This is a genomic window from Ramlibacter aurantiacus (assembly GCF_016722895.1).
In the GTDB taxonomy this organism is placed as follows: Bacteria; Pseudomonadota; Gammaproteobacteria; order Burkholderiales; family Burkholderiaceae_C; genus Ramlibacter; species Ramlibacter aurantiacus.
The window spans coordinates 618,318-1,071,828 of sequence record NZ_JAEQNA010000001.1; the positions used below are offsets into that span (position 1 = coordinate 618,318).

Sequence of the window (453,511 nt, forward strand, 5' to 3'; positions counted from 1 at the left end):
GTTGCTACAGACCCAGGCGCTCCCGGTAGTACTGGTAGAACGCCCGCAGGCCCACTTCGGTGGCCATGGTCACCTGCGGTTCGACACCCTGCCCGCCCATCTCCAGCACCGCCTGCGACTCGGGGTAGCCCTCGACCTGCCGCTGCAGCTGCTTGAGCAGTTCACTGTCGTCGATCGATACGAAACCCGAGGGCCCCAGCAGGTTCGCCTGCTTGAGCCGGATGCGCTGCATGCGCTCGTCATCGTCGGCGTAGCCGAAGTAGGTCCAGTCCACCTCGGTCTCGCGCACGCCCTTGGGAACGATCACGCGCACGGCCAGCACGTTCGCGTGCTGCTGGATGAAAGCCCCCGGGAACAGCTGCATGGCCGTCATCTCACCGTCGCCGTACTCATCGGCGAACTGCACCGTCTCCATGTCGTTGAGCCGGATGTCCTTGAACCGCTTGAGTTCGCGGGTGAGGCTGCCATCCCCCTTGCGTTCGCCGGGCGCGGCCACGTTCACCGAGTGCATGCCGCCTTGCTGCGGTGACGTCGCGTGTCGCGAGTCGGCCCGGTACAGCCCGAAGGTGATGAAGAAGGTGTGGAGCAAGGTCCCGTGGTAGGGATCGCGATTGTTCTCGTAGTACAGCTTCCAGTTGCAGGGAATCAGCTGCCGCGACTGGCCCAGCAGCCGCAACGGCCGCCCCGGCATCAGCCGGGTCAGGCGCTGCATGGCCAGGGGCCCGCAATAGTCCTCGAAGGCGGGCACCCGGTCGCTGAAGCTGGCCCAGATCGAGCCGCCGACACGCGCCACCCGCAGCTTGCGCAGGTCGTGCTCTTTCATCGCGAAGTCCGCGGGCATGCCGCCCTCGCCCTGCACGCCCCGGGCCAGTGACACGCCGCGGCAACCGCCCTTCAGGTCGAAGGCCCACTGGTGGTAGGGACAGGTCAGCGTCCGGGCCTGGCCGCGGTTCTTCCACACGATGGCGCCACCCCGATGCGAGCAGCGGTTCTCCACCACGTGGATGCCATCGCCATCGCGCGTGACGATCACCTGGCGGTCTGCGATCCAGGTGCGCTTGAACGTCCCGGGCTCCGGCACCTCGGCCTCCAGCCCGACGAAGCTCCAGCTGTCGCCGGCGAAGAACTCATCGAGTTCGCGGCGGTAGATGGCCGGGTCGCTGTAGATCCATGCCGGCACGCGCGTGATGCCGGCGGACGGCCAGCGGCGTGCGGAAGTCGTTTCGGTGGTGGGGTTCATGCGGCCTCAGACGGGGAACACGAGGGAGTTGTAGATGCGGAAGTTGTCGTAGACGCAGCGCCGCTCGCGGAACTTCAGGCCTTCGGGCGTGCGCTGGAGCGCGTCCTGGTATTGGCCCACCAGCAGCACGCGAGGGTCGTCGTCGCTGGTGCACTCGATCACCAGGAAATTGCAGCGCGCACGCATCGCGCCGTCCGCCGCGGCGGTGACGCGCAGGCCGTGCAGGAAGTGGCGCAGAAAGCGGGGCTCGTGGACCATGCACTCGCGGGTCGCGATCGCGCGGTCCTGCACCATGCCCAGGCCATCGCAGTGGATGGTGGCGTGCGTCAGGCCCGCGTCGTGGTTCTCGCGCGAGATCACCTGGTACAGCGCATCAGCCGTGAAGTAGCCGGGCCATCGGTCGATGTCCTGCTCGTCGAGCGTATCGGCATAGTCTTCGTAGAGTTGCCGGACCTCCTGCAGGAGGTCGCTGGAGATGCGCGCAGGGGCGTCGGGTGCGGTCATGGGCGGTCGTCCGAAAAAAGAAGGCTGCGGTCCAGCGCGGCGATGCCGGGCGCACCCGCGAACGCGAGCACCCGGTCGAATTCCTCGCGCAGGATGTCCAGTGCCTGCGCCGCGCCGGGCTCTCCGCCCGCCGCAAGGCCCCAGAGGGGCGCGCGGCCCACCAGCACGCCCTTGGCACCAAGTGCCAGTGCCTTGGCGATGTCGCCGCCACGGTTGAAGCCGCCGTCGACGAACACGTCGAACTCCCTGCCCACCTGGTCGACGATGCGCGGCAGGACCTGCATGGGCGCAACCGAGCTGTCGAGGTTGCGGCCACCGTGGTTCGACACCACCACCGCGTCCACCCCGCATTCACGCGCCTTGCATGCATCGTCGGCGCGCAGGATGCCCTTGACCAGCAGGGGCCCCTTCCAGCGGCGCCGCAGATCCTTCAGGTCGTCCCAGCTCAGCGAGTCGCACTTCGGCGGCGTGTGGAACCGGTCCAGCCGCTGGCGCAGGCTGGCGGGATAGTTCTCCAGGCTCGGAACCCCCGAACGCAGCATGTAGCGCGCGAACACGGTGAGGAACCAGCGCGGGTGCAGCGCCACGTCCAGCGCGTTGCGGCGGCTGATCCGCATGGGAAGCGAGAAGCCGTTGCGCTTGTTGTACTCGCGGTTGGGCGCGGCCGGCGTGTCCAGGGTGACCACCAGCGCCTCGTAGTTGCACTGGCGCGCACGCTCCACGAGCTCCAGCGACAGCTGCCGTTCCGGCCACATGTACAGCTGGAACCACAGGCGCCCGCCCGCCTCCGCGGCCACCCGCTCCATCGAGACGATGGAGGCGGTCGAGAGGATGAAGGGAATGCCGGCGGATCGGGCGGCCCGGGCCAGCGCGATCTCGCCGTCGAACCAGAGCAGGCCCGCGGCGCCGGTGGGCGCGATCGCCATCGGCATGGAGCTTGGGCGGCCGAAGAAGTCGGTGGCCGTGCTGCGGCTGGAGACGTCCACCAGCACGCGCGGCTGGAATTTCACCTGGTCGATGGCGGCGCGCATCGCGTGCAGCGCCACCTCGTCCTCGGTGCCGCGGTCCACGTACTCGAACAGCCCGCGCGGCAGCACGCGACGCGCCCGCGCGCGCAGGTCCGCGATGCTGTAGGCGGGCAGCACAGCCCGACGGCCCGGCCTCACGCCGGGGGACGGCTCGGCCGCGGCAGCCGGCATCGGGACCGTAGGCTCTTGCAATGGTTGTCTCCTCGGGGCACGCGCGAATCGACCACCCCCTGGGCACTCTAGGCGGCGCTCGGGAAGGACGGGCTCATCGGGCACGCCAGGGTTCCGAAATGTGGAACGGCGCCGCGGCGGCGGCACAATCCGTCGCGATGGGCACCAGGCAGCGCGAGAACACGGGTGGGACGCAGAGCATCGAGCGGGCGCTGGCCCTGCTGCGGGCACTGGCCACGCGCGGGCGCTTCGGCTGGACGCTGAGCGAGCTGGCTGCTGCCGCGGGTTTGAAGAAGACCACCGCGCACCGGATCCTCGGCCGGCTGGAGCAGGAACGGCTGATCCACCGCCGCGATGGCGGGGACCGCTATGTCCTCGGTCCCGGGCTGGGCGAGCTGTCCTTGTGTGTGCCGGGCTTCCACGAGTTCGTGTCGCGCGCTCGCGCGCACGGCGCATCGCTGGGCCGCAAGCTCTCGCTGGTCACCATCGTCTCGCTGCGCAGCGGCGACCATTTCGTGCTCGCGGCCAGGACGGCGTCGGCGCACATGGCCACCCACATCCACGAGGAGGGTTCCTATCGTCCGCTCATCAGCACGGCAGGCGGCATCGCCATCCTGATCACGCTGCCGGCGGCCCTGCAAGACCGCATCATCGGCGCCAACGTCCGCGAGCTCGCCTTGCGCGGCAGGACCCAGTTGGCCCATTGCCATTCGATGTTGAAGCGGTCGCGCACCCTGGGCGTGGGAGCGAACTTCGGCGACATGGCGGCGGGAACCAACGCCGTCGCGGTGCCTTTCGGCGACACGCCCGAGGGTGCCATCGGTTCCCTCACCGTCGCCGGGCCCGAGAGCCAGCTCGACCAGGCGCGCTGCCTCGCCCTCGTGCCCTTGCTGCGTGAACAGGCCCAGCCGCTCACGCAGCTCGCGCGGCAGGTGTACGGCGGCTCAAGTCACATTGCCGCGTCTCTGACAGCAGCTTCACCGCTGCGTTGAAGGGGGCTGGAGGAAAGGGAGCTTTGAACACCCGGCGGGAATCGCTAGCGGAAGATTCCGACCGCCAGCTCGGCCCACACCACGGCCAGCGCAAGGACGATCGCCGCCGATGCCCATACCCGGTGTCTTCGGCGTTCGAACCGCCTGTTGACCCGCACGATGCCGCAACCGGCGCTGAACAAGAGTGCGCCTGCGGCCAGGAAGTCGCCCACGCTCCACGACACCTCACGGGTGAACTGCATCGCCACCAGGGGGATGAGCAGCAGCAATCCCGTCGTGCCCGCGACGCGAACGAGCGACATGCTCAGCGAGTGTTTGTGCATCACGGCTTGGCGTCGGCTTGTACAGCCAGTTGAGATCTGCGATCGTACGTTCGATGGACGTCCGCATCTGCATCGACGTTGATGACCTGGAGCGCGGCATCACGTTCTACACCCAGGGGCTTGGCCTGCGGGTCGGACGGCGGTTCGATTCCGAGTGGGTCGAACTGATCGGCGGCTCCAGTCCCATCGATCTGCTGGTGAACGCTGGCGGCACGGCACCTCTCGGGCCGCCACACACGCAACGCCGGACTTACGCGCGCCACTGGACACCGGTGCACCTCGACTTCGTGGTGCAAGGCATCGATGAGTTCGCCAAACGGCTGGTGGCGCTTGGCGCCACGCTGGAGCGGCCGATGGCCCACTACAGCTGGGGCCTGATGGCGAGCATGGCCGATCCGTTCGGCCACGGCCTCGACCTGCTCGAGTTAAGCGGCCGCGGCTATGACGAACTCATGCACGCGAAAGCGGCATGACCGCGGCTGATTGGCCGAGCGTGCCGACTGCACATGCCATCGCCCCTCCAGATGGTGCCGCATCGCGTCGGCTCGGCAATGGGTCCGGCATCGCACGTCGGCACTGGCTTCGGCTGCGGTCTCGGCTCACGCCCCGCTCGCCCCCTCGTCCGGCGGAGCCTGCAATCCTTTCTCCTCGTGCCACTGGGCCAGGGAGAGGCTGGGATATTCATCGAACCGCGGGTCGCCCGCCTGGCCTTCCACGCTCACCCACGCCGGCTTCGAGCCCAGCATGATGTGCACATTGCCGGGCGCCGCTGGGAGCGGCGTGTCGATCGCACTCGCATGCGGATGCACCAGGTCCGGCCATCTCGGGTCCCATACCCACAGGGCGCTGCCGCACCTGGAACAGAAGTAGCGCCGCGCATCGCTCACCCGCACCTCGCCACCGCCTTCGACCGGCAGCCGCGCCTGGTAGATGCCCAGGTAGCGCTTGCCGGTCACCTTCATGCTGTGGGTGGCCGCACCGAGATTGATCGCGTATCCGCCCGCCCCTGCCGTCTTGCGGCAGATCGAGCAGTAGCACCTCATGAACGGGACGGGCTCCGCCGATTCGACGCTGAACTTCACCTTGCCGCAGTGGCATGAGCCTTCCAGGTGCATGGGACTTCCTCCGAATCGTGGACACGCGAGGATGCCAGACGCACGCTCCACCGGTTGCAGTTGAGGCACTTGACGCACCTGAAGGAGCGCATCCTGCCGCCGCTGTCGGTCAAGGCTTTGCGCGCCCTGTTCAGCCCGCGCCCCCGCCGTGGACATGGCGGACCGCCGGCAGCCGCCACCACGGCACGTGCGGACAGGCATGGTGCTCGCGATGCAATCCGAAGTGGAAGCACGCCAGCAGTGAGGCCAGCCACGGCAGGTCGAGCGAACGCGCACGGCCGTGGTCCACGAATTCCTTGGCGGGATCGTGGCCGTGGCGATGCCGGTGCGGCAGCCAGGTCCCGACGATGAACAGCTGCAGCGCCGACAGCACCGCCGGCAGACCCCACATCAGCGCCAGGTTCAAGGGAGCCGCGCCGAGCAGCAGGTAGACCCCGAGCACGGCCGTCACGCGGGCGAACTCCCGCCAGCCGAAGTAGCCACCGAAAAAGCGCAGCAGCCAGGGCGCGAACGCATGCGGCCTTTCGGCATGGAAGTCCGGGTCGGCCGCCGTGCCCGGAAATTGGTGGTGGCGGCGGTGGCCATCACGCAGCCGCTCGTACGAGAAGCCCGCGTACAGCGCCACGCACACGCGGCCGATGGCCGTGGCGAGCCGCGGCCAGCCCGGCGCCAGCGAACGGTGCATCGCGTCGTGGGCCACGATGAACAGGCCCACGCTCAGCCAGGTCTGCAGGGCGACGGCCCCCGGCAGCACCCACAACCAAGATCCCTGCAGCGGCAACCAGAAGACACCGGCCACGTGCAGGAACAGCCAGGCGGCGACCACCGCCACGGCCAGCACCAGCCCGACGACATCCTGCGAGCGGGGCGGCGCAGCGCGTGCGCCCGGCGATGGCGAGCTCATGGCGAGCGGCGACGTTCCCGCAGCCGGGCGACCAGCAGCCGGGGGTCGGCCACGATGAGGAAGCCGAACGACAAGGCGCCGTCACGGGTGCGCACCGCGTGGTGAAGCCGATGCGCCTGCACCAGTCGGCGCAGGTAGCCCGCACGTGGCGACCAGCGCCACGGCCAACGCTGGTGCACCAGGCCGTCGTGCACCAGCCAGTACGCCATGCCGTAGGCGGTAACCCCCACCGCCGCGGCCTGCAGCAGGGGCGACTGCAACGCCCCGGCGGCCAGGAACAGGCCCACGGCCAGCATGGCGCCGATCACGGAAAACCCGTCGTTGGCCTCCAGCAGGCCGCGCCGTGGCTCATGGTGGCTGCGATGCCAGCGCCAACCCCAGCCATGCATGACATGGCGATGCGCGACCCAGGCCAGGCCTTCCATCGCGAAGAAGGCGAGCATCGCCACCAGCAACCACAACAGAACGTGCATGCGACCAGTTTAAGGAACGAACGATTCCTAGGACGCCTCGGCAGAGGCCGTCGGAGTGACGCGTGCGACTTCGTGCAGCGGCTGGGGCGACAGCGCCACGTCGGCGAACGCGCGTTCGAGCAGGGAATCGATGGGGCCGCACGGGCCACCGAAGGCCGCGGCCAGGGCCTGGCGGCACTTGTGCAACTCGGCGTGCAGCAGGCTGCGGGCGGCTGCCGCGCCGAGCAGCTGGGTCAGCGTGTAGCGGCCCGCGTCTTCCCCGTCCGGCTTCATGTCTTCCAGGTCGTCACGCAGCTGGAAGGCCTGGCCCAGCGCGAAGGCCGCGCGCCGCAGGTCCGCAGCCACGGCGGTGGAACCCGCGGCGATGGCGCCCAGCTCCATCGCGGCCGCGAACAGCACGCCCGTCTTCTGCGCATTGGCCTCGGCAGCGGCGGCCACGGTGCGCGCCGCGCCGTCCTCGTGCAGGTCGCGCCACTGCCCGCGCACCAGCCCGGCCGGACCGATGGCGACAGACAGCACCTGCACCGCCTGGGCGAGCGCGGCCGGCGGCAGGCCGGGGGCCGCGGCGACGACGCGCATCGACTCGGTCACCAAGGCCACCGCCGCCAGCATGGCCACGTCCTGGCCGAAGCGCAGGTGCACCGTCGGCTCACCGCGCCGCTGCATCGCGTTGTCCATGGCCGGCATGTCGTCGAGCACCAGCGAGGCGCAGTGCACCAGCTCGACCGCGCAGGCCAGGTCGAGCAGGCCAGGCGAGCGGCATCCGAGCGACTCGCCGACCCGTACGGTGAGCAGCGGCCGCAGGCGCTTGCCCGGTCCGAGCACCGCAGCGTGCATGGCATTCACGACCGCGTCGTGCGCCCCCGTGGAACGCGGCAGCAGCGCGGCCAGTCGGGCTTCAATGCGCATCCGCATGGAAGCCACGCTGGTGTCCGTACCGCTCGTCTCGCGCAACGCCATGCTCATTGCGATCTCCTTGTTCATCCGCCAGAAAGCTCCTGCCCAGCCGGGGCAGGAACGGGTGCATGAGGCACCTTGGCGGCTATTTTGTCATAGACAATCGATGGCGTGGGCCGAAACCGCCACAACCGGCGATCCGTAACGTCCTCAACCGTTTCGGCCAAGCTCAAGCGTTCGCCGACTCACCTGTCGACACGATTCGCGTTGGGCAATGCAAATCGACGGTTGCCTTTGTTATATTTGTCATGGACAGATCGCCTCTTCAACGTCGCCCGACAGGAACTTTGGTGACCCATTTCGCCGTTTTTGCGCCTGCCTTCACCAGCCACGTCCGCGCCATCGAGGCGCTGGGCGGCGAGCTGATGGACCGCGGCCACCAGGTCACCTGGGTCCACATGTCCGAGGTACGGGACCTGCTGCGCGACCGGCGCACCGGCTTCGCGGCGGTGGGCATCCGCAGCCACCCGGCCGGCACGGTCGGGCGCATCGTGGAGCGCGCGGCCCGGCCTGGGGGGCCGCTCGGCATCCGGCGGGTGATTCGTGACGTCGCCGATTGCACCGACCTGCTGTGCAGGGAGGCGCCGTCCCTCCTGCGCGAACTCGGGATCGACGCCGTGCTGGCCGACCAGATGGAAGCCGCCGGCGGCGTGCTGGCGCGGGCGCTCCAGCTTCCCTTCGCCTCGATCGCCTGCGCCCTGCCCATCAACCGCGAGCCGCGCGTGCCCCTGCCGGTGATGCCCTGGGCCTGGGCCGCGGACGAGAAAGGGCTGCACCTCAACCGGCACAGCGCCGGGGTCTACGACTGGATGATGCGGCCGCATGCGCGCGTGATCGAGCAGCATGCGCGACGCCTGGGCGCCGGTGCGCTGCGCACGCTGGAAGACTGCGTGTCGCCCACCGTGCAACTCAGCCAGACCGTCGCGGCCTTCGACTTTCCGCGCAACGACGCCCCGCCCACGCTGCACCACGTCGGGCCCCTGCGCCCGGCGCACGAACCCGCTGCGGCCTGGCCGCCCGAGTTCCAGCCGAGCGGCAGGCGCCCCTTCGTGTTCGCCTCCCTGGGCACCTTGCAGGGCGGGCGTTTGCGGCTGCTGCAGCGCATCGCACAGGCCTGCCGACACGAGGGGCTCGACGTGCTCGTCGCCCACTGCGACCGGCTCGACGCGGCGCAGGCGCAAACCCTGCGGCGCGCTGGCGCCACCTGGGTCACCGGTTTCGCTCCGCAGCAGGAAGCGATCGCCCGGGCGGACCTGGTCATCACGCATGCGGGGCTCAACACCGTCATGGATTCGCTGCGCGGCGGCAAGCCGATGCTGCTGCTGCCGATCGCGTTCGACCAACCGGGGGTGGCCGCCCGCGTGGTCCACGCCGGGGCCGGCCTGCGGGTGATGCCGGCGCTTGCCAGCGTCGGCGCGCTGCGGACGGCGTTGCGGCGCCTGCTGTCGGAGCCGGCTTTCGCCCGCCAGGCACAAGCCCTGGGCGCCCACGTGCGGGCCGCTGGCGGGACCCGGCGGGCGGCGGACCTGGTCGAGGCCGCCATGCGCACCGGCGGCCCCGTGCCGGCCGAAGAAGCCGCCGAGTGCCTGCCGTGAGCCCCACCGTCGACCTCGTGCTGGCCGGAGGCGGCCTGGCCAACATCCTGCTGGCGTGGCGCCTGCGCACCCTGCGCCCGCAGCTGCGCCTGCTGGTGCTGGAGGCCGGGCCCACGCTCGGCGGCAACCACACCTGGTCCTTCCACGCGGAAGACCTCACGCCCGCGCAGCACGCCTGGATCGAACCGCTCGTGCAGTACCGCTGGCCCGGGTACCGGGTGCGTTTCCCGGCGCGGGAGCGGCAGCTGGAAGGCGGCTACTTCAGCATCACCTCGCAGCGCCTGCACGCGCAGGCGAGCGCCGTGCTGGGCGACGCCCTTCGCCTTCGCACGCCCGTGGCGCGGGTGGAGCCCACGCGCGTGCACCTGTCCGATGGCACCGTGGTGCAGGCGGCCGCGGTCGTCGACGGGCGTGGCTTCACGCCGTCGCGCTGGCTGCGCCTGGGCTGGCAGAAGTTCGTCGGCCACGAGCTTCGGCTGGCTCGGCCGCACGGCCTCGCCATGCCGGTGCTGATGGACGCCACCGTGCCGCAGGCCGGCGGCTTGCGCTTCGTCTACACGCTGCCGCTGGACGAGCACACCGTGCTGGTCGAAGACACCGCCTACGCCGACGGGTCCGCACTCGACGTGGCCGGGCTGCGCTGCGACATCGACACCTATGTCCGCTCCCAGGGCTGGACGCCGCTGCAGGTGCTGCGCGAGGAACAAGGCGTGCTGCCCATCGTGCTGTCGGGTGACGCCGGGCAACTCTGGCAACAGGCCGCCGGGGTGCCGCGCGTGGGCCTCGCCGCCGGCCTCTTCCATCCGACCACCGGCTATGCACTGCCCGACGCGGTGCGGGTGGCGGACCTGGTGTCGGCGCTGCCCGAGTTGTCCGCCGAACCGTTGTTCCAGGCGCTGCGCGGGCATGCGCTGGCGCAGTGGCGGCGCCAGGGATTCTTTCGCATGCTCAATCGCATGCTGTTCGAGGCCGCGGCGCCGCACGAGCGACGGCGCGTGATGGAACGCTTCTACGGCCTGCCCGCGCCGCTCATCGCCCGCTTCTATGCGGGTCGTCCCACCGCGATGGACAAGCTGCGCGTCCTGAGCGGCAAGCCACCCGTCGCCCTGCGTCCCGCCCTCAGGGCCGCGCTCGACCAGGCCCCCCCCGCCGCAAGGAGCCTCTCTTGAATCGACCCATCCGCACGGCAGCCGTGATCGGCGCGGGCTTCGGCGGCCTGGCGCTCGCCATCCGCCTGCAATCCGCCGGGGTGCAGACCACCGTCTTCGAAGCGCGCGACAAGCCGGGCGGCCGCGCCTACGTCTGGCACGACCAGGGCTTCACCTTCGACGCCGGTCCCACCGTCATCACCGACCCTTCGGCCCTGGAGGAGCTGTTCGCGCTCTCGGCTCGCAAGCTCGCCGACTACATCGAGCTGCTGCCGGTCACGCCCTTCTATCGCCTGTGCTGGGAAGACGGCACCGTCTTCGACTACGCCAACGACCAGGCCGCCCTCGACGCGCAGATCAGCTTGCTCAACCCCGCAGACGTGCAGGGCTACCGGCGCTTCCTGGCCTACTCGCGCGCGGTGTTCGAGGAGGGCTATCTCAAGCTCGGCAGCGTGCCCTTCCTCAACTTCCGCAGCATGGTGCAGGCCGGCCCGCAGCTGGCCCGGCTCGGCGCCTGGCGCAGCGTGTACGACGTGGTTTCGCGCTACATCCAGGACGACCACCTGCGCCAGGCCTTCTCCTTCCACTCGCTGCTGGTGGGCGGCAATCCCTTCGCCACCTCGTCGATCTATGCGCTGATCCACGCGCTGGAGCGGCAATGGGGCGTGTGGTTTCCGCGGGGCGGCACCGGTGCGCTGATCGACGCCATGGTGCGGCTTCTGCAAGACCTCGGCGGCCAGCTGCGCACCTCGGCGCCGGTGGACCGGATCGAGGTGGACAACGGCCGGGCCTGCGCCGTGCGCGTGCATGGCGAGCGGCTCGCGTTCGACCAGGTCGCCTCCAACGCCGACGTGGTGCACACCTACGAGCACCTGCTGGGCCACGTGCCGCGCGGCGCGCGCGAGGCCGGGCGGCTCAAGTCCAAGCGCTTTTCCATGTCGCTGTTCGTGGTGCACTTCGGCCTGTCCCAGCCGCGGCCGCAGCTGGTGCACCACACCGTCTGCTTCGGTCCCCGCTACAAGGACCTGATCCGCGACATCTTCAAGGGCGACCGGGTGCCCGACGACTTCTCGCTGTACCTGCATGCGCCCTGCGCCACCGACCCTTCGCTGGCACCACCGGGATGCTCCACCCACTACGTGCTGGCCCCGGTGCCGCACCTGGGCCAGGCCGATGTCGACTGGTCGGTCGAGGGCCCCCGGCTGCGCGATCGAATCCTGGACTACCTGGAGCGCCGCTACATCCCCCACCTGCGGCGCGACCTGGTCACCTGCCGCATCTTCACGCCCGCGGATTTCCGCGACCAGCTCGGCGCGCACCTGGGCTCGGCCTTCTCGCTCGAGCCGGTGCTCACGCAAAGCGCATGGTTCCGGCCGCACAACCGGGACGATGCCATCCCCAACCTCTACATCGTCGGCGCCGGCACCCATCCGGGGGCGGGCGTGCCCGGCGTGGTCGGCTCGGCCAAGGCGACGGCCGGCCTCATGCTCACGGAGGCCCTGCCATGAACACGGTCGATGCCCAGGTGCTGCAACAGGCGTCGCAGACCATCGCCAACGGCTCGCGCAGCTTCTCGCTGGCGGCGCGCCTGATGGATGCCCACACGCGCGAGAGCACCGTGCTGCTGTATGGATGGTGCCGCCATTGCGACGACCTCATCGACGGCCAGACCCTCGGCCACGAACAGCGCGAGGGGACGCGCGAGCACGCGGCCGAGCGGCTTGCGCAACTGCAGGCGCTCACCGCCGCTGCCTGCGCCGGGCGCCCTTCGGCAGACCCTGTCTTCCAGGGGCTGGCCGAGGTCGTTCGGCGGCACCGCATCCCCCCTGAATGGCTGATGGAGCACCTCGCCGGCTTCGGCATGGACGTGCACCCCACGCGCTACGACAGCTTGCCGGACGTGCTGCTGTACTGCTGGCGGGTGGCGGGCGTGGTCGGCGTGATGATGGCCCGCATCATGGGCGTCACGCAGCGAGAAACGCTCGACCGCGCCTGCGACCTGGGCCTGGCCTTCCAGCTGACCAACATCGCGCGCGACGTGCTGGAGGACGCGCAGATCGGCCGCGTCTACCTGCCCGCGGACTGGCTCGCGCACGAAGGCATCGGCACGCTGCCCGACCTGCTGGCCGACGGCAACCGGGAGCGCGTGGCGCGCGTGGCGGCCCGCCTGGTCGGCACCGCCGAGCCGTACTACCGGTCCGCCCGCGAAGGCATCGCCGACCTGCCCCTGCGCTGCGCCTGGTCGATCGCCACCGCGCGCAGCGTGTACCGGCGCATCGGCCACGAGGTGGTGAGCCGCGGCGCGCACGCCTGGGACCGGCGCGTCGCCACCGGCACCGCCGAGAAGCTGTGGTACCTGGCACGCAGCGCCGGCGTCGCGCTCGCCGTGCCGCACCTGCCGCGCCAGCCACGGGATGCGGCGCTGTTCCAGCGGCCGCTGTAGACCGCAGCCCCGCCGAACGCCGCGGCACAAGCGCGACGCATGGCGTCCGGCTGGGGAAGCCGCCGCGCGCCGCAACAACTGGTGACGGCGCCTTGGACCCCACGTCACACGGCAGCTTCCTACACGGCACCTTCACCCGGCCCCGTACCGTGCGCCGTCCGCTCCATCGACGACGCCATGCCCAAATCGACCAAGACCCCTCCCAAGCCGCCCAGCCGAGCCGCGGCGAAATCCGCCTCCCGCAATAGCGACAGCGGGCCCAGCGCCGTTGCCGGCGCCGTGTTCGACGCGCCGTCCAAGAAGATGGCGCAGGTGCAGGAGCTTTCGGCGGCCATGCCGCACAACCCGACCAAGGCATCCGAGCACGGCTTCGGCAACGGTGTCGCGCCGCGGGCCGGCGCCACCGCCGAGCCCGCGTCGCGCCTGCCCACGGCCAGCACCCTGTCCGAGGACAACGCCAACGACAAGGCCGGCACCGTCGCCGAAGAAGGCCGCAATCCGCTGGTGGATCCGCTGGACCGCGTGCGTGTCGACTCGGCCGGCCAGGTGCTCACCACCAACCAGGGCGTGCGCATCGCCGACAACCAGAACTCGCTGAAGTACGGCGTGCGCGGCCCGGTGCTGCTCGAGGACTTCATCCTGCGCGAGAAGCTCACGCATTTCGACCACGAGCGCATCCCCGAGCGCATCGTGCATGCGCGCGGCTCCGGCGCGCACGGCTTCTTCGAGTGCCATGAGCCGCTGACCGACATCACCAAGGCCGCGCCCTTCCAGGCCGCCGGCAAGATCACGCCGGTGTTCGCGCGCTTTTCCACGGTCGCCGGCGAGCGCGGCTCCAAGGACACGGCACGCGACGTGCGCGGCTTCGCCGTGAAGTTCTATACCGACGAGGGCAACTGGGACCTGGTGGGCAACAACATGCCGGTCTTCTTCATCCAGGACGCGATGAAGTTTCCCGACCTCGTGCACGCCGTGAAGCCCGAGCCGCACCACCAGATGCCGCAGGCGGCCAGCGCGCACGACACCTTCTGGGACTTCGTCTCGCTGATGCCCGAGTCCACGCACATGCTGATGTGGCAGATGAGCGACCGCGCCATCCCGCGCAGCTACGCGACCATGCAGGGCTTCGGCGTGCACACCTTCCGCCTGGTCAATGCGCAGGGCGAGTCGGTCTTCGTCAAGTTCCACTGGAACCCGGTCGCGGGCACCCATTCGCTGGTCTGGGACGAAGCCGTGAAGATCTCCGGTGCCGACCCCGACTACCACCGCCGCGACCTGTGGGAACGCATCGAGGCCGGTGCCTACCCCGAGTACGAACTGGCGCTGCAGGTCTTCACCGAGGAGCAGGCCGAGCAGTTCAGCTTCGACATCCTCGACGCCACCAAGATCGTCCCCGAGGAACTGGTGCCGCTGCGCACCGTCGGGCGCATGGTCCTCAATCGCAACCCCGACAACTTCTTCGCCGAGACCGAACAGGTGGCGTTCTGCACGGCGCACGTGGTGCCCGGCATCGACTTCAGCAACGACCCGCTGCTGGCCGGGCGCATCCACTCGTACGTGGACACGCAGATCACGCGCCTGGGCGGCCCCAACTTCCACGAGATCCCGATCAACGCGCCCATCGCCCCGGTACACAACAACCAGCGCGACGGGCTCCATCGGCAGGCCATCCCGCGCGGGCGCGTGTCGTACGAGCCGAACTCGCTGGCGGGCGGCTGCCCGTTCCAGGCCGGCGCCATGCAGCAGGGCTTCGTGTCGGTGCCCGCGCGCATCCGCGCGGAGGAAGAACAGGGCAAGGTCCGGGCCAAGCCGGAGAAGTTCGCCGACCACTACACGCAGGCCAGGCTGTTCTTCGACAGCCAGACGCCGGTGGAGCAGGACCACATCGCCAACGCGTTCCGCTTCGAGCTGTCCAAGGTCACGGTGCCGGCGGTGCGCGAGCGCATGGTGGCCGGCCTGTGCCACGTGTCCGAGTGGCTGGCCAGGAAGGTGGCGACCGGCCTGGGCATCGATCCGCTGCCAGAGCCGCTTCCCCTGGCCATGCCCGACCCGGCCAAGCCCGAAGTGGAGCGCTCGCCAGCGCTGTCGCTGCTGGCCCGCCCGGGTGACGGTTCGCTCAAAGGCCGCAAGGTGGCGCTGCTCGTGGCCCCCGGCGTGCATGGCGAATCGCTCACCGCCGTGCAGGAGGCCCTGGTGGCCGAAGGCGCGGTCGCGCGGCTGGTGGGCACCCGGATCGGCCGCATGCCCACCGTGGACGGCAACTCGCTCGACGCCGACGCGTCACTGGAAAACGAACCCGGCTTTTTGTTCGACGCGCTGGTGCTGCCGGACGGCGACGAGGGCGTGGCCGCCCTCGCCCAGGACGGCCACACCATGGAGTTCATCAAGGACCAGTTCCGCCACTGCAAGCCCATCCTGGCGATCGGCTCCTCGCACCGGCTGATGGCGATGGCCGGGCTGCCGATGGTGCTGGACAAGAGCTACGAGCAAGGTGGCACCGGCCTGGTGTTCACCGACAGTGGCAGCGCCCGCGGCGCTGCCGCAACCTTCATCGACGCCATGCGCAAGCACCGGCACTTCGGCCGCGAGATGGACCCGCCGCTGATGTGAGCCCCGGCGGACCACCAGGAGAACCCATGCCCCAACTTGCCCAGAAAGACGCGTGCGAGCTGCTCGACGCGGACCACCTCGCCGTGAAGCACCTGTTCGTGGAGTACGCGCGCCTTGCGAAAGCGATGCCTGCGGAATCCACTGCCGACCGAGAGGCGCTGGCCCGCAAGATCTGCGATGAACTCACGGTGCACACGCAGATCGAGGAAGACATCTTCTACCCCGCGCTGCGCCAGGCCGCGCCGGATGCCGGCGACGTGATCGACGAAGGCATCGAGGAACACCACGAAGCCAAGGTCCTGATCTCGCAGATCCGCGAGCTGGGCACGGCCGGCGCCGAAATGGACAAGCTCGTGGCCGAACTCGCGCGAGCGGTCGAACACCACGTCAAGGAAGAACGCGACGAGCTGTTTCCCAAGGCCAAGGCCGCGCCCGGCATGGACCTGATGTCGCTCGGCGAGCAGCTGCGCGACCGGCAGCGGGAACTGGAAGCTGCCGCGTCTTCCACGGACGCCTGATCACCGCACGAAAGGAATGAACGTGAAGCACAAGTCCTCCGATACGCACCCGCTCAGCGACCTGGCTTATGACTGGATCACGCTGATGCAAAACAAGGCCCAGGCCCTGGTCGCCTATGACCAGTACATCAAGGATGCCGAGGCGGCGAACTCGCCCGAGTGCGCGGCGTTCTTCCGCAAGGTGCACGACGCCGACAAAGCGCAGCTGGAAGAGGCCAAGCAGCACCTGGTGGCCGTGCTGCAAGGGAAGATGGGTTCTTCCAGCAAGTAGGTGGTGCGGGGCGTGCGGCAAGTGATGGCGCCCTAGAATGCGCCCCTTTTTCCAGGTGGCGCCCCGCCCCTCCTCCACGTGACCCACCCACTCGACGCCCGCCCCGCTGCGGAGCGTTTGCAAACTCGAGCTTGCGGCCGGCCCTTGCTCGGCATCGACTTCGGCACCTCCAATTCCGCGGTGGCCTTGCTCGGTGGCGATGGCGCGGCGCGCCTGCTGCCCATGGAGGGAGAGGCCGCCGTCCTGCCGACGGCGGTGTTCTTCAATGCCGAGGACCGCAGCGTGCACATCGGCCGCGACGCCGTGGCCCTCTACCTCGCCGGCGTCGAGGGGCGCCTGATGCGTTCGCTCAAGAGCCTGCTGGGTAGCTCGCTCATCGACGAGCACACCGCGGTCGGCACGGGCACGCTGCGGTATCTCGACATCCTCACGCTCTTTCTTCGCGAGCTGCTCGCCCGCTCCCGGCCACGGATCGGCGATGCAGACCCGTTGCTGGTGCTCGGCCGCCCCGTCCACTTCGTCGACGCCGACCCGGCGCGGGACCGGCAGGCGCAGGACGCGCTCGAGCAGGCGGCGCGCGCCGCGGGTTTCGGCGACATCGCCTTCGAACTCGAACCCGTGGCCGCGGCCTTCGACTACGAGCGGCGGCTGACCCGGGAGGCCATCGCGCTCGTGGTGGACGTGGGCGGCGGCACCTCGGATTTCTCCGTCCTCCGGCTGGGCCCGAAGGGCGCGATGCGCCCCGACCGCAGCGCGGACGTGCTGGCCACCGCCGGCGTGCATCTGGGCGGCACGGACTTCGACCGGCGGCTGAACCTGGCCCGCGTCATGCCGCTGCTCGGCCTGGGGCACCGCGGCCCGCAAGGCCGCGAGGTGCCGAATCCGGTCTTCCACGACCTGGCGACCTGGCACCTGATCAACTTCCTCCATGCGCCCTCGGGCCTGTCGCGCGCGCAGGCGCTGCGCTCGGCATACACGGACCCGAGCCTGCACGACCGGCTCATGACGGTGCTGCGGCAACGGCTGGGGCACCGGCTGGCCACCGAGGTGGAGCAGGCCAAGATCGCCTGCTCGGTTCACGAGGCCACGGCGCTGATGCGGCTGGACGACGTCGAAGCAGGCCTGCAAGCCGAGCTGGCGCCCGCGCAGATGCATGCGCAGCTCGACGCCCTGCTGGCCCAGGTGACGGGGTGTGCGCAGGAGTGCCTGCGGCGCGCCGGCGCGCCGGCCCTGGACGCCATCTACCTCACCGGAGGCTCGTCGGCCCTGCGCCCCCTGCAGGAGCAGCTCGCCGCCCGATTCCCAGGCGTCGCGCTGGTGGCCGGCGACCTGTTCGGTGGCGTCGCGGCGGGGCTCGCCTACTCGGCGGGGCAGCGGTACGCGTGACGCTGGTCCTTGCCGGGGCTCGGACCGGGACTCAGTTCGGAACGACCCGCCAGATTTCTCCGTCGTCGTTGGCGGTGTAGAGGTATCCATCGGGGCCCTGCACCAGGGCCCGGGTGCGGGTCGACGGCAGATCGACCGTCGCATCGTCGATCGCCATGCCGCGCGGATCGAGGGTGAGCACCACGATCCGCTGACCGCGCATCAGGCTCACCAGCATGCGGCCGTTCCAGCCCTTCCACGGATCGCCGCTCAGGAACTGCGCCGCACTCATTCCACGCCCGCTGCCGTTATTGACCCAGCTCGGGGGCATCGCCTGGGGAAAGCGCTGGGTGTCGGTCATCGGCATGGTGGTGGGACTGCCCGCGTAGCCGCAGTAGTCGTCGGGGCAACGCAGTCCCGGCCGCTTCTGCGGATCCCATCCCGCGTTTCCACCGGCGACCAGCGCGGTGACTTCGTCGCTGTGGTTCGGGCCGTGCTCGGCGGTGAACGGCTGGCCCGCGTTGGGCTGGCCCGCCGGCCTGAAGGTGATGCCCTGCACGTTGCGGTGGCCATAGGTGAAGATGCGCGGATCGCCCCCGGCCGGCGTGCTGTTGCCCGGGGCGGCCTTGCCGTCGCGGTCCACGCGCAGCACCTTGCCTCCGAGTCGCTTGAGGTCCTGCGGCAGCGTGGCGTTGTGGTTGTCGCCGCTCGCGACGTACAGGAACCCATCCGGCCCGAAGCGGATTCGGCCTCCGCTGTGGGCGCCCGCCGCTCCGACCGCATTGGCTTCCTGCTTGTAGGCGATGTCGTCGATGATGTCGGTGCGTTGGTCCACGCCCGTGGCGTCGGCGTTGAGTGCCAGGCGAACGACCCGGTTGGTGGCCGGCGTGCGCATGCGCGAAGCCATGAACACATAGATGTAGCGCGTGCCCTTGGCGAAGTCCGGGTCCACCGCGACGCCGTGCACGCCGCTCTGCCCCTGGCAAAACAGATCCGGCGCGACGAGGGCCGAACCGCTGGTGCCGAACAGCCGCACCGTCTTGCCATCGGGAAGGCGTGCCGACAGGCCGCGGCACTTTTCGGTGAACAGCATCACCCCATCGGGCGTGAAGGCGATGTCCCACGGCTCCTGCAAACCCGACATGACGACCGTGCGGTTCAGCTTGGGCGTCTCGGCCGATGGGGCGGCCGCCGACGCCGGCAGTACGGTGGCGGCAAGCCCGACAAGGGCGCTGGCCAGGACACCGGACGGGGTACGCAGGGGAAAGCTGGACATGAGGTCTTGATCCATTGAGGTGTCACCGCGGACGATGCGGCGATCGGCGTCGTGGGCGCTGCGTGCCTGCCCCTCGTGCACGCGAGTCGCAGGCACCGGCTGGTGAGGCCCAGGCCTTGTGGATGATGTCGCAAACCGCGACCTGGTTCCGCCATCCGCCGTGTCGGTCGCGCGAGTCCGTTGCTGTCGGAGCCGGACTACGCACCGGCCGCACGAGGTCAGCCGATGACCAGGCCCAGCGCCAGCGGCCCCAGCAGCAGCGTGAAGATCGTGATCAGCACCACGCCCACCACATTGAGCAGCGCCCCGCCGCGCGCCATCTCGGCGATGCTCACCGCGCCGGTGCCGAACACGATCGCATTGGGCGGCGTGCCCACCGGCAGCATGAAGGCACAGGTGGCGGCCAGCGCGGACGGGATCAGCAGCGTCATCGGGTCGATGCCGATGCCCAGCGCCACGCCGCCCAGGATCGGGATGAAAGTGGCGGCCGTCGCCGTGTTGCTGGTGATCTCGGTGAGAAAGAGCACGATGGCCGTCACGGCGGCGATCAGCGCCACCATCGGCAACACGCCGAGCCCGGCGACCTGCTGGCCGAACCAGGTGTCCAGGCCGCTGGCGGCCACCGAAGCCGCCAGCGACAGCCCGCCGCCGAACAGCAGCAGCACGCCCCAGGGCAGTCCGGCTTCGGCGTCCTTCCAGTCGAGCACCGCACGCCCGGGCGTTCCGCCCGGCAGCATGAACAGCAGCACGCCGGCAGCCAGCGCCACCACGGTGTCGTTGAACAGGTCCAGCCAGGGCCAGCGCTGCCCCAGGTCGCCGAAGGTGGACAGCAGGCTCGGCACGATCCAGCAGAACGCGGCCAGCAGGAAGACGAGCCGCACGCTCTTCTCGCCACGGCTCATGGGGCCGAGTTGGTCGATCTCGCCCTCGATCATCTGCTCGCCGCCCGGCACTTCGTCGAGGTGGAAGCGGAACATCACGCGCGTGATCAGCAGCCAGGCGATGGCGACGAAGGTGATCGCGAGCGGCACGCCCAGCAGCATCCACTGCGCGAAGCCGACCTGCTGGCCCAGCTCCTTGCTGATGTAGCCGGCGACGATCGCGTTGGGCGGGCTGCCGAGCAGCGTGCCCAGGCCGCCGATCGAGGCCGACCAGGCGATCGCCAGCACCAGCCCGACGCCGAAGACCCGCACGTCCCTGTCGCGGATCAGGTCGCTCACCTTGTGCCCCGCGGCCAGGCCGGCGCGCACCTCGCTCGCCCTGCCCCTGGACCGGTCGCTGCTCTCGGCCACCAGGGCCAGCACGCTCATCGCGATGGGCAACATCATCAAGGTGGTGGCGGTGTTGGACACCCACATCGAGAGGAAGGCCGTGGAGATCATCATGCCCAGGATGATCCGGCGCGGATGCGTGCCGACCGCTCGCAGGGTCAGCAGCGCGATGCGCCGATGCAGGTTGACCTTCTGCATGGCGATGGCGAGCAGGAAGCCACCCAGGAACAGGAAGACGATCGGGTTGGCATAGGGCGCGGTCGCCTGCGCCACCGTGCGGTCCGTCATGAGCGGAAAGAGAACGATCGGCAGCAGGGAAGTCACCGGCAGCGGAACCGCCTCGGTCATCCACCAGACCGCCATCAAGGTGGCGACCGCCGCCACGACACGGGCGTCGGCGGACAGCTCCGACGCGCCCAGCAGGGCATGCACCAGCAGGGCGGCACCGACGCCCAGCACCCGCGGCAGCCAGGCTCGCAGGCCCGACCGAGGTGGCACCTGGCCCGGCGGGCGGTCGAACTCGCCCTGCTCTCGGACGATGGCATCGGGTGGCTTGCTCGTCGAATTCATGGCTGGCCTGGGCGTTGTGGCGTGCGTCGCACCTGGCACGGATGGCAAGCGCGTGGGTACTCTAAACCTGCCAGGCTCCGTCGGCATCCAGGATCTGGCCCGAAATGTAGCTGCTGAGCGGCGAAGCCAGGAACACCACCGCGTCGGCCACTTCACGCGGCTGGCCGAAGCGACCCAGGGGGATGTCTTGCTTCATCTTCCGGATGGTTTCCTCGCCCACCTGCTCGAGGACCCGCGTGCCGCCGCCGGCTTCGATCATGTGCGGGCCCACGCAATTGGCGCGCATGCCGTAACGGCCCTCTTCCTTCGCGGCCGCCAACGTCATCATCTCGACGGCCGCCTTGGGGACGGCCGACAGGACGTCTCGTCGCGGGTAGCGCTTGGTCGCCGAAGTGGTCACGGTCACGAAGCTGCCGCCCCCGCGCAGCAACGGAATGGCGCACTGCAGGACGTTGAACAGGCCCATCACGTTGACCTGCAGCGCCCGCTCCATCTGCGACGCCTCGACCCGGCTGAACCACTGCTGCGGGATCTCGAGGGACGTGGTGTAGACCACGGCATGGATCTTTCCGAACCGGCGCGTGAAGCCGTCGAAGGCCGCCTGCACCGATGTGGGGTCGGTGACCTCCAGGGCCGAGCAAGCGGACTCGCGTGCCTTGCCTGCGATCGTCTGCTCGAGTTGCCGTGCCACCTCCGCTTGGCTCCGGTAGGTGAAGGCGACGTTCGAGCCGGCTTCGGCGAGCCTTTCGCAAATGACCTGCCCGATACCGCCGGTTCCACCGACGACCACCGCGGCGCCACCCTCTGGAAATTCGAACGACAGGCCCACTGTGAAACTCCTCGAGGATGCGCCCTGGCTAAGGTCGTAGCGCCCGGCCGGCCACGGGCACGCGGGCACGGAGGATCGAGCCGGAATGCGACTCCACGATGAACAACTCGCGCCGGTCGCTGCCGCCGTAGGCCAGGTTGGTCGGGAATTCGCCCGCCGGGGTGCGCACGAACAGCGCGGGCACGCCGCGGCGATCGAAGATCCAGGCGCCACCCATGCCGGGATGCGCCACCGCCAGCCCGTCCTGTTCGTCCACGGCCATGCCATCCGGCCCGGTCCCGCCGGACATCTGGATGAAGACACCGACCTTGGACAAGGTGCCATCGGGCATCAGCGGCGCGCGCCAGATGCAGTTGCCGCGAGTCACCGCCAGCAGCAGATGGGTCTGGGCCCCGTTCAGGCAGATGCCGTTGGGACTCGGCACCTTGTCGAGCAGCAACTGCAGCTGGCCTGCCGTCGTGTAGCGATACACGCGCCCGGTCGGGTCGTGCATGCCGGTCTGGCCCTGGTCCGTGAAGTACAGGTCGCCGTTGTCCGCGAAGTGCAGGTCGTTGACGCCTTTGAAGGTCTCGGTATGGCGCCGGCCGATCACCTCTTCCATGCGTCCGGCCTGGACGTCCAGCGCCATCACGCCGTTCTTGTAGTCCGCCACGAACAGGCGGCCGTCGGGGTGGAACTTGAGTCCGTTCGGCTCCCCGTCGTACTCGCAGACCAGCTCGAACTCGCCCCGTGCGTCGATACGGAAGATGCGGCCGTAGGGGATGTCGGTGACGTACAGGCGCCCTTCCCGGTCGAACACCGGGCCTTCCAGGAAGCAAGGCGTCTCGCGTCCGCCGTTGTTGACATCGCCCCAGGCGCAGCGCGAACGCTTGCGCAAGGCATCGGGCAGGCGCGCGTGCAACTCGGCATCGATCTGGGGTGGCGGGGCGTACATCAGAACAGGAAATTCTTGTAGCGCTCGACAAACGCGCGCTGGCTGCGGATGTTGGCACGACGCAGGCGTTCGGCCTCTTGCGCATCGCCGCGGCGCATGGCCTGCACCACGAGCAGCAACTCCTGCCGGCCCTGCTGGATGCGGCCCGGCAGCATCGTGGTGCGGTCCACGATGGTCCGGGTGCGGTCGCGCAGCATGCTCAGCATCTCTTCCAGCACCTTGTTGTCGGCCGCCACCGTGAGATCGGACCGGAACTTCTCCATCTCCTCGAGGTAAGGCTCGATGTCGCCGGCCTCGGCATACCGCGCCATCGGACCTTCGAACAGGTCGACCAGGTACTGCCACGATTCGGCGGGCCGGTTCTCGGTGGCCAGCCGGGCGCACAGGCCTTCGAGGTTCTCGCGCAGCTGGAGGATCTCGAAGACGCCCTTCAGGTCCAGCTTGGCCACGATCGCGCCGCGGTTTTTCTCGCGCTGCACCAGGCCGCGCTGCTGCAACGCGAGCAGCGCATCCCGCACGCGCGGCCGGGAGACGCCGAAATCCTCCGCCAGGCTCTGCTCCTGCAACCGTGTGCCGGGCTTGAGCTCGCCGCTGCAGATGCGGCGCCGCAGGCCTTCGATGACCTTCTGGGGCGCCCCTTCGTGCTCGTCCGGGATCGTGCCGCTCGCGGGAACCTGAGCGGCGGCGGGTGTGTTCAGCATCGGCGGTGGCGGCGCATCACGGCGCCAAGAGTTGAAGACACCACAGACTACCAGACTGTCAAATAGATTGTTGACAATCCTGTAGATCGGTCCCTAACATGGGTTCGACCCAGTCAAAAGGAGACGGCCATCGTCACGACCTCCGAGCGGCGCCGCGCCTTCGCTGCCGCGCTGAACCGCCACCAACGCATCGTGATCGCGCCTGGCACGGGGGATGCGCTTGGGGCGCGCCTTGTCGAGCAGGCGGGGTTCGAGGCGGTGTACGTCTCCGGCTATGCCGTCGAAGGCAGCTGCGGCAATCCCGACACCGGCGTGATGGACGGGAGCGAGATGGCGCAGCGCATCGAGCAGATCGCAGCGGCCACCACGCTGCCGGTGATCGCCGATGCCGACACCGGCTACGGCGACGCCCTGGCCGTGATGCGAACCGTCCGCCGGCTGGAACGGGCTGGCATCGCCGCCCTGCAACTGGAAGACCAGGAACTGCCCAAGCGCTGCGGCTCCATGCCGGAAAAGATCATCGTTCCGACCGCCGCCATGGTGGGAAAGATCAAGGCGGCGGTGGACACCCGCGAAGACCCCAACCTGCAGATCATTGCCCGCACCGATGTGCTCCAGTCCGAAGGGCTGGAAGCCGCGCTCGAGCGGCTGTCCGCGTACCGCGAAGCAGGCGCCGATCTGCTGATGTGCCTGGGCCCCTACGACAAGGGCGTCGCGCGCGACATCTGCCGCCGAACGCCCGGGCCGCTGGCCTACCTGAACGCCGAGAGCCTGACCATGCCCATGATCGCCCCGGCGGAACTGCGGGAGATGGGCGTGCCGCTGGTGATCTACCCCACGACCCTGGTGCTCGCGGCGGCTCGCGCGATGCAGCAGGTGCTGGCCGTGATCCGGGACAGCGGCAACACCGAGCCGCTGATGGGCGACCGCCTGGTGCCGCCTGCAGCGTTCAACGACATCGTCGGCCTGCCGGCCGCGCGTGCCGCCCAGGCGCGTTACGCGGGTTGATGGGATGGACGACCACCGCGAACTGCTCAAGGACAGCGTGCGTGCCTTCATGGCCGGCCAGGGCGGCCGCGCGCGGGCCCGCGCGCTGCGTGATGCCGCGTCGCAGGGTTCGCCGGGCGAGCATGACCGGGCCCACTGGCGCCAGCTGGGCGAGCTCGGCTGCCTGGGCGCGCTCGCCCCGCAGGCGCAGGGCGGGCTGGAACTCGACGTGGGCGACGTGGCGGGCATGGTGCAGGAGATGGGCCGCGCCCTGGCACCCGAGCCTTTCGTGCAGGCCGCGGTGGGCGCGGTCGGACTGTTGTCGCTGGTGGCGCACTCCCCGCTCGCGGACACCTTGCTGCCGCGGATCATCCAGGGGCGCCTCATCCCCCAGCTGGCCTGGACCGGGCCGGGCCAGGCGGAGCCCGCCCCCGGATCCGCCCGCCTGGTGCCGGCCGACGGGCACGCCCTGCTCCAGGGCCTGCGGCATGAGGTGCTGCCTGGCCAGGGCGATGGATGGCTCGTGCTGGCGCAATCGGGCGGCGCCCCGGTGCTGTGCTGGGTGCCGGCGGGCACCGCCGGCGTGACAGCCGTCGTTCATGAGCGAGTGGACGGAACCACCCATGCCGAAGTGCGTTTCGACCGCGTACGGATCGAGCCCAGGCAGCAGGCCAGCGGCCCCTTGCTGAACGAACACACGATCACCCGCGTGGCCGACAACTGCCGGCTCTGCACGGCGGCCGAACTGCTGGGCGCGGCGGAACCCGCGCTGCAGGCCACCCTGCACTATCTGCGCACGCGCAAGCAGTTCGGCCGGCCCATCGGCAGCTTCCAGGCGCTGCAGCACCGCGCGGTCGATCTCTATGCGCAGCAGCGGCTCGCGCAGGCGGCCATCGATTCCGCGACCTCGGCCGCGCGCGCAGGCGAGGCCTGGTCGATCGCGTGCAGCCGGGCCAAGGCCCGCGCGACGCGCGCGGCGCTGGCGATCTGCAGGGAGGCCGTCCAGATGCACGGCGCGATGGGCTTCGCCGACGAATGCGAGGCCGGCCTGCATCTGAAGCGCGCACTGGGCCTGGCGGCGTGGCTCGGCAACGAGCCGGCGCAACGTGCCCGGGTGGCCGGGCTGCTGTCACGCCGCGGCGAGATGGCAGGCGACGAACCGGCCGCGATCCGCACCACCACGCGCATGGACTGGAAGGCCCTGGACGACGAGGAGTTCCGGCTGCGCGTGCGTGACGTGTTCGAGCGCGAGTACCCCGAGGAGCTGCGCAATCCGCCGCGGCGCCTGCGCTGGCACGAATGCCGCCGCTTCTACCAGCGCCTGGGCGAGCTCGGGCTTCTGGCGATCGCGTGGCCACAGGCCTTCGGCGGCGCCGCACTCCCGCCGGGGAAGCAACTCATCTTCATGCAGGAGCAGGACCGCTGGGGCGTGGCGAGAGCGCCTGACATGGGCATCACCATGGTGGGCCCGGGCCTCATCCGCTACGGCACCCCCGCGCAGCGGGACCGCTACCTGCCCGCGATCCTGCGCTTCGAGCACATGTGGTGCCAGGGATTCTCCGAGCCGGATGCCGGCTCCGACCTGGCCAGCCTGCGCACCCGCGCCGTCCGCGACGGCGGCGACTACGTGATCGACGGGGCGAAGATCTGGACGACCTTCGCGCAAGACGCGACGCACATGTTCATGCTCGCGCGGACCGACCCGACCGCGAAGAAGCAGGCGGGCATCAGCATGCTGCTGATCGACCTGGCCACCCCCGGCATCACGATCCGCCCCATTCGCGACATCGCCGGCAACGACGAGTTCTGCGAGGTGCGGTTCGACGGCGTGCGGGTTCCGCTCGATGCCTTGCTGGGACAGGAGAACGACGGCTGGACGGTTGCCAAGTCGATCCTTGCCAGCGAGCGCATCTACCTGGGCAACCCGCGCCAGTCGCAGAACGCGCTCAAGCGCCTGGACGCCGCCGCGGCATCGCTGGGCCTGCGGGCCGATCCCGTCTTCATGGACCGCCTCACCGACTTGCGGCTCGACGTCTGGGATCTCGTTTCGCTCTTCGAGAGCTTCGCCGCGCAGGTGCAGCGCGGCGAACCCCTGGGCCCGGACGTCTCGATCCTGAAGCTGATCGGAAGCGAGACCTACCAGCGCCTGGCGCAACTCGGGATCGAAGCCCTCGGCGCCGACGGTGCCCGTACCGGCGCCGTCCGCCTGGGCGAGGCAAGCGACGACCTGATGTCGCTCTTCATGAACTCACGCCCCGCCACCATCTACGGCGGCAGCAGCGAAGTGCAGCGGAACGTGCTGGCCAAGCACGTCCTGGCGCTGCCGGACGCCTGAGGCGTGCCCCCACCCTGGCGATGCACCGCATGACATCCACTGCCCCCGCACCTGGCCCCGCGTCGCAGGTCGACGGACTCTCGCGGCTGCTGCAGCCCCGCTCCATCGCCATCGTCGGCGCGTCCGCCGACGAGCGCACCATCAACGGACAGGTCCTGGCCAACCTGCAGCGGCGCGGCTTCAAGGGGGATCTCTACCCGGTCAACCCCAAGTACCAGGCGGTGGGCGGGCTCGAGTGCTTCGAAGCGATCGACCGGATACCGGGCACGCCGGACCTGGCCATCGTGCTCCTGGGTGCCGCGCACGCCGTGCAAGCGGTGGCGCAATGCGGCCGCCACCACATTCCGTTCGCCTGCGTGATCGGCGCCGGCTTCGCGGAGCTGGGTGGCGAAGGCGAGCGGCTGCAGGCCGAGCTGGTGGCCGTGGCGCGGCAACACGGCATCCGGCTGGTGGGGCCCAACTGCATCGGGCTCATGAACGTGCCCGATGACGTGTTCGCCGGCTTCGGCCCGATCTTTGGCATGGCCGACTTGAAGGCGGGCACCCTGAGCCTGGCCACGCAGAGCGGCGGCTTCGGGTTCGGCGTCGTGAACATGGCCGACGAGATGGGCATCGGCTTCCGCTACGCCGTCAGTACGGGCAACGAGGCGGACCTGACCAGCCTGGACTTCTTCGATGCGTTCATCGACGACCCGGGCACGCGCGTGCTCGCCGGGTATTTCGAGGGCATCCGGGACGCGCACCGCCTGCCCGACGTCGCCCGGCGTGCGCTGGCCGCGCGCAAGCCCGTGATCGTCTGGAAGGTGGGCGACACGCCCGAAGGCGAACGGGCCGCGGCCTCGCACACCGGAAACCTCGGCGGCGCCGCGGCGCTGTATCGCGCCGCCTTCGACCAGTTCGGCTGGATTGCCATCGACGACGTGCACGAGTTGGTCGACTGCGCGCGGGCATTCGCGAGCGGCAAGCTGCCGGTCGACCCGAACGTCGGCATCGTCACCGTGTCGGGCGGGGCCGGCGTGTTGCTGGCGGACCGATGTGCCGTGCAGGGCCTTCGGGTGCCGGCGCTGGCGCAGGCCACGCGCGATCGGCTGGGTGCCGTGCTGCCCGCCTACGCGTCGACGCAGAACCCCGTGGACATCACCGCCACGGTCCTCAACGACCCCAGCCTGTTGCGCAAGGCGCTGGAGATCATCCTGGAGGACGGTGGCGTGGGAAGCCTCATCGTCGTCGCCTCGTCCGTCGAGGGGCCGATGGCCGAATCGATCGCGTCCGAACTGGTGGCCCTGGACGCCGTGACCCGCAAGCCGATCTACGTGTCCTGGAATGCGCGCGAAACTCGCGTGGGCGGGGCCTACCGGATGCTGCACGCGGCGAACGTCCCCCTGTACCGCACCCCGTCGAGATGCTGCTACGCACTCGCCGCCGCCCATCGGTTCTCGCAGGCGCTGGTCCGGCATTCGCGCGACGCCGCCGCCGGCTCCGCGGGGCCGGTGGCCGCCGGTCGTGGGTCGCTGCCGCCGGTCGGCAACGAGTACGAAGCCAAGCAGTTCCTTGCGGCGCACGGTCTCGCCACCACCGCCGAAGCGCTTGCCCGTACCGAGCAGGAGGCGGTCGCGGCCGCCCGACGCATCGGCTACCCGGTGGCGCTGAAGATCCAGTCGCCCGACATCGCGCACAAGACCGAGGCCGGCGGCGTGCGCCTGCACCTGTCGGACGCCGCCGCAGTGGCCGCCGCTTTCCACGAGGTGCTCGACAGCGCGCGGGCGTACGCGCCCGCTGCCCGGCTGAGCGGGGTGCTCGTGCAGGAGATGGTGGACGGCGGGGTCGAGACCATCCTGGGGGTGGTGAACGACGAGCGCTTCGGCCCCGCCGTGATGTTCGGGCTTGGCGGCATTCATGCGGAGCTGCTGCAGGACGTGGTGTTCCGGTTCGCGCCGATCTCGATCGAGGCAGCCCGCGAGATGGTCGCATCCATCCGGGGCCACGCGGTGCTCACCGGCGCCCGGGGCTGCCCGGTCACCGACGTCGAGGCGCTGGCCCGCGCCATCGTCTGCGTCTCAGGCCTCATCGAGTCGGTGGGCGACGACGTCGCTGAAATCGACATCAACCCGCTGGTCGTGCTCCCCCACGGGCGTGGGGTGCGCGTGGTCGACGCTCTGGTCGTGCCGAAGCGGCCCACGAGCGGTCCATCCGGTCCGGCCCCGGAGTGAGCATGCGAGTCCGCCTCCTCGCCAGCGCTCTGGGCGCGGAAATTCAGGGGATCGATCTGTCGCAGCCCCTGCCCGCCTCGACCGTGGAGGAGCTCCAGTCGGCCTGGAGCCAGCACCTCGTGCTGCTGTTCCGCGGACAGCGGCTCTCGCCCGAGCAGTTGATCCGCTTCAGCGCCTGCTTCGGTCCGCTGGAGCGGCACGACAACTACCTGGGCGAGTTGCGCTACGCCGAGTACCCCGAACTGCTGCGCGTGAAGACCACGGTGGTGGCCGGACGGCGCGTGACGTTCGGACAGCAATGGCACTCGGACCTGTCGTACACGTTGCGCCCGGCCCTGGGCTCCGTGCTGCACTGCCTGGCCATCCCCGATGTCGGTGGCGACACCTTGTTCGCGAACATGATTGCCGCCTACGACGCGCTGTCGCCCACCATGCAGCGGATCGTCGAGGACCTGGAGTGCGTGCACGACTACAGCTTCGGCAAGGCGCACCGCGACGGCTCGCCCGAGCACCTGGCGGCGGCGCGCCAGCGCAACCCGCCGGTGATCCAGAAGGTCGTCCGTGCGCATCCCGGGACCGGGCGCAAGGCGATTTTCGTCAACGAATGGGCCAGCTCACGCATCGTCGGCATGACGAACGAGGAAGGGCGCGGGCTGATCGACTTCCTCTGCCGCCACTCCACGCGCGAGGAGTTCACCTTCCGGCAGACCTGGCGCGTGGGCGACGTGCTGATGTGGGACAACCGGGCGACCGTCCACATGGCACTGGCCGACTACCCGGATGACGCCATCCGCGAAATGATGCGCACGTCCATCAGCGGCGAGCCCTTCGGCCGCCCCCTCGTGGCCGCAGCGGCCTGAACCGTTTCAGCAGGGACTTCCATGAGCCGCACACCCTCCACCGAACTCCAGATTCGCCCGCTGTCCGCGGGCCTGGGCGCCGAGATCGACGGCGTCGACCTCGCCGGGGAAGTGGACGACGCCACGTTCGCCCGCATCCAGCAGGCCTGGCGCGACCATCTCGTCCTGCTGTTCCGCGGCCAGCACCTGACCCACGAGCAGCACATCCGGTTCAGCGCGCGATTCGGCGAACTCGACGACCATGCCGCCATCCCCAACTTCCGCCTGCCCGACCATCCCGAGATCCTGCCGGTGACCAACCAGGAGATCAGCGGGCGCAAGCAGCCGGTGGGCCGGCAATGGCACTCGGATCTGTCGACCACGCTGCGCCCGGCGCGGGCCTCCCTGCTGCGCTGCGAGGTGATCCCGCCGGTGGGGGGCGACACGATGTTCACCAACATGTACATGGCCTGGGACACCCTGTCGGACACGATGAAAGGGATCATCGAGCCGCTGCACGCCGTGCATGACATGGGGGCGGCCCGGCACAACCGCCAGCGCGACCCCGCCGAGCTGGCGGCCGCCCGCAAACGCAACCCGCCCATTGCCCACCCCATGGTGCGCGTGCATCCGGAGACCGGCCGCAAGGCGCTGTATGTGAGCGAGATGACGACCACGGGCATCGTCGGCCTGACCGAGGACGAAGCCAGGCCCCTGCTCGAATTCCTGTACCGGCACTGCGTACAACCCGAGTTCACGTACCGCCACCGATGGGAGGTGGGCGACCTCATCGCCTGGGACAACCGCTGCACCATGCACCTGGCGCTGTCCGACTACGACATCGAGGTCCCGCGCAAGCTCTATCGCACCACCCTGCTGGGAGAACCCTCCGGGCGCCTGGTGGAGGAGCCGGCTTGAACGCCACGGCGACGCCGCCCACCGACCGGGCGCCGCTGGCAGGTGTCCGCGTGATCGACGCGGGCATCGCCCTGGCGGCGCCCCTGGCCGGCCATTTCCTGGGCCACTTCGGCGCCGACGTGATCAAGGTGGAGCCACCGGAAGGCGACTACGCACGGCACGCCGGCGGGGCGGCCCGCCATCCCGGCATGAACCCGTTCACCCTGCACACCAACCGGGAAAAGCGCAGCCTCGCGCTGGACCTGAAAACGGCGCAAGGCCAGGACGTGCTGGCGCGGCTGGTGCGCAACGCGGACGTGTTCCTGCACAACTTCCGCCCCGATGCAGCGGCCAGGCTGGGCGTGGCCTGGGAGGCCATCGCCGAGATCAATCCGAAGATCATCCACGTGCACGTGGTCGGGTTCGGCACGCGCGGCCGCTACGCGGGCCTTCCGGCTTACGACGACATCATCCAGTCCGCCGTGGCACTGCCGCAGCTGATGGCGCGGCTCGACGGCGGCGAGCCGCTGCTGGTGCCGATGGCCTGGGTCGACCGGCTGGTCTCCATCACCGCCTACGGCCACATCGCCACCGCGCTGTACGGCCGCGCGCAGGACGGACTGGGCCGGCGCATCGAAGTGCCCATGTTCGAAGTCGCGGCCCACCTGGTGTTATCGGACCACCTGTACCTGCGCACCTTCAGGCCAGCGCTCGGCCCGGCGGGCCACTTCCGTTTGCTGGACCCGAACCGCAAGCCCCACCGCACCGCCGACGGGTACCTGTGCGCGATGCCCACGCACGACCGGCACTGGGCCGCGATCTTCTCGCTGGCCGGCCGGCCGGAGCTGCTGCACGACCCGCGCTACTGCAACATGCGCCAGCGCATGGCGCACATCGAGGAACTGACTTCCCTGCTGGCGCGGCTGCTGGCCACGCGCACCACCGCCGAGTGGGTCGAGGCCCTGCGCGCCGCCGACGTGCCCGTGATGCCCGCGGTCGGCATCGACGAGCTGGTCGACGACCCGCACCTGGCGGACGTCGGCTTCCTCGAGCCGGCGCGGCACCCGACGGAAGGCGACATCTTCAACCTGCGCCTGCCGGGCGACTGGTCCGACTGGCAGCCGGGCGAGAGCCGTCCGGCACCCCGCTGCGGCGAGCACAGCCGCGAGGTGCTCGCCGAGGCCGGCTACTCCATGGCGGACATCGAGGAGCTCATCGAGGCGGGCATCAGCCTGGCGCCGCACGAGGAGGTGAAGGCCCGATGACACACGCCGCCCACCTCCCCGTCGCCGCCGCCCTCGTGCGCGAACTCGTGGCCGCGGAATCGCGCGAGCCCTCCGCGTCGGCCTATGGCAAGGCCGCGGTCTGCCTGCTGGACTTCATGTCCTGCGCCTTCGCGGGCCGCCAGCTGCCCTATGCCCGGCAGGCCATGGATGCGGCAAGCCCCTGGACGGTGCCCCACGGCGCACCGGTCATCGCCACGACCCTGCGCCTGGCGCCTGCCGAGGCCGCATTCGTCAACAGCGTCATGGCGGCCTCGGCATCGCGCACCGACATGCACCCGGCGAGCACGTCCCATCCGGCGGCGGTGGTCTTCCCCGTCGCGCTGGCCTGCGCCGCCATCGCGCCGACAAGCGGCCGGGACTTCCTGCGCGCCGCCATCGTCGGGTACGAAGCCATGGGGCGGCTCGGGCGCATCGTGGTGGACGAGCGCTTCAAGCGCACCTTCCGCTCGACGTCGGTGATCGGCACGATCGGCGGCGCGCTCACGGCGGCGCGCTTGCTCGGCCTCGACGAGCCGCAATCCGTCCATGCCCTGGCCATTGCCGCCAATGCGGCCGCGGGCCTGCAGGAGTGGGCGGTCAGCGGCGAACTCGACCTCTTCTACCAGCCGGCCAACGCGGCGCGCGCCGTGCTCGGCGCCGCCTTGCTGGCCCGTGCCGGCGCCACGGCTTCGCCGACCATCATCGAAGGGGCGAGCGGCTTCCTGAACGCCTACGGCGGACTCGACCGTGCGGCCGAACTCCTGCAGCGGCGCGACGAGTGGGAGATCGAGCAGGTCGAATACAAGCCGGTCGCGGCCTGCGTGTTCGTGCAGGCGGCAGCGGCGGCCGCGCACCGGCTGGTGCGCGAGCAAGGCGCGGTGGGCCGCGAGGTGGAGCGCGTCCGCCTGCGCACCTTCGCGCCGGCGCTCGCCTACCCCGGCTGCGACAACCCCGGCCCGATCGACGAGCTGCAGCCGGCGCGAATGAGCATCCAGTACACCGTCGCGTCCATCCTCGCCCGCGCCGACCTGTCGGACCAGAACTTCGTCGAGATCGACGACCCGCTGACACGCCGGCTGACGCCACGTATCGAACTCGCTGCCGACCCCGCCTTCACCAGCGCCTTCCCTGCCCGGCAGGGCGCCGAAGTCGAGGTCGAACTCGCCGAGGGCCGCATCCTGCGCTCGCGCGTCGACGCGGTGCCGCCCTACACCGACGACCTTGTCCTCACGCGCTTCCGCCGCGTCGCGGCCGCCCTGTACCCGCCCGAGCGCACCGCCGCCATCGAGCAGGCCTGCCTCGGGTGCGCGCAGCTGGCCGACGTCGAACCGCTGCAATGTGCCGACCCGCAGCCGCGTGCCGCCAGAGCCCCTGACAGCCGATCCACCCCCCCGAAGGAGATAGAGAGATGACGAAGCGCAAGATTCTTTCCGCCGTCCTGCTGGCATTCGCGGCCACCACCGCGCAGGCGCAGTCCTTCCCCTCCAAGCCCTTGAAGGTGTACATGCCGGGCGCACCGGGCGGCTCGTTCGACACGATGACCCGTGTCGTCATGAACCGCGTGTCGGAACTCGTCAGGCAGCCCGTGGTGGTGGAGAACTACCCGGGTGCCGGCGGCATGGTGGCGGTGGAGCGCTGCCTCGCGGGCGCGGCGGACGGCTACCACCTGTGCGTCACCTACACCGGCAACCTGGCCATCGCCCCGTACATCTTCCCGAAGATGGCCTACGACCCGGTCAAGGACCTCAAGCCCGTCGCACTGCTCGGATCGGTTCCCTTCGTGCTCGCCGTGCCGGCCAGCTCACCCTACAAGTCGGTCAAGGAACTCCTGGACGACGCCCGCGCCAAGCCCGGCAAGATCAGCTACGCCTCCGGCGGCAACGGCACCGGCGGACACGTGGGCGGCGAGTTGATCAAGTCGTCCACCCAGGTGCAGATGACCCACATCCCGTACCAGGGCGCGGCGCCGGCCTCGGCGGCCCTGCTCGGCGCCCATGTCGACTGGTCCTTCGAGGCCTTGCCGACCTCGCTGCAGAACGTGAAGGCCGGCAAGCTGCGGGCGCTGGCCGTGAGCACGCCCAAGCGCCAGCCGGACCTGCCGGATGTCCCGACCATGGCCGAGCAGGGCTTTCCCGACTTCGACCTCACGAGCTGGCTCGCGATTTCGGTGCCTGCCGGCACGCCGGACGCGGCGATCACGCAGCTGAACGCGGCGCTGAACAAGGCGCTGGAGATGCCCGAGGTCAAGGAGAACTACGCCAAGCGCGGCGCGCAGACCCTGGGCGGCTCGGCCGAGCAGTTCGGGAGCTTCCTGCAATCCGAGCTGGTGCTTTACAAGAAGGTGATGGGCAAGGCGAAGGCCGACTGATGGCTGGCCTTTCATCCGACGGGGTGGGTGCGCGCAACCGGCGCCCCAGCCTGCGCGACAGGCTGGGCGGAAATCGGCCGCTGGTGGGCATGCAGTGCTTTTCGGCGAGCCCGGTGCTCGTCGAATGCATGGGCGAGGCCGGCTTCGATTTCACGGTGCTCGACATGGAGCACTGCCCGACCCAACTGGAGACGGTCGCGCACCTGATGCGCGCGGCCGATGCGCAGGGCATGGCCTGCCTGGTGCGCGTACCCGACCTCGATGCGCCGCTGATCGGCCGCACGCTGGATCTCGGCGCCCAGGGCATCGTGCTGCCGCATGCCACGGTCGAACGCGCACGGGCCGCCGTGCGGGCCGCGCGCTATGCACCGCAGGGCGAGCGCGGCGCATGCCCCGTCGTGCGCAGTGCCGGGTGGCTGCCGGCCGATTGGGACGCGCATGCGGCCCGCTCGGCCCGCGAAACCCTGGTGGTCCCCCTGGTGGAAGACGAGGCCGGCGTGGCGCAGATCGACGACATCTTCGCGCTCGACGGAATCGACATCGTCTTCCTCGGGCCCTTCGACCTGGCGATCGCCATGGGCCTGGGCGCCGCGGATTTCAGGCATCCGCGGCTGGCCGACGTCCTCGACACGGTGGTGTCCGCCGCGAGGCGCCATGGCAAGCACGTGATGTCGACGGTCGGCGCGACCATCGACGAAGCTTATGCCGAGTCGCTGCGCGAGCGAGGCGTGCGCCTGCTCAGTTTCAGCGCCGATGTCGCCGTATTCATGGCCGCTTGCCGCCGGATCGCCCGGCTCGGCCAGTCCCAGGAGAGCTCATGACCCCGACTGCCCGCAAGCCCTGGCAAAGCGCCATCGCCGAATTCACGCCCGACGGCATCAACGTGCGCGGATACGACGTGCTGAACGATCTGGTGGGCCGCATCGACTTCGGGGAGATGGTCTACCTGCTGCTCACGGGCGAACTGCCCAAGGGGCAGGAAGGCCGGATGATCAACGCCGTGTTCGTCGCGGTCGCCGACCACGGCATCTCGCCCTCGTCCACCGTCACCCGCTTCGTCCAAGCGGCCGGCGTGCCGATCCAGTGCTCGGTCGCGGCCGGCGTGATGATGTTCGGCGACATCCACGGCGGCGCCGGCCAGGAACTGGCGCGAAACGTCCAGGCGCTGGTGGCTGAAGCGAAGTCGTCCGCGCGTTCCTTCGACGAGGTGGCACAGGATTTCGTGGCCGCCCACAAGCGGATCGACGGCTTCGGCCATCCGCAGCATCCCGAGGGCGATCCGCGCACCAGGATCCTGTTCGAGCTTGCCGACGCGTATGGCGTCGCCGGCGACCACATCGCGATGACGCGCGCGCTGGAGCAGGCGCTGGCCCGGCGGGCGCGGCGGCCGATACCGGCCAACATCGATTCGGCCATCGGCGCGATCGCGCTCGACCTGGGGCTGGACTGGCGGCTGGCGCGCGCCCTGCTCGTCATCCCGCGCACGGCCGGCCTGTTCGCGCATGCGCACGAAGAGATGACCCGCGAGCCCGGTTGGCGGCAGGTGCCCATGGACCAGATCGGCTACGACGGCCCACCGCCGCGCCAGCCATGACGACATCGTCGGACATCATCATCGCCATCGACATCGGCGGGACCTTCACCGACCTGGTCGCCTACGACGCGCAAGGTGACCGCCTGGTCCACACCAAGAGCCTCACCACCTACGGCGACCTGGCCGAAGGCATCTTCAGCTGCATCGAACAGTTGAACCTGCCCTTGCCGAGAGTCAGGCTTCTCAAGCACGGCACGACGCTGGTCATCAACGCGCTCATCCAGCGAAATGGTTCGCGCACCGGCTTGCTGTGCACCAAGGGCTTCCGCGACGTGCTGGAGATCGCGCGCGGCAACCGGCCACTGCCCTTCGAGCTGTCCTATCGGCGCGATCCTCCACTGGTCAGCCGCGACCTCCGGCTCGAAGTGGATGAGCGGATCGACGCCCGCGGGGAGGTGGTCGTCCCGCTGCGGGAGGACGACGTGCTGCGGGCCGCACGAGCCCTGGTCGAACGGGGCGCAGCGGCCATCGCCGTCTCGTTCCTGAACGCCTACGCCAACCCGGACCACGAGGCCCAGGCGACGCGGCTGCTTCGCCGCGAGTTCCCCGGGCTGCATGTCTGCGCGGGCACCGAACTCTCCGGCGAGTGGCACGAGTACGAGCGCACCTCCACCGCTGCGGCAAACGCGTCGGTCGGCCCGCTGATGGCCGACTATCTCCAGCACCTGGAAAGCGCGCTGTCGCAGCGAGGCTGTTCCGAGCCGGTCCTGATGATGAGCTCGAACGGCGGCATGCTCTCGGCCGGCAACGCGGCCCGGATGCCGATCGGCCTCGTCGAGTCAGGCCCTGTCGGCGGATGCATCGGGGCGGCCGAACTCGCCCGGGCGTTGGACATCGATCGCGCCATCGCGTTCGACATGGGCGGAACGACAGCCAAATGCGCCGTGATCGAGCATTTCGCCTTCAACGTCGAATCCACCTACTACATCGGCGGCTACGAGCGGGGGTTTCCCATCCGTGCGCCGGTGCTGGACATCGTGGAGGTCGGCACCGGCGGCGGCTCCCTGGCGTGGGCCGATCCGCAGGGACGGCTGCACGTCGGCCCGCGCAGCGCCGGTTCCACGCCGGGGCCGGCCTGCTACGGCCGTGGAGGACGAATCCCCACCATCACCGATGCGAACCTGCTGCTCGGCCGGCTCAATCCGGACCGGTTCCTGGGCGGCCAGATGAAGCTGGACGCGGAAGCCGCCGAGCGCGCGCTGGCGACCGGGTTGGGGGACCCGCTCGGCTACCAAGGCCAGGACCGGCTGTGCACGCTGGCGAACGGCATCGTCCGCATCGCGACCCAGAAAATGGCCGAGGCCATCCGCCAGGTGTCGGTCGCCCGGGGCAAAGACCCGCGCGACTTCGTGCTGATCGCCTATGGCGGCGGCGGTCCCCTCCATGCGGTCGAACTGGCGCGCGAGCTGGGCCTGTCTCGCGTGGTGATCCCCAGCGAGCCCGGAAACTTCTCAGCCGCCGGCATGCTCCTGGCCGACCTGCGCTGCGACCGCCGGGCGACGCTCCTGCGTGCGGTGGATGAAGACGGCGTCCGTGCGGCAGGCGACATGCTCACCGGCCTTCAGGCGGCGGCGACGGCGGAGATGCTGGCCGACTCGCGGCCCGCCGCCGTGCGGGGGGAATGGTTCTGCGAGCTTCGGTATGTCGGCCAGCATCACACGATCAAGGTGCCCTTCGATCGGGAGGCGACGTCCGAATCACTGCACCAGGTGTTCAGGGACACGTACCGGCAAACCTTCGGACACCTCAACGAGCGATCGCCCATCGAGTTCGTCGGCGTTGCCGTGGTGGTGATCGGCGAGATCCCGAAGCCGCCCATGCTGGGCGCGACACGGGCGCGCGCGCGCAGGCGGCCGGTCGAGACCCGGAGCGTGTTCTCGGCTTTGCTGGGCGGGAAGGTCTCGGCAAGCATCGTCGACCGTGAATCGATCGAGCCGGGAACGGTCGTCGAAGGCCCGGCCCTGCTCGAAGAGTACGGCTCCACCACGCTGCTCGACATGGGCGACCGGGCCGTCGTCGGCGCATTCGGCGAATTGATGATCACCTGCGCGCCGCCACGCGCCGTGGAGTTGCCCCATGAACGATGAAGCCCGGCCCGGTGCGATCGATCCGATCACGCTGGAAGTGATCCGCTGCGGGCTCGTGGCGATCGCCAACCAGCTCGACGCGAACATCGCGCGCACCGCCTACAGCCCGATCGTGTACGAATACAAGGACTACGCGGTCGGCATCCTGGACGCGGAAGGCCGCCTGATCTGCCAATGCACCGGCGGCATTCCCATCTTCATCGCGGACATCATGGGGGTGGCCATCCGCGACGGCTTGTCGATCCATGGCGCAGGCGGCATCCGCCAAGGTGACGTGATCATCAGCAATCACGCCGGCACCATCGGGCAGCACCTGAACAACGTGGTGATGTACACACCGGCCTTCCATGACGCAAGCGAGCAGCCCGTCGCGTTCGTGGCGATCGTCATGCACTGGATGGACATCGGCGGCCGCGCCATCGGATCGGTGTCCATGCATGCGACCGACATCTTCCAGGAGGGCATCCAGTTCCGCAGCGTGAAGCTGCATGCCGCCGACCGGCGCTGCGAGGACATCTACCGGATCATCGAGTGCAACACGCGGTTTCCAGGAATGGTCCTGGGCGACATCGAGGCCCAGGTCGCCGGGTGCCGGATGGGCCGGGCGCTGGTCGAGACGCTGGTGGCCCGCTACGGCCTCGACACCTTCCGGTGCGCGGTGGACACCATCTGGGACCAGTCCGAAGCCTCCGCCAGGGCCGCCATCGGGTCGGTGCCCGACGGCACCTACAGTGCCCGTGTCGAGATGGACGACGACGGCACGGCCGACGGGGGCCGGCTGCCCATCGAGGTGCACGTCCGGGTCGAGTCCGGGGTCCTGACCGTCGACCTGACCCGACTGCCCGACGAGGTGGCGGCACCGATCAATTCCGGGGCACATGGCGGCGCCCACACCTGCGCCCGGATCGCGTTCAAGTACCTCTTCGCCCCCGAAGAGGCGGCCAACGAAGGGACGTTCCGGCCGCTGCGGCTGGAACTGAGGCAGGGGTCGCTGCTGAGTGCTTCATCGCACGCGGCCATGGGGCGCTACAACGCGCCCATGCCCACGGTCATCGATGCCATCATTCGCGCGCTGGAGCCCGCGATGCCCGGCCAGGTGGCGGGCGGGCACTTCGGCACGTTCGCTTCGGTGCAGTTCGTGGGACGGCAGCCGAAGACCCGGGCGCTGTTCCAGTGCAACGACAGTGGGCACGGCGGCTGGGGCGCCACGCAAGGCCACGACGGCTCCGGGCCGTTTCGCACGATGGCGCATGGCGACACCCGCATCGTGCCCACCGAGGTCCAGGAGGCGCTCTATCCCCTGCGGATCGACGAGTTCTCGCTGCGGCAGGACTCGGGCGGCGCCGGGGAGTTCCGCGGTGGCCTGGGTTTGTGCAAGCGCTATGAGATCCTGGGCGAGCTCACCCTGGTCACCTATTTCGAGCGGACCGCCAGCCCGCCTTGGGGCGTTTGCGGTGGCGGGGAAGGCGCCGTCGGACAGGTGCTCGTCGCCGAAGGCGGCCGGGAACCCGTGCCGATGCTCAAGGGAGAGAGAGCCCTGGCTGCCGGAGACCGGGTGGTCGTGCTGACCGGAGGCGGGGGAGGATACGGCCCCCCTCCAGACCGCCGCCCCGAGAAGATCGCGGAGGACCTGCGCCTGGGCTATGTCAGCCCGGACTGGGTGCGCAAGCACCACCCGGATGCGCAAGATGGCCGATAGCCAGGCGCGGCGGGTTCGGCCGGTTTGCTGTCGCGGCCCGATCAGCCCGCGTCCTGCAGCAGACCGGCGATCGCCTTCACGTGCGCCTCTTGCAGCACCTGCGGCTTCACTTCGTCTTCCTCCGCGGTCTCGTTCTCGTGCGCCTGCAGCGCGGCCCGCAGTTCCTCCTTGCTGTCCCAGACGATGACCTCGGTCTTCGGGCACAGGTGCCGCATGGTGTGGTACCAGTAGTAGCCGTCCGCGCCGCCGAACAGCTTGTCGATGGCCGACAGGTCGTTGGGCTTGATGCGGTGCTGTTGCAGGATGTCGTCGAGGCGGCGATGGGAAAGCGTGAAAGGCATGGGTGGCGCGCAGGCGGTGCTGCTGACGTACTCGTGATGGCCCTCGATTTTACGAGGCGGTGTCGGTCAGGCACGTCCGGCACAAGCGGCGCTGCATCAGCACCGTATCCACCCATTTGCCATGCTTGAAGCCGACGTCGACGAGGACGCCCACGCGGCGGAACCCGAGGCTCTCGTGCAGGCGGATGGAAGCGTGGTTGGCGCTGTCGCCGATCACGGCGACCATCTGCAGGAACTCTCCGCCCGTGGCGGCACGGACGAGTTCGCCCATGAGCTGCCGGCCGATGCCGCGGCCCACGCAGGCCGGATCCAGGTAGACGCTGCTCTCCACCGTGTGGCGGTAGGCGGGCCGGTCCCGGTAGGGGCCCGCGTACGCGTAGCCGACGATCGCCTCGCCGCACTGCGCGACCAGGAAGGGGCCGCTGCGCCCTGTCACCGTGCGGAACCGGGCCGCCATGTCCGCGGCACTCGGTGGCTCGAGCTCGAACGTGCAGGTGGAATGCAAGACGTAATGCGCATAGATCCGCGCGAGCGCGGGCATGTCGGTCTCCTGGGCGGGCCGAACCCGAGTGGTTCCCTGTTCCATGGCGTCCTCGCTCACAGTCCGCCGGCGACCCGAAGGACCGTTCCCGTCACATAGGAGGATCGGTCGGACACCAGCCAGGCGATCGCCTCCGCGATCTCCCGGGCCTCGCCGATGCGGCCCATCGGGATCCTGGAAGCCACGCGGGCCGGGCGGTCGGGGTCGCCCGCCGCGGCATGGATCTCGGTCCTGCTGGTCCCGGGCGAGACGCAGTTGACGCGGATGCCCTGGGCGGCGAGCTCCTTGCCGAGGCCGATGGTGAAGGCCTCGATGGCGGCTTTCGAGGCGGCATAGTGCACGTACTCCCCCGGCGCGCCGAGCGTGGCCGCGATGGAGGAGACGTTGACGACGACGCCCGGCCGGGCCTGGTCGAGCCATCGCTTGACCACCGCCTGCGCCAGGGCGAACACCCCGAGCACATTGACATCGAGGATCCGCCTCATGCTCGCCAGGTCCGCTTCGACGAAAGGGCCCAGCGGGCCGGTGATCCCGGCGTTGTTCACGAGCCCGACCAGGGGCGCGGCTTCCGACGGAATGCGGGCCAGGATCTCCGGTGCGCACTGCGCATCGCCGGCGTCGGCCTGCATCGCCCAGGCGCGGCCGCCCCGGCTGCGCACGCGGCTCACCACATCCTCGGCCGCACGCGCCTGGCTCAGGTAGGTGAAGCAGACGTCCCACCCCTGCGAGGCCAGGAGGAAGACCGTTTCGGCGCCGATGCCGCGGCTGCCCCCGGTGACGAGCACGGTGCCCAGGTCCCTGTCCATCGACTGCTCCTGTTTTCGACACGGCATGTTAGGGCCTGTCCACGCTGTTTTCACGTGCGCGAACGGGCCCTAGTGGTCCGCTGGAACATGGGCTTCCTTCGCGATGAGCGCCAGCCCCAGCAGGCCGAAGACGGTGAAGAGCATCGTCCTGAACGCAGGGGCGGAGATCCGCCCGCGCAGCTGGATGCCCAGCCACATTCCCAGCAAGGCGCCCGCGAGGGCCACGATCCCCTGCACGCTGGACAGCGCTTGCCATGACGCACTCCATCCGAGCGAAGCCCCGAGGGCGACCGTGCAGACGGTGAACGACAGGCCCAGCGCCTGCACCATGCGCTCCTTCTCGAAGCCGAGCATCTGCAGGAACATCACCATCGGGACCATGAACACGCCGGTCGCCGCGGTGAGCGCGCCGGTCACGCAACCGACCACCAGCGAAGCCGCCAGCATCGCGCCGCGGGACAGCCGCAGGCTGATCTCGGGACGAGCCAGCCCATGGGCGGCATAGGCGATGAGCAGCGTGCCCAGCCCGATGCGTACGGTCGCGGCGCCGCTGGCGAGGGACGGCAGTGGCGTGAGGAGCGCTCCGGCGAGGATGCCCACCCACATGGGCCACAGCAGGGCGCACAGGGCGAGGAAATGCCGTCCCACGCATTGCGCCAGGTTCGTCAACAGGGACGGCAGGACCAGCAAGGCCGCCGCATGGGCCGGCGGCATGAACAATCCCAGCAAGCCGATGGCGACCGTGGGAAGCCCCATGCCCGAGATGCCCTTCGTCGCCCCGGCGGCGACGAACACGACGGCGATTCCCGTCAACGACAGCATGTCCATGCGGCAAGTGTCGGCGGTCGCGTGCCCCCGTCGCGCGGGATGTTCCGAAACGCCGATCCGGCGGTGAGGAATCGGTCCCGGAGATGCAGGCGCCCTCGGCGGGCGGCCGGCTCAGCGGCTCCCGTCCAGGAGTGTCTCGACCCTCGCCCGCCACCAGCCGGCATCGACACGATCCGGCCAGTCGTTGTGGTCGCTGCCACGGATCACCACCAGATGCGCGGGCCCTTGCAGCGAGTCGTATAGCGCCGTGCCGAATGGGGCCGGGACGATGCGGTCGTGCTCGGCCACGGCGACGATGGCCGGCCGGTCGAAGGCCGCGAGCCGCGCCGTGTTGTCGTACTCGTCGCGCAGCATCCATCGCACGGGCAGCCAGGGATAGTGGTAGGCGCCCACCCGGGCGAGCTGGTCCCAGGGCGTGAGGAGCAGGAGCCCGGCGACCCGGTCGGCCTGCTCCGCGGCCGCAGCGGCCGCGACCGCGGCGCCCAGCGATTCACCCATCAGGAGCAGCGGCCCGCCGTATCGCCGGTACGCGAGGGCCACCGTTTCGCTGGCATCGGCCACCAGGCTCGCCTCCCCCAGCGCACCGGCACGGGGGCCGTAGCCGGGGTACTCGGCCAGGATCACCCGCAGGCCCAGCGGCACCAGGGCGCGCGCGTAGTAGGCGCGGTGGCCCGCATGGCCGGCATTGCCGTGGAACACGATGGCGGTGGCGCGGACCGGGCCCCCGGGCTCCGCCACCAGCCCCCGGAAGTCGGCCGCCGACGGCCACGGCTCCAGCCCGTCGCCGGCCATGCGCTCGACCGTCGCCTTCGCCGGAAAGTAGAGCAGGCGGTCCTGCGCCACGAAGATGGCCGCCAGCGACAGCAGCCCGGCGAACCCGATCGCGAACACGGTGGCCATGGAGATCACCGGATCGCATCACGCCGTGACTCAGGCCGCCGCGACCACCATGCGCCGGCGGGAGCGCCCGCCGGCGAGCAGGTCGTAGCGGTCCAGCATCATCACCTTCTCCCAGGCCGCGATGAAGTCGCGGACGAACTTCTCCCTGGCATCGTCGCTCGCGTAGACCTCGGCCAGGGCGCGCAATTGCGAATGGGCGCCGAAGACCAGGTCGGCGGACGTGGCGGTCCAGCGCCCGGCGCCCGTGGCACGCTCGCGGCCTTCGAACAGGTTCTTCTGCGTGCCGGAGGGTCGCCAGGCGATGCCCATGTCGAGCAGGTTGACGAAGAAGTCGTTGGTGAGCTGTCCCGGCCGGTGGGTGAAGACGCCGTGCCGCGACTGGCCATGGTTGGCGCCGAGCACGCGCAGGCCGCCGACCAGCACCGTCATCTCGGGCGCGGTCAGCTTCAGGAGGTTGGCCCGGTCCAGCAGGCGCGTCTCGGGCGACAACGGGTCGCCTTCGCGGAAGTAGTTGCGAAAGCCGTCGCCCACGGGCTCGAGCACGTCGAACGCCTCCACGTCGGTCTGCTCCTGCGATGCATCCGTGCGGCCCGGGGCGAAGGGAACCGTGAGGGGCGTGCCCGCGTCCCGGGCCGCCTTCTCCACGGCGGCGCAGCCGGCCAGCACGATCAGGTCGGCCAGCGAGATGCGCTTGCCGCCGGAGGGTTCGCCGTTGAAGCCGTCGCGGATCCGCTCCAGCGCCTGCAGCACACGGGCCAGTTGCGCCGGCTCGTTCACCTCCCAGTCCCGTTGCGGTGCGAGGCGGATGCGCGCGCCATTGGCGCCGCCGCGCATGTCGGTGCCGCGGAAGCTGGCCGCCGCACCCCAGGCGGTGGACACCAGCTCGGCCACCGACAGTCCGCTGTCCAGCACCTGGCGTTTCAGCAGGGCCACCTCTTCAGGGCCCACCAGTTCGTGGTCGACCGGCGGCACCGGGTCCTGCCACAGCTGCGGCTCGGGCACCCAGGGGCCGAGATAGCGCGAGCGCGGACCCATGTCCCGGTGCAGCAGCTTGAACCAGGCCTTGGCGAAGGCATCGGCGAGCTGGTCCGGGTGGTCATGGAAGCGCCTGGCGATCGGCTCGTAGATCGGGTCGAAGCGCAAGGCCAGGTCGGTGGTCAGCATCATCGGCGCGTGCCGCTTGGCCGGGTCGTGCGCATCGGGCACCGTCCCCTTCGCCTCGGGGTTCCTGGGGGTCCACTGCTTGGCACCGGCCGGGCTGGTGGTCAGCTCCCAGTCGTACCTGAACAGGTTTTCCAGGAAGCCGTTGTCCCACTGCACCGGGTTGTGGGTCCACGCGCCCTCCAGCCCGCTGGTGAGGGTGCAGCCGGCGTTGCCGCTGCCCGCCCTGTTGTGCCAGCCCAGCCCCTGCGCATGCATGGGGCAGCCCTCGGGCTCGGGACCCAGGTTGTCTGGCGACACCGCGCCGTGGCACTTGCCGAAGGTGTGGCCGCCCACGATCAGCGCGACCGTCTCCTCGTCGTTCATGGCCATGCGGGCGAAGGTGTCGCGGATGTCGCTGGCGGCGGCCTTGGGATCGGGATGGCCGCCGGGACCTTCGGGATTCACGTAGATCAGTCCCATTTGCACGTTGGCCAACGGGCCCGTGAGCGTGCGCTCACCGCTGCCATAGCGCTCGTCGCCGAGCCAGGTGTCCTCGGGCCCCCAGAAGACTTCCTCGGGCTCCCACACATCGTGCCGGCCGAAGCCGAAGCCGAGCGTCTTGAAGCCCATGTGCTCCAGGGCGACGTTGCCCGCCAGCACCAGCAGGTCGGCCCAGGACAGGCGCTGGCCGTACTTCTTCTTGATGGGCCACAGCAGGCGGCGAGCCTTGTCGAGGTTGGCGTTGTCGGGCCAGCTGTTGAGAGGGGCGAAGCGCTGCTGCCCGTCGCCGCCACCGCCGCGGCCGTCGACCGTGCGATACGTGCCGGCGGCATGCCAGGACATGCGGATGAAAAGCGGCCCGTAGTGGCCGTAGTCCGCCGGCCACCAGTCCTGCGAGGTGGTCATCACTTCCACCAGGTCACGCTTGAGCGCCTCGACGTCGAGTTCCTTGAAGCGCGCCGCATAGTCGAAGTCTTCTTCCAGCGGACAGGACAGGTTCGAATGGGTGTGGAGCACCGAGAGGTCGAGCTGGTCGGGCCACCAGTCGCGGTTGGTGCGCGGCCGGCCGGACGACTTGGGTTGCGGCGAGGGGATCGCGGGGTTCTCGCTCTCGCTGGCGCTTTGGGTGTGCTGTTTGTCAGGCATGGCGGTCTCCAGGCAGGGATGTGATCGGACCGGGCAAGACTAAGACCATCGAGCCCATGGACCGATGAAAGTTGCCAATCGATGCGATTGAGCTTGTCGGTAGTTCGTGCCCGGTTCGATCGAGGACAGCCAAGGTGCCGGCCGCACCACGCCCACGGCGTCAGGAGCTCCGGCCGACCGCCCCCAGTGCCGCCAGAAGCCGGGCCGGCGGGCAAGGCTTCTGGACCACTTCGAAGCCCCCCGCGGCCGCCTGCTGCAGTTCGTCGCTGTACCCGGTCATCAGGATGACCGGGAGGTGGGGCCGGGCCGACTGGAGCCACTTCGCGAGGCCCAGCCCGCTCAGGCTGCCGGGCATGCGGATGTCGCTCAGCACGACATCGACCGGCACGCCCTCCCGCTCGACCAGGGCCTTCGCCGCGTCGGCCGAGTGCGCCAGGCTGACCACGCAGCCTGCGGCTTGCAGCACCTCGTGGGTGATCGTCGCCAGGTCGGCGTTGTCCTCGACCAGCAGCACCCGCAGGCCCTTGGCCCGGGCCCCGGCTTCCTCATCCGCCGCGGCCTTCTGCGCCGACGCCTGCTCGTGCGCGAACGGCAGCACCAGCCGGACGGTGGTTCCCTCGCCCACGGTGCTGCTGATGGACGCGCTACCGCCCGCCTGGGTCGCGAAGCCGTACACCTGGCTCAGCCCGAGGCCGGTGCCATGCCCCACGGGCTTGGTCGTGTAGAACGGTTCGAAGACTTTCTGCAACTGCGCCTCGTCGATCCCCATGCCCGAGTCGGCCACCTCGACATGCACGAACGGCGAGCCGTCCGGCGCGTTGTGGGCCCGCAGGGTCAGCAGGCCACCCTCGGGCATGGCGTCGCGGGCATTCACGGCCAGGTTGATCAGGGCGAGTTCGAGCTCCGAGACGTCCACGAAGATCGGGCAAGTGTCGGCAGCGACCTCGCAGCGGGTCTGCACGTTGCCCCTCAGGGTGGGACGTACCAGGGCCATCAGGTCCACCAGGTGACGCTGCAGGTGGACCGCTTCGGGCTGCACGTGCTGGCGTTTCGCGAAGGTCAGCAGCTGGCGGGTGAGCTTGGTCCCGGTGGCGATGGCCCGGTCGATCCCGCCGAGCAGGCCGCTGCCCTGCAGATGCGGGTTCTGCATCTTCAGCAGGTGCGCGTTGTTGGCCACGACCATCAGCAGGTTGTTGAAGTCGTGCGCCACACCGCCCGTGAGGTGCCCGATCGCCTCGAGCCGCTGGTTCTGGATGATGGCCTGCTGCGCCCGGGCTGCCTCGCCCAGCGCGGCCTGCACGCGCGACTCCTGCGCCAGGGCCGCATCGCGCAGGCCCTGCCCGGCCTCGGACATGGCGGCCTGCACCTCGTCGGCCTCGATCAGGCCGGTGGGCTGGCGCGTCACGGGGCGGCCCTCCCGCAGTTGCCGCGACGACCTGGCCAGCTGCAGGACCGGGCCCGAGATGCCGCGGCCGGCGTACAGGGCGCCGAGCAGGCACAGGCCCAGCAGCAGCCCGCCGATGGCGGCAAAGCCCAGCAGGCTGGTCGACGAGACATCCAGCTGCTCCGCCGGCACCCCGATGACGAAGCTCCACCCGTAGTTGGACGCCCGGCTGAACGTGGAATACACACGCCGCCCATCCACCGTGGTGGTCTCGAACGCGCCTTGCGAAGCCGCCGAGAGCCGCTCCAGCATGTCGGGCGTCACTCTCCTGCCGACCACCTGGTCAGCCCCGACGTTGCGCGCCACCACGGTGCCCTCGCGGTCGACGATCGAGCCGATCCAGCCGGGGGGCAGGACCTGCTCCTCGAAGATCTTCTGCAGCTGCCCGGCGAACCCGCCCATCGAGAGGTAATAGATCACCCGGCCTTGGCGGATGACCGGCACGTCGACGGCGAACGACCACTGCTTGCCGATCGGGGCCATGTAGAGGCCTGACACCAGCGTGCCCTCGGGCTGCGCACCGCGCCGCCCGCTGAAGACCGTCCGGGGCAGGTCCGTGGTGCCGTACGGCCTGCGCGTGTTGAGGAGCTGCTGCCCGGTGAGGTCGGACAACGTGACCACCATCCCGGGCGTCCGGGCCGCTTCGGCCGCGTACTCGTGGAAGACGGCCAGGTCGGGCCCGTTCAAAGCTGGCGAATGCGAAAGCGTGCGCAGCAGGGCTTCCCGCGACGCGATCTCGCGCTCGACCAGCAGGGCCAATGCACTGGCCGAATCCTTGATGCTGTCCTTGAAACGCTGCCGCTCGACCTGGTGGGCCCAGATGCCGACCGCGACCAGGACGGCCGCCACCGGCACGGTGGTCGCGAGTACCAGAAGCAGCAGCCGGGCCTGGACGGATAGGGACTTCTTCACCGGGCGGATTATTGCTGGGGGTGGGCGGGCGCGGCGTCGCCGCATCGCGCGATGTGGTCGCGTGGCGTCGATGCCCCACATGAAGCGCGGGCCGCCGGACCAGAGCGGCGCGACTTCATGCCATGCTGCGGTACCCGCCGCACCTGGCACACCCATGGCCACCCTGTGATCGACCCACTCCTCTTCTGCGCCGCCCGCATCACGACCTATTCGGGCCCCTTGCGCCTGACCGACGCCAGCGGCTTCTTCTACGAGCGGGCGCACCGCCTCTTCCTGGTGACCAGCCGCCACGTCTTCCTGGACGACGCCGGTGGCCACCGACCGGACCGCATCGAGTTCATCGTCCACACCGACGCCGCCGACCTCACGGCCTGGGCCACGCTGTCGGTGCTGCTCTACCGTGACGGCGTGTCCCAGTGGCGCGAAGGCGTGGATTCGGGCGGCGCGGTGGACGTCGCGGCCATCGAGCTGGAGCGAGACGTGCTGCCGGCCTCGGCCGTGATGCATCCGTTCCGGCCCGAGCTCTGCGCGGCCGCCGATGCGGCCCTGCCGCCGGGCGCGCCGGTGCTGGTGGTCGGCTTTCCGCTGAGCTTCTTCGACACGCGCCATTACCTGCCGGTGGTGCGCAGCGGCAGCATCGCCTCGGCCTACGGCATCCGCTTCCAGGGGCAGGGCTATTTCCTCACCGATGCCCGCACCCACCGGGGCACCAGTGGCGCCCCCGTCGTCATGCGCAACACCGCCCCCGGCTCGGCCTTTCCCTGGACGCTGCTCGGCGTGCATTCGGCCAGCTTCGACATGCAGACGCGGGAAGATGAGCTGGACGAGCGGCTCGGCCTGGGTTGCGCCTGGTACGCCGGAATCCTGGACGCCTTGACCCGTTAGCGGCCACCGGCTGTGGCGCTTGTCCTACGCAAGCGCCGGGGCGGCCACCGCATCCTGCGCCGTGAGGCTCACCGGCGTGGCCTTGCCGCGCCCGTCAGCGGCTTGCGAGGGCCTGCAAGGGTTTGCCCTCCCGCTCACGGTCCATTGCTTCACGAACCGAATGAAATCCGATCCAGCACAAGCCGTCGTGCCTGCATTCCTCGATGGCGGCGGCGAAGTGGGCGCGCTGATGCGCCGCCACGACTGGTCCGGCTCCTGCCTGGGCCATCCATCGGCGTGGCCGCAATCATTGCGAACCGTCGTGCAGCTGATGCTCGGCAGCAAGTTCCCGATGTTCCTCGCCTGGGGCCCGCAGCTGTGCCTGCTGTACAACGACGCGTACGCCGAGATCCTCGGCGCCAAGCACCCGGCGTCGCTCGGCCACCGCTTCGACGAAGTCTGGGCCGAGATCTGGAGCGATGTGCTGCCACTGGTCGAGCAGGCCCTGGCCGGGCAGGCGGTCTTCCACGAGAACCTGCCGTTGACCATGCACCGGCACGGCTATGACGAGCCCGCCTGGTTCACCTTCTCCTATTCACCGCTGCGGGATGAAAGCGGCGGCGTGGCGGGCATGTATTGCGCCTGCGTGGAGACGACCGACCAGGTCATCGCCGAGGCCTACCGCGACGCCGAGAACGAGCGCTTCCGCACCTTGTTCGACCAGGCACCTGGTTTCATGGCCATCCTGCGTGGGCGCGACTACGTGTTCGACCTCACCAACGACGCCTACTCGCAGCTCGTGGGCCACCGGCCGGTGCTGGGCAAGCCGGTGCGCGAGGCCCTGCCCGAGGTGGCGGAGCAAGGCTTCATCCAGTTGCTCGACCGCGTCTTCGACAGCGGCGAGCCCTTTGTCGGGCACTCGATGCCGATCAAGCTGCAGCGCGTCCCGGACGGCCCGCTCGAAGAGCGCTTCGTCGACTTCGTGTTCCAGCCGATCCGCGACACCCGAGGCGTCATCGCCGGCATCTTCGCGGAGGGCAGCGACGTCACCGAGCGCAAGCGGGCCGAGGAAGAGCTTCGCCAGCTCGCCGCCAACCTGGCCGAGGCCAATCGGCGCCAGAGTGAATTCCTTGCCACGCTGGCGCATGAGCTGCGCAATCCGCTGGCCCCCATCCGCACCGGCCTCGACCTGATGCGCATCAGCGGCGATCCTGCGATAGCCGCCAAGAGCCGACAGATCATCGAGCGGCAGCTGGACCACCTCGTCCATCTGGTGGACGACCTGCTCGACGTGGCCCGCATCAGCACCGGGAAGATCGAACTGCGCAAGGCGCTGGTACCGCTCAGGCAGATCGTCCACACGGCGGTGGAAGCGGCCCTGCCCGGCATCGAGGCCAAGCACCAGGACTTGCGCGTGCGCATGCCCGACGATGCGATCTGGCTCGATGCCGATGCCCACCGCATCGCGCAGGTGATCGGCAACGTGCTGACGAACGCGCGCAAGTACACCCCCGACCACGGAACGATCGAGTTGTCCGTCCGGCGCGAGCGCGGTGAGGCGATGATCGTGGTGGCCGACAACGGGGTGGGCATTTCGCCCGACGCGCTGCCGCACATCTTCGACCTCTTCACGCAGGCCAGCGAAGCAGGTGGCCACGCGCAAGGCGGCCTGGGCATCGGCTTGTCGCTGGTCAGGAGCCTGACCGAGAAGCATGGCGGAACGGTGGGCGTGACCAGTCCGGGGCCCGGGCAAGGCGCCACCGTCACCATCCGGCTGCCGTTGGCGCTGCCCGGACCAGCGCCTGCCGAGACCGCGCAGCCGTCCCGCCCCCGGGACACCGCCAGGCAGCGTCCCCTGCGGATCCTGGTGGCCGACGACAACCAGGACGCGGCCGAACTGCTCAAGGAGCTCGTGCGCAGCCAGGGCCACGAGGTGCGCACCGCCCACGACGGCGCGAGCGCGCTGGACCTGGCGCGATCCTTCGTGCCGGACCTGGCCCTGCTCGACATCGGCATGCCCGGCATGAGCGGCTACGAACTGGCCAAGGCGATCCGGGAGGTGCCCCAGCTGCGCTCGACGCGGCTCGCCGCCATCACCGGCTGGGGCGCCAAGGAAGACCGCGAGCGCTCGCAGGAAGCGGGCTTCGACCATCACTTCACGAAGCCGGTGGCCTTCGGGGTCTTGAACGATCTCATCGCCCGGATGGATCAGGCGCGGCGGGCGGTGGACTGACGCGCGGCGACTGCCCGCCATGATGCCGACGACGAAGATCGATCCCGCGACGATCGAGGCAGCGCCAAAAGACCGCCCACGGCGCTGCCCGGATAGGTCGCGGCATGGAACTGCGCCGCCTCCAGGGCGGTGCCGTCGAGCCCGAGGCAGGCCATCGCACGCGTGCGCACGTGCCGGGTGGGCGGCCCGTCAAGCTCGGTAGAAAACCCGCGTCGGCAGCTCGTTCAGCTCGACTGCGCCCCCGGCCGAGACGACCACCCCGGCGCCGATGTTCACGCGGCGCATGCCCAGGCAGGCGTTGGGTTCGAGCTCCAGCCCCATGCCTTCGCGCAGCACCAGCTCGCCGCGCCGCACACCGGGCATCTGCCCGCCCTCGACGCGCTCCTCGCGCGTGCCCGCCAGCTGTCCGCGGTTCACCGGCGTGAAGGCGGTGCCGCCGAAGGTGAGCGTGTGCAGCAGCGGGGTCTTGCTCCAGCAGCCGGACTGCGCGATGGGCTCCTCCATTGCGCGGGCCACATCGGCGAAGCTGGCGCCGGGGCGCACCGCCTGGACGCCGCGCCGATAGGCGGCGCGGGCCACCTCCTCGCAGCGCCGCACGTCGTCGTGCACCGGCTCCAGCGCCACGCACATCTGCACCTGCGCCTCCTGCCCACCGTAGGTGGTGTGGATCTCCGCCTGCACCAGGTCGCCACGCGCCAGCGTGCGCGCGTGTTCTGCGCGGAAAGTCCAGCGCGGCACGCCCCAGCCGATGTTGTCGGGGCCGGACTGCAGCGACAGGAAGGGGTAGCGCAGTTCGCAGCCATTGCGCAGGACCTCGCGCGTGACCTCGGCATACACCTCGGCTTCGGACACGCCGGGGACACAGGCTTCGGCCATCACCTGGCAGGCGCGCTCGCTCACCTGGGCGGCGTACCGGAGCAGCTCCAGTTCCTCGGCACTCTTGACCAGCATGAAGTCGGTGAAGTCGCGCGTGAAATCCACCCAGCGCGCTTGCGGGCAGCCTTCGCTCAGCACGCGCCAGACGCCTAGCGGAATCAACCCGTCGGCCTCGCCCGGTGCGGTGGGGCCGAAGCCCACCACGCCGATGCAGGCCGCACCCAGCTTGCGCTCGGCCAGCAGCTTCACCACGCCGGCCGCGCCGTTGCCCACGCGGTAGTCGCTCGTCCACACAGGCCAGCCGCGCCGCTCGCTCTCAAAGGCGCGCGAGATGCGGGCGGTGGCGAAGCCGATGACGGTAGGCTCGTGCGCATGGTCCAGCAGCACCACGCCGTCGATGAAGTCGTCGACGAGGTAGGACTCCAGCCGCTCGCGCCCCTGGAAGCTGCCGACCACGATGGCGTCGATGCCGCGCTGCGCCATCAACTGGCGCAAGCCGGCCCAGCGGCGGTCTCGCTCGCCCAGGGTCAGCACCGGCCCGACAGTCGCCGGCCGTTCACGCGCGCTCACGGCAGGCCCCTGCGCCCGACGCGCCGCGAAGCCATGAACGTTCGGGCGGCCGTGCGGCTCATGCCAGCGCGGTGGCGCCGTGCAACAGCGCCAGCTGGTAGCGAACCTCGACGTGGGGGCGGATGTCCAGGATCTCGGCCGTGGCACCGGCTTCGGCGCGGGCCAGGTCGGGGTGGGCCTGGTCTTCGCGCAGGCCCCACACCTGCGGCAGGATGCCCGGCGTGCGCGTCCAGTGGCGCAGCGGTCGCCCAGCCTGCAGGGCCGACAGCTCGCGCCGCCACAGCCGCCGGATCACCGTGACGCCGATGTCCGAGCGGCCCAGCCGCTCGGCCTCGCGCGAGGCGATGGCGCCCTGCCCCACTTGCGCCACGTCGTCCTGCAGCCGCACCAGGTCCACGCGGTCGGCCGGCACGTCGCGCATCGACAGGCGCCCGGCCAGGATGTCGCGGCACACCTCCTGGTGTGCCAGGTCGATCTGCGCCCGGCGCTGCAGGCGCCGCTGCTTGAAGCGCTCCGCCGCCTCACCCCCGATGGGTACGCGGTGCAGGCTGAACTGCATGTGGTGGTGGTCGTCGACCGGCACCCACCAGAACAGCGACTCCTGCCAGTCCACGTCCTGCTCGTTGGGCAAGGCGGTCATGTGGAAGATGTTGGGCATGCCGAACTGCTGCACGCGCTGGCGCCCGTCGGTGCGGGTGAAGGTGTACGTCACGCCCCAGTCGGACTCGTCGGCGCGCAGCGCACTGCCCAGCCCGATGCCCTGGAACGAGGCCCGGTTGTCGCCGTGCACAAAGCCGACGTGGGACATGTCGAGCGCGTTCTCCAGGTTCTGGAAGTAGTTGCAGTCGCGCGCGTACGAGTCGATTTCCAGCAGACCGTCGAACTGCTCGAACTCGCGATAGCGCGGCAGCGGCGGCGGCTCGCCCTCGCCGAACCAGGCGAACACCAGTCCGAGGTACTCCCGCACGGGCCAGGTCCGCACCGCCATGCGATCAGTGCCGGCGGATGCCTCGGCCGGGCGCTCGACGCAGCGGCCATCGGGCGCGAACTTCCAGCCGTGGTACATGCAGCGCAGGCTGTCGCCCTCGACCCAGCCGGTGGACAGTTGCGTGCCGCGGTGCGGACAGCGCGCCTGCAGCAGCCGCAGGCGCCCGTCGTCGCCTCGGTAGAGCGTGAACTCGCCGCCCATGACCTTCAGCGGAAGGGCGCGGCCGGCGGGCACGTCGGCGCTGTGATAGACGGGCTGCCAGAAGCGCCGGAGGTAGTCGCCCCCCGGGCTGCCCGGCGCGCAACGCACCAGGTCGTCGTCGGCCAGCGCAGCGGCGCCGGCGGTGTTCAGAACCGTGTTCAAGATCGAAAGCTCCTGCTGCCAGGCACGCAGCTTCCGCGAGCTTAGTTGTAGGCTGCAACTAATTCAACCCCGGTCTTGCGAGCAATTGACCGGTCGCGCCCGCCGCTTCCAGAATCGCGGCGATCGCCCACCTCAACCCACCGGAGCCGACTCGCATGGACCAGGACACGCCCCTCTCCCGCCCTCAGCCTGGCCGCAGGCGCGCGCTGCTCGCCCTGGCCGCCGCCGCCGCGGCCGGTGCCTGGCCGGTTCGCGCGCAGCAGACGGGCTTTCCCAGCAAGACGGTGCGCATCGTGGTGGGCTTTCCGCCGGGCGGCTCATCCGACAGTGCCGCGCGCATCCTCGCGGAAAAGCTCGCGCTCGAGTGGGGCAGCCCGGTCATCGTCGAGAACAAGCCCGGTGCCGGCAGCACCATCGCCACCGCCCAGGTCGCGTCGTCGCCGCCGGACGGCCACACCCTGCTGCTGATCGCCCCCGGCACCCACGCGGTCTCGGCGGCGCTGTTCTCCAACCTGAGCTACGACCCGGTGCGCAGCTTCACCAGCATCACGCAGGTGGGCGCGGGCACCTACTTCCTGCTGGTGAACGCGGACACCCCCTACAAGACGTTGAGGGACCTGCTCGACGACGCGAAGGCCCGCCCGGGTGCCGTGACCTATGCCTCCACCGGCAACGGCTCCGGTTCGCACCTGGTGGCCGAATCGCTGGGCAGCGCGGCCGGCGTCAAGTTCCTGCACACGCCCTACAACGGCGCCGCGCCGGCCACGCTCGCGCTACTCGGCGGCCAGGTGCAGTTCGCGGTGAGCGACATCTCGGCCATCGGCCATCTCCAGTCCGGCAAGCTGCGCGCACTGGCCGTCACCTCGAACCGGCGCTCGCCCCTGGTGCCCTCGGTGCCCACCATCGCCGAGGCCGGCGTTCCGCAGGCCGAGTACGTGCTCTCCGTGGGCCTGGTGGGCCCGGCCGGTGTTCCGGGCCCGGTGGTCGATCAGCTTCATGCCGCGGTAAGCAAGGTGCTGGCGCTGCCGGACGTGCGCCAGCGCATGGCCGCCCTGGGCTTCGACGCCGAACCCAGCAGCCCGCAAGCCTACGGGCAGACCATCGCGTCCGACGTGGACAAGTTCGGCAAGCTGGTGCGGCAGGTGGGCCTGAAGACGAGCTAGGGCCTGTTCGGCCGCAACCCGGAGGGAACGGGGCCGGAACCCCTCAGTCCAGGCGCAGCTCCTGCTCGAGCTGGTCGAGCGCGGCGAACAGGCGCTCGGTGTCGCGCTTGGGCAGGCGTTCCAGCAGGGCATCCTGCAGTTGGCTCACCTGCTGCGCGATGCGGGCGTTGCGCGTGCGGCCCGACGCCGTGGGCAGCAGGTCGATGGTTCGCCCGTCGGCCGCGCTCACGCGGCGCGTGATCAGCTTCTTTTCGACCAGCGACTTCACCGCGCGCGAGATCGCCGATTTGTCCAGCGTCACCCAACGCTCCACCTCCGAGGCCGCCAGCGGCGCGAACTCGCACACGACGCTGAGCACCTTCCACTGGTGCGTGGTCAGACCCTCTGCGCCATAGGCCTCGGCGATGCGGCGGCCGATGAGGAAGTGCAGCATCGACAACCGGTACGACAGGTTGTGATGGAAGGCGTGTTCGGGTGCGGGCATGCGGAGACGAAGAACCGTGGCGCGGCGATTCTAGGTTCGCCCACGCCCCTGCTGGCGCGGCACGTCAAGGCGCGCGTCGCCAGCCCCTAATCCGATCCGCCGCGCTCGGCCGCCGCCCGGTCGGCGTCCGCTCCGGGGCTGCCGGTCTGCCCCTGGGGGGCCATGGCTTCGGCGGCCTCGTGCGCAACGATGTGGCCGCTGGTCCCGACGGCATCGGCGGTCACCTCCGGCAACGCCGGCTCGGGGCCGCTGTCGTGCGAATTGCCCGCGCGGCCGTGCTGCTGCTCGATGTCGCTGGCGCGCGCCACCTCGGCTTCTTCCTTCGTCGTGCCCGAAGGCCTCTCCTGGGCCGGGTCGCGATGGGTCGGGGTCATGCGGGATCTCCTGGATCCTCGCAGTCTCGGTCGCAGCCGGGGTCGCGGGTGTAGGAATCGGCCCGCCATGCTTGCCAGCCCTGGTGCACCCCAGCCGCATCGCGCACGACCGCCGGATGTCCATGCACCCCCCACGGCACGCCCGTTGGAATCCGCGCGCGGCCATCGCCGGCCTGGGACTACAAGACCCCCTCGCAACGGGAGCCGAACATGTCCTGGCGAGTGCATCGGCGGCAAGCTCGTGCACCTCCATCCAGGAAGCCCATGACCACGACCAGCTCATGCGCGGCCCCGATCGAGGCGGTCCGCGCCCTCGCCTGCCGGGTGCCGACCGACCAGCCCGAGTCGGACGGCACGCTCGCGTGGGATTCGACCACCCTGGTGCTGGTGCGCGTCAGCGCCGCCGGGCACGAAGGCCTGGGCTACACCTACGCCGACACCTCGGCCGTGACGCTGGTACATGACACGCTGGCGCCGCTGCTGACAGGCGCCGACGCCCTGCAGACCGCCGCCCGCTGGAGCCACATGCAGGCTGCGGTGCGCAACCTCGGCCAGCGCGGCATCGCGGCAATGGCCATCTCCGCCGTCGACTCGGCCTTGTGGGACTTGAAGGGAAAACTCCTGGGCCAGCCGCTGGTCCACCTGCTCGGCGGCGCGGCGCGCGAAGCCATCCCGGCCTATGGCAGCGGTGGCTTCACCAGCTATGACACGGCCACCCTGCAACGGCAGCTCGCCGACTGGGCGCAGCAAGGCTTGGGAATGGTCAAGATGAAGGTCGGCCGTGAGCCGCGACGCGACCTGGAACGGGTGCGCGCCGCCCGCGAGGCCATCGGCGATTCCTGCGAGCTGTTCGTCGATGCCAACGGCGCCTACGCCCGCAAGCAGGCGCTGGACATGGCCGAGCGCTTCGCCGCTTGCGAGGTGCGCTGGTTCGAGGAGCCTGTCTCTTCCGACGACGTGCAGGGCTTGCGGCTGCTGCGCGACCGGGCACCTGCCGGCATGGCCATCAGTGCCGGCGAGTACGGCTACGCGCTGCCGCATTTCCGGGGGCTGCTGCAAGCCGGGGCGGTCGACGTGCTGCAGGCCGACGCCACCCGCTGCGCGGGCCTGACGGGCTTCCTGAAGGTGGCGGCGCTGTGCGAGGCGTTCGGCCTGCCGCTGTCCAGCCACTGCGCGCCGGCCCTGCATGTGGCGGCCTGCTGCTGCGTGCAGCCGGCGGTGCACCTGGAGTGGTTCCACGACCACCAGCGCATCGAGCGCCTGCTGTTCGATGGCGCACCGCAGCCCAGCGGCGGCATGCTGGCGCCCGACCTGTCCCGCCCGGGGCTGGGCCTCGAATGGCGCGAGGCCGACGCGCGGAGCTACCTCGCATGACCGCCACCCCCACCCGGGCCCCGCAGGTCGACGCGATGGCGCTGGCGCGCGCGCTGCGCGAACGCATCGCCGGCGAGGTGCGCTTCGACGATGGCAGCCGCGCCCTGTACGCCACCGACGCCTCCAATTACCGCCAGGTGCCCATCGGCGTGGTGATCCCCCGCACGGTCGACGATGTCATCGCGACGGTCGACCTGTGCCGCCAGTACCGCGCCCCCATCCTCTCGCGCGGCGGCGGCACCAGCCTGTGCGGGCAGTGCTGCAACGTCGCCGTGGTGATCGACTTCTCCAAGTACCTGAACCAGGTGCTGGAGATCGATGCGGAAGGCGCGACCGCCCGGGTGCAGCCCGGCGTGGTGCTCGACGACCTGCGCCGCCAGGCCGCGCAGGTGGGGCTGACCTTCGCGCCGGACCCCGCCACCCACAACCACAACACGCTCGGCGGCATGCTGGGCAACAACTCCTGCGGACCGCACTCGGTGATGGGCGGCGAGACCGTCCACAACGTGATCGAGCTGGACATCCTCACCTCGGACGGGATTCGCATGACGGTCGGTGCCACCGACGAGGACAGCTGGCGCCGCATCCAGGCCGAGGGCGGCCGCAAGGCCGAGATCTACCGCCGCCTGCGTGAGCTGGTGGAGCGGCACGGCGAGGAGATCCGCGCCCGCTTTCCGCCCATTCCCCGCCGCGTCTCCGGCTTCAACCTGCCGCGGCTGCTGCCGGAGAACGGCTTCGACCTGGCCAAGGCGCTGGTGGGCACCGAAGGCACTTGCGTGGTGGTGCTGGAGGCCAGGCTGCGCCTCCTGCCCAACCCGCGCGAGCGGGTCCTGCTGGTGCTGGGCTACGACAGCGTGTACGAGGCCGGCGACCACGTGCCCGAGGTGATGCGCGCGGGCCCGATCGCGCTGGAAGGCGTGGACGACCGGCTGGTGCACGACATGACCGCCATGGACCTGCACCCGCGGGGCGTGCAGTTGCTGCCCGATGGCCATGGGTGGCTGCTGGCGGAGTTCGGCGGCGACACGGTGGAGGCCGCCTGCGCGGCCGCCCAGCGGCTGATGGACCAGCTGCGCTCGGCCGAGCGGCCACCGGCCATGAAACTGGTGCAGGACCCCCAGGTGCAGGCCGTGCTGTGGAAGGTGCGCGAGTCGGGCCTGGGCGCCACCGCCCACGTGCCCAACGCCCCCATCACCTGGGAAGGCTGGGAAGACGCCTCCGTGCCGCCCGAGCGGCTGGGGGAGTACCTGCGCAAGCTGCGTGCGCTGTTCGACCGCTACGGCTACGGCTGCGACCTGTACGGCCACTTCGGCCAGGGCTGCGTGCACACGCGCATCGACTTCGACCTGGTCACCGCCCCGGGCATCGCCAAGTTCCGCCGCTTCATCCACGAGGCGGCCGAACAGGTCACCGCCGTGGGTGGATCGATCTCGGGCGAGCATGGCGACGGCCAGTCCAAGGCCGAACTGCTGGAGATCATGTACGGCCCCCGGCTGGTCCAGGCCTTCGAGGACTTCAAGGACATCTGGGATCCGCTGGGGCTGATGAACCCGGGCAAGGTGGTGAGGCCCTATCGCGCCGACGAGAACCTGCGACTGGGCACCAGCTACGACCCGCCGCCGGTGGAGACGGTGATGCACTTCGCCGGCGACGCCTCGGACTTCGGCCGCACCATGCTGCGCTGCGTGGGCGTGGGCGAATGCCGCAAGCACGACGGCACCATGTGCCCCAGCTACAAGGCCACCGGCGAGGAGATGCACGCCACGCGCGGCCGGGCGCGGCTGCTGTTCGAGATGCTCAACGGCAACCGGACCGAGGGCGTGCTGCGCCAGGGCTGGCAGGAGCCGGCCGTCAAGGAGGCGCTGGACCTGTGCCTGTCTTGCAAGGGCTGCAAGAAGGAGTGCCCGGTGAAGGTGGACATGGCCTCGTACAAGGCCGAGTTCCTGTTCCACTACTTCCGCAAGCACCGGCGGCCGCTCGCCGCGCACGTCTTCGGCCACATCGACCGCTGGGCCCGCTGGGCCTCGGTGGCCCCGGGGCTGGCCAATGCGCTCATGCAGTCGCCGCCGCTGGCCCGCCTGGCACAGCGCGTGATCGGCATCGCGCCGCAGCGGCGCCTGCCGGCATTCGCCCGCCAGACCTTCCGGGCCGGGTTCCGCCCACGCGCGGCGAAAGCGCCCCGGGGCGATGTGCTGCTGTGGCCGGACACCTTCAACAACCACTTCCATCCACAGGTCGCGCACGCGGCGGCGCGGGTGCTGGAACACGCCGGCTACCGGGTGCGGATTCCCGGGCAGCCACTGTGCTGCGGCCGCCCGCTCTACGAGTTCGGCATGCTCGATGCGGCCCGCGCCCACCTGCAGCGCACGGTCGACGCGCTGGACGCCGACCTGCGCGCCGGCACGCCGGTGGTGGTGCTGGAGCCGGCGTGCCTGTCGGTGTTCAAGGAGGAACTGCCGATGATGCTGCCGGGGCAGCAGCAGGCGCACCGGCTTCGCGCGCAGAGTTTCCTGCTGGCCGACCTGCTGCAGCCGCACCTCGAGGCGCTCGACCTCGCCCCGCTGGGCCGGCCGGCGCTGGTGCACGCGCACTGCCACGCCAAGACCGTGCTCGACTTCGCCAGCAGCGGCAAGCTGATGTCGGCGATCGGGCTGGACGTGCACATGCCCGACACGGGCTGCTGCGGCATGGCCGGCTCCTTCGGCTTCGAGGAGCGCAAGTACGACGTGTCCATCGCCTGCGCCGAGCGCCGGCTGCTGCCGGCCGTTCGCGACACCGCGCCGGACCATCTGCTGATCGCCGATGGCTTCAGTTGCCGCGAGCAGATCGTCCAATGCACCGGCCGCGACGTGCAGCACCTGGCCGAGGTGCTGCTGCGCGCCCTACCCGACCAAGGAGAGTCCCCATGAAATCCAAAGTGCTGAACCAAGGTCCCGAGCGAACCATCGCGCTGATCTTCGACAAGGGCGACGAGGTCATCTCGACGCTGCAACGCTTCGCCAGGGAGCACAGCCTGACCGCCAGCCGCTTCAGCGCCATCGGCGCGCTGGAGCGGGCCGTGCTCGGCTACTTCGACTGGGAGCGCAAGGACTACGACCGGCTGCCGGTCGATGACCAGGTGGAGGTGTTGTCCCTCAACGGCGACATCGCGCTGGATGGCAGCGAACCCAAGGTCCACGCCCACGCGGTGCTCGGCCGCCGCGACGGCAGCTGCGTCGGCGGCCATGTGCTGGAAGCTTTCGTGCGCCCCACGCTCGAAGTGCTGCTGATCGAATCGCCCGGCTACCTGCGCAAGACCTGCGACCGCGACAGCGGGCTGGCACTGATCGACCTCTCGGCCTGAGGCGTGGGCGGCGGCGCGGGCTGCCGCGTCAGGACAGACAGGTTTGCGGCTGGTCGCACCGCTGCTGCGCCCGGCGCTGGCGACAGGCCTCGGCGAAGCCCTGCATGATCCGTCCGTACGCCGGGTGCCAGCGCCAGCCCCACTCGGGGTGGAACTGGAAGCCCCAGGCGAAGCCGTCGTGACCACCGAAGCGGAAAGCCTCGACCAGGCCGTCGTCCGCGTGGGCTTCGGCCACCAGCCCCTCGCCCAGGCGGTCCACGCCCTGCGAATGGAGCGAGCTGACCGGGAACCGCCGCATGCCCACCAGCCGCTCGAGTGCGCCGCCGGGCGCCACGGTCACGAAGTGGCGTTCCAGGTACTGCTGCGCCACCGACTCCTCGGCGTCTTCCCAGTGCCGCACGCCGTCGGTGCGCGCACGCAGGTCCTGGTGCAGGGTGCCGCCGCAGGCGACGTTGAACTCGTGCGAACCGCGGCAAAAGCCGATCAGGGGCACCTGCTGCCGCAGCGCCAGGCGCACCAGCGGCAGGCTCACCGCATCGCGTTCCAGGTCGTAGGTGCCATCGGTGACCTGCTGCGAGCCACCGAAGTGGCTGGGATGGACGTGGGTGGCCGAGCCGCCGAGCAGCACGCCCGAGACCTGCCGCAGCGCGGATTCGAGCTGCGCGGGCGCCACCGCCGGAAACGACACCGGCTGCAGCCCCAGGCTGACCAGCGTGCGCCAGCTGGCCTCGTCGACCAGGGTGTAGCGCTGCGGCTTGCCGTGTTCGTTGGACAGGATCCTGTGGCTGGCGGCTATCCAGACCCGGGGTGCGGGCTGCAGGACAGGTCTTGACACCGCAGGCACCGCAGCGCGGTTCTCTTCAGGAGCGAAGGTCACTTGGGGGTCCGGCAGCAGAACACTCCAGGAGCATCGCCAGTCGCGAGACCGAAGTACGTAGGACGGACCTGAAAATCCTTGCAGCGGCCGCGCGGCGTCACAGGCAGGGCGGCAGCGCCAGCAGCGGGGCCGCCACCAGCAGCGTGGCCAAGGCAGACGCCCCGTACAGGAAGGCGGCCGCCCGGGCCACGAAGCGTTCGCGCCCGCCTCCCACCCGAGCTGCGGTACCCCAGGCCGCCCGGGTCGCCCAACCCAGCAGCGCGGCGGTGAGCAGCGAGAACGCCAGCAGCGCCAGGTTGATGGCATTCACTGGCCCGGCGCCCGCCGCCTGCGGCCAGGCCGCGCAGGCCACCGACATGCCGCCGTACACCGCGCCGAACCAGGCCAGCCAGATGGTCTGGCCGGCGACGAGGTGCAGCGGATGGTCGAAGCGCGGCAGGCGCATCTCAGAAGCCCCCGATGACGATCGGCAGCAGCGACATCGCCACCCAGGCGACGGCACCGGCGGCGGCGGTGAAGATCCACAGCATGAGGACCACGCCCGGCTCGTACGGCGCGTCCACGCTCACGTGTTCCACATGGATCCGCCAGGCCTGCAACGCGGCGGTGACCGTCGACAGCGCGCCGTGCACCAGCAGGAACCACAGCGTGAAGGCCAGCACCGCATCATGGGCGCTGGCACGCGGCTGCAGCGGGGCCTGCAGCAGCAGCCAGCCCAGCACGATGCAGCCGGCCAGGCCCAGCCCGCTGGCCAGCAGCAGGCCCCCACGCAGGCCGGCCACATGGCCCTGGCGAAGTCGCCGCACGGCGCGGCCCATGACGGCGGCACCGAGGGCGAGGCTGCCAGCCGCCCACGCCAGCGGCCAGGTGCCGATGGGCGATCGCGCCGGCGGCCGCCAGTCTGGCGCGGCGGTCCAGAGGTAGAGCCACGCGAACACCAGCGACGCATACAGCGCCGCGTCCGCCAGCAGGGTCATGCCCATGCCCCACAGGCCCGGCCCGTCCTGCGTGCGGGTGTGCAGGCGCAGGCCTTCGGGCAGTTCGTCGGCCACGGCCGCCGCCTCGCGCGAGTAGGCGCCGTTCTCCCACGACCAGCGCAGCAGCACCAGCACGACCAAAGCGGTCAGCCCCAGGGCGACGGGATAGGCCTTGGCCAGCAGGCTGATGCACAGGCCGGCCAGCAGCAGCCCGGCGAGCAGCGGCAGCCAGGAGTTGCCGGGGAGCACCATCACCTCGCGCGGCTCACCGGTGACGGGGTCGCAGCCCAGCGTCTCGCGCCGGCCATGCGTGGCCTGGGGCAGCTCGTGGCGGCCCTGCTCGATCGAGCGCGGCAGGTCCGGGTGGTCCCACAGCGGGTGGCGCGTGGGCAGCGACGGCAGGCTGGCGAAGTTGTACGAGCGCGGCGGCATGCCACTGGCCCACTCCAGCGTGTCCGCCCGCCAGGGGTTCTCGGGCGCGCGTCGGCCCCAGCGGAAGTGCAGCACCCAGTCCAGCAGCACCGCGGCCAGCCCGAAGGCCATCACGAAGCCGAACACCGACGACACCAGGTTGGGCAGGTCCCAACCCAGGCCCGTGGGGTAGGTGTAGGCCCGGCGCGGCATGCCCAGCAGCCCGGTCCAGTGCATCACCAGGAAGGTGCCGTTGAAACCGATGAAGGTCAGCCAGAAGCCCACGTGCCCCAGCCGCTGCGAAGGCAGCCTGGCGCTGAACAGCGGCATCCAGTAGTACAGGCCCGCGATCAGCGGAAACACCATGCCGCCGACCAGCACGTAGTGCAGGTGCGCCACGACGAAGTGGGTGTCGTGGACCTGCCAGTCGAAGGGCACGAACGCCACCATCACGCCGGTGAGCCCGCCCAGCACGAAGATCGCCACGAAGCCACCGATCCACAGCATGGGCAGCGACCACACCGGCCGGCCGCTCCACAGCGTGGCGAGCCAGGCGAACACCTGGATGCCGGTCGGAATGGCCACCAGCATGCTGGCGACCGCGAAGAACGACTGCGCCAGCGCCGGGATGCCCACCGCGAACATGTGGTGCACCCACAGGCCGAAGCTGAGGAAGCCGACGGCGATGAGCGAGACCACCACCCAGCTGTAGCCGACCAGCGGCCGGCCGGCGAACACCGGCACCAGGGTGGAGACGATGCCGGCCGCGGGCAGGAAGATGATGTAGACCTCGGGATGGCCGAACAGCCAGAACAGGTGCTGCCACAGCAGCGGGTCGCCGCCGCGGGTGGGATCGAAGAAGGCCCATCCGGCGGCGCGCTCCAGCTCCAGCAGGATGGACGCGAGGATCAGCGGCGGGAAGCCCACGATGATCATCATCGAGCTCACCAGGATCGACCACGCGAAGATGGGCAGGTGCTGCAAGCCCATGCCGTGGGCGCGCGTGCGCAGGATGGAAACCACCAGGTCGATGGCCGCGGCCATGGTGGAGATCTCCACGAACGTGACGCCCAGCAGCCAGAAGTCGGAATGCACGCCGGGCGAATACACGCTGCTGGACAGCGGCGTGTACATGAACCAGCCGGCATCCGGCGCCAGCCCCAGCAGCAGGCTGAAGCACAGGATGATGCCGCCGAAGAGGTAGCACCAGTAGCCGAAGGCCGACAGCCGCGGGAACACCAGGTCGCGTGCGCCCAGCATCTTGGGCAGCAGGTAGCCGGCCAGCCCCTGCAGCACCGGGACCGCGAACAGGAACATCATCATCGTGCCGTGCATGGTGAAGGCCTGGCTGTAGGCCTCGGCGCCCATGAACCCGTGCGAGGGTCGCGCCAGCTGCGAACGCATCAGCATGGACAACAGCCCGGCGATGACGAAGAACACGCCGCCGGTGATCATGAAGCGGCGCATGACGATGGTGTGGTTCACCACGGACAGCGCACGCCAGCCCGTGGGGTTGCCCCACACGGCCTCGAACTCCTCGTGCAGCCTGACCGGATCGCGTGGCGGCCTCTCGCGTGGGTCCGGCCCGGTCATCGCGCCACCCCTTCCTGCGCGGTGCCGGGCCTGCTCGCCATCCACTGGGCGAAGGCCTGCGGCTCCATCGCATGCACCACCATCTTCATGTGGGCGTGCCCCACGCCGCAATACTCGGCGCATTGGCCCAGGAACTCGCCGGCCTGGTCGGCCCGCAGCCTCACCACCTGCACGCGCCCGGGCAGCGCATCGAGCTTGCCCCCGAGCCGCGGCACCCAGAACGAATGGATCACGTCGTCGCTGGTCACGTGCAGGTGCACCGTGCGCCCCACCGGCAGCCGCAACTCGTCGCGCAGCCGCAACCCGGTGTCGGGGTAGTGAAGATCCCACTGGAACTGCCGCGCGCGCACGTCGATGCGCAGGGGCGGCTCGCCGCCATCGGGATCCGGCAGGGGCAACTGGTGCAGGCCCGCGGGCGCGCCGAACACCACCAGCGCGACCACCGCCACGCCCGGCAGCACCAGGCCGCCGCCCACCAGCCAGCGCAGGCCGCTGCGGCGGGCCTGCTCGTGGGAGTGGCCACGGCGCGAACGCATGGCCACCAGCCAGAGCACGACCACCCCCAGCAGCACCAGCGTGGCCACGCCGAGCATCCACCACCACACGACGGCGATGGCGTGGGCCGAGGGACCTGCCGGGTCCAGCGTCGACAGCGGTCCGGCGCAGCCCGCGAGCAGCCACACGGCCGGCGGCGCGATACCCATAATGGGCCGATGCCACCATCGCCCGAGCCCATCCTGAGCCGAGCGGCCGTCGCCGGCCACCCCTTGCATCCGATGATGATCCACTTCCCGGTGGCCTCGCTGGTGGCCCTGGTGCCGGTGGACGTGGCCTATCTCATGGGCGGTGATCCGTTCTGGGCCCGCGCTGGCCTGTGGCTGGCCGGTGTCGGCGCGGTGGGCGGCTGGATCGCCAGCCTGGCGGGCCTGGTGGACCTGTTGACGGTTCGCCGCGTGCGTCGCCTCGTCACGGCCTGGGGCCATGCCCTGCTGGCGGTGATGATGCTGTCGCTGGCCAGCATGAACTGGCTGGTGCGCGTGGGCAGCGACCTCGGCTCGCTGGTGATGCCCTGGGGCATCGGCCTGTCGCTGCTCACCGGCGGTTTCATCGCGCTGGCGGCCTACCTGGGCGGGCGACTGGTCTACGAGCACGCGGTGGGCGTGGACACGACCGACTAGTTTCCCCGCCGAAGCGGTTTGGGCGGGTGTCTCTCCCGCCGCCGCGCAGCGGCAGGCCCTTCCAGCGGCCACCGCGGAACCGGCTTTGCCGGGCCGCTGGTGGCGCCCCTCGAGGGGAGGCGCCGAAGGCGCGTCGGGGTGGTTCATGTCAGAACGGCTTGGCCAGCACCAGCCAGGCGATCACGCCCAGCCACAGCACCGACGCGGCCGCGACGCATCCGCTGACCACGCGCACCCCGCGCGAAGCCGTCCCCTCGGCGCCCGCCTGCCGCTCGGTGCGCAGGACCAGCATGCCGCACACGCCATGGCCCAGCACCAGCAGGCCGACCACGGCGAGCTTGGCGATCAGCCATGGCGCCACCGGCCCCTGCAGCAGGAAGATCGTCGTGCCGGAGGCGATCGCCACCAGCGCGGCCGGCGTGGCCATGAGGGTGAAGATGGCGCGCAGCACCCCGTGCCGCACGGGATCGACCGCGACGGGGGCGGCCGATCCCGCCGCGGTGGCGATCGCGGCCGTCATGTACAGCAGCGAACCACTCCAGAGGATCACGGCGCTGATGTGCAGCAGCTTCAGCCAGGGCACCTGGGCTCCGGGGACGAAAGAGGGAAAGAACGCCCGCGCGTCGCGCACCGCGGGCAGCGGGGGATGGTGCATCGATCATGGGCTGCCTGAGCAGCGGCGCGCGGCGTCATCGGATGAACTTGCTGTAGGAACTCGCCGACGCGGCATCGCCGCGTTCCCGCCGGGCCCGCGCCAGCGACATGGCCGCCGTGATCAGGCCCACATGGCTGAAGGCCTGGGGAAAGTTGCCCATGGGCGTGCCGTCCGCCTCGCGGAATTCCTCCGCGAACAGGCCCACGTGGTTGGCCAGCCCCAGCACGCGCTGGTAGATGCGCTCGGCCTCCTCGATGCGCCCTTCGCGCGCCAGGCAGTCGACGCACCAGAAGCTGCAGATCACGAACAGGTGCTCGGGACCGGACACCCCGTCATAACCCGGGCCGGGCGGATAGCGGTGCATGAGCCCGTCCTCGCGCATCAGCCGCTCCATGATGTAGCGCACCGTGCCGCGCATGCGGGGATCGTTCGGCGGCAGGTAGCCCATGCGGGGCATCAGCAGCAGCGCGGCGTCGGGTTCCTGGCTGCCGTAGTAGCCCACGTAGCTGCCGAGCCGCTCGTCGAAGCCGTGCGTCTCGATGTCCTGCCGGATGGCGTCGCGTTCGGCGCGCACGCACGCCACATCGATGGGCAGCCCCTGCGACCGGTTCAGTTCCAGCGCCCGGTCGAGCGCCACCCAGCACATCAGCTTGGAATGCGTGTTGTGGCGCGGCGGCAGCCGGATTTCCCAGATGCCGTGGTCGGGCTCGCGCCAGATGCGGCAGACGGACTGGGTGAACTCCGCCAGGAGTTCTTTCTCGTCCGGCTGCAACTCGCCGCCCAGCTCGACATAGTCCCAGGCGGTGAAGATGACCTCGCCATACACGTCGTGCTGCTCCTGCTGCGAGGCCGCGTTGCCGACGCGTACGGGCCCGATGCCGCGCCAGCCGCTGAGGTGGGGCAGTTCGCCTTCGGGCAACTCGGTCTCGCCATGCACCGTGTACATGACCCGCAGACGCGGCCGCGAGCAGCGCGTGGCGTGCAGCAGCCAGCCGAGGAAGGCATCGCTTTCGCGGCCGTGGCCCAGGTCGGTGAACGCGTCCAGCACCAGCGAGGTGTCGCGCAGCCAGCAGTAGCGGTAGTCCCAGTTGCGCGAGCCGGTCTCGCTTTCGGGCAGCGAGGTGGTCGCCGCCGCGACCACGGCGCCGCTCGGTTCGTAGGTGAGCAGCTTGAGCATGAGCGCGCTGCGCAGCACGGCTTCGACACCGGGACCTTCGTAGCGGCCGCCGTCGCACCAGTCCTGCCACCAGGCCAGCGTGGCCTCCAGCAAGCGGCCGGCCCGCGCCTGCAGCGACTCGCCACCGGAATCCTCGCCGGTCGGCGTGTGCAGCAGCATGACGTGCCGCTCGCCGGCCTGGAGCATGGCGCTGCCGCCGAGCGTGCCCTCGCCCAGCATCTCCAGCGGCAAGGTGCTCGCGAGTTCGAGATCGAGCCCCGGACCCAGGCAATGCCAGCGCCCCTCGCCGCAGGCGACCAGGTCCACCGGGGCCCGGGCATAGTCCGGCCGTGGCTGCACCTGCGCGGCCAGCTCGACGCGACCGGCCAGGCAGGTCGCCACCCGCACCACCTGCTGCACCCAGGGCGTGCCGTCCACCTTCGACTCGACGCCTGGCAGGCTCATGAAGTCCATCAACTCCAGCACGCCTTCGGGACACTCGAAGACCGTGCGCAGCACGTTGGTGTGCGGCTCGTAGCGCTGTTCCACCTGCAGCACCTGCGAGGGGGCCAGCGCGAAGCGCCCACCGCGCTCGGCGTCCAGCAGCGCGGCGAAGACCGAGGGGCCGGAAAAATGCGGCAGGCACCACCAGTCGATCGATCCCCAGCGCGAGACCAGGGCGATGCTGCGGCAGTTGCCAATGGCGGCGTAGTCGGCGATGGCGGGAGCTTGGGCAGGGATGTACGGGCAGGCGGGCATGTCGAGCCCATGCTAGGGAAACGGCGGGCTGCTGTGTTGTTGTTGTAGCGAGGGGTTCCACGGGCATCGGGATGTCGGAACCTGGGCGGCCGACGAACAAGCCCCCGCAGGGTTCGCGGGCCCGTCGCCCTGCCGCCCAGGCTCCCAAGATGCGCTCGGCGCGGCCGCGTCCGACGCGGCGGCCCGGCAGTGGCCGCCCCGCCGCCGCTCGGCAGGCACTACGCTGGTGGGCGCCATGCTGCTCGAAAGCCTGCTCGCCTTCCTGCTCGCCACCGTCCACCTGGTCGCCCGCGGCACCGTCGCGCTGTCGGGCCCGCCCCGCAGCGTGTGGCTGTCGACGGCCGGCGGCATCTCGGTCGCCTACGTCTTCCTCCACCTGCTGCCCGAGCTGCACGAGGGCCAGCACCACCTGCAGGAGCGGGGCGCGCTCGGGGTGGTGCCGGGGCAAAGCGCGATCTACCTGGTCGCCCTGGGCGGGCTGGTGCTGTTCTACGGGCTCGAGCACCTGGCCGATCGCTCGCGCTCCAACGAGCGGCGACGCGGCCAGCCCGACAGCACCAGCGCAGGCGCGTTCTGGCTGCACGTGGCCTCCTTCGGCCTGTACAACCTGGCCATCGGTTACCTGCTGGTGCATGGCGAGCGCGACAACCTGCTGCTGTACGGTGTGGCCATGGGCCTGCACTTCGTGGTGAACGACCATTCGCTGCGCGAACACCACAAGGGGCGCTACGACCGGCTCGGCCGCTGGCTGCTGGCGGCCGCGGTGCTGGGCGGATGGGCGCTGGGCCTGGCCACCGAGGTGTCGGAGCTGTCCGTGAAGATGCTCATTGCGGTGCTCGCCGGCGGCGTGATCCTCAACGTGGTGAAGGAGGAACTGCCCCAGGAGCGCGAGAGCCGCTTCGGTGCCTTCCTGGGTGGCGCGGCCCTCTATGGCGCCGTGCTGCTGGCGGCCACCTGATCACCGTCCCCCATGAAGCCGCGCAAGCCGCCCGCCCTGCCCCAGCCGCTCACCGACTGGCTGCGCGGCCGCGGCTGGGACTGGTTCGCGCACCAGCTCGCCACCTTCGAGGCGGCCACCGCCGGCCGGGACGTGCTGCTGTGCGCGCCCACCGGCGCCGGCAAGACGCTGTCCGGCTTCCTGCCGGCCCTGGCCGACCTGCTGGCGAACCCACAGCGCACGCGCGGACTGCACACCCTCTACGTCTCTCCGCTGAAGGCGCTGGCGGTGGACGTTCACCGCAACATCGGCCGGCCCATCGCCGAGATGAAGCTGCCGGTGACGCACGAGACCCGCACCGGCGACACGCCCTCGGGCAAGCGGCAGCGCCAGCGCGTGCGGCCACCCGATCTGTTGATGACCACGCCCGAATCGCTGTCGCTGCTCATCTCGTACGACGATGCCGCCACCACCTTCGCCGGGCTGCGGTTCGTGATCGTGGACGAGCTGCACGCGCTGATGGGATCCAAGCGCGGCGACCTGCTGGCGCTCGCGCTGGCGCGGCTGCGCACGCTGGCTCCGCAGGCGCGCTTCATCGGGCTGTCGGCCACCATCGCCGACCCGGAGCTGGCGCGCGACTGGCTGTGCGGACCTCACGGGGCGATCGTGCGCGCCCCGGCCCGGGTTCGCCCCGACATCCGCATCCTCGAGCCCGACGCGCGCATTCCGTGGGCGGGACACCTGGCGCGCTACGCCATGCCCGAGATCTACCAGGCGTTGACGCACAGCCCCATGAGCATCGTCTTCGTCAACACGCGGGCGCAGGCCGAGCTGGTGTTCCAGACGCTGTGGCAGATGAACGAGCGCGGCCTGCGCATCGGCCTGCACCACGGCTCGCTCGAACCGGCGCTTCGCCGGCGCGTCGAGGAGCGCATGGCCGGGGGCCAGCTCGATTGCGTGGTCGCCACCTCGTCGCTGGACCTGGGCATCGACTGGGCCGAGGTCGCCCTGGTGGTGCAGGTGGGCGCGCCCAAGGGCGTGAGCCGGCTGCTGCAGCGCATCGGCCGATCGAACCACCGCCTGAACGAACCGAGCCGGGCCCTGCTGGTGCCGACCAACCGCTTCGAGGTGCTCGAATGCCAGGCGGCGCTGGACGCGGTGGCGCATCGCGAACTGGACGGAACCGCCGTTCGCACGGGCGGCCTGGACGTGCTGGCCCAGCACATCGTGGGCACCGCCTGCGCCTCGCCCTTCGATGCCGACCGGCTGTACGCCGAGGTCCGCACCGCCTGGCCCTATAGCGAGCTGTCGCGCGAGGACTTCGACCAGACGCTGCGCTTCGTGGCCGATGGCGGCTACGCACTCAAGAGCTACGAGCGCTACCGGCGGCTGGCCCTGGGCGAGGACGGCCGGTGGCATCTCACCGCGCCGGCCTTCGCGCGGCAATACCGGCTGAACGTCGGCACCATCGTCGAGGCGCCCATGCTGAAGGTGAAGCGGCGCCGGCAGTACCTGGGGATGATCGAGGAGTCCTTCATCGAGCACCTGAGCCACGGCGACACCTTCCTCTTCGCCGGCCAGGTGGTGCAGTTCGAAGGGCTGGTCGATGGGGTGGTGATGGTGTCATCCACCACCGCCGACACCGCGCGCATCCCCAGCTACGACGGCGGCAAGCTGCCACTGTCCACGCACCTGGCGCGGCGGGTGCGCGAGCTGCTGCAGCACCCGCGGCAATGGCGCAAGCTGCCGGACGACGTGGGCGCCTGGCTGGAATTGCAGCAGCAACGCTCGCAACTGCCGGGCATGGACGACCTGCTGGTCGAAAGCTTCAAGCGCGGCAACCGCTTCTACACCGTGGCCTACCCTTTCGCGGGTCGGCAGGCGCACCAGACGCTGGGGTTCCTGGTGATGCGGCGGCTCAAGCGGCTGGACCGCCGGCCTCTGGGCTTCGTGGCGTCGGACTATGCGCTGGTGTTCTGGTCGATGCGCCGGCCGGGCGATCTGTACGAACTGTTCTCGGTCGAGCTGCTGGGCGAGGAACTGCCCGACTGGCTGCACGACACGCCCTTGCTCAAGCGCACCTTCCGCGAGGTGGCGGTGATCTCGGGCCTGGTGGAGCGGCAGCACCCGGGCCATCGCAAGACCGGGCGGCAGATGTCCTTCAGCTCCGACCTGATCTTCGACGTGCTGATGCGCTATGAGCCGCAGCACGTGCTGATCCGCGCCGCCTACCAGGAGGCCATGGGCGGGCTGATCGACGTGGGCCGTTTGTCGGACGTGCTGAACCGGGTGCAGGGCCACATCATCGTGCGCGAACTCAAGGCGGTCTCGCCGCTGGCGGTGCCGCTGATGCTGGACATCGCGCGGGAGAGCGTGGCGCGCAAGGACGCCGGCGACTGGCACCTGGAGGAACTGGAACACGCCCTGCTGGCCGAAGCCGGGTTCGAGGAAGGCGTGCCGGCATGACGATCGTGTTCGGCGGGCAGGCCTTGGTCCTGGACCCGACCGGCGCGTTGTGGTGGCCGCGGCATCGCCTGCTGGTGGCCACCGACCTGCACCTGGAGAAAGGCTCGCACCATGCGCGCCGGGGCTTCTTCCTGCCGCCCTACGACACGCACGCCACCTTGCTGCGGCTGCGCCAGGTGTGCGAGCGATGGCAGGCGCAGCGGCTGATGCTGCTGGGCGATTGCTTCCACGACCCGGGCGGGCTGGCGCGCCTCGATCCGCTGGCGCGCGCCGACTTCGACCAGCTGCGGCGGCTGGATCCCGTGTGGATCCGCGGCAACCATGACCGCGATGTGGTGCCACCCGGCTTCACGCCCTACGACGTGTTCGAGGCCGACGGCCTGGTGTTCCGCCACGAAGCCGAACCCGCAGCGGTGAACGAGATCAGCGGCCACTTCCATCCGAAGGCGCGCATCGCGCACCGGGGCGCCTCGGTGGAGCGGCCCTGCTTCGCGGAGGACGGCCGCAAGCTCGTGCTGCCGGCTTTCGGTGCGTATGCGGGTGGGCTGTCGGTGGAGGCACCAGCGCTGCGCAGGCTGTTCACGTCGCCCTTGCGGGTGCACCTGTTGGGGCAGCACCGGGTGCACAGCTTCAGGCTCGGGAGTTGATTGGCGTCCGATAGCGCTTCGCCCGCACCGAAAGCCGCACCCTCTCGCCCCCTCAGCCGTTCGCCCTGAGCTTGTCGAAGGGTGCGCCAGAGCGCCCGTCACTTCGATGCTTGCCCTGCAAGGACGAGCGTAGCGATGGCCCGCACTGAGCCCGCGCCCTGTGCTCGGTTCTAGGCTCACCGTCGTGGTGCCAAGCTCGCGTGCAACGTCGATCGACTGCCGATTGTGCGGCGGCCCCAACTGCTCCAGGGCCCATCTCTTTTGCTCAGGTGTGTATCGCTTCGGTGGCATGTTCTGCCGCTCCAGATCTCCCGCCAAGGTTGAGGATCAGAAGCGACAACTAGCCTGACACAGAGGGAGACAAAGAGAGGGACTCGTCCGCCGGGGCGACATCCCGGCTTGCCGCGACCGCTACAAGAATTGGTCCAAGGAGATCTTCTCCGATCACACTCCTTCGGGGGCCCTTCGACAGGCTCAGGGCGAACGGTGGGAGGCGGCTCAGGGCGATCGGGGTGACGCTCACGGGGGGGGCGGCAGGCTCATCGCGACGGGAGCGGTCCCCCCCAGGCCGAGCGCAGCGATGGCCCGTGAAGAAAATCCCCTGTGGCTGCGCCGAGGAGCGCAGGGCGGCGGGGAAATAGAAGCGCAGACTGTCTGAGCCCCGCAGGGGCGAGTTTCTGCGCTTCCCCCGCCGTCCGAGCACCGCAGGTTGCCCTCGGCGCCCGCAGGGCGTCGAGGGACGCAGACAGTGGGGTCGCCTTTCTTTGGTTCCTTTCTTTGGCGAGACAAAGAAAGGGACTCGCCCGCCGGGGCGAAATCCCGGCTTGCAGCGAGTGCTACAAGAATTGATCCAAGGAGATCTTCTCCGATCGCACTCATTCGGGGGCCCTTCGACAGGCTCAGGGCGAACGGTGGGAGGCGGCTCAGGGTGCGCGGGGTGACGCTCACCGGGGGGGCGGCAGGCTCATCGCGACGGGAGCGGTCCCCCCCCAGGCCGAGCGCAGCGATGGCCCGTGAAGAAAATCCCCTGTGGCTGCGCCGAGGAGCGCAGGACGGCGGGGAAATAGAAGCGCAGACTGTCTGAGCCCCGCAGGGGCGAGTTTCTGCGCTTCCCCCGCCGTCCGAGCACCGCAGGTTGCCCTCGGCGCCCGCAGGGCGTCGAGGGACGCAGACAGTGGGGTCGCCTTTCTTTGGTTCCTTTCTTTGGCGAGACAAAGAAAGGGACTCGCCCGCCGGGGCGAAATCCCGGCTTGCAGCGAGTGCTACAAGAATTGATCCAAGGAGATCTTCTCCGATCGCGCTCATTCGGGGGCCCTTCGACAGGCTCAGGGCGAACGGGTGTGGGTACGAGCCCTTCGACAGGCTCAGGGCGAACGGAGGAGAACAGGCTCAGGCCAGACGGAGTGAGAACAGGCTCAGGCCAGACGGAGTGGCAACAGGATCAGGCCAGACGAGCAAGCAGGCTCACGGCTTCAACAGGCCCGGGATCGTCGCGGCGAAGAACTCGTCCCCGTGCCCCGCCGGTGCCGCACCACCAACCGGCCGGCTGGTCCAGTGCGCCAGCACGCTCCAGAGCTTGCCCACGTCCATCGGCTTGGCCACGAAGTCGCTGGCGCCAGCCTCGGCGCAGGCAGCGCGGTCGGACGGGCGCACGTTGGCGCTCATGGCGATCACCGGCAGGTGTTGCCACGCCGCGTGCTGGCGCAGCAGGCGCATGGCCTCCAGCCCGCCCATGACGGGCATGAACAGGTCCATGAGGACGGCGTCGTAACTGCCCCGGGCCAGGGTGTCCAGCGCCTCGCGCCCGTTCGTCGCGGTGTGCACCCGCGAGCCGGCCATCTCCAGCAGTTGCTGAACGACCTCGCGATTGAGGTCGTCGTCATCGACCAGCAGGATGCGCTTGCCCGCCAGCACCGCCGGCGGCTCGGCGAACTCGGCAAGGGCCGTGCCGTCCGTCGCCCGCTCGCGCAGCCGCGCGGTGAACCAGAACCGGCTGCCCAGCCCCGGCTCGCTTTCCACGCCGACGTCGCCGCCCATCAACCGGGCCAGCCGCTTGCAGATGGCCAGGCCCAAGCCGCTGCCGCCCTGGACCGGCTGCCGCGCCTGGCTGAAGTCGGCGAACAGGCGCTCGATCTCGGCCTCGGACAAACCGCGCCCACTGTCGATCACGTCGAAGTGCAGCAACACGGAATCGTCGTCGCGCGCGGCCAGGCGGATGTCGATGGCGATGCGGCCGGCGTCGGTGAAGCGCAGCGCATTGGCCGTGTAATTCAGCAGGACCTGGCACAGGCGCGCCGGGTCGCCGAACACGCGGGTGGGTACCTTCGGGGCGACGGTCACTTCCAGCGCGATGCCACGCTCGCGCGCCTTGTCGCCCAGCATGCCGGTGACCCGGTCGAGCACGTCTTTCAGATCGAAGTCGCGCTCGTTCAGCGTCAGCCGGCCCGTCTCCACCTTGGAGAGGTCGAGGACGTCGTCGATCAGCGCGAGCAGGTGCTGCCCCGCCTGGCGGATCTTGGCGAGCTGGGCCTGGTCGGCCGGCCGAAGATCGCTGGCCCCCAGCAGCTGGGCGAGGCCGACGATCGCATTGAGCGGGGTGCGAATCTCGTGGCTGAGGTTGGCCACGAACACGGACTTGGCCCGGGTGGCCTGCTCGGCCACCTCGCGCGCCTGCTCGGATGCATCGATCGCCTTCACCAGCTCGGTGACATCGCGCGAGACCGACAGCAGGTGGCTGATGGCCCCGCCCTGGCGGACGGCGGAGACGGTCACGTCCCACCACTTCTCGGTGCCCTGGGCGGTGGCGCAAGGCGCGCGGAAGCGACTGACCTCGCCCCGGCGCGCGGCGGCGACCGCGGCGGCGACGGTGTTGCGCGACTCGGCCGGCCAGAGGGCGCTCCAGGGGGCGCCTTCGAGGGACCCGAAGGATTCGAGCTCCATCAGGCACAGGCCATTGCGATTCATGCGCAGCAGCCGCCCATCGAGGTCAAGCAGCTTCACGCAATCGGGGCTGCTCTCGAACATCCAGGCGCCGATGTCATCGCATTCCACGGAAGCGAGCGCATGGCCGACGAAACCGATCGAGGCAGGCGGTGTAGGTGGATGAATCACGTTGATACAGCTGAGGTCGGGCTTCGATGGTAGTGGCACTCGCCCGTCGACCGGCCGGAAATCCACCAGGGTCAGGGCATGTGCGTACCCGCCAGACCCGCCTGTTCGCACACCGGCGTGAATTTAAACCGGTCGCGCGGATTTTCTTCGATTCCTCAGAAAATCCAACGCTACGGCCCGCCCTGCGACAGCGCCATGCGATCACGCACGCGTTGCTGCTCGGCGTGCATGCGCACGCAGATCGGGTGCCGCCGGAATTCCGCCGTGGCGCACCGGAAGACGGTGCACATGTCACGCGCCAGTGAGTTGCCTTGGCGGCAGCCCAGCTCGACCCACGCGGGCTGCGGACGGCGGATCGCCCGCCTGGCGGGCGCTGGCGCGGGAGATGCGCCGTCCGCCGAGCGTGGCGCGGCCGCCCGCACGATCGCCGGTTGCGGTGAAGGGCTGGCGCGGGCAGAGGGCGCCGGTTCCGCCCCCACCGGCTGCCGGGGTGCAGCAGGACCGGCGGGTGCATCAGGCGGCTGGTCGGCCACCGGCTGCGGGGCCGAGGGTGGCTGGGGCGTGCTCGCGGCGAGCGGTTCTGACGGTGGCGGCGACGCCCCGAGCACGATCACTTCTTCGCCAGCCGCGATCGACTCCCGAGCCGGGATCACGGCGGCCGCTCCGGGCGGCGTGGGCCGAGCTTCCAGGTAGCTCCAGCCGGGTGCCACGCGCGGCACCGTGGGCGGGGCCGTGGCCAGGCTGGCGAGGTAGGCGATCGTGGCCAGGCATGCCGCCGCCACGGCCGTCTCGAATCGCTGCAGCCGCGGCGTGGCGACCGCCGATGCCGCGCTGGCGGCGGCCACGGGCGCGGCAACCGGTTCGCTCGATCCGGCCCAGAGCGGCCGGCCCAGGGCCGACTGCAAGGCCGCCGAGAATTCAGCCGCGCGCTGGAAGCGCGCTTCGGGGTTCGACGACAACGCGCGCTGCAGCACGGTGTTCACTGCCGGCGGCAGCTCGGGTCGCGCCGCCTGCGCGGGCAAGGCCGGCGCACCCAGGATTCGCTGCGGCACGCCCGGAAAGGGCGGCACACCGGTCAACAACTCGTAGATCACCACCGCGGCGGCATACAGGTCCGCCCGGTGGTCGACCGGCAGCCCCAGCACCTGCTCGGGCGCCAGGTGGGGCGGCGCCTCCTGCGCGGCGCTGGGCGCCGGCCCGGCTGCAACGGGCCTGTCGAAGCCGATCACCTGCAGCCGGCCGCTGCGGCTGACCAGCAGGTGCTGGAGGTCGATGCCGCCGTGCACCCTGCCCTGCGCGTGCGCGAAGTCCAGGGCGGACAGCAGCTCGGCCGACAAAGCCATGCCTTTCATGGCCGGCAGGCGGCCGGTGCGGGCAAGGTGCTGCGCCAGCGTCTCGGCGCCCTGCGACAGCGAGGCGTCGGCAATGTTGGGGTGCCGCAGGCCTTCGGCGTGGTCGGCCGGGACGTCGTCCGGCGGTGTCGCTTGCTGCTCCATCGGCCCAATGGTCGAGATTCGAACCCGGGCCGCTTGTAGGACGGCGGAGCGTCCGATCGTGGGGCGCGCCGGCTCCGATCCTTTTGCCACTTCTTACCGGATGGCGAAGGCGCCGCCCGCGTGACCAGTCACCGAGAAGCGCCCCGCCCCCTGGTAAGTGAGTTCGATGAGGGCCGCGGGCTCACCTTCCAGCCAGCCCGGCGCGCCGATGGCGGTGCGGTTGCCCTGCGAGGTGTAGATCAGGCCGCCACGGCCGTCGGGGCCGATGTCGCCCACGGCGATCCAGTTGCCGTCCATGGAGAGGCTCAGGCCGCGATACCAGCGGTTCTCGCCGTACCAGTTCCAGGTCCAGCCGACATCGGTGCTGACGAAGGTGTAGCCGTTCCAGCCGCGGGCGTCGTTGCGCGGCTCGAGCGCGCTGAAGACGCGGCCATCGCCCGAGACCGCCACGCCCGACCAGTTGCTGTAGGCGAAGCGCATGGTCCAGGTGGCGCCGCCGTCGGTGCTGATCCACTGGTAGCCGCCGTTGTCGACGGCCACCATGCGGCGGCCGTCGTAGCTGGCGGCCGCGAAGGACCAGTTGCCGGTGGGCGGCGGATCGCCGGTGATGTCGCGCCGGGTCCAGCTCTGGCCCCCATCCTCGGAGACATAGACGCCCTGGCGCGCCGGGTCGCCGCCATAGAACGAGGCCACCGCGACCAGGCGGTCACCGGTCTGTGAACCGGCGATCTCGCGCCAGTCGGTGTTCGCAGTTCCGGCCACCGGGCTGAACGTGGCGCCGCCGTCGTTGGACAGGTGGATCGATCCTCCAGTTTCGGTGGCCACGATGCGCTGGCCGTCGGCGGAGATGAACACGCCGCCCCAGTAGCGCGTGCCGGTGCGGCCGGCCCAGGTGGCGCCCGAGTCGGCCGAGGTGTAGAGCTGGCCCAGGCGATCGACCGCGGCCAGGTAGCGGCCATCGGGCGAGATGGCGATGTCGCCCCAGCCGGCCGTCGGTGCGTTGCTGCGGGTCCAGCTCTCGCCGCCATCGCGCGAGAAGTGGATGCTGCCGCCGCGCGCGCCGGCGACCAGGGTGTTGCCGTCGGCCGAGGTGGCGATGGCCGACCACGCCTGCGCGGGCAGCGACGCATCCACCGTGCGCGGCACGTAGCGCGTGCCCGGCACCGTGTTGCCCGGAAGTCCGATGGTGTCCACGTGCTGGCCGTCGTGCTGCGCGATGCGCCAGCGCACGCTGCCGCTGCCCGTGACGCCCACCGTATCGCCGACCCGCAGGTCCTCGTTGCGAGGCAGCCGCAGGGTGTAGGTGCCGGTGGCGCCGGCCGGCACGGTGTAGCTGGCGTTCGGCGCCATCTGCAGGTCGGCCGGAGCGGGCGCGGGCGCTGGAGCGGGTGCTGGAGCGGGCGCGGGCGCTGGAGCGGGTACTGGAGCGGGCGCGGGCGCTGGAGCGGGTACTGGAGCCGGTGCCGGCCCAGGCGCCGGTTCGGGTGCCGGCGCGGAGGACGGCGGCGGTGCGGAACCTCCAGGCGCCGTTGCCCCGCCGGGGTCCGCCACCGGGTCGGCCACCTGCACCGGCGCGCTGGCCACCGGCTCGGCCGCCGGACCTTCACCACCACCGCCACCACCGCAGCCCGCCACCAGCAGCGCCACGGCCCATCCCACCGCGCGCAGGCCAGCCGGCGCGCCGCGTTTGTCATTGCTCGTTGTCTTCAATTCCATCTCCCTGCGATGCGGCTCGTGCCTGGCCGCTTTCCTAGCGGGCGTGCAAGGCGGCCTGCAGCCGGCCCATGCCTTGCTCCCAGTGATCCGCCATGCCCTGCAGCAGGTCGTCGGCGGCGAGCGCGCGGCCGGTGCTCACGGCGCGCGCGCCCTTGAGGATCAGGGCCTTGCCGGCTTGCGCGATGGCATCGAAGCCATCGGCCGCTTCATCGAGGCCCGCCCGCCCCTGCCCGGCCTGCCAGCGCAGGTGCGCGGCCAGCAGCTCGAAGGCCGCGCCGGCCTGGCGCACGGTGGCGAACGCCCACAGGTGGTAGTGCGCCAGCCCCGCCTGCTGCAGCTGCGGCAGTTCGTGCCCCAGGCGCTCGGCAAAGCGCGTGAACGGGTTGCTGCGCGGACGCCAGGCCACGTGCTCGCGCAGCAGGTCCCAGGCGATGGAGGACAACTCGGCCGGGCTCGCGCGCTCGAGCCGATCGATGCGCACGGTCTCCGCGAACAGCGGCATGAATGCCGGGTCCGCGGGCGCATCGAGTCGGAACAGCCCGCGGAAGTCTTCGCCCTGCAGCTCGAAATAGCCGGCGTTGTGGAAGTACCCCAGCCGCTGCGCCGACACGTCCAGGTCGGCCAGCAGGATGGTGGTCTTGGTGTGCTGGCCGCGGTAGTCGGTGCCGGCGGTGTCGGGCAGCCACCAGGCGTCGGCCTCGGTGCTGACCAGGCGGCCGGCGCCCAGGTGCTCCTGCGCGTGCGCCAGCAGCGGCTTGTAGACGGTGAGCTCCTGCACGTCGATGCCGTACAGGCGGCGCAGGTCGGACGAAGGCGGCTTGAAGAAGGTCCACTGGTCGCCCTCGAAATCCATCGACGCGGTGAAACCGAGCATGGCCTGCGGGTCGAGCCCGAGCGCGTGCACGAAGCCCACCCACAGGTCGGCGTAGCAGTTCTTCTCGGGCCAGGCCACGCTGTCCGATTGCAGCGGATGGCGCTGGTAGCTCTCGGGCCGCAGCTGCGGCAGGACGGCGAGCCGGCTCATGCGTCGTTCCACAGCAGGCTGCGCACGTCCCGCGGCCAGTCGGCCGGGTCGTAGCCATGGGTCTTGACCAGGGCCAGCGTCACGCGCTCCAGGCCAAAGCCCAGGCACGCGGTGTGCGCCACCCCCCCGTCGTGCTGACGGATGCCGAAGCGCGAGGTGAAGTGCTCCTGGTGCCAGTTGAACGAGCAGATGGCGGTGGGCTTCTCGCGCGAGATCACCGGGCACAGGATCTCGAACTTCAGGCGCTGGTCCACCTGGCTGGCGGCCATCATGCGGCCGGCACGGCCGAAGAAGGGATCGGAGGCGACGTCGCTGGCCACCGGCAACTTCAGCCGGCCCAGCAGCTCCAGCCCCCGCTGCAGCCAGGCATCGCGCCAGGCCTGCACGTCTTCCGGGCGACCGACGCGGATGTACTCGCGCATGCGGAAATGCTGCAGCCGCGTGGGCTCGGGCGAGGGCTCGTGGCGGAACACCCAGTTCATGATGGTCACCAGGCGTCCGCCCTGCGGCAGCAAGCCGCTGAAGGTGGGATAGACCGGATAGCAGGCCGCCGGCGTGAGCATGACCTCGGTGGGCGACAGCAGGTCTTCCCACCGTTCGCCGGCGTGGACCCGCTCGGACAGCTCGCGCGCCTCGCGGTCGCTGCCGGTGAAGCTGTGCACCGAGCCCGCCAGCTGCGGAAAGTTGTCCAGGTAGCCCAGCTGCTCGATCAGCCGGCGCGCCAGGATGGGCGGGAAGGTGAGCTCCTGGGCGCCGTCGGGCGCGGCCTCGCGAACCACCAACGCGTCGAAGCGCCGAAGGATGTCCTCGAACACCGGCCCGCGGCCGTAGGCGCCGGGCACGCCGGTGGGGATGATCAGGCCATGGGCGACGAGTTCTTCGGTGAAGCCGTCGATGTCGTAGGTGCGGGTGTCCATCAGATGGCGTCCTTGTAGACCAGCAGCATCGACGCGTTCTTGGCGGCGATGCGTTCGTTGGAAATCATGAGGGAGCCCGAGAGCGCGTCCCGATAGTGGCGCCCCAGGCTGAAGGGGCTGTCGTTCTTGTAGCCCCCGATGCCCACCACCTGCAGCGCGCCGTGGACGATCTGCGGCGCCGCTTCGGAGCTGGCGATCTTGAGGTTGTTCAGGCGCAGGGCCCAGCCCATGCCCATGAGGTCCTCGCGGTCCTCGGCGGCCGCGTCGAAGTCACGCGCGGCCGACACCCAGTTCTGCTTCATGGCCTGCAGCTTCACCTGCAGGTGGGCCAGCGCCTGCGCCGTGGGCGGCACGCTGCCGGGCCGCTGGCGCGCCTGGCCGCGCACGAATTTCGCGGCGCGCTGCACGGCACCCGCCGCGATCCCCCACCACAGCGCCGCCCACAGGATGTGCGAGGTGGGCACCATGCTCTGGGCCGAGCTGTCGGCGAACGAGCCGGGCAGGATCTGCCGCGCGTCACCGCCAGCGGCGAGCTTGAAGCCGGGGCTGCAGGTGCCGCGCATGCCCAGCGTGTCCCAGCTGGTCGTCTGCTCCAGCGTGCAGTCCTGGCGGCGCACCATGACCAGCACCTGGTCGCCGGCGGCCGCCTGCTCGTCGCGGCGGCAGGTGACCAGGATGGCATCGGCGTGCGCGCAATAGGAGCCGGTGGTGGCGTCCTTTTCAAGGGCGAAGCGGTCGCCGTCGACGCGCACCGCGCAGATGCTCGAGCGGGTGTCGCCGAAGGTGCCGTTCTCCGAGGTCATGGACGCCAGCAGGTCCTGCCGGCGCACCGTGTCACGCATCCAGTCGCGGAAAAACCCGCTGTCCGCGCCGTGTCGCGTGATGCATGCGAGCTGGCTGTAGTGCATGGCCAGCACCATGGCGCTGGAGCCGCAGCTTTGTGCCAGCACCGCGCAGGCCTGCGCCTGCTCCAGCAGGCTGGCGCCGGCTCCCCCGAACTCGCGCGGCACGCTGGCCGAGAGCACCCCCTGTTCGCGCAGCGCGGCCAGGGTCTCGATCGGAAAGCGCGCCTTCGCGTCCACGTCGTCGGCATGCGCCGCCGCGATGTCCGTGGCCACGCGGCGCACCGCATCGAGGAGTCCGGACCGCGCCGGCACCTCTTCGTGTTTCATTGGTCTTCTCCCTGTGCCTTGCTGAGACAGCGGGGGCGACAATAGCGCGCCGGCCAACGAGCTGGAGGAGTTCTGCTCGTGAAGCATCACATTTCGAAACTGACTGATCCGTTGCTCAGCGATATGCCGGCAACCGGGCGAGGTCTTGTCCGACTCGGCATCGACCTGGCGCACATTCCGCGCATCCGCGAGTCGCTGGCCCGCTTCGGCGACTCGTTTGAGCACAGATTGTTCACGCCTGAAGAAATCGCTTATGCACGCGCGGCGCCGGCGCTCCATGCCGAGCGACTCGCCGCGCGCTTCGCCGCGAAGGAAGCGACGATCAAGGCGCTGAGCCTGGCCGATGCCGGCGTGAACTGGCGCGAGATGGAGGTGGTGCGCGAAGCCGACGGCCACTGCCACATGCGACTGCATGGCCGCGTGCTCGACATCGCGCGGACGGCCGGTGTCGACCGGCTGCTACTGAGCCTCACGCACGATGGCGACTATGCGGCGGCCGTGGTCGGGGTGCTGTCCGACAAGGTCGAGCCAGCCGGCTGAACAGAATTCGCCGCCATGACAGCCACCACCTCCATCGATTCGACCATCCGCCGCGTGCTGCGCGAGCACGGACGCCTGTCCACCGACCCCGGCCAGCTCGCCGCCGACGCGGACCTGTACCAGGCCGGCATGACCTCGCATGCCAGCGTGAACGTGATGCTCGCGCTCGAAGGCGAGTTCGACGTGGAGTTCCCCGACCACCTGCTCAAGCGGCACGTGTTCGGCAGCATCGCGTCGATCGAGCGGGCGCTCGGGGAACTGGACCTGCAGTAGGGACGAAGGCGCAGGCACGAGGTCCACCAGCATGCGCGCCATCTGGCAATGCGGCGCCACCGAGCCGGGCGCACCGCCGCCAGCCGACGCGGCCGAGTGGGTGGCGATGGACGGGCCGGGCACCGCGGCGGCCGCCTTGCGCGCGCACGGACTCTGGTCGCTCGACGCCCCGCCGCGCGACTTCGACGCGCAGGACTGGTGGTTCCTCGCGCGCTTCGATGCGCCGCATGACGCGGTCCAGGTGCTCGGCTGCGACGGCCTCGCCACGCTGGCCGAGGTGTCGCTGAACGGGCAGGCGCTCTTCGCCAGCGACAACATGTTCACCCGGCACCGGCATGCGTTGCCACCCGGCGTGCTGCGGCCACGGGACAACGAGCTGCGCATCCACTGCCGCTCCCTGGGCGCGGCCCTCAGGCAGCGGCGCCCCCGACCCAACTGGCGCGCCCCCATGGTCCCCGACACGCAGCTGCGCTGGTTCCGCACGACGCTGCTCGGGCGCACGCCCGGCTGGTCGCCGCCGGCCGCCGCCGTGGGCCCATGGCGCGAGGTGTGGCTGCGCGCCACGCACGAGATCCCCATCGAGCACCGGCTGCAAGCCCGCCTGGAAGGCGGCCATGGGGTGTGCGAGCTCGACGGGCCGGCATCGGAGTGGCCGGCCGGCACCGAATCGCCCCGGCTGGTGCTGCAAGGCCCCGACGGGCAGGTGCACGCGAGCGATGTACGTGCCAGCGATGGCCGCTTCGCCGCTCGCCTGGACGTGCCCCGCCCCGCCCTCTGGTGGCCGCACACCCACGGCGAACCCGCGCTCTACGAGGCGACGCTGGAACTGCGCCTGCATCGCGGCGGCACCGCGCGGCACGCGCTGGGGCGGGTGGGGTTTCGCGACCTGCAGGTGGACACCGCGGGCGGCCGGTTCGCGCTGCGCGTCAACGGCGAAGCCGTGTTCTGCCGCGGCGCCGGCTGGTTTCCCCTCGACGCGGTGAGCCTGCGCTCCGAGACGCGGGCCTGCCGCGGCACGCTGCTGCGCATGCGAGAGGCCGGCCTGAACATGCTGCGCCTGCCAGGCACCGGCGTGTACGAGGACGATGCCTTCTATGCCCAGTGCGACGAGCTGGGCCTGATGGTCTGGCAGGACTTCATGTTCGCCAGCATGGATTACCCGTTCGACGACGCCGGCTTCGCGGCCAGCAGCGAACGCGAGGTGCGCCAGCAACTGCGGCGCCTGGCGCCGCACCCCTGCCTGGCAGTGCTGTGCGGCAACAGCGAGGTCGAGCAGCAGGCGGCCATGTGGGGCGCCGCGCGCGAGCTGTGGCAGCCGCGCTTCTTCCACGAGCAGCTGCCCGCGGAGTGCCGCGAGCTCGCGCCGGGCGTGCCTTACTGGCCCTCGAGCGCGCACGGCGGCGCGTTCCCGCACCAGGCCGATGCCGGCACCACCTCGTACTACGGCGTCGGCGCCTACGAGCGGCCACTGGCGGATGCCGTGGCGAGCGGCCTGGGCTTCGCGACCGAATGCCTGGCGTTCGCCGCCGTTCCTTCCAACGAGACGCTGGCCCGGCTGCCCGGCGGCGCGTCCACCCGCGTGCACCACCCCGCGTGGAAGAGCCGCACGCCGCGCGACCTGGGCGCGGGCTGGGACTTCGACGACGTGCGCGACCACTACGTGCGCGAGCTGTGCGGCGTGGAGCCTGCGCGGCTTCGCCATGCCGACCATGAGCGTTACCTGGAGCTGGGCCGCCTGGCGGTCGCCGAGGCCATGGGCCACGCCTACGGCAGCTGGCGGCGCGCCGACGCGCGCTGCGGCGGCGCGCTGCTGCTGCAGCTGCGCGACTTCTGGCCCGCAGCGGGCTGGGGCGTGCTGGACGACCAGGGCCGCGCCAAGTCCGGATGGCATGCGCTGCGTCGCGCACTGCAGCCGACGGGGCTGCACCTGAGCGACGAGGGCGCGAATGGACCCGTGGCACACCTGGTGAACGAGACCGCGCAGCCGGTGCAAGCCGTGCTGGAGTTCACCGCCTGGCGCGACGGCGAGGTGCGCGTGGCATCGGCCGAACAGCCGCTGACGATGGAACCGCGCTCACGTCGCAGCGTGCCGCTGCTGGGCCTGATGGATCACTTCATGGACCTGAACCACTTCTGGCGTTTCGGCCCGCCGGCCTGCGATGTGCTGCACGCGAGGCTGCGCGCCGCCGGCGCTGACGCCCCGCCGCTGGCCGAGGCCTTCCTGTTTCCGCTGGGGCTGGCGCCGCTGCTGGCGAACCGGCGCGCCCTGGACCTGCGCGCCACCGTGACCGCGATGAACGACGAACAAGCTGAACTCGAACTGCAGACCCGTGCCGCAGCCATCGGCGTGCACCTGGACCTGCCCGGCTGGGAGGCCGTCGACGACCACCTGCACCTGGCGCCGGGCAGCACTCGACGCATCGAGCTGCACCGTGTCCGCGCCGGTGCAGCGCTGGCCGGGACCGTGGCGGCGCTGAACGGGCCCGGCCCGGTGCCACTGGAGAAGCGCGCATGACGCAGGCCACCCCGCTTCGCCTCCGGCTCGACGAGGGCTGGTGCCATGCCTGGTGGCATGCGCCAGCGGCACCCGCGCGCGGGCTCACCGTCGTGTTGTGCCCACCCATCGGCTACGAGGCCGTCGCCAGCTACCCCACCCAGGTGCAGCTGGCCCGGCACCTGGCCGCGGCCGGACTGCCGGTGCTGCGCATCGATTACCACGGCACCGGTGACTCGGACGGCGACGACACGCAGCCCGGCCGCGTCCCCGCCTGGCTGGCCAGCGTGCAGGCCGCGGTGGCCGAGGCCATGCGCCTCGGTGATGGCGGCGCCATCGCGTTGGTGGGCATCCGAATGGGCGCCACGCTGGCGGCCGAAGCCGCGGCCCGACTGGGTGGCGTGGACAGCCTGCTGCTGTGGGCGCCCTTGCCAGGCGGCAAGGCGTTCGTGCGCGAGATCCGGGCCGCGGGCGACTCGGCGGATGATGGATCGCTGCACGGATTCGGCTTCCACTATGGCACGCAGACGGTGCGTGACCTGGAGGCGCTGGACCTGCGCCAGCTGGCCACGCCGCCGGCGCGGCGCGCCTGGCTGATTCCCCGGGACGACGTGACCGTGGCCGGGCCACTGCCCCGCCTGCTGTCGGCCCTGGGCGTGGACACGCGGTTTGACGGATTGCCCGGCTACGCCGCGATGGTCTCGGGCGAGCCGCGTGGCGGCGTGCTCGATGCCCCCACGCTGGACGCGCTCACGCGGTGGCTGTGCGAATCGCCCGCCGCGGTGCCGCGCGAGCTGTCGCCGCGGGACCCCGCGCCCGCGCGGTGCGGCCACACCGGCGGCGTGGTCGAGGAAACGCTGTGGCTGGGACCGACGCACCCGCTCGCAGGCGTGCTGGCGACGCCGCTGCGCGCCGACGATCGCCAGCGCCAGACCGGCGTGATCCTGCTCAACGTCGGAGCCAACTACCGCGTCGGTCCGCACCGCCTGTACGTCAAGGCCGCACGCGCGATGGCCGCTGCCGGCTGGCCCACGCTGCGGCTGGACCTGGCCGGTCTCGGCGACAGCCCACCGCATCCGGGCCAGGGCTGGGCCAGCCTGTACGACCGCGACGCCACCCAGGACGTGCGGCAGGCGATGGACGCCCTGGCCGCGCGCGGCTGCCGCGAGTTCGTGCTGATGGGCGTGTGCTCGGGCTCGTTCGTGGCTTTCCAGTCGGCCCTGGTGGACGAGCGCGTGGCGTCCGTCGTGCTCATGAATTCGCGCCTTCTGGAATGGACGCCGGGGCAGCCGGGCGACGCCTGGCAAAGCTCGATGCAGCAGCATGCCAAGTCCAGCGACTGGTACCTGCGCGCAGCCCTCACGGCCGAGCCGTGGCGGCGGCTGCTGCGCGGGGAGGTCAACGTGCGGCTCGTGGCGCGCCGCTTCGCGGACCTGGCCCGCGCCCGGCTGGCACGCCTTCTTTCAGGCGACGGACACGACCCGCTGCGCGCCCGCATGGAAGGCCTGTGCCGGCGCGGCACCGACGTGCTGATGGTGGTGTCCGACGCGGACGATGGACGCGACTACGTGGAGTTCCACTTCGGCGCCGAAGGCCGGCGCATGCGGGCGCACCCGAACTTCCGGATGGTGTACGTGAAAGACGCCGACCACACCTTCTCCAGGCCGGGCAACCAGGACCAGGTGCTGCCGGAGCTGCTGCGGCACCTGGAGGCTCGCGCCGCGGGGCTGGACCAGCCGGCGCAAGAGGCGCACACCTTGTTGGTGGGTCCGGCGCACGCCGGGTGAGGTGCCTCGTCAACGGCCGCCGTAGGCCAGGCGCGCGACTTGGCAAGGACGAGGGTAGATCGCTGCGCGTTCAATGGCCCGCCTCATTTTTCTCCGCACCCTCGATGATTTCATCTTCCAGTCGGCAAGCCTCGGCAATGATGCAGGTGTAGAGCCGGCTGACGAATTCCCCATCGAGCCCCAGTGTTCTGCCCAACTCGGCGCGAGTCCTTTTCACGTGCTCCACTCGCGCGGGTTGCATCATGGAAATTTGGTTTCGCTTCTTGAACTCGGCAACTTCTCTGCAAACGCCCAGGCGCTGCCCAAGTCGGTCGAGAATTTCCTTATCCAGCGTGTCAATCAGTGTTCTGTAGGGAGCGAGTCCTTCGTGCGCCGGGGCAGCAGGAGCCTGAGCTGGCTCGTCGCTTAGCCGTGGCGCAGCCATCACGCGCCGCACCGCTTCCATCGGCGCGCGAGCCTTTAGCACCGTCTCGTCAACCTCGTCCTGCGCCACAGACAGGGCCGTAATGGCGCCGCCCACTCCAATCGTGACGCCCTGTTCGGTGACGACCACAGTCCGGATGACGATGTTGAAGTCGCAGGCGCCGCTCAAGGAGAAGTACCCGATGGCGCCCGAATAGACGCCACGTGCCTCCCCCTCGAGCTGATCGATAAGCGCCATTGTCCGGATCTTGGGCGCACCCGTCATGGACCCTCCGGGGAACGCGGACCTGAATGCGTCCACCAGCGTCACTTCGGGATTCAGCGTGCCTCGGATGGTCGACACCATCTGGTGCACCGTCGCATAGCTCTCGATTTCCATGAGGCGCGGCACGTGGACGGAGCCGATCTCGCATATGCGCCCCAGATCGTTGCGCATGAGATCCACGATCATGAGATTTTCCGCGCGGTTCTTCTCGCTGTCCGCCAAGTCTTCCTTGAGGCGCAAATCCTCCGCCTCGTCGCCACCTCTGCGCGCGGTGCCCTTGATGGGCTTCGATTCGATCTGGCGGCTTCGGTCTACCCTCAGAAAGCGCTCGGGTGATGAACAGACTACTGTCATTCCGTCGTATTGAAGGAAGGCCGCATAGGGCGCGGGATTTAATTGCCGCAGCGTCTTGTATAGCCGGAATGTATCGGGTTGAAGATTGGCGGTTAGCCGGTTAGTGAGGCACACCTCGTAGGTCTCGCCGTCGGTAATGGCCTTCTGGCAGTGTTCAACCAGCTTGAGGTACGCATCGCGATCGTCCCGGAACACAAATAGCGGATCAGGGAGGGACATAGAAGGCAGCGCCGGTGCTGCCAGAACGGCCGATCCAGCGGGGCGCATAGCGGCCAGCCTTGCCTCAATCTCAGACAGCCACTCTCCGGCACGATCCCCGTTGCCAGGCGTATCCAGGCAAAGCATATAGATCTCGCCTTCTGCATGATCGAAGACGATAAAGCGATCAACGAACACGAACTGGGCGTCCGGTTGAGAAGACGCATGGGCCGTTTTGGCGCCGCACTCCTTCTTCATCTCATAACCCATGTACCCAAGGAAGCCGCCGTGGAAGTCGAAGGGCAGATCAACATGCGGCAGCACATGATTCGCCAAAACGGTATCGATGTGATCGAAGACGCTGCACTGCGACTTGCGCGGGCGTCCTCGTTCGAGGATGGTGAGTTCCCCGCCGTGTACGTCATAGCTGAGAGCAGAGGCATTCGGCCCTTCCGCGTTTCCCATGAACGAGAACCGCGACAGCCCTGGGGCGACGAGGCTGCTATCGAGCCAGAACGGACGGTCAGTCCCTAGGTACAGCGCCTCGAAGACATCTACTGCCTGCACGCCCAGCCGTTTTTTACGCCAATGAAGCTCAAACAGCCCCTTGGCTTTGGCTTGGGCTGGCACTCGCTGCGATGGCTCGACCGACAGTCGATCCGGCTCTTGGCCCAGCCGCTGTGACGGCGAAAATTGAGGTCTGGTCAATCTAAAAAAGTTTGACAACAGCTTGTGGCCCCATTCGGAGCAAACAGACTCTGGATGAAATTGCACGCCGTAAATGCGCTTGTGCCGATGGCGCAGCCCCATGACGATGCCGTCCTTCGTGTGGGCGACAGCCTCCAGGTCCTCGGGTAGCTCCGTCGCGATCAGGGAGTGGTAGCGGATCACGGAGAAAGGACTCGGGATACCGTCGAACAACTCCATGCCGTCGTGAAACACATCATCCGGGCGGCCATGCATTGGCTTTGGCGCATGGGTAACCTTGCCCCCGAACAGATGCGCGATGCCTTGGAGACCTAGGCATATACCAAGGACAGGCACGCTCGCCTGCTCGATGATCGCACGCGAAACGCCAAAGTCAGCCGGCCGTTCAGGGCGTCCTGGGCCTGGCGAAATGACGACGTTATCAAAGTCGAGCTCGCGGATCTCCTCCCAAGAAACTTCGTCGTTCTTGAAAACGAATGGCACTTCTCCCGTGAGCTCGGACACCATTTGAAAGATGTTGTAGGTGAACGAGTCGTAGTTGTCGATGAGCAATGTCTTCATGATCCCTGATGTCGTATCTGCAGCGAAGCACGGGTCGCTACCTCCCCTCCTGCTCTAGTTCGTCGGGCGTTCGTATCTGAATGACCATCCAGCTACCCGCATGGCCTGTTCGGCAAGACTTCGGGTTCTCGCTTCACGAGCCTTGGTGACCGCTGTCTAAGTCTTTCAGCGCGGAGAAGATTGCCGCACATTGCCGGGTACGTTCAGACAGACCCGGTCCAAAGGCGGCAGATAGTTCAGCGAGGTATCGGGCGAAGCGGGCGCGGTCGCCTTGTGCCGACCACACATCGAGATCGGTCAGAACTTCGCGCATTTCGCGCCGTGCGTCAGCGGCGTAGCCGTTCACGGCCTGAATGTCGGAGTAGACATTCGGATTGCCAGTGGCGATCCTGCTCAAAAGCAGACTCATGACCTGGAACGGCGGCGTGCCGGAAAGCTCTGCGATGACAGACGGCGGCAAGTCGGTCACAAGTCGGCCCCATGCCAGAACGGCAGCGTGAACGCCTGCCTGCATCACCGCCATGGTCCGGTCATGCTCATCGACCGACATGTCGATCGTGCGCGCTCCCCAGCCGTGTAGGCGTCGCCTGAAGTCCTCCGTGCGGGGGCCTCCCCGCATGCTCACCCAGGCGAGAGATTGCCCGGCGAAGCCAATGTCGGGTCCAAACAGCGGATTGAGTGAAAGGCACTCTGCATGTACCACTTCGCTCAGCTTGGCCAAGTAGGGACCCTTGACCGACAACGTATCAACCAGCAAGGCACCCGGCCGCAGCTCGCCGAGCAGGCCCGCGATAGCCTGTGCCGCAACATTGTCGGGAAGGCAGTTGAGGACAACGTCGGAGGCATGAAGCGCCTGTTTGAGCGTGGCATGCGGCTCGAGAACATCCGCCTGCATCACCCGTGCACCTGCCCTGACATCTACCCGATGCACGTCGACCCGGTCATCCGTCGTGAGGTGAGAAATGAACAGACCGGCGACTTGGCCAGCGGCGCCCAGGACAGTGATTTGCAACATGAGAAGACCAACAGGCCAATAAATGCCGCGTCAGCGCGCGGCGTGTGAACCCGCGTGCACCGCAGATCTGGAAAGAAGCACGAGCAAAAGCGAGCAAGCCACTGCCGCTGCGCCAAAGAAATACATTGGGCGGGCGGCGGCGGCGACGAAAACCTCGTTGGAACTGAATTCGCGACCGATGAGCAGCGGCGCGATGACCTGGCCCACGTTAGAGCCCTGCACGAGCAATCCCGTCACCAAGCCCACATGTGCCGGGGTGGATGCATAGTCGGGTGCAGCGGAGAAGAAACTGGGCACGAGCATCCCACCGACCATCGAGAACACGAGGCACAGGAGGTACTTCCCGCCCAAACCAAGAGAATTGCCGAAGATGCCCCCGAGCGCCAGCAACATGACGCTCGAGCCGACCAGCATCAAACGACCGCTAGGCCAGCCTTTCTGTAAGAGACGGGCGCCGAGCACGTTGCCCGGAATGTTGACAGCGATGACTAGCGCGACAAGCCATGCCGATCCAAGCACGCCAATCCCGGCGGTGTGCATGGTCACCATGGGAAGCCAGGTCAAGACAGAAAACCACATGGCCGTGTAGCAGGCGAAGGTCACGGCCAACAGCCAAAGCCCAGGATGCCACAGAGAAGCGCGGAGGTGACCAAACCAGCCGAGGAACGCTTTCGGGGGCACGGTAACGCCAGGAACCCACAGGCGGATGCCAAGCATCAGCGAAGCGGCAACTACCCCCATGATGGCCCAGATGGTGCGCCAGCCGAAGGCGTTCAGCACGGGGCCTGCGGCAAGCAGCATCAACGAGCTGCCCAAGGCCATGTAGACACTCCATATGCCAATTGCGCGGTGCCTGTCCCGCTGCGCAGAGAGGCGGGTTATCAACGACGGCGCGGCCGTGCTGACCGCAACGAATCCACATCCCTCGATGACACGCGACAGAACAAAGGCCAGCGATGTGGACGAGGCCAGTCCCAATAAGTCACCGGCAAGGAGCAAGCCCAGCCCGGCGAGAACGGCGCGCCTGTGACCCATCGCGTCCACAGCCACTCCGAACATCAATGCGCCGATGGCGCCGATCACGTTGAAGGTGGACACCACAACGCCAAGTTCGAAATAGCTGAGTTGGAACGTGCCTTGGACGAAGGGCAGCACGGACGCAAGTTTGGCCAGGTGCGCGGCCGAGACGACGCCCGCCAAGGTCAAGAGGACTGTCGATCGCCAGTCGGTGGTGCTGGTGGCTTGCACGGGGCGCCCTCATTTCTTAGCTAATTAGTTCTTCTTTCTGGGTCCCGCTGATTGTTATGGCCGCTCGGACCGAGGCAGTGGCAGATCTCCCATCCCAGCTTCCCCGCTCGCGAAGCGAGTGCCGAATGGCAGTCCCAAGCAAGATGAGTTCTGTGCCAAATCGCCGTGGCGCTGCGCGCCCTCAAGCCTGCAGAGCGGGTGGTGTGGCGAAGGCTCCGCCAAATCTTCGCCACCGGCTTCTGATCTCGTCCGAAGCGCTAGTCCAAACGAGTGTGTGATACGCGCACTGCTGTTCGTTGAAGAGGTCGAAGCCGGGTGCTGGGCACGCAATAGTCAAGCTCAAGCGCGTTCCATCCGCGCCCACACCCTCAAACCCAGCCCGACGCCCTCGCCTCTTCCCAGGTCCGGTCCAGCGCCTGCCGCACTAGCCCCATCATCTCGTCGATCTGTTCACGCGTGATCACCAGCGGCGGCGCGACGATCATGCGGTCGCCCACGGCGCGCATCACCAGCCCGTGGTCGAAGCAGTGCCGGCGGCACACCATGCCGATGGCATGCGCCGGATCGAAGGCGGCGCCCGTGCGCGGCTCGCGAGAAAGCTGCACCGCCGCCATCAGGCCGCAACTCTGCACCCCGCCCACGATGGGATGGTCCTGCAGCGTGGCCAGCTGCCGCGCGAGCCAGGGGCCGGTGTCCTCGCGCACCCGCTGCACCAGGCCCAGCTGTTCGATGAGGTCGAGGTTGGCCAAGGCCACCGCGCACGCGACCGGGTGGCCCGAGTAGGTGTAGCCGTGCTCGAACTCGCCACCGCGCTCGATCAGCACTTGCGCCACGCGCTCGCCCACCATCACGCCGCCCAGGGGCACGTAGCCGCTGGTGATGCCCTTGGCGAAGGTCATGAGGTCGGGCCGGCTGCCGAACGTCTGGCTGCCCCACCACTGGCCGGTGCGGCCGAAACCGCAGATCACCTCGTCGCTGATCAGCAGGACGCCATGGCGCTCGCAGATGCGCTGGACCTCGGGCCAATAGGTGTCCGCAGGCACGATGACCCCACCGGCGCCCTGCACCGGCTCGGCGATGAAGGCGGCCACGGTCTCGGAACCGAGTTCCAGGATCTTGTCCTCCAGCCAGCTGGCGGCCAGCCGCCCGAAGTCGTCGCGCGTGAGGCCGCGGGCCGCGCCTTCGCGATGGGCCCAGTCGTGCGGCTGCTCGATGTGCACGATGCCGGGTATGGGCAGGCCGCCCTGCGCATGCATGGCCGGCATGCCGCCCAGCGAGGCCGCGGCCAGGGTGGAGCCGTGGTAGGCGTTGCGGCGCGAGATGATCACCTGGCGCTGCGGCTGGCCCATCAGGTCCCAGTAGCGCCGCACCAGGCGGATGTTGGTGTCATTGGCCTCCGAGCCCGAACTGCTGAAGAACACATGCTTGAAGCCCGGCGCGATGCCGGCCAGCCGTTCGGCCAGCATCACCGCCGGTGGCGTGGTGGTCTGGAAGAAGGCGTTGTAGAAGGGCAGCGTGCGCATCTGCCGCAGCGCGGCGTCTTCCAGAGCCGGCTGGCCGTAGCCCACGTTCACGCACCACAGGCCCGACATGGCATCGAGGATGCGATGGCCTTCGCTGTCCCAGACGTAGATGCCTTCACCCCGCGTGATGACGCGCGCTCCCTTGGCCGCCAGCGCCTGGTGGTCGGTGAAGGGATGCAGGAAATGCGCGGAGTCGGCAGCCTGCCACTCGCGGGTGCTGCGTGGGGTTCCTGGGGTCTGGTTGCTCACTTCAGTCCTCCACATCTCTGTGGACCCGACCTGCACGAGAGAAGTGGCCGGGTCCAGGGCCACCGCGGAACCGGCTTTGCCGGGCCGCTGGTGGCGCCCCCTCGGGGGAGGCGGCGAAGCCGCTTCGGGGGGCTTGTCGTCCTACACATGGAGCAGCAGATGCTCGCGTTCCCACGGCGAGATGACCCGCATGAATTCCTCGTGCTCGAGATCCTTGATCTCGGTGTAGACGGTCAGGAACTCCTTGCCCAGCACGTCGGCCAGGTCCTGCTCGGCCCGCAGCAGCGTGACCGCCTCGCCCAGGCCGCGCGGCAGGGCGTAGGCGCTCTGGTAGGCATCGCCCGTGCATTCCTGGGTGGGTTCGATGCGCTGCTCGATGCCGAGCAGGCCGCAGGCCAGCGTGGCGGCCAGGGCGACATACGGATTGGCATCGGCGCCGATCACGCGGTTCTCGATGCGGCGCGCCTGCGGCGTGGACACCGGCGAGCGGATGCCCACGGTGCGGTTGTCCACGCCCCACTGGATGTTGATGGGCGCGGCGGTGAAGCGCGCAAGCCGGCGGTAGCTGTTGACGTAGGGCGCGAACAGCGCCATGGCCGAGGGGATGTACTTCTGCAGGCCGCCGATGTACCAGAAGAACTCCCTGCTGGGCGTGCCGTCCTCGTTGCTGAACAGGTTGCGGCCGGTCTCCTTGCTGACCAGGCTCTGGTGCACGTGCATGGCGCTGCCCGGCTCACCGGCGATGGGCTTGGCCATGAAGGTGGCGTACATGTCGTGGCGCAGCGCCGCCTCGCGCACGATGCGCTTGAACAGGAACACCTCGTCGGCCAGGTCGAGCGGGGCCGAATGGAAGAAGTTGATCTCCATCTGGCCGGCGCCCACCTCGTGGATCAGCGTGTCCACGTTCAATTCCATCTTCTCGCAGTACTCGTACACGTCCTCGAACAAGGGATCGAACTCGTTGACCGCGTCGATGGAGTAGGCCTGGCGCGAAGTCTCGGCGCGGCCGCTGCGGCCGATGGGTGCGCGCAGGGGCTGGTCGGGGTCGGTGTTGCGGGCCACCAGGTAGAACTCGAGCTCGGGGGCGACGATGGGCACCAGCCCCTTCTGGTCGAACAGCTCGCACACGCGGCGCAGCACCGAGCGCGGGGCGAAGGGCACCAGCTTGCCGTGGCGGTCGTAGCAGTCGTGGATGACCTGCGCGGTGGGGTCGGTGGCCCAGGGCACGATGCACACGGTGCTGGGGTCGGCCACCAGGTGCATGTCGGCATCGTGGCGGCTGACCACGTTGAAGTACGGGCCCTCGCGCGGGTACTCGCCGGTGACGCCCATGGCCACCACGACTTCGGGCAGGCGCATGCCGCGGTCTTCGGTGAATTTCTCGCGCGGCAGGATCTTGCCGCGGGCCACGCCGGTGAGGTCCGGCACCAGGCATTCGATTTCGGTGACGCGGTTCTGGTTGAGCCAGCTTTCCAGCTCCGCGAACTGGAACTGTCGACGGTCTTTCATAGGTCAGCCCATCGTAGCCGCGAGCACCCCCGCGCGGCTCAACTCTGCGGGAAGGTACCTAGCTCGATGGAGCCATTGGCAGCTTGAAGAGCGACGTGGCCTCGAGGTCCAGCGCCTCCTGCCCATGCTGGTTGAACAGCTGCCAGCGCCAGCGCAGCACGCCCAGGCCACTGCGCGAGCGGCGCACCTCGATCACGGTGGCGACCAGCCGCAGGCTGTCGCCGGGCCGCACCGGTGCCGGCCACTTGATGTAGGCCACGCCGGGCGAGGCGAACGATTCCGAACCGGCCAGGAAAGACTGCGCGGCCAGCCGCATGGCGATGCCGCAGGTCTGCCAGCCGCTGGCGATCAGCCCCTGGAACGGGCCATCGGCGGCGGCCTCGGGATCGGTGTGGAACCACTGCGGGTCCCAGTCGCGAGCGAAGTCCAGCACCTGCGATTGATCGATCTGGAAAGGACCGGCTTCGAGCCGCTGCCCGGGGTGGAATTCGGCAAAGAGCATGTTCTTCAGTAGGTTTCCAGGTGCAGCCGGGCGTCGCGCCGCAGCGAGGTGCCGATGGCGTCCCAGTCGAGGCCCGCGCCCAGGGCGATGTCGCGCAAGGTCATGACCACGCCCTCTTCCATGGCCTTGAGGCCGCAGACGTAGAAGTAGGCGTTGGGATCGGCCAGCAGCGGCGCCAGGTCGGCGGCGCGTTCGCGCATCAGGTCCTGCACGTAGCGCTTGGGTTGCCCGGCGACGCGGCTGAAGGCCAGGTTCACGTCGATGAAGTCCTTGGGCAGCTTCTGCAGCGGTCCGAAGTACGGCAGTTCCTCGGGCGTGCGCGCGCCGAAGAACAGCAGCAGCTTGCCGCCCTCGAACTTGCCCGATTGCCGCAGCCGCCGGCGCCACTCGGTCATGGCCCGCATGGGCGCGCTGCCGGTGCCGGTGCAGATCATCACGATGTGGCTGCGCGGGTGGTTGGGCATGAGGAAGCTGGCGCCGAAGGGGCCGATGACTTCCACCGTGTCGCCCACGTCGAGGTCGCACAGGTAGTTGCTGGCGACGCCGCGCACCGGCCGGCCTTCATGGTCCTCCAGCACGCGCTTGATGGTGAGCGAGACGTTGTTGTAGCCGGGGCGCTCGCCGTTGCGGGCGCTGGCGATGCTGTACTGGCGGGGGAAGTGGCCACGACCGCTGGCGGCATCGGCACCCGGCGGGACGATGCCCAGGCTCTGGCCTTCGAGCACCGGGAACGGCGTGTGGCCGAAGTCCAGCACGATGTGGTGCGTGTCGTAGTCCTTGCCGACCTCGGTCACCCGCACGTTGCCGGTGACGGTGGCGGTGACCGACTTGACCGGCGCCTTGGGGCCGTACAGGTTGGTGAAGGCGTGCGCCGCCGACCAGGGCGGCACGGTGGCGCCGTAGGCCGCGCTGTCGAAGGTGGACTCGACTTGCGCCGGCTGCGGCATGGGCGCGACGGGCGTGGCCTCGGGGGCGACGCCGGCTTCGGCCATCTCGTCGGCACTGAGTTCGCCGGGCAGCTCGTCCCAGGTGAACTGCTCCTCGATGGTGTAGGCGCGCACCTTGGGCATGGTGCGCCAGTTGTCGATGCTGCCGGTGGGGCACGGCGGCACGCAGGCCATGCAGAGGTTGCACTTGGCGGCATCGACCACGTAGTTGCGCGAGTCGTGCGTGATCGCATCGACCGGGCAGGTCGCTTCGCAGGTGTTGCAGCGGATGCAGATCTCGGGATCGATCAGGTGCTGCTTGATGAGGACGGCTTCGCTCATGGGGTGAATTGTCACGCTGTCGAAGAAGGGAGGCCCAAGCCCGCTCTCCTCACGCGAATCGCACGTACTCGAAATTCACCGGCTGCCGGTTGATGCCCACCGCCGGCGGCGCGATCCAGTTGGCGAACTTGCCCGTGTCGACCACGCGCCCCATCAGGCTGGCGACGAAGGCCCGGTCTTCCGGCGTGGGCAGCCACTCGGCCTCGCGCGCCTTCCACTCGGCTTCGCTCACCACCCGGCCATCTGGCGAGACTTTCACGCCGGCCAGCGCGCCGATGTTGCGGTGGAAGGCCTTGTGCGGCACTTCCAGCCGGAACGGGATGCCGGCCTTCTCGATCACCTTGTTCCAGCGGCCCACGCCGGCCACGCTGTCGCGGATGTAGTCGTCGCGCAGCACCTCGTTGAGGGCGTTGAGCATCGGCACTTCGCGCTCGACCAGCCTGCCGTCCACCGCGTTGAGCACCTTGTAGGTCTGGCCGCGCAGCTGGTGGTCGTCGGTGCGCTTGCCTTCCTCGAAGCGGCCCTTCAGGCCCGTGCTGTAGAAGGTGGCGGCATTGCTCGATTCGTCGGCGCCGAACAGGTCGACGGTCACGCTGAAGTGGAAGTTCAGGTAGCGCTGGATGGTGGGCAGGTCGATCACGCCGGCCTCGCGCAGCTTCTTCGGATCGTCGGTCTTGAGCTCGTTCATCACCTGGCAGGTGCGCTGGATCACGCGGCTCACGCCCGACTCGCCCACGAACATGTGGTGCGCCTCTTCGGTCAGCATGAACTTGGTGGTGCGCGCCAGCGGATCGAAGGCCGATTCGGCCAAGGCCGACAGCTGGAACTTGCCGTCACGGTCGGTGAAGTAGGTGAACATGAAGAAGGACAGCCAGTCAGGCGTCTTCTCGTTGAAGGCCTGCAGGATGCGCGGGTTGTCCGCGTTGCCGCTGCGGCGCTCCAGCAGGGCCTCGCCCTCCTCGCGGCCGTCCTTGCCGAAGTACTTGTGCAGCAGGTAGACCATGGCCCACAGGTGGCGGCCTTCCTCCACGTTGACCTGGAACAGGTTGCGCAGGTCGTACTGGCTGGGCGCCGTCAGGCCCAGGTGGCGCTGCTGCTCCACCGACGCCGGCTCGGTGTCGCCCTGGGTCACGATGATGCGGCGCAGGTTGGCGCGGTGCTCGCCGGGCACGTCCTGCCAGGCGGCCTCGCCCAGGTGGTCGCCGAAGTGGATCTTGCGGTCGGCATCGCCAGGGTTCAGGAAAATGCCCCAGCGGTAGTCGGGCATCTTCACGTAGTCGAACTGCGCCCAGCCCTGCGGATCGACGCTGATCGCGGTGCGCAGGTACACGTCGAAGTTCTGGCTGCCCTCGGGGCCCATGTCCTGCCACCACGACAAATAGTTGGGCTGCCACTGCTCGAGCGCACGCTGCAGCGCACGGTCCTCGCTCAGGTTCACGTTGTTCGGAATCTTGTCGCTGTAGTTCATCGTGCTCATGTCGCTCTCCTGATCGAGGTTCAGACGCGGTTGAAATCGAAAGCGGCGCGGTCGCCCTTGCCGTACACCTTGAGCGCACCCTTGTCGCCCACGGCGTTGGGTCGCTGGAAGATCCAGTTCTGCCAGGCGGTGAGCCGGCCGAAGATGCGGGTGAACATGGTCTCGCGCCCGTTGAAGCGCAGGTTGGCTTCCATTCCGGTGAGCGCATCGGGGCTCATGGCCACCCGCTCCTCGATGGCCAGGCGCACTTCGTCGGCCCAGTCGATGTCGTCGGGGTTGCTGGTGACCAGGCCCAGGGCGAACGCGGCGTCGGCATCCAGCGGCTGGCCGGCGCGGGCGCGCACGGCCTCCAGCGCAGGGGCTTCGTCGTAGAAGCGGCGGCCCAGGCGGCTCTGCTCGGTGGCCATGGGGTACAGGCCGAAGTTCACCTCGCCCACCTCGATCACCGGCGCACGCTCCGGCTCGTCGGGCAGCGCCAGCTGCCAGCTGCGGTCGCAGGCCAGGGCCAGCTCGAGGAAGCTGCCGACGAAGCACGAGCCCGGCTCGATCAACGCGAACAGGCTGCGGCTGGAGACGTCCAGCCGGCTGAATGTGCGGCGCAACAGGCCGATCGTCTCGCGCACGAACCAGTGCTTGCCGTGTGCCATCAGCGCCGCGTCCATCTGGCGAACCTTGGCGGCGTCACCCTCGGTCTTGATCAGCCAGGTGCCGATGGCCAGCTCGTTGGTGCGCATGGACAGAATGGCGTCTTCCAGCTCGCGCGCCAGCACCAGCGGGTACCAGTTCTCGCCCTGGGCCTCGATGGCGGCGATGTCGCCGGCCACGTCGGCCGAGGGCGTGCGCACGGTGAAGGTGGCCACGCGGCGGCTGCGGTCGATCTCCACCGTCACGTGCGAATAGCGCAGCGCGTCGGCCTCCATCGTGCGCTGCAGCGGGTTCAGCGTGATGCCCTTGGCGTCGGCCGGGCGGTCGCTGCCGGCGGCCAGTTCCAGCGCCCGCTCCTGCACGCGCGCAGCGAACTGCTGCGGCTTGACCGCTTCGTCGACCAGGCGCCAGTCCACGGCCTTCTGGCCGCGCACGCCTTCGGCGGTGGTGCAGAAGATGTCGGCCAGGTCGTGGCGCACATGGCGCTTGTCGGTCACCCGGGTCAGGCCTCCGGTGCCGGGCAGCACGCCCAGCAGCGGCACCTCGGGCAGGCTCACCGCGCTGTTGCGGTCGTCCACCAGGATGATCTCGTCGCAGGCCAGGGCCAGCTCGTAGCCACCGCCGGCGCAGGCGCCGTTCACGGCCGCCAGGAATTTCAGGCCGCTGTACCTGGAGGAGTCCTCCAGGCCATTGCGGGTCTCGTTGGTGAACTTGCAGAAGTTCACCTTCCAGGCATGGCTGGACAGGCCCAGCATGAAGATGTTGGCACCCGAGCAGAACACCTTGTCCTTGGCGCTGGTGACCACCACCGTGCGCACCTCGGGATGCTCGAAGCGGATGCGGTTCACCGCGTCGTTGAGTTCGATGTCCACCCCCAGGTCATAGCTGTTGAGCTTGAGCTTGTAGCCCGGGCGCAGGCCGGCGTTCTCGTCGATGTCGATCGCCAGCCGCGCCACCGGGCCGTCGAAGCTGAGCTTCACGTGGTGGTAGGCACTGGGATGGGTCTGGTAGTCAACGGGCGCGGGCGCCGCCTGCAGGTCGTCGTTCACGGGCTTGTCTCCGGTGGCGAAAGAGGATTCGGGGGTGCAATAAACTGCTCATGGCGAGCGAGCGCATGCATCATACTGCATCTCGATCGACTCGCAAGCGGTTTGGAAGCCCGGCCGTCGCAAGGGGAATCCGTGCGGTTGAGCTCCGCGGCCTCCCGGTCGACTCATGCAACATACTGCACGAGAGGCTCTCCTACGCACACGGGCTGGATGGCTGCCGATCATCGGCGCACCGTCATTCCAAGCAGGAGTCAGCCATGCCCGCCGGATCCAGTCCCAAGCGCGAACGGCAGTACGAGCACATCAAGGAGAGCTACGAGAAGCGCGGCCAGAAAGGCCGGGCCGAGGAGATCGCCGCGCGGACGGTGAACAAGGAGCGCGCCGAGCACGGCGAGACCCAGGGCGCGAAGGCGCAGGCGCGCGGCAGCGCCGGCGGCCAGTCCGGCGGCGAGCGCACCAAGGCCGAGCTTTACGACGAGGCCAAGCGGCGCGGCATCGAAGGCCGCTCGGGCATGAACAAGGAGCAGCTCGAGCGGGCGCTGAAGTGAAGCTTCAGTTCGCCGCCGCTGCAGCGGCAACCGCGGAACCGGCTTTGCCGGGCCGCTGGTTGCGCCCCCTGGAGGGGGAACCGGCTACGCCGCTTCGGGGGTGGACCCGGCCACCGCGTCCAGTGCCAGCAGCAGGGCGGCGGCGTTCCAGCTCTGGCCGGGCATGCCGCCGCGGGCCAGCGACTGCCCGTGGAACCATTCGGTGAAGCGCCATTCGTCGTCGTCGTTCATGCTGATCAGGCGGTCGAGTTCCTGCCGGGCCAGCTCGGCCATCCCCAGCCGGGCCAGGGCCACGACCCAGAAGCCACCGACGAAAGGCCAGATGCCGCCGTTGTGGTACTGGTGCGGCAGGTTCTGCCGGTGCCGGCCCATGTAGGCGCGCCACAGCTTGTCGTGCTTGTCCAGGGGTCTGAGCACCACCCGCACCGGATAGGGCCGGCTGGCATGGGCGGCATGGATGGTCTCCAGGATGCGGCGGCCGGCGGACTCGTCCACGGCACCGCCGAGCACGGCGAGGATGTTGCCGAAGACGTCCCCCTCCATGCCGCAGGTGGAGAGGTTCACGAAGCTCAGCAGCAACCCGTCGCTGCTGCGGCCGCGCCGCGCGTAGTGGCGCATCAACCTGGCGCGTGGGTAGTTCGGCAGCTCGGGACTGAAGGGGTCGAACAGGTCGCCGAGGTGCTGGCGCGTTTCGGCCAGTTGCTCCAGCCCGAAGCGCTGCTTGACGTCGGCCCACAGGGCGTTGGTGTAGAGCACGAAACCCGAGCGGGGCATGATGTCCGCCCAGTCGCTGGCCTCGTTCTGCTGCAGCAGCCGGAAGTGCGGATGCTCCTGGGCGTGCAGCCATGCCAGGGCCTTGTCCACGGCCGCCGCCCACCGATCGGCCGGCACCAGGCCACAGCCTCGCACATGGTCCACCGCGATCAGCCACCACAGGGTCGCGTCGATGCAGCCGACGTACCAGAAATCGGCGCCCGAACCCTCCGGATCCACGTACTTGGCGATCTGGCCATTGCCGGCCTGCTGGGCCGCGAGCGCATCCAGGCTGGCGATGGCGCCCCGCTCCAGCAGCGGGTCGCCGCTGCCGCCCATGGCCAGGATGCAGATGGCCGCGTCGCGGCCGAAGATGCGGGTGTATCGGCGGGCCTCGGCCTCCCGCGTGGGGCTGGCGGCGAGGATGCCCTGGGGCGTGAGGTTGCGCCGAAGCAGGTTGATGGCCAGCTGGCGCGCGTCGGCGTGGCTGGCGGCGTGGGCGGGGGAGAGGATGGCATTCATGAGGACGGTCCTCCCGAAAGTACTTGCCAACGGATGAGCATGCCGCAAGTCTGCCCCAAAAACGGGAGCAGCTCATCCGGAGAATGCATGACCGCAACAACTTGGTGCGCGCTCGCACCAGCCCACGGCGGACCGCCTTCTGGGCAGAATCGTCCGGCATGCAGACCACACGCCCCGGCCCCGTCCATGCGCAGGAGTTCAGCGCCGGCTGGCCCGGCGTGCTGGACGACATGCTCGAGTTCATCACTCTCGCGCAACTAGCCCTGGGGCGCGGCCGCGCGCCCCAGGTGCTGGTGTCCCTGTCCCGCCAGCGCGTCAGCGCCGAGCAGTTGCAGCCCCACGTGAACGGCTTTCGCGAACGACTGCTGCAGCAGTGGCCGGCGGCGCAGCTGACCCTGGCGGCCGGCACCGGCTCGGCGCACCGGGTCGAGGTCCGCTTCGGCGGCTAGGCGGCCCATGTCTTTCTTCGACACCCTGGCCCGCTGGCTCGGTTTGAGTGACACGGCCCCGGCCGAAGGTGCTGCCCCCCCGCACCGTGCGGCGCCTGGCCCGGCCGCGCCGGCCGTCACCGGGACCAGCCCTTACGCCGCCCTCTGGGCGGCGATCGACCGGCAGCTGGCCGAGTTCATGGTCCGCACGGTGTTGCCGCATCGGCACTACGCCCCCGACGATTCGTTCCGCCTGGTCCGCATCCGGGTGGTCGGCCGCAGCCCGGCGGCGCAACGCGCGATCGACGACTTCCTGGCCGAGTTCCGGCCCGAAAGCCGCCGGCAGGTGGTGCTGGCGGCGGTGGCGCGCAACTGTCCCCAGGGCGTCTCGACCGCGGCCTTCGTCGACCTCGACCGCGAGTTCGACGCCGCCGCCTTGGAAGAGAGCGACCCCTTCGAAGCCCAGCTCGGCGCGGGCGCCGGCGACTACCAGGTGACGCTGTTCGGCGAATGGGCGCAGGCGCCGGCGCAGCCCTCGCGGCCGGACACCGGTCCGCCGCTGGAGCTGGATATTTCGGACGCCGACGGCCAGCGCCGGCTGCAGCCGACCTCCCTGCCCCTGGCGCTCGGACGGGCCCCCGGCGAAGGCCACGTCGCCGGCCGGTTCGTGTCGCGCCGGCACGGGCTCGTCGAGCGCGGCGAGCACGGGGAGCCGTGGTGGCGCGACACCTCGGCCAACGGCAGCGTGGTGGACGGCGCGCCCGTGCGCCCCGGGGAACGCCTGCGCCTGCGCGACGGCGCGCGACTGCGCCTCGGCGGCGACGCCGGCGACCCGGCCGAGTGTCCCGAGCTGGTGCTGCGCTGGGGCGGCGCTGCGGACGAGGACGCCCACACCCCCATCCGCGCCACGCTGCAAGACCCTCCACCCACCCCGCTGCGCGGCGGCCTGGCTGCCGGCGCGTCCGCCACCCCCCTGGCGGGCCGCGCACCCGGTCCGCTGTGCCTGCTGGCCATCCGCGATGCGCAGGGCACGCGCACGGTGGCGGTCACCGCCCTGCCCTGCGTGATCGGCCGGGCCGACACGGCGCAGGTGCGGCTGCCCGAGGCCAACGCCGGCGTCTCGCGCGAACACCTCGTCATCGAATCGCTGGACGCGCGCGGCGCGCACCTGCGCAACCCGGCCGCCGGCAAATGGGGCACCCAGCTCGATGGCGCGGAGCAGCCGGTCGAATTCGTGCTGCCCTGGGGCCGGCAGGTCGTGCTGGCCCCGCGCTTCACCCAGGCGCCGGCCGCCAGCGTGCTGCTGCTGGAAGCCTCGCCATGAGCCTGGCCGCGTCATCCGGCGACGCGACGACGCCGCTCACCACGCCCCCGCCGGCGAACCGCGCCGGCGGATGGGCGGGCTGGCTGCGCGGCCAGTGGCAGCTGGCGCGGCGCGCGCGCCTGGAATACGGCTGGGCCAGCCTGCGTGGCGCCACCCACGCCCGCAACCAGGACGCCGTGCTGGCCGCGCCGCCGCTTTTCGCGGTGGCCGACGGGGTGGGCGGCGGCCGCGCGGGCGAACTCGCCAGCAGCCAGCTGCTGGACTGGTGCCGCACGATCCCGCCGCCCGACTGGCGCGACCCGGGACGGCTGGCCGCGCGCCTGGCCGAGGCCGACGCGGCGCTGGCCGCCTCCGTGGCCGCAATCAGCCCCGGCGGGCGCAGCGCCGCCACCTTCGCTGCCGCCTGGCTGGCCGGCGGCCGCGGCCATGTCGCGCATGTCGGCGACGTGCGGGTGCTGCAGCTGCGCCCGCGCCGCACCGGCTGGCGGGCGATGCCGCTGACCGTGGACCAGAGCTACGCCAACCTGGGCGAGGCGCCACCGCCCGGCGGCCGGCCCGACGACCCGGCCCGGATGGTCGGCGTCGGCGCCAGCGGCCAGCCGCCCGTGGCGCGCCTGCGCCTGCGCGAGAACGATTGGCTGGTGCTGTGCAGCGACGGCCTGCACCGCTGGCTACCCGAAGCCGACCTGGGTGCGCACTGCCAGGCCAGCGCCGCCCTGCCCCTGCCCCTGGTGGCCGAGCAGCTGGCGCAGCTCGCGGCCCGGCGCGGCAGCCCCGACGACATCAGCGTGCTGCTGCTGCGGCGCAACCCGCCGTGGGGTGCGCGCGCGCCCTTCCGCTGGGCCGCCGCCCTCACGCTGGCGGTCGGCGCCGCGGCCGCCCTCATCGGGTGACCCTCGCCGCATGAACATCCGCACCCACGCCAGCCCCGAGGCCTACGACCCGTTCGCCGACAGCTACGGGCCGGTGGGCCATGCGCTGCACTTCCAGGTGGAGCGCATCCCCGGCGGCCCCGGCGAGCCGGCGCGCTTCCGCAAGACCATCAAGCCGGGCGTGGGCACCGACCTGCTGCCCATGATCCACCGCGAGAACCTGCTGCTGATGGACATGGCGGCGCGCGGCCTGCGGCACGTCGCGCAGTCGCTGGCCTTCACCCGCGACTCCTCGGACACGCCCTTCGTGGTGACCACGCTGGACGCCGGCCCCAGCCTGAACCTGTGGCGCCGCTACGAATTCGTGCCGGCCGGTGGCGCCGCACCGCAGGCCCTGCTCACGCCCGCCACCTTCCTGCAACTGCTGCGGCACCTGCTGCTGGCGCTGCGCGAGTTCCACGGCGCCGGCTTCGTGCACTGCGACATCCATGCCGGCAACATCTGCCTGCCCTTCGAACGCGCGCCCGGCGACGCGGTACGGCCGCTGTTCGAGGGACTGCGCCTGATCGATTTCGGCCACACGCTCTCGACGCGCCTTCGCTTCGACGAGCCGCTGCGCCTGGACCCGGACGCGCCCGAGAGCCTGCGCCGCGTCTCGCCCGCCTTCCGCGCCGCGCTGCGGCAGGATGCCGCCCAGGGCCGGGCCGAGGCCGTGCTGCGACTGGATGGCCGGCTGGACCTCTACGCCCTGGGCGCCCTGGCCGGACAGCTGCAGGGCGGCATCGACTGGTCCGGCCAAGCCCGCGCGGCCGTGCTCTACCCCGCCATGACCGCGCTGGTGGACCGCCTGCTGGCGCTCGACTGCGACGGCTCGCCCGTGGACCCGGGCCTGCACGACTCGCTCCTGGCGACGCTGGAGCCGCTGCTGCGGGAAGGAGGCCCTGCCGACGCGGCGCCGCGCCGGCCCCGGCTGCGACCCTCGGGGCGCCAGCCGGAGACCGCGCGGGAGACGCCGCTGGTGGTGGCACCGACCACGTCGCACACGGCGACGGCGACGGCCACCCGCCTCCCGGGCGAGCCCGCACCCGTCCCGACCCAAGCGCCGACGGCGCCGGTCCGGGGACGGCGTCTCGCCGGCCTGGTCCTCGGCCTGGCGGTGCTGGCGGGCGCGCTGGGCTGGCTCGGCTGGCAAGGCCTGCAGACCGGCGACGACCCGGACGCCACGGCGGCCGCGACCTCGCCCGGAGGGTCCGCCGAGCCGTCGCCGCCCGCACCCTTGCCCCCGGACCCCCCGGAGCGCGCGGCCACCTATCGAGCGGTCGACGAGGACCTCAACCGCATGATCCAGGCCGCCGCCGGCTCCGACTGGCCGGGGGTCGAGGCGGCGGCGCGCCGCGTCACCGTCCAGCTGCCGTCGCGGCCGCCGCCCTCGCCTTCGCCGCATCTGGTGGCCGGCGAGCGGGCCGTCGAACGCGCCGCCTATGCGGAAGCAGCCGCGTCGCTGCGCCGCGCCATCGACCAGACGCCGCAGGACTGGGCCGTGTGGTCCGCCTACGGCTATGCCTTGTTGCGCCTGGGCGACCTCGCCGGCGCCCGCGAGGCCCTGGGTCGCGGCCTGCGGCTGCGCCCGCACGACGCCAGCGCCTGGGCGCACCTGGCCGAGGTGCTGGCGCTGCAGGGCCGTCGCGACGCCGCCGCCGCGGCCCTCCGGCTGTCGGTCTACTACTCCAGCCAGCGCCCGCGCACCCTGGCCCACCTGCGCGCCACCGGCGCCGACACCCGCATCGCGCCGGCCCTGCAGGCCGTGGTGCGCGAACTGGGCGGCGCCCTCGACCATCTGCCGGAACGAAGCCCATGAAACGCCTGCTGTCCCTGCTCCTGATCGCCTGGCCGGCCCTGCTGCCGGCGCAGGCGCCCTCGGGCATTTCGTTCAACCGCGAACCCGCCCGGGTGAACGAGGCCGTCCACGTGACCCTCAACTTCGAGGCGGCCACGCCGCTGTGCGCGCTGTGGGTGGACTTCGGCGACGGCGACCAGCGCCACGTGCTGGTCGAGCGTTTCCCTGTCACGCTGGTCAAGCACTACACGACAGCCGGGCGCTACCCCGTGCGTGCGGAGGGCCGGGGCATGCTGCGCGGCCTGTCCTCGTCCTTCGGCTGCGCGGGCGCGCCGCGCACCCGGACGCTGACGGTGGTCGGCCCCGAGGCGGCTTCGCCAACCGCGCAGCCCCCGGCCACCGAGCGGCCGCCCGTCGGCCTGCCGCCGGTGATCGACCTCGAGCCCCGGCAGGTCCGCCGACCGGGGACGACGGCGCCACCGCCGGCCGCGAGCCCGGCGCCCGCCCCGCCGCCGGCCCCGGCCCCGGGCCGCTCCCGCGACGATTCGCTGAGGGTGTTCTGAGCACCGCCGCCCCAGCCCCCCTGGCCGGCGCGGCTCCACGCGCGGCACCGACGGCTGCTCGGATGGAGATCGGCCTGCTGCTGGCCGTGCTGCTGGTCCTCGCCTGGGGCTTCCTCGGCCTGCGCCAGTCGGGCGATCCCGAGCGGCTGCGACTCGACCAGGCCCTGGCGCCCGGTCCGCTCACCGGCTGGGGCCAGGCCCGGGTGGCCACGCTGTGCCACCGGCTGGAACTGCCGGCGCGCCAGGCCTGGCGCTGGTCCTTCCTGTGCCGGAACACGGAGCCTGCGCAAGCGCTCGGACCCGATGCGTTCGCCGACGCCCTGGCCGCCGACCTGGCTGCCCTGCAGCGGGCCATCGCCGCCGGTGCCGAGCGCCGGCAGGCGGCGTTGCAGCCGCTGGCCCGCAGTGCCGGCGAAGGCGTGCTGGCGCCGCATGAGGCCGAGCGACTGCGGGGACTGACGCGCGAGCTGACCGCCTACCGTGCGCACTACCGGATGAGCAGCGAGCGCCCGGCCGGCTCGCTGCTGCTGGCCTGTGCCTGGCAGGCGACGGGCGCCGGACCTTCCGGGCTGGCCAACCGGCTGGCGCTGGTGCGCGGCGCGCCGGCCTTGCTCTGGTGGCCGGCCGACGCCGCGCCCGACGCTCCCGCGGATGCCGGGTGCCGGGCGCTCGGCCAGCCGGCGGAGCTGGTGTCGCAGGGCGCGGTGCTGGCGCAGCGGGTGCGAAGCGGCTCGGCCTGGGCCGACAAGTCCCGGGCCATGGAGCGCCTGCTGCTCACCGCACCCTGGTTGATCGCGGGGTGGTCGCTGCTGGCGTGGGCGCTGCTGTCGCTCGCGACACGCACGCAGCGGCCCCTGCGCCTGCTGGGCCCGGCGCTGCTGGCGTGGGCGGCGGCGGGCGCCCTGTCGGGCCTGACCCTGCCGGCCAGCGGCGCCCCGGTGCCGCTGCTGTTCTGGGCCGGGCTGGCGCTCGCCGGCGGGCTGCTGCTGGCCGCCTCCCGCTCGGCCCGGCTGGAGCGCATGGCCTTGTTCGCCCCCGGCGCTCCACCAGGCGAGCGCCCGCCGTGGGCGCTGCCGCTGTTCGTCGGCTTCGTCGGAGGCGGCTGGTGGCTGGTGCTGGACCTGTCGCTCAACGGGCACCTGCAGAACCGTTACCTGGGCCTTCGCCACGCGCTGGCCGTGTTCGCCGCCCTGGTGCTGCTGTCCGTGCTGCCGCTGCTGGCGCGCAACCTGGCCCGGATCGGCCTGGCGTGGGCCGGGCTGCTGACCAACGCCCTGCGCCCGGGCCGATCCGGGTGGCTGCGGCCGGTGGCGTTGTGGCTGGTGTATGCCGTACTCGTCCTGGGGATCGCGCTGGCCACGCGCGGCTGGCGCCAGCTCACCGGGGAGGCGCTGTCGCTGCTGCTGCTGGTGGGCGTGGCCTGGTTTTTCCTGCTGCGCTCGACCCGCTGGGCGCGGGGCGGCAACTGGCGCGACCTGGCGTCGTCGCTGGCGCCCCTGGTGCTGCATGCGGGCGTGGTGCTCGCCGCCTTCGTGCTCACCGACGACCTGGGCCCTCTGCTGGTGGCCCTGCTCGCCGCGGCGATCTACGCCGGCGCCTTCGCCGCGCAGGCCCTGCTGCTGCGCGGCGCGCGCTGGCCGCTGGCTGGCGCGGTGGGCCTGCTCGCCACGCTGATGCTCGGGTCGGTGCTGCTGCTGGGCCTGCTGGCCTTCGCGCGGCTGCCGGTCGACAGCGCCCAGCGGGTGGCCGAACGCATCGAGAGCATGCGCGACCCCTTCTCGGCCGAGAACGACCAGCTGGCCCGGGTGCGCTGGCTGGGGCGGCACACGCCGGCGAGCGGCTGGGGGCTGGGTGCGGTGCCCTGGTGCGGCACGCAGGCCGGCGCCGGCTGCCCGGGCGTGCCGGCGCAGATGCAGAGCGACTACAGCTTCGCGGCCCTGCGCGCGGTGCTGGGCACGGCGCCGGCCTTCGCGCTGCTCGGGCTGTACCTGCTGGGGATCACGGCGCTGGCCGTGCGGCAGGCCGCGCGCTCGGAGGGCACCCTGGGGGCGCGCGATCCGGCGTCGGCGGCGCTGGCGTGGCTGGCGGTGTGCTGGGCGGTGCTGGTGCTGGTGCAGACGCTGGTGACGGCGGGGGGAAACCTGGGCGTGTTGCCGCTCACGGGGGTGACCTGGCCGTTCGTGAGCTATGGCATCTGGTCGCTGCTGCATCACAGCCTGGTGCTGGGGTTGGTGATGCATCGGGGGGAGGGCTGAGGTGGATTCGCACGAGCTTCTTTGTCATCACTCTTGTAGCTGTCGTGGCAAGCCGGGTCTCGCCCCGGCGGGCGAGTCACTTTCTTTTGCGTCGCCAAAAGAAAGTGACCAAAGAAAAGGCGACCCCACTGTCTGCGTCCCTCGACGCCCTGCGGGCGCCGAGGGCAACCTGCGGTGCTCGGACGGCGGGGGAAGCGCAGAAACTCGCCCCTGCGGGGCTCAAACATCTGCGCTTCTTTTTCCCCGCCGCCCTGCGCTCCTCGGCGCAGCCACAGGGGTTTTTCTTCACGGGCCGTCGCTGCGCTCGGCCTCATCGCAGCGCCACGCCTGCGCTGTGGGTTCGTTGCTGGACTGAGCACTGTGCCGGCCGCCACCCCGCCCGTGATCCGCCAGGTGACCCTGGTCATGCTGGCCCTGTGCCTGCTCGCGCCCCTGGCCCTGGTGCTCTGGGCGCCGCGCGACACCGCTGCCCGTTACGAGCCGCAGCGCACCCGAGCCGCCGCGGAAGCGGTGCTGGCCGCGATCGACTCGCAAGCCGCCGCCCCACCCGATGCGGCTCGACTCGCCACCCTCCTGCCGCACTGCACCGGCGAGCCGCCCTACCAGGGCCTGCCGTTCTTCGAAGACCTGGCCGAGCAGTGGCATGCACTGGACCGCCACCTTGCGACGCTCACCGGTGCGCCTGGCCAACGCAACGCGCCGCTTCGCAGCCGCTACCACCTGCAGCCCGCCGCCTGGGCCGAGGCGCTGCGCCAGCGGCAACTCGGATGCGACGAAGCCGCGGCCGGCCTGCGCCTGCTCGCCTCCGATCGCGGCGGGCGGCTGCTGGCGCAGGCGCAATGGCGTGAAACCCGGAGCCGGTCGGCCGCCGGCACACCCGTGGTGCAACTCGCCGCCACCAGCCTGGCGCAGGTCGATCCCTGGCGCGGCTGGCCGGGCTGCGTCTGGCTGGGCGGCATCGGCAAGGGCAGCCGCGCCCTGCACGTGCCCGACGGCGGCAGCTGGCAACGCGAGCTGTGCGCCACCGAAGACCTGCGGCCGCCAGAAGCGGGCGAGGTCGTCACGGCCAGCCCGGGGGAGCCGTCCGTGCCGCCCGACCTGCCACTGCTGATCGCCGGCCTCGATCCCCTGCGCCGCCCCGAGGGGCGGCTGTACCAGGACTACGTGCAGGCGCTGCCGGGCCAGGCCAACCGGAGCCGCGTCGGCCGCGGCGAGATCGACCTCGGCTTCAACGTGCAGCTCACCATCGATCCACGCACCCAGGCCATCGCGCAACGGGTGCTGGCCTGCTATGCCGGCCGCCCCGAAGCGTGCGAGGAGGCCGGCATCGCGCGCGCGCAGGTCGGCGCGGCGCAAGGCCCCGGCGCCACGGCCATGTGGGAAGGCGCGGCCGTTCGCATGGGAGCGGTGGCCGTGCTGGACGTGGCCAGCGGCCGCATCGAAGCCCTGGCTTCGGCGCACACGCCCTGCTGGGCGCAGGAGAACGACGGCCCGTTTCGCGACGCGGGCTGTGCGCCCCTGTGGACCGAGCCGCGACGGCGCCCGGACGCCCTGCTGAACCACGCCGTCTTCACCGACGTGCTGCCCGGCTCGACCATCAAGCCCCTCCTCGCCTCGGTCTTCCTGGAGGACCCGGCCGCCGACGCCGAGCGCCTGACCCAGTGGCTGGCAGCCTCGGACACGCAGCGCTTCAACGACGCGCTGTTCTGCCTGGCGATGTCGAAGGCGCCGACCTGCGACCGGCCGGCACGGGTACAGCAGCGCGCCGCCGACCTGGGCTGGAACCTCGACTGTTCGGCGCGGCCCGACCCGCGCTGCGGCCGCACCGATCTGCTGTTCGGCCGACGGCTGGGTTCGGCGCTCGACGCCGCGCAGGAACTGCCCGGCGCGACCCCGCTGCAGGCCCCGGTGCTGTCAGGTCGGCTGTTCGTCGAGCCGACGCCCGCCGGCGCGCGGCTGATGCCGCTGCCGGAGATCCGCCGCGACGAGGCCGCGCGCTGCCGCGACTCGGCCGGCCCTTCGACAGAGCTCGGGACAGGCCGCTGGCACGCCGCGAACTGCAGCTCGCCGGCGTTGAAGCCGCTGGTCAACGAAGCCGCCGGCCAGGGCCAGGCCCGCACCACCGCGCTGGGGCTGGCCGCGCCACTGGCCCGGTTGGCCGCCGCCGCCAACGGCGAACGCGCCGTGCGCCGGCCCTACCTGGTCGAGCGCCTGAGCGATGCCCGGGGCGAGACGGTCGCGACAGCGGCCACCCGCACCGAGGACGGCGCGGCACCCCTGGCCGCGGCCGAGCCACTGGCGGTGGCCCCGGCGGTCGCGCGCACGGTGCTGCGGGGCCTGGAGCGGGCCAACGCCCCTGGCGGCACCGCCCACCTGGTCTGCCGCCATGTGTTCGGCGGCCGCTGCGCCGAGGCGGGGGCGCGCATCGCCGGCAAGACCGGAACGCCCAGCTTCAGCTTCGATCGGCTCACGCTGGCGCAGGCCCGGCAACGCTGCCGGACCCGGCCGGGACAGGAAGACTGCCTGGAGCGGCCGATCAAGCTGTACGTGGCGGCGGTCGACCCCGACCCGCAGGGCGGCGGCCGCTACACCAAGGTGGTCGCGGTGATCGTGGAGCGCAACTGGATGCTGCCCAGTCCTTCGGTTCCCGCCGCCCAGCGCGACCGGGTGCACGGCGCCACCAACGACGCGAACAACGTGGCCGCCGAGATCGGCATGCGAGTGGCGCAGCAGGCGTGGATGGCCCGGTGAGCCTCGTGTCCTGTCCCACACCTTCGCTGCACGTGATGCCCGCGGGACAGAACACGGGGGCGTCACCGACTGTCACGAAAGTCACGGTCTCAGCGGAAGAACTCCCACCCGGTGGCCGGAGACGAACCAAGTGTTCATGCCAGGCACTCCTGATTCACAGCCCCCGCAAGGGGGCTTTTTTTTTGCCGGCGCAGCCTGCTCGACCGATCTGATTCTTCAGATTGGCGCCGGGCATCGTCACTGCTGCGTGAACAAGCCCGCCACCACCTCCCGCAGCCACCGATTCGCCACGTCGTCCTGGTTGCGCTGGTGCCAGTACTGCTTGACCTCGAAGCGCGGCACGGTGAAGGGCAGCTGCACCGTCTTCAGCTCGGGGCGTGGCGGCGTGTGCTTGATCACGTAGCCCGGCACGGTGGCGATGAGGTCGGTGGACTGCACGATGTTGGGCACCACCATGAAATGCGGCACCCGCAGCGCGACGCGGCGGCTGAGGTGGCGCTCGGCCAGGTAGCGCTCGATGAGCGTGGTGGTGCTGGTCTGGTGCGAGGCCGAGCGGTAGGTGGATCCGCCCGGCTCGATCAGCACATGCGACTCGGCCACGAACTGCTCCAGTGACAGCCGCCGCCGGATGCGCGGGTGATCGGTGCGCACCAGGCAGACGTAGCTGTCGCTGAACAGTCGCTGCTGGTAGAAGCCACCCTTCAGGCCCGGCAGGAAGCCCACCGCCAGGTCGGCCTCGCCCGTGAAGAAGGCCTCTGCATACGCCTCGCGCGCGAGCTGCAGCACGCGCACGTTCACGCCCGGAGCGATCGCGGTCAGGCGCGTCACCAGCCGCGGCAGGTAGACCAGCTCGCCGATATCGCTCATCAGGATGTTGAAGGTGCGCTCGCAGGTGGCGGGGTCGAACAGGGCGTCGCCCTGCACTGCGCTGTGCAGCAACCGCAGCCCTTCGCGCACCGCCGGCGCGATGCGCAGCGCGTGGCCGGTGGGTTCCATGCCGGTGGGCACGCGCACGAAGAGCGCATCACCGGCGATCTTGCGCAGCCGCCCCAGCGCGTGGCTCATGGCTGGCTGCGACAGGCCCAGGCGGAAGCCCGCCCGGGTGAGGTTGCCGTCCTGCATGAGGGCGTCGAACACCTGCAGCAGGTTCAGGTCGAGTTTGGCGACGTCATCCATCTGCCGAATAGTCTAAATGCCCTTCATCGATTGTGTTCAAGAGGGGGCGACGCTAGATTGCGCCGACCCGGCACCCGACCGGCAACAGGAGACAACGCGTTGACCCGCCCCAAAAAGCCGCTGCGCTCGACCATGGCGTCGAGCACCGCCACCACCATCACGGTGCAGGGCATGGACCTGATGCAGGACATCATGGGCCGCCTGAACCTCGGCGACTACGCCTTCCTGGAGATCCAGCGACGCCTGCCCACGCCGGGCGAATCCGTCGTCTTCAACGCCATGCTGGCCACGCTGGTGGAGCACGGCATGACGCCGATGGCGATCGCCACCCGCCTGACCTACCTGGGCGCGCCCGAGTCGCTGCAGGGCGCGGTGGCCTCGGGGCTGCTGGGGATGGGCACCACCTTCGCCGGCACCGCCGAAGGTTCGGCGCGCCTCCTGCAGGAGGCGCTGGCGGGCGACGCGGCGAACACACCCGACGAGCAGTTGCCGATGCTGGCGACTTCCATCGTCGAGCGGCTCCGGGCCACGCGCACGCCTATTCCCGGCATCGGCCACAACCTGCACAAGCCGGTGGACCCGCGCGCGCCTCGCCTGTTCGAGCTGGCGGCCGAGCACGGCCTGTCGGGCCGCTACGTGAAGCTGATGCAGCACATCGCCACCGCCGCCGAACAGGCCTTGAACAAGCCGGGCCAGCTGCCGGTGAACGCCACCGGCGCGCTGGGGGCGCTGTGCTCGGAAATGCAGATCCCCTGGAAGCTGTGCCGGGGCCTGGCGGTGATCGGCCGCGCGGTGGGGCTCGTGGGGCACATCGCCGAGGAGCTGCACCACCCGATCGCACGCGAGATCTGGGAGCGCACCGAGGAAGAGTGCGCCACCCCCACCAACCACTGATTTTTCCGGGGAACGACCGCATGCAGGATTTCGGACTGACCGAAGAACAGCGCCTGATCCGCGACAGCGTGCGCGCGCTGGCGCAAGAACGTTTCGCGCCCGGCGCCGCCCGGGCCGACGCCGAGTTCCGCCCGCCGGTGGAGAACGTGAAGGTGCTGGCCGAGCACGGCTACACGGGCCTGTTCATTCCCGAGGAATGGGGCGGCTCGGGCCTGGGCCTGATGGAGAACGTGCTGGTGGCCGAGCAGTTGGCGCGGGCCTGCGCCAACACGGCCATGCTGTTCTCGTGCACCGACGGCGCCACGCCGCGCGCCCTGGTGGGCCTGGGCAGCCCCGCGCAGAAAGAGAAGTACCTGCGCCGCATCGCCAAGGGCGAACTGCTCACCGCCTGGAGCATGTCCGAGGCCAACGCCGGATCGGACGTGGGCAACGTGCAGTGCCGCGCCACGCCCGAAGGCGACGGCTGGGTGATCAACGGTAGCAAGCTGTGGTGCACCGCGGCGCAGGTGTCCGAGTTGTTCCTGGTGCTGGTGCGCATCGGCCCCGAGGCCGGCATGAAGGGGGTGGGCGCGGTGCTGGTCGAGCGCGGCACGCCGGGCTTTTCCATCGGCAACCACCTCGACCTGCTCGGCCTGCGCGGCACCGGCATGGCCGAACTGGTGTTCGACAGCTGCCGCATCCCCGGCGAGCAGCTGTTCCTGGAGCCGGGCCGCATGCGCCAGCTGCTGGCCGTGCTCGACGCCGACCGGCTCTCGGGCAACCCCACGGTCTGCCTGGGCGTGGCCGAGGCGGCGTTCCAGGGCATCACCCAGCACGTGAAGGAGCGCCAGCAATTCGGGCGGCCGCTGGCCGACCAACAGGGCCTGCAGTGGAAGCTGGCCGAGATGGCCATGGACATAGAGGCCGCGCGCGCCCTGCTCTATCGGGCCGCGCAGCGCGTGGACGCGGGCCAGGCCAGCATCGTGGACACGTCCATCACCAAGGCCTTCGTCAACCAGATGGCCGTGCGCGTGACGAACGAGGCCATGCAGCTCGGCGGCGCCTACGGCCTGTCCACCGAGTACCCCTACGAGCGCCATTTCCGCGACGTGCGCGGCATGTCCATCGGCTACGGCACCGTCGAGATTCACAAGAGCGCCATCGCCCGCGAAGTGCTGGCCGGCCGCTACCCCTTCTGAGGAACCGCATGACCACCCCCCGCAACGAGACCATCGCCGCCGACGGCGGCGCCAGCTTCCAAGCCTACGTGAGCGAGCCGAAGCAGCCGAACGGGCATGCGGTGATCGTGCTGCAGGAGATCTTCGGGGTGACGCGGCACATCCGCGCCATCGCCGACCGCTTCGCCGCCGATGGCTGGCTGGCCTGCGCGCCCGACCTGTTCTGGCGCGAGCAGCCCGGCATCGAGCTGAGCCACTCCAAGGAAGACATCGAGAAAGCCTTCGCCATCATGGGCCGCTACCGCGACGACGACGGCATGGCCGACATCGACGCCGTGGCGCGCCACGTCCGCGCCCGTCCCGGTTTCGACGGCCGCGTGGCGGTGGCCGGCATGTGCCTGGGCGGCAAGCTGGCCTACCTGGCGGCGGCGCGCTGCGAAGTCGACGCCGCCATCGCCTACTACGGCGTGGGCATCGAGAAGCACCTGGACCTGGCGCCAGGGCTGCGCTGTCCGCTGCAGATGCACTTCGGCGACCAGGACCGCTACGTGCCGGCCGAGGCCCGGGCGCAGATCGCGCAGGCCGTGGCTGGCAAGCCGGTGCAGGTTCACACCTACCCAGGCGCGGACCACGGCTTCTACACGCGCGGTGCCGAAGCCGACATCGCCCTGGCGCGCGAGCGCAGCAACGAATTCCTGCGCCAGCACCTGAAGCGCTGAAGTGAAAGTCCACCCCGAAGCGCCTTCGGCGCCTCCCCTCGAGGGGCGCCACCAGCGGCCCGGCCAAGCCGGTTCCGCGGTGGCCCGCCCTCGCAGGGTCTGCTTCCATGCATCGCCGGTGATACGCAGCATCGTGGAGAACTGAGATGGCGAATGCCTTTGATGAACTGCAGGTGGGCCAGCGCTGGACCAGCCCCGGCCGCACGCTGACCGAGGCCGACCTGCTGCAGGCCTGCATGACCAGCGGCGACTGGCACCCCATCCACGCCGACGAGGACTACGCCAGCCGCACACCCCTGGGTCGCCGCATCTTCCACGGCACCTGGGGCCTGCACGTGGCCGTGGGCATGGCCACGCCCTTTCCCGAATTCGGCGAGGACGTGATCGGTGCGCTGGGCCTGAGCGAATGGCGCTACCTCAAGCCGCTGTTCGTGGGCGACACCGTGCGGGTGGAGGTGGAGATCGCGGCCAAGCGCCGCACCTCGGACGGCCGGCGCGGCGTGATCGAGCGGCGGCTGACGCTGCGCAACCAGGCCGGCGAGATCGTGCAGCAGGGCCAGTCCGGCATGCTGGTGAAACTTCAGGAGCCGAACCCATGATCCTGGGCGATGTCATCGAACGCAACGAGCGCTGCAGCGGCGACCATCCGGCGGTGATCTTCGAGGGGCGCACCCTCAGCCACCGTGAGTTCGCCCGGCGCGTCAAGTGCCTCGTCAACGCACTGGCCGCACGCGGCCATCCGCGCCAGGCCCGCATCGCGGTGCTCTCGCGCAACTGCCCCGAATACCTGGAGGTGTACGGCGCAGCCGGCCTGGGCGGCTTCGTGGCGCTGGGGCTGAACTATCGCCTGTCGGCCCCCGAGCAGGCCGCCATCCTGCTGGACGCGCAGCCTTCGGTCTTCTTCGTGGAGGCCGAGTACCTGCCCCGGCTGCGCGAGCTGCGCGCGGGCCTGCCGGCCGAGACCCTGTTCGTGTGCTTCGACGCCGCACCGGGCGAAGGCATCGTGGCCTACGAGGACCTGCTGCGCGAGGCCCGGGCCGAGCCGCTGGCCCTGCGCGCGCAGCCCGACGACACGCTGTTCCTGATCTACACCAGCGGCACCACGGGCGTTCCCAAGGGCGTGATGCTGGGCAACGAGGGCCAGCTCGAACAGGCGCGGGTGCAGTCGCTGTCGCACCTCGCATCGCCCACGGACCGCATGCTGATCGTCATGCCCTTCTATCACATAGGGGGTCCCACCGAGCTGCTCACGTACACCGTGGTGGGCGCCACCATCGTGCTGCACCGGCAGTTCGACGCGCACGCCATCCTGGCCAGCATCGCGGAGCACCGGGTGACCTCGGCGCACCTGGCGCCCACCATGATTTCCATGATGCTGGACGTGCAGGAGAAGACGCCCTGCGACCTCTCGAGCCTGCACACCATCTGCTATGCCTCGGCCCCCATGTCGGTGGCGCTGTCGATCCGCGCGCGCAAGGTGTTCGGGCCGATCTTCATGCAGATCTACGGCATGACCGAGGCCGGCCTGGGCACCACGCTGCTGAAGCACCAGCACGTGCTGGAGGGCGACGAGCGCCAGCGCAAGCGCCTGGCCTCGGCCGGCCAGGCCTACCTGGGCACCGAGCTGAAGATCCTGGCCGACGACGGCAGCGAGTGCCCGGGCGGCGTGGTGGGCGAGGTGTGCCTGCGCTCCAGGTCGGTGATGCAGGGCTATTGGCGCAAGCCCGAGGCCACGGCGCAGGCGCTGGCCGACGGCGTGCTGCACACCGGCGACATGGGCTACCTGGACGAGGACCACTACCTCTTCATCGTGGACCGCAAGAAGGACATGGTGATCTCCGGCGGCGAGAACATCTACTCGCGCGAGGTCGAGGAGGCACTGCTCATGCACCCCGCCGTGGCCGAGGTGGCGGTGATCGGCGTGCCCGATCCCAAGTGGGGCGAATCGGTGGCGGCCATGGTGGTGTTCAAGCCCGGCCAGCAGGCCGACGAAGCCGCGCTCGACAAGCACTGCCGCGAGTTGATCGCCGGCTACAAGCGCCCCAAGGTCTATCGCTTCCTGGAAGCGATGCCGCGGGTGCCCAGCACCAACAAGGTCGACAAGCGCGCGCTGCGCGCGCCTTACTGGCAGGACCAGCAGCGACAGGTTTCATGACGGGACCGGGCCACCCGCCAAGGGCCCGCTAGCGACAACCGAAAAGGAGACAGGCGATGGCGAATTTCAAGAGACGGCTGCTGTGCGCGGGCCTTGCTGCCGGCCTTCTGGGCGTCGGCCCGGCCCTGGCGCAGGGCGCCGGCGACTACCCGAACAAGCCGGTGAAGATCATCGTGCCATTCACGGCCGGCGGCCTGGCCGACACCCTGGCGCGGGGCATCGCCCAGGAGCTCTCGCGGGACTGGGGCCAGCAGGTGATCGTAGAGAACAAGCCCGGTGCCAACACCATCATCGCGGCCCAGGCCACGGCCACCGCGCCGGCCGACGGGTACACGCTGATGATGGCCAACGACCCCACCGTGTCGTCCAACCAGTACCTGTATTCCAGGCTGCCCTACGACCCGGTGAAGGACTTCGTTCCCGTGGTCAACGTGGCCGAGACGCTGGAGGTGCTGCTGGTGGGACCGGGCTTCAAGGGCAAGACCCTGCAGGACCTGATCGCCGAGGCCAAGGCCAACCCGGGCCGCGTGAGTTACGGCACGTACGGCCCCGGCAGCAAGGCCCACATCGACGCCGAGGCCTTCGCCCAGGCCACCGGCGTGAAGCTGCTGCACGTGCCCTACAAGGGCGTGGCGGACGTCATTCCGGCGCTGCTCTCGGGCCAGGTGCAGATGGCGTTCACCGGCGTGCCGCCGGCGCGGCAACTGGTCAAGAGCGGCCAGCTGCGGGCCATCGCCATCGCCGCGCCCAAGCGCTCGGCGGCGCTGCCGGACGTGCCGACCTTCGCCGAGGTGGGCATGCCCAATTTCCACTCCAGCGCCTGGTTCGGCCTCATCGCGCCGGCCGGCACGCCGAAGCCCGTCATCGACAAGGTCGCCACCAGCGTGGCGCGCCTGATCGAGAAGCCCGACTTCAGCGAACGCTACATCGTCGGCGTCGGGCTGGAGCCGCTCAACCTGGGGCCGGACCGCTTCGCCGAATTCCTGCAGAAGGACCGCGCCATGTACGCGAAGTACATCAAGGCCCTGGGCGTGAAGCTCGACTAGGAGAGCCGCATGCCCTACTTCGATTTCCTGTCCCGCCGCGGCCTGATCGGCACGGCACTGGCGCTCGCCGCGGGCGGCGCCCTGGCCCAGGCGAGCGCGAACTGGCCGACCCGGCCGGTGAAGCTGGTGGTGGCCTTCGCCCCCGGTGGCACCGTGGACGTGGTGGCGCGCCACGTGGCCGAGCGCCTGACCCCGTTGCTGGGGCAGCCCGTGATCGTGGAGAACCGACCCGGCGCCGGCGGCAACCTGGCCACCGAGGCGGTGCTGCGTTCGCCGCCGGACGGCACCCAGTTCCTGGTGGCCGGCAGCCCCACGCACGCGGTCAACCCGCACCTGTTCAAGCTGTCGTACGACCCCATCGGCGACATGGCGTCGGTGGCGCTGCTGGGCACGGCGCCCAACCTGCTGGTGGTGAATCCGCAGCTGAACGTGCAGAGCGTGCGCGACCTGGCCAACCTCGCGCGCAGCAAGCCGGGCGAGCTGAGTTTTTCCTCGGCCGGCAACGGCACCAGCGGCCACCTCGCGGGCGAGTTGTTCCGCAAGCAGGCCGGGGTGGAGGTGCGGCACGTGCCCTACAAGGGCCAGGCCGACGCCCTGCTGGGTGTCATGCGCGGCGATGTGGCCTTTGCCTTCGTGACGCTGGCCGGCACGCTGCAGCAGGTGAGCTCGGGGCGCCTGAAGGCACTGGCCATCACCAGCCGCGCCCGCAGCCCGCTGGCGCCGGACATCCCCACCGTGATGGAGTCGGGCATCCCCGACTTCGAGGTGCTGGCCTGGTACAGCGTCTCGGCGCCCAAGGGCACGCCGCCCGAGGCGGTGGACCGGCTCACGCGCGCGCTCGGCCAGGTGATGAAGGACCCGGCCACGCTGGCGAAGTTCGAGACGCTGGGGGCCGAACCCACCTTCCTCAGCGGCGCGAGCTTCGTGGAGTTCATGAAGCGCGACTCCGACAAGTGGGGACGGGTCATTCGCGAAGCGGGCGTCCAGGTCAATTGATGCCCACGCTGCAACTGTCGCACTGGCAGCTGGACGCGGTGCGCCTGCCGTACGCGCGCGCCGTCGCCTGGAGCGACATCGTGGAAGACGCCGCCACCTTCCTGGTGCTGCGCCTGTCGGCCCGGGAAGGCGCGCAGGGCGTGGCCGAGATCACGGTCAAGCCCACCTGGATGGGCCACGGCGTGCGCAGCCTGGTCGCCTCGCTGCAGGAGGTGCTGCTGCCGCTGCTGGCCGGCTGCGACCTGCTCGACGTGCAGGCGGTGCGCTCGCGGCTGGATGCGATCCCCGAGCAGCACGCCGGCAAGGCGCTGATCGACAACGCGCTGTGGGACCTGCGCGCGGGCGCCGGCGGGCAGGCGCTCTGGCCCGCGATGGGCCCGCGCCGCGTGCCGGTGTCGGTGACCATCACCCGCCAGGAGCCGGCGCGCATGGTGGCCGAGGCGGTGGACTGGGTGGAGCGCCATGGGCTGCGAACCCTGAAGGTCAAGGGCGGCCAAGGCCGCACGCAAGACCTGGAGGTGCTGCGGCTGCTGCGAAGCGCGCTCGGTGGATCGGTGCGCTTCTACGTCGATGCCAACAGCGCCTACCCCCCGGCCGAGGCGGCCGACTACGCCCGCGCGATCCACGAGGCCGGGGCCGTGGTGGTCGAGGACCCCTGCGCCTTCGCGCCCGACGCGCACTTCTCGGCGCTGCAGGCGGCGGTGCCGTGCCCGCTGCTGGTGGACTTTCCCTGCACCTCGCTGCGCGACGCGGCCGGGTTCATCGCCGCCGGGGCGCGTGCCTTCAGCCTCAAGCCGGGACGCTTCGGCCTGTCGATGACGCGCGACCTGCTGGCGCTGGCCGACCAGGCCGGCGCGCTCACGGTGGTGGGCATGTTCGGCGAGAGCGCGCTGGGCACCTGGCACGCGCTGTCGCTGGCGGCGCGCCAGGGTTCGCACGCGCTGCCCGCCGAGGTGACCTGGTACCTGTCCATGCGCGAGCAGGTGGTGCACCAGGTGCCCGAGATCCGCGACGGGCAGGTGCGGCTTCCCGAGTCCATCTCGGTGGCCGCGATGCTCGACGGGGAGCGGCTCGCCCGTCGATCGTTCTTTCATCTGGAGCAATCCGCTTAACAAAGGAGACAAGTCCGTGAACTTCCCTATCGCCTCTTTGCGCCGTCGCGCCCTGCTGGGCTCGGCACTGGCCGGCATCGCCCTCGGCGGCTCGCTGGGCGTCGCCCAGCCCGCCTTCGCGCAGGCCGCGGCCTACCCGAACAAGCCGATCCGCTTCATCGTGCCCTACCCGCCGGGCGGCGGCACCGACATCGTGGCGCGCATGCTGGCGCAGAAGATGTCGCAGTCCATGGGCCAGCAGGTGATCGTGGAGAACAAGCCCGGCGCCAGCACCATCATCGGCACCGACATGGTGGCCAAGTCGGCGCCCGACGGCTACACGCTGGGCCTGATCACCGATTCGCACGCGATCAACCCCACGTTCTTCCCCAAGCTGCCCTACGACTCGGTGAAGGACTTCGCGCCGGTGTCGCAGCTGGTCTTCGTGCCGCTGGTGATGGTGGCCAATCCCAAGCTGGGGGTGAAGACGCTGCCCGAGTTCATCGCGCTGGCCAAGAAGCAGCCCGGCAAGATCAACTACGCGTCCATCGGCAACGGCACGCCGCACCAGCTGGCCATGGAGTGGGTGAAGTCGCTGGCCGGCATCCAGGTGACGCACATCCCCTACAAGGGCGTGGCGCCCGCCACGGCCGACGTCGTGGCCGGACAGGTCGACGTGATGTTCACCGGCACATCGTCGGCCGTGCCCTATGTGCGCGACGGCCGCCTGCTGGCGCTGGCGGTCTCCAGCGCCAAGCGCCAGCCGGCGCTGCCGGACACGCCCTCGGTGGCCGAGGCGGCGCTGCCCGAATACGACTTCATGACCTGGTACGGCACGGCCGTGGCCGCCGGCACCCCGCCGGAGATCGTGGCCCGCCTGTCGCGCGAGATCGCGGCGGCGCTGAACCAGCCCGACGTGAAGCAGCGCCTGGCGACGCTGGGCGTGGAGGGCGCGCCCTCGACGCCGGAGCAGTTCACCGCTTTCATGCGCAAGGAGACCGAGTCGCTGGCGCGCATGGTCCGCATCACCGGCGTGAAGGCGGACTGAGGCAGCGACATGCGCGATTCTTCCGATCAGGTGCTGTCCGGCCTGCGCGTGCTGGATTTCGGCAGCTTCATCACCGCGCCCTACGCGGCGATGCTGCTGGCCGAGATGGGCGCCGACGTGGTGAAGGTGGAGCGGCCGGGCACGGGCGACCCGTTCCGGGCCTTCAACGGCGGCCTCTACAGCTCGCACTTCCAGGCCCACAACCGCAACAAGCGCAGCATCGCGCTGGACCATTCGGCGCCGGGCGCGGCGGCCGCGCTGGATGCGCTGATCCAGCAGGCCGACGTGCTGCTGGTCAACGTGCGCCCGGGCGTGGAAAGCCGGCTGGGCCTGGACCCGGACCGGCTGCAGGCGCTGAACCCGCGGCTGGTGTATTGCAGCATCACCGGCTACGGCGCCACCGGGCCCTACCGGGACCGGCCGGCCTACGACAACGTGGGCCAGGCGCTCTCGGGCTGGCTGTCGATGTTCCACCAGGGCACCGACGCACGGGTGCCGGGGCCGGCGATCTCGGACGCCATCACCGGCCTGTTCGCGGCGATGGGCATCCTGGGGGCGCTGCACGAGCGCTCGCGCACCGGGCGCGGCCGCAAGGTCGAGGTGAGCATGCTCGAGTCCATGATCGCCTTCGCCACCGAGCCGCTGGGCAAGCTGTTCGACAGCGGCGAGCCGGTGGGTTTCTACGACCGGGCGGCGTCCTCGCAGTCGTTCATCCTGACTTGCGCCGACCAGCTGCGCATCGGCCTGCACTTGTCTTCGCCCCCCAAGTTCTGGACCGGCCTGCTGGCGGCGATCGAGCGGCCCGACCTGGGCGAGAAGTACGCCGACCGCTTCGCCCGCGTGTCCCGCTACGACGAGCTGGCCGCCGACCTGGCCGCGGTGTTCGCGACCCGACCCCGGGCCGAATGGGCGCAGCGGCTGGAGGCGCAGGACGTGCCGTTCGCGCCGGAGCACCGGCTGCAGGACCTGGCGGATGACCCGCAGGTGCGGCACCTCGACCTGTTCTACGGCGTGGAGCATCCGCAGCACGGCACCGTGCGCGCCGCGCACCGGGCCATGCGCTTCGACGGCGACCACCGCAGCGACTTCCGAGCCCCGCCCACGCTGGGCGAACACACGCGCGAGGTGCTGGCCGAGGCCGGACTCGGCGCCGACGAGATGGAGCGCCTGCGGCAACAGGGACTCATCGCATGAATTTCACGATCGAGCCGGAACTGCGCATGCTGCGGGATTCGGTGCGGCGTTTCGTCGACGAGGAGCTGATGCCGCTGGAGCCGCTCTACGCCAACGAGCCCGACATTCCCGACGAGGTGCGCCAGCGGCTGCAGTCGCGTGCCAGGGAGCTGGGCTTCTGGAGCTTCGACGTGCCCGAGGAGCATGGCGGCGGCGGCATCGGCATGCTGGGCATGTGCCTGGTGTTCGAGGAGCTGGGCCGCTGCAACGTGCCGTCGTTCCGCGCGCAGACGGTGCTCACGCCTTACCTGGGTCCGGTGCTCTATCACTGCACGCCCGAGCAGAAGGAGAAGTACCTGTACCCCGTGGTGCGCGGCGACAAGCGCACCTGCTTCGCCCTCACCGAGCCCGGGGCCGGGTCCGACCCGGCGCGCATGCGGACCACCGCGGTGCTCGAAGGCGACCACTGGCGGATCAACGGCACCAAGGTGTTCATCACGAGCGCCGACAAGGCCGACTTCGTGCAGGTGTTCGCGCGCACCGTGGTGAAGGGCGAGGAAGTGGGCGTGTCCTGCTTCCTGGTCGACAAGGGCACGCCAGGCTTCCGGCTCGGGCAGAGCTTCGAGCTGATGAGCCCCGACCGGCCGTGGGAAGTGGTGCTGGAGGACGTGCGCCTGCCGGTCTCGCAACTGGTGGGCGAGCCCGGCAAGGGCTGGGAGCTGGCGCGCGAGTTCCTCGACGTGGGCCGCCTGATCCACGGCCCCAAGTCCATCGGCCGGGCGGAGCGGGCGCTGCAACTGGCCATCTCGTACGCGAACCAGCGCAGCACCTTCGGCCAACCGCTGGCCAAGCGCCAGGCCATCCAGTGGATGGTGGCGGACTCGGCCACCGAGCTGCACGCCGCCCGCCTGATGACCTACCACGCGGCGTGGAAGGCCGACCAGGGCCTGGACTACCACCTGGAGGCGTCGCAGGTGAAGCTGTACGCCGACGAGATGTACATGCGCGTGGTGGACCGCGCCATCCAGATCCACGGCGGCATCGGCCTGTCGCGCGAGCTGCCCCTGGAGCTGATGTTCCGCGACGCGCGCAGCCGGCTGATCACCGAAGGATCTTCGGAGATGCAGCGGATCATCATCGCCAGCGAGATGCTGAAGCGTTGACCCTCCCGAAGCGCGTTCGGCGCCTCCCCTGAAGGGGGCGCCACGGCCCGGCATAGCCGGTTCCGCGGTGGCAGCGGAACAGCCTGCCGCTGCGCGGCGGCCTGGTCAGTCCCCTTTGAAGCCGCTGGACTTGACCACCCGGGCCCAGCGCTCGTTTTCGGAAGCGACCATCTTGCGGGCCTCGGCCTGGGTGGAGCCGACCACGGTGAAGCCGGCCTCTTCCAGCTTCTTGCGGGTCTCCGGCGCCTGCACCGCCCGCACCATGTCGCGCTGGATGCGGTCGACGATGGGCTGGGGCGTGCCGGTGGGTGCGAAGACCACGAACCAGGCGGAGAAGTCGGCCTTGGGCAGGCCCGCTTCGGCGAAGGTGGGCACCTCGGGCATCAGCGGCGAGCGCTTGGCCGCGGTGGTGGCCAGGGCCTTGAGGCGGCCGCCCTTGATCTGCGCGGCGGCCAGCGGCGTGGACATGAGTGCCGCCTGCACCTGGCCACCGCCCAGGGCGGTGATCACGTCCGAGGTCTGGCGGAAGTGCACGATCTCGGTCTTGTAGCCGGCCATCTCGGCCAGCATCACCGCGCCGAAGTGGCCCGGCGTGCCGGCACCGAAGGTGGCGAAGTTGGTGGCGCCGTTGGCCGCCTTGGTGAGCTTGACGAACTCCTGCACGTTGTTGGCGGCCATGCTGGCGGGGACCACCAGCACGAGGTCGGTGCGGGCGATCTCGGTCACCGGCACCAGTTCTTTGGCCGGGTCGTAGGTGAGCTTGGAGAAGGCCGCCGGCGCGATGCTGATCGACGACAGGTCGGCCACCAGCAGGTTGTAGCCATCGGCCGGGCTCTTGGCGACGGCGCCGGTGGCGATCTGTCCGCCCGCGCCGGTGCGGTTCTCGACCACCACCGACTGCCCGACGATGTCCGCGAAGGCCTGCCCGGCGGTGCGGGTGAGGATGTCCGGGCCAGTGCCGGGGGCGAAGCCGACGGCGAGCTTGATGGGCTTGTCGGGGTAGCTGCCCTGCGCCAGGACGGACGGTACGGCGGACGCCAGGGCCAGGGTGATGCCAGCCGCGAGGGCGGCGCGCCGGGATGCGAAGCGGTTCATGTGTGTCTCTCTCTGAGGCTGGAAAGCGGCGCCACCTCGGTGGGCCGCGGGATCGGATGCACCCGTGGGGGCATGGGTGCGGAGACTAGAATTTCCGCCCCTTCCTGTCTGTCCACGTCGATGTGGACAGGGTTTGCCCGAGGTCCCCTGATGCAGCTCATCCCGCTCGATTCCCATGGTGCCCATGCTGATGACCGGGCCGCGATGGATGCCCTGTCCAGCGTGATCGGCTCGGTGGGGGATCCGGCGTTCGGCAACTCGGCCTTGCAGGCGCTGAACCGCTGGATGCCGCTGTGCTGGTGGTCGGTCTACACCTTGTACGCGGCCGCCCCGCCAGTGCTGCACGCGCACAGCAGCGTGGGCGATGCGCCGCGCGGCACGAGCGAATCGTGGCGGGTGTACCGCAGCTCCTTGTACCGGCGTGATGGCAGTTTCAGCGCGGCGCGACAGGCGGTGGCGACCGGCGCGCCTGCCCTGGTGCACTGGATGGCGGACGAGCTGCCGCCGGAGCATCGCGAGGCCATCTACAGCCGCAACGGATTGCGCGAGCGCCTGTCCATCGTGGCCGCCGCTTCCGGCGGTGGACTGCTGGCGATCAATCTCTACCGGCACGAGCGGCAGGCACCGCTGGGGACACAGGCGCTGCAGGCTGCCGCCGGCCTGGCCCAGCCGCTGGTGGCCTGCGTGGAACGGCACATCACCTTGCGCGCCCGCGACGGCGGCAAGCTCGCCGGTTTGCAGGAGTTGACCCAGCGGGAGCGCGAGGTCTGCGAGCGGCTGCTCAAGGGCTGGACGCACGACGGCATCGCCGCCGACCTGGGGTTGACGCCGGCTACCGTGCGCACCTACCGGGACCGCGCCTTCCAGCGCATCGGCGTGCGTTCACGGCACGAACTCTTCGCGCGCTTCTCGCAAGCCGGAGCCTGAGTCCGCGTCGGGACTGTCCGGCCTGGCCCGGGCCTCAGCCCAAGGCCAGCGAGGTCGCGAATGCAAGCCCACCAAGGAGGGCCGCCGTCAGGCTCAGCCGAAGCATGGCCGACAGGGGAATGGATCGCGTTTTTTGGCTCATGGAATGCTCCCACGGTGGATCGACGACGGCTCCAGTGTGGGCGCCGCGACCTGCCCGCCCTGTGGGAGCGGGCCGTCGGCGGATGTCCGCAGGCCGCATGGGCGGTTCGCCCAGGGCCGATGGCACGGGAGAGCGCGAACGCGCAGGCGTGACGGCACCCGTCCTACAGGCCCGCGGCGACGGTGCCGACAACGAGCTGCCTGCGATCGCGAGCTAATGACTCATCCGAGCAACCGAGAACGAACAGGAGGCCCCCATGAAACCCTTCGTCATGCAGTCGTCCATGACCACGATGTCGGGCGTGTTCTATCCGACGGGACATGCCGTGCTGATGTTTCCCGGCGGGCACGAGGACGCGCGCAAAGCCTGCAAGGCACTGGCGGCCGTGGGCATCGATGATGACGAGATGTCGCTGCTATCGCCCGAGGTCATCATGTCCGACATCACCCGCACCGTCGGCAGCGCCGACATCCCCCTGCCCTCGGTGGGCACGGAAGCCGACACGGTGCGGCAGATGTCGCACCTGGCCGCCCAGGGGCATTGGGGATTGCTGGTGCACGCGCCGCACCAGAAGGACAGTGACCTGATCCGCAAGGCGATCGAGAACATCCCCGTGAGCTACGCCCAGAAGTACCGCCAGCTGGTGATCGAGGATCTCTAGAAAAGGAAACGCCGCCCGCGCCAGGGACGCGAGCGGCGGGAGGCGATCGCCCGACGAGCCTCGCACCCGGTGCAAGGCTCGTTTCGTTCGTCAATGCATGTGCAAACCGCCGTTGACCGAGAAGTCGGCGCCGGTGGAGTAGCCGCCTTCCTCCGAAGCCAGCCAGGCGATGATGGAGGCGATTTCCTCAGGCTTGCCCAGGCGCTTGACCGGGATGGTGCCCACGATCTTGTCGAGCACGTCCTCGCGGATGGCCTTGACCATTTCGGTGCCGATATAGCCCGGGCTCACGGTATTGACCGTCACGCCCTTGGTGGCGAGCTCCTGCGCCAGGGCCATGGTGAAGCCGTGCATGCCGGCCTTGGCCGCCGAGTAGTTGGTCTGCCCGGCCTGGCCCTTCTCGCCGTTGACCGAGCTGATGTTGATGATGCGGCCCCAGTTCCGGTCGACCATGTCGCCCACCACCTGCTTGGTGACGTTGAACATCGAGTTGAGGTTGGTCTCGATGACCGCGTCCCAGTCTTCGCGTGACATCTTCAGGAACATGCGGTCGCGGGTGATGCCGGCGTTGTTGACCAGCACGTCGATGGGGCCGTGCTCGGCCTTGGCCTTGGAGAAGGCTTCGACCGTGGAGTCCCAGTCGCCGACGTTGCCGACCGACGCGTAGAAGGTGTAGCCCTGGTCCTTCTGTTCGTTCAACCATTTGCCGTGATCGCGGGTCGGCCCGCAGCCGGCGATCACCCGGAAGCCTTCCTTGTGCAGGCGCTGGCAGATGGCGGTGCCGATGCCCCCCATGCCTCCGGTGACGTAGGCGACTTTTTGGCTCATGCTTGGATCTCCTTTGTGTGACGTGATGGAACCGGCGATCAACCGCGCTCGAGGGCCAGCGACACGCCCATGCCGCCGCCGATGCACAAGGCCGCCAGGCCCTTGCGCGCTTCGCGGCGCTGCATCTCGTGCAGCAGCGTGACCAGGATGCGGCAGCCCGACGCGCCGATGGGATGGCCGATGGCGATGGCGCCGCCGTTGACGTTGACCTTGGCCGGATCGATGCCGAGCTCCTTGTTGACCGCGCAGGCCTGGGCGGCGAAGGCTTCGTTGAGCTCGAAGAGCTGCACGTCCTGGGCGTTCCAGCCGGCGCGCTCGAGCGCCTTGCGGGAGGCCGGCACGGGGCCCATGCCCATGGTGGCGGGATCGAGGCCGGAGGTGCCGAAGGCCGCGATGCGCGCCAGGGGCTTGAGGCCCAGGGCGGCGGCGCGCTTGGCGCTCATGACCACCACGGCGGCGGCCCCGTCGTTGATGCCGGACGCATTGCCGGCGGTGACCGTGCCGCTCTTGTCGAAGGCGGGACGCAGGCCGGCCAGCGCTTCGGCGCTGGTCTTCTTGTTGATGAACTCGTCGGCGTCGAAGACGACCGGGTCACCCTTGCGCTGGGGGATGGAGATGGGAACGATCTCGTCCTTGAACCTGCCGGCCTCCTGGGCGGCGGCGGCCTTCTGCTGGCTGGCCAGCGCGAGCGCGTCCTGCGCGGCGCGGTCGATGTTGTGGGCCTTGGCCACGTTCTCGGCGGTGATGCCCATGTGGTACTGGTTGTAGACGTCCCACAGGCCGTCGACGATCATGGAATCGACCATCTTCCAGTCACCCATGCGCTGGCCGTCGCGCGAGCCCATGAGGACGTGCGGCGAGGCGCTCATGTTCTCCTGGCCACCGGCCACGACGATCTCGGCATCGCCCCAGGCGATGGCCTGGGCGGCGAGCATGACGGCCTTGAGGCCCGAGCCGCAGACGGCGTTGATGGTCAGGCCCGGCACTTCCTTGGGCAGGCCGGCCTTGAGCAGGGCCTGGCGTGCGGGGTTCTGGCCAGCGCCGGCGGCGAGCACCTGGCCCATGATGACTTCGCCCACCTGGGCCGGATCGACCTTGGCGCGCGCGAGCGCCTCCTTGATGACAGCCGCGCCGAGCTCGGGCGCCGGGATCTTGGCAAGCGATCCGCCGAACTTGCCGACGGCCGTGCGCGCGGCGGAAACGATGACGATGTCTTCCATGGTGGGGTACTCCTCGGGGATGAAAAAAATCTTCAGGCCTTCGCCTTCACGTAGCGGCCAGGGGCCGGCTCGATGACCTGGTACTTGCCGCGGCCGTAGGCCTTGGGCGCGGCGATGAGCTTGCCGCCGTGGGGCTCGAGCCAGGCCGACCAGTCGGTCCACCAGCTGCCCGGATGCTCGGTGGCGTGGGCCAGCCAGTCGTCGAAGCTGCGTGGCAGCTGCTCGTTGGTCCAGTACGAACGCTTCTTCTTGGCCGGCGGGTTGATCACGCCGGCGATGTGGCCGGACGCTCCCATCACGAAGCGCTTCTTGCCGCTGAGGTGGTTGACCGAGGCATACGCGCCGCCGATGGGCACGATGTGGTCCTCGCGCGAACCGTACAGGTAGGCCGGCATGTCGATGCGGGCCAGGTCGATCTTCTGCCCGCAGACGGTGAGCTTGCCCGGCTTGGCCAGGTTGTTCTCGAAGTAGGTGTTGCGCAGGTACCAGGCGTACATCGGACCTGGCAGGTTGGTGGAGTCGCTGTTCCAGTACAGCAGGTCGAAGGGCGGCGGGGTCTCGCCCTTGAGGTAGTTGCCCACCACGTAGTTCCAGACCAGGTCGTTGGGGCGCAGGAAGCTGAAGGTGGAAGCGAGCTCCTGGCCCTTGAGCACGCCGCGCCGCCCGAGCTGCGCCTCGCGGTACTTGACGAAGTTCTCGTCGACGAAGAGGTCGAGCACGCCCGTGTCGCTGAAGTCCAGGAAGGTGGTCAGCAGCGTGAGCGAGGCGACCGGATCTTCACCGCGCGCGCGCAGCACGGCCAAGGCGGTGCCGAGCAAGGTGCCACCCACGCAGAAGCCCAGCGCGTTGACCTGCTTGGCATTGGCGATCTCGCGCACCACCTCGATCGCGCGGATGGGGCCGTCACCGACATAGTCGTCCCAGGTCTTGTCCTGGAGCGAATCGTCGGGGTTGCGCCAGCTGATGACGAAGGTGCGGTGCCCTTGCGCGACCAGGTGGCGCACGAGCGAGTTCTCGGGCTGCAGGTCGAGGATGTAGAACTTGTTGATGCAGGGCGGCACGACCAGGTACGGGCGCTCGAAGACCTTGGGCGTGAGCGGCTTGTACTCGATGAGCTGGAACAGCTCGTTCTCGAACACCACCGCGCCTTCGGTGGTGGCGACGTTGCGACCGACCTCGAACTGGCTCTCGTCGGTCATCGACACGTAGCCTTGCTGGATGTCGCGCCAGAGGTTCTGCACCCCGCGCGCGATGCTTTCGCCGCGGCTTTCGACCGCCTTCTTCTGGGCTTCGGGGTTGAGCGCCAGGAAGTTGCTCGGCGCCGAGGCGGCCAGCCACTGCTCGACCGCGAAACGCAGGCGGGACTTGGTTTTCTCGTCGGTTTGCGCCGCCTCGACCATGCCCAGCAGCGTGCGCGCGTTGAGCAGGTACACCGAGGCGGCGTAGCTGCCCATGGAGTTCTGGGCCCAGGCCTCGGAGGCGAAGCGGCGGTCGGCTGGCGGCTGCAGTCCCTGGTTCCAGAGTTCACAGGCTTCGCGCACATAGGCCTGCTGCAAGGCCTGGAGCATCTGGCCGTCGAACTGGAGCGACGGTTGCGGCGCGGCCGAGTGGGCGGACGTGATCCGCTGGAAGGCGTCGAGTGCCTGGGTCCAGGCGCCCAACTGGTCTTGGAGGGGGTTTGGCGTCGCCGCGGTGGGGGCGTCTGCTGGAGAATGAGCGGCTTCGGCTGCCTTCATGTGGTGGTTCGCGCTGACAGGACGAGCCGAGTATCGCCCCAAGTCCGTGGGGCTACAAAGCTCATCTATAGAAAAACCTATCCATGTACCTCGTCATCATCGGCTGGTTGTACGTCACATTGATGATGGCGGTTGCGGAGGCGACGAGCCCGGCCGGGTCCCTGCTGGGTGCGTTCATCACGCTGGTGTTCTATGGCCTATTGCCGGCGGCACTGCTGGCCTACATCCTGGGCACGCCCGGACGCAAGCGCGCGCGGCGGGCGCGGGAAGCCGAGGAAGAAGCGAAGGCCCGGGCCGATGCGGCCTCACTCGAGCCAGATGCTGGCGGCGATGCGCCCGCTGATGCGGTCCCGCCGGTGCGAAAAGAACCGTGAGGGCTGCGAGTGGGTGCACCAGGCGGTGCTGCCGTCGTTGCCGTGCAGCCGCGTCACCCCGGCCGACTGCAGCCGTTGCCGCGCGAGGCCCGGCAGGTCGGCCAGCCACTTGCCTTCGCGCACCGGCTTGAACCACGCGGCGGCCGCCGGGTCGTGCAGCTCGAACGCTGCCTTCACCTCCGCGCCGACCTCGAAGGCCGACGGTCCGATGCAGGGGCCGAGCCAGGCCATCAGGCGTGGTCCCGCGGACTCGACCGAGGGCAGCCTCAGGGCCGTTGCCAGCGAATCGAGCACGGCCTCCAGCACGCCACGTCCGCCCTGCCCCGCCAGTCCGCGCCAGCCGGCGTGCGCGGCCGCAACGGCCCGGCCGTCTTCGGCGTCGCACAGCAGCACCGGCAGGCAGTCGGCGACCAGGATGGTGCAGGCCACGCCCGGCACGGTCGACACGCAGGCATCGGCCTCGGCGCCGTCGGGTGTGTCGGCCCGCAGCCGCACCACCTCGCTGCCATGCACCTGGCGCAGGAACACCGGCCGCACCGCCAGGGCCGCGGCGTAGCGTTGGCGATTGGCTTCAACCGCGAGTGGGTCGTCGCCCACGTGGTCGCCGAGGTTGAGGCTGTTCCAGGGGGGACCGGATACGCCGCCGTCGCGGGTGCTGCAGGCGGCATGCACGCGGGGCGGGGCGGGCCAGTCCGGGATCAGCATGCGCCGGGTGACCGCCAGGGGGTCACGCTTCGTTGTCAGGGCAGCTGGACGGCTGCGCGCGCTGGAACTCGGGCAGCTCCATGCAGGCGTCGAACGCAGCCATGGTGCGGGTCAGCCCCGACAGGTCGACGTTGAAACGTTGGCCGTTGAAGATCTGCGGCACCAGGCAGCAGTCCGCCAGGGTGGGCGTGTCACCGTAGCAGAACGTGCTGGGCGGCAGCTGGGCAAGCTCGGCCTCGAAAGCTTCCAGGCCGGTCCGCACCCAATGCCGATACCAGGCGTTCTTGTTGTCGTCGGACACGCCCATCTCGCGCACCAGGTACTTCAGCACACGCAGGTTGTTCAAGGGATGGATCTCGCAGGCGATGAGCTGGGCGAGCGCGCGAACCTTGGCGCGTGCCGTGGCCTCGGAGGGCAGCAGCGGCGGCTGCGGGTAGACCTCGTCGAGGTATTCGATGATGGCCATCGACTGGCCCAGCCGGTCCTGGGCATCGGTGACGAGCGTGGGGACCAGCCGGGGGGGCGACACGGCGGCATAGGCCGGCTGCTTGTGCTCGCCCTTGACCAGGTGGACCGGCACGTAGTCATAGGGCAGCCCCTTGAGTTCGAGCGCGATGCGCACCCGAAAGGATGCTGAGGAGCGGAAGTAGTTGTACAGCTTCATGGCCCCACAAGGATAAACCGCGGGCCCGCGATGGTCGACCTCCCGAGCACTGGTGCATCATGCGCGGCCGGGCGCGGCCCGCGTCCCGGCCGCACCCTGAACCGACGGACCCTCACATGATTCTCGAAGTCGCCGACATCCGCATCCACCCAGGCCGCGAGGCCGAGTTCGACCAGGCCATCCAGCGCGGCCTGTCCACCGTGATCGCCCGCGCGCAGGGCATGCGCGGCTACGACGTGCGCAAGTGCATCGAGTCGCCCCAGCGCTACCTGCTGCAGATCCAATGGGAACGCCTGGAAGACCACACCATCGCCTTCCGCGAAGGCCCGCTCTTCCAGGAGTGGCGCGCCATCGTCGGCCCCTTCTTCGCAGCACCCCCCACGGTCGAACACTTCACCGTGCTGGCGCAGTCCGACTGAGGGTTGCGGGGACGCCCCCAGACCGTCGCGAAGCGGCAGGTCCCTCCAGCGGCAACCGCGGAACCGGCTTTGCCGGGCCGCTGGTTAGCGCCCCCTCGAGGGGGGAAGCGGCGAAGCCGCTTCGGGGGTGGGCCCTACCTACCGGCGACGTTCGCCCGCTCGCCCAGGAAGATCTCCACCCGCCGGTTGCGCGCGCGTCCCATCTCGGTACTGTTGTCGGCGATGGGCTCACGCTCTCCGCGACCGGCGATCACGATGCTGCGGGGATCGACACCGCGGGCGGCCAGGTAGTCGCGAGCCGACTGCGCACGTTGCAGGGACAGCCGGTCGTTCAGCTCGTCCGAGCCGGTGCTGTCGGTGTGGCCGATGATGCGCACCTCGGTATTGGGCTGGCTGGACAGTCCGCTGGCGAACTGGTCCAGGATGGGCCGCAGGTTGGGCCGGATGTCGGCGCGGCCGACGTCGAACGAGATGTCGCTGGGAATATCCAGCTTGAGCTGGTTGTCGGGGGTCTGCGAAACGGCCACGCCCGTACCCACCGTCGCGCGCTCCATGGTCTGGCGACGCTGCTCCATCTGCTGCGACCAGACATAGCCGCCCAGCGCGCCGACACCCGCGCCGATGGCAGCGCCGCGCACGTCGCGGCCGATCGCCGCACCGCCGAGCGCGCCGATGCCGGCACCGATGGCCGCGTTGCGCTGCGTCGGGGTCATGCCGCTCATGTCCATGTTGGCGCAACCCGTGGCCAGCAAGGCCGCCGCGAGCGTGGCGCCGATCCGACCGTGCAATAGGAAGTTGTTCATGCGTGCCGTCCTTTCCTGCAAGTAACCAGTTCCAATTGAACACAGCCATGAGCGCCGGCTGGCGCGGCAGCCTTCTGACTTTGGCGTAGGACGCGAAGGACGATCAACCTCATCCGGACTCGTGACCGGCCACCAGCCTGCGCAGCAGCTCGACCAGATGCTCGCGCTCAACGGGTGCGAGCGGCGCCACGATGCGCGTCTGGGCCCGGGCCACCGCGCGCTTCATCTTGATGGCCATCTGCTGCCCGTCCGGGGTGATCCACAGGCGTTTGCGGCGGCGGTCGGCCGGGTCCGACTCGCGGCGCACCCAGCCGCGCGCCTCGAGGCGGCCGATGACCGAGCCGAACGTGGCCGCATCGAAGGCGACCTTGGACGCCAGGGTGACCTGGTCTTCGCCGGGGTCGTCGATCAGCGCGTTGAGGATGGCGAACTGCACCGGCGTGACGTCGAAGCCGGCCGTCTCCTCGTTGAAGACGGCCACTGCCACCTGCTGCGCGCGGCGGATCAAATGTCCCGGCGCCTGCTCGAACTCGAAACCCTTTGCCATGCCGGCAGTGTAGTGCCGGCGTCACCCGCCACGGTTTGCCATGCGTGCATATCGTATGTATGCTTATGAACAAGGGCGATCTGTCCGGCCGCGTGTCCAGTCCGCCGAGGGGCCGGCAAGCCGCCCCTATCATCGATCGAGACCAAGGAGACGACATGAACGCCCCCCAGACGGCCGTGCACGAGCGCGAGCAGCTCTATCGCGACATGGACCCCCACAACCTCAAGCCGCTGTGGGAGGTGTTGCACGCCCTGGTGCCGCCGCAGCCGGCCTCCCCCTGCGTGCCGGCCCTGTGGACCTACGAGCGGGTGCGCCCTTTCCTCAAGCGTGCCGGCGAGGTCATCAGCGCCGAGGAGGCCGTGCGCCGGGTGCTGATCCTGGAGAACCCGGGCCTGCGCGGGCAGTCGGCCATCACGCAGTCGCTCTATGCGGGCCTGCAGCTGATCCTCCCGGGCGAGGTCGCGCCGTCGCACCGGCACACGCAGGGTGCGCTGCGCTTCGTGGTGGAGGGCCAGGGCGCCTACACCGCCGTCAATGGCGAACGCACGACCATGCACCCCGGCGACTTCATCATCACGCCGAGCTGGACCTTCCACGACCACGGCAACCCGTCCGACCAGCCCATGGTCTGGCTGGACGGCCTGGACATCCCCATCCTGCGGTTCTTCGATGCCGGCTTCGCCGAAAACGGATCGGCCCGTTCACAGCAGGTGACGCAGGCCGAGGGCAGCAGCTTCGCGCGCTTCGGGCACAACATGGCACCGGTGCGGCCTGTGGCGCCGTTCGGCAAGACGTCGCCCATCTTCAGCTACCCCTACGACCGCAGCCGCGAGGCGCTGGACCGGCTGGAGCGCGACGCGCCGATCGACGAGTGGGACGGCGTCAAGCTGCGCTACACGAACCCGCTGACCGGCGGCTGGCCCATGCCCACCATCGCGGCTTTCATGCAGAAGCTGCCGGCGGGATTTCGCGGCAAGGGCTGGCGCCAGACCGATGGCGCCATCTACAGCGTGGTGGAAGGCCGGGCCGCGGTGCACATCGAATCGCCGGCAGGTGGCTCGACGCGCTACGAGGTGACGCCGCGCGATCACTTCGTGATCCCCTCCTGGCACGCGGCCCGACTCGAGTCCGAGGCAGGCTGCGTGCTGTTCAGTTTCTCCGACCGCCCGGTGCAGGACGCGCTGGGCATCCTGAAAGAAGAAAGGCTGCCATGAGCTATGTTTTCCAACCGCCCGCGCCCGTCGCCGTGCCGATCGTCGGGCGCGCCGAGCGCTTTCCGGTACACCGCATCTACTGCGTGGGCCGCAACTACGTCGAGCATGCCAAGGAGATGGGTTTCACCGGCCGCGAACCGCCATTCTTCTTTCTGAAGCCCGCCGACGCGGTGGTGGTGGTCGACGAGGGGCAGACCGGCAGCATCCCCTACCCCTCGGCCACCAAGGACTTCCACCACGAGATCGAACTGGTGGTGGCCATCGGCGAGGGCGGCCGAAACATCAAGGCGGCCGATGCGATGCGGCACGTGTTCGGCTATGCGGTGGGCCTGGACATGACCCGGCGCGACCAGCAGGGCGAGATGAAGAAGCAGGGCCGGCCGTGGTGCATCGGCAAGGCCTTCGATCACTCGGCGCCCATTGGCCCGATCACGCCCGCCGCGCAGGCCGGCGACATCGAGCACGCAGCGATCTGGCTGCAGGTGAACGGCCAGGACCGCCAGCGCAGCAATGTCGACAAGTTGATCTGGAACATCGCCGAGACCATCGAACATCTGTCGGCGGCCTGGGAGCTGCAACCCGGCGACCTGATCTATTCGGGCACGCCCGAAGGCGTGGCCGCGGTGGTGGCGGGCGACACCATGGTGGGCCACGTCGATGGCCTCGTACCCATCCGCGTGGGGGTGAAGTAACCCGCCCCCCAGCGCTGCGCGGTGGCTCGTGACGAGCCCCGGCTCCTGTGCCTGCGGCACTTACACTTTGCCGATGCTGCGCAGCCCCATCAAACACTGCCGCAACTGCGGCACCGCGGTCGCCTATCGCTTGCCCGATGACGGCGACACGCGGGAGCGGGCCGTGTGTCCTTCATGCGCGACCGTCCACTACGAGAACCCGCTGAACGTCGTGGGCACCCTGCCCCACCTGGACGACCGGGTGCTGCTGTGCAAGCGCAATATCGAGCCGCGATGGGGCAAGTGGACCCTGCCGGCGGGCTTCATGGAGCTCGGTGAGACCGCCGCCGAGGGCGCCGCCCGCGAGACCGTGGAGGAGGCCGGTGCGCAGTTCGAGATGGAACGCCTGCTGTCCGTGCTGAGCGTGCCCCGCGTGGGCCAGGTGCATCTTTTCTACCTGGCACGACTGACCAGCGACCGGTTCGAGCCCGGCATCGAGACGCTGGAAGCCCGCCTGTTCCGCGAAGACGAGATCCCCTGGGACGACATCGCCTTTCGCACGGTGAGGGAGACCTTGCTGCGGTACTTCGATGACCGGCGCAGCGGCCAGCACACGGTACACACGATCGACATCGTCTGACCCATCGCGCGGCTGCTGCCGCGACCCCATCAGCGGGGCAATAGCTTACCCAGCAGTTCCATGATGTGCGTGGGATCGGCAGGCTTGGTGAGGTGCCCGTCGAATCCGGCCGCGGCCGTGCGCTCGCGGTCCTTCTCCTGGCCCCAGCCGGTCAGCGCGAGCACCACCGGTTGCGGCGACAAGGGCAAGGCGCGAATACGGCGGCAGACTTCGTGGCCGTCGAGATCAGGCAAGCCGATATCGAGCAGGACCGCCTGGGGAGGCTGCTGCTGCAGCGCCTGCAGACCGGAAGCGCCGTCGTAGGCGGCGCTGGCGGTGAAGCCACTGAGCATGAGGATGTCCACCAGCGTGTCGGCGGCATCGCGGTTGTCGTCGACCACGAGCACATGCGCCGGCTGTCCGGGCGCGGTGGATCGAGCGGCGTCGGCGGGTTGCGGGTCGCGGCCAGGCCGCTGCGAGTCGGGGTGGTTCGGGTTGTCTGACACGGCCCGCCATTATGGAGCCGGTCGTGCGCGAAACAACTTGCCGCGATCCAGCGGTCACGGATCATGCGCGGCCCTGCCCGAGTGCTGCGCCGCCGCACGCAGGTCCACGCGGTGCCGACCCGCGTGCGGCGGTCGCGGCGGTCACAGCACGCCGAACAGCATCAGCAGCACGATGACGACGAGCGGCACGCCAAGCAGCCAGAGAATCAGCGGCACCATGACGTTCTCCTCACGAAGTGGTTGATGCAGCCACCTTAGGGGGGAGCAGCAGCTCGGCTGGCGGGTCGCCGCCGCAGGAGCGGGTAGGCCGGCGCCGACGCCTGAGGTACGCGTCGAGGTGGGGTGGTCGGCCGCGCCAGCCTTCAGGCGCGTGGGAGCGTGACCGTGAACGCGGTGCCCTCGGCGGCGCTGGAAAGGCACTCCACCGTGCCTCCGTGGGCCTGCACGATCTGCTGGACGATATACAGCCCCAGCCCGATGTTGCGGGCCGACGACCCCTTGCGCGAGGGCCCCTGCTGCATGGGCTGGAAGAGCGCGGCCTGCAGCTGCGGCGAGATCGGCTCGCCTTCGTTGTGGACACGCAGGCGGATGCGCTGACCCTCGGCGTGGACAGCCACCGTGATGGGCGCGTCGGTGGCTCCGTAGACCAGGGCGTTGTTCAGGAGATTGGACACGAGCTGCGCCATGCGGTCGGGGTCCCACGTCCCCGAGGCATCGCCGCGCGCGCTGAAGACGATCTGGCGGTCACGATGCGCGAGCTGAATCTCATCGACCGTCTGGTGCACGATCTGGATCAGGTCGCCCGGTGTGCGCAGCACCGGAATGCCACCGGAGAAACGTGCCTGGGTGAAGTCGAGCAGGTCCCGGACCATGCGAAGGCTCATGTCGCCGCTCGCCTGGATGCGCCGGACACAACGCCCGAACTCTTCGCTCAGCGATGCGTTCTCGAGCAAGGTGGCGTTGAGCTTGATGACGTTAAGGGGGTTGCGCAGGTCGTGCGACACGATTCCGATCAGCAGTTCGGCGAACTGCACCTGCTGCCCCAGCTCGGCATTGCGCCGTTCAGCGCGGCGTCGCTCACTGACCTGCACGCGGGCCAGGGTGAACAGCAGCGCCGTGATCACCAGGCAGACCACCAGGACCACGAAGGGGCGAATCCGCTCGAGCATCGACAACCCGCTCTCGATCCGCTCGAAGCGCAGCAGCCAGCGCTGGCCGGCGTGCTCGGCGAACCGTTCGAAGACCGGCCGCGTGGTTGCTTCGGCGTGGCCCCACAGCAGGCCATCGTCGGGCTGACCGGTGACGTGGATCGAATGCAGCGCGATGGGGGTGTCGCTGAACAGGCCGCTGAAGAAGTCGACGGCGCGAAACGGCGCATACGCAAAGCCCGACAGCTGCGCCCTGCGCTCGGGCACGGTGGGCGGCACGCCACCACCCGCATATACCGGCACGTAGATCAGGAAACCCCGCGACTTCTCCGGCAGGATTTCCTGGCGCAGCACCACGCCACCGCTCATCGCGGGCTCGCCGGTGTCACGCGCGCGGTCCATGGCGGCTGCCCGGGTGGCCTCGGAGTGCATGTCGAACCCCAGGGCCGCGCGGTTGCGTTCGTCGAGCGGCTCGAGCAGGCGGATCTCGAACCGGTCGCCCGGCCCGAGCTTCGGGCTCCAGCCGATGCCCTGGATGCCGGGGTAATCCTGATTGATGCGCAAGCCCTGCACGAAGGTCGAGAACCCATCGGCATCGAGCGAAGGGCCTTCGGCTTCGATGAACGCGCGCGTCGCCCGCAACAAGGCGAGGTAGGCGCTGAGGCGGCTGTCAAGCCGCGAGAGGTCCTGGTCCATGGCCAACTCGGCGCGGGCCATCTCACGCTCTTGCAGGACCCGGGTCGAAACGAAGGTGGCGATCGCCGTCAGCACGAGGCCGCTGACGAGGACCACGACCGCGCGGTCCAGCAGCAGGCGCCGCCAGGCCCTGCGCAGGCCACTGGCGCTACGGTAGGCCCGAGCTGGAGACGGATCGATCATGTGCGGGCGGAAATCAGGATCGCGACATTACCCGATGAGGCGCCGACCCGGGCAAGGCCTGCCGCCCTCCCCTGCGAATGACAAGACCGAAGCCCCAACGAAGAAAGGGCCAGGCCCTTGTGGGACCTGACCCTTGTTCTGAATAAATGGTCGGCGTGGCGGGATTCGAACTCGCGACCCCTTGCACCCCATGCAAGTGCGCTACCAGGCTGCGCTACACGCCGACAAGCCTCAGATTATAGACTGCGTTTTCGACGACTCCGGCCCTGCCTGATCAGCGCGAATACGACAGCAGGTCGCGGATCTCGCACAACTCGCGCCGCAACAGCAGCAGTCGCTGGTCGACCGGGTCGAGCTCGCCTTCGGGCACCGCGATGGGTGGTGGCGCGGCCTCGGTGAACGACGAGTCGGCTTCGTCGAGCTCGACCAGGTCGATGCCCTCGACCGGCGCCTCGGGGATCCGTCGCCGGTCGCGTTCACCCTGGGCCAACTCCTGCAGCTTGTTGCGCGCGCCGCTGATGGTGAACCCCTGGTCGTACAGCAGCTCACGGATGCGGCGGATCATGAGCACCTCGTGGTGCTGGTAGTAGCGCCGGTTGCCGCGCCGCTTCATGGGGCGCAGTTGGGTGAACTCCTGCTCCCAGTAGCGCAGCACGTGCGGCTTGACACCGCACAGCTCACTCACTTCACCAATCGTGAAATAGCGCTTGGCGGGGATCGGCGGGAGGGTTTTCTCCATCGAGGGCAGCAGGTCTGGCAGGTGGACTGGGGGGGGGCGGGACAGCGAGGTTACTCCAGCGCGCCGGCAGGGCCAAGCGATCTGATGCGCACCACTTGGCGCCGTGCGCACAGGGCCCGCGCGTCGTGCTTTTTGCGCTACTGCGGCGCCTGCCCCTGGATCATTTCCTTGAGCTTGCTGCTCGCGTGGAACGTGACCACTCGCCGCGCCTCGATCGGGATCAGCTCGCCGGTGCGGGGATTGCGCCCGGGTCGAGGCGCCTTGGTGCGGATCTGGAAGTTGCCGAAGCCGCTGATCTTGATGTCCTGCCCTTCGATCAGTCGCGCGACGATCAGATCGAAAAAGGCGTCGATCATGTCCTTGGACTCGCGCTTGTTCAGGCCGATCTGCTCGAACAGCAGCTCGGCCAGCTGCGCTTTCGTCAGCGCGGGAGTCTCCAGGCTCTCCACGGTGAACTCCATGTCGAGCTCCTGCTTGTCCCGGTTCAATGCATCCATCCTCAGGCCCTCAGGCGCCCCTTCAAGTCGGTGGAGATGCGAGCGACGATCGCCTGGACCGCACCGTCGATCTGTTCCTCGGTGAGTGTGGTCAGCGCGCTGGCCAGGGTCAAGCGGATTGCGAGGCTCTTTTCGCCCGGGGCCAGCCCAGCCGAGGCCTGCTGCGGCCGGTACACGTCGAAGAGCGTTGCATCGCGCAGCAGGCCGCCGGTGTCGGCTGCACGCACGGCTGCAACCAGCGCGTCATGCGTGACCGATTCGGCGACGATGACCGCGATATCGCGCTCGGCCGGCTGGAACCGCGGCACCGGCTCGAAGGCGGGCTGCTGGCGCGCAAGCACGGCGTCGAGATCGAGCTCGAACAGCATCGGCGCGGCCGGCAACTCCCACTGCTGGCGCCAGCGCGGGTGCAGCTCACCGACGAAGCCGATCGACTGCCCCTGCAGGAACACCTCGGCGCAGCGGCCCGGGTGCAGCGCAGGATGGGTGGCGGCGCGGAATTCGCAGTGGCGAGGGCTCAGGAGTGACTCGATGTCACCCTTGAGATCGAAGAAGTCCACCTGCGGCTGCCCCTTGCGGGCCCACTGGAGGCCATCAGGCGAGCCATAGGCAAGGCCGCCGACTTGCATGGGCTGGCGGATGCCGCGCACCGTGCTGTCGGTGGTGACGACGGCGCCATCGCGAACGAACACGCGACCGAGTTCGAACACGCGGACCCGGTCTGCCCTGCGATCGAGGTTGTGGCGCAGCACCTGCAGCAGCGAGCCCATCAGCGACGAGCGCATCACGCCCATGGTGCTGGCGATCGGATTGAGCAGCCGCACCGGATCGGCGTTGCCCGCGAGTTCGCGTTCCCAGGTTTCTTCGACAAAACTGAAGTTGATCGTCTCCTGGTAGCCGAGCGCCGCAAGCAGGCGACGCAAGGCGAAGCGGCTGCGTCGGGACTCACTGACCGGCCGTGCGACGACCGGCGCCAGGGGGGGCGTGGTGGGCAGCTTTTCGTAGCCCACGATGCGCGCCACCTCCTCGATCAGGTCCTCCTCGATCGACAGGTCGAATCGATGCGGCGGCGGATTCACCGTGAGCAGGTCGCCGTCGACGACGACTTCCAGCCCGAGGCGTGAGAGCGCTTGCTGGCACTGCGACGGCGTCAGCGGCATGCCAATCACCTTGGCCGCGCGCGCCGCGCGCAGCGTCACCGGGTTGCGCTGCGGCAAGGCGACCACGTGGTCGTCGATCGGCCCAGCCTGGCCACCGCAGATGTCCTGCACCAGGCGCGTGATGTGCTCGATACGAGCGACGGTCTGGCTCGGGTCCACGCCCCGCTCGAACCGGTGGCCCCCATCGGTCGAGAAGTTGTAGCGGCGCGAACGGCCCTGGACGGCCAGCGGGTGCCAGAAAGCGGCTTCGATGTAGACGTTGCGGGTGTCGTCCGACACAGCCGTCCAGTCGCCGCCCATGATGCCGGCGAGCGACTCGACCTGGGCGTTGTCGGCGATCACCCCCACCTTCTCGTCCACGTTCACCGTGTTGCCATTGAGCAGCTTGAGCTGTTCACCCGCACGGCCCCAGCGCACCTCCAGTTCGCCGTGGATCTTGTCGAGGTCGAAGATGTGGGACGGCTGGCCGAGCTCGAACATCACGTAGTTCGAAATGTCCACCAGTGCCGAAACGCTGCGCTGGCCGCAGCGCGCCAGCCGGTCGACCATCCATTGGGGCGTGCGGGCCTTGGGATCGATGCCGCGCACCACGCGGCCGGAGAAACGCCCGCACAAATCCGGTGCGGTGACCGAGACTCGCAACCGCTGGTCATGCGCGGGTGGCACCGGCGCGACAGAGGGCTCGCGCAAGGGTGCGCCGGTCAAGGCTGCGAGCTCCCGGGCGACGCCGTAGACGCTGAGCGCGTGCGCGAGGTTGGGCGTGAGCTTGAGCGTGAACAAGGTGTCGTCGAGCGCCAGCACCTGGCGCACGTCGGCACCGACCGGCGCGTCGATCGACAGCTCGAGCAGACCACCGTGGTCGTCGCTCAGCTTGAGTTCGCGCGCCGAGCACAGCATGCCGTGGCTGTCCACCCCGCGCAATTTGCCCAGCTTGATGGCGAAAGGCTTGCCGTCTTCGCCCGGCGGCAGCTCGGCGCCGACCAGGGCGCAAGGCACCCGAATGCCGGCACGCGCGTTCGGTGCGCCGCACACGATCTGCAGCAGGCCACCCTGCCCCACGTCGACCTGGCACACGCGCAGGCGGTCGGCGTCGGGATGAGGGGAGGCCTCGCGGATCTCGCCCACCACGACCTGGGTGAACGGGGGTGCCACCGGTCGCAGCTCTTCGACCTCAAGGCCGCCCATGGTCAGGGTGTCGGCGAGCTCGCGGGTGGTGAGCGGCGGGTTGCAGAACTCGCGCAACCAGGACTCGGGGAATTGCATCTTTTTTCGTGCTCTGTGTGTGATCCGGCCAGGGGTGATCCGTACCCGGGCCGAAGCCGCGGTCTATCGGAACTGGCGCAGGAAGCGGATGTCGCCTTCAAAAAACAGGCGCAGGTCGTTCACCCCATACCTGAGCATCGTGAGGCGGTCGGGTCCCATGCCGAATGCGAAGCCGATGGTCTTCTCGGGATCGAGCCCCATGTTGCGCACCACCTGCGGGTGCACCTGGCCGGCGCCGGCAACCTCGAGCCAGCGCCCAGCGAGCGGCCCGCTCTGGAACTGGATATCGACCTCGGCACTCGGCTCGGTGAAGGGAAAGAAACTGGGCCGGAACCTGAGGGCGAGGTCGTCGGTCTCGAAGAAGGTGCGGCAGAAGTCCGTGAAGACGACCTTCAGGTCCTTGAAGCTCACATTCGATCCCAGCCAAAGCCCCTCGCACTGGTGGAACATGGGCGAGTGCGTGGCGTCGCTGTCCACGCGGTAGGTTCGGCCGGGGGCGATGACGCGGATCTCGGGCATGTCGGCGGCGCCGGCGTGCTTCTTGATGTGCGCCTGCGCATAGCGCACCTGCATCGGGCTGGTGTGCGGCCGCAGGTTGTAGGGGATGCCGTCCTCGCCGTCGATGTCGACGTAGAAGGTGTCCTGCATCGACCGCGCCGGATGGTTCGGCGGATTGTTCAGCGAGGTGAAGCTGTACCAGTCGGTCTCGATCTCGGGGCCGTCGGCCACATCGAAGCCCATGCTGGCGAAGATCTGTTCGATGCGCTCCATGGTGAGGCTCACCGGGTGCAGCCCGCCAGGCTCGCGACGGCGCCCGGGCAGCGTCACGTCCAGGGACTCGGCCTGGAGCTGGGCTTCGAGTTCGGCCTCCGCCAGAGCGCGGCGTCGGGCGTTCAGGGCCTCCTCGATCGCCTGCTTGGCCTGGTTGATGGCGGCGCCGCGCGTCTTCTTGTCTTCCGGCGAGAGGGCGGCCATGCCCTTCATCATGTCGGTGATGCGACCGGACTTGCCGATGAAACGCGCCTTGGCGTCTTCGAGCTGCGCCGGAGTGGCGGCCACTGCGAAGGCCTCGCGTGCGCTGGCAACGATGGAATCGAGTTCGCTGTTCATACAAAAAAACAGGGCTAGTGCCTGCAAGCCCTAGCCCTGTCGAGGTTGGTTGCACCGGGCATCGCCCGAAAAGGGCGGTGCGCGACGTGAACTCAAGCCGCCAGCTTGGCCTTGACTTGCTCCACGATGCCGGCAAAGGCGGCCTTGTCGTGCACGGCGATGTCGGCGAGGACCTTGCGGTCGATGCCGATGCCTGCCTTGCGGATGCCGTTGGCGAACTGGCTGTAGGTCAGGCCCAATTCACGCGCGGCGGCGTTGATACGGGCAATCCACAGCTGGCGGAACACCCGCTTCTTGGCACGACGGTCGCGGTAGGCATATTGCCCCGCCTTCATCACCGCTTCTTTGGCGATGCGGAAGACGTTGCCGCGGCGACCGCGGAAGCCCTTGGCCAGGGCGAGAACTTTCTTGTGACGGGCGCGCGCCGTTACACCACGCTTGACTCGAGGCATGTGCTACTCCTTCGTTCGTCGGTTGATCAAAGGCCCGCGAACGGGAGCATCTGCGCCATGTGACCCATGTTGGTCTCATGCACAGCCACCGCCCCACGCAGATGGCGCTTGGTCTTGGTGGACTTCTTGGTGAGGATGTGGCGCTTGAACGCCTGGCCCCGCTTGACGGTTCCACCGGGACGAACGCGGAAACGCTTCTTCGCGCCGCTCTTGGTCTTCATCTTGGGCATGTACATGCTCCTTCTTCATTTGTGCTCGTGAGGCGCCGCGAACCTCCGCGGACTTGCTGGCCCCGAGCCACTTTTTTCGGAGAGCCGTGAAGCCCTCCTTCGACAAACCGGCAGGCGACCAACCTGCCGGATTCGATCTGGGAATATCAGAGAAGCGCCGCGCGCCTCAAGCCGAGGCGCTCTGCGACTCGGTCGCCGGCTTGGCAGCCGGCTGCACCTTCTTGCGGCCCGGCGCAATCATCATGATCATCTGCCGGCCCTCGAGCTTGGGGAACTGCTCCACCACGATGGTGTCACCGAGTTCGTCCCGGATGCGATTCAACAGCGCGATACCGATTTCCTGGTGCGTGATTTCTCGGCCTCTGAAGCGCAAGGTGATCTTGCACTTGTCGCCTTCGGCCAGGAAACGCCGGATGTTGCGCATCTTGATGTTGTAGTCGCCGTCGTCGGTGCCGGGGCGGAACTTCACTTCCTTGATCTCGATGACCGTCTGCTTGGCCTTCGCCTCCGCCGCCTTTTTCTGCTCCTGGTACTTGAACTTGCCGTAGTCCATCAGGCGGCAGACGGGCGGATTGGCAGTGGCCGCGATCTCGACCAGATCGACGTCCATCTCGCCCGCCATGCGCAAGGCCTCCTGCAAGCTCACGATGCCAAGAGGCTCGTTCTCGGGCCCGGTGAGGCGTACCTCGGGGGCCATGATTTCACGGTTCAGGCGGTGCTTGCGTTCCTCGCGGTGGCGACGGTCGCGGAAATCAGTAGCGATGGTTGCTTCCTTAGAAAATCAGATCTTGCTGGCAATGTCCTGGCGGATGCGTTCAGCGAAGGCTTCGACTGGCATCACACCAAGGTCCTGGTTGCCCCGGGCGCGGACGGATGCAGAGCCCGCCGCTTTTTCCTTGTCGCCCACGACAAGGATGTAGGGCCGCTTTTGCATCGAATGCTCCCGTATTTTATACGTGATTTTTTCGTTCCCAAGGTCGAGCTCAACCCTAAGCCCTTGATTTTCAAGCTTTTTAGCGACGTCGCGGGCGTAGTCCGCCTGCGCGTCCGTGATATTGAGCACGACCACCTGCACCGGCGCGAGCCATGCCGGCAGTGCGCCGGCATGTTGCTCGATGAGGATGCCGATGAACCGCTCCATGCTTCCCACGATGGCACGGTGGAGAAGCACGGGTCGATGCCGCGCGCCATCCTCGCCCACGTACTCGGCGTCCAGGCGCTCGGGCATCGAGAAGTCGACCTGGATCGTGCCGCACTGCCACTGGCGCCCGATCGCGTCCTTGAGCGTGTACTCGACCTTGGGGCCATAAAAAGCGCCATCGCCCGGAGCGATCTCGAACTCGCAGTCGGACGCTCGCAGGCTCTTCATCAAGGCCTCTTCGGCCCGATCCCAGCTCTCGTCCGATCCGATGCGCTTCTCGGGCCGCGTCGCGACCTTGTAGATGATCTCCGTGAAGCCGAAGTCGCGATAGACCTTCTGCAGCAGCGCCGTGAACGCCGTGCACTCCGCAAGGATCTGGTCTTCGGTGCAGAAGATATGGCCGTCGTCCTGCGTGAAGCCACGCACGCGCATGATCCCGTGCAGCCCGCCGGTGGGCTCGTTCCGATGGCACTGGCCGAATTCGCCGTAGCGCAGCGGCAGGTCACGGTAGCTCTTGACCCCCTGCTTGAAAATGAGGATGTGGCCGGGGCAATTCATCGGCTTGAGCGCGTAGTCGCGCTTTTCCGATTCGGTGGTGAACATGTTCTCCCGGTACTTGTCCCAGTGGCCGGTCTTCTCCCACAGCGCCTTGTCCAGCAGTTGAGGCCCCTTGACCTCCTGGTAGCCGTTGTCGCGGTAGACGCGGCGCATGTACTGCTCCACCTCCTGCCACACCGCCCAGCCCCTGGGGTGCCAGAACACGACGCCCGGGGCATGTTCATCGATGTGGAACAGGTCCAGCTCGCGGCCGAGCCGACGGTGGTCCCGCTTCTCGGCCTCTTCCAGCATGCGGAGGTAGGCCTGCAATTCTTCCTTGCTGCCCCAGGCGGTACCGTAGACGCGCTGCAGCATCTCGTTGCGATGGTCACCGCGCCAGTACGCGCCAGCCACCTTCATCAGCTTGAAATGCCTGAGCTTGCCGGTGCTGGGCACGTGAGGGCCGCGGCACAGGTCCTCGAACCCGCCCTCGCGATAGAGCGACACAGCTTCGCCCGCCGGAATGCTGGCGATGATCTCGGCCTTGTACTTCTCGCCCATGCGCTCGAAGTGCTGCACGGCTTCGTCCCGCGGCAGCACACGGCGCTCGACCGGCTCATCCTTGGCTGCCAGTTCGGCCATGCGCTTCTCGATGGCCGCCAAGTCGTCGGGCGTGAAGGGCCGCTTGTAGGCGAAGTCGTAATAGAAGCCGTTCTCGATCACCGGTCCGATGGTCACCTGCGCCTCGGGGAACAGCTCCTTGACCGCGTAGGCCAGCAGGTGCGCCGTGGAATGCCGGATCACGTCCAGGCCATCCGGATCCTTGGCCGTGATGATTGAGACCGCACTGTCATGGTCGATCACATGCGAGGTATCGACCACCTTGCCGTCGACCTTGCCGGCCAGGGCAGCCTTGGCCAGGCCGGCACCAATTGAAGAGGCGACCTCGGCCACCGAAACGGGGCCTGGGAACTCCCGCCTGGAGCCGTCGGGAAGCGTGACTTGGATCATGGTTGGAACGCGAGTTTGGAAAACGAAAAGCGCGGTCGATGCCGCGCTTTTCGATGGGCCCCCAGGGCTTATGCGGAACGCGACTACCCGACCGTCAATGGACGGTGAAACCTTGCGGGGTAGTTCGCGGTGTCATAACCAAGGTGCCTTTCTCGCTCTTGTGAAGGATCTCGGGGCAGGGGCACCGGGCGGCGCCAGCAAGCGCGCATTTTAGCCCGGGCGCCTGCCCCAACCCGCTCAGGCAACCTTGCGCTGCTCGAAGAACTGCTCGTCCTCGGTCGAGCCTTTCAGGGCGGCCGTCGACGCCTGCGCCTCGATGGTGGTGGTCACGGCGTCGAAGTAGCCCGTCCCCACCTCACGCTGGTGCTTGACGGCGGTGAAGCCCTTGTCGGCGGCCGCGAACTCGGCCTGCTGCAGCTCGACGAACGCCGTCATTTGGTTGCGTGCATACCCGTAGGCCAGGTTGAACATCGAATAGTTGAGGCTGTGGAAGCCGGCCAGCGTAATGAACTGGAACTTGTACCCCAGCGCACCCAACTCCTTCTGGAATCGGGCGATGGTGAGGTCGTCCAGGTTCTTCTTCCAGTTGAAGGAAGGCGAGCAGTTGTAGGCCAGCATCTTGCCGGGGAAACGGGCGTGGATCGCGTCGGCGAATTCCTTGGCGAATGCCAGGTCGGGTGTGCCCGTCTCGCACCAGATCAGGTCGGCGTACTCGGCGTAGGCCAGCCCTCGGCTGATCGCCTGCTCCAGGCCGTTGCGGCTGCGATAGAAACCCTCCACCGTGCGCTCACCCGTGAGGAAAGGGCGGTCGACCTCGTCGACGTCGCTGGTCACCAGGTTGGCGGCCTCGGCGTCGGTGCGCGCCAGCAGGATGGTCGGCGTGCCCATCACATCCGCCGCCAGCCGCGCGGCGACCAGCTTGGACACCGCCTCCCGGGTAGGGACCAGCACCTTGCCGCCCATGTGACCGCACTTCTTGGCGGCTGCCAGCTGGTCCTCGAAGTGGACGCCGGCGGCGCCGGCCTCGACCATCGCCTTCATCAGCTCGAATGCGTTGAGCACGCCACCGAAACCCGCCTCGGCGTCCGCGACGATGGGCGCGAAGTAGTCGACGAACCCTTCGTCGCCAGGCGCCTTGCCTTCACTCCACTGGATCTGGTCGGCGCGGGTGAAGGTGGCGTTGATTTTCTTCACCACCTTGGGCACCGAGTCCACCGAATAGAGGGACTGGTCCGGGTACATCTCCCCGTTGCTGTTGGCATCGCCCGCGACCTGCCAGCCCGACAGATAGATCGCCTTCAGGCCCGCCTTGACCTGCTGCATGGCCTGGTTGCCGGTCAGGGCACCGAGCGAGTTGACGAAGGGCTCGCTCTGGAGCAGTTGCCAGAGCTTCTCGGCGCCGCGCCGGGCGAGCGTGTGCTCCACCTGCAGGGAGCCACGCAGCTTCACCACGTCGGCTGCCGAGTAGCCACGCTTGATGCCGCTCCAGCGGGGGTTCTCGGCCCAGTCCTTCTCGAGTTGGGCGATCTGCTGTTCGCGGGTCAATTGGGTCCATTGGGTCATGAGAGCTCCTTTGATGACGATGAAGAAAACGCTGTCCTTGGAACCCACTCTATGTCTTCTACAAGACCGAGCGAAGCTCTTATGTCTTATAGAAGACAAATATTTTATTGAACCCGCTCAACAACTTAGGAGTCATCTTTCGCATAGAGAAATAGTCCCTCTTATATTGAGAAATTTTGCGGCGGCGCACCATGACTGAATTTCACATGAAGAAACGACGGGCGCTGCATCCGAAAAGCCCACTTGTGCATGATGCGCGCCAGCATGCCCCCCGCGCCACCACGTCTCATCGCCTACGTCTGCCTGGCTGCGAGCATGGCGCTGGTAGGCAGCTATGTCGCCTTGTCCAAGCCGCTGGTGGCGGTCTTCCCGGTGATGCTCCTGGCCTGGCTGCGCTTCGGCATCGGTGCCGTGGCGATGCTGCACTGGCTGCCCAAGCCACCAGCGGAGGGTCCGCTGCAAGCGGCCACCAGGCGGCTGTTGTTCCTCGAGTCGTTCCTCGGCAATTTCCTGTTCACGATTCTCATGCTGTGGGGCGTGATGCTGGCCGGGGCGGTTTCGGCTGGCGTGATCATGGGCGCCATTCCGGCGGCTGTCGCCCTGCTCGCCCGCGCCTTCCTCGGAGAGCGCCTGGACGGACGCACCTGGAGCGGTGTCGCCTGTGCAGGTGCCGCCATTGCGCTGGTCGCCTGGGCGCGCTCTGGCGACGGCCACGCGGCCGAAGGCGACAAGGCCTGGCTGGGCCACCTGCTCGTGGTGGGCGCGGTGCTCTGCGAGGCGGCCTATGCGGTCATCGGCAAGACACTCACCCGCCAGCTCGGCCCGCGCCGTATCACCGCGCTGATCAACCTGTGGGGGCTCGCCCTGGTCACGCCATTCGGCCTGCATGCCGCCATCGGGTTCGACTTTCGCGCCGTGCCTGCGCCGAGCTGGGCCCTGCTGCTGTTCTACGGTCTCGCTGCCAGTGTCTGGTCGGTCTGGTTCTGGATGAACGGGCTGCGCCACGTGCCCGCCGCGCAGGCGGGTGTGTTCACGGTGATGCTCCCTCTGGCAGCCACCGCCGTCGGCGTGCTGGCACTGGGGGAGGCGTGGGGCGCGACGGACCTGCTAGCGCTCGCCCTGGCGGCGCTGGGCGTGGTGCTGGCGACGCTGCCGCAGCGCGAGGCGCGCGAGGCTGATTGAGCCGGCGAACACGGCTTTCATTTCGGTGCGTTGCGCCGGCATCTGCAAGAGCCAATTGGGTGCTGCGACAGAGGCAGAAAAAGCGACAACGCCCAAGGAAAAAAGGCAATTTCCCCTTGGAAGCGAGTTTTTTCTCCTTTAGCATCCGCAATGCCAGCGAGACCCCGCTCTCATGGTGACGAAGATCAACTTCTAGAAGGACAGAGAAATGGCAACTGCGAAGAAAGCTGCGGCGAAGAAAGCTCCCGCCGCCAAGAAGGCGGCTCCTGCGAAGAAGGCTGCGACCGCCAAGAAAGCGGCTCCTGCGAAGAAGGCGGCCGCACCTGCGAAGAAGGCCGCGGCACCTGCGAAGAAGGCTGCCGCTCCGGCGAAGAAGGCTCCGGCAGCCAAGAAGGCCGCTCCCGCGAAGAAGGCGGCTCCGGCAAAGAAGGCTGCAGCGAAGAAGGCCCCCGCCAAGAAGCGCACCCCCAACGCCGCCTTCATGAAGCCCATGACCCCCGATCCCGCGCTGGCGGCCGTGGTGGGCAGCACCCCGATCCCGCGCACCGAGATCGTCTCCAAGCTCTGGGCCTACATCAAGAAGAACAAGCTCCAGGACGCCCAGAACAAGCGCATGGTCAATGCCGACGCCAAGCTCAAGGAGCTGTTCGGCAAGAACCAGGTCTCGATGTTCGAGATGGCCGGCCTGATCAACAAGCACGCCCAATAAAGCAGCTCGCGCTGCAAGCACGAAGGGGCCGCAATCGCGGCCCCTTCGTCTTTTGTCGGCTTCGAGGGGCAGAGCCCTTCCCGCTTTGCGTCAGGCGGCTTGCAGGGCCGGACGGGCCGGCTGGGCACGGGTCGCACCGCTGGTGCCGAACTCGACCTCACCCGACAGTTGGCCACCCTCCTCGATCACGACCTTGCCATAGCGAATGCGGCCCGTGACTCGGCCCGTGGCAAAGATCGTGAGCTTCTCGCGCACGGTCAGGTTGCCGTCGAAGTGGCCACGGATCTCGGCGATGTCGATCTCGGCCGACCCCTTGAACGAGCCGCGCTCCGAAATCTGGATGACGCGCGAGTCCATCGTGGCCTCGACCGATCCTTCGACCACGAGGGTGTCGCAGTCGGTGATCTCCACGCCCTTGAGCTTGATGTTCGGCCCGACGGTGAGCCGGCTTTCGCTCTCACCCGCCGTCGTGCTCGGCGTGCCCGACGTCGCGGGGCTGGCGGCGGAGATCGATGCAGGCACGGCAGCGGCGTTGCCCACGGGGTTGGCCGAAGGCATCGCACCCGGGCGGGTCACGGGAGCGTCGACCGCGTCACGCTTGGTGTTGCTGTTGTTGAAGAACGGGGATTGCAGGGCCATCGGGGAGTCCTCTCACACTTGCTGCTGGGTTGGGGAGAGCCGATGCTAGGGAAGGATGAGCTTCTTGCCATGCTGCGAAGGGCAAGTTCGGTAACGAGATCCGACCACCGTGACTTGTGAACGCCCCACCCCCTGGTCAATAGAACAGGGTGTAGCGCTGACCGCGAAAACGAACGACGGCTGCATTGGGACGGATCTCCTCGACGACCACACCCGCAGCTGGTTCGCTGCCCTGCCCGTACACCTGGCCGTTGACGATGAGCATGCGCTGAGCCGGGTTGGGCGAGAACACGCCTCCGGTGACCGCGAACGCGGGTGCGTCGGCTGGCAAGGGGCTGCGGATCGCGGCCCCGCCCCCGGAAGGCGGCAACGGTGCACCGGCGGCGCCGCGTGCGCCGGGAGCAGCGGATGGAGCCGGTGCAGGCGCCACGGAAGCGGCCGGCCGCGAGGGTCGAACCGTCGAGGGCCTCGGCGGCATCGGCGAGGATGACTCGGTGCCAGGGGCTGCAGCATCGGTTGGGCCGCTCTCTGGTGTCGAAGCGTCCGGCGCCGCAGGGGCGGGCGCGGCGGGCGCGGCGGGCGCCGCCATGTCGGGTTCCGGCCGCTGCGGCCTCATCACCCGGCCAGCACCGCCCAAGGAGGGCCCTGGCGGGGCCGCCACGCTGCGCACGGCGCTCGCCGGTGCGGCGGGCGAGGTCGGCTCGGGCCGGGCCGGCAGGATGGCGCTCGCAGCCAGCGGGGTACTCGGTGCGCTGGCGATCAACGCGCCCTGCCCTGGCTGCGGCGCCGCGGCCAGCGAAGGCGCTGATGCGGGCCCATCGGCGGGGCCCAGCCAGGCCCAGGCGCCCACCGCCGCCAACACCGCGACGGCCGAGGCGGACAGCGCCCAGCCGATCCGGCTGCTTCGGCGCGGTTGCAGCGGTTCGGGCAAGGGACCGGCCTGGGCATGGATGCCGCGCGAGGAATCACGCTCGCGCTGGGCGTCGGCACGGCGCAGCGCATCGAGGATGAAGGACATGGAGGCTCCGGGTATCAGGGTTGCTGGCGCAGGCGGGGCTCGTCCACGCCGGCCACGCGATTGAGCTGCATGTAGGTGGGGGCCGTGAGCATGCCGGTGACCGACAAGCCCTGCGCCGTCTGGAAGCGGCGCACGCCGCTGCGCAGGCGGCTGGGCGAGCGGATCATTTCGGCGCGCGCCGTGGGTTCGCCATCGGACAGGTGGCTGGCGGCCCACTGCAGGACCGGACTGTCGCGCCGCAGGTCGTCCTGCGTGCCGGTGTAGCTGCGGGGCGTGCGCCACAGGGTGGCGAACTCACCGTCCCAGCGCGCGGCCAACGCCGACAGGGTCACGGTCTGGACACTGCCCCCGGCCTCCAGCGTGGCGCTGTCATCGGTCAGGCCCACCAGCAGTGCGTACGAAGGCGAACCCGAGTCGGCATCGAGGGTCACGTAGCCCGGTCGGTCCAGCTGCCGGATCTGCTCGAGCGTCGTGCTGGAGGTGGTGAAGCAGCGCAGCCCCTTGTCGCCCAGGGCCGCACAGGCGGAGCCGCGAGGCGGTAGGTCCACGCGCCACGCTTTGGCCAACTCGCGCCAGGCGGCCTCCTCGTCCTTCAGGAGCTGAGGGGGTGCGGTCGGTGCGGTCGGCGGCGCCGTGGGGGCGGCGGCCGGCGTGGGCTTCTCTGGCGCGGCCGGTGACGCGGCGGCCTTGGCAGGCGGGTCTTGCCACATGGCCAGCAGCTGGCCAGCGGCCGCCAGCCCCGGCTCGCGCCAGGCACCGCTGCCCACCACGTAACCCGCCGCCAGCAAGCCGCAGGCGGCCGCGAGCCAGGCCAGGCGGCGCGCACCCCGGCCGGGCGATTCACTGGCCGGGGACCGCGTGCCGAAGGCCTCACGGGCCGCCTGGTCGACCGTGGCGGCGGTGATGCTCCCCTTGGTGTGGGCAAAGGCGCCCAGCATGGCCCGGTCGCACAACAGGTTGATGCGCCGAGGGATGCCCCGGGAGTGGCGGTGGATGCGGCGGATGGCGCGGCGCTCGAATGGCGGGACCCGGTCCAGCCCGGCCACCTGCAGCCGGTGGTTCACGTAGTGGGCCGTCTCGTCCTCGGTCAGCGGCAGCAGGTGGTAACGCGCGATCACCCGCTGCGACAGTTGCTCCAGCTCGGGACGCTCCAGCATGTCGCGCAGCTCGGGCTGGCCGATCAACACGATCTGCAGCAGCTTGTGCGAGGCGGTTTCCAGGTTGGTGAGCAGGCGCAGCTGCTCCAGCACGTCGGGCGAGAGGTTCTGCGCCTCGTCGATGATCAGCAGGTTGTTGCGCCCGTCGGCGTGCGAGCGAAGCAGGAATGCATTGAGCGGATCCAGCCAGTCCTTGATGGTGGCTTCACGCCCCTGCGGCGGCGTCACGGCGATGTGGAACTCGTCGCAGATCGACTGCAGCAGCTCCACCGCCGTGAGCTTCGGATTGAAGATGTAGCCGACGTTGCAGTGGGACGGGACCTGCTCCAGGAAGCAGCGGCAGACGGTGGTCTTGCCGGTGCCGATCTCGCCGGTCAGCAGCACGAAGCCGCCGCCGCCCGAGAGCCCATAGAGCAGGTGGGCCAGCGCCTCCCGGTGACGCTCGCTCATGTAGAGGTATCGCGGGTCCGGCGCGATCGAGAACGGCTCCTGCCGGAGTCCGAAAAATGGCGCGTACATGGGCCGCAGGATACCTGCCGGGGCGGCCAACCCTCAGGCGGGCACGGCCACCGGCCGCTGCACGCGGCGCATCTGGAACGCACTGGTGATCAGCAACAGCTGCAGCGCCACCAGGCCGATCCAGACGCCGTGGAAGTTCTGCCGGTCCATCAGCAGGCCGAACGCCAGCGGCGCGGTGGCCTGTCCGATGTCGATGCCGGAATAGACGACGCCATAGACTCGGCCCGAGGCATTGGGCGGCGTCGAGCGCTTGACCAGCAGGTCGCGCGACGGCCCGGCGGTGCCGGAGCAAAAACCCATGAGCCCGAACAGGACCGGCACGGCCATCACCGGAAGCTTGGCAAAGCCCAGGACCAGCGCCACCAGCGCCGCCACGCCGAAGCCGCACCCGATGATGCGTTCGGCGCGCTGCGGGTTGCTGATGAGGAATCCGCCCAGCAGGGTGCCGGCGGCGCTGCAAAGCAGGTAGATCGTGAGGCACATGGCCGCCAGCGCCACCGGCACGCCATGGATGTAGCGCGTGGAGTGCGGGGCGTAGGCCTGCACGGCGGTGGTCACCGAAGCCCAGCACACGAAGAACCAGAAGCACACCCAGACCGACGGAATGCGCAGGAAGCCGAAGCTGCCCCCGGCGGCACTGCTCTCACCGGGCGCGGACCGGTCGGGCATGGGAACCTGCAGGCGCTCGCGCTGCAGCCACAGCACGGCCCATACCACGAACACGAGCACTCCGGCGCCGGCGAGCGCCACGCGCCACGAGAACGCGATCGTCAGGGGCACCAGCAGGGCCGGCGCCAGCGCCCAGCCCAGGCTGCCGGTGATGGCGTGCACGCTGTAGGCATGCCCTAGCCGCGCCGGACTCACCTTCCGATTGAGCAGGGTGTAGTCGACCGGATGGAACACACCATTGCCCACACCGGCGAGACCCGTCCAGAACGCCAGCACCCAATAGCTCGGCGACGCCGCCATGCCGAAAGCCGCCACGCCCAGGATCGCCAGCCCGGCCAGCAGGATGGGCCGGGGGCCGTGGCGGTCCACCAGGAAACCCGAGCCGGCCTGGGTCGCGCAGGATGCGATGAAGAACACCGTCATCAGGAATCCCAGCTCGATGTAGCCGACCTGGAACGCGTCCTTCAGCCAGGGAAACAGGGGCGCCAGCAGAAGCTGGCTGAAGTGACTCATCAAGTGGCCACCGCCGACCAGCCCGATCAGGCGGGCGTCCTGGCCGAGACTCACGGGTGAGGCGGCGGAGTTCGAGGTACTGCTGCTCATAGGGCTGCAATGCTAGCGAAGGGCGCAGCCGTGGGCAGCCTCAACCAGCATTGCGCGATCCGCTCCCGGGGGAATCCGCCGCCGCAGTGCCGGTTTCGCTACAGAGTCCAGCGCGGTCGAGAGGCCACGGCCGCTGGACGCGCGATCAACGCTCGACCGGCTCGACGTCGGTGACTTCGATGCGCCGGGCCGCGGTTCGGCCGCGGCTGGCGTCCGCCCGCGGGGTACGGCTGGACTCGTCGGCCGGCGCGGCGGACCGCCAGAAGCGGCCGAATCCGGCACGCGGATCCACGCGCAGCACGAAGGGCACGACCGGCCGTCCGGTCAGCCGGGCGAAGGCGGCATAGACGCCCCAGCCCGCCAGGAGCACCAGCCCCGCCAGTGCCAGGGCGGCGGCCATGATGAGGGCGGCCGAGAGCAGGACGACCCGGCCGAGGATGCGGACCAGCCGCGCAGACAAATCGTTCATTCGCAAAGGAGGGATGGTCGATCAGCAAAGACCCGGCACGTCGCCGGCTCTTCTTGGAGAGAGGTTGGCGGAAAAAGCTCCCGCCATTTTCGCTGCATGACCCGTCAAGCTTCCGTGGAGGTCTCCGCCGGCTGCTGCGAACCCGCGAAGTGGAACACCCCCGGCTCGCGCACCGGATCCGCCTCGACCCGCACCGTGCTCTTGGGCGGGAAACGACCCTCGAGGATCAGCTTGGACAGCGGGTTCTCGATGCGCTGCTGGATCGCCCGCTTGAGAGGCCGGGCTCCGAACACCGGATCGAAGCCGACCTTGGCCAGCTCCTCGAGCGCGGCCTCCGGCACCTCGAGCTTGAGGTCCATGCGGGCCAGCCGACGCTCCAGCACCTCCAGTTGGATCCGCGCGATGCGGGCGATGTGCTCGGCACCCAGGCCATGGAACACCACCGTCTCGTCGATCCGGTTGAGGAACTCGGGCCTGAAATGGTTCTTCAGTTCGTCCCACACCGCGTCCTTCACGTCTTCGTAGGGCCGGCCGACCATGGCCTGGATCATGTGCGAGCCGATGTTGCTGGTCATCACGATCACCGCGTTCTTGAAGTCCACGGTGCGGCCCTGGCCGTCGGTCAGCCGTCCGTCGTCCAGCACCTGCAGCAGCACGTTGAAGACGTCGTGGTGCGCCTTCTCCACCTCGTCCAGCAGGATCACGCTGTAGGGCTTGCGCCGCACCGCCTCGGTCAGGTAGCCGCCCTCCTCGTAGCCGACGTATCCCGGCGGCGCGCCGATCAGGCGGGCCACCGAGTGCTTCTCCATGAACTCGCTCATGTCGATGCGAATGAGATGGTCCTCGCTGTCGAACAGGAACGAAGCCAGCGCCTTGCACAGCTCGGTCTTGCCGACGCCCGTCGGGCCCAGGAACAGGAACGAGCCGGTCGGCCGGTTCGGGTCCGACAAGCCGGAGCGCGAGCGGCGGATGGCGTTGGAGACGGCGCTGATCGCCTCGTCCTGGCCCACCACGCGCTGGTGCAGCCGCTCCTCCATGTGCAGCAGCTTTTCGCGCTCGCCCTGCATCAGCTTGGAGACGGGGATGCCGGTGGCGCGGGCGACCACCTCGGCGATCTCCTCGGCGCCGACCTGGGTGCGCAGCAGCTGCGGCTTGCCGGACTTGGCCTTGCCGCTCTCCTGCGCCTGCGCGTCCTTCAGCCGTTTTTCCAGCTCGGGCAGGCGGCCGTACTGCAGCTCGGCGACCTTGTTGAAGTCGCCCTTGCGGGTGAACTCGTCGATCTGCGTGCGCAGCCGGTCGATCTCCTCCTTGACGTGGGCACTACCCTGCGCCTGCGCCTTCTCGGCCTTCCAGATCTCGTCGTAGTCGGCGATCTCCTTTTGCAGGCGGGCGATCTCCTCCTCGATCAGCCCGAGGCGCTTCTGGGATGCCTCGTCGGTTTCCTTGCGCACGGCCTCGCGCTCGATCTGCAGCTGGATCAGGCGCCGGTCGAGCCGGTCCATCACCTCGGGCTTGGAGTCGATCTCGATCTTGATCTTGGAGGCGGCCTCGTCGATGAGGTCGATGGCCTTGTCGGGCAGGAAGCGGTCGGTGATGTAGCGGTGCGAGAGCTCGGCCGCGGCGACGATGGCCGGGTCGGTGATCTCCACGCCGTGGTGCACCTCGTACTTCTCCTGCAAGCCGCGCAGGATGGCGATGGTGGCCTCCACGCTGGGCTCGCCCACCAGGATCTTCTGGAAGCGGCGCTCCAGCGCGGCGTCCTTCTCGATGTACTTGCGGTACTCGTCGAGGGTGGTGGCACCCACGCAGTGCAGCTCACCCCGGGCCAGCGCCGGCTTGAGCATGTTGCCGGCGTCGATCGCGCCCTCGGCCTTGCCGGCGCCCACCATGGTGTGCAGCTCGTCGATGAAGACGATGGTCTGGCCCTGGTCCTTGGCCAGCTCGTTGAGCACGGTCTTGAGCCGCTCCTCGAACTCGCCGCGGTACTTGGCGCCCGCCAGCAATGAAGCCATGTCCAGCGACAGCACCCGCTTGTTCTTCAGCGTTTCGGGCACCTCGCCCGAAACGATGCGCTGGGCCAGGCCCTCCACGATGGCGGTCTTGCCGACGCCGGGCTCCCCGATCAGCACCGGATTGTTCTTGGTGCGCCTCTGCAGCACCTGGATGGCGCGGCGGATTTCGTCGTCCCGGCCGATCACCGGATCGAGCTTGCCCTGGCGGGCCCGCTCGGTGAGGTCGAGGGTGTACTTCTTGAGCGCCTCGCGCTGGCCTTCGGCGTCGGCACTGTTGACGTTCTGCCCGCCGCGGACCGCGTCGATGGCCGACTCCAGCGATTTGCGCGTGAGGCCGTGCTCCCGCACGATGCGGCCGATGTCCTGCTTGCTGTCCGCCAGGGCGAGCAGGAACAGCTCGCTGGCGATGAACTGGTCGCCGCGCTTGATGCTTTCCTTTTCGGCCGCCTGCATCGTGCCGATCAGTTCGCGGCCGATCTGCACCTGCTCCTGGCCCTGCACCTGCGGGCGCTTGTGCATGGCGGCCTCGGTCGAAGCCAGCAGGCCCGGCACGTTGACACCGGCGCGCTGCAGCAGCGCAGCCGGCCCATCCTCCTGGCGCAGCATGGCCACAAGCACATGCTCGGGCTCGATGTAGGCGTGGTCGTTACCCAAGGCGAGGGTCTGGGCCTCGGCCAGGGCTTCCTGGAACTTGGTGGTGAGTTTGTCGAATCGCATGGCCTCTTCTTCCTTGATTGCCTCGCAGCTTTGCGCGCGCGTGGCGGATTTCAAGGGGTGGAGTCCGACAAACCCATCAGGGCCGCGATCGCGACGGCCGGGTGCCCCGCCTCCCGAAAAACCCGCAGGGATCATTCTCGGAGATCGCGGAGCCAGGCAGGCTGTTCCGCGGGGCCGGAGGGCAACCGCTCCGGCCTGGCGGCCGGGCGGTGCGTGAGAGGGTCAGTCCGCCGAAATGTTGTTGCGGCGGATGACTTCGCCCCAGCGGGGATAGTCCTTGCGGGCCAACGCGCCCAGCTCGTCCGGCGTGGACCAGGCGGCGTCCATGCCGCCCTTGCTCAGCACCTGCGCCACCTCGGGCATCTTCATGATGGCCACCAACTCCTGGTTCAGGCGCTGGACCACCGGCGTCTGCGTCTTGGCCGGCATGAAGAAGGCGTACCAGAGGTCGACCTCGATGCCCTTGATGCCGAGTTCCTCGAAGGTCGGCACGTCGGCGGCCACCGGGTGGCGCTTGGGGCTTCCGACGGCGACGGCGTTCAGGCGCCCGGCCTTGACCATGCTGGCGGCGATGTGAACCGGCAGGAATCCGACATTCACCTCACCGGACAGCAGGTCCTGCTGGTAGCCGGCGGTGCCTTTGTAGGGCACATGCAGCATGAAGGTGCCCGTGCGCGACTTGACCAGTTCCATGGCCATGTGGTGCGGCGTGCCCACCCCGGGCGAACCGAAGGTGATGCTGCCCGGCTTGGCTTTCACCGCGGCCAGGAACTCCGGCAGGGACTTGATGTTGGTCTTGGGGTTGGCCACCAGCATCAGGGTGCCCCAGGCCGCCATGGACACGGGCTGGAAGTCCTTGAGCGGATCGAAGGGCACGCTCTTGTACAGCTGCGCCGCCATCAGCATGGTGTTGGCCCCCATCAGGACGGTGTGGCCGTCGGTCGCCTTGGCCACCGCGTCGGCTCCGATGTTGCCGCTGGCGCCGGGCTGGTTCTGCACCACCACGGGCTGCCCCAGGCGCTCCGACAGGCGCGGCGCGACGGTGCGGGCGATGGTGTCCATGCCGGTGCCGGGCGTGAACGGGACGATGATGCGGACGGTCTGGGTGGGCCAGGCGGCCTGCTGGGCCAGGCTGGGGGCGGCGGCCACGGCCATCGCCGCGGCCAGGGCGCCGAGGGCGGCGCGCCGGTGAATCGAATGGGTCATGAAGGTCTCCTTCTTGTTGATCGGATGGTGGTTGGATCCGGCGCCCGGTCAGCGCAGCTTGAACACGTGTTCGGCATTGGTCTGGAAGAACCTGGTCTTGTCCTCCAGCGGCATGTCCATCTGGTCGAGGATGTTGACCTCGTCCGGCGCGTATTGGTAGGGGTAGTCCATCGCGTACATCACGCGGTCGACACCCATCATCTCCTGTGCGAACCGGATGGCCTGTGGCCAGGCCACGCCGCTGTTGGTGATGTAGAAATTCTGGCGCAGGTAATCGCTGGGGCGCTGCTTGATCGGCTTCATGTTCTCGTAGCGCTGCGAACGCACCGTGGCCGCGTGCATGTAGTCCACCCGATAGGCCCAGTACGGCAGGGCCTCGCCCATGTGGCCGAGGATCATGCGCAGCTTGGGGAAGCGGTCGAACACGCCGGCGGTGATGATCCGCAGCGCGTGCAGGCCGGTCTCGACGCCGAAGCCGTAGATGGCGCCGTCCAGGCCGGCCTCGGCGAACGGCTCGTACATGCCAGGCGGCAGTGAGTTCGGGTGCAGGTAGACGGGCGCGTCCATCGCCTCGGCGGCGGCGAAGATGTCCCAGAACTTGGGGTCCGACAGGTACTGGCCCTGGGTGTGCGAGTTGATCACCACCGAATTCATGCCCAGCTGGCGCACCCCGCGCTCGATCTCCTTGGCGGCCGCCTGCGGGTCTTGCGGGGCGACGGCGATCATGCCGGCATAGCGGGTGGGGTGGCGGCGGATCGCCTCGGCCAGGTAGTCGTTGGCATGGCGCGCCACCGACACGGCCGTGGCCGCGTCCATCACCTGCGGGCCGGGCGAGGTGAGGGACAGCACCGCAACATCGACGCCGGCGGCGTCCATGTGCTGCAGGCGCACGGTGTCCAGGTCGACCAGGCAACGCATGATGTGCTGCGCGCGCTCGCTCGGGCTGGACATGTAGAAGCCCATGAGCCCCTTGAAGCCGGCGTCGCACTGGCCGCTCTCGAAGATGCGGCGGTAGACGTCCAACTGCTCGGGCGTGGCGAAGGCTTCCTCGGTGGCGATGCGCTTGTAGGGCACCTTGGCGGGCGCCGGGAACTGCGGCTCCGGCATCTTGATGGGGTTCACGGCTTGTCTCCTTGGATTCCGTTCAATCAGGCCGAGGACTCTAATTAGCATTCGGTTCGGCAACAATAGGTCTTTTCGAGCGGATACTTTTCTGCATTCGATTTAAATCGCATGGACACCCTGGCCAACCTGCGCGCCTTCGTCACCGCAGCCGAGACGGGCAGCTTCTCCGAAGCGGCGCGTCGCGCCGGCGTCGCGCCGTCTGTCATCGCCAAGCGCGTCGACCAGCTCGAGTGGCGCATCCGCGCGCCGCTGTTCACGCGCACCACGCGCAAGCTCACGCTGACCGACGTGGGCGAGCGCTACCTGCCGGTGCTGCGCCAGCTGGTCGCGCAGCTGGAAGACACGCTCAACGGCATGTCGCGGGCCACGGGCGCGCTCGAAGGCCACATCCGCGTCAAGGTGCCCACCACCTTGGGCGTGCTGTGCCTGGGCCCCATGCTCAACGGCTTCCTGCGGGAGCAGCCCCTGGTCAGCCTGGAGGTGGTGCTGGCCGACCGTTCGGTCAACCCGGTCGAGGAAGGGTTCGATCTCGCGCTGGGTGCGCGCCCCGAGTCCTATGGTGGCGTGCAGGATCACCCGATGGCGCCGGTGACGCGGCGCCTGGTCGCCTCCCCGGCCTACCTGGCGCGCGCCGGGGTGCCGCAGGCCGTCTCCGACCTCTCCTCGCATGACTGCCTGGTGTTCTCCACCAGCGGCGTGCACTGGGAACTGCAGGGGCGGCAGGGACTGGTGGGCGTGGACGTGCGCACGCGGCTGCGCTCCAACGATGGCCTGGCCCTGCTGGAGGCGGCGCAGGCCGGGCTCGGGATCGCGCTGCTGGCCGACTACCTGGCGGTGCCGGGACTGCGCACCGGCCTCTTGCAGGAGGTGCTGCCGGAGACCCGGCCGCCCGACCTGTGGCTCAAGGCGATGGTGCCGGCGGCTCGCAACGACCTGCCGCGCATCCGCGCGCTGGTGCAGTGGCTGTCGGATCAACTGGCCCAGCTGGCCTTGGGCGAGGGATTCCTGTGGGCCGCACACCCGGCCAACGACCGCGCGGGGCGCGCAACCGGCGCGGCGGGTGCAGCGGCTTCCGCTATCCTGCCGGGATGACCGCCTTCGCTGTATCCCGCATTCGCCGCGGCCTGCTGGCCGCCAGCGCGCTCTCCCTGGCCCTGCCGGCGTTCGCGCAATCCTCCACCCCGACCCGCATCCTGGTGGGCTTCCCGCCGGGGGGTGGCACCGACGCCATCGCTCGCCTGCTGGGGGATCGCCTCAAGGACCAGCTGGGCGCGCCCGTGGTCGTGGAGAACCGGGCCGGTGCGGGCGGGCAGATCGCGGCGCAGGCGCTGAAGGCGGCGCCACCCGATGGGAACACCCTCTTCCTGAGCCACGACCACTCCATCTCCATCCTGCCGCTGGTCACGCGCAACCCGGGCTTCGAACCCGCTTCCGATTTCGTGCCGGTGGCGGGCTTCGCCACCTTCGCCAATGCCCTTGCGATCTCGGGTGGCACGCCGGCACGCAGCCTGCAGGAGTACGTACAGGCGGTGCGCGCGAGCGGCGGCAAGGACACGATCGGCGTGCCGGCCCCGGCGTCCATCCCCGAATTCCTGGTGGGACTGATCGGCGAGCGCTACAAGCTCGACCTGCAGGCGGCACCCTACCGCGGCAGCGCACCGATGATGGCCGACATGCTGGGCAACCAGATCAAGGCCGGCATCGGCTCGGTGCCCGACTTCATCGAGAACCATCGAGCCGGCAAGGTGCGCATCGTGGCCGTGATCGGCGACCGCCGCCAGCCGCTGCTGCCCGACGTGCCCACGTTCAAGGAACTGGGTTTCGCCAACCTCGACGACCTGCCCTACTACGGCCTGTTCGCGCCGGCCGGCACACCCGCCCCGGCGCTGGACCGCATGGGCCAGGCACTGCAGCGCGTGCTGGCCCTGCCTGATGTGCGCGAACGGCTCACGGCCATGGGTCTGACCGTGGGCTACCTGCCGCAGGCGCAGTTCGCCAACGTGGTGCGCCGGTACACGCAGACCTGGGACGGGATCATCAAGGGGTCGGGATTCCAGCCGAAGTGAGCCCGGCGCCTACACCGGGTTGACTTCGGACGCGCGGCTCACCTGTCAGGAATGCTGGGTCCGGGGCAGACGCCGTCAGGGTAATTTCCAGCCCTTGGTCTGAAAGATCCCATGCCCATCCAAGTCGTCCGTTTTCACTACCCCCGCCAATCTCCCAGCCGCGCGAGCACGGGCTCTCCGAGCCGCACGAGCGTGGCGTCGCCCGATCATCCGGCCCGGCGGCCGGCGCCGCGGCCAGGCCTGACGCGGCTGCTCGAATGCTGCTGCCCAGGTTGGTTCCACCGCAGGGTGGTCCCCGCCAGCCCTTCGGCGTCGCGAACGCAATCGCTGCAAACCCCAAGCCGCGCCGTCGCGCGTGCTCCGTCACCCGCGGCCACATCGATCCGCGTGGCCTGGGACACGCCTCCTGCAAGTCAGGTCGACCTGGCCAGGAATCACGGACTGCCGGAGAACTTCAACCGGTTTGCCGGCGACCCGCAAGTCGATGGGCCCTGGCCCGATCACCTGGCCGACTTGCTTGCATCGCGCCGTGCCACTCGACTGAACCAGTTCCTGGCATTTGCGGTTGGGGAGCAGTCGGCCGAGAGTTTGTTCCTGCTGATTGCGCTCGATGCCCTCCAGGCGCAATCCCCGCAAGAGCGGCCCCTGCTTTCGGCTCGCATGCGAAAGGCCTTCGACCCTCAGGGGGATCTGGCGCCCAACCTGAGCGCTCTCAACAGAACGCTTCTGCACAGCGCACTGGACAACCCCACCGACGAGTCCCTGGCCGCTTTGCAGCAAGTGAAACGCAATCTGATGGAGACAGCCAGCGACGCGTACCGGCGATTCCGACTGACGCCTGACCGGTCAACCCGGTAGGGATCCGTTGCCCGACTGCAGCCCCCAGCGCCGCAACGCCTCGTCGTCGGCGCTACGGGCATCCACCCAGCGCTGCTGCCCGTCGGCGGTGGTTTCCTTCTTCCAGAACGGCGCCTGCGTCTTCAGGTAGTCCATCAGGAACTCGCAGGCCTGGAAGCTCTGATGCCGGTGGGCCGAGGTCACGGCCACCAGGACGATCTGGTCCTGCAGCCGCAGCGGCCCGATGCGGTGGATGACCTTCACCGCGCGGATGTCGAAGCGCCGGAAGGCTTCGTCCACCATGGCCTCGATGGACTTCTCGGTCATTCCCGGGTAGTGCTCCAGCTCCAGGGCGCTGACCCGGCTGCCGTCGCTGTGGTCGCGCACCGTGCCCACGAAGGCGCAGATTGCGCCGACGCCCGGGTCCTGCGCGCGCAGGGCCGCCACCTCAAGCGAGAGGTCGAAGTCGTCGGCCTGCACGACCACGCGAGGATGGCTCGCCATTTCAGCCTCCGGTCACCGGGGGGAAGAAGGCGACTTCGGCGCCTTCGCGCAGGGCCGCCGATTCGTCGGCCATGACCTGGTCGAGCGCGACCCGCAGCGCGCGGCCCCGGGCCAGCACTTCGGCATGCGAGCCGCCCCGGGCGATGAGCTCGTCGCGCAAGGCGCCGAGGGTGGCGGCACGGGTCTCCAGCGCTTCGCCGGCACCCAGCGCCTCGCGGATCGAGGCGAAGTAACGCACCTGCAGTTTCATGCGAGCAACTCCGCGAAATTCAGAAAGGGGACGAGCTCGCCACGGGTGACGGTGCGCCCCGGTGCCACGTCGACCAACCCGTCGCCCCAGGCCACGGAAGTCAGCACGCCCGAGCTTTGGTTCGGAAACAGATCCAGCCCACCCTGCGCGTTGCGGCGCACGCGCAGGAACTCGCGGCGCTTGTCGGCACGCGGCCACTCGAAGTGCGCCGGCAGTTGCATGGCCACGGGTTGGACCGCCTGGGCGCCCTGCAGGCGCAGCAGGAACGGCCGCACCAGCAGCAGGAAGGTGACGAAGCTCGACACCGGGTTGCCGGGCAGGCCGATGAAGTGCGAATCGCCGACCCGGCCGAATGCGAAGGGCTTGCCCGGCTTCATGGCGATCTGCCACAGGTCAAGGCGACCCAGCTGCTGCACGGCGGGCTTGATGTGGTCTTCCTCCCCGACGGACACACCGCCGCTGGTGAGGATCAGGTCGCTGGTCTCCGCGGCTCTTGCCAGCGCTTCGAGCGTGGCGTCACGCCGATCGGGAACGATGCCTCGATCGCTCACCTCGCAGCCCAGTCGCAGCAACAGGCTGCGCAGGAAGAAGCGGTTGGAGTTGTAGATGGTCCCGGGCTTCATCTGCTCGGGCGGCACGTCACCGGGCATGACCAGTTCGTCGCCGGTGGAGAACAGCGTCACGCGGGGGCGCGCCGCGACCTCCAGCTCGGCCATGCCGACTCCGGCGGCCAGCCCGAGGGCCGCCGCACCCAGCCGGTCGCCGGCTCGCAGGATGGTGGCTCCACGGTGCACGTCTTCGCCGCTGCGCCGGATCCATTCACCCGGCGCGGGTACCTTGAGCAGCCGCACCGCGCCCTCCCCGGCCGGCTCGGCGTCTTCCTGCATCACGATCGCATCGGCGCCTTCGGGCACTGGGGCGCCGGTGAAGATGCGCGCCACACTGGCCGGCGCCAGGGGCGCCGCAGCGGCACCGGCCGGAATACGCTGGCTCACTGGCAGCGGCTGGCCCGACGCCACCGCTTGCGCCACCTCGGCCACGCGGACCGCGTAGCCGTCCATGGAACTGTTGTCCTGCGGCGGCACCTGCAGCAGCGAGACGACGTCCTGAGCCAGCACCCGGCCGTCGGCATCGAAGGTGCGCACCCGCTGGGTGTGAGCCAGCGGCCGGACCTGCGAAAGGACTTCGGCCAGCGCCTCGTCGAGCGGGCGCAGCGGCGGACGCGGCGCGGTCATGCGTAGTTCTCCGGGTCGTAATCGAAACGATGGCCATGGTCGACCAGCCACTGCGCCAGCGCATCGGGATCATTGAGATCCAGCACCGGGCGCAGGGTGGCTTGGGGCAGCCGGTCCGGCTGGTCGGTGGCGATGGCCACGATGAAGTCGTCGTCGGTGTAGCGGGCCGGCTTGCCCGCATCGGGGCGCCAGACCTCGATCTTGAGCAGGTCGCTGTCCTTGAAGCCTTCGACCAGCACCCAGTCGACGCCGGCGTACAGCTCGGCCAGCAGGTGGTGCACCGAGAGCCGGGCCGGCTGCTCGAACTCGCGCATCAAGGCCAGCCGGCGGTCAGAGGCGACCACCACCTCGAAGGCTCCGGCTTCACGGTGGCGCCAGGTGTCCTTGCCGGGGTGGTCGATGTCGAACTTGTGGTGCGCGTGCTTGACCACGGAGACCCGCAGGCCGCGCAGCTTGAGGGCGGGGATGAGTTGCTCGACCAGCGTGGTCTTGCCCGATCCCGAATAGCCGGCGAAGCCGACGACCTTCATGGCGCAACCTCGCTCAGCAGCTGTGCGCCGCGATGTAGTCCTTGACCTGCTGCACGTCGGCCGGCAGGACCGTGACGCGCTTGGGCAGGAGCTCGATGCCCTCGAAGCGCCGGGGCCGCAGCGGCTCACGACCCAGCGCCTCGACGATGGTCGCGGCGAACTTGATGGGTAGCGCCGTCTCCAGCACGATCATGGGCACACCGGGCTGGCGATGCGCCTGCGCCACCTTCAGGCCGTCTGCCGTGTGCGTGTCGACCATCGTCTGCCAGCGCTGCCAGGCGTCGCGGATGGTCGCCACGCGGTCGGCATGGGTGCTGCGGCCGCTGGCGAACCCGAAGCGCTCGCGCGCCAGCGGCAGGCGCGCCGACAGGTCGAACCGGCCCTGGGTGGCCAGGGCGTCGCCGAACAGGGCGCGCACCTGCGCGGCGTCGCGGTCCAGCAGATCGAAGACGAAGCGCTCGAAGTTGCTGGCCTTGGAGATATCCATCGATGGACTGGACGTCTCGAAGGTGTCGGCGCTGCCACGCACGCGGTAGACGCCGGTGCGGAAGAACTCGTCCAGCACGTCGTTCTCGTTGGTGGCGGCGACCAGCCGGTCGATGGGCAGGCCCATCATGCGGGCCACGTGGCCGGCGCAGATGTTGCCGAAGTTGCCCGACGGCACGGTGAAGCTCACGCGCTCGTCGTTGCCGCGCGTGGCCTGGAAATAGCCCGCGAAGTAATAGACCACCTGGGCCACCAGCCGTGCCCAGTTGATCGAATTGACGGTGCCGATGCGCCACTGCCGCTTGAAGGCCAGGTCGTTGGAGACGGCCTTGACGATGTCCTGGCAATCGTCGAACACGCCCCGGATAGCCAGGTTGTGGATGTTCTCGTCCTGCAGGCTGAACATCTGCGCCTGCTGGAAAGGGCTCATGCGCCCGTGCGGCGAGGTCATGAAGACCCGCACGCCCTTCTTGCCGCGCATGGCGTACTCGGCCGCGCTGCCGGTGTCTCCCGAGGTGGCGCCCAGGATGTTCAGCTCCTCGCCGCGCCGCGCCAGCTCGTACTCGAACAGGTTGCCCAGCAACTGCATGGCCATGTCCTTGAAGGCCAGCGTGGGCCCGTTGGACAGCGCCTCCAGGTACAGCCCCGGCTCGAGCTGCTTGAGCGGCACGATCTCGGGCGTACCGAACACCTCGGCGGTGTAGGTCTTGCGGCACAAGGCGCGCAGGTCATCGGCCGGGATGTCGTCGATGTAGAGGGCGAGGATCTCGAACGCCAGGTCGGCGTACGGCAGGCCGCGCCAGCGCGCGAGCGTGGCGTCATCGACGAGCGGGTAGTGCTCGGGCAGGTACAGGCCGCCGTCGGGCGCCAGTCCCTCGAGCAGGATTTCGCAGAAGCGCTTGCGGTCGGGATGGCCGCGCGTGGACAGGTACTTCATGTCGATGGCGTCAGGCCAGTTCTTCCTTGCGAATGCGAACGATGGGCGCGAGCACGGCGGGCAGCGCCTGCATCTTCGCCAGCACGTCGTTCATGGTGCCTTCGCGCACGCTGTGCGTGAGGATGATCAGGTCGGTCTGGTTCTCGCCCTCGCCGGCCTCGCGCTGCAGCATGGCGTCGATGGAAATGCCGGCTCCGGCCAGCAGGCCGCTGACCTGCGCCAGCACGCCGGCCTCGTCGGCGACCCGCAGGCGCAGGTAATAGCTGGTGACGACCTCGCTCATGGGCAACACGGGCTGGTCGCTCATGCAGTCGGGCTGGAAGGCCAGGTGCGGCACCCGATGCGCCGCGTCGGCCGTGTGCAGCCGGGTCACGTCGACCAGGTCGGCGATCACCGCACTGGCCGTGGGCTCGCTGCCGGCTCCTTTACCGTAGTAGAGCGTGGTGCCCACGGCGTCGCCGTGCACCACGACCGCGTTCATCGCGCCTTCGACATTGGCCAACAGCCGCTTGGCCGGCACCAGGCTGGGGTGCACGCGCAGCTCGATGCCGTGCTCGGCGCGCTTGGTGATCCCCAGCAGCTTGATGCGGTAGCCCAACTGCTCGGCGTAGCGGATGTCCTGGGCGGCCAACTTCGTGATGCCTTCGACATGGGCCTTGTCGAACTGCACCGGAATGCCGAACGCAATGGCCGACATGATGGTGGCCTTGTGCGCGGCGTCGACCCCTTCGATGTCGAAGGTGGGGTCGGCCTCGGCATAGCCCAGGCGCTGCGCTTCCTTGAGCACGACCTCGAAATCGAGCCCCTTGTCGCGCATCTCCGACAGGATGAAGTTGGTGGTGCCGTTGATGATGCCGGCGATCCACTCGATGCGGTTGGCCGTGAGGCCCTCGCGCAGGGCCTTGATGATGGGCACGCCGCCGGCGACGGCGGCTTCGAAGGCCACCATCACGCCGCGCTGGTGGGCGGCCGCGAAGATCTCGGTGCCGTGCACGGCCAGCAGCGCCTTGTTGGCGGTAATGACGTGCTTGCCCGCCTCGATGGCTTCCATCACCAGTTGGCGCGCGATGCCGTAGCCGCCGATCAGTTCGACCACGATGTCGATGTCGGGGTCCGCGATCACGGCGCGCGCGTCGTTGACCACCCGCACCCGCTCACCCACGACCGCCTTGGCGCGCGCGGTATCCAGGTCCGCCACCATGGCGATCTCGATGCCACGGCCGGCGCGGCGCATGATTTCGGTCTGGTTGCGCTCAAGGACGTTGAACACGCCGCTGCCGACGGTGCCGATGCCCAGCAGGCCGACTTGGATGGGTTTCATTTGGAGTGACGCTTGCGGTAGTTTTCAAGGAATTTCGCGATACGGCCGATGGCCTCGCGAAGGTCGTCTTCGTGCGGGAGGAAGACGATGCGGAAATGATCGGGATGCGGCCAGTTGAATCCGGTGCCCTGCACCAGCATCACGCGCGTTTCCTCGAGCAGCTCGAGGAAGAACTGGCGGTCGTCCTGGATCGGGTACACGGCCGGATCCAGCCGGGGAAACATGTACAGGGCAGCCTGCGGCTTCACGCAGGTGACACCGGGAATGGCGGTGATCAACTCGTAGGCCAGGTCGCGCTGGCGACGCAGGCGGCCGCCGGGCCCGACGAGCTCGTGGATGCTCTGGTAGCCGCCGAGCGCCGTCTGGATGGCGTACTGCCCCGGCACGTTGGCGCACAGGCGCATGTTGGTGAGCATGTTCAGGCCTTCGATGTAGTCGGCCGCGGCGCGCCTGTCGCCCGACACCACCATCCAGCCGGCCCGGTAGCCGCAGGAGCGGTAGCTCTTGGACAGCGAATTGAAGGTGAGCGTGAGCACATCTTCGGAGAGGCTGGCCAGCGCCACGTGGCGCGCGTCGTCGTAGAGCACCTTGTCGTACACCTCGTCGGCCAGGATCACCAGCCCGTGTTCGCGGGCGATGGCCACCAGGCCGCGCAGCAGCTCTTCGGAATAGAGCGCGCCGGTCGGGTTGTTGGGGTTGATGACGACGATGCCCTTGGTGTGGGGCGTGATCTTGCGGCGGATATCGGCCAGGTCGGGCATCCAGCCATTGGCTTCATCGCACATGTAGTGGACGGGGGTGCCGCCCGACAGGCTGGTGGCGGCGGTCCACAGCGGGTAGTCGGGTGCCGGCAGGAGCAGTTCGTCGCCATCGTCCAGCAAGGCGTTGGTCGCCATGGCGATCAACTCGCTGGCTCCGTTGCCCAGGTAGACGTCATCGAGAGCCACGCCCTTGATGCCCTGCTGCTGGGTGTAGTGCATCACCGCCTTGCGAGCGGCGAAAATACCTTTGCTGTCCGAGTACCCCGCCGAATTGCCGAGGTTGCGGATCATGTCCTGCTGGATTTCCTCGGGCGCATCGAAGCCGAAGGCGGCCAGGTTGCCGATGTTGAGCTTGATGACCTTGTGTCCGTCCTCCTCCATGCGCCGAGCCGCGTCCATGATGGGACCGCGGATGTCATAGAGGACATTGGCCAGCTTGGCCGATTTGTGGATGGTCTTCAAGGCCCCTCCTGGCAGGCGTCTCTCGGGTGAAAACCTACAATTTGACCATAGTTGCTAAGCCATGAAACTTCAGCCCGACCGTTCCGACGCGCCCACGATCACCAGCCACGGGCCCGGCTGGATCGCGGTCGATGGCGAGCGCATCGAGCACAGCGTCATCGTGGCCTCCGATGGCCAACGCATCGACTGGAACGCCACCAGGTACGAGCACCTGGAGCCCTCCCATTTCGAGACGCTGGCCAAGCTCGACATCGAGGTGGTGATCTTCGGCAGCGGCTCACGCATCCGCTTCCCGCGCCCAGCCTGGATCGCGCCGCTGGCTTCACGGCGTATCGGCATCGAGACGATGGACACCGCGGCAGCCTGCCGCACCTACAACATCCTGGCCCAGGAGGGGCGCCGCGTGGCCGCTGCCTTGTTGCTCGAACCAGTCGCCTAAGCGTTTCCACCTCGTCCCCACGCCAGCCGGTCCGGGGGCAATTCAGTTAAAATCGAGGGTCCTCGCCGGGCCCCGCGCTCGCGCCGCCACGAGAAAACCCAAGTCACACGAGAAGCAAATCCATGGCGATCGTAGTCAACAAGCCCATCCCAGAATTTGAAGCGAACGCCACCGGCGGCCTCAAGGTGTCCAACACCACTCATCTGGGTCAGATTCTCGTGCTGTACTTCTATCCCAAGGACAACACGCCGGGCTGCACGACCGAAGCCATGCAGTTTCGCGACAAGTACAAGGACTTCGTGAAAGCAGGAGCCACCGTGTTCGGCGTGTCGCGCGACAACATGAAGTCGCATGATGAGTTCAAGGCCAAGCTCGAGTTGCCTTTCGATCTCATCGCCGATACGGAAGAGAAGATGTGCCACATGTTCGGCGTGGTCAAGAACAAGATCATGTACGGCAAGAAGGTCAAGGGCATCGAGCGCAGCACCTTCCTGATCGGTGCCGATGGCATCCTCAAGCAGGAGTGGCGCGGCTTGAAGGTGCCAGGCCACGTGGACGAGGTTCTCAAGGCCGTCAAGCTGCTCAAGAAGGCTGCTTGACGTCTGGTTGCAACAGGCCGGCCGAGCCTGTAGCCGGTTCCGGGTCGGCATGCATAATGACCCCATGCTGTTGTCCCTGACGCCACGCGTCACCAGTCCCAGCTCCGCAAAAGCCGCCCGGTCTCCGGTGCGGCTTTTTTGTTTCCAGCCCGCCTCATCAGGGAAAACCACGTCATATGCCCTTGCCCGCCGCCCCCTCCAAACGTGCCACCCTGCTCTCGCCGGAAGCCTTCGAGGCAAACCAGCGGCCAGCGCAAAGGTCGGCTCGAAAACGGACGGAGGCCGCGACCGGCGCGCCTGAAAAGCCGCAGCCGGTGGCATTCGCCGGGCGGCCCGGCAGTGGCGCCGAGGCCGCGCTCGCCGAGAACCTCTTCCACGGGGAAGACGAAGAGATCGTCGTGCTCGACCAGCCGGAAGAGGCTCTTGTCGAAGACACCTCCAGGCGCAAAGCGGCTGCCGCTGCGCCACCGGAACCGAAGCCCCGCAAGGCCAAGCCCAGATCGACCGGGCCGGCCAAGCTGTTCGTGCTCGACACGAACGTGCTGATGCACGACCCCATGTGCCTGTTCCGGTTCGAAGAACACGACATCTTCCTGCCGATGATCGTGCTCGAGGAACTGGACAGTCACAAGAAGGGCACCACCGAGGTGGCGCGCAATGCGCGCCAGGCCAGCCGCTCGCTCGACGCGCTGGCGGGCAGCCAGGGTGTCGACATCACCGCCGGCATTCGCCTGGATTCGGCCGGTCACCGCGAGGCGGGAGGATGCCTGTTCTTCCAGACCCAGGCGCTCAACGTCGCCGCGCCCCAGAACCTGCCACAGGGCAAGGCGGACAACCAGATCCTCGGGGTGGTGCAGGCACTGCGCGACAAGCACGCACCGCGCGAGGTCGTGCTGGTTTCCAAGGACATCAACATGCGCGTAAAGGCGCGTGCGCTGGGCCTGGCCACCGAGGACTATCGCAACGACAAGACCATCGACGACCTGGAGTTGCTCTATGCAGGCGCGCTGGCGCTGCCCGCGGACTTCTGGTCCAAGCACGGCAAGACCGTGGAGAGCTGGCAAAGCGGTCTGCACACTTACTACCGCATCACCGGACCGATCGTGCCCAGCCTGCTGATCAACCAGTTCGTGTACTTCGAGTCGCCTGGCGAGCCCAGCCTGTACGCCCGGGTGACCGAGATTCGCGGCAAGACGGCTGTGTTCAAGACGCTGAAGGACTACGGTCACCTCAAGCACGCCGTCTGGGGCGTCACCACCCGCAACCGCGAGCAGAACTTCGCCATGAACCTGCTCATGGATCCGGAGATCGACTTCGTCACCCTCACCGGAACGGCCGGCACCGGGAAGACGTTGATGGCCTTGGCAGCCGGACTCACGCAGGTACTGGACGAGCGGCGCTACACCGAAATCATCGTGACCCGGGCGACGGTGAGCGTCGGCGAGGACATCGGCTTCCTGCCAGGCACCGAGGAAGAAAAAATGGGACCGTGGATGGGAGCACTGGACGACAACCTCGAGGTGCTCGCCAAGACCGAGACCAGCGCCGGCGAGTGGGGCCGGGCCGCCACCAACGAGTTGATCCGTAGCCGCATCAAGGTCAAGAGCATGAACTTCATGCGCGGTCGCACGTTCCTGAACAAGTACGTCATCATCGACGAGGCCCAGAACCTCACGCCCAAGCAGATGAAGACGCTGATCACGCGCGCCGGCCCGGGCACCAAGATCATCTGCATGGGCAACCTGGCGCAGATCGACACGCCCTACCTCACCGAAGGCTCCTCGGGACTCACCTTCGCGGTGGACAAGTTCAAGGGGTGGCCGCATGGGGGCCACATCACCCTGGCGCGCGGCGAGCGCTCGCGCCTGGCTGATTTCGCCTCGGACGCGTTGTGAAGGCAAGGCGACAGGGGTCGGGGGCTGGGGGCTAGGGACCACCAGGGAGCCCCCCGGCTCTCGGCTGCCCCCTGGGCCCCGGGCCCCGGACCCTAGAAGTCGTCGCTTCCCGAGGCGAGCGACTCGAACTTGGTGAGCGGCTTGATGAACGCCAGCTTGACGGTCCCGGTGGGGCCGTTTCGCTGTTTGCTGATGATCACCTCGGCGACACCGGGCTCCTTGGAGTCCTTGTTGTAGTAGTCGTCCCGGTAGATGAACATGATGACGTCGGCATCCTGCTCGATGGCGCCGGACTCGCGAAGGTCACTCATCATCGGGCGCTTGTCGGTTCGCGACTCCACTCCGCGCGAAAGCTGGGATAGCGCGATCACCGGGCAGCCCAGTTCCTTGGCCAGCATCTTCAGGCCGCGCGAGATTTCGCCGACGGCGGTGGCCCGGTTCTCATCGCCCATGCCGCTGGACACGCTCATGAGCTGCAGGTAGTCAATCACGATCAACCCCAGCTTGCCGCCGCACTGGCGCGCCAGGCGCCGGGCGTTGGCGCGCAACTCGCTCACCGTGAGGCCGGGGGTCTCGTCGATGTGCAGCGACACGTTGCGCAGCTTCTCGATCGCCTCGGTCAGCCGCGGCCATTCCTCGTCCGACAACTTGCCGGTGCGCAGGTGCCCCTGGTCGATGCGGCCGATGGAGCCGACGATACGCACCGCCAGCTGCGCGGCGCCCATCTCCATCGAGAACACGGCGACCGGCAGCTCCTCGTTCAGCGCCACGTGCTCGGCGATGTTGATCGCCAGCGAGGTCTTGCCCATGGAGGGTCGCGCGGCCAGCACGATCATGTCGCCGGCCTGGAGGCCCGAGGTCATGCGGTCCAGGTCGTAGAAGCCGGTGGGCACGCCGGTGATGTCGGCCGGGTTGTCGGCCATCTCCTGCACCCGGTCGAGCAAGTCCACGACCAGCGAGCCCATGTCGTGGAAGCCCTGCTTCGAGCGCGAGCCTTCCTCGCCAATGTGGAAGATCTTCTGCTCGGCCTCGTCGAGGATCTTGTCGACGGCCTTGCCCTGGGGGTTGAAGGCCGCCGTGGCGATCTCGTCCGACGCCGAGACCAGCTTGCGCAGGATGCCGCGCTCGCGAACGATCTCGGCATAGCGGCGGATGTTGGCCGCGCTGGGGACGTACTGGGCCAGGGAGTTCAGGTAGGCCAGGCCGCCGATCTCGTCGGCCTTGCCCAGGCTTTGCAGATGCTCGTAGACCGTGATCACGTCGGCCGGCTTGCTGCCGTTCACCAGGTCAGCCACGGCCTTGAAGATCAGGCGGTGCTCATAGCGATAGAAGTCGCCGTCGGTCAGCAAGTCACCGATGCGGTCCCAGGCGCCGTTGTCCAGGAGCAGCCCCCCCAGCACGCTGGATTCGGCTTCGATCGAGTGGGGCGGCACCCTGAGTTGCGCCACCTCGCGGTCGCGCGGGAAATCGTCTTCGACAGGGGTTAGTACTGCAGCCATCTCATCCTCTTCAGGGCTGCCGATGGTAGGGCCAGCACGTCGCGCGGTCACGGGATAAGCCTGTGGAAATCCGGTGGCCAAGCAGCGGACAACAAGCGGATAACCATCCAGCCGGACAAATGTCCGCAAAAGAAGAAAGCCGCCTCACGGGCGGCTTTGAACTGAAGAATGCCGGAAGCGGCTCAGGCAGTCTCGCCGTAGACGGTGACGTTGAGCTCGACCACCACGTCGGTGTGGAGAGCGACGTTGACCGTGCTCTCGCCCACATGCTTGATCGGGCCGTTGGGCATGCGGACCTGGGCCTTGGCGACCGGGTAACCCAGCTTGCCCAACTCTTCGGCGATGTCCTGATTGGTGACCGAGCCGAACAAACGGCCATCGACACCGGCTTTTTGGGTGAGCTTGACGGTGCTGCCGGCCAGCTTTTCGCCTTGGCCTTGAGCCTCGGCAAGTTTGGCGGCCGCGGCCTTTTCCAGTTCCTGGCGCTTGGCTTCGAACTCGGCCTTGTTGGCTTCGGTGGCGCGGCGGGCCCGGCCGGTGGGGATCAGGAAGTTGCGGGCGTAGCCGTCACGCACTTTCACGATCTCGCCGAGGTTGCCCAGGTTCACGACCTTGTCCAGAAGAATGACTTGCATGGTCTCGAACTCCTCAGATGCGGTGCTGGTCGGTGTAGGGCACCAGGGCCAGGAAGCGCGCGCGCTTGATGGCGGTGTTGAGCTGGCGCTGGTAGATCGCGCGGGTGCCGGTCAGGCGCGCCGGGATGATCTTGCCGTTTTCGGCGATGAAGTCGCGCAGGGTGTCGACATCCTTGTAGTCGATTTCCTCGACGCCGGCGACGGTGAAGCGGCAGAAGCGCTTGCGCTTGAACAGCAGCGATTGGGTGTTGCGCTTCGGACGCTTGTCCTTGTTGAACTTCTTGAACGTGGCCATTTGTGGACCTCTCGAAAAACTAGTCTTGCTGAAACTGCTGGATATGGAGCACAGGGTGCTTGCCATTGCGCGGATTGGCCAGGAAGCCGTCGAACCGCCACAGGCTGCCGACGATCTGGCGGGCCAAGGTCTCGGCGTCGGCCCCGAAGGCCACCGCCTTGAGCGCCGCCTTCACCTGGCGCCGGCCCCCTGCCTGCTCGACCTCGGACTCGTGTTCGAGCCGCAGGTCCAGGGCGGGCACGCCGGCCGGTGTGTACCGCAGGGCCGAGGCCTCGGCGATACGCGCACTCAGGACAACCCGGTTCACGCGCGCGACAAGCGCCGTCTTACGACTGCTGCTGGAACTCCGCCTGCTGGGCCTTGCGCGCTTCTTCGCGCTCGACGGTCTTCATCATGGAAGACGGGCCGGTCTCGGCCTTCTTCTTGACCACGGTCAGGTGGCGCAGCACGGCGTCGTTGAAGCGGAAGGCATGCTCGAGTTCGTTCATCACGGCCTGGTCGGCCTCGATGTTCACGCACAGGTAGTGGGCCTTGGCCAGCTTGTTGATCTGGTAGGCCAGTTGGCGACGGCCCCAGTCCTCGACGCGGTGGATCTTGCCGCCGCCGGCGGTGATCATGCCCTTGTAGCGTTCCAGCATGGCCGGAACCTGTTCGCTCTGATCCGGATGGATCAGCAAGATGATCTCGTAGTGACGCATGGATGCTCCTTATGGATGAAGCCACCCGCCTGAGGCGTCTGAAGCGGTGTGGCAAGGCAAAGCCGGCGATTGTAGCAGCGGCACGAACGCGCCCAGCCGGTGCGCGCCCGTACCCTGCGTCGGCGGCTCAGCTGGCCAGCCGTTGCCAGGTCGCGATCACGCTGTCGGGGTTGAGCGAGATGGAGGCGATGCCCTGCTGGGCCAGCCACTGGGCGAAGTCCGGATGGTCGCTCGGCCCCTGGCCGCAGATACCCACGTACTTGCCCTGCTTGAGGCAGGCCGCGATGGCCCGGGAGAGCAGCGCCTTGACGGCCGGGTCCCGTTCGTCGAAATCGGCAGCCAGCAATTCCAGGCCGGAGTCGCGGTCGAGGCCCAGCGTGAGCTGGGTCAGGTCGTTCGATCCGATCGAGAAGCCGTCGAAGAACTGCAGGAACTCGTCGGCCAGGATGGCATTGCTGGGCACCTCGCACATCATGATGAGCTTGAGCTCGTCCTTGCCCCGCTCCAGCCCGAAGCTGGCGAGCAGCTGTGTCACCCGCTCCGCCTGGCCCAGCGTGCGAACGAAGGGCACCATCACCTGCACGTTGGTCAAACCCATCTCGGCGCGCACGCGACGCAGCGCCTCGCACTCCATGGCGAAGGCCTCGCCGAACTCCGCACTGATGTAGCGCGCCGCTCCGCGGAAGCCGAGCATCGGGTTCTCTTCCTCCGGCTCGTAGCGCGAGCCGCCGATCAGCTTGCGGTACTCGTTGCTCTTGAAGTCGGACAGCCGCACGATCACCGGCTTGGGCCAGAACGCCGCGGCGATGGTCGCCACGCCTTCGGCCACCTTGTCGACGTAGAACGCACGCGGCGAAGCGTGCCCGCGGGCCACCGATTCGACCGCCTTCTTCAGGTCGGCGTCGACATTCGGATAGTCGAGGATCGCCTTGGGATGGACGCCGATGTTGTTGTTGATGATGAACTCCAGCCGCGCCAGCCCGACACCGTCGTTGGGCAACTGGGCGAAGTCGAAGGCCAGTTGCGGGTTGCCCACGTTCATCATGATCTTGGTCTGGATGGGCGGCATGGCCCCGCGCTGCACTTCGCTGACCTCGGTCTCGAGCAGGCCGTCATAGATGAACCCCGTGTCTCCCTCGGCACAGCTCACCGTGACCAGCGTGCCGTCGGTGAGGCTTTCGGTCGCGTGGCCGCAGCCCACCACCGCGGGAATGCCCAGCTCACGCGCGATGATGGCCGCATGGCAGGTGCGTCCGCCCCGGTTGGTGACGATGGCGCTGGCGCGCTTCATCACCGGTTCCCAGTTCGGGTCGGTCATGTCGGTGACCAGCACGTCGCCGGGTTGCACCCGATCCATCTCGCTGATGTTGTGCACCAGGCGCACCGGCCCGGTCCCGATCTTCTGCCCGATGGCCCTGCCTTCGGCCAGGACCGGCCCCCTGCCCTTGAGCTTGTAGCGCAGCTCGGCCTTGCCGTGCTGCTGGCTCTTCACCGTTTCGGGACGTGCCTGCAGGATGTACAGCTGGCCGTCCTGGCCGTCCTTGCCCCATTCGATATCCATCGGCCGGCCGTAGTGCTGTTCGATCACCAGCGCATAGTGGGCCAGCTGCTCGACGTCAGCGTCGGTGAGTGAGTAGCGGTTGCGCTGCTCCAGCGGTACGTCCACGGTCTTGACCAGCTTGCCTCCGGTCGATTTCTCCTCGTCGCTGGCGAACACCATCTGAATCAGCTTGCTGCCCAGGTTGCGCCGGATCACCGCTCGCTTGCCGGCCCGCAGCATGGGCTTGTGCACGTAGAACTCGTCCGGGTTCACCGCCCCTTGCACCACGGTCTCGCCCAGGCCGTAGCTGGAGGTGATGAAGACCACGTCCTGGAAGCCCGATTCGGTGTCGATGGTGAACATCACGCCGGCCGCCCCGAGGTCACTGCGCACCATGCGCTGCACGCCGGCGGACAGGGCCACGTCGGCATGGGTGAAGCCCTTGTGAACGCGATAGCTGATGGCGCGGTCGTTGTAGAGGGAGGCGAACACCTCCTTCATCTTGTGCAGCACCTGCTCGATGCCCACCACGTTGAGGAAGGTCTCCTGCTGTCCCGCGAACGAGGCGTCGGGCAGATCCTCGGCCGTGGCCGAGGACCGCACGGCGAAGCTGGCCCGCGCGTTGCCAGCGCTCAGGGTTTCGAAGGCGCTTCGGATCCCGGCCTCGAGATCCTGGGGAAAGGGCTGGGCCTCGACCCAGGCGCGGATCTCGGCACCGGCCGCGGCGAGTGCCCGCACATCCTCGGTGTCGAGCGCATCGAGGCGTGCGTGGATGCGCTCGGCCAGGCCATCGTGCGCGAGGAATTGCCGGAAGGCGTGGGCCGTGGTGGCGAAGCCGGTGGGGACGCGGACCCCCTGGGGCAACTGCGAAATCATCTCGCCGAGGCTGGCGTTCTTGCCACCGACCACCTCGACGTCGGTCATCCTCAGGTTTTCAAACGGTACGACCAGGGCGGTCGGGCTGAAGCGGGAAGACATGGGAAAGCTCCGGAAGTTGAAACCTTTGCGGCGCGCGCGAGGCGCGTCTTCCCATGGCAGCGCGAGCGGCTTTGTGCTTGTTGTAGTGGGCAGCAGCGGTGCATTGGGGGGGAATTCGGATAATTGCGGCGATTGTAGGCGGGCCCCTCTTCCGGATGGCCCAGCGGTCACACCTTGAAAGGCCTCCATGCCCAACCGCACCGTGTTCTTCATTTCCGACGGCACCGGCATCACCGCCGAAACCTTCGGCAACGCCATCCTGGCGCAGTTCGAGTTCAAGCCTCGCCATGTTCGACTGCCTTTCATCGACACCGTGGACAAGGCCCACCAGGTCGTGCGGCAGGTCAACCATGTCGCGGAAGTCGAAGGACGGCGTCCGATCGTCTTCACCACGCTGGTGAACGTCGAGATCCTCCAGGTCATCGAAGGCGGCTGCAAGGCCATGCTGCTGGACATGTTCGGCACCTTCGTGCGGCCGCTCGAGATCGAACTGGGCATGAAGTCGAACCACCGGGTGGGCCGCTTTTCCGACGTGAGCAAGAGCCAGGCCTACCACGACCGCATCGAGGCCATCAACTTCAGCCTGGCGCACGACGACGGCCAGAGCAACGCCGATCTCGAGCACGCCGACGTGATCCTGGTGGGCGTCAGCCGCAGCGGCAAGACGCCCACCACGCTCTACCTGGCCATGCAATACGGCCTGAAGGCCGCCAACTACCCGCTCATCCCGGAAGACTTCGAGCGCCAGCAGTTGCCCAGTGCCCTGATTCCCCACCGCAAGAAGATCTTCGGCCTCACCATCCAGCCCGAGCGGCTCTCGGAGATCCGCAACGAGCGGCGACCCAACTCCCGCTATGCCTCGCCGGAGAACTGCCGCATGGAAGTGGCCGAAGCCGAAGCCATGATGCGGCGCGCCGGCATCCGGTGGCTGTCCACCACGACCAAGTCCATTGAAGAGATCGCCACCACCATCCTGCAGGAGCTGCGCCCCGAGCGGCTTGAATATTGACCCCCCCCGAGCGGCCTGCGGCCGCTACCCCCGAGGGGGCGGCAACCGGCGGCCCGGCAAAGCCGGTTCCGCGGTTGCCACTGGGAGGGCCTGCGGCTGCGCGGCGGCCTTGGGGTTGTTCCCTTCACGGGATTTCCTCATGCTCGGCCGTTATAGCCGAGGCCAATTGCCTTGATTGACGCAATACATTGGATCGATGGCCGGAGCGCCTTTATCCTTCGGGCTCATTTCATCCAAACCCACTCAGCAACAGCGAGGAAACCACTGATGTCCGTCATCAACACGCAGATCAAGCCGTTCAAGAACATGGCCTTCCGTCAAGGCAAGTTCATCGAAGTGAGCGACGAGCAGGTCAAGGGCAAGTGGGCGGTGTTCTTCTTCTACCCCGCCGATTTCACCTTCGTCTGCCCGACGGAGCTGGGCGACGTGGCCGACCAGTACGCCGAGTTTCAGAAGATGGGCGTGGATATCTACTCCGTGTCGACCGACACCCACTTCACGCACAAGGCCTGGCACGACGCCTCGGACACCATCCGCAAGATCCAGTACACGATGATCGGCGACCCGACCGGCCAACTCACCCGCAACTTCGACTGCATGCGCGAGAACGAAGGCCTGGCCGATCGCGGCACCTTCATCGTCGACCCGCAGGGCGTGATCCAGGCCCTCGAGATCACCGCCGAGGGCATCGGCCGCAACGCCGCCGACCTGCTGCGCAAGGTCAAGGCTGCCCAGTACGTGGCGTCGCACCCCGGTGAAGTCTGCCCCGCCAAGTGGGAAGAAGGCGCCCAGACCCTCAAGCCGTCGCTCGACCTGGTCGGCAAGATCTAAGCGATTTCGCGCACCCACCTGAAGGCCCGGGGCGCCCCTGCCCCGGGCCTTTCCTTTTGTATCCACGCCTCACTCGGGAGACCGCCATGCTCGAAGCCGCACTCAAGGCTCAACTCGCCAGCTACCTCGAACGCATCACCCAGCCGGTGGAAATCACCGCCTCGCTCGATGACTCGCAGGCCTCGCAGGACATGCGCACCCTGCTGCGCGACGTGGCCGACACCTCGCGTCTGATCACGGTCACCGAAACGCAGGGGGGACCGCACCGCACCCCCTCGTTCATGATCCACCGCCCGGGGCACAACACCGGGCCGCGCTTCGCCGGCCTGCCCATGGGCCATGAGTTCACCTCGCTGGTGCTGGCGCTGCTGCAGGTGGGCGGCTATCCGCCCAAGGTCGAGCAGGCCTTGCTGGAGCAGATCCGCGCGCTCGACGGCGACTTCGATTTCGAGGTCTATGTCTCGCTCACCTGCCACAACTGTCCCGACGTGGTGCAGGCGCTCAACCTGATGGCGGTGCAGAACCCCCGCATCCGGGCCACGATGATCGAGGGCGGCCTGTTCCAGAAGGAGATCGAGGAGCGGCAGATCATGGGCGTGCCCACGGTCTTCCTCAACGGCACCTACTTCGGCAACGGCCGCATGAGCCTGGAAGAGATCGTCGCCAAGATCGACACCAGCGGCGCCGAGCGCGAGGCCGCGAAGATCTCGGCCAAGGAACCCTTCGACGTGCTGATCGTCGGCGGCGGACCGGCCGGCGCGGCCGCTGCGGTGTATGCCGCACGCAAGGGCATCCGCACCGGCATCGCATCCGAGCGCTTCGGCGGACAGGTGCTGGACACCCTGGGCATCGAGAACTTCATCTCGGTCAAGGAGACCGAAGGGCCGCGCTTCGCGCTCGCGCTCGAGGAGCACGTGCGCCACTACGACGTGGACATCATGAACCTGCAGCGCGCCAAGGCGCTGGTGCCCGGGACCGGCATGATCGAGGTGCAACTGGAGAGCGGGGCCTCCCTGAAGTCGCGCACCGTGATCCTGTCCACCGGCGCGCGCTGGCGCAACATCAACGTGCCCGGCGAGCACGAGTACAAGAACAAGGGCGTGGCCTACTGCCCGCACTGTGACGGGCCCCTGTTCAAGGGCAAGCGCGTGGCGGTGGTCGGCGGCGGCAACTCGGGCGTGGAAGCGGCGATCGACCTGGCCGGCATCGTGGGCCACGTGACACTCGTCGAGTTCGACACCAAGCTGCGCGCCGACGCCGTGCTGCAGCGCAAGCTCAACAGCCTGCCGAATGTCACCGTGCACCTGAATGCGCAGACCACCGAGATCACCGGGGACGGCCAGAAGGTCAACGGCCTCACCTACAAGGACCGCGCCACCGGCGAGCTGCACCAGGTGCCGCTCGAGGGCATCTTCATCCAGATCGGGCTGGTGCCGAACACCGACTGGCTCAAGGGCTCGGTGGAGCTGTCCAGGTACGGCGAGATCGTGGTCGATGCCAGGGGCCAGACCTCCGTGCCAGGCGTGTTCGCGGCGGGCGACGCGACGACGGTGCCGTACAAGCAGATCATCATTGCCGCCGGCGACGGCGCCAAGGCCGCGCTCAGCGCCTTCGATCACCTGATCAGGACCAGCGTGCCGGCCTGAGGCATCCGGCGGCGGCGCCAGCCGCCGCCGCTGCGCGATCTGCCCGCACAATGGCAAGCAGCCCCACTCGCGGAGAACAACACATGCAAGGCGATCCCAAGGTCATCCAGCTGCTCCAGGCCCAGCTTCGCAACGAACTCACGGCCACGAACCAGTACTTCCTGCACTACCGCATCCTCAAGCACTGGGGATTCGGCAAGCTGGCGAAGAAGGAATACGAGGAATCGATCGGGGAGATGAAGCATGCCGACCGGCTGATGGAACGCATCCTGATGCTGGACGGCCTGCCCAACCTGCAGGACCTGGGCAAGCTGATGATCGGCGAGGACGTGCCCGAACTGCTGGACTGCGACCTGCGCAGCGAACGCGGCGCGCAGGTGACGCTCAAGGAAGGTATCGCGCAGTGCGAAACATCCGCCGACTACGTCTCTCGCGACCTCCTCGAGTACATCCTGAAGGACACCGAGGAACACATCGACTACCTCGAGACCCAGCTCGACGTCCTCGCCAAGGTGGGGCTGCAGAACTACCTGCAGTCCATCATGGACGACCCATCCTGAATGCGAGTGATTCTTATTTGAGGTAACATACCGGCCGTCACAAACCACGGCCAGCCAAGCCGCGCGGCTTCATCGCGCACCAGCCAGCCTCTTTGCACAACCGGCCCCGTCCTGCGCGGGCCACCTGGAGGCTTCATGGCAACTTCTCGTCCCCCCCGTTCGTCCGGTTCCGAGCCGGCACTGCTGCCGCTCGGCGCCCTGCTGCTGGCTGCATCCGCCGGCGCCATGGCGCAGACCGCTGCGCCCGACGCCCAAGGCACCCTGTCCACCGTCACCGTCACCGGGCAGGCCGATGCACCCCAGACCAAGAACAGCCTGCGCGTGCGGCGCACCGAGATCGGCAAGGGCACGCAGGACCTGCGCGACATTCCGCAGTCGGTCACCGTGCAGACCGAGCGCCTGATGGACGACCGCAACCTCGACGACTTGCGCGAGGTGCTGCGCACCACCGCCGGCGTGACCTTCCAGGCCGGCGAGACCGGCGAGGAGGACGTGCGACTGCGCGGGTTCTCGCTGGGCCAGGCCGGGGACATCTACACCGACGGCATCCGCGATGGGGCGCTGTACGAGCGCGACACCTTCAACGCCGACCGGGTGGAGGTGCTCAAGGGATCGGCGTCGATGCTGTTCGGCAAGGGATCCACCGGCGGCGTGGTCAACCAGGTGAGCAAGCAGCCTTTCCTGATGACGCAGCACGAGGTGGACTACACCGTCGGCACCGGCCGCCTGCACCGGCTGACGGGCGACTTCAACGTCCACACCAGCGAGAACGCCGCGTTCCGCCTCAACGCGATGGTGCACAAGGCGGACAACTGGGGCGCCGAGCAGGAAAAGCTGGGCATCGCGCCCACCTACCGCTGGGGCATCGGCACCCGCGACGAGTTCTCGGTCGGCCTGTACCACCTGGACGTGCAGGGCCGGCCGCTCTACAACCATCCCTGGTTCCTGGACAATGGCCGCATCGTCGAGGCGCTACCCGCGCGCAACTACTACGGCCTGGCCAATGACCGGCTCGACACCAGCGCCACCTACGCCACCCTCTCTCACCTGCACCGCTTCAATTTCGGCTCCGGCGAATTGCGCACCCGGCTGCGGCATGGGCGCTACGAGCGCGACCTGCTGGCAAGCGTGGTGCGCTTCGCCGCGGGCACCACGCCTGCGAACCTGAGCGATTCGACGGTCATCACCCGCGCCCCCAAGGCGCGCATCGGCCAAAGCGACCTCACCCAGCTGACCAGCGACTACTCGGTCCGCCTCGGCCGCCATTCCGTGCTCGCCGGCGTGGACCTCTACCGTGAGGAAGCGAAGCGCAACAACAACTTCACCACCGGACTGGCCGCTTCGCCCGGCACCACCGTCGGCACGCCGGATGACGGCGCCGTCCGGGCCGACACCCGCGGCCCCGTCCCCTTCAACAGCTTCGAGGCGCGCGACATCGGCCTGTACGCGCAGGACACCTACGAGCTCACGCCCATGCTCAAGCTGCTCGGAGGGCTGCGCTTCGATCGCTTCACCGCGTCCTATCGCGACGCCGGCGGCACCCTCAGCGGCGAGCGCAGCGACAACCTGTGGAGCCCGCGCGTCGGCGTGATCTACCAGCCGAGCGACCTGCAGTCCTACTACGTGTCCTTCGGCACCTCGTACAACACGTCGGGCGACGCCTACCAGTTCACCCCGACCTTCAACGCCGGCCAGCGGCGAGCCGCCAACACCCCGCCGGAGAAGAGCCGCAACCTGGAAGTGGGCGGCAAGTGGGAGCTGTTCGAGCAGCGGGCGCTGGTCGGGCTGGCGGCCTTCTACAGCGAGAAGTACAACGAGCGCAACACCGATCCGGACTCCGCCGCCGCCCAGGAACTGCTCTCCGGCAAGCGCCATGCGGCCGGCCTGGAGTTCAACCTGGCCGGACGCATCGACTCGAAGTGGGACGTCTTCGTCAACCACACCTGGATCCCGGTCGCCGAGATCGACGAGAGCAACGTGCAACTCAATGCCGCCGGCACCGGCGCGCAGGTGGCGGGGGATCGCCCCGGCCTGACGCCTCGCCACAGCGGCAGCCTCTGGACCACCTACCGCGTGCTGCCCAAGCTGCGCGTGGGCGCCGGCCTGAACTGGCGCGGCTCGCAGAATCCCGAGGGCGCGCGCCACGTCACGGCGGACAGCTTCGTCACGGCGGACGCGATGGCCGAATACACCTTCGACGAGCGCTGGTCGGCCAAGCTGAACGTGTCCAACCTTACGGACGAGCTGTATGCCGATTCGCTGTATCGCGGCTTCTACGCCCCCGGCGCCCCGCGGCGGGTGGAGCTGACCCTCAAGACCCTGTTCTGACCCTCCATGCTGCTGCAGCTGCCCGGCCTGCTGACCCCCGACGAGGTGCGCACCGCGCGCGAGCGGCTGCTCGCGTCCGACGCGCCGTGGATCGACGGCCGCCGCAGCGCGGGCGACCAGGCGGTCGCCCGCAAGAACAACCGGCAGCTGGCGCAGGACAGTGACTGCTGCCGTCGGCTCCAGGCGCTGGTGCTGGGCGCCCTCAACCGCAGCCCGCAGTTCCTCTCCGCCGCGCTGCCTTCACGCATCTTCAACCCCCTGTTCAACCGCTACAGCGGACAGAACAATGCATACGGGGCGCACATCGACAACGCGATGGTCCACTCGCGCAACCCGGCGCAGTGGGTCCGCACCGACCTCTCGTGCACGCTGTTCCTCTCCGAGCCGCAAGCCTACGAGGGCGGCGAACTGGCGATCCACGAACCAGGCGCCGAACGCCGCATCAAGCTCGCCGCCGGCGACCTGCTGCTCTATCCGGGCGACACGCGGCACGAGGTCACCCCCGTCACCCGCGGCGAGCGCCTGGCCAGCTTCTTCTGGGTGCAGAGCCTGGTGCGCAGCACCGAGCAACGACGCATCCTGTGGGACTTCGACCAGTCGCTGATGTCGCTGCGGGCGCAGGGCGACACCGACGCCACCGAGTCGCTGACCGGCACCTACCACCGGCTGCTGCGCCTGTGGGGCGAGCCGTGAGCCTGCGGCGCGATCCGCTGCCTGCGGGGCTGCACACGCTCGCGGACCACGAGGCGCATGCGCGCAGCCGGCTCGACGACGCCACCTGGGCCTACTTCAACGGGGGCTCGGCCGACGGCATCACCTTGGCCGCGAACCGCGAGGCCTGGGGCCGCCTGGCGCTGATGCCACGCGTGCTTCGCCGACTGGAGCACGCCCACACCCGGATTCAACTGCTCGGTCGCGAGCTGGCCCATCCCATCCTGCTCGCGCCGGTCGCCTACCAGCGCCTGGCGCACCCCGACGGTGAACTCGCCAGCGCGCAGGCCGCGGCCGCACAAGGCGCCGGCTTCGTCCTGAGCAGCCTGGCCGGCACACCGCTGGCCACGGTGGCGGCCTCGGTGCGGCACCAGCCCGAACGCGGTCCCCTGTGGTTCCAGATGGTCATGCAGCGGGACCGGGACGCCGTCCGTGAACGCGTGGCCCAGGTCGAGGCCGCCGGCTACGAGGCGCTGGTGGTCACCGTCGACGCCCCGGTGCAAGCACCGCGCGACCTGCAGTGGCGTGCGGGGTTCCGCATTCCTCCGGGCCTCGCCGTGAACGAGCAGCCAGCGCCCGCGCCGGTGCCGCTCGCGCCCGGAGACAGCGACGTCTTCCAGCGCTTCATGGCCGCCGCGCCGGACTGGAGCGACCTGGAATGGCTGCGCGCGACCACGCGGCTGCCGATCCTGCTCAAGGGCGTGCTCCATCCGCAGGACGCCCTGCACGCCGTCGAGGTCGGCGTGGACGCGCTGGTGATCTCCAACCATGGAGGCAGGGCGCTGGATACCGTGCCCGCGACCGCGGCAGCCCTGCCGCCGATCGTTCGGGCCGTGGCCGGACGCGTGCCCCTGCTGGTCGACGGCGGCATCCGCCGTGGCACCGACGTGCTCAAGGCGATCGCACTGGGCGCCCACGCCGTCCTGATCGGCCGGCCGCTGGTCTGGGGCCTGGCCAACGCGGGCGCCCTGGGCGTCGCGCACGTCATCCGACTGCTGCGCGATGAGCTGGAGATCGCCATGGCGCTCAGCGGCTGCGAACGGCTGGACCAGGCCGCATCGGCCCTGCCGGGCGCCTGATCGCGCGCCTGCATGCCCATCCAAGCATCTCGGGATTGCAAATGCGATCGATTCGTATTTATACTCCCCCGCACACACCGCCATATTCCTGCTGTCACCGCCATGATCGTCTGCGTCTGCAACCGAGTCTCCGACCGCGAAATCGCCCGCCATGTGCATGCCGGCATGGATTTCAGCGACCTCCAGCTGGAGCTGGGCGTCGCCACCCAGTGCGGCAACTGCGAAAGCTGTGCCCGCGAGATCGTCGACCAGTGCTGCGCCAGCCGCCCGGTTGCCGCGCTGCAGTCCAGCCAACCCGCCGTGGGTCGCCCGATATGGATTTCCTCTACGGCCTCGGCCTGACCCTCGTCGCGGTGGTCGCGGTCGCCTGGTGGGCGCTTCGCGACTAGCTGCCCTGCACCGGCCAGGCACCGTCCGGCCGCACCCATCTCCCGCCCCGTCGCCTCGCCTTGTCTCCCGCCGCCGCTCCAGCCCCCCTTGCGTCCCCGCGCAACCTGACCATCGCAGGCGGCGTCGTGCTCCTGCATGCGGGCCTGTTGTGGGCCCTGCAGAACGGACTGACGCGCCAGCCGCCCGAGGTCGTCGAACCGGTGGTGATGGTCAGCCAGATCATCCAGGCGGCACCGCCCCCTGCTCCGGCACCCGCCCCCGCGCCGCCGCCGGCCGCTGCGGTTCCGCCGGCCCCCCCGCCGCCCGTGCGGCTGGAGCGACCGCCGCCTCCGCCTCCCGCACCGCGGCCGGTCCGGCGCGTGCGGCCGGAGCCCGCCCTACCCCGTGCGGTCACGCCGGAACCCGCACCGGCACCCGTCGTTGCGCCGCCCCCGGTGGCCCTGCCCGCTCCGGCGCCGGCGCCCGTCTGGACGGCACCCCCGGCACCTCCCGCACCACCCGCACCACCCGCCCCCGCGCCAGCACCCATGGCCGCCCCGCCGGCGCCCCCCGCGCCCGCACCCGCCCCGGCCGTCGTCGAACTGCCCTCCACCCGCGCCGACTACCTGCAGAACCCGCCACCGATCTATCCGCCGGTGAGCAAGCGGATGGGCGAACAGGGCAAGGTCGTCGTGCGCGTGCTGATCGGCGCGGATGGCCGTGCCCAGCAGGCCGAGATCAGCCAGTCCAGCGGCTTCGACCGGCTCGACCAGGCAGCGCACAAGACGGTGCTGCAGTGGCGCTACGTCCCCGGCAAGCGCGGCGGCGTGCCCGAAGCGATGTGGTTCAACGTTCCGATCAATTTCGTCCTGGAGTAAGACAAGCATGCAAGCGCAATTCGGCCTCGCCCACCTCTGGCAGCAGGGCGACATCATCATCAAGGGGGTGGCGGTGCTGCTCCTGGCCATGTCGCTCGCCTCCTGGATGGTGATCATCATCAAGGCACTGGACCTGCGCCGCTGGGCGGCCCAGGCCCGCCGCACCGAGGCGTTCTGGCACAGCGCCGACTTCGCCGACGGCCTGGACAAGCTGGGCAGCGAGCCTGGCAATCCCTTCCGGGCGCTGGCCGTCGAAGGCCGCGAGGCCAGCGCGCACCACCACGCACAGCCCCAGCTGCACGACTCGCTCGACGCCAGCGACTGGGTCACCCGCGCGCTGCGAAATGCCATCGACGAAGCCACCGCGCGGCTGCAGTCCGGCCTGGCCGTGCTGGCCTCGGTGGGATCGACCGCCCCCTTCATCGGCCTGTTCGGTACCGTCTGGGGCATCTACCACGCCTTGCTTGCAATCAGCGCCGCCGGTTCGGCCAGCATCGACAAGGTGGCCGGCCCCATCGGCGAAGCGCTGGTCATGACGGCCCTGGGCCTGGCCGTCGCCATTCCGGCGGTGCTCGGCTACAACGCGCTGGTCCGCGGCAACAAGGGCGTCGTCATGAAGCTCAACCGGTTCGCCCACGACCTGCATGCGTATTTCGTCACCGGCGCCCGGGTCGGTGCGCAAGGCGCGCCCACCAAGGTGATCGCCATGAAGAAGGGCGCATGAGATGGCTTTCGGCACACAGGACGACACCGACGAGGTGATGAACGAGATCAACATGACGCCGCTGGTCGACGTCATGCTGGTGCTGCTGATCATCTTCATCGTCACCGTGCCGGTGATGCAGCACTCGGTCAACGTGGACCTGCCCCGTGCCAGCAACGAGCGGCAGCTGGAGCAGCCGCGCAGCGTGCGCCTGAGCGTCGACGCCCAGGGCCGGTACTTCTGGAACGACAGACGGGTCGACGATGCCGCCCTGCCCGGGCTGCTCGCCACCGAAGCCGCGCGCGACCCGCAGCCCGAGCTGCACATCCGCGGCGACCGCAACGTGCGCTACGAGCGCGTGGCCCAGGCCATGTCGGCGGCGCAGCGCGCCGGCGTCAAGCGCATCGGCTTCGTCACCGACCCGCGGGAGAACTGATGGACCGCGATCGCCCGCAGCCGCCGCAGCAGCAGCAAGCGCCCGAGCACGCGGCGGCACCGCGCCCCCCGCTGATCCACAGCACGGAATTGCTGCGCGGGCACCCCCTGGTCGAAATCAGCCACAACGGCGTGTTGTACCGGCTGCAGGCGACCCGGCAGGGGAAATTGATCCTCACGAAGTAGCGCGGCCGGCTGCGCGGGTACCGACGTCCTGTACCGGCTGCTCTCACTCTCACTCTCACCCCACTCCCGCTCGCCCCTTCGGCAACGCTGACCGGCTACGGAGTGTCGCCACGGCTTCGACTGCCTTGAAGACTCTCGTAAGCCGCGCACTCGTTCTCCCCACTTTCAGCGGCGTCAACTTTGCCGACACAAAGGTATTTGCATTCACTTCTTTTGGGTTACATTGCTTGCCGAACTTTGCGATGGATCTTTTAACAAGAGCATGTCGGCGTACGAACCAACTTCTGAAGGCTCTTTGGACCGAGCGGACCTTGTCCGTCGCGGAACGGGGCTCCATGGGGACCTCGGTGGCATCTCGGAACTCAGATTGCCCAAGCTATCGATCGTCGCGACCTCAGCCGCGGTTCTGTTCGCCGCATTACTCGCGCTCCTGTACTTTGCCGAATACACGCGCCGTGAGCGGGTAACTGGCATCGCGACAACTGGACTGGGCGCAATGAGGGTGTATGCACCCACACAAGGCGCAGTTGTCAAACGGCTGGTCAATGAAGGCGAAGCCGTCCGTGAAGGACAGCCGCTGTTGGTTCTATCGAGCGAGCGAAACACCGCCGCGATGGGCAACACACACGAAGCAATAGCCACCGAGCTGAGCCGTCGCAGACGCATGCTTGAATCCGAAGTCCGACAGCAGGTGCTCCTGAACCGCGTCCAGTCGGGCAAGCTATCAAATCTCGTTGCCGCTGCGAAAGTTGAGGAAGAAAAGCTCGATTCCGAAATAGGTCTCACCCAAAGTCGCGAGCGCCTCGCTGAATCCACATGGAAGCGATATCAAACGCTTGTTGAGTCGGGATTCGCATCAGAAACCGCTCTGACGGAAAAAGAGCAGGAGCTGATTGCGATCCGAATTCAGGTCAAAAGCCTCGAACGGCAAAGAGATAACGTCCGCAAGGATTCGTCTTCCTTTGTCAGCCAGATCGGCGAACTCCAGCATCGTGCGGAGCTTGAGGCGTCGGCACTGAACCGCGGGGTTGCGGAACTCCAGGAGCGCTTGGCGGAGACCGACTCACGTCGCGAGATCATCGTTTTGGCGAAGATCAGCGGCACGGTGACCGGGATCACGGTGGACAAAGGTCAAGTCGTCGACCCGTCAGCGCCACTTCTGGCCATTCTGCCGCACGGAGAAACTCGCGACGTTCAGCTATATGTTCCGAGCCGTGCCATCGGATTCATCTCCCCCGGTACTGCGGTAATGGTCCGCTTCGATGCTTTTCCGTACCAGAAGTTCGGACAATACCGCGCCGTCGTTCGCGACATCAGCCGCGCCCCCCTTCAACGACACGAACTACAGACGACGTTGCCCACTCCGGATGATTACTTCCGTGTCTGGGCCGTCGCTGAGCGTTCATCGGTATCCGCGTACGGGCGAAACATAGACATACAGAACGGAATGCGATTGGAGGCAGATCTGCTGCTGGAATCAAGACGCATCTATGAATGGGTGCTTGAACCGCTTCTTGGGTTCGGCGCAAGAACTTGAAAGGAGAAGCAGATGGCCTGATTAGATTACACGCGCTCTCAACATGGAGGAACTGATTATGGCGACCTGGATGACTCGGGTACAAACATTCTTTCTTGCATTCATTTGCTGCTGGACTGCATCGATTGCAGGCATATCAGGGCTATTTCTCTTAATGACAGAAATAGATCCTTTCACGCCCGCCACGATAGCGCAGACCGCAGCAGGCGTGGCACCCACTGCCGGATTCATTTCGCTCCTGTGGAGTGTGGCGACAATGCGCCGACAAAAAAGAAACCTGAAGCACAAACACAAATGAAACAACTCAACAAAACAGACGTTCAACTGGTATCCGGCGGCTTAAATGCGAGCGATTGCCAGAATGCGGCCTACGGTGGCTTTGGAGTCGGAGGCGTGGTTGGAGCTGGCATCGGACTCGCCGGCGGCCCGGCTGGCGCGGCGATAGGCGGCATGGTCGGCGGCCTCGCTGGTGGTGCAATGGCCATGGCCAATAGCCCCGCCTGCGAAGCAGGACCCGGGTCGGGTATATGCGCCACCTGCGGCTACGGATGTTCCCATTGCGCTGCTGGCGGTTGCAATGGTTGTGGCGGCTGCGGCTGCTGCGGCGGCTGCGGCGGCTGCGGCGGCTGCGGCGGCTGCGGCGGCTGCGGCGGCTAGTAAACGGAAAATAGTTGACGAGAAAGCTGCTTGGAACCGCCGTCATCCAAGACTCGCGTGAATCCGAGCGCATAAAGAGGCAAACGTGTGAGCACCCAATCCATAGAGGCCTTGCTTGCAAGGCTCTATACCTGCAACGAGACGCGTCGGACGTTCTTCTCGAACCCAGACGAAGTATTGTCCTTGTTTGATCTCAATGAGTCCGAACGCCAGTCGCTACTGGAGATCGACGTGCCCGGGTTTTTACTTGCTACAAACAGCTTTTCGTACAAACGATGGAAGGCGAATCACTGGCGTCTCCAGCTCACCAAGACCTTTCTTACGTACGACGATCTGTTTGATTCCGCGCTTTTGACCCGTACAATGAGCTTGTTTGCCACTCGCGTTGCTTCAGGTCGATACGCAATTGATGCTCCGCAATGGACCCCACGAGGCATTGTCAGCGACCTGTTGCCTGTTGCACCTTTAAATCAACTAAACCAAGACCACCTGCTTTCCGAGCAACAGCACCTTCAGCCGGTCAACGGGGTTTGGAAGCGATTGTGGAGCCTCCACCTACGCGACCACCATTTGACTCGTTTGTTCTTCCTGAACCCATCCAGCGCCGCCACGGGGGATCCCATTTCTCTGCACAACTCGCCGGGCGTCACGATGACATATGTAGTGCTATCAGGCGCATCCTCCGGCGCGCACATCCGGGCTTACTCGAACGGCGGCGACGTGATCGCATCAGAAGCGGCCCGCCCCGGAAGAACCATCACGTTTCCGGCTGATGTAAAGCAGCAGGTCGAGTTCGAAGCGGCCGACAGTGTCCCCTGCGAATTATTGTGCATCAAGACATTGGCGGCGATATGACCATCCGCAAGATCACCTGGCAGTTGGTGATTGACCGCTTCAGTCGGAGAATCGTCACCTACTCTCCAGTCGAAGGTTTTGTACTGCCCGCCTCCGTCCGGATCATGGGCGCACGTGGCTTGCATGTCTTTCAGACAGACGAATGCGAGCTACTTCAATGGACAGGGCACATGCCTCCCGGCATGACGCCGCAAACGGCTTTTCTATTCAAGCTCGAAGATGATGGACGCATAACCGAGATAGTTCCGACCACGTCTCATAATCAGATCATTCATTAGAATGACCGGCTCAATCAGTTCACGCTCCGACGCCCAGGCGTGGGCCAGGCGACTTGGTCGAGGGCGCGGCGTGCCGGTGGTGCTGCAGTCAGAGCGCGCCGAATGCGGGTTGGCTTGTGTGGCAATGGTCGCCGCCTTCCATGGCTACTGCCGAGATCTGGCCGACCTTCGTCGGCGGTTCACCGGGTCGGACCGTGGCATGACGGCCGAGCAGCTCATGAGCATCGGCAATCGTCTGAACCTTGCGTGCCGAGCTGTCAAGCTGGAGTTCGAGGAGCTTCACCAGCTTGCATTGCCTGCAATCCTCCATTGGAACGGCAACCACTTCGTGGTGCTCGTAAAAGTCGGCCGGCGAACTTTTGTCGTTCACGACCCCGCCCGGGGTCGGCTCAACTTGTCACCGGCAGCCATTTCTGAGTCATTTACAGGCGTTGCAATAGAGGCAGCCCCAACGACCGAGTTCGAGCGGCTACCGCCGGGACGACCTCGATCGGCGTTTTCACTTGTTGAAAGCCTGCAGAATCTTCGATCAACCCTGGGATTTCTACTCGCGTTGAGTCTTGTTGTCGAAGCGACAGCATTGTTGATGCCGCTCGCAACCCAATTCGTTGTCGACCAAGCGATTGTCTCCATGGACATGGACCTCGTAATTGCGATCGGGTTGGGAATGACACTCCTGCTCGTCGCTCAGGTCGCTATGTCCAGCTACAGGTCATGGCTGGTTGCCTACGTATCAACGAAGCTCGGCTTGCATTTAGGTGTCAGCGTCCTCAAGCATCTGCTTTCACTAGACACCAAGTACTTCCAAAGGAGGCACATCGGCGAAGTCGCCACCCGATTTGAGAGCGTGAAGTTCATGGAGCGCGTACTTGCCACCGGCGTGGTGGAAGTCCTCGTCGACACTGCAGTGGTAGTCGGTACCCTGGCCATGATGCTGCTGTTCAGCCCGTTGTTCGCGGCCCTTTCCTTGGCGACCTGTGGGATCTACGTCGGTCTGCGTTTCGTATTATTTAGCGGACTCTTCAAGCTGAGCGATGCTCAGCTTGCTTTTGCTTCCCACCGTGAATCCTCTTTTCTGGAAAGCTTGCGAGCCGTCCAGAGCGTCCAGTTGTACTCCCGTCAGGCGGACCGACTTGGCCATTGGATCAACGCCACGATCACCGAGCAGAACGCCAGTCTTCACATCCAAAAGCATGCAGTTTTCTTCCGAAGCGCAAGTGCGCTGGTGTTCGGACTCGAAGGTATCTTGTTCCTCGGCATGGCGGCAACAGCGATCATGCAGGGTGCGTTCTCGATCGGGATGCTGTTCGCCTTGACAGCCTACAAGGCCCAGTTCTCGGCCCGGGTCGTTTCCCTTATCGATCGGACATTCGAACTGCGCCTGCTGAAGATTCACGCAAGCCGGCTCAACGAAATCATCAATGAACCGGCACGGTCCACCGCGGCCACGATCACTCGCCCTGCGAACCTCGAAGCTTCGATTGAGGTGAAGGGCTTGGCGTACCGCCATGCGCCGCTTGAGCCGTTCGTCTTCCGCAACCTCGATCTACATGTACTACCGGGTGAGTGTGTGCGGATCATGGGCCCGTCTGGATGCGGCAAGAGCACCCTGGCGCGGCTAATGCTCGGCCTCGGTGAGCCAACCCAGGGCGACATCCGCGTGGGTGGCATTCCGCTACGTCAGCTTGGTGATCAAGTGGTTGGGTCATTCATGACCGGTGTTCTCCAAGGCGACCAGCTGCTATCCGGCTCGGTCCTGGAGAACATCACGTTCTTCGATCGCAAGCCAGACATTGCCAGGGCAATGAGAGCCGCTGAAGCAGCCTCCATTCACGAAGAGATTCTTCGCATGCCCATGGGCTATCAGACATTCCTTGGGGAGATGGCATCGACACTTTCTGCCGGGGAGCGCCAACGGCTCCTGCTCGCAAGGGCCTTGTATCCCCAGCCGAAGATATTGGTGCTTGACGAGGCGACGGCCAATCTGGACCTCAAGAAAGAGTCCGAGGTGAACGGCGCACTGGCCGCGCTAGGCGTGACTCGCATCGTCATCTCCCACCGGCTCGACATAAGTCAGACCACCGATCGTCAAGTCAAATTTCGTGAGCTGTTGCGGCGAACACCGGCCGCGACCCCTGCGCATCTGAATAAGGCATGTAAATGAAGGATGATATTGTCGGCATCGGATTTCGATGGGAGCTTGCGCGCGAAATCGTGCACAACGTCGATCACTGCGGCGATATCCAATGCCTGGAACTGATCGCGGAAGACTTCTTCCGATTGGACAGCGTTCGGCTCCGGTCGCTGCGGGATCTTTGCAGGCTTTTGCCGACCAGCCTTCACGGCGTCTCGCTGGGCCTGGCTTCGACACAATCCGTTGACCTTGCCCGTGCAGATGGGATGGCGCGACTTTGCGACGTGGTCGAACCTCGATTCTGGTCAGAGCACTTGTCTTTTGTCAGAGCTGACGGTGCAGAGATCGGACATCTCGCCGCGCCGCCACGGAACGCTGACACGCTCGAGGGTGCGCTTGCGAACATCGAGCGCCTGAAAAGACACGTTGGCAGCTTGCCCGTGCTCGAGAACATTGCCGTTCTCTTCACACCCCCTTGCTCGACCTTGTCGGAAACCGAATGGCTGTCTGCCGTGATCACTGGAGCCGGAACGGACATGTTGCTGGACCTCCACAACCTGTACGCCAATGCGGTGAACACGGGTATGAACCCACTGGACATGCTGAATGAACTTCCGATCGACCGAGTCAGGCAAGTTCACCTTTCAGGGGGGAAGGACATTCGCGCACCAGGCGGCGGCCTCAGACGCCTGGATGATCACGTTCACGACGTACCTGTCGAGGTGTTCCAGTTGTTGGAGCATCTGGCCTCCCGGTCCGAACGCTCGTTGACAGTGATTATCGAGAGAGACGGACGGTATCCGCCCTTTCATGAACTCGTAGCGCAAGTGCAAGAAGCCAGAGCGGCCCTGACCAGGGGAAGAGGTCAACTCATCCAGGCGCAGTGCGATGCGGCTCAGTCCGTCTGAGGACCACTTGTGAACTCCCCAATTGCATGGTCGTGGTCAGAAGCGGAAGGGAAAGTCCGCTTGGGCGAGGAACTTGGCGCGCGTGGCTATGTGCTGTGCCATGACCCCGATGCCCTAGATGCATCCTTAGATGAAGTGAGCTTTTGCGAACGCCTCTTCGGACAACGACCCATCCGTTTTCAACGGATGCTGATCGAACCCGATCTGGCGGGCAATCAACGCAGTCTTCCCAAGACGAAGGTGGCTGGCGATTTACATAACGACTGCGCACACCCGGGCATGCCACCCCACGTGCAAGTCATGATCTGCGAACGCCAAGCTCGCACGGGTGGCGCTAGCTTTGTCCTGGATCTTTGGCCAGTTCTCGAGCGGATCGAACGAGAAGATCCTTCACTTTTTGGGGGGCTATTCCGTGTTCCGCGGGCGATGCCGTCCGGGCACATGACTCGCTACGGCACGACATGGTCGTATTCCCGCGGGGACCTGGTGTGCCTACATCCGAGCCGCGTTCGCACAGGACGTGTGGGCAAGGGGTTTCAGCACTTTGTCGATGCTGCCGCGCCGGTCGCATTCAGGTGCGCCCCAGGTGACTTCTACGTCAACAACAACCACCGGTGCCTTCATGGGCGCGAGGCATTCGATGATCCGTCGCGGCGGTTTGTGCGACTTCTCTACTGGTTCGGTAAACCAATGAAGGCTCCTTTGCGGTTCCTAGAGAGTGCGCGAGATGGGAGCAACAGCTTGGCTCAGCAGCTGTCTGATCGGCCCTCCTGGGTGAGGCAAGTGTTCGGGGCCGACGCAACGGGGCTTCACCCCAACGCAACGAGTCGCTACTCAGCTCTGCTGGAAACTTTCGCTCGGCCCACGAACTGTGACGCCTGGGCTGGACAGGGGCAACAGCTGCTCATCTGGCAGGAGGCCCTGCTATCTCAGCTGTGGCAGCTCTGCTGTCAACACGCCGGCCAAGACTTCGACCTCGCCGCCCTGGCCGGCATCTTGGACAAAGGGTGACGCGCGCCCGCCTCGCCTGTAGAACCTGCGGCAGAAAATTGAAACAACTCATCGCGCTTTTGGCAACTTTGTACATCGCATGCACGCATGCACAATTGCCGCCTGCGTGGCGACATTCGCCTGACATAGCGGTGCTCGGCGCCGCCGACGATCCGCGTCGACCGCTGGTCGATGAAGCCATCGACTATTGGAATCGCCAGCTGGAGCACGTCGGCTCCAGCTTCCGACTGAACGCGGCTCGCCATGTCACGCAGGCACTCCCGGAGCCCGCGCTGTTCGCTTTTTATCAACGAGCTGCGCGAGTTGGTCTCCACGCCGCGGCGTTCAGCGTCGACATCACTGCCTTGCCCGGCGACATGGTGATCGTGCTGACCCGATCCCACGTCATCTCGTTGGCTGCACCGATGGGCGGGCGCGTGTGGGTGCTGATTCGCCCGTCCAGCGTGCCTCCGTTGAGCCTCCCCAACGTGGCCCGCAACGTCGTCGCGCATGAGATCGGTCATGCCCTCGGCCTGGGGCACAACGATGATCCCCGGGCCTTGATGTGCGGGCGGCCTGCCCCCTGTCGGCCGGAGGACTACGTCGGACAGGAGCCGAAACTGTTTCCACTGCTTCCTGTAGAACGCGAACGACTGGCACGTCTCTACCCAAGCAGCTGGACGCCGGCCAGGTAGGCCGGTTCGCGCCTTCAGATCCCCAGCGCCGCGATCCCCGCCCGCGCGATCTGCGCGTCCTCGGTCGACTTGACCCCGCTCACGCCCACGGCCCCCAGGCACTGACCGTCCTTGATGATGGGGACGCCGCCTTCGAGCATGCCCGACAGGCCCGGCGCGCTGAGGAAGGACGTGCGGCCGCCGTTGATGATCTCTTCATAGATCCGGCTCTCGCGCCGGCCCAGCGCCGCGGTGTGCGCCTTGGCCGGGGCGATCTGCGCGGAGATGGCCGGCGCGCCGTCCAGGCGCTGCAGCCACAGCAGGTGGCCGCCGGCGTCGGCGATGGCGATGGTCACGGCCCAGTTGTGGCGCAGCGCCTCGGCTTCTGCGGCGGCGGCGATGGCCTTGAGGTCGGCCAGTTCGAGGTAGCTCATGGTTTTCATGGGGGGCGAGGATAAGGGAAGAGCCCATTGAACCAACCTAGAATCGCCCCATCTAACCGCCACCTCATCGAAAGGAGTGACGCACATGAACGAAAGAGTGCAACCCGTAGGCTACGGCTACGCCCAGCCCGTGGCGCAGCGCAACAAGGTGCTACGCAACACCTACTGGCTGCTGACCCTGAGCCTGCTTCCCACCATCCTCGGCGCCTGGCTGGGGGTGGCCACCGGCATCACCGCCGGCCTGTCCGGTGGGCTCGGGCTGATCGTGTTCCTGGGGGGCGCGTTCGGCTTCATGTACGCCATCGAGAAGACCAAGAACTCCGCCGCCGGCGTGCCCGTGCTGCTGGGGTTCACATTCTTCATGGGCCTGATGCTCTCGCGCATCATCGGCATGGTGCTGGGCATGTCCAACGGCACCAGCCTGATCATGACCGCGGCTGGCGGCACCGCAGGCGTGTTCTTCGTCATGGCCAGCCTGGCCACGGTGATCAAGCGTGACCTGTCGGGCATGGGCAAGTTCCTGTTCGTGGGTGCCTTGGCCATCGTGATCGGCGCGGTGATCAACGTGTTCGTCGGCTCCACGGTCGGCATGCTGGTGATCAGTGTCATGGCGATCGGCGTGTTCAGCGCCTTCATCCTGTACGACCTCAAGCGCATCATCGATGGCGGCGAGACCAACTACATCTCGGCCACGCTGGCCCTGTACCTGAGCATCTTCAACGTGTTCCAAAGCCTGCTGGCACTGCTGGGCCTGACCAGCGGCAACGACTGAGGCGACACAGCCCACCTGCAAGAAGGGGCCTCCGGGTCCCTTTTTTCATGGTCCCGCGAACTTGTGCAGTAGCATCCCGCGGCTTACCCGATGGACAGAAATCTCGAGAGGATCTGGACGATGTGGAACTCGCCGTGGCTTCTATGGGGGCTGTCCCTGCTGGTCCTCCTGGCCTGGTCGACGATGACCTACAACCGCCTGGTCCGATTGCGCAACGCCATCGTCAACGCGCTGGGGCAGATCGATGTGCAACTCAAGCGCCGGCACGACCTGGTGCCCAACCTGGTCGAGGTGGCCCGCAAATACCTCGAGCACGAGTCGCAAACACTCGAAGCGGTGATCGCCGCCCGCAACCAGGCGCGCCAGGTGACGCACTCGCCCACCGCACCCCTGGACGCGGCAGCCGTGGGCAGCCTGATGGGTGCGGAGCAGGCGCTCGGCGGTGCGCTGGGCCGCCTGTTCGCGGTCGCCGAGGCCTACCCCGAATTGAAAGCCGACCGCAACATGCGGGAACTCAGCGAAGCGATCGCGAGCACCGAGAACCGCATCGGCTTCGCCCGCCAGGCCTACAACGACCAGGTGCTGGCGTTCAACGACGCCGCCGGCCAGTTCCCGGCCCTCGTCGTCGCCGGGATGTTCGCGTTCCGGCCAGTCCCGATGCTGGAGTCCACCAGCAGCGACGCCGAGCGCCAGGCGCCCCAGGTGCGGTTCTAAGTAGCCGTGCTGATCTTCGAGTCGCAGCGCCAGGCGCGCGGCCAGACGCGGCGCCTGCTGGTGATGTTCGGCGTCGCCATCGTGCTGCTGGTGCTGGCCGTCAATGCGGCGCTCGCGCTGGCATGGGGCCTCACCTGGTCCTTCTGGATTCCCGGCGGGTTCTCGCTGCCGCGCTATTTCGTCGAAGTGAACACGGCCGTCACCGTGCTTTACGTATTCGGCGGCTGGTGGGTGGAGACCTCCCGCCTGTCCCATGGTGGCGGTGGGACGCTGGCGCGGCTACTGGGCGCACGACCCGCGCAACCCAGCGGCATCGAAGCCGAGCAGCGCTTGTGCAACATCGTGGACGAGATGGCGATCGCCTCCGGCATGCACCCGCCCGCCATCATGGTGCTGGCCCGCAAGGACGCCATCAATGCCTTCGCCGCCGGCTGGGACGAAAGTGATTCCGTCGTGGTCGTCACCGAGGGCGCGCTGGAGCACCTCACCCGTGACGAGTTGCAGGGCCTGGTCGCGCATGAACTCAGCCACATCCGCGAAGGCGACACCCGCCTGAACATGCGACTGGTGGGCATGGTCTTCGGGCTCGAGCTGCTGTACCGCCTGGGCCAGGACCTGTTCGAGCCCGACGAACGGGATCGCCGGCCCGCCCCTGCCCTGCTGGGGCTGGCCCTGATGGCGGCCGGTTGGCTGGGCTGGGTGGCCGGCCATGCGCTGCAGGCCGCGGTGGCGCGCCAGCGCGAATACCTGGCCGATGCCCGCGCGCTGCAATGGACCCGCAGCCGCGATGCCATCGGCGGCGTGCTGCGCAAGATCGCCATCCAGCAGGACAAGACCACGCAGCCGCGAATGGGCTCGATGGTGCAGCACATGCTGCTGGTGGGCACCGAGGCCGGCGCGCTGGCCGCGTGGTTCGACCCACACCCACCGCTGAAGGAGCGCATCCGGCGCATCTACGGTCGACACATGCCGCCGCTGCCGCTCGGCCGGCCGGCCGAAGAGACGGCTCCGCCGCCTCCCACTCCTGCTCCACGGGCCGAGGACGCCGCAGCCTGGACGCTGCAGTGAGCCGGCCTGCTACTCGCCGGACCGCTCGAACACGGCCATCGACTCCACGTGCGCCGTGTGCGGGAACATGTTGACCACGCCGGCCGCCGTGCACCGATAGCCCGCCTGGTGCACCAGCAGGCCGGCGTCGCGCGCGAGCGTCGCGGGATTGCAGCTCACGTACACGATGCGCCGGGGCGCGCGCCAGCCGGGCGCGGTCGTGGGGTCCTGGTGCAGGTCGGCCAGGGTCTTGACCAGCGCGAACGCGCCTTCGCGCGGCGGATCGACCAGCCACTTGTCCGCCGTGCCGTCCTCCAACAGCTGCGCTGGCGTCATCTCGAACAGGTTGCGCGCGACGAAGCGGGTGGGCGAGCGCACCGCGCCTTGATTGCGCACCAGGTTCTCGCGTGATCGCGCCACCAGGGCTTCGCTGCCTTCGATCCCCAGCACCTCACCGGCCTGCGTGGCGATGGGCAGTGTGAAGTTGCCCAGGCCGCAGAACCAGTCGATCACCCGCTCATTCGGCCGCGCGTCCAGCAGCCGCAGCGCGCGCGAGACCAGCACCTGGTTGATGAACGGGTTGACCTGCGTGAAATCGGTGGGCCTGAAGGGCATCACGATGCCGAACTCCGGCAGCGTGTACGCCAGCTCGGGGCCGGCATCGAGCAGGTGCACCGTGTCCGGCCCCTTGGGCTGCAGCCACCACTGCACCGCGGGGTGCGCCTGGCCAAAGGCACGCAGCCGGGCCAGGTCGCCTTCGCTGAGCGGCTCCAGGTGGCGCAGCACCAGCGCGATCACCGGCCGCGTCGCGTCGGCCGCGTCCACGCCGCAGGCCAATTCGATCTGCGGGCAGGTCTCGATCGCGTCCATGCTCCCCACCAGGTCGCGCAGCGGCAACAGCAGCGCGCTCACCTCGGGCGGCACCACGTGGCACTCGCGGATGTCGGCCACGTAGCGGCTCTTGCGCTCGTGGAAGCCCACCAGCACCACGCCCTTCTTGCGCACGTGCCGCACCGAGAAGCGGGCGCGCCAGCGGTAGCCCCACCACGGTCCCTCGATAGGCCGCAACAGGGTCTCGGCCTTCACCTTGCCCAGGTGCCAGAGGTTGTCTTCCAGCACGCGCTGCTTGATGGCGACCTGGGCCGCGCCGTCCAGGTGCTGCATCTTGCAGCCGCCGCAGGCGCCTTCGTGCAGGCCGAAGTGCGGGCAGCGCGGCTTCACGCGCTGCGAGGACTCGCGATGGATCTCGGTGAGAGTGGCCTGCTCCCAGTTGTTCTTGCGCCGGCGCACCAGCGCCGACACGGTTTCGCCCGGCAAGGCGCCCTCGATGAACACCACCTTGCCGTCTTCGCGCCGGGCCACACCCTGGGCCTCGATGTCCAGCGCATCGACCACCAGCCGGTCGGGCGCGCTGGTGGCCTGCTCTGCTTGTTTCGTCATGGCCCGATTGTCTCAGGCGCCCCCGCCTGGATCAGCGCCAGGCGGCCAGGTACTCCTGCCAATGCGCCTCCTGCGGCGCCAGCCCGGCGAGCGTCGATTTCACCAGCTCGATCTCCTGCTCGTACTCGGCTTCGGTAAAGCCGCCGCGCATCTTCTGGAAGCGGCAATACAGCAGGTAGGTGTTCATCACGTCGGTCTCGCAATACCGACGGATCTCCTCCAGCTGCCCTCCCAGGAATGCCGTGTAGACCTGCGAGCCGTCCATGCCCAGCTTGCCGGGAAAGCCGCACAGCTTGGCCATGGCATCGAGCGGCGCGTTGGCCCGCGGCTGGTACATCGCCAGCAGGTCCATCAGGTCCAGGTGGCGCATGTCATAGCGCTTGATGTAGTTGTTCCACTTGAACTCGCGGTCGTCCTCGCCCATGTCCCAGTACTTGCACGCCGTGACGCCGTGGCGCAGGCCGCGCCAGTGCAGCACCGGCAGATCGAAGCCGCCGCCGTTCCAGCTCACCAGCTGCGGCACGTGCTTTTCCAGCGTGTTGTAGAAGCCCTGGATCACCTTGGCCTCGCTGGCGTTGTCGCGGTCCACGAACGAGTGCACCCGCAGCCCTTCGGCGTTGCGGAACACCACGCTGATCACCAGCACCCGCTGCAGGTGGTGCGGCATGAAATCGCCCTGTCCCTTCTCCCGCCGCGGCTGCAGCCAGGCCTCCAGCACCTGCTCGTCGGAGGCGTCGGCTGGCGCGTCCTGCAGGCAGCGCAGGCCGGCCACGTCGGGGATGGATTCGATGTCGAAGACGAGGACGGGCCAGGCCATGCGGTGTATTCCCAAGGAAAGGTGTTCAGTCGACGGCGTGCAGCAGCACCACCGCGCGGGCCTCGATGCTGCGGCCCTCGCCCACGGGCCCCATCTTCTCGGCCGTCTTGGCCTTCACGTTCACCTGCGCGGGCTGCAGCTGCAGCACCCCGGCGATGCGCGCGCGCATCGCCTCGATGTGCGGAGCGAGCCTGGGTGCCTGCGCGATCACGGTGCTGTCGAGGTTGAGCACCTGCCAGCCCTGCGCGCGCACCCGCGCCGCCGCCTCGGCCAGCAGCACGGCCGAATCGGCGCCGCGAAAGCGCTCGTCGGTGTCGGGGAAGTGGCGGCCGATGTCGCCCAAGCCTGCGGCGCCCAGCAGCGCGTCGGTGATGGCGTGCAGCAGGGCGTCGGCATCGGAGTGCCCCGACAAGCCCTTGTCGTGGGGAATGCGGATGCCGCCGAGGATCAAGGCGCGGTGGTCGACCAGCGCGTGCGTGTCCCAGCCTTCGCCGATGCGGATATTCATGGAGCGGTCCTTGCGTCCATCGCGAGGATGGACTCGGCCAGGGCGAAGTCCTCCGGCCAGGTGAGTTTGAAATTGCGCGCCGCGCCGGTCACGAGCAAGGGGGAATGCCCGGCCTGCTCGATGGCGCTCGCCTCGTCGGTGACCTGGCTGCCGGCCGCTTCCAGGGCCTGCAGCAGCAAGCCGAGCCGGAACATCTGCGGCGTCTGCGCCAGCCAGTGGCCCTCGCGCGGCACGGTGGCCGCGACGCGGCCTTCGTGCGAGCGCTTGAGCGTGTCCGCGAGCGGCAGCGCCAGCAGGCCGCCCACGGCGTCGTGGGCGCAGGCGTCGATGAGCCGCTCGATCAGCGCCGGCGTGACCAGGCAGCGCGCCGCGTCGTGCACCAGCACCCAGTCATCCGCGCCAGCACCGCCCTCGCGCAGTGCCCGCAGGCCGTTGCGAACGGTCTCGGCCCGGGTGCCCCCCCCGCAGGCGGCCCGCACGATGCCGGGCTGGCCCTGCAGCGTACGGTCATCCGGGGCGACGACCACCATCACGGTCTGCACGCGCGGCACCCGCGAGAAGGCAGCCAGGGTATGCGCCACCAGCGTTTGGCCGGCGATCACCTGGTACTGCTTGGGCTGCGCGGTGCCGGCGCGGCTGCCGCTGCCGGCGCAGGGGATCAGGGCGTGGATGCGGCCAGGCGTGGCGGGGGTGGGCGAGGAGCTCATGAGCGGGTCAGGCATTCTAGAATCCCGCGATTCACACCCCTCGCCCCACCGGCGCGGGGTGTTTGCCATTTGCACCATGGACCTTCCCAAGCTCACTCCCGGCAAGCGCTTCACCCTGCCCCGTCCCATCGGTTCGGCCGATGCCCTGCTGCTGGCCCGGCTGTCCGAGCGCGAAAAGGCCGCGGGCCGCCGGGTGGCCGTCGTCACCGGCGAAGCGACCGACGCCCAGCGCCTGCTCGACGAGATGGCCTTCTTCGCGCCGGATCTGCGCTGCTGCCTCTTCCCGGATTGGGAGACGCTCCCCTACGACACGTTCTCGCCCCACCAGGACCTGATCAGCGAACGGCTGGCCACGCTCTGGCGCATCTCCGAAGGCGAGGCCGACGTGGTGGTCGTGCCGGCCACCACCGCGCTGTACCGCCTAGCGCCGCCCTCCTTCCTGGCCGGCTACACCTTCCACTTCGCGGTGCGGCAGAAGCTGGAAGAAGCCAAGCTCAAGGCGCAGCTCACGCTGGCCGGCTACAGCCACGTCACGCAGGTGGTGGGGCCTGGCGAGTACGCGGTGCGCGGCGGTCTGATCGACCTGTTCCCCATGGGATCGCCGGTGCCCTATCGGGTCGACCTGTTCGACGACGAGATCGACTCCATCCGCACCTTCGACCCCGACACCCAGCGCAGCCTGTACCCCGTGCCCGAGGTGCGCCTGCTGCCCGGCCGCGAGTTCCCGATGGACGATGCCGCGCGGGCGCGCTTTCGCAGCCGCTGGCGCGAACTGCTCGAAGGTGATCCGACCAAGAGCCGCATCTACAAGGACATCGGCAACGGCGTCGCCACCGCCGGCATCGAGTACTACCTGCCCCTGTTCTTCGAGGACACGGCCACGGTGTTCGACTACCTGGGTGAGTCGGCCACGATGGTGCTGCACGGCGACCTGGAGCCTTCGTTCCAGCGTTTCTGGCAGGACACGCGCGACCGCTACCGGTTGATGCAGGGCGATCCGGAGCGGCCGGTGCTGCCGCCCGAATCGCTGTTCCTGTCGTCCGAGCAGTTCTACTCGCGCGCCAACGACTATCCGCAGCTGGGCCTGAAGGCCGGATCACGGGCCGAGGGCGACCTCACCGCGCACCCGGAGTTCGCCCCGCTTCCCGACCTCTCCGTGGCCCGTGGCGCCGAGGAGCCGCTGGCCCGGCTCAAGCAGCACCTGCAGGCCGGCCGTCACCGCGTGCTGGTGCTGGCCGAATCCGATGGCCGCCGCGAGAGCCTGCTGGACTTCCTGCGCGCCAGCCAGGTCTCGCCGCCCGCCTTCGACTCGCTGGCGGAGTTCGAGGCCAGCGACGAGCCGCTGGGCATCGCCACCGCGCCTCTCACGCAGGGCTTCGGCTGGACCGAGCCGGCGATCGACTTCGTCACCGAGACCGAGCTTTTCGCCGCTGGCGCCACCGTGCGCAGGCGCCGCAAGCAGGAACAGGTGAGCGACGTCGAGGCGTTGATCAAGGACCTGTCCGAGCTGAATATCGGTGACCCGGTGGTGCATGCGCAGCACGGCATCGGCCGCTACCGCGGCCTGATCCACATGGACCTGGGCCAGGGCAACACCGAGATGCTGCACCTGGAGTACGCCGACAAGGCCACGCTCTACGTGCCGGTGAGCCAGTTGCACCAGATCAGCCGCTACACCGGCGTCTCGGCCGACGAGGCCCCGCTGCACAAGCTGGGCTCGGGCCAGTGGGACAAGGCCCGGCGCAAGGCCGCCGAGCAGGTGCGCGACACCGCGGCCGAGTTGCTCAACATCTACGCCCGCCGCGCCGCCCGCGAAGGCCACGCCTTCCGCTTCTCGGCGCAAGACTACGAGGCCTTCGCCAACGACTTCGGCTTCGAGGAAACCGCCGACCAGAACGCCGCCATCCACGCCGTGATCCAGGACATGGTGTCGCCCCAGCCCATGGATCGCCTGGTCTGCGGCGACGTGGGCTTCGGCAAGACCGAGGTCGCCCTGCGCGCCGCCTTCGTGGCCGTCACCGGCGGCAAGCAGGTGGCCTTCCTCGCGCCCACCACGCTGCTGGCCGAACAGCACTACCAGACCCTGGTGGATCGTTTTTCGAAATGGCCGGTGAAGATCGCCGAGATGAGCCGCTTCCGATCGCAGAAGGAGATCACCGCGGCGGCCAAGGGCCTGGCCGATGGCAGCGTGGACATCGTGGTGGGCACGCACAAGCTCTTGTCCGGGTCCATCAAGTTCAAGAACCTGGGCCTTCTCATCATCGACGAGGAGCACCGCTTCGGCGTGCGCCACAAGGAGCAGATGAAGGCGCTGCGCGCCGAGGTGGACGTGCTCACCCTCACCGCCACGCCCATTCCGCGCACGCTGGGCATGGCGCTCGAAGGCCTGCGCGACCTGTCGGTGATCGCCACCGCGCCGCAGCGGCGCCTGGCCATCAAGACCTTCGTGCGCAGCGAGAGCAACGGCATCATCCGCGAGGCCGTGCTGCGCGAGCTCAAGCGAGGCGGCCAGGTCTACTTCCTGCACAACGAGGTCGAGACCATCGCGAACCGGCGCGAGCGCCTGCAGCAGTTGCTGCCCGAGGCGCGCATTGCGGTGGCACACGGCCAGATGCCCGAGCGTGAGCTGGAACGCGTGATGCGCGACTTCGTGGCCCAGCGCTTCAACGTGCTGCTGTGCTCCACCATCATCGAGACCGGCATCGACGTGCCCACGGCCAACACCATCGTGATGAGCCGCGCCGACAAGTTCGGCCTGGCGCAGTTGCACCAGTTGCGCGGCCGCGTGGGCCGCAGCCATCACCAGGCCTACGCCTACCTGCTGGTGCCCGACGTGGAAAGCCTCACCAAGCAGGCCGCGCAGCGACTCGACGCGATCCAGCAGATGGAGGAACTCGGCTCGGGCTTCTACCTGGCCATGCACGACCTGGAGATCCGCGGCGCGGGCGAGGTGCTGGGCGAAAACCAGAGCGGCAACATGCTGGAGGTGGGCTTCCAGCTTTACAACGAGATGCTGGCCGAGGCGGTGCGCAGCCTCAAGGCCGGGAAAGAGCCCGACCTGCTCGCGCCGCTGTCGGTCACCACCGAGATCAACCTGCACGCACCCGCCCTGCTGCCCGAGGACTACTGCGGCGACGTGCACCTGCGCCTGTCGTTCTACAAGAAGCTCGCCACGGCCAGGACGCCCGACCAGATCGACGGCCTGCTCGAAGAGATCGTCGACCGCTTCGGCAAGCTGCCACCGCAAGCGCAGAACCTGATCGACGTGCACCGGCTGCGCGTGCTGGCGCGACCTTACGGCGTGGTCAAGGTGGACGCGGCCCCCGGCGTGATCCACATCACCTTCAAGCCCAACCCGCCGGTGGACCCGCTGCGCATCATCGAGCTGGTGCAGAAGAACCGGCACATCAAGCTGGCCGGCAACGAGAAGCTGCGCATCGAGAAGGAACTCAAGGAGCCGCGCGAGCGGGTGCAGATGGTGCGTGACGTGCTGCGCTCGCTGGGGCAGCCGAAGGTGGCGGAACCGGAAGCCACCGCCTGATCAGGGGGCTGGCCAGCACGGGCATTCAAGGCGCATCTCAGTTGAGGGTGTACGCGTCGAAAGGCGCCGGCGCCGGCACCACCGCGTTAGCGCGCGCCGCCAAGTATGGCGCCATCCTCGAACCCGAGCCGTATCGCGAGAGCCTCTGGTTGATGAGCCCCATCCCGGTTCGCTGGAAGCTTCATTCGTCCATCAGGGATGACGCGGCGGTCGCGGCCGGTGCGGCATCAGGAGCGAAGTTGGCCGTGAAAGTGTGTTGGGCCAACTGCTGCATATCGGGTTGCGGCGCGAGCGATCCGAGGTGGTGGCGAGCGTGTTCCCATCGCGCCTTCCCGCTCTCGTCCAACGGACCGCAGCGCTGGATATGGTCGATCACCAACTTATCGAGCAAACCCACCGCAATCGGATTGTTGGAAGTCTGGGGGGTCGCAGCAGCCTTGAGCTCATGGGGCGACCTGTCGGGTGCAGAAAGCGCCGCCAGCTTCTCCGGTGTGCAATGAAAACGCACCGCCTTCCTGGGAGTCTTTGGCGGCATGCGGCCAGGCGATTTCGCGGGTGATCTCACCGCCGGCGACTGGGATACCGAAGCGGGTGCCACGTGCGGTTGAGCCGCCCCTTTCGAGTCGACGGGCCGCCTCGCAACCCGACCGCTCTTGACATACTCCTCGAGGGCCGGCTCCTTCAGGAGACCGGCGTACCCGGCTGCCTCTGCTGCCACCAGGCGCTGAACGATCCTGACCGGCACTTCACCGCTCAGAATCCCGACCACCCGGTCGCGCAATGCTGGCGCCTCGATGCTGTCCAGGATTCCCACCTGCCGCAAGCTCGTCCCCAAGGCTCCCTGGAACTCATGCTTTGCATTGCTGGCCGCCTCGGCTGCCCGGCCGGACTGCACGAGACGAGCCTGCCCCCTTCTGCAGCAACCAGGCGATTGACAAGCCAGGACCAGCGACGGGTTGGTTGAAGGAGTGATGCCGTATGCCGAAGCAAACTGCTGCATGGGATGGGGGGACGAAGCTTGCATGAGCGCTTTCAATCGAAGGTGAACGGGGCCACCAACTGAAGAGCCGGGCCGGGCGCTTCGTAACCCTGCCTTCTAGAAAGTTTCGTGCTGCTGTTCACGGCACCCGGACGCACGGGTGGGCGACCTGATGGAAGATCGTCAACCGCTTTGGTCAAGACTGCACGCAAGGTGTGCCCGTGAACTTGCTGCGCCAGGGGGTCCGTGAAGAGGCCGCCGCCTGGGCTGTCGCCAACAAGACCGGTGGGCCGGTTCTTCGACCGGCGTCCTACTTCATCCAGGCGCTGCCGCGGGCGGAGCCCAAGGCAGCCAACCCGGCGTAGCATGCGGCCGTTCTACCCGGAGGCCCCATGCCCCAGACCCTGCGGTTTTCCATCGTCATCGAAGCCCCACGCCGGCGGGTGTGGCGCGCCATGCTGGCCCCCGACTCCTACCGTGAATGGACGCGCGCCTTCTGCGAAGGCTCGTACTACGAAGGCTCCTGGGAACAGGGCCGCACCATCCGCTTCCTCGATCCGAACGGCAACGGCGTGGTCTCCGAGATCGCCGAACATCGAACGTTCGAGCGCATCGCCATCCGGCACCTGGGCGGCGTGGCGGCAGGCGTGGACGACACCGAAAGCGAAGCCGTCCGCGACTGGGCCGGCGCCTTCGAGACCTATGACTTCACCGATGAGGGTGCCGGCACCCGGGTGAGCATCACCACCGACGTGCCGGCCAAGTACGAAGAGATGATGCAGCGCCTGTGGCCGGCCGCCCTGGCGCGGCTCAAGGCGTTGTGCGAGGCGCCGGCTTCTACCTGAAGTCAGCCCCGCGAGCCGCTGCCGAAATGAAGCTGGAAGAGGTGATAGACCTGCGCCGAATCTTCCAGCGCAGCTTCCGGGGTCATCGCAAGTTGCCGGACTGCCACGTCCAACTTGGATGTGCGCTGCTCAGGACTGAGCGTGTCCAGCGCCCCCACCCGGTGTTCCACCAGGCTGAGAAAGCTGCTGACCGCGGCTTGCTTCGCTCGGTTGGCCTGCAGTGCTGAGTGCCGTCCCCTGTAACCCGCTTCAAGCTCGGCCCTGGCCGGCGTGATATCCGGCTTGCCTGCGGCCTGCTTGCCGTCGCGAGGAGCGAATGCCGGAGTCTTCGCGGAGCCGGGCGCGGCGGATGCTGCGGCAGCTGCCGCTCGAGGCGGCGTATGGACGACGACCGGGGGGTCCTTGAGCGCGTCCAGCTTCGCGATGTCGGGTGAGTGGATGCGGACCGGACCTGAGTCGCTTGCAACTGCCGCACGCGATAAATGGGGTGCGCCGGGTGTCGCCTGCCGAGGCCCGTCCGCCAGCGTACGCGTCACCATCTGGGTCGGTAACCTCGCAGCAGCGGCAGCTGGCGATTTCGCGTTGGAGGCCGGTTGCGCCAGGCACACGTCTTTGGAATCGCGGGCCCTCTCGAGGGCGGGAACCGGAGCCTCGACGTTCACGGGCACCGGCAGTCGTCCGTCCGACAGATATCTTGCGAGCGACCACATTTCGGTGAGTCCGGCGTAGTTTGTCTTCTCGGCGTCGACCAGGCGCTGCACGAGAACGACGGGCACCTCACGGTTCTTCAAAGGCTGGACCACCCGTTCGACCAAAGCCGGGGTTTGGATCGTGTCCCGCCGTCCGACCTCACGCAGGCTGTTCCACAACTCTTTCTGGAATTCATGCGCCGCATCGGCGGCACCGCGAGCCTGGCCGGCCTGGACGAGACGCGGCCCCCCTTTGCTGAAGCAACCCGACGGCTGCCGAGACAAGACCAGCGAACCGCTGGTTGCGGAGGTGATGCCGTATGCAGACGCGAATTGCTGCATGGGAGGGAGGGACGAAACTTGCATAAAGCCTGGCTTGTACGGTGATGGAAACGCCGGACCGGAGGGCCGGGCCGGCCACTTCGTAACCCGCATCGCCACAAAGTTTCAGCCTGCCCGTCGACCGGTCCGGCCTTCACCGGACCGGTCAGCCTGGCGAGGGAGAATCACCCTCCATGAGCACCCAAGACCCCCGCACGTTCAGCCCCGGCCTCGTGGTCCGTGGCTTCACGCCGCCGCTGTCGCTGCGCGACTTCGGCCTCATCGCCTTCGACATGGACTCCACCCTCATCAACATCGAGTGCGTGGACGAGATCGCCGATGCGGCCGGCCGCAAAGCCGAAGTGGCGGCCATCACCGAAGCGGCCATGCGCGGCGAAATCGCCGACTTCAAGGACAGCCTGCGCCGGCGCGTGGCGCTGCTGAAGGGCGTGCAGGAGGAGCACCTGCACCACGTGTTCACCCAGCGCCTGCAGCTCAACCCCGGCGCCACCGCGCTGGTGGACGCCTGCAAGGCCGCCGGCCTGAAGACGCTGCTGGTTTCGGGCGGCTTCACCTTCTTCACCGACCGCGTGCGCGACCGCCTGGGCATCGACTTCGTCCGCTCCAACGTGCTGGAGATCCAGGACGGCGGACTGACCGGCCGCCTGGTGGACCAGGACTGGGGCGACATCTGCGACGGCGCCGAGAAGCGCCGCATGCTGCTGGCCACCTGCGAGCAGCTGGGCATTCCGCCGAGCCGGGCCATCGCCGTGGGCGACGGCGCCAACGACCTGCCCATGATGGGCGCCGCCGGCCTGTCGGTGGCCTACCACGCCAAGCCCAAGGTGCGCGAGCAGGCCATGGTGTCCATCGAACAAGGCGGGCTGGACCGGCTGCTGGAGGTGGTGCGCCCCTGAAGCGGCGGCGCGGGGGGCCGCTGCTGCGGATGCTGCTCTTGGACCCGGTGCGTCACCCCTGCCTGGCAGGGTGCGCTTCACTTCAGGTCGTACCGCTCGAGCAGCCAGGGCACGGATTCGGCGCCCATGAGCCTGAGGTGCCACACCGCCTGGTTCAGGAGGTTGGGCGAGCTGGGCGCAAGCGGCACCCGCAACTCATCAGGCCGGTGCTGCGCGACGTGGGCGATCAGTTGCTCGAGCAATTCTCTCCTGTGGGTGCCTTCCTTGAAGACGGACCAGGAGGCGTAGTGGCGGAGCACCTGATCGAGGCTCGCCTGTGTGGCGCGAGGCAGGAACGCCTTGAAGCTGCTCTCCTCCCACTCATGGAGTCGCCGGACATCGCGCACGCGGATCCCCGCCGCCGGGTTCGTGCAGTCCAGGTGGCCAAGGATTCGGTCCGCGAGAACGCCGGCACGCGTGGCGTCATCGCTTACCGAAGGCACCCGCGCCTGCACGCTGAGCTGCAGGGCACTTCGAACCATTTCGTAGGCAAAGGCGCGATGCTCAGTGCGCGAGCGCTTCTCGCCGGCGCGGTTGCGGGTGTTGACGTGGGCGTTGCGACCGCCCGCGTGCACCCGAAGGTCACCATCATTGGGCGTGACGCCGGAGATCTGGAAGGTGCCTTGCAAATCCCCGATGGAGCGGGGCAAGGAGGGTGCACCAGCGGTGCTTCGGCAACAGAACATGGAAAGGCGTCGGGTGGGTTGAAAGGTGGCAAGCGGAGCGCGATGGCGGCCGCGGCGCTCATCGGTGACGGCAACCCCGCCGCGGTTCACCGAAATCCGCACTATTGCGTCTCAACGACCCGTCGTGCCCATCACAGCCGCTCGATGCGCGGCTCGCCCGGACGGACGCCGAACGCGGCCAGCGTTTCGATGCCGGTGTCGGGCCGGGTCACGTCGCTCACCACCCGCAGGCGCGTGGTGAGCCCTCCCGGCGTGAAGTCGCATACGCCGTAGCCCCGGCGATACCCGTCGGCAAACACGAAGTGCGGGTTCTCGGCCAGCCGCTGGGCCACGCGGTCGGCGCCGCGCGCGCGAGAGGTGATGCTGGTGCCGCAGAACTCGACCCCGACGTTCGCGCTGTCGGGACGTTCGTAGTCGGCCTTGATGTGGCCGACCCAGTTCTCGTGCACGTCTCCGCCCAGGAACACCGGGTTGGACACGGCGTGTCGGCGCAGTCCGTCGAGCATGCGGCCGCGTGCCGCCGGATAGCCATCCCAGCCGTCGTTGTAAAGCCGTTCGCCGGGGCCCGGCAGGTTGTCGCGCTTGCCGAACAAGCCCTGCTGGCCCACCACGGTCCACAGGCCCTTGGCGTCGGCCAGCGTGGCGTCCACCCACTGCTCCTGCGCGGCGCCCAGCAGGGTGCGCGAGGGGTCGTGCAGCGCCGCGCAGGAGCCGGGATCGATGAGGCTGCCTGCCCCGTGGCTGCTGCGGCAGGCCTGCACGTCACGCCACTGCCGTCCATCCAGCAGCACCAGGTCGGCCAGTGCACCGAAGCGCCAGCGGCCGTGTACCTGCACTTCGAGCGCACCTGAACTGGCACGCGACAGCGTCGAGACACGCACCGGCATGTGCTCGTACCAGGCCTGGTAGGCCGCGTTTCGGCGGACCATGAACTCCTGCACCTGGTTGAAGCCCAGCGGCCGCGAGTCGCCGGGAATGAGCCCTGCGTAATCGTTCTGCACCTCGTGATCGTCCCAGGTCAGCAGCCAGGGACAACTCGCGTGCATGGCCTGCAGCGCCGCGTCACTGCGGTGGAGTGCGTGGCGTTCGCGGTATTCGGCCAGCGTGCGCACCACGGTCACGCTGGGGTGGCTGCGCACCGCACCGAAGGCCGTGGGGTATTCGTAGATGTAGTCGCCCAGGAACAGCACCAGGTCGGGCTGTTCCTCGCGCATGTGGCGGTAGGCGCCGTAGTAGCCGTGGTCCCAGCGCTGGCACGACGCATACGCCAGGCGCAGCCGGTTCACCGGCGCCCCCGGCGCTGGCAGCGTGCGGGTGCGCCCGACGGTGCTCACCTGACCCCCGGCGATGAAGCGATAGAAGTACCACCGGTCCGGCTCCAGCCCCGCGACCTCGGCGTGGACGCTGTGGGCCAGCGCCGGCATGGCCAGCGTACTGCCGCGCCGGGCGACGCGGCTGAAGGCTTCGTCATGCGCCACTTCCCAACGCACCGGCACCGGGTCTTCGCCGATCGAATCGAACCAGCCCGGTGCCAGCAGGCGGGTCCACAACACCACCGAATCGGGCCTGGGCGCGCCGCTGGCCACGCCGATGCCGAAGGGATCGAAGCCCCAGCCGGGACTTGCATGCGCGCCGCGCGGCAGCCAGCTGCCCGCAGCCATCGCGGCGGCCAGCCGCAGCAGCTGGCGCCGCTCGTGTCCAAAGGGTTCGCTCATTGGGCGCGCACTATAGCAACGGCCCGTGCTGGCGGCGGCGCGCGTCGGCGCGGGACGACAGCATGGCCGGCCCGCCTCCGACCTCGGGCGCGACGGCGCGTGCCTATGGTCGTCGCATGGCATCTTCCGGCCCGTCCGCACCCGAACCGTCGCAACCGCGCCCGACTCACCCGCGGCACTTCTCGATGCTGCGCGAGTTCCACCTGGCGGACTTCTTCACGTTGGGGAACGCCGCTTGCGGCATGGGCGCCGTGCTGCTCGCGCTGAGCTACATGGCCAGTGGCCAGCTCTCGCACTTCCTGGTCGCGGCCGCGCTGGCACCGGCGGCGCTGGTGCTGGACGTGCTGGACGGGCGCATCGCGCGCGCGCGCCAGCAGCACTCGCCGCTGGGCCGCGAACTCGATTCGCTGGCCGACATCATTTCCTTCGGCGTGCTGCCGGCTGCCTTGGGCTTCGCGGCGGGCTTGCGCGGCGGCTGGGATGTCGTGGCGCTGATCTACTTCGTCTGCTGCGGGGTGAGCCGCCTGGCGCGCTACAACGTCACGGCCGAAAGCCTGAGCGCCGGCGCGGCCAAGGTGAGCCACTTCGAGGGCACTCCCATCCCGACCAGCGTCGTGCTGACGGCGCTGCTGGCCCTGCTGGCCTGGCAGGGCCGGATCGGCGAGCAGATCTGGGGGGGCACCTGGCAGCTGGGCTGGCAGCTTCATCCCCTGGCGCTGCTGTTCGCGCTGTCGGGCAGCCTGATGATCAGCAAGACCCTGCGCATCCCCAAGCCGTGATGACCCCGCTCGAGGCAGGGCCCGATCAGAGGCCGCCCGTCTCGGTGGGCTTGAAGTCGTCTTCGGAGCTTTTCCTGTCACTGAGCGCCGCGTCGCGGATTGCGAACAGCGCCTTCAGGTCCGAGGCCAGGTCGTCGTCGTCTGCCGCGGTGCCCAGGTCCCCTTCGGCTGCCACCGCGGCGAGCGTCGTGGTCGCGGCGGCGATGCCGGTCGCGGCCACCGGCGCGCCGCCTTGTCCTTCGCGCCACGCCGCGGCATCGGGCATGGCCACCTGGCCGGACGGCTCATCGCATTCGAACTGCCAGGCCACGCCGCGCAGCCAGTCCGTCGAACGCGGATCGAAGCGCTCGAGCGCCTGCTTGAAACTCGCCTGGAAGGCCGGCACGTAGGCCAGCAGGCGGTCCTGCCCGCCCCGCACGATGAAGGTCACATAAGTGCCGGTGCTGCGGCTCGACTGCACCAGGCTGAGCGTGCGGCACTCGATCCACTCGGTGGGAATGCCGTGCCGCCGCATGGTGTCGCGCAGCACCACGTGGACCACCTCGCGCCGCGGGACGCTGCGTGAGTTGGTGGAGGACTCCTCGCTGTCCTCGAACCGGGACACCGAGGGCGGCGGCGGCGCGGGCTTGTCACCGAAGAGGCGTTTGAGCAGGCTCATGCGAGGAATTATGGCTGGGCTGCCGTCGCTGGCTAGGCCCTCGCGGGCAGCTGGGCCCGAGTCCAGGCCACGATGTCGCCCGCGCGCGTCAACGCACCCGGCTGCCGCGCGACTTCGCGGCCGCCGACGAACAGGGCCAGGGTCGGAATGCTCCGGATATTGAAGCGACCGGCCAGCTCCGGCTGGTCTTCGGTGTTGACCTTGGCCACGCGCACCTGCGGCTCCAGCAGGCCAGCGGCCTGCTCATAAGCCGGGGCCATCGCGCGGCACGGTCCGCACCACGGAGCCCAGAAATCAACGAGTACCGGCAACTCACCTCGCCCGGTCGTGCGATCGAAGCCCTGCGCGTCGAGCTCCACGGGACGCGCGGTGAAGAGGGCCTGCTTGCAACGGCCGCAATCCGGGGCGCTGCCGAGCTGCGCCGTGCGCACGCGGTTGAGGGTCTGGCAGTGGGGGCATACGACGTGGGTGAGGTCGTCCATGCCAGGCAATTTAGCGCCATTGCCGGGCACATCAAGCACAGCGCCGAGCCGTTACAGAACCACGGTCGCGCAGTGGGCACAGGCTGATCCGAGCACGGCCGGTTTTCCTACACCCGCATGCTCTTCTCGTGAAGGGCATCACGCGGGTTGGCTCGGCAGCATGGTGACGGTCCGCAACACGGATCAACCGATCGCAACCCTGGAGACCGACCACATGCCCATCCCGATCAACCCCTCGCCGGTTCAAGCCGCCATTGAAGCAACCCTGCCGAAGAAGACGCTGGCAGATGTCACGCGACTGTTCCGTCATCCACTCCTCGTCCTGTCCACTGCGGCCGTGCTGACCGCCTGCGGTGGTGGCGGCGGCGACGACGTCGTGCAGATCGACCCGCCGGCCCCGGCCCCGGCTCCTGCGCCCGGACCGGCTCCTGCCCCAGGGCCAGCCCCCGCACCCGCACCCGCACCGGCTCCCGCCCCCGCGCCCGCTCCGGGCGTGACCACCGTCACCACGCTGTCGCAGCAGATGGAAGCCAACGGCTCCTACATCGTCGCCGCCACTTCGCCGGGCACGGTGGACCTGATCCTGCCGGCCGCCCCGGCCGAAGGGAACACCGTGAGCATCACCGCCCAGGGTGCGAACGACTGGCGTGTCGTGCAGAACGCCGGCCAGTTCATCGACACCACCGGCCTGGTCGGTGATCGCACGCTCGGCTCGGCCCTGACCGCCATCGCGGCAAGCCCGACCGCTCGCTGGTGGTACGGCGACACCTCGGCCAACGGGCAGGTGATCCTGGCGGTGTCCAACCAGTTCGTGAACGACGCTGGAGGCGGTGGTGGTCTCGGCAACGGCGAACTGCGTGTGTCGCGCGATGGCGGCGCGACCTGGGACGCCGGGGTCAACCCGATCGCGGGCGGCACGGCCTGGTCCGCGGTGGACGTCTCCCCCGATGGCCAGCACATGATCGCGGTCGCGGCCAACGCCGGTATCCATGTGAGCCACAACGCCGGCCAGACCTGGAGTGTGGCTACAGGCAGCGCGGGCCCGATCTACCTGGGAGCGACGACGTCCGCGGACGGCACGCTCATGGCCGCCGTCTCCATCGACGGCGCGCTGGTGCTGTCGTCCGACAGCGGCGCCAACTTCGCTGCCCCGGCCGGCGCCAGTGGCCTGCCTGCCGGCGCCACCTGGCAGGGCATCGACAGCTCCGCCAACGGCCAGATCCTGGTCGCCGTTTCCAAGAGCAACGGCGTCTACCGCTCCGACAACGCCGGTGCCACCTGGACACAGGTCGCGGGCCTGTCGGCCAGCGGCGACTGGTACCGGGTTGCCATGTCGGCTGACGGCCAGACCATCGTGGTCGGCGAAGAAGGTGGCGTCACGGCAATCTCGACCGCCGGTGGCGCATTCACCGCCGTGCCCGGTGTCGCGGATGTGAACCACATCAGCGTCTCGGCCGACGGCAGCGATATCGCCATCTCGACCAACTCGGGCGTCGTGCTCCGGACGGCCGGTGGAGCCTTCGCACCGGTCGCCGGCATCACGGGCAACACCCGCTTCGCCGCGGTCTCCGACTACGGCAATGCGATGGTGGTCGGCCAGAACCTGGCCGCGGGCCCGAGCCAGCTGCAGCTGAGCCTGTCCGGCACCACGGTGGGTTCGACCGGCGGCATCGTCGGCAACACCGGCGAGAGCCTCACCCTGGTCTACACGGGTGGCCGCTGGGTCGTGCAATCGTCCACGGGTGACTTCACGGTCCAGTAAATTCACCGGCACAAGGGCGTCGTCCTGAAGGCGCCCGCTGACCTGGCCCGGTGATCGGGTGGTGGCCCAGCCACCGCCCGATCACCGGGCCTTCTTGCGCAGGGACCGGCGGGCGTCCTGCGAACGTTCAGGCAAGCCCCCACACCGGGTGAGGCGAAAGTGTCCGACACTCCGGCTCCAGGGGCCCACCCCAGAATCGACCACATCACCCAAAAATCCTCATCCATGCCCATGAATGAACATCCAGGTGCCCGTACCGGTGCCCAAGCCCGTGTCGGAGCCAGAGCGATTCCCATGTCCCCTCTGCGCGGAAGCGCCGAGTTCCTCAAGGGATTCGTTCGGAACCCGGCCCAGGTCGGATCGGTGGTGCCGAGTTCATCGCGGCTGGAACAGCGCCTGGTGCGCAACGCCCGCGTCGCCGAGGCGCGCTGCGTGGTCGAACTCGGCCCCGGCACCGGCGGCACCACGGCCGCGCTGTTGAAAGCCCTGCCCGGTTCGGGCAGGTTGCTCGCCATCGAACTGGACGAGCGCTTCCATGAACACCTCAGCCGCACCCTGCACGATCCGCGCGTGACGCTCGAGCTGGCCAGCGCCGAGCGGCTCGCCGAGTTGCTCCAGTCGCGCCGGCTGCCCGCGCCCGATGCGATCGTGTCGGGCATTCCGTTCTCGACCATGCCGCGCGAGGTGTCCGAGCGCATCGCCACGCTGATCGCGCAGGTGCTGCGCCCCGGCGGCCGCTTCGTAGCCTACCAGGTGCGCGCGCACGTCGCGGGCTTTCTCACGCCGCACCTGGGTGAGCCGGTCAAGGAATGGGAGATGGTGAACGTCCCGCCGGTGCGGGTCTTCACCTGGGTGAAAAGCTGATCCACCCCGAAGCGCCTTCGGCGCCTCCCCTCTAGGGGCGCCACCAGCGGCCCGGCCAAGCCGGTTCCGCGGTGGCCTGCGATCGCAGGGTCTGCTTTCATGCATCGCGGGTGATGCGCAGCATCATGGAGAACTGAAAAGCTTCAGTCGAGCGCACGCGCCAGGCGGCGCACGCCTTCCTCGATCTTGTCCTCGTCGGCCGTGGCAAAGCTCAGGCGGAAGGACGACTGGTCGGGTTCGGTCGCGAAGAACGGCGCACCCGGCACGAAGGCCACGCCTTGCTCCACCGCGCGACGGGCGAACTCGCCGGCATCGCGCAACCGGCCACCGGCGCCGGTGAGCCGGGCCCAGAAAAACAGGCCGCCCTGCGGCTGGGTGAAGCTGATGGCGTCGCCCAGCTCGCGCTGCAGGGCCGCGCCCATGGCCGCGGCACGGCGGGCGTAGACCTGGCGCACGGTCGCCAGCGTCGCCGGCATGCGGCCTGACCTCAGGTACTGCGCGGCAGTGGCCTGGGCGAAGGTGCTGGTATGGGCATCACTGAACTGCTTGCACATGGTCGCGCGCGACAACAGCTCTGGCGGCGCCACCAGCCAGCCCACCCGCAGGCCGGGGCTGAGCACCTTGCTCAGGCTGCCGCAGTGGGCGAGGAGTTCGCGGCTGCCGGGCACCTCGCTGGACAGCGCCAGCAGGCTGGGAGGCGGAGCCGCGCCGAAGTACAGGTCGCCATAGGGGTCGTCCTCCACCACCGCCACCTGGTGCTTCACGGCCAGCTCCAGGACGCGGCGGCGGCGCTCCAGGCTCAGCAAGGCACCGCTGGGATTGCCGAAGGTGGGGATCAGGTAGATGAACTTGGGCCGCTGCTCGATCACCAGCTGCTCCAGCCGATCCACCTGCACGCCATCCCCATCGATGGGAGCGCTGACCACGTCGGCCCCGTACAGCCGGAAGCACTGGATCGTGGCCAGGAAGGTGGGGCCTTCGACGATGACGCGGTCGCCCGGGTCCACCAGCGTCTTGCCCAGCAGGTCCAGCGCCTGCTGGCTGCCGGTGGTGACGATCAGTCCCTGGGCATCGACACCGGCCACGCCCTTGGCGCGCATGAACGCCGCCAGCTCCTCGCGCAGCGGATCGAAGCCTTCGGTCGCGCCGTATTGCAGCGCCGCGCCCGGCTGCTCGGCCAGGGCCTGCTGGCTCGCCTCGCGCAGCCCCTGCACGTCGAACATCGCGGCATCGGGAAAACCGCCGGCAAAGCTGATGATGCCGGGCTTGCCCAGCAGCTTGAACAGTTCACGGATGGCGGAGGTCTCGACCTTGTCGAGCCGGGAGGCGAAGGAAAGAGGCATGGCGTTCTCGAGAGGCGCGAAAGACGGAGATTGTGAACGCTCGAGCCGGCACCTCCGCCGTGACCCCGGCGGGTGCGCGGCTTCAGAAGTCGGCGTCGGCCGTCTCCTCGCTCGGCGTCACCGCGCCCGGTGCAGGCGCGGACGGCACCCCGAAGGCCTGCTCGCCGCCCAGCGCCAGCAACAACTGCGGCAGCAGCTCGGACAGCTCCGCCGTGGCGATGGTGGCGTCGGCATCGAACCCGTTGTCCTTGCCCAGGTTCTTGTCCACGTCGATCAGCTCGATCTTCTTGAGCACCAGCGCCTCGGTGAGCACGAAGGAGACCTTGCCCTCCCAGGTCATGGCCAGCTGGGTCGGCAGCTTGCCCTCCTGAATGTGCTGCCCGATCTCATCGAGCTCCAGCGTGTGGCGGGCGTAACGCACGACCGAGCGCTCCTCGCCGGTGTTCTTCAACTCGAGGTCGCGATCGACCGTGAAGCCGGCCGGCGCCTCGCGGCTGGTGAGCCAGTGCGCCATCGCGACGGCCGGCGAGGTGGCGGTCGACAGGAGCGACAGCGACAGCACATGCCGCAGGTCGGCCATCAGGTCGCCCAGCGGCTTGAGCACCGCCTCGGCGGCTCGGGTGCTGCCCGCCCCCACCAGCAACAGGCCGCGCTCGACGTCGACCCAGATGCGGTGCGACGAACGCTTGCTGAAGGCGCGCGGCAGGAAGGTGTGGATGATCTCCTCCTTCAGCTCGGCCTTTTCCTTGCGCCCCGGCTTGCGGCCCTGGCTGGCCTCGATGGCCTTGCAGCGGGCCTCCAGCTCCTGGCGCACCGCGCCGCCAGGGACCGCCTTGCGCTCGATCCCCAGCTGCATGATCCAGTGGCCGCCCACGTTCTCCACCATCGCGCCGTGGTCCTCGCCGCGCGGGGGCAGCCAGCCGACCGACAACTCCTGGGTGGCGCCGCAGGGCTGGAAAGCCAGGCGCTGCATCTCCGCTTCGAGCTGATCGAGCGGCGGAGCCGTCCATTCGGGTGCGATGCGATAGGCGATGAGGTTCTTGAACAAGGGCATGGACGCGGTCAGTGATGAGGTTGGACGTCGAGGGGTGGCATTCTGCCGTGCCCGTCCGCCGGTCGCGCTGGCGTTACAGGACTGTTGCGAGTAGCCCACCGCCGGCGCGGCGCAGCGTAAATTGCTGCACATGCTGACCCCCCGGCGCGTGTTGCGACTGTTCACGAAAGCGGCCACCGAGTGGAGCAATGACTACGCGTTCAGCATGAGCGCGGCGATCTCCTACTACACCGTTTTTTCGCTGGCGCCGCTGCTGCTGATCGTGATCGCGGTGGCCGGCGCGCTGTTCGGGCGCGAGGCCGTGCAGGGCGAGATCGTGAGCCAGATCGACGACCTGGTGGGCCGGCAGGGCGCGGAGTTCGTGCAGGTGCTGCTGGCCCGCACCAACGAAAGCGGATCCAGCGGGCTAGCGGCCGCGATCGGCTTCGTCGTGCTGCTGGTGGGCGCGACCACCGTGTTCGCGGAACTGCAAAGCTCGCTGGACCGCATCTGGAAGGTGCCCGAGCGCGAGAAGCCGGCGGGCATCTGGGGCATCGTGCGCGCGCGGCTGCTGTCCTTCGGGCTGATCGTCGGCGTGGCCTTCCTGATGATGGTCTCGCTGGTCGTGAGCGCCGGGGTGGCCGCCCTCAACAGCTGGGCCGGCGGCCTGTTGCCGGGCTGGGAGAAGCTGCTGTGGACCATCAACGCACTGGTGTCGCTGGGCATCTTCACCGTGCTGTTCGCGATGATCTTCAAGGTCTTGCCCAGCACGCCCATTGCTTTGAAAGACGTGTGGGTCGGCAGCCTGGTGACCGCCGTCCTGTTCGAGCTGGGCAAGTTCGCGATCAGCCTGTACCTGGGCCGCAGCGGCGTGACCGAGACCTTCCAGGCCGCTGGCGCGTTGGTGGTGCTGCTGGCGTGGGTGTACTACGCCTCTCTCATCTTCCTGTTCGGAGCCGAGTTCACCAAGGCCTACGCCAATGACCATGGCTCGCGCTCGTCACCGCAGGAGAAAGCCGCGCGCCGACGGTCCGACCGTGAAGCCGTGGTGCAGGAAGTCAAGGCGCAGGAGCGGGAAGCGCAGGCGCGCGTGGCGAACGCCGAGCCCGAGCAAGGGGGGCCGAACGAGGGATCGCCCGTTCGCTCACCCTGAGTGCCGTCACTCCACCCGTTCGATCGACGCCGGCTTGAAGCCCAGGTCGGCGGCCTTGCCCTTGCGGCCACGGCCGGCCTTGGCGTTGTTCAATGAACGGATCTCCAGCACCTCGTCACGCTCCTTGCCACCGCGGCCGATGCCGCGGATGCGAACGCTGCGGGTGTAGGCCGCCGCACCCGCCAGCGTGTCCTTGGCGTCCAGGTCGATCAGCAGCAGCCCACGCCCGCCGTTGGCCTGCGCCTTGAGTTCGCCGATCTCGAAGGTCAGGATGCGGCCGCCCGTGGAGGCGCAGCACACGTGCGTGGCCGGCAGGTGGTAGCCGTTGGCGGCGGTACCCCCGCCAGGTGGCGGCACGTTCGCCGCCGAAGGACGGCAGATGCTCTCGCCCGGCCCGCAGCTGATGAAGGACTTTCCGCCGCGCTGGCGCGACATCATGTTCTCCACCGTCGCCAGGAAGCCGTAGCCGCCCGAGTTGGACAGCAGCAGCCAGGCGCCCGGCGCTCCGGCGAAGTAGTGCACGACATGCGTGCCGGTCTCCAGGTCGATGTAGCTGGTGACCGGCTGCCCGTCGCCGCGCGCGCCCGGCAGCGTGGCCACCGGAATCGAATAGATGCGACCGTTGCTGCCGAAGGCCAGCAAGGTGTCGATCGTGCGGCATTCGAAGGTGTCGTACAAACCGTCGCCCGACTTGAACGAGAAGCTCCCCGGCTCGTGGCCGTGACCCTGGCGGGCGCGCAGCCAGCCCTTTTGCGAGACGACCACCGTCACCGGCTCGTCGAGCACCCGCACCTCGGTCACCGCCCGGCGCTCGGCCTGGATCAGCGTGCGGCGCGCATCGGCGAACAGCTTGGCGTCGGCTTCGATCTCCTTGACCATCAGGCGCCGCAGCGCGGCAGGGCTGCCCAGGATCTCCTCGAGCTTCTTCTGCTCTTCGCGCAGCTGCGCCAGCTCCTGCTCGATGCGGATGGCTTCGAGCCGCGCCAGTTGCCGCAGGCGGATCTCGAGGATGTCCTCGGCCTGCCGCTCGCTGAGCGAGAAGCGGTCGATCAGCGCCTGCTTGGGCTCGTCGCTGGCGCGGATGATGGCGATCACCTCGTCGATGTTCAGCAGGACGATCTGCCGGCCCTCGAGGATGTGGATACGGTCGAGCACCTTGTCCAGGCGGTGCCGCGAGCGCCGCTCCACCGTGCGCTGGCGGAAGGCGATCCACTCGGTGAGCATCTGGCGCAGCGACTTCTGCACCGGCTTGCCGTCCAGGCCGACCATGGTGAGGTTGATCGGCGCCGAGGTCTCCAGGCTGGTCTGGGCCAGCAACGTGGTGATGAGCTCGGCCTGCTCGATGCGGCTGGTCTTGGGCTCGAACACGATGCGCACCGGCGCGTCCTTGCTGCTCTCGTCGCGCACCGTGTCCAGCACCGACAGCACCGCCTGCTTGAGCTGCATCTGGTCCTGGGTCAGCGCCTTCTTGCCGGCCTTGACCTTGGGGTTGGTGAGTTCCTCGATTTCCTCGAGCACGCGCTGCGCGCTCACGCCGGGCGGCAGCTCGTGCACCACCAGCTGCCACTGGCCGCGCGCGAGCTCCTCGATCTTCCAGCGCGCCCGCACCTTCAGCGAGCCGCGGCCGGTGCGGTAGGCCTCGGCGATGTCGCCGGCGGCGCTGATCACCTGGCCGCCGCCGGGATAGTCGGGGCCGGGCAGCAGCGCCAGCAGGGCCTCGTCGGCCAGCTTGGGGTCCTTGATCAGGGCGACGCAGGCATCGGCCACTTCGCGCAGGTTGTGGCTGGGGATCTCGGTGGCCAGTCCCACGGCGATGCCGCTGGCGCCGTTGAGCAGTGCGAAGGGCAGGCGCGCGGGCAGCTGGGTGGGCTCCTGGGTGCTGCCGTCGTAGTTGGGGATGAAGTCGACCGTGCCTTCGTCGATCTCGTCCAGCAGCAAGCCGGTGATGCGGGCCAGCCGCGCCTCGGTGTAGCGCATGGCAGCGGCGCCGTCGCCGTCGCGGCTGCCGAAGTTGCCCTGGCCGTCGATCAGCGGGTAGCGCTGCGAGAAATCCTGCGCCATGCGCACCAGCGCGTCGTAGGCGGCCTGGTCGCCGTGCGGGTGGAAGCGGCCGAGCACGTCACCGACCACGCGGGCGCTCTTGACCGGCTTGGCTCCCGCCGCGCCATTGAAGCCCAGGCCCATGCGGGACATCGAGTACAGGATACGGCGCTGCACCGGCTTCTGGCCGTCGCAGACGTCGGGCAGCGCCCGGCCCTTGACGACGCTGAGGGCGTATTCGAGGTAGGCGCGCTGGGCATAGGTGCCCAGGTCGAGTTCGGTGTCATCGTCGCCACCGCCTTCGGCGGCCACGGTGAAGAGGTCCTGATCCATGTTCGGAAGCTGCGGTGCTCTAGTCGGGAGTCGTGTCGGAAGGATTCGGCAGGGCCGCGTGCAGGCCGGCCGGCATGTTGCCGCGGCCGATGGCACCGCCGCGCAGCATGGGCGGCGGCGCCGGCATTTCCACGCGCACACGCTGCGGTGCGCGGGCCTGCATGCGCGGCGCGGGCGGCTTGAGGCCGTGGTAGATCTGCAGGACGTTGCGCACGTAGGCCTGCGTCTCACGGTAGTCGGGAATACGGTTGCCGGCGCGCTGCACGGCGCCCTCCCCGGCGTTGTAGGCCGCCAGGGCGAGGTCCAGCCGGCCGGGGAAGAGGTCGATCAGGTGGCGCAGGTAACGCGCGCCGATGCGCAGGTTGGTGCGGGCTTCGGTCAGCAGCTCGGGCACCGGCCGCCGCGCATCGCCCTTCAGGCCCCAGCGTTCGGCGGTGGCGGGCATGACCTGCATCAGGCCGACCGCGCCCTTGGGCGAGATGGCGCGCGGATCGAACCCGGACTCGGTGACGATCAGCGCCTTGAGCAGTTCGTAGTCGATGCGGTGCTGCTGGGCGGTCTCCCGCAACAGCGGGCGCACGCCGAGGTAGGCGGGCGAGGTGTCGAAGAAGGCCTGCAGCCTGCGCGGAAGCGGATCGGGAGCGGCCCCGTCTTCGTCGTCGGATCCCGCCGGTTCGGCTGGCGTGAGTTCACGCGTGTCGAAGCTGCGGTCGCCGCGGAAGAACAGCTGATAGCGGGCGTCGATTTTCTCCGGCGCCAGGTGCGCGACGCCGCGGTCGTCGATGTAGCCCCATAGGTCGGCGTGGGCCGGTAGCGAAGCCGCGAGTGCGAACAGCGCCACCACGGCGAGCCCCCACCAGGACGAGGCGGGCCCTTTCCCCAAGGCCGAGCGCAGCGATGGCCCGTGAAGAAAATCCCCTGTGGCTGCGCCGAGGAGCGCAGGGCGGTGGGGGAAAAGAAGCGCAGATCTCTGAGCCCCGCAGGGGCGAGTTTCTGCGCTTCCCCCGCCGCCCGAGCACCGCAGGTTGCCCTCGGCGCCCGCAGGGCGGCGAGGGACGCAGACAGTGGGGTCGCTTTTCTTTGGTTCCTTTCTTTGGCGGGACAAAGAAAGGGACTCGCCCGCCGGGGCGAAATCCCGGCAAGCCACGACCGCTACAAGAGCTGATGCGAAGACATCTCCTCCGGCAGGACCGCTTCCAGCGCCCTTCGACAGGCTCAGGGCGAACGGCTTCAGGCTCAGGGCGAACGGCTTCTGGCTCAGGGCGAGCGGCTTCTGGCTCAGGGTGAACGGCTTCTGGCTCAGGGTGAACGGCTTCTGGCTCAGGGTGAACGGCTTCTGGCTCAGGGTGAACGGCTTCAAACCCTTCGACAAGCTCAGGGCGAACGGATGGAGGCGGGGGCCCTTCGACAGGCTCAGGGCGAACGGTGTCAACCGCGGCCGGTCCGAGCTTGTGAAAGCCTCTTGGTTCATACGTCGATGTCCACCTCGTCGCCGTGCAGCTCCATCAGCTCACGACGCGCCGCGGCCTCACCCTTCCCCATCAGCTTGGTGATCAGGCTGACCGTGCCCGCGAAATCGAACTTCCCCAGCTTCACCGGCAGCAGCCGGCGCGTATCCGGATTCAGCGTGGTCTCCCACAGCTGCTCGGCGCTCATCTCGCCCAGGCCCTTGAAGCGGCTGATGGTCCAGCTGCCCTCGCGCACGCCTTCCTTGCGCAACTTGTCGAGGATGGCGGTGAGTTCGCCCTCGTCGAGCGCGTAGCTCTTGGAAGCCGGCTTCTTGCCCCGTGCCGGCGCATCCACGCGGAACAGCGGCGGCCGGGCCACGTAGACGTTGCCGGTCTCGATCAGCTTGGGGAAGTGGCGGAAAAAAAGCGTGAGCAGCAAGACCTGGATGTGCGAGCCGTCGACGTCGGCGTCGGACAGGATGCAGACCTTGCCGTAGCGCAGGCCGCTCAGGTCAGGGGTGTCGTTGGGGCCGTGCGGATCGACCCCGATGGCCACCGCGATGTCGTGGATCTCGGTGTTGGCGAACAGCCGGTCACGCTCGACCTCCCAGGTGTTGAGCACCTTGCCGCGCAGCGGCAGCACCGCCTGGCATTCCTTGTCGCGGCCCATCTTGGCGCTGCCGCCGGCCGAATCGCCCTCGACCAGGAAGACTTCGTTGTGCGTGATGTCGCGGCTCTCGCAGTCGGTGAGCTTGCCCGGCAGCACGGCCACGCCCGAGCCCTTGCGCTTTTCCACCTTCTGGCTGGCCCGCTGCCGCGTCTGCGCGGCCTTGATGGCCAGCTCGGCGAGCTTCTTGCCGTAGTCGACGTGCTGATTCAGCCAAAGTTCGAGCGCCGGACGCACGAAGCTGGAGACCAGCCGGACCGCGTCGCGCGAGTTGAGGCGCTCCTTGATCTGCCCCTGGAACTGTGGATCGAGCACCTTGGCCGACAGCACGTAGGAGGCGCGGGCGAACACGTCCTCGGGCAGCAGCTTCACACCCTTGGGCAGCAGCGAATGCAGCTCGATGAAGCTCTTCACGGCGTTGAACAAGCCATCGCGCAGGCCGCTGTCGTGCGTGCCCCCGGCGCTGGTGGGGATCAGGTTGACGTAGCTCTCGCGCACCGGCTGGCCCTCTTCGGTGAAGGCCACGCACCACTGGGCGCCCTCCCCTTCGGCGAAGGTCTCGTTGCTGTCCGCGTACCCTTCGCCGTCGAACAGCGGGATGACCGGGTCGCCGCCGAGCGTCTGCATCAGGTAGTCGCGCAGGCCGCCCTTGTACTGCCAGCTCTGGGTCTCGCGGGTCTTTTCGTTGACCAGGTAGACCGCCACGCCGGGCATGAGCACCGCCTTGCTGCGCAGCAGGTGCGACAACTCGGCCAAGGGCAGCTGGGACGATTCGAAATACTTGGCGTCGGGCCAGACGCGCACCGCGGTGCCTTGGCGGCGGTCGCCCTCCTGGGCCTTGCGCAGCTGCAGCGGCTCGGTGACGTCGCCGTCCTGGAACACCAGCCGCGCGACCTGCCCTTCCCGGTGCGAGACCACCTCGAGGCGGCGCGCCAGCGCGTTGGTGACCGAGACGCCCACGCCGTGCAGGCCGCCCGAGAAGCTGTAGGCCCCGCCCTTGCCCTTGTCGAACTTGCCGCCCGCGTGCAGGCGGGTGAAGACCAGCTCGATGACCGGCGCCTTTTCTTCGGGGTGCAGGCCGAAGGGAATGCCGCGCCCATCGTCCTCGACGCTGACCGAGCCGTCGGCATGCAGCGTGACCCGGATGCGCTTGCCATGCCCGGCCAGCGCCTCGTCCGCCGCGTTGTCCAGGACCTCCTGGATGATGTGCAGCGGGTTGTCGGTGCGGGTGTACATGCCGGGCCGCTGCTTCACGGGCTCGAGGCCCTTGAGCACACGGATCGACTCTTCGGAATAGGCGGGGGTCGGTTTGCTGGCCATGGGAGCGGCGATTGTAGACACAGGCCACCCAAGCACTGGATGCATCCACAGATGCCAGGCGGGGCGCAACGCCTCGGCGGACGCGGGACTTCGGCTTTCGCTACATTCAGCCGCATGTCAGCACCTCCCGCCCGCCTGTCCACGGCGCAGGTCCTCATCTGCGCCGCCGCCATCGTGACCCTGTCCATGGGCATCCGCCACGGCTTCGGCCTGTGGCTGCTTCCGATCACGCAGGCCCAGGGCTGGACGCGGGAAACCTTCTCGTTCGCCATCGCCATCCAGAACCTGGTGTGGGGCATCTCGGGCATCTTCGCGGGCATCGTGGCCGACCGCTTCGGCGCGTTCCGCGTGATCCTCACCGGCTCGCTGTTCTATGCGACGGGACTCGCCGGCATGGCGCTGGCCACCACGCCACTGCAATTCACCATCGCCGCCGGGGTGCTGATCGGCATGGCGCAGGCCGGCACGACCTTCGCGGTGATCTACGGCGTGATCGGGCGGCAGGTCGAGGCGCACCGGCGCTCGTGGGCCATGGGGGTGGCGGCGGCCGCGGGGTCGTTCGGACAGTTCTTCATGGTGCCGGTCGAAGGCCTGCTGATCAGCACCACCGGCTGGCAGACCTCCCTGCTGCTGCTGGCCATGACGGTGCTGCTGGTGGCGCCCATGGCCTTCGGCCTGCGCGAACCCGGCTTTGCCGGCGGCCAGCGGCCGGTGCGCGAACAGACCGTGCGGCAGGCGGTGAAGGAGGCGTTCCGCTATCCCAGTTTCCAGTTGCTCACTGCCGGCTATTTCGTCTGCGGTTTCCAGGTGGTGTTCATCGGCGTGCATATGCCCAGCTACCTGAAGGACCACGGCCTGTCGCCGCAGGTGGCCAGCTACGCGCTGGCGCTGATCGGCCTGTTCAACGTGTTCGGCACCTACATCGCCGGCTCCCTGGGCCAGCGGCTGGCCAAGCGCAAGATCCTGGCCTTCATCTACTTCAGCCGGGCCATCGCCATCGCGTTGTTCCTGCTCGCGCCGCTCACGCCGGCGTCTGTCTACGTGTTCTCGGCCGTCATGGGCCTGCTGTGGCTGTCCACGGTGCCGGTGACCAGCGCCGCGGTGGCCCAGATCTTCGGCGTGGCACACCTGTCCATGCTCAGCGGTTTCGTCTTCTTCAGCCACCAGGTCGGCTCCTTCCTGGGCGTGTGGATGGGTGGCTTCCTGTACGACCGCACCGGCAGCTACGACGTCGTCTGGTATCTCTCCATCGCGTTGGGGGTGTTCGCCGCGCTGGTGAACCTGCCGGTTCGCGAGGCGCCGATCCAGCGCCGGCCGGTGGCGCAAGGGGCCTGAGCATGCAGGCCTGGGTTCGACGCGGGATGGCCTATGGCGCGGCTTTGGCCGTGCTGCTGCTGGTGTTCGCGCTGTACGACCGGCCCGAGGTGCTGGTGACGCTCTCCGAACAGATCTGGGCCTGCTTCAACTGATGCACGGCAGCGAGCCCGTTTCCGACTGGGTCCGGCGCTGGGCCCCTCTCGTCCCGGCTGGCGGCACCGTCCTCGACGTCGCCTGCGGCAGCGGGCGCCATCTGCGATGGTTCGCCGGCCGGGGCCATGCGGTCTGCGGCGTCGACCGCAACGCCGAGGCCATCGCCGCCTTGCAACCGCTGGGCGAGGCGGTGTGCGCCGACATCGAGAACGGGCCCTGGCCTTTCCCCGGCCGCCGTTTCGACGCCGTGGTGGTCACCAACTACCTGTGGCGCCCGCTGCTGCCGGTGCTGGCCGAGAGCGTCGCCCCCGGCGGGGTGCTGCTGTACGAGACCTTCGCGCAGGGCAACGAGACGGTGGGCCGACCGTCGCGGCCCGATTTCCTGCTGCGACCCGGCGAACTGCTGCGCGCCTTCGCCTGCCTTCGCGTGGTGGCCTACGAGGATGGCTTCCTGGAGGCGCCGGCCCGCTTCGTCCAGCGCCTGGCCGCCGTGCACGCACCGGCTGAGCACGAGCCCGGGCGCTACAGGCTCTAGTTAGAATCCCACGTCCCTCCACATCCCCCCCTTATGACACCGATTACCGGCAGCATCGTGGCGCTGGCCACCCCCCTGCATGACGACGGCAGCGTGGACTATGCGGGCCTGCGAAAACTGATCGATTGGCATGTCGCCGAAGGCACCGACTGCATCGGCGTGGTGGGCACCACCGGCGAGTCACCGACGGTCTCGGTCGAAGAACACCGCGAGATCATCCGGGTGTCGGTGGAGCATGCCGCCGGCCGCGTGCCCATCATGGCCGGCTGCGGCGCCAACTCCACGGCTGAGGCGGTATCGCTGGCGCGCTATGCGCGCGAGGTTGGCGCCGACTGCCAACTGCAGGTCGTGCCCTACTACAACCGGCCCACCCAGGAGGGGATGTACCTGCACTTCAAGGCCATCGCCGAAGCCACCGGCGACCTGCCCATCGTCCTGTACAACGTGCCCGGCCGCACGGTCGCCGACATGGCCCACGACACCGTGCTGCGCCTGACCCAGGTGCCCGGCATCGTCGGCATCAAGGAAGCCTCCGGCAACATCGAGCGTGCGCAGTGGCTGATCCGCGACGTGCCGCGCGGCTTCTCGGTGTATTCAGGGGACGACCCCACCGCCGTTGCCCTGATGCTGTGCGGCGGCCAGGGCAACGTGAGCGTCACGGCCAATGTGGCGCCGCGGCTGATGCACGAGTTGTGCGTGGCCGCCGTCGCCGGCGACCGAGAGCGCGCCATGGAGATCCAGCGCCAGCTGATGCCGGTGCACCGCGCCCTCTTCGTCGAAGCCAACCCGATCCCCGTCAAGTGGGCCATGGCCCGCATGGGCCTGTGCGCAGGCGCCTTGCGCCTGCCCCTCACGCCGCTCACGGCCCCCAACCAGCCCGTCGTGGAAGCGGCTTTGCGTGCCGCCGACCTGCTGCACTGACGCGTTGACCAGCGCCGACGAGACTCCCCTAGGAAGACCGATGAAGCAATTTGCACGAGTGGCCCTGCTGCTCGCCGCCGCCCAGCTTGCCGCCTGCTCGGTGATGGAACCCAGCCGGATCGATTACCGCAGCGCCTCCAAGGCGCCTTCGCTGGAAGTACCGCCCGACCTGACCCAGCTGAACCGCGATGCGCGCTATGTCGCCCCCGGCGGCACGGTCACGGCCAGCAGCTACCAGCTTGGCCAGGCCACGCCCAACACCCCCACCGCCGCCACGGCCATCGGCGACGTGCGCATCGAGCGCGCCGGCGACCAGCGCTGGCTGGTGGTCAACCGCCCGGCCGACCAGCTCTGGGGCCCGCTGCGTGAGTTTTGGCAGCAGCTCGGTTTCTCGCTCACGATGGAGCAGGCCAACCTCGGCATCATGGAAACCGACTGGGCGGAGAACCGCGCCAAGATCCCGCAGGGTTTCGTCCGTGGCCTGCTCGGGCGCGTGTTCGACAGCGCCTACTCCACCGCCGAACGCGACCGCTTCCGCACCCGCCTCGAGCGGACCCCCAGCGGCGGCACCGAGATCTACATCTCGCACCGTGGCATGGCCGAGGTCTACACCGACAAGGAAAGCGAACAGACCACCTGGCAGCCGCGCCCGGCCGATCCCGAGCTCGAGAACGAGATGCTGCGGCGCCTGATGGTCAAGCTCGGGGTGACCGAGCAACAGGCCCAGGCCGCGATCGCCAGCGCGCCCGCCCAACCGGCCGCCCGCATCGAGCGGGCGAACGATGTGCCGGTCGTTCGCCTGGATGAAGGCTTCGAGCGGGCCTGGCGCCGGGTCGGGCTGACCCTCGACCGCACCGGCTTCACCGTCGAGGACCGTGATCGCAGCAAGGGCCTGTACTTCGTGCGCTACGTCGAACCCACTCCCGATCGCAAGGAACCCGGCTTCTTCGGCCGCCTGTTCAACCGGGGAGATCGCCGCGGCGATCCGCTGAAGTTCCAGATCGCGGTGCGCAGCGAAGGCCCCACCACCACGGTCTCCGTGCTCGATGCGAAAGGCGCGCCCGAGGCGTCCGCCAACGCCCAGCGCATCGTCCAGGTGATCGCCGACGACCTGAAGTAGCCTTGTTGCGCTTCAAGAGCCTGGCCAGCGGCAGCAGCGGCAACGCGACCCTGGTGCAGGCGCGCAGCGGCGGCCGCGCCACCCACCTGCTGGTCGACTGCGGTCTGGGCATCCGCAACCTCACCAAGCGCCTGGGCGCCGCGGGGCTGCTGGCGGACCAGATCGACGCGATCTTCATCACGCACGAGCACGGCGACCACGTGGGCTGCGCCCGCGCCGTGGCCTTGCGCGAGCGCATCCCGGTGTACATGAGCGCCGGCACCTATGCCGCCATCGAAGAACCCGACTTCGACGGACTGCTGCGGCTGGTGCGAGACGGTGAACCGATCGAGCTGGGCGCCCTGCAGTTCACCCCCTTTGCCGTGCCGCACGACGCACGCGAGCCGCTGCACCTGCGCTGCACCGACGGGGCCACGCGGCTGGGCGTGGTGACCGACCTCGGCTACGTCACGGCCGACGTGCTGCAGAACCTGGCCGGCTGCCGGTCCCTGGTGCTGGAGTGCAACCACGACGAGGACCTGCTCTCGTCGGGACCTTACCCGTGGTTCCTGAAGCGGCGCATCGGCGGCCACCGCGGCCACCTGGCCAACGGCGCCGCCGCCATGGCGGCGCGCTGGCTCGCGAGCACCGGACTGCAGCAGGTGGTGGCGGCGCACCTGAGCAAGCAGAACAACCGGCCCGAGCTGGCGCAGGCGGCCGTGGCGGATGCCATGGGCTGCGGGGCCAGCGACGTGCTGGTGGCCGACGAAGCCACCGGCACCGGGTGGCTCACCGCCTGAGGTCCCGGCCGAGTCCGGCCGCGTCCTTTGCTGGTTTGCCGGCGTGGGCAGCGTCCACGCTTGCCGCAAGAGCCAGGACGGGCGCCGCGCCCGCCGCAGCTGCGGTGCCGCCCGGCCCCCCGGCGGCCGATGGCACCCCGCGCAGGAACATCGAGCGCCGCTGGCGCAGGACCTCGTCGTAAAGGTCCGCCAGACCGTGCTGCTCGCCCGGCGGCAGGCTTGCCAGACCCCGCCTCGCCGAGGCCGTCGAGCAGGCGCTCCACGACGACCTGGTGATGGGCGGGTGCCAGCCGGGTGGACAGGTTCTGCAGGCGTTCGCACAGGCTGCGGCCGGTCAGGTGCGCCAGCAGCATGGAATCGGCGAACGACTGCAGCCGCTGGGCGAACTGAACGTGATCGGCCGAGCACAGCGGAGCCAGAGGATCGAGGGCGGCCGCGTGGGCGTCGAGGAACCGGATCACGGCTCCATCACGCAGGTCGACGTCCGGAGGCAGGCAATCCCTGGTATCGATCCCGTGCAGCGCCAGCGCCTGCGGGACGCACCGGGCGATCCGGATGGCGTCAAGTTCATCGGGGAAGTGGGTGCGCCGACGCTCGTAGAGGGTCCGCAGTACGCCAGCCCGGTGCTCCTGCGCCATCGCGTCCAAGGACCCGAGCAGCAGGGCGGTGACTGACGCTGGGGTGGAATCTTTCGAATGGAGCACCCGCTGCAAGGCATGGCCCAACAGCGCATCCGAGCACGGCCACTTCTCCTTGTCCACGCCCTCGCCGGTGGCGAGATCCTGGTTGTTGGCAAGGCCGGTCACGTACGCGCGCATGAAGGAGCGGCATGCGTCGAGGAGCGCGAGCCGCCCGCCCCCCTTGCCATCCCGGCCCTGCTCCAGCCACAACATGAGCTTGTGGGGATCGAATTCGGCATCGGCCTGCCCCAGCCCGTGGGCCAGGAGTTCAAGGGCATCGCATCGCGAGACGCCAGGCAGTTGATCGCAGTACCTGCCTGCATCGGCATCGGGCTTCAGGCTCTTGGAAACCGCAGCGATGAGGGCGACTTGCATCCTGGAGCGCAGCCCTGTGTCGAGGCTTCCGAATGCGCCGAAGCCGCTCTTCAGCATCGATGCCCGCAGGTCCTCGGCCGCTCCCGGATCGCGTACCTGCTCGGCCCGAAAGACCTCCTGCAAGATGAGGCGCGTCAAACGGATGGATTCACTAGGCCGAACCGCTCCGCCGCCGCACTTGCGGACCAGGTGCTCCATCATCGATGGAAACAGTCCGGTCACGTTCACGCGGAGCCTGGCTAGCCGGCCCAGCAACTGGCAGGCCTCCGGATGCAGCGTGGTGCCACCGAGCTTCTGCGCCAACGCCCACGCGGTATCCAGCGTCCACCGCATCTGGTCGGCCGCCGGCTGCGAAGCTGCTTTGGCATCCCCGCGAGCCTGACCCGACTGCGGGGGCAGCACGGCAACGCGCCGCACAGGAAGGGGCGGCGCCATGGGCGCTTGCTGATCGTCGCTGCTGATCCGGTCGGGGGCGCCAGGCATTTCGCGCTCCTTCGCGGAATTGTTGAAGACGGGAGCAAGGCGGCTTGAGGCTGAGGATGCGCTGAAAGGGAACATGAACGATGTCGAGTGAGGGCCCGGGGCCCGTAGGTTGAGTCCATCCACTGGGCTGATGGGCTGGCGGGGCGGATGCTAGGCAGCGCGCCAGGGCGGAGGTGACGCCTGTCTGACGAATGCTGCCGAAGCTGCGATCAACCCTTGGTCGGCCCGGGCGACGAGTCCCCTGCGACCTTTCCGTCCGGACGCGGCGGCATCACCGAGTGCGCGGCGGGGGAACCCGGGGCGGGCGACGCTGGAATGGGCTGGCCCATGAGGTAACCGCGCCCCTCTTCCCAGCAGGTATCGGCGATCTTACGGATGCTCGAACAGAACTGAGGGGCATGCGCGTGCATGCGGTCGATCCGTTCGAGGCCGGGCGGAAGGACGCGGTGCTTGATCAGGTAGAGCCGCAGATGGCCGCGCAGGCGGTTCGCACGGGCCTCCCCGTCGCTCAACGGGAATATTCCTCGAGTAGGGTCGGCTCCGACTCGATGCGCAAAGCTGAAATGGCTGCGTTGGGTCGGGTTCTCCAACAGCCTCGAACCTTCGAAGCATTCGAGGCTGCGTGTGCGCTCTGCCCCATGGACACCGAGGGCCAGGGGGATGGCTTCGCGCAGCCGAGCCAGGCCCAGCGCGGGCGGGGCGTCGCTCGCGCTCACCTCGGTGGCCAGCTCCAGCAGCTGCCGATGCCCTTCACCAGCCGGCACGGCCTCCAGCACGCCGAGGAGCGCTGCCGGCAACAGCTCCTGCGGCCAGTGGCCCGAGGGGAGCACCTGCCCCAGCGTGTCGCTCAGGAGCCGAACCCGCCGGTCGCTGAAAGCCAGCCGGGACAGGTACTCGCCCGACCAGACCCCGCGCACGAATGCACGGTGCAAGTCCAGGCGGACCAGCGGATCGCGGAATGACTCGCCCAGCCGGTCGAGCAGCGGCTCCAGCCGCACCAGGTCTTGCGAGCGGTCCAGCGCAAGTGCCATGCCGAGCTGGTGGATGCGTGTGGCGTCGCTCAGGCGATCGTCTTGCTGACTCAGGCGGTGACGCCACTCGGAAGTCACGAATCGCGCCACACTGACCTCTCGATCCGCCATGGCACTCAGGGCCGACAGCGCAACCACACGCATGAAACCCGAGGCTTGCTCATGGCCCGGGCGATCTGGACGGACGACGCGGTCCAGCAGGATCTCGCGACAGACCTCCAGAAGGCGGGACGAGAACTGGAGGTTCGCGACGGTCATCACCACATGGAGCACGTGGGAGGCGACTTGGAGGGCATAGCCGCGCGGTGCCAGGCCGTCCATGGCCAGATAGCGGCCGCAAGAGTCTTCGAGCGCAGCCAGCAGGGAAGGCAGGACCGCGCGCAGATCGGCGGCGCGAAGGTGCTTGCGCAGCAGGCGATCCACCCGGGGGAACTGGACAGGGCCGGCCGCTGCGGGCGCGGTCGCGGGGAACAATTGCGCCAGGACATCCCGGAGGTTGGGAGGCAGCGCCGGCCCTGCATGCCCCGGCGCCTGCACACGGGAGAACACCAGCCGTGTTCGCGCGGGCATCGTGACGGTCTGCTGGCCGGGCCTCAGCGGCATGGCGGGCGTTCTGCCGGCCGCGCTTGACCCGGGCCGCGAAGACGGCGTGGAGGTGGGCGCGGGACGGAAGCTGGAGGCGGAATCGGTTTGCATGGGCGCGCATGCTAGATGGGCTTGGTCCAGCGGAGTGACATTCCGCTGACCAGCTCATCCATTGCGCACGCGACCAAGAGAAAAGCCGCCCTCAGGCGGCTTTTCATGGAGGTCCGTTCGATCAACGGGCCGGGGCGGGCGCCGGGGTGGCCGCCGGGGCCGGGGTAGCCGCCGGGGCCGGGGTAGCCGGAGCGGTGGTGGACGGCATGGCGGACGGCGCGCTGGACGCGTCGCCGCTGGCCGGGGCGGCGGGAGCAGCCGCCGGCGGCTCGGCCGGCGCGGGTGCCGGCATCGGTGCAGGGGCGGGAACCGGCGTGCTGGCGGCGGGGGCCGGCGCCGGGGCCGGGGTCTCGTTGCGGCCGCAGGCGGACAAGGCGACGGCGGCGAACAGGCCGGCCAGGACGAGCGATTTCTTCATGTCGGGATTTCCTTTTGGATCGGATGCTTCCGGAGTTGGCCGCCTGCGATGCAGGTCGTCCGCACGGGCGAGGTCACCAGGGTCACCTGCCCGCGCGACGACGATTATAGAAACCGCACCGTGACCGAAAGCCCGCTCGTGTCGGCGTCTCGCCACGCCGGCACAGCCGGCTTCACAACCCGAGCGTGGTCGCCGCGAACGCACTGGTCGACTGGCGAAGCCACTCCTGCAGCCGCTCGTGCAGCAGATGCCGCGGCCCCGCCCCATGGCTGGCCACTCCCCTGCCGCGCGACCGGTCGTGCCGCTCCAGCATCCAGTGCCCGCTCCAGATGGCACTGGGGAATTCGCTGCCGTCGGCCTGGCGGCAGGCCCGTGCCTCGATCCGGTCGGCCCAGGTGCGGCGCCAGCTCACGAAACGGGGATGTTCGCGCGGCACCCGGTCCCAGCTCTGCGCGAGCAGGGTGATCCGCCCGCCTCGGCGGGCCCAGCACTGGAGCGACTGGGCGACGCTGCGCTCGTTCAGCGGCCAGTCGCCGAAGTCCGGGTCGCACAGGATCAACTCATGCCAGCCTTGTTCGGCCGCCTGCGCGAGGGCCTCGCGCACCAGTTGCTGGAATCTCAGCCGACCGTCGAAGCGCTCTTCGGGCAGCGCCGGCCATCCCGGCTGCGGGGTTTGCGTCACGGCCGCGGCCCCTCCTGCAGCCAGCCGGCTTCGCACCATGAGGCGAGCAGCTCGCGGGCCGCCTCGCTCGCGGCGCCGAGTTCGGGTTCGCCGAGCTGGCGCTGGTCGGCCAGGCGCCGCATCAGCGTCGCGTCGCGCCCGGCAGCGCGCCAGCTTTCGCCATTGATGAAGATGTGGCGCTCGTCGTAGAGCATGCGCGTGCGCGGGTCCAGGTGCACACCGCGCAGTCGCCTCGGCGCCGGTTGCGGATCGAACCAGACGTGCGGCTTGGGCTCGCTCAGGTACTCGCCCAGGGCCCGCCCGATCGCACGCGGATCGCGCAAGGCCGAAGCGACCGCCTGTTCGGCGAAGCGCAGCATCCCGGCCGGGATGGCACCGGGTGCGTCGGTGGCCGGCTGGCGCGCGTCCTGGTACAAGGCCTCGCCCGCCGCGTCGGCCGCGTCCTCGGCCAGGCGCTGCAACAACTCGCGCGCCAGTTCGCCGCGCGCCGGCGAACGAAAACCGATCGAGTAGGTCTGGCACTCGCCTTCGGCGACGCCATCGTGCGCGTATCGCGGCGGCAGGTAGAGCATGTCACCCGGCTCGAGCAGCCACTCCTGCTCGGGCTCGAAGTGGGCCAGGACCTTGAGCGGGGCATCCTCCTGCAGGCTCAGGTCCGATTGGCGGCCGATCCGCCAGCGCCGGCGACCCTGCGCCTGCAACAGGAACACGTCGTAGCTGTCGAAGTGCGGCCCGACCCCACCACCATCGGTTGCGAAAGAAATCATGAGGTCGTCCATCCGCGCCTCGGGCACGAAGCGAAAGGACTGCAGCAACGCGTGTGCCGCGCGGTCATGCAGGTCCATCCCCTGCAACAGCAGCGTCCAGCCGGGCCGTTGCCGCGCCGGCAAGGCACGCCGGGACAAGGGCCCCCGCCGCAGTCGCCAGGTGTCGTCACGCTCGCGCACGACAAGCCGTGATTCGACGTCCTCGTTCGCGGCGAGCGCGAACAGCTGCGTCGGCTGGTGCAGCGCCTTCATGCCGGCGATGGCGCCACGCACCAGCAGCGGCTTGCGTTGCCAGTGACGCTTCATGAATTGCCGGGGCGAGAGTCCGCCGAGCAGGGCGAGCGGTTGGTCGATGTGCATGGATGAGGATTCGGCTGCGAGAATTGTCGGCCATGGAAATCACCCAACAATGCGTGGTCGCACTGACCTGGACCTTGAAAGACACGCTCGGCGAGGTGCTCGACGAGCTCGATCAGCCAGTCGAATTCCTGGTCGGCGGGGGCGACCTGCTGGCCAAGATCGAGGAGGCCCTGCAGGGGCACGAGCCGGGCGAGCAGGTGGACCTCCACCTGGAGCCCGAAGACGCGTTCGGCGACTACGACGAGTCCCGCGTGTTCCTGGAGCCGCGCGACCTGTTCCCCGCCGAAGTGGACGAGGGCATGACCTTCGAGGGCCTGCCCGCCGGCTGCAGCCCGGACGCACCGCGCGACATGCTCTACACCGTGACCGAGGTCTATCCCGAGCACGTGGTGCTCGATGGCAACCACCCGCTGGCGGGCATCGCGCTGCGGCTGCACCTGAAGGTGGAGTCCGTGCGCGAGGCCACCGAGGAAGAGATCGGACGCGGTTCGGCCGGCGCCGGCTTCTTCCGGGTCCAGCCGCAGGCGCCCGGCAGCAATACCCTGCACTGAGGGCGCCGTCCGGGCCGGCCGGTCACATGCGGTAGATCACGCCGTTTTCGATGCGGACCCGATCGCCCACGCGCAAGTCACCATACGAGGCGACCTCGAACATGCGCGTGCCGCCCTGGTCGGTGGCTACCGTCACCCGATAGCTCGGGCCGGTGGCGGGCGGTGGCGCGGCCTGGCCGGCACCGACCTGCGAGCCGATCGCCGCGCCGCCCAGGCCACCGAGCACCGTGGCGGCATCGCGGCCACTGCCACCGCCGATCTGGCGGCCGAGCAGCGCTCCCGCGCCGGCCCCGACGACGGCACCGAGGATGTTGGGGTTGCGCCCTGCCTGTGCGGCTCCGGGCTGCACGTATTCGATGTTGGTCACGCGCCCGAACATCATCCCCTGGGGGTTGGTGGCCACGGGCGAAGACACGGGATACGTGGCCGTGGGCTGGTTCAGAGGCACGCTGCCACAGGCGGCCAGCAGGGCGGCCGCCGTGACCATGGTGCCGATCTGGGCGACGCGGATCGATGTGCGCATGAGGATCTCCTTTCAATCTGCGGCACGGCTGCACCTGCAGCCATGCGGTCGTTCGATTGAATGCCCGTCACGGTCCGGCTTCGGGCGGCGCATGCCGCTGCTTGCTGTAGGAGAAGGTCAGGCTCGCGCCGCCGACCAGGCGATCATCCCTTGCCGGTCGATCCGTACCCGCCCTCACCGCGCTGGCTGGCCGGGAACTCGGTCACCACGTTGAAGCAGGCCTGCACCACCGGCACGATGACCAGCTGGGCCAGGCGCTCCATGGGCTGCAGCGTGAAGGCCGTGTCACTGCGATTCCAGCAGCTCACCATGAGCTGCCCCTGGTAGTCGCTGTCGATCAGGCCGACGAGGTTGCCCAGCACGATGCCGTGCTTGTGGCCCAGACCCGAGCGCGGCAGGATCAGGGCGGCGTAGCCCGGGTCCTTGAGCCACATGGCCATGCCGGTGGGCACCAGCTGCCAGGCGTTGGGCGCCAGCGTGAGGGGCTCATGCAGGCAGGCACGAAGGTCCAGGCCCGCGCTGCCGGGCGTGGCATAGGCTGGGAGTTGATCCACCAGGCGCGGATCGAGGATCTTGATGTCGACGTTCATGGATGGGCTTGAAGCGTGGCTGGCGGCAGGCGCCGCGCGATCTCGGCAACCAGCTGCCGGGACAGCGCCAGCTTGGAGGCGCGCGGCAATTCGTGGGTGCCGTGTTCGTCCACCAGCAGCAGCTGGTTGTCGTCCTGGCCGAAGGTCTGCGGGCCGATGTTGCCCACCAGCAGGGGCACGCCCTTGCGGGCGCGCTTGGCTTGCGCATGGGCAGCCAGGTCGTGGCTTTCGGCGGCGAAGCCCACGCAGAACAGGGCCCCGCTGCGTGCGCGCTCGCCCTGCGCCAGCGTGGCCAGGATGTCGGGGTTTTCGGTGAACTGCAGCGCCGGTGGGCGGCCTGAGCCGTCCTTCTTGATCTTGTGGCCGCTGGCCTGCAGCGGCCGCCAGTCGGCCACCGCGGCGGCCGCGATGAACACATCGGAGGCCGCGGCCGCCGCCTGGCAGGCCTCGAACATCTCGAACGCGGTGCGCACGTCCAGGCGCTGCACGCCGCGCGGCGTGGGCAGCGCCACGGGCCCGGCCACCAGCGTCACCTGCGCGCCGGCCTCGCGCGCGGCCCGGGCGATGGCGAAGCCCATCTTGCCGGACGACAGATTGGTGAGCCCGCGCACGGGGTCAATGGGCTCGAAGGTCGGGCCGGCGTTCACCAGCACCCGCCGGCCGACCAGCCGCTTGGGCTGCAGGAAGGCGATGAGGTCCTCGAGCAGTTCCTCGGGTTCGAGCATGCGGCCGTCGCCGGTCTCGCCGCAGGCCTGTTCGCCGGTGCCTACGCCCAGCAGGGTGGCACCGTCGTGCGCGAGCTGCGCCATGTTGCGCTGCGTGGCCGGATGCGCCCACATCTCGCGGTTCATGGCCGGGGCGATCAGCAGCGGCACGCGGTCGATGGGCCTGGCCAGGCACAGGAGCGAGAGCAGGTCGTCGGCGCGCCCCTGCACCAGCCGGGCCATGAAATCGGCGCTGCACGGTGCGATGAGGATGGCGTCGGCCTCGCGCGAGAGATTGATGTGCGGCATGTTGTTCGGCTCGCGCGCGTCCCACTGCGAGGTGTAGACGGGCCTCGTCGACAGGGCCTGCATGGTCACGGGGGTGATGAATTGCGCGGCGGCCTCGGTCATCACCACCTGCACGCTGGCACCCTGCTTGACCAGGCCGCGACACAATTCCGCGGCCTTGTAGCAGGCGATTCCACCCGTGAGTCCGAGGAGGATGCGCAGGCCGGCGAGCTCGTTCATGGCCGGCAAGTGTACGGGGGCCGACGTGGGCCGCTGCCTATAATCTCCGTTTACCACCTCCCCGGAAGCCCGGCCTTCCGACCTGACATGACCAAATTTGTCTTCGTCACCGGCGGTGTGGTGTCTTCCCTCGGCAAGGGAATCGCCTCAGCCTCCCTCGCTGCGATTCTGGAATCGCGGGGCCTCAAAGTCACACTGATCAAGCTGGACCCGTACATCAACGTCGACCCGGGCACCATGTCGCCGTTCCAGCATGGCGAAGTGTTCGTGACCGACGACGGGGCCGAGACCGACCTGGACCTGGGTCACTACGAGCGCTTCGTCACCACCCGCATGGGCAAGGTGAACAACTTCACCACCGGCCGCATCTACCAGTCGGTGCTCGAGAAGGAACGCCGCGGCGACTACCTGGGCAAGACCGTGCAGGTCATCCCCCACGTCACCAACGAGATCCAGGAATTCATCAAGCGCGGCGCCCGCGTGGGCGAACCCGGCGCGGCCGACGTGGCGATCGTGGAGATCGGCGGCACGGTGGGCGACATCGAGTCCCTGCCCTTCCTCGAAGCCGTCCGGCAGATGAGCCTGCGCATGGGCCCGAACAACTCGGCCTTCGTGCACCTCACCTACGTGCCGTGGATCGCCGCCGCCGGCGAGCTCAAGACCAAGCCCACCCAGCACACGGTGCAGAAGCTGCGCGAGATCGGCATCCAGGCCGACGCCCTGCTGTGCCGCGCCGACCGCCGCATCCCCGACGAGGAGCGCGCCAAGATCTCGCTCTTCACCAACGTGCCCGAGTGGGGCGTCATCTCCATGTGGGACGTCAACACCATCTACAAGGTGCCCCGCATGCTGCACGAGCAGGGCCTGGACGGCCTGATCTGCGACAAGCTGCGCCTGAACACGCCGCCTGCCAACCTCAAGCGCTGGGACGAGCTGGTCTACGAGACCGAGCACCCGCAGGGCGAAGTCAACCTGGCCATGGTGGGCAAGTACGTCGACCTCTCCGACAGCTACAAGTCCCTCAACGAGGCGCTGCGGCACGCGGGCATGAAGAACCACGTGCGCGTGCGCATCGACTACGTCGACTCCGAGACCATCACGCCCGACACCGCCTCGCAGCTGGCCAAGTACGACGCGGTGCTGGTGCCCGGCGGCTTCGGCAAGCGCGGCATCGAGGGCAAGATCACCGCCGCCCGGTTCGCCCGCGAGAACAAGATCCCGTACCTGGGCATCTGCCTGGGCATGCAGGTCGCCACCATCGAATACGCGCGCGACGTGGCCGGCCTGCCGGGCGCCAACAGCACCGAGTTCGACGCCCAGTGCGAACACCCGGTCATCGCCCTCATCACCGAATGGCAGGGCGCCGATGGCGTGGTGAACCGGCGCGACGAAAGCTCCGACCTGGGCGGCACCATGCGCCTGGGCGCGCAAAGCTCCGACGTGGCCAAGGGCACGCTGGCGCACCGCATCTACGGCGACGTGGTGACCGAGCGGCACCGCCACCGCTACGAGGCCAACGTCAAGTACCTCGACCAGCTGCGCAAGGCCGGGCTGGTGATCTCCGCCCTCACCCAGCGCGAGCACCTCACCGAGATCATCGAGCTGCCGCAGGAGGTGCACCCCTGGTTCATGGGCGTGCAGTTCCACCCCGAATTCAAGTCCACTCCCTGGGATGGGCACCCGCTCTTCAACGCCTTCATCAAGGCCGCCGCGGACCACCAGCGCAGCGGCGGCAAGCTCAAGGCGGTAGCTTGATGTTGCTGCGCATCACCCGCCCTGCGCGAGTGAAGGGGCGGACACCAGTGCCACCGCGGAACCGGCTTTGCCGGGCCGCTGGTGGCGCCCCCTTGGGGGAGGCGCCGAAGGCGCTTCGGGGGAGACTTTCTATGGAAAACTGACATGAAACTCTGCGGATTCGACGTCGGCCTCGACCGGCCCTTCTTCCTGATCGCCGGCCCCTGCGTGGTCGAGAGCGAGCAGCTGCAGATGGACGTGGCCGGCCAGCTCAAGGACATCACGGCCAGACTGGGCATTCCCTTCATCTTCAAGAGCAGCTACGACAAGGCCAACCGCTCCTCGGGCACCAGCTTCCGCGGGCCCGGCATGTCGCGCGGCCTGGAGATCCTGGCCAAGGTGCGGCGCGAGCTGCAGGTGCCGGTGATCACCGACGTGCACACCGAAGCCGAAGTGTCCGAGGTGGCCGCGGTGGTCGACGTGCTGCAGACGCCCGCCTTCCTGTGCCGGCAGACCGATTTCATCCGCGCGGTGGCGCAGTCGGGCAAGCCGGTGAACATCAAGAAGGGCCAGTTCCTCGCGCCGCACGACATGAAGAACGTGATCGACAAGGCGCGGGCCGCCGCGCGCGAGAAGGGCCTGCCCGACGACGTCTTCATGGCCTGCGAACGCGGCGCGAGCTTCGGCTACAACAACCTGGTCTCCGACATGCGGTCGCTGGCCATCATGCGGGAGACCGGCGCCCCGGTGGTGTTCGACGCCACGCACTCGGTGCAGCTCCCCGGGGGCCAGGGCACCAGCTCCGGCGGCCAGCGCGAGATGGTGCCGGTACTCGCACGCGCGGCGGTGGCGGTGGGCGTGGCCGGCCTGTTCATGGAAACCCATCCCGATCCCGCCACGGCGCTGTCCGACGGGCCCAACGCCGTGCCGCTCAAGCACATGAAGGCCCTGCTGGAGACCTTGGTCGCGCTCGACCAGGTCACCAAGAAGAACGGCTTCCTCGAAACCCGCTTCGAGGCCTGATCCCCACATCGAAGAAACCCACAGAGAAAACCACACATGAGTGCAATCGTTGACATCGTCGGACGCGAAATCCTGGATTCGCGCGGCAACCCCACTGTCGAATGCGACGTGCTGCTGGAGTCCGGCACCATGGGCCGCGCCGCCGTGCCCTCCGGCGCTTCCACCGGCTCGCGCGAGGCCATCGAGCTGCGCGACGGCGACAAGGGCCGCTACCTCGGCAAGGGCGTGCTCAAGGCGGTGAACCACGTCAACACCGACATCTCCGAGGCGGTGCTGGGCCTGGATGCCTCCGAGCAGGCCTTCCTGGACAAGACCCTGATCGACCTGGACGGCACCGACAACAAGAGCCGCCTGGGCGCCAACGCCATGCTCGCCGTCTCCATGGCCGTGGCCCGGGCCGCCGCCGAAGAATCGGGACTGCCGCTGTACCGTTATTTCGGCGGCATGGCGGGCATGCAGATGCCGGTGCCCATGATGAACGTGGTCAACGGCGGCGCCCATGCCAACAACAACCTCGACCTGCAGGAGCTGATGATCATTCCCGTGGGGGCGCCGACCTTCCGCGAGGCCATCCGCTATGGCGCCGAGGTGTTCCATGCGCTCAAGAAGATCATCCACGACAAGGGCATGAGCGTGGCCGTGGGCGACGAGGGCGGCTTCGCCCCCAACGTCGAGAACCACGAGGCCGCCATCCAGATGATCCTGCAGGCCATCGAGGCCGCCGGCTACCGCCCGGGCGAACAGGTCGCCCTGGGACTGGACTGCGCCGCCAGCGAATTCTTCCGCGACGGCCGCTACCACGTGCAGGCCGAAGGGCTGCAGGCCGGTGCCGCCGAATGGACCGACGTGCTCGCCGGCTGGGTGTCCAAGTACCCCATCATCAGCATCGAGGACGGCATGGCCGAAGGCGACTGGGACGGCTGGAAACTGCTGACCGAGCGCCTGGGGCGCCAGGTGCAACTGGTGGGCGACGACCTCTTCGTCACCAACACCCGCATCCTCGCGGAAGGCATCGAGAAGAACATCGCCAACTCGATCCTGATCAAGATCAACCAGATCGGCACGCTGACCGAAACCTTCGCCGCCATCGAGATGGCCAAGCGGGCCCGCTACACCGCGGTCATCAGCCACCGCTCGGGAGAGACCGAGGACAGCACCATCGCCGACATCGCCGTGGGCACCAACGCCGGTCAGATCAAGACCGGTTCGTTGTCCCGATCCGACCGGATGGCCAAATACAACCAGCTTCTGCGCATCGAGGAAGACCTGGGCGACACGGCCACCTATCCAGGGCTGGGCGCTTTCTACAACATCCGGTGAGCCGGAGGGCTCCGAGCCACAGGCATACCGTCAGAAGTCCCGGGGCCCCATCCATAATCGCCGCTCATGAGCTCCCGCCTCGTCCCTGCCCTGCTCATCACGCTGCTGGCCGTGTTCCACGGCCAGTTGTGGTTCGGACGGGGCAGCGTCTCCGAGGTGGCCGAGATGCAGCGTCAGCTGCACGAGCAGAAGGAAGCCAACCGGCGCTCCCAGCTCGCCAACGAGCGGCTCGCCTCCGAGGTGCGCGACCTGAAGGAAGGCCTGGAAATGGTCGAGGAAAAGGCGCGCATGGAGTTGGGCATGGTCAAGCCCAACGAGATCTACATCCAGGTCACCCCCTGAAGCCTGGCCCATGGTGCTGCCCGGGCCGCCGCTGAAGGTTGCCCTGCTCGGCGCCGAGAGCACGGGCAAGACCTGGCTGGCACAGGCCATGGCCGAACGGCTGCGGGTCCAGGGCCATCGGGTGGCGGTGGTTCCCGAGGTGCTGCGCCACTGGTGCGAAGCCCATGGCCGAAGTCCCCAGCCGCAGGAACACCTGGCCATCGGCCAGGCCCAGGAAGCACAGGTCGACCTCGCCGCCGCACAGTCCGACATCGTCATCGCCGACACCACCGCGCTGATGGTGGCGATCTACGGCGCGCTGCTGTTCGACGACCACCCCTTGTACCGCCTGGCCCTCGTGCGGCTGCGCACGTATGGGCTGGTCCTGCTCACCGGGCTTGACCTGCCCTGGGTGGCCGATGGCCTGCACCGGCGCGACGCAAGCGACCGCGCCGCCGTCGATGCGATGGTGCGGCAGGGCCTGTCTCGAGCCGGCGTGGACTGGCGCGTGGTGTACGGCCAGGGTGTCGAGCGCTGCGACCACGCCCTGGAGTCGGTGGCCGAGGTCGCGCCCTGGGCCTGGGCCCCTCGCCCTGCCATCGCTGCGCGCTGGCAGGGTGCCTGCGAAGGCTGCGGTGACCCCGGCTGCGAACAGGGGCTGTTCCGGCGCCTGCTGAAGGTCGGCACCGGCGATTCGGGCCCGAACGGGCGGACCGGCGCGCCCTCCTAGAATTCCTGGCCCTCACCTTCCATCGGGACCGCCATGACCATTGCGCAAAAACTCCAGGAGCTCGGCATCACGCTGCCGCCGCTCGCCACCCCGGCCGCCGCCTACGTGCCGTTCGTTCGCACCGGCAACCTCGTCTTCATCAGCGGCCACATCGCCCGCAGGGACGGCAAGCCCTGGGTCGGCCAACTGGGCCGCGACATCGACACCGAACAGGGCAAGCAGGCCGCCCGCGCCATCGCCGTCGACCTGCTCGGCACCCTCCAGGCCGCGGTCGGCGACCTGGAAAACGTGCGCCGCATCGTCAAGGTGATGAGCCTGGTGAACTCCACGCCCACCTTCACCGAGCAGCACCTGGTGACCAACGGCGCCAGCGAACTGCTGGCCCAGGTCTTCGGCGACAAGGGCGCGCACGCCCGCAGCGCCTTCGGCGTGGCGCAGATCCCGATGGGAGCCTGCGTGGAGATCGAGATGGTGGTGGAGGTGGCCGGCCCTTGAGCGGCCGGCAACCTCCAGGGGTCAGGGGCGGGGGGCCAGGCCCTAGCCCCTGGCTTGCTAGAACCCCGCCACCTGCCCATCCCGCCGCGCATCACTCGCGCACACGTACCCCTCCACCCTCGGGTCGCCCGCGCGCCAGATGAACTGGCCGGCGCCGAAGTCCTGGTAGCTGTCCTCGATGATCTCGACGCGGTGGCCGCGGTCCAGCAGGGCCTGCACGGTGGACGGGTTCATCTGCTGCTCCACGTTGATTTCCACCCCGGCGTTGAAGCGCCAGCGCGGCGCATCGCAGGCGGCCTGGGGCTGCTGGCCGTAGTCGAGCATGCGCACCAGCGTCTGCAGGTGACCCTGCGGCTGCATGTTGGCCCCCATCACCCCGAAGCTCATCACAGGCTGGCCGTCCCTGGTGAGGAAGGCCGGGATGATGGTATGGAAGGGCCGCTTGCCGGGCGCCACCTGGTTGGGCCCCGGCTGCAGGCTGAAGGCATGGCCACGGTTGTGCAGGCTGATGCCGAACTCGGGCTCGACGCAGCCCGACCCGAAGCCCTGGTAGTTGCTCTGGATGAAGCTCACCATCATGCCGTCCTCGTCGGCCGCCGTGAGGTAGATGGTGCCGCCCTTGACCGGGTTGCCCGGCGCGAACGCCTGCGCCTGCTTCATGTCGATCAGCCGCGCGCGGCTGGCCAGGTAGGCGTCGTCCAGCATCTGCGCAGGCGTGACCTCCATGCTGGCCGGGTCGGCCACGTAGCGATACACGTCGGCGAAGGCCAGCTTCATGGCTTCGATCTGCACATGCTGCGAATCGGGTCCGTCCACCGGCAGCCCGGCCAGGTCGAATTTCTCGAGGATGCCCAGCGCGATCAATGCCGCGATGCCCTGGCCGCTGGGCGGGATCTCGTGCAGCCGCCAGCCACGGTAATCGCGGCCGATGGGCTCGACCCACTGCGGCCGGTAGGCGGCCAGGTCGCTGGCCTTCAGGCTGCCGCCATTCGCCGCGGCGAATCGCTCCAGCGCCTGGGCAATCTCGCCTTCGTAGTAGGCCGCGCCCCGGCTCTGGCCGATGGCGCGCAGCGCCCGCGCCGCCGCCGGGAACCGGAACAGCTCACCCACCCTGGGCGCACGCCCCCAGGGCAGGAACGCCTTGGCAAAGCCCGGCAGCGAGCCCAGCTCGGGCACCGCGGCCGCCCACTTCTGCTGCACCACCACCGGCAGCAGGTAGCCGCGCTCGGCAATTTCGATGGCCGGCTCCATCAGGTCGGCGAAGGGCAGCTTGCCGAAGCGCTCGGACAAGGCCACCCAGCCGCCGACCGCGCCCGGCACGGTGGCCGAGTCGATGCCGCGCCGGGGCGGCGTGCGGGCATCGCCGCCATGGCGGCCCTTGAAGTAATCGGGCGTCCAGCTGGCCGGCGCGTGGCCCGAGGCGTTCAGGCCGTGCAACTGCTGCCCGTCCCACAGGATGGCGAACGCATCGCTGCCCAGCCCGTTGCTCACCGGTTCACACAGCGTCATCGCCGCCGCGGTGGCGATGGCCGCGTCGACGGCATTGCCGCCGCGCTGCAGCATGCGCAGGCCGGCTTGCGCCGCCAGCGGGTGCGAAGTGGCCACCGCATTGCGCGCGAACACGGGCAGGCGGGTGCTGGGATAGGGGTTGCGGAAGTCGAAGTGCATGGGCGGCATTCTGCCGGTGACCAGTCCCCGACTAGACTCGCACGACCCATGAAACGGCAGGACATCGAGCCCTTCTTCGCGACCCTCGCGGCCGCCAACCCCGAGCCTCGCACCGAGCTCGAGTACAGCACCCCCTTCGAACTGCTCACGGCCGTGCTGCTGTCGGCGCAGGCCACCGATGCCGGCGTCAACAAGGCCACCCGGGTGCTGTTCGCCGTGGCCAACACGCCGCAGGCCATCCTCGAGCTCGGACTGGAGCGGCTGGAGGACCACGTCAAGACCATCGGGCTGTTCCGCACCAAGGCGCGCAACCTCATGGAGACCTGCCGCATCCTGGTCGAGCGGCATGGTGGCGAGGTGCCACGCACACGCGAGGAACTCGAGGCGCTGCCGGGCGTGGGCCGCAAGACCGCCAACGTGGTTCTCAACGTGGCCTTCGGCGAAGCCACCATGGCGGTGGACACGCACATCTTCCGCGTGAGCAACCGCACCGGGCTGGCGCCGGGCAAGACACCACTCGAAGTCGAGCTCAAGCTGCTGCGCCGCGTGCCCAAGGCTTTCGCGGTGAACGCCCACCACTGGCTGATCCTCCATGGGCGCTACGTCTGCCTGGCGCGCACGCCGCGCTGCTGGGAATGCGCCGTGGCCCCCTGGTGCGACTACAAGCCCAAGACCCCGCCGCCGGCGGCACGCGCCCGGTGAACGCCGCCCTGTCGCTGTGCGCGGGAGCCAGCCTGGGCGCCCTCGCCCGCTGGCAGCTCTCGCTGTGGCTCAACAGCCCGGCCACCTGGGTGCCGGTGGGCACGCTGATGGCCAACTGGGTCGGCGGTGCGCTGATCGGCCTGGCGATCGCCTTCTTCAACAGCCATCCGGGCATCGACCCCGGCTGGCGGCTGGCGCTGGTGACCGGCTTCCTGGGCGCGCTCACCACCTTCTCCACGTTCTCGGCCGAAACGGTGCTGCTGCTGCAGTCGGACCGCGTGGCGCAGGCGCTGGCGCTCTCGGCGCTGCACCTGCTGGGGTCGCTGGCGCTGACCTGGGCCGGCCTGCGGCTCGGGCAGGCCTGGTTGGGAGCCTGAGGCTCAGAGCGCCTCGAGCGCCATCATTCCGGCCGCGGTGTTCGAGATGGGGATGTGGTAGTTGGCATGCACCTGCCGCACCCGGCCACCCACCGCCGCCCGCGTGGCCAGCCACATCAGCAGTTCCACGCCCTGGGTGCCGGCCTTCTCGACCAGCTCGTGGATGCTGAAGCGCGTGGCCCACTCGGGGTCGTCCACCAGGCTTCTCATGAAGGCCTGGTCGAAGGGCTTGTTGATGAAACCCGCACGCTGGCCATCGAGCTGGTGCGACAGCCCGCCGGTCCCGATGACCACCACCCGCTGGTCACTGTCCCAGGACCGGATGGCGTCACCCACGGCCTTGCCGAGCGCGAAGCAGCGCCTGGCCGAGGGCAGCGGAAACTGCACCGTGTTGATGGCGATGGGCACCGTGGCCACCGGCACGCCCTCGGGCCAGAACAGCTTGAGCGGCAGCGCGAAGGCATGGTCCACCAGCATCTCCTGGCAGGTGGTGATGTCGAACTCCTGCTCCACCAGGTGCTCGATGAGGTGCCAGGACAGGTCGGGCTCGCCCCTGAAAGGCGGCAGCGTCGGAAGGCCCCAGCCCTCGTCGGCGTTGCGGTATTCGGCCGCCGCCCCCACCGCGAAGGTCGGCATCTTGTCCAGGAAGAAGTTCAGGCCGTGGTCGTTGTAGAACACAACCGCCACGTCGGGCTTCACCTCGTCCAGCCAGCGGTGCACCGGCAGGAAGCCGTCGAAGAAGGGCTTCCAGTAGGGCTGCTGCTGCAGCCCCTTGGCGATCGCGCCGCCGATGGCGGGCACGTGTGAACTGGTCAGGCCTCCGATGATGCGTGCCATGCGGGTTGCTCCTCAGGAATGGGGGGTGGCTTGCTCGTTCTGGCGCACGAGCATGGCCTTGAAATCGTCTTTGCTCATGCCGGTCTGCAGCGCACCCAGGTCCTGCACGTCCAGGCCCAGGATGCCGGCGAACTTGGCCAGGTAGTACACGTTGCCACCGGCGGCCAGCAGTCCCGGCACGTCGCGCTCCCGGATGGCACGGGCCTGCTCGCCGGCCACGCCGAAACGGCGCATGCAAGCCTCTTCATCGGCCTTGAACGCTTCGCGGTTGTCTGCGCTGTTGAACGAGAAGCACATGCGGTTGAGGGCGTAGCCCTTGCGCGCCTGTTCGCCGTCGAACAGGAGGGTTCCGGGGATGGGCTGGTGGGTGGCCATCGGTTGCTCCTTGCACTTGACCTGTGTCATGGGCGCAGTCTGGTCGGGGCCTTACAAAAGATAAATACAGGCTTCCTCATCAAACCCATGAACCGCATCGATGGATCCGAACTCGACGGCAGGCTGTTGCAACTGCTCCTGACGGTGCTCGACTGCGGCAGCGTCACCGCCGCCGCGCAGCAGCTGGGCGTCACGCAATCGGCCGTGAGCCATGGCCTGGAGCGCCTGCGCGTCATCACCGGCGACGCCTTGTTCGTGCGGTCCGGGCGCGGCATCGTGCCGACCGACCGCGCTCTGGCCATGGCGCAGCCGGCGCGAGAGCTGATCGCGGCGATGCAGCAGCTGGCCCGGCAGGCGCGCTTCGAGCCGGCCGAGTGGGAGGCCGAAATCACCATCGCCGCCAATGACTTCCAGCGCGACCTGCTCCTGCCGCCGCTCGCCTTGCGGCTGCGCGAACGCGCGCCCGGGCTTCGGCTGCGCGTCATTCCTTCGGGCGTGCCCCGCCTGGAGATGCTGCGGCGTGACGAGTGCCAGCTGGTCATCAGCCCTCGCCCGCCCGAGGGCAGCGACATCCTGCAGAAGCGCCTGTTCGAGGACAGCTACCGCGTGTTCTACGACCCATCGATGCGCGACGCGCCGCTGACGCGCGACGACTACCTGGCGGCCGGGCACGCCACCGTGGTCTACGAGCCGCGACGCTCGCTGGACCTGGACCAGCGCCTGGAGGCAGCCGGCGTGCATCGGCGATTCGCGGTGATGGTCACCGGCTTTGGCGCGCTCGCCCCCTTCCTGCGCGGCACACGCCTGCTGGCCACGGTGCCGGGCCTGCTGGGGCGGCATACCCTCGCCGGCCTGGCCAGCGTGCCGCCGCCCCTCCCCTGCCCCGCCATGCCCATGTACCTGCTGTGGCACGCGCGGCACCAGCACGACCCTTCGCAAGCCTGGCTGCGGGCCCAGCTGCAGGAGGTGGCCGTCCGGGCCGTGCAACAGCCGTCCGATGAAAGCGGCACCAGGCGCGGGGGCGACGCGGCTGCCACCGCGAGCATGACCCTGGGCTGAGGCTTGCCGGCGGTGGCGCCGGCACCGGTCGGCGCCGGATTGACCTGGATCAACCGCTCCGACAATTACGTTTAGTACAACTCATTCCTCGTAAGTAAACGCGGAGATGAGCATGGGCAGTTACACGTATCCCCGGTTCCCGTACACCGCGCCCGACGACCTGAAGGGGTCGGGGCGGCATCCACTGGTCGTGGTCGGCGCCGGCCCGGTGGGCCTCGCCGCCGCCATCGATGCCCGCCTGCAGGGGCTTCCGGTGCTGCTGCTGGACGAGGACGATTCCGTCTCCGTGGGGTCGCGCGCCGTCTGCTATGCCAAGCGTGCGCTGGAAATACTCGACCGCCTGGGCGTGGGCGACGCAGCCTGCGAAAAGGGCGTGGGCTGGAACGTGGGGCGCACGTTCTTCGGCGAGCAGGAGGTGTACCGCTTCGACCTGGTGCCCGAACCGGGCCACAAGCGCCCCGGCATGATCAACCTGCAGCAATACCACCTGGAGGAGATGCTGGTGGCGCGCGCCCGCGAGCTGGGCGTCGACATGCGCTGGAAATACAAGGTGGTCAGCGTGCAGCCCCGTGCCGACCATGTGCTGCTGCGGGTGGAAACACCCGACGGCCTGCTGGACCTGGAGGCCGACTGGCTGGTCGCCGCCGATGGCGCGCGCAGCCCGACCCGGCGCATGCTGGGCCTGGACATCGAAGGCCGCATCTTCATGGACCGCTTCCTGATCGCCGACGTGGTGATGAAGGCCGACTACCCGGCCGAGCGCTGGTTCTGGTTCGACCCGCCCTTCCACCGCAACCAGAGCGTGCTGCTGCACAAGCAGAGCGACCACGTCTGGCGCATCGACTTCCAGCTCGGATGGGACGCCGACCCCGAGGAGGAGAAGAAGCCCGGGAACGTGATCCCGCGCATCCAGGCCATGCTCGGCGACGAGCGGCCGTTCGAGCTGGAGTGGGTCAGCATCTACACCTTCCAGTGCCGCCGCATGAAGGACTTCCGCGCGGGCCGGGTGCTGTTCGTCGGCGATGCGGCGCACCAGGTGTCGCCCTTCGGCGCGCGCGGCGCCAACTCGGGCTTCCAGGACACGGACGACCTGATGTGGAAGCTGGCGCTGGTCATGACCGGCCGGGCGCCCGAGCGGCTCCTGGACAGCTACAGCCAGGACCGCACGGACGCGGCCGACGAGAACCTGGCCAACTCCACCCGTTCCACCGACTTCATCACGCCCAAGAGCCGAGCGAGCAAGACCTTCCGCAACGCGGTGCTGGACCTGGCTCGCGAGCATCCGTTCGCGCGCAAGCTGGTCAACTCGGGCCGGCTGTCGGTGCCCAGTTACCTGGTCGACTCACGCCTGAACACCCCGGACGCCGAGCCCTTCGCCGGCGACATGGTGCCTGGCGCGCCCCTGCTGGACGCGCCGGTGCGCGAGATGGGTCGTGGCGGCTGGCTGCTCGATGCGATGGGGGGCTGCTTCAAGCTGCTGGTGTTCGCCCCGTCGAGCGCCAGCATCACGCCGGCACAGCGCGATGCGATCGCCGGCCTGGCGCAGGGCCCGATCCCGGTGGAGACGGTGATCGTCACCACCGCCGGTGGCGAGCTGTCCGGCCTGCGCGTACTGACCGACGCGCAGGGCCTGGCGGCGCAACGCTACGACGCCACGGCCGGCACCTGCTACCTGATCCGCCCCGACCAGCACGTGGCGGCGCGCTGGCGCCAGCTCGACGCCACCCGCGTGCGGGCCGCCCTGGCCCGCGCCACCTGCAACGCCTGACCGACTGAGGAGCCCCGCATGCCCTTGCAACTTGAACCGAACCTGCGCGAACCCGGCAAGCGCTATTTCCGCGACTTCACGCCTGGGGACGACTTCTATGAGTCGCTCATCGAGGCGCACCGCGACTTGACCGACGAGCAGAGCGAGCGCCTGAACGCCCGCCTGATCCTGCTGCTGTGCAACCACATCGGCGACATCACCGTGCTGCGCGACGCGATGGCACTGGCCCGCAAGAACCTTTGAAGGAGAACGACCATGAGCATTCGAAAGATCCACCACGTGGCCTACCGCTGCAAGGACGCCAAGCAAACCGTGGCGTGGTACGGCAAGCACCTGGGCATGAAGTTCGTGCTGGCCATCGCCGAGGACCAGGTGCCCTCGACCCACGAGCCCGACCCGTACATGCACGTGTTCCTGGACGCGGGCGGCGGCAACATCCTGGCCTTCTTCGAGATTCCCAAGTCACCTCCGATGGGCCGCGACGGCAACACGCCCGAGTGGGTGCAGCACCTGGCCCTCGAGGTGGAGAGCGTGGACGAGCTGATGGCGAGCAAGGCACGGCTGGAAGAAGCGGGGATCGAGGTGCTCGGGCCGACCGACCACACGTTGTTCAAGTCGATCTATTTCTTCGACCCCAACGGCCACCGCATCGAGCTGGCGGCGAACACCGGCACGCCCGAGATGTACCGGAGGCTGGACGAGGTGAAGGTGGAGATGCTGGAGGAGTGGTCACGCACCCGGCGCGCGCCCAAGCACGCGGCGTGGATGCACGAAAGGGAATTCGCCTGAGGTGGGTCAGCGGTCGAGCCGAACGGCAGGCTCGCGGGGCCGGGTGTCGGCCAGGCACTGCAGCATGAAAGCGCGCTCGGCGATGACCAAGGCGTGCAGATCGTCGGCCCCGGATCTCTCCCAGTGCACGCGCAGGGTGCTCAAGGTTTCTTCCAGCCGGCAGTCCTCGTCCGCGCCCGACAGCTCATCCGACACCTGCGCCACCCACACGGCGTAGGCGCCGCAGGAGTGGGGCGCGTGCTCCTGCAGCAGGCCGCCTTCCGTCACCCATGTGGCGATGGGCAGACCGGCTTCTTCGCAGGCCGTTTCGAGACGGTGCATGGATCCCTCGGGTATGCGGGCATTGCTGTCGAAGCACAGCACGTCGAGCTTGCTGGCGTCTTCGCGGTTTGCCCGCAGCACCAGCGTGACCCAGTGGTTGCCGTTTACGTTGACGAACACGGACCTGGGCAAGCCGGCCGCGACGGCAATTCTCAGTTGTTCTGGAAAGTTGTCGTTGCCGTGCTCCAGCAGCACCGAGTGCACCGGGCATTGCCTGAACCCGCGCGTGCGAACGAGGAGTTCATCCGAGGTGATGAAACGATCCTTCTCGAGCAGCCGCTCGCTCGCAACCCCTGCGGGAAAGCATTGGCTCTGCAGCTTCGCCTCGATCTCTGTCGCCCGGTTCGTCGCCTTCGTTTCCCGGGCGTGCACGCCCGCCAGGTACAGCAAGCTCGCAGGCACGCTGACAAGCGGGGCCGTCTTGTCTGCCTTGTCTTTCTTGTCCGGTCTTGGTGCCGAGAGCTTCTCCAGCGCAAAAAGGGCGTCGGCCTGCTGCTCGATCGAAGCCCTGATATCGGGCCGACGCGAGGTGGCGTAGAGGGAAAGCAGGCGACGGCTGGCATCTTCTGCCAGCTCGTTGCCGCCAGCGATGTTGAGGAGCAGTTCGATCGCCTCCTCGTTGTTCCCCTGGGCCAGCGCGGCGAGCTCGGCAATGGACTGGGAACTGATGGATTTAACCGAATGGCCGTTGGACAGCGTGGTGGTGAATTCAGAGCTGGCAACCGCCGGGCCTGCCTCATGGCTGGGCGGCCGGACGGCCTTGGATCTGAGGCTGGCGAGAGGAACAGTGGCGGGCATGGTGATGGCAGGCGTGCAGGTATCACCCTGCGTAACCCGCGCGCCCGACCCGTTCCCGCTCAGACCTCCTCGGTGTCCACCTCGGTGCGGGCCTGCGCCGCGTAGCGGTTGCCGGCCACGGTGTGGTCGTTGACGTGGGCCTCCAGCCGCTGGATCAACGAGGCGTCGAGCCGCACGTCGACCGCGCGCAGGTCTTCGCGCAGGTGGTCCACGTTCGTGGTGCCCGGAATCGGCACGATGGCCGCGTCTTTGTGCAGCAGCCAGGCCAGCGCCAGCTGGGCCGGCGTGCAGCCGGCCTCCTGCGCCAGCGCCCGGTAGCCCGGCAGCAACTGCAGGTTGGCCGCGAAGTTCGCCGGCTCGAAGCGCGGCATGGCCTTGCGGATGTCCTTGGCGTCGAGCGCGTCGACGTCGTGCACGGCGTCACACAGAAAGCCGCGCGCCACCGGGCTGAAGGCCACGAAGGCGGCGCCGATCTCTCGGCAGGCGGCCAGGGCGCTGATCTCCGAGTTGCGGCTCCAGAGCGAATACTCGTTCTGCACCGCCGTGATGGGATGCACCGCATGCGCCTTGCGGATGGTGGCGCCCGAGACCTCCGACAAGCCGATGGTGCGGACCTTGCCTTCCTGGACCATGCGGCTCAGTTCACCCACGCTGTCTTCCACCGGCACTTTTTTGTCCCAGCGGTGCAGGTAGTACAGGTCGATGACGTCGGTTTGCAGACGGCGCAGGCTGTCCTCGCAGTTGCGGCGCAGGGTTTCGGGACGTCCGTCGATCACGCGGCGCGTCACGCCGTCGCTGCCTGCCACGCCGGCCATGCCGCCCTTGCTGGCCAGGGTGAAGCGCTGGCGATGCGGCTTGAGCACGCGGCCCAGCAGCGTTTCGCTTTTTCCGAAGCCGTACAGCGCGGCGGTGTCGAACAAGGTGACGCCGGCGTCGAGGGCGGCGAGCAGGACCCGCTCGGCCTGCTCCGGCGGCGGCGGCGTGCCGTAGGCGTGGCTGAGATTCATGCAGCCCAGGCCGATGGCGGAAACGGTAAACGGGCCGATCTGTCGTGTTTGCATCAGCGCTCCCATGAGAGGGTCAAATGAAAAGGCCCTTCCGCTCGGGAAGGGCCGCACAGGCCCCCTGTGCCGCGGGGACCGGCTGGCTCAGAACTGCTGTTCGAGCTGGTGCAGCACTTCGTAGCAGGGCAGCACCTGGGCCACGCTGGAGTTCGGCTCGCGCTTCTCGCGAATGGCGGCGAAGAACTCGCGGTCCTGCAGTTCGATGCCGTTCATCGACACGTCCACCTTGGAGACGTCGATCTGTTCGTCCTTGCCGTTGTACAGGTCGTCGTAGCGCGCGATGTAGGTCGCGCTGTCGCCGATGTAGCGGAAGAAGGTGCCCAGCGGGCCATCGTTGTTGAACGACAGGCTGAGCGTGCAGATGGCGCCGTTCTCGGCCTTGAGCTGGATGCTCATGTCCATGGCGATGCCCAGCTGGGGGTGGATCGGCCCCTGGATGGCGTTGGCCTTGACCACCTTGCTGCGGGTCTGGTACTGGAACAGGTCCACCGTGTGCGCGGCGTGGTGCCACAGCAGGTGGTCGGTCCAGCTGCGCGGCTGGCCGGCGGCGTTCATGTTCGTGCGACGGAAGAAGTAGGTCTGCACGTCCATCTGCAGGATGTTGAACTCGCCAGCCACGATGCGGTTGCGCACGTATTGGTGGCTGGGGTTGAAGCGGCGGGTGTGGCCGCACATGGCGACCAGCCCGGTCTGCTTCTGCACCGCCACCACTTCCTGCGCGTCCTTCAGGCTGTCGGCCAGCGGGATCTCCACCTCCACGTGCTTGCCGGCCTTCATGCAGGCGATGGCCTGCGAGGCATGCAGCTGCGTGGGCGTGCACAGGATCACCGCATCGACTTCCTGGATGGCCAGCGAGTCTTCGAGCTTGGTGGTGACGTGCTTGATGCCGTACTTGCTGGCGACTTCCTGGGTCTTGTCCAGTTCGCGGCCGACCAGGGAGATGACCTCCACGCCGTCGATGTTCTTGATGCCGTCCAGGTGCTTGACACCGAACGCGCCGGCGCCGGCAAGCGCGACTTTGATCGTCATTGTTGTTCCTCCAGGATCAGGTGGCCCACGGCCGTGTTGGATGCGGGGACGTGATAGAAGCGATGCGCCACGCGGGGCGCGGACTTGCCGGCCAGGTCACCCATCGCGCCGCGCGCGATGAGCCACATGACCAGTTCGATGCCTTCGGAGCCGGCCTCTCGCACGTAGTCGATGTGCGGCTTCTTGGCCAGGCCTTCAGGGTCGGCAATCATCTGGTCGAGAAAGGCCTTGTCCCATTCCTTGTTGATCAGGCCCGCGCGCGGGCCCTGCAACTGGTGGCTCATGCCGCCGGTGCCCCAGATCTGCACCTTCAGGTCCTGGTCGAAACTCTCCACCGCCTTGCGGATGGCCTTGCCCAGGTTCAGGCAGCGCTGGCCCGAGGGCACCGGGTACTGCACCACGTTGACCGCAAACGGGATCACCGGCGCCGGCCAGGCCTCGGGCTGGCCGTACATGAGCGACAGCGGCACGGTGAGCCCGTGGTCCACGTCCATCTTGTTGACGATGGTCAGGTCGAAGTCCTGCTGGATCACCGACTGCGCGATGTGCGAGGCCAGCTCGGGGTGCCCCTTGACGGTGGGCACCGGGCGCGGGCCCCAGCCTTCATCGGCCACGTGGAATTCGGCCGCGGTGCCGATGGCGAAGGTGGGGATGAAGTCGAGGCTGAAGGCCGTGGCATGGTCGTTGTAGACCAGGAAGACCACGTCGGGCGGGTTCTCCTTGATCCACTTCTTGGAGAACTCATACCCGGCGAAGAGGGGCTGCCAATAGGCTTCGCCGTTCTTGCCCAGGTCGAGCGCCGCGCCGATGGCCGGCACGTGCGAGGTGTAGACACTGGCTTGGATTCGCGCCATTACTTCTTCTCCTGCGTGGATCGGTTGCCCTCGGGCGAGCGGCCGCCCTTGAGCATCATGTTGCGATATTCCTCTTCGGTCAGGCCGGTCATGCTGCCCGCCATCTGCTGGAAGCTCTTGCCGTCGGTGGCGCCGATCTTGGCCAGGAAGTAGATGTTGCCACCGAGGGCGATGCAGCGGTTCAGGTCGCGGTCGAGCACGGCCTGCTTCTGATCTTCGGTCATGGCCCATTCGTCCAGGTAGGCACGCTCGTCGGCCTTGAACCGCTCGCGGTTCTCGGCCTTCATGAGCGACATGCAGAACTGGTTGAGCCAGTAGCCCTTGCGGCTCTGCTCCGCGTCGAAAATCGTCGTGCCGGGCACGTCGAGGTAGGGTTTGTCGAGAGGCATCACTCGCTCCAGTAAAGACGCATCGGATTGTCCACCAGCAGCTTTTTCTGCAGTTCGGCCGTGGTTGCGATGTGCGGGATGAAATCGACCAGCAGGCCGTCGTCCGGCATGTGGTCCTTGAGGTTGGGGTGCGGCCAGTCGGTTCCCCAGAGCACGCGGTCGGGGAAGGTTTCGACGATCTTGCGCGCGAACGGCACCACGTCGCGGTAGGCGTTGCGCTCGCCATCCCGTGCGGCAGGGCCGCTGACGGACAGCCGCTCGGGGCAGCTGACCTTGCTCCAGACGTTGTCATGCTCGCGCATGAACTTCATGAACAACTCGAACTCCGGGCCGTCCACCGGCTTGGTGACGTCGGGCCGGCCCATGTGGTCCACCACCACGGTGGTGGGCAGGCTGGTGAAGAAGTCCCACAGCTCGGGCAGGTCCTGCGCCTCGAAGTAGATGACCACGTGCCAGCCCAGCGGGGCGATGCGCGAGGCGATCTCCATCAGCTCGTCCTTGGGCGTGAAGTCGACCAGGCGCTTGACGAAGTTGAAGCGCACGCCACGCACGCCGGCGGCATGCAGCGACTGGAGTTCTTCATCGCCCACGCTGCGCTTGACGGTGCCGACGCCGCGCGCCTTGCCGTTGGACTTCTTCAGCGCATCGACCAGGGCGCTGTTGTCGGCGCCATGGCAGGTGGCCTGCACGATGACGTTGCGCTCGAAGCCCAGGTAGTCGCGCAGCGCGAACAGCTGCTCGGCCGACGCATCGCAAGGCGTGTACTTGCGCTCGGGAGCGTAGGGGAACTTGTCCCCGGGACCGAAGACGTGGCAGTGCGCATCGACGCTGCCGGGTGGCAGCTTGAACCGCGGCTTGCTGGGGCCTTCGTACCAGTCGAGCCAGTTGGAGGTCTTGGTGAAGCCCCCGGCGGTAGGTTTGCTCATCGCTTGCGCCTTCCCTCAGTCGATGTAGCGCAGCCCGGCTTTTTCAAGCGGTTCGCGCATCTTGTACATGTCCAGGCCGAGCACGCCTGAAGCGAGCTTGGCGCGCTTCTCGCCCTCGTTGGCCTCGCGTGCGGCGGCGGCCTCGAGCACCTTCTGGGCATGGGCCGCGGGCACGATGACCACGCCGTCGTCGTCGGCCACCACCACGTCGCCCGGGGTGACCATCATGCCGGCGCACACCACCGGAATATTGACCGAACCAAGGGTGGCCTTGATGGTGCCCTTGCTGCTGATGGCGCGGCTCCACACCGGGAAGTTCATCTCGGTGAGGGTCTTCACGTCACGCACGCCGGCGTCGATGACCAGGGCGCGCGCGCCGCGAGCCTGGAAGGAGGTGGCCAGCAGGTCGCCGAAGAAGCCGTCGGTGTTCTCCGAGGTGACGGCGGCCACGACGATGTCACCCGGCTGGATCTGTTCGGCCACCACGTGCATCATCCAGTTGTCCCCCGGATGCAGCAGCACGGTGACGGCCGTGCCCGACACCTGCGCGCCAGCGAAGATGGGTCGCATGTAGGGCTTGAGCAGGCCCACGCGGCCCATGGCCTCGTGCACCGTGGCCGAGCCGTACCGGGCCAGGCCATCGGCCGCCGCGCGGTCGGCCCGCTTGATGTTGCGATAGACAACGCCGAGTTCGTACATGTTCACAGTCCTTTGGCCTTGAGGCGGGTATCCAGCCGCGAGAAGACTCGGCGGGCATTGGCTTCGTAGATCTGGTGGCGGTCTTCCACGCTGAGCAGCTTGCTGCCTTCGATGTAGCGCTTGGTGTCGTCGTAGTAGTGGCCGGTGGTCGGGTCGATCCCGCGCACCGCGCCGATCATCTCGGAGGCGAACAGCACGTTCTTGACCGGGATCACGGTGTTGAGCAGGTCGATGCCCGGCTGGTGGTAGACGCAGGTGTCGAAGAAGATGTTGTTCATCACGTGCTCGGAGAGCAGCGGCTTCTTCAGCTCCTGCGCCAGCCCGCGGAAACGCCCCCAGTGGTAGGGCACCGCGCCGCCGCCGTGCGGGATGAGGAACTTCAGCGTCGGGAAGTCCTTGAACAGGTCGCCCTGCACGCACTGCATGAAGGCGGTGGTGTCGGCGTTGAGGTAGTGCGCGCCCGTGGTGTGGAAGCAGGCATTGCAGCTGGTCGACACGTGGATCATTGCCGGCAGGTCGTACTCGACCATCTTCTCGTAGATGGGGTACCAGTGGCGGTCGGTGAGCGGGGGGCTGGTCCAGTGGCCGCCCGAGGGGTCGGGGTTGAGGTTGATGCCGACCGCGCCGTATTCCTTGACGCACTTCTCCAGCTCGGGGATGCAGGTGGCCGGGTCCACGCCCGGGGACTGCGGCAGCATGGCCACCGGAACGAAGTGGTCGGGGAACAGCGTGCTGACGCGGTACACCAGCTCGTTGCAGATGGCCGACCAGGTGGCCGACACGTCGAAGTCGCCGATGTGGTGGGCCATGAAGCTGGCGCGCGGCGAGAACAGCGTCATGTCGCTGCCGCGCTCCTTCATCAGCTTGAGCTGGTTGGTCTCGATGGCTTCGCGCAGGTCGTCGTCGCTGATCTTCAGGTCCGAGGCCTTGGGCATCCTGGCCGGATCCTTGATGCCGGCGATCTGCTGGTTGCGCCAGTCTTCCAGCGCCTTCGGCGCGGTGGTGAAGTGGCCGTGGCAATCGATGATCATGGGGTTCTCTCCTGGGTCCTGGGTTCTGTCTAGGCGGGCTCCATGCCCTGGCGCCGCTTGGCCACTTCGGCCTCGGGCGAATTCATGTACGCCAGCATCTCCCGCACGGCGGCGACCTGGGCCGAGTTCGTGCACACGCCGGCGGAAAAGATGGTGGTGATCTGGATGGGCCCGGGCATCGGTCCGACGATGGTGATGCCGGGCACGTGGATCAGTTCACTGAGCTGCTGGAAGCCCAGTTCGACCTCGCCCTTGGCGACCAGGCTGGCCACCGGCACCCCGGGCGGCGCCTGGATGATGCGCTCGCGGACCTGCTGCGCGATCCCCCAGCGCTCGAACAAGTTGGCCAAGGCCACGCCGCTCGGCCCGGTGGAATACCCGAGGGTGCGTGCATTCGACACGGCCTGGCGCAGCGTATCTTCGGAGCCGATGTCGGGCACGGGTGCCCCGCTGCGCACCGCCACCGACACGCCCGAGCGCACCAGGTCGACCTTGCTGCCGTCCATGAGGTGTCCGCTGGCGACGAGCTTGTCGATGGCGTCGGAAGCCAGCACGACCACATCGAAGGCCTCACCGGCCTGCACGCGCTTGGCGGCGTCTACGCCGCCCACGGATTCGAACTCGACTCGCCGCCCCGAACGCTGCTGGAAACCGGCGGTCAGCTCCGCCAGCAGCTGGCGAGTGGCCATGGAGGAGATGCCGCGGATGGGCGCGGGGTTGTCTGAGGGCATCCCGGGATTCTCCTTCGGGCACCGTTGCAGGGGAACCCGACGCGGGCACTAGCAGCTATAACGAATTGGCATAATCCAAGCCTAGCTATTCGCCAACGTGCAAGTCCATGGACCTCAAGCAGATCGAGTATTTCGTGCGGGTGGCGGAGCTGGGCAGCTTCACCCGCGCGGCCATCGCGCTCGATGTCGCGCAGCCGGCCCTTAGCCGGCAGGTGCGGCTGCTGGAAGTGGAGCTGCGGCAGAACCTGCTGGTGCGCAACGGCCGCGGCGCGCAGCCCACCGAAGCCGGCAAGCTGCTGCTGGAGCACGGCCGGGGCATCCTGCACCAGGTCGAACGCGCCCGCGAGGAGCTGGGCCGGGTGCGCGGCGGCCTGGCCGGACGAGTGGCCGTCGGCTTGCCGCCCAGCATTGCCCGCGTACTGGCCGTGCCCCTGATCCGGGCCTTCCATGCCCGCATGCCCGAGGCCAGCCTGTCCATCATGGAAGGCCTGTCCAGCGGCATGCGCGAATCACTGGCCACGGGCCGCATGGACATCGCGCTGGTCTACAACGCCACGCCGGCGTCGGATGTCGATCTCACGCCGCTGGTCGAAGAAGACCTGTTCCTGGTGCAGGCCCGCGGTCGGGGCGGTGCGCGCGGCCTGCGACGCGCCATGCCGCTGCGTGAACTGGCCGACCTGCCGCTGGTCATCCCGACGCGCCCCAACGCCATCCGCATGCAGGTGGAGGCGGCCCTGGCCGACCTCGGCCTGCGCCCGCGCATCGCGCTGGAAATCGATGCGGTGGCCGCCATCCTCGAACTGGTGGTGGACGGCGCCGGCTGCGCCGTGCTGTCACGCAACGCGGTGCAGACCTCGGGGCGGCCACAGGCGTTCGACATGCGGCCGATCGGCAACCCCCGCTTTCGCAGCCACCTGTCGATGGCCGTGAGTTCGCAGCGCCCGACCACGCTGACGCAGCAATCCACCCAGGAGTTGATCCGCGAGATTGCCGGGCAGTTGCTGGCCTCGTAGGCACGGGTTATCCCTGAGGTCTTTACTCAACTTTTGTCAGAAATGCTTCAGTACCCGGCAAGTTCCCTGGGCAGACTAGCCGGTTACCCTTCGCTTGCTAAAGCCTGACATTCACAACAATCCCGGAGGAAACCGCCCCATGTCCGCGCTTCTCGCGCTCTCTGGCCTGATCGACAGGCTCAACACCTTGGTCGGACGGTTGGCCATGTGGCTGATCCTGATCACCACCCTCATCAGCGCCGGCAACGCCATCGTCCGCAAGGCATTCAACTCCAGCTCCAACGCGCTTCTCGAGATCCAGTGGTACCTGTTCGCCGGCGTCTTCATGCTGGCCGCCGGTTACGTGCTGCTCAAGAACGCGCATGTGCGGATCGACTTCGTCGCTTCTCGCCTGAGCGCCCGCGCCCGCAACTGGATCGACGCGGTCGGCATCGTGGCGGTGCTGGTGCCCTTCTGCCTGATCTGCATCTATTTGAGCTGGCCCTTGTTCGTCAACGCCTGGGAGACCGGCGAGATGTCCTCCAATGCCGGCGGCCTGATCCGCTGGCCGGTGTACCTGATGGTGCCGGCCGGCTTCGGACTGCTGCTGCTGCAGGCGCTCTCGGAGCTGGTCAAGCGCATCGCCTTCCTGCGCGGCGCCGGCCCCGACACGCTGGCCCATGAACAGAGCGAGGAGCAGGTGGCCCACGAACTGGCAGGCGAGCCCGACGCCCGCGCCGCCTCGCAGGAGCGTTGAACATGGTCGAACTCCTCTCGCAAAACTTCGTCCCGCTGCTCTTCGTGGGCCTGCTGGCCTTCCTGCTCACCGGATTTCCGGTGGCGTTCGCGCTGGCCGCCACCGGGCTGGGCTTCGGCTTCCTGGGCATGGAACTGGGGCTGTTCCCGTCCACGCTGTTCCAGGCGCTGCCGCTGCGCATCTTCGGGATCATGCAGAACGACACGCTGCTGGCCATCCCGTTCTTCACCTTCATGGGCATCATCCTGCAGAAGTCCGGCATGGCCGAGGACCTGCTGGAAACCGTGGGCCAGGTGTTCGGCCCCTTGCGCGGCGGCCTGGCCATCGCGGTGATCCTGGTGGGCGCGCTGCTGGCGGCCACCACCGGCGTGGTCGCCGCCGCCGTGATCTCGATGGGCCTGATCTCGCTGCCCATCATGCTGCGCTACGGCTACAACCGGGTGATCGCCACCGGGGTGATCACCGCCTCGGGCACGCTGGCGCAGGCCATACCGCCCTCGCTGGTGCTGATCGTCCTGGCAGACCAGCTGGGTCGGTCGGTGGGCGACATGTACCAGGGCGCCCTCATTCCAGGCCTGCTGCTGGTCGGGGCATACATCCTCTTCGTGGTGGCCGCCGCCATCTTCATGCCCAAGGCGGTGCCGGCCCTGCCCGTGGAGGCCCGCATCTATCGCGAGCCCGGCGGCAGCTCCGGCCACGCGTCCCTGCTGGTGCTGCTGGCCGTGGCCGCTGCCGTGGGAGTCGGCTGGGCGCAGCTCCACGATGCGGCCATGGCCGCATGGACCGGCCGCAGCACCGCCGCCGCCGGTGACGAGGTGCTGATCATGTCGATGACGGTGGCCTCGCTGGTGGCCCTGGCCCTGTCTCTGGCCAACCGCCTGTTCCGCCTGGGCCTGCTGTCGCGGCTGGCGGAGCGCGTGACCTTCGTGCTGATGCCGCCGCTGATCCTGATCTTCCTGGTGCTAGGCACCATCTTCCTGGGCGTGGCGACACCCACCGAAGGCGGAGCGATGGGGGCCGTGGGTGCCCTGGTCCTGGCGGTCAGCCGCCGGCGGCTGCAGTTCCCGCTGCTGACGCAGGCCCTGGACAGCACCACCCGCCTGTCCACGTTCGTGATGTTCATCCTGGTGGGATCGACCATCTTCAGCTTCACCTTCAACGCGGCCGACGGCCACATCTGGGTCGAGCACCTGTTCGACAAGGTGCCCGGCGGCGCGCTGGGCTTCCTGCTGGTGGTGAACCTGCTGGTGTTCCTGCTGGGCATGTTCATCGACTTTTTCGAGATCGCGTTCATCGTGATCCCGCTGCTGGCGCCAGTGGCCGAGAAGATGGGCATCGACCTGGTCTGGTTCGGCGTGATCATCGCCATGAACCTGCAGACCTCCTTCCTCACGCCGCCTTTCGGATTCGCGCTGTTCTACCTGCGCAGCGTCGCTGCCCGCAGCGACTATGCCGACCGCGTGACGGGCCGCACGATTCCGGCCGTGACCACCGGCCAGATCTACAAGGGATCCATCGCCTTCATCGTGCTGCAGCTGGTGATGGTGGCCGCCATCATCGCCTTCCCGCAGCTGGTCACCGGCAACATCAGCAAGGCATCCAAGCTGAGCGACTCCGAGGTGATGGAGCGCCTGCAACTGCCGCCGGTGCCCCAGGGCGAACCGCTGCTCTCACCGCCGACGGACTCGTCGCCGCGCGATGTGCAGAAGGAGATCGACGAGCTGTTCAAGCGCTGATCGGGGACGCGGGCCACTCGCGGCCGCGGCACTCCCGCACGCCTTCTCGCCAATCGGGCTCCCCCTTCGGGAGCCCGAATCGCTGGTGCTCGGACCGAGGGGCGCCGGCCGTCTCCGTGCAGCAGCCGCCGTTGGCCACCGGCACCTTCCGACGAACGTAGACTCGCCCCCCATGACCGAGCTTGCAAACGGGGTCGCGCACCCTGCCCACGCGCGCCGATGAACGATCTGCTTGTCGCCATCATCCTGCTGCCCCTGCTGCCGGGCGTGCTCCTTTGCCACGCCCTGGGCCGGGCCAATTCGCCAGCCCGGCGGCGGGCCACCGCCTGGGCCGCCGGCGCCGTGACGCTGACCGCGCTGGGGCTGCTGCTGCTGCTGGCGCCGGCGGTCTTCGCCGGGCAGACCCTGCTGCTGCACCTGCCCTGGGTCCCCGACATCGGCCTGAACATCGGCCTGCGCCTCGATGGCCTGGCGCTGATGTTCGCGCTGCTGATCACTTCGGTCGGGTCGCTGATCGTGCTGTACGCCGCCTACTACCTGGGCTCGGACGACCCGGCCGGCAAATTCTTCGCGCTGCTGATGCTGTTCATGGCGGCCATGCTCGGCATCGTGGTGTCCGACAACCTGCTGCTGCTGGTGGTGTTCTGGGAGCTGACCAGCATCTCCTCGTTCCTGCTGGTGGGCTACTGGGGCCCCCAACGCGCCGACGCCCGAGCCGGTGCCCGGATGGCGCTGGCCGTGACGGGCGGGGGCGGCCTGGCGCTGCTGGCGGGCATCGTGCTGCTCGGGCAGGCGGGCGGCAGCTTCGAGTTGTCGGTCCTGCTGGATCGCGGCGACGCGATCCGCGCCCATGCCAATTACCCGCTCATCCTGGCGCTGATCCTCGTGGGCTGCTTCACCAAGAGCGCACAGGTGCCCTTCCACTTCTGGCTGCCCGAGGCCATGGCGGCGCCGACGCCGGTCTCCGCCTATCTTCACTCGGCCACCATGGTGAAGGCCGGGGTGTTCCTGCTGGCGCGCCTGTTCCCGCTGATCGGCGATACCACGGCGTTCCAGTACGCCGTCGGTGGCGCCGGCCTGGTCACCCTGGTGTTCGCGGCCTACGTGGCCGTGTTCAAGCACGACCTCAAAGGCCTGCTGGCCTACTCGACCATCAGTCACCTGGGACTGCTCGTGTTCCTGCTCGGCCTGAACTCGCCACTGGCAAAGGTGGCGGCCATGTTCCACGTCCTGAACCACGCCACCTTCAAGGCCTCGCTGTTCATGACGGCCGGCATCATCGACCACGAGACCGGCACCCGTGACATGCGAAGGCTGGGTGGGCTCGTGCGCTATCTCCCCTGGACAGCCACCCTGGCCATGGTGGCGGCGGCATCCATGGCCGGCATTCCGCTGGCCAACGGTTTCCTGTCCAAGGAAATGTTCTTTGACGAGGCGCTTCGCGCCGGCAACCGGATCAGCATGGTGGTCCCGCTGGTGGCCGTGGTCTTCGGCATCTGCTCGGTCGCCTACTCGCTGCGCTTCATCCACGATGTGTTCTTCAACGGCCCGCCTCGCGACCTGCCCAGGGTGCCGCACGAGCCGCCCCTGTTCATGAAGGTGCCGGTGGCGCTGCTGGTGGTGGTGGTCGTGGTGGTGGGCGTGCTGCCGGCGGTCACCTTCGGGCCGCTGGTGGCCGTCGCCTCGACGGCCGTCCTGAACCAGGCACCTCCCGAATTCAAGCTCGCGCTCTGGCACGGCTTCAACCTGCCGCTGCTCATGAGCGCGATCGCCCTGGTCGGGGGACTGTTGATGTACTGGGCCTTGCAGAACCGGTTCGACCTGCACCTGCAGCATCCCGCGCGGGTGACCGGGCGGCTGCTGTTCAACCGGGGACTCGACGGACTGACCTCGCTGTCGCGGCGCCTCACGCAGAAAACCGAGAACGGATCGGTGCAGCGCTACCTGGCGCTGCTGGTCGGCGCTGCCGTCGTGGTGGGTGCCTGGGCGTTCATCGCGGGCGACCAGCCATCCACCGCCGGCAGCCGCGAATTGCTCCCCGCCAACCTGGTGGCGGTGCTGCTGTGGCTGCTGCTGGTCGCAACGGGTGGGGCCCTGGTGCTGGGCCACCGTCGGCGGGTGCTGGCGGTCGTCATGGCTGGCGGCATCGGGCTGATCACCGCCATCAGCTTCGAGGCCCTCTCGGCCCCCGACCTTGCCCTGACCCAGCTGTCGGTCGAGGTGGTCTCCAGTGCGCTGCTGCTGATGGCATTGGCCCTGCTGCCCCGAACCACGCCGCGGGAATCGAGCGTCCGCCGGCGAACGCGCGACGGGGCGCTCGCACTCCTGGGCGGCGCCGGCGTGGGCTGGCTGGCCTGGCTGATGCTCACGCGCGACCATGATTCGCTGTCCTGGTACTTCCTGGAACAGTCCATTCCCAAGGGCGGCGGATCCAACGCCGTCAACGTGATCCTGGTCGACTTCCGCGGCTTCGACACCTTCGGCGAGATCACCGTGCTGGGCATTGCCGCGATTGGCGTGCTCGCCATGCTGCAAGGCATGCGCGTGCGTCGCGACCCGGCCCCCGGCGGACAGCACTGGTCCTTCGCACAGCCCTCGCTGATGCTGCGCATGGCCGCGCGTTTCATCCTGCCGCTCGCACTGGCCGTGTCGGCCTACCTGTTCTGGCGCGGCCACAACCTACCCGGCGGCGGCTTCATCGCCGGCCTGGTCACCGCAGCCGCGCTGGTGCTGCAGTACATGGCGATGGGGCAATCGCGGGCGGAGGCGCTGCTGGGCGGTGATGCTTCGCGCCTCTTCACGCGCTGGATTGCGGCCGGCCTGGCCATCGCGGCCACCACAGGGATCGGCGCCATGCTGCTCGGGCACCCGTTCCTCACCAGCGCCCATGCGCATCCCTACCTGCCCCTGATCGGGGGTGTCGGCCTGGCCACGGCGGCGCTGTTCGATCTCGGCGTCTACATCACCGTGGTCGGCGCCACGCTGCTGCTATTCGCGACCTTGGGCGCCGCGAGCAAGGAGTCTCCATGAACCTCAGTATCGAATTCCTGCTCGCCACCGGACTGGGCTGGGTCACGGCCTGCGGCATCTACCTGATGCTGCGGGGTCGCACGTTTCCCATGGTGCTGGGCCTCACCGTCCTGAGCTATGCGGTGAACGTGTTCATTTTCGCGACCGGCCGGCTGTGGGTCGGACTGCCCCCCATCCTCGGCCAGGACCGGCCGGTTGCCGATCCGCTGCCGCAGGCCCTGGTGCTCACGGCCATCGTGATCGGCTTCGCCACCACGGGCCTGATCCTGGAGATGGCGCTGCGCAGCCGGCACGAGTCCGGCACCGACCACGTCGACGGCATCGAACGCCAGCCCGAGGCACGTGGATGAACCTCATGACCTGGCTCCAGGGCCAACTGCCGGTCCTGCCGGTGGTGTTGCCCCTCATCACGGCTGCGCTGCTGCTCGCCGGCGGCGATGGCCTCGACAGCCCCGAGGTCGCCGACCGGCGCGCCGTGATGCGCACGCGCGTGCTCTCGCTGTCGTCGATCGCCGTGCTCCTGGGCATCTCGGCGGCCTTGGCCGTCGATGCCGCGGGCGGCGACTGGCGCGTCTACCGGCTTGGCGAATGGCAGGCCCCGTTCGGGATCGTGCTGACGATCGATCGCCTGTCGGCCGCCATGGTGCTGCTGACGCAGGCGGTGGCCCTGCCGGTGGCCGCCTATGCCTGTGGCGGCTGGGACCTGCGCGGCCGCCACTTCCACGCCCTGCTGCACTTCCAGCTCATGGGACTGAATGGCGCCTTCCTCACCGGCGACCTGTTCAACCTGTTCGTCTTCTTCGAGGTGTTGCTGATCGCCTCGTATGTGCTGCTGGTGCATGGCCAGGGCCGCCAGCGGTTCCGCGTCGGCGTGCCCTACGTGGCGCTGAACCTGGCCGCTTCGGGCCTGTTCCTGATCGGCGTCGCGCTGCTGTATGCGGTCACCGGCACCTTGAACATGGCGGACCTGGCCATGCGCGTCGGGCGCTTCACCGGCACGGAAGCGCTGCTGCTGCAAGTGGGCGGGCTGCTGCTGCTGGTGGTGTTCGGCTTCAAGGCTGCGCTGGTGCCGCTGCATCTGTGGCTGCCCGCCACCTATGCCGCCGCCAGTCCACCGGTGGCCGCCCTGTTCGCGCTGATGACCAAGGTCGGGGTGTACGCGATCCTGCGGGTGCACGGCGTGGTGTTCGGCGAAGGCGCTGGCGTTTCGGCGTGGCTGGCGGCCGACTGGCTGCTGCCGCTCGCCCTGGGCGGCAGCCTGCTGGCCGCGCTGGGCGCGCTGGGCGCGAACAGCCTGTCCCGGATGATCGGCTGGCTCACCATCGCGTCGGTCGGCACCATCCTGGTGGCGGTGTCGCTGTACACCCCGGGGGCCTGGTCGGCAGCGATCTACTACACCCTGCACAGCACCCTGGTGATGGCCGCGCTGTTCCTGGTGGCCGACCTGATCGCTCAGGAGCGCGGCAGGCGCGGCGACCGGCTCGCCATGGCCGCGCCGGTGGCGCAGCCGGCGCTGCTGGGAAGCTTGCTGGTGCTGGTCGCCGCGTCGGTCGTCGGTCTGCCGCCGCTGCCGGGCTTTATCGGCAAGCTGATGATCCTGCAGGCCGCGACCGGACCTTCGGCGCCGTGGGTCTGGAGCGCCGTGCTGCTGGTGGGCTTTGTTTCGCTACTCAGCCTGGCCCGCGCTGGCAGCCTGGTGTTCTGGAAGGTCGCGGCCGCACCGCCGTCGGCCCAGCGCGCGCGCAGCGGACTGGTGGCCGCGACCGCGTTGGTGGTGCTGGCCATGCTCGGGCTCACCATCGCGGCTGCGCCGCTCAAGCGCTACACCGATGCGGCGGCGGCCCAGCTGGCCGACCGCGAGGGCCTCGCCCGTGCCGTCCTCGGGCCGGACGCCGGGGCGGGCGCCGTACGGCCGTATCGCGCAGGAGAAGACCGATGAAGACACGTCCGCCCCCGCCGGCCAAAACGGCCCCCGACCGCGAAACGCGGCGGTGGTTCGGCCATCCGGCGCTGTCGCTGGTCATCGCCGCCTCCTGGCTGCTGCTGCAGGGTTCGGTCGAGCTGGTGCATATCCTGTGGGCCGTGATCGTCGGCCTGGTGCTGCCGTGGCTGGTCCATGGGTTCATCGGCGCGGGGCTTCGGCCCAGGGCGCCATGGCTCGCGTTGCGGCTGCTGGGCGTCGTGCTGCGCGACATCGTCGTGGCCAACGTGGCGGTCGCGCGCATCGTGCTGAATCCGCGCAAGGACCCTCAGCCGGCATGGGTGCGGGTCCCCTACACCCTGCAGGAGCCGCTGGCGGTGATGCTGCTGGCCACGATCATCACCAACACACCCGGCACCGTGTCCTGCGTGGTGGACGAGGAGCGCCGCGAGATCCTGGTGCATGCACTGGATGCACCCGATCCGCAAGCCATCGTGGACGACATCGTCCAACGCTACGAACAACCGCTCAAGGAGATTCTCGGATGATCGTCTGGGCCCTCGATTTCGCGCTGGTGGCGGTCGCCATCGCCGTGGCGCTCACCGGCTGGCGCCTGCTGACCGGACCCGAACCCACCGACCGGGTGCTGGCCCTGGACACGCTGTACATCAACACGGTCGGACTGGTCATCCTGCTGGGGATGCGCCTGGGCAGTGACCTGCTGTTCGAGGCGGCCCTGGTCATCGCCATGCTGGGCTTCATCGGCACCGTCGCCTTCGCGCGCTTCCTCGCGCGTGGCGACGTGATCGAGTAAGGAGAGGCGCCGTGGACCACGCCAACCTGCATCCGCTGCTCGAGGCGGTGATCGCCTTCCTGCTGGTCGTCGGGGGTGCCTTCAGCCTGATCGGGGTGATCGGCTTCTTGCGCTTTCCGGATTTCTTCATGCGGCTGCACGGGCCGACAAAGGCCAGCACGCTCGGAGTTGGCGGCCTGCTGGTGGCCAGCATGCTCTGGCACTGGGGAATGGACCAGCCCGCCCTGCGCGAGTTGCTGATCACCCTGTTCCTCTTCGTGACCGCGCCGGTGTCAGCCAACCTGCTGGCGCAGGCCGCCTTGCACCTGCGGCTGCGCTCCAAGGCCGCCATTCCGGAAGACCTGGATCGCCGCTGAGTAGCCGTCCCAGGGCAATCCTGCCAGGCGCTCCAGGTCCTGTCAGAAGTCGTTCAGGTGCCTTGATCGGGGCCCTCGCACACTGGCCGCCCGCCGCCGTTCGTGCAACCCGATCCACCTTCCGGAACCGCCATGACGCCAGATCGCAATACCCGCTCCGCCGCCGTTTCCAGTCCGCCCACCTGGGCCCTACGGCTGGTCATCTGGTTGGTGGTGTTCGCCCCCATCGGGAGTGCCGCCCTCCATCTACTCGGTCTCAGGCATCCATGAAAAAAGGCTCCCTCGGGAGCCTTTTTTCACTTGATTGCCGTATGGCGGCCAACCAGGCGTTTCAGAGTTTCTGCGCCTGCATGAACCGGTCGAACGTGGATTCAGTGAACCGGAACCACAGGTTCTGGTCGGCACGGAAACGCGCCATGTCTTCGTAGACCTTGCGGAAGGCCGGGTTCTTGGACGAGGTCTCGTCGTAGATGGCCTGCGCGTGCTTGAAGGCCTGGTTCATCATGTCCTGAGGGAAGGGGCGCAGCTTGGCACCTTGGGACACCAGCTGCTTGAGGGCGCCGGGGTTGCGGGCGTCGTAACGCGCTTGCAGGTCCACGTGAGCCTGGGCCGCGGCCGCCTCCACCATGGCCTTGTGTTCAGAAGACAGGGCGTCGAAGGCCTTCTGGTTGATGAAGACGTCGATCTGGGCCGAGCCTTCCCAGAAGCCCGGGTAGTAGTAGAACGGCGCCACCTTCACGAATCCCAGCTTCAGGTCGTCGTAGGGGCCCACGAACTCGGTGGCATCGATGGTGCCCTTCTCGAGCGCCGCATAGATTTCTCCGGGGGCGATGTTCTGCGGCACGACGCCCATGCGCTCCATGATGCGACCGGCGAAGCCGGCGATACGGAACTTCAGCCCCTTCAAGTCCTGGGTGCTCTTGATCTCGCGGCGGAACCAGCCGGCCATCTGGGCACCGGTGTTGCCCGCGGGGAAGTTGATGATGTTGTACTTGGCGTAGAACTCACGCATCAGCTTCAGGCCGTTGCCTTCGGTCATCCAGGCCGTCATCTGCCGGCTGTTGAGACCGAAGGGCACCGCGGTGCCGAAGGCGAAGGTGTCATCCTTGCCGATGAAGTAATAGGGAGCCGTGTGGCCCACCTCCACGGTGCCGTTCTGCACCGCGTCGACCACGCCGAGTGCGGGCACGAGTTCACCCGGTGCGTGCACGGTGACCTCGAAGCGGCCACCCGACATCGCCCGCAGCGAACGCGAGAACAGCTCCGCGGAGCCGTACAGGGTGTCCAGCGACTTGGGGAAGCTCGTGGTCATGCGCCAGCGGATGGTGGCTTGCGCGTGGACGGCGGGTGCGACACCGGCGGCCAGCACGCCGGCGATGCCGGCGTTCTTGATGAGGGATCGACGATCCATGGGTCTTCAGTCCTTTTCGGGTTACAGCGGCAGCGCCGGGCGCGGCTCCGATCGGCCGCGCTACAGGCGAGCTGCGCAGGAGGATACCCGCGATCTCAGGCCGTGCTGGCATCGGAAAACCCGGAGAACAGTCAGAACCCCGCAGCCCGGCGGGGGCTGCGGCGGGCGATCAGAACCGAAGCTGGTTCAGAGCTTCTGGGTCTGCATGAACCGGTCGTAGCTCGCCTCGGTGAAGCGGAACCAGAGGTTCTGCTCACCCCGGAAGTGCGCGTAGTCGGCGTAGATCTTTTTCCAGTTGGGGTTCTTGGTGCCGAGGTCGTCGTAGATCTCGCTAGCGGCCTTGAAGGCGGCGGACATCATGTCTGCCGGGAAAGGCCGCAGCTTGGTACCCGCCCCCACCAGGCTCTTCAGCGCCCCGGGGTTGAGTGCGTCGTACCTGGCCTGCATCACAACGTGCGAGTGCGACGAGGCGGCCTCGACGATGGCCTTGTGTTCGGCGGACAGCGCGTCCCAGGCCTTCTGGTTGACGTAGAACTCCAGCTGCGGGCCGCCTTCCCACCACCCGGGGTAGTAGTAGTACGGTGCCACCTTGTTGAAGCCCAGTTTCTGATCGTCATACGGCCCCACCCACTCGGCGGCGTCGATGGTGCCTTTCTCGAGCGCCTGGTAGATCTCGCCGCCCGGGATGTTCTGCGGCACCCCCCCCAAGCGCTCGACCACACGCCCGGCAAAGCCGCCGATGCGGAACTTCAACCCCTTGATCTCGGAGACCGCCTTGACTTCCTTGCGGAACCAGCCGCCCATTTGCGCGCCGGTGTTGCCGCCCGGGAAGTTGACGATGCTGTACTTCGCGTAGAAGTCGCGCATCAGCTTGCCGCCATTGCCTTCGTAGATCCAGGCCGTCATTTGACGGCTGTTCAGGCCGAAGGGAATGGCGCAGCCCAAGGCGAAGCACTCGTCCTTGCCGAAGAAGTAGTAGGGCGCGGTGTGCGCGCATTCCACCGTACCGTTCTGGATGCCATCCACCACGCCGAAGGCAGGCATGAGCTCACCGGCTGCGTGGACCGATACCTCGAACTTGCCGCCCGACATGGAACGAACGGCCTTGGAAAAGGTTTCGGCCGCTCCATAGATGGTGTCGAGCGACTTGGGGAAGCTGGAGGCCAGCCGCCAGCGGATCGTCGCCTGGGCGTGCACCGCTGGGGCCATACCGGCCGCGAGCACTCCCGCCATCCCTGCGTTCCTGATCAATGATCTGCGATCCATGAAACAAAGCTCCTAGTTGTGTAGTCACATGCGGCGCCTCACGAAACGAAACCTTTTCGCCTCATTGAGCGCGGGCAATTCTAGGAAACCGAATACCAATGGATCACCGGGTAAACCCGTGAGCGCAGGCAGAACTGCCACCGCGACGAGCGGCGGGGACAGCGTGCCCGTGGATGACGCTAGCCGACGACTTTGAGACCGGGCCGATTCGCGTCGCTGCCGGGCAGGTCGAAACGCTCCCGGATCGAGCGTTCGATGCCGGCCGCGTCGAGACCTTGCAGCGACAACAGGCGAGCGGGGTCGCCGTGGGGGATGAACTCGTCGCGCAGGCCCAGTTGCAGCACCGGCGTGGAGACGCCCGCCGCCTGCAGCGCCTCCAGCACCGCGCTGCCTGCCCCGCCCATGAGAGCGCCCTCTTCGACCGTGACCAAGGCCTCATGCCGAGCCGCCACCTCGAGCAGCAAGGCCGAGTCCAGGGGCTTGGCCCAGCGCATGTTCACCACCGTGGCATCGAGGGCGTCGGCCGCCCGCAACGCCGGGTAGAGCAGCGTGCCGAATGCCAGGATGGCCACGCGCGCGCCTTCCCGGCGGATCTCGCCCTTCCCAAAAGGCAGGGGCTGCAGGTCCTGCGGCACCTCCACGCCCACGCCGGCACCGCGCGGGTACCGCACGGCCACCGGGTGGGACTGGTGGAAGGCGGTGGTCAGCAAGGCGCGGCATTCCCCTTCGTCGGCCGGGCACGCCAGGCTCATGTTCGGGACGCAGCGGATGTAGGGAATGTCGTAGGCCCCGGCATGGGTGGGGCCGTCCGCACCGACGATGCCGGCGCGGTCGAGCGCGAACACGACCGGCAGATTCTGCAGCGCCACGTCGTGGATCATCTGGTCGTAGGCCCGCTGCAGGAAGGTGGAATAGATCGCCACCACCGGCTTCAGCCCCTCACAGGCCAGGCCGGCGGCGAAGGTGACCGCATGCTGCTCGGCGATGCCCACGTCGAAGTACCGGTCGGGAAAACGCTTCTCGAATTCGACCAGGCCGGAGCCCTCGCGCATGGCCGGCGTGATGCCCACCAGGCGCTCGTCCTGCGCGGCCATGTCGCACAACCATTGGCCGAACACTTGCGTGAAGGTGGGCTTGGCCGGCGCCGCCGGGGGCTTCAGGCCCACCAGCGGATCGAACTTGCCCGGTCCGTGGTAGGCCACCGGGTCGGCCTCGGCCAGTTTGTAGCCCTGGCCCTTGCGGGTGACGACGTGCAGGAACTGCGGGCCCTTCAGGTGCCGGATGTTTTCCAGCGTCGGCACCAGTGACTCGAGGTCGTGGCCATCGATGGGACCGATGTAGTTGAAGCCGAACTTCTCGAACAGCGTGGCCGGCACAACCATCCCCTTGGCTTGCTCCTCCAGCCGTTTGGCCAGTTCGAACAGCGGCGGCGCGACCTTCAGGACATTCTTGCCGACGTTCTTGGCGGCCGCGTAGAAGCGCCCGCTCATGAGCTGGGCCAGGTAGCGATTGAGCGCGCCCACGGGCGGGCTGATGGACATGTCGTTGTCGTTCAGCACCACCAGCAGGTCGCACTCGGCCACGCCTGCGTTGTTGAGCGCCTCGAAGGCCATGCCCGCGCTCATGGCGCCGTCGCCGATGATGGCCACCGCCTTGCGGTCTTCGCCCTTCTGGCGCGCCGCCATGGCCATGCCCAGCGCCGCGGAGATGCTGGTCGACGAGTGCGCCGTGCCGAATGCGTCGTACTCGCTCTCGCCGCGCACCGGGAAGCCCGACAGGCCACCGAGTTGCCGCAGCGTGGACATGCGCTCGCGTCGCCCGGTGAGGATCTTGTGGGGATAGGTCTGGTGCCCCACGTCCCACACCAGCCGGTCGTGCGGCGTGTTGAACACATAGTGCAGCGCGATGGTCAGCTCCACCGTGCCGAGGTTGGAACTGAGGTGCCCGCCCGTGCGCGAGACGCTTTCGAGCACGAAGGCCCGCAGTTCGGCCGCAAGCTGCGACAGCTGGGGACGCGGCAGCCGGCGCAGGTCCGCTGGCGATTCGATGGTGTCGAGCAATGAGGTCATGTCAGTTTCGATGATGCGGTACGCCGCCCGTCCGGCCCGATTGGAGGGTTACCCGTCGGCGACCGGGGCAGCACAGCCACGCCGCCGCCAAGCGGCCGGCCCTTCCAGTGCCACCGAGGAACCGGCTTCGCCGGGCCTCGAAGGCGCTCCGGGCCCAGCCCCCGCGAGCGGGGCAGCACAGCCACGCCGCCGCCAAGCGGCCGGCCCTTCCAGTGCCACCGAGGAACCGGCTTCGCCGGGCCTCTGGTGGCGCCCCCCTGGGGGGGAGGCGCCGAAGGCGCTTCGGGGGGGATTCATTTCTCCCGATCCACCACCATGCGGGCCAGGGCGCGAAGGGCACGCAGCTCCTGCAGATCGCTATCGTCGAGCGCAGCCAAAGCTTGCGCGAGCAGCTCCTGCACATAGGCGCGCGAGCGGTCGAGGCCCAGCAGCGAGACGTAGGTCGGCTTGTCGTGCTCGGCGTCCTTGCCGGCCGTCTTGCCCAGGGTGGCCGAGTCGGCCGTGACGTCGAGGATGTCGTCCACCACCTGGAACGCCAGGCCCAGGGCGGCGCCGTAGCGCTGCAGCGCCTCGACCGCATGCGGCGCGGGTTCGCCGCAGCTCGCGCCCATGGCCACGCTGGCCTGCAGCAACGCGCCGGTCTTGAGACGGTGCATCTGGCGCAGTTCGTCCTCGCTCAAGGCGCGGCCGACGCTGGCCAGGTCGATGGCCTGGCCACCGGCCATGCCGCCGTGCCCGGCGGCCCGCGCCAGCTGCCGGCACAACGTCGCCTGCACGCGATCGGGGATGCCTTCGTCCGCCGGGGTGAGCAACTCGAAGGCCAGTGCCTGCAGCGCATCGCCCGCAAGCAGCGCCTGGGCCTGGCCGAACTGCACATGCACCGTTGGCTTGCCCCGGCGCAGGACATCGTTGTCCATGCAAGGCATGTCGTCGTGCACGAGCGAGTAGGCGTGGATCAGTTCGACCGCGCAGGCCGCGCGCAGGGCCGCTCGCGGGTGCGCCTGCACGGCTTCGGCCGCTCCCAGGACCAGCAGGGGCCGCAGCCGCTTGCCGCCATCGAGCACGGCATAGCGCATCGCGTGACCCAGGCCAGCTGGCGCATCGGCGACGACCCAGGCGGACAGGGCCTGCTCGACTTGCGCCAGGCGTGCGGCACTCCAGGCGCCCAGCGACCAGGCGGCAGATGCAGGATGCAGGTTCATTCGGTGGACCAGGGTTTGAGGCGTCCTTCGTCGAGCACCTTGATCTGGTTCTCGACCGCCTGCAGCTTGTCCCGGCAGAAGTTGAGCAGCTCGGCGCCGCGTTCGTAGCCCGCGAGGAGCTGCTCCAGCGGCATCTGGCCCGACTCGATTTTTCCGATGAGCTGTTCCAGCTCGGCCAGGGCGGTCTCGTAATCGGGCGGTGTGGAGGGGGCCTGCTGCGACATCTTCTCTGCGGGCAAAGCGGCCATTTTAGGCCGCGGCCAGGTGCGGTACCCCCCGGGTACAATCGCCGTTTCGTCCCGCGCCAGTCCATCGGATCTTTCGGATCCAGCGCTTCGGGAGGGTTGCAACAACCGCCCAGCCGCTTCGACCAGCCCTCACGTCCCCTGCCCCTTCATAGGGGGAGTCTCTAGGTCAGGTGAAATGTCTGATTTAAGTCTTCAACTTCAGCAGGCCTCAAGCCAACTACCCGTGTCCAGTTACTTCGACGAGACGCTCTTCGCGCGCGAGATGGAAACCATCTTCAAGCGCGGCCCGCGTTACGTCGGCCATGAACTGAGCGTGCCCGAAGTGGGCGATTTCCACGCCCTGCCCCAGGAGGGCGAAGGCCGCTCGCTCGTGCGCACGCCCAAGGGCGTGGAACTCATCAGCAACGTGTGCCGGCATCGGCAGGCGGTCATCTTGCGTGGCCGCGGTTCCACCCGGGCCGACCCGGCATCGGGTGGCAACATCGTGTGCCCCCTGCACCGCTGGACCTACAGCGCCGGCCAGGGCGCTGCGGCCGGCACGCTGCTGGGCGCGCCGCACTTCTCCAGCGATCCCTGCCTCAACCTGCGCAACTACCCGCTTCGCAGCTGGAACGGGCTGCTGTTCGAGGACAACGGCCGCGACATCGCCGCCGACCTGGCCGACCTCGGCCCCCGCAAGGACCTCGACTTCAGCGGCATGGTGCTCGACCGCGTCGAGCTGCACCACTGCGACTACAACTGGAAGACCTTCATCGAGGTCTACCTCGAGGACTACCACGTGGGTCCCTTCCACCCGGGGCTGGGCCAGTTCGTCACGTGCGAAGACCTGCGCTGGGAGTTCAAGGAGCAGTTCTCGGTGCAGACCGTGGGCGTGGCCAACCGGCTGGGCCGCCCGGGCAGTCCGGTTTACGAGCGCTGGCACAAGGCGCTGCTGGGTTATCGCAATGGCGAGCCGCCCAGGTACGGGGCCATCTGGCTAACCTACTACCCGCACATCATGGTCGAGTGGTACCCGCACGTGCTCACGGTGTCCACGCTGTTCCCGCTCGGGCCGCAGAAGACGCTCAACATGGTCGAGTTCTACTACCCCGAGGAAATCGCCGCCTTCGAGCGCGAGTTCGTCGAAGCCCAGCAGGCCGCCTACATGGAGACCTGCGTCGAGGACGACGAGATCGCCCTGCGCATGGATGCCGGGCGCAAGGCCCTCATGCAGCGTGGCGACAACGAGGTGGGTCCCTACCAGAGCCCCATGGAAGACGGCATGCAGCATTTCCACGAGTGGTACCGCGGCCGTCTGGGCGCGGACCTGCTGAGCCTCTGAAGCCGCCAGTCGCCCGCACCGGCCTGGACGCCCTGTGGATGGTCCTCGGGGCGTTCTTCTTTTCGGCCATGGCCGTCTGCGTGAAGTTCGCGTCCGGCGGGTTCAACAGTCTCGAGATGGTGTTCTGGCGCGGCGTGCTGGGCATGCTCATGCTGTGGGCACTGGCGCGCCACCAGCGCGTGTCGCTGGCCACCTCGTACGCCGGCATGCACCTGTGGCGAAGCGCGGTGGGCGTCACCTCGCTGGCCGCCTGGTTCTATGCCATCAGCTACCTGCCGCTGGCCACGGCCGTCACCCTCAACTACATGAGCAGCGTGTGGATCGCGGCCTTCCTGATCGGCGGCGCCCTCATTGCCTGGAACCCGCGCCAGGAGGGGCGGGGGCCGGCGCTGCGGCAAGGGCCCTTGGCCCTCACGGTGCTGGCCGGATTCGCCGGCGTGATCATGATGCTGCGGCCCACCCTCGACCAGGAGCAGCTGTTCGCCGGACTGGTGGGGCTGCTGTCCGGCCTCACCGCCGCCTTCGCCTACCTGCAGGTCATGGCGCTGGGCAAGGTGGGCGAACCCGAGCTGCGCACGGTCTTCTACTTCGCCGCGGGCTCGGCGGTCTTCGGCGCCGCGGGGCTGCTGTTCACCGGCCTGTCCACCTGGAGCTGGCAGCATGCCGCGTGGCTGCCGCCCATTGCCGTGCTGGCCGCGCTCGGGCAACTCTGCATGACCCGCGCCTACAGCCACGGCGCCACCCTGGTGGTGGCCAGTTTGCAATACTCCGGGATCGTGTTCGGCGCCGTCTTCAGCCTGCTGCTGTTCGGCGAACACATTCCGCTGCTCGGCTGGTTGGGCATGGGCCTGATCCTCGCCAGCGGCATCGCCGCCACGGCGCTGCGGGCACGCGCCGCCCCCAACGCCCCAGCCGAGGAGCACTGATCGCATGGTTTCGAGCCGCATCTTCACCACCCTGATCACGCCCGCGGAACTGCAGGCCCTGCAGGCCTCGGGTTCGCCGCTGATGGTCTTCGACTGCAGCTTCGAGTTGGGCAACCCCGCCGCCGGCGAAGAGCAATACCACCGCGCCCACGTCCCCGGCGCGGTCTACGCCCACCTGGACCGCGACCTCAGCGATCCTGGCGTGGTCGAGGCGGACGGCAGCCGCCACCCCAATGCCGACGCCGCCTCGGGCGGACGCCACCCGCTGCCCGGCCGCGAAAAGTTCGCGATGTGGCTGTCACGGATCGGCTTCGACAACGACATGCAGGCGGTGGTCTACGACCGGCAAAACGCCAACTACTGCGGTCGCCTGTGGTGGATGCTCAAGTGGATGGGCCATGAGGCCGTGGCCGTGCTCGACGGCGGGCTGCAGGCGTGGGAACAGGCGGGCGGCGCCCTGCGCGCCGGTGAGGAGCCCAGCCGCTTCCAGTCCAACTTCTCCATCGGCGAGCCGTTGCGCGAGCTGGTGACCACCGCCCAGGTCCAGCAACGGCTGGGCCAGCCTGGGCAGACCATCGTGGACGCGCGCGGTGCGCCGCGGTTTCGCGGCGAAGTCGAGCCGCTCGATCCTGTTGCCGGGCATATCCCGGGCGCCCTGAATCGGCCCTTCACGGAAAACATCGGCCCGGACGGCCGCTTCAAGCCCGCCCAACAATTGCGCGACGAGTTCCTGGCCCTGCTGGGCCCGCGCGACCCGGGCACCGTGGTGCACCACTGCGGCAGCGGCGTGAGCGCCGTGCCCAATGTGCTGGCCATGGAAGTCGCCGGCCTGGGCACCACGGGCCTCTACGCCGGCAGCTGGAGCGAGTGGTGCAGCGACCCGGCCCGGCCGGTGGAAAAAGGCTGATACCGCCTCAGCGGGAGCCGGTCGGATCGCCCGTCGTGGCGTTGGTGCTGCCGCTGGTCCCCGCACCCTGGGGTGACGGCGAAGCCGTGCCGCCCAGACCCCCGGGCATGCCCGCGCCGGTGGGCGGCGGGTTGGCTCCCGGCGGACTGCCCGAGCCGGTAATCCCGGCCGCCGAGGCGCCCGGCTCCCGCGTCTCTGACAGCGGCAAGCTGTCGCCGGGCGATACCCGGCCCGGATCCGTGCGGGGAATCGCCGTCACCGGCGGGTTGTCACCCGGTGAACCCGGGGCGTTCGGATTGCGTGTGGCGCCGGTATCGGCGCCCTGCCCACACGCGGCCAACACCGCGCCGGCCGTGAGCACGAAGACACCGAGTGCGGCGTTCATCGTGTCAGCGCGTCGTGGTGGAGGAACCCGCGCCGGATGCACCAGTCCCCGAGGTGCTGCCCGTCCCGGCACCGGAGGTGCTGCCGCCCGTGCCGGACGCGGGTGCCGAACCGGTCGCGCCAGGGGTGCTGCTGCCACCCGTCGCACCCATGGTGCCCGTGCCGCTGCCCGTCGTGCCGCTGCCGGCCGCCGTACCGGTGCTGCCGGTCCCGCCGCCTGCGGTGGTGCCGCTGGCGCTGCTGTCGGTGCTGCTGGCGCCAGGGGTCGTCGCGGCGGTCGAGCCCGTGGGGCTGCCGGTCGTGCCGCCAGCCGTGCTGCCGGTCGTGGAACCCGTCGTGGACTCCGTGGTGCTGCTGCCCATCGTGGAAGGGGTCGTGCCGGTCGTGGTGCCCGGCACCGCCACGGGTGGCGGCGTGGTGCTGGTCGTGGTGGGGGTCTCGTCGCGGCCGCAGGCGGCCAGGGACAGCGAAGCCACCACCAGCACGGGTACGGCCAAGCCACGGTAAATCGCATTGCGTTTCATCATCAGGAAGCTCCTTCAGGTTCTGTTTGAGACGGCGGACATGGTGCGCTGCACGGGGGCCCGCAGGTCGAAGACAACAGCCGGGCGGCCTGTCGTCTGCCGCAGTCGGCGCCTGTAGGACGGCCCTTGTCGAGTCACGAACGAGCGACCGGGAACCGCCGGCTCAAGCCATGGCCGAAACCAGGACCTCTTCGCGCAACGCCTCGGGTACGGCCTCGAGTTCCCGGCGACGCTCGTGCAGCCGGCGCCCCAGGAGCGACAGGTTCGCCCCGCAGCCGCGCAGGCGCGGAAACAACTCGTCGTGCTCGGCCCGCATGTGTCGCTCCACCGCCTCGCACAGGCGCACCACGCCGGCGTCGTAGGCCGGGTCGGGCCCGCGCACGCGCAGCAGGCGCGACATCATCTCGCGGGCCTGGGCGTGGGCTTCGGCACCGCCACCGGGCAGCGCGGCCGGCCCCATGGCTTCGCGCGCCAGCGGGTAGAGAAGCTCTTCCTCCAGTCGCGCGTGGATCGTCAATTCCAGGCAGATCTGCTCCGCCAGTGCCTGACGCTGCGCCAAGGGCGCCGCCTGGCTGGCCAGCAGCCGCCATTGTTCGAACAGCATGCGCATGTGGTCATGCTCGGCCTCGAGTTGGGCGATCGGATCCAGCGCGGCCTCGGTCATACGTTCAGCTCCCTGCTATCGATGTGCTGTTCAGCGGCGCCGCTCGGCGTCGGTCTTTTGCTCCTGCTTCATCGCCGACTCCGCGGGCGTTCCGCCTCCGGTGGGGCGCGCGTCCGGCTCAGCGGATGCGTCGGTCCCGGCGTCCTCGGGCTGCACGTCGGCGGCCGGCGTGCGCTTGGCGCTGTCGTCCCGCTCCGCGTCGGTGGGCTTGTCTGGATGGGGGTTCATCTGCGGGTCCTCCGGAATGTGCTTCTGCTGAATACCCGCCTACTTTAGGGAAGCTGGGCAGAGGCCTTGTCGGAAGCGCTTCGCCAGCCGCTGTAGGACTGGGGAGCGTCACCTCGGCCATGCCGCCGCGACGACTCGGCCACGCCGCCACCCGGATGAAGCCACGCAGCCCCGAGCGACGAGCCGCCGCGTCGCCTAGCTCCGGCGCGGATCGCGGTTGTTGGCCGGGTCGCTCGGACCGTTGTGGTCCGACAGGCCGGGGCCGGGCGCCGGTCCCACCGCGCCACGGTCGCTCGGATGCCGGTCGTCCCAGGTCCCGCCGGTGCGCCGCGTGTCTCCGCGCGGATGGGCCTCGTCGAAATCGTCGAGATTCACCGTGCCGCCGGCCTGCGGCTTGTCGTTGGCCACTCCGCGGTCCCGCTGGTTCACGCCACTGGGAGCCACCAGGTCCGGCTGCTGGTCGCTGGTCAGGCCGACCTTGCCCGGTCCGTCGCCGGCATGGGGCTGGGTACGCCGCTCGTCCCGGTTTTCGGCACCGCGCGGCGGCGCCTCACCCTGCCGGTCGCTGGCGCCTTTGCCGCGCGCCTCGGACTGCCCATCGGTCGCGTAGCGTTCCACGTCCGGGCTCGGTCGATCGGCGTCCTTGCGCGGCACGCCATCGCGCGAATCATTCTGGTTGGTCATGTGCACTCTCCTTCGAGCAAAACAGTCTCGCCATGCTCGGGCTGCCCACATGGCGCTTGTGTCGGCCCCTCCCGTGGCCAGGCGTAGGAAGGCGTGCTTGCGCGCAACGGGGAACGGCTTCGTTCGAAGGCTCAACCGAGGGGGGCCGGTGGCACCGGAAATTGCCCCTGGACATCTCTCAACAGGCCCTGGATCGTCTCCTTTGTCGAAGACGCCAAGGTCTGGGTTCGCGCGATGAACTCCCGTTCAGACGCGACGAAAGCGGGGGTCATGTGCCTTCGATAGGCTTGGTAAAGAGCAAGAAGATTCGTTCGCCCCGCCCCGATCGCGAGAGCCCGCTCGATTTCACTGGGCGTCGATTCGCCTTGGGTGCCCGCCGGCCTGCCCCAATCATCGGATGCAGAAGCCCGGGGAAGCTCCGCCGATAACGCCACCCCGCCAAGCTCCAGGGCACCCGCCAGCCAGGCCCTTGTCGTCCTGAATAGTTCAGGCGTGGTCGAACCGTGTTCGAGCAGGCTGGACAACAGCCGGACCTTCAAGTCCAGCGATATGTCCGATTCCTGGATCAGTCCGAACTGCTCCCAAGTACTAGCCCGGCCCGGGGGCCGGACTCGAGTAGACAAGTCAAGCAAGGCAAGCTTCTGGCGCTCCGTCAACTGAGCAGCCCCCAGCACCTCCGAGAGATGACCCAATCCTGCTGCCAACCCAACCTCGACAAACCGACTGAAGATGGCCTTCTCTTCATCGTTCATCCCAGCCAGCCGAGGTTCTGCCGAGTGCTGCAAATTCCACAGCATCAAGTTGTTCTGCCCAAATCGCAGGATGTCATCACGGGCCAGCGCCGCGACGGCGGCTATCAGCATGCCTATCTGGTCGGGCTCCAAGCCCAGAGGAACTGCCTCCATCAGCCGAGGCATGGCGAACGGCAATCGGTCTGTCATGCCGATTTCCTTGATCATCTGGCCGATCTTCAATGCACTGCATCGCGGGTACGCCGCAACGATACGGAAGACCCAGGCGTTGTACGATCCCTGTGGCATCTCAGCGCCACCGATCGCCTCGGACAGTCCGCGAACCACAGCGCCCAATCGCTCTGGGCTACACGTCGCAGGGGCGTCGAGGATTTGAGCCAGCAAGGCGTTACGACTCGCCTCGGTCATCTGAACCCCACCCAATTCCTCGGACAGCCCCCTCATCATGCTGCTGATGTGCATGGGAGCACACGTCGCGGGAGCGTTGAGAATTCGAGCCAGCAACAGCTCGCGATGGGCCTGAGTCATCTGATCGAAACCCAACTGCGCGCACACTCCGCGAAACAGATGACGCATCCGGTCCGGAGTGCACGCCGCATGGGCGTCGACCATTCGAGCGATCAAGGCACCGCATATTGCCGGCGCCATCTCATCACCGCCGAGCGAAGCGCTCAACCCGCCGATCAGGTCACTGATCTGGTCCGGCGTGCAGCTCGCGGGAGCGCCGATGATCCGTGCCGTCAAGGCATCGAGGTTCGCTTCGCTCATCGCAGCACCACCCAACGCACTGCCCAGGCCCCAGGCTAGCTCTGCGACGTGTAGTGAACTCAGAGTTGCCAGCGATCGGATCATTCCAGACACCAAGGTATCGCGATTCAATCCGCTCATCTCGGCACCACCGATGGAACGACTCAGATGCTGCATCAGCTCACCTCGCTGCGCGCGAGTGCACGTCAAACCAGCGTCCATGATTCGATCCCGCAAGGCCGCCAGATTCGCCTGGTCGATGGCAGCACCACCGAGCGAAGCGATCAATCCCCGCACGAGGCCGTATACGTGTTGCGGAGTACACGTTCTCTGAGCAGAGAGGATTCGAACAAACACAGCATCACGATTCGCCGCGCTCATCTGAACGCCAATGAGCCCCGCGCAAAATCCCTTCATCAGGCTGGCGACCTGGTCTGGATGGCAGGTCGCACAAGCTTCGGTCATTCGCCCAAGCAACAGATCCCGAGTCGCATGGGTCATGTCAGCACCACCGAGCGCGATGCACAATCCGCACATCAGCCCTCTCAGCTGAAGTCTCGTCGCCGTGTCATGGCTCTTGAAGACAAGGGCAAGCAAGGCGTCACGATTCGTCTCCCCCATCGCAACGCCACCGAGCCCCAAGGCCAATCCGTGCATCATGGCGCCGATCCGCTCCAGATCCGAAGTCGCCGATGCACGAAGAATTCCAGCGGCCAATGCATCGAGATTCGCTCGCGTCATCGCCGCGCCACCGAGTTCTCGAGCGAGTTGAATCATGGCCGTCACCAGCTGCTGCGGAGGCGACGATCCCGCGGTGCTCAATAGGGCGGCCAGCCTCGCATCGGCCCCTGCAAGCTCACCCGAGGGACCTTGCGCCTTCGATTTCTTGTCCGTCTCGTGCGCGGCGGCAGCCTCCGGCTTGCGCTTGTTTCTTTCTGCTGAAGAAGCACTGGCAGAGCGTTCAACCACGCTGACGGAAGAAGCCGGTGGCAGCTCCGTCGGTGGGCGTGTCGCAGCCCGCATCGCTGGTGTCGTCACGCCTACACGTTCCGGGGCGCCGGAAGATGCGGCAGACGTCGCCTTCGAGGCAGTGGATGAGGAAGAGTTCGGAGGGATCATCGGCATTCCTGAAGTAATTCGTTCCCGAAGGGATCGCACCAGATATTTCTGGCTTTTTCCGGAATGAGGACGCATGAGGTTGCGCGCAACCTTTGATGCGCACGCGCAATTGCCTTTGCGAATGCGGTTCTCCCTGGCCCCGTCTTCCGTCGGCATCGGTGAACGAATCCCGCGCGGCAGTTCCCTGGGCGTGCCCGAGCACCTTGTCTTGCGCATCACGCCCCGTCGGGTCGACGTCCCGAAGCGAAGCGGCGCCGGCGGCGCCTGCCCAGGTGCGTGTTCCGCTTCAGCGAACGTTCAGGTGCGCAGGTAGAGATCGCGCAGGCGACGCAGCTCGTCCTCACCCAGGCCCAGGCCCTCCCGCAGGTAGGTGGGCACGTCGCCGTAGTCCCGCTCCACGGCGTCGAAGGCGGCCTGCAGGAACTGCGGCTGCACGCCCCACAGCACGGCAGCCACCTCCGGCGCCAGGCCCCAGGCGCCCCCCGGTGGCGGCTTGAGCCGCTGGTTGGTCAAGAGGTAGTCGTGCAGCACATCCTCCGGCGACGCGCCCAGCGCGCGAAGCACCAGGGCCGCGGCGAAGCCGGTGCGGTCCTTGCCGGCGGTGCAGTGGAACACCGTCGGCTGGTCCGACTCCAGCAGCAGCTCGAAGAACTCGGCGAAGCGCCCGCTGTGCTCGCGCACGAAGCCGCGGTAGGTCTCCTGCATGTGGTGGTCAACCTCGTCGGCCGTGGGCCGCTGGCCTGCCGCCAGCAGGCCGGACAGCACCTGCACGATGGCCGGCTCGATGGCCAGCGAATGCACCTGGACGCCAGGGACCGCGCACGCCGCCCGCAGGCGCTCGTTCGCGCCACGGAAATCGATCACCCGCCGCACACCCAGCAACTGGATCTGGCGCGCATCGTCGGCCGTGAGGGCGCCCAGATGATCCGATCGGAACAGCACCCGGCTGCGCAGCGGCAGGCTGCGACGCACGTGCTCGGACAGGTCGCGGAAGTTCGAAGGCTGGGTCACTGACACGGGACGATCGGACATGGCGGCCATTGTCCACCGGGGCCTGGCTCAGCTGAGCCGAGGTCGATGCCTGCGCTCTAATCAGGCCCATGTCCCGCATCCTGGTCGGCACGGCCTCCTGGACCGACAAGTCGCTGATCGACTGCGGCCGGTTCTACCCGCGCAAGTCGATGACCGCCGAGGAGCGCCTGCGCTTCTATGCCAGTCGCTTTCCGCTGGTGGAGGTCGACTCCAGCTACTACGCCATTCCCGTGCCACAGACCGCGCAGGCCTGGGCCGAGCGGACCCCGCCGGGCTTCGAGTTCAACGTCAAGGCCTTCCGCCTGTTCACCGGCCACCAGACGCCTTTGGCCGTGCTGCCACCGGACATCCGGCAGGCGCTCGGGGCCCCACCCGAGCCACTGTATTGGCGGCAAGTCCCGCCCGAGCTTCAGGACGAACTCTGGCTTCGTTTCATGGAGGCCCTGCAACCGCTTCGGGCGGCGGGCAAGCTCGGCACGGTGCACTTCCAGTTCGCGCCCTGGATCCAGTTCAACCGGCAGGGACTGGCCCACGTGCGCGAGTGCGTGGGCCGCATGGGCGGGCAGCTGGTCTCGTGCGAGTTCCGCCACGCCAGCTGGTTCGCGGGCGGACATGCCGCCCGCACGCTCGAGCTCGAGCGGCAGCTGCAGGTGGTGCACACGGTGGTCGATGCGCCGCAGGGCTTCGAGAACACCGTTCCGGCCGTGTGGGAGGTGACCCACCCCGCCGTGGCCCTGCTTCGGCTGCACGGCCGCAACACCGCCACCTGGAACATCCGTAGCGCCCGCTCGGCCGCCGATCGCTTCAACTACCGCTACAGCGAAGACGAGTTGCGCGAGCTGGTGCCGCGCCTGCAGGGCCTGGCGCGGCAAGTCGGCACCGTCCATGTCCTTTTCAACAACAACATGGAGGACCAGGGCCAGGTCGGCGCGCGGCGGCTCACGGACCTGCTGGCACAGGCGGAATCGGGTTGACCCTAGACTCCGGGCCATGAGCCTCCTTCGCCCGCACCCCGCCGCCCTGCTCGCGGCCCTGCTGTTCACCACCGCCGCCTCGGCGCAGCTCAAGCTGCCTGGCAGTGCACCGTCCCGAGCCGGCTCCCCGACTCTTTCCGCACCCGCACCCGCACCCGCACCCGCACCGGTCCCCTCACCCGCACCCTCGCCGACCGCCACGCCCGCTGCGGCCGAAGCCGCGTCCGCCGGCAAAGACGTGCAGGCCATGGAACAGGCCGGACAGCAGGCCGCCGCGGGCTGGTTGCTGCTGCTGGACCGGCGTGATTGGGGCACCGCCTGGGACACCGCTGCCACGGGCTTTCGCAGCAGCGTGCCTCTGGCGAACTGGATGGACGGCATCCCCAAGGTCCGCGCGCCGTTGGGCGCGCTCATCGACCGCAAGCCGCTGCAGGCGATCCACAAGAACCAGCTGCAGGGGCGGCCCGACGGGGACTACGTCACCGTCTTCTTCGCGTCTCGCTTCGACAAGAAGGCGGACGCGCAGGAAACCGTCACCACCGTCCGCGATGCGGACGGCAAGTGGCGGGTGATGGGTTACTCGGTGCGCTGATCCGCGGGATGCGCCGCGGATCAGCCGCGGTTACTTCCGCGTTCCGGAGGTCGAGCCGGATCCGCCGCTCGAGCTTGATGAGCTGGTGCCGGACGGGCTGCCCGAGCCCGGGCTCGCCTCACCCGAGGAAGCCGATGGCTGTGTGCCACCTTCGGCACCGCTCATGGTGCGCTGCGCCGAACCCATGCCGCTGGAGCCGTGCAACTCGCCCTGCTGGTTGGCCGTGTCACGGTGGTCCGGCCCGCCGCCGCGCTGCACCTGGGTCTGTGCGCCCGTGGGCCCGAAGTTGCCGCCGGTCGTGGAGTGGCTCTCGCCGCTCTGGCGCGAACGCCGCCAGGAGTTGAAGTCATCGGAGAAGCGGCGGTAGCGGTCCTGCCGCCAGGCCTGGTAGTCGCTATCCAGGCTGCGCAGCTGCTCCTCCCGCCATTGGTGGTAGTCCGGGTCGTGGTGGCCCTGCGAACCATGGCCCTGCTGGCTCGATCCCTGCGAGCCGTAGCCGTGCTGGCCGCCGTACTGCTGGCCTCCTCCATAGCCTTGCTGGCCGCCGTAGCCGTGCTGCCCGCCGTAGCCCTGCTGCCCATACCCCTGCTGGCCGCCGTACGGCTGGCCGCCCTGGGACTGTCCGCCTTGGCCATAGCCCTGCTGGCTGCCGCCGTACGGCTGCCCGCCTTGGCCATAGCCCTGCTGGCCGCCGCCGTACGGCTGCCCGCCCTGGCCGTAACCCTGCTGGCCGTAACCCTGCGGGCCATATCCCTGATGACTTCCATAGCCGTGCTGCCCGCCATACGACTGGCCAGAGCCCCCGGTCGGGCCATAGCCGCCGGCCTGGCCGTAGCCTTGCCCACCCGAGCCGCCGCCGTATCCGCCCGACGGGCCATAGCTTCCCTGCCCCTGTCCGCCCTGGCCCCAGCCACCCGGCTGCTGTCCCCAGCCCTGCTGGCTCGCATAGCCGCCGGCTTGCGTGCCACCGCCTTGGTGACCGCCGTAGCCTCCATAGCCACCGGAGCCGCCATAGCCCCCGTAGCCTCCACCTTCTCCGCCGCGCCCCATGCCGCCGCCGCTGCCCCACTCGGACCCGCCGCGGGCACCTTGCTGGCCGCCTTCCGGAGCCCCCGCGCGGCCATAACCGTGGGTGTCGGAGCCGCCACCGTAGCCGCCATAGCCGCCCGATTGCTGCGAACCGAAGTCGCCGGTGCGGTGGCCGTAGCCGTGGGTCAGCGACCCCGAGCCCTGCTGCCGGTCACGCTGCTCGCTGCCCCAGTCACTGCGGGACGATCCCTGCTGGCTGCTGCGATCCCGGTCCTCGTCGTCACGTGATGCCATGAATCTCTCCTTGGTTGCTGTGTCGTCGAATCGTCCGCGCCGCATCCACGCCGCGGGCCGAAACGATAGGACGCAGCCACGGGGGACCGTGTCGGACGGATGCGGGGGGCGCGTAGGACGGCCCGGCCGCCGGGCCGCGAAGGCTGCCGGGGCCTTGCTCAGTGCGCGAGCGAGCTGACCAGCGTCACCATGCCGATGCCTGCCAGCAGCCAGGCCACCTGCATGGCGGTCGCACGCGCCGTCAGGCGCCTTTGCAGCTGGGGAATCAGATCGGCCAGCGCCACGTAGACGAAGCTGCTGCTGGCCACCGCCAGGAAATAGGGCAACCAGTCCTGCAGCCGGTCGACCAGCCACCAGCCGGTCAGGCCGCCCAGCATGGTGACCGCGCCCGCCAGCGATACCTTGACCAGCGCCGCGCGCCGGTTGCGGCTGGTTTGCCGCAGCACCACCAGGTCACCCATGTGATGAGGCACCTCGTGCGCCATCACCGACAGCGCCGCGATCAACCCCAGCCGCGTGTCCGCCATGAAGGCCGACGCGATCAGGATGCCGTCGCCGAAGCAATGCACGCTGTCGCCGGTGAGGATGGCCCAGCCGCCGGAGCGTCGCGGCTCGCCGCTCTCGGTGTGGTCGGGGTGGGCGTGGTGATGGCCGTGGTGGCCGCCCTCGTGCGCATGCTCATGGCCGTGGTGCCACAGCTCGGCCTTGTCCAGCAAAAAGAAGAACACCACGCCCACCAGCAGCACGGCGAACAGTTCCTTGATGCCGGCGTCGCTCTCGAACGCCTCGGGCAGCAGGTGCATGAAGGCGGTCGCCAGCAGCGCGCCCGCCGCGAAACTCAGCAGGTGCTGGCCCCCGACCAGTTCGTTGGGCGCGGCCTGGTCGCGCACCCCCAACCGCATCAGGAGGGCGGCGATCCACACGCTTCCGATCCCCGCGAACAGCGTGGCGCTCAGGATGGCAAACAAATTCATCAATGGACGCCAGCCGATGACGCGGCGCCCTCTCCTTCTCGACATGGAAAAGCCGCCTGGTGCGGCGGCTCGCGGGTGATCTTATCAATGCGGCCGAGGCAGCCAGAGCCCCGGGCGGCAGGCATGGCGCACCATAATCGCCGCACCCCATCGCACACCTCTCAGACAAGGAGAAGACACATGCCCACGCTGCGCGTCGAACTGCTCGAAGGACGCACCCCCGAACAGAAGAAGGCCCTGGTCCGGGCGCTCACGCAAGCGGTGGTGGACACGCTGGGCAGCAAGCCCGAATCGGTGGACGTGCTGCTGTTCGACATCAAGCGGCAGGACTGGGCCACGGGCGGGCAGTTGTGGTCGGAGCGTTCATGAGGATGCTGCCACCCGCCTTCGTCGCGGGGGCCGCGTGCGTGCTGCTGCAGGCGTGCGCACAACCTGCCGCCGTACCTGCCGCCGAACCTGCAAGCAAGAACATGGCCGAGCCATCCACCAATGCCTGCGATCGATCCGCCGCCGGCTTCGCCATTGGGCAGGAAGCCTTGCCTTCACTGCTGGAGACGGCACGCCGCCAGTCGGGGGCCGAGACCGCCCGCTTCCTGACGCACGATCAGGTGGTCACGCGCGAGTACCGGGTCGGGAGGCTGAACCTGCTGCTCGACGCGAGCGGGCGCGTCGTCGAGGTCTCCTGCGGCTGAGGGTCGGATTCAACTCAAGTAGCCAGGGGCGCGCCCAGCTGGCCAACTTCTGGCTAGGTCATCCTGCAAGAGACTCCCGGGGCACAGGCAGGTCACTTTCGTGAGCGCCACCGGCGCTCTACACAGCAACGTTCGGACGTGGCGTCATGCCTGCCCAGTCTGCTTGCGAGCGATCGGGGTAAATGGGGAAATCCGCTTTACACGTGAGGCGCACTCCAAGAACTCTCTTGAGAAAGTACTCCGCCAAACCGCCGAGCTCGTGTATGAATCTATAAGTCCGGTAGTACCCACTCGAGCTTGGGAAGAAGTCGCGAAGAGTCGTTGCAGCACGCGAGAAGCTGCTGGGCGCCTCCAGCACCTGGAAGCCGTAATACTGGTGCCACAGCTTGGCCCGAAGCATATGGTCGGCGTCTGTCACCAGAACAATGACGTGAATGCCCTTCGCATGTAGCAGGCAAGAGGAATACGCAGCATTTTCCTCGGTGGTCCTGGCGCGAACCTCCAACCATTGGGGGGTGATGTCGTAGCCTGACTCAAACAGATCTCGCATATGCGAGGAGTCACCACGCGACCTCTTGTCGACCGCGCCGGACAGCAGGATGGGTAGCTTGGTCGCCTGGTGCAGTTCAGCGGCCAGGCGCACCCGCGACAGCGCGCCTGCGGGAACCACCAACGCCTGGGCACCCGCAGGATCCACCCATGATGATTCCGTCGACGCTTCAAGGGCCCACAAAGCCATGGACGAAAAAGCCACGGTCCCGCTCGCGGTGGCCACGAGCACCCCAGAGACCAGCAATTTGACTGCCCTCGTGCGCACCTGCGCCATGGACGATCGACCCCTCATTTCACGAGTGAAGTCTAGGAATAACCTTCCACCACGTCGTCGAGAACTGCTGCCAGCCGTCCGGACAAGTGCCGGAAATCATGGTTCTTCTCCGCATATGCGCGACCAGCGCGCCCCATACGTTCACGCTCCTCGTGCGGCAACCGAGCCAGCGACATGATCGCCTCAGCCAGCGCACTCGGCACATCCGGCTCCACTGTCAATCCCGCGCCTGCGTCTGCCACTGGATTGTTACCCGCGTTCGAAGCGATGATGATGGGCCTCTCCGCGGCTAGGTAATCGAATAGTTTGTTCATGCTGATGCCGTAGTGATAGAGCTTCGGCAGGTCCAACACGGTAATGACGAATGCGTCCGCCTCGGCGGCGAGCCGCGGTATCTGACTCTTCGGAACAGCAGGCTCGAAGCTCACGTTCTGCAGCCTCAGCTGTGCGGCTCGGGACACCAATGCTTTTTTCAGCGCCCCGTCTCCGATCATCCGCAAGCGGATTCGCTGGCCTGCGGGGCTGCACGACTGAACCTGCGCCATCGCTTCCAGCACGTTCTGCAGGCCGTTTGCCTGGCCGTGCGCTCCGAAATACATCAGCGTGAACTCCTCGCGGGACCTCGAATCGCCCGGTGACTCAGTCCTGGGAAACAGAGACAGCTTCACTCCGTTCGGAATCCATACGACGCGCTGACCCGGTATCCCAAGAGCTGCGATGTATTCCGATGCTCGCGGAAGCAGCACAATGATGCGTGCCGCGCGTCGGTACAGCCACACCTCGAGCTTCCGCAGCGTCCATGCCATCAACGAACGTTCGCGCAGCCGGCCGATGTCCACAAGCGTCTGAGGCCAGAGGTCACGCACCTCGAAAACAAAGGGCACTTTGAAGCGACGGGCCAGCAGCGCTCCAGCGACTCCTGCGAAAGGGTGGACGCTCGATCCAATGACCACGTCCGGAGGCGGCAAGTCGCGGGTCGTCCGCCTCAACAGCGCCATGACGGTGTACGCCAGCATGTTCAGCATCCGCCCCGCCCCGTTGCCTTCATACGCAGGGGTCCTGACCCACAGGAACCTGACTCCGTCGAACCAATCTATTCGAGCAGATTCGTGCGATGCGAGCCGCTGTCTTCCGCTATTGAGTTCCACGCTGGCGGCAATGATGGTCGCCTTCCAGCCATGGCCCTCCAGATATTCCGCCAAGTGAAAATGGCGGGTACCACCGGCACCACTGGGCTCCAGTGCGTAATGATTGAGGATCCACACATGCCTCATGAGGGAAGGACCCTGCTGGCAAATTCCAGTCGCAGTCCTCCATCGAACAGGCGTGAACTCACCTGTATAGATGAAGCCAGGCGTGATCGGCCCACGAGTACCTTCACTTGGGATACAACCCCTTGCTGCGCAGGATGTTGACCGACCGCCTCAGCAACTGGACAGCCGCGAACGAATTCCTGTAGTCCCGGAAGCTGCGTACCGGCGACTTCATGATGGCATCGAATTCATCGCACGTCAGACCGAGCTTCTTGGTTACGTAGACCAAATCCTGCTGCTGCAAATCTTCCGGATAGGTTGGGCGCATCATCTCGCCCAATGCATGTTCCGTGGTGATTTGTCCCGCGTTGATCAAGTCGGATAGATGCCCGTAGCGCTTATCGACGCCGAACTTCTTCGGCAGCACGTACCCTTGGTAAAAGCGGGTATATACGGACTCGTGGTGCTTTCCGCCGTACGAGGTCCACCCCAGCTCTTCCTGCAATAGCTTCATGGCGCGCGCCCTATCGTACTCGACGTAGTTGAGGATCGATATGACGCGGACTCGACGAATCAAATTGATATAACAAAGATAGGGCAAGCTGAAGTGGGGGTAAGACTGGAGTGACCTCGAACCGAATCGGCGATGCACGTCTTTGATGTATCGCCAGTCCGAATGCCCATAGGCCCAGTCCGGGACGCTGATCGATTCGGTCGCGAAGTTCATCCCAGAAATGATATACCTGATACCGCGCTTGACCGCCTCATTCCAAAGGAGTGCGCTGATTGCATGGTCAGTAGGAATATCGCCGTCGGGGGTGGATGCCTTCAGGAACGAAAGCTGCAAGTCGCGAAACTCACTCCAGTCCACGACATAGGTGAAGAGGTCGATCTTGGCCCTCGTCAACACAAGCTCGATGTTCTTCACCGCCAGCTCGGAATTCCACCCATTGTCGAAGTGGACGGCGAGCGGCCGCAAGCCGAGTTGCTTGACCAGATACGCGACATACGTGCTATCCACCCCCCCGCTAACGCCGACGATGCAGTCGTAATCCCGACCCTTCCCGTGGCGCTTGATCTTTTCGACTTGCCGGCCGAGGGCTTCCTTTGCGGCGTCGCCCCGAGAAATTCGAGCACTCACGAGGCTGTCGTAACGGCTGCAATGACAGCAGAGACCATCACCGTCGAACGTGATGCTCCGATCCGCATCGGTATCCATGATGCAGCGGGTGCACCGCTGATAATCTCTGCGGGCAGTCATGTAAAGCAATTCTGAAGAATTCTGTATTCAGGATAGGTGATCAGAACCGCCCTGTGCTTCCCGTGGAATACAAACATGCTGCCCGCGGCGACAGCGGAAGCGCCAGATCGCACCGCTTCTCTGAAGTCCGACAAATTACCGGCACCACCAGCTGCGACCACCGGAATCGAAACGGCCGCCGAGACCTGCCGAATCAGATTCAGGTCATATCCTGCCATGGTTCCATCATTGTCCATCGAGGTCAGGAACAATTCGCCGGCGCCGAGGCGCTCCATCTCGCGTGCGTAGTCGATTGGACTGCGCTTCAGGTCGCGCCTCCCTGATTCGACAAACACCGAGTATTTGCCCAGCCAATTCTTTCGTACATCGATGGAAACGACAACGCCGGAGCTTCCCGCCATTTCTGCTGCCGCGGTGACCAAGGACGGCTGCGCCGCGGCAGCCGAGTTGATGACGATTTTCTCTACCCCGAGTTTGTATAGCCGTTGCACTTGATCGACCGTGGTGATCCCGCCCCCATAGCTGAACGGAACGAACGCTTCACTGGCGATGTCCGCAAGCAAGTCGAAGTCGGGACCGACCCCGGAGCAAGTGGCGTCGATGTCGAGGAATGCGATCTCGTCCACCTCCTTCTCATTCAGGATCCGCACCGCATTGATCGGGTCGCCCACATAGCGGGGATCCTTGAACTTCAAGGTCTTGACCAATCCGCCCCGGCGCAACAGCAGACAGGCGATAACACGTGGATGTAGCATCACAACTCCGCAAAAGCTCGAAGGAGCGACATTCCAAACCTATGGCTCTTTTCAGGGTGGAACTGGGCGCCGAAGATATTGCCTCGCTGAATCATCGACACGAAATCGTAGCCGTATTCCGTGGTGGCCAGGACGTCTGCGGAATCGTGGCAGACCACGTGATAAGAGTGGACAAAGTAAAAGCGTGACTGATCGTCGACCCCCTTGATCAGTCTGCTTGATTTTGCGGGTTGGATGGTGCCCCACCCCATGTGTGGCACTTTCGATCTGCTACCGGCGTCGAACTTGAATCTGGCAGTGTGGGCGTCGAGGAGTCCCAGGCCGGGAAGGCGCCCCTCCTCACTGCTGTGCCCAAGCATTTGCATGCCGAGGCAGACGCCCAGAACCGGAATCTTCTCTACTTGCGCTTTCCTGATCAAGGGCTGCGCCAGCTGGCGGCGCGTCAATGCAGCCATGCCCTGGTCGAATGCCCCCACGCCGGGGAGCAGGATCTTTTTCGCTCGCGCGATCTCATCTTCAGTGGAGACGATCTGCGCATCGGCGCCGATCTTCTTCAGCATATTGAGCATGGAGCCCAGATTGACCACGCCATAATCCACGACAGAGATCATATGTGCTCACCCGAATAGACCGCGGAAGACGAGTGAAAGATCGAGGAATATATGGCGCACATCTTCTTTTCCTGCTGCTCCCAGCAGTACAAGCGCTGAACCTCACTGATTCCCGATGCATAGCCTCCAGGTGGCTTGTCCAGCAGCCTCCGTGCAGCATCCTGGATGGCTGGCGGCGAGACATCGACCGCGATCTCGCCCACCAGATGCCGCTCGACAAAATCCCTCTGCTCGACGTTTGGAGAAACCAGAACCGGTTTACCAACCATCAGATATTCGAACAATTTATTCGGCATGCAGTACTCGTAGCTCAGCGACGACGGCTCAATCACGGATAGTCCGAAGTCCGCCGCGCACGTGTAGCTCAACAAGCGATCGGGAGGAACAGCCTCGTGAAAACGTATGTTCCCATGCAGCTTTGCTTGTTCTGCCACCCAACCTGCGAGTGGTCCATAGCCCATGATGACGAGCGCCGCGCGATCGGCAAGGCCCGAGAACGCCCTAACCAGAGATTTGATCCCCCGCCCATCCGCGATGACCCCCTGATAAAGGAAGATGCGCTGATGATGCGGCAGCTTGAAATGGACCCGGAAATAGTCACTGTTCAGCGCAGTGACACGCGCGGGGCAGTTGTACACCACAGTGGAACGTTCAATTCCGTACTCTCTGACATACCACTGCTCGATAGCGCGCCCGACGAAGACACACTGATCGGCCTGGTGGATGAGAAGTCTTTCGATGCGTTTCGCAAACCACTTTCTCAGTCCGCCCAGACCTTGCGCCTCCGTTTCCAATTCATGCGGGTCGTACACCAGCTTCGCGCCCGTGGCGTATTTCAGTGCGACGCTCAAAGGCAGTACCGAGACACTGTGGCAATTCACACATCGGACGTCCTCCCCTCGGTATCTGCCATAGACACGCAGGCTCCAGCCGAGCGTGCTCAGGACCTTGCGCAGTAAGCTCGAGTTTGGTTTGCGTGCGCCTATGCGAACGATGCTGATTTCTCGCTGTATCTCTTCGTTTTCATGCAATCCCGCCTGGCCCACCCCAACCAAGACGACGCGGTCAAACAGACCCATATCCGCGAGCGCACGAGCTTCGCGAAATATCCGACTTTCGTTCGACATCGGCGATGGATAGAGGTGAACGTTCAACATCACTTTTGCGTTGGGAATGCACGCGAGAATTTCAATTTCGACCGTGCTGACCAGAGCTCATGGCCGTTCGGCCAGACGATAGACAACCGTCAGAAGTTCGCATATGGGAGCAAGCTACTAGTCGCTCTGGGCGTCCCGTTTGGATTCCGTCCTACGAGCGAGAACTCACCTTGACGCCGGCTACAAAGAGATGGGAAGGTCCTCCGGTCCAAGGAGTTGTCACATGGATGTTCCGCATACACGGCAGTTTGTGTTCGGGCCCGCGCCCTACGCCGCGCGGAGCGACTGGGTCACGGTCCGGGTGGGGCAGCTCTGGCTCTCCCACTGTCCATCCCTGTGCGTGCACCGGTCAGTGAATGTGAACGGCGAGGACGTGATGCTCCTCGGCGTGCCGATCCAGTGCGCGGATGGGGCGACGCCGGAGCAGGAACTGGCGCGGATGAGTGTGGACACCATGAAGCGCCTGACAGACACCTGGTCGAACCGATGGGCGGTCATCAGCGGGTCGCGGATCGCCACGGACGCCGGCGCGTTGCTCGCCGTGTTCTATCCGAGTGACACCCACGAGCACTTCTACGCCTCGTCGAGCCAACGCTTGCTGGGTCAGCTGTTTCCCGGCTGCGACGAGAATGTTCGGGGGTCAGCCTTCGCACCCGCTACGCCGCAACGCGGCGTCTTCGCTCTCCTTCCGGGGCAATGGCTCGATGTCGCCACCGGCACCGTGGAGGAGATCCGCGAGCCGCTGTTCGATCAAGTTCCCGGCAGCATCGAGGACTTGCGAGAAGAATACGCAGCGCTCTTGCGCAACTGCTTCAAGCGCATCCACCAGCGCGAACAAAAGACCCTCTTTATTTCGCTGAGCGGCGGTGCAGACAGCCGCAGGAACGTTGCCGCGGCATCCTCTGCCGGCGTGCCGTTCGAGGCGTTCACCTTCAGGAAGCGTTACTGGGATGCTTCAGACGCAGACCTTCAGCTCCCAACCAGGATCGGACGACTGCTGGGCTTTCCGGTGCACACGGTCGATGCACGCGTTGACCCCCCCTCGTCCGTTGAACGACGCGACATTTACATGCAGCACACGGCCTTTCGAGCACTGGACATACCGGGGGAGCTCTACTACTACTACATCCGTGACATGTGGAAGGGATACAACTCCGCTCAAATCGATGGGCAGGCCTACGAGATGACATCGCACTATTACCACAAGAAGGTCGAGCCCTTCGCGGGAGCGGATGCCATGCTCGCCTGGTGCTTCAGCAGCACCGCATTGTCGCGAGCGGCTTCCAAACGGTACTTGAGCGCTGCAGCCGGCGGGTCCATGGTGGACCTTCGGGACTTCGTGTGCCTCTTGGCAAACAACGCGGTTTGCGCACAGATGAACCAGGCGATGGACATGTGGGCCGTCTTGTATACCCCAGCCAACTGCCGCCGCATGTACTCCCTGTCGCAGTCCGCTCCGGTCGAACAAAGGACGGATAAGAGGTTCCTCATCAGCGTCACCGAGCTATTGCAGCCGAGCTTGGCGAGCCTGCCCACGAATCCCCCAGACGCTCTGCCAAAGCGGATGATCCAGAATGCCAGGAAACTGATCCAGGTCGCCCGCAAGGGTGGGATTGCAGGCCTGAGGACCGTTGCCCGCAGGAAACTGCTGACGAAGTAGACATGTTGTTCGCTCGCCATCACACAGCGCCCCGCGTGTACGGGTCCAGGCCTCATGAGATCGATCAGGCTACCGTCGTGCCCCATGCGCATTGATGGCGGCGCCACTCTGGACCGGTTGGCGTGCATTCACCTCGTCTTCCCGGGACACGCAACTCCTGGTAAAGGCGCACGCCGTGATGAACTAGCGAGACAGATACCGATCCAGACTCTATGAATGAACGCGCCCATCTGCGACAGTTCCTCATCGGACCCGATCCTTACCGCGTCTACAGTGATTGGATTACCGTGCGACTGCAGGGGGGGCTATGGCTGTCGCACTGTCCATCGCTGGACGTTCACCACGACATCAATCGCAAGGGCGAGAAGGTCGTGCTGCTAGGTGCTCCGATACAGTGCCGAGGGGGTCGCCCGAGCCAAGCCCTCGGCGAGATCACCCGCGAGAGCCTGCGCAGGGTCACCGACACATGGGCCAATCGCTGGTGCGTGATCATCGGCGACTCCATCTGCACCGACAGCGGGGGCCTGCTGGCGCTGTTCTACTGCCCTTTTGCAGGCGCGAAGGTCTTCTCCTCCAGCGTCAAGCTCCTGGCCAGGCACTATCCAGGATGTGACGAGCGCGTGCGTGGCGTATCGTTCGGCCCCGCCACTCCGCACCAGGGCGCCTGGCAGCTCCTGCCGGGGCAGTGGCTCAACCTTGTGTCGGGAGAGATCAGTCAACCTTCAGCGCCGCTGTTCGACCGCGTTTCCGGTTCAGTCGACGAACTGCGCGCCGAGTACGCTGACCTGCTGAGGAGCGGCATCAAAGCGATCGCAGAGCGCGAGAAGCGCCCGCTGGCCGTGTCCTTGTCCGGTGGTGCCGACAGTCGCCGAAACATGGCCGCGGCTCAGGCTGCGGGCGTGGAATATCGAGCGTTCACCTTTCGCAAGCCCTACTGGATCACCTCGGACGCAGACCTCAACCTGCCGCGAAAGCTCGGGCAGGCCGTCGGTCACGATGTGCAGGTCATCGACACGCGGGCCATGAAGACCCATCCAGAGGCGGCCAAGGCGTACCGGGAGCACACGGCTTTCAGGGACTGGGACATTCCGGGCGAACTGTTCTATTACAAGATTCGAGATGCGTGGTCCACCGTTTCACCCGCCCAAATCGACGGTCAAGCCTATGAGCTGGTGACGAGCGACTGCTACAAGGAAACGCCCCCGTTCTCCTCGATCGACGAGATGCTTGCGTGGCAGTACGAGAGCACCCCGCAGTCGCGTGCGGCATCCAAGGCTTACCTCGAAAAGGCAGTCGGCGGCTCAATGACCGATTTGAGGGACTTCGTATTCCTGTTGACTGAAATGCTGGACTACGGGCAGATGTACCAGGCCATGGACCAGTGGTCCGCCGTCTACTGCCCTGCGAACTGCAGGCGGATGTACTCGCTGGCCCAGTCCGTTCCGACCGCGTTCAGGCAGGACAAAGGGTTCTTGATGTCCGTCACGACCACGCTGGAGCCGAGGTTCGCCGACATTCCCACCAATCCCCCTGATTCGCTGCTCAAGACCCTGGTCCACATGGTGAGGATGCAGGGCCCGATGGGGCTGACGAAGATTGCCCTGCGCAAGGCCGGGCAAGCCTTCTCGAAACAGCGAACCTACCAGCGCGATGAAGCCTACTTGGCGCCTCCCGGGCCGTTCGATCGCTTGCTGGCAGGCGGTACGGATCGTCTCCCGGGTAGCGCCGAGACGCCTGCGCTCCCACGATCGGACGGTCATGAGCGACTGAAGCGATCTCCCGGCAACTACAAGGCTCGATGACTGCCTGCCCTCGTCGCCTCGCAGTTCAATGAACTGCGAGCCGGTCATCGGCAATCCGCCCCCGACTCACCTTACGGTGTCGCCACTGGCAGCGGAGCCGACGAATTGTTGTAATTGCCGTTGACATACAAGTTGATGGCGGTGGCATCGGGAAGTCCGCTGGAGGTCGTCAGCAACTCCCTTCCCGACGGGTACCCGATGATGTTGTTGTTGGTAACGCTACCATTCGTGGAGAAGACGTAGGTGATCCCATGTCCGTCGCTGGCCTCAACCGGCGCTTCGATTCGATTGCCCTGCGTCACGACATCAAAGCTGCGCTGCCCAGCACTGTTGCCTGTAATGAACATGCCGCGCCGAGCCTTTCGGACGATGTTGTTTGTGAACTGGATGCGAATTCCTGCATGGGTATCCAGCCCGTGCCAAGTGGGCACATCCTCCACCACGTTGCCATCAACGACGACATCAGCGGACTGCGGATTGACCGAAGGGCTGCTGGAAGAAACCGTGATGCCGTAAGCGTTGTTGCTGTTGACTGCCGCTCCATAGACACCGATTCGACGAACGGTGTTGCGCTGGACCAGCCCACCTTGAGCGGAGAGCAGGATGATCCCGGAGTACACGACGTCCTCTACACGGTTCCTCAGAATCTGGGCGTCGTGCACAAAATTGGTCGTGACCCCGCTGTTGCCGTAGCGGGTGATGACCGAGTCCACGAGCTTGAAGCGCCGGACAGGCATCGAAGAAGAGCCATAGGCGTAGACGCCGACGGCACCCCCGTCGTAGGACAGGAATTGCGGGCCTTGCAGCGTCACGCCATCGAGCGTCACATCGCTGGCGGTGACTGTGATTGCGGCGCGGCCTGCCGGGGAGTAGACCGTCAGCCCCTTGAGGGTCAGCGGCTTATTGATCGACACGGTGCCCGAGTGGGAGCAGCCGCTCATGTCCAGGGTCGAGCCTGGAGCCGCCGCGTTGATCTGGTCTTGGGGGGCGCCACAGGTCACCGGTGCCGGTGCCGGTGCCGGTGCCGGTGCCGGTGCCGGTGCCGGTGCCGGTGCCGGTGCCGGTGCCGGTGCCGGTGCGGGTGCGGGTGCGGGTGCGGGTGCGGGTGCGGGTGCGGGTGCCGGCTCGGGTGCGGGTGCGGTGCCATGACGGGACACCCAGCCTCGGGCAGTCTCGCGCGCTTTTTCGTCCATTGTGGCGACAGCAGCACTGTCCACCGAAGCGACGTCCACATTAGCGTCCATGTCACCCCCACCACCGCAGGCGGAGATGGTAGCGATGAGTGATCCGAGTGAGGCTAACTTGATGAGGTTGCTTTGTTTCATGATTCCGAGTTGTCGGGCCCAGGCGGATGCGAGCCGGTGGAAGATGAACTGAGCAGCCAAACTCGGGGAGATAGAAAAACGGCACTTCAGCGCCCCAAAGTCGGCTAATTGCTCAGCTAGCGAGCCACGACTTTAGTAGGTCAGCACTGACAGGGGGCGGGTGAATGTCCTACAAGAGTAACAATATTTGTTTAGGAGCCCTGGCGCTCCCCACCCGTCGAACCCACCGATATTTCGCGCAGTAGCCCCTCTCATTGCGGTCGTTACGCAACGGCTCGGCAGAATTCGTCACGGTAATCGACTCGATTGGTAGAGTCTCAGTCCGGCAGCTCAGCCGAAATGTCGAACGGCGCTCCCCAGCTCTACTGTGGATTTATCACAGAAGTTACAAAACAGGGGGCCAGCGGCGGGGAAGGGGGTACGCGGCCCAGTCGCTGCAGCGCCGGCCTTTGCGTCCCGCGAGGCGACCCAGCTGGCGTCGGGCTCAACCCCGGGGGGTCCGGGCGGCCAAGCTCATGAAGCACCTTGTGAGCCAGATCGCACTGTCCTGTCAGGCGAAACGTCCGTCGGACAGAAGGCAGGGATCTACTCTTCCAAGGCTCGCATGCGCTTGGCGGGGTTGCCCATCATCGTTGCTTTTTCTGCCACATGCGTGAAGACCACCGAGCCCGATGCAATCGTGGAACCTGCCCCCACCCTCACGCCTTGCAAAATGGTTGAACCAGATCCGATCAAGCAACCATCGCCTATCGTTGCTCGGCCACCCAATTGAGAGCCAGGGTTGATCTGCACGAACTTTCCGATCACCGCGTCGTGGCCGATGCCACAAGAGAAGTTGATGTACGAGAATTCCCCAACCTCGACCTGCGGCGAAATCACGCAGCGAGGAGCGATCACGACGCCGGCACCGACGTTGGCCTTCGTGGAAACCAAGCTTGACGAATGAATCATCGGCGGAAAAACGAAACCCGATGCCCTCAACATCTCCGACAACCGCAATTTCACCAAGGGACTCCCGATCGCGATAACTGCCTCGTTGGTGCCGACAACCTGGGGCGAAACGTCTCCCGCATAGAGCATGCCTGGCAACCCGAATGTTCCATGTTCATCACAGCTGGAACTGGAAAAGCCGACGATCTCGACTGGATCCGCATCCTCCGAGAACTGAGACGCGAACTCCCTTGCCAGCCCCCCCGTGCCAACCACGAGCACCTTCCTCATCGCTAGGTCCTCTTGAATCTATGTCCGATGGCGATGTTCTCGACGCGAATCCGCTTAGGCATCATGTGCGGCTGCAACCGGCCTTTCAGAAACGCGAGCAGTCGCTCCGAGTCAACAGGAGATCCAGGGGCAGGCTGGACCAGCAGTTCAACGTGTTGTCCGGTGATCGGGTTCTGTTTTGCGATGGCCTTCACAAGAGTCAGGTCGGGATAGCCGAGGGCGACCCTCTCCACCTCGGACGCCATGAACTTCAGCCCCGCAACGTTGATGACATCGCTGGTTCGACCGACGACCCTGAAGTAGCTGCCCTTGGACTCGACGACATCGTGGGTGTTGTACCATCCTGCCGCATCGAACGGCGACGGCGCATTCAGATATCCAAGCATCCGCGACTCGGAGCGGATCTGAAGGACATTATCGACAATCCGGGTCTCGACGCCCTCCCCCCCGATCCTCATGAACAAGCTGTTCCGCGCCTCTGATTTCACGCGGACAATCCCCAACTCCGACATACCGAATGTCTGGCGGAAATCCACGCTGGGCAACAACTCGCAAAGCGCATCCAGCGTAGGTTGATCCATGCGCTCGGTTCCGTAGGTGATGACTTTGAGGCAGTCAGGGACGCGCCGCGGCACGGCTCCGCTCATCAACATCAACCGCAGGAATGTAGGGGTGGTTGGAAGCACTTCGATTTCGTACTTGCGACAGGTATCGAGCACGGAGTCGACGGTACGGACTTCCGGAGCCACGACGACACCTCGATTGAACAAGGTGTGAAGCAATGTATTGATGCCACCGATGTGGTCGAAGAGCAGGAAGTTGAGCGTCCTTAGCGCGGGCCGCGGCGTTTCGAAGCGTCGGAGGAAGAGCGTCAAATCATGGAGGATCGCCTTGGGACGTCCTGTAGTCCCTGTCGAAAACAAAACCAATCCTGCATGCTCGCGTTGCCGCAGAGAGTCGACCAGCTCATGTCGCGCGCCGGACTCCCGTCGAACGACCTTGTTTCGGTGAATCACCGCATCGACTAGAGCGGTCTGGAAGAAATACTCGTGTTCATGGGCAGTTTCGACTGAAAGAGGAACGACGATAACACCCAGATCGATCAGACGCAGAAGAGTCAGAATCGATGCCGGATCAAAGTCCCCAATCAAGGCGACCACATCGCCCGCGGAAATCGACGACAGGTCCACTGGCTGCTGCTCTGCGATCTCCGAGAACTTCAGCTCAGTTCCGCAATGAATCAAAAATGGGCTGTCCGTGTCCGCCCAGGTCTTGGTCAAGCGATCCAATAGCTTCATCAAACGCCTCCGACGTGCAGCACCTGCCCGGACAGGGAATTGCCACGCTCATCGAGCAGCAGTTCCACCAGATCGGCGACAGCGTCAGGTGTGAATTGGGTCGGCAGTATCTGCCGCGACACGATGTCCCGTATCTGGGCCGCGGTGACTCCGCTCAACAGGCTGGTGGCAATGGGTCCAGGGGCGATACAGTTCACCTTGACATTGAAATCAGCCATCTCCCTCGCGAAAGAGCGAGTAAACCCCTCCACACCAGCCTTTGACGCAGCGTATATGGACTCCCCCTTGAGGCCGAGGGACACAGCGATGGTGGAGAAGTTGATGATCGAGCCACTCCTTTGCCTCAGCATCAGGGGCGCGAAAACCTGGCAGCAGTAAATGGTGCCAAGCAAGTTCGTCTGGATGATCTTCGCAGCGACCTGCGCAGGAGTGGTGACCGCCAAGTTCATGGAAGCTATCCCCGCGGCATTGATCAGCGCGGTCACAGTCACCCGATCCGCCTTCAGCTTCCTGCCAATCCGCCTGACCTCTTCGTGAGAGGACACGTCACACGCCATCGAGGGAAAAGGCAAGGATTCGGCATTCCTGGCCAATCCGAGAACCGGGAACCCTTGCGCAAGCAGCCGTTCGCACACCGCGCGACCCAGACCTCTACTGGCCCCCGTGACGACGATCATCTGCTCTCATCCATCTGTTTACGAAATTCCTCGGTCAGGGCGCCCGCAGTCCGGAACATGCTGCGTGACCTCGACATCGCCGCGTCCGAAGTCCAGTCGAACTCGAAGCCCATTTCCGCCGCTTTGTCTTCCAAGGAAAGGCAAAGCTCGACCAGTTGCATGGAGTTCAATAGACCATCACCCCCGATCAAAGGCATGTCCTCAGTGATCTTGATCGTCTTATCCTTGATCAAGTCAGCTATTGCCGCGAACACGACAGAATCTGCATTGTTGTGTGATGACATTTGAATTAGCCCAAAGAAGGCAGAGAAATACGATGGCGGCCCCCCCTCTGCCTCAGGTACAGCCTACGCCCGATTGTTTCCGGCCGCAAGCACCGAAGCACCGATTCAGGAACGAGATGTCGAACGAAAAAGGACCCGACAAAGCGACACCCATGCGCTTGTGGCGTTGAACTAGGAGGCGGCTAGGAACGAGCTACTAGCCAAATTAGGACAAGCGTCACTGTCTGCTCGTTCCCGATAGGGACAACCTTCAGCGGTACGGACATTTCGACTGCTCGAAGGGGTCTCTCGTGAGGTCATCTCGTTTCCTGCCCGCAGCAGCGTGCCTTCTGGCTCTGCCATCTTCACTGTGGGCCCAATCGGCCACCGCAAGTTCACATGCCGCGGCCACTGCCTGCCTCGATGCGACCGCCGAACAGGCCGTACTCAGGCGGGAGACGGCCACCCTGGGTCCCAAGCATGCGAAAGATCACGCGACCATGCGAGCGCAGCAGTGCGAAGCGCAGCGTGGCTTGCGGGCCATACCTGCACGTGGAGCGGCCAAATCCGGCCCGGCGACCTTGCGTCAGGATGAGATGGTCATCCAGGCAGCGGACGAGTTGGCCTCGCCATCCAGGGGCGCAAAAAGCACCGCGGCGGCTCGCGGCGCTGCGACCAAGGGGGCGGGGGAAGGCCGCTGGAGCGATCCGTTCACCGTACCGGTGTTCGGCATCACGGCGGTGCTGCTACACACCGGGAAGGTCCTGTTCTGGTCATACGACCCGCGCAGCTTCTGGGACCCGGCGGGGGCGACGGACGGCGTCGCGTACATCTGGAATCCAACCACGCGCACCGGATACCACATTCCGGCACCCGAGAACATCTGGTGCGCTGGCCAGACCGTGCTGGCAGATGGGCGCGTCTATCTCGCAGGTGGCAATCTGAAATACCCGGAACCGGGCGTCAGTTACTACGCCGGGACGCTGACGAACTACACGTTCAATCCGTACACCGAGGGATGGACGAAGCAGCCTGACATGTTGAGCGGACGCTGGTACCCAACGACCACCAAGATGGCGGACAACCGGGTGCTGATTACCAGCGGCCTGGACGAAACCGGAAGCGGCGCGATCAATTCCATCGTCGAGATCTTCCAGCCTGGCGCGGGAATGGACAGCGTCGGAACTGTCACGCAGGTCGGCTCGCATATGACCACTGGACTGTATCCACACCAATTCCTTCTCTCGGGCGGAAGTGTGCTGGAAGCAGGTCCGGATTCGACCAGCAGCTATCTGTTCAACCCTGGCGACAACCAGTGGAGCCGAGTCCCCAGTTTGCTGAACGATCACCACATCTATCCGAATGCCATCATCCATACCGACGCCACCACGTCACCCATCAAGCAGGTGGTCATGATTGCGGGCGGTCACTCACAGACGGTGCCGCAAACTGACAACGAATGGCTCGATGGCACGGCTCCCGAGACCGGATGGAAGCCTTTCCCTCGCTGGAACGAAGGGCGCATCAACGCAAACACCGTCGTGCTTGCGGACGGCAGCCTCCTGACCGTGGGCGGTAACCGGACCGGGTCGTACGATGGCCCGCTATTCCACACGGAGATGTACTCGGCGCGGGCCACCGTCACCACGGGCACGTGGCAAGTCATGGCACCGCACACCATTCAAGCGGCCTACCATTCGACCGCGATCCTGCTTCCAGACGCCACTGTGCTGCTGTCGCAGGACGACCTGGGGAGTTCGACAGTCGAGGCAGCCCAGCACAAGATGCAGATCTACTCGCCCCCATATCTTTTCAAGGGCAAGAGACCGGCCATCAAGAAAGCCCCCGCCACGGCCACGTTGGGACAGACTTTCGACGTCGCCACGGACCGGAAAGTCACGGACGCCGTCCTCATTGCGCCTGGTGCCACGACGCATGGCAACGACATGCATCAGCGCGCGATTCACCTCCCCGTCCAGCCACGAACCGGTGGTCTCGCGGTCACGCTTCCAGACTCAGCCGCGCTCGTGCCGCGCGGCTATTACATGCTGTTCGTGCTTGACTCGAGCGGCATTCCGTCGGTCGCACGATTCATACGCGTATCGTGATACTCCACGTTTGAAGTGTTGCAACTCACCGAGGATTGCAACTCTATCGAGTACCGGACTAGAGGTGAGGCGAATGCAAGCATCGAAGATCCGAGACACAAAGCCCATAAGCGGCGGCTCATGGGAAGCAACGTCTTCCACGTATGAGTCGATCCGGGCCCTCTGGCGGGGGCGGGTGGTATCAGGCGCGCGGAAGTGGCCCTGGGCGAGTCATCAATGGTCAAGCGAGTGACCGTCGGGTCCCATCAGCCATGAACGCTCCATACCCCCTTCGCACCCACTTCGCCACGGCTGCGGCCCCGATCTACTCCACCCATCCCAAGGACGACAGCGGGATCGAGCTGGCGGAATACCGGGACCTCCTCATGGACAACCGATGGCTTGTGGCGACCACAGTCGTCCTGGCCTTCGCCGTCGGAGCCGCCTATGCAGCCCTGACGAAGCCCGTCTACGAGAGCAGCTTGCTGATCCAGATTGAAGATCACGGAAGCGCAGCCAAAGGGCTCATCGGCCATGCCGGCGAGATGCTGGAGGTGAAGACCGGTGCGGCAGCCGAACTGGAGATCCTGCGCTCGCGCATGGTCATCGCTCCCGCGGTGGAGAGCACACGCGCCTATATCGAGGCGCAACCGCGAACCTTGCCGATCGTGGGCGACTGGCTGTCGCGCCGCGCGACGGGGCTGAGCCAGCCGCGTTTCGGCGGCTATGTGTACGGACGCGAGAAGATTCAGGTGGCGGCCATGGACGTACCGCCTGCACTGGAGGGCACTTCGTTCACCCTGGTCGCTCAGGAAGCCGGCGCGTACTCGCTCACGCATCCGCTTCTGGACGAGCCCCTCGCTGGAAGAGTCAGGGTGCCGCTCACCGCGGCCACCCGTCTCGGACCCATCAGGCTCCTCGTGGCCGAACTGGAAGCCGAGCCGGGCGCCCACTTCGCCGTTGTCCGGATGTCGCCGGTTGCTGCCGTCCAGAACCTGCAGGCGCGCCTGCGGCTCTCCGAGAAAGGCCGCCAGTCCGGGGTCATCGAAGCCTCCCTGCGAGGCAACGATCCCGCACAAACGACGCGAGTGCTCAACGAGATCGGCGGACAGTATGTGAGACAGAACCTGGAACGCAAAGCGGCCGAAGCACAAAAGACACTCGCCTTCTTGAACCACCAACTGCCGCAGTTCAAGCAAGCGCTCACCCGCTCGGAAGAAGCCTACACGCGATTCCGCAATCAGAGAGGTACCGTCGCGCTGCCTGAAGAAGGCCGACTCCTGATCGGCACCATTGCCGACCTGCAAAACAAGCTGCTCGAGGCGCAGCAAAGGCGTCGGTACTTGTTGGGCGAGCGGCAGATGGGCGAGGAACATCCAACTGTTCGCGCCGTGGACGAACAGATCGCCGGATTGAACCGCGAGATCAACAATCTGAACGGGCGCATCCGCACCGTGCCTAGAGTCGAACAAGAAGCGCTGCGATTGGAGCGCGAAGTGAAGCTGAACAACGATCTGTATAGCCAATTGCAAAGCAACGCGCTGCAATTGCAACTGCTCCGTGAAGGCAAGGTCGGAAATGTGCGATTGATCGACAACGCGGTCTTGCCGCGCACGCCGGTGCAGCCGCAGCAGAGCCGGATTCTGGCAGTGTCGCTGGGGCTCGGGCTTTTGGGCGGGTTGGGCCTTGCGCTCGTCCGCAGGGCGTTGTCCCGCGGCATCCGTGATGCGCGCGAGATCGAGTCACACACGGGCCTGAGTGTCTATAGCATCATCCCGCGCAGCGGGCGCGAGCGCGCGATCTCCCGGAAGGCAGCCACAGGCAGACGGCGAAGCGTGGCCCTCTTGGCAAGAGCGGCACCGGAGGACCCGGCGGTGGACAGCCTTCGCAGTCTGCGCACCGTGCTGCATGTCGCGATGCGCGAGGCACCCAACAACCGCTTGTTGATCACCAGTCCCACTCGCGGCGTCGGGAAGAGCTTCGTGTCGGCCAACCTGGCGGCGGTACTCGCCAGCGCCGGCCAGCGCGTGCTCCTGATCGATGCGGATTTGCGGAAAGGTCGCCTGCACGAGTACTTCGGCATTTCGCGCACGAACGGCCTGGCGGAGTTGCTCGCCAGGACGATCACGATAGACGAGGCAATTAGCGCCAGCATACTTCCCAACCTGGATTTCATGCCCACAGGCACGCTGCCGAAAAACCCTGGCGAGCGGCTGATGAGCCGCGAGCTTACCGAGCAGCTGGATCGGCTGGACTATGCGCGCTACAGCATGGTCATCATCGATTCCGCACCGATCCTGGAGGCGGCGGACACCATCACTGCCGCGACTCTGGCGGGAACGGTGCTGCTGGTTGTCCGTGATGGCCAGTCGCAACTCGGCGAATTGCAAGAGAGCACGCGTCGTCTGGCCCATGCGCGCATCACTCCCGCCGGCGTACTGCTCAACGCGGTTGACTTGCATCGACAGTACCGATCGTATGGGCACAAGTACGCCGGGCAAAACAACCCATATGCGTATCCGGACCCATACGCGTACCCGGACGCACACACATACCCCGTGACTATTCAGCCCCGCTGAACCGATGCCGGCGGAGTCTTCAACCAACCAGTCGTGAGCGCATATGGATGTCATCGCAAAAACCATGGCCGTCGTCGGTCTCGGGTACGTTGGACTTCCTCTCGCCGTTGAGTTCGCCAAGAAGCGGCCGGTGATTGGCTTCGATATCAGTTCCGAACGGATTGCCGACTTGAAAGCCGGCGTCGATCGAACCAAGGAGGTGACACGCCACCAACTCCGCTTGGCGGCCATGTTGACCCTCAGTTCAGACCCTGCGGATCTCAAGAAGGCGCAGATCTTCATCGTGACCGTGCCAACTCCGGTCGATAAGGCAAAACGACCGGACATGACGCCACTGACCAAGGCCAGCCAGATCGTGGGGAGGGCCTTGAAGCCCGGAGATATCGTCATATACGAATCCACCGTGTACCCAGGAGCGACAGAGGAGCTCTGCGTCCCAATCCTGGCGCAGACCAGTGGCCTGACCTTCAACAAGGACTTCTTCTGTGGCTACAGCCCTGAGCGGATCAACCCCGGCGACAAGGTGAATACGCTGACGACCATCAAGAAAATCACCAGCGGAAGTACCCCGGAGGCAGCTGATCTGGTGGACGCGCTTTACGCCAGCATCATCCCCGCCGGCACCCACAGGGCCAGCAGCCTCAAGGTTGCCGAGGCCGCCAAAGTCATCGAGAACACCCAACGGGACCTGAATATCGCGTTGGTGAATGAACTCTCCGTGATCTTCGAACGCCTCGGGATCGACACCCTCGAGGTCCTGGAAGCTGCGGGCAGCAAGTGGAACTTCCTGCCCTTCCGACCAGGGCTCGTGGGCGGGCACTGCATTGGCGTCGACCCGTTCTACCTGACGCACAAGGCCGAAGAGGTCGGATACAACCCGCAGGTCATCCTGGCTGGCCGACGGATCAACGACAACATGGCCAGGTACGTCGCGCGCAGCACCATCAAGTTGATGCTGAAAAATGGTATGGACGTGGCGCGATCCCGCATTGGCGTGCTCGGCATCACGTTCAAGGAGAACTGTCCGGACATCCGCAACAGCAAGGTCGTGGACATGGTTCGGGAGTTCGAACGATGGGGCGCGCGGGCGGTTGTCGCAGATCCCTGGGCAGATCCGAAGGAGCTTGCGCATGAGTACGGCATCGCGCTCGGCAAGGTGGACGCTCATCATCCAGTCGATGCCTTGGTGGTGGCCGTGGGCCACAACGAGTACCGCGCTGCAAGCGCCAGCGACTTGCGTGCGTACTGCCGCGGAACGACTCCCGTGCTCATCGACGTGAAGAGTCTTTATGACCCGCACAAGGCCCGGCAGGCCGGTTTCACTGTGTTCCGTCTCTGAAGCGAGCGTCAAATGAAGAACTTCGCCATCGTTGGGGCTGCCGGGTACATCGCACCACGCCACATGCGAGCCATCAAGGATCTCGGCCACAACCTCGCCGTGGCTTACGACATCAATGATTCGGTCGGAATCATCGACAGCATTTTTCCCGATAGCGCCTTCTTCACCGAGTTCGAGCGGTTTCAGGAATACGCGTACCAGTTGAAGCGGGACGCGTCCGACCGCCTCCACTACGTGGCCGTGTGCACGCCGAACTACCTGCACCACGCCCACGTCGCGGCCGCCCTTCGGATGGGTTGTGACGTGATCTGCGAGAAGCCACTCGTGCCCACACCGGATCTGGTCGACGAGCTCATGCGCGTCGAGCAGGAGACAGGAAAGCGCGTATTCAACGTCCTCCAGTTACGTCACCACGACGCCATCGTGGGCCTCCGGGAGCAGGTTGCGCAGTCGCCCACGCGTGGGAAATCCGAGGTGGAAGTGACCTACATCACATCCCGCGGCAAGTGGTACATGGAAAGTTGGAAAGGCGACCCACGCAAGTCGTACGGGGTTGCGACGAACATCGGTGTGCACTTCTACGACATGCTGCACTTCGTGTTCGGGAAGCTGCAATCCAGCGTCGTGCACTACAGCGATGAGGTCAAGGCCGCCGGATTTCTGGAGTACGAGGGGGCGCGAGTGCGCTGGTTCCTGTCGATCGACGCGAACGACCTGCCTGAAGGCATCAAGGGCAAGCGCGCGACGTACCGCAACATTTCTGTAGACGGCGAACAGTTGGAATTCTCCGACGGGTTCACGGATCTGCATACCACCAGCTACCGGGAGATCCTCGCCGGTCGCGGCTTCGGCTTGGCGGACGCCCGGCCCTGCATCGAGGCCGTCAACGCCATTCGCACGTCGAGAGTCACGCCCCCCGGCCCAGGCGAAGCCCACCCGTATGTGGCCCGTCTGCTGAAATGATGACCTATCTCGCACACCCCAGTGCCGTCATCGATGATGGCGCCCAGATCGGAGAAGGCTGCAAGATCTGGCACTTCGTGCACATCTGCGCAGGCGCCCGCATCGGCAAAGGCGTCTCCCTGGGCCAGAACGTGTACGTGGGCAACAGGGTTCGCATCGGGGACGGCTGCAAGATCCAGAACAACGTGAGTGTCTATGACGGCGTCATGCTCGACGACGACGTATTCTGCGGACCCAGCGTTGTATTCACGAACGTGCTCAACCCGCGCTCACACGTCGTGCGAAAGGAAGAGTACCGGAACACGCGGGTCAAGCGCGGCGCCACGCTCGGTGCGAACTGCACGATCGTCTGCGGCAGCACCATCGGGGAGTACGCATTCATCGGCGCAGGCGCAGTGGTGAATCGCGACGTGCCAGCTTACGCGCTGGTCGTCGGAGTGCCTGCCCGTCAGATTGGCTGGATGAGCGCGTTCGGTGAGCGGCTCGCCCTTCCCCTGCGAGGGCAAGCGAGCGCGCAGTGCCCGCATACCGGTGACAGGTACATCTTGTCCGGTGAGCGCCTGGAATGCGGGTCGCACAAGCACCGCCACCACACCTTCGAGGTGGAATGACCATGGAATTCATCGACCTCAAGGCCCAGTACCAACGGCTGAAAGAAGACGTGGAGGGTCGCATCCGGAAGGTTCTCGAGCACGGCAAATACGTCCTTGGTCCTGAGGTCGCGGAACTCGAAGACAAACTGTGTGAATACACGGGTGCGAGCCACTGCATCACCGTTGCCAACGGTACGGACGCCTTGCAGGTCGCTCAAATGGCGCTTGGCATCGGCCCTGGCGACGAGGTGATCACTCCCGGGTTCACCTACATCGCCGCGGCGGAAACCACGGCACTGCTGGGTGCGCGCCCCGTCTACGCAGACATCGACCCGCAGACGTACAACCTGGACCCTGCGCGGCTTGAGGCGGTGATCACCCCGCGCACCAAGGCGATCATTCCAGCGAGCCTGTTCGGGCAGTGCGCAGACTTCGACCCCATCAACGAAGTGGCTGCGAGGCACGGCCTGCCCGTCATCGAAGACGCTGCGCAGAGCCTCGGCGCGCTTTACAGAGGCAGGAAAAGCTGCAACCTGGCCACCGTATCGTGCACCAGCTTCTTCCCCAGCAAGCCTCTTGGCTGCTACGGAGATGGTGGAGCGATCTTCACCAACGACCCGGACCTGGCCCTGGTCATCCGACAGATCGCGCACCATGGCCAGGCTCGTCGATACCACCACGTTCGCGTGGGCGTGAACAGCCGGCTGGACACGCTACAAGCCGCCGTTCTGTTGTCCAAATTGACCGTATTCGACGAGGAACTAAGCGCGCGCGGTGACATTGCAGCGGCATACAGCCACTACCTGCGAGACGAAGGGGTGACGACCGTTCCCTACATTGCTCCCCACAACAAGAGTGCCTGGGCCCAGTACACCATCCGGGTCGAGAACCGGGCGGCCGTCGCAAACCGCCTTGCCGAAGCAGGCGTGCCGACGGCAGTGCACTACCCGTTGCCGCTGAACAGGCAGCCAGCGGTCCAGGACCCCGACTGTCGGCTGGAAGTTGGGGATCACCTGGCAGACGTCGTTCTGAGCTTGCCGATGCACCCTTACCTGTCGCATGAAACTTTGCGACGGATCGCGGCGACGGTTGGCATGGCACAGAGCAACTCTGCCGAACCTGAAAGTCGACGCTTCGCGTGACCCACACCCGCATTCCGCTGTCGCTGATCGCGCTGGCGATCGTCTGGCTGATCGCCGTTCAGATCGGCACGAACATCCGCATCGACGCAGGAGAGTCAGTCGGCACGCTCCTGGACCGCGCGCCGTTCTACGTGAGTATCGCGGTGGGCGTCCTCCTGCTGGCCCATCAGCCCGCCGCGATGATCCGATGGAAGGTGCTCATCGCTTCCACCCTGTTTTTCTTGCACCTGTTCGCGGTGCTGATGCTCACGAGCGATGTCCCGTTGCGCTCTTTCCTGATTCCCAACTACGGAATCGTTTCCTGGATGTTGCTGGGCATGGCGAGCCACGTTGCCGTACTGACTCTGGAGAGACGCATCGAGAGCGATGGTCCCCGGTCCATGTGGCCACTGGTCATCTGGCTTCCAACCCTGTCATTGGCATTTCTCATCTGGGGCCTTCGGGCCTTCACCGACAACCCGGGGCGCGTTGACAGCTACCAGTTTCCGGCCGCAAACCTCATCGTCCTACTGCTGTTAGGACTTCTCGCACTCGATCGCTGGAGCCGCGCTTGGGAAGCACGCCGTGGACGGCGTTCGTCCGCATTGCCGGCGCTCACTTTCCTGGCACTTGGCACGGCCTCCAGCTACTTTGTCAGCCGCATGGACTCCACCGCGATCGTTGCCGTCTGGAGTGGTCTGGCGCTTGTGCTGATCTGGAGATTCGGCATTTCGCAAGGCTGGACGGCGACCTTTCTGTTCGCCGCCGTCGGGATCGCAACCGCGCTCATGTTTCCAGCCGCAGACCTCCTCCAGACCTTCTTCGCCGAAACACGTTTTGATCAACTGCGAAGCGGTTCCAGCATTCTTGAACTCAGTTCGCTGACATCGAGGCTCGATATCCTGCCCTCCTTCGCGGAGCAGTTCAGCGTGAGCCCGTGGTTCGGACACATGCAAGCGGAGCTCGTCTCGGGCGCAGGTGTCGGCAATTGGGTGCATAGCCTGCCTTTGGCGGCGCTGACGCATACGGGCCTTGTTGGCGCAACTCTCTTGTTTGCCGCCAGTTTCTTCGCCTGCGAACCCGGCCGGCGCTCCAAGGGCGAACTCTTTCCGGTCCTGATGTTCGGGCTTGTCCTGTTGATGGCGTCTGCAATAGCGTTTTTCACCTGGGTGCCCTTCTGGTTCATGCTCGGATATCTCGCGATCCGAGCGTCCCCGAGGCGGGGCACGGTGCCAGGCGCTCCAGGACTTCTTGGAAATCACCATGGCCGCTAACTTGCACCTGTTCCTGTCGAGAATCCAGCACGAGACCCGGTTGGTCAAGGAAGCCCGCGCAACCTTGGCGATGCGCGTGTTCAGCCGGGTACGTGTGCTGGGCTTGTGGGACCATGGGCTTCCCGTGCGTGACGTCGACCCGTGTGGCATGGAGGTCAGGAGGGTTCGCACGCTCCTGGGCTTCGTCAGGGCTCGCTTTCCATCGCTGCAGCCCGGGCCCCTTACCCAGGTTTATGCGGGTCTTTCTTTCCTGCAATATGCCTTCGCGGCGGCTTGGCAAGCGCTGGTCTTGCGACCGTCGCACATCAGCTGCCACAACGCGGTCTTGCTTCCGATCGCCTGGTTCGCCGCGAAGCTCGGCGGCAGCAAGCTGGTCTACGTTCCCCATGAGCTGGAGGTGGAGCGAACTGGTTTGTCCCTGAACGCCAAGCGATTCGAAGCGCCGCTCGAACGCGCTCTCATCAAGCGCTGCGCTTTGGTGGTGGTCGTCAGCGAACCGATTGCGGCCTGGTATCGCCAGCGGTACCAGTTGCGCGAAGTCGTGGTGGTGCGCGCGATTCCGGACAGTGGCTTTGCACCGGGTCATTCAGCCGACCGTGCACGCATCCGAGCCAGTCACGGCGTCCCGGCGGATGCGTTGCTGTTCATCTACCAGGGTGTACTGGCAGCCGAGCGCGGCGTCGACGATCTCGTGCAGATCTTCCGCCGCTCGAACAATCCAAGGCTTCATCTCATGCTCATGGGGTATGGCGAAGCCGAGGCCCGCATCCAGGAAGCCGCCGCGCAATGTCCCAACATCCACTTCCAGGCTGCGGTGCCCGTGGACCAGATTTGCCGGTATACCGCGGCAGCGGACGTCGGCATCTTCGTCCTGCGTGATCCGCTAAGTTTGAGTTATCGACTCTGCCTGCCCAACAAGTTCTTCGAGTACTTGTACGCCGAACTTCCGGTGATCGTCTCGGACAACCTCAGCCATCTCGCGGAGTTGGTCCAGGAGCACAGGATTGGATGGGTCACGCGCCCGGAGGATCTGCCGCAACTGATCGACACGATCGAAGCCGGCGGCATTGTCTCGATCAAACCAGCCGTCAAGGATTTCGTTGCAAGGAACACCTGGGCGTCCGAACGGTCCCGTTACACCGTGGTCTACGGCGGCTGAGGTCGTTCACCATGCGGGCTGCCGCGACCTTTCTCAAGCTGGCGCCGACGTTAGGCTGGGGCCAACTGCGGAAGAGCCCGGTTGCGTTATTCACGATCGCGACCGCGGCCACCCAGGTTTTGCCGCTTGTCAGCACACCGATATTGACGAGGCTCTACACCCCGGCGGCGTTTGGCGCATACGCCATTTATTTCGCGCTGAGCACGATCTGCGTCACGCTGGCTGTCCTGTCAATGGAGAACGCGATTTTCCTCGAGGACTCCGATGACGCTGCGGCCACGGCAATGGTGGCCTCGATTCTTCCGCCGGTCATATTCTCGGCGCTGCTATCGACCGCCCTCCTGCTGCTTATTCTGGTATTCGATGTCCAGTTGAACGCCAACCTGGGCCACCTATTGCTGTTCATGCCGGCGACGGTGCTGCTGTCAGCCTTGTACACGGTGGGCTATACGTGGCTGCTCCGGCTCGGGCGCTATCGAACGCTGGCAATGAACAAGCTGATCCTCGGAGCGAGCACGATGATTCTCCAGATCGGCGTCGGGCTCCTACGCCTGGAAGCACTGGGATTCATCCTGGCCAATCTGCTGGGCTATGTGCTTGCCACGCTGCTGGTCTTCGCTCCCTTCGTCCTCAGACCACGGGACCGGGTCCGGATTCCCGGGTTGAGTGCCATCTGGGCGGTTTACCGGAAGCACAAGGCGCTGCTGTTCTACACGACGCCTGGAAGCCTCCTGAACAGCTTTTGCAGCTATCTTCCAGACTTCTTCATCGCCCGGTTGTTCGGCACGACGGTACTCGGCCACTACTCATTGGGGATGCGAATGGTCGACGCGCCGCTGACCTTCATCTCCGCCACCGTGCACGATGTCTTCCGGCGCGATTCGGCGCGCGAACAGATGGCCACCGGGCGCTGCCGCACGAGCTTCAGGAAATACTTCGTGGCCATGTCGGCCATTGCACTGGCGGTGCTCGTGCCACTGATCTTCTTGCAGCCCGCCCTGTTCAAGTTCATCTTCGGGCCGGCATGGGCACCCTCGGCCATCTACGTGCAGTGTCTAAGCCTTCTCCTCGTGGTGCGCTTCATCTCCTCGCCACTGAGCTACGTGTGGATCGTCGCGGGGAAGCAGCACTACGACATGGCCTGGCAGGTAGGCCTGCTGGTTCTTTCAGGTGCATCTTTCCTGCTTCCTCGGTTCATCCTCGGCAGCGTGACTCCGGAGGTCCAATTCACGATCTACAGCGTGGTCATTGGCTGCTGGTATGTGCTGGCCTTGTTCTTGTCCTACTACTGGTCGAACGCAAATGATGAACTTCGAAAACAACCCGCACACTAAGTCGCTGCACAAGCATCCGTACCAGGCATGTACGCGATGCGTCATGGACACCTCCGATCCCGAAATTCAGTTCGATGAGCAGGGTGTCTGCAACCATTGCCGCCACTATGAGGCGTACGTCGCTTCGCTCGGCGACGCCCAGGCACGGGCGGCCAAGCTGAACCAGACAGTCCAGACGCTCAAAGCGGCGGGCCAGAACAGAGAGTACGACTGCATCATGGGGCTGAGCGGGGGCGTCGACAGTTCCTATCTCGCGCACTACGCCGTCAGGACGCTGGGGCTTCGCCCGCTGGTGGTGCATGTCGACTCGGGCTGGAATTCCGAACTGGCGGTGAGCAACATCGAGACGATGTGCAATCGCCTCGGCATCGACCTGCACACCCTGGTGCTCGACTGGGACGAAATGCGCGACCTGCAGCGCGCCTACTTCCGTTCTGGCGTGCCGAACCTGGACGTTCCCCAGGACCACGCTTTCAATGCCGCCATGGTGGGCGAAGCGAAGAAGTACGGCATCCGCAACGTCCTCAACGGCGGCAACATGCAGACCGAGTCCATCCTGCCGACGGCGTGGGGCTACGATGCCAGCGATCCTGGCAGCCTCATGGCAATCCACAAGCGATTCGGCACGATGCCGCTGAAAACCTACCCCCTCCGTTCAGACTTCTCCCGGCTCCTGTTCGACCCGTGCATTTTTGGCATGCGTGTTCACCGGCCCCTCGAATACATTGACTACAACAAGTTCGCCGCGAAGAAGCTCCTTCATGAAGAGTTGGGCTGGCGGGATTACGGCGGCAAACACTACGAGTCTCGGTTCACGAAGTTCTTCCAGGCGCATTACCTTCCCACCAAGTTCGGCTATGACAAGCGGAAGGCGCACCTGGCGAGCCTGATTGTTTCCGGCCAGCTCTCGCGGGACGCCGCCCTGCAGGAGTTGGCCGTGCCGCTCTACGACGCCGAGGAGCTCGAGTCGGACATCACGTACTTCTGCAAGAAGCTCAGCATTCCACGCAAGGAGTACGAAGAGGTCATGGCTTCGCCGCCGAAAACCCACCGCGACTATCCAAATCGCGAGGCCGCGTACGCTCGGATGCGCCGGGCAACCCAGTTCGCCTCCCGGGCAAGACATGCGCTCTTCGGTCGTGCGCCCACGGCACTGCAACACGTGGTGAACACACCCAGGTAGATCGAGCTGGTTCGGCCCGCCGACCTGGTTTTCGTAGGACAACCGCAGGACATTTTTCCCTTCCTTGTCCCTTCTGCTGGTCCGCGCAGGGGACCAGAATGCCCCCGACGACGCGCATGGGAGTGCCCCGGTAAGGCGCGAGCGTTGCGATCCACCATACGTCCCGGTAATCACCTATGAACGCTGATCTCACGTTTCTCGGGCATAACTGCTTCCTGGTCGAAACCGCTCACGAGGCGCTGCTGATCGATCCCTGGCTTAACGATACAGGCGCGTTCTTCGGGAGCTGGCACCAGTGGCCGCCGAATAGCCACTTGCGAGACGTCGTCCATCGACGTTGCGCCGAGAAGAAACTGCGCATTTTCCTGACCCACGAGCACCAAGACCATTTCGATCGATCGACGTTGGCGGGGTTTTCCGCGCATCCGGACTGCACCGTCGTCATTCCTTCGTACAGAGACAAATTCTTGCTCGATGCGCTACAGGGTCTGCACCTGAATGCGGTGGAACTGGAGGAGGCGCAGCCCTGCGGCGGCGACATCCAATTCCGCATTTTCATCGATGACAGCGGGATCAATCATGACGCGGCGATATTCGTTGCCGCGCCAGGCCTCACGTTTTTCAACCAGAACGACTGCAAGATTTTTGACCGCTTGCCGGCGCTGGTGAAAGAGTTGCCCGATCTCGACTATTACTCGGTGCAGTTTTCAGGTGCAAATTGGCACCCCTCCAGCTTCATCTTGCCCGAGGACCAGCGCCGCCGGGAGGCCAGAAAGAAGGTTCTCAGCAAATTGCGCAACGTGGCTGGCGGTGTAAAAACACTCTCGCCACGCTTTTTCGTGCCGGCGGCCGGTCCTGCGTTCTTCCCCTTTCTCGACCCTGCATTGAACGCCGGGACCGGCACGATTTTCATCCATCAGAATGAGCTCGCGGAATACCTGGCCCAGACCGGCATCCACAATGTGTTGTATCCGCGTCCGGGTGAGCGCGTCAATGAGGACGCCAGCCGCGTGCCGATTCCCGGTCCGACGCCGGCCGAGATCGAGCAATACGTGGCGACTCACAAGAACGTGTGGGAAGCAATCGAGGACAACTTTTCGCCGACGCGATTTGCTGCGATCCTTCAGCGCCGCCTGAGTCTGATTGCCGGGATTACCTTGCCCCCGGAAACGCCATTGATCACTTTCCGCTGGGGAAGCGGGTCGTCCGATTCACTGGTGGTCGACTTGGTCGGCAACACCTTGCGGGCGACCCAGGAGCCAGGGGCGCCATGCCTGTTGCTCAGTGCCAGCACCAGATATTTCTCGCTGATGTGCGGCGAAGATCGCTGGCAAGACATTGCCTTGAGCCTGAACGCCACCATCGAGCGGCGGCCCGACGTGTATAACACCCTTGTCAACATCTTCCTGTTTGCGGACGAATCAAACCTGGCCGAGTCGGTGATCCATAACCTCAACTTGTCCAAAGAGCGCATCGTGGTCGAGCATAAGGGCCAACAATACGAAATCAATCGCTATTGCCCTCACCAAGGCGGTGACCTGGCCTACGCGAGCATCGACGACGACCTGCACGTGGTTTGCCCGCGCCATGGCTGGCGCTTCGACCTGTCATGCGAAGGCATGTGCAAAACCTCCGGCGTGAGCATTGACGCCATCAAAGTGCGCGCCAAGCCTTCAGAAACCAGCCACAGGGAGACGCTGAATCATCAGCGTCAACGCGCTCCGGCCAGGAGGGGCGTCGCCAGTTGAGCTGGGCGCGATCATCGAGCCGCTGCACCCCGAGGCGGTCGGGTGGGGCGGACACCGACCGCCTTCAGCAGTGGTACCTCGAGGCGGCGGCTCATGATGCGGCGGCCGCGGTCCTGAGCGGGGATCCGTCGGGCGAGAATTCGGGCAGGCGCCGCAGGCGTTCGTAGATCGGCGTGAAATCGGCCGCGGTCTTCTCGAACAACTCTTCGACGCTCTCGATCACGAAGTAGATCTGCTGGAAGCTGTCGATCTTGTAGCGCGTTCGCATCACGCGCTCGATGTCAAATGGCAAGCGCCGCGGTTCGGAGCTCTCTACCGCATAGCGCAGCTCGCCCGGTGAACTGAGGATGCCCGCACCGTATGCCCGCATGCCATCGGGCTGGCGCATGAGCCCGAACTCGATCGTGTACCAGTAGAGGCGGCTCAGCATTTCACAGGCTCCACAGCGGTGCGCCTTGAGCCCGCCCAGGCCGTAGGCCTGCATGTGGTCCGCGTACACCGGGTTGAACAGCAACGGCACGTGGCCGAAGAGGTCGTGGAACACGTCGGGCTCGACGATGTAGTCGAACTCCTGCGGCGTACGAATCCAGTCCGTGACGGGGAATCGCCGCTGCGCGAGCAGGCTGAAGAACGGCACCTCCGGAATCAGCCCAGGCACGCCGACGATCTCCCAGCGCGTCGCGCGCCAGAGGCGATCGTTGATCTCCTCGAAGCGAGGAATCCGGTCACTCGCGCCGAGAGACGGCAGGGCGCGCAGGAATTCGTCGCTGGCGCGGCCAGGCAGAAGGGCCTGCTGGCGCGCGTACAAGCGCCTATAGCTCTGGTGATCCTCCTGCCCATAGCCGGCGTAGTCCTGCGCGCAGGTGTAGTCGGCGCCCGCGCGGCTGTAGTCGCCTCGAGGCGGCCGTTCGCTTGTTCCGTAGATCACCGGTTCCATCGCCATGACGCTCTCCTTTACGGGTCGGCTGGTCGTCGGCCAGGCCGGGCACGACCTGGGCCTGACCTGCCGAAGCAAGCTACTCAGCACCTGGGCGTCGATCGATGAACGGCGTTCAGGCAGACGCCAGACTCGAGGAGGCTGGCCGGTAACCAGCCAATCCGCTCAAGGTCTGGCCCTCCAAGGCGACAGGATCCCCCGTCCTCTGACGCTCCTCGGTCACGATGCTGTTCCCGGGTTTCGGCGGTGCATACCCGGGAACCGTCAGTTGCAAAGACGCCTGTATGGCGTGCAGGTCACAGCTCAGCACGTTGTCTTCCAGGAATGCCAGTTGCGTACGCAGGACGTCCCAGCGCGAAAACGCTTCCTGGCCTCTCATCACCCGGGGATGGCTGGTAGGCAACGGGTTGTCGCCGATCAGAAGCTCCTCGAACAGCTTCTCGCCAGGTCGCAGTCCCGTGATGACGAACTCGATGTCCCCGTCAGGATGGGTTGCATCGCGGACTGTCAGTCCAGAGAGCTCCACCATCTTGCGCGCGAGATCGACAATCTTCACGGGCTGCCCCATGTCCAGCAGGAACACCTCTCCGCCCGCGGCCATGGCACTTGCCTGAATGACAAGCTGGGCCGCCTCGGGAATCGTCATGAAGTAGCGCGTCATGTCCGGATGCGTGATCGTGATAGGCCCACCAGCCGCGATCTGACGCTTGAAAAGCGGCACCACGGATCCGCTGGAGCCAAGCACGTTACCGAATCGCACGATCGAGAAACACGTACCGCCCCCTTCTGCCGCAAACGCCTGCAATACCATCTCGGCCAGGCGCTTGCTCGCCCCCATGACATTGGTCGGTCGCACAGCCTTGTCGGTGCTGATCAGGACGAAGTCCGGCACGCGGAACTCGCGCGCGAGAAGCGCCATGTTCAGCGTGCCGAATGTATTGTTCCGAATACCCTCGACCGCATTGCTCTCCACCATGGGTACATGCTTGTAGGCCGCAGCGTGGTAGATCGTGTCGGGAGTGCATTGCGCCAACAATTGGCGAACGCGCTCGGCCTCTCGGACCGAGGCAAGCACAGGAACGAGCTTGACCGGTTTCCCTTTGACCTCGGCTTCCAGTTCCTGATGAATCGTGTACAGGGCAAACTCGCAGGAGTCCAGCAAGACCAGGGCATCAGGCGCCAGGCGAACGATCTGCCGGCACAGCTCGCTTCCTATCGACCCCCCGGCGCCGGTGACCAGGACCACCTTGCCCGTGATCTTGCTGCGCAGCAGTTTGTCGTCCGCATCGATCGTGTCGCGTCCGAGGAGGTCTTCGATCTCGAGCTTTCGCACCTGGTCGACGGTCACCCTGCCCAGAGCAATCTCTCGCAGATCGGGGAGGGTTCGCACATGCAACGGTGGCTGCAATGCCTTCAGGGCTCCGGCAATCTGCGCGCGCCGTGATTGGTTCACCGAGGGCATGGCTAGAAGCACGTCCGTGATGCCGTCCCGCAAGACGACCTCGCTGAGGTTCTCACTGGAGTGGATCGGCAGACCGAGCAAAGTCGCGCGCTGCAGAAGTGGGGAGTCGTCGATGAAGCCTTTGACCTCCGTGTCTCTGGTTGCGGTCAGCAGTGTCGCGAGCTGACGGCCAGCGTCCCCCGCGCCGTAAATGAGTACCCGGGTCTTCTTGCACGGGGTGCGCGTACTTGCGCCGACCGACCCACAAAGCCAGCGCCGCACGGCGGCCCTGGCAGCACCGGTGATCAAGAACAAGGTCGCGGGAATCAGCACGCCAAGCGACCAAGGCATCTCGCTCGAGCTGATAAAGGTGAAGGTCAGGGAGAAGGCGGCGCCAAAGACCAGGGAGGCTTTCCCAAGCTGCGCGCCTCGGTCCTGCCGCAGTACGGCGCGATACAGTCCCGTGGCGTAGAACACGGGCAGAGACAAACCGATAGCCCAGACGGCAGTCCACCATTGCGTGGAGCCATACTGATCCCAGGTGCCCATGCGCAAGCCAAAGGCCAACCACACCGCAAGCGCGCAGTTCCCCGCATCCATCGTCATCGTCAACGCCTGCTTGACTGTACGTGGCAGCAGCACGATACGTGCGGCGAGCTGCGCGTTCATCATGGCCGTCTCCTCGTCCCTCCCTGGGACGTCAAGCACCAGTGACCGTTAGTTCCGACTGCGACGAGTTTGCGTCACGCGTCCAAGCGCTGCGCTGGCGCCCCCTTCATCCATCCAGTACCGGGGGCCCCGGTTCGCGTCGCATCGCGTCCGTCCAAACGAAGCGCGCACGCATTGGCGACGTGATGGGCGTGATGCACCGACTGCCCGCCCTTTGCCGGCAAGATGGCGACCATCATGTGCTCGCCTCCTGCAGGACTTGACTCGCCGCTGTGCAAGTCCTGTCCATCTGTGCGTTCGTCAGCGTCGGATGAACCAGGAACATCACGCTCGATTCACCCAACTCGCGCGCTCCGGCAAGACGCTGGGCGGGGCGCCAGCCCGTCTGGTCGAACGCTCGCTCGAGGTACACCTCCGAGCAGGATCCTTGATAGCACGGCACCCCTTGGCGGCCGATCGTCTCCACGATGCGATCGCGCGACCACCCGGGCGCCAGCGCCTCCCGACGCACGTACACATAGCACTTGTAGTGGGCGTGAACGACATGGGGCGGAACCTGCGGTACCCGCACTGCGGCGTATGGCTTGCACGCTTCCCATATGGCCTGCGCGTGACGTGTGCGTGCAGCAGTCCATTCAGGCATGCGGCGCAGCTGGATCCGGCCGATCGCGGCCTGGAGCTCCAGCATCCGCCCATTCGTGCCGAAGCTCTCGTGCAGCCAACGAAACCCCGGCGGGTGCTCTCGCTCGTAGACCGCCGCGTAGCTCTTGCCGTGCTCCTTGAATGCCCATACTCGGCGCCAAAGCGCTTCGTCGTTGGTGGTGACCATCCCACCCTCACCGCCGGTGGTCATGATCTTGTCCTGACAAAAGCTCCACGCAGCCACGTGGCCTATCGAGCCGACCCGTCGGTTCCTGTCGCACGCGCCGTGCGCCTGGGCGCAGTCTTCGATCACCATCAAGCCGTGCCGCTGCGCGAGCGCCATGATCGGGTCCATGTCGCAGGGCCAGCCCGCGAGGTGGACGCAGATGACTGCGCGCGTACGCACGGTGATCGCTTTTTTAATGCTTGCGGCGAAGACGTTTCCGCTGTTGATGTCGACGTCGGCGAACACGGGTACCGCGCCCGCCCTCACGACGCACGAAGCGGTCGCCATGAAGGTGCGGGGCGGCACGATCACCTCGTCACCTTCACCGATGCCCAACGCCGTGAGTGCGGCCTCCAAGGCGACGGTGCCATTTGCCAGGGCGACTGCGTACTTGGTGCCGCACCAGGCTGCGAACTCGGCTTCGAAGGCGCGGCATTCCTCCCCCGTCCAATAGTTGACTTTGTTGGACAGCAGGACGTCGCTCACGGCGTCGGACTCTTCCTCGGAGAAGCTTGGCCATGCAGCAAACGGCGTGTTCAGCATGGCACGACCTCCAATTGCCGGTTCGAGATGCGCGGGAGGGCCAATGAGCCCGCCTGTTCGCCCGGGCGGAAACTCCCTGCGCGCACGGGAGAGAACCCACTTGATCCGCCAGTGGGTCGGGACCATTCGGCACGGGCACGAAGCCTGGCAGCACTGCAACCGGCAAGCTCCTCGCCAGCCCCGATGACAGCACGCCTGAACATCGCGCGATGCGTTCGCAGCGATCGATCATCCCGTGCAAGAGTTGTGGTTGGAATCAGCACAGGGGCATTTCAGTTCAGGCCCGTTGCGCGCGCCATGGGACAATGGTCCCGAGCTCCTACTAACCATGAGCGGGTGCCCCGCCTGCGAGCACCACGACACAGGTGGTTGTGGTCACGTCCCTCGAGCCTCAGCAAATGGCGGGACCCGACCGCACCCTTCGTCGCCACTCATGCAAGGCCAACGCCGCGGGCAGTCGAGGGGCGCCGTCAAGCAGCGCCAGGTTGAATCGTTCGGCCCGACGGGGCGATCTGCAAGGCCGTGCAGATCGGCTCGACGCCATGGGTTGCGCGGTGCTTGTCGGGGCGTGCGAACGCCCGGTGAACCGCGACCCCTGCGAGGCGCAATGCCCACACGGCAATCGTCACCTCGGTTCAGCCTTGTGCTTCTGGAGAGCCGGTGAACTTCGGCATCGTGGCATCGCCCGCCGCAGAGATATCCGAGCAGCGCAAGACGTTGCGTACGGTTCGCGCCAGGATGTTCAAGTCGAGCCAAGGACTGCAGTGATCAACGTACCAGACATCCAGTCTTAGCTTCTGCTCCCAACTGATAGCGTTACGTCCATTGATCTGGGCCCAACCGGTGATTCCGGGTCGCACACGGTGTCGACGGGATTGCTCCGGTGAATACAACGGGAGGTATTCCATCAATAGCGGACGAGGCCCCACGAGGCTCATCTCGCCTCGGAGCACGTTCCATAATTCCGGCAACTCGTCCAGACTCGACGATCGCAGCGCACGGCCAAAACGCGTGAGGCGCTTCCCATCCGGCAGTAGCTCCCCGTCCTCTCCCCGCTCGTCCGTCATGGTCCGGAACTTGACCATCTGAAATGGAATACCGTTCAGCCCGGGGCGCTGCTGCCAGAAAAGGACCGGGCTCCCGAGCTTCATTCGGATCAGAAAGGGCAGCAACAGCAAGCACGGTGAGAACACCGCCGCCAGCAGTACGGCAATCGTCAGGTCGAACATCCGCTTGAGCACCGAGGTACCGAACGCTCTCCCGCGGCTTGCCGGGCGGGGGCCGTCTGCGCGAGCTGGCATGGCAGGCATCGTTGGCATATTCAGGCCTGGTACATCAGTCTTCATGAGCTATCCTGAAAGGTCGGAACTCCATCCCCAGGCTCCGATGAAAACGGACCCCATCGCAGCTGAGAAAGGAGGGCCGCAGGTGCGTCTCGCTATTGGAGTCCACTTCCTCGGGCGATGCGCGAGATGAATGTCTTACCGAGCCTAGGAGAGTCGACCCACCGTTTGTCCCATGCCGAAATGGAAGGAGTGGCGCTTTCCCAAGACTGAAGTGGGCACCTCCCCCATGGGCTCGCCCCCCTCGGCCGTTGATCGCTCCAGCGGTGGCGTTCAGCGATCGCGCGGTCGCAATCAAGTCGCTACGATCAGTGCCATGAGAATTGTTCTTCTTGGGGCGGGCGGCCATGCGAGCGACCTGTTGGCTGCGCTGGATGCCATCCGGCTTGAGTCAAACGCTCCGCCGTCGCATCTGGACATCGCCGGGTACATGGCCGAAGGCGAGGTTCGTCACGATCGATTCAGCGGCAGGTCGGTCAAGTTCCTCGGGAGCTTTGACAACATCGCCACGGTGGGGGCCACGCATTTCGTTCCGTGCGTCGGATACCCGCGGGGTCGCCAGCAGGTGGCAGCGATCGGGCTTCGGGCAGCCCTCAAGCCCTACACCATAGTCCACCCTCGCGCGTACGTGCCTCCGACGGCGGTAGTTGGACCTGGATGCCAGATCCTGGCGAACGCATGCGTTTCGCCATTGGCAGCGCTCGGCGCCTTCGTACTGATCGGCCAGGGCGCCATCGTCGGGCACGACTGCAAGATCGGCGACTTCTCGGCCGTCATGCCCGCCGCTTGCCTGAGCGGCGACGTCGTGGTCGGCGCAGGTACGCTGATAGGCGCGAACAGCACGGTCATCGAAGGGCTCTCGATAGGCCCAGAAGCGCGCGTCGGCGCAGGTGCGGTGGTGACCCGCGATGTCCCAGCCGGCGTGACCGCAGTGGGCGTTCCTGCCCGGTGGTGAGACAGCCACCAGGCCTCACCCCCGGAATCGGACGAAGTCCCCGCGGGCTCTTCTGTCGGTGCCTTCAGCTGCGCCAGCTTCAGTTGACCGGCTTGTCCAGGTGGTGCCGGGTGGCGTAGGCATACAAATCCAGGCGATTGGTCAGGTGCAGCTTGCTGTAGATCGACGTCAGGTGGTTGCGCAAGGTGTGCTCGCTGATGCACAGCCGACTGGCGATCACCTTTGCCGGCGCCGAGGTATCGGCTGCCAGAGCCGCGATGGCTTGGCGCTCGCGATGGGTGAGCAGCGACACCCGAACCCGCTCAGGATCGCTCTTTTCGTCGGTCTTCTGGCGGGCCAGTTGCATGAACATGCGGCTGGTCGTGCCGCGGTCGATCCATAGCTCGCCCTGGTGCACCTTTTCGATGGCAGTCAGCAAGACCTTGGGCGACTCGCTCTTGCGCACGATGCCCTGCAGCCCGCTGAGCACGGCGTGGTCGAGCGCCCCAGGATCCGTCGTGCCGGTGAAGGCGATCACGCGCATGTGCCGGGGTTCGAGGAAATCGATGAACTCTGCCGAATCGAGGTTGCCATCGTGATCCACCACGATGACATCGGCCGTGCCCAGCGGGAATGTCTGTCGGGCGGTCGAGAGCTCTGGCGCGGTGCCCGCGAGTTCCAATGCAGGCGATGACTTGACCAATTGCTCCAAAGCCCAGCACATCAGTGGCAGTGCCACCAAGCCGACCCGGATCTGTCTGTGATCAGCTTCCTGCATACGTCCTACCCGTTAGTTTTGTCAGGGGGGGGGAGAGGCATGGTAGGGACAATCCATCGGGCCGGCAACAACTCACTGAAAGCGACGACTTTCCAATACAGGAAGTCGCCGCGATGTCGATTCGAACGACCGAACAACCCCCGATCAAGTACCTAGGCGGTCACCCATCCCGGGGGATAGAACGCTCCCGACAAATCACAGAAAACACCGGGTACTGATGCGCCTGCACAGCTCCACACTTGCCCCGTGCCAGCCCACGAACGTCGAGCATTTCCGCGCGAGTTCCTTCGCATCAACTTGCGTTGGGAAGACGGCAGCACGGCCTACACCCGTGACGTCAGTCCCGAAGGCATGTATGTGTGGGTCGATGCGGGTGCTTTCATCGCCGACTGGGTTGCCGTCGAGTTGACGGACCCTCGATCGGGATTGCGGTTTCGGGCCTATGCCGAGGTAATGCGGATTGAGCCGGGCCTGACCCGCACGGGCGTCGCCATGCGCCTGCACTGGCGACGGTTCCTGCGACGACATTGAAGAGTGGGGCCCGCCCCACACCACCCGGGCGGGCGAACGAACCGCAGGCGGTCTTCAGGCCGCCGGCTTGTCCAGCCGGTGCCGCGTGGCGAAGGCGTACAGGTCAAGCCGGTTGCACACATCCAGCTTGCTGTAGATGGAACTGAGATGGTTGCGCAGCGTGTGCTCGCTGATGCACAGGCGCCGCGCGATCACCTTGCCCGGCGCAGCGGCATCGGTCACCACCGCCAGGATGGTCTGGCGCTCGCGCGCGGTGAGCGTGGCGATGCGCGCCAGCTCGGGATCGTCCTCGCGCGCAGCCTTCTGCCTTGCCATCTCCATGAAGATGCGGCTGGTGGCACTGCGATCGATCCACAGCTCGCCGAGGTGAACCTTCTCGATGGCCTTGAGCAGCGTGGCCGGCGGATCGCTCTTGCGCACCACGCCATGCAGGCCCATGAGCACGGCCTGGTCGAACAGGCCCAGGTCGGTCAATGCGGTGAGCACGATCACGCGGCACCGGCTCTCTTCGAGCCATTCGAGCAACAAGGGCACATCGTCCTTGTCGTCGACATCCACCAGGACGACGTCAGCCGCGCCGACAGTCGAAGAACCGATGCCCTGGCGCAAGCCGTGGACGGACGCGACGACGGAGCAATTTGGCGAGGAGTCGACCAATTGCTCCAAGCCCCAGGACATCATCTGCTGAGCGACGATCGAAACTCGAATGGCGGTCTCGGTCAACTGCGTCATCGTGCGACTCCTTGGTGCCTGTTGCGGGAGATCGTAGGCAGGTGCCTGCGAGCTGCGAGCCATATTACATCTGGTTGCGACCGCTTGTGTGAACTTGCAAACGGATGAGCGCAATCGGCGTCACGGTCGAGTTCGTTCCAGCATGCAGAGCAGTCGAATGAACTAGAAGCAGGCATGACATAAGCCCCCCGGCAAATCACTCATGAGACCCTGGCCGACGGGTGCGCGCGATTCGACATTGCACGCATGCCGCTCACCGAACGTCGAAGCACCGATCGAGAAAGCCTGGAACTTCCGATCCGCTTGACCGATGGGCGCATCGCGCGCGCAACGAACGTCTGCCCGAGCGGCCTCTACCTGTTGCTTCCTGATGGCGCCTTGATCCCGGACTGGATCCGCGTCGACATCACCCTGCCCACGACCCGCGTTCGCGTGCATGCCTATGGCGAAGTGGTGCGCGTTGAACAACTCGCCAACGCCACCGGTGTCGCCCTGCGGCTTCACCACCTTCAACTGAGCCGCAGGGAACGCCATGACGCGTAGTCCCCTTGTCATGGGCCGAGTGGTCATTCGCGATGACACAGCTACCACGCAAATCGTGACAGCGCACTCATTCGCCGCACCGCCGCAATTTCTAGAGTGAAGCCATGAACTTCGACAACGCCTTCCTCGATGCGATCGGCGCCCTGGTGTGGAACCCGGCCACCGGCGTGCTGATGGCGCTGCTGGCGGTGGCGGCCTGGATCGACTGGCGCACCTATCGCATCCCGAACTGGCTCACGCTGGGTGGAATGGTCTGGGGCCTGGCGTCGAGTGCGGCCATGGGCTATTCCCTGGTCGACGGGCTGCTGTTCGGACTGGCCGGCCTGACCCTTGGCCTTGCGCTCTTCCTTCCCCTGTGGCTGCTGCGCGTGATGGGTGCGGGGGATGTGAAGTTGATGGCGATGGTGGGGGCGTACGTGGGGGCGTGGGGGGTGTTCAAGGCGGCGCTGATCGTGGGCGTCGTCGGGGGCATCGCGGTGATCGCCTTCGCCCTGGTCCACCGCGCGAGCGGCCGCCTGGCCACCAACATGAAGGACATCGCCGCATCGATGGTGATCCCCGGCATGCCGCTGTGGCGCCCCGAGCTGGCGGGATCGTCGATCGGAAAACTTCCCTATGGCGTGAGCATCGCGGTGGGCAGCGTGGCCTACCTGGTGCTGCGGCAAGTGGGGCTGGCTTGATTCATTGAAGGAGCGACACATGAGGAATGCAAAGGCTCTGTTCCTGCTCGCACTGGCCGTGATCTTCGGGCTGGCTGCGGCTTACTACGCGACCCTGTGGGTTGCGCAACGCGGCACCATTCAGTCGTCCAAGGTCGCGGTGGCGGCCTTGGACATCGAACTGGGCAGCCGCATCACGCCGCAGATGCTCACCCTGGTGGACTGGCCCGCCGGCTCCTTGCCGCCCGGTGCGTTCGATGAGGTCGCCAAGTTGCAGGACCGTGTCGTCAAGCAGGCTATTCCGCGTGGCGATGCCGTCCTGGAAAGAAAGCTGTCACCTCCTGGCACGCAGGGAGGACTTTCCGCGGTGATCGCGGAAGGCAAACGTGCCATGACGGTGCGCGTGAACGACGTGGTCGGCGTGGCGGGCTTCGCCCTCCCCGGCAACTACGTCGACGTGATGGTCAACACGCAAAAGGACCAGAAGGCCGGCGCCGAAAGCCAGATCAGCGTCACCGTGCTCGAGCAGGTGCTGGTGCTGGCCGTGGCGCAGGAAGCAGGTCGCGACGACACCAAGCCCAAGGTGGTGAGCGCCGTCACCCTGGAGCTTTCTCCCGACGAAGCCGAGAGGCTGGACCTGGCGCGCAACGTGGGCACGCTTTCACTGGTGCTGAGAAACCAGCTGGACAAGGAATCGGTTGCCACCAAGGGCATCACGCGGGACCAGCTGCTCGGCCTGCAAAAGCCCGTCGCCCCGGTCCCGGCACCGCAGCCTCGCACGGTGCGGGTGGTGATGAAGGCCGAACCGCCTCCCGTGGCCGTGATGGCCGCGCCACCCGCCCCCAGGCGTGACTGCGTCGAGATCATCTCGCACGGCAACCGCAGCGTCTCCTGCTTCTGACGCCAGTCAGTGCAGCCCGAAGAACAACAAGGGAGAACCGACGTGAAAAAGAACCATCGTCGACACGCTGTCGCCCAGTCGGCCGCCCTGGCCCTGGGATTGGGCTCGGCCCTCTTCACGAGCCTCGCCTTGGCGCAGGCGGCGGAACGCGCGATCACCCGGCCCATGCAGCCCCGCGCGGTCCCCGCACAAGCGTCCAGCGGCCAAGCCGCCACGCCGTCCCCGTCCGGCGACCAGCTTCCGCGGCTGGCCTGCACGTCGGTCACGACCGGCGATCCGCTCAGCCTGACGCTTGGCAAGTCCCGCCTGGTGCAGCTGCAGCCGCCGGCCATCCGGGTGCTGAGCGGCGGCCGGCTGCCGGGCGCGGCCGGCTCTCCGATGCAGGCGCCGGCGCCGGTCACGCCGCCTATCCCGGGCATGCCGGCGCCCGGTGCGGCACAGGGCGCCGCTGGCGGCTCCGACGGCGTGGCCGACACCGAGATCACGCTCCTGAGCCCGACCGAACTGCTGGTCACCGGCCGCCGGCCCGGTTCCGGCAACGTCATCCTGCAGGACCGCGAAGGGCGCTGCGTCGTGCGCGACATCACGGTGAGCGTCGATCCGCAGACGCTCGAAGGCACGCTGCGCCAACTCATTCCAGGCGAGAGCGGGGTCCGCGTGGCCGCTGCCGACAACGCCATCGTCCTGACCGGCACCGTGCGCGATGTCGCGACCCTCGACCAGGTCATGACCTTGGCCGACGTCTATGGCCAGGGCCGCCGCGTCGTGAACCTGCTGCGCGTGAGCGCGCCGCAGCAGGTGATGCTGGAAGTGAAGATCGCGGAGGTCAGCAAGACCCTGCTCGATCGCTTCGGGCTGGACTTCTCGCGGATGCTGCGCGACGGCCCCCGGTTCTCGGTCATCTCAGGCCTGATCGGCGGCCGGCCTGGCGGCCTCGGCACCGTCCGCCCCCGGCCTGACCGCAATGGCGAGTTCCGCATTCCCGACAGTTTTCCAGGCGCGGGCTTGATCAACTCGGCCAACAGTGCCGCGCAATACGGCCTGGACATCCAGGCGCAGGACGGGATTTTCCGCGTGCTGGCCGAGCCCAACATCATGGCCATCAGCGGCCAGTCGGCCAGCTTCCTCTCGGGCGGCAAGATCTTCATTCCCGTCGCGCAAACCGGCACGACCGGTGGCGGCGTGACCATCACGCTCGAAGAGAAGGAATTCGGCGTCGGCCTGAAGTTCACGCCCACGGTGCTGGATGGCCGGATCAACCTCAAGGTCATCTCCGAAGTGTCGGAGCTGTCGCAGACCGGCACGCCATTCACCACCGTCGGCGGCGTCACCGCGGTCCTGCCCTCCTTGTCGACCCGGCGCGTGGACACCACCGTGCAGCTCGCCGACGGCCAGAGCTTCGCGGTCGCGGGCCTGATCCGCAACAACGTCACCGAGGCCCTGGAGAAGCTCCCCGGCCTGGGAGAGGCTCCGGTGGTCGGCGCGTTGTTCCGCTCCACCGAGTTCCAGAACGACAAGACCGAACTGCTGTTCGTGATCACGCCGCGCCTGGTGACGCCCCTCGCCGGGCCCGTGCCGCTGCCGACCGACAACCATGTGGTTCCGACCCGTGCCGACGTCATCCTGCGCGGCGCCGCAGAGGGCAGCATGCCCCCTGAGCCGCGGCCGCCCGCGCAGCCTGCGCCTCGGCCCGTGATGGCGCCTGCGCCGGCCTCACCCATCACACCCGTGCCGGCGATGCCGACCCCGCCGACGACGCCACCGGCCACCCGCCCCATCAGCCAAGCAGATGAACGGGCGCAGGTCGTCGCCTCGGCGGCCCCGCGGTCCGCCCTGCCCGCCTCACAGCCACTCGCGCCGATCGCTGCCGCCACGGGCCGCTCGACCGCCGCGGGCGACTGGCCCGACTTTGAATAGGGAGACCGCAATGAAGAACGTGACCCTGGTCCTGGCGACGATCCTCCTGGCCGGCTGCGGATCGATCACGCCGCAGTACGACACCCGCTTCGGTGACGCCGTGCGCCAGGCGCGCATGGCACAGACCTTGAACCCCAACGCCGGAACCACGCCGGTGGCGGTCGGAACCCTCGACGGCAGGACCGCGCGCGAAGCGTCGGACCGCTACCAGGAAACGTACAAGGCGCCACCGCCGGTGGTGAACGTCATCAACATCGGCGGCAGCCTTCGCGGGCAATGACTGCAATGCAGCCGCCCATCATGGACTTGATCCAGAAAGGAGAGGGGACGATGACCTGAACCATGACCATCTCCAATCCGCCTCTTTCTTTTTTTGTTCGAAAGGTGAATTCCATGACCAAGCTCATCGACTACATGAAGTCTTTCATCAGCGAGGACGACGGCGCCCAGGTGATCGAGTACGCGCTGATCATCGCGGTGGTGTCCATCACCCTGGTGATCGCGTTGCGCGGCCTGACCAGCGGCACCGGGTTCAACACCTTCATCGCCCGCGTCACCACGTGCCTGACGACGAGCAACTGCACCTGATGTTCCACCCGGCGGGCCTTCCCCGGGAAGGCCCGCCTTCTGCGGAGCTTTGACCATGCACAACATCGTCCAAAGGAAGGGCCAGCGCGGCGCGGTGATTGTCACCGTCTGCCTCATGCTGCTGTTCCTGCTCGGCTTCATGGGCATCGCCCTGGACCTGAGCCGAATGTTCATCGTCAAGACGGAACTGCAGACCGCCATGGACAGTTGCGCCCTTGCGGCCGCACAGGAACTCGATGGCGAGAACACGGCCATCACGCGGGCACGCAGCGCCGGCATGACCGCCGGCAACCTCAATCGGGTGAATCTGCAGTCCGGCACCTGGGATGCCCAGGGGCAGATCGTCGCTGGCGACATCACCTTCCGTGACCAGAACTTCAACCCCACCACGGATCCGGTGGTCGCCAACTACGCCGAGTGCGTCCATACACAGCCGGCGATCCGACGGTGGCTGTTGTCCGCCCTGGGGGCGTTCTCGGGTGACACGACGCTGTACCCCGCCACCGGCAACGTGTGGGCCCGCGCCGTGGCCACCCGCGGCAGTTCGCAAACCAACTGCCCCATCCCGCTGGCGCTGCGCCCGAAGACGCCGAATGCTCCCGCGCCAAACTTTGGCTACTCCCCCGGCGAGTGGGTCACCCTGCTCATGGGTCCTGGCCAGGCCACCAGTGGGTATATCGGCTGGGCCAACCTGGATGGCTCAAACAGCGCGGCGGAAACCGAACGTGAACTCAGTGACGGCGCCTGCGGCACGGAGGTGGGCGATTCCCTCGGCACGCCTGGTGTGCAGGCCTCCGTGGTGGACGTGTGGAACGCGCGCTTCGGCCTCTATCGCAATGTGGGCAACCCAGCCGACGAGCGCCCGGATCGCACCGGCTACTCGTACACCACCACCAACTGGCCGAGCGGCGCCAGTGCCTACAACGGCCCGACGCCTGCCGGCGCCCATCCGACCGCCGCCAACTTCGTCACCAAGCGCGATGCCTATGCCTCCTGCGCTGACTCGGGCACGCAGATGAACGGCCCCAACGGCTGCGCCAGCATCATCGGCTACAGCATCGGCGGCGGTTTCAACCAGATCGTGCCGCCCGGTGCCAATGTGCAGGGCGGCCATTGGCAGTACGGCATCAACCGCCGCATTGCCCTGGTGCCGGTCACGAACACCTACCCCGGCTCGGTCGAGGACTATGCCTGCATGTTGATGCTGCAGCCTCTGAGCATTCCGATGCAGCCCAGCATCCAGCTCGAATTCCTGGGACGCGCCGGCGAGCCCGGCAGCCCCTGCGTGACCAACGGCCTGCCCGGCGGCGCCGCCGGCCCGCTGGTCCCCATGCTCGTGAGGTGACGCGATGAACGCGATGAAATCCATCAAGCAGCATCAGGCGGGCGTGGCCCTGGTGGAGTTCGCCCTTATCCTGCCGCTGCTCCTGATCCTGAGCTTCGCCACGGTGGAGTTCGGCCGCGCCCTGTACCAGTTCAACACGGTGGCGAAGTCGGTGCGCGATGCGGTGCGCTACCTCAGCGTGCAGCCGGCCGGCACCCACCTCACCGAGGCGGCCAACCTGGTGGTCTACGGCAACACCGCCGGCACCGGCACGCCCGTTGCGCCCGGCCTCACCACATCACATGTGCAGCCCCCGTCGTGGCAGACCGTCGGCACGGCGCCGGCCATGAGCGTCGTGACCGTCAGCGTCAGCGGCTACGGCTTCCAGTCCATGTTCACCAGCGTGTTCGGCCTGTCCTTCGGCCCGTTCACCTATTCCGATATCCGCGCGACCATGAGGAGCCACCTGTGAAACGCCATCAACGGGGCGCGACCGCCGTGGAATTCGCGCTGGCCTTCCTCCTCTTTCTCACCTTCACCCTGGCGGTGGTGGATTTCAGCCGGATGCTGTTCACCTGGAATGCGGTGAACGAAGCCACCCGGGCCGGTGCCCGCTATGCGGCCGTCTGCCACGACGGGGTCAGTGCCACCACGCCGGTGCTGGCCCGCATGCAAGGCATGGTGCCGGCGATCCAGGCGATCGACCTCCAATGGCAGCCGACCGGCTGCACGGTGTCTACCTGCGAAAGCCTCACCCTCAGCGTGTCGAACCTGCAGTACCGATGGATCTCACCGATCGCCGGCATCGCGTCGATCGCGCCGATTCCAATGCCGACCTTCTCGACGTCACTCGTCCGGGAGGCCATGCGGCGCGACCCGATCGCGGCCGCGGCCGCCTGCTGATACCCGCCCAAGGCAAGCCATGAAAATCGCCGTCATTTCCCCGAGCCCTGCGCACCTGCAGGAGATCGCCCGCATCGTGGGGGGCTCTTCCCATACGGTCCTGACCTTCGAAGGTGGCAAGACCCGCGTGCGCGAAGTCGCCGAGCGCGACCACCCGGACATGATGCTGGTCGACGGCATCTGCCGCGACTCGCAGGAATTGGCGCAGATCGAGTGGGCGACCGCCCACCAGCCGACCATGGCCGTGGTCCTGATGTGCTCCAGCCATACGCCCGAGTTCCTGCTCGGGGCCATGCGCGCGGGCGTTCGCGAAGTGCTGCCCTCGCCCGCCAGCGCCGACGCCATCCTGGGCGCCGTGGACCGCGTGTCCGCCAAGATCAAGCAGTCGCCGTCCCGGCGCGGCCGGGTGCTGGGCTTCATGAATTGCAAGGGTGGCGCCGGCGCCACCTTCTTGTCGGTCAACCTCGGCTGGCACCTGGCGCAGGCCGGCAAGGTGCTGCTGCTGGACCTCAACCTCCAGTTCGGGGATGCGGTGTCGCTGGTACACGATGGCAAGCCGCCCACCACCATCGCAGACGTGGCCCGCGACATCAGTCGCCTCGACATCGAGCTGCTCAACGCCAGCTGCCTGAAGATCTCCGAGGGCTTCAGCCTGCTGCCCGCGCCAGACGACCTGGCCCTGGCCTCGGAGGTTCGCCCGGACCATATCCAGGCCATCCTGGAGCTTGCGGGCACCCACTACGACTTCGTGCTGCTCGACCTGCCGCGACACCTCGATCCCCTGAGCATCACCGCGCTCGACCGGGCCGATCGCGTCTTCTGCGTGCTGCAGTCGGCGCTGCCCGACCTGCGCAATGCCAACCGGCTGGTCAAGGCCTTCCATGCCCTGGGCTATCCGGACGAAAAGCTGGAAGTGATCGTGAACCGCTTCGAGAAGTCCGGCGAGATCGGCATCGAGCAGGTCCAGCGCGCCGTCCCCGGCCTGCGCGTGCACACCATCTCCAACGCCTGGCGCGACGTGAGCAACTCCATCAACCAGGGCGACCCGCTGGCGAAGTCGCAGCGCGGACCGGTGGTCCGCCAGCTGGCCGAGATGGCCCGGGCGCTCACTCCGAAATCCGACGATCCACAGCGCGGCCTGCTCGGCCGACTTTTCAGGAGGGCTTGACGTGATTCCCATTCAGACCAAGGAGCACCGCGACATCGAAGCCGCGATGGTCCTGCGTGCCCGGCTCAACGGCACGCCCGGAGAAGGTGCGCAGCGTTCCGCCCCCGCCACCGGGAATGCCGAAGCCTACAAATCACTCAAGGGCAGCATCCATTTGAAGCTGCTGGACAAGTTCGACCTTGCCGCCCTCGAATCGCTGTCGCCGGAAGCGCTGCGCCAGGAGATCGCGTCCATGGTCGAGCGCCTGCTCCAGGAGGAGACGGCCGTCATCAACGGCGCCGAGCGCAGCACCTTGATCCGCGACATCCAGCACGAAATGCTGGGCTTCGGCCCCTTGGAGCTGCTGATGGCCGACCCGGCGGTATCCGACATCCTGGTCAACTCCTGGCGGCAGATCTACGTGGAACGGCGTGGGCGCCTGGAGCTGACCCCGGTCACCTTCAGCGACGAGAAGCACCTGCTGCGAATCATCGACAAGATCGTCTCGCTGGTGGGCCGACGCATCGACGAATCCAGCCCCATGGTGGACGCCCGCCTGCCGGACGGCTCACGCGTCAACGCGGTGATTCCGCCGGTGGCCATCGACGGCCCGATGATGTCCATCCGGCGCTTCGCCAAGGTGCCGCTGAAGATGGAGAACCTGACGGGCGAACCGCTCAAGACCCTCACGCCCGAAATGGCCCTGCTGCTGCAGGGGCTGGTGAAAGCGAAGTTGAACGTGCTGATCTCCGGCGGCACCGGCGCCGGCAAGACCACGCTGCTGAACATCCTGTCCGGCTACATCCCGGAATACGAGCGGGTGGTGACCATCGAAGACGCCGCCGAACTGCAGATGCAGCAACCGCACGTGATCCGCATGGAAACCCGGCCCATGAACATCGAGGGCAAGGGTGAGATCAACCAGCGGGCGCTGGTTCGCAATGCCCTGCGCATGCGGCCGGACCGCATCATCATCGGCGAGGTGCGCGGCGCGGAAGCCTTCGACATGCTGCAGGCGATGAACACCGGCCACGAAGGCTCGCTCACCACCATCCACGCCAACACCCCGCGTGACGCGTTGGCCAGGCTCGAGAACATGGTGGGCATGGCCAACATGAGCCTGCCGCACAAGGCGGCTCGGCAGCAGATCTCGTCGGCGCTGAGCGTGATCGTGCAGGTGCTGCGGCTGGTCGATGGGCGGCGCAAGGTCACCAGCATCCAGGAGATCACCGGCATGGAAGGTGACGTGGTGACCACGCAGGAGATCTTCACCTTCAAGCAGGTCGGCATCGGCGCCGATGGCATCGTGCAGGGCCACTTCCAGGCCACGGGGATCCGGCCCAAGTTCTCGGACCGGCTGCGGGCGTTCGGCGTTCAGCTGCCGGAAGGCCTGTTCGACCCGGCTCGCCAATACCAGTGAGGGAGCCGGCCATGCAGATCTTCGGTGTCAATCAGTTCCTGGTGTTCCTGGTCCTGGCCTTCGTGACGGTGCTGCTGCTGCTGGAGGGGCTGTACCTGCTGTGGCTCGGCTGGCGTGGCCCCGAAGCCATGCGCATGAAAAGGCGCCTGGGCACGTTCACCACCGCCGCCACGCCCTTGTCGGTCCTGCGGCAACGGCTGGGGCGTGATGATTCGACGCTCGGCCGGGTGCTGGACAAGGTGCCGGGCCGCAACGGGCTTGAACACATGGTCATGCAGTCCGGCCTCGAGTGGCCCGTTTCAGGCGTGATCGTGGGCTGCATCGCACTGGGCTTGTTCGCGTTCGCGGGGCTGCTGGACGTGCATTTCCTCACCACCTGGATGGTCCTGCTGCTGGCGGTGGCCATCGGCCTGCTGCCCATCGGCTACGTCGCGATGCAGCGCAACCGGCGCATGGCCCGGCTGGGCCGCCAGCTACCCGATGCGCTGGACCTGATCACGCGGGCCTTGCGGGCCGGCCATGCGTTCACCGCGGGACTCAAGATGGCTGGCGACGAGATGCCACAACCCATCGCTGGCGAGTTGAAGGCCGTGCACGAGGAAATCAGCTTCGGCGTGTCGTTGCAGCAGGCGCTGACGCACCTGTGCGAGCGCGTCCCCCTGACCGACGTGCGCTACTTCACGGTGGCGGTCCTGATCCAGCGCGAATCGGGCGGCAACCTCACCGAGATCCTGACCGACCTGAGCGCCCTGATCCGGCAGCGCGCGAAGCTGATCGCGCGCGTGCGGGTGTTGTCCTCCGAAGGCCGGCTCTCCGCCTGGATCCTCGGCTTGATGCCCTTTGCGCTGGGCGGGGTGATGACCCTGCTGAATTACGACTTCATGAGCTTGCTGTGGACCGACCCCATCGGCGTGACCCTGATCCGGGTCATGCTGGCGCTGATGGTCATGGGCGCGTTCCTGCTGGCCAAGATTTCCAAGATCCGCGTCTGAGGAGACTGCCGTGCTGCTGCTTTCACTCCTGGTCTTCCTGTGCACCAGCCTGATTCTTGTTTCGGGGTACATGCTCTTCGCGCCCAACCGGTCCGATCAACGACTGCGTGAGCTCACCGGCGCTCAACGGGAGGCGGGATGGACCGAGGCCATGACGAAGGTCGCAGCCCCGCTGGCTCGCCTGTCGGTTCCAGAGGGATCGTGGGAGACCTCCCCGCTGCGCATCCGCTTCCTCAATGCCGGCATCCGGCGCGAGGACGCGCGCGTCATGTACTTTGCCGCCAAGACCGTGCTGCCCCTGGTGCTCGCGCTGCTGGTGTTCACGACCATGAGCGCCCTCGGCTTCGGCTACGACCTGCCGCTGCTGCTGAACGTGCTGCTGGCCGCGCTGGTCGGCTGCTACCTGCCAAACGGCATCCTGTCCGTCATGCGGCGCCGGCGCCAACGCGAGATCTTCGAGTCTTTTCCCGATGCCGCGGACCTGCTCCTGGTCTGTGTAGAGGCCGGCCTGGGCCTGGACTCCGCCATGGCCAAGGTGGCCGACGAGATACGCCGCAAGAGCCCGGCCCTCGCCGACGAACTGCACCTGACCAACCTCGAGTTGCGCGCCGGCGCCACGCGTGAACAGACCCTGCGCAACCTGGCGCTGCGAACCGGCGTCGAGGAAGTGGTGACCTTCGCCACCATGCTCACCCAGGCCGATAAGTTCGGCACCAGCATCGGCGACTCGCTGCGCGTGTTCTCGGACGACTTGCGCTACAAGCGCCAGGTCATGGCCGAGGAGCGCGCGGCCAAGATCCCCGTGAAGATGCTGTTTCCCCTGGTGCTGTTCATCTTCCCGTCGATCATCGCGGTGATCCTTGGACCGGCGGCGATCCAGATCATCCGCACGCTGATGCCGATGCTTCAATAGGAGAGCCCTTCCGATGGCACATGTCCAAGACTTGCCAGGTATCGCCGTACCGGCTTCGCGCCAACAAACGTGGCGGATGTCCGTGCCCTTCGTCGTGGGCATGTACGTCTACCTGGTCAGCCTGTACCAGGGGCTGGTGAGAAACCTCCTGCTGCGCGACGCCGACACGCTCTCGCACATTGGCGCCGGGCGCTGGATCATCGCCAACCTCGGGGTTCCCGATGGCGATCCCTTCTCGCACAGCAAGCCAGGGGCGTTCTGGGCGGCACACGAATGGCTTTCGCAGGTGTTGCTGGCTCTTGGACACGAGTTTGCTGGCTTCACCGGCGTGGTCGCGCTCACCGGCCTTGCCTTCGCCGTCGCGATCGCCATGCTCACGCGTGCGCTGATGGACCACTTCTCGCCCACCCGCAGCATCCTGTTCGCCGTCATCGCCGTGCTGATGACATCGGCGCACCTGCTTGCGCGGCCGCATATCCTGGCGATGCCCTTGCTGGTCCTGTGGACGATCAGCCTGGTTCGTGCGGGCGACAGCGGCCGGGCGCCATCGCTTTGGCTGCTGCCGGTGATGACCGTGTGGGCAAACATGCACGGCGGCTTTACCTTGGGGATCGTGCTGGCGTTCGCGTTCGCCGGCGAAGCCCTGTGGGCGGTTTGGCCGCAACGACGGTGGGCTGAATGGCTCAAGGGCTGGGGAGTTTTCCTGGGGGCCATGCTCATCGCAGCCGTGGTCACGCCGCAAGGGCCAAGTGGCATCCAGTTCACGTGGCAAGTACTCGTCGAGGACCAATACGCCCTGTCGCGCATAGGTGAGTGGGCCTCGCCCAACTTCCACGAGTTCCAGCCGCTGCTGCTCTGGCTTCTTGGAGGGCTGGCACTTGTCCTGCACCGGGGACTTCGGCTGCCGCCCTTTCGCCTGCTCATGGTGCTGGGACTGCTCTATCTCAGCCTCAAGCACATCCGCAATGTCGAGCTGCTCGGATTGCTGGTGCCGCTCATCGTGGCGAAATCCTTCGCAGCCCAGTGGCACAGGATGCCGACGGAAAACAGCCAGCCCGACGCTGTCCAACGCTGGTTGAACCGCCTCTCGGCCGACACGAGCAGGGTTGTCGTGGGCGCCTTTCTCGCGCTGGCGATGGCATCCGCCATCGTGATCGAACGCGTCCGCCCGATGTTGCCGCCGGCGGACCTGGCTCCCGTCAAGGCCTTCGAGGCAGCGAAGGCCGCGGGGCTGACCGGTCCGGTGCTCAACGCCTACTCCTGGGGCGGCTACCTGATCCTTCTTGGCGTTCCGGTGCATATCGATGGCCGTTCCGACATGTACCGCGATGACTTCATCCGCGAATACCTTGAAACGATCGAACTGCGACGGCTCGACACTGTCGAGCCTTATCTCGCGAAGTACCGCATCCAGTGGACGCTGTTGCCGCGTGACCTGCCCATCGTTTCAGCGCTCGATCAGATGCCCGGCTGGGAGCGCCTCTACAGCGACGACAGGACCGTGGTCCACCGGAGGAAGGTCGATCATGGTCGGTGAGCGCCTGTCCCCTGGTCGCTTGTACGCCTACAGCGACGACTTCTATGCTTACCAGCAGCGGGGTTCGCTGAGGTCCGCCAACGCCATCGTCCCGATGCTGGCCGTTCACCTGCGGCCTTCCAGCGTGCTCGACGTCGGCTGCGGCGCGGGCGCCTGGTGCCGCAGCTGGATCGACCACGGGGTCGCGGACACCGTGGGCGTCGACGGCAGCTATGTCGACCGCAGCAAGCTGCTGATGGACTGTCGCCGGTTCGTGGCCCGGGACGTCGGGGCGGATTTCCATCTGGGCCGGACCTTCGACCTGGCGCAATGCCTGGAGGTCGCCGAACACCTGAAGCCCGCGGCGAGTGAAACGCTTGTCGGCAACCTCGTGGCCCATGCTCCGATCGTTCTCTTCTCGGCGGCTCGGCCAGGCCAGGGCGGCGAGAACCACGTCAACGAGCGACCTTACGCCTACTGGCGCGACCGCTTCGGTGAACGCGGCTACCTGCTCTACGACTTTGTCCGACCGCAGCTGGCGGGTCGAAGGTTCGTGGAGCCGTGGTATCGCTTCAATACGCTGCTGTTCGTGCGGCAGGACCTGGCCAGCCGACTCCCGCCGTCGATCACCCGGACGCGGATCGACGACCGGTCGCCGGTGCCGGACCGCTCCCCTCTGCCCTACCGACTTCGCTGCGCCGCCATGTCCTTGCTTGCGCCGGATACCGTGACCCGGTTGGCAAAGGCCAAGCACCGCCTGCTCCTGCGTTCGCGCGCACTCTCGAGTCGCCAAGGCTGATCATGGAGCGCTCGACCCTCACCTTTGCCATCGCTGGCGCACTCCTGGCCGCACTGGGGCAGGTGAGCTTCAAGTGGGGCGCAACGGACCGCACGGCGCTGGTGGAGTTCGTCAATCCCTGGATCCTGGGTGGACTGCTTCTGTATCTGGGCGGCACCGTCGCCTGGATCCTTGCACTGTCGAAGACACCGCTCACGGTGCTCTATCCCTTCACCGCCCTCACGTATGTGCTGGTCTACCTCCTGGCTGTCACGCTGCTCGGAGAGGGGCTGTCGGTGCGGGGGTTGGGCGGTACCGTCCTGGTGTTGATGGGTCTGTTCCTGGTCGCCACGTAAGGCGGGGCACCAGGGCTGGCAGGTGGACTTGGGAGGTTTCATGCAAGTTGCGGACATCCATCCGAGCAAGCCGACGACGCTTTCCATCGTCGTCCCCTGCTTCAACGAAGAGGCCGTGCTCCACGCCACCTGGGACCGCCTGGCGGATCTTCTTCGACGGCTGGTGGCGGCCCAGAAGATCTCGGCCGACAGCGAGATCGTCTTCGTGGACGACGGAAGCAGCGATGCAACCTGGCGGCTCATCCAGACGTTGATCAGCCAGGGGCACCCGGTTTCGGGCATCAAGCTCAGTCGCAACTGCGGTCATCAGAACGCATTGCTCGCAGGCTTGTCCGAGGCGCGCGGTGACGCGGTGGTCACCATCGACGCGGACCTGCAGGACGACGAGTCATCGATCGAACAGATGGTGGACGCATTCCATGGAGGTTGCGAGGTGGTCTACGGCGTCCGCCGCCACCGGCATACCGACACCTGGTTCAAGCGCGGGACGGCGCGAGCCTTCTATCGCCTGATGGAGTGGCTCGGCGTGCGGACCGTGCCCGACCATGCCGACTACCGTCTCTTGAGCCGACGTGCGATTGAGCAACTGATGCAGTTCGACGAGGTGAACCTGTTCCTGCGCGGCGTCGTGCCGCTCCTGGGCTTGCGCAGCTCCATCGTGCGCTACGACAGGAAAGCGCGGACCGCCGGCGAATCGAAGTACCCCCTGCGCAAGATGCTGGAATTCGCGATCGATGGCATCACGTCTTTCTCGACTTCACCGCTGCGGTCAATCACGGTGGCGGGGATGCTGCTGTCTGTCGGCTGCCTCCTGACGGCGGGTTGGGCGGTCTTCGTGCGGTTCACCTCACCAGACGCGGTACCAGGCTGGACCTCCACCATTCTTCCCATCTTCCTGCTTGGCGGTGTTCAACTCTTCTGCTTCGGCGTGATCGGTGAATACGTGGGCAAGATCTATATGGAGAGCAAGCGGCGTCCGCGGTTCTTCATCGAGCAGTCCGACAGCGCTCACGCGGGGGGATCAAGCGCAATCCGTGGCAATGCCACCCACGCCACTTCGGCCACCATGCCGCACCGCGCCTACCGGCAGGCCATATCTTCCGCGGCGGCGGTTTCGTATCGCGCCACATCACCGCTTGACCGCGCCGCGGCGGTGAGGAGGTCACGTTCGAGAGCGAGCGACCGCGCGGCGGGCGTGCGAACCCGACATGGGCGGACCCCGTCTTGAACCGACGGTCGTCCCGGGAAGGTCCGCGCGGCACGGGACTGGCCTGACGAAGCAAGGCGCATGTCGGACACGCCACCTGGATCGGTACGTTTGTCATGGCCACAAAGTGACATCTCTTCCTGGCCAGCACGAGCAGGGCCGCACATGATGGGTTACACGCTGTCACAGGGAGATGCAAATGGAGCGATCGGTCCGACTAACTCGTCGCGCACAGCAAGGCGCCCAGATCATCGAATACTCCTTGTTGATCGCCCTGATATCGCTTGCCCTCGCGGCCGCGCTGGGCGAAGCGGTCAGCGGATTGCCGGACCAAATCTGCGGCGTGGCCGACCGGGTCTCGCTGCTGATGGGTGGTGACGGCGTGCCCTGCAATTAGGGTCCCGTCCCGCACGTTCGCTGCCACTCCGTTCACGAGCGAAGCATCACCTGGACCGTGGCGGAGCGCCCATCATCCGCTCCGCCCTGGCCCTGGCCCGGTTGGCCTGGGTCCATTCGTGCAGCCGGCCGAAATCGCCGCCAAAGCTGCGGTCCTGCAGCTGCCGGCTCACCGCAGCGCAGAAGGCCAGGATGTTCTCGTCCATGCGCCGCCCGGCGGCGTTGCCGGCCTCGTCGTCGAACAGACAGCTCCAGTAATTCTGTTGCAGCGACGAATCGGACACGCGTTGGAGCTCGATCTCCTGCGCGAGGCAAGCGGCGGAGAGCGCGCCTAACGCAAGGCCGACGATGGGAATTCTCATGGCGCCCTCCGGCACGGAATCGGAACGAGGACCCCACGCTAAGAACCCATTCTTAGCGGCTTCTTAGCTGCACAACCCGATACGTTGAAAGGATGCGCGTCACGCGCCGGCCGCGCGCCTGCCTGGAACCGCCCTTTGCGGAGCCGCTAATGCGCCTGGTCCCAGTTCGGCCCCACGCCAATCTCCGCCAGCAGCGGCACCCGCAGTTGCGCGATGCCCGCCATGAGCCGCGGGATCTCGTCCCTGGCCCAGCCCACTTCATCCTCGGGCACTTCGAACACCAGTTCGTCATGCACCTGCAGGATCATCTTCGTGCGCCGGCCCTGCTCGTCCAATGTCTGCTGCACCTTCACCATCGACAGCTTGATCAGGTCGGCCGCCGTGCCCTGCATGGGCGCGTTGATGGCGGCGCGCTCGGCGCCGCCGCGGCGCGGGCCATTGGGCGAGTTGATCTCGGGCAGGTACAGGCGCCGTCCGAAAACCGTCTCGACGTAGCCCCGGCTCTTGGCCGACAGGCGCGTTTCGTCCATGTACTGCTTCACGCCCGGGTATCGCTGGAAGTAGCGGTCGATGTAGCTCTTGGCCGCCGAGGTCTCGATGCCCAGGTTCCTGGCCAAGCCGAAGGCGCTCATGCCGTAGATGAGGCCGAAGTTGATGACCTTGGCGTAGCGGCGCTGCTCGTTGCTCACTTGCTCGGGCGCCAGGCCGAACACTTCGGCCGCCGTGGCGCGGTGCACGTCCATGCCTTCGGTGAAGGCGCGCAGCAGGGCCGGGTCTTCGCTGAGGTGGGCCATGATGCGCAGCTCGATCTGGCTGTAGTCCGCGCTGGCGATCAAGTGGCCCGGTGGCGCGATGAAGGCCTCGCGCACGCGCCGGCCTTCGGCGGTGCGGATCGGGATGTTCTGCAGGTTGGGCTCGTTGCTGGACAGGCGGCCCGTCACCGCCACGGCTTGCGCATACCGGGTGTGCACGCGGCCGGTGCTGGGCTGCGCCATCTGGGCCAGCTTGTCGGTGTAGGTGCCCTTGAGCTTGGCCAGGCTGCGGTGCTCGAGCACCTTGGCCGGCAGCGGGTAGTCCTCGGCCAGCTTTTCCAGCACCTCTTCGTCGGTGCTGGGCGCGCCGCTGGCGGTCTTCTTGACCACCGGCAGGCCCAGCTTGTTGAAGAAAATCTCGCCGATCTGCTTGGGGCTGCCCAGGTTGAAGGGCTGGCCCGCCAGGTCGTAGGCCTCGCGTTCGAGCTGCAACATGCGCTCGCCCAGCTCGCGGCTCTGGCGCGCGAGCATGGGGCCGTCGATCAGCACGCCGTTGCGCTCGATGCGGTACAGCGTTTCGCTGGTCTGCATCTCCAGGCCGTAGATGAAGCGCAGCTTGTTGTCCTTGAGCAGCCGGGGCCAGAGCACGCCGTGCACGTCCAGCGTCTGGTCCGCGTCCTCGCAGGAGTATTCGGCAGCCTTCTCGATGGGCACCTGCGTGAAGGGGATCTGGTGCGCGCCCTTGCCGGTGATCTGCTCGTAGTCGACGCCGGCGCGCCCCAGGTGGCGTTCGGCCAAACTGGCCAGGCCGTGCGGCTTGTGCACCTCGAGCACGTAGCTTTGCAGCATGGTGTCGTGCACGTGGCCGCGCACCTCGATGCCGTGGTTGGCGAACACGTGGCGGTCGAACTTGATGTGCTGGGCCAGCTTGCGACGCTCGGGGTTCTGCAGCCAGGGCTTGAGGCGTGCCAGCGCCTCGTCGCGCGGCAGCTGGGCCGGTGCGTCGGGGTAGCTGTGGGCCAGCGGCAGGTAGGCGGCCACGCCGGGTTCGGTGCTGAAGGACAGGCCGACCACCTGCGCCCGCATCTCGTCAAGCGAATCGGCCTCCAGGTCGAGGGCCACCAGGTCGCTGACCTCCAGGCGCGCCAGCAGCTCATCGAACTGCTCCCAGGTGAGCACGACGTGGTAGCTGAGGTTGGTGACGCGGGTGGGCAGCTGCGGCGGCTCGGGCTCGTCGGCCGGCGAGAACAGGTCGGGCGGCGCCGCCTGGGCCGCGCGCGCCTTCAAGGTCTCCGGCGGCACCTCGTGCTGCTCCAGCTGGCGCACCAGGCCCTTGAACCCATAGCGGTCGTAGAAGGTCTTGAGCTTCTCGGTGTCCTGCCCGTTGATGACGATGTCTTCCAGGTCCGGAAAGCCCGGCATGTGCTCGGCCAGTTCGCAGTTGGTGCGGATGGTGAGCAGCTCGCGACCGCGCGGCAGCCAGTCCAGCGCCTTGCGCAGGTGCTCGCCCACCACGCCCTTCACCTCGCCGGCGCGCGCAATCAGGGCATCGAGGGAGCCGTATTCCTTGAGCAGCTTGACCGCGGTCTTGGGCCCCACCTTCTCGACGCCGGGCACGTTGTCCACGGCATCGCCCACCAGCGTCTGGTAGTCGACCATCAGGCGCGGCGGCACGCCGAACTCGGCCTCGACCCCGGCGGCATCGCGGCGGCGGTCGGCCATGGTGTCGATCACGACGACGTGGTCGTTGACCAGCTGGCTCAGGTCCTTGTCGCCCGACGAGATGATGGTGCGCACGCCGTGCTCGGTGGCCACGCAGGCCAGCGTGCCGATGACGTCGTCGGCCTCGACGCCCGGCACGTAGAGCACCTTCCAGCCCAGCAGCCGCACCACTTCGTGGATGGGCTCGATCTGCGCGCGCAGGTCGTCAGGCATGGGCGTGCGCGTGGCCTTGTAGTCGGGGTAGAGGTCATCGCGGAAGGTCTTGCCGGGGGCATCGAAGACGCAGGCCGCATAGTCGGCGCGCACGTCCTTGCGCAGCTTCTGCAGCATGTTGATCATGCCGCGGATGGCCCCGGTGGCCGGGCTGTCGGGGTCGCCCGGCACGGCCCGCAGGTCGGGCATGGCGAAGTAGGCCCGGTAGAGATAGCTGGAGCCGTCGACCAGCAGCAGGGTCTTGGGCTCTTGGGTGTCGGGGGTCGGCAGCGCGGACATCCGGCGATTGTGCCCGCCGCATCACCGCAGCCGCTGGAGCCCTGACGCGCCGCTACCGTGGCCAGGCGGCCTCCTACAATCGGCCCCATGCGTTCCCCGCTTCTGTTCCTCGGCGCCGCCCTGTGCGCCACCTGCGTCACGGCCCAGGATGCCCAGGCGCCCCTCACGCGCGAACCGCTGGAAGGCCGCGCCAACCAGAAGATCGAGCGCATCCAGCACGAGGACGCCGGCAGCCGCATCGACGAGCTGCGTTACGGCGGCCGCACCGAGCGGGTGATCGTGCAGCCCAGCCGGGGCCCCGAGTACGAGGTGCGCTCCGAACCCGGCGCCGACACCCGGCCCAGCGACACCCGCGACGGCCCCTCCAGCCCGTCCGGTCGCCAGCGCTGGAACCTGTTTCGCTTCTGAGATGAAGGCTCCACCCCGATGCGCCTTCGGCGCCTCCCCCCCGAGGGGGCGCCACCAGCGGCCCGGCCAAGCCGGTTCCGCGGTGGCCCTGGCATTCGATCACTTCATTCCTCCAGCACGGCCGATTCGCCGCACTTTGGAAAGCTGAGATGGCGGTATTTACCGAAGTGTCCGCCGACGAGGCGGGTCACCTGCTGCGCGAGCTGCGACTGGGTGAGCTGCGCGAGCTGCGCGGCATCCAGGGCGGCATCGAGAACACCAACTACTTCGTCACCTCCGAGCGTGACGGGCAGCGACGCGAATGGGTGCTCACCCTGTTCGAGCGCCTCACGCCCGAGCAGCTGCCGTTCTACCTGTACCTGATGAAGCACCTGGCCCGGCGCGGCTTGCCGGTGCCGGATCCGCAGGGCGATGCGCGCGGCGACGTCCTGCACACGGTCTGCGGCAAGCCGGCGGCCCTGGTCGACCGGCTGCCCGGCCACAGCGAGCTGGCGCCCACCGCCACCCATTGCGCCCAGCTCGGTGACATGCTGGCGCGGCTGCACCTGGCGGCCCAGGACTTCGAGCGCCAGCAGCCCAACCTGCGCGGGCTGGCCTGGTGGAACGAGACCGTGCCGGTGGTGCTGCCCTACCTGGAGCCGGCGCAGGCCGCGCTGCTGCGCAGTGAACTGGCCTACCAGAACCACGTGGCGGCGGGCTCGGCCTACGCCGCGCTGCCCAAAGGCCCGGTGCATGCCGACCTGTTCCGCGACAACGTGCTGTTCGATGCGTCGTCCGCCGGCCCGACCCTCACCGGCCTGTTCGACTTCTATTTCGCCGGGGTCGACACCTGGCTGTTCGACCTGGCGGTCTGCCTGAACGATTGGTGCATCGACCTGGACACGGGCCGGCATGACGAACCACGAGCCCAGGCCCTGCTGCACGCGTACCAGGCGCGCCGGCCTTTCACCGCCGCCGAGCGGGCACTGCTGCCGGCCATGCTGCGTGCCGGCGCCCTGCGCTTCTGGATCTCTCGCCTGTGGGATTTCCACCTGCCGCGCGAGGCCAGCCTGCTCAAGCCGCACGATCCCGGCCACTTCGAACGCGTGCTGCGCGAACGCGTCGAGCATCCGTTGCGGGCCGACGCCCCGCCGACTCGGGTAAATTGACGCGCAGATGAAACTCAACATGGTGGCGCCGCGCACCGGCGTCGAATGGGTCAAGCTCGGCTTGCGGACCTTCTTCCGGCAACCCCTGGCGCTGGCCGGTCTGTTCTTCATGTACATGACCGCCGTGCTGGTGCTGTCGGCCATTCCCGTGATCGGCGCGATCATCGGAGGCATGCTGGTGCCCGCGGCCACGCTGGGCCTGATGGCCGCGTCGGCCGAGGCGAGCCGGGGCCGATTCCCCATGCCGTCGGTGCTGCTCAGCGCCTTCCGCGCCGGACGCCAGCGCGCGCGCGCCATGCTGGTGCTGGGGGCGATCTACACCACCGGCTCGATCATCGCCACCGGCCTGGCCACGCTGATCGCCGGTGCGCCGCAGGCCAGCCAGGCCGGCCAGTTCGACCCGGCGGTGCTGCTGGCCCTGCTGTTCCACGCCCCGCTTTTCCTGATGTTCTGGCACGCGCCGGCCCTGGTGCATTGGCACGGGGTGTCGCCGGCCAAGAGCCTGTTCTTCAGCGCCGTGGCGGTGCTGCGTAATTTCGGCGCGCATTTCGTGTTCGGCCTGGGCTGGCTGCTGCTGTTCCTGGCCACCGGATCGGTGTTCGGGCTGCTGGGTGGGGTGCTGGGCGGCCCGGCGCTGGCCCAGGCGATGATGATGCCCATGGCGCTGCTGCTGGCGGCGATGTTCTCCTGCTCCATTTACTTCAGCTTCAGGGACAGCTTCACCGGAGATGACGGATCGGTCCCCACGGAACCCGGGCCGGCCAATTGACGCCGCCGCATGAGTGTGTCATCTTCGGCGCGCCGGCGGAGTTGCTCAGGCCACCGCTCGGGCAGAATCCCTCTCGATTCCACCGACGCCAACGCTTGGCTGCCCATGGCCCACGATCCAGATAAGCCGACGACCGAATTCCTGTCCCTGCCCCGGTTCTCCGGGGATCGGGCGACGGTCCCCACGCCGATCGAGCTCGACTCGGCCACGGCCTGGGCCGAGTTCCAGCGCTTGAGTGGCCAGTCGGTCGACGACCCGGCGCCTGACTCCCCTGCGCCCGGGTTCGCCCCGACGGTCCCGGATACCTTGAGCAGCCCGACCGCGGCGGCCCCGCCGGCCGCCGCCCCGCCCCGGCTCACCGTGCAGGACGTCATGGTCGAGGCCCGCCGCTTCAATCGCGTGTGCCCCAAGCCGGCCGACTGGCAACGCCTTCACCAACTGCTTCCGGTCGACCGCTCCGGTCGACCGGCGCCGGCACCGGTATCCGGCGGCGCGTGGCAGGCCACGGGCGCCATGCCCAAGCGCATGCGGCTGCGCGACCAGGTGGAATGGGCCGAGGCGCACGGCGAGCTGAACGCGGTGATGGATTTCCTGAAGTCACTGTCCGAGGCGCAGTGGCACCACATGGACGAGTGACAGGGCCACGGGCCGGCCGACACACGGCGGACGGAATCCAGACCGTCCGCCGCAGCTCACTCCACCGGCACCAGCTTGGCCACGCTGAGCGCCAGCCACTTGACGCCGTGCCGCGGGAAATTCACCTGCGCGCGCGTGTCCTCGCCCGACCCCTCCAGCGTCTGCACCTTGCCTTCACCGAACTTGGTGTGGAAGACCTTCATGCCGGCCCGCAGCCCGTGCTCGGGCTGGGTCTTGCGCGGCGGCACGGGGGCGTTCCAGGGCGCATCGGCTTCGCGCTGGAAAGCGGGTTGCCGGGTCGTGGGATAGCCGCTGCCGAAGCCGAAGGCCGACCGAGCGCCGGCCCGGCCCTGGGGCGTGAGCCACTTCAGCGTGTGCTCGGGCAACTCGTCGAAGAAGCGGCTGCGCACGTTGTAGCGGGTCTGGCCGTGCAGCATGCGTGCCTGCGAGTGGCTCAGGTACAGCCGCTTGCGCGCGCGCGTGATGGCCACGTACATCAGGCGCCGTTCTTCCTCGACCCCGTCGCGGTCGGACATGGAGCGTTCGCTGGGGAACAGCCCTTCCTCCAGCCCGGTGACGAACACGCAATCGAACTCCAGTCCCTTGGCCGCGTGCACCGTCATGAGCTGCACCGCGTCCTGCCCGGCCTGCGCCTGGTTGTCGCCGGCTTCGAGCGCGGCGTGGGTCAGGAAGGCGGCGAGCGGCGAAAGGGTCTCGCCGGTCTCGGCATCGGGCGCCACGAAGTCGGGGGCGGGCTCGTCCAGCACGGGCTGGCGCGGGTCCAGCCCCTGGCTGGCCGGTGACTGCGTGAGCGTTTGCGGTCCGAGTTCGTCCACCGGCAGGGCCACCGCGTCACGCCCGAAGCCTTCCTGGGTGACGAAGCTCTCGGCGGCGTTGACCAGTTCTTCCAGGTTCTCGACGCGGTCGGCGCCGTCGCGCTCGGCCCGGTAGTGCTCGAGCAGGCCCGACTGCTCCAGCATCAGCTGGATGATCTCGCGCAGGGTGAGCCCCTCGGTCTGCTCGCGCAGCACGTCGATCCTGGCGACGAAGCCGCCCAGGTTGGCACCGGCCTTGCCCGTGGTGGCGCTCACCGCGTCGTGCAGCGAGCAGCCGGCCGCGCGAGCCGCGTCCTGCAACTGCTCGAGGCTGCGCGCGCCGATCCCACGCGGCGGAAAGTTCACCACCCGCAGGAAGGAGGTGTCGTCGCGAGGGTTCTCCAAGAGCCGCAGGTAGGCCAGCGCGTGCTTGATCTCGGCCCGCTCGAAGAAGCGCAGGCCGCCATACACCCGGTACGGCACGCCCACGTTGAAGAGGGCCGTCTCCAGCACCCGGCTCTGCGCGTTGTTGCGATACAGGATGGCGATTTCGTGGCGCGGCACGCCACCGGCCGTGCCTTCGCCGCGCACCAGGTGGCGGATCTCCTCGACCACCCACTGCGCCTCGGCCAGGTCGGTGGGTGCCTCGTACACCCGCACCGGCTCGCCCGGGCCCTGGTCGGTGCGCAGGTCCTTGCCCAGGCGGTGCTTGTTGTGGCTGATGAGGGTGTTGGCCGAATCGAGGATGTTGCTGAAGCTGCGGTAGTTCTGTTCGAGCTTGATCTGGCGGCGAACCGAGAACTCGCGCACGAAATCGGCCATGTTGCCCACCCGCGCGCCGCGGAAGGCGTAGATGCTCTGGTCGTCGTCGCCCACCGCGAACACTGCGTTCTGTTCGCCCGCGAACATCTTGATCCAGGCGTACTGCAGCTTGTTGGTGTCCTGGAACTCGTCGATCAGGATGTGCCGGAAACGCCGGCGGTAGTGCTCCCGCACAGGCTCGTGGTCCCGCAGCAGTTCGTAGCTGCGCAGCATGAGTTCGCCGAAGTCGACCACGCCCTCGCGCTGGCACTGCTCCTCGTAAAGCTGGTAGAGCTCGACCTTGCGCCGGTCGTCCTCGCTGCGGGCCGGCACGTCCTTGGGCCGCATGCCCTCTTCCTTGCAGCCGGCGATGTACCACTGCAGTTCCTTGGGCGGAAAACGCTCCTCGTCCACGTTGTGCTGCTTCACCAAGCGCTTGATCGCCGACAGCTGGTCCTGCGTGTCCAGGATCTGGAAGGCCTGCGGCAGGTTGGCCAGGCGGAAATGCGCACGCAGGAAGCGGTTGCACAGGCCGTGGAAGGTGCCGATCCACATGCCCCGCACGTTCACCGGCAGCATGGCGCCCAGCCGGGTCATCATTTCCTTGGCGGCCTTGTTGGTGAAGGTCACGGCCAGCACGCCGCCGGGGGTCACCTGCCCGCTGGCGAGCAGCCAGGCGATGCGGGTGGTCAGCACGCGGGTCTTGCCCGAGCCGGCGCCGGCCAGGATCAAGGCGTGCTCGGGCGGCAGCGTCACCGCCGCGCGCTGTTCGTCGTTCAGTTGCTGCAGCAGCGGGGAGGCACCGGGCGCCGCCGGCGGGTTCTCTTCATGCATGCGCCGATTGTAGGAAGCGGCCTCGTCCGCTGAAACAATCGGGATGGGTGGTGAGGGGCGGTCGAGGCGCGCCCGCGTCGACAGAACAGCACCGCTCGATTTCAGTGTTTCAGTGGACTCGCATGCACGTGCACGGCCGAGGGCCATACCGCGGCCCCGCGGCGGACGGCGGGGCCGCCGAAAGTACAATCAGCCACCGGGCCCAAGCATTGAGGTCCGGTTTCTTTTGGGGCCGATCCAGCGCCCCGGCCGGGCCGACGTCCAAGCGCTCTTCCTGTTCTGCAAACAGTCTTCCGGAGCCTGGTCATGGAAATCTTCGACTACGACAACATCCTCCTGCTGCCGCGCAAGTGCCGCGTGGAAAGCCGTTCCGAGTGCGACACCAGCGTCGAACTGGGCGGGCGCAGCTTCCGCATCCCGGTGGTCCCCGCCAATATGAAGACGGTGGTGGACGAGAACATTTGCGCATGGATGGCGCGCAACGGCTACTTCTACGTGATGCACCGGTTCGACCTGGACAACGTCGCCTTCGTGCGCCGCATGCGCGAAGCGGGCGCATTCGCATCGATCTCGCTGGGCGTGAAGCAGCCCGACTACGACACCGTGGACCGGCTCGCCGCCGAAGGCCTGGCACCCGAGTACGTGACCATCGACATCGCGCACGGCCACGCCGACACGGTGCAGCGCATGATCGCCCACCTCAAGGGCAAGCTGCCCTCCACCTTCGTGATCGCCGGCAACGTGGGCACGCCCGAGGCCATCATCGACCTGGAGAACTGGGGCGCCGACGCGACCAAGGTGGGCATCGGCCCGGGCAAGGTCTGCATCACGCGCATGAAGACCGGCTTCGGTACCGGCGGCTGGCAGCTGTCGGCGCTCAAGTGGTGCGCCCGCGTGGCCACCAAGCCCATCATCGCCGACGGCGGCATCCGCGAGCACGGGGACATCGCCAAGAGCATCCGCTTCGGCGCCACCATGGTCATGATCGGCTCCATGCTGGCTGGCCACGAAGAGTCGCCGGGGCAGACGGTCGAAGTCGACGGGCGCCTGTACAAGGAGTACTACGGCAGCGCCTCGGACTTCAACAAGGGCGAGTACAAGCACGTCGAGGGCAAGCGCATCCTCGAACCGGTAAAGGGCAAGCTGGCCGACACCCTGCGCGAGATGCAGGAAGACGTGCAAAGCTCGGTCAGCTATTCGGGCGGCCGCAAGCTCATGGACATCCGCAAGGTCAACTACGTGATCCTGGGCGGCGACAACGCCGGCGAACACCTGCTGATGTAGGGCGCTACGTTTCCAGCAAGGACCGGGCGAGGCGGTGCAGCCGCTGGTCCGGCTGCACCAGGGCATCCAGCACGTCGAAATGGTTGAGTCGGGGCAGCACCTCGCACACGGGCACGCGCTCGCGCCCCCAGGCTTGGCGGATCAACTCGTTGTGCCGCAGGAATTCCATGCTCTCGCGCCCACCCACCAGGCTGAACAGGGTCCCGGCCGGCGGCGCCGGCAGGCGGGCCGGGCTGGCCTGCTCCACCTGCTCCGGCGTGAGGCGCAGCACCTTCTGAAAGGAAGGCGCATGGCGGAACGGCTCGAGGTCGAACAGCCCCGAGATCGAGAGCGCCCTCGCCACCAGTGACGGCGGCAAGCCGGGATCGAAGGCAGGCCAGTTGCATGCCAGCAGCATCGCTGCCAGGTGTCCGCCCGCCGAGTGGCCGGCTACCACGATGCGCTCGGGGTCGCCTCCATGCTCGGCGATATGGCGCCAGGTCCAGGCCACGGCCCGCACCATCTGCATCACGATCTGCGCAATGGTGACGGCGGGGCACAACCCATAGTTGGGGACCACCACGCAGGCGCCGGCCTGGGTGAACGCGGGTGCGATGAACGAGTGGTCGGCCTTGTCCATGGATCGCCAGTAGCCGCCGTGGATGAACACCAGCACGGGCGCCAGCAGGCCATCGGCGGCGGGAAACACATCGAGCCGCTCCGCCGGCGAGTCGCCATAGGGGATGTCGAGCACCGCATCGAACTTCTTCCGAACCTGCGCCGATTCGGCGGCCCAGCGCGAGAAGTACTCGCCGTGATCGGGCACGCGAGCGCGGTTGTCGTACTGGCTGTCGAGCCACTGCGGATCGTTGAGCTTCATGCGTGCACCCTATCAAGCGGCCGGACCGGCTGGAAGCCCCGATCTTCGCAGTACAATGGCGCTCGCTCGTGGGGGGGTAGCTCAGCTGGGAGAGCGTCGCGTTCGCAATGCGAAGGTCGGGAGTTCGATCCTCCTCCTCTCCACCACCGAGTTTCAAAGGCCTTGTTCCACAAGGCCTTTTTCTTTGGCCGGCGGGCACTTCGATCGGAATCGAAGTGCGCATCCAACTTGCCGTCTCCTTGCGTCAAGCCCGACGCGAATCGATGGCTCCCATGACAAGGCAACCAGCCGGGCTGGCCCGAACGGTGGATGGCGGCCGCCTGCCGCTCCCGTACGGTTGGGGCGATGTCTGCGGATGACCGTCATTGCCTGGGAACGCCACGCACGCGCGGGCGCACGGTGCTTGCCATGCCTGGCTTCGCGAACGCCGCCTCCGGATGGACGCTGCCTCGCCTCGAGTCCGGCGGTCGCTACACCCGGAGCTATGGCACTGGCGCCCGGTTCTTGCACTGGCTCCAGGCGAGGCACGGCGGACGAGCACTGGATGAGCTGGCCCTGGACGCGCTCCGGGCCGGGCACGTGGGTGATACGGAGATCAACCCGCCATGAACGCCGCGCAAGCCACACCGGTCCACGCGCCCCGTCCGCCTGCGGCAACCGGCCACGCCAGGACATTCCGGCAAACGAACGGCTCAGTCACTCGCCGGCGTATTGATCTTGAATTCAGATCGAACAGTTCTCTGGACAAGGCCTTTCGCAACGCAGTCTCAGCCGTGCGCGACCCCATTGCATGGCCGTCCTTCAAAGTGCTTGCTGGCGGTTTGCCGAATACCTATCATGCCCCCGACCAAGAGGTTCAGGATGTACGCAGTCGATCCCTTGTTCCACAGGCGCTCCCCGGAGCGGGCACTCGATGGAGTGCCGTGCTTGTCGATCATCGTTCGTTGATCGGAAAGCAGGACCCGATGGACGAGGATCTCAAGCCGCTCGTCGATAGTCTTCTGCAACCCCTACCCGGCACCGGCGGTCCCTGCGGACCCGACCTGGAACTGGAGCCGGATTTCCAGCAGCTCGAACGCGCCGCCCAGGGCAAGCCCGAAACGCAGTTCTCGGAAGCGGTCCCACCCAATTGGAAAGACGTGCAGCAGCGCGCCGAATCCGTGCTGGCCCGCAGCCGCGACCTGCGTGCCGCCGTACTCTGGGTGCGCGCCGTCGTGAGCCAGCAGGGATTCCCGGCCCTCGAGCCCGGGCTCGCCCTGGTCGAGGGGCTGCTCGGTCGGTTCTGGGATCACCTGCACCCGCTTCCCGACGACGGCGATCCATACGCGCGCATGAACGCGCTGGCACTCCTGGCCGAGCCGGGCGCGCTGCTGGGGGACCTCCGGCGCAGCACCTTCTTCAACCTGCCCGGCATCGGCGAGTTGCGCACGCGCGATATCGAGGTCGGCTTGCGGCTGATGCCGCCTCGCACCGGAGAAGCGCCGCTTGCGCGGGAGCAGCTGTCGGACATGCTGCGCGACGCCACCGGTGCCCAGCCGTCCCTGCGCGAGGCCTCGCGCGGTGCACTGGCCCGCCTGCAGGCCATCGCCGGCATGGCGGCTTCACACGCCACGGCCGATACGCCGCCACCGGACTGGAAGGCGCTGCAGAAGCTGTTGGAAGGCACCGAAAGCCTGATGCCGCAGGAGCCCAGCTTGCCGGCCGGCACGCTGCCCGCCGACAGTGGCCAGGAACAGGCTCAGGCACATGCAGCGGCATTCGATGGCGCCCCATCTGCCGGCGCGTCGCGCCTTGCGTCCGGCGTGCGGTCCCGCGAAGACGCGGTGCGCGCGATCGACATGATCTGCGACTACCTGGAGCGCGCGGAACCCACGAACCCCGCCCCGCTCTTCCTGCGCCGCGCGCGCCGTCTGATCAGCCATTCCTTCCTGCAACTGGTCAAGGAGCTCGCGCCTGAGGCCTTGCCCGAGGTCGCGCGGGTGGTCGGCGTGAACCCGGATTCGGTGAGCATCGACGATGGGAGCGAGTCCCGTGCCTGAGGCCACCCCCGCATCGATTTGTCTGACCCCCTGGAGCCCCTCATGAGCAGCAGCCAGAAATTCATAGCCCGCAACCGGGCTCCCCGCGTGCAGATCGAATACGAGGTCGAGGTCTACGGCGCGCAGAAGAAGATCCAGTTGCCCTTCGTGATGGGCGTCATGTCCGACCTGTCCGGCAAGCCCGCCGAGGCCTTGCCGCCCGTGTCGGATCGCAAGTTCCTCGAGATCGACGTCGACAACTTCGATTCGCGCATGAAGGCGATGAAGCCGCGGGTGGCCTTCCAGGTGCCCAACTCGCTGACCGGCGAAGGCAACATTGCCGTGGACATCACCTTCGAGAGCATGGACGACTTCTCGCCGGCCGCCGTCGCCCGCAAGGTCGATTCCCTGAGCAAGCTGCTCGAAGCGCGGCAGCAACTCTCCAACCTCGTGACCTACATGGACGGGCGCACGGGTGCCGAGGAGCTGCTGGCCAAGCTGCTGGCCGACCCCACCCTCCTCGGCAGCCTGGCTGCCTCGGCCAAGCCGGCGGAAGCCGGCAACCCCGGCGATGCGGGCGAGACGCCCCAGCAGCCGCCCGCCAAGACTTGATCGAGCGACCGGAGACGACACATGGCCGAAGCCCAGACCAGCTCTTCATCCCTGCCCGGCGTCAGCCTGGAGGGCAATGACCTGTCCGCCTTGCTGCAGCGCGAGTTCAAGCCCAAGACGGAGGAAGCCAGGAGCGCCGTCGAACAGGCCGTTCAGACGCTCGCGCAACAGGCGCTGTCGCAGACCCAGCTGATCAGCGGCGACGTGACGCGAACCATCGAAGGCATGATCGCGGCCATCGATCGCAAGCTCTCCGAGCAGGTCAACGCGATCATCCACCACCCGGATTTCCAGAAGCTCGAAGGCGCGTGGCGGGGCCTGCACCACCTCGTCAACAACACCGAGACCGACGAGATGCTGCGCATCCGCGTGATGAACATCTCCAAGCAGGAACTGCAGAAGACGCTCAAGCGGTTCAAGGGCGCCAACTGGGACCAGAGCCCGCTGTTCAAGCGCATCTACAACGAGGAATACAGCATGTTCGGCGGCCATCCGTACGGCTGCCTGGTGGGCGACTACCACTTCGACCACACCGCCCCCGACGTTGAACTGCTCGGCGAGATCGCCAAGATCGCAGCAGCCGCCCACGCACCCTTCATTGCCGCCGCCTCCCCCACGGCGATGCAGATGGAATCGTGGCAGGAGCTCGCCAACCCCAGGGACCTGACCAAGATCTTCGGCACCCCGGAGTACGCCGCATGGCGCAGCCTGCGCGAATCCGAGGACAGCAAGTACATCGGCCTGACCATGCCGCGTTTCCTGGCACGTGCGCCGTACGGCGCGCGCACCAACCCCGTGGAAGGCTTCAACTTCGAGGAAGAGACGGGTTCGGCCGATCACACCAAGTACGTGTGGGCCAACTCCGCGTATGCGATGGCGGTCAACATCAACCGGTCGTTCAAGCAGTACGGCTGGTGCACGCGCATCCGCGGCATCGAGTCGGGCGGCGCGGTGACCAACCTGCCCACGCACACCTTCCCCACCGACGACGGCGGCGTCGACATGAAGTGCCCCACCGAGATCGCCATCGACGACCGGCGCGAGGCCGAACTGGCGGGCAACGGGTTCATGCCGCTGCTGCACCGGAAGAACAGCGATTTCGCGGCCTTCATCGGCGCGCAGTCGCTGCACAAGCCGGCCGAGTACGAGGACCCCGACGCCACCGCCAATGCCAGGCTGTCCGCACGCCTGCACTACATGTTCCCGACGTGCCGGTTCGCGCACTACCTGAAGTGCATCGTGCGCGACAAGATCGGCTCGTTCAAGGAACGCGACGACATGCAGCGCTGGCTGCACGACTGGGTGCACCAGTACGTCCACGGCGATCCGGCGCATGCCGGCGACGAAGCCAAGGCGCAGCGCCCGCTGGCCGGGGCCGAGGTGGTAGTCGAGGAGGTGGAAGGCAATCCCGGCTACTACAACTCGAAGTTCTTCCTTCGACCCCATTACCAACTGGAAGGCCTCACGGTGTCACTCCGGCTCGTCTCCAAGCTGCCTTCGGTGAAGGCAGCCTGAGCCTCCCCATGCGCGATCGATGTCCCCCTCCACCGACTGCTGAGGGGGCCGCGGCCCTGCCGCGCTGACCAGCAGCCGAAACCACGAAGGAGTTGAAAGTGGCCGTTGACATGTTTCTGAAGATCGAAGGCATCGAGGGTGAGTCCGCCGACAAGGACCACTCCAAGAGCATCGACGTCCTGGCCTGGAGCTGGGGCCTGAGCAATAGCGGAAGCGCGCACGTGGGCGGCGGGTCGGGGGCGGGCAAGGTCAACGTGCAGGACCTCTCGTTCACCAAGTACATCGACAAGGCCAGCACGGCGCTCATGCTGCACGCGAGCAATGGCAAGCACGTCGACAAGGCCACGCTGACGGTGCGCAAGGCCGGCGGGGACAAGCCCGTGGAGTACCTGAAGATCATCATGGAGCAGGTGATGGTCACCTCCCTGAGCACCGGTGGCTCGGGCGGCGAAGACCGCCTGACCGAGAACGTCACGCTCAACTTCGCGAAGGTGAAGGTCGAATACAACCCGCAGAGCAAGGCTGGCGCGGGCTCGGGCGCCACGACCTACGGCTGGGACATCGCTGCCAACACCAAGGTCTGACCGCGCTCCGGCGAGGTGCTAGCAACCAGAGGAGAGGCCATGGCCAGGGACATCGTGCACCTGAAGGTGGAGGGCACCCGCGGCGCCGTCAAGGGCGAGTCCGTGGCGGCCGGTCACGTGGGCGAGATCGATGTCCATTCGTTCGGCTGGAAGATGCGCTCGCCACGCGATGTGGTCACGAAGGCCGCCGCGGCCCGCGTCGACTACGGCGACCTGGTGATCGAAAAGCACATCGATGCGGCCTCGACCGCGCTCATGTCCATGCTGGCCACCAACGAGCTGGTCCGCAAAGCCGTGCTGAGCGTGCGGCGCCAGGGCGTGGATGCCGAGGACTACCTCACGCTCACGCTCACCAAGGCCCATGTCACCGGCTACCAGCTGCAGCAATCGGACAGCGGCGAAGACCGGATGGTCGAGCAGATCACCCTGGCCTACGAATCCGTCGAGGTGAGCTATGCCGGACAGGAGGTGGGCGGCGCGCGCAAGGGCGCGACGCACTTCCACGGCATCGCTGCCGCCTCCTCCTGAGCCCGGAGCACGCCATGAGCACAGACACCGACATCGCTGCCGACGCCCTCCAGGCGATACGGGCGGGCGAGCTTCGCCGGGCCCTGGAGCTGCTGCAGGAGCACGTGCGGCGGCAGCCTTCGGACGCCCGCCTGCGCACTTTCCTGTTCCAGCTGCTCGCGGTGCGGGGCGAGTGGGACCGCGCCCTGCGTCAACTGGGCATGGCCGGCGAACTCGACCCCAGCGCGCAGCCGATGGTGCAGACCTACGAGGGTGCGATCCGGTGCGAGCCGCTGCGGGAACAGGTGTTCGCCGGCAAGAAGGTGCCCTTGCTGCTGGGTGAGCCGGAACCCTGGACCGCCCTGCTGCTCGAGGCCCTGCTGCAGGAGGGCCAGGGCGACAGCGCGGCCGGCGCCGGGCTGCGGGCGCGGGCCCTGGACGAGGCGCCCGTGAGCGCCGGAACCGCCAATGGCGAGGCCTTCGAGTGGCTGGCCGACGCCGACACCCGCATCGGGCCGGTGCTCGAGGCCGTGATGCAGGGCCGCTACTACTGGGTGCCGTTCACGCGCATCGCACGCATCTCGCTCGACCCGCCGGTGGACCTGCGCGACGTGGTCTGGATGCCGGCGCACTTGCAGTTCAGCAATGGCGGCGAAAGCGTGGCCCTGCTGCCGACCCGTTATGCGGGCACGCCCCTCGACCAGGACGCGTTCGCGCTGTCCCGGCGCACGGACTGGGCCGAACCCGAACCCGGCCGCTTCGTCGGGCAGGGGCAGCGGATCCTTGCCACGCCGTCCACCGAGTACCCCCTGATGGACCTGCGGGAAGTCGTCTTCGACCTTCCTGCGGCCGGACCCGACGATGAACACGCCCAGGATTAGGGACCGGCTGCAGCCCGCCCTGCTCGATCGCCTGCGGGACGACGAACCCGGGCTGCGCGAAGAGCCGCTGGAGCGCCGCGTCCTGTCCCGGGCCCAGCTGCGCGAGGCGGTGCTGCGGGACCTGCGCTGGCTGCTCAACGCGACGCGCGCCACGGATGACACCGAAGGCCTGTCCCAGGCCAGGCGCTCGGTCCTGTTCTACGGGCTGCCGGCCTGGTCGGGCTTCACCGCGTCCTCGCTGGAGATCCCGCAGATGGAAGAGGCGATCCGGCAAGCGCTGCTGGAGCACGAACCACGCATGCTGCCTCATACCGTGCAGGTCGAGGCCCTGCTGTCCGACGAGCCCATGGACTGGCACAACCAGCTCAGCTTCCGCATCAGCGCGCAGATGTGGGCCCAGCCCGTGCCCCTCGAATTGCTGCTGCAGACCGACCTCGACCTGGAGACCGGCGAGTTCGAGGTCCGCGACCTCGCCCGCTGACGCGCCATGGACCCTCGCCTCCTCCGCTACTACAACCAGGAACTGCAGCACGTGCGGGAGATGGGCGCCGAGTTCGCGGCCGAGTTCCCCAAGATCGCCGGGCGCCTCGGCATGGAGGGCATGGAGGTCGCCGACCCGTATGTCGAACGGCTGCTGGAAGGCTTTGCCTTCCTCACGGCCCGCTTGCAGCTGCGGATGGACGCCGAGTTCCCGCTCTTCACGCAGCGGCTGCTGGACATCCTGTACCCACAGTTCCTCGCCCCGGTGCCCGCGATGCTGATCGCGCAGGTGCGTCCCAGGCTGGGAGACGATGCGCTGGCATCGGGTGTGACGCTGCCGCGCGGCACGCGGCTGCGGGCCAGGGCCGCCCATTCGCCGACGCCCTGCGAGTTCACCACCGGCTCCGCGCTCACCCTGTGGCCGGTGGCGGTAACGGGGGTCGAGTACTTCACCCACGCCGGTGAGCTGCCGGTGCCCCCGGCATGGCGCCGCGCGGCGGGCGGCGTGCGGATCCGCCTGCGCTGCGCGCCGGGCATGGACTTCGCCCGCGTGGGCTGGCACGACATCCGCCTGTCCTGCACGTCCAGCGACTCGGTCGGGTTCCGGCTCCACGAACTGATCACCGGCCATGCGATGGGCGTGCTGGTGCGCCGGTCCGCCAAGGGGGCGGCCGAAGCCCTGCCGGCCCGAATCGAACCCCTGGGCTTCGAGGACGAGGAGGCCTTGCTGCCGGTGACGCAGCGCGGCTTCGCCGGGTACCGGCTCCTGCAGGAATACTTCGCGCTGCCACAGAAGTTCCTGTCGTTCGAACTGCGCGGGTGCGGGGCGGCCCTGCAGCGGCTCGGCGGCAACGAGGCCGACCTCATCGTGCTGCTCGATCGCGGCGATCCGTCGCTGGGCCAATCGGTAGCCGCCGACGCGCTGGCCCTGCACTGCGTGCCGGCCATCAACCTCTTCGAGCGGCGCTGCGACCGCATCCACGTGTCCCCGCGCAGCCACGACTTCCATGTGGTGGCGGATCGCACGCGTCCGCTGGACTACGAGATCCACCAGGTGCTCGACGTCACCGGCTTCGGCGCAGGCAGCACGAGCGAGCGGCACTTCAGGCCGCTCTATGGCGCGTTCCAGGGTGAAGAGCGGCTGCAGCCGGCCTACTACACGGTGCAGCGGGAACCGCGCATGCTGTCCTCGACCCAGAAGCGCGAAGGTCCCCGCAGCAGCTACGTGGGATCGGAGGTCTTCCTGTCCATCGTCGATGCGGCGCAGGCACCCTATTCCGACGACCTGCGCCAGCTTGCCGTGCGGGCCCTGTGCAGCAACCGCGACCTGCCCCTGCAGATCCCGACGGTGCAGGGCACGCGCGAGTTGCAGCTCGACGTCGCGGCGCCTGTGGCCTCGGTGCATGCGCTGCGCGAACCCTCCCGTCCGCAACCCGCCCTGCGCGATGGCCAGGCGGCCTGGCAGTTGATCAACCAGTTCGCGCTGCATCACCTGTCCCTGTCGGACACGAACGCGACCGAGGGCGCCGCCGCGCTCAGGGACATGCTGCGCCTGTACCTGCCGCCCGGCGATGCCGCGGCCACCCGGCAAGTCGAAGGGCTTCGATCGGTGCGCAGCACGCCCACCGTGCGCCGGCTTCCCATGGCCGGCCCGATCGCCTTCGGCCGCGGCGTGCAGATCGAGGTCGACGTCGACGAGCACGCCTTCGAAGGCGGCAGCGCCTACCTGCTGGGAACCTTGCTGGAGCGATGGTTCGCGCGGCACGTGGCGCTGAACGCCTTCACCGTGACCCGCATACGCTCGCTGGCGCAGGGCGTGATCCTTGAAGGGAGGCCGCGGTGCGGCAATCGCCCGATCCTCTGATGCAAGGCCCCGAACAGATCCTGGCGGGCGCTGCGGCGCAGCCCTGGAGCTTTGATTTCTATGCCCTGCTGCGAAGCATCGAGGCCCGCAGCCCGGAGCGGCCCCGGCTGGGCACCGCCCTGCGTCCGGCGGAGGAGCCGCTGCGCCTGGGCCAGTCGCCGGAACTGAGCTTCGCCCCGGCCGCCCTGGCCGGTGTCGCACCGGCGGCCGGCGCGACACCGGCGCGCGTGGATGTCCGGTTCTTCGGGCTGTTCGGTCCCAACGGTCCGTTGCCGCTGCATCTGACGGGTTACGCGCGGGAGCGGCTCCTGAACCACGACGACCGGGCGCTGGCCCGCTTCGCCGACCTGTTCCATCACCGCCTGCTGCTGCTGTTCTACCGCGCCTGGGCCCAGGCCCAGCCGACGGCCAGCGCCGACCGGCCCGGGGACGACCGGTTCGCGAACCTGGTGGGCGCCCTGGTCGGGATCCGCGAGCGCTCGCAGCAGGGCCGGGACGAAGTGCCCGACGACGCGCGTCGGTTCTTCGCCGGGCACTTCTCGAACCCGGTCCGCAGCGCCGACGGCCTGTCGGCCGTGCTGAGCGGCTGGCTGCGGATGCCGGTGCAGGTGGTCCCGTTCGCGGGCACGTGGATGGACCTGCCGCCCACCGACCGCACGCGGATCGGCGGCCGTTCGGAGACGGCGCGCCTGGGCGCCGGCGCGGTGCTGGGGGCCTCGGTCTGGGACCGGCAGCATCACTTCGGCCTGCGGATCGGACCGCTGCGCCTGGGCGTCTACGAGTCCCTGCTGCCCGATGGCGCAGCGCTGCCGGCGGTGACCGCCCTCACGCGCTTCCATGTGGGGCACGAGCTCGGCTGGACCCTCGAGCTGGAGCTCCAGGCCGGGGATGTTCCCGTGTGCCGCCCCGGCCAGTATGGCCGGCTCGGATGGACCACCTGGATCGGCCGCGCCCCGCACCGGCGCAATGCCCGCGTGAAGCTGCATCCCCCTCTCAAGAGCCAGAAGGAAGGCACCCATGGCTGAACTCTCGCGCGTGAAGGTTTTCGGCAAGCTCCATCCCGAAGCCTACAAATCCGTGGAAGGCGCGACCGTCTTCTGCAAGCTGCGGGGCAACCCGTTCGTGGAGCTGGAGCACTGGGTCGCGCAGCTGGTGCAGGCCAGCGAGGGCGACTGGACGCGCATCATCCGGCATTACGACCTCGACCAGTCCCGCCTGGCGACCGACATCACGACCGCCCTGGAGCGCCTGCCACGGGGGTCCACGCAGATCCGAGACATTTCGGAGAACATCACCAACGCGGTGGAGCGCGGCTGGGTCTACGGATCGCTAATGTACGGGGATGCGGCCGTGCGCAGCGGCCACGTGATGGTCGGCATGCTGAAGACCAGCTACCTGCGCAACGCCCTGCTGGGCATCTCTCGGCAGTTCGAGAAGGTGAAGGCGGACGACCTCAGCGACAACCTGGCGCGGATCGTCGCCGGGTCGGCCGAGGACGCATCGCAGCCCTCCAGCGGTGCAGAAGCCGGCCCGGGCGAGACCAGCGAAGCCATTGCCCCCGCGCAGATGGGCAAGCAGGAGGCGCTCAAGCGCTTCACCACCGACCTGACCGGGCAGGCCCGCTCGGGAAAGATGGACCCCATCGTCGGGCGCGACGACGAGATCCGGCAGGTGATCGACATCCTGATGCGGCGGCGCCAGAACAACCCCATCCTGGTGGGCGAGGCGGGTGTGGGCAAAACCGCTGTGGTGGAGGGCTTCGCCCAGCGCGTCGCGCGCGGGGACGTGCCACCGGCGCTCAAGGACGTCGAGGTGCGCACGCTGGACGTGGGCTTGCTGCAGGCCGGTGCCAGCATGAAGGGCGAGTTCGAGCAACGGCTCCGGTCGGTCATCGACGAGGTGCAGGCCAGCACCAGGCCGATCATCCTGTTCGTCGACGAGACCCACACCCTGGTCGGTGCGGGCGGTGCGGCCGGCACCGGTGACGCGGCCAACCTGCTCAAGCCGGCGCTGGCGCGCGGCACGCTGCGCACGATAGGCGCGACCACCTTCGCCGAGTACAAGAAGTACATCGAGAAGGATCCCGCGCTCACGCGCCGCTTCCAGAGCGTGCAGGTGGATGAGCCGGACGAAGCGAGGGGCGTGCGCATGATGCGCGGCATCGCCAGCGCCATGGAGCAGCACCACCGCGTGCAGATCCTGGACGAAGCGCTCGAAGCCGCCGTGCGGCTCAGCCATCGCTACATCCCGGCTCGCCAGTTGCCCGACAAGGCCGTGAGCCTGCTGGACACCGCGTCGGCGCGCGTGGCCGTGAGCCTGCATGCCACCCCCGCCGAAGTGGACGACTGCCTCAAGCGCATCGAGTCGCTGGAGACCGAGCGCGCCATCATCGAACGCGAGAAGGCCGTCGGCATCGAGGTGGGCGAGCGCCCGGCGCAGGTAGCCACCGGCCTCGCCACCGAACAGGAGCGCCTCGCGGGGCTGCAGCAGCGTTGGTCCGAGGAGAAGGAGCTGGTGAACGAGATCCTGCGCCTGCGCGAGCGGCTGCGCGCCACCGAGCCGCCCCTGCCCGAGAGCGAACGTGCCGATGCCCTGGACACCCTGCGCCGGCTGCAGCAGCGGCTGGCCGAGTCCCAGGGCGAGTCGCCGCTCATCCTGCCGACGGTCGACTACCAGGCGGTCGCCTCGGTCGTCGCGGACTGGACCGGGATTCCGGTGGGGCGCATGGCGCGCAACGAAGTCGAGACCGTGCTGAAGCTGGACCGCTTGCTGGCCGAGCGCGTGATCGGCCAGGACCATGCGATGGACATGATCGCCAAGCGGGTGCAGACCTCGCGAGCCGGCCTCGACAACCCCGACAAGCCGGTCGGCGTGTTCCTGCTCGCCGGCCCGTCCGGGGTCGGCAAGACCGAGACGGCACTGGCACTGGCGGAAGCCCTGTACGGCGGCGAGCAGAACCTGATCACCATCAACATGAGCGAGTTCCAGGAGCCGCACACGGTCTCGACGCTGAAGGGCGCCCCCCCGGGCTACGTGGGCTATGGCGAAGGCGGCGTGCTGACCGAGGCCGTGCGCCGACGCCCCTACAGCGTGGTGCTGCTCGACGAGGTGGAGAAGGCCCACCCCGACGTGCACGAGATCTTCTTCCAGGTCTTCGACAAGGGGGTGATGGAAGACGGCGAAGGCCGCCGCATCGACTTCCGCAACACGCTCATCCTGCTCACGACCAACGCAGGCACCGACCTGATCAGCGGGATGTGCGCCGACCCCGAGCTGCTGCCCACCACCGAGGCGCTGGCCAAGGCCTTGCGCGAGCCTCTGCTCAAGGTCTTCCCGCCGGCGCTGCTGGGCCGGCTGGTGGCGATTCCCTACTACCCGCTGAGCCAGCAGATGATGGGGCGCATCGTGAAGCTGCAGCTCGGGCGCGTGAAGCGCCGGATCGAGGAACGCTACAAGGTGCCGTTCACCTATGACGAGAACGTACCCGCGTTGGTGGTCAACCGTTGCACCGAGAGTGCATCTGGCGGCCGGATGATCGATGCGATCCTGACCAACACCATGCTGCCAGCCTTGAGCAGGGAGTTCCTGAACCGACTCGTGGCCAATCGCCCCGTCACCCAGGTGCACGTGTCGGCGACCGAAAGTGACTTCTCCTACTCGTTCTCGGGAGATGCAACATGAGTGGACTCCTCACGGTTGCCAAGTACGTGGCCGGCCTGCTTGGCATCCCGGCCCTCACCACCGCCCTCAGCGTCGCCTCGGCGGGGGTCACCGCCAAGAAGTCACTCGAGACCACAGTGAACTTCACCTCGCGGACCTCCGCCCGGCTGCAGATGCTGCCGGAGGAATCCCACTTGAAGTCGGTGCTGGACACGGTTCTGGTTCTGAACGCGCGCGGCACTTATGGGGAGGATCGCGCCTACTTCACTGTGAGCGGTGCCGATGGAGCCATGAAGATGCTGGATGGCAGTGGCCCCGGCGACCTTTACATCGTGGAGATCACGGCCCCAGCACTGAACCTGAGCGGCCACAAATACCTGGTCTATGCAAAGTCGGGCATGGTGGAGCGACCCGGGAGCGTCAGGCTTGTCAAGCACCTGGCCAAGCGTTCCGAGACCGTGGACACAGCGAACCTCACGGACTTTCTTGGGGCGCTCGGCCAGGCGATGGTGGAGCAGCACGATCGCGTGGAACAGATGAAGCGCAGCGGGATGAGACCCTGAACGGGTGCCAGACATGTGCACGAACATCAACCTCTTGGTGCGAGCCTGAACCATGGCCAAGCCAGCGCTCGCCCTCGCCAGCCTGCGGGCACCGCAGCCGCTGCTGCTGTCCGCCGTGAGCATGTCGGAGGAGCTGTCCCGGCCCTTCGAGTTCGAGGTGGAGGCGCTGGCCGAGAACCTGCTCGAACACCCCGAGGAGCTGCTCGCGCAGCCTGTGGGGCTTTCGCTGACGCTGGGTGACGGCACCAGCCAGCGCCACTTCCACGGCATCGTCACCTCGATCGCGCTGCAAGGCACGGCGGGCCGGCGCTTCGCCTACCGCCTGCAGCTGCGGCCCTGGCTGTGGCTGCTGACCAAGCGCACCGACATCCGGATTTTCCAGAAGCTCACCGTGGAACAGATCACGCGGCAGGTGATGCAGCACTACGGCGGCGACCACCGCTTCGAGCTGGCCGGCACGAACGAGCCGCTGGACTACTGCGTGCAGTACCGGGAGACCGATTTCGATTTCGTCAGCCGCCTGTTCGAGCAGGAGGGCATCTACTACTTCTTCGAACACGAGGAGGACAAGCACATCCTGGTGCTGACCGACGACGCCAGCGCGCACCGGCCCTTCCCCGGCGCCGAGCAGATCACCTACCGGCACGGCCTCCTCGACCGCAGCGTCAACGACTGCATCAGCGACTGGCAGGTGGCGCAGGAACTGCGGCCCACCCGGTCGATGCTCCGCGACTACGACTTCACGCGGCCCAGCGTCGACCTCACGCAGTCGGACGAACTCGGCGATCGCCGGTCGCCCGCCGAACTGGACACCTACGACTACCCCGGCCTCTACACCAGCGCCGGGGAAGGCCGCCGGCGTGCATCGCTGCGGGCGCAGGAGCAGCAGAGCCTGCAGGAGCGCATCGCCGGCGCCGGCGACAGCCGGCTGATCGCCTGCGGGCACCGCTTCCGCCTCGATGGCGCCCCGGCCCATGGCCAGGGCGAGTACGTGTTCGCCTCCACCCGCATCACCGCCACCGTGGCGGGCAGCGAGTCCGGACAGGGCGACGCGCGCTTCCAGTGTGCCTTCACGGCCTTCGAGGCCAGCACCCCGTACCGGCCGGCGCGACGCACGCCCCGGCCGGTGGTGAGCGGGCCGCAGACGGCCACCGTGGTCGGCCCGGCGGGCGAGGAGATCTACACCGACGAGCACGGCCGCGTGAAGCTGCACTTCCACTGGGACCGCCTGGGCAAGCGCGACCAGGACAGCTCCTGCTGGGTCCGTGTCGCGCAGCCGCTGGCGGGTGACGGCTTCGGCTTCATGGCCTTGCCGCGCATCGGCCAGGAGGTGGTGGTCGATTTCCTCGAAGGCGACCCGGACCGGCCGCTGGTCACCGGCCGCGTCTACAACGGCGCGCACTCGCCCCCGTACGCCCTGCCCGAGCACAAGACCGTGGCCACCATGAAGAGCCGCTCCACCCCCGGCGGCACAGCCCAGGCCTTCAACGAGCTGCGCTTCGAGGACAAGGCGGGCGAGGAGTACGTCTGGCTGCAGGCCCAGAAGGACCTGTTCGTGGAGATCGAGGCCGACCGGCACGTGCACGTCGGGAACGACGAGTACCGGATCGTCGAGCGCCACCTGAAGGAAGAGATCAAGGGGCGCGTGGACCGCACCGTGGCACAGGACGTGAAGGAGCAGGTGCAGGGCCAGGTGGCCCTGGTCATCGACCAGGACAGCGCCATCGAGGTGAAGGGCCAGTACGGGCTCAAGGTGACGGGCGACCTGGCCATGCAGACGCAGGCGGGCGCGTCCCTCAAGGCCGGCGGCAACTGGGACGCCAAGGTCGGCGCCAACCTGGGCATCGACGCCGCCGCCAACGTGCACATCAAGGCAGGCGCCAACATCGTCATCGAAGCCGGCGCGATGATCACGCTGAAGGCCGGCGGCGCCTCGGTGGTGGTGGGCCCGGCCGAGGTCGCGATCACCGGCGCCATGGTGCGGGTGAACTCCGGTGGCAGCCCCGGCGCGGGAGCCGGCTCCTCGCCCAAGGCACCGAAGCAGGCCGAGGCCCCGCAGAAGCCCGAGCAGCCCGCCGACAAGCTCACGCACATGAAGGGTTGACACCACGCGATGACGGCCACGGACCAAGCCCTGCTGGAGATCGTCTTCACCCAGTGGCCCGAGCTGGCCACCCGGCTGGGGGAGCGACGGGCCGACTTCACCGAGTCGGCCGTGCGGCGGGCGCGGCAGTTCGGGCTGGACGATGAGGGCAGCGCGGCCCGCTACCTGAACCTGTGCCTGGCGCTCGGTCCCGGCTTCGAGGCCAGGCCCGAGAACGAATGGGCCCTGGCCACCCTGTCGGATGCCCGCCTGTCGCCCGCCACCCGCATCCACCAGCTGGTGATCCAGGCCGTGACCCAGCTGAAGCGAAAGGGCGGCGAGGCCGACCGCTTCCGCGCCAGCGACGAGGCGCTGCTCGATGGGACGGAAGACCTGCGCCGCCGGGAGGGCGCCGAGCCGCCCCTGGTGCCGCGGCGGGCCTGCGACCTGGAGGCGGTGCAGGTGGGCGTGACGGCGGCCAGCGACCGGACGGAATACGCGCGGACGCAGGGCGCGTGGCAGCGCAGGTCGCGCCAGGCTGCCAGCCGCGCGATCGTGGCCGACGCCGAGCATCCGCTGCCCGCGGTGATCCACGTGCTGGCCGATGCGGAGCCGGACCGCGTGACGCAGCTCCAGGTGCGCCAGCGGCCCCATGCCAGCTGCGGCGAGCACCACCCTGCCCTGTGCTGGATCGACGAGCGCGGCATCCAGCGCTGGTCCGGCCATGCCGCGCAGGTCGTCACCTGGCCGGTCCGCCCGCCGCCACCGCCGCGGGCCGACGCCCTGGCGCTGCTGGCGGAAGCCCCGCCGTCGCACGGACTGCTGGAAGCCGGCGGCTGCGGGGTCCGCGACACCGGGATCCCGCTCGGCGCGCAGCGCACGCGCGTGTCCGTCTACCCCGCGCACCAGCACCTGTTCGCGCTGCAGCGAGCGGGCGGGGCCGCGTTCCGCCTGGGCGAAGCCGCCGAGGAGCCATCGGCACCGCCCGCGTCCCCCGCGGGCAAGTACCGCCTGGAGCGCGACGGCCAGGTGCTGCACGCCTCGCGGTGGTCGGCCGCGTTCGACCTGGAACTGCCTCAGGCGGTGGGCCGCGGCCTCGCGCGCCTGTACGAGGCTTGGCGGGCCTGCGCGGCGCATGCCCGGGTCAGCGCCACGGAGCACCTGCTGGCGGGACGTGCGGCGCTCGCCTGGGGCTGGCGCGAGGGTGCGCGGGGACTGGCCGGCGAACCGGTGTCCGGCGCCGAGGTGGACCTGGACCTGCGCCTCGGTTTGGAACTCGAACTGAGTGGCACCGTCTCGCACGCAGGCGTGCCCGCCGTGCTGCGGCTGCGTGCCGGCGGGTCCACGCCCCTGCGCTTCGACGCCCGGCGCGACACGCCCGAGCAGCCACTGCTGCAAGCCTTCCTGTCCGCACGCGGCCAGGCCCGGTGGCCGTTCACGGTGAGCTGCGAGCCGGTTCCTTCGGACGACTGCGCCCTGTGGCACGACCTGGGCCCCTGCCCCGCGGCCATCACCGCGGAGGCCGGACTGCGACCGCGACAGGCCGGCGGCGCGGGGTGGGAGTTCTTCCTGCGGCTGGACCTCGAACCCGTGGTGCTGCCGCTGCGGCTGCACGACCCGGTGCTCGGCATGACCTGGCGCCGCCTCGCCCTGCTGCCGGCGATGCGGCTGGTCGACTGGAGTGCCGGCTGATGGACCGCCTGCTCGTGCTCCGCCTCGAAGCCGTCGGTTGCAGGGTGCGCGCCTGGCTGAACGACCTGCCCGTGCTCCAGGCCTGCGAGGGCCTGGGAGCGTGCAGCGTGCCGGTGAACGAGTACGTGCTGGCAGGCGGCAACCAGCTCGCGCTGGAGGTCGAGCCGGGGCCGCGCCCCGAGGGCAAGGCCCCGCGCCTGGCCTTCAATGCCGCCAGTGCCCGGGTCCAGCTGCTGCTGGCGCGCACCGGACGCCCGGTGGACGACACCAGCCGCCGGGTGCATGAGTTCGCCTGGGAGGTGAAGGAAGGCGACCTGTACCCCGCATCCCGCGTGGAACACCGGTTCGAGCTGCCGGTGCGGTTTCCGCGCTGGCGCTGGCTGGACGCGCCGGTCATCGATCCGGGCGCGGCCTACGCGCAGGTCACGGGCTTCGTGCAGGAGCTCGCGACCGCCCTCTTCCGGGGCCAGCCGGAGCCCCTGGTGTCGGCCTCGCGGGTGCGGCTCGACGAGGTGGCCGTGGCCTACCAGCTGCGTCCGGCCGAGGTCGCGGACCGGTTGCGCGCGCGGGTCCAGCTGCTGCACGGCACCAAGGCCCTGCGGCCGGTGATGCCCGCGTTGGGCGAGATGCAGGTGCGTTCCTGCGGCGGAGGGCGCATGCTGGAGTGCCTGCTGGGCGATGAGCCGGCGCTGCGCACCGAAGCGTCGGAAGATGGCATGCGCCACGCCTGGCCCTTGCGGGTCGCGATCGTCGATGGTCGCTGCCACGTGTTTCGCTGAGGAGACCGCCCGTGCCCCCGCCCGGAAAAGCCGAAACGATCGTCCTGCGGGTCGAGAGCTTCAATGGCTCGCCCGTCGAAGGCCGGTCTGCCACCTTCGATGAGCTGGGGGGAACGATCGGCCGCGCCGACAACAACCAGCTCGTGCTGCCGGACCCCGAGCGGTCCGTCTCCCGCCTGCACGCGCGCATCGTCTTCCGGGGCACGGGGTTCGCCATCGTGGACCACGGAGCCAACGCGATCACGCACAACGGGAGGGCCGTCGGCCAGGGCCGCGAGGTGCTGCTGTACCAGGGCGACCGGGTCGAGATCGGTGGGTTCGTCCTGGCCGTCTCGACCGGTGCCGGCAGCGCCGCGCCCGCCGATCCGTTCCGCGACACCTTCGCCGACCTGTTCGGGAGCGAAGCCTCGGCGGCACCGGCGCGTCCGCCGGCCGGGCCTGGGCCACGCCCCCCTGCGGCGCCGGCCGGTCCGCTCATCCCCGACGACTGGGACCCGTTCGCGTCCACGCAGTCTCCGGCACCCGCGCCACCCGGGTCGCTCCTGGACCCGGCGCCGGACGAGGAGTCACTCGACAAGCTGTTCCAGCTCGGCGGCGACGGCGCGGTCGACGCCGGCCGGCGGCCGCCACCGAACCGGTCGGGCACGCCGCCCGACCACGACTCGGACCTGAACGCGCCCTGGCCCACGCCAGGCAGGCCGCGCGCCCCCGCCGGACCTGTCCTGTCCTGGGACCAGGAGCGGCCACAGGCGCAGCGGGTCGCTCCCCTGGGTGGCGCGCGCACGGATCCGCGCGCGGGCCATCCGGCCCCCACGCCTGAAGTGGCGCCGGGGCCTGAACGACACCCGGCGCCCGCGGACGCGGCGGCCGAGGACGCCCGCCTGCAGGCCCTGCTCGATGGACTGGGCCTGGCCGACCTCCAGCCGTCACAGCTCGACGCGGCCCGGCTCAGGAACCTCGGACTGCTGCTGCGCGAAGCCACGCAGGGCACCGTGCAGCTGCTGCAGGCCCGGGCCGCCTTCAAGCGCGAACTGCGCGCGCGCGTGACGATGATCGCCCCGCGCGAGAACAACCCCCTGAAGTTCGCCGCCGATGGAGACACGGCGCTGCACCACCTCCTGCGGGCGGGATCGCCCGCGTACATGCAGCCGGAGGCGGCCATGCGCGATGCCTACGACGACCTGCAGGCGCACCAGCTCGCCGTGATGGCGGGCATGCGGGCCGCGGTGCAGGGCCTGCTGGAGCAGTTCAGCCCGGCATCGCTGGAACAGCGGATCACGCAGCGCGGCGGACTCTCGTCGCTGCTGCCGTCCGGACGCAAGGCCCAGCTCTGGGAGCAGTTCGCGGCGCTTTACGGAAAACTCTCGCAGGAGGCCGAGGACGGCTTCTACGACCTCTTCGGCTCCCGTTTCCTCGAAGCGTACGAGGCCGAGATCCAGCAGTTGCGGCAGCGGCGTTAGGAGAGACCCATGCTGAATGTCGACATCGCGATGATCAACGAGACCGGCGGGCGGGACGAGAACCAGGACGCCTGCGGCTGGTGGCAATCGGATGACAAGCTGTGCTGCGTGGTGGCCGATGGCGCGGGGGGCCATGGCGGCGGCAGGCATGCCGCTCAGTTTGCGGTGAAGCACCTGTTGCAGTCCTTCATGGACCGCCCCAGCCAGGACAGCCAGCAGCTCGCATCCCTGGTCCGACAGACCAACGGCGAGCTGCGCAAGGCGCGCGTGGAAGGCACTCCCCTGGTCGACATGTACAGCACCATCGCCTGCCTGGTGATCGACCTGCTCGAGCACCGCGCCTACTGGGTGCACGCCGGCGACACCCGCATCTACTGGTTCCGGCATGGGCGGCTGTCCTCGCGCACCCGGGACCACAGCGTCGTGCAGGCGATGGCCGACCAGGGCCTGCTCGAAGCGGCCGACCTGCGCGGCCACCCGCGCCGCAGCGAGCTGCTCTGCGCCCTGGGCAGCGAGCCCGACGACCTGCAGGTCGGGGAAGGCGAGGCGGCCGATCTCCAGGCCGGCCAGGACGCCTTCCTGCTCTGCACCGACGGGGTGTGGGAACTCGCGAACGATGCCGCGCTGGAGTCTGCGCTGGCCGCGGGTGACGGCGCCGGCGAGTGGGTGGCCACGGTGGAGGACATGGTCCGCAAGGCCGCGGACGGCTCGCCGCGCCACGACAACTTCAGCGCGCTGGCCGCACGGCTGATGGACCACGACGAACCGGCCGACCGGCCGCAATGAACCCCAAGGAGCCGCCATGCCGATGCAGACCTGTACCGCCGGAACGCTGCGATGCAGCTTCGGCGCCGCGCCGAGCACCTTCGTCGCCACGCCGCGCCCGGTGATGACGGCCAACGTGCCCGCCGGCAACATCCTGGACCACCAGCCGCTGGTCAATATCCAGCCCTTCGGGGTCTGCATGTCGCTCGCCAACCCGAGCGTGGCGGCCGCGACATCGGCCGCCCTGGGCGTGCTCACGCCCATGCCCTGCGTGCCGAACACGCCCGCCCCCTGGATCGCGGGCGCACCCAACGTCCTGATCTGCAACGCGCCGGCCCTGGACAACGTCTCCACCCTGATGTGCGCCTGGGGCGGCGTCATCACCTTCGTGTCGCCCGGCCAGTTCACCCATCACATTCCCTGAGAAGCCCCAGCATGACTTGGCACGACAAGGTTCTGTGGACGGAGGGCATGTTCCTCCAGCCACAACACTTCCAGCAGCACGAACGCCACCTCACGCGCACGCAGCAACGCCTGCTGTCCGCCCTGGTCCCGTTCATGCGCGGCTACGTGGCGCTGGAGATCGATGAGGCCGGGCTGCAACAGGGACAGCTGGTGCTGACCGCGGCACGAGGGGTGCTGCCCGACGGCACGCCCTTCGACGTGCCGGGCGACGACCCGGCTCCGGCGGCCCTGGACATTCCCGCGGATGCGCGCGACGAGCTGGTGCTGCTGGGCGTGGCGCTCACGCGCCAGGGCGTGCCGGAGAGCGACGTGGAGGACCGCCAGGCCTCCATGCCGGCCCGCCTGCACGCCGTGGAGGTGGAGGTGGCCGACTGCCATGCGGCCAGCCTGCGCCAGGCGCCGGTGCAGCTGGGGCGGCTCAACCTGCGCCTGCTGCTGGCGCGCGATGCCGGCGAAGGCTTCGCGACGCTGGGCGTGGCACGCGTGCTGGAGCGCCGGGCCGACGGCCGCGTACTGCTGGACCGGGACTACATCCCGCCCACCCTGCACGTGGGCGGGCAGCGCACGCTCGATGGCTTCTTGCGCGAGATCGCCGGGCAGTTGCACCAGCGCGGCGAAGCGCTGGCCGCGCGGCTCGCCCAACCTGGCCGTGCGGGCGTCGGGGAGATCGCCGATTTCCTGATGCTGCAGCTGTACAACCGCGCGGAGCCCGAACTCACGGCGCTCCAGCAGCATCCCCTCGCACATCCGTCCGTGCTCTACGAGCAGTTCGTCGGACTGGCCGGCGAGCTCAGCACCTTTCGCGAGTCGCGCCGCCCGCCGCCCTACCCCGCCTACCAGCATGACGATCCGCAACCCTGCTTCGCCTTCGTCATGGCGGACCTGCGGCAGTTGCTGTCCATGGTGGCGGAGCAGGCGGCATTTCCAATCGACCTGCAGGAACGCAAGTACGGCATCCGCGTGGGCCTCATCCCCGACCTGGAGCTGCAGCGCAGCGCGCAGTTCGTGCTGGCCGCCAACGCCAACATGCCGGGCGACGCGCTGCGCAGCCGCTTTCCGGCGCAGGCGAAGATCGGCCCGGCCGAGCGCATCCGCGACCTGGTGACGCTGCAGTTGCCGGGCGTGCCGCTGCGGGTGCTGCCGGTGGCGCCGCGCCAGATCCCTTTCCACGCCGGCTTCACGTATTTCGAGCTGGACACCCGCGGCAGCGAGCTGTGGCGCCAGCTCGAGTCGTCCCGGGGACTGGCCATCCACGTCGCCGGCGAGTTTCCGTCGCTGGAACTGGAGCTGTGGGCGATCCGCGCCTGATGGGAGACTGCCGTGAGCCAGGGCAACGATGACCCCTTCGCCTCCTTCGAACGCACGGTGATCAAGCCGCGCGCCGGGCGAGGCGCCCGCCCGGATGCGCCGGGCACGCCGGCCCCCGCGCCGAGGGCGCCCGCGGCTGCGCCGCCGGAACTGGACGAAGCCTTCGGGCGGGACGTGTCGTCCAACCCGCTGGTCGCCGCCGCATCGCCGCTGCTGTCCGCCTACACGCGGATCCGCGTGACCGCCCAGCACCCCGACCCGCGCGAGCTGCAGGCCACGCTGGCCACCGCCGTCCGGCGGTTCGAAGCCGACGCCCGACGGGCCGGTGTGCCCAACGAGCAGGTGATCGCCGGTCGCTACGTGCTATGCACCATGCTCGACGAGGCGGCATCGGGCACGCCCTGGGGCGGCTCCGGCAGCTGGGCCTCGCACAGCCTGCTGGTGGCCTTCCACAACGAGACCTGGGGCGGCGAGAAGTTCTTCCAGCTGCTCGACCGGGTGCTGCAGAACCCGCCGCCCAACCGCCCGCTGCTGGAGCTGATGGCGATCGCGCTCTACCTCGGTTTCGAGGGCCGCTACCGCGTGCAGGCGAACGGGGCCAGCCAGCTGGAGGGCATCCGCGAACGCGTGGCGCAGGTGCTGCAGGAACCCGACGCGCGCGGCGACCGCGAGCTGTCACCGCACTGGAGCGGCGAACGCCGTGCCGATGCGCGCATCCGCGACGGCGTGCCCGTGTGGGTGGCCGCTGCCGTGACGGCCGGCGTGCTCGCGGGGGTGTTCCTGGGGCTGCGGATCGGCATCAACACCGAGACCGATCCGACCTTCCAGGCCCTGCAGGCCATCGACATCCGCAAGCCCGCTGCGCCGGCCCTCCCGCCGCCCCCGGCGGTGGTCGCACAGCCCGCCCCGGCCCCGCCGCGCCTGGCGAGCTTCCTGAAGCCGGAGATCGATGCCGGCCAGGTCGAGGTGCGCGACCACCCCGACCGCTCGGTGGTGACGATCCAGGGGGACGGCCTGTTCGAGCCGGGAAGCGCCGAGCTGGCGCGCCGGGTCCAGCCGCTGATCGGACGCATCGGCCAGGCCCTCGGGAACGTGCCCGGCACGGTGCTGGTCACCGGCCACACCGACAGCCTGCCGATCCGGTCGTTGCGCTACCCGTCCAACTGGCACCTGTCGCGGGACCGCGCCGAAGCGGTCCGCACGCTGCTCGCGAAGACCGTCCAGCCTGAGCGCCTGCGGGCCGAGGGGCGTGCGGACACCGAACCGCTGGAGGCGAACAACTCGCCCGCCGGCCGCTCTCGCAACCGGCGGGTGGAGATCATCCTGCACGCCGCTGCCACCCCGTAGAGCCACAGGGAGGACCGCGCCATGAAATCCCTGCTGCGAACGCTGGCCAGCCCGCTCGTCCTGGGCACGCTGGGCATGGCGGTGCTGTCGGCCCTGGTCTGGTGGATCGGCCCGCTGGTGTCGATCGGGCAGGTGGCCATCCTCGCGGACACCTCCACGCGCATCGTGACGCTGGCCGTGCTGTGGGTCGCCTGGGCCGGCTACGTGGCGTTGCGCATCGGGAGCCGGCGCCGGCGCAATGCGATGCTGCTGCAGGGCATCGGCGGGCCGCAGTCCGCCGCCGACCGCGAAGGCCAGGTGCTGAAGCAGCGCTTCGACGAAGCCATCGGCCGGCTGCAGCCCGGCGCCGGCTGGCGGCGCGCGCTGCTGGGCCGAAGCGACGGCCTGTACGGCCTGCCCTGGTACATGTTCATCGGCGCCCCCGGCTCGGGCAAGACCACGGCGCTGCTGAACGCGGGCCTGCACTTCGTCGTCGAAGACCCCGAACGCCGCTCCGTGCAGGGCATCGGCGGCACGCGCAACTGCGACTGGTGGTTCACCCGCGAAGCCGTGCTGATCGACACCGCCGGCCGCTACACCTTGCAGGAATCCGATCGCAGCATCGACTCGGCCGCCTGGAATCGGTTCCTTTCGTTGCTACGCCAGGCGCGGCCGCGGCGCCCCATCAACGGCGTACTGCTCACCGTGAACGTGCAGGACCTGCTGCAGCAGGACGACACGCTGCGGCAAGAGCACGCGGTGAAGCTGCGCAGCCGCCTGGCCGAACTGCAGGCCAAGCTGGGGGTGCGGCCGCCGGTCTACGTGCTGGTCACCAAGGCCGACCTCATCGGGGGATTCACCGAGACTTTCGAGCTCCTCGGCAAGGAGGACCGGGACCAGGTCTGGGGCTTCACCTTCCGGGCGGACCGCTTCGATCCGTCCGATCCCCTGCGCGACTTCGAGTCCGAGTACCGGCTGCTGCAGGAGCGGCTGGGCGCGGGCCTGCTGGACCGCCTGCGCGCCGAGCGCGACCCGGTCCGCCGCGGGCTGATCTTCGGGTTCGGCTCCGAGTTCGCAGCGCTGCGGCCCGTGCTGTCGGACTTCCTGCAGCGGGTCTTCGGCAGCAGCGCAGGACCGCACGAGGGCGTCACCCTCAGGGGCGTGTACTTCACGAGCGGCACGCAGGAAGGCACGCCCATCGATCGGGTCATGGGCATGCTCTCGCGGACCTTCGGCATGGAGGAACGCGCATCCCGTCCACCCAGCGGGCGTGGCCGCAGCTACTTCCTGCGGCGCCTGCTGCAGGACGTGGTGTTCGCCGAGTCACACCTGGTCTCGTTCAATGCAGCCGCGGAGCGCCGCCGCCGGATGACCCGGGTCGCGGGGTTCGCCGCGGTGGGCGTCGCGGCGCTGCTCGTGGTGGCCGGGTGGGCGGTCAGCTATCTGCGTAACGTGCGCCATGCCGAGGAAGTGGCCGCGCGCGTGCCACCCCTGCGCGCCGCCGCCGAGGCGCTGCCGTCGTCCGGCGCCGACGTGCTGCGGCTGCTGCCGGTGCTGGACGCGGCCGCGACCGCAGGAGCCGCCGGCGCCTTCCCGGTCGATGACCCGCCCCTGCTGCACACCCTGGGCCTCTACCAGGGCGAGAAGCTGGATGCGGGGGCGCAGGCCGGCTACCAGAAGCTGTTGCAGAACGGCCTGGCCCCGCGGGTGGTGCGTCGGCTGGAGGAGCGCCTGCGCGCGAGCAACCGCAACAACCTCGAACAGGCCTACGAGGCGCTCAAGGCCTACCTGATGGTGTACTCGCCCCAGCACTTCAATGCCGAGGCCCTGAAGGCCTGGGTCGAGGTCGACTGGGACGAGCAGTTACGGCAACTGGCCCCCGAGCAGCGGCAGGCGCTGGACAGACACCTCGATGCGATGCTGGCCCTGGGAGCGCCGGCCGCCATCGCGCCGGCCGACGCCCAGCTGGTGGCCGGCACGCGCGACATGCTGGCCTCCTTCCCGCTCGAATACCGCATCTACAGCCGACTGCATCGGCGCTACCGCGCCGAGCTGCCCGAGTTCACCGTGGCCGGTGCCGCCGGACCGCAGGCGGCCAACGTGCTGGTACGCGCCAGCGGCGAGCCGCTGTCGCGCGGGGTGCCGGGCCTCTACACGCGCGATGGCTATGCCAAGGTGTTCCAGCAGGGCCCGCTCGCGCGGGTGTCGGCGCAGATGGCGGCGGAGGACGCCTGGGTGCTGGGCCGCGCCTCGCGGCCGGTGGCGGTGGCGCTGGGCGCGGAGCTGGAGAACCGGGTTCGCCGTCTCTACCTGGAGGACTACGCGCGGCATTGGGAACGGCTGCTGGCCGACGTGCGGCTCGCGCCGCCGGCAGGCCTGCAGGCCTCCATCGATTCGGCACGCGTGCTGAGCGGCCCCGACTCACCGATGGCCGCGTTCCTGCGCGCCGCGGCCCGGGAAACGGTTCTCAGCCCGGCGGCCAGGGAACCCTCGGCCCTGGGCCAGGCCGCGGCGGCCGCCAACCAGGCGAAGAAGGAGATCTCGCGCCTGGTCGACACCGGCCCGGCACCGGTCGCGGGACAGGGCCCCATCGAGCGCATCGTCGATGACCGATTCGCCTCGTTGCACCGCCTGTTCGCCGGCCAGCCTGCGCCCATCGAGCAGATGACGCGGATCTTCGCCGACGTGCATGCCCAGCTCGCCGCGGTCGATGCGGCCCAGAAATCCCGGTCAACGCCGCCGCCGGTGGATGCCGTGAAACTGAAGGCGGCCGCGGCGCAGCTGCCCCCCTCGGTGCAGTCTGCCGTGCAGGCGCTGGTCGATTCGGGCACGCGCACCGGGCGTGAGGCGGAGCAAAGTGCCCTGGCCGGGGAGCTGCGGCCGATCTACGAGTTCTGCGCGCGCGCCGTGGCCAACCGGTACCCGCTGGCGGCGGGCTCGCGGGCCGACGTGCTGCCGGGGGACTTCGGGCAGCTGTTCGCACCCGGCGGCCTGCTGGACGAGTTCTTCCAGCGCCGGCTGGCCCACCTGGTGGACACCGGCACCAACCCCTGGTCGTACAAGCCGCTGGCCGACGGCAGCCGGCCCGCGGCCCAGGGCTCGCTGGCGGAGTTCCAGCGCGCGGCGCGGATCCGGGACGTCTTCTTCCGCGGTGGCGGCCGCATGCCCAACTTCCGGCACGACCTGCGGGCCGTGGAGTTCAGCGGTGACGTGAAGGAGGTGAAGCTGGAGATGGATGGCCAGGTGACCACGATCACCCCGGGATCGACGGCTTCCCTCACGGTTCCGGCCCCGCGCGCGGTGTCGCAGCTGCGCGTGCACCTCGGCACATCGCCCCCGCTGCAATTCGAGGGACCCTGGGCCGCGTTCCGGATGTTCGACCACTTCGAGGTCCTGCCCGCTGCCCAGCCCGAACGGTTCGGGCTGCTGATGATCCGCGGGGCCAGCCAGGCGCGGCTGGAGGTCGTGGCGAACAGCGCCTTCAACCCCTACCGCATGCGGGAGCTGCGGCAGTTCCGTTGCCCGGGGTCGCTGTGAGCGCGCCTGGCTGGCACGGCAAGCTGCCCTCGCTCGGCGACTTCGCGTCGCGCCGGCTGGACGCCAGGTTCCTCGAGCCCTGGGATGCCTGGCTGTCGCAGGGCCTGGCGATGCTGCAGGCGCAGCCCGACTGGCTGGACCGCTACCTGCAGAGCCCGGCTTGGCGCTTCCTGCTGATGCCCGGCGTAATCGACGAGCGCACCTGGAGCGGCGTGCTGATGCCCTCGGTGGACCGGGTGGGGCGCTACTACCCGTTCACGCTGGTGGCGACCTTCGAGGTTCCGCCAGCGCTCACGCAGGCGGCGGCGCATTGGGCCTGGCTGGGGCAGCTGGAAGACCTGGCCTTCTCGGCGCTGGACCGGGAGTGGTCGGTGGACGAGTTGGAGGGCCGCCTGAACCGGTTGAACCCGCCGGAACCGGATGGCGAAAGCGATTCGGTTCCGCACTCGTTGCAATGGCACCAGGGCTTGCGCGGCAAGAGCTGCTGGTATGCGGCCCCGGCGGTAGGGGCGAGCAAATTCCTCATCTGCGAGCGGCTGGATTCGAACGATCTGCCTCGAACCCTGTTCGCGCCGGCCGCGCCGGAAACCGCCGGCACGCCAGCGGCGAGCAACGACCTTCCGCGAATCGACCATCCGTCGGCCGGGGAGGGGGGTGACCGCCGATCACTCCAGCCATCCACCACCACGTCACAGGAGCCGCCATGCCGAAACCCACCTTCGATCTCGTCTACTACGTCTGGTCCGAAACCCTGATCGGCCAGATCGGCAAAGAGTCGTTCCGGATCCATGCGGTCACCGGGGGCGGCCGTGGCCGCACCAAGGGCAAGGAAGAGCGCTCGATGGATTCGTTCTCACCGTACCGCGCGACGGACAAGTCAGAGGATGTGCGGGGCGGCGCGCTGCCGCCCGGGCGCTGGCGCATCGAGAAACCGAGTGAGTACAAGGGCAAGATGAGAAAGCCGGTCGCCAAGCTCACGCCGAAGGGCAACCAGCTGACGGACTTCGCCATGCGCGACTACACAGACGCGCCGTTCCTGATCCATGGCCGAGGTGAAGAAGGAAGCGACGGCTGCCTAGTCATCGAGCCCGACGAGCGCCAACGTCTGCTGAACGCGGTCGAAGAAGCCGGGGGCGCCATCCTATTCGTGACGCTCGACACGCGCCCGGGCGACATGATCCAGAAGACACCCACCTTTCACCACACCGCATGACGTGGCACACCGCGTGGGGCTGCCGCCTTCAGAAGCGGTAGCGCACCCCCACCGCGACCGACAGGCCGCGGGTCTGCCCCCGCACGCGATCGTCCATGCCGATCAGGTAGATGTCGGTCACGCTGTCGTACGGGTACAGGTAGGCCGCGCTCGCCGTGCCGTGCCGCCGGTCGACGGCTGGGCCGTCGGCCTGGGCCCGGCCGTATTGGGCCTGCAGGGTGCCGGGCCCGACGGGGACCGCGACACCGGCCGTCGCGAGGTGGCTTCGCACGTCCAGCCCCTTGTCGCGGGTGCGCGTGTAGAGACCGAACACGCGCGCGAAGCCGAAGTTGTAGGTGGCCCCCAGCTGCCACGCGTTTTCGCTGAGCAGGTCGTCGATGCCGTCGTCCCGGTGCACGCGCTGCGCCGAGAGCGCCCCGGCGAACAGGCCCTTGGCCACCACCAGGCTGGCGGCGTAGCGGTCGCCGCGCGCCGAGTTGTCGCCCTGGCTGTACATGAGGTTGCCGGTGATGCCGTCGAAGTTTGGCGTGCTGTAGCTGATCGCCCGGTTCCAGTAGAAATCGCCCTGCACGCCTTCGAGGTTGCCCGACCCGAACACATGCCGCAGCGCGGGTGAGAAGGCCGGCGAGTTGCCCAGCGCGTTGAAGCGCGCCGTGGTGTCGAACAGGAAGGTCTGCAGGCGGCCGACGCGCGCCGTGCCGTAGGGGCTGGCCAGCGAGACGAAGGCGTTGCGCGAGAACAGCGGGTCGTCGTTGTTGCGGCCGAGGCGCCAGTCCTGGAAGCGCAGGAAGGTCTCCAGCGTCATGCCCGGCGTCCAGCCGCCCTCCAGGCCGTAGGTGGCGTTCACGCCGACGAAGCTGGCACTGAGCGAATTGCTGTTGAAGCGGTGTTCGCGGTAGAAGCCGCTGCGCTCGAAGCGGCCGTAGGAGAGGTCGAGCACGCCGTAGAAGGAGTGGTCGAACTGGGCGTGGGCTTCCAGGGCGGCGAAGCACAGCAGACCGGCTGCGTACCTCAGAATCTTTGTGTGCATCGGTGTTCCGTTTCTTATTGCTCTTCAATGGGTGCGGGGGCGAATCAGCCCCGGACTGACATTCCCGCCATGTGCCAGGCGAGCCATCCGGCATTCATCACCGCATGCAGTGCAACGCAGTAACGGAGCTTGCCCGTGCGCTCGTACACCACACCGATCACCAGCGCGGGGATGACGACGGCGAAAGCTGTCGCATCGTCGCGTGCCAAGGCATGCGCCGCGCCGAACGCGACCGCCGTCAGCGCATTCGCCGCCATCGCCGGCCATGCAGGCCAGCGTCGCAGCAAGATTTCTTGCATGCCGCTCCGGAACAGTGCCTCCTCGACCAGCGGCGCCACCACCAGCAGCATGACGATGCGTGGCCATTCGTGAACTGCTGCTGCCGCTGCCACGACCGACACCAGCACGCCCGCTGCGATCAGCGGTCCGTAGGAATGCCTGCGAAACCATCCGCCCCCTGCCGCGCGGAGCCGGCCGAAGGTCATGGACACCTGACTCGCGCCGCCGTCCGGCGCCGATGGAATACCGCGGCAGCAGCGAGCAGCACCAGCGCCCAGAGCGTCGGGTCGGCCAGCGCGTCGCCGGAAGCAATCGAGCAGCCGCCGCTCGAGACATCGGTTCGCTCCTGCCCACTACCGGCCAGTGGCACCTCGAGTGCCTTGGCGTCCAGATCGGTGCTCACGCGCAGCATTCCCGTCGCTGCATTCCCATCCGTTGGCGTGAACATCACGGACACGGTGCAGTCGCTGCCCCGTGTCAGCGTGAATGGAGGCGTTGGGCAGGTTTTGGATTGAACGCTGAACGGCGCATCGGCGCTAATTGCGGTCACCTCGAGCACGCCATCACCCGCGCTGGCGAGTCTCAACTCAAGCGGCGCTGATTGCGCTCCTACTCGCACGCTGCCCAGTGCCATGCTGGAGCTGGAGGCAGTCAGGTGGGCCGAGGTGCCACCGACCGCGCGTCCGCTCACCGCGACCAGCGGCGGGGGAATGCCGAAGGACGAGACCACCTCCAGCTGCGCATGCTTGGCGCCGCCGCTGCCAGGCACGAATTGGACGCTGATCACGCAGGAACCTCCCGGGAACATCACCGCAGGACACCCGCTGACGCTGAAGTTGGATGCATCCGCGCCAACCATGCGAATCGCGTGGATCCCGGCGTTCACCGAACCCGCGTTGCGCAGCACCACCATCCCAGGCCGCTCCGACTGTTGACCCGCGATGACGAAGCCGGCAAAAGTGATCGGTCCCGGCGCGTCGGCGAACACGAGCACCGGTGGGGATTCCAGCGTGCCGGCGACGGCCGACAAGCCGACGGTACGTGTAGGAGCTGACGGGGCGTCGGTATTGATCTGCAAGGAGCCGCTGTAGCTTGCTTCAGGTCGCGTCGGGTCAGGGGTGAACTGGACATACACCGTACAACTCGCCCCCGGGGCAAGCACCTGGTCGTCACAGGTCGATTGCGTGGCGGGATCCGGCACGATCACGAACCCGCCGCCGGACAGAGACACTGTATTGATGCGCAGAAAGGAGCTCGCTCCTTCGCCATTGCCAATGACAACGGGTTCAGGCAGAAACGCGCCATTGATCGCTCGACGGCCGAAATCGATCGACTCGCGTGAGAGCGTCAACAGCGGGCCTGGCACGGCCACCCCGTTCCCACAGACCTCAACTGCTTGCGCACCATTGCTGCTGACTGCGGCGCTAATCGTCACCGTCGTACAACTTTGCCCCAGGCGTCTCGGTGTAAAGCGCAACGTTATCGCGCAGTTGGGGGCGTTGCTGCCGCTCGTGATTCTGGGCAAGGGCGGCGCTGACGCGCAGTCGTCGGTAAGTGCGAACCCGTCCGGGTTGGTGGATGTGACAGGATTGAGGTCGAGTCCGTCTGCAGTGCCCGTGTTGAACACGAGTAACTCATTCCACGGCGCACTCGTGGTATTGATGGGTTGAGCAGCAAATGCCGGCGGAGATACTCGTCCTGCTACAGCGCTCGGGCTTGTAAACAGACCGATGCGGGGTCGGTTCACGGTCGCCACGTCACCGGTCATCAGAAAGTCTGCCACCGTCCCGGCCGTGGGGGCGTTGTGTATCACCCGCAGCATGGCGTTACGCGCGCCAGTGCGGCCAGCTTCGCCAAACTTGGAGGGGTTGAACCGAATAGCCAAGGTACAGGCCGAATCTGCGGGGCGGAGCGTCGTTTCACCAGATATGGGGCTCCCTATGGAGGCATTGCAAGGGCGGTGCGCCGCCGAACACCTCGCGTTGTCGCCCCACTCGAAATACGAGGAATGATCAGCTTCGTCATTTGCCTGCAGCACCGAAAAGTCGAGCGTCAGGATTCCATCGCCCGCGTTCTGAATGGTTGGGCAAAGCGTGTCGGAACCATCGGGCGGCGCCGAGAATTGTCGGAGCGCGTCGAATCCCGCAGTTGAGAAAATAGGACCAACCGGGGGCGGGCCTGCGGACGTCCCCGTAAAGCGAATCCGATATTGAACGTCTGAAGGCGTCTGCCCCGCTGCGAACCTCAGATTCAGATCGATCACGGAGGATAAGCTGTCACCATTGTTCGTTCCTGCCGCTGGGGAGAACTTGATGTCAATTTCGCATTCCTCAGCGATTGTTCCCGCCGAGCCAGCTACCACGGGGGGGTTCGGCGGGCTCGGCGGGCTCGGCGGAGCAATACAGGTATTCCGGGAGATGCTTAGGTGGGTCATCGCCCCCGCAAGGCCCACGACCTGGAGCGGTTTCGCGCGAGTGTTTGCTATACGGATAGTGACCGCATCACTAGATGATCCAACTTGGACAGGGGTTGTGAAGGTGTGGGATCCTTCTGCCGACGTATAAATTCTGCGGCCATCGAGGAATACCAGAGCATCCCGAACGGTTATCAGGTACTCGCGGATAAGCTGAACCTCATTGATATTCAGCACACCCTGCATTGGGGAGGTCCCCCGATAAATACCGCTGGCATCACTGGTGGCAACAAACTCTTGCAAGTACTTGTGCAAGGCTGCATCGGCCCCCAGGCGGTCATCGCCCCCGAGGTTCGGCATGTTGAATTTCCCCTCCACGCCCGGTGGAGTGCCATGGCAAGAAGAGCAGCGGCTACTGTAAAGAGGGGGGACGTCTACATCCGCCGCCGTTGCCGCGGAGATCAGGATGACCGACGTGGCAAGACATATCAGGTAGCGTGCGAGCATCTTCCATCTCCCACATCGGATCTGGCAGTTCGAGACGTCAAACACAATCCACCACCCTGAATTCGACCCGCCGGTCCAGCGCATCGCGTTGATCGTCCGTCCCCAGTCCCACCAGCGCCTCGCGCGAGCCCACGCCGCTGGCGGTCAGGCGGGTGCCCAGGCTGCGGTTGCGCTGCTCCAGCATCTTCTGCACCGCCTCGGCGCGCTGGCGCGAGAGCCGTTCGTTGACCCGCGCACTGCCGGTGCGGCTGGTGTGGCCGACGATGCGCACGCAGGCCGCGGCCTTGCCGGTCTGCTGCGCCAGCGAGGCGAGCCAGATCTGGTATTGCTCGCGCAGGTCGCCGATCTCATTGAAGGTGGTGCGCCCAGGCTGGAACAGCAACTTGACCGGCAGGCGCTTGGCTTCCAGGCCCGAGTCGACCAGCCGGGCGAAGGCATCGCGCGCCGCCTCACGCTGCCCCAGTTGCCAGTTGGTGAGGTAGAGCCCGTTCAGCACCCGAAGGTCACCCGGGTCAGCCAGTGATTCGGCTTCCTTGTACAGCTTGTTCGCCAGCGGGATCTCCCCCTTGCCATAGGCCAGGATGGCTTCGTTGACCACCGCCGCGGCCGGCAGGCGGGCGAGGTACTCGGGGTCCGCCAGGTCGCCGATCTTGGTGTTGACCTGGCACGAGTTGATGTAGCCCAGCACGGTCTTGTCCCGGTGCCAGGTCGGGCTGTCCTTGTAGAAGGGCAAGGGCTCCGGGTTCACCGAATCCGCGGTCGCACGGTCGATCTGCTTGGCGATGACCTGGCCGGTGCGCAAGTCGATCAGCGTGAGCCAGACGCGGAACGCATCCGGCACGGTGTCGACCGCCCGTTCCACGTTGACCGGCGTGAGGGTTCCGATCAGCAGCAAGGGCTTATCGGCCAGCGCCTGCCGGGTCAGCGGCTGGACGGTCCAGCGTGCCTGCCGCGCCTTGACCATCGACTCGAGCTGCTCACCCATCTGGGCGGTGCTCACCGTCTGCGCACCGGTGTTGGCGTCGATCAGCGGATCGATGACCAGCACGCGCGGCTCGTCCCCCAGCCGGGTGCGGGCTTGCGCGAACAGGTCCTGGCCGGCCCGGGTGACGGAGTTCTCGAAGGGCACCGGGGCGGGCGCGACGAAGTTGCTGTCGGCCCGAGCGGGTGTTGCAGCGGCCGCTCGCGTGGCTGGCGCCGCCGCGGGCGGCACGGCGACGGCCGGTGGCTGCGGAAGCGGGCTCGCGACGTGCGCCGCGGCCGGTGGCGCGGCGACATCCCCCGTCATGCGCACCACTGCAGACGGCGGCGGGCTAGCAGTGCCCGCCGAAGGACGCGCAGGCATGTTCGGGCTGGAGCAGCCGGCGAACAGGGCCGCCGTCATCAGCAACGTGGTCCAAGCCGGCCTGCGAAGCGACTGGTTCATGAATCGATTTCCTTCTGCCATGCGCCACCATCAGCGCTTCGGATACGCCGGATCGGGCCGAGGTGAATCGCACCCGAGGAAGTTGCGCATCAATGCCGCGAGAGTGGGATCGGTCCGGGTCCGCTCCGCGACACGGTTCATCGTCACCAGTGCATTGGGCATGGTCGCGTTGCGCGCTACATCGGGCGTTCCACCGCAGACGTAGGGCTCCGCTTGCGTCCTGAGTCCAAGAGGTCCGATGAAGTCCCAATCGAAGTTGTCTCCAAGCGCGGTATGACAGGTGCGGCAGGAAGAGCCGATCACCTCGCGATAGAACTTCCCGGCACCGGCATGTGCCTGCGTCTCGTCCACGCGCCAATTCGGCGGCACGTAGCTCTTGTCCAGGGTCTTGCCGCCGTGTGCATACCAGCCGTCGATGAGTCGGGTGGTCGCGGTGCTCGGCGATTTGGATGTCGAAGGTTCGGTCGCACGCACCAGCCGGTTCAGCTCGAAGATCGCCTCGCTCTGGGCCTGTTCGGTCAGGCGCGGGCTGGAGCCGAAGCGGAAGTTGCCGGTGTCGAAGGGCAGGAACCTCGCCCCGAGGTAGGGCGAGGGGTTGCCCTTGTCGGGGAAGCGCCCGTTGTACTGCGTGCCGCCGTGGCAGGCCACGCACGCACCCGGCATGAACTTCTCACCACGGCCGTCGAGATTGATGGACGGCAGCAGTGATCCATCGGGCGCGAAGGTCAGGAACTTGGTGAAGGGCAAGCCCGCGTTGACGCCCGGCGTGGTGGTCCATTCCATCGCGACGCAGGCCACCCGCTTCTCGTCCCGCAGACCCGCTTCGATCACCCTGTCGACTTCGGCCTGCGTGCTTCCATCCGGCCCAGGATGGTTGCAGACGTAGAAGGCGATCGAATCGGGAGCGTTTTCCGTGGCCACCATGCGCCGGACCAGGTTCAGGTCCATGCGGTTGATGAAGTCGGCCCGATACTCCGTGTTGGTGCCGGCGTAGGGCTTGAACTTGTGCTGCCGCTTCCAGTCCTCGAACGAGATGGGTCGGACCATCCGCCCCTGGTCATCACAGTCGCCGGCAGCGCCGAAAGAGCGGTAGTACATGCAAGCGCTGCGCCGCGTGTCCTTGCCCTTGTAGGTCAGGAAGTGGTCCGGTTGCGGCAGGGCCTTGGATTGATCGCCCTCGAATTCCAGCTGCAACATCTCGCCGCGAACGTTCCCGTCGGGACCACTGGCGAGCATCTTCACGGTACGGGGCCGGCTGTTCGGGATCTGGTGCGAGAGCTCGACCGGGGAGCTGCTCACATATCCGAGCACAGGCGATGCCGGCGGCGGCAAGTCCAGGGTAGTCGCGTACGACTCGCACTGCACGCGCAGCTTGAGCCTGGCCGTGACCGCGACCGCCGCATCGATTGCATAGTCGCCGAAACGATTGACGCGAACCGGCGGCGCCAGTGATGTGCCGTCTACCGCAAGCAACTGGACCGTGGCTGCACTCTGTATACCCAGGAACTCGTTCTCCGTGCCACAGACGCCGCCGTCGGCGAGGGCGACGTGTCCGTGCAGTCGGAGGTTTCGCGCGCCGTTGCGCGCGTCTCTCGTTGGGGATTCGAGTGTGACCACAGCAGCCTTGGCGTCCTGTTCCAAAGTGAACCGGCCACAGAGTTCGAGTACGGCGCCCTGATTCGTCGCGCACCGGACCTGGTAGCTTTCGCCTGCACGAAGCTTGGGCAGGCTGACCTCGCCACTGAGGTCGGACGCGCCGCTGAACACCACCTCTGCGCCAGACACCACCTGGACCTGCACGTCGGGCAGGTAGACCATGCGTCTCACGGCTGCACCGCCACCCGGTGGCGCGAAATTGGTATCGCCGCTGGCGTGGAATCGCAGGCGCCGCGGCGCGCCGGCGATCTCGGTCACGGGCGGTGGGACATGGCTCACCGGCTGCGGCGCCCGCCCTTCCCCGCCGATGGCGTCGCTCGATGCCGCGTACTGCTGCTCGACGTAACCGCCCTTGCCATCGGACACCAGGACATAGGCGAAATGCAGGCCCGGGCCTTCCGGCAGGGTCCATACGGTTTCGCGTGCATTACGGTTCTCGATCGTGCCGCCGGTGACACGCCACTGGTATCGCAAGCTGTCGCCGTCGACGTCGGCCGCATCCACGCGAAGCGAGGTCTTGGTGGGGCCGCTGTTCTCGGGGCTGCCGGTGCTGCCCGCGCCACCACCACATCCAGCCAGCGAGGCGGCCATCAGGCCGAGCGCCATTGCAATCCAGCCCTTGCGAGGGAGGTGCCCAGGGTGACGAGAGTTCATGTACCAGCAACCCTTCTCCAGATCCCAACGGACTCGCCAGCTGGCGCTGGCTTGCCCGCGCCTCGTATCGGCAAGTCATTCTAGGAAGGGGGTCTTCGTTGCCGTCCAGGAGATTTGTCCCGATTTAGAACCACCCGGGATGAGTCCATTTTCTGGATCAATCCCGAAGCGGCGCTTACAGCCCGGTCAGCGGCAGCCGAGCGTACGCACCCGATCGAGCAGCTCGGGGTGGCTCTCCCCCAAGGACAGGCGCGTGATCAGGCGCGCGCACTCGGCCTGGTTGGGCTCGGGAGGCCGCATGACCGGGCGAGCCGGCGGCGCAGGCGGCGCCCGGTTGGCTGGAGGAGGCGGGGTCGGCGAGGGGGGTTCTGTGGTCGCCGGCGGCGATGGAGGTTTCGGTGTCGCCGGCGCCGACGCAGGTGGCGACGCCGGTGGCGGTGCAGGTGGCGGTGCAGGTGGCGGTGCAGGTGGCGGTGCAGAGCGTGGCGACACCGGCGACACCGGCGACACCGGCGACACCGGCGACACCGGCGACACCGGCGACACCGGCGACACCGGCGGCACCGGCGGCACCGGCGGCACGGGCGACGGGGGCGGCACGGGCGGCGGGGGCGGCACGGGCGGCGGGGGCGCGCCGGGCGGGGCCGGTTCCTGCGATAGGGGAACCGGTTCCGGCGCGCTGGGCCCGGCGCCGGGCGTCGACGGCCCAGGGCGCAGGACGATCCAGGCGAGCACCAGGGCCAGCAGCACCGCGCCGGCCAGCAGGCCGTAGCGCCAGCTCGCTGCTCGCGCAGTCTCCGGACTCGAAGGTGCCGGCTCGGCGCCGGCTCGCTGCCGCCGACCGGCCGGGCCTGTCGCGTCGGGCTTGACGATGGTCGGCTCCCGCGACGCGCCGGATGTCGATGGCCACGGCGGCGTGACCGTCCCGGGGCGGGTGGGCTGGCGGGCCACGGGGTCGATGCGGGTCGCCTCGGGATCAATCCACGGGCCAGGCGGCGCCCTGCCCCCCTGCCCCGTGCCGATGCCCAGTTCGCGCCGGAAGTCCTCGATGGAGCGGGTGCGGTGCTCGGGCAGGACGGCCAGGGCATGGTCCACCGCCTGCAGGAAGGATGGGCTGTAGAGGCCCTGCGCCGCCTCGACCAGGGGCACCACCGCGTCGTGCATCAGCCGGGTGCTCGAGTCCTGCGGTGGGCGCCCGGTGATGGCCCAGTGGATCGTGGCGCCCAGCGCGTACACATCGGTCCACGGACCCTGCTTCAGGCCAGGGATGGTGTTGTACTGCTCCACGGGGGCATACCCCGGCTTGAGCATGGCCGTGGGCGATTCGGACATGCCCTCGATCACGCGCCGGGCGGCACCGAAATCCAGCAGCACCGGTTGGCCGTTCTCAGCAAGCAGCAGGATGTTGTCGGGCGCGACGTCGCGGTGAAAGCAGTTCTGCGCATGCATGACGCCGAGCGCGGCCATCAGCGGCGCCAGCAGGTCGAGCAGCCAGGGCTCGTCCGGAGGGCCGGGCATGGACTGCACCGCCTGCTTCAGGGTCGGGCCTTTGTAGAGGGGCATGACCATGTAGGCCGTCCCGTGGGCCTCCCAGGCCTGGTGCACCTTCACCAGCGCCGGGTGCTCGAACTGCGCGAGCAGCTTGCCTTCGTTGATGAAGCTGCGCAGCCCGATCGCGAAAATCTCGCGGTGTTCCTCGGACCGGGGACCCACGTAGCGGGTGTCCTTGCGCACCGCAAAGGTGGCGGGGATGTACTCCTTGAGGGCCACGTCGCGGTCCAGCGAATGGTCACGGGCGAGGTAGACGATGCTGAACCCGCCTTGGCCGAGGCGGTCCACGACCTCGAACTCCCCGAGCCGCGTGCCCACGGGGAGCCCGTAGCCATCGACCGCCGCGCTCAAGCTGTCCTCGCGGGGTGAGGCGGCAGGCAGCCGGCGCGGGACCGGGTCACCTCACGGCGTTCATGCGCAAGTCGCGCCGCGCGGGCGTGGGCCTCACCGGGCATTGCCTTCGACAGGACGCGCCGGCTCCGCCGGAGGACCTCCGGCCGATTCGATTCCCGGCCCATCGACCGAACGGCCGTCCGCGAACACCGTCTTGCCGTTGTCCGTCTTCTTGCCGTCCCTGAACTCGCCCTCCCAGAAGGTGCCGCTGGGCCACAGGTACTTGCCGTGCCCGTGGTGCCTCCCCTTGACCCAGCTGCCGGTGTAGGTGTCGCCACTCACGAAGCGCATGCTGCCCTGGCCATGCGGCTCGTCGGCGGCGAAGTCGCCCGTGTAGCGCTGGCCATTGGCCCAGACGAACTGGCCCCTGCCCTGCCGGTGTCCGTTCACCCAGCGGCCGGTGTACACGTCGCCGTTGGTGAAGCGCATGCTGCCTTCACCGTGCGGCTGGTCCGCCGACCACTCGCCCTGGTAACGCTGGCCGTTCGCCCAGACGAACTCGCCCTTGCCGTGCTGTTTTCCCTTCACCCATTCGCCCGTGTAGACGTGTCCGCTGGCGAAGCGCATCGTGCCCTGCCCGTGCGGCACGTCACCGGCCCATTCGCCGCTGTATCGCTGGCCATTGGCCCACTCGAAGGTCCCCTTGCCCTCCTTGCTGCCGTTGACCATGCGCCCTTCGAAGCGGTCGCCGTTGGGATAGGTGATCTGGCCGTTGCCGGACAGGGCACCGGTCGCCGGATCGCGTGCGAAGGGACCGGGGGCCGCTGCCACTCTTGGCGCAGCTGGCGCAGCAGTGGGCGCCGCAGGTGAGGCGGCGGGCGGTGGCGGCACCGCTGCCGCGGCCGGGGCCGATCCGACCAAGTTCGGGGGCGCGGCCTCCGTCCTGGACGGCGCTGCGGGCGAAACCTGCTCGCGGGCTCCAGGCGCAGCCGGCAGCAGCGGCGGTGGCCGGGTGACGGTGATCTGCGATGGAGCTGGCTCGAACGGACGTGCCGAAGCGGGTGCGGCATCGGCCGGTGCGGATCCCGCGCCCGGTGGGGTGGGCGCCGTCGCGGCGCGAGGAGCCGTCGCAGGCGGCACCGGCGCAGCCGCCGGAGCAGGAGCTGCCGCGAGCCTGGTCTGCCTGGCCTCCAGCATCATCCGTGCCGCATCGGCATGCCTGCCGCGCGGATAGCGCCGGAGATACGCCTCATAGGCAGCGGCGGTGTCCCGCATGGTGGCGCCCCTCCAGAACTCGTCCTCGGGGGACAGCCCCGGACCGGGTGCCAGGGCCACTGATGGATTCGCAGCGCCCGCCGCCGCCGGAGGCGGGGACGTGTCTGTTCCGGGCGCAGGGGAACGCGACGGGGGGCTGGTCGCCTGCGGATCCGGCAGGGGTGCGGGTGCTGGAGGTACCGGTCCCTGGACAGACGCGGACGCTGGCTCTGATGGAACTGAAGCGCGCGGTGCAGCCGGTGGTGCCGACGGTGGTGGAGATGGCTGCGCCGGACCGCTGACGGACGGGCCGGCAGCGGCCACCTCCGTCGACGAGCGCGCGTCGGAAGCGCCGGCTTCTTCGCCGGTTGCTGATCCGAAGAGGTATGCGAACAGGGCTGCGCCCGTCACGGCTGCCCCGGCCACGCCAGCCATTGCCCAGCCGGTCCGGCTCCTGTTGCCGGCCTTGGGCTCGGGCTGGCCCATGGTGTGCCGATCGCCTGGGTTGGCCGTGGTGCTGCCGGGCGGCAGCGAGGGGGGCCATGTCCGCAACTGCGGCTCGATTCTCGGCGGCTGGACCGCAGCGGCACCCGCTGCCTTGCCAATGGTGCGCACCGCCCCGGGCATCGTCCGCGGCCCGCTCTCTTCCGCCAGGGCCTTCCGAAGCTCCGACACGTTCTGGATACGCTGGCTCGGGTGGACGGCTAGCGCGTGATCGATCGCATCGAGCAGGTTCTCGCTGTACCGCCCGCGTCCGGCTTCGCGCGCGGGAAGCATCTCGTCTCCGACGATCCGGGCCGCCGATGGCGGTGGCGCCGTGCCGGTGATCACGAAGTACGCCACGGCCCCCAGCGCGTAGATGTCCGTCCACGGACCCTGCTTCATGCCCGGCGAGTCCGCGTACTGCTCGATGGGAGCGAAGCCGGGCTTGAGGATGACGGTGAGCCCGCGCGTCGTATCCCCGATCACCCGCCTGGCGGCTCCGAAGTCCAGCAGCAGCGGCCTGCCGTCCTTCAGGATGAGGATGTTGTCGGGCGCGATGTCACGGTGATAGCAATGCTCCCCGTGGATGGTCTCCACGGCGTCGAACAGGTTCACGAGCATGGCACGCAGCCAGCGCTCGTTGGCATCGACGCGGCCCTCGCGCAAGGACTGGCGCAGCGTGACGCCTTCGTAGAACGGCATCACCATGTAGGCGGTCCCATTCGCTTCCCAGAACCGATACACCTTGACCAGCGAAGGCGAATCGAAGCGCGCCAGCAACCGGGCTTCCCCGACGAAGCTCTTCAAGCCCGCCGAGAAGGTCTCGACGTGCTGGCGGGACCGGACGGTCACCTGCAGGGCCTGCGTTCGCGAGGCCATGCCCGAGGGCATGAATTCCTTGAGCGCGACCATGCGGTGGAGCGAGCCGTCGTAAGCCAGGTAGACGATTCCGAAGCCACCTTCCCCGATCACCCCCCGGATCTCGAATTCACCGAGTTGCGTGCCCGGTGGCAGCGCGTTCTCCGGCCATGTGCCCGGCGCTTGCGAACTCGGCGAGCCGCTTCGAAGCACGGTCTTGTCTGGATCAGGTTCCTGGTCTGTGGACGAGTTCACGATGGGCTACCGCAGAGAATCACTGGCTGGGCATTCGGGCAATGGACGAAGGGACAAGAGGATGACGCCAACACGAACAAATTCAAAGCTCATCCTGTCCACCAGCCCGGCCCTATTTGAGCCAGGGCCTGCACGCCCGTACATAGGTCGGTCGTCACGGCGGTCCCAGGACAAGCCACCTACCAGGGCAGGTGATCGGGCGGCGCGGGTGCCTGCCCTCTCGGAAAAGCCTCATGAACCTGATGCCGGATCTGCAAAGGTGTAAGCGGTCCACCGACTCCCGGGACACACGTCATCCGGCGACGGGACAAACCGCAGGGGACATGGCCGACCCGTCATGTTTCTAATGATCCATTCCCGTCAGGGGAAAGGTCAGCCATGGGAGTCTTCGCGAACAGTGCCGCCTTCGAACATCCGACGAGCCGATTGCGGGCGTTGGGCACGGACCTGTCGCCGGACCGGGCCATCGTCGACCAGCATGGAAACGTCGTTGCTCGCGCCAGGACCGGAGGAATGGCCAGTCCTTCCAGGTTCGAGCTGAAACGTCGTTCGACCGTTTACCGATTCGGAGGACACGGCATGTCGCCTCGCCATGTCGCACAAGGAGCATGGTGGATCGAGAGGAGCGAGTTCGAGAAGCTGGTCAACTTTGCGAACGCCCAGGAGATCTTCATCGGTCTTGCAATGCGGGTCTTGTGCCTCGTGCCTCCGGAGTGGAGTGACGCGAGTGTCCTGGTACGTGCCCGCGTGGCCCGGGACCTGCTGGCCTGGCGAGGCCTTGCCAATTCCGTGGTCACTCCGGCGAAGACGGGACCGCTGGGTACGGTGAAGATGCCCCATCAGAATGACATCTCGGCGCGCCGCATCCACCAGCTCTTCATCCCCGGGCTGGATGAGCCCGGGTTGGTGGACCCGCCGATGTCGATCGAGCACGCCTTTCATCTCGATCCACGCGAAGGGACCCGTGGCTTCCTCTACTTGTGAGAGTCGGGTCGGGGTTCTGTTGGTGGGTGGTGTCCGCGGTGCTCGGTGCCGGTAGGACAAGCCGCCCACCAGCACCGGGAGCCGCGCGTTCGATCTTCTCGGCAGGAAGTTGAGCTCGGCGTTCTTCGGAATCGCGCAAAACGGGCGATGACGCCGTTCACCGAGTCGCATTCCAACTTAACGATTGACCACATCGAAGGCCTGCTTGAACGTGAACGGCACCAGCGTCCCGTCGATTCTGACGGCGCGGGTGAATGTCCATGTCCTGCCGGTGCCTTGCACAAATTGAGCCGCATCTCCGCTCAGGTCCGTCTTGACCGTCACCTTACAGGTGCTGGCGTTGCCACTGAGGATCGCCGCGAGCGACTTGTAAGCGGCGAAGAGTTGTTGTGCTTCCGAGGCGAAAAAGAACGAGCCTCCGGTCTCCTTGGCGATTTGCGCCAACGCGCCGTTATCCCCTTCTTTCAAACCGACGGGAAACACAGGGATCTGTAGTCGCTTGCTTTCACTGATGACATCGTTTTCCGTCGCTGCACCTTCGTTGTTCTGGCCATCCGTGAATGCCAAGACTGCCTTGTTTGCTTTACCGCCTTGGGAAGATGTGTACGACAAGCTCGACATGATGGAACTGTACAAGGGTGTTCCGCCGTCGGGTCCTCCAATGGAGCGAACCGCTGATTTGATGCGGCCGACGTCGGCCGTAAATCCCGTGTAGATGTTGAATTCGCTGGGCCGATTGTTGGATGCGCTCGTCGGAAATGCGGCGACCGCCGCCTCATCTGCCGCTGTCATTGCGTCTGCGAACACTTGCCCGGCTTGGAGGGACAGGTCGCCAGGATCGTTGGATGACATGCTGCCGCTACGGTCGAACAGCATCATTGCAGAGTAATTACCCTTAGGAAATGTCTGCGCCGATGTACCGCAATCGACAGATTGCACGTCGAACGTCTGTGTCGACGTGGCACCGGTATCCGGATTCCGCCATGTGGTCGACGAGAACTGAAGATCGGCCGGCGTTGGTGCTCGAAATGTGCCGTCCGCACCCACGAAATAGAGGTCATTCTCCACGATTGCCGAAATCGAGGACATGCTCAGTACTCGATCACTTCGATAACCACTGACCGGTAGTGAGGACTGAGCAGGAGGACCTGATGGTTGGGCAGGCGCCTCCGGCGGCGGCGCCGTTGGTGCCGCCGCCGGAGGCGCTGGAGCTGTCGGTGCGGCGGCAATCGGCTCACCACCATCACCCCCACCACCACAAGACATGAGACTGAATGCAATGCAAATCAGTGGCCACTTTGGCTTCCGCATGACGTCTCCTTTGAACCGGTTTGCAAAGTTGCCTTAAATCCCATTGTTCGCGGCTGTCGCGATGGACACGGTTGCTCCACGCCAAGCGACAGCAGCGCTAACTGCAGGTGCGCAGGCACGCGGCCGGCACGGCCGGTACAGAGGTGCCCAGCAACCCGTTCCCTGTCAGCCGGGCGATCGTCCGGGAGCGGGAATCGACGGTGTTGCCAGTTGCCGGCGGGCTGCAGTTTCCGGGATGGAAATTGACCCGAGTGCTGTCCGTCCCCTGGACTGAGTTCGGGTGACTGGTGACAAACCGGATGCGAGCCGCAGGGCCATCCAGGGTCGGTTTGTACGGACTCGCGCAAGCGGCAAGGGACACGACGAGCAGCCATCCAAGGTATATGAGGATTTTCATGGAACCTGGCTTGGGTAATGACAGCACTGTTCCCTGCGTCGATTGAGCCGAGTCAATCAGGGCCAAACGGGTAGACGCCGCGATTGATGGTGCTGGCGGCTGTCGGGGAAGTCTATGGTCGATATGTCATGGCAAGGTCCTAGCCATGGACCTCAAGCATCGAGCAGTCAGTGGCGTCTCTCAAACGTGGGCTACCGTAGGACCAGAGCACGAGCGTCGACCTGCGGCTCCGCGGCGTGTGAATCTGGACTCAGGCTCGAACTTTGCCGTTGGGCATTCGATCCAAGCTCGGGTCAACATGGCGTTGAGCATCTGAAAGCTCATCCTGCTTCTGCTGGATGGCACCGGGCAGCCAGGCCCATGCGAACACGACGGTCTTGAAGGACATGGGAAGCGATCGTCGGTCAGCGTTTCAGGCCAGCCTGGTGGCAACGACGGGTGTGCGTGAATGGCAGCATCGGCCGGGGCAAGCATGCGTCCATTCGCGCGGCACCGGCGCCGCGGCGGGGACGGCTGCGGCGACTTGCTCCTGTTCAGGCGTGTCGCCCGGGTGTGGCGCCTCCGGGCGAGCTCAGCGCTCCGGCGCGCCTTCGGCACCGATCACGATTCGTTCAGTCCGGCCGCACGCCGTCAAAGGCGCGCTGCAAGAGATCGCGGATCTCGCCGCGTTGCGCAGCATCGATGGGACGTGGGTTCCAGTAGGGATTGCCAACGGCGATCTGCGCCGCGCGGTCCAGGTCCTCGCGGCGCATTCCGATCTCCTTCAGCGATACGGGCGCCCCGTTGTCTCGCGCCAGGTCGAACAGCGCCGCAGGCGCGCTGGCCCGGCCCGACGTGCCCAGGGCGCGCTCGATGCGCTGCATGGCAAGCGGCGCCGCCGGGGCATTGAAGGCCATCGCCTGCGGCAGCACCACGGTGTGCACCTGCGCATGCGGCAGCTCGAAGCTGCCGCCCAGCGTGTGGCACAGCTTGTGGTGCAGCGCCATGCCGACGTTTCCCAGCACCGTGCCGCAAAGCCAGCTGCCGTAGAGTGCGTCGCCGCGCACAGCCAGGTCGTCGGCGCGCTGGCGCAGCGCGGGCAAGGCCTGCGCCAGCGCGCGGATGCCCTCCTCGGCCAGCAGGTCCATCACCGGATTGCCGTCCCGGGCATACAGGCCTTCGGCCGCATGGGCGATCGCGTTGATGCCGCTGGTCACGCTCAGGCCCACCGGCAGCGTCAGTGTCAGTGCCGGGTCGTAGATCACCGTTCGCGGCAGCACCCGCGGGTCGCTGCCCGTCTTCTTCAGGCCGTCCTCGGTGATGCCGTAGATCGGCGTCATCTCGCTGCCCGCGTAGGTGGTGGGGATGGCCAGGATCGGCAGCCCCGACTCGAGGGCGATGGCCTTGCCAAGGCCGGTGGTCGAGCCGCCGCCGAACGCGATGACGCAGTCGGCATCGAGGCGGCGGGCTTCCTCGCGGGCCTGCCGGGCGATCTCGACGGGCACGTGCATCGCCGCCCGCGCAAAGACACCGACCACGCGGCGAGGCAGGCGATCCGCGATGTCACCGGCGGGGTCCGCGTGCCCCGGCGTGGCCAGGAGCAGCGCGCGCCTGGCGCCCAGCAGATCGAGCTCGCGCTCCAGGTGCGCGAGGGAACCCGCGCCGAACACCACGCGGGCCGGCTGGCCGCTGTAGACGAACGCCCTCATGCCGCTTCCCGCTGCGCCGCCGCCGGGTTCAGCACGAAGTCGTACTCCAGAAGGTAGCTGCCATCGGGCTGCTGGACCCAGTCGCACACCAGCGACTGGCGCACGCCGAACACCGCGTCGGAATCCAGGTAGTCGCTGCGGTCCCGGAACACGTGGGTGATCAGGGTTTCATAGCCGGGTGCCGTGACCATGAAGTGCAGGTGCGCCGGACGCCACGGGTGGCGTCCCGTCGCCTCCAGCAACTGGCCGACCGGGCCGTCGTGCGGGATCGAGTACGGCACGGCCAGGATGGAGCGGAAGTGGTAGCGGCCCTGCGCGTCCGCGGTCACCACGCCGCGCGCCTGCGCCTGCTCCAGCCCCTCGTGCTGCACGTCGTACAGACCGTCGTCGTCCGACTGCCAGACGTCGAGCACCGCCCCGGGCACCGGCTCTCCGTCCAGGCCGCTGACCCTTCCGCGCACCAGGCAGGGCGTGCCCTTGGCGCCGTTGGCGATGTCCGCGCCCAGCTCGTAGTGCGGCGCGCCTGCGACATGGAAGGGCCCGAACACGGTCGATTCGGTGCAGCCCGCCGGCTTGTCGTTGTTCATGGCCACGGTCAGCATGGACAGGCCCAGGACATCCGACAGCAGGATGAACTCCTGGCGCTTGTCGCTGGTGATGTGGCCGCAGCGAGTGAGGAAGTCGATCCCCTGGAACCACTCCGCCTCGGTCAGCTTCACCTCCCGCGCAAACGCGTGCAGGTGCTGCACCAGGCTGGTCATGATCTGCTTGATCCGCGGGTCTTCGGTCGCCGAAAAACTGGCGATGACGGCTTGGGTGATGTTGTCCTGGTTCAGGTTGCGCATGGCGGCTCCGTTATGGCCGGGCCCCTCGCAGGGCCCGATACGCGCCACTCTAGAATCTTGCGAAGGCAAGTGAAAGTCCCTTGCTGGAATTGACTTTTCCAAGGCACGGAACGATGGACCGGTTCACCGAGTTGGCGCTCTTCGTCCAGGTCGCCGACAAACTCAGCCTCAGCGCCGCCGCCGAGGCGATGGGTCTGTCCAGACCGGCCGCGACGCGGCATTTGGCCGCCCTCGAGAGCCGCCTGAACGTGCGACTGGTGGAGCGCAGCACGCGGCGCCTCTATCTCACCGGCGAAGGGCAGGAGTTCGTCGAGCGTGCCAGGCAGGTGCTGGCTGAACTGCAGGACGCCGAATCGACGCTGCACCGCAGCGCGGCAAGTCCTTCGGGGCTGCTGCGGGTGGGCGCATCGCTGTCGTTCGCCATGCAGGTCATCGCGCCGCGACTGCCCGAGTACCACCGCCGCTACCCGCAGGTGCGCGTGCACCTGGAGACCGCGAACCGTTACCTGGACATCATCGACGAGGGCATCGACGTCGCGATCCGCACGCGCGAGTGGGAACCGGACAGCAGCATCACCATCCGCAGGCTCGCCGCGACCCGCCGCGTCCTGGCGGCCTCACCCGGCTACCTGGCGGCCCGGGGCAGGCCCTCATCCCCCGCGGACCTGCGCGGGCACGACCTGCTGGTCTACGTGCACGCCAACAACCCGCACGAGCTGAAGTTCGCTCGCGGCAGCGACCGGCAGACGGTCTCGGCGCCCGGCCTGCTCGAGTCGAACGACGGCCAGGTGCTCAGGGCCGCCGCGCTGAACGGCCTGGGCATCCTGATCCAGCCCAGCTACATCCTTTACGAGGACATCGTGGCGGGGCGGCTGGTGCCGGTGCTGGACGACTGGGAGCTGCCGCGCCTGCAGATCAACATCAGCTATCCGAGCCGCAAGCACCTGTCGGCCAAGGTGCGCACCTTCATCGACTTCATGGTCTCGGAGTTCGAGCAGAACCAGTACGAGAAGCGCTGGACGAGCCGGATCTGAGCCTGCGGATCGGGTTGGTTTGCTTGAAAAAGAAAGGATTCTCGAGCGCTGCCGCTGAGCCCGGACCGCGCCGGGTTCAGCTCCCGGGGTCGAGCACGGCCATGTTGTCGTAGAGCTTTCGCAGCATGGCCTTGAGGCTGTCGACCTGCGGCTTGGAAAGCCCGGCCAGGGCGACGCGCTCGTACAGCTGCGCCAGCGGGATCACCCGCTGGGTCAGGTCGACCCCTTCGGGTGTGAGCCGCAGCGCGATGGCTCGCGCATCGTCTTCGCTGCGCTCGCGCGCGACCAGCTTGCGCTGGATCATTCCGTCGACGATCCGGGACAGCGTCGAAGGCTCCGCCGTCGTCTGCACCGCCAGGTCCGACAGCCGCTGGTGCGGCCTCTCGTGCAGGGCCGCACAGACGCGCCACTCGGCCAGGTTGAGGTCGAACGATCGAAGCTGCTTCGAAAAAGCCTGGCCCATGCGCATCCCCGCTCGCGTGACCAGGTAAGGCACCGCGTCGGCCAGATCAAATTCCGCGGTCGCCGGCACCGCCGGCGCCTGGACATCATCCTGCCGGCTCCGCCGGCGCGGGCCCCTGGCAGTGACCGTTTTCGCCGGGTTGCGTTCGACTCCTTTGCTCATGCACGGATCTTAAGCCAGCCGGATTTAGCCCGGCGCGGGTAAACCCCGACCAAATTTCGATTGCGAATGCAAATATCCTGTCCGACACTAAACGTGCAGTTTCCACTAAACAACCGGGTCCCGACCATGCCTCAAGCCCCCTCGTCCACCTTGATGAATTCGTCCGCGCTGCCCGTCGCACCGGGTCGCCAATCGCCCGTCTCGTCGGCACCGCCGCTGGAAACGATCCTTGCGAACGCACGCGAACTGGTGCCGGTGCTGCGAGCGCGCGCGCCGGCCACCGAACGAGAGCGCCGCGTGTCCGAGGAAACCACCCGCGCCTTCCGGGAAGCGGGTTTCTTCCGGCTGATGCAGCCGGCGCGCTATGGCGGCTACGAGTACGGATTCACGGCCTTCATGGACGTGATCGGCGAGCTGGCGCGCGGCTGCACCGCCTCGGCCTGGGGCTGTTCGCTGGGAGCGATCCACCAGTGGCTGATCGGCACCTTCCCGCAGCAGGCGCAGGACGATGTCTGGCTGCATGACCCGGATGCGATCGCCTGCGGCTCCTATGCCCCGGCCACGCTCGCCCAGGCCGTCGACGGCGGCTACATGATCCAGGGACGCTGGCTGTTCGCCTCCAACGTGGACAACTCGCAGTGGGCGCTGCTGGGGGTGAACTTCCCGCCGGCCGAGAAGGGCGCGCCGCCGCAACCCGGCTTCCTGCTGGCCCCGCGCAAGGACTGGGTCATCGAGGACGACTGGCATGTCGCCGGCCAGGCCGGCACCGGCTCCAAGGCCATCCGCATCGACGATCCGATCTTCGTTCCCGGCCACCGCAAGATCACCTTCGCCGAGGCTTCCTCGGGCCGCCCTCCGGGCTCGCAGGCCAACGGCAACCCGATCTACCGGATCCCCTTCCTGTCCGCCGTGCCCGTGTGCCTGGTCGCCCCGATCGTGGGGACGGCGCAGGGCGCGGTCGACGCTTTCATCGAGCTTTGCGGCAGCCGGGTCACGCGGGGTGCGGCGGCTGGCGGTGGGGCCCGGCTGGCCGATTTCTTCCCGGTGCAGTCGCGCCTGGCGGAAGCGGCCGCCTCGGTGGACGCGGCGCGCCTGCTGCTCGATCGGGACACCACCGACGTGGAGCGGCTGGCGCTGCGCGGCGAGGCCATCACCGTGGCCGATCGGATCCGCAACCGGCGGGACCACGCGTTCGCGGCCCGCCTGTCCAAGGAGGCGGTGGAGGCCGTGTTTGCCTGCGTCGGCGGGGCCGGCCTCGCCCTGGACCAGCCGATCCAGCGGATGTGGCGCGATGCGAACTCCATCGCCCGCCACTACAGCCTCAACTGGGACGCGGTCTCCTCGATGGTGGGCCAGTACCTGCTGGGGCTGGAACCCAAGGGCCAGTATTGAGCGGGGCCTGCGATGTTTGCCTGGGCCCCTGCCGCCATCGACGCTCCGGCGCACGACCACAGTCTGCTGCGCCGCGCGCTCGCAACCTTTCCCACCGGCGTCTGCCTGGTGACCACCGTGTCCGACGCAGGCAAGCGCGAGGGCATGACCATCAACTCGTTCGCCTCGGTGTCCATGTCGCCGCCGCTGATTCTCTGGAGCATCCGCGACGAGGCGCGCAGCGCCGACGCGTTCCTGACCTGCCGGCACTTCTGCGTGAGCGTGCTGTCGGCGGCGCAACGCGACCTGGCCATGCACTTCGCCCGCCCGGCGCCGGACAAGTTCGCCGATTGCGAGGACCGCTTCCAGCCCGGCTTCGGCGGCTGCCCGGTCCTGCGCGAAGCCGCCGCCAACTTCGAGTGCTCGACCTATTCGCGCTACCTGGAAGGGGACCACACCATCCTCCTGGGTCGCGTGGAGCGATTTTCCAGCCAGCCCGCCGCTTCGCTCGTTTTCCATTCCGGCCAGATGGGGTCGGTGTGGGAGCTGGCGGCCAGCCTTCCCCAACCATCACAAGCCATCTGAACAGGAGACATGCACATGCAAGGAAAGATCGGACTCGAGGAACATTTCGCCATCGAAGACACCCTGCAGGATTCGGCCGGATTCGTTCCGGGCGACTACTGGCGTGAACTCAGCGCACGCCTGCTCGACATCCAGGAGCGGCGGCTGCGCGAGATGGATGCGCACGGCATGCAGATGATGCTGCTGTCGCTCAACGCCCCGGCGGTCCAGGCCATTCCCGCGGTGGCCAGGGCCCACGAGATCGCGCTGCGGGCGAACGACTTCCTGGCCGAACAGGTCGCCCGGCGTCCGGACCGCTTCCAGGGTCTCGCGGCGCTGCCCATGCAGGACCCGGACCTGGCTACCCGGGAGCTCGAGCGCTGCGTGCGCGAGCTCGGCTTCAAGGGCGCGCTGGTCAACGGCTTCTCGCAGGTGGGGACCCCGGACCACATCGTCTACCTGGACGATGCGCGCTACGACGGCTTCTGGGCCGCGGTGGAACAGCTGGACGTGCCGTTCTACCTGCATCCGCGGAACCCGATCCCCACCTGGTCGCAGATCTATGAGGGGCACCCCTGGTTGCTCGGGCCCACCTGGGCCTTCGGCCAGGAGACCGCGGTGCATGCGCTGCGCCTGATGGCCTGCGGCCTGTTCGATCGCCACCCTGGACTGAAGATCGTGCTGGGCCACCTGGGCGAGGGACTGCCCTACAGCATCTGGCGCGTGGACAACCGCAACGCATGGGTGCAGACGCCCAAGGCCTATCCGGCCAAGCGGGCGCTGGGCGACTACTTCCGCGAGAACTTCTGGATCACCACCTCGGGCAACTTCCGCACGCAGACGCTGATCGACGCCATCCTGGAAATGGGCTCCGACCGGATCCTCTTCTCCACCGACTGGCCGTTCGAGAACGTCGATCACGCGGCGCAGTGGTTCGACAACGCCAGCATCAGCGAGGCCGACCGCCGCAAGATCGGACGCGGCAACGCCGTCGAGCTGTTCAAGCTGGGTTCCACGCTGGCCTGACCCATCCGACACGAAGGAGACATGACATGAGCCCATCCCTTGCCCGACGCCGCCTGCTCACCGCGGCCGCATCCCTCGCAGCCGCCGCACTGCTGCACTCACCCGCCGCCTGGGCCCAGGGGCCGAACTGGCCCACCCGACCGGTCAAGCTGGTCGTGCCCTTCCCCGCAGGTACCGCACCCGACGTCGCAGCGCGGCTCCTGGCCGACAAGCTGTCGCAGGGCTGGGGGCAAAGCGTGGTGGTGGACAACCGGCCCGGGGCCGGGGCCATTCCGGGCATGGTGGCCGCCGCGCGCTCGGCCCCGGACGGCTACACCATCGCCTTCGTACCGGCGGCGGCTGCGACCATCACGCCCTTCGTCCACAAGAACCCGCAGTACGACATCAACACGGATTTCGTGGCCGTCGCGCCCGTCGCGACCGCGCCGATGATGATCGTGGTCGACGCCAGGTCGGACGTGCACAACCTCGCCGACCTGGCCCGGCTGTCCCGCAGCAAGCCCGGCAAGCTGAACTTCGCCGCCGCGCAAGTCAATTCGCTCCCCCACCTGACCGGCGCGATGCTCGATCGCCTGGGCAAGCTGGGCATGTTCACCGTGCCCTACCAGGGGTCGCCCGCCGCCGTGAACGGCGTGCTCGGCGGCGATGCGCTGATGACCATCGACGGCATCGCCGGCCTGGTCCAGCATGTCAAGGCGGGCAAGCTGCGCGCGCTGGCCATCACCTCGGACAAGCGCTTACCTGGCTTCGAGGACATTCCCACCGCCTCGGAAACCTACAAGGGCTTCGAATCGGTCGGCTGGTTCGGCCTGTTCGTCCCGACGGGCACTCCGCAGCCCATCGTCGATGCCATCAACGCGCACACGAACAAGGCCATGGCCAACCCGGACCTGGTGCAGCGCTTCGCCGAACTGGGCATGTACCCGCGCACCGGCTCGGCCGCCTCGCTGAAGGACTTCACGCAGGAGCAGCAACAGCTGTTCAAGCGTTGGGTTGCCGAGCTGGGCCTGCAGGCGCAGTGACCGCCGCGCCCATGCCGCCGCGCACGCACACGGTCGACTCGCGGACCCGTACCATCCGCAGGTTGTGCACACGATTCCAAGACACTCATGATCCATCTGCATGCCTACGACACGCCCAACGGCCGGAAGATCAGCGTCGCCCTCGAGGAAATGCAACTTCCCTACGACGTGACCATCGTCGATATCGGCAAGGGCGAGCAGTTCAGCGATGAGTTCCTGCGCATCAGCCCGAACAACAAGATTCCTGCCATCGTCGACGACGCTGGGCCCGAAGGGGAACTGAGCATCTTCGAGTCCGGTGCGATCCTGGTGTACCTCGGCCAGAAGACCGGCAAGTTCTGGCCCGCATCGATCGCGGAGCAGGCAGAAGTCATGCAGTGGCTGATGTTCCAGGTCGGTGGATTCGGGCCCATCCCCGGGCAGGTGCACCATTTCCTCGGGCTTGCCAACGAAGAGGAGCGGCGCTACGGCCTGGCGCGATTCCAGTCGGAGACGCGGCGGCTTTACGGCGTGATGGATCGCCATCTGGAGGACCGCCGCTATTTCGCGCGAGACATCTCCATCGCGGACTTCGCGATCCTCGGTTGGGTGTGGCGACACGCCAGGCACCAGGTCGACCTGGCCGACTTCCCGGCGGTGGCGCGCTGGTACGAAGAGATGATGGCGCGGCCCGGCGTGACGCGGGGGTTCCAGGTGGCGCTGCGCCGGAATGAAGCGAAGGCCTGAGGCCGCGGTCCTTTCGGCATCCGGCCTGTCCGGAGAAGTCTCCTAGAACTGCTCCGGCCTGCCCAGCGCACGGCGCGCCGCGCGGACGATCGCCGCGGCATCCACGCCGAAGAACTGCCGCAGGGCCGCGCGCGTATCGCTGCGGCCGAAGCCGTCGGTGCCCAGGGTGACGTAGCGGCGCCCGGCCGGCAGGTACGCCCGGATGCTTTCCGGCACGGCCCGGACGTAGTCACTGGCGGCGATCACCGGGCCCTCGCCGTCCAGCCGCTGCGCCACGTGAGGCACGAGGTCGCCGCCTGCGCCATCCAGGGCACGCTGTTCGCAGGCCAGGCCGTCGCGCGCCAGCTCACTCCAGCTGGTGACGCTGAACACGTCGGAGGCGATGCCCTGCGCAGCCAGCTGCTCGGCCGCCTGGATCACTTCGGTCAGGATGGCGCCGGAGCCGAGCAGCGTGACCCGCTGCGTCGCATCCGCATCGCCGTATCGCGCGAAGCGCCAGCAGCCGCGGAGCACGTCCGCGTGCGCCCCGGGCGGCACGTCGGGCTGCGCGTAGCTCTCGTTCATCAACGTGAGGTAGTAGAAGACGTCGCGCTGTTGCACCAGCATCTCCCGCATGCCGTGGTCCACGATGACGGCCATCTCGCCCGCGAACGCCGGGTCGTACGCCTTGCAGTTCGGGATGGTGGCGGCCACCAGGTGGCTGCTGCCGTCCTGGTGCTGCAGGCCTTCGCCGGCCAGGGTGGTGCGGCCCGCCGTGGCCCCCAGCAGGAAGCCGCGCGCGCGCTGGTCGGCGGCCGCCCAGATGGCGTCACCGACGCGCTGGAAACCGAACATCGAGTAGTAGATGTAGAAGGGCAGCATGGCCAGCCCGTGCACGCTGTAGCTGGTGGCTGCCGCCGTCCAGCTGGCGATGGCGCCGGCCTCGCTGATGCCCTCCTCCAGGATCTGGCCGTCCAGCGCTTCGCGGTACGAGAGCACCGAGCCGATGTCCTCCGGCTCGTACTTCTGTCCCACGCTCGAGTAGATGCCCACCTGCTTGAACAGGTTGGCCATGCCGAAGGTGCGCGCCTCGTCCGCGACGATGGGCACGATGCGCGGGCCGAGCTCCGGGTCCTTCAGCAGCGCACCCAGCAGGCGCACGAACGCCATGGTGGTGGACATCTCCTTGCCGGCCGCCTGCAGCGCGAAGCGCGCATAGGCATCCGTGGGCGGAACCGGCACGACGGCGCACGCCGTCTCGCGCCGGGGCAGGTAGCCACCCAGCGCCTGGCGCCGCGCGTGCAGGTAGCGCATCTCGGCGCTGTCCTCGGCCGGCTTGAAGAACGCGAGCTGGGTGGCCTGCTGGTCGGACAGGGGCAGGTTGAACCGGTTGCGGAATTCCAGCAGCGCCGTCTCGTCGAGCTTCTTCTGGCTGTGCGTGGTCATCTTTCCCTGCCCTGCGGTGCCCATGCCGTACCCCTTCTTGGTGTGCGCCAGGATCACCGTGGGCTGGCCACCGTGCGCCGCGGCGGCGGCATAGGCGGCGTGGATCTTGACCAGGTCGTGGCCGCCGCGCTTCAGGCGGTCGATCTGCTCGTCGGTCATGCCCTGCGCCAGGCGGGCGAGTGCGTCGTCCTGGCCGAAGAAGTGATCGCGGTTGAAGCGGCCGTCCTTGGCGGCGAAGGTCTGCATCTGGCCGTCGACGGTGCGGGCGAAGGTGCGCACCAGGGCATTCGTGGTGTCGCGCGCGAACAGGCCGTCCCAGTCACTGCCCCACAGCAGCTTGATCACGTTCCAGCCGGCGCCGCGGAACAGCTTTTCCAGTTCGTCGACGATGCGGCCGTTGCCGCGCACCGGGCCATCGAGGCGCTGCAGGTTGCAGTTGACCACCCACACCAGGTTGTCCAGCTTCTCGCGCGAGGCGAGCGTGAGCGCGCTCATGCTCTCGGGCTCGTCCATCTCCCCGTCCCCGAACACGCCCCACACCTTGCGCCCGCCGCAGTCGAGCAGGTTGCGATGGCTGAGATAGCGCATGAATCGGGCGTGGTAGATCGAGCTGATCGGGCCGATGCCCATCGAGCCCGTGGGGAACTGCCAGAAGTCCGGCATCAGCCAGGGGTGCGGATAGCTGGAAAGGCCGCGAGCGCCCTGCGCCGGCGCGGTGACCTCCTGGCGGTAATGGGCCAGGTCCTGCTCCGTCAGCCGGCCCTCGAGGAAGGCGCGCGCGTAAACGCCCGGGGCGCTGTGCGGCTGGAAGAACACCAGGTCGCCCGACGGGGCGGTGTCGCGACCCCGGAAGAAATGGTTGAAGCCCACTTCGAAAAGGTCCGCGGCGCTCGCATAGCTGGCGATGTGGCCGCCCAGCTCGCCATACGCGGTGTTGGCCCGCACCACCATGGCCAGGGCGTTCCAGCGGATCAGAGATCCCAGGCGCTCCTCGATGGCCAGGTCGCCGGGGAAGTCGGGTTGGCGCTCCACGGAAATCGTATTCACGTAGGGCGTGACCAGCTCCGGCGACCAGCCCACCACCGGGGCGCGGGCCATCACCGCGAGTTCGTCCAGGATGAAGCGCGCGCGCTCGGGGCCCTCGGTCTCGACGAGTGACAGGAACGCGTCGCGCCACTCCTGCGTTTCGACGGGATCGGCGTCGCCGGACAGGTCGATGAAGTGACGGGTGATGCTGTGGTTGGCCATGCGGCCACTGTAGTTCGGGCCGTGCGGCATAGGATTCCGAAATTCGCGCGATCGCGCTCGCGGGCAGCACAATATGCCGCGTGAAGCACCTAGACACCCTCGATCTGCGCATCTTGCGAGAACTGCAGCAAGACGGCTCCCTCTCCAACGTGGAGCTGGCGCGCCGCGTCCACCTCTCGCCGTCGCCCTGCCTGGCCCGGGTGAAGGCCCTGGAGGCGGCCGGCGTCATCCAGCGCTACGTGGCGCTGGCCGATGCGAAGGCCCTGGGGCTGGGCCTCAACGTGTTCATCAACATCAGCCTCAAGGAACAGTCCAAGGCGGCGCTCGCGGATTTCGAGCGGCGCATCGCCGAGCACGAGGAGGTGATGGAGTGCTACCTGATGACCGGCGACAGCGACTACCTGATCCGGGTCGCCGTTCCGGACATCGCGGCGCTGGAACGCTTCATCCTGGATCAACTGACGCCGATCCCCGGCATCGAGAAGATCCGGTCCAGCTTCACGCTCAAGCAGGTGCGCTACAAGACGGCGCTGCCTTTGCCTCTGGGCGGCTAGGAGCTGCTCAGAGCTCGGCGCGCACCACGTTGCGCAGCACCCCGACCTGCGAAACCTCCACCTCCACCACGTCCCCGGGCTTCATCCAGACCGGCGGGTTGCGCTTGGCACCGACACCACCGGGCGTGCCGGTGACGATGACGTCCCCGGGCGCCAGCGGCAGGAAGGTCGAGAGGTAGGCGATCAGCCGCGGGATCGGAAAGATCAGCTGGCTGGTGTCGGCCCGCTGCATCACCTGGCCGTTCAGGCGCGTCTCCAGCGTGAGCACCTCCCCGTCGGCGATGTCGCCGCGCGTGACCATCCAGGGGCCGAACGCGCCGGTGCCGGCGAAGTTCTTGCCCGGCGTGAACTGGGCCGTGTGGTACTGCCAGTCACGCACCGATGCGTCGTTGTAGGCGCTGTAGCCGGCGATGTGTTGCCAGGCGCTGGCCTCGGGAATGCGCCGGCCGGGCTTGCCGATCACCAGGGCGATCTCGCCCTCGTAATCCAGCTGCGTCGATTCGGCCGGCATCACCAGGGGCCCGGCATGGCCCACCTGCGACGAGGCCACCCGCAGGAACACCGACGGGTTCGCCGTCTTGTCGCGCCGGGTCTCGACCCGGTGCTCCTCGTAGTTGTGCCCGATGCAGACGATCTTGTCCGGTCGCGGGATCACGGGCAGGAAATGCGCGGTGGCCAGGGGCGCGGTGTCGGGCCGCCCGCTCGCCTCGCGCGCGAGCGACTCGTGCACGCCGAGTTCCAGGGCGGTCTTCAGGTCGGGGACCTCGGGGCGCGAGAGGTCGATGACGCCGGTGTCCGTGACCAGTCCCCAGGCGGGCCGGTTGTCGATGGTGAAGGAGGCGAGTTTCATGATGCGTCGATGGCGTTGATGACGTTGATGGCGTTGATGGCGTTGATGGAAGGGGGGAACACCGGGAGGGTCAGGCGCGGCCATGGCCGCCGCGCTGCTGCCACTCCTGCGCGGCGGTTTCGATGCGGGCCTCGATGCGGCGGCTCGCGCTCTTGAGCAGAGTGAGCGCACGGGCCTCGGTGGCCAGGCTGGCCGGGGAAGGGATCACCACGCTCAGGCTGCCCAGCAGGCGCCGGCCCGACAGCAAGGGCACGGCCAGGCCCATCACCGCCGAGTCGACTTCTTCGCGCGTGACCACATGACCCTGCTCGCGCAGCGGCGCCAGGGCCTCGTACAGGTCGTCGGCCGAGTGCGGCAGGCCGGCGTCATCGAGCGCGCGGGAGTCGTTCGCCACCAGCTCGCCCAGCTGCACGCGGCTCAGCTGGGCGAGGATGGCCTTGGAGGTGGCGCCGCGGTACAGCGGCATGGCCCGCCCGCGCTGGTAGCTGGACTGGATGGGCGCGTCGGGCTCGGTCACCTCCAGGATGCACATCACCTTGTTGTCATGCAGCCGGCACAGCAGCACGATGCCGTTGGTGTCGCGTGCCAGCACCGCCGGCAACTCGCCGGCCGCCTGCAACAGCGGATCGGCCAGGCGGATCTGCCGGTCGAGTTCGACGATGCGCGGTCCGAGCGCATAGCCGCGGGTATCCACCCGTTCGATGAGCCCGGCTGCCGCCAGCTGCTGCAGGTCGCGGTAGATCGTGGCCCGCGAGGCACCCAGGTGCGCCATCAAGGCGGCCGGCGTGACGATGGGCTGCTCGAGGCTGAAGGCTTCCAGGATGCGCAGCATGCGGTGCCGCTCGGTCATGGCAGGGGCTCCTTGTGGCATGGGCACATCGCGGCGGAAGTGGACAGAGCGCCGGATGATCGCCGCGAATGATCCCGCCGCCATTCTCCGTCTCGCCGATTGAGACGCGACACCTGCGCCGACGGTGTTCGATCAAGCCCGGCGGTCCGGGCGCCTGGGCGGCAGGGGGACCGGCCCACTGATTGCGTGCCGCGTCTCGCGCGATGAGACGTTCGTTTGCCGCCCTGGCGGTCGCTGCCGATCATCCGGCCGCATCACGTCTCCCACCCTGTTCTCGCCATGACCCTCCGCGCCGTCCTTCACCGATTGCACCTGCAATCCCCCCGCCCGCAGCCCATGGCCGCGTTCTACGGCCGTGCCTTCGGCATGCAGGTGGCGGCTGATGCAGGGCTCTTGCGCTGCACCGCGCCCGAGCGCGAAGTGAGCTTCTCCGAAGGTCAGGCGCAGCAGCTCGGCTACGCCTTGTTCCGCTTCGACCACGCGGCGGACTGGTCGGGTTTTCTCGACAGGATCGCCGCGCGGCCCACGGCGGATGCCTCGCAGCTGCCGGGCCTGCCGGATGGCGCCCGCCTGGTGCGCGACCCCGACGGCACCTGCCTGGCGTTCTTCCTTGCCGGCAAGCCGGCCGATCGGCCCGCCCCCGCCCTGCCCCCCGCCTGCGGCCAGCACTTCGCGCTGCGCACGCAACGCATCGACGAGATGGTGGCCTTCTATGCCGACGTGCTGGGCTTCGTGGTGTCGGACCGGGTGCGGGATGCGCAAGGTCGGCTCACCGCCTGCTTCCTGCGCACGCACGACCTGCACCATTCGCTGGCGCTGTTCTCGGCGCCGGTCACCTGCTTCGACCACCAATCCTTCGAGACGCCGAACTGGGGCGACCTCAAGACCTGGGCCGACCACATGGCCCATGAGCGGATCGAGATCGTCTGGGGCGTCGGCCGGCACGGCCCCGGCAACGATGCCTTCTTCATGGTGCGCGACCCCGACGGCAACCTGGCCGAGATCTCCACCGAAATCGAGGTTTGCGAAGCGGACCGGCCCGCGGGTTCGTGGCGCCACGAGGAGCGCACGCTGAACCTGTGGGGCAAAGCCATCCTGCGCAGCTGAGACGCCGTGGACACCGTTCGCAGACGCCGCCCATGAACCCCACCCACTACCCCGTCGCCATCGTCGGCACCGGCCCGACCGGCCTGGTGCTGGCCCACCTGCTGGCACGCCAGGGTGTCCGCGTCCTGGTGCTGGAGCGCTCGCCGGGCACCGAGCCCGAAGCCCGCGCGGTCACCATCGACGACGAAAGCCTTCGCACCCTGCAAGCCACCGGCATGCTGCCGCAGCTGCTGCCGGACATCGTGCTGGGCTATGGCGTGCACTACTACTCGTGGCGCAACCGGCTGTTCGCACGGATCGAGCCGCAGTCGGCCGAATACGGCTATCCCAAGCGCAACGCCTTCCGCCAGGGCCTGCTCGTGCAGCGACTGGCCCAAGGGCTGGCGCGGCATCCCACGGTGGACTTGCGCTTTCGGCACGAATTGCTCGGGTTCGAGCAGACCGACCGCGCGGTGCTGCTGCGCGTGGCCACGCCCGAGGGTGAAGCGACCTTCAGCTGCGATTGGCTGGCCGCCTGCGACGGCGGGCGCAGCCCCGTGCGCGAGGCGCTGGGCATCGCGCTGTCCGGCACCACCTACGCCGAGAAGTGGGTCATTGCCGATCTGCTCCAGCGCCGCAGCAGCTTCCGCCACACACGCACCTACTGCGATCCCATCCGCCCGGCGATCCGGCTGCCCGGCCCGCAGTCCACCGTGCGCTACGAGTTCATGCTGCACCCCGGCGAGGAGCCCGGGCAGGCGCTGGACGAGGGCCGTCTGCGCGCGTGGATCCGCCAGCGCGAGCCGGCCGACGCCGACCTGCCGATCGCCCGCAAGGTGGTCTACACCTTCCATGCGCGCATGGCCGAGCGCTGGCGCGCGGGCCGGGTGCTGCTGGCCGGCGACGCCGCGCACCTCACGCCGCCCTTCGCGGGACAGGGCATGAACAGCGGCATCCGCGACGCGGCCAACCTGGCCTGGAAGCTCGCCGCGGTGGCGAAGGGGCAGGCCCGGCCCGCGCTCCTGGACACCTACGAACAGGAGCGCAAGCCGCACGCGTGGTCGTTGATCCGCATGGCGCTGCGCATCGGCGCGTTCATGCAGCCGAAGTCCCGACCCGGCGCCGCGATTGGCCAGACCCTGCTGAAGCTGGCCTGCCTGGTGCCCGGCGCGCGCGACTACGTGCTGCAGCTGAAGTTCAAGCCCAGGCCGCGCTTCGCGGCCGGCCTGCTGCACGCCGGCGCGCACGCGCGGGCAGCCATCCCCCCGGGCCAGCTGATGACGCAGCCTCGCATGCAACTCGCCGGCGGCGGCGACATCCTGCTGGACGACGTGCTCGGCGCCGGCTTCGCCGTCATCCAGTGGGCCAGCTCACCGACGGCGGTGCTGCCGGGCGTGCTGGCGGCTCGGACGCTCCGCGTGCTGCGCAGGGAGGACGACTTTCTCGACAGCACCGCCGACCCGGCTGGCGAGCACGCCCTGGTGCGCGACGTCGGCGGCGAAATCGCGCGGGTGCTGGACAGCGCGGGCGCCGATGCCCTGCTGCTGCGCCCCGACCGGCATGTGCTCGCCTACCGCGAGCGGGGTGCGAGCGCATGGGCCGACACCCTGCAGCGGGTGCTGGGGCCCTACTTCGACGAGAGCGGCGCCGATGGCCGAGCGGTGTCCACGACGCAGGCCCTTGCGGCCTGACCCGGCTGGCGCGAAAACGTCCGACTTGTTATACCGGTGCCTGTCTCAGCCCATGAGAAGCCCACCCCCCACCCGCCATCCGGCCTTCCACAATCACCTCGACCAACCACACACGGAGACAAACCGCATGATCCGCATCCCCTCGTCCCTCCGGCTCCTGGTGGGCGCTTGCGCCCTGCTCGCCGCCGCCGCCTCTTCAGCCGCGCCGTTCTCGGGCGGCAACGTGACCATCGTGGTGGGCGGCCCGCCCGGCAGTTCGTTCGACAACGCGGCCCGGCTGGTCGCCGAACCACTTTCGAAGGAATGGGGCGTGCCCGTGGTGGTGGAGAACCGCCCCGGTGCCTCGGGGATGATTGCCGCGTCCCAGGTGGCGCGCGCCGCACCCGACGGCCGGACCATCCTGCTGACCGTCACCCCCACCGTCCAGGCGCCGCACCTGGTGCGCAACCCGAGCTACGACCCCGTGGCCAGCTTCGCGCCGCTGGGCCAGATGTTCGACGCGCGCCTGTGGCTGGCGGTCAATGCCAGCGTGCCGGCGCAGACGCTGCCGCAGTTCCTGCAGGTGGCCCGCAAGCCCGACGCCCGCTTCAGCTACGCCTCGCCCGGCAACGGCTCCACGCCGCACCTGAACGCGCTGCTGCTGACCCAGCAGGCGAAGGTCGACATGCTGCACGTGGCCTACAAGGGCATTCCTCCGGCGGTGATGGACACCGTCTCCGGCCAGGTCACGGCCGTGTTCGCCTCGTACTCCGACGTCGCCCCGCACGCGCGCGCGGGCAAGCTGCGCATCCTGGCCAGCACCGGCCGCGGCCGCTCCGAACTCAGTCCCGACGTCCCCAGCTTCCGCGAGCAAGGCTTCAACAGCCTGGACTTCGTGGGCTTCGGCGGCCTGGTGGTGCCGGCCGCGACGCCCGCGCCGGTGGTCGCCGAGATGGCGCAGGCCCTGCAGCAGGTGATGGGCCGCACCGACATCAAGGCCCGACTGTTCGCGCTCGGCTTCGAGCCGAAGTCGGCCGGGCCCGAAGCCTTCGGCAAGGTGATCCGCGAGCAGAGCGCCTTCTGGAAGAAGCTGATCCAGGACGCGCGCCTGACCGCCGAATGAAGAAGGGCCCCATGAGCACCTCGCCCCGCCTCGAGCGCTCCTACCACCTGACCTTCGTCGGCGACTGGGGACAGGCCAACTTCCACCGCATCTGCTCCTGGCTGTGCGAAGAGTTCTGCCGCCGCACCGGCGACAAGAGCCGCGTCGCCATCTGGAGCATCCGGCACGGCGGCATCGAAGCGGTGGACCTGGTGCAGCAGGGCGAGGCCGACCTGTGCATCGTCACGCCGGCCATGCTGCTGCCCCAGGCGCTCACCGGGACAGGCATCTTCCAGGGGCACGCCGCGCCCAACCTGCGCGCGCTGGCGGTGCTGCCGCAGAACGACCGCATGATCCTGGCGCTGGACCCGAAACTCGGCATCCGCTCCTTCGAGGAGCTGCGGCAGAAGCGGCCTGCGCTGCGCATCGCGGCCTCGCGCGACGACGGCACCAACTTCATCGGCCACGTGGGGCGCCTGGTGATGGCGGCGCACGGCATCGACGAAGCCACGCTCGCGTCCTGGGGCGGCAGCTACCGGGTCGGCACCAAGCCACAGGAAAGCCTGGCCCTGATGCTCGAAGGCCAGGTCGACGCCGTGCTGCAGGAGGCCATCATGACCCCGCAGTGGCACGAGCTGGTCGAGTCCGGCCGGGCGGTTCCGCTGCCGGCGGAACCCCAGGCCATGGCGAGCCTGCGCGAGCAGCACGGCATCGGCTCGGACGTCCTGCCGGCGGGCTACTGGACGCCGCTGGCGCAGCCGCTGCCCGCGGTCGATTTCTCCGACTTCGTGATCCTGGTGCGCGACGACCTGCGCGAAGAAGTCGCGCACCTGCTGACCTGGTGCCTGGTCGAGACCCGCGCCGCGATCGAGCGCCAGTACAAGCACCTGCCGCCGCACCGCAGTCCCTTGAGCTACCCCCTGCTGCCGGAGCGCATGGCGCGGCCGCCGATCGAATTGCATCCCGGTGCCCGCCGCTACTACGTCGAGTCGGGCGTGCTTGCCGCAAGCGCCTGAACAGGAGAAACCCGTGACCATCGTCCGTGAGGCCATCGACGCCTTCCCTTTCGAGGCCGAGCCCTTCGTCATCGAGCGCCGCGAGGACCTGCTGCTGTCCGCGCCGCTGCCCCACAAGGGCGCTCGCGAGCCCCGGCCGCCGCTGCAGGCCGCCCACTTCGCGCCCCGCTACATCGACCAGCCCTTCGTGCCGCCGCGCGGCGTGTACGAGAGCGAGTTCATCCGCGTCGAGTGGCAGACCATGGACGCACGCCAGCCCTTCTACCACCGCAACTGCGGGGTGGACGAGCTCTCGTTCCAGGTCGATGGCGATCGCACCCTGATGACCGAACTGGGCAGCGTCGAGCTGCGCCCGGGTGACTTCACGCTGCTGCCGGATGGCGTGGCCCACGACAACTTCGGCCGGCGCGACATCCACCTGCTGTTCTACGTGCCCGGTGGCGTGGTGCCGCTGCAGGCGCCGGTGCGCGAGTCTCGGCACCTGCTGCCGCCGTTCGAGGGCTGGCAACCCGCCGTGCTCAACGAACTGGTGACCCAGGGCCTGGCGGGCCCGGGGCAGGACGTGGTGATGGCCCCGGTGGACGAGCGCCTGTTGCTGGAGCAGGCCGCTCGCCAGCCCCGCCGCCTGCAGGTGCTGCGCGCGGGCGACCACGAGGGCACGCACTGGCTCTACCAGGCGCCGGAGGTGCGGATCGGCATGGCCCGCGCCAGCGCCAGCGACGGCACGCGCTACACCCGCCACCGCGATGCCGACGAACTGCACTACCAGGTGTCCGGCACCCGCACGCTGGTCACGCAACGGGGCTGCATCGAGCTGCAGCCCGGCGACTTCGTCTGCGTCCCGCGGGCCTTGGCCTTCACCAGCATCCACCACCAACCCAGCTCCCATCTCGTGCTGGCCTCGCGCCAGCCGCTGCCGCTGGTGGCGCCCGCCAGCCGCACGGCCGAACGCTTCTCCCCTGAACGCCTGCGCGAACTGCGCGGCACTTGAACCTTTCGATCATGAACACCATGCTTGCTGCGCGCGCCCACCAGGGCGCAGCGGAACTTCGCCTCGAACAAGTCCCCATCGCCGAGCTCGGCCCGCGCGAGGTGCGGGTGCGGGTGGCTGCCGCCGGCATCGCGCCCGGCATGATGAAGCTGCTGGAGAAAGGCCTGTTCAAGCACCTGCCCTCGACCCCCGGGCACGAGATCGCCGGCGTCGTCGAGTCCATCGGCTCCGACGTCGATCCGGCCTGGGTCGGCCGGCGGGTGCGCGTGCACCCCATGCTGTCCTGCGGCGAATGCGACTACTGCCGCACGGACCGGCAGCAGATGTGCAGCGAGTGCGCCATGATCGGCCACGCCGCCTTCGGCACCGGGCCGCTCGCCCTGTACGCGCGCTACCACGACGGCGGCCTGGCCGAGTTCGCGCGGGCGCCGGTGGATCTGCTCGATGTGTTGCCCGATCCCGTGAGCTTCGAGGTCGGCGCCAAGGTGCACGACCTGGCCAATGCCGTGCGCGCGCTCAAGTGCTCGGCGCTGCCCGCATCCGGACGGCTGGTCGTCACCGCGGCCACCGGCACCATGGGCACGGCCACCATCAAGCTCGCCCGCTTCTTCGGCGCGCGCGAGCTGGTGCTGGTGGCCCGGTCGCGCGAACGCCTGGAGGCGGTGCGCGGCATGGCCGGTGAGCTGCCGGTCTCGCTGGTGCCGCTCGAGGAACTGGGCGCCGACTGGGAAACCGCCCAAGGCCTGACGCGCCGGCTGCGCGAGATCTGGCCATCGGGCGCCGATGGCGTGCTGGATTACTTCCCTTCCGGGCCGGGCACCGGCCAGGCGATGGCGGCCCTGGCCCTGGGCGGGACGCTGGTGCACATGGGCGGCAACCCGAGCCCCGTGACCTGGCCCATCGCCCGCATCATGCAAAGCTGCTGGCGCATCGTCGGCACGCGGGCCTGCACCCGCTCGGACACCGACGCCGTCCTGCAACTGCTCGCCACGGGCGAATTGCAGGCCGAGGACCTCATCACCCACCGCTTCCCGCTGTCCCGGGTGAATGCCGCGCTCACGGCCATGATGGACCGCAGCGAGCCCATGTGGATGACCGTGGTGCAGCCGGGCGCATGAGACCGATGGACCCCCGAACGACGGGCACCCGGCAATGGGTGGCCCTGCCCATGCCGGGCGGGCACATGGACGTCTTCGTGGCCCGGCCCGAGCGGCCCCCGGGCCGCGCGGTGGTGGTGCTGCAGGAAGCCTTCGGCGTCAACGCCAACATCCAGGACATCGCGCTGCGGATGGCCGCGCGCGGTTGGCTTGCGGTGGCGCCCGACCTGTTCCATCGCACCGGCCCGCGCGAACTCGGCTATGCCGAGCGCGAGGAAGCGATGGCCCTGATCTCGGCGCTGGACGCGGACGCGGTCACCGACGACATCCGCGCCGTGCTGCACTGGCTGGCGCGTGACGCGTCGGTCGCCCCGGCGTCGGTCGCCCTGCTGGGGTTCTGCTTCGGCGGCCGGGCGGCGTTCACCGCCGCGACGGCGCTGCCGGACCTGGGCGCCACCGTGGTCTTCTACGGGCCCGGCATCGCGGCCGGCCCGCACGCGGTGCTGGCCCGCGCCCCGGCGATCACGGCGCCGGTGCAACTGCACGTGGGCGACCAGGACTCGAGCATCCCGGTCGAACAGGTGCGCGCCATCGACCAGGCGCTGTCGGCGGCGGGACTGCGGTTTGAACAGCACGTGTATCCGGGCGCCGGCCATGCCTTCGCCTGCGAGGCGCGGCCCGGGATGTTCCGGGCCGACGCGGCCGCGCTGGCCTGGGAGCGCAGCTTCGAGTTTCTCGACCGGCATGTGCCGGTCGCGGCATGACTCCGTTCAACCGCCTGGGCGGCCGCGGTGTTCGCCGCCAGCTGGCTGCAGCGCCCGGAACCGCGCTTATCTCGCTCGCCCGGACGCCGCCCCGTGCTGGTGCTCCGTCTCACCGAGCTGACCGCGAATGGCCCCTGCCGGGTACTCGCTGTTGTGGACATTGATATAGAAGTTGGACGGATTGTTCAGGATGCGCTGGACGATGCCGGCCTCTCCGGTGGGGAACTTCAGGCCGGACGGGTCGGTTTCGCCCTCGGTGAGGCAATCGGCCGCCTGGCCGTTCTGGGGCCACGCCAGGTTGGCAACGACGGGGCCGTTCGCGCCACGCGCCGCTTCATGGATGTGCGCCGCACGGCCTGCGCCGGGAGCCATCTCGACTTCCCCCAGCTTCTTCACGTTGACGATGAGGTAGCACAGCGTGCGCGGATCACCATCGATCCCGAACACGTACGCTTCGGCACGCGCATCCGGATCACCGGCGATGGCCCGGTTGGTTGCCCCGGCAGGGACTTCTTCGCGACCGTCCAGTTCGGCGTGCAGCACCGGATTGACATGGCCGGCGAATGCGGGCGTAGCCCATGCGGTGATCGATAGCAGGCCAGCGGCCAGGAGCGACGCGCGCGACTTCGTAGGGTTCATGGTGGGATCCTTTGCAATGGCTGAGACAAGCTGCGCCAGCAACTCGGGCCAGCGCATTTGTCTATACGCAGCCAGCTTCGCTTTGGATCAAGACTCCGCGTCGAAATTCCGAGTCAGTCGATCACGACCCGGGCCAAAAGGCCCTGCGTCGCGCCTGTACGGCAAGCCCGCGCTTGGGCAGGGCCTGCGGACAGCGGCGCCTGAGCATCCGGCTACTCGACCTTGATCCCCGCGTCGCGGATGATCGTCTCGTACTTCGCGGTCTCGGCCTTGAGCAGTTGATGCAGTTCGCTGGGCGTGGTGGCGCGCACGTCGAGCGCCCGGCTGGCGTACTTCGCCTTCAGCTCAGGCGCGGCCAGGACCTCGCCCACGGCCTTGCCGATCTGCGAGACCACGGCGTCGGGCACCTTGGAGGGCGCGAACAGCGAGAACGCCGTCGACGGGATCGCCCCCGGCTTGCCGCCGGCCTCGGCGAGCGTGGGCACATCGGGCAGCAGCATGGCCCGCTTGCCCTCGCCGCCGACGAGCAGGCGGACCTTGCCGGTCTTGGCGATCTCGCCGAGCGACAGGCCACCGCTCATCACCACGTCCACCTCGCCGCCGAGCATCCCCTGCATCGCCGGCGCCAGGCCCTTGTAGGGCACGTAGTTGAAGGACAGGCCATGGGCCTGCGCCAGCATCTCCATGCCGATGTGGCTCACGTGGCCGTTGCCGCCCGTGCCCACGTTCACCTTCTTCGGATGGGCTTTGGCATAGGCGATGAACTCGCCGAAGGTCCGGTAGGGCGCGCCCTCGCGCGCGCCGATGTACAGGCCCACGGCGGCCACGTCGCTGACCGGCTTGAGGGCCTCTTCCCAGCGGTAAGGCATCTTCGAATACAGCATCGGGTTGGTGACGATCGCCAGGCGGTCGACCATCAACAGCACGCTGCCGTCGCCCTCGCCCTTGGCGACCGCATCGGTGCCGATGATCGAGTTGGCACCCGGCCTGTTCTCCACGACGAAGGTCTTGCCGCTGAGCTTGCCCAGGCCCACGCTCATGTCGCGCGCCAGGACATCCGGCTCGGTGCCCGGCGGATAGGGCACCACGATGCGGACGGTCGAAGCCGACCAGGTCTGCGCCATGGCGGCGCCCATGCTCAGTGCGGACAACGCCAGCACGACCAGCTTGGCACGGAGGGATCTCATGTCGCGACTTCCTTTCAGAGGTGGAGGATGGGCACGTCGGTGCGTCGAAACGTCGCCCGGGGTCGAACCGCCGGGCTCGCGTCAGGACTTCGCGCCGCCCGTTGCTTGAGACTGGAATATATGATTTGTAATGGGCAGCCGGCGACGCGGGTTTTCCCTGTTGGCACGATGCGCCTCCCCGGCATAAGGCCGCTCAAGGCACTTGCACAGCCGGGCGGCGGACCCGTCCAGGCCTTCCAACTCCTTGGTTCGTCACTGCACAATGGCCACGCCTGTCCAGTGCCGTGCGTTGGCGAAGACACAGGACCGGGGACGCTGTTTCGATCCCAGGAAAGGACTGCACCGATGGACCCGCAGGAAGTCCGCAATGCCACCCGCCCCTATGGCGGCTACGACCGGAAAGCCGCCACCCGGCCGGACCTCGAACTGACCCAGGTCGGTCGCGGCACCCCTTGCGGCGAATACCTGCGCCGCTTCTGGCACCCGGTCGCGCTGGCCGCCGAGGTGAAGGACCTGCCGGTGCCGATCACCATCCTGGGCGAGGAACTCGTGCTGTTCCGCGACCGGATGGGGCGCCTGGGCCTGCTGGAGCGCTCCTGCAGCCACCGCCGCATGTCCCTGGAGTTCGCGCTGGTCGTGGACCATGGCATCCGCTGCGCCTACCACGGCTGGCACTACGACGTGGACGGCGGCATCCTGGACGTGCCTGGCGAGAAGACACCGGGGGCCACCGCCAGGCGCATGCACCACGGCGCCTACCGCACGCGTGAGTTCCGCGGCCTGGTGTTCGCCTACATGGGCCCGCCGGACGAGGTGCCCGAGTTTCCTTCGTTCGACTTCATGCACCACGACGAGGAGGAGTACCTGCCCTTCGCCTGGCACAACCCCTGCAACTGGGTGCAGCTGCGCGAGAACACGCAGGACCCGATCCACCTGACGTTCCTGCACTCGATGTTCGGGATCCAGCAGTTCGGCGACTATGCCTACGACCTGCCGGTGATCCAGGCGAAGGAGACGCCCATCGGGCAGATCACCACCAGCGTGCGTCGCGTGAAGGACCTGTATTACTGCCGGGTCAACGAGCTGATCCTGCCCAACATGGCCCGCGTGCCCGACGGCATCCGCCTGGGTGATGCCATTCCCGAGAACATGATGGGCAAGCCGGGCGAGCGGCAGGCGGGGCCGATGAAGTACGCCCGCCAGCTGCCCTCCAGCCATCGGCTGGGCCTGTCGACGTGGATCGTGCCGAACGACGACACCCACGCGATGCACATGGGTTGGCTGCACCTGTCGCGCGCCTGGAGCGAGAAGGCGCGCGCCGATTACCTGGCCACCATCACCTTCGGCCAGACCGGCGAGCGCAGCTACGAGGAGCGGCACCGCAACCCCGGTGACTGGGACGCGTGGGTGAGCCAGGGCCGGATCGCGGTCACCGCGAACGAGAACCTCACCGCGGCCGACGTGGGCATCGTGATGTTCCGCCGCCAGTTGCGCGAGGGCATCCGAGCCGTCGCCGAAGGCCGCACACCCAAGGGACTGGTGCATGGGCGCGGCGCGCCGGTCAAGACCTACGGTCACGCCCTGACACGGCCCGCGGCGCCGCTGCCGGAGGCCGAGGACCTGAAACAGAAACAGCTCTACGCCGCTGAAAGCGAGGAGCTGATCCTGTCGCACCACGCGCCCGACATCGAGCGGGCCCTCGAGCCCGCCCCGTAACCCTTCCGGGGCGGTGTCCAGTGACACCGCGGACTTTCCATGGAGCCGATATGACACGCATCCGATCTCGCAAGCTGCTGACAGCCGCCGCCCTGCTGGCTTCATGCGCCACGGTGTTCGCGCAGGCCTGGCCCACCCGACCCGTCACCATCGTGGTGGGCTATCCGGCCGGCGCGGGCACCGACATCATCGCGCGCACCGTCGCCGAAAAGCTCGCGCCGCGCCTGGGCCAGCCGGTCGTGGTCGAGAACCGCGTCGGCGCGAGCGGCGTGGTGGGGGTGAGTACCGTGGCCCGCGCGCCGGCCGATGGCCACATGGTCCTGGTCGCCCCCAACACGGTCTACATCGCCCCGCACGTGCTGTCCAAGGGGACGGCCGCCGAGCAGGCGGCGATGGTGAAGGACCTCGTGCCCGTGGTGCAGCTGTCCACCGGCACCATGGTCATGGTGGCCACGCCCTCACTGGGCGTGAAGAACGCGCAGGAGCTCGCCGCCAAGGCCCGCCAGCAGCCGGGCATCACCTACGCCTCGCCCGGCAGCGGCTCGCCCATGCACATCGCCGGCGAGCTGTTCAAGCGGGCGGCCAAGGTGGACATGAACCACGTGCCGTACAAGGGCTCGGCACCGGCCATGACCGACCTGATCGGTGGACACGTGCAGACCTTGTTCGGCGTGCTGGGCTCGGTCGAGCCGCACATCCAGAGCGGCAAGATGGTCCCCCTCGCCGTGGTGCAGAAGGAGCGCTCGCCGCTGGCGCCCCAGGTCCCGTCCATGGCCGAACTCGGTTTTCCGAACGTGGAGACCAAGACCTGGTACGGCGTGCTGGCGCCCAAGGGCACACCGGCCCCGGTGCTCGATCGGCTGAACCGGGAGATCAACGCCGTACTGGACATGCCGGACGTCCGGGATCGGATCCGCGGCATGCGCGAGGCGCCGGTCGGCGGATCGGCCGATGCCTTCCGGGAAGTGACGCAGCGCGAGTTCGACACCTACGGCCGCATCGTGAAGGAGTTCGGCATCGCCGCCGACTGAAAGAGCCCCGGCGCGAAGCCGGTCACGGCTCAGGGGACCGGGGCGCCGGTGGCACCTTCGTGGCGTTCGATCCGTTCGTACTCCGAGATCACCTGTGCGCCCAGCAGCAACAGCCCGGCTGCCAGCTCCAGGCTCAGCAGCACCACGATGGCGGTGGTGAGCGAGCCGTACACGACGCTCACCTGCGACAAGGTACCGAAGTACCAGACGAGCACCCGCCGGGTCAGCTCCCACAGCAGGGCCGCCGTGACTCCGCCCATCAGCGCATGCCGCCACGACAGGCGGCCGACCGGCATCACCAGGTAGATCGAGGTCAGCAGGATCACCTCGCCGAACAGCCCCGTGAGATACAGCAGCGTGCCGACCGCGCCTTCGAGCTCCCACTCGCGGCCACCCAGGCTGATGCTGCGCTGCCCCAGGGCCTCGATGGCGCCCGAGACGAAGGTCACCACCAGCAGGCCGATGCCGACCGACAGCACGTACAGGTAGGGCAGCACGGCCGAGACCAGGAAATGCCGGCGGCGGATGGAGAAACGGTGCAGGAAGATCACCGCCATCGCCTTCTCCAGCACCGTGAAGGCCAGGGAGCTGAAGAACAGCATGGTGGCCAGCAGGAACCAGCCGACCACGTCGCGGTGTTCGACGAAGCGGGCCAGTTCCGGGACGATGGCGCCCGACTGCCCCGGCATCAGCCATTCGAGGTAAAGACCCAGCGTTTCGAGCAGCCGGTCGGGATCGACCCAGTGCGACAGCGCGATCACCGCCAGCAGCAGCAGCGGCACGACCGAGAGCAGCGCGTAGTAGGCCACCGCGCCCGCCAGCAACAGGCCCTGGTTGGCCTGGAAACCCTTGAGGACGCGGCGCACGAAGGCACCGGGATGGGCCAACACCTGGGCGGCGGCCGGGCTCACCATGCGCATGCCCCGAGTATGTGACAGCGACCCGGGATCCGGCGGACACCGGAACCGCCGGGTTCACAGGCATTCGCGCGCTGCGCCTACAAGGTCTCGCGGCTGGCTCTGCGATGCTCAGCGGATGACGACCTACCCACCGGCCGTGGATGCGGTGCGCGCCGGCGACGCTGCCGAGCCACGCGGAGCCCGGGCACTCGATGCATACCTGGCGCGCAAAGGAGGCAAGCCATGACTGCTGAAGATCCAGCCGACCTTCTGTCCACGGGCATCCCGGGACTGGATGTGATCCTGGGCGGCGGACTCACGCCGCACCGCATCTACCTGGTGGAGGGCGAGCCCGGCACCGGCAAGACCACGACCGGGCTTCAGTTCCTCAACGAGGGCGCCCGCTCGGGCGAGCGGGTGGTCTACATCACCCTGGCCGAGAACCATGACGAGCTCACGGCGGTCGCCGCCTCGCACGGGATCGACGTGTCGGGCATCCATATCCACGAAGTCCTGCCGACCGAAGACCTGCTGGCCGCCGAGCAGCAGGTCACCACCTTCCACCCCTCGGAGGTGGAGATGGCCAGCACGTTGAAGCTGATCCTCGGGGTGGTCGAAGAGCTCAAGCCTGCCCGCGTGGTGCTGGACTCGCTGTCCGAGCTGCAGCTGCTGGCCGATTCGCCATTGCGCTACCGGCGCCAGGTGCTGGCCCTGAAGCAGTTCTTCTCCAAGCGCCAGTGCACCGTGCTGCTGCTGGACGACCGCACGTCCTCGGCTTCGGGCGACCTGCAGGTGCGCAGCATCGCGCATGGGGTGATCCAGCTCGACCACATGGTCAAGGACTATGGCGCGGAGCGACGGCGCATCCGGATCGTGAAGTACCGGGGCCGCAGTTTCCTCGGCGGCATGCACGACTACAACCTGGTGCGTGGCGGCCTCTGGGTCCACCCCCGGCTGGTGGCGGCGCAGTCGCGCGGCATCAACCGGCGCGAGCAGCGCAGCACCGGCCTGCCCAAGCTCGACCTGCTGCTCGGCGGCGGGCTCGAGCAGGGGACCAGCACGCTGATCGTGGGTCCACCGGGCACCGGCAAGTCCTCGCTGGCCTCGCAGTTCGTGGCGGCCGCGAACGCACGGGGTGAACGCGCGGCCATCTTCCTGTTCGAGGAATCGGCCAGCAACATGCTCCACCGCAGCGACGGCCTGAACCTGCCCATTCGCGCGGCGATCCAGGCCGGCTCCCTCACCGTGCAGCAGGTGGATCCCGCCGAACTCTCGCCCGGCCAGTTCTCGTCCGCCGTGTGCAAGGCCGTGGAAGCGGGGGCGAAGGTGGTGGTGATCGACAGCCTCAACGGTTACCTCAATGCCGTGCCGGACGAGCGCTTCCTCACCACGCACCTGCACGAGTTGCTCACCTACCTCGGGCAGCACCAGGTGATGACCGTGCTGGTGGGCGTGCAGCAGGGGATGCTGGGCGGCGCGATGTCCTCGGCGATGGACGCCAGCTACATCGCCGACAACGTGCTGATGCTTCGATATTTCGAGGACGACGGCGTCATTCGCCAGGCGGTGTCGGTCTTCAAGAAGCGTGGCAGCGCCCATGAACGCACCATCCGATCGTTTTCGCTGACTCCCACGGGCATCGAAGTCGGGGATGTGCTGCGCGGCTACCGCGGCCTTCTGACCGGCGTACCCGTGTCGCTGACGGGCGGCTCCGCCATTGATCTCAGGGCGTGATGGAACGCCGCATCCTCGTTTACTCGCGCCCTGGGCGCGACGTCATCCTGGTGGAGAAAGTGCTGCGCGCCGGCGGGCTCGATCCGCTCCACTGCGACACCCCGATCCGGCTGGCCGAGCAGCTTCGCCTGGGCGTTGGCGCGCTCATGCTCGGGGAAGAAACGCTCAATGGCGTGACCGTGGCCGCGCTGTCGGACTACCTGCAGGAGCAACCGGCCTGGTCGGACCTGCCCATCCTGCTGCTGGCCAAGCACGGCGCGGACTCACTGGAGGCGCAGCGCGGCATCGAGAAGCTGGGCAACGTGACCCTGCTCGAGCGGCCGGTCCGCACCATGGCGCTGATCAGCGCGGCGCGATCCGCCCTGCGCGCCCGCGACCGCCAGTACGAGATGCGCGCGCTCAACCAGCGCAAGGACGAATTCCTGGCAGCGCTGGCCCATGAGCTGCGCAACCCGCTCGCGCCGATCAGCCATGCGATGGCGCTGCTGCAGCGGCAGCATCCCTCGGCACAGACCGACAAGCTCACCGGCATCGTGGAGCGCCAGGTCAGCCATCTCAAGCGCCTGGTGGACGACCTGCTCGACATCGCGCGCGTCACCAACGGCAAGCTCGAATTGCAGCGGTCGATGACCCGGGCGGACAAGGTGGTCCAGCACGCGGTGGAGATCGCACAGGCGGGCATCACGGCCCAATCGCATCGCCTCTCGATCGAGGTGCCCTCCGAGCCGGTGGACCTGTACGCCGATCACGTGCGCCTGGTGCAATGCGTGGCCAACCTGCTGGTGAACGCCGCGAAGTTCACGCCACCCCGCGGCGAGATCACCTTGTCGGTCAAGGTCGCGCCGCCGGTGGTGCAGTTCGCGGTGCGCGACAACGGCAAGGGCCTGGATGCGGAATTCCTCGGCCGCATCTTCAGCATGTTCTCGCAGTCACGCACGGTGGGTGAGCCGACCACGGGCCTGGGGCTGGGGCTGCACCTCACCCGCGCCTTCGCCCAACTTCACGGCGGCTCGGTCACCGCGCACAGCGACGGCCCCGGATGCGGCAGCGAGTTCGTGCTGAGCGTGCCGGCCGTGGTGGAGGCAGCGGGGGCGCAGGTGGCGGTGGCCAGTCCCGGCGCGAACCCGCTCCAGCGCAGCATCCTGGTGGTGGACGACAACGTGGACGCCGCCAGCACCTTGGGCGCCCTGCTCACGCTGCAGGGCGCCTCGGTCGAGGTGGCGCACGACGGTGCCCAGGCCCTGGCCGCCGTCAAGCACAAGCAACCCGAGGCCGTGGTGATGGACATCGGCATGCCCGTGATGAACGGCTACGAGGCCGCGCGCGCCATCCGCGCCCTCGTACCGAAAGGCGCGCTCACCCTCATCGCGCTGTCCGGATGGGGGCAGTACGCCGACAAGGCACGTGCGCTGGAGGCCGGCTTCGACTACCACTTCGTCAAGCCGCTGGACATCGACGACCTGATCGGCTGCCTGCAATCGACAGCGCCGGTCGGTGCCGGCGCGGAGGCGGCGGGTCGCTTCGCCTCTCAGGGCTTGTAGCCGGACTTCTTCACCACCGGAGCCCACTGCTCGCGGTAGGCCTTGAGCATGGCCTCGCTCTGCGCGCGGGTGGCGCTCACCGGCGTGAGCCTGGCGTCGGTGAATTTCTTCTGCGTGTCGAGGTCGTCCATCACGTCCTTGATGGCGCGCGCCAGCCGGTCGACTTCCGCCGCGGGCATGCTGGCCGGCGCGAAGAACGCGTTCCAGCCCGTGGCGACGATGTCGACGCCGCCCTCCCTGAAGGTGGGGATGGCCGGTGCGAACGGTGAGCGCCTGGCACCGGACACCGCCAGGATCCGGAGCTTGCCGCCTTCGTGGTGCGGCAGCACCGTGTCGAACGTGTCGATGGACACCGGGATCTGCCCACCGATCAGATCCGCGATCAGGGGGGCCGAGCCCTTGTAGCCCACCACTTCGGCCCTGGTGTTCGCCCGGTCGCCCAGCATCAGCGCGAAGAAGTGCGGCAGGCTGCCCGTGGCTGGGACGCCGAAATTCGCCTTGCCGGGGTTGGCCTTCAGCCACTCGAGCAGCTTCGGCAGGTCCTGCACGGGCAACGACTGCGGCACGCTGAGCGCGAACTCGTAGTCGTTGACGTGCGAGACGATCTTGAAGTCGCGCTCGGCGTCGTAGCCGGTGTCCGCGAAGACCAGGGGCGCCACCACCATGACCGCGGGGTTGGCGATCATGAGCACGTCCTGGCCGGCCGGCGTGTTCTTCAGCTGCTGGGCGGCCAGGCGTCCGCCGGCGCCGGTCTTGTTCTCCACGATCACCGTGGTGCCGAGCTTGGCCTGCAGCTTCTCGCCGACCAGCCGCGCGACCCGGTCGGTGGCGCCACCCGGCGCGTAGCCGGACACCAGGCGCAGCGGCGCACCACTTTGGCCGAAGGACCCGAAGCTGGCGGTGGCGGTGGCGGTGGCCACCAGGAAATGTCGACGCGATGGCATACCGATGTGCTCCTTGCTTGTGCCCTTGGCCAATCCGGCCACTCTACGCCGATCGGGCTCCAGGCAAGCTGGGAGCTTCCCGGACCGAATCCGCAGGGCGCAGGTCCGACCTCTGGCATGCTTGCGCGCGCCGACACACTGGCCTGCGAATGCCCGACCTCGCCCCTTCACCCACCGACACCCGGACGCCGCAGCCGCAGGCGCAGCTGGCGGCAGTGGTCGTCATCACGCTCGGCATCGCCCTGTCGGTGCTCGACTCGACGCTGCTGATGCTGGCGCTGCCCGACATCGCGCGCGATTTCCGGGTCGATGCGCACGCCACCATCTGGGTGGTCAATGCCTACCAGCTGGCGGCGCTGTGCCTGTTGCTGCCCTGTGCGCAGATCGGCGACCGCATCGGCTATCGGCGCGTCTACCTGGCGGGGGTGGCCGTGTACACCGTGGGCAGCGTGGCGAGCTGGGCCGCGCCCTCGCTGCCGTGGCTGGTCGGCGCGCGAGCCTTCCAGGGCCTGGGCTCGGCGGGGATGATGGCGGTCAACGCGGCCCTCATCCGCCTCAGCTTCCCGGCGTCGCGGCTGGGAGCGGCCATGGCCCTGAACTCGGTCGTGATCGCCGTGGCATCCGTCGCCGGCCCGGGCATCGCGGCGGCGGTCCTGGCGTTCGCGCCGTGGCATTGGTTGTTCGCGATCCAGGCGCCGCTCGGGCTGGTGGTGCTGCTGCTCGGGTGGAAGTCGCTGCCGGCGAACACGCACCCACCGGCCAAGGGAAATTTGTCCATGCTCGACGTGCTGCTCAACGTGCTGATGTTCGCCCTGCTGTTCCTGGCCACCTACGAACTCGGCACCCGGTCCGGCGACGGGATGGCGGGCAAGGGCGTGGGCGCCGCCTTGCTGGCGGCGGGCGCCGTGGTGGCCACGGTCTTCGTGCGCCGGCAGCGTCGGCTCGCGCTGCCGCTGCTGCCGGTCGACCTGCTGCGCATCCGCGTCTTCAGGCTGTCGATGTGCACCTCGGTGGCCGCCTTTGCCGGGCAGACGTCCGCGTTCGTCGCCCTGCCCTTCCTGCTGCTGGAATCGCAGGGCCGCAGCCACCTGGCCGCGGGCGCGCTGCTGACCGCCTGGCCCGCTGCCACCATCGTCTTCGCCCCGCTGTCCGCCCGCTTGATGACCCGCCATCCCGCGGGCGTGGTGAGCGGCATTGGCCTGGTGACCCTGGCCACCGGCCTGGCCCTGCTCGCCCTGCTCGATCCGCAGGCCGCTCCGACGCAGGTGGCCTGGCGCCTGGCGGTGTGCGGCGCGGGATTCGGGCTGTTCCAGAGCCCGAACAACCACACCATCGTGACCAGCGCCCCCATCGATCGCTCGGGAGCGGCGGGCGGCATGCTGGGCACGGCGCGCATGACCGGCATGTCCTTGGGCGCCATCCTGACCGGCCTCGTGTTCAGTGCCGTCGGCGTGAAGGCAGGACCCGGACCGGCCATCGCACTGGCCGCCGCCAGCGTGCTCTCGGCCATGGCGGCGGTGTTCAGCCTCTTGCGCACCAGGCCGAGTTGAGCCTGGGAAGTAAAGTCCGCCGCGATCCCGGCAACAAGGAACACGCATGAACATTCGAATGCTCGCGCTGGCGCTCGGGCTGTGCGCCGGCCAGGCCAGCGCACACCTGGTCAGTGGCAATGAGCTGATGCAGATGTTGCTCGATCCATCCAACCCCTCCGCGTACAGCCGAGGCGTGGGCTATGTGCTGGGCGTCGCGGACGGCAGCGACAGCATCCTGTTCTGCTTGCCCGAGGGCGTGGGCGTGCGGCCATTGATCGAAACCGTCTCGCGCGAGCTGTCGCAAGCGGCCGATGTGCGGCACCTGAACGCCAGCATGACGGTGACGGCGGCATTGGCTGCGTCCTTCCCCTGCAAGAAGGAACCATGACGTCTTCGCGAACGCCCCTGCAAGGGCCGCGCCGAGCTTGCGCTGGTGCCGCGCGCATGCCACGGTCGAGGAGGCATCTTCATCGGCGATGACCAACCGTCGCGGGGTGGTCTTTGCATTGACCTCGGGCCCTGCGTCCGTCACGATGGCCCCCGATGAAGAAGGGTCCTCAATGGTTGTAGCAACCCGCCCGCGCATGCGCATTCTGGTGGCCGAGGAAGATCGAGAAGAGGCCGACATCCTCTCCCTCCTGCTCGACGTCGAGGGACACCGCAGCGCTGTTGCCTATGACGGCAAGCGGGCCCTGCAGCTGGCGCAGCAGATGCGTCCCGATGCCGTCCTTCTCGACTTGCGCCTGGCCGAGGTGAACGGTCTGGACCTGTGCAGACAACTGCGCGCGCAGGCGCCGCCATACCAGCCGCCGGTGATCATCTTCACCGGCCACTTGCGCCCGCAGGACATCGCCGCCAGCCGCATCGCGGCTGCCGACGGCTACCTCGCCAAGCCAGCGGTCCCCGACAAACTCCTCGCCGTGCTCGACCGCATCGTCGCGGCCCGCAAGGCCATGCTGGTGGCGCTCCGGCGCCGCTCCACCGAGCCGGCCATGCTGCGCGCAGCGGCCCGCAGCGAGGCCGTGGGATTCCAGCGCGTGGACCACCCCGCCCCATCGGACGCGCTGATCCGCGGCTGAGGAAACGCACCTCGCCGCGAGGTATGATGGCGCCCGTTTTCGCGAGGCCTTTCACAAGGCTTCCAGCGGGGGGTTCTTAGCTCAGTTGGTAGAGCAGCGGACTCTTAATCCGTAGGTCGAAGGTTCGAATCCTTCAGGACCCACCACCCCACCATTGCTCGATGGCGCTTCGACGAAGTCGCCCTCCGGCCGCCGCTCCTTCGGACACGGCAATCCCGGCGCGTGAGCGCCGGGATTGCGCCGAAGTGATGCCGGTTGACTTACTTCGCGTCCTTCTTATCGGCGGCACCAGCGCCCATCCGGGAGCTGTCACCCGGCGAGTAGGCCATCACCATCGCCGACTGCGTCTCGATCAAGGCCTGGTTGGCCTCGCGGATCGCCTTGTTGCGCTGCTCACCTGCGGGCATCTGCGCCATGGCCTGGACCGACTTCCGGAGGGAATCGGCGGCCTGCATCATCTTGTTGACCGATTCGCTGTACTCGGCGTCCGAAATGCCGGGCGAGTTGCGGATCTCTTTCGGCAGGGCTTGCATCGCCTGCTGGGTTTGCTGGAGTGCGCTCTGGGCCTGGTTGATCGCCTTCTCGCGGTCATCACCTTTCTTGTCCTTCAGCGCCTGGATGGACTCGCGCAGCCGGTTGGAGGCCTCCTGGAGCTTCTGGACGGACTGCTGCTGAGCGGCCGTGAGCGGTGCCCCGGGCGCCGCCCCGGCGGCGGAGCCGCTGCTGGCACCGGCGCCCGAGGTGTGGGTGCCAGGCGCCTTGCTGTCTGCTGCCGACTTGCTGTCCCCAGGAGCAACCGGCACCACCGGCACCACGGGCACCACCGGAACGACCGTCGTGCCTTGCCCAGCTGCTGAGGAGCCGGCGCCACTGCTGCCGGTTTGCGCCGCGGCCATGCCGGCGGCAAGCATTGCGGACACGACGAAGGCGGTGGGTTTTAGCTTCATTGCAAACCTCCTATAAGAGTGATGGACACCGGATGCGGTCGAGTGACTCGCCATCCGGACTGCGGCCAGATGATCCGGCCCCCTGGCACGGCCGATTGCTTCTCGATGTAAACCTCCTGGCCTCGGCACGGCCGAGCTCGCAGGCGCTCGTCGGGGCGGTGGCTGTGGAGCGGACGAGCCGCCACGACGATGGGCGGCGACGAAGCGGGAGACCCCAGGAAAGAAGCAGGGGCCGCTTGACATTGCCATCATGGGAAGGTTGATCCTGCCCTGCGGGCGTCCCGCCGCGTCGTGCGGACGTCCCGACAATCGGAACCATCAGGAGCACGCCATGCAATGGAAAGACTCGTCACTCGAAGAGCACGGGACCGGACCGCACGAACATCCGCTTCATGGGCATGCCAGCCACGAGCCGGGCATGAACCACGGCGGCGCCAGCCCGCCGCACCACCACCACCACGGCCGCGCTGCTCCCAAGGCCCAGCCACCCGTGGGGCCCCACGACCAAGGCATCGAGTACACGTGCCCGATGCACCCGCAGATCCGCCAGATGGGGCCCGGGAGTTGCCCCATCTGCGGCATGGCGCTGGAGCCGGTCATCGCGACCGGCGACACCGGCGAAAGCCCCGAGCTGCGGGACATGACCCGCCGCTTCTGGATCGGACTGGTGCTGACCTTGCCGGTGTTCATCCTCGAGATGGGCGGGCACCTGGTCGACATCGGCCACCTGGTGGGGGCGCAGGCCTCCAACTGGGTCCAGATGATCTTCGCGACACCGGTCGTCCTGTGGGCGGGCTGGCCGTTCTTCGCGCGAGGCTGGGCCTCGGTGAAGAACCGCAGCCTGAACATGTTCACCCTCATCGCGCTGGGCACGGGCGCAGCCTGGCTGTACAGCATGGTGGGCACCCTCGCGCCCGGCCTCTTCCCCGCGGAGCTGCGGGGGCACGGCGGCGCGGTCGCCATCTACTTCGAGGCCGCCGCCGTCATCACGGTGCTGGTGCTGCTGGGCCAGGTGCTGGAGCTGCGCGCGAGGGAGAAGACCTCGGGCGCCATCAAGGCCCTGCTGGACCTCGCGCCCAAGACGGCTCTTCGCGTGCGGCCCGACGGCTCGGATGAGACGGTGCAGATCGACACCATCGCACCGGGCGAGCTGCTGCGCGTGCGGCCGGGGGAGAAGGTGCCCGTCGACGGCGAACTGGTCGAGGGCAAGGGAACGGTGGACGAGTCGATGGTCACGGGCGAGCCGATGCCGGCGGTCAAGGCGCCGGGCTCCAAACTCACTGCCGGCACCCTCAACCAGACCGGCGGGTTCGTGATGCGGGCCGAGAAGGTGGGCGCCGACACCCTGCTGTCCCAGATCGTGCACCTGGTGGCGGCCGCGCAGCGCAGCCGCGCGCCGATCCAGCGCATGGCCGACCAGGTGGCGGCCTGGTTCGTTCCGGCGGTCCTGCTGGTGGCTGCGCTCACATTCGCGGCGTGGCTGGCGTGGGGGCCGAGCCCGGCGTTCTCGTATGCGCTGATCGCGTCGGTGGCGGTCCTGATCATCGCGTGCCCTTGCGCACTCGGGCTGGCCACGCCCATGTCCATCATGGTGGGCGTCGGCCGCGGCGCCCAGCACGGGGTGCTGATCCGCGACGCCGAAGCGCTCGAGCGCATGGAGAAGGTCGATACGGTGGTCGTCGACAAGACCGGCACCCTGACCGAAGGGCGGCCGCAGGTGGTCCACGTCGAGGCAGCCCAGGGGTTCGAGGCCGACGAGGTGCTCCAGAAGCTTGCGAGCGTCGAACGCGCCAGCGAACACCCGCTGGCGATGGCGGTGGTCGCCCAGGCGCAGGCGCGCAAGCTCCAGCTCGCGCAGGTCAGCGGCTTCGATTCCCCGGTCGGCAAGGGCGTCGTCGGCCAGGTGGCGGGCGTGAACCTGGTGAGCGGCGCGGCCAAGTTCCTCGCCGAGCATGGAGTGGATGTCGCACCGCTGCACGAGGCAGCGGAGCGGCAGCGCGCGAAGTCGGCGACGGTCATCTTCGTCGCCATGGATGGCCGGCTCGCCGGGTTCGCCGCGATCGCCGATCCCATCAAGCCGAGCACCCCGGCGGCGCTCGAAGGCTTGCGTGCCGCGGGCGTGCGCATCGTCATGCTCACCGGTGACGGAAGGACGACGGCGCAAGCGGTGGGCCAGGAGCTGGGCATCGACGAGGTGGTGGCGGAGGTCTTCCCCGAGGACAAGGCCGCCATCGTGCAGAAACTGCGCCAGCAAGGCCGCGTGGTCGCGATGGCGGGTGACGGGGTCAATGACGCGCCAGCCCTCGCCGCGGCCGACGTCGGGATCGCGATGGGCACGGGGACCGACGTGGCCATGGAGAGCGCCGGCATCACCCTGCTCAAGGGCGACCTGATGGGCATCGTGCGCGCCCGGCGGCTGTCCCGCGCGACCATGAAGAACATCCGCCAGAACCTCTTCCTGTCCTTCGCGTACAACGTGGCCGGCATCCCCTTGGCCGCGGGCGTGCTCTACCCGTTCTTCGGCCTGCTGCTCTCGCCGGTCGTGGCCGCGGCGGCCATGGCGCTTTCCTCGGTCAGCGTCATTGCCAACGCGCTGCGGCTGCGCAGCGGTTCGGTGGATTGAGGGCACCCATCGGGGGCCGGGTTGACCTACAGTGGCCTTCCCCTCGATTCACGGAGAACGAGACATGCCCATTCGTACTGCCTCATCCACCAAGCGGCTCGCGCAGAACGGCCAGGCGCTGCATCGCGCCATGATGAGCCGCGGCTCCGACCAGGAGCCTTCCGACGACGAGCGAGCCCTCCTCGAGGAACGCCGTCGATTGAAGGAGGAACGGGACCAGCGCAAGGAGCGCGCGCTGCAGCCTTCTCCCAGCGCCGTGGACCGCCTGGTGCGCACGCACCGTTCGCAGGCCAAGGACAAGCCGCAGGCCAGCAAGGACGCGCAGGGCCATGGCGAGACGAAGAAGCCGAAGTCGCGCCGATCACGGGCCGAGAAGCACGCGGAACTGGCCGCCGCGCAGGAGGCTGCCCGCAAGTCGTCGAAGAAGAGTCCCGCGAAGTAGGCCCTCGGCAAGCGGCGCGCCATCCGGTCGTGCTGCAAGTTGCGGCAGCTGTTACGCGCGCCACCTGAGCAGGCGACGCTGGCGGTCCCTAGGATGGTTTCTTCCTTTCTGGAGATCCAGCCATGCAAACAGCCCGTCACGTGTCCCGAGGATTCGCGGTCGTTCTTGCAGCGGTCCTGTCGTCACAGGTTCCGCTCGCCCACGGTGAGATCGTCGATACCGACGCCTTGGCCGCTCCGAGCCAGGTCGAGGTCGATCGGGCCAAGGTCCAGGCCTTCATGGACCGCGCCAACGTCAAGGAACGGCTGCAGGCCATGGGTGTCAGCGGACTCGTCGCCGGTGACCGCGTGGCATCGCTGAGCGAGGCGGAAGTCCACGCACTGGCCGAGCGCATCGACACCATGCCCGCCGGTGGAGCCCTCAGCACGCAGGACTGGATCCTCATCGGGCTGGTGGCCCTGCTGGTGCTGGTGCTGCTCTGAAGGGCGTGCTTGCGTCGATGCCGGCGCGCCGGCGACTCCTGCTGGGCATCGCCCTGTGGGGCCTTGCGGGATGCGCCTCGATCACCGGGCCGCAGGTCGGCAGCGGCCTTCCGGCTTCGCTCGCCCGGCAGGTCGAACTGACCGAGGTGTCGTTCTTCCCGCAGGAGGATTACCAGTGCGGTCCCGCTGCATTGGCCACCGTGCTGCACAGCGCGGGCATCGCTCGCACGCCGGCTCAATTGGTCGAGCAGGTTTACGTGCCGCAACGCCAGGGGAGTCTGCAGCCTGAGATGCTGGGCGCATCGAGGCGCGCGGGCGCCGTGCCTTACGTGCTGCGCGGAGAGCTCGCCGAACTGCTGCGCGAGGTGGCGGCCGGGCATCCCGTGGTCGTGCTGCAGGACGTGGGTTGGCTGGTGCGATCACAGTGGCATTACGCGGTGGTCGTGGGCTACGACCTCGGCCAGCGAACGATCACGCTGCGCTCGGGCACCGTGCGTCGCCTGGTCATGCCGTTCGACCAGTTCGACCGCAGCTGGGCCAAGGGGGAGCGTTGGGCTTTCGTGGCGCTGCCGCCCGACCGCCTGCCCGCCACGGCCAGGGAGTCGGCGTATGTCGCGGCTGCGGCGGACTTCGAGCGGGTGTCTCCCGTGTCGGGCCCGCGCGCCTACGAGGCGGCGCTGGCTGCCTGGCCCGGCAACCTCTTCGCCCGCCTGGCGCTGGGCAATGCCGCGTACCGCCAGCGCCAGCTCGCACGAGCACGCGACCACTACCAGCAGGCGGCCCTCGCCCATCCCGGCTCGGGGGACGCGTGGAACAACCTCGGCCAGGTGCTTTCCGAACTCGGTGAACCCGATGAAGCGGCGCGGGCCGCCCGGCGCGCCGTCGCCATTGGCGGCCCGCGCAGCTCGACCTATGCAGCCACGCTGAGCGGGATCGAGGCGAAGCGGGCGCTGGTGAAATGATGCGGCGGTCCCTCGCGCATGCGGGGCAGCACGGCCGCGCGGCGCATCCCGCCCCCGGCGTGCAGACGGTAACGACCCTCACCGCGATCGACGCGATTGCCTTAAGGTGGACCGCCACCACCTCACGAGGCCAGCCATGCAAGAGAAATCCTCCGATCCCCACCCGCTCAGTGACCTGGCTTATGACTGGATCACCCTCATCCAGAACAAGGCCCAGGCCCTGATGGCCTACGACCAGTACATCAAGGACGCCGAAGCGGCCAACTCGCCTGAATGCGCAGCCTTCTTCCGCAAGGTGCATGACGCCGACAAGGCCCAGCTGGCCGAGGCCAAGCAGCATCTGGTGGCGGTCCTGCAGGGCAAGATGGGCAAGGCGGCGAAATAGGCCGGGCGACCGTGCACGACCGCGCGCTCGTGCAGGCTCTGGTGGTTGCGGGGCGCTGGTTGCGTGAGCACGATTACCACTTCACCGCCGTCACGCCTGCCACGCACGGCCGCGTCAATGCGCGGCCCGGCGCGCAACTCGCAGCCCGCCTTCGCGACGTCTTCGGCTGGAGCCGGTCGTTCGAGCCCTCCCTGCTGCCGGACCCGCTCACGGCCACCTTGCAAGCGGTCGGCCTGCTCGCTCCCCTGGAGGGTGGTCTCCTGCGCAGCGAGATCCGCTTCTCTTCGCTGGAGGGAATGCTGTTCGCGCACTCCGCGTATCCCACCACGGCCGAGGACGCCGTGTTCTTCGGCCCCGACACCCACCGCTTCGCGACGCTGATCGCGCAGGAACTCGCGCGCAAGCCGCTGGCACCAGGGGCGCGCATTCTCGACGTGGGCTGTGGCGCAGGGGCCGGCGGACTGTTGGCATCCCGGCACGCCCGCCCGCCGACTTCCACGGTGCTGGCCGACATCAACACCCGCGCGCTGAGCTTCGCACGGGCGAACGCAGAGCTGGCTGGGGCGAGCGGAGTCTCCTTCGTCCAAAGCGACCTGTTCGCCAGCACCGCCGGCACGTTCGACCTGATCGCGGCCAACCCGCCCTATCTGAACGACCGCGCAGGCCGCACCTACCGCCACGGCGGCGGCCGCTGGGGCGAGGCGCTCTCGGTGCGCATCGTCCACGAAGGGCTGGGCCGGCTTGCGCCCGGTGGCCGGCTCGTCCTGTACACGGGCGTGCCCATGTCCGCCGGCGCCGACCCGTTGTGGGCCGCGCTGCACGATGAACTGACGGCGTGCGGATGGCCTTGCCGGTATCGCGAAATCGATCCCGATGTATTTGGCGAGGAGCTGGCCGAGCCCGCCTATGCGAATGTCGAACGGATTGCCGCGATGGCGCTCGTGGTGGAACGCCCCCTCCCGTAGTCCCGGGCAGGCGTCGAGGCGGCGACCCGGTCGCGTCAGCCGCGACCGGCGCTCGCGACCGCGCCCCGGCCCCCGAGCCGCGACAGCCAGGCCAGGCCCGCGACGATCAGCAGCAACGGGAACAGGGAGCCGACATTCAGCAGGCTCCATCCCTGCGTGGTCACCAGGACGCCGGACGAAAACGAACTGAGCGCCATCACCGCAAAGAGCAGGAAGTTCAACGCGCCCTGGGCGCGGTCCTTCTCGTCGGCCGCGTAGGCGCTGAATGACAGCGTCGTGCTGGCGGTGAAGAGGAAGTTCCAGCCGACGCCCAGGATGAACAGGGCCAGCGTGAAGTGATGGAGATCGACGCCCGACAGGGCGATGCCCACGCACACGAAGTTGAGCGCCGCGCCCGCCGCCATCACGGCCAGTGGGCCGAAGCGCTGGATCAGCGAGCCGGTGAAGAAGCCGGGCGCGAACATGCCGATCACGTGCCACTCCAGCACCCAGGCCGCATCGGAGAACGGCAGCCCGACATGCTGCATGGCCAGGGGCGTGGCCGCCATGAGCAGGTTCATGACGCCGTAGCTCAGGGCCCCGGCTCCGGCGGCGATGATGAACACGGGCCGTCGCAGGATCTCGGCCAGCGGCCGGCCGGTCGAGGCAGCCGCCGCCTCGGGGATGTGCGGAAACCGCAAGCCCGCCAGCAGCAGCAGGGCGAAGCCCGCCACCACCGCCAGCGCCAGGTACGCCCCCGCGAAAGGCGCGCCCGCCAGGTCCTTGGTGCGTGCCGCCAGGTTGGGGCCGATCACGGCGCCGATCAGGCCGCCGGCCATGACCAGGGACACGGCCTTGTCGCGAAAGGCGGGCGTGGACAACTCGCCGGCTGCGAACCGGTACAGCTGCCCGTTGGCCGAGTAGTAGCCGGCCAGCATCGTCGCCGCGCACAGCAGCCAGAAGCTGCCGACATACACCGCGGCTGCGCAAAGCAGCGCCGAGACGATGGCCATCACCAGCCCGAGCGCGAACCCGCTCTTGCGGCCCAGCCAGCGCTGCGCCCAGGCGACCGGCGCGGTGAACAGCGCGGCGCCGAGGACATAGCCCATGACCGGCAGCGTCGCCATCCAGCCATACGGCGCCAGCATCAGGCCGACCAGGCCGTTGATGGCGATGAAGACGACGTTGTTGGTGAGGAACAGGCCTTGCAGGACGGCGAGTAGCGACAGGTTCAGGTTCACGTGGACTCCATTCGCAGCCATCGTACTGGAGGGTGCCGAGGCCGCCGTGGCTTGCGGTGCCTGTGCCGTATTGCCCGGCAACTCAGTGATCCGCGGCCGGACGGAAGCGCGCCGGCAGCGCTTCGTGAAACGGGTAGTAGGGAAAGAAGGGCCGCGCCTGCTCAAGCACCCGGTCCACCGAGGGCCGCTGCAGCAGGCGGTCTGTATAGCTGGAGAGCCGGCGATGCGCCGGCGGCACCGGCACCAGGGTTGCGGCGTAGAACAGCGCGGGTGCCGCCGCGCAGTCGGCCAGGCTGAATCGTTCGCCCGCCGACCAGGTTCGATGGCCGAGCCGGCCATCGAGGAGTCCGTAGGCCATGGCCAGCGTCTCGCGCGCCTTGTTCACCGACATCGCGTCCCGGTCGTCCGGCTCACGCAGCCGGTCGGCCACGATGGCCTGCATGGGCGCCATGACGTACAGGTCGAAGACGCGATCCATGAGGCGCGTTTCCAGCGCGCCGTCGGCCGCGGGGGGCAGCAGCGAACGCTCCGGTGCGGCGTGCTGCTGCGACAGGTGCTCGATGATGATGCTGGTTTCCGGAACGATCTGGCCGCCGTCCACCAGCAGCGGGATCTTGCCGGTGGGCCACAGGGCGAGGAAGCGCTCGCGTTCGGCCGCATCGCCGAAGTTCACCTGGCGCGGCTCGAACGCGATGCCCATCTCGTCGAGCGCGATGAGCACCTTCCAGCAGCAGGAAGACAGCGGGTGATAGTAGAGGGTCAGGGCCACGGCTGACGTCCAGGAGTTGTGGAAGCCCGGAGCGTAGCGAATGCGCGTGAGCGGGATCCGGAGTCCAGCTTCCGGCGGGCTCGAACCCTCGCTGAACAGGCAGCCCTACGAAGACCCACCGAATCCGGTTCGGGCTCTGACCGAGCAGCTTTCCGAACACCACTTCCGTTCGGGCTGAGCTCGTCGAAGCCTGCACCGCGCGGCGGGCCCTTCGACGAGCCTGTCCTGAGCATTGTCGAAGGGCTCAGGGGGAACGGAATGCCATGCTCTCACCGAGCAGCCTTTCGAACACCACACCCGTTCGGGCTGAGCTCGTCGAAGCCTGCACCGTATCAGGGGCCCTTCGACGAACACCACTCCCGTTCGGGCTGAGCTCGTCGAAGCCTGCACCGTATGAAGGGCCCTTCGACGAGCCAGGGTGAACGGAGTCGGATCGGCCCTGCTTTCACTCGCCCATTTCACCGCTCCGGAGCTGGTGCGTCCTCGCGTTGGCGACTTCCGCGCCACCCTCACACCAGCCCGGCGTAACTCCCGCCATCGAGCTGCAGGTTCTGCCCCGTCATGAAGCCCGAGCGCGCGCCGCACAGGAAGGCGCAGGCCGCGCCGAACTCGGCGGGATCTCCGAAGCGACGCGCAGGCAAGGTGTCGGCGATCTGCTGGCGGGCCTGCTCGCGCGTGATGCCCTGCTCGCGCATCATCCGCTGCGCCATGAACTCCTGGCGCGGCGTGTCGAAGCGCTCGGGCAGCAGGTTGTTCATGGTCACGTTGTCCACGATGGCCTGGCCCGCCAGGGACCGCGTGAACGCGGTGAGCGCGGCACGCGCGGCAGTGGACAGGCCCATGGCCGCGTGCGGCTGCTTCACCATGGCCGAGGTGATGTTGACGACACGGCCAAAGCGCCGTTCGCGCATGCCGGGCAGCACCTCGCGGATCAACAGGGCGCCGGCCAGCAGGTTGTTCTCCAGCGCGGCGATCCAGGTCGCATGGTCCCAGTCGGCCAGCTGGCCGGGCGGAGGGCCGGCGTTGTTGTTCACCAGGATGTCCGGCGCGGGGCAGGCCGCGAGCAGGGCGCCGCGCCCGGCGTCGGTGCTGATGTCGGCGGCCACCGGCGTGATGCGCGCGCCGGTGGCCTCGCGCAGCGCCTGCGCGGCAGCCTGGAGCTTGCCTTCCTGGCGGCCGTTGATGACCACCTCGCAACCCTCTTCAGCCAGGGCCAGCGCGCAGGCGTAACCCAGTCCCTGCGACGACGCACAGACGATGGCCTTGCGGCCGCGGATGCCCAGATCCATGGCCGCTCCTATCGGTCGAGGTCGGCGAAGCGCCGCCCTTCGCGAACCAGCTGCTCCAGCAGCGGCGCGGGTTGCCACCAGTAGCCGTATTCCTCGTGCAGGCGGCGGATGTCGGCCAGGACTTCGGGCAGGCCGATGCGGTCGGCCAGGAACATCGGCCCGCCGTGCTGCGCCGGAAAGCCATAGCCGGTGAGATAGGTGATGTCGATGTCGCTGGCCCGCAGCGCGATGCCGTGCTCCAGCAGGCGCGCGCCCTCGTTGACCATGCCCCAGACGCAGCGCTTGATGATCTCCTCGTCGCTGATCGGACGGCGCTCGATGCCCATGCGCTTCGATTCCTCCAAGATGAAGGCGTCCAGCTCCGGGTCGCGATGCGGCGTGCGGTCGCCGCGTTCATAGCGGTACCAGCCCTTGCCCACCTTCTGCCCCAGACGGCCCTGTTCGCACAGTTTCAGGATCAGGTCGTTCCAGCGCCTGTCGGTGGGGCGGGTGGCCATCTGCGCCTTGCGGGTCTGCCAGCCGACGTCGTTGCCGGCCATGTCGTGCACCGCGAAGATGCCCATGGCGAAGCCGAAGCGCCTGAGCGCGGCGTCCACCTCGTGCGGCAGCGCGCCGTCTTCCACCAGGAAGTGCGCCTCGCGCGTGTAGTTGCGAAAGAGCGCGTTGCCGATGAAGCCCGGCCAGATGCGCGCCAGCACCGCGATCTTGCCCATGCGCCGGCCCAGGTCCATCAGGGTGGCGATGACGTCGGGGGCGGTGCGGCTGGCGCGCACCACCTCCAGCAGCTTCATCACGTGGGCCGGGCTGAAGAAGTGCGCCCCGACCACGTCCTGGGGCCGCTGCGTCACTCCGGCAATCTGGTCGATGTCCAGGCCCGAGGTGTTGGTGGCCAGGATGGCGCCGGGGCGGGCCGCCGCGTCGATCTGGCGGAACAGGTCCTGCTTGAGGCCCAGGTCTTCGAACACGGCCTCGACGACCAGGTCGGCGTCGCCCACGTCGGCGATCGCGAGCGAGCCTTCGATGAGCGCGAGCCGCGCCTGCATGTCGTCGGCACCCAGCTTGCCACGCGACACGCTGCCCGCGTAGTTCTCCCTCACGCGCGCCAGGCCGCGCTCCAGGCCTTCGGCGCTGGCATCGACCAGGCGCACCGGGATGCCGATGGCCGCCAGCGCCATGGCGATGCCGCCGCCCATGGTGCCGGCGCCGATGACCGCCGCGCGCCGCACCGGGCGCAGGGGCGTGGAAGCGGGGACATCGGGGATGCGGGCGGCCCCGGCGGCGGCGCGGCGGGCATGCTCGAAGGCGCGGGCGCGCTCCTCGTCGCCGACGTTGAAGAGGTCGCTCATGGCTGGTTGTCCTGCAGGCGGCGGGCCTTGCCGTCCACGAATTCGCGCAGCCGCTGCTCGGCCTCGGGCGGGCGGGCGCGGGCCGAGTTGAGCTGCTCCATGAACAGGCCGTCGTCGTGCGACAGGTCGTTCACGCGCGGCAGCACGTTGATGATCATCCAGTTGGTCTCGACACTGTTGCGGCCGATGCGCGCCGCCAGCTCGCGCGCCTTGGCGAGGGCCTGGCCCCCGGGCACGGTGTAGCGCACGATGTGTTCCTGCAGCGCCTCGGCCGGGTCGAGCAGTCGGCCGGTGAGCATCATGTCCATCATCACCGTCGTGCCCACCACGCGCTGGATGCGCACGGTGCCGCCGCCGCCGACAAAGATGCCGCGCTGCCCCTCGGGCAGGCCGAACAGGGCCGACTCGTCGCACACGCGCACATGCGCCGCCATGGCCAGCTCCAGCCCGCCTCCCACCACTGCGCCGTGCAGCGCCGCCACGAAGGGAATGGGGCCGCGCGCGATCAGGTCGAAGACCTCGTGCCAGTTGTGGCGGCGGCGCTTGCGCGGCGGCTTGATCTGCCCGGTGGCGCGGGCCAGCGCCTCGGCCAGGTCCAGGCCGGCGCAGAAGTTGGTGCCATGGCCGAACAGCACGGCCACGTCGGCCTCTTCGTGCGCGCGCAGCACGGCGGCACGCAGGTCGTCGATCAGGGCATCGTCGATGGCGTTGCGCTTGTCGGGGCGGTTCAGCCCGATCAGCGCCACGGCGCCGTCGAGTTCGTAGCTCACGAGGCTCATGAAAAGGTCCGGTGGATGGATGAAGGTGAAGAGGCCGACACGCCGCGCGTCAAAGGTCGAGCATCTCCAGCGGCTCGATGGCCACGCCGATGGCCTGCTCGTGCGCCTCGCGCACCCATTCGGGTTGGCCGGCGTGGAAGGTGAAGTGCGTCAGCAGCCGCGCCCACTTGGGATGCCGTCGGTACGCGGCGAGCGGCAGGCCTTCGAGGAAGAACTCGCGTGAATCGCTGGGCAACACGATGCGCCGGCTGCGTTCGGGGTCGCGCAGCACGCCCTTGGGATCGCGCCCGGCCTGCACCGCCTCGATGTCGGCGAACAGTCGCCGGCGCAGCATCGCCACACCCGCGTCGCTGGCGCCCAGCGTCTCGCCGGTGCGGTCGGCGATGCGCCCCTGACCCACCCAGGCGCAGATGTCCTGGTTGATCACATGGCTGGCGATCAGCCGGCCCGACGCATCGCGAACCGGGCTGGCCCAGGTGGGGATGGCATCCTGCACGAAGGGCTCTCGCTCGCGCGGCACGCGGATGAAGGACCAGGTGACGTTGAGCGTGTTCTCGTCGTCCACCGGCACGCGCCACTCGAAATGGTCGCCCAGGAAGAAACCATGCGGCCACAGGCACACCCGCCCGATGGTCCACAGCGGATGCGTCTCGTCGCTGTCTTCGGTGATGCGCTTGTAGACCAGCCCGTGCTCGAACTCCTCGAAAGCCAGCTTGAGGTGGCGCGGCGCATAGCCGCCCTCGTGCCCGCGCATCCGCCGGCTCCAGTTGGCGTGCATCCACTCGAAATGCACCGGGTCGACGGAGTTTTCCTGGCACTGCAGCCAGTTGCACGGCACGTCGGAGAACACCGCCTGCACGAAGCCGTTGCGCCAGTGGAAGGCCTCCCAGTCGGGCAGCTCCGGCGCGGGCGCCGGCCCGAGGTAGGCCCACAGCATGCCGGCCAGGGCGCGCACCGGGTAGGCCTTGAGCCGCACCCTGGCCTTCAGGCGCGCGGACGGGTCGGCCTGCTCCTCGTAGGGCTGGTGCAGGCAGGCACCCTGCGCGTCGTATTGCCAGCCGTGGTAGTTGCAGCGCAGGCCCGCGCCTTCGACGAAGCCCTGGGACAGGTCGGCGCCGCGGTGGGCGCAGTGGCGTTCGAGCAGGCCGTAGCGGCCGCCGAGGTCCTGGTAGAGGACCAGGTCCTCTCCGAGAAGCCGCAGCGGCTTGACGGGGGTGCGAGCCAACTCGTCCACGCCCGCCACCGGATGCCAGTGGCGCCGCAGGACCTCGCCCATGGGCGTGCCCGGTCCCACGCGCGTCAGCTGGCGGTTCTTCTCCTCGGTGAGCACGCCTCACTCCACCCGGAAGCCCGAGGCCTTGATGATGGGCGCCCAGTGCGCCAGCTCGGCGCGCTGCACGGCATCGGTCTGCGCGCCGTCGCGGAAGGTGGGGTAGACCCACAGGCGCTGCGTCATCAGCTCGCGCACGTCCGGCATGGCCAGCACCTGCCTGACCGCCGCCTGCATGCGCTGCACCTCGGCCGGGGGCGTGCCGGCCTTGGCCCACATGCCGGTCCAGCCCTCGCCCGAGGTCACGTCGATGCCCTGCTCGGCGAAGGTGGGGATGTCGGGCATGAGCGGCGAGCGCTCCTTGGTGAAGATGCCGATCACGCGGATGCGGCCGGCGCGGTGGTGCGCCATCAGGCCGTCCATCAGGCTGATGGCCGAGGGCACGTGGCCGCCGACCAGGTCGGTGACCATGGGTGGCGAGCCCTTGTAGGGCGTCACCGGCAGCTCGATGCGCGCGGTCTGCGCCAGCTGCACGCCCAGGAAGGCGTTCTGCCCGCCCATGCCCGGCGTGCCGTAGCTGGACTTGCCCGGGTTCTTGCGCGCCCATTCGACGAATTCGCGGGCGTTGGTGGCGCCGGTGTTGAGCGCCACGCCCATGCCCAGCGGATAGGTCGCCAGCGAGGCCACGGGCGAGAAGTCGCGGGTGATGTCCCACTTGATGTTGTGCCCCGGCACCAGCGTGAGAAAGGTGGGCGTGGCGTTGGGGGCGACCATGTAGGCGAGCCCGTCGGCCGGAGCCTGCAGCACCAGGTCGGCCGCCACGCGCCCGCCCGCGCCCGGCTTGTTTTCGATGATCACCGGCTGGCCCATGAGCGGCTGCAGGCGCTCGACGACGGCGCGCGCGATCGCGTCGGTGGCGCCACCCGGCGGAAAGCCGATCAGCACGCGGATGGCCGGCTTGCCTTGCGCGTGCACGCCCAGGGGCAGCGAGATCGCCGCGGCGCCGGCGGCGCTGGCGGTCAGGAGTTGGCGACGGGTGAGTTTCATGCGTTGTCTCCGGTGGGTCATTGACGACGCCGCGGCGTTCTGCGCGCCGCCGGCATGCGGTGGTCGATGGAACGGATCAGGGGCCTTTTCAAACTGTTTTCACGTGTGCGAAAGCCGTGTGAACAGCCCCTAGGCGTCGGCAAGTGCGCGCCAGTCGCTGCCGGCCGGGATCACCCCCCCGACCGATCGGACGCGCCGGTAATCGAGTCCGGGGTGGCCGGCCGCCGTGGGCGTCTGTCCCGCCATGAATTCGCGCGCCGCCTTGAGCAGCTGGGCCCGCACGCGCAGCACGGCACCGTCGGCCGAGCACAGCTGCTCGTCGGTGCGGTCCACGATGGGGCCCTGGCTGATGAACATGGCGAAGTCCTCGGTGCCCAGGTGCTGCGGAAAGCCGGTCTTGTGGCCCCGCTTCATGAGGTCCCGGTTCTGGCCCCAGTTGTCCCTGGCATCACCGGGCGGCAGCGGTGGGAAGTTCCAGACGTCGGGCGAGGCCGACATGATGGTCATGCCCAGGGGGGCGTGCGCGTTGAACTGCACGAACCAGGCGCGGTGCGTCACGTCGTCCACCGGGGTGGAGAAGAACACCGTGGTGGGCCCTTGCGCATGCGGCGGGCAGATGATGCCGTACCAGGGCATGACGAAATTGTTGACCCGTGCGTACACCTTGTCGGCATCGGGCAGCGCGCGCAGCGCGGCGTAGCGGTAGCCGTAGGGCCGGTCCTCGAACTCGAGCCTGGGCGCCAGGGCGCGCGTCATCAGCAGGCGCTCGTTGCCGCCGCCGGCGGTGATCTGCGTGGTGGACTCGTGCAGCACGCCCACGTGCGACGAATCCATGGAAGCTTCGACGCCCTGCACCCAGTTGGTGGGCACCTCGACGCTGGTCACCGAGCGCTGCGAGGCCGGCAGGTCGATGAAGGGCAGCTCGGGGAACGGCGGCGCCTTGGCGCCCTGCCCCAGCCAGACCCAGACGATGCCGCCACGATCCACCGTGGTGTAGCGGTTCACCCGCACGTGCTGGCAGAACTGCTCCTGGCTGCCGGCGTGGTTGGGCGCCTCGACCACCTCGCCGCGCACGTTGAACTTCCAGCCGTGGTAGATGCAGCGCAGGCCGTTGTCTTCGTTGCGGGCCAGGGCCAGCGAGGCCTTGCGGTGCGGGCAGTGCTCGTCAAGCACGCCCACCTGGCCGTCGGTGGCGCGGAAGGCGACGAAGTTGCGCCCCAAGAGGCGCAGCCGCACCGGCGCGCCATCGGCCTCCAGCTTGACCGAGGGCACCGCCGGCAGCCAGTAGTGCCGGCGGATCATCTCGCCCATGGGCGCGCCGTTCTCGACGCGGGTCAGCAGCTCGTTGTCTTCGGCGGTCATGGCCATGGCTGTTTCCTTCAGCGGTCGGTGTAGTTGTCGAACGCCCGCGTGTACACGCGGCGGCAGTTGCATTCGAAGATGTCGCGGCGCTGCGCCTCGGTGAGCCACTCGATGCCTTCGATCACCGGCTTCATGTCGTCGTAGTCGCGGTCGGTGAGCGGGTCACGCGCGCTGCCGGTGCCGGGCTTTTCGGTGCCGAACATCACGCGGTCGGTGCCGGCCACCTTGCACAGCAGCTCGATGGATTCGCCGCTGTAGTTGCAGGTATCGAAGTACAGCTTGCGCAGTTGCTGGTCGAACGTTTCCTTCTCGCCCTTGCGCACGCTCCAGGCGCGGAAGCGCCCCATCTGGTAGGGAATGGCGCCGCCGCCGTGGGCCACCACGATCTTCAGCTTGGGAAAGGCATCGAAGGTCTTGGCGCCCAGCAGCGAGACGATGGCGATGCTCTCTTCGTTGATGAACTTCAGCGTGTACGACTCACGCGCGCTGCAGCTGCCGGCGGAGTGGATCAGGCCCGGCACGTCCAGCTCGGTCATGGCCTGGTACAGCGGGTGCCAGTAGGGCTCGCCCAGCCCGGGCGGATCGCCCAGCCCTTCGGTGGGGTCGGGGTTGATCAGGCAGCCGACGAAGCCCAGTTGTTCGACGCAGCGGCGCAGCTCGGGGATGGCGCGCTGCTCCAGCGGTTCGTCCATGTACTGCGGCAGGCCGGCCACGCCGCGGAAGCGGTCGGGAAACATTTGCACGAACTGCGCGATCAGGTCGTTGCAGTGGATGGACCACAGCTCGGTCACGCGGCCCGGCTTCACGGAGTGCATCTGCAGGTAGGGGCGCGGCGAGATGAACTGCAGGTCGGTGCCGACCTTGTCCATGCTGCGCACCAGTTCCTCGGCCGCCTTGCGAACGGACGCTTCCGGGATCTTGGGCAGCGTGTTCGGGTTGGCCCGGCCTCCGATGAGTTCCGCCATGAAGCGGAAGCTCTCGGGCGGCATGACGAGGTGGGCGTGGGAGTCGATGATCATGGTCGGCGCGTGCGGTTCGGGTGAGGGAAAGTCAGTCCAGCCAGGCGATGGCTTCGATCTGCAGCCACATACCGTGCTGCAGGTCGGCCACGGTGATGTGGCGAGCGGGGCGGTCGTGCGGGTCGGGGAAGCAGGCCAGCCACTCGGCGTTGATCGGCTCGCGCACCGGGTCGCCCCGGATCGCGAGGGACAGCTTGGCCACGTGCTCCAGGCCGGCGCCCCCGGCGGCGAGCACCGCGCGCAGGTTGGCGAAGGCATTGCGCACCTGCTCGCCCGCATCGGCCGGCAGCGCGCCCTGGGCGTCTTTGCCGGCGATGGCCGAGGTGCACAGCAGCGGGCCCACGCGGGCGGCGGCCGGGATGGGCGCCTTGTGCGAGGCGCCGGGCACCTCGATGGAGCGGGGGGATCGGGTCATGGGGAGTGTCTCCTTCGACGGCCGGGATCAGTCCGGCTCGTTCTCGAACAGGCTCATCGGGATGCGCGCCAGGAACTCCGAGAAACCGGTGGAGCCCGAGGGCACGTGCAGCAGCATCAGGTGCCCGGCGGCGGCCTCGTCGCCGTCCTGGATGGCGCGGGCGATCTTTCGGTGGTCCTGCAGCGACTGGTTGATCTGCGCCTTGCTGATGAAGTCGCGCAGGCGGTAGCGCAGGATCTGCCGGCGCGCGTCGCGGATCAGCCCCGCCAGGAAGGTGTTGCGGCTGCCCTCGTAGATCACTTCATGGAATTGGCCGTTGGCCACCGAGTACTCCTCGGTGCCGCCTTCGACGGCCGCGTCCTGGCAGGCCTGCAGGGCCTCGTCGATGCGGCGGCGCAGCGGGTCGTCGACCCGGCGCGCGGCCAGCTTGGCGCAGGTGGCCTCCAGCTCGCCGATGCCTTCCATGATGGCCCGCACCTGGCTGATGGACAGCCGGGCCACGGTGACCCCCTGGCGCGGCGCGATGCGCACCAGGTTGCGGGCGGCCAGCTGCTGCAGGGCCTCGCGCACGGGGGTGCGGGAGACCTGGAAGCGCACGGCCAAGGCGCGCTCGTCCAGCGGGCTGCCCGGGGGCAGCTTGCCCGCCTCGATCTCCTCCTGCAGCGCGGCACGGATCTCCGTGGCGCGGCCCCCGCGCGGGCGTGAGTCGTCGGCCGAGGCGAGCTCGGGATCGAGGGCGGGTTCGTGGTCGATGGTGTGTTCCATGGGCATGGCAAATATACCTCTAAGTTTCTGTGGCATGCAAGAACAATCTTCTTGAATGCCATTTCATGCACTGCCGGCTGCAGCAGTCGGCCGATGGTAGCCGGGTCGCCCTCCCTCCCGAGAGAACCCGTGTGCAGCCGGGCGGCCAGACGCACGGCCCGGCTTGGCTTGGCCACGCTAGCAAGCTGTCGAGCTACAAACTTTCCCCTCTGGCATATTGCAATCGAGTTTGTGTATGCCACAATGCCGCCGATAAATGCACTGAAGGTCTTCCTCCATGAATTCCGCCGCCTCGGATACCAACCCCATTTCCCTCGCCCACGTGCTTCGCCCGCGCTCGATCGCCGTGGTCGGCGCCTCGGCCGATCCGCGCTCCTTCGGCGGGTTCGTGCAAGGCAACCTCGAACGATTCGGCTGGGACGGCCAGCTCCACCTGATCAGCCGCAGCAGCGCCGAGCTGAACGGCCGCCCCTGCCTGCGCAACGTGGACGAATTGCCCGAGGGGGTGGACCTGGCGGTGCTGGCCATCCCCGAGGCCGGCGTGCTCGACGCCGTGAAGTCGCTGGCCGCGCGCCGCTGCCACGCGGCGGTGCTGTTCGCCTCCGGCTACGCCGAGGCCGGCCCCGAGGGCCAGGTGCGCCAGCAGCAGCTGGCCCAGGTCGCGCGTGATGCCGGCCTGGTGCTGGTGGGCCCCAACTGCATGGGGTTCACCAACCTGGCCGACGGCGTGCCGCTCACCTTCGAGCCGCTGGCCGCGCGTGCCCGTGAGGAGCGGCCGGGCGTGGGCATCGTGGCGCAGAGCGGCTTCATGGCCGCCAACCTGCGCGACGCCCTGCTCGCGCGCGGCGTGCCGGTCACCTGCGTGTTTTCCACCGGCAACGAGATCGCCGTCTGCGTGGAAGACGCCCTCGCCCACTACCTGGAAGATCCGCAGACCCGCGTGGTCACGGTCTACGCCGAGCAGCTGCGCCGGCCGCGCCAGTTCCTGCAACTGGCGCGCCGCGCCCGCGAGCTGGGCAAGCCGGTGGTGCTGCTGATGCCGGGCCGCAGCGCCCGGGCGCGCGAGGCGGCGCAGTCGCACACCGGCGCGCTGGCTGGCGACCACGCCACGGCCTGCGCCCTGCTGCGGCGCGAGGCGGTGGTGGTGGTCGACTCCCTCGACGAATTGCTGGACACCAGCGCCGTGCTGCTGCGCCATCCCGCGCCGCCGGCCGGTGGCACCGCATTCATGACGGGCTCGGGCGCGATGAAGAACATCGCCCTCGATTTCGCCGAGGACCTGGGCCTGCCGCTGCCGGCGCTGACAGCGCCCATCGTGGAGCGCCTGGAGGCCATGCTGCCGTCCTACGCGCGGGCCGAGAACCCGCTGGACTACACCACCCTCGGCGTGCGCCAGCCCGGCCTGATCGGCGAGCTGCTGCTCACGCTGCAGGACGACCCGCGCATCGGCAGCCTGGTGCTGGCGATCCCGGTCGGCCCCTCGGTGGCGCAGCGTGACAAGGCCGACCACATCGTCCCGGCGATCGGGCGCGCCACCAAGCCGGCGGTGCTGGTGCTGACCGGCGACGACAGCCCCATCGAGCCCTTCTTCACCGAGGCCATCCGCGCCAGCGGCGTGCCGCTGTTCCGATCGGCCGACCGCGCCTTGCGCGCGCTGCGCCACGTGGCCGCTCATGGCGAGGCGCTGCAACGCGCCGCCCGCGCCGCCGTCGATGCGCCGCCTGCCCGGCCCCTGCCCGGCGCCGTGCCGCCCAACGGCATCTTTGCCGAGTACCAGGGCAAGCGCTGGCTGGCCCAGGCCGGCATCGCCGTCCCCGCAGGCCGGCTGGCCGCGAGTGCCGACGAGGCCGTGCGCGTGGCCCGGGAGATCGGCTGGCCGGTGGTGCTCAAGGCGCAGGCCAGCGAGTTGCCGCACAAGAGCGACGTGGGCGGCGTGCTGGTGGGCCTGAAGGACGAGGCCGCGCTGCGCGAAGGCTGGCGCCGCCTGCACGACGACGTGGCCCGCCACCGCCCTGGCCTGCAGCTCGATGGCGCCCTCGTGGAGGCCATGGGGCCGCGCGGGCTGGAGCTGGTGGTGGGCGCCAAGCGTGACGCCGACTGGGGCCCGGTGGTGCTGGTGGGCCTGGGCGGCATCTGGATCGAGGCGCTGAAGGACGTGCGCCTGCTGCCGGCCGACCTGGCCGAAGCCGACATCGTCATCGAGCTCCAACGGCTCAAGGCCGCCGCCGTGCTGCGCGGCATCCGGGGCGAGGCCGGCGTGGACCTGCAGGCGATCGCCCGCGTGGTCGCCGCCATCGGCGCGCAGATGCGGGCCAATCCCCAACTGCAGGAAATCGACATCAACCCGCTGGTGGCCTACCCCGCCGGCAGCGCGCTTCCGGTGCTGGCGCTCGACGCGCTGGTGGTCGCCACCCCCCACTGACCGATCCCATGAAACTGCCCTACTCCGAGGCCGACGAGGCCTTCCGCCAAGAGGTGCGCGAGTTCGTGCGCACCCGGCTGCCCGGCGACATCCGCCGCAAGGTCGAACTCGGCCTGCGGCTGGAGCACGCCGACTACGTCACCTGGTTCCGCATCCTCGAATCGCGCGGCTGGCTCACGCCGGGCTGGCCGGTGGAGCATGGCGGCCCGGGCTGGAACCACCTGCAGCGCTTCATCTTCGACGAGGAGACGCTGCTCGCGAACGCGCCGCGCATCATCGCCAGCGGCATCCA

At 68.1% G+C, this 453,511-nt stretch carries 416 protein-coding genes, 3 tRNA genes and 1 pseudogene (1 of these 420 running past the window's edge); 232 read left to right on the top strand and 188 right to left on the bottom strand.

Going from position 1 to position 453,511, the window contains the following annotated elements:
• Positions 1-4: 4 nt before the first annotated feature.
• The 3 genes from JI739_RS02860 to JI739_RS02870 are packed head-to-tail and all read right to left on the bottom strand — an operon-like array spanning position 5 to position 2,964.
• Positions 5-1,240, bottom strand: coding sequence for an aromatic ring-hydroxylating oxygenase subunit alpha (locus JI739_RS02860; protein WP_201682322.1), 1,236 nt, complete (start codon positions 1,238-1,240; stop codon positions 5-7).
• A gap of 6 nt (positions 1,241-1,246) precedes the next feature.
• On the bottom strand, positions 1,247-1,744 hold the full coding sequence (locus JI739_RS02865) for an aromatic-ring-hydroxylating dioxygenase subunit beta (protein WP_201682323.1): 498 nt from the start codon (positions 1,742-1,744) through the stop codon (positions 1,247-1,249).
• The gene (locus JI739_RS02870) at positions 1,741-2,964 is read right to left on the bottom strand and encodes an alpha-hydroxy acid oxidase (RefSeq protein ID WP_236589035.1); all 1,224 of its coding nucleotides are present in this window, start codon (positions 2,962-2,964) and stop codon (positions 1,741-1,743) included. Before JI739_RS02870 ends, JI739_RS02865 begins: the two co-directional genes overlap by 4 nt.
• A 137-nt stretch (positions 2,965-3,101) precedes the next feature.
• Between JI739_RS02870 and JI739_RS02875 the strand changes: the two genes are divergently transcribed.
• Positions 3,102-3,935 carry an IclR family transcriptional regulator gene (locus JI739_RS02875; protein ID WP_201682324.1) on the top strand — a complete coding sequence of 278 codons (834 nt, stop codon included), beginning with the start codon at positions 3,102-3,104 and terminating at the stop codon, positions 3,933-3,935.
• 44 nt (positions 3,936-3,979) lie between these two features.
• On the opposite strand, the gene JI739_RS02880 is transcribed toward JI739_RS02875, so the two are convergent.
• Positions 3,980-4,237, bottom strand: a complete 258-nt coding sequence (locus JI739_RS02880) for a hypothetical protein (protein ID WP_201682325.1) — start codon at positions 4,235-4,237, stop codon at positions 3,980-3,982.
• A 74-nt stretch (positions 4,238-4,311) separates the two neighbouring features.
• On the opposite strand from JI739_RS02880, the gene JI739_RS02885 reads away from it, so the two are divergent.
• The gene (locus tag JI739_RS02885) at positions 4,312-4,731 is read left to right on the top strand and encodes a VOC family protein (protein WP_201682326.1); all 420 of its coding nucleotides are present in this window, start codon (positions 4,312-4,314) and stop codon (positions 4,729-4,731) included.
• A 126-nt stretch (positions 4,732-4,857) separates the two neighbouring features.
• Here JI739_RS02885 and JI739_RS02890 read toward each other — a convergent pair whose 3' ends face one another.
• The 4 genes from JI739_RS02890 to JI739_RS02905 all read right to left on the bottom strand — a co-directional run bounded on the left by JI739_RS02890 (position 4,858) and on the right by JI739_RS02905 (position 7,734).
• A complete protein-coding gene (locus JI739_RS02890) occupies positions 4,858-5,373 on the bottom strand; it encodes a GFA family protein (RefSeq protein ID WP_201682327.1) in 516 nt (171 codons plus the stop codon).
• Positions 5,374-5,503: 130 nt separating this feature from the next.
• On the bottom strand, positions 5,504-6,277 hold the full coding sequence (locus tag JI739_RS02895) for a fatty acid desaturase (protein WP_201682328.1): 774 nt from the start codon (positions 6,275-6,277) through the stop codon (positions 5,504-5,506).
• Positions 6,274-6,750 (bottom strand): sterol desaturase family protein, encoded by a 477-nt coding sequence (locus JI739_RS02900; RefSeq protein WP_201682329.1) that lies wholly within the window; start codon positions 6,748-6,750, stop codon positions 6,274-6,276. The genes JI739_RS02895 and JI739_RS02900 overlap by 4 nt, the downstream gene beginning before the upstream one ends.
• A gap of 27 nt (positions 6,751-6,777) precedes the next feature.
• On the bottom strand, positions 6,778-7,734 hold the full coding sequence (locus JI739_RS02905; protein ID WP_236589036.1) for a polyprenyl synthetase family protein: 957 nt from the start codon (positions 7,732-7,734) through the stop codon (positions 6,778-6,780).
• A 263-nt stretch (positions 7,735-7,997) separates the two neighbouring features.
• Between JI739_RS02905 and JI739_RS02910 the strand changes: the two genes are divergently transcribed.
• From JI739_RS02910 to JI739_RS02945, 8 genes are all read left to right on the top strand, one after another.
• A complete protein-coding gene (locus JI739_RS02910; RefSeq protein WP_201682330.1) occupies positions 7,998-9,302 on the top strand; it encodes a glycosyltransferase in 1,305 nt (434 codons plus the stop codon).
• Positions 9,299-10,471: a lycopene beta-cyclase CrtY gene (crtY, locus tag JI739_RS02915; protein ID WP_354003667.1), complete on the top strand. Its 1,173-nt coding sequence runs from the start codon at positions 9,299-9,301 to the stop codon at positions 10,469-10,471. Before JI739_RS02910 ends, crtY begins: the two co-directional genes overlap by 4 nt.
• On the top strand, positions 10,468-11,958 hold the full coding sequence (locus tag JI739_RS02920) for a phytoene desaturase (RefSeq protein ID WP_201682332.1): 1,491 nt from the start codon (positions 10,468-10,470) through the stop codon (positions 11,956-11,958). Before crtY ends, JI739_RS02920 begins: the two co-directional genes overlap by 4 nt.
• Positions 11,955-12,893, top strand: a complete 939-nt coding sequence (locus JI739_RS02925; RefSeq protein ID WP_201682333.1) for a phytoene/squalene synthase family protein — start codon at positions 11,955-11,957, stop codon at positions 12,891-12,893. Before JI739_RS02920 ends, JI739_RS02925 begins: the two co-directional genes overlap by 4 nt.
• Before the next feature lie 177 nt (positions 12,894-13,070).
• Complete coding sequence (locus JI739_RS02930; protein ID WP_201682334.1) at positions 13,071-15,503, top strand: catalase; 2,433 nt, start codon at positions 13,071-13,073, stop codon at positions 15,501-15,503.
• A gap of 26 nt (positions 15,504-15,529) precedes the next feature.
• The gene (locus JI739_RS02935) at positions 15,530-16,021 is read left to right on the top strand and encodes a hemerythrin domain-containing protein (protein ID WP_201682335.1); all 492 of its coding nucleotides are present in this window, start codon (positions 15,530-15,532) and stop codon (positions 16,019-16,021) included.
• A gap of 22 nt (positions 16,022-16,043) precedes the next feature.
• The gene (locus tag JI739_RS02940) at positions 16,044-16,292 is read left to right on the top strand and encodes a hypothetical protein (protein ID WP_354003668.1); all 249 of its coding nucleotides are present in this window, start codon (positions 16,044-16,046) and stop codon (positions 16,290-16,292) included.
• A gap of 117 nt (positions 16,293-16,409) precedes the next feature.
• Positions 16,410-17,678 carry an Hsp70 family protein gene (locus JI739_RS02945; RefSeq protein ID WP_236589356.1) on the top strand — a complete coding sequence of 423 codons (1,269 nt, stop codon included), beginning with the start codon at positions 16,410-16,412 and terminating at the stop codon, positions 17,676-17,678.
• Between the two features lie 31 nt (positions 17,679-17,709).
• Here the strand turns inward: JI739_RS02945 and JI739_RS02950 are convergent, their stop codons facing one another.
• From JI739_RS02950 to JI739_RS02970, 5 genes are all read right to left on the bottom strand, one after another.
• A complete protein-coding gene (locus tag JI739_RS02950; protein WP_236589037.1) occupies positions 17,710-18,933 on the bottom strand; it encodes a PQQ-dependent sugar dehydrogenase in 1,224 nt (407 codons plus the stop codon).
• A 218-nt stretch (positions 18,934-19,151) separates the two neighbouring features.
• Positions 19,152-20,774, bottom strand: a complete 1,623-nt coding sequence (locus tag JI739_RS02955; RefSeq protein ID WP_201682338.1) for an SLC13 family permease — start codon at positions 20,772-20,774, stop codon at positions 19,152-19,154.
• Between the two features lie 61 nt (positions 20,775-20,835).
• Positions 20,836-21,603, bottom strand: coding sequence for an SDR family NAD(P)-dependent oxidoreductase (locus JI739_RS02960; RefSeq protein ID WP_201682339.1), 768 nt, complete (start codon positions 21,601-21,603; stop codon positions 20,836-20,838).
• Positions 21,604-21,631: 28 nt separating this feature from the next.
• On the bottom strand, positions 21,632-22,537 hold the full coding sequence (locus JI739_RS02965) for an SMP-30/gluconolactonase/LRE family protein (protein ID WP_201682340.1): 906 nt from the start codon (positions 22,535-22,537) through the stop codon (positions 21,632-21,634).
• Positions 22,537-23,238 carry a GntR family transcriptional regulator gene (locus JI739_RS02970; RefSeq protein WP_201682341.1) on the bottom strand — a complete coding sequence of 234 codons (702 nt, stop codon included), beginning with the start codon at positions 23,236-23,238 and terminating at the stop codon, positions 22,537-22,539. Before JI739_RS02970 ends, JI739_RS02965 begins: the two co-directional genes overlap by 1 nt.
• A 171-nt stretch (positions 23,239-23,409) precedes the next feature.
• Between JI739_RS02970 and JI739_RS02975 the strand changes: the two genes are divergently transcribed.
• From JI739_RS02975 to JI739_RS03030, 12 genes are read left to right on the top strand one after another with little or no spacing between them, the layout of a single operon-like run.
• Positions 23,410-24,246 (top strand): isocitrate lyase/PEP mutase family protein, encoded by an 837-nt coding sequence (locus tag JI739_RS02975; RefSeq protein ID WP_236589358.1) that lies wholly within the window; start codon positions 23,410-23,412, stop codon positions 24,244-24,246.
• Positions 24,247-24,250: 4 nt separating this feature from the next.
• A complete protein-coding gene (locus JI739_RS02980) occupies positions 24,251-26,560 on the top strand; it encodes an acyl-CoA dehydrogenase family protein (RefSeq protein WP_201682343.1) in 2,310 nt (769 codons plus the stop codon).
• Between the two features lie 29 nt (positions 26,561-26,589).
• A complete protein-coding gene (locus JI739_RS02985; protein ID WP_201682344.1) occupies positions 26,590-28,770 on the top strand; it encodes an acetate--CoA ligase family protein in 2,181 nt (726 codons plus the stop codon).
• A gap of 2 nt (positions 28,771-28,772) precedes the next feature.
• On the top strand, positions 28,773-29,630 hold the full coding sequence (locus JI739_RS02990) for a TauD/TfdA dioxygenase family protein (protein ID WP_201682345.1): 858 nt from the start codon (positions 28,773-28,775) through the stop codon (positions 29,628-29,630).
• A 21-nt stretch (positions 29,631-29,651) separates the two neighbouring features.
• Positions 29,652-30,527: a TauD/TfdA dioxygenase family protein gene (locus tag JI739_RS02995; protein ID WP_201682346.1), complete on the top strand. Its 876-nt coding sequence runs from the start codon at positions 29,652-29,654 to the stop codon at positions 30,525-30,527.
• Positions 30,524-31,771 (top strand): CaiB/BaiF CoA transferase family protein, encoded by a 1,248-nt coding sequence (locus tag JI739_RS03000; RefSeq protein ID WP_201682347.1) that lies wholly within the window; start codon positions 30,524-30,526, stop codon positions 31,769-31,771. Before JI739_RS02995 ends, JI739_RS03000 begins: the two co-directional genes overlap by 4 nt.
• Positions 31,768-33,183, top strand: a complete 1,416-nt coding sequence (locus tag JI739_RS03005; RefSeq protein WP_201682348.1) for an MmgE/PrpD family protein — start codon at positions 31,768-31,770, stop codon at positions 33,181-33,183. Before JI739_RS03000 ends, JI739_RS03005 begins: the two co-directional genes overlap by 4 nt.
• The gene (locus JI739_RS03010) at positions 33,180-34,139 is read left to right on the top strand and encodes a Bug family tripartite tricarboxylate transporter substrate binding protein (protein WP_201682349.1); all 960 of its coding nucleotides are present in this window, start codon (positions 33,180-33,182) and stop codon (positions 34,137-34,139) included. Before JI739_RS03005 ends, JI739_RS03010 begins: the two co-directional genes overlap by 4 nt.
• Positions 34,139-34,960 carry an HpcH/HpaI aldolase family protein gene (locus JI739_RS03015; protein ID WP_201682350.1) on the top strand — a complete coding sequence of 274 codons (822 nt, stop codon included), beginning with the start codon at positions 34,139-34,141 and terminating at the stop codon, positions 34,958-34,960. The genes JI739_RS03010 and JI739_RS03015 overlap by 1 nt, the downstream gene beginning before the upstream one ends.
• The gene (locus JI739_RS03020; protein ID WP_201682351.1) at positions 34,957-35,733 is read left to right on the top strand and encodes a citryl-CoA lyase; all 777 of its coding nucleotides are present in this window, start codon (positions 34,957-34,959) and stop codon (positions 35,731-35,733) included. The genes JI739_RS03015 and JI739_RS03020 overlap by 4 nt, the downstream gene beginning before the upstream one ends.
• Positions 35,730-37,820, top strand: a complete 2,091-nt coding sequence (locus JI739_RS03025; RefSeq protein WP_201682352.1) for a hydantoinase/oxoprolinase family protein — start codon at positions 35,730-35,732, stop codon at positions 37,818-37,820. Before JI739_RS03020 ends, JI739_RS03025 begins: the two co-directional genes overlap by 4 nt.
• Complete coding sequence (locus tag JI739_RS03030) at positions 37,810-39,519, top strand: hydantoinase B/oxoprolinase family protein (RefSeq protein ID WP_201682353.1); 1,710 nt, start codon at positions 37,810-37,812, stop codon at positions 39,517-39,519. Before JI739_RS03025 ends, JI739_RS03030 begins: the two co-directional genes overlap by 11 nt.
• 41 nt (positions 39,520-39,560) lie before the next feature.
• Here the strand turns inward: JI739_RS03030 and JI739_RS03035 are convergent, their stop codons facing one another.
• The 7 genes from JI739_RS03035 to JI739_RS24805 form a co-directional block, all read right to left on the bottom strand.
• Positions 39,561-39,860 carry a hypothetical protein gene (locus tag JI739_RS03035; RefSeq protein WP_201682354.1) on the bottom strand — a complete coding sequence of 100 codons (300 nt, stop codon included), beginning with the start codon at positions 39,858-39,860 and terminating at the stop codon, positions 39,561-39,563.
• A gap of 49 nt (positions 39,861-39,909) precedes the next feature.
• Positions 39,910-40,446, bottom strand: a complete 537-nt coding sequence (locus tag JI739_RS03040; RefSeq protein WP_201682355.1) for a GNAT family N-acetyltransferase — start codon at positions 40,444-40,446, stop codon at positions 39,910-39,912.
• Between the two features lie 11 nt (positions 40,447-40,457).
• Positions 40,458-41,207: an SDR family oxidoreductase gene (locus JI739_RS03045; RefSeq protein ID WP_201682356.1), complete on the bottom strand. Its 750-nt coding sequence runs from the start codon at positions 41,205-41,207 to the stop codon at positions 40,458-40,460.
• 69 nt (positions 41,208-41,276) lie between these two features.
• On the bottom strand, positions 41,277-42,035 hold the full coding sequence (locus tag JI739_RS03050) for a sulfite exporter TauE/SafE family protein (protein ID WP_201682357.1): 759 nt from the start codon (positions 42,033-42,035) through the stop codon (positions 41,277-41,279).
• Between the two features lie 111 nt (positions 42,036-42,146).
• Positions 42,147-42,935 carry an alpha/beta hydrolase gene (locus JI739_RS03055; RefSeq protein WP_201682358.1) on the bottom strand — a complete coding sequence of 263 codons (789 nt, stop codon included), beginning with the start codon at positions 42,933-42,935 and terminating at the stop codon, positions 42,147-42,149.
• A 30-nt stretch (positions 42,936-42,965) separates the two neighbouring features.
• On the bottom strand, positions 42,966-45,224 hold the full coding sequence (gene katG, locus JI739_RS03060; RefSeq protein WP_201682359.1) for a catalase/peroxidase HPI: 2,259 nt from the start codon (positions 45,222-45,224) through the stop codon (positions 42,966-42,968).
• A 160-nt stretch (positions 45,225-45,384) separates the two neighbouring features.
• A complete protein-coding gene (locus JI739_RS24805; RefSeq protein WP_201682360.1) occupies positions 45,385-47,580 on the bottom strand; it encodes an ATP-binding protein in 2,196 nt (731 codons plus the stop codon).
• A 165-nt stretch (positions 47,581-47,745) separates the two neighbouring features.
• Here JI739_RS24805 and JI739_RS03070 point away from each other — a divergent pair, with 165 nt between their 5' ends.
• On the top strand, positions 47,746-48,465 hold the full coding sequence (locus JI739_RS03070) for a S1 family peptidase (RefSeq protein ID WP_201682361.1): 720 nt from the start codon (positions 47,746-47,748) through the stop codon (positions 48,463-48,465).
• Positions 48,466-48,625: 160 nt separating this feature from the next.
• Positions 48,626-50,677: a PAS domain-containing hybrid sensor histidine kinase/response regulator gene (locus tag JI739_RS03075; RefSeq protein WP_201682362.1), complete on the top strand. Its 2,052-nt coding sequence runs from the start codon at positions 48,626-48,628 to the stop codon at positions 50,675-50,677.
• A 189-nt stretch (positions 50,678-50,866) separates the two neighbouring features.
• On the opposite strand, the gene JI739_RS24810 is transcribed toward JI739_RS03075, so the two are convergent.
• Both JI739_RS24810 and JI739_RS03085 read right to left on the bottom strand, forming a co-directional pair.
• Positions 50,867-52,123: a M24 family metallopeptidase gene (locus tag JI739_RS24810; RefSeq protein WP_201682363.1), complete on the bottom strand. Its 1,257-nt coding sequence runs from the start codon at positions 52,121-52,123 to the stop codon at positions 50,867-50,869.
• Between the two features lie 58 nt (positions 52,124-52,181).
• Complete coding sequence (locus JI739_RS03085) at positions 52,182-53,474, bottom strand: Rieske 2Fe-2S domain-containing protein (protein ID WP_201682364.1); 1,293 nt, start codon at positions 53,472-53,474, stop codon at positions 52,182-52,184.
• 155 nt (positions 53,475-53,629) lie between these two features.
• On the opposite strand from JI739_RS03085, the gene JI739_RS03090 reads away from it, so the two are divergent.
• Positions 53,630-54,637 (top strand): Bug family tripartite tricarboxylate transporter substrate binding protein, encoded by a 1,008-nt coding sequence (locus tag JI739_RS03090; RefSeq protein ID WP_201682365.1) that lies wholly within the window; start codon positions 53,630-53,632, stop codon positions 54,635-54,637.
• Positions 54,638-54,680: 43 nt separating this feature from the next.
• On the opposite strand, the gene JI739_RS03095 is transcribed toward JI739_RS03090, so the two are convergent.
• Positions 54,681-55,121 carry a MarR family winged helix-turn-helix transcriptional regulator gene (locus JI739_RS03095; RefSeq protein ID WP_201682366.1) on the bottom strand — a complete coding sequence of 147 codons (441 nt, stop codon included), beginning with the start codon at positions 55,119-55,121 and terminating at the stop codon, positions 54,681-54,683.
• 86 nt (positions 55,122-55,207) lie between these two features.
• Positions 55,208-55,495 carry a hypothetical protein gene (locus tag JI739_RS03100; protein WP_201682367.1) on the bottom strand — a complete coding sequence of 96 codons (288 nt, stop codon included), beginning with the start codon at positions 55,493-55,495 and terminating at the stop codon, positions 55,208-55,210.
• A 264-nt stretch (positions 55,496-55,759) separates the two neighbouring features.
• Between JI739_RS03100 and JI739_RS03105 the strand changes: the two genes are divergently transcribed.
• From JI739_RS03105 to JI739_RS03115, 3 genes are read left to right on the top strand one after another with little or no spacing between them, the layout of a single operon-like run.
• Positions 55,760-56,869, top strand: a complete 1,110-nt coding sequence (locus tag JI739_RS03105) for an enolase C-terminal domain-like protein (RefSeq protein ID WP_201682368.1) — start codon at positions 55,760-55,762, stop codon at positions 56,867-56,869.
• Complete coding sequence (locus JI739_RS03110; protein ID WP_236589039.1) at positions 56,866-59,778, top strand: FAD-binding and (Fe-S)-binding domain-containing protein; 2,913 nt, start codon at positions 56,866-56,868, stop codon at positions 59,776-59,778. The genes JI739_RS03105 and JI739_RS03110 overlap by 4 nt, the downstream gene beginning before the upstream one ends.
• Positions 59,775-60,212, top strand: coding sequence for a PPC domain-containing DNA-binding protein (locus tag JI739_RS03115; RefSeq protein ID WP_201682370.1), 438 nt, complete (start codon positions 59,775-59,777; stop codon positions 60,210-60,212). Before JI739_RS03110 ends, JI739_RS03115 begins: the two co-directional genes overlap by 4 nt.
• Before the next feature lie 28 nt (positions 60,213-60,240).
• Here the strand turns inward: JI739_RS03115 and JI739_RS03120 are convergent, their stop codons facing one another.
• The 4 genes from JI739_RS03120 to coxB form a co-directional block, all read right to left on the bottom strand.
• Positions 60,241-61,047 carry a gamma-glutamyl-gamma-aminobutyrate hydrolase family protein gene (locus JI739_RS03120; RefSeq protein ID WP_201682371.1) on the bottom strand — a complete coding sequence of 269 codons (807 nt, stop codon included), beginning with the start codon at positions 61,045-61,047 and terminating at the stop codon, positions 60,241-60,243.
• 139 nt (positions 61,048-61,186) lie between these two features.
• Entirely contained in the window at positions 61,187-61,534 is a 348-nt protein-coding gene (locus JI739_RS03125; protein ID WP_201682372.1) for a hypothetical protein, read from the bottom strand.
• Position 61,535: 1 nt separating this feature from the next.
• Positions 61,536-64,070, bottom strand: a complete 2,535-nt coding sequence (ctaD, locus tag JI739_RS03130; protein ID WP_201682373.1) for a cytochrome c oxidase subunit I — start codon at positions 64,068-64,070, stop codon at positions 61,536-61,538.
• Entirely contained in the window at positions 64,067-64,774 is a 708-nt protein-coding gene (gene coxB, locus JI739_RS03135) for a cytochrome c oxidase subunit II (protein ID WP_201682374.1), read from the bottom strand. The genes ctaD and coxB overlap by 4 nt, the downstream gene beginning before the upstream one ends.
• Positions 64,775-64,783: 9 nt before the next feature.
• Between coxB and JI739_RS03140 the strand changes: the two genes are divergently transcribed.
• Positions 64,784-65,248, top strand: a complete 465-nt coding sequence (locus JI739_RS03140) for a DUF2231 domain-containing protein (RefSeq protein ID WP_201682375.1) — start codon at positions 64,784-64,786, stop codon at positions 65,246-65,248.
• A gap of 148 nt (positions 65,249-65,396) precedes the next feature.
• Here the strand turns inward: JI739_RS03140 and JI739_RS03145 are convergent, their stop codons facing one another.
• Together JI739_RS03145 and JI739_RS03150 are read right to left on the bottom strand one after the other, a co-directional pair.
• A complete protein-coding gene (locus JI739_RS03145; protein ID WP_201682376.1) occupies positions 65,397-65,903 on the bottom strand; it encodes a CopD family protein in 507 nt (168 codons plus the stop codon).
• Positions 65,904-65,937: 34 nt separating this feature from the next.
• Entirely contained in the window at positions 65,938-67,818 is a 1,881-nt protein-coding gene (locus JI739_RS03150; protein ID WP_201682377.1) for a glycoside hydrolase family 15 protein, read from the bottom strand.
• A 235-nt stretch (positions 67,819-68,053) separates the two neighbouring features.
• Between JI739_RS03150 and JI739_RS03155 the strand changes: the two genes are divergently transcribed.
• From JI739_RS03155 to pdeM, 3 genes are read left to right on the top strand one after another with little or no spacing between them, the layout of a single operon-like run.
• Entirely contained in the window at positions 68,054-68,776 is a 723-nt protein-coding gene (locus tag JI739_RS03155; protein WP_201682378.1) for a hypothetical protein, read from the top strand.
• A gap of 12 nt (positions 68,777-68,788) precedes the next feature.
• On the top strand, positions 68,789-71,221 hold the full coding sequence (locus JI739_RS03160) for a ligase-associated DNA damage response DEXH box helicase (RefSeq protein WP_201682379.1): 2,433 nt from the start codon (positions 68,789-68,791) through the stop codon (positions 71,219-71,221).
• Entirely contained in the window at positions 71,218-71,868 is a 651-nt protein-coding gene (gene pdeM, locus JI739_RS03165; protein WP_201682380.1) for a ligase-associated DNA damage response endonuclease PdeM, read from the top strand. Before JI739_RS03160 ends, pdeM begins: the two co-directional genes overlap by 4 nt.
• A 1,464-nt stretch (positions 71,869-73,332) precedes the next feature.
• Here the strand turns inward: pdeM and JI739_RS03170 are convergent.
• The 6 genes from JI739_RS03170 to JI739_RS03195 all read right to left on the bottom strand — a co-directional run bounded on the left by JI739_RS03170 (position 73,333) and on the right by JI739_RS03195 (position 81,304).
• Positions 73,333-74,919, bottom strand: coding sequence for a response regulator (locus JI739_RS03170; RefSeq protein WP_201682381.1), 1,587 nt, complete (start codon positions 74,917-74,919; stop codon positions 73,333-73,335).
• A 230-nt stretch (positions 74,920-75,149) separates the two neighbouring features.
• On the bottom strand, positions 75,150-76,475 hold the full coding sequence (locus tag JI739_RS03175; RefSeq protein WP_201682382.1) for a serine/threonine protein kinase: 1,326 nt from the start codon (positions 76,473-76,475) through the stop codon (positions 75,150-75,152).
• 93 nt (positions 76,476-76,568) lie between these two features.
• Positions 76,569-78,191 carry a WD40/YVTN/BNR-like repeat-containing protein gene (locus tag JI739_RS03180; protein ID WP_201683344.1) on the bottom strand — a complete coding sequence of 541 codons (1,623 nt, stop codon included), beginning with the start codon at positions 78,189-78,191 and terminating at the stop codon, positions 76,569-76,571.
• 34 nt (positions 78,192-78,225) lie between these two features.
• Positions 78,226-79,215, bottom strand: coding sequence for a DUF1839 family protein (locus JI739_RS03185; RefSeq protein ID WP_201682383.1), 990 nt, complete (start codon positions 79,213-79,215; stop codon positions 78,226-78,228).
• Positions 79,212-80,132: an amino acid--[acyl-carrier-protein] ligase gene (locus JI739_RS03190; protein ID WP_201682384.1), complete on the bottom strand. Its 921-nt coding sequence runs from the start codon at positions 80,130-80,132 to the stop codon at positions 79,212-79,214. Before JI739_RS03190 ends, JI739_RS03185 begins: the two co-directional genes overlap by 4 nt.
• Complete coding sequence (locus tag JI739_RS03195) at positions 80,132-81,304, bottom strand: acyl-CoA dehydrogenase family protein (RefSeq protein WP_201682385.1); 1,173 nt, start codon at positions 81,302-81,304, stop codon at positions 80,132-80,134. The genes JI739_RS03190 and JI739_RS03195 overlap by 1 nt, the downstream gene beginning before the upstream one ends.
• A gap of 78 nt (positions 81,305-81,382) precedes the next feature.
• On the opposite strand from JI739_RS03195, the gene acpS reads away from it, so the two are divergent.
• The 4 genes from acpS to JI739_RS03215 are packed head-to-tail and all read left to right on the top strand — an operon-like array spanning position 81,383 to position 86,398.
• Entirely contained in the window at positions 81,383-81,844 is a 462-nt protein-coding gene (gene acpS / locus JI739_RS03200) for a holo-ACP synthase (protein WP_201682386.1), read from the top strand.
• A 15-nt stretch (positions 81,845-81,859) separates the two neighbouring features.
• Positions 81,860-82,117, top strand: a complete 258-nt coding sequence (locus JI739_RS03205) for an acyl carrier protein (protein ID WP_236589040.1) — start codon at positions 81,860-81,862, stop codon at positions 82,115-82,117.
• A 31-nt stretch (positions 82,118-82,148) separates the two neighbouring features.
• Positions 82,149-84,632, top strand: a complete 2,484-nt coding sequence (locus tag JI739_RS03210) for a glycoside hydrolase family 2 protein (protein ID WP_201682387.1) — start codon at positions 82,149-82,151, stop codon at positions 84,630-84,632.
• A complete protein-coding gene (locus tag JI739_RS03215) occupies positions 84,629-86,398 on the top strand; it encodes an alpha/beta fold hydrolase (protein WP_201682388.1) in 1,770 nt (589 codons plus the stop codon). The genes JI739_RS03210 and JI739_RS03215 overlap by 4 nt, the downstream gene beginning before the upstream one ends.
• Before the next feature lie 70 nt (positions 86,399-86,468).
• Here the strand turns inward: JI739_RS03215 and pabB are convergent, their stop codons facing one another.
• The 9 genes and pseudogenes from pabB to boxC all read right to left on the bottom strand — a co-directional run.
• On the bottom strand, positions 86,469-88,907 hold the full coding sequence (gene pabB, locus JI739_RS03220) for an aminodeoxychorismate synthase component I (RefSeq protein ID WP_201682389.1): 2,439 nt from the start codon (positions 88,905-88,907) through the stop codon (positions 86,469-86,471).
• 133 nt (positions 88,908-89,040) lie between these two features.
• A complete protein-coding gene (locus tag JI739_RS03225; RefSeq protein WP_201682390.1) occupies positions 89,041-89,922 on the bottom strand; it encodes a prephenate dehydrogenase dimerization domain-containing protein in 882 nt (293 codons plus the stop codon).
• A gap of 30 nt (positions 89,923-89,952) precedes the next feature.
• The gene (locus tag JI739_RS03230) at positions 89,953-91,170 is read right to left on the bottom strand and encodes an MFS transporter (RefSeq protein ID WP_201682391.1); all 1,218 of its coding nucleotides are present in this window, start codon (positions 91,168-91,170) and stop codon (positions 89,953-89,955) included.
• Positions 91,171-91,538: 368 nt separating this feature from the next.
• Positions 91,539-92,957 carry an aspartate aminotransferase family protein gene (locus JI739_RS03235; protein WP_201682392.1) on the bottom strand — a complete coding sequence of 473 codons (1,419 nt, stop codon included), beginning with the start codon at positions 92,955-92,957 and terminating at the stop codon, positions 91,539-91,541.
• Between the two features lie 126 nt (positions 92,958-93,083).
• Positions 93,084-94,451, bottom strand: a complete 1,368-nt coding sequence (locus JI739_RS03240) for a glutamine synthetase family protein (protein ID WP_201682393.1) — start codon at positions 94,449-94,451, stop codon at positions 93,084-93,086.
• 58 nt (positions 94,452-94,509) lie between these two features.
• Positions 94,510-94,953 (bottom strand): MaoC family dehydratase, encoded by a 444-nt coding sequence (locus tag JI739_RS03245; RefSeq protein ID WP_201682394.1) that lies wholly within the window; start codon positions 94,951-94,953, stop codon positions 94,510-94,512.
• A 5-nt stretch (positions 94,954-94,958) separates the two neighbouring features.
• Positions 94,959-96,221 (bottom strand): benzoyl-CoA 2,3-epoxidase subunit BoxA, encoded by a 1,263-nt coding sequence (gene boxA, locus JI739_RS03250; RefSeq protein ID WP_201682395.1) that lies wholly within the window; start codon positions 96,219-96,221, stop codon positions 94,959-94,961.
• 49 nt (positions 96,222-96,270) lie between these two features.
• Positions 96,271-97,698, bottom strand: a complete 1,428-nt coding sequence (boxB, locus tag JI739_RS03255) for a benzoyl-CoA 2,3-epoxidase subunit BoxB (RefSeq protein WP_201682396.1) — start codon at positions 97,696-97,698, stop codon at positions 96,271-96,273.
• 83 nt (positions 97,699-97,781) lie between these two features.
• A pseudogene (gene boxC, locus JI739_RS03260) lies at positions 97,782-99,392 on the bottom strand (2,3-epoxybenzoyl-CoA dihydrolase); the annotation flags it as partial.
• Between the two features lie 257 nt (positions 99,393-99,649).
• Here boxC and JI739_RS03265 point away from each other — a divergent pair.
• The gene (locus JI739_RS03265; protein WP_201682397.1) at positions 99,650-99,940 is read left to right on the top strand and encodes a plasmid stabilization protein; all 291 of its coding nucleotides are present in this window, start codon (positions 99,650-99,652) and stop codon (positions 99,938-99,940) included.
• A gap of 84 nt (positions 99,941-100,024) precedes the next feature.
• Here JI739_RS03265 and JI739_RS03270 read toward each other — a convergent pair whose 3' ends face one another.
• Entirely contained in the window at positions 100,025-101,215 is a 1,191-nt protein-coding gene (locus JI739_RS03270) for a glycoside hydrolase 100 family protein (RefSeq protein WP_201682398.1), read from the bottom strand.
• Positions 101,216-101,373: 158 nt separating this feature from the next.
• On the opposite strand from JI739_RS03270, the gene JI739_RS03275 reads away from it, so the two are divergent.
• The 7 genes from JI739_RS03275 (at position 101,374) to JI739_RS03305 (ending at position 111,245) form a co-directional block, all read left to right on the top strand.
• Positions 101,374-101,664 carry a hypothetical protein gene (locus tag JI739_RS03275; RefSeq protein ID WP_201682399.1) on the top strand — a complete coding sequence of 97 codons (291 nt, stop codon included), beginning with the start codon at positions 101,374-101,376 and terminating at the stop codon, positions 101,662-101,664.
• A 7-nt stretch (positions 101,665-101,671) separates the two neighbouring features.
• A complete protein-coding gene (locus JI739_RS03280; protein ID WP_201682400.1) occupies positions 101,672-102,967 on the top strand; it encodes an FHA domain-containing protein in 1,296 nt (431 codons plus the stop codon).
• The gene (locus JI739_RS03285; protein WP_201682401.1) at positions 102,964-103,860 is read left to right on the top strand and encodes a PP2C family protein-serine/threonine phosphatase; all 897 of its coding nucleotides are present in this window, start codon (positions 102,964-102,966) and stop codon (positions 103,858-103,860) included. Before JI739_RS03280 ends, JI739_RS03285 begins: the two co-directional genes overlap by 4 nt.
• Positions 103,861-103,870: 10 nt before the next feature.
• Positions 103,871-105,697 carry a tetratricopeptide repeat protein gene (locus JI739_RS03290; protein WP_201682402.1) on the top strand — a complete coding sequence of 609 codons (1,827 nt, stop codon included), beginning with the start codon at positions 103,871-103,873 and terminating at the stop codon, positions 105,695-105,697.
• Complete coding sequence (locus JI739_RS03295; RefSeq protein WP_201682403.1) at positions 105,694-106,239, top strand: hypothetical protein; 546 nt, start codon at positions 105,694-105,696, stop codon at positions 106,237-106,239. Before JI739_RS03290 ends, JI739_RS03295 begins: the two co-directional genes overlap by 4 nt.
• Positions 106,240-106,301: 62 nt before the next feature.
• Positions 106,302-108,494, top strand: coding sequence for an FtsW/RodA/SpoVE family cell cycle protein (locus JI739_RS03300; RefSeq protein ID WP_201682404.1), 2,193 nt, complete (start codon positions 106,302-106,304; stop codon positions 108,492-108,494).
• 360 nt (positions 108,495-108,854) lie between these two features.
• A complete protein-coding gene (locus JI739_RS03305; RefSeq protein WP_201682405.1) occupies positions 108,855-111,245 on the top strand; it encodes a hypothetical protein in 2,391 nt (796 codons plus the stop codon).
• 237 nt (positions 111,246-111,482) lie between these two features.
• Here the strand turns inward: JI739_RS03305 and JI739_RS03310 are convergent, their stop codons facing one another.
• Positions 111,483-112,421 carry a LysR family transcriptional regulator gene (locus tag JI739_RS03310; protein WP_201682406.1) on the bottom strand — a complete coding sequence of 313 codons (939 nt, stop codon included), beginning with the start codon at positions 112,419-112,421 and terminating at the stop codon, positions 111,483-111,485.
• A 99-nt stretch (positions 112,422-112,520) separates the two neighbouring features.
• On the opposite strand from JI739_RS03310, the gene JI739_RS03315 reads away from it, so the two are divergent.
• The 11 genes from JI739_RS03315 to JI739_RS03365 all read left to right on the top strand — a co-directional run bounded on the left by JI739_RS03315 (position 112,521) and on the right by JI739_RS03365 (position 123,863).
• Positions 112,521-113,315: a citryl-CoA lyase gene (locus JI739_RS03315; protein WP_201682407.1), complete on the top strand. Its 795-nt coding sequence runs from the start codon at positions 112,521-112,523 to the stop codon at positions 113,313-113,315.
• A gap of 20 nt (positions 113,316-113,335) precedes the next feature.
• On the top strand, positions 113,336-114,493 hold the full coding sequence (locus tag JI739_RS03320) for an acyl-CoA dehydrogenase family protein (protein WP_201682408.1): 1,158 nt from the start codon (positions 113,336-113,338) through the stop codon (positions 114,491-114,493).
• 8 nt (positions 114,494-114,501) lie between these two features.
• The gene (locus JI739_RS03325; RefSeq protein ID WP_201682409.1) at positions 114,502-115,191 is read left to right on the top strand and encodes a dienelactone hydrolase family protein; all 690 of its coding nucleotides are present in this window, start codon (positions 114,502-114,504) and stop codon (positions 115,189-115,191) included.
• Positions 115,192-115,337: 146 nt separating this feature from the next.
• Positions 115,338-115,790 carry a MaoC/PaaZ C-terminal domain-containing protein gene (locus JI739_RS03330; RefSeq protein ID WP_201682410.1) on the top strand — a complete coding sequence of 151 codons (453 nt, stop codon included), beginning with the start codon at positions 115,338-115,340 and terminating at the stop codon, positions 115,788-115,790.
• Positions 115,787-117,346 carry a class I adenylate-forming enzyme family protein gene (locus JI739_RS03335; RefSeq protein WP_201682411.1) on the top strand — a complete coding sequence of 520 codons (1,560 nt, stop codon included), beginning with the start codon at positions 115,787-115,789 and terminating at the stop codon, positions 117,344-117,346. The genes JI739_RS03330 and JI739_RS03335 overlap by 4 nt, the downstream gene beginning before the upstream one ends.
• A gap of 56 nt (positions 117,347-117,402) precedes the next feature.
• Positions 117,403-118,392 carry a Bug family tripartite tricarboxylate transporter substrate binding protein gene (locus tag JI739_RS03340; protein ID WP_201682412.1) on the top strand — a complete coding sequence of 330 codons (990 nt, stop codon included), beginning with the start codon at positions 117,403-117,405 and terminating at the stop codon, positions 118,390-118,392.
• 9 nt (positions 118,393-118,401) lie between these two features.
• The gene (locus JI739_RS03345) at positions 118,402-119,388 is read left to right on the top strand and encodes a Bug family tripartite tricarboxylate transporter substrate binding protein (protein ID WP_201682413.1); all 987 of its coding nucleotides are present in this window, start codon (positions 118,402-118,404) and stop codon (positions 119,386-119,388) included.
• The gene (locus tag JI739_RS03350) at positions 119,388-120,500 is read left to right on the top strand and encodes a mandelate racemase/muconate lactonizing enzyme family protein (protein WP_201682414.1); all 1,113 of its coding nucleotides are present in this window, start codon (positions 119,388-119,390) and stop codon (positions 120,498-120,500) included. The genes JI739_RS03345 and JI739_RS03350 overlap by 1 nt, the downstream gene beginning before the upstream one ends.
• 16 nt (positions 120,501-120,516) lie before the next feature.
• Positions 120,517-121,527: a tripartite tricarboxylate transporter substrate binding protein gene (locus tag JI739_RS03355; RefSeq protein ID WP_354003670.1), complete on the top strand. Its 1,011-nt coding sequence runs from the start codon at positions 120,517-120,519 to the stop codon at positions 121,525-121,527.
• A gap of 9 nt (positions 121,528-121,536) precedes the next feature.
• Complete coding sequence (locus tag JI739_RS03360) at positions 121,537-122,721, top strand: CaiB/BaiF CoA transferase family protein (RefSeq protein ID WP_201682415.1); 1,185 nt, start codon at positions 121,537-121,539, stop codon at positions 122,719-122,721.
• Positions 122,718-123,863: an acyl-CoA dehydrogenase family protein gene (locus tag JI739_RS03365; RefSeq protein ID WP_201682416.1), complete on the top strand. Its 1,146-nt coding sequence runs from the start codon at positions 122,718-122,720 to the stop codon at positions 123,861-123,863. The genes JI739_RS03360 and JI739_RS03365 overlap by 4 nt, the downstream gene beginning before the upstream one ends.
• Before the next feature lie 105 nt (positions 123,864-123,968).
• Here the strand turns inward: JI739_RS03365 and JI739_RS03370 are convergent, their stop codons facing one another.
• On the bottom strand, positions 123,969-124,958 hold the full coding sequence (locus JI739_RS03370; RefSeq protein ID WP_201682417.1) for a Bug family tripartite tricarboxylate transporter substrate binding protein: 990 nt from the start codon (positions 124,956-124,958) through the stop codon (positions 123,969-123,971).
• A 150-nt stretch (positions 124,959-125,108) separates the two neighbouring features.
• Between JI739_RS03370 and JI739_RS03375 the strand changes: the two genes are divergently transcribed.
• Both JI739_RS03375 and JI739_RS03380 read left to right on the top strand, forming a co-directional pair.
• Positions 125,109-125,885 carry a helix-turn-helix transcriptional regulator gene (locus tag JI739_RS03375; RefSeq protein ID WP_201682418.1) on the top strand — a complete coding sequence of 259 codons (777 nt, stop codon included), beginning with the start codon at positions 125,109-125,111 and terminating at the stop codon, positions 125,883-125,885.
• Positions 125,886-126,283: 398 nt separating this feature from the next.
• Entirely contained in the window at positions 126,284-126,688 is a 405-nt protein-coding gene (locus JI739_RS03380; RefSeq protein WP_201682419.1) for an RNA-binding protein, read from the top strand.
• Between the two features lie 90 nt (positions 126,689-126,778).
• Here the strand turns inward: JI739_RS03380 and phbB are convergent, their stop codons facing one another.
• From phbB to JI739_RS03395, 3 genes are read right to left on the bottom strand one after another with little or no spacing between them, the layout of a single operon-like run.
• Positions 126,779-127,516 (bottom strand): acetoacetyl-CoA reductase, encoded by a 738-nt coding sequence (gene phbB, locus JI739_RS03385; RefSeq protein ID WP_201682420.1) that lies wholly within the window; start codon positions 127,514-127,516, stop codon positions 126,779-126,781.
• 38 nt (positions 127,517-127,554) lie between these two features.
• A complete protein-coding gene (locus tag JI739_RS03390; RefSeq protein ID WP_201682421.1) occupies positions 127,555-128,736 on the bottom strand; it encodes an acetyl-CoA C-acetyltransferase in 1,182 nt (393 codons plus the stop codon).
• Positions 128,737-128,768: 32 nt separating this feature from the next.
• Positions 128,769-130,472 carry a PHA/PHB synthase family protein gene (locus JI739_RS03395; RefSeq protein WP_201682422.1) on the bottom strand — a complete coding sequence of 568 codons (1,704 nt, stop codon included), beginning with the start codon at positions 130,470-130,472 and terminating at the stop codon, positions 128,769-128,771.
• A gap of 83 nt (positions 130,473-130,555) precedes the next feature.
• Between JI739_RS03395 and JI739_RS03400 the strand changes: the two genes are divergently transcribed.
• Entirely contained in the window at positions 130,556-130,846 is a 291-nt protein-coding gene (locus tag JI739_RS03400; RefSeq protein ID WP_201682423.1) for a hypothetical protein, read from the top strand.
• On the opposite strand, the gene pgeF is transcribed toward JI739_RS03400, so the two are convergent.
• Positions 130,778-131,551 (bottom strand): peptidoglycan editing factor PgeF, encoded by a 774-nt coding sequence (gene pgeF, locus JI739_RS03405; RefSeq protein WP_201682424.1) that lies wholly within the window; start codon positions 131,549-131,551, stop codon positions 130,778-130,780. The two genes, JI739_RS03400 and pgeF, sit on opposite strands and share 69 nt — an antisense overlap.
• 22 nt (positions 131,552-131,573) lie before the next feature.
• On the bottom strand, positions 131,574-132,215 hold the full coding sequence (gene maiA, locus JI739_RS03410; protein ID WP_201682425.1) for a maleylacetoacetate isomerase: 642 nt from the start codon (positions 132,213-132,215) through the stop codon (positions 131,574-131,576).
• Positions 132,216-132,331: 116 nt separating this feature from the next.
• Between maiA and JI739_RS03415 the strand changes: the two genes are divergently transcribed.
• Complete coding sequence (locus tag JI739_RS03415) at positions 132,332-132,634, top strand: antibiotic biosynthesis monooxygenase family protein (RefSeq protein WP_201682426.1); 303 nt, start codon at positions 132,332-132,334, stop codon at positions 132,632-132,634.
• A gap of 134 nt (positions 132,635-132,768) precedes the next feature.
• On the opposite strand, the gene JI739_RS03420 is transcribed toward JI739_RS03415, so the two are convergent.
• A complete protein-coding gene (locus JI739_RS03420; RefSeq protein ID WP_201682427.1) occupies positions 132,769-133,437 on the bottom strand; it encodes a YiaD family glycine zipper/OmpA-like lipoprotein in 669 nt (222 codons plus the stop codon).
• 109 nt (positions 133,438-133,546) lie between these two features.
• On the bottom strand, positions 133,547-133,984 hold the full coding sequence (locus JI739_RS03425) for a MarR family winged helix-turn-helix transcriptional regulator (RefSeq protein WP_201682428.1): 438 nt from the start codon (positions 133,982-133,984) through the stop codon (positions 133,547-133,549).
• Between the two features lie 155 nt (positions 133,985-134,139).
• Here JI739_RS03425 and gtdA point away from each other — a divergent pair, with 155 nt between their 5' ends.
• The 3 genes from gtdA to JI739_RS03440 all read left to right on the top strand — a co-directional run bounded on the left by gtdA (position 134,140) and on the right by JI739_RS03440 (position 136,509).
• Entirely contained in the window at positions 134,140-135,198 is a 1,059-nt protein-coding gene (gene gtdA / locus JI739_RS03430; protein WP_201682429.1) for a gentisate 1,2-dioxygenase, read from the top strand.
• Positions 135,195-135,890 (top strand): fumarylacetoacetate hydrolase family protein, encoded by a 696-nt coding sequence (locus JI739_RS03435; protein WP_201682430.1) that lies wholly within the window; start codon positions 135,195-135,197, stop codon positions 135,888-135,890. The genes gtdA and JI739_RS03435 overlap by 4 nt, the downstream gene beginning before the upstream one ends.
• Before the next feature lie 73 nt (positions 135,891-135,963).
• The gene (locus JI739_RS03440; protein ID WP_201682431.1) at positions 135,964-136,509 is read left to right on the top strand and encodes an NUDIX hydrolase; all 546 of its coding nucleotides are present in this window, start codon (positions 135,964-135,966) and stop codon (positions 136,507-136,509) included.
• Between the two features lie 29 nt (positions 136,510-136,538).
• Here JI739_RS03440 and JI739_RS03445 read toward each other — a convergent pair whose 3' ends face one another.
• The 12 genes from JI739_RS03445 to aceA all read right to left on the bottom strand — a co-directional run bounded on the left by JI739_RS03445 (position 136,539) and on the right by aceA (position 148,706).
• Positions 136,539-136,994: a response regulator gene (locus JI739_RS03445; protein WP_201682432.1), complete on the bottom strand. Its 456-nt coding sequence runs from the start codon at positions 136,992-136,994 to the stop codon at positions 136,539-136,541.
• Positions 136,995-137,356: 362 nt separating this feature from the next.
• Positions 137,357-139,021 carry a CHASE domain-containing protein gene (locus JI739_RS03450; protein ID WP_201682433.1) on the bottom strand — a complete coding sequence of 555 codons (1,665 nt, stop codon included), beginning with the start codon at positions 139,019-139,021 and terminating at the stop codon, positions 137,357-137,359.
• Between the two features lie 147 nt (positions 139,022-139,168).
• Positions 139,169-139,245 (bottom strand) — tRNA-Pro (locus JI739_RS03455).
• Between the two features lie 50 nt (positions 139,246-139,295).
• Positions 139,296-139,760 (bottom strand): MerR family transcriptional regulator, encoded by a 465-nt coding sequence (locus JI739_RS03460; RefSeq protein WP_201682434.1) that lies wholly within the window; start codon positions 139,758-139,760, stop codon positions 139,296-139,298.
• Positions 139,761-139,897: 137 nt separating this feature from the next.
• On the bottom strand, positions 139,898-140,221 hold the full coding sequence (locus JI739_RS03465; protein WP_201683292.1) for an integration host factor subunit alpha: 324 nt from the start codon (positions 140,219-140,221) through the stop codon (positions 139,898-139,900).
• 38 nt (positions 140,222-140,259) lie between these two features.
• Positions 140,260-142,680, bottom strand: coding sequence for a phenylalanine--tRNA ligase subunit beta (pheT, locus tag JI739_RS03470; protein ID WP_201682435.1), 2,421 nt, complete (start codon positions 142,678-142,680; stop codon positions 140,260-140,262).
• 63 nt (positions 142,681-142,743) lie between these two features.
• Positions 142,744-143,790, bottom strand: a complete 1,047-nt coding sequence (pheS, locus tag JI739_RS03475; RefSeq protein WP_201682436.1) for a phenylalanine--tRNA ligase subunit alpha — start codon at positions 143,788-143,790, stop codon at positions 142,744-142,746.
• Positions 143,791-143,882: 92 nt separating this feature from the next.
• Positions 143,883-144,242, bottom strand: coding sequence for a 50S ribosomal protein L20 (rplT, locus tag JI739_RS03480; protein ID WP_201682437.1), 360 nt, complete (start codon positions 144,240-144,242; stop codon positions 143,883-143,885).
• A gap of 26 nt (positions 144,243-144,268) precedes the next feature.
• A complete protein-coding gene (gene rpmI, locus JI739_RS03485) occupies positions 144,269-144,472 on the bottom strand; it encodes a 50S ribosomal protein L35 (RefSeq protein WP_201683293.1) in 204 nt (67 codons plus the stop codon).
• 166 nt (positions 144,473-144,638) lie between these two features.
• Complete coding sequence (gene infC / locus JI739_RS03490; protein ID WP_201683294.1) at positions 144,639-145,235, bottom strand: translation initiation factor IF-3; 597 nt, start codon at positions 145,233-145,235, stop codon at positions 144,639-144,641.
• 18 nt (positions 145,236-145,253) lie between these two features.
• The gene (thrS, locus tag JI739_RS03495; RefSeq protein WP_201682438.1) at positions 145,254-147,161 is read right to left on the bottom strand and encodes a threonine--tRNA ligase; all 1,908 of its coding nucleotides are present in this window, start codon (positions 147,159-147,161) and stop codon (positions 145,254-145,256) included.
• Between the two features lie 237 nt (positions 147,162-147,398).
• Positions 147,399-148,706 carry an isocitrate lyase gene (aceA, locus tag JI739_RS03500; protein WP_201683295.1) on the bottom strand — a complete coding sequence of 436 codons (1,308 nt, stop codon included), beginning with the start codon at positions 148,704-148,706 and terminating at the stop codon, positions 147,399-147,401.
• A 282-nt stretch (positions 148,707-148,988) separates the two neighbouring features.
• On the opposite strand from aceA, the gene JI739_RS03505 reads away from it, so the two are divergent.
• Positions 148,989-149,906, top strand: a complete 918-nt coding sequence (locus JI739_RS03505; protein WP_201682439.1) for a DMT family transporter — start codon at positions 148,989-148,991, stop codon at positions 149,904-149,906.
• Positions 149,907-150,114: 208 nt separating this feature from the next.
• On the top strand, positions 150,115-150,615 hold the full coding sequence (locus JI739_RS03510; protein ID WP_201682440.1) for an SWIB/MDM2 domain-containing protein: 501 nt from the start codon (positions 150,115-150,117) through the stop codon (positions 150,613-150,615).
• A 90-nt stretch (positions 150,616-150,705) separates the two neighbouring features.
• On the opposite strand, the gene JI739_RS03515 is transcribed toward JI739_RS03510, so the two are convergent.
• The 8 genes from JI739_RS03515 to JI739_RS03550 all read right to left on the bottom strand — a co-directional run bounded on the left by JI739_RS03515 (position 150,706) and on the right by JI739_RS03550 (position 160,746).
• The gene (locus tag JI739_RS03515; protein ID WP_236589043.1) at positions 150,706-151,254 is read right to left on the bottom strand and encodes a bactofilin family protein; all 549 of its coding nucleotides are present in this window, start codon (positions 151,252-151,254) and stop codon (positions 150,706-150,708) included.
• Positions 151,255-151,390: 136 nt separating this feature from the next.
• Entirely contained in the window at positions 151,391-152,272 is an 882-nt protein-coding gene (locus tag JI739_RS03520; RefSeq protein WP_201682441.1) for a general secretion pathway protein GspB, read from the bottom strand.
• A 14-nt stretch (positions 152,273-152,286) separates the two neighbouring features.
• Entirely contained in the window at positions 152,287-153,948 is a 1,662-nt protein-coding gene (locus JI739_RS03525) for an ExeA family protein (RefSeq protein ID WP_201682442.1), read from the bottom strand.
• A 33-nt stretch (positions 153,949-153,981) separates the two neighbouring features.
• Entirely contained in the window at positions 153,982-155,220 is a 1,239-nt protein-coding gene (locus tag JI739_RS03530; protein WP_201682443.1) for an MFS transporter, read from the bottom strand.
• 145 nt (positions 155,221-155,365) lie between these two features.
• A complete protein-coding gene (locus JI739_RS03535; RefSeq protein WP_201682444.1) occupies positions 155,366-155,689 on the bottom strand; it encodes a hypothetical protein in 324 nt (107 codons plus the stop codon).
• 104 nt (positions 155,690-155,793) lie between these two features.
• A complete protein-coding gene (gene clpB / locus JI739_RS03540) occupies positions 155,794-158,418 on the bottom strand; it encodes an ATP-dependent chaperone ClpB (protein ID WP_201682445.1) in 2,625 nt (874 codons plus the stop codon).
• A 222-nt stretch (positions 158,419-158,640) separates the two neighbouring features.
• On the bottom strand, positions 158,641-159,624 hold the full coding sequence (locus JI739_RS03545) for a Bug family tripartite tricarboxylate transporter substrate binding protein (protein ID WP_201682446.1): 984 nt from the start codon (positions 159,622-159,624) through the stop codon (positions 158,641-158,643).
• 48 nt (positions 159,625-159,672) lie between these two features.
• Positions 159,673-160,746 carry an amidohydrolase family protein gene (locus JI739_RS03550; RefSeq protein WP_354003671.1) on the bottom strand — a complete coding sequence of 358 codons (1,074 nt, stop codon included), beginning with the start codon at positions 160,744-160,746 and terminating at the stop codon, positions 159,673-159,675.
• A 111-nt stretch (positions 160,747-160,857) separates the two neighbouring features.
• On the opposite strand from JI739_RS03550, the gene JI739_RS03555 reads away from it, so the two are divergent.
• From JI739_RS03555 to JI739_RS03565, 3 genes are all read left to right on the top strand, one after another.
• Positions 160,858-161,841, top strand: coding sequence for a LysR family transcriptional regulator (locus JI739_RS03555; RefSeq protein WP_201682447.1), 984 nt, complete (start codon positions 160,858-160,860; stop codon positions 161,839-161,841).
• Positions 161,838-162,815: a Bug family tripartite tricarboxylate transporter substrate binding protein gene (locus tag JI739_RS03560; RefSeq protein WP_201682448.1), complete on the top strand. Its 978-nt coding sequence runs from the start codon at positions 161,838-161,840 to the stop codon at positions 162,813-162,815. The genes JI739_RS03555 and JI739_RS03560 overlap by 4 nt, the downstream gene beginning before the upstream one ends.
• Before the next feature lie 387 nt (positions 162,816-163,202).
• Entirely contained in the window at positions 163,203-163,673 is a 471-nt protein-coding gene (locus JI739_RS03565; RefSeq protein ID WP_201682449.1) for a hypothetical protein, read from the top strand.
• Here the strand turns inward: JI739_RS03565 and moaE are convergent.
• Genes moaE through JI739_RS03600 form a run of 7 tightly spaced genes read right to left on the bottom strand, consistent with a single transcriptional unit; the run spans position 163,662 to position 170,138 of the window.
• Positions 163,662-164,156, bottom strand: a complete 495-nt coding sequence (gene moaE / locus JI739_RS03570; RefSeq protein ID WP_201682450.1) for a molybdopterin synthase catalytic subunit MoaE — start codon at positions 164,154-164,156, stop codon at positions 163,662-163,664. The two genes, JI739_RS03565 and moaE, sit on opposite strands and share 12 nt — an antisense overlap.
• A 1-nt stretch (position 164,157) precedes the next feature.
• The gene (gene moaD / locus JI739_RS03575) at positions 164,158-164,406 is read right to left on the bottom strand and encodes a molybdopterin converting factor subunit 1 (RefSeq protein ID WP_201682451.1); all 249 of its coding nucleotides are present in this window, start codon (positions 164,404-164,406) and stop codon (positions 164,158-164,160) included.
• Positions 164,403-165,641, bottom strand: coding sequence for a molybdopterin molybdotransferase MoeA (locus JI739_RS03580; protein ID WP_201682452.1), 1,239 nt, complete (start codon positions 165,639-165,641; stop codon positions 164,403-164,405). The genes moaD and JI739_RS03580 overlap by 4 nt, the downstream gene beginning before the upstream one ends.
• Positions 165,638-166,171, bottom strand: coding sequence for a molybdopterin-guanine dinucleotide biosynthesis protein B (gene mobB, locus JI739_RS03585; protein ID WP_201682453.1), 534 nt, complete (start codon positions 166,169-166,171; stop codon positions 165,638-165,640). The genes JI739_RS03580 and mobB overlap by 4 nt, the downstream gene beginning before the upstream one ends.
• Positions 166,172-166,184: 13 nt before the next feature.
• The gene (thrC, locus tag JI739_RS03590) at positions 166,185-167,594 is read right to left on the bottom strand and encodes a threonine synthase (RefSeq protein ID WP_201682454.1); all 1,410 of its coding nucleotides are present in this window, start codon (positions 167,592-167,594) and stop codon (positions 166,185-166,187) included.
• Between the two features lie 10 nt (positions 167,595-167,604).
• Positions 167,605-168,915: a homoserine dehydrogenase gene (locus tag JI739_RS03595; RefSeq protein ID WP_201682455.1), complete on the bottom strand. Its 1,311-nt coding sequence runs from the start codon at positions 168,913-168,915 to the stop codon at positions 167,605-167,607.
• A complete protein-coding gene (locus tag JI739_RS03600) occupies positions 168,912-170,138 on the bottom strand; it encodes a pyridoxal phosphate-dependent aminotransferase (RefSeq protein ID WP_201682456.1) in 1,227 nt (408 codons plus the stop codon). Before JI739_RS03600 ends, JI739_RS03595 begins: the two co-directional genes overlap by 4 nt.
• Positions 170,139-170,199: 61 nt before the next feature.
• Between JI739_RS03600 and JI739_RS03605 the strand changes: the two genes are divergently transcribed.
• The 3 genes from JI739_RS03605 to JI739_RS03615 all read left to right on the top strand — a co-directional run bounded on the left by JI739_RS03605 (position 170,200) and on the right by JI739_RS03615 (position 173,071).
• Positions 170,200-170,577, top strand: coding sequence for an Mth938-like domain-containing protein (locus tag JI739_RS03605; RefSeq protein WP_201682457.1), 378 nt, complete (start codon positions 170,200-170,202; stop codon positions 170,575-170,577).
• 122 nt (positions 170,578-170,699) lie between these two features.
• A complete protein-coding gene (locus JI739_RS03610) occupies positions 170,700-171,176 on the top strand; it encodes a peroxiredoxin (protein WP_201682458.1) in 477 nt (158 codons plus the stop codon).
• A 314-nt stretch (positions 171,177-171,490) separates the two neighbouring features.
• Positions 171,491-173,071 (top strand): PhoH family protein, encoded by a 1,581-nt coding sequence (locus JI739_RS03615; protein WP_435531585.1) that lies wholly within the window; start codon positions 171,491-171,493, stop codon positions 173,069-173,071.
• A 92-nt stretch (positions 173,072-173,163) separates the two neighbouring features.
• Here JI739_RS03615 and dnaB read toward each other — a convergent pair whose 3' ends face one another.
• From dnaB to ppsA, 6 genes are all read right to left on the bottom strand, one after another.
• A complete protein-coding gene (gene dnaB / locus JI739_RS03620; protein WP_201682460.1) occupies positions 173,164-174,570 on the bottom strand; it encodes a replicative DNA helicase in 1,407 nt (468 codons plus the stop codon).
• Between the two features lie 182 nt (positions 174,571-174,752).
• On the bottom strand, positions 174,753-175,205 hold the full coding sequence (gene rplI / locus JI739_RS03625) for a 50S ribosomal protein L9 (protein ID WP_201682461.1): 453 nt from the start codon (positions 175,203-175,205) through the stop codon (positions 174,753-174,755).
• A gap of 13 nt (positions 175,206-175,218) precedes the next feature.
• Positions 175,219-175,500, bottom strand: a complete 282-nt coding sequence (rpsR, locus tag JI739_RS03630) for a 30S ribosomal protein S18 (protein WP_141512932.1) — start codon at positions 175,498-175,500, stop codon at positions 175,219-175,221.
• Between the two features lie 19 nt (positions 175,501-175,519).
• Positions 175,520-175,807 (bottom strand): primosomal replication protein N, encoded by a 288-nt coding sequence (gene priB, locus JI739_RS03635; RefSeq protein ID WP_201682462.1) that lies wholly within the window; start codon positions 175,805-175,807, stop codon positions 175,520-175,522.
• A 19-nt stretch (positions 175,808-175,826) separates the two neighbouring features.
• Positions 175,827-176,198, bottom strand: coding sequence for a 30S ribosomal protein S6 (rpsF, locus tag JI739_RS03640; protein WP_201682463.1), 372 nt, complete (start codon positions 176,196-176,198; stop codon positions 175,827-175,829).
• A 127-nt stretch (positions 176,199-176,325) separates the two neighbouring features.
• Positions 176,326-178,716 (bottom strand): phosphoenolpyruvate synthase, encoded by a 2,391-nt coding sequence (gene ppsA / locus JI739_RS03645; RefSeq protein WP_201682464.1) that lies wholly within the window; start codon positions 178,714-178,716, stop codon positions 176,326-176,328.
• 187 nt (positions 178,717-178,903) lie between these two features.
• Between ppsA and ppsR the strand changes: the two genes are divergently transcribed.
• From ppsR to JI739_RS03745, 20 genes are all read left to right on the top strand, one after another.
• A complete protein-coding gene (gene ppsR / locus JI739_RS03650) occupies positions 178,904-179,725 on the top strand; it encodes a posphoenolpyruvate synthetase regulatory kinase/phosphorylase PpsR (RefSeq protein ID WP_201682465.1) in 822 nt (273 codons plus the stop codon).
• 267 nt (positions 179,726-179,992) lie between these two features.
• Positions 179,993-180,556: an alkyl hydroperoxide reductase subunit C gene (ahpC, locus tag JI739_RS03655; RefSeq protein WP_201682466.1), complete on the top strand. Its 564-nt coding sequence runs from the start codon at positions 179,993-179,995 to the stop codon at positions 180,554-180,556.
• 86 nt (positions 180,557-180,642) lie between these two features.
• Positions 180,643-182,202 (top strand): alkyl hydroperoxide reductase subunit F, encoded by a 1,560-nt coding sequence (gene ahpF, locus JI739_RS03660; RefSeq protein ID WP_201682467.1) that lies wholly within the window; start codon positions 180,643-180,645, stop codon positions 182,200-182,202.
• Between the two features lie 83 nt (positions 182,203-182,285).
• Positions 182,286-182,762: a bacterioferritin gene (gene bfr / locus JI739_RS03665; protein WP_201682468.1), complete on the top strand. Its 477-nt coding sequence runs from the start codon at positions 182,286-182,288 to the stop codon at positions 182,760-182,762.
• 135 nt (positions 182,763-182,897) lie between these two features.
• Complete coding sequence (locus tag JI739_RS03670; RefSeq protein ID WP_201682469.1) at positions 182,898-185,090, top strand: TonB-dependent receptor; 2,193 nt, start codon at positions 182,898-182,900, stop codon at positions 185,088-185,090.
• 6 nt (positions 185,091-185,096) lie between these two features.
• On the top strand, positions 185,097-185,783 hold the full coding sequence (locus JI739_RS03675; protein WP_201682470.1) for a Fe2+-dependent dioxygenase: 687 nt from the start codon (positions 185,097-185,099) through the stop codon (positions 185,781-185,783).
• The gene (locus JI739_RS03680) at positions 185,780-186,880 is read left to right on the top strand and encodes an alpha-hydroxy acid oxidase (protein ID WP_354003672.1); all 1,101 of its coding nucleotides are present in this window, start codon (positions 185,780-185,782) and stop codon (positions 186,878-186,880) included. Before JI739_RS03675 ends, JI739_RS03680 begins: the two co-directional genes overlap by 4 nt.
• Before the next feature lie 102 nt (positions 186,881-186,982).
• The gene (locus tag JI739_RS03685) at positions 186,983-187,222 is read left to right on the top strand and encodes a (2Fe-2S)-binding protein (RefSeq protein ID WP_201682472.1); all 240 of its coding nucleotides are present in this window, start codon (positions 186,983-186,985) and stop codon (positions 187,220-187,222) included.
• Positions 187,223-187,329: 107 nt separating this feature from the next.
• Positions 187,330-188,127 carry an energy transducer TonB gene (locus JI739_RS03690; protein WP_236589044.1) on the top strand — a complete coding sequence of 266 codons (798 nt, stop codon included), beginning with the start codon at positions 187,330-187,332 and terminating at the stop codon, positions 188,125-188,127.
• A 7-nt stretch (positions 188,128-188,134) separates the two neighbouring features.
• Positions 188,135-188,851, top strand: a complete 717-nt coding sequence (locus tag JI739_RS03695) for a MotA/TolQ/ExbB proton channel family protein (protein WP_201682473.1) — start codon at positions 188,135-188,137, stop codon at positions 188,849-188,851.
• Between the two features lies 1 nt (position 188,852).
• A complete protein-coding gene (locus JI739_RS03700) occupies positions 188,853-189,266 on the top strand; it encodes an ExbD/TolR family protein (RefSeq protein WP_201682474.1) in 414 nt (137 codons plus the stop codon).
• Positions 189,266-189,451: a hemin uptake protein HemP gene (gene hemP, locus JI739_RS03705; protein WP_201682475.1), complete on the top strand. Its 186-nt coding sequence runs from the start codon at positions 189,266-189,268 to the stop codon at positions 189,449-189,451. The genes JI739_RS03700 and hemP overlap by 1 nt, the downstream gene beginning before the upstream one ends.
• Positions 189,452-189,818: 367 nt before the next feature.
• Positions 189,819-190,988, top strand: a complete 1,170-nt coding sequence (locus tag JI739_RS03710) for an HlyD family secretion protein (RefSeq protein ID WP_201682476.1) — start codon at positions 189,819-189,821, stop codon at positions 190,986-190,988.
• Between the two features lie 58 nt (positions 190,989-191,046).
• A complete protein-coding gene (locus JI739_RS24340; protein WP_236589045.1) occupies positions 191,047-191,286 on the top strand; it encodes a hypothetical protein in 240 nt (79 codons plus the stop codon).
• A 446-nt stretch (positions 191,287-191,732) separates the two neighbouring features.
• Positions 191,733-192,500 (top strand): hypothetical protein, encoded by a 768-nt coding sequence (locus JI739_RS03720; RefSeq protein ID WP_201682478.1) that lies wholly within the window; start codon positions 191,733-191,735, stop codon positions 192,498-192,500.
• Positions 192,497-192,778 (top strand): hypothetical protein, encoded by a 282-nt coding sequence (locus JI739_RS03725; RefSeq protein WP_201682479.1) that lies wholly within the window; start codon positions 192,497-192,499, stop codon positions 192,776-192,778. Before JI739_RS03720 ends, JI739_RS03725 begins: the two co-directional genes overlap by 4 nt.
• A 1-nt stretch (position 192,779) precedes the next feature.
• On the top strand, positions 192,780-194,942 hold the full coding sequence (locus tag JI739_RS03730) for a peptidase domain-containing ABC transporter (protein ID WP_201682480.1): 2,163 nt from the start codon (positions 192,780-192,782) through the stop codon (positions 194,940-194,942).
• Positions 194,939-195,820, top strand: a complete 882-nt coding sequence (locus JI739_RS03735) for an MbnB/TglH/ChrH family RiPP precursor modification enzyme (RefSeq protein ID WP_201682481.1) — start codon at positions 194,939-194,941, stop codon at positions 195,818-195,820. The genes JI739_RS03730 and JI739_RS03735 overlap by 4 nt, the downstream gene beginning before the upstream one ends.
• 60 nt (positions 195,821-195,880) lie before the next feature.
• Positions 195,881-196,831 carry a TauD/TfdA family dioxygenase gene (locus JI739_RS03740; RefSeq protein WP_201682482.1) on the top strand — a complete coding sequence of 317 codons (951 nt, stop codon included), beginning with the start codon at positions 195,881-195,883 and terminating at the stop codon, positions 196,829-196,831.
• A gap of 38 nt (positions 196,832-196,869) precedes the next feature.
• Positions 196,870-197,505, top strand: coding sequence for a matrixin family metalloprotease (locus JI739_RS03745; protein ID WP_201682483.1), 636 nt, complete (start codon positions 196,870-196,872; stop codon positions 197,503-197,505).
• Positions 197,506-197,519: 14 nt separating this feature from the next.
• Here JI739_RS03745 and JI739_RS03750 read toward each other — a convergent pair whose 3' ends face one another.
• Entirely contained in the window at positions 197,520-197,927 is a 408-nt protein-coding gene (locus JI739_RS03750; protein ID WP_201682484.1) for a GlcG/HbpS family heme-binding protein, read from the bottom strand.
• A gap of 85 nt (positions 197,928-198,012) precedes the next feature.
• Here JI739_RS03750 and JI739_RS03755 point away from each other — a divergent pair, with 85 nt between their 5' ends.
• The 3 genes from JI739_RS03755 to JI739_RS03765 all read left to right on the top strand — a co-directional run bounded on the left by JI739_RS03755 (position 198,013) and on the right by JI739_RS03765 (position 200,481).
• Complete coding sequence (locus tag JI739_RS03755; RefSeq protein ID WP_201682485.1) at positions 198,013-198,699, top strand: Bax inhibitor-1/YccA family protein; 687 nt, start codon at positions 198,013-198,015, stop codon at positions 198,697-198,699.
• A gap of 120 nt (positions 198,700-198,819) precedes the next feature.
• The gene (locus JI739_RS03760; RefSeq protein WP_201682486.1) at positions 198,820-199,413 is read left to right on the top strand and encodes a LemA family protein; all 594 of its coding nucleotides are present in this window, start codon (positions 198,820-198,822) and stop codon (positions 199,411-199,413) included.
• Between the two features lie 6 nt (positions 199,414-199,419).
• Positions 199,420-200,481: a M48 family metalloprotease gene (locus JI739_RS03765; protein WP_201682487.1), complete on the top strand. Its 1,062-nt coding sequence runs from the start codon at positions 199,420-199,422 to the stop codon at positions 200,479-200,481.
• A 9-nt stretch (positions 200,482-200,490) separates the two neighbouring features.
• Here the strand turns inward: JI739_RS03765 and rlmD are convergent, their stop codons facing one another.
• The 4 genes from rlmD to ispD are packed head-to-tail and all read right to left on the bottom strand — an operon-like array spanning position 200,491 to position 203,947.
• Positions 200,491-201,900, bottom strand: a complete 1,410-nt coding sequence (rlmD, locus tag JI739_RS03770) for a 23S rRNA (uracil(1939)-C(5))-methyltransferase RlmD (protein ID WP_201682488.1) — start codon at positions 201,898-201,900, stop codon at positions 200,491-200,493.
• Between the two features lie 31 nt (positions 201,901-201,931).
• The gene (locus JI739_RS03775; RefSeq protein WP_201682489.1) at positions 201,932-202,717 is read right to left on the bottom strand and encodes a 3'-5' exonuclease; all 786 of its coding nucleotides are present in this window, start codon (positions 202,715-202,717) and stop codon (positions 201,932-201,934) included.
• Positions 202,718-202,742: 25 nt separating this feature from the next.
• Positions 202,743-203,225: a 2-C-methyl-D-erythritol 2,4-cyclodiphosphate synthase gene (gene ispF / locus JI739_RS03780; protein ID WP_201682490.1), complete on the bottom strand. Its 483-nt coding sequence runs from the start codon at positions 203,223-203,225 to the stop codon at positions 202,743-202,745.
• Positions 203,222-203,947, bottom strand: coding sequence for a 2-C-methyl-D-erythritol 4-phosphate cytidylyltransferase (gene ispD / locus JI739_RS03785; RefSeq protein WP_201682491.1), 726 nt, complete (start codon positions 203,945-203,947; stop codon positions 203,222-203,224). Before ispD ends, ispF begins: the two co-directional genes overlap by 4 nt.
• A gap of 61 nt (positions 203,948-204,008) precedes the next feature.
• Between ispD and mfd the strand changes: the two genes are divergently transcribed.
• Positions 204,009-207,473, top strand: a complete 3,465-nt coding sequence (gene mfd / locus JI739_RS03790; protein ID WP_201682492.1) for a transcription-repair coupling factor — start codon at positions 204,009-204,011, stop codon at positions 207,471-207,473.
• Positions 207,474-207,654: 181 nt separating this feature from the next.
• Here the strand turns inward: mfd and JI739_RS03795 are convergent, their stop codons facing one another.
• Entirely contained in the window at positions 207,655-208,473 is an 819-nt protein-coding gene (locus tag JI739_RS03795) for a hypothetical protein (RefSeq protein WP_236589046.1), read from the bottom strand.
• Between the two features lie 200 nt (positions 208,474-208,673).
• Between JI739_RS03795 and JI739_RS03800 the strand changes: the two genes are divergently transcribed.
• The gene (locus JI739_RS03800; RefSeq protein WP_201682494.1) at positions 208,674-208,817 is read left to right on the top strand and encodes a hypothetical protein; all 144 of its coding nucleotides are present in this window, start codon (positions 208,674-208,676) and stop codon (positions 208,815-208,817) included.
• 27 nt (positions 208,818-208,844) lie between these two features.
• Positions 208,845-209,297, top strand: coding sequence for an SRPBCC family protein (locus JI739_RS03805; protein ID WP_201682495.1), 453 nt, complete (start codon positions 208,845-208,847; stop codon positions 209,295-209,297).
• A gap of 2 nt (positions 209,298-209,299) precedes the next feature.
• Here JI739_RS03805 and JI739_RS03810 read toward each other — a convergent pair whose 3' ends face one another.
• A complete protein-coding gene (locus JI739_RS03810) occupies positions 209,300-210,328 on the bottom strand; it encodes a hypothetical protein (protein WP_201682496.1) in 1,029 nt (342 codons plus the stop codon).
• A gap of 173 nt (positions 210,329-210,501) precedes the next feature.
• Here JI739_RS03810 and serB point away from each other — a divergent pair, with 173 nt between their 5' ends.
• Positions 210,502-211,224, top strand: coding sequence for a phosphoserine phosphatase SerB (serB, locus tag JI739_RS03815; protein WP_201682497.1), 723 nt, complete (start codon positions 210,502-210,504; stop codon positions 211,222-211,224).
• Between the two features lie 77 nt (positions 211,225-211,301).
• On the opposite strand, the gene JI739_RS03820 is transcribed toward serB, so the two are convergent.
• Together JI739_RS03820 and JI739_RS03825 are read right to left on the bottom strand one after the other, a co-directional pair.
• Positions 211,302-212,051, bottom strand: a complete 750-nt coding sequence (locus JI739_RS03820; RefSeq protein WP_201682498.1) for a hypothetical protein — start codon at positions 212,049-212,051, stop codon at positions 211,302-211,304.
• A 29-nt stretch (positions 212,052-212,080) separates the two neighbouring features.
• Positions 212,081-213,664 carry an alkaline phosphatase D family protein gene (locus JI739_RS03825; protein ID WP_201682499.1) on the bottom strand — a complete coding sequence of 528 codons (1,584 nt, stop codon included), beginning with the start codon at positions 213,662-213,664 and terminating at the stop codon, positions 212,081-212,083.
• 116 nt (positions 213,665-213,780) lie between these two features.
• Between JI739_RS03825 and JI739_RS03830 the strand changes: the two genes are divergently transcribed.
• Positions 213,781-214,443: a CDP-alcohol phosphatidyltransferase family protein gene (locus JI739_RS03830; RefSeq protein WP_236589047.1), complete on the top strand. Its 663-nt coding sequence runs from the start codon at positions 213,781-213,783 to the stop codon at positions 214,441-214,443.
• A 25-nt stretch (positions 214,444-214,468) separates the two neighbouring features.
• On the opposite strand, the gene JI739_RS03835 is transcribed toward JI739_RS03830, so the two are convergent.
• Both JI739_RS03835 and trxC read right to left on the bottom strand, forming a co-directional pair.
• The gene (locus JI739_RS03835; RefSeq protein WP_201682500.1) at positions 214,469-215,101 is read right to left on the bottom strand and encodes a hypothetical protein; all 633 of its coding nucleotides are present in this window, start codon (positions 215,099-215,101) and stop codon (positions 214,469-214,471) included.
• Between the two features lie 32 nt (positions 215,102-215,133).
• Positions 215,134-215,583, bottom strand: a complete 450-nt coding sequence (gene trxC, locus JI739_RS03840; RefSeq protein WP_201682501.1) for a thioredoxin TrxC — start codon at positions 215,581-215,583, stop codon at positions 215,134-215,136.
• 214 nt (positions 215,584-215,797) lie between these two features.
• Here trxC and JI739_RS24770 point away from each other — a divergent pair, with 214 nt between their 5' ends.
• Together JI739_RS24770 and JI739_RS03850 are read left to right on the top strand one after the other, a co-directional pair.
• On the top strand, positions 215,798-217,345 hold the full coding sequence (locus tag JI739_RS24770) for a beta propeller repeat protein (protein ID WP_290428767.1): 1,548 nt from the start codon (positions 215,798-215,800) through the stop codon (positions 217,343-217,345).
• A gap of 294 nt (positions 217,346-217,639) precedes the next feature.
• Complete coding sequence (locus JI739_RS03850) at positions 217,640-218,209, top strand: class I SAM-dependent methyltransferase (RefSeq protein WP_236589048.1); 570 nt, start codon at positions 217,640-217,642, stop codon at positions 218,207-218,209.
• Positions 218,210-218,352: 143 nt separating this feature from the next.
• Here JI739_RS03850 and JI739_RS03855 read toward each other — a convergent pair whose 3' ends face one another.
• Together JI739_RS03855 and JI739_RS03860 are read right to left on the bottom strand one after the other, a co-directional pair.
• Positions 218,353-219,552 carry an aminotransferase-like domain-containing protein gene (locus JI739_RS03855; RefSeq protein WP_201682502.1) on the bottom strand — a complete coding sequence of 400 codons (1,200 nt, stop codon included), beginning with the start codon at positions 219,550-219,552 and terminating at the stop codon, positions 218,353-218,355.
• A gap of 82 nt (positions 219,553-219,634) precedes the next feature.
• On the bottom strand, positions 219,635-220,606 hold the full coding sequence (locus tag JI739_RS03860) for a recombination-associated protein RdgC (RefSeq protein WP_201682503.1): 972 nt from the start codon (positions 220,604-220,606) through the stop codon (positions 219,635-219,637).
• A 130-nt stretch (positions 220,607-220,736) separates the two neighbouring features.
• Between JI739_RS03860 and JI739_RS03865 the strand changes: the two genes are divergently transcribed.
• On the top strand, positions 220,737-221,738 hold the full coding sequence (locus JI739_RS03865) for a YihY/virulence factor BrkB family protein (RefSeq protein ID WP_201682504.1): 1,002 nt from the start codon (positions 220,737-220,739) through the stop codon (positions 221,736-221,738).
• A gap of 6 nt (positions 221,739-221,744) precedes the next feature.
• On the opposite strand, the gene parC is transcribed toward JI739_RS03865, so the two are convergent.
• From parC to JI739_RS03880, 3 genes are read right to left on the bottom strand one after another with little or no spacing between them, the layout of a single operon-like run.
• The gene (parC, locus tag JI739_RS03870) at positions 221,745-224,111 is read right to left on the bottom strand and encodes a DNA topoisomerase IV subunit A (RefSeq protein ID WP_201682505.1); all 2,367 of its coding nucleotides are present in this window, start codon (positions 224,109-224,111) and stop codon (positions 221,745-221,747) included.
• 19 nt (positions 224,112-224,130) lie between these two features.
• Positions 224,131-225,543, bottom strand: coding sequence for a lytic transglycosylase domain-containing protein (locus tag JI739_RS24350; RefSeq protein WP_236589049.1), 1,413 nt, complete (start codon positions 225,541-225,543; stop codon positions 224,131-224,133).
• Positions 225,544-225,578: 35 nt separating this feature from the next.
• Positions 225,579-227,546 carry a DNA topoisomerase IV subunit B gene (locus JI739_RS03880; RefSeq protein ID WP_201682506.1) on the bottom strand — a complete coding sequence of 656 codons (1,968 nt, stop codon included), beginning with the start codon at positions 227,544-227,546 and terminating at the stop codon, positions 225,579-225,581.
• Between the two features lie 114 nt (positions 227,547-227,660).
• Here JI739_RS03880 and JI739_RS03885 point away from each other — a divergent pair, with 114 nt between their 5' ends.
• From JI739_RS03885 to JI739_RS03915, 8 genes are all read left to right on the top strand, one after another.
• The gene (locus tag JI739_RS03885) at positions 227,661-228,881 is read left to right on the top strand and encodes an MFS transporter (protein WP_201682507.1); all 1,221 of its coding nucleotides are present in this window, start codon (positions 227,661-227,663) and stop codon (positions 228,879-228,881) included.
• A gap of 2 nt (positions 228,882-228,883) precedes the next feature.
• Positions 228,884-229,015, top strand: coding sequence for a hypothetical protein (locus tag JI739_RS24695; protein ID WP_255520161.1), 132 nt, complete (start codon positions 228,884-228,886; stop codon positions 229,013-229,015).
• On the top strand, positions 229,015-229,551 hold the full coding sequence (locus JI739_RS03890) for a class I SAM-dependent methyltransferase (RefSeq protein ID WP_201682508.1): 537 nt from the start codon (positions 229,015-229,017) through the stop codon (positions 229,549-229,551). The genes JI739_RS24695 and JI739_RS03890 overlap by 1 nt, the downstream gene beginning before the upstream one ends.
• A gap of 33 nt (positions 229,552-229,584) precedes the next feature.
• Complete coding sequence (dapA, locus tag JI739_RS03895) at positions 229,585-230,472, top strand: 4-hydroxy-tetrahydrodipicolinate synthase (protein WP_201682509.1); 888 nt, start codon at positions 229,585-229,587, stop codon at positions 230,470-230,472.
• 40 nt (positions 230,473-230,512) lie between these two features.
• Positions 230,513-231,592 (top strand): NlpB/DapX family lipoprotein, encoded by a 1,080-nt coding sequence (gene bamC / locus JI739_RS03900; protein ID WP_201682510.1) that lies wholly within the window; start codon positions 230,513-230,515, stop codon positions 231,590-231,592.
• Between the two features lie 2 nt (positions 231,593-231,594).
• Positions 231,595-232,371, top strand: a complete 777-nt coding sequence (locus tag JI739_RS03905; protein WP_201682511.1) for an MBL fold metallo-hydrolase — start codon at positions 231,595-231,597, stop codon at positions 232,369-232,371.
• A gap of 275 nt (positions 232,372-232,646) precedes the next feature.
• The gene (locus JI739_RS03910) at positions 232,647-233,045 is read left to right on the top strand and encodes a hypothetical protein (RefSeq protein ID WP_201682512.1); all 399 of its coding nucleotides are present in this window, start codon (positions 232,647-232,649) and stop codon (positions 233,043-233,045) included.
• A gap of 21 nt (positions 233,046-233,066) precedes the next feature.
• Positions 233,067-233,669, top strand: coding sequence for a hypothetical protein (locus JI739_RS03915; RefSeq protein ID WP_201682513.1), 603 nt, complete (start codon positions 233,067-233,069; stop codon positions 233,667-233,669).
• Positions 233,670-234,118: 449 nt separating this feature from the next.
• Here JI739_RS03915 and JI739_RS03920 read toward each other — a convergent pair whose 3' ends face one another.
• From JI739_RS03920 to JI739_RS03935, 4 genes are all read right to left on the bottom strand, one after another.
• Complete coding sequence (locus tag JI739_RS03920) at positions 234,119-235,543, bottom strand: hypothetical protein (protein WP_201682514.1); 1,425 nt, start codon at positions 235,541-235,543, stop codon at positions 234,119-234,121.
• Between the two features lie 214 nt (positions 235,544-235,757).
• Positions 235,758-236,054, bottom strand: a complete 297-nt coding sequence (locus JI739_RS03925; protein ID WP_201682515.1) for a hypothetical protein — start codon at positions 236,052-236,054, stop codon at positions 235,758-235,760.
• A 172-nt stretch (positions 236,055-236,226) separates the two neighbouring features.
• A complete protein-coding gene (locus tag JI739_RS03930) occupies positions 236,227-236,736 on the bottom strand; it encodes a hypothetical protein (protein WP_201682516.1) in 510 nt (169 codons plus the stop codon).
• On the bottom strand, positions 236,733-237,863 hold the full coding sequence (locus tag JI739_RS03935) for a JmjC domain-containing protein (protein WP_201682517.1): 1,131 nt from the start codon (positions 237,861-237,863) through the stop codon (positions 236,733-236,735). The genes JI739_RS03930 and JI739_RS03935 overlap by 4 nt, the downstream gene beginning before the upstream one ends.
• Before the next feature lie 32 nt (positions 237,864-237,895).
• On the opposite strand from JI739_RS03935, the gene JI739_RS03940 reads away from it, so the two are divergent.
• Positions 237,896-238,414, top strand: coding sequence for an FKBP-type peptidyl-prolyl cis-trans isomerase (locus JI739_RS03940; protein WP_201682518.1), 519 nt, complete (start codon positions 237,896-237,898; stop codon positions 238,412-238,414).
• Between the two features lie 22 nt (positions 238,415-238,436).
• Here JI739_RS03940 and JI739_RS03945 read toward each other — a convergent pair whose 3' ends face one another.
• From JI739_RS03945 to coaBC, 3 genes are all read right to left on the bottom strand, one after another.
• The gene (locus tag JI739_RS03945; RefSeq protein ID WP_201682519.1) at positions 238,437-238,937 is read right to left on the bottom strand and encodes a glycine zipper 2TM domain-containing protein; all 501 of its coding nucleotides are present in this window, start codon (positions 238,935-238,937) and stop codon (positions 238,437-238,439) included.
• 143 nt (positions 238,938-239,080) lie between these two features.
• Positions 239,081-239,527, bottom strand: coding sequence for a dUTP diphosphatase (dut, locus tag JI739_RS03950; RefSeq protein ID WP_201682520.1), 447 nt, complete (start codon positions 239,525-239,527; stop codon positions 239,081-239,083).
• The gene (coaBC, locus tag JI739_RS03955) at positions 239,524-240,759 is read right to left on the bottom strand and encodes a bifunctional phosphopantothenoylcysteine decarboxylase/phosphopantothenate--cysteine ligase CoaBC (RefSeq protein ID WP_201682521.1); all 1,236 of its coding nucleotides are present in this window, start codon (positions 240,757-240,759) and stop codon (positions 239,524-239,526) included. The genes dut and coaBC overlap by 4 nt, the downstream gene beginning before the upstream one ends.
• A gap of 87 nt (positions 240,760-240,846) precedes the next feature.
• Between coaBC and pyrG the strand changes: the two genes are divergently transcribed.
• From pyrG to JI739_RS03985, 6 genes are all read left to right on the top strand, one after another.
• Complete coding sequence (gene pyrG / locus JI739_RS03960; protein ID WP_201682522.1) at positions 240,847-242,514, top strand: CTP synthase; 1,668 nt, start codon at positions 240,847-240,849, stop codon at positions 242,512-242,514.
• 144 nt (positions 242,515-242,658) lie between these two features.
• Complete coding sequence (kdsA, locus tag JI739_RS03965; protein WP_201682523.1) at positions 242,659-243,516, top strand: 3-deoxy-8-phosphooctulonate synthase; 858 nt, start codon at positions 242,659-242,661, stop codon at positions 243,514-243,516.
• A gap of 36 nt (positions 243,517-243,552) precedes the next feature.
• A complete protein-coding gene (gene eno, locus JI739_RS03970) occupies positions 243,553-244,836 on the top strand; it encodes a phosphopyruvate hydratase (RefSeq protein ID WP_201682524.1) in 1,284 nt (427 codons plus the stop codon).
• A gap of 66 nt (positions 244,837-244,902) precedes the next feature.
• Positions 244,903-245,178 (top strand): septum formation initiator family protein, encoded by a 276-nt coding sequence (locus JI739_RS03975; protein WP_201682525.1) that lies wholly within the window; start codon positions 244,903-244,905, stop codon positions 245,176-245,178.
• A 10-nt stretch (positions 245,179-245,188) separates the two neighbouring features.
• Positions 245,189-245,887, top strand: a complete 699-nt coding sequence (locus tag JI739_RS03980) for an AAA family ATPase (RefSeq protein WP_236589050.1) — start codon at positions 245,189-245,191, stop codon at positions 245,885-245,887.
• Positions 245,888-245,920: 33 nt separating this feature from the next.
• Positions 245,921-246,382 (top strand): RidA family protein, encoded by a 462-nt coding sequence (locus JI739_RS03985; RefSeq protein ID WP_201682526.1) that lies wholly within the window; start codon positions 245,921-245,923, stop codon positions 246,380-246,382.
• Between the two features lie 57 nt (positions 246,383-246,439).
• On the opposite strand, the gene JI739_RS03990 is transcribed toward JI739_RS03985, so the two are convergent.
• Positions 246,440-248,050, bottom strand: a complete 1,611-nt coding sequence (locus JI739_RS03990; protein WP_201682527.1) for a gamma-glutamyltransferase family protein — start codon at positions 248,048-248,050, stop codon at positions 246,440-246,442.
• A 48-nt stretch (positions 248,051-248,098) separates the two neighbouring features.
• On the opposite strand from JI739_RS03990, the gene nth reads away from it, so the two are divergent.
• Positions 248,099-248,752, top strand: a complete 654-nt coding sequence (gene nth / locus JI739_RS03995) for an endonuclease III (RefSeq protein WP_201682528.1) — start codon at positions 248,099-248,101, stop codon at positions 248,750-248,752.
• Entirely contained in the window at positions 248,749-249,129 is a 381-nt protein-coding gene (gene crcB, locus JI739_RS04000; protein WP_201682529.1) for a fluoride efflux transporter CrcB, read from the top strand. Before nth ends, crcB begins: the two co-directional genes overlap by 4 nt.
• 3 nt (positions 249,130-249,132) lie before the next feature.
• Here the strand turns inward: crcB and JI739_RS04005 are convergent, their stop codons facing one another.
• Together JI739_RS04005 and JI739_RS04010 are read right to left on the bottom strand one after the other, a co-directional pair.
• On the bottom strand, positions 249,133-249,966 hold the full coding sequence (locus tag JI739_RS04005; protein ID WP_201682530.1) for a class III extradiol dioxygenase family protein: 834 nt from the start codon (positions 249,964-249,966) through the stop codon (positions 249,133-249,135).
• Positions 249,967-249,978: 12 nt separating this feature from the next.
• Positions 249,979-250,341 carry a protocatechuate 4,5-dioxygenase subunit alpha gene (locus tag JI739_RS04010; RefSeq protein WP_201682531.1) on the bottom strand — a complete coding sequence of 121 codons (363 nt, stop codon included), beginning with the start codon at positions 250,339-250,341 and terminating at the stop codon, positions 249,979-249,981.
• Positions 250,342-250,428: 87 nt separating this feature from the next.
• Between JI739_RS04010 and JI739_RS04015 the strand changes: the two genes are divergently transcribed.
• From JI739_RS04015 to JI739_RS04030, 4 genes are all read left to right on the top strand, one after another.
• Positions 250,429-251,400, top strand: coding sequence for a LysR family transcriptional regulator (locus JI739_RS04015; RefSeq protein WP_236589052.1), 972 nt, complete (start codon positions 250,429-250,431; stop codon positions 251,398-251,400).
• Between the two features lie 112 nt (positions 251,401-251,512).
• Positions 251,513-253,168, top strand: coding sequence for an FAD-dependent oxidoreductase (locus tag JI739_RS04020; protein ID WP_201682532.1), 1,656 nt, complete (start codon positions 251,513-251,515; stop codon positions 253,166-253,168).
• An 18-nt stretch (positions 253,169-253,186) separates the two neighbouring features.
• Positions 253,187-253,411 carry a DUF2783 domain-containing protein gene (locus tag JI739_RS04025; RefSeq protein ID WP_201682533.1) on the top strand — a complete coding sequence of 75 codons (225 nt, stop codon included), beginning with the start codon at positions 253,187-253,189 and terminating at the stop codon, positions 253,409-253,411.
• Positions 253,412-253,423: 12 nt separating this feature from the next.
• Positions 253,424-253,957: a VOC family protein gene (locus JI739_RS04030; RefSeq protein WP_201682534.1), complete on the top strand. Its 534-nt coding sequence runs from the start codon at positions 253,424-253,426 to the stop codon at positions 253,955-253,957.
• Positions 253,958-253,963: 6 nt separating this feature from the next.
• Here JI739_RS04030 and JI739_RS04035 read toward each other — a convergent pair whose 3' ends face one another.
• From JI739_RS04035 to JI739_RS04075, 9 genes are all read right to left on the bottom strand, one after another.
• The gene (locus tag JI739_RS04035; RefSeq protein WP_201682535.1) at positions 253,964-255,076 is read right to left on the bottom strand and encodes a hypothetical protein; all 1,113 of its coding nucleotides are present in this window, start codon (positions 255,074-255,076) and stop codon (positions 253,964-253,966) included.
• 59 nt (positions 255,077-255,135) lie between these two features.
• Positions 255,136-256,137, bottom strand: a complete 1,002-nt coding sequence (locus tag JI739_RS04040; RefSeq protein ID WP_201682536.1) for an aldo/keto reductase — start codon at positions 256,135-256,137, stop codon at positions 255,136-255,138.
• 87 nt (positions 256,138-256,224) lie between these two features.
• On the bottom strand, positions 256,225-257,169 hold the full coding sequence (locus tag JI739_RS04045; protein ID WP_201682537.1) for a Gfo/Idh/MocA family oxidoreductase: 945 nt from the start codon (positions 257,167-257,169) through the stop codon (positions 256,225-256,227).
• Positions 257,166-258,023, bottom strand: a complete 858-nt coding sequence (locus tag JI739_RS04050; protein WP_201682538.1) for a class III extradiol dioxygenase subunit beta — start codon at positions 258,021-258,023, stop codon at positions 257,166-257,168. The genes JI739_RS04045 and JI739_RS04050 overlap by 4 nt, the downstream gene beginning before the upstream one ends.
• Positions 258,023-258,412, bottom strand: a complete 390-nt coding sequence (ligA, locus tag JI739_RS04055; RefSeq protein ID WP_201682539.1) for a protocatechuate 4,5-dioxygenase subunit alpha — start codon at positions 258,410-258,412, stop codon at positions 258,023-258,025. The genes JI739_RS04050 and ligA overlap by 1 nt, the downstream gene beginning before the upstream one ends.
• Positions 258,412-259,338 (bottom strand): amidohydrolase family protein, encoded by a 927-nt coding sequence (locus JI739_RS04060; RefSeq protein ID WP_201682540.1) that lies wholly within the window; start codon positions 259,336-259,338, stop codon positions 258,412-258,414. The genes ligA and JI739_RS04060 overlap by 1 nt, the downstream gene beginning before the upstream one ends.
• Before the next feature lie 15 nt (positions 259,339-259,353).
• The gene (gene ligK / locus JI739_RS04065; protein WP_201682541.1) at positions 259,354-260,037 is read right to left on the bottom strand and encodes a 4-carboxy-4-hydroxy-2-oxoadipate aldolase/oxaloacetate decarboxylase; all 684 of its coding nucleotides are present in this window, start codon (positions 260,035-260,037) and stop codon (positions 259,354-259,356) included.
• 2 nt (positions 260,038-260,039) lie between these two features.
• Positions 260,040-261,068: an amidohydrolase family protein gene (locus JI739_RS04070; protein WP_201682542.1), complete on the bottom strand. Its 1,029-nt coding sequence runs from the start codon at positions 261,066-261,068 to the stop codon at positions 260,040-260,042.
• 29 nt (positions 261,069-261,097) lie between these two features.
• Entirely contained in the window at positions 261,098-261,799 is a 702-nt protein-coding gene (locus JI739_RS04075) for a substrate-binding domain-containing protein (RefSeq protein ID WP_236589053.1), read from the bottom strand.
• A 107-nt stretch (positions 261,800-261,906) separates the two neighbouring features.
• On the opposite strand from JI739_RS04075, the gene JI739_RS04080 reads away from it, so the two are divergent.
• The 9 genes from JI739_RS04080 to JI739_RS04120 all read left to right on the top strand — a co-directional run bounded on the left by JI739_RS04080 (position 261,907) and on the right by JI739_RS04120 (position 271,405).
• Positions 261,907-262,812 (top strand): LysR substrate-binding domain-containing protein, encoded by a 906-nt coding sequence (locus JI739_RS04080; RefSeq protein WP_201682543.1) that lies wholly within the window; start codon positions 261,907-261,909, stop codon positions 262,810-262,812.
• Between the two features lie 139 nt (positions 262,813-262,951).
• Positions 262,952-263,548, top strand: coding sequence for a TRAP transporter small permease subunit (locus JI739_RS04085; protein WP_201682544.1), 597 nt, complete (start codon positions 262,952-262,954; stop codon positions 263,546-263,548).
• Between the two features lie 2 nt (positions 263,549-263,550).
• On the top strand, positions 263,551-265,284 hold the full coding sequence (locus tag JI739_RS04090; protein WP_201682545.1) for a TRAP transporter large permease: 1,734 nt from the start codon (positions 263,551-263,553) through the stop codon (positions 265,282-265,284).
• Between the two features lie 219 nt (positions 265,285-265,503).
• Positions 265,504-268,314 (top strand): monovalent cation/H+ antiporter subunit A, encoded by a 2,811-nt coding sequence (locus tag JI739_RS04095; RefSeq protein WP_201682546.1) that lies wholly within the window; start codon positions 265,504-265,506, stop codon positions 268,312-268,314.
• Positions 268,315-268,322: 8 nt separating this feature from the next.
• Positions 268,323-268,664: a Na+/H+ antiporter subunit C gene (locus tag JI739_RS04100; RefSeq protein WP_435531594.1), complete on the top strand. Its 342-nt coding sequence runs from the start codon at positions 268,323-268,325 to the stop codon at positions 268,662-268,664.
• Between the two features lie 5 nt (positions 268,665-268,669).
• Positions 268,670-270,253, top strand: a complete 1,584-nt coding sequence (locus JI739_RS04105; protein ID WP_201682548.1) for a monovalent cation/H+ antiporter subunit D — start codon at positions 268,670-268,672, stop codon at positions 270,251-270,253.
• Positions 270,250-270,783: a Na+/H+ antiporter subunit E gene (locus JI739_RS04110; RefSeq protein WP_201682549.1), complete on the top strand. Its 534-nt coding sequence runs from the start codon at positions 270,250-270,252 to the stop codon at positions 270,781-270,783. The genes JI739_RS04105 and JI739_RS04110 overlap by 4 nt, the downstream gene beginning before the upstream one ends.
• The gene (locus JI739_RS04115; RefSeq protein WP_201682550.1) at positions 270,780-271,049 is read left to right on the top strand and encodes a K+/H+ antiporter subunit F; all 270 of its coding nucleotides are present in this window, start codon (positions 270,780-270,782) and stop codon (positions 271,047-271,049) included. The genes JI739_RS04110 and JI739_RS04115 overlap by 4 nt, the downstream gene beginning before the upstream one ends.
• A gap of 11 nt (positions 271,050-271,060) precedes the next feature.
• A complete protein-coding gene (locus JI739_RS04120) occupies positions 271,061-271,405 on the top strand; it encodes a Na+/H+ antiporter subunit G (protein WP_354003673.1) in 345 nt (114 codons plus the stop codon).
• Between the two features lie 331 nt (positions 271,406-271,736).
• Here the strand turns inward: JI739_RS04120 and JI739_RS04125 are convergent, their stop codons facing one another.
• From JI739_RS04125 to JI739_RS04145, 5 genes are all read right to left on the bottom strand, one after another.
• Positions 271,737-272,816: a TRAP transporter substrate-binding protein gene (locus tag JI739_RS04125; RefSeq protein ID WP_201682551.1), complete on the bottom strand. Its 1,080-nt coding sequence runs from the start codon at positions 272,814-272,816 to the stop codon at positions 271,737-271,739.
• A 186-nt stretch (positions 272,817-273,002) separates the two neighbouring features.
• Positions 273,003-274,082, bottom strand: a complete 1,080-nt coding sequence (locus JI739_RS04130) for a TRAP transporter substrate-binding protein (protein ID WP_201682552.1) — start codon at positions 274,080-274,082, stop codon at positions 273,003-273,005.
• A 179-nt stretch (positions 274,083-274,261) separates the two neighbouring features.
• On the bottom strand, positions 274,262-276,151 hold the full coding sequence (dxs, locus tag JI739_RS04135) for a 1-deoxy-D-xylulose-5-phosphate synthase (protein WP_201682553.1): 1,890 nt from the start codon (positions 276,149-276,151) through the stop codon (positions 274,262-274,264).
• Between the two features lie 293 nt (positions 276,152-276,444).
• A complete protein-coding gene (locus JI739_RS04140) occupies positions 276,445-277,353 on the bottom strand; it encodes a polyprenyl synthetase family protein (protein ID WP_201682554.1) in 909 nt (302 codons plus the stop codon).
• Positions 277,350-277,601 carry an exodeoxyribonuclease VII small subunit gene (locus JI739_RS04145; protein ID WP_435531586.1) on the bottom strand — a complete coding sequence of 84 codons (252 nt, stop codon included), beginning with the start codon at positions 277,599-277,601 and terminating at the stop codon, positions 277,350-277,352. Before JI739_RS04145 ends, JI739_RS04140 begins: the two co-directional genes overlap by 4 nt.
• A 175-nt stretch (positions 277,602-277,776) precedes the next feature.
• Here JI739_RS04145 and JI739_RS04150 point away from each other — a divergent pair, with 175 nt between their 5' ends.
• The 3 genes from JI739_RS04150 to JI739_RS04160 are packed head-to-tail and all read left to right on the top strand — an operon-like array spanning position 277,777 to position 280,755.
• On the top strand, positions 277,777-278,922 hold the full coding sequence (locus JI739_RS04150; protein WP_201682555.1) for an aromatic ring-hydroxylating oxygenase subunit alpha: 1,146 nt from the start codon (positions 277,777-277,779) through the stop codon (positions 278,920-278,922).
• 23 nt (positions 278,923-278,945) lie between these two features.
• A complete protein-coding gene (locus JI739_RS04155; RefSeq protein ID WP_201683307.1) occupies positions 278,946-279,848 on the top strand; it encodes a DMT family transporter in 903 nt (300 codons plus the stop codon).
• A gap of 4 nt (positions 279,849-279,852) precedes the next feature.
• A complete protein-coding gene (locus JI739_RS04160) occupies positions 279,853-280,755 on the top strand; it encodes a sulfurtransferase (protein WP_201682556.1) in 903 nt (300 codons plus the stop codon).
• Between the two features lie 7 nt (positions 280,756-280,762).
• Here JI739_RS04160 and JI739_RS04165 read toward each other — a convergent pair whose 3' ends face one another.
• Positions 280,763-281,140 carry a hypothetical protein gene (locus tag JI739_RS04165; protein WP_201682557.1) on the bottom strand — a complete coding sequence of 126 codons (378 nt, stop codon included), beginning with the start codon at positions 281,138-281,140 and terminating at the stop codon, positions 280,763-280,765.
• Here JI739_RS04165 and JI739_RS04170 point away from each other — a divergent pair.
• Positions 281,128-281,646, top strand: coding sequence for a hypothetical protein (locus JI739_RS04170; protein WP_201682558.1), 519 nt, complete (start codon positions 281,128-281,130; stop codon positions 281,644-281,646). The two genes, JI739_RS04165 and JI739_RS04170, sit on opposite strands and share 13 nt — an antisense overlap.
• A gap of 180 nt (positions 281,647-281,826) precedes the next feature.
• On the opposite strand, the gene JI739_RS04175 is transcribed toward JI739_RS04170, so the two are convergent.
• The 4 genes from JI739_RS04175 to JI739_RS04190 all read right to left on the bottom strand — a co-directional run bounded on the left by JI739_RS04175 (position 281,827) and on the right by JI739_RS04190 (position 285,515).
• On the bottom strand, positions 281,827-282,327 hold the full coding sequence (locus tag JI739_RS04175; protein WP_201682559.1) for a hemerythrin domain-containing protein: 501 nt from the start codon (positions 282,325-282,327) through the stop codon (positions 281,827-281,829).
• A gap of 30 nt (positions 282,328-282,357) precedes the next feature.
• Positions 282,358-282,555, bottom strand: coding sequence for a hypothetical protein (locus JI739_RS04180; protein ID WP_201682560.1), 198 nt, complete (start codon positions 282,553-282,555; stop codon positions 282,358-282,360).
• 195 nt (positions 282,556-282,750) lie between these two features.
• Positions 282,751-283,239 (bottom strand): hypothetical protein, encoded by a 489-nt coding sequence (locus JI739_RS04185; protein ID WP_201682561.1) that lies wholly within the window; start codon positions 283,237-283,239, stop codon positions 282,751-282,753.
• A gap of 131 nt (positions 283,240-283,370) precedes the next feature.
• Positions 283,371-285,515, bottom strand: a complete 2,145-nt coding sequence (locus JI739_RS04190) for a hypothetical protein (RefSeq protein ID WP_201682562.1) — start codon at positions 285,513-285,515, stop codon at positions 283,371-283,373.
• On the opposite strand from JI739_RS04190, the gene JI739_RS04195 reads away from it, so the two are divergent.
• The gene (locus JI739_RS04195; protein WP_201682563.1) at positions 285,514-285,924 is read left to right on the top strand and encodes a hypothetical protein; all 411 of its coding nucleotides are present in this window, start codon (positions 285,514-285,516) and stop codon (positions 285,922-285,924) included. The two genes, JI739_RS04190 and JI739_RS04195, sit on opposite strands and share 2 nt — an antisense overlap.
• A 230-nt stretch (positions 285,925-286,154) precedes the next feature.
• Here JI739_RS04195 and JI739_RS04200 read toward each other — a convergent pair whose 3' ends face one another.
• A complete protein-coding gene (locus tag JI739_RS04200; RefSeq protein WP_201682564.1) occupies positions 286,155-286,889 on the bottom strand; it encodes a tyrosine-protein phosphatase in 735 nt (244 codons plus the stop codon).
• Between the two features lie 68 nt (positions 286,890-286,957).
• Between JI739_RS04200 and JI739_RS04205 the strand changes: the two genes are divergently transcribed.
• Both JI739_RS04205 and JI739_RS04210 read left to right on the top strand, forming a co-directional pair.
• Positions 286,958-287,863, top strand: coding sequence for a DUF72 domain-containing protein (locus JI739_RS04205; RefSeq protein WP_201682565.1), 906 nt, complete (start codon positions 286,958-286,960; stop codon positions 287,861-287,863).
• A 16-nt stretch (positions 287,864-287,879) separates the two neighbouring features.
• Positions 287,880-288,455, top strand: coding sequence for a DUF4019 domain-containing protein (locus tag JI739_RS04210; protein ID WP_201682566.1), 576 nt, complete (start codon positions 287,880-287,882; stop codon positions 288,453-288,455).
• Between the two features lie 30 nt (positions 288,456-288,485).
• On the opposite strand, the gene JI739_RS04215 is transcribed toward JI739_RS04210, so the two are convergent.
• Positions 288,486-289,778: a hypothetical protein gene (locus JI739_RS04215; RefSeq protein ID WP_201682567.1), complete on the bottom strand. Its 1,293-nt coding sequence runs from the start codon at positions 289,776-289,778 to the stop codon at positions 288,486-288,488.
• Positions 289,779-289,936: 158 nt separating this feature from the next.
• A complete protein-coding gene (locus JI739_RS04220; RefSeq protein ID WP_201682568.1) occupies positions 289,937-290,752 on the bottom strand; it encodes a ZIP family metal transporter in 816 nt (271 codons plus the stop codon).
• 123 nt (positions 290,753-290,875) lie between these two features.
• On the opposite strand from JI739_RS04220, the gene JI739_RS04225 reads away from it, so the two are divergent.
• Together JI739_RS04225 and JI739_RS04230 are read left to right on the top strand one after the other, a co-directional pair.
• The gene (locus JI739_RS04225; protein WP_201682569.1) at positions 290,876-291,121 is read left to right on the top strand and encodes a 4-oxalocrotonate tautomerase; all 246 of its coding nucleotides are present in this window, start codon (positions 290,876-290,878) and stop codon (positions 291,119-291,121) included.
• Entirely contained in the window at positions 291,118-291,444 is a 327-nt protein-coding gene (locus JI739_RS04230; RefSeq protein WP_201682570.1) for an I78 family peptidase inhibitor, read from the top strand. The genes JI739_RS04225 and JI739_RS04230 overlap by 4 nt, the downstream gene beginning before the upstream one ends.
• A gap of 118 nt (positions 291,445-291,562) precedes the next feature.
• On the opposite strand, the gene JI739_RS04235 is transcribed toward JI739_RS04230, so the two are convergent.
• The 6 genes from JI739_RS04235 to JI739_RS04260 form a co-directional block, all read right to left on the bottom strand.
• Positions 291,563-292,270, bottom strand: a complete 708-nt coding sequence (locus JI739_RS04235; protein ID WP_201682571.1) for a YdcF family protein — start codon at positions 292,268-292,270, stop codon at positions 291,563-291,565.
• A 32-nt stretch (positions 292,271-292,302) separates the two neighbouring features.
• Positions 292,303-293,544, bottom strand: a complete 1,242-nt coding sequence (locus JI739_RS04240) for a glycosyltransferase family 4 protein (RefSeq protein WP_201682572.1) — start codon at positions 293,542-293,544, stop codon at positions 292,303-292,305.
• A 103-nt stretch (positions 293,545-293,647) separates the two neighbouring features.
• Positions 293,648-294,784, bottom strand: a complete 1,137-nt coding sequence (locus JI739_RS04245; protein WP_255520162.1) for an N-acetyl sugar amidotransferase — start codon at positions 294,782-294,784, stop codon at positions 293,648-293,650.
• A complete protein-coding gene (locus JI739_RS04250) occupies positions 294,781-295,539 on the bottom strand; it encodes an AglZ/HisF2 family acetamidino modification protein (protein ID WP_201682574.1) in 759 nt (252 codons plus the stop codon). Before JI739_RS04250 ends, JI739_RS04245 begins: the two co-directional genes overlap by 4 nt.
• Positions 295,539-296,150 carry an imidazole glycerol phosphate synthase subunit HisH gene (gene hisH, locus JI739_RS04255; RefSeq protein WP_201682575.1) on the bottom strand — a complete coding sequence of 204 codons (612 nt, stop codon included), beginning with the start codon at positions 296,148-296,150 and terminating at the stop codon, positions 295,539-295,541. The genes JI739_RS04250 and hisH overlap by 1 nt, the downstream gene beginning before the upstream one ends.
• Entirely contained in the window at positions 296,147-297,307 is a 1,161-nt protein-coding gene (locus tag JI739_RS04260) for a glycosyltransferase (protein ID WP_201682576.1), read from the bottom strand. Before JI739_RS04260 ends, hisH begins: the two co-directional genes overlap by 4 nt.
• A 223-nt stretch (positions 297,308-297,530) precedes the next feature.
• Here JI739_RS04260 and JI739_RS04265 point away from each other — a divergent pair, with 223 nt between their 5' ends.
• Together JI739_RS04265 and JI739_RS04270 are read left to right on the top strand one after the other, a co-directional pair.
• Positions 297,531-298,967 (top strand): hypothetical protein, encoded by a 1,437-nt coding sequence (locus JI739_RS04265; protein WP_201682577.1) that lies wholly within the window; start codon positions 297,531-297,533, stop codon positions 298,965-298,967.
• A 212-nt stretch (positions 298,968-299,179) separates the two neighbouring features.
• Complete coding sequence (locus tag JI739_RS04270) at positions 299,180-300,769, top strand: hypothetical protein (protein ID WP_201682578.1); 1,590 nt, start codon at positions 299,180-299,182, stop codon at positions 300,767-300,769.
• A 71-nt stretch (positions 300,770-300,840) separates the two neighbouring features.
• Here the strand turns inward: JI739_RS04270 and JI739_RS04275 are convergent, their stop codons facing one another.
• The 5 genes from JI739_RS04275 to JI739_RS04295 form a co-directional block, all read right to left on the bottom strand.
• Positions 300,841-302,094 carry a right-handed parallel beta-helix repeat-containing protein gene (locus tag JI739_RS04275; protein WP_236589055.1) on the bottom strand — a complete coding sequence of 418 codons (1,254 nt, stop codon included), beginning with the start codon at positions 302,092-302,094 and terminating at the stop codon, positions 300,841-300,843.
• Positions 302,095-302,679: 585 nt separating this feature from the next.
• Complete coding sequence (locus JI739_RS04280; protein ID WP_201682580.1) at positions 302,680-303,315, bottom strand: acetyltransferase; 636 nt, start codon at positions 303,313-303,315, stop codon at positions 302,680-302,682.
• Positions 303,316-303,317: 2 nt separating this feature from the next.
• Entirely contained in the window at positions 303,318-304,613 is a 1,296-nt protein-coding gene (locus JI739_RS04285) for an ANL family adenylate-forming protein (protein ID WP_201682581.1), read from the bottom strand.
• Positions 304,613-305,290, bottom strand: a complete 678-nt coding sequence (locus tag JI739_RS04290; RefSeq protein ID WP_201682582.1) for an SDR family NAD(P)-dependent oxidoreductase — start codon at positions 305,288-305,290, stop codon at positions 304,613-304,615. The genes JI739_RS04285 and JI739_RS04290 overlap by 1 nt, the downstream gene beginning before the upstream one ends.
• On the bottom strand, positions 305,287-305,574 hold the full coding sequence (locus JI739_RS04295; RefSeq protein ID WP_201682583.1) for a hypothetical protein: 288 nt from the start codon (positions 305,572-305,574) through the stop codon (positions 305,287-305,289). Before JI739_RS04295 ends, JI739_RS04290 begins: the two co-directional genes overlap by 4 nt.
• 479 nt (positions 305,575-306,053) lie before the next feature.
• On the opposite strand from JI739_RS04295, the gene JI739_RS04300 reads away from it, so the two are divergent.
• The 11 genes from JI739_RS04300 (at position 306,054) to JI739_RS04350 (ending at position 320,933) form a co-directional block, all read left to right on the top strand.
• Positions 306,054-307,661, top strand: coding sequence for a galactose oxidase early set domain-containing protein (locus JI739_RS04300; RefSeq protein WP_236589056.1), 1,608 nt, complete (start codon positions 306,054-306,056; stop codon positions 307,659-307,661).
• 251 nt (positions 307,662-307,912) lie between these two features.
• On the top strand, positions 307,913-310,219 hold the full coding sequence (locus JI739_RS04305) for a polysaccharide biosynthesis tyrosine autokinase (protein ID WP_201682584.1): 2,307 nt from the start codon (positions 307,913-307,915) through the stop codon (positions 310,217-310,219).
• Positions 310,220-310,262: 43 nt separating this feature from the next.
• Entirely contained in the window at positions 310,263-311,558 is a 1,296-nt protein-coding gene (locus JI739_RS04310) for a nucleotide sugar dehydrogenase (protein ID WP_201682585.1), read from the top strand.
• Between the two features lie 12 nt (positions 311,559-311,570).
• A complete protein-coding gene (locus tag JI739_RS04315; RefSeq protein ID WP_201682586.1) occupies positions 311,571-312,521 on the top strand; it encodes a Gfo/Idh/MocA family protein in 951 nt (316 codons plus the stop codon).
• A complete protein-coding gene (locus tag JI739_RS04320) occupies positions 312,521-313,132 on the top strand; it encodes an acyltransferase (RefSeq protein ID WP_201682587.1) in 612 nt (203 codons plus the stop codon). Before JI739_RS04315 ends, JI739_RS04320 begins: the two co-directional genes overlap by 1 nt.
• A 2-nt stretch (positions 313,133-313,134) precedes the next feature.
• A complete protein-coding gene (locus JI739_RS04325; RefSeq protein WP_201682588.1) occupies positions 313,135-314,256 on the top strand; it encodes a DegT/DnrJ/EryC1/StrS family aminotransferase in 1,122 nt (373 codons plus the stop codon).
• Positions 314,253-315,509: an O-antigen ligase family protein gene (locus JI739_RS04330; RefSeq protein WP_201682589.1), complete on the top strand. Its 1,257-nt coding sequence runs from the start codon at positions 314,253-314,255 to the stop codon at positions 315,507-315,509. The genes JI739_RS04325 and JI739_RS04330 overlap by 4 nt, the downstream gene beginning before the upstream one ends.
• Positions 315,487-316,668, top strand: coding sequence for a glycosyltransferase (locus tag JI739_RS04335; protein ID WP_201682590.1), 1,182 nt, complete (start codon positions 315,487-315,489; stop codon positions 316,666-316,668). The genes JI739_RS04330 and JI739_RS04335 overlap by 23 nt, the downstream gene beginning before the upstream one ends.
• A gap of 11 nt (positions 316,669-316,679) precedes the next feature.
• On the top strand, positions 316,680-318,002 hold the full coding sequence (locus JI739_RS04340) for an oligosaccharide flippase family protein (protein WP_201682591.1): 1,323 nt from the start codon (positions 316,680-316,682) through the stop codon (positions 318,000-318,002).
• A complete protein-coding gene (locus tag JI739_RS04345; RefSeq protein ID WP_201683309.1) occupies positions 317,974-319,185 on the top strand; it encodes an N-acetyl sugar amidotransferase in 1,212 nt (403 codons plus the stop codon). Before JI739_RS04340 ends, JI739_RS04345 begins: the two co-directional genes overlap by 29 nt.
• 176 nt (positions 319,186-319,361) lie before the next feature.
• A complete protein-coding gene (locus JI739_RS04350; RefSeq protein ID WP_201682592.1) occupies positions 319,362-320,933 on the top strand; it encodes a Rieske 2Fe-2S domain-containing protein in 1,572 nt (523 codons plus the stop codon).
• Positions 320,934-321,024: 91 nt separating this feature from the next.
• Here JI739_RS04350 and phhA read toward each other — a convergent pair whose 3' ends face one another.
• The 4 genes from phhA to JI739_RS04370 form a co-directional block, all read right to left on the bottom strand.
• Positions 321,025-321,876 carry a phenylalanine 4-monooxygenase gene (phhA, locus tag JI739_RS04355; protein ID WP_201682593.1) on the bottom strand — a complete coding sequence of 284 codons (852 nt, stop codon included), beginning with the start codon at positions 321,874-321,876 and terminating at the stop codon, positions 321,025-321,027.
• A 109-nt stretch (positions 321,877-321,985) separates the two neighbouring features.
• On the bottom strand, positions 321,986-323,983 hold the full coding sequence (locus tag JI739_RS04360; protein ID WP_236589058.1) for a polysaccharide biosynthesis protein: 1,998 nt from the start codon (positions 323,981-323,983) through the stop codon (positions 321,986-321,988).
• A 232-nt stretch (positions 323,984-324,215) separates the two neighbouring features.
• The gene (locus tag JI739_RS04365) at positions 324,216-325,391 is read right to left on the bottom strand and encodes a DegT/DnrJ/EryC1/StrS family aminotransferase (RefSeq protein ID WP_201682594.1); all 1,176 of its coding nucleotides are present in this window, start codon (positions 325,389-325,391) and stop codon (positions 324,216-324,218) included.
• 635 nt (positions 325,392-326,026) lie between these two features.
• Positions 326,027-326,632, bottom strand: a complete 606-nt coding sequence (locus tag JI739_RS04370; protein WP_354003689.1) for a sugar transferase — start codon at positions 326,630-326,632, stop codon at positions 326,027-326,029.
• A 418-nt stretch (positions 326,633-327,050) separates the two neighbouring features.
• On the opposite strand from JI739_RS04370, the gene JI739_RS04375 reads away from it, so the two are divergent.
• Entirely contained in the window at positions 327,051-327,689 is a 639-nt protein-coding gene (locus JI739_RS04375) for an acetyltransferase (protein ID WP_201682595.1), read from the top strand.
• Between the two features lie 79 nt (positions 327,690-327,768).
• On the opposite strand, the gene JI739_RS04380 is transcribed toward JI739_RS04375, so the two are convergent.
• Positions 327,769-328,407, bottom strand: a complete 639-nt coding sequence (locus JI739_RS04380; protein WP_201682596.1) for a response regulator transcription factor — start codon at positions 328,405-328,407, stop codon at positions 327,769-327,771.
• Positions 328,408-328,692: 285 nt separating this feature from the next.
• On the opposite strand from JI739_RS04380, the gene JI739_RS04385 reads away from it, so the two are divergent.
• Positions 328,693-328,977, top strand: coding sequence for a PilZ domain-containing protein (locus JI739_RS04385; RefSeq protein ID WP_201682597.1), 285 nt, complete (start codon positions 328,693-328,695; stop codon positions 328,975-328,977).
• 54 nt (positions 328,978-329,031) lie between these two features.
• Here JI739_RS04385 and JI739_RS04390 read toward each other — a convergent pair whose 3' ends face one another.
• Positions 329,032-329,709, bottom strand: a complete 678-nt coding sequence (locus JI739_RS04390; protein WP_201682598.1) for a response regulator transcription factor — start codon at positions 329,707-329,709, stop codon at positions 329,032-329,034.
• A gap of 246 nt (positions 329,710-329,955) precedes the next feature.
• Here JI739_RS04390 and JI739_RS04395 point away from each other — a divergent pair, with 246 nt between their 5' ends.
• The 18 genes from JI739_RS04395 to JI739_RS04480 all read left to right on the top strand — a co-directional run bounded on the left by JI739_RS04395 (position 329,956) and on the right by JI739_RS04480 (position 345,270).
• Positions 329,956-330,252 carry a PilZ domain-containing protein gene (locus JI739_RS04395; RefSeq protein ID WP_201682599.1) on the top strand — a complete coding sequence of 99 codons (297 nt, stop codon included), beginning with the start codon at positions 329,956-329,958 and terminating at the stop codon, positions 330,250-330,252.
• Positions 330,253-330,356: 104 nt separating this feature from the next.
• Positions 330,357-330,932 carry an A24 family peptidase gene (locus JI739_RS04400; RefSeq protein ID WP_201682600.1) on the top strand — a complete coding sequence of 192 codons (576 nt, stop codon included), beginning with the start codon at positions 330,357-330,359 and terminating at the stop codon, positions 330,930-330,932.
• Between the two features lie 19 nt (positions 330,933-330,951).
• Positions 330,952-331,812 carry a Flp pilus assembly protein CpaB gene (gene cpaB / locus JI739_RS04405; protein WP_201682601.1) on the top strand — a complete coding sequence of 287 codons (861 nt, stop codon included), beginning with the start codon at positions 330,952-330,954 and terminating at the stop codon, positions 331,810-331,812.
• 42 nt (positions 331,813-331,854) lie between these two features.
• Positions 331,855-333,729 carry a type II and III secretion system protein family protein gene (locus JI739_RS24355; protein WP_201682602.1) on the top strand — a complete coding sequence of 625 codons (1,875 nt, stop codon included), beginning with the start codon at positions 331,855-331,857 and terminating at the stop codon, positions 333,727-333,729.
• 10 nt (positions 333,730-333,739) lie between these two features.
• On the top strand, positions 333,740-334,009 hold the full coding sequence (locus tag JI739_RS04415; protein WP_201682603.1) for a hypothetical protein: 270 nt from the start codon (positions 333,740-333,742) through the stop codon (positions 334,007-334,009).
• Between the two features lie 113 nt (positions 334,010-334,122).
• Complete coding sequence (locus JI739_RS04420; protein ID WP_201682604.1) at positions 334,123-334,317, top strand: Flp family type IVb pilin; 195 nt, start codon at positions 334,123-334,125, stop codon at positions 334,315-334,317.
• Between the two features lie 55 nt (positions 334,318-334,372).
• Positions 334,373-335,662 carry a pilus assembly protein TadG-related protein gene (locus JI739_RS04425; protein ID WP_201682605.1) on the top strand — a complete coding sequence of 430 codons (1,290 nt, stop codon included), beginning with the start codon at positions 334,373-334,375 and terminating at the stop codon, positions 335,660-335,662.
• A gap of 4 nt (positions 335,663-335,666) precedes the next feature.
• A complete protein-coding gene (locus tag JI739_RS04430) occupies positions 335,667-336,113 on the top strand; it encodes a TadE/TadG family type IV pilus assembly protein (RefSeq protein ID WP_201682606.1) in 447 nt (148 codons plus the stop codon).
• Positions 336,114-336,139: 26 nt separating this feature from the next.
• On the top strand, positions 336,140-336,544 hold the full coding sequence (locus JI739_RS04435) for a TadE family protein (RefSeq protein ID WP_354003674.1): 405 nt from the start codon (positions 336,140-336,142) through the stop codon (positions 336,542-336,544).
• 19 nt (positions 336,545-336,563) lie between these two features.
• Positions 336,564-337,712: a CpaE/TadZ family protein gene (locus tag JI739_RS04440; RefSeq protein WP_201682608.1), complete on the top strand. Its 1,149-nt coding sequence runs from the start codon at positions 336,564-336,566 to the stop codon at positions 337,710-337,712.
• A 46-nt stretch (positions 337,713-337,758) separates the two neighbouring features.
• Entirely contained in the window at positions 337,759-339,111 is a 1,353-nt protein-coding gene (locus tag JI739_RS04445; RefSeq protein WP_201683312.1) for a TadA family conjugal transfer-associated ATPase, read from the top strand.
• Between the two features lie 11 nt (positions 339,112-339,122).
• Entirely contained in the window at positions 339,123-340,103 is a 981-nt protein-coding gene (locus JI739_RS04450; protein WP_201682609.1) for a type II secretion system F family protein, read from the top strand.
• Positions 340,104-340,113: 10 nt separating this feature from the next.
• Positions 340,114-341,016: a type II secretion system F family protein gene (locus tag JI739_RS04455; protein ID WP_354003675.1), complete on the top strand. Its 903-nt coding sequence runs from the start codon at positions 340,114-340,116 to the stop codon at positions 341,014-341,016.
• An 82-nt stretch (positions 341,017-341,098) separates the two neighbouring features.
• The gene (locus JI739_RS04460) at positions 341,099-342,553 is read left to right on the top strand and encodes a hypothetical protein (protein WP_236589059.1); all 1,455 of its coding nucleotides are present in this window, start codon (positions 341,099-341,101) and stop codon (positions 342,551-342,553) included.
• Positions 342,543-343,331 carry a class I SAM-dependent methyltransferase gene (locus JI739_RS04465; RefSeq protein WP_201682611.1) on the top strand — a complete coding sequence of 263 codons (789 nt, stop codon included), beginning with the start codon at positions 342,543-342,545 and terminating at the stop codon, positions 343,329-343,331. The genes JI739_RS04460 and JI739_RS04465 overlap by 11 nt, the downstream gene beginning before the upstream one ends.
• A gap of 2 nt (positions 343,332-343,333) precedes the next feature.
• Complete coding sequence (locus JI739_RS04470) at positions 343,334-343,666, top strand: DMT family transporter (RefSeq protein WP_201682612.1); 333 nt, start codon at positions 343,334-343,336, stop codon at positions 343,664-343,666.
• Between the two features lie 40 nt (positions 343,667-343,706).
• Positions 343,707-344,894 carry a glycosyltransferase family 2 protein gene (locus JI739_RS04475; RefSeq protein WP_201682613.1) on the top strand — a complete coding sequence of 396 codons (1,188 nt, stop codon included), beginning with the start codon at positions 343,707-343,709 and terminating at the stop codon, positions 344,892-344,894.
• 178 nt (positions 344,895-345,072) lie between these two features.
• Positions 345,073-345,270 carry a hypothetical protein gene (locus JI739_RS04480; protein WP_201682614.1) on the top strand — a complete coding sequence of 66 codons (198 nt, stop codon included), beginning with the start codon at positions 345,073-345,075 and terminating at the stop codon, positions 345,268-345,270.
• A gap of 46 nt (positions 345,271-345,316) precedes the next feature.
• Here the strand turns inward: JI739_RS04480 and JI739_RS04485 are convergent, their stop codons facing one another.
• Positions 345,317-345,631 (bottom strand): hypothetical protein, encoded by a 315-nt coding sequence (locus tag JI739_RS04485; RefSeq protein ID WP_201682615.1) that lies wholly within the window; start codon positions 345,629-345,631, stop codon positions 345,317-345,319.
• A gap of 146 nt (positions 345,632-345,777) precedes the next feature.
• Complete coding sequence (polA, locus tag JI739_RS04490) at positions 345,778-348,597, bottom strand: DNA polymerase I (protein ID WP_201682616.1); 2,820 nt, start codon at positions 348,595-348,597, stop codon at positions 345,778-345,780.
• Between the two features lie 87 nt (positions 348,598-348,684).
• On the opposite strand from polA, the gene JI739_RS04495 reads away from it, so the two are divergent.
• The 4 genes from JI739_RS04495 to JI739_RS04510 all read left to right on the top strand — a co-directional run bounded on the left by JI739_RS04495 (position 348,685) and on the right by JI739_RS04510 (position 351,558).
• Entirely contained in the window at positions 348,685-349,005 is a 321-nt protein-coding gene (locus JI739_RS04495) for a hypothetical protein (protein ID WP_201682617.1), read from the top strand.
• Between the two features lie 149 nt (positions 349,006-349,154).
• On the top strand, positions 349,155-350,153 hold the full coding sequence (locus JI739_RS04500) for a homoserine kinase (RefSeq protein WP_201682618.1): 999 nt from the start codon (positions 349,155-349,157) through the stop codon (positions 350,151-350,153).
• A 7-nt stretch (positions 350,154-350,160) separates the two neighbouring features.
• Positions 350,161-350,922, top strand: a complete 762-nt coding sequence (locus JI739_RS04505) for a BPSS1780 family membrane protein (RefSeq protein WP_201682619.1) — start codon at positions 350,161-350,163, stop codon at positions 350,920-350,922.
• A gap of 105 nt (positions 350,923-351,027) precedes the next feature.
• A complete protein-coding gene (locus JI739_RS04510; protein ID WP_201682620.1) occupies positions 351,028-351,558 on the top strand; it encodes a hypothetical protein in 531 nt (176 codons plus the stop codon).
• A gap of 56 nt (positions 351,559-351,614) precedes the next feature.
• On the opposite strand, the gene JI739_RS04515 is transcribed toward JI739_RS04510, so the two are convergent.
• Entirely contained in the window at positions 351,615-354,008 is a 2,394-nt protein-coding gene (locus JI739_RS04515) for a UvrD-helicase domain-containing protein (RefSeq protein ID WP_201682621.1), read from the bottom strand.
• A 306-nt stretch (positions 354,009-354,314) separates the two neighbouring features.
• On the opposite strand from JI739_RS04515, the gene JI739_RS04520 reads away from it, so the two are divergent.
• Positions 354,315-355,292, top strand: coding sequence for a GMP reductase (locus JI739_RS04520; protein WP_201682622.1), 978 nt, complete (start codon positions 354,315-354,317; stop codon positions 355,290-355,292).
• 4 nt (positions 355,293-355,296) lie between these two features.
• Here the strand turns inward: JI739_RS04520 and JI739_RS04525 are convergent, their stop codons facing one another.
• Positions 355,297-356,151 (bottom strand): alpha/beta hydrolase, encoded by an 855-nt coding sequence (locus JI739_RS04525; RefSeq protein WP_201682623.1) that lies wholly within the window; start codon positions 356,149-356,151, stop codon positions 355,297-355,299.
• A gap of 70 nt (positions 356,152-356,221) precedes the next feature.
• Between JI739_RS04525 and JI739_RS04530 the strand changes: the two genes are divergently transcribed.
• The 23 genes from JI739_RS04530 (at position 356,222) to JI739_RS04640 (ending at position 383,463) form a co-directional block, all read left to right on the top strand.
• Positions 356,222-356,297: transfer RNA gene (locus JI739_RS04530), tRNA-Ala, on the top strand.
• Positions 356,298-356,756: 459 nt separating this feature from the next.
• A complete protein-coding gene (tssA, locus tag JI739_RS04535; RefSeq protein WP_201682624.1) occupies positions 356,757-358,190 on the top strand; it encodes a type VI secretion system protein TssA in 1,434 nt (477 codons plus the stop codon).
• 42 nt (positions 358,191-358,232) lie between these two features.
• Entirely contained in the window at positions 358,233-358,781 is a 549-nt protein-coding gene (gene tssB / locus JI739_RS04540) for a type VI secretion system contractile sheath small subunit (RefSeq protein WP_201682625.1), read from the top strand.
• A 21-nt stretch (positions 358,782-358,802) separates the two neighbouring features.
• Positions 358,803-360,296, top strand: a complete 1,494-nt coding sequence (gene tssC / locus JI739_RS04545) for a type VI secretion system contractile sheath large subunit (RefSeq protein ID WP_201682626.1) — start codon at positions 358,803-358,805, stop codon at positions 360,294-360,296.
• Positions 360,297-360,394: 98 nt separating this feature from the next.
• Positions 360,395-360,880, top strand: coding sequence for an Hcp family type VI secretion system effector (locus JI739_RS04550; protein WP_201682627.1), 486 nt, complete (start codon positions 360,395-360,397; stop codon positions 360,878-360,880).
• A 39-nt stretch (positions 360,881-360,919) separates the two neighbouring features.
• Entirely contained in the window at positions 360,920-361,408 is a 489-nt protein-coding gene (locus tag JI739_RS04555; protein ID WP_201682628.1) for an Hcp family type VI secretion system effector, read from the top strand.
• Positions 361,409-361,422: 14 nt separating this feature from the next.
• The gene (locus JI739_RS04560) at positions 361,423-362,268 is read left to right on the top strand and encodes a type VI secretion system accessory protein TagJ (protein ID WP_201682629.1); all 846 of its coding nucleotides are present in this window, start codon (positions 361,423-361,425) and stop codon (positions 362,266-362,268) included.
• Positions 362,249-362,749: a type VI secretion system baseplate subunit TssE gene (gene tssE, locus JI739_RS04565; RefSeq protein ID WP_201682630.1), complete on the top strand. Its 501-nt coding sequence runs from the start codon at positions 362,249-362,251 to the stop codon at positions 362,747-362,749. Before JI739_RS04560 ends, tssE begins: the two co-directional genes overlap by 20 nt.
• 6 nt (positions 362,750-362,755) lie before the next feature.
• Positions 362,756-364,612: a type VI secretion system baseplate subunit TssF gene (gene tssF, locus JI739_RS04570; RefSeq protein WP_201682631.1), complete on the top strand. Its 1,857-nt coding sequence runs from the start codon at positions 362,756-362,758 to the stop codon at positions 364,610-364,612.
• Positions 364,612-365,637, top strand: coding sequence for a type VI secretion system baseplate subunit TssG (tssG, locus tag JI739_RS04575; RefSeq protein ID WP_201682632.1), 1,026 nt, complete (start codon positions 364,612-364,614; stop codon positions 365,635-365,637). Before tssF ends, tssG begins: the two co-directional genes overlap by 1 nt.
• Entirely contained in the window at positions 365,630-368,293 is a 2,664-nt protein-coding gene (gene tssH, locus JI739_RS04580; protein ID WP_201682633.1) for a type VI secretion system ATPase TssH, read from the top strand. Before tssG ends, tssH begins: the two co-directional genes overlap by 8 nt.
• The gene (locus tag JI739_RS04585) at positions 368,290-368,835 is read left to right on the top strand and encodes a hypothetical protein (protein WP_201682634.1); all 546 of its coding nucleotides are present in this window, start codon (positions 368,290-368,292) and stop codon (positions 368,833-368,835) included. The genes tssH and JI739_RS04585 overlap by 4 nt, the downstream gene beginning before the upstream one ends.
• Before the next feature lie 52 nt (positions 368,836-368,887).
• Entirely contained in the window at positions 368,888-370,939 is a 2,052-nt protein-coding gene (locus JI739_RS04590) for a type VI secretion system Vgr family protein (RefSeq protein WP_201682635.1), read from the top strand.
• A 9-nt stretch (positions 370,940-370,948) separates the two neighbouring features.
• Positions 370,949-372,610, top strand: a complete 1,662-nt coding sequence (locus tag JI739_RS04595; protein WP_201682636.1) for a hypothetical protein — start codon at positions 370,949-370,951, stop codon at positions 372,608-372,610.
• Positions 372,610-373,389 carry a hypothetical protein gene (locus JI739_RS04600; protein WP_201682637.1) on the top strand — a complete coding sequence of 260 codons (780 nt, stop codon included), beginning with the start codon at positions 372,610-372,612 and terminating at the stop codon, positions 373,387-373,389. Before JI739_RS04595 ends, JI739_RS04600 begins: the two co-directional genes overlap by 1 nt.
• Positions 373,390-373,400: 11 nt before the next feature.
• Positions 373,401-374,849: a type VI secretion system-associated FHA domain protein TagH gene (tagH, locus tag JI739_RS04605; RefSeq protein WP_201682638.1), complete on the top strand. Its 1,449-nt coding sequence runs from the start codon at positions 373,401-373,403 to the stop codon at positions 374,847-374,849.
• 9 nt (positions 374,850-374,858) lie between these two features.
• Positions 374,859-375,635, top strand: a complete 777-nt coding sequence (locus tag JI739_RS04610) for a PP2C family protein-serine/threonine phosphatase (protein ID WP_201682639.1) — start codon at positions 374,859-374,861, stop codon at positions 375,633-375,635.
• 16 nt (positions 375,636-375,651) lie between these two features.
• Positions 375,652-376,038, top strand: a complete 387-nt coding sequence (locus JI739_RS04615; RefSeq protein WP_201682640.1) for a DUF4280 domain-containing protein — start codon at positions 375,652-375,654, stop codon at positions 376,036-376,038.
• 11 nt (positions 376,039-376,049) lie between these two features.
• A complete protein-coding gene (tssK, locus tag JI739_RS04620) occupies positions 376,050-377,387 on the top strand; it encodes a type VI secretion system baseplate subunit TssK (protein WP_201682641.1) in 1,338 nt (445 codons plus the stop codon).
• 12 nt (positions 377,388-377,399) lie between these two features.
• Entirely contained in the window at positions 377,400-378,734 is a 1,335-nt protein-coding gene (locus JI739_RS04625) for a DotU family type VI secretion system protein (protein WP_201682642.1), read from the top strand.
• A 21-nt stretch (positions 378,735-378,755) separates the two neighbouring features.
• Positions 378,756-382,250 (top strand): type VI secretion system membrane subunit TssM, encoded by a 3,495-nt coding sequence (tssM, locus tag JI739_RS04630; protein WP_201682643.1) that lies wholly within the window; start codon positions 378,756-378,758, stop codon positions 382,248-382,250.
• Positions 382,247-383,005 (top strand): type VI secretion system-associated protein TagF, encoded by a 759-nt coding sequence (gene tagF / locus JI739_RS04635; RefSeq protein ID WP_354003676.1) that lies wholly within the window; start codon positions 382,247-382,249, stop codon positions 383,003-383,005. The genes tssM and tagF overlap by 4 nt, the downstream gene beginning before the upstream one ends.
• Positions 382,954-383,463 (top strand): hypothetical protein, encoded by a 510-nt coding sequence (locus tag JI739_RS04640; RefSeq protein WP_201682645.1) that lies wholly within the window; start codon positions 382,954-382,956, stop codon positions 383,461-383,463. The genes tagF and JI739_RS04640 overlap by 52 nt, the downstream gene beginning before the upstream one ends.
• Positions 383,464-383,491: 28 nt before the next feature.
• Here JI739_RS04640 and JI739_RS04645 read toward each other — a convergent pair whose 3' ends face one another.
• From JI739_RS04645 to JI739_RS04675, 7 genes are all read right to left on the bottom strand, one after another.
• Complete coding sequence (locus JI739_RS04645; RefSeq protein ID WP_201682646.1) at positions 383,492-384,493, bottom strand: porin; 1,002 nt, start codon at positions 384,491-384,493, stop codon at positions 383,492-383,494.
• A 44-nt stretch (positions 384,494-384,537) separates the two neighbouring features.
• The gene (mrtJ, locus tag JI739_RS04650) at positions 384,538-384,978 is read right to left on the bottom strand and encodes a JDVT-CTERM system glutamic-type intramembrane protease MrtJ (protein ID WP_201682647.1); all 441 of its coding nucleotides are present in this window, start codon (positions 384,976-384,978) and stop codon (positions 384,538-384,540) included.
• Positions 384,975-387,692 carry a choice-of-anchor D domain-containing protein gene (locus tag JI739_RS04655; protein ID WP_201682648.1) on the bottom strand — a complete coding sequence of 906 codons (2,718 nt, stop codon included), beginning with the start codon at positions 387,690-387,692 and terminating at the stop codon, positions 384,975-384,977. Before JI739_RS04655 ends, mrtJ begins: the two co-directional genes overlap by 4 nt.
• A gap of 37 nt (positions 387,693-387,729) precedes the next feature.
• Entirely contained in the window at positions 387,730-389,118 is a 1,389-nt protein-coding gene (locus tag JI739_RS04660; RefSeq protein WP_201682649.1) for an OmpA family protein, read from the bottom strand.
• Between the two features lie 30 nt (positions 389,119-389,148).
• Entirely contained in the window at positions 389,149-391,278 is a 2,130-nt protein-coding gene (locus JI739_RS04665) for a hypothetical protein (RefSeq protein ID WP_201682650.1), read from the bottom strand.
• Between the two features lie 336 nt (positions 391,279-391,614).
• A complete protein-coding gene (locus tag JI739_RS04670; protein ID WP_201682651.1) occupies positions 391,615-393,330 on the bottom strand; it encodes a serine/threonine protein kinase in 1,716 nt (571 codons plus the stop codon).
• Positions 393,331-393,423: 93 nt separating this feature from the next.
• Positions 393,424-396,120, bottom strand: coding sequence for a protein kinase domain-containing protein (locus JI739_RS04675; RefSeq protein ID WP_354003677.1), 2,697 nt, complete (start codon positions 396,118-396,120; stop codon positions 393,424-393,426).
• Between the two features lie 420 nt (positions 396,121-396,540).
• Between JI739_RS04675 and JI739_RS24920 the strand changes: the two genes are divergently transcribed.
• A complete protein-coding gene (locus JI739_RS24920; protein ID WP_236589060.1) occupies positions 396,541-397,146 on the top strand; it encodes a hypothetical protein in 606 nt (201 codons plus the stop codon).
• A 177-nt stretch (positions 397,147-397,323) separates the two neighbouring features.
• On the opposite strand, the gene JI739_RS04685 is transcribed toward JI739_RS24920, so the two are convergent.
• From JI739_RS04685 to JI739_RS04700, 4 genes are all read right to left on the bottom strand, one after another.
• Positions 397,324-398,235, bottom strand: coding sequence for a vWA domain-containing protein (locus tag JI739_RS04685; RefSeq protein ID WP_201682653.1), 912 nt, complete (start codon positions 398,233-398,235; stop codon positions 397,324-397,326).
• 869 nt (positions 398,236-399,104) lie between these two features.
• The gene (locus JI739_RS04690) at positions 399,105-399,242 is read right to left on the bottom strand and encodes a hypothetical protein (RefSeq protein WP_201682654.1); all 138 of its coding nucleotides are present in this window, start codon (positions 399,240-399,242) and stop codon (positions 399,105-399,107) included.
• Between the two features lie 223 nt (positions 399,243-399,465).
• Positions 399,466-400,542, bottom strand: a complete 1,077-nt coding sequence (locus JI739_RS04695) for a maleylacetate reductase (protein ID WP_201682655.1) — start codon at positions 400,540-400,542, stop codon at positions 399,466-399,468.
• Positions 400,539-401,387 carry an intradiol ring-cleavage dioxygenase gene (locus tag JI739_RS04700; RefSeq protein WP_201682656.1) on the bottom strand — a complete coding sequence of 283 codons (849 nt, stop codon included), beginning with the start codon at positions 401,385-401,387 and terminating at the stop codon, positions 400,539-400,541. Before JI739_RS04700 ends, JI739_RS04695 begins: the two co-directional genes overlap by 4 nt.
• A gap of 113 nt (positions 401,388-401,500) precedes the next feature.
• Between JI739_RS04700 and JI739_RS04705 the strand changes: the two genes are divergently transcribed.
• The gene (locus tag JI739_RS04705) at positions 401,501-402,421 is read left to right on the top strand and encodes a LysR family transcriptional regulator (RefSeq protein ID WP_201682657.1); all 921 of its coding nucleotides are present in this window, start codon (positions 401,501-401,503) and stop codon (positions 402,419-402,421) included.
• A gap of 76 nt (positions 402,422-402,497) precedes the next feature.
• On the opposite strand, the gene JI739_RS04710 is transcribed toward JI739_RS04705, so the two are convergent.
• Positions 402,498-403,046 (bottom strand): MarR family winged helix-turn-helix transcriptional regulator, encoded by a 549-nt coding sequence (locus JI739_RS04710; protein WP_201682658.1) that lies wholly within the window; start codon positions 403,044-403,046, stop codon positions 402,498-402,500.
• Positions 403,047-403,172: 126 nt separating this feature from the next.
• On the opposite strand from JI739_RS04710, the gene JI739_RS04715 reads away from it, so the two are divergent.
• From JI739_RS04715 to JI739_RS04735, 5 genes are all read left to right on the top strand, one after another.
• Positions 403,173-404,438, top strand: a complete 1,266-nt coding sequence (locus JI739_RS04715; RefSeq protein WP_201682659.1) for an acyl-CoA dehydrogenase family protein — start codon at positions 403,173-403,175, stop codon at positions 404,436-404,438.
• 12 nt (positions 404,439-404,450) lie between these two features.
• Positions 404,451-405,002 (top strand): flavin reductase family protein, encoded by a 552-nt coding sequence (locus JI739_RS04720; RefSeq protein WP_201682660.1) that lies wholly within the window; start codon positions 404,451-404,453, stop codon positions 405,000-405,002.
• A 15-nt stretch (positions 405,003-405,017) separates the two neighbouring features.
• Complete coding sequence (locus JI739_RS04725; protein ID WP_201682661.1) at positions 405,018-406,007, top strand: amidohydrolase family protein; 990 nt, start codon at positions 405,018-405,020, stop codon at positions 406,005-406,007.
• Between the two features lie 26 nt (positions 406,008-406,033).
• Positions 406,034-407,029: a Bug family tripartite tricarboxylate transporter substrate binding protein gene (locus JI739_RS04730; RefSeq protein WP_201682662.1), complete on the top strand. Its 996-nt coding sequence runs from the start codon at positions 406,034-406,036 to the stop codon at positions 407,027-407,029.
• An 87-nt stretch (positions 407,030-407,116) separates the two neighbouring features.
• Positions 407,117-407,755, top strand: coding sequence for a glutathione S-transferase family protein (locus tag JI739_RS04735; RefSeq protein ID WP_201682663.1), 639 nt, complete (start codon positions 407,117-407,119; stop codon positions 407,753-407,755).
• A 42-nt stretch (positions 407,756-407,797) separates the two neighbouring features.
• On the opposite strand, the gene mdeB is transcribed toward JI739_RS04735, so the two are convergent.
• Complete coding sequence (mdeB, locus tag JI739_RS04740; RefSeq protein WP_201682664.1) at positions 407,798-410,428, bottom strand: alpha-ketoglutarate dehydrogenase; 2,631 nt, start codon at positions 410,426-410,428, stop codon at positions 407,798-407,800.
• A gap of 80 nt (positions 410,429-410,508) precedes the next feature.
• Here mdeB and JI739_RS04745 point away from each other — a divergent pair, with 80 nt between their 5' ends.
• On the top strand, positions 410,509-410,982 hold the full coding sequence (locus tag JI739_RS04745; protein WP_201682665.1) for an Lrp/AsnC family transcriptional regulator: 474 nt from the start codon (positions 410,509-410,511) through the stop codon (positions 410,980-410,982).
• A 7-nt stretch (positions 410,983-410,989) separates the two neighbouring features.
• Here JI739_RS04745 and JI739_RS04750 read toward each other — a convergent pair whose 3' ends face one another.
• Positions 410,990-411,832, bottom strand: a complete 843-nt coding sequence (locus tag JI739_RS04750) for a fumarylacetoacetate hydrolase family protein (protein ID WP_201682666.1) — start codon at positions 411,830-411,832, stop codon at positions 410,990-410,992.
• A gap of 70 nt (positions 411,833-411,902) precedes the next feature.
• Positions 411,903-412,682, bottom strand: a complete 780-nt coding sequence (locus JI739_RS04755) for an IclR family transcriptional regulator (RefSeq protein WP_201682667.1) — start codon at positions 412,680-412,682, stop codon at positions 411,903-411,905.
• 336 nt (positions 412,683-413,018) lie between these two features.
• Here JI739_RS04755 and JI739_RS04760 point away from each other — a divergent pair, with 336 nt between their 5' ends.
• The 7 genes from JI739_RS04760 (at position 413,019) to JI739_RS04790 (ending at position 420,408) form a co-directional block, all read left to right on the top strand.
• Positions 413,019-413,789, top strand: a complete 771-nt coding sequence (locus JI739_RS04760; protein WP_236589061.1) for a VOC family protein — start codon at positions 413,019-413,021, stop codon at positions 413,787-413,789.
• 32 nt (positions 413,790-413,821) lie between these two features.
• Positions 413,822-415,459 (top strand): bifunctional 3-(3-hydroxy-phenyl)propionate/3-hydroxycinnamic acid hydroxylase, encoded by a 1,638-nt coding sequence (locus JI739_RS04765; RefSeq protein WP_201682669.1) that lies wholly within the window; start codon positions 413,822-413,824, stop codon positions 415,457-415,459.
• A gap of 127 nt (positions 415,460-415,586) precedes the next feature.
• On the top strand, positions 415,587-416,561 hold the full coding sequence (locus tag JI739_RS04770) for a tripartite tricarboxylate transporter substrate binding protein (RefSeq protein ID WP_201682670.1): 975 nt from the start codon (positions 415,587-415,589) through the stop codon (positions 416,559-416,561).
• 11 nt (positions 416,562-416,572) lie between these two features.
• Positions 416,573-417,556, top strand: coding sequence for a TAXI family TRAP transporter solute-binding subunit (locus tag JI739_RS04775; protein ID WP_201682671.1), 984 nt, complete (start codon positions 416,573-416,575; stop codon positions 417,554-417,556).
• Between the two features lie 13 nt (positions 417,557-417,569).
• Positions 417,570-418,547, top strand: a complete 978-nt coding sequence (locus JI739_RS04780; RefSeq protein WP_201682672.1) for a cupin domain-containing protein — start codon at positions 417,570-417,572, stop codon at positions 418,545-418,547.
• A gap of 11 nt (positions 418,548-418,558) precedes the next feature.
• Positions 418,559-419,665, top strand: a complete 1,107-nt coding sequence (locus JI739_RS04785; protein WP_201682673.1) for an alcohol dehydrogenase catalytic domain-containing protein — start codon at positions 418,559-418,561, stop codon at positions 419,663-419,665.
• A 5-nt stretch (positions 419,666-419,670) separates the two neighbouring features.
• A complete protein-coding gene (locus tag JI739_RS04790; protein ID WP_201682674.1) occupies positions 419,671-420,408 on the top strand; it encodes a dienelactone hydrolase family protein in 738 nt (245 codons plus the stop codon).
• A 66-nt stretch (positions 420,409-420,474) separates the two neighbouring features.
• Here JI739_RS04790 and JI739_RS04795 read toward each other — a convergent pair whose 3' ends face one another.
• Together JI739_RS04795 and JI739_RS04800 are read right to left on the bottom strand one after the other, a co-directional pair.
• On the bottom strand, positions 420,475-421,104 hold the full coding sequence (locus JI739_RS04795; protein WP_201682675.1) for a CHRD domain-containing protein: 630 nt from the start codon (positions 421,102-421,104) through the stop codon (positions 420,475-420,477).
• 155 nt (positions 421,105-421,259) lie between these two features.
• Positions 421,260-422,234 carry a Bug family tripartite tricarboxylate transporter substrate binding protein gene (locus JI739_RS04800; protein WP_201682676.1) on the bottom strand — a complete coding sequence of 325 codons (975 nt, stop codon included), beginning with the start codon at positions 422,232-422,234 and terminating at the stop codon, positions 421,260-421,262.
• A gap of 345 nt (positions 422,235-422,579) precedes the next feature.
• Here JI739_RS04800 and JI739_RS04805 point away from each other — a divergent pair, with 345 nt between their 5' ends.
• Positions 422,580-423,950, top strand: coding sequence for a Rieske 2Fe-2S domain-containing protein (locus JI739_RS04805; protein ID WP_201682677.1), 1,371 nt, complete (start codon positions 422,580-422,582; stop codon positions 423,948-423,950).
• A 50-nt stretch (positions 423,951-424,000) separates the two neighbouring features.
• Positions 424,001-424,981: a Bug family tripartite tricarboxylate transporter substrate binding protein gene (locus JI739_RS04810; RefSeq protein ID WP_201682678.1), complete on the top strand. Its 981-nt coding sequence runs from the start codon at positions 424,001-424,003 to the stop codon at positions 424,979-424,981.
• Between the two features lie 29 nt (positions 424,982-425,010).
• Here the strand turns inward: JI739_RS04810 and JI739_RS04815 are convergent, their stop codons facing one another.
• Complete coding sequence (locus tag JI739_RS04815; protein WP_435531587.1) at positions 425,011-425,901, bottom strand: YihY/virulence factor BrkB family protein; 891 nt, start codon at positions 425,899-425,901, stop codon at positions 425,011-425,013.
• A 222-nt stretch (positions 425,902-426,123) separates the two neighbouring features.
• On the opposite strand from JI739_RS04815, the gene JI739_RS04820 reads away from it, so the two are divergent.
• Positions 426,124-427,614, top strand: a complete 1,491-nt coding sequence (locus JI739_RS04820) for an ATPase domain-containing protein (protein WP_201682679.1) — start codon at positions 426,124-426,126, stop codon at positions 427,612-427,614.
• Positions 427,614-429,155: a hybrid sensor histidine kinase/response regulator gene (locus JI739_RS04825; RefSeq protein ID WP_201682680.1), complete on the top strand. Its 1,542-nt coding sequence runs from the start codon at positions 427,614-427,616 to the stop codon at positions 429,153-429,155. Before JI739_RS04820 ends, JI739_RS04825 begins: the two co-directional genes overlap by 1 nt.
• On the opposite strand, the gene JI739_RS04830 is transcribed toward JI739_RS04825, so the two are convergent.
• The gene (locus tag JI739_RS04830) at positions 429,143-430,099 is read right to left on the bottom strand and encodes a tripartite tricarboxylate transporter substrate-binding protein (RefSeq protein ID WP_201682681.1); all 957 of its coding nucleotides are present in this window, start codon (positions 430,097-430,099) and stop codon (positions 429,143-429,145) included. The genes JI739_RS04825 and JI739_RS04830 overlap by 13 nt on opposite strands.
• A gap of 149 nt (positions 430,100-430,248) precedes the next feature.
• On the opposite strand from JI739_RS04830, the gene JI739_RS04835 reads away from it, so the two are divergent.
• The 4 genes from JI739_RS04835 (at position 430,249) to JI739_RS04850 (ending at position 432,856) form a co-directional block, all read left to right on the top strand.
• Positions 430,249-431,649 carry an MFS transporter gene (locus tag JI739_RS04835; protein ID WP_201682682.1) on the top strand — a complete coding sequence of 467 codons (1,401 nt, stop codon included), beginning with the start codon at positions 430,249-430,251 and terminating at the stop codon, positions 431,647-431,649.
• Positions 431,650-431,695: 46 nt separating this feature from the next.
• Positions 431,696-432,019: a Rap1a/Tai family immunity protein gene (locus JI739_RS04840; RefSeq protein WP_201682683.1), complete on the top strand. Its 324-nt coding sequence runs from the start codon at positions 431,696-431,698 to the stop codon at positions 432,017-432,019.
• 172 nt (positions 432,020-432,191) lie between these two features.
• The gene (locus JI739_RS04845) at positions 432,192-432,710 is read left to right on the top strand and encodes a response regulator (protein ID WP_201682684.1); all 519 of its coding nucleotides are present in this window, start codon (positions 432,192-432,194) and stop codon (positions 432,708-432,710) included.
• A gap of 70 nt (positions 432,711-432,780) precedes the next feature.
• A tRNA-Lys gene (locus tag JI739_RS04850) sits at positions 432,781-432,856 on the top strand.
• Between the two features lie 114 nt (positions 432,857-432,970).
• Here JI739_RS04850 and JI739_RS04855 read toward each other — a convergent pair.
• A complete protein-coding gene (locus JI739_RS04855) occupies positions 432,971-433,711 on the bottom strand; it encodes a hypothetical protein (protein ID WP_201682685.1) in 741 nt (246 codons plus the stop codon).
• 277 nt (positions 433,712-433,988) lie between these two features.
• On the opposite strand from JI739_RS04855, the gene JI739_RS04860 reads away from it, so the two are divergent.
• From JI739_RS04860 to JI739_RS04885, 6 genes are all read left to right on the top strand, one after another.
• Positions 433,989-436,280, top strand: a complete 2,292-nt coding sequence (locus JI739_RS04860; RefSeq protein WP_290428768.1) for a copper-transporting P-type ATPase — start codon at positions 433,989-433,991, stop codon at positions 436,278-436,280.
• A gap of 64 nt (positions 436,281-436,344) precedes the next feature.
• A complete protein-coding gene (locus tag JI739_RS04865) occupies positions 436,345-436,722 on the top strand; it encodes a hypothetical protein (protein WP_201682686.1) in 378 nt (125 codons plus the stop codon).
• A 122-nt stretch (positions 436,723-436,844) separates the two neighbouring features.
• Entirely contained in the window at positions 436,845-437,204 is a 360-nt protein-coding gene (locus JI739_RS04870) for a PA2779 family protein (protein WP_201682687.1), read from the top strand.
• 5 nt (positions 437,205-437,209) lie between these two features.
• A complete protein-coding gene (locus tag JI739_RS04875; RefSeq protein WP_201682688.1) occupies positions 437,210-438,166 on the top strand; it encodes a PA2778 family cysteine peptidase in 957 nt (318 codons plus the stop codon).
• Positions 438,167-438,302: 136 nt separating this feature from the next.
• Positions 438,303-438,551, top strand: coding sequence for a hypothetical protein (locus JI739_RS04880; RefSeq protein ID WP_201682689.1), 249 nt, complete (start codon positions 438,303-438,305; stop codon positions 438,549-438,551).
• Positions 438,552-438,562: 11 nt separating this feature from the next.
• Positions 438,563-439,516, top strand: coding sequence for a methyltransferase (locus tag JI739_RS04885; RefSeq protein ID WP_354003679.1), 954 nt, complete (start codon positions 438,563-438,565; stop codon positions 439,514-439,516).
• 35 nt (positions 439,517-439,551) lie between these two features.
• On the opposite strand, the gene JI739_RS04890 is transcribed toward JI739_RS04885, so the two are convergent.
• The 11 genes from JI739_RS04890 to JI739_RS04940 all read right to left on the bottom strand — a co-directional run bounded on the left by JI739_RS04890 (position 439,552) and on the right by JI739_RS04940 (position 450,833).
• The gene (locus JI739_RS04890) at positions 439,552-440,736 is read right to left on the bottom strand and encodes an MFS transporter (protein WP_201682690.1); all 1,185 of its coding nucleotides are present in this window, start codon (positions 440,734-440,736) and stop codon (positions 439,552-439,554) included.
• Between the two features lie 82 nt (positions 440,737-440,818).
• The gene (locus JI739_RS04895) at positions 440,819-441,505 is read right to left on the bottom strand and encodes a glutathione S-transferase family protein (protein WP_201682691.1); all 687 of its coding nucleotides are present in this window, start codon (positions 441,503-441,505) and stop codon (positions 440,819-440,821) included.
• 509 nt (positions 441,506-442,014) lie between these two features.
• On the bottom strand, positions 442,015-442,794 hold the full coding sequence (locus JI739_RS04900; RefSeq protein ID WP_201682692.1) for an SDR family oxidoreductase: 780 nt from the start codon (positions 442,792-442,794) through the stop codon (positions 442,015-442,017).
• 8 nt (positions 442,795-442,802) lie between these two features.
• Positions 442,803-444,140 (bottom strand): 3-hydroxyacyl-CoA dehydrogenase, encoded by a 1,338-nt coding sequence (locus JI739_RS04905; RefSeq protein WP_201682693.1) that lies wholly within the window; start codon positions 444,138-444,140, stop codon positions 442,803-442,805.
• A complete protein-coding gene (locus JI739_RS04910) occupies positions 444,137-444,919 on the bottom strand; it encodes a crotonase/enoyl-CoA hydratase family protein (RefSeq protein WP_201682694.1) in 783 nt (260 codons plus the stop codon). The genes JI739_RS04905 and JI739_RS04910 overlap by 4 nt, the downstream gene beginning before the upstream one ends.
• A 49-nt stretch (positions 444,920-444,968) precedes the next feature.
• Positions 444,969-446,249: a Rieske 2Fe-2S domain-containing protein gene (locus tag JI739_RS04915; RefSeq protein WP_201682695.1), complete on the bottom strand. Its 1,281-nt coding sequence runs from the start codon at positions 446,247-446,249 to the stop codon at positions 444,969-444,971.
• A 3-nt stretch (positions 446,250-446,252) separates the two neighbouring features.
• Positions 446,253-447,236, bottom strand: a complete 984-nt coding sequence (locus JI739_RS04920) for a tripartite tricarboxylate transporter substrate-binding protein (RefSeq protein WP_236589063.1) — start codon at positions 447,234-447,236, stop codon at positions 446,253-446,255.
• Between the two features lie 129 nt (positions 447,237-447,365).
• Positions 447,366-448,604 (bottom strand): Rieske 2Fe-2S domain-containing protein, encoded by a 1,239-nt coding sequence (locus tag JI739_RS04925; protein WP_201682697.1) that lies wholly within the window; start codon positions 448,602-448,604, stop codon positions 447,366-447,368.
• Between the two features lie 11 nt (positions 448,605-448,615).
• Positions 448,616-449,617: an amidohydrolase family protein gene (locus JI739_RS04930; RefSeq protein WP_201682698.1), complete on the bottom strand. Its 1,002-nt coding sequence runs from the start codon at positions 449,615-449,617 to the stop codon at positions 448,616-448,618.
• 31 nt (positions 449,618-449,648) lie between these two features.
• Positions 449,649-450,032 (bottom strand): RidA family protein, encoded by a 384-nt coding sequence (locus JI739_RS04935; protein ID WP_201682699.1) that lies wholly within the window; start codon positions 450,030-450,032, stop codon positions 449,649-449,651.
• Positions 450,033-450,059: 27 nt separating this feature from the next.
• Positions 450,060-450,833, bottom strand: coding sequence for a GntR family transcriptional regulator (locus JI739_RS04940; protein ID WP_236589064.1), 774 nt, complete (start codon positions 450,831-450,833; stop codon positions 450,060-450,062).
• 241 nt (positions 450,834-451,074) lie between these two features.
• Between JI739_RS04940 and JI739_RS04945 the strand changes: the two genes are divergently transcribed.
• Together JI739_RS04945 and JI739_RS04950 are read left to right on the top strand one after the other, a co-directional pair.
• The gene (locus JI739_RS04945; protein WP_201682700.1) at positions 451,075-453,219 is read left to right on the top strand and encodes an acetate--CoA ligase family protein; all 2,145 of its coding nucleotides are present in this window, start codon (positions 451,075-451,077) and stop codon (positions 453,217-453,219) included.
• An 8-nt stretch (positions 453,220-453,227) separates the two neighbouring features.
• Positions 453,228-453,511: the beginning of an acyl-CoA dehydrogenase family protein gene (locus JI739_RS04950; protein ID WP_201682701.1), read on the top strand. Its footprint extends 910 nt past the window's final position; the window shows 284 of its 1,194 coding nt (coding positions 1-284); its start codon is at positions 453,228-453,230; its stop codon lies beyond the right edge, outside the window.

What these genes read in the sequence shown, in the direction of transcription:
- ppsR (WP_201682465.1), top strand. Translation starts at nt 178,904, where the DNA reads ATGCCCAACCGCACCGTGTTCTTCATTTCCGACGGCACCGGCATCACC.
- JI739_RS04020 (WP_201682532.1), top strand. Translation starts at nt 251,513, where the DNA reads ATGGGCAGTTACACGTATCCCCGGTTCCCGTACACCGCGCCCGACGAC.
- JI739_RS04015 (WP_236589052.1), top strand. Translation starts at nt 250,429, where the DNA reads ATGAACCGCATCGATGGATCCGAACTCGACGGCAGGCTGTTGCAACTG.
- boxB (WP_201682396.1), bottom strand. Translation starts at nt 97,698, where the DNA reads ATGAGCACGATGAACTACAGCGACAAGATTCCGAACAACGTGAACCTG.
- JI739_RS04005 (WP_201682530.1), bottom strand. Translation starts at nt 249,966, where the DNA reads ATGGCACGCATCATCGGAGGCCTGACCAGTTCACACGTGCCCGCCATC.
- JI739_RS02985 (WP_201682344.1), top strand. Translation starts at nt 26,590, where the DNA reads ATGACATCCACTGCCCCCGCACCTGGCCCCGCGTCGCAGGTCGACGGA.
- tssH (WP_201682633.1), top strand. Translation starts at nt 365,630, where the DNA reads ATGGCTGAACTCTCGCGCGTGAAGGTTTTCGGCAAGCTCCATCCCGAA.
- JI739_RS03805 (WP_201682495.1), top strand. Translation starts at nt 208,845, where the DNA reads ATGCCCCAGACCCTGCGGTTTTCCATCGTCATCGAAGCCCCACGCCGG.
- JI739_RS04750 (WP_201682666.1), bottom strand. Translation starts at nt 411,832, where the DNA reads ATGAAACTCGCCTCCTTCACCATCGACAACCGGCCCGCCTGGGGACTG.
- JI739_RS03140 (WP_201682375.1), top strand. Translation starts at nt 64,784, where the DNA reads ATGCCACCATCGCCCGAGCCCATCCTGAGCCGAGCGGCCGTCGCCGGC.
- pheT (WP_201682435.1), bottom strand. Translation starts at nt 142,680, where the DNA reads ATGCAATTCCCCGAGTCCTGGTTGCGCGAGTTCTGCAACCCGCCGCTC.
- JI739_RS04945 (WP_201682700.1), top strand. Translation starts at nt 451,075, where the DNA reads ATGAATTCCGCCGCCTCGGATACCAACCCCATTTCCCTCGCCCACGTG.
- JI739_RS04470 (WP_201682612.1), top strand. Translation starts at nt 343,334, where the DNA reads ATGGAGCGCTCGACCCTCACCTTTGCCATCGCTGGCGCACTCCTGGCC.
- JI739_RS03555 (WP_201682447.1), top strand. Translation starts at nt 160,858, where the DNA reads ATGGACACCCTGGCCAACCTGCGCGCCTTCGTCACCGCAGCCGAGACG.
- JI739_RS03605 (WP_201682457.1), top strand. Translation starts at nt 170,200, where the DNA reads ATGAAACTTCAGCCCGACCGTTCCGACGCGCCCACGATCACCAGCCAC.
- JI739_RS04860 (WP_290428768.1), top strand. Translation starts at nt 433,989, where the DNA reads ATGCAATGGAAAGACTCGTCACTCGAAGAGCACGGGACCGGACCGCAC.
- JI739_RS02950 (WP_236589037.1), bottom strand. Translation starts at nt 18,933, where the DNA reads ATGTCCAGCTTTCCCCTGCGTACCCCGTCCGGTGTCCTGGCCAGCGCC.
- JI739_RS04790 (WP_201682674.1), top strand. Translation starts at nt 419,671, where the DNA reads ATGGACCCCCGAACGACGGGCACCCGGCAATGGGTGGCCCTGCCCATG.
- JI739_RS03850 (WP_236589048.1), top strand. Translation starts at nt 217,640, where the DNA reads ATGTCCCCTCTGCGCGGAAGCGCCGAGTTCCTCAAGGGATTCGTTCGG.
- JI739_RS04465 (WP_201682611.1), top strand. Translation starts at nt 342,543, where the DNA reads ATGGTCGGTGAGCGCCTGTCCCCTGGTCGCTTGTACGCCTACAGCGAC.
- JI739_RS03450 (WP_201682433.1), bottom strand. Translation starts at nt 139,021, where the DNA reads ATGATCGATCCGTCTCCAGCTCGGGCCTACCGTAGCGCCAGTGGCCTG.
- tssM (WP_201682643.1), top strand. Translation starts at nt 378,756, where the DNA reads ATGAAATCCCTGCTGCGAACGCTGGCCAGCCCGCTCGTCCTGGGCACG.
- JI739_RS04610 (WP_201682639.1), top strand. Translation starts at nt 374,859, where the DNA reads ATGCTGAATGTCGACATCGCGATGATCAACGAGACCGGCGGGCGGGAC.
- JI739_RS24695 (WP_255520161.1), top strand. Translation starts at nt 228,884, where the DNA reads ATGCAGGCCTGGGTTCGACGCGGGATGGCCTATGGCGCGGCTTTGGCC.
- JI739_RS04090 (WP_201682545.1), top strand. Translation starts at nt 263,551, where the DNA reads ATGGTCGAACTCCTCTCGCAAAACTTCGTCCCGCTGCTCTTCGTGGGC.
- JI739_RS03010 (WP_201682349.1), top strand. Translation starts at nt 33,180, where the DNA reads ATGACGAAGCGCAAGATTCTTTCCGCCGTCCTGCTGGCATTCGCGGCC.
- tssK (WP_201682641.1), top strand. Translation starts at nt 376,050, where the DNA reads ATGACTTGGCACGACAAGGTTCTGTGGACGGAGGGCATGTTCCTCCAG.
- JI739_RS03505 (WP_201682439.1), top strand. Translation starts at nt 148,989, where the DNA reads ATGCCCCCCGCGCCACCACGTCTCATCGCCTACGTCTGCCTGGCTGCG.
- dxs (WP_201682553.1), bottom strand. Translation starts at nt 276,151, where the DNA reads ATGACCTCATTGCTCGACACCATCGAATCGCCAGCGGACCTGCGCCGG.
- JI739_RS04515 (WP_201682621.1), bottom strand. Translation starts at nt 354,008, where the DNA reads ATGCATGAAGAGAACCCGCCGGCGGCGCCCGGTGCCTCCCCGCTGCTG.
- tssE (WP_201682630.1), top strand. Translation starts at nt 362,249, where the DNA reads ATGAACACGCCCAGGATTAGGGACCGGCTGCAGCCCGCCCTGCTCGAT.
- JI739_RS04130 (WP_201682552.1), bottom strand. Translation starts at nt 274,082, where the DNA reads ATGGATCGCAGATCATTGATCAGGAACGCAGGGATGGCGGGAGTGCTC.
- JI739_RS04560 (WP_201682629.1), top strand. Translation starts at nt 361,423, where the DNA reads ATGAGCACAGACACCGACATCGCTGCCGACGCCCTCCAGGCGATACGG.
- JI739_RS02935 (WP_201682335.1), top strand. Translation starts at nt 15,530, where the DNA reads ATGCCCCAACTTGCCCAGAAAGACGCGTGCGAGCTGCTCGACGCGGAC.
- JI739_RS04485 (WP_201682615.1), bottom strand. Translation starts at nt 345,631, where the DNA reads ATGAGAATTCCCATCGTCGGCCTTGCGTTAGGCGCGCTCTCCGCCGCT.
- JI739_RS03180 (WP_201683344.1), bottom strand. Translation starts at nt 78,191, where the DNA reads ATGGAATTGAAGACAACGAGCAATGACAAACGCGGCGCGCCGGCTGGC.
- JI739_RS02995 (WP_201682346.1), top strand. Translation starts at nt 29,652, where the DNA reads ATGAGCCGCACACCCTCCACCGAACTCCAGATTCGCCCGCTGTCCGCG.
- dnaB (WP_201682460.1), bottom strand. Translation starts at nt 174,570, where the DNA reads ATGGCTGCAGTACTAACCCCTGTCGAAGACGATTTCCCGCGCGACCGC.
- JI739_RS03350 (WP_201682414.1), top strand. Translation starts at nt 119,388, where the DNA reads ATGCCCACGCTGCAACTGTCGCACTGGCAGCTGGACGCGGTGCGCCTG.
- pgeF (WP_201682424.1), bottom strand. Translation starts at nt 131,551, where the DNA reads ATGCTGATCCCGGACTGGCCCGCCCCGCCCCGCGTGCATGCCGCCTGC.
- thrC (WP_201682454.1), bottom strand. Translation starts at nt 167,594, where the DNA reads ATGAAGTACCTGTCCACGCGCGGCCATCCCGACCGCAAGCGCTTCTGC.
- JI739_RS24770 (WP_290428767.1), top strand. Translation starts at nt 215,798, where the DNA reads ATGCCCATCCCGATCAACCCCTCGCCGGTTCAAGCCGCCATTGAAGCA.
- JI739_RS04215 (WP_201682567.1), bottom strand. Translation starts at nt 289,778, where the DNA reads ATGGCATCACGTGACGACGAGGACCGGGATCGCAGCAGCCAGCAGGGA.
- JI739_RS04160 (WP_201682556.1), top strand. Translation starts at nt 279,853, where the DNA reads ATGGTTTCGAGCCGCATCTTCACCACCCTGATCACGCCCGCGGAACTG.
- JI739_RS03990 (WP_201682527.1), bottom strand. Translation starts at nt 248,050, where the DNA reads ATGCACTTCGACTTCCGCAACCCCTATCCCAGCACCCGCCTGCCCGTG.
- JI739_RS03380 (WP_201682419.1), top strand. Translation starts at nt 126,284, where the DNA reads ATGAAACCCTTCGTCATGCAGTCGTCCATGACCACGATGTCGGGCGTG.
- JI739_RS03730 (WP_201682480.1), top strand. Translation starts at nt 192,780, where the DNA reads ATGACCGGCTCAATCAGTTCACGCTCCGACGCCCAGGCGTGGGCCAGG.
- JI739_RS03935 (WP_201682517.1), bottom strand. Translation starts at nt 237,863, where the DNA reads ATGCACATCGACCAACCGCTCGCCCTGCTCGGCGGACTCTCGCCCCGG.
- JI739_RS04590 (WP_201682635.1), top strand. Translation starts at nt 368,888, where the DNA reads ATGGCCAAGCCAGCGCTCGCCCTCGCCAGCCTGCGGGCACCGCAGCCG.
- JI739_RS03865 (WP_201682504.1), top strand. Translation starts at nt 220,737, where the DNA reads ATGCTGACCCCCCGGCGCGTGTTGCGACTGTTCACGAAAGCGGCCACC.
- JI739_RS04640 (WP_201682645.1), top strand. Translation starts at nt 382,954, where the DNA reads ATGCCGAAACCCACCTTCGATCTCGTCTACTACGTCTGGTCCGAAACC.
- rpsF (WP_201682463.1), bottom strand. Translation starts at nt 176,198, where the DNA reads ATGCGTCACTACGAGATCATCTTGCTGATCCATCCGGATCAGAGCGAA.
- JI739_RS04510 (WP_201682620.1), top strand. Translation starts at nt 351,028, where the DNA reads ATGGCCCACGATCCAGATAAGCCGACGACCGAATTCCTGTCCCTGCCC.
- JI739_RS03320 (WP_201682408.1), top strand. Translation starts at nt 113,336, where the DNA reads ATGCAGGATTTCGGACTGACCGAAGAACAGCGCCTGATCCGCGACAGC.
- JI739_RS03110 (WP_236589039.1), top strand. Translation starts at nt 56,866, where the DNA reads ATGACCGCCACCCCCACCCGGGCCCCGCAGGTCGACGCGATGGCGCTG.
- JI739_RS03030 (WP_201682353.1), top strand. Translation starts at nt 37,810, where the DNA reads ATGAACGATGAAGCCCGGCCCGGTGCGATCGATCCGATCACGCTGGAA.
- JI739_RS03415 (WP_201682426.1), top strand. Translation starts at nt 132,332, where the DNA reads ATGATTCTCGAAGTCGCCGACATCCGCATCCACCCAGGCCGCGAGGCC.
- JI739_RS03610 (WP_201682458.1), top strand. Translation starts at nt 170,700, where the DNA reads ATGGCGATCGTAGTCAACAAGCCCATCCCAGAATTTGAAGCGAACGCC.
- JI739_RS04725 (WP_201682661.1), top strand. Translation starts at nt 405,018, where the DNA reads ATGCAAGGAAAGATCGGACTCGAGGAACATTTCGCCATCGAAGACACC.
- JI739_RS04315 (WP_201682586.1), top strand. Translation starts at nt 311,571, where the DNA reads ATGAAGAACTTCGCCATCGTTGGGGCTGCCGGGTACATCGCACCACGC.
- JI739_RS03925 (WP_201682515.1), bottom strand. Translation starts at nt 236,054, where the DNA reads ATGAAGAAATCGCTCGTCCTGGCCGGCCTGTTCGCCGCCGTCGCCTTG.
- JI739_RS04855 (WP_201682685.1), bottom strand. Translation starts at nt 433,711, where the DNA reads ATGGCGAGTCACTCGACCGCATCCGGTGTCCATCACTCTTATAGGAGG.
- serB (WP_201682497.1), top strand. Translation starts at nt 210,502, where the DNA reads ATGAGCACCCAAGACCCCCGCACGTTCAGCCCCGGCCTCGTGGTCCGT.
- JI739_RS04870 (WP_201682687.1), top strand. Translation starts at nt 436,845, where the DNA reads ATGCAAACAGCCCGTCACGTGTCCCGAGGATTCGCGGTCGTTCTTGCA.
- JI739_RS03830 (WP_236589047.1), top strand. Translation starts at nt 213,781, where the DNA reads ATGGCATCTTCCGGCCCGTCCGCACCCGAACCGTCGCAACCGCGCCCG.
- JI739_RS03330 (WP_201682410.1), top strand. Translation starts at nt 115,338, where the DNA reads ATGGCGAATGCCTTTGATGAACTGCAGGTGGGCCAGCGCTGGACCAGC.
- JI739_RS03075 (WP_201682362.1), top strand. Translation starts at nt 48,626, where the DNA reads ATGAAATCCGATCCAGCACAAGCCGTCGTGCCTGCATTCCTCGATGGC.
- hemP (WP_201682475.1), top strand. Translation starts at nt 189,266, where the DNA reads ATGGACCGCGATCGCCCGCAGCCGCCGCAGCAGCAGCAAGCGCCCGAG.
- JI739_RS04025 (WP_201682533.1), top strand. Translation starts at nt 253,187, where the DNA reads ATGCCCTTGCAACTTGAACCGAACCTGCGCGAACCCGGCAAGCGCTAT.
- JI739_RS03515 (WP_236589043.1), bottom strand. Translation starts at nt 151,254, where the DNA reads ATGGCCCTGCAATCCCCGTTCTTCAACAACAGCAACACCAAGCGTGAC.
- JI739_RS04050 (WP_201682538.1), bottom strand. Translation starts at nt 258,023, where the DNA reads ATGGCGCGAATCCAAGCCAGTGTCTACACCTCGCACGTGCCGGCCATC.
- ahpF (WP_201682467.1), top strand. Translation starts at nt 180,643, where the DNA reads ATGCTCGAAGCCGCACTCAAGGCTCAACTCGCCAGCTACCTCGAACGC.
- JI739_RS03700 (WP_201682474.1), top strand. Translation starts at nt 188,853, where the DNA reads ATGGCTTTCGGCACACAGGACGACACCGACGAGGTGATGAACGAGATC.
- JI739_RS04710 (WP_201682658.1), bottom strand. Translation starts at nt 403,046, where the DNA reads ATGAGCAAAGGAGTCGAACGCAACCCGGCGAAAACGGTCACTGCCAGG.
- JI739_RS04690 (WP_201682654.1), bottom strand. Translation starts at nt 399,242, where the DNA reads ATGTCCTTCAAGACCGTCGTGTTCGCATGGGCCTGGCTGCCCGGTGCC.
- JI739_RS04520 (WP_201682622.1), top strand. Translation starts at nt 354,315, where the DNA reads ATGGAAATCTTCGACTACGACAACATCCTCCTGCTGCCGCGCAAGTGC.
- rplI (WP_201682461.1), bottom strand. Translation starts at nt 175,205, where the DNA reads ATGCAAGTCATTCTTCTGGACAAGGTCGTGAACCTGGGCAACCTCGGC.
- JI739_RS24920 (WP_236589060.1), top strand. Translation starts at nt 396,541, where the DNA reads ATGGGAGTCTTCGCGAACAGTGCCGCCTTCGAACATCCGACGAGCCGA.
- JI739_RS03300 (WP_201682404.1), top strand. Translation starts at nt 106,302, where the DNA reads ATGGAGATCGGCCTGCTGCTGGCCGTGCTGCTGGTCCTCGCCTGGGGC.
- JI739_RS03345 (WP_201682413.1), top strand. Translation starts at nt 118,402, where the DNA reads ATGCCCTACTTCGATTTCCTGTCCCGCCGCGGCCTGATCGGCACGGCA.
- JI739_RS03125 (WP_201682372.1), bottom strand. Translation starts at nt 61,534, where the DNA reads ATGCGCCTGCCGCGCTTCGACCATCCGCTGCACCTCGTCGCCGGCCAG.
- JI739_RS04325 (WP_201682588.1), top strand. Translation starts at nt 313,135, where the DNA reads ATGGAATTCATCGACCTCAAGGCCCAGTACCAACGGCTGAAAGAAGAC.
- ligK (WP_201682541.1), bottom strand. Translation starts at nt 260,037, where the DNA reads ATGTACGAACTCGGCGTTGTCTATCGCAACATCAAGCGGGCCGACCGC.
- JI739_RS02900 (WP_201682329.1), bottom strand. Translation starts at nt 6,750, where the DNA reads ATGCACGTTCTGTTGTGGTTGCTGGTGGCGATGCTCGCCTTCTTCGCG.
- mfd (WP_201682492.1), top strand. Translation starts at nt 204,009, where the DNA reads ATGGACCTTCCCAAGCTCACTCCCGGCAAGCGCTTCACCCTGCCCCGT.
- JI739_RS03685 (WP_201682472.1), top strand. Translation starts at nt 186,983, where the DNA reads ATGATCGTCTGCGTCTGCAACCGAGTCTCCGACCGCGAAATCGCCCGC.
- JI739_RS03025 (WP_201682352.1), top strand. Translation starts at nt 35,730, where the DNA reads ATGACGACATCGTCGGACATCATCATCGCCATCGACATCGGCGGGACC.
- ligA (WP_201682539.1), bottom strand. Translation starts at nt 258,412, where the DNA reads ATGCCTCTCGACAAACCCTACCTCGACGTGCCCGGCACGACGATTTTC.
- JI739_RS04290 (WP_201682582.1), bottom strand. Translation starts at nt 305,290, where the DNA reads ATGATCGTCGTCACGGGGGCCAGTAGAGGTCTGGGTCGCGCGGTGTGC.
- JI739_RS03090 (WP_201682365.1), top strand. Translation starts at nt 53,630, where the DNA reads ATGGACCAGGACACGCCCCTCTCCCGCCCTCAGCCTGGCCGCAGGCGC.
- JI739_RS03510 (WP_201682440.1), top strand. Translation starts at nt 150,115, where the DNA reads ATGGCAACTGCGAAGAAAGCTGCGGCGAAGAAAGCTCCCGCCGCCAAG.
- phbB (WP_201682420.1), bottom strand. Translation starts at nt 127,516, where the DNA reads ATGAGCCAAAAAGTCGCCTACGTCACCGGAGGCATGGGGGGCATCGGC.
- JI739_RS03190 (WP_201682384.1), bottom strand. Translation starts at nt 80,132, where the DNA reads ATGGACACCCGCACCTACGACATCGACGGCTTCACCGAAGAACTCGTC.
- JI739_RS04275 (WP_236589055.1), bottom strand. Translation starts at nt 302,094, where the DNA reads ATGAAACAAAGCAACCTCATCAAGTTAGCCTCACTCGGATCACTCATC.
- JI739_RS03460 (WP_201682434.1), bottom strand. Translation starts at nt 139,760, where the DNA reads ATGGAGAAAACCCTCCCGCCGATCCCCGCCAAGCGCTATTTCACGATT.
- JI739_RS02875 (WP_201682324.1), top strand. Translation starts at nt 3,102, where the DNA reads ATGGGCACCAGGCAGCGCGAGAACACGGGTGGGACGCAGAGCATCGAG.
- JI739_RS03775 (WP_201682489.1), bottom strand. Translation starts at nt 202,717, where the DNA reads ATGGCCTGGCCCGTCCTCGTCTTCGACATCGAATCCATCCCCGACGTG.
- JI739_RS04195 (WP_201682563.1), top strand. Translation starts at nt 285,514, where the DNA reads ATGGCCGTCACCAGCTGCTGCGGAGGCGACGATCCCGCGGTGCTCAAT.
- boxA (WP_201682395.1), bottom strand. Translation starts at nt 96,221, where the DNA reads ATGAGCGAAGCCGTCCTCATCAAGCAGCACCTGATCGATCCCGAGATC.
- JI739_RS02965 (WP_201682340.1), bottom strand. Translation starts at nt 22,537, where the DNA reads ATGTACGCCCCGCCACCCCAGATCGATGCCGAGTTGCACGCGCGCCTG.
- JI739_RS03855 (WP_201682502.1), bottom strand. Translation starts at nt 219,552, where the DNA reads ATGCCTCTTTCCTTCGCCTCCCGGCTCGACAAGGTCGAGACCTCCGCC.
- JI739_RS04235 (WP_201682571.1), bottom strand. Translation starts at nt 292,270, where the DNA reads ATGGCGCAGGTGCGCACGAGGGCAGTCAAATTGCTGGTCTCTGGGGTG.
- JI739_RS03290 (WP_201682402.1), top strand. Translation starts at nt 103,871, where the DNA reads ATGAACATCCGCACCCACGCCAGCCCCGAGGCCTACGACCCGTTCGCC.
- JI739_RS03145 (WP_201682376.1), bottom strand. Translation starts at nt 65,903, where the DNA reads ATGCACCATCCCCCGCTGCCCGCGGTGCGCGACGCGCGGGCGTTCTTT.
- JI739_RS03810 (WP_201682496.1), bottom strand. Translation starts at nt 210,328, where the DNA reads ATGCAGCAATTCGCGTCTGCATACGGCATCACCTCCGCAACCAGCGGT.
- JI739_RS04430 (WP_201682606.1), top strand. Translation starts at nt 335,667, where the DNA reads ATGAACGCGATGAAATCCATCAAGCAGCATCAGGCGGGCGTGGCCCTG.
- JI739_RS04820 (WP_201682679.1), top strand. Translation starts at nt 426,124, where the DNA reads ATGACTGCTGAAGATCCAGCCGACCTTCTGTCCACGGGCATCCCGGGA.
- JI739_RS03535 (WP_201682444.1), bottom strand. Translation starts at nt 155,689, where the DNA reads ATGAACGATTTGTCTGCGCGGCTGGTCCGCATCCTCGGCCGGGTCGTC.
- mrtJ (WP_201682647.1), bottom strand. Translation starts at nt 384,978, where the DNA reads ATGACCTTCGGCCGGCTCCGCGCGGCAGGGGGCGGATGGTTTCGCAGG.
- JI739_RS02970 (WP_201682341.1), bottom strand. Translation starts at nt 23,238, where the DNA reads ATGCTGAACACACCCGCCGCCGCTCAGGTTCCCGCGAGCGGCACGATC.
- JI739_RS04475 (WP_201682613.1), top strand. Translation starts at nt 343,707, where the DNA reads ATGCAAGTTGCGGACATCCATCCGAGCAAGCCGACGACGCTTTCCATC.
- JI739_RS03980 (WP_236589050.1), top strand. Translation starts at nt 245,189, where the DNA reads ATGGTGCTGCCCGGGCCGCCGCTGAAGGTTGCCCTGCTCGGCGCCGAG.
- gtdA (WP_201682429.1), top strand. Translation starts at nt 134,140, where the DNA reads ATGAACGCCCCCCAGACGGCCGTGCACGAGCGCGAGCAGCTCTATCGC.
- JI739_RS03985 (WP_201682526.1), top strand. Translation starts at nt 245,921, where the DNA reads ATGACCATTGCGCAAAAACTCCAGGAGCTCGGCATCACGCTGCCGCCG.
- JI739_RS04305 (WP_201682584.1), top strand. Translation starts at nt 307,913, where the DNA reads ATGAACGCTCCATACCCCCTTCGCACCCACTTCGCCACGGCTGCGGCC.
- JI739_RS03375 (WP_201682418.1), top strand. Translation starts at nt 125,109, where the DNA reads ATGCAGCTCATCCCGCTCGATTCCCATGGTGCCCATGCTGATGACCGG.
- JI739_RS03400 (WP_201682423.1), top strand. Translation starts at nt 130,556, where the DNA reads ATGTACCTCGTCATCATCGGCTGGTTGTACGTCACATTGATGATGGCG.
- JI739_RS04165 (WP_201682557.1), bottom strand. Translation starts at nt 281,140, where the DNA reads ATGAACGCCGCACTCGGTGTCTTCGTGCTCACGGCCGGCGCGGTGTTG.
- JI739_RS03045 (WP_201682356.1), bottom strand. Translation starts at nt 41,207, where the DNA reads ATGGACAGGGACCTGGGCACCGTGCTCGTCACCGGGGGCAGCCGCGGC.
- JI739_RS03235 (WP_201682392.1), bottom strand. Translation starts at nt 92,957, where the DNA reads ATGTGGAGGACTGAAGTGAGCAACCAGACCCCAGGAACCCCACGCAGC.
- JI739_RS04905 (WP_201682693.1), bottom strand. Translation starts at nt 444,140, where the DNA reads ATGAGCGACCTCTTCAACGTCGGCGACGAGGAGCGCGCCCGCGCCTTC.
- JI739_RS03270 (WP_201682398.1), bottom strand. Translation starts at nt 101,215, where the DNA reads ATGAATGCCATCCTCTCCCCCGCCCACGCCGCCAGCCACGCCGACGCG.
- JI739_RS02895 (WP_201682328.1), bottom strand. Translation starts at nt 6,277, where the DNA reads ATGAGCTCGCCATCGCCGGGCGCACGCGCTGCGCCGCCCCGCTCGCAG.
- JI739_RS04505 (WP_201682619.1), top strand. Translation starts at nt 350,161, where the DNA reads ATGAAACTCAACATGGTGGCGCCGCGCACCGGCGTCGAATGGGTCAAG.
- JI739_RS03020 (WP_201682351.1), top strand. Translation starts at nt 34,957, where the DNA reads ATGACCCCGACTGCCCGCAAGCCCTGGCAAAGCGCCATCGCCGAATTC.
- JI739_RS03105 (WP_201682368.1), top strand. Translation starts at nt 55,760, where the DNA reads ATGACCACGACCAGCTCATGCGCGGCCCCGATCGAGGCGGTCCGCGCC.
- JI739_RS04350 (WP_201682592.1), top strand. Translation starts at nt 319,362, where the DNA reads ATGAACGCTGATCTCACGTTTCTCGGGCATAACTGCTTCCTGGTCGAA.
- JI739_RS03825 (WP_201682499.1), bottom strand. Translation starts at nt 213,664, where the DNA reads ATGAGCGAACCCTTTGGACACGAGCGGCGCCAGCTGCTGCGGCTGGCC.
- JI739_RS04910 (WP_201682694.1), bottom strand. Translation starts at nt 444,919, where the DNA reads ATGAGCCTCGTGAGCTACGAACTCGACGGCGCCGTGGCGCTGATCGGG.
- JI739_RS02905 (WP_236589036.1), bottom strand. Translation starts at nt 7,734, where the DNA reads ATGAACAAGGAGATCGCAATGAGCATGGCGTTGCGCGAGACGAGCGGT.
- JI739_RS04525 (WP_201682623.1), bottom strand. Translation starts at nt 356,151, where the DNA reads ATGAAGCTCAACGATCCGCAGTGGCTCGACAGCCAGTACGACAACCGC.
- JI739_RS03695 (WP_201682473.1), top strand. Translation starts at nt 188,135, where the DNA reads ATGCAAGCGCAATTCGGCCTCGCCCACCTCTGGCAGCAGGGCGACATC.
- JI739_RS03310 (WP_201682406.1), bottom strand. Translation starts at nt 112,421, where the DNA reads ATGGATGACGTCGCCAAACTCGACCTGAACCTGCTGCAGGTGTTCGAC.
- dut (WP_201682520.1), bottom strand. Translation starts at nt 239,527, where the DNA reads ATGAACGTCGACATCAAGATCCTCGATCCGCGCCTGGTGGATCAACTC.
- JI739_RS02865 (WP_201682323.1), bottom strand. Translation starts at nt 1,744, where the DNA reads ATGACCGCACCCGACGCCCCTGCGCGCATCTCCAGCGACCTCCTGCAG.
- JI739_RS04010 (WP_201682531.1), bottom strand. Translation starts at nt 250,341, where the DNA reads ATGGCCACCCACCAGCCCATCCCCGGAACCCTCCTGTTCGACGGCGAA.
- JI739_RS04125 (WP_201682551.1), bottom strand. Translation starts at nt 272,816, where the DNA reads ATGGATCGTCGATCCCTCATCAAGAACGCCGGCATCGCCGGCGTGCTG.
- JI739_RS04260 (WP_201682576.1), bottom strand. Translation starts at nt 297,307, where the DNA reads ATGTTGAACGTTCACCTCTATCCATCGCCGATGTCGAACGAAAGTCGG.
- ctaD (WP_201682373.1), bottom strand. Translation starts at nt 64,070, where the DNA reads ATGACCGGGCCGGACCCACGCGAGAGGCCGCCACGCGATCCGGTCAGG.
- JI739_RS04450 (WP_201682609.1), top strand. Translation starts at nt 339,123, where the DNA reads ATGCAGATCTTCGGTGTCAATCAGTTCCTGGTGTTCCTGGTCCTGGCC.
- JI739_RS04735 (WP_201682663.1), top strand. Translation starts at nt 407,117, where the DNA reads ATGATCCATCTGCATGCCTACGACACGCCCAACGGCCGGAAGATCAGC.
- JI739_RS04920 (WP_236589063.1), bottom strand. Translation starts at nt 447,236, where the DNA reads ATGAAACTCACCCGTCGCCAACTCCTGACCGCCAGCGCCGCCGGCGCC.
- JI739_RS04775 (WP_201682671.1), top strand. Translation starts at nt 416,573, where the DNA reads ATGAGCACCTCGCCCCGCCTCGAGCGCTCCTACCACCTGACCTTCGTC.
- katG (WP_201682359.1), bottom strand. Translation starts at nt 45,224, where the DNA reads ATGCCTGACAAACAGCACACCCAAAGCGCCAGCGAGAGCGAGAACCCC.
- JI739_RS04285 (WP_201682581.1), bottom strand. Translation starts at nt 304,613, where the DNA reads ATGAAGCTATTGGATCGCTTGACCAAGACCTGGGCGGACACGGACAGC.
- JI739_RS04240 (WP_201682572.1), bottom strand. Translation starts at nt 293,544, where the DNA reads ATGAGGCATGTGTGGATCCTCAATCATTACGCACTGGAGCCCAGTGGT.
- JI739_RS04270 (WP_201682578.1), top strand. Translation starts at nt 299,180, where the DNA reads ATGAATGAACGCGCCCATCTGCGACAGTTCCTCATCGGACCCGATCCT.
- JI739_RS02925 (WP_201682333.1), top strand. Translation starts at nt 11,955, where the DNA reads ATGAACACGGTCGATGCCCAGGTGCTGCAACAGGCGTCGCAGACCATC.
- ispD (WP_201682491.1), bottom strand. Translation starts at nt 203,947, where the DNA reads ATGCCTGACCCGCTCATGAGCTCCTCGCCCACCCCCGCCACGCCTGGC.
- JI739_RS04245 (WP_255520162.1), bottom strand. Translation starts at nt 294,784, where the DNA reads ATGACTGCCCGCAGAGATTATCAGCGGTGCACCCGCTGCATCATGGAT.
- JI739_RS04585 (WP_201682634.1), top strand. Translation starts at nt 368,290, where the DNA reads ATGAGTGGACTCCTCACGGTTGCCAAGTACGTGGCCGGCCTGCTTGGC.
- JI739_RS04375 (WP_201682595.1), top strand. Translation starts at nt 327,051, where the DNA reads ATGAGAATTGTTCTTCTTGGGGCGGGCGGCCATGCGAGCGACCTGTTG.
- JI739_RS04500 (WP_201682618.1), top strand. Translation starts at nt 349,155, where the DNA reads ATGGCGGTATTTACCGAAGTGTCCGCCGACGAGGCGGGTCACCTGCTG.
- JI739_RS03155 (WP_201682378.1), top strand. Translation starts at nt 68,054, where the DNA reads ATGCTGCTCGAAAGCCTGCTCGCCTTCCTGCTCGCCACCGTCCACCTG.
- JI739_RS03975 (WP_201682525.1), top strand. Translation starts at nt 244,903, where the DNA reads ATGAGCTCCCGCCTCGTCCCTGCCCTGCTCATCACGCTGCTGGCCGTG.
- polA (WP_201682616.1), bottom strand. Translation starts at nt 348,597, where the DNA reads ATGTCCGCGCTGCCGACCCCCGACACCCAAGAGCCCAAGACCCTGCTG.
- bamC (WP_201682510.1), top strand. Translation starts at nt 230,513, where the DNA reads ATGAAGCAATTTGCACGAGTGGCCCTGCTGCTCGCCGCCGCCCAGCTT.
- eno (WP_201682524.1), top strand. Translation starts at nt 243,553, where the DNA reads ATGAGTGCAATCGTTGACATCGTCGGACGCGAAATCCTGGATTCGCGC.
- JI739_RS04180 (WP_201682560.1), bottom strand. Translation starts at nt 282,555, where the DNA reads ATGAACCCCCATCCAGACAAGCCCACCGACGCGGAGCGGGACGACAGC.
- JI739_RS04295 (WP_201682583.1), bottom strand. Translation starts at nt 305,574, where the DNA reads ATGTCATCACACAACAATGCAGATTCTGTCGTGTTCGCGGCAATAGCT.
- JI739_RS04140 (WP_201682554.1), bottom strand. Translation starts at nt 277,353, where the DNA reads ATGAACCTGCATCCTGCATCTGCCGCCTGGTCGCTGGGCGCCTGGAGT.
- JI739_RS04700 (WP_201682656.1), bottom strand. Translation starts at nt 401,387, where the DNA reads ATGCGCAACCTGAACCAGGACAACATCACCCAAGCCGTCATCGCCAGT.
- JI739_RS04265 (WP_201682577.1), top strand. Translation starts at nt 297,531, where the DNA reads ATGGATGTTCCGCATACACGGCAGTTTGTGTTCGGGCCCGCGCCCTAC.
- JI739_RS03760 (WP_201682486.1), top strand. Translation starts at nt 198,820, where the DNA reads ATGTGGAACTCGCCGTGGCTTCTATGGGGGCTGTCCCTGCTGGTCCTC.
- rplT (WP_201682437.1), bottom strand. Translation starts at nt 144,242, where the DNA reads ATGCCTCGAGTCAAGCGTGGTGTAACGGCGCGCGCCCGTCACAAGAAA.
- JI739_RS04030 (WP_201682534.1), top strand. Translation starts at nt 253,424, where the DNA reads ATGAGCATTCGAAAGATCCACCACGTGGCCTACCGCTGCAAGGACGCC.
- JI739_RS03595 (WP_201682455.1), bottom strand. Translation starts at nt 168,915, where the DNA reads ATGAAACCCATCCAAGTCGGCCTGCTGGGCATCGGCACCGTCGGCAGC.
- JI739_RS02880 (WP_201682325.1), bottom strand. Translation starts at nt 4,237, where the DNA reads ATGTCGCTCGTTCGCGTCGCGGGCACGACGGGATTGCTGCTGCTCATC.
- JI739_RS04110 (WP_201682549.1), top strand. Translation starts at nt 270,250, where the DNA reads ATGAAGACACGTCCGCCCCCGCCGGCCAAAACGGCCCCCGACCGCGAA.
- JI739_RS04600 (WP_201682637.1), top strand. Translation starts at nt 372,610, where the DNA reads ATGGACCGCCTGCTCGTGCTCCGCCTCGAAGCCGTCGGTTGCAGGGTG.
- JI739_RS03435 (WP_201682430.1), top strand. Translation starts at nt 135,195, where the DNA reads ATGAGCTATGTTTTCCAACCGCCCGCGCCCGTCGCCGTGCCGATCGTC.
- JI739_RS04810 (WP_201682678.1), top strand. Translation starts at nt 424,001, where the DNA reads ATGACACGCATCCGATCTCGCAAGCTGCTGACAGCCGCCGCCCTGCTG.
- JI739_RS03420 (WP_201682427.1), bottom strand. Translation starts at nt 133,437, where the DNA reads ATGAACAACTTCCTATTGCACGGTCGGATCGGCGCCACGCTCGCGGCG.
- JI739_RS03240 (WP_201682393.1), bottom strand. Translation starts at nt 94,451, where the DNA reads ATGAAAGACCGTCGACAGTTCCAGTTCGCGGAGCTGGAAAGCTGGCTC.
- JI739_RS02890 (WP_201682327.1), bottom strand. Translation starts at nt 5,373, where the DNA reads ATGCACCTGGAAGGCTCATGCCACTGCGGCAAGGTGAAGTTCAGCGTC.
- JI739_RS04845 (WP_201682684.1), top strand. Translation starts at nt 432,192, where the DNA reads ATGGTTGTAGCAACCCGCCCGCGCATGCGCATTCTGGTGGCCGAGGAA.
- JI739_RS04595 (WP_201682636.1), top strand. Translation starts at nt 370,949, where the DNA reads ATGACGGCCACGGACCAAGCCCTGCTGGAGATCGTCTTCACCCAGTGG.
- JI739_RS04280 (WP_201682580.1), bottom strand. Translation starts at nt 303,315, where the DNA reads ATGAGGAAGGTGCTCGTGGTTGGCACGGGGGGGCTGGCAAGGGAGTTC.
- tssB (WP_201682625.1), top strand. Translation starts at nt 358,233, where the DNA reads ATGAGCAGCAGCCAGAAATTCATAGCCCGCAACCGGGCTCCCCGCGTG.
- JI739_RS03280 (WP_201682400.1), top strand. Translation starts at nt 101,672, where the DNA reads ATGTCTTTCTTCGACACCCTGGCCCGCTGGCTCGGTTTGAGTGACACG.
- cpaB (WP_201682601.1), top strand. Translation starts at nt 330,952, where the DNA reads ATGAGGAATGCAAAGGCTCTGTTCCTGCTCGCACTGGCCGTGATCTTC.
- JI739_RS04340 (WP_201682591.1), top strand. Translation starts at nt 316,680, where the DNA reads ATGCGGGCTGCCGCGACCTTTCTCAAGCTGGCGCCGACGTTAGGCTGG.
- ppsA (WP_201682464.1), bottom strand. Translation starts at nt 178,716, where the DNA reads ATGTCTTCCCGCTTCAGCCCGACCGCCCTGGTCGTACCGTTTGAAAAC.
- JI739_RS04755 (WP_201682667.1), bottom strand. Translation starts at nt 412,682, where the DNA reads ATGACCGAGCGGCACCGCATGCTGCGCATCCTGGAAGCCTTCAGCCTC.
- JI739_RS02930 (WP_201682334.1), top strand. Translation starts at nt 13,071, where the DNA reads ATGCCCAAATCGACCAAGACCCCTCCCAAGCCGCCCAGCCGAGCCGCG.
- JI739_RS03100 (WP_201682367.1), bottom strand. Translation starts at nt 55,495, where the DNA reads ATGACCCCGACCCATCGCGACCCGGCCCAGGAGAGGCCTTCGGGCACG.
- JI739_RS04420 (WP_201682604.1), top strand. Translation starts at nt 334,123, where the DNA reads ATGACCAAGCTCATCGACTACATGAAGTCTTTCATCAGCGAGGACGAC.
- JI739_RS03910 (WP_201682512.1), top strand. Translation starts at nt 232,647, where the DNA reads ATGGGCGGGTGCCAGCCGGGTGGACAGGTTCTGCAGGCGTTCGCACAG.
- JI739_RS02955 (WP_201682338.1), bottom strand. Translation starts at nt 20,774, where the DNA reads ATGAATTCGACGAGCAAGCCACCCGATGCCATCGTCCGAGAGCAGGGC.
- JI739_RS04705 (WP_201682657.1), top strand. Translation starts at nt 401,501, where the DNA reads ATGGACCGGTTCACCGAGTTGGCGCTCTTCGTCCAGGTCGCCGACAAA.
- JI739_RS04615 (WP_201682640.1), top strand. Translation starts at nt 375,652, where the DNA reads ATGCCGATGCAGACCTGTACCGCCGGAACGCTGCGATGCAGCTTCGGC.
- JI739_RS03015 (WP_201682350.1), top strand. Translation starts at nt 34,139, where the DNA reads ATGGCTGGCCTTTCATCCGACGGGGTGGGTGCGCGCAACCGGCGCCCC.
- JI739_RS04115 (WP_201682550.1), top strand. Translation starts at nt 270,780, where the DNA reads ATGATCGTCTGGGCCCTCGATTTCGCGCTGGTGGCGGTCGCCATCGCC.
- JI739_RS03390 (WP_201682421.1), bottom strand. Translation starts at nt 128,736, where the DNA reads ATGGAAGACATCGTCATCGTTTCCGCCGCGCGCACGGCCGTCGGCAAG.
- rpmI (WP_201683293.1), bottom strand. Translation starts at nt 144,472, where the DNA reads ATGCCCAAGATGAAGACCAAGAGCGGCGCGAAGAAGCGTTTCCGCGTT.
- JI739_RS04210 (WP_201682566.1), top strand. Translation starts at nt 287,880, where the DNA reads ATGAGCCTCCTTCGCCCGCACCCCGCCGCCCTGCTCGCGGCCCTGCTG.
- JI739_RS03175 (WP_201682382.1), bottom strand. Translation starts at nt 76,475, where the DNA reads ATGGAGCAGCAAGCGACACCGCCGGACGACGTCCCGGCCGACCACGCC.
- nth (WP_201682528.1), top strand. Translation starts at nt 248,099, where the DNA reads ATGAAACGGCAGGACATCGAGCCCTTCTTCGCGACCCTCGCGGCCGCC.
- JI739_RS04840 (WP_201682683.1), top strand. Translation starts at nt 431,696, where the DNA reads ATGAACATTCGAATGCTCGCGCTGGCGCTCGGGCTGTGCGCCGGCCAG.
- JI739_RS03525 (WP_201682442.1), bottom strand. Translation starts at nt 153,948, where the DNA reads ATGTACGCGCCATTTTTCGGACTCCGGCAGGAGCCGTTCTCGATCGCG.
- JI739_RS03425 (WP_201682428.1), bottom strand. Translation starts at nt 133,984, where the DNA reads ATGGCAAAGGGTTTCGAGTTCGAGCAGGCGCCGGGACATTTGATCCGC.
- JI739_RS04105 (WP_201682548.1), top strand. Translation starts at nt 268,670, where the DNA reads ATGACCTGGCTCCAGGGCCAACTGCCGGTCCTGCCGGTGGTGTTGCCC.
- JI739_RS03750 (WP_201682484.1), bottom strand. Translation starts at nt 197,927, where the DNA reads ATGAAAACCATGAGCTACCTCGAACTGGCCGACCTCAAGGCCATCGCC.
- JI739_RS04040 (WP_201682536.1), bottom strand. Translation starts at nt 256,137, where the DNA reads ATGCAAACACGACAGATCGGCCCGTTTACCGTTTCCGCCATCGGCCTG.
- JI739_RS03795 (WP_236589046.1), bottom strand. Translation starts at nt 208,473, where the DNA reads ATGCAGCAGTTTGCTTCGGCATACGGCATCACTCCTTCAACCAACCCG.
- JI739_RS04715 (WP_201682659.1), top strand. Translation starts at nt 403,173, where the DNA reads ATGCCTCAAGCCCCCTCGTCCACCTTGATGAATTCGTCCGCGCTGCCC.
- JI739_RS03365 (WP_201682416.1), top strand. Translation starts at nt 122,718, where the DNA reads ATGAATTTCACGATCGAGCCGGAACTGCGCATGCTGCGGGATTCGGTG.
- JI739_RS03395 (WP_201682422.1), bottom strand. Translation starts at nt 130,472, where the DNA reads ATGAAGGCAGCCGAAGCCGCTCATTCTCCAGCAGACGCCCCCACCGCG.
- JI739_RS03735 (WP_201682481.1), top strand. Translation starts at nt 194,939, where the DNA reads ATGAAGGATGATATTGTCGGCATCGGATTTCGATGGGAGCTTGCGCGC.
- dapA (WP_201682509.1), top strand. Translation starts at nt 229,585, where the DNA reads ATGACACCGATTACCGGCAGCATCGTGGCGCTGGCCACCCCCCTGCAT.
- JI739_RS04880 (WP_201682689.1), top strand. Translation starts at nt 438,303, where the DNA reads ATGCAAGAGAAATCCTCCGATCCCCACCCGCTCAGTGACCTGGCTTAT.
- coxB (WP_201682374.1), bottom strand. Translation starts at nt 64,774, where the DNA reads ATGGGTATCGCGCCGCCGGCCGTGTGGCTGCTCGCGGGCTGCGCCGGA.
- JI739_RS03150 (WP_201682377.1), bottom strand. Translation starts at nt 67,818, where the DNA reads ATGCCCGCCTGCCCGTACATCCCTGCCCAAGCTCCCGCCATCGCCGAC.
- coaBC (WP_201682521.1), bottom strand. Translation starts at nt 240,759, where the DNA reads ATGAACGAGCTCGCCGGCCTGCGCATCCTCCTCGGACTCACGGGTGGA.
- JI739_RS03040 (WP_201682355.1), bottom strand. Translation starts at nt 40,446, where the DNA reads ATGGAACAGGGAACCACTCGGGTTCGGCCCGCCCAGGAGACCGACATG.
- JI739_RS03725 (WP_201682479.1), top strand. Translation starts at nt 192,497, where the DNA reads ATGACCATCCGCAAGATCACCTGGCAGTTGGTGATTGACCGCTTCAGT.
- JI739_RS04220 (WP_201682568.1), bottom strand. Translation starts at nt 290,752, where the DNA reads ATGAATTTGTTTGCCATCCTGAGCGCCACGCTGTTCGCGGGGATCGGA.
- JI739_RS03335 (WP_201682411.1), top strand. Translation starts at nt 115,787, where the DNA reads ATGATCCTGGGCGATGTCATCGAACGCAACGAGCGCTGCAGCGGCGAC.
- JI739_RS04045 (WP_201682537.1), bottom strand. Translation starts at nt 257,169, where the DNA reads ATGACGATCAAAGTCGCGCTTGCCGGCGCCGGCGCGTTCGGTGTCAAG.
- JI739_RS04865 (WP_201682686.1), top strand. Translation starts at nt 436,345, where the DNA reads ATGCCCATTCGTACTGCCTCATCCACCAAGCGGCTCGCGCAGAACGGC.
- JI739_RS04760 (WP_236589061.1), top strand. Translation starts at nt 413,019, where the DNA reads ATGGCCGCGTTCTACGGCCGTGCCTTCGGCATGCAGGTGGCGGCTGAT.
- JI739_RS03580 (WP_201682452.1), bottom strand. Translation starts at nt 165,641, where the DNA reads ATGACCGCGCCGCGTCCGCCGCTGCGCCCGCTCGACGAGGCGCTGGCC.
- ahpC (WP_201682466.1), top strand. Translation starts at nt 179,993, where the DNA reads ATGTCCGTCATCAACACGCAGATCAAGCCGTTCAAGAACATGGCCTTC.
- JI739_RS04175 (WP_201682559.1), bottom strand. Translation starts at nt 282,327, where the DNA reads ATGACCGAGGCCGCGCTGGATCCGATCGCCCAACTCGAGGCCGAGCAT.
- JI739_RS03560 (WP_201682448.1), top strand. Translation starts at nt 161,838, where the DNA reads ATGACCGCCTTCGCTGTATCCCGCATTCGCCGCGGCCTGCTGGCCGCC.
- JI739_RS03920 (WP_201682514.1), bottom strand. Translation starts at nt 235,543, where the DNA reads ATGCCGCTGAGGCCCGGCCAGCAGACCGTCACGATGCCCGCGCGAACA.
- JI739_RS04830 (WP_201682681.1), bottom strand. Translation starts at nt 430,099, where the DNA reads ATGCCATCGCGTCGACATTTCCTGGTGGCCACCGCCACCGCCACCGCC.
- JI739_RS03530 (WP_201682443.1), bottom strand. Translation starts at nt 155,220, where the DNA reads ATGAGCAGCAGTACCTCGAACTCCGCCGCCTCACCCGTGAGTCTCGGC.
- JI739_RS04835 (WP_201682682.1), top strand. Translation starts at nt 430,249, where the DNA reads ATGCCCGACCTCGCCCCTTCACCCACCGACACCCGGACGCCGCAGCCG.
- kdsA (WP_201682523.1), top strand. Translation starts at nt 242,659, where the DNA reads ATGAAACTCTGCGGATTCGACGTCGGCCTCGACCGGCCCTTCTTCCTG.
- JI739_RS04200 (WP_201682564.1), bottom strand. Translation starts at nt 286,889, where the DNA reads ATGTCCGATCGTCCCGTGTCAGTGACCCAGCCTTCGAACTTCCGCGAC.
- JI739_RS04695 (WP_201682655.1), bottom strand. Translation starts at nt 400,542, where the DNA reads ATGAGGGCGTTCGTCTACAGCGGCCAGCCGGCCCGCGTGGTGTTCGGC.
- JI739_RS04660 (WP_201682649.1), bottom strand. Translation starts at nt 389,118, where the DNA reads ATGAACCAGTCGCTTCGCAGGCCGGCTTGGACCACGTTGCTGATGACG.
- JI739_RS03890 (WP_201682508.1), top strand. Translation starts at nt 229,015, where the DNA reads ATGCACGGCAGCGAGCCCGTTTCCGACTGGGTCCGGCGCTGGGCCCCT.
- tssG (WP_201682632.1), top strand. Translation starts at nt 364,612, where the DNA reads ATGCAAGGCCCCGAACAGATCCTGGCGGGCGCTGCGGCGCAGCCCTGG.
- pyrG (WP_201682522.1), top strand. Translation starts at nt 240,847, where the DNA reads ATGACCAAATTTGTCTTCGTCACCGGCGGTGTGGTGTCTTCCCTCGGC.
- JI739_RS03185 (WP_201682383.1), bottom strand. Translation starts at nt 79,215, where the DNA reads ATGAGCCGGCTCGCCGTCCTGCCGCAGCTGCGGCCCGAGAGCTACCAG.
- JI739_RS04075 (WP_236589053.1), bottom strand. Translation starts at nt 261,799, where the DNA reads ATGCCCTCAGACAACCCCGCGCCCATCCGCGGCATCTCCTCCATGGCC.
- JI739_RS03095 (WP_201682366.1), bottom strand. Translation starts at nt 55,121, where the DNA reads ATGCCCGCACCCGAACACGCCTTCCATCACAACCTGTCGTACCGGTTG.
- JI739_RS03675 (WP_201682470.1), top strand. Translation starts at nt 185,097, where the DNA reads ATGCTGCTGCAGCTGCCCGGCCTGCTGACCCCCGACGAGGTGCGCACC.
- mdeB (WP_201682664.1), bottom strand. Translation starts at nt 410,428, where the DNA reads ATGGCCAACCACAGCATCACCCGTCACTTCATCGACCTGTCCGGCGAC.
- phhA (WP_201682593.1), bottom strand. Translation starts at nt 321,876, where the DNA reads ATGGCGATGGAACCGGTGATCTACGGAACAAGCGAACGGCCGCCTCGA.
- thrS (WP_201682438.1), bottom strand. Translation starts at nt 147,161, where the DNA reads ATGATCCAAGTCACGCTTCCCGACGGCTCCAGGCGGGAGTTCCCAGGC.
- JI739_RS24340 (WP_236589045.1), top strand. Translation starts at nt 191,047, where the DNA reads ATGGCGACCTGGATGACTCGGGTACAAACATTCTTTCTTGCATTCATT.
- JI739_RS04190 (WP_201682562.1), bottom strand. Translation starts at nt 285,515, where the DNA reads ATGATTCAACTCGCTCGAGAACTCGGTGGCGCGGCGATGACGCGAGCG.
- JI739_RS03860 (WP_201682503.1), bottom strand. Translation starts at nt 220,606, where the DNA reads ATGCCCTTGTTCAAGAACCTCATCGCCTATCGCATCGCACCCGAATGG.
- tssA (WP_201682624.1), top strand. Translation starts at nt 356,757, where the DNA reads ATGAACGCCGCGCAAGCCACACCGGTCCACGCGCCCCGTCCGCCTGCG.
- JI739_RS04080 (WP_201682543.1), top strand. Translation starts at nt 261,907, where the DNA reads ATGGACCTCAAGCAGATCGAGTATTTCGTGCGGGTGGCGGAGCTGGGC.
- JI739_RS04940 (WP_236589064.1), bottom strand. Translation starts at nt 450,833, where the DNA reads ATGCCACAGAAACTTAGAGGTATATTTGCCATGCCCATGGAACACACC.
- pheS (WP_201682436.1), bottom strand. Translation starts at nt 143,790, where the DNA reads ATGAACAGCGAACTCGATTCCATCGTTGCCAGCGCACGCGAGGCCTTC.
- JI739_RS04440 (WP_201682608.1), top strand. Translation starts at nt 336,564, where the DNA reads ATGAAAATCGCCGTCATTTCCCCGAGCCCTGCGCACCTGCAGGAGATC.
- JI739_RS03520 (WP_201682441.1), bottom strand. Translation starts at nt 152,272, where the DNA reads ATGTCCTTCATCCTCGATGCGCTGCGCCGTGCCGACGCCCAGCGCGAG.
- JI739_RS03050 (WP_201682357.1), bottom strand. Translation starts at nt 42,035, where the DNA reads ATGGACATGCTGTCGTTGACGGGAATCGCCGTCGTGTTCGTCGCCGCC.
- JI739_RS04480 (WP_201682614.1), top strand. Translation starts at nt 345,073, where the DNA reads ATGGAGCGATCGGTCCGACTAACTCGTCGCGCACAGCAAGGCGCCCAG.
- parC (WP_201682505.1), bottom strand. Translation starts at nt 224,111, where the DNA reads ATGGATCAGGACCTCTTCACCGTGGCCGCCGAAGGCGGTGGCGACGAT.
- JI739_RS03035 (WP_201682354.1), bottom strand. Translation starts at nt 39,860, where the DNA reads ATGCCTTTCACGCTTTCCCATCGCCGCCTCGACGACATCCTGCAACAG.
- JI739_RS04415 (WP_201682603.1), top strand. Translation starts at nt 333,740, where the DNA reads ATGAAGAACGTGACCCTGGTCCTGGCGACGATCCTCCTGGCCGGCTGC.
- JI739_RS03210 (WP_201682387.1), top strand. Translation starts at nt 82,149, where the DNA reads ATGCGCGCCATCTGGCAATGCGGCGCCACCGAGCCGGGCGCACCGCCG.
- JI739_RS04800 (WP_201682676.1), bottom strand. Translation starts at nt 422,234, where the DNA reads ATGAGATCCCTCCGTGCCAAGCTGGTCGTGCTGGCGTTGTCCGCACTG.
- JI739_RS04085 (WP_201682544.1), top strand. Translation starts at nt 262,952, where the DNA reads ATGTCCGCGCTTCTCGCGCTCTCTGGCCTGATCGACAGGCTCAACACC.
- JI739_RS03945 (WP_201682519.1), bottom strand. Translation starts at nt 238,937, where the DNA reads ATGCGCACATCGATCCGCGTCGCCCAGATCGGCACCATGGTCACGGCG.
- JI739_RS03835 (WP_201682500.1), bottom strand. Translation starts at nt 215,101, where the DNA reads ATGAGCCTGCTCAAACGCCTCTTCGGTGACAAGCCCGCGCCGCCGCCG.
- JI739_RS04730 (WP_201682662.1), top strand. Translation starts at nt 406,034, where the DNA reads ATGAGCCCATCCCTTGCCCGACGCCGCCTGCTCACCGCGGCCGCATCC.
- bfr (WP_201682468.1), top strand. Translation starts at nt 182,286, where the DNA reads ATGCAAGGCGATCCCAAGGTCATCCAGCTGCTCCAGGCCCAGCTTCGC.
- JI739_RS03245 (WP_201682394.1), bottom strand. Translation starts at nt 94,953, where the DNA reads ATGCTCTTTGCCGAATTCCACCCCGGGCAGCGGCTCGAAGCCGGTCCT.
- JI739_RS04930 (WP_201682698.1), bottom strand. Translation starts at nt 449,617, where the DNA reads ATGATCATCGACTCCCACGCCCACCTCGTCATGCCGCCCGAGAGCTTC.
- JI739_RS04345 (WP_201683309.1), top strand. Translation starts at nt 317,974, where the DNA reads ATGAACTTCGAAAACAACCCGCACACTAAGTCGCTGCACAAGCATCCG.
- trxC (WP_201682501.1), bottom strand. Translation starts at nt 215,583, where the DNA reads ATGGACGACCTCACCCACGTCGTATGCCCCCACTGCCAGACCCTCAAC.
- JI739_RS03940 (WP_201682518.1), top strand. Translation starts at nt 237,896, where the DNA reads ATGGAAATCACCCAACAATGCGTGGTCGCACTGACCTGGACCTTGAAA.
- JI739_RS03295 (WP_201682403.1), top strand. Translation starts at nt 105,694, where the DNA reads ATGAAACGCCTGCTGTCCCTGCTCCTGATCGCCTGGCCGGCCCTGCTG.
- JI739_RS04390 (WP_201682598.1), bottom strand. Translation starts at nt 329,709, where the DNA reads ATGACGCAGTTGACCGAGACCGCCATTCGAGTTTCGATCGTCGCTCAG.
- JI739_RS04395 (WP_201682599.1), top strand. Translation starts at nt 329,956, where the DNA reads ATGCCGCTCACCGAACGTCGAAGCACCGATCGAGAAAGCCTGGAACTT.
- JI739_RS04445 (WP_201683312.1), top strand. Translation starts at nt 337,759, where the DNA reads ATGGTCCTGCGTGCCCGGCTCAACGGCACGCCCGGAGAAGGTGCGCAG.
- JI739_RS04425 (WP_201682605.1), top strand. Translation starts at nt 334,373, where the DNA reads ATGCACAACATCGTCCAAAGGAAGGGCCAGCGCGGCGCGGTGATTGTC.
- JI739_RS02860 (WP_201682322.1), bottom strand. Translation starts at nt 1,240, where the DNA reads ATGAACCCCACCACCGAAACGACTTCCGCACGCCGCTGGCCGTCCGCC.
- JI739_RS04785 (WP_201682673.1), top strand. Translation starts at nt 418,559, where the DNA reads ATGAACACCATGCTTGCTGCGCGCGCCCACCAGGGCGCAGCGGAACTT.
- JI739_RS03055 (WP_201682358.1), bottom strand. Translation starts at nt 42,935, where the DNA reads ATGGCCACCGTGTTCGCGATCGGGTTCGCCGGGCTGCTGTCGCTGGCG.
- JI739_RS04250 (WP_201682574.1), bottom strand. Translation starts at nt 295,539, where the DNA reads ATGCTACATCCACGTGTTATCGCCTGTCTGCTGTTGCGCCGGGGCGGA.
- JI739_RS02990 (WP_201682345.1), top strand. Translation starts at nt 28,773, where the DNA reads ATGCGAGTCCGCCTCCTCGCCAGCGCTCTGGGCGCGGAAATTCAGGGG.
- JI739_RS04360 (WP_236589058.1), bottom strand. Translation starts at nt 323,983, where the DNA reads ATGATGAACGCGCAGCTCGCCGCACGTATCGTGCTGCTGCCACGTACA.
- JI739_RS04225 (WP_201682569.1), top strand. Translation starts at nt 290,876, where the DNA reads ATGGCGCACCATAATCGCCGCACCCCATCGCACACCTCTCAGACAAGG.
- JI739_RS04495 (WP_201682617.1), top strand. Translation starts at nt 348,685, where the DNA reads ATGCGTTCCCCGCTTCTGTTCCTCGGCGCCGCCCTGTGCGCCACCTGC.
- hisH (WP_201682575.1), bottom strand. Translation starts at nt 296,150, where the DNA reads ATGATCTCTGTCGTGGATTATGGCGTGGTCAATCTGGGCTCCATGCTC.
- JI739_RS04900 (WP_201682692.1), bottom strand. Translation starts at nt 442,794, where the DNA reads ATGGATCTGGGCATCCGCGGCCGCAAGGCCATCGTCTGTGCGTCGTCG.
- clpB (WP_201682445.1), bottom strand. Translation starts at nt 158,418, where the DNA reads ATGCGATTCGACAAACTCACCACCAAGTTCCAGGAAGCCCTGGCCGAG.
- JI739_RS04035 (WP_201682535.1), bottom strand. Translation starts at nt 255,076, where the DNA reads ATGCCCGCCACTGTTCCTCTCGCCAGCCTCAGATCCAAGGCCGTCCGG.
- JI739_RS04310 (WP_201682585.1), top strand. Translation starts at nt 310,263, where the DNA reads ATGGATGTCATCGCAAAAACCATGGCCGTCGTCGGTCTCGGGTACGTT.
- JI739_RS04555 (WP_201682628.1), top strand. Translation starts at nt 360,920, where the DNA reads ATGGCCAGGGACATCGTGCACCTGAAGGTGGAGGGCACCCGCGGCGCC.
- tssC (WP_201682626.1), top strand. Translation starts at nt 358,803, where the DNA reads ATGGCCGAAGCCCAGACCAGCTCTTCATCCCTGCCCGGCGTCAGCCTG.
- JI739_RS03275 (WP_201682399.1), top strand. Translation starts at nt 101,374, where the DNA reads ATGCAGACCACACGCCCCGGCCCCGTCCATGCGCAGGAGTTCAGCGCC.
- JI739_RS03465 (WP_201683292.1), bottom strand. Translation starts at nt 140,221, where the DNA reads ATGGAGTTCACCGTGGAGAGCCTGGAGACTCCCGCGCTGACGAAAGCG.
- moaE (WP_201682450.1), bottom strand. Translation starts at nt 164,156, where the DNA reads ATGGCGAGCCATCCTCGCGTGGTCGTGCAGGCCGACGACTTCGACCTC.
- JI739_RS04320 (WP_201682587.1), top strand. Translation starts at nt 312,521, where the DNA reads ATGACCTATCTCGCACACCCCAGTGCCGTCATCGATGATGGCGCCCAG.
- rpsR (WP_141512932.1), bottom strand. Translation starts at nt 175,500, where the DNA reads ATGGCCACGTTCAAGAAGTTCAACAAGGACAAGCGTCCGAAGCGCAAC.
- JI739_RS03880 (WP_201682506.1), bottom strand. Translation starts at nt 227,546, where the DNA reads ATGGCCAGCAAACCGACCCCCGCCTATTCCGAAGAGTCGATCCGTGTG.
- JI739_RS04925 (WP_201682697.1), bottom strand. Translation starts at nt 448,604, where the DNA reads ATGGCCATGACCGCCGAAGACAACGAGCTGCTGACCCGCGTCGAGAAC.
- JI739_RS03215 (WP_201682388.1), top strand. Translation starts at nt 84,629, where the DNA reads ATGACGCAGGCCACCCCGCTTCGCCTCCGGCTCGACGAGGGCTGGTGC.
- JI739_RS04300 (WP_236589056.1), top strand. Translation starts at nt 306,054, where the DNA reads ATGCGAGCGCAGCAGTGCGAAGCGCAGCGTGGCTTGCGGGCCATACCT.
- pdeM (WP_201682380.1), top strand. Translation starts at nt 71,218, where the DNA reads ATGACGATCGTGTTCGGCGGGCAGGCCTTGGTCCTGGACCCGACCGGC.
- tssF (WP_201682631.1), top strand. Translation starts at nt 362,756, where the DNA reads ATGGACCCTCGCCTCCTCCGCTACTACAACCAGGAACTGCAGCACGTG.
- JI739_RS03005 (WP_201682348.1), top strand. Translation starts at nt 31,768, where the DNA reads ATGACACACGCCGCCCACCTCCCCGTCGCCGCCGCCCTCGTGCGCGAA.
- JI739_RS03160 (WP_201682379.1), top strand. Translation starts at nt 68,789, where the DNA reads ATGAAGCCGCGCAAGCCGCCCGCCCTGCCCCAGCCGCTCACCGACTGG.
- JI739_RS03755 (WP_201682485.1), top strand. Translation starts at nt 198,013, where the DNA reads ATGAACGAAAGAGTGCAACCCGTAGGCTACGGCTACGCCCAGCCCGTG.
- pabB (WP_201682389.1), bottom strand. Translation starts at nt 88,907, where the DNA reads ATGAAGACATTGCTCATCGACAACTACGACTCGTTCACCTACAACATC.
- JI739_RS04655 (WP_201682648.1), bottom strand. Translation starts at nt 387,692, where the DNA reads ATGCTCGCACGCTACCTGATATGTCTTGCCACGTCGGTCATCCTGATC.
- JI739_RS03115 (WP_201682370.1), top strand. Translation starts at nt 59,775, where the DNA reads ATGAAATCCAAAGTGCTGAACCAAGGTCCCGAGCGAACCATCGCGCTG.
- JI739_RS03915 (WP_201682513.1), top strand. Translation starts at nt 233,067, where the DNA reads ATGGAGCACCCGCTGCAAGGCATGGCCCAACAGCGCATCCGAGCACGG.
- JI739_RS03440 (WP_201682431.1), top strand. Translation starts at nt 135,964, where the DNA reads ATGCTGCGCAGCCCCATCAAACACTGCCGCAACTGCGGCACCGCGGTC.
- JI739_RS03670 (WP_201682469.1), top strand. Translation starts at nt 182,898, where the DNA reads ATGGCAACTTCTCGTCCCCCCCGTTCGTCCGGTTCCGAGCCGGCACTG.
- JI739_RS04400 (WP_201682600.1), top strand. Translation starts at nt 330,357, where the DNA reads ATGAACTTCGACAACGCCTTCCTCGATGCGATCGGCGCCCTGGTGTGG.
- JI739_RS04365 (WP_201682594.1), bottom strand. Translation starts at nt 325,391, where the DNA reads ATGCTGAACACGCCGTTTGCTGCATGGCCAAGCTTCTCCGAGGAAGAG.
- JI739_RS04795 (WP_201682675.1), bottom strand. Translation starts at nt 421,104, where the DNA reads ATGCGCTGGCCCGAGTTGCTGGCGCAGCTTGTCTCAGCCATTGCAAAG.
- JI739_RS03360 (WP_201682415.1), top strand. Translation starts at nt 121,537, where the DNA reads ATGCGCGATTCTTCCGATCAGGTGCTGTCCGGCCTGCGCGTGCTGGAT.
- JI739_RS04205 (WP_201682565.1), top strand. Translation starts at nt 286,958, where the DNA reads ATGTCCCGCATCCTGGTCGGCACGGCCTCCTGGACCGACAAGTCGCTG.
- JI739_RS04185 (WP_201682561.1), bottom strand. Translation starts at nt 283,239, where the DNA reads ATGACCAACCAGAATGATTCGCGCGATGGCGTGCCGCGCAAGGACGCC.
- JI739_RS03265 (WP_201682397.1), top strand. Translation starts at nt 99,650, where the DNA reads ATGCCCGCCGGATCCAGTCCCAAGCGCGAACGGCAGTACGAGCACATC.
- JI739_RS02980 (WP_201682343.1), top strand. Translation starts at nt 24,251, where the DNA reads ATGGACGACCACCGCGAACTGCTCAAGGACAGCGTGCGTGCCTTCATG.
- JI739_RS04150 (WP_201682555.1), top strand. Translation starts at nt 277,777, where the DNA reads ATGTCTGATTTAAGTCTTCAACTTCAGCAGGCCTCAAGCCAACTACCC.
- JI739_RS04070 (WP_201682542.1), bottom strand. Translation starts at nt 261,068, where the DNA reads ATGATCATCGATTGCCACGGCCACTTCACCACCGCGCCGAAGGCGCTG.
- rlmD (WP_201682488.1), bottom strand. Translation starts at nt 201,900, where the DNA reads ATGACGAAACAAGCAGAGCAGGCCACCAGCGCGCCCGACCGGCTGGTG.
- JI739_RS04145 (WP_435531586.1), bottom strand. Translation starts at nt 277,601, where the DNA reads ATGGCCGCTTTGCCCGCAGAGAAGATGTCGCAGCAGGCCCCCTCCACA.
- JI739_RS04815 (WP_435531587.1), bottom strand. Translation starts at nt 425,901, where the DNA reads ATGCGCATGGTGAGCCCGGCCGCCGCCCAGGTGTTGGCCCATCCCGGT.
- JI739_RS03195 (WP_201682385.1), bottom strand. Translation starts at nt 81,304, where the DNA reads ATGAAACACGAAGAGGTGCCGGCGCGGTCCGGACTCCTCGATGCGGTG.
- JI739_RS03340 (WP_201682412.1), top strand. Translation starts at nt 117,403, where the DNA reads ATGGCGAATTTCAAGAGACGGCTGCTGTGCGCGGGCCTTGCTGCCGGC.
- JI739_RS03885 (WP_201682507.1), top strand. Translation starts at nt 227,661, where the DNA reads ATGTCAGCACCTCCCGCCCGCCTGTCCACGGCGCAGGTCCTCATCTGC.
- JI739_RS04645 (WP_201682646.1), bottom strand. Translation starts at nt 384,493, where the DNA reads ATGCACACAAAGATTCTGAGGTACGCAGCCGGTCTGCTGTGCTTCGCC.
- JI739_RS04685 (WP_201682653.1), bottom strand. Translation starts at nt 398,235, where the DNA reads ATGTCCTCGATTTCGGCAATCGTGGAGAATGACCTCTATTTCGTGGGT.
- JI739_RS04825 (WP_201682680.1), top strand. Translation starts at nt 427,614, where the DNA reads ATGGAACGCCGCATCCTCGTTTACTCGCGCCCTGGGCGCGACGTCATC.
- moaD (WP_201682451.1), bottom strand. Translation starts at nt 164,406, where the DNA reads ATGAAACTGCAGGTGCGTTACTTCGCCTCGATCCGCGAGGCGCTGGGT.
- JI739_RS03325 (WP_201682409.1), top strand. Translation starts at nt 114,502, where the DNA reads ATGACCACCCCCCGCAACGAGACCATCGCCGCCGACGGCGGCGCCAGC.
- maiA (WP_201682425.1), bottom strand. Translation starts at nt 132,215, where the DNA reads ATGAAGCTGTACAACTACTTCCGCTCCTCAGCATCCTTTCGGGTGCGC.
- JI739_RS04805 (WP_201682677.1), top strand. Translation starts at nt 422,580, where the DNA reads ATGGACCCGCAGGAAGTCCGCAATGCCACCCGCCCCTATGGCGGCTAC.
- JI739_RS04770 (WP_201682670.1), top strand. Translation starts at nt 415,587, where the DNA reads ATGATCCGCATCCCCTCGTCCCTCCGGCTCCTGGTGGGCGCTTGCGCC.
- JI739_RS04060 (WP_201682540.1), bottom strand. Translation starts at nt 259,338, where the DNA reads ATGAGCAAACCTACCGCCGGGGGCTTCACCAAGACCTCCAACTGGCTC.
- mobB (WP_201682453.1), bottom strand. Translation starts at nt 166,171, where the DNA reads ATGAAGGTCGTCGGCTTCGCCGGCTATTCGGGATCGGGCAAGACCACG.
- JI739_RS03545 (WP_201682446.1), bottom strand. Translation starts at nt 159,624, where the DNA reads ATGACCCATTCGATTCACCGGCGCGCCGCCCTCGGCGCCCTGGCCGCG.
- JI739_RS04095 (WP_201682546.1), top strand. Translation starts at nt 265,504, where the DNA reads ATGAACGATCTGCTTGTCGCCATCATCCTGCTGCCCCTGCTGCCGGGC.
- JI739_RS04765 (WP_201682669.1), top strand. Translation starts at nt 413,822, where the DNA reads ATGAACCCCACCCACTACCCCGTCGCCATCGTCGGCACCGGCCCGACC.
- JI739_RS04935 (WP_201682699.1), bottom strand. Translation starts at nt 450,032, where the DNA reads ATGACCCGATCCCCCCGCTCCATCGAGGTGCCCGGCGCCTCGCACAAG.
- JI739_RS04720 (WP_201682660.1), top strand. Translation starts at nt 404,451, where the DNA reads ATGTTTGCCTGGGCCCCTGCCGCCATCGACGCTCCGGCGCACGACCAC.
- JI739_RS02885 (WP_201682326.1), top strand. Translation starts at nt 4,312, where the DNA reads ATGGACGTCCGCATCTGCATCGACGTTGATGACCTGGAGCGCGGCATC.
- ispF (WP_201682490.1), bottom strand. Translation starts at nt 203,225, where the DNA reads ATGAATATCCGCATCGGCGAAGGCTGGGACACGCACGCGCTGGTCGAC.
- JI739_RS03370 (WP_201682417.1), bottom strand. Translation starts at nt 124,958, where the DNA reads ATGAACCGCTTCGCATCCCGGCGCGCCGCCCTCGCGGCTGGCATCACC.
- JI739_RS04230 (WP_201682570.1), top strand. Translation starts at nt 291,118, where the DNA reads ATGAGGATGCTGCCACCCGCCTTCGTCGCGGGGGCCGCGTGCGTGCTG.
- JI739_RS03205 (WP_236589040.1), top strand. Translation starts at nt 81,860, where the DNA reads ATGACAGCCACCACCTCCATCGATTCGACCATCCGCCGCGTGCTGCGC.
- JI739_RS03285 (WP_201682401.1), top strand. Translation starts at nt 102,964, where the DNA reads ATGAGCCTGGCCGCGTCATCCGGCGACGCGACGACGCCGCTCACCACG.
- JI739_RS03225 (WP_201682390.1), bottom strand. Translation starts at nt 89,922, where the DNA reads ATGTTGCAAATCACTGTCCTGGGCGCCGCTGGCCAAGTCGCCGGTCTG.